Genomic DNA, 461,373 nt, shown 5'->3' on the forward strand with positions numbered 1-461,373 from the left:
GTCGATCAACGCAGGCGTCGCGCAACGCAATACCGACCTGTCCGGGCGCTCGTCCGAGGCGTTCGCATTGCAGCCGGACGGCCGCACGCTGTGGCGCCGCTACCGGCAAGTCGCGTTTCATTCGAACGACCTGCAAGGCCGCCTCGAGACGACCGGCTCGTTCCGCACGGGCGGCATCGGCCATACGCTCGTGATGGGCGTCGACGCGTACCGCTTCAACTACGACCAGTTCGTCACGCGCTCCACGCCGAGCGCCGCCGCACCGTATGCGATCGACATCTTCGATCCGGTCTACGGCCAGCCCGCGCCCACGCCGCGCACCGCGACCAACCTGCTCGAGCGCGACGACGGTCAAGGCGTCTACGCGCAGGACACGCTCGCGTTCGGGCCGCACTGGAAAATCCTCGCCGGCCTGCGCTGGGATCGCTTCCACCAGTCGATCGACAACCGCCTGAAGGGCGTGACGACGAGCCAGTTGCAGACCGCGCTGAGCCCGCGTCTCGGCGTCGTGTACGAAATGACCCCGGCGTTGTCGCTGTATGCGAACACCGCGTATTCGTTCCGGCCGAACAACGGCGCCGACGTCGGCGGCCGCGCGTTCGATCCCGAAAAGGGCCGCGGCTACGAAGCCGGCGCGAAATGGGCGGGCGCTCGCTCGCTCACGACCGTCGCGGCGTTCTACGTCACCAAGCGCAACGTGCTCACCGCCGATCCGGCGAATGCCGGCTTCTCGCGCGCGGCCGGCGAAGTACGCAGCCGCGGCATCGAATTCGAATGGAGCGGCGACCTCGGTCACGGCTTGCGCGGCATCGCCAATCTCGCGTACGTCGACGCGGAGGTCACGCGCGACACCGTGCTCGCGCCCGGTTCGCGCCTCGTCGACGTACCGCGGCTGAGCGGCAGCGCGCTGCTGATGTACGAGACGACCCTGCCGTTCGCGGACAAGGCCGGCGCCGGCGCCGGCGTGATCTACGTCGGGCGCCGCGCCGGCAACACGGCCAACACGCAGGACGGCTTCGAGCTGCCGGCCTACGCGACCGTGCAGCTCAACGGCTATCTTCAGGTCAACAAGCACCTGCGTGCGTCGGTCGTGCTGAACAACCTGTTCAATCGCACCACGTACGTCAGCTCGTACAACAGCCTGTGGGTCACGCCGGGCGCGCCGCGCAGCCTGTTCGCGTCGCTCGCCTACTCGTTCTAGCACCGCCAGGACGGCTGACGCGACGCGCATCGCGCGTCAGCCGCCGACCACGAATCGCGCGCCCAGCGCGAGCAGCAACGCAGGCGGCATCACGCACGCGCCGATCGCGAGAAATGCGCGGAAACCGACCTGCAACCCTTCGCGCCGGATCGCCGCCAGCCACAGGATCGTCGCGAGCGATCCGGTGACCGACAGGTTCGGGCCGAGATCCACGCCGATCAGAATCGCGTCGATCACCGTTTGCGGGCTGTGCGCGGCCTGGATCGTCGAGCTTGCAATCAGCCCGGCAGGCAGATTGTTGACCCCGTTCGACACGAGCGCGACCGCGACGCCGGCCGCGGCGGAGGCAATGTGCTCGCCGCTTTGCATCAACGCGTGCAGCAGCCCCGCCAGTACGCGCACCGCGCCGGTCCGGTCGAGCGTCTCGACGACGACGAACAACCCCGCGACGAGCAGCAGCACGCTCCATGAAATCGCGCGAACGATCGGCACGCCGGCCGCGCGATCCCGTATCAGCACGCACGCGACCGTGACGACACCCGCGAGCGCGGTCGGCAACCCGAGCGGGCGATCGAGGACCGACACCGCCATCAGCGCGACGGCCGTTGCGGCGATGCCCACGAGCGCGATGCGCCCGCCGCCCGTCAGCGGCTGCACCGGCAGCCCGGATTCGCAGTGGCCGGCAAGCGCCCGTCGCTGCACGATCCTCAGCATCACGAACGTACAGGCGATCGACGCGACGGACGGCGCCGCGAAATGCGCGAGCCATACGCCGAGCGCCGGCATGTGCGCGCCGTACAGCACCAGGTTCGCCGGATTCGAAATCGGCAAAACGAAACTCGCGGCATTGGCGACGAGCGCGCAGCTGTACAGCAGCGGCATCGGGTCGGCCTTCGCGCGGCGCGCGGCGGCAAGAACCGCGGGCGTCAGCACGACGGCGGTCGCATCGTTCGACAGGAACACCGTGGTGACGACACCGACCCCGTAGATCAGCGCGAACAATCGCCGCGGCGAGCCCTGCGCGAGATTGACGACGCGCGTCGCGACCCAGTCGAACAGCCCTTCGCGACGGGCCGCCTCGGACAACAGCATCATGCCCGTCAGGAACAGGTAGACGTCGCCCCCTTTCGCGACGGCGTCCAGCGCCTGCGCGACGGGCAACAGGTTCAACACGACCAGCAGCAGCGCGCCGCTCACGGCCCACGTGGCCTCGGGCCAACCGAACGGACGCGTGATGACGCCCGCGGTGGCGAGCGCGGAAATCAGCCAGGCAAGCGAAACGGGATTCATGGGCAAGTCGACACAGGCATGGAAATCGAAATCGCTTTCACGATGATGTCGCCGATAGATCGGCGGGCTTGCCGCACACGCCGCTCAGCGATCGCGCATGACCGAGCCACAGCGCGAGCGAGCCCGTCGACACGGCGCCCAGTACGACGAACGCGGCCGGATAGCCGAAGTGCTGCGCGAGCACGCCGCCGAGCACGGGGCTGAGCGCCGCGCCGATCCCCTGCGCGGTCGCGACGGCGCCCTGCCCGGCGTTCACGCGGCCGGAGCCATGCAGCAGACGAACGACGAGCGCGGGCACGACCACGCTTTGCAGGCCGGCGCCGATGCCGTCGAGCATCTGCACCGGCCATACACCCGCTTCGCTCATCCACGCCGCGGCGACCGCCCCGCGCACCGGCAGCACGAGGTACGAGAACAGCAGCACGCGCCAGTAACCGTGCGCGCGAATCAGCCGGGGCGCGAGCCAGGCCGCCGCGATCATCACGCACTGCGCGATGACGATGGTCTGCGCGGTGAACGCGCTCGCGTTGCTGCGATGCGTGACGACGACGCCCATCCCGTAGAGCGGCAGCATCGCGGCGTTGCCGAGATGAAACAGCGCGAGCGACGCGCCGAGCAGTACCAGCGGCCGGTTTTCGGCGAGCGTGCGCAGGCCGCCGACGCGCGACGTCGACGCCGCGTCCAACGCATGCGGATGCGCAGCATCCGTTCCCGGTGCGCGGCCATCAGGCTCGAGACCACGTGCGCAAGCATGATCGATTGCCTGCCCGGGAATCGCCAACGTGCTCGCGATCGCAAGGACCGTGAACACGCCGACGAGCGCGAACACCGCGTCGAATCCGACATGCCAGCCGAGCCACCCGGCGAGCGCCGCGCCGGCGACGTTGCCGGCATGGTTCGCCATCTGGTTGCGCCCGAACTGCCGATCGAAACCCTGCCGACGCACGATGCCGAGCGTCACGCCCGCGACTGCGGGCGCGAGCACCGCGCCGCCGACCGCCGCCAGGATCTGCGACGCCGCCACCGCCGGATAGCCGCGCACGAACATCAGCGCCAGCGACGCGAGTGCCGTCGCCGCGGTCGCCGCGACGATCAGCGCCCGCTTCGCACGCACCGCGTCGACGAGCGCGCCGGCCAGCGGCGTCGCGGCCATCGCGGCGAGCCCCGCCAGCGTCATGACCGAGCCGATCGCATCGGCGCCCCAGCCGCGCGACAGCAGGATGACGCCGATGAACGGGCCGATGCCGGCCTGCACGTCGGCCACGAAGAAGTTGAGCGCCTCGAGCGCGCGTGCCGGTCTCACGGTCGCCGCACCGTCATGCGACATCCGCATCGACGAGCTCGGCAATGTCGCTCACGTCGAGCGTCGCGCCGTGCGGCGTGACGACGCCGTGCCCCCACGCCTGCACATGGATGCCGGCCTGCAGGTAGTCGTGCAATGCTTGCGCCGCATGCGGCGGCACCCGCAACGCGACGCCGCTCGTCAGCAACGCGCCGTTCAACTCGCCTTTCGGGCCGTACAGCCCGAACGCGACTTCTCCGCTGAATTCCATCGGCCGTCGAACCGGTCGCGGCGGCTTCGGGACAGCGTGCTCGGGCCCGGCGTCGACGATGTCGACGCCGCCACGCCCGGTCAGTTGCACGGCCGCGATCATCGCCGCGCGACGCGGCTTGACGCCCCGCACGCGGATGCGGTCGCCGACCGCGACATGGCGCACCAGTTCGCGGCCCAGATGCGGCGGCACGTGAACCTGCAGGTCGCCGTTCAGGATCAGGCCGTCGATTTCTCCGTGCGGATCGAGCAGGAACTGCGTGACGCGGCCGCGCGTTTCGGGCAGGCAGGCGGGATCGATCCAGTGCATGACAGGACTCCTTTCGATGGATTGCGGAACGGCGCCGCGCATTTCAGCGCGCGACATCGTCATAGAGATTCACGACATGGCCCGGCGCGCCGAACGCCGTGGCCTGCAGCGCTTCGCCGTATGCGTTGCGCGTGCCGTAGCCGACCGCGGCCACGCGCTCGCCGGGCGCGAGCAGCGCGCCGAATTGCCGGGCGGCCGGCACGGTCAGCTTGACGATCGCGCCGCCATCGAGCATCACGCCGTCCGGCTCGCCGCGCGGCGCGTGCGTCACGCGGCGCACGACGCCGGACACGCTCAGGCGCGCGAGGTTGACGCCGCGCAGCATGGCAGGCACGGGCGCGACGGGCGCGGGCGGCTGACCGGACAGCGACGCGCCGGTGCCGTCGTTGCGGACCACGCGTGCATGGATTTCATCGTCGAAGCGCCGTTCGCCGGCCACCGTGACACGCTCGCCCGACCGCACGAGCGCAGCCAGTTGCGAACCGAGATGCGGCGGCAGACGGACGAGCGTGCCGTCGGTCAGCACGAAGCCGTCGACGGCCCCTTCCGGATTGATCGTCAGGCGCGACAGCGTGCCGGAAACCAGCGCATCCGATCCGGTGTCGTTGCCGGGCCCGACGGGCAAAAGCGCACGCGGCCCGGACGGAGGCGGAGGTGGAGGCGGCATGGCGCCCGCCGGATCTTGCGCGCGCGGTGCCGGCGGCACCTGTGCCACGCTGACCGTTGCGACGGCAACGAACGCGGCGGCGCAGAGCATGCGAGACGAACGGCGAACGGCGGCGCGGCCTCGCGGCCGCGATCGAACGACAGGCGGGTACGGCTTCATGACGGGTTCCGGCAACGGGTTGCGATGCATCGATATCCGCAATACCCGTGCCAACCTGCGACGCACCGCGCGGCCGTGCGCCTAGCGCCGATGTACGCCCAACGTGTCGGGTTTTCCGACACGTGGCTTCACCGGCTGTCGGCCGTTCCGACAGCCGAAACCGCGCGACTCGACGCCTAGTCGTCGCGCTCGATCCCGAGATTCGCCATGCGCGCATAGAGCGACTGGCGGCCGATCCCGAGCTGCCTCGCCGCTTCCGCGCGATTGCCGTTCGCGCGCTCGAGCGCACGCAGGATCGCCGCGCGCTCGACCGTCGCCAGCGCATCGGGCAGCGGCATGTCGAGCAGGTGCGCCGGCACCGCATCGGCGCCCGGCTGGCGCGCGGGCACGGCGGGCAGGCCGAGATCGGCCGCACTGACGGCCGGCCCGGGAGCGAGCGCGGCCGCGCGCTCCATCACGTTGCGCAGTTCGCGGACATTGCCCGGCCAGCGGTGATCGAGCAACGCCCGTTGCGCATCGTTCGTCAGGTGCAACGGCCGCATGCCTGCCGCGCTACCCAGGAAATGCGCGGCGAGCGGAAGAATGTCGGCCACGCGATCGGCGAGCGGCGGCAGGTGCAGCGGAATGACGTTCAGCCGATAGAAGAGATCTTCGCGGAACGTACCGTTCGCGACGGCCGCGGCGAGGTCGCGGTGCGTCGCGGCCACGACGCGAATGTCGATCGCCGTCGCGCGATCCGCGCCGAGCGGCGTCACCTGGCGCTCCTGCAGCGCGCGCAGCAGCTTGGCCTGCATCGCGGCGGGCATGTCGCCGATCTCGTCGAGAAAGAGCGTCCCGCCGTCGGCCTCGACGAGGCGCCCCGCGCGATCGGCATGCGCGCCCGTGAACGCGCCGCGACGATGCCCGAACAACTCGCTTTCGAGCAGGTCGGCCGGGATGGCCGCGCAGTTGACGGCGACGAACGGCCCCGCGTGCCGCGCCGATGCGGCATGCAGCACGCGGGCCGCCACTTCCTTGCCCGTACCCGTCTCGCCGGTCACGAGCACGGTCGCGTCGCTCATCGCGGCCCGGCCGACCTGCTTTTGCACGTCGCGCATCGCGGCGCTCACGCCGAGCAGTCGCGGCCGGTCCGCCGAAGGTTCGCCCGCGAAACCGCCTTCCACCGGCGCGAGCGCGGGCGGCTGATTCGCCGACACGATGCGTTCGAGCAGTTGCGCGATGTCCCGGCGCCCGATCGGCTTCGTCAGATGATCGAATGCGCCGAGCCGCATCGCTTCGATCGTGTTGTCGCTGGTCGCGTGGGCCGTCAGCATGACGACCGGCATCGCGGCCAGGGCAGGATCGTCGCGCAATTGCGCCAGCACGGCCAGCCCGTCCAGGTCCGGCAGGCGGAAATCCAGGAAGACGCATTCGATGTTGCCGCCGTCGCGCAGCGCGCTCAGCGCGGCCCGGCCGGATGCGGCCTCGACGGCCCGATGGCCGAGATCGGCGAGCGTTTCGGCGAGGCCGTCGCGAAATGCCGCGTCGTCGTCGACTATGAGGATGTTTGCCATGGAATTTCAATCACGAATGCGGCGCCGTCGTCGAGGCGCGCGTGCCCGCCGTGCGCCGCCGCCACTTCGCGGACGACGGCGAGACCGAGGCCCGTTCCGTCCGCGCGCCCGGTCACGAACGGCTCGAAAATCCGCTCGCGCTGCGCGGCCGGCACGCCGGGGCCGCTGTCCGACACGGTGATGCGCAGCCAGTCGCGCCCGGCGAACGGATATCGTTCGGCCGCGAGCGTGACCGCGCCGCCCGCGCCCGCGTGGTGCAGCGCGTTGAGCAGCAGATTGTCGAGCGCGCGCCGCATCTGGTCGGGATCGAAGGCGGGAAAATCCGACGGCCACGCGAGCCGTTCGCCCTGCCCCGCGAGCGACAGCGTCAAGTCGATCGCCTGCCGCTGCGCCAGCTCGCGGTGCGCGTCGACGACCTGCGCGAGCCACGCGTCGACGTCGACACGCGTCGCATGCGGACGCACCGGCTGCGTCAGCGCGAGCAGGCTCGACAACTGCGCATCGATGCGCTCGATCTGCGCGAGGATCACGCGCAGCGCATCCTGCTGCCGCCGGCCGTCGCCGGCCAGCGCGTTTTCCGCCTTCAGCCGCATCGCGCCCATCGGATTGCGAATCTCGTGCGCGACCTGCGCAGCCAGTTTGCCGAGCATCCCGAAGCGTTCGGCCTGCGCGAGGCGCGTGCGGAGCTCGGCGGCCTGCTGTTGCAGCAGATCGGCGCGCCGCGCCCGCTCGTTGAACGCATCGATGACGCGGTCGAGATCGGGTTCGCCGACGTACGGCAGGTGATGCTCGCGACCGTCGGGCCCCAGCCCGCTCTCGATCCGTGCGAGATTGCGCTTCCATCGGCGCAGCGCCACGGCCAGCGCCGCCGCGATCGCGAGAATCACCGCGAGCACGGCGGCGAGCCCCGTTGCCAGCAATTCCCCGTGCCGGCCCAGCGGTGGGCGCGCGCGTGTCAGCATCCACACGTACAGCCCCGATCCGCCGCGCACCGGACACGCCGCCGCGATCACGGCGTCCTGCGCGCCTTCGACGACGTTCGCGGTCGCGGCATGCGTCGCGGCCGCGGCTCGCAGCGTGCGGAGAATCAGCGGCGTTTCCGCTTCCGGAACGTCGCGTTTGACGCCGCTGCCCTGATAAGTAGGAAACGAATACGCGAGAAAGCCGCTCGCGGCAGGCGCGGCGCCGGGCATCCAGAACCCGCCCTCCATGTCCGCGGCACGCGAGAGCACGATGTCGAGGATCGCGTGCATCAGCTCGGGGGCAGGCTCGGCGCCCGCCGACGCGGAAGCGCCGTAACGCGACGCCACCGCTTCGCACGCCGACGCGCCGGCGGCCTTCGCGCTGGCCACCTGCTGGCTCTCGGCGGAGCTCGCCGTGACCCAGACGACCGCGACCAGCGTCGCGCACAGCGCCGCGACGAGTGCCCAGAGCATGACGAGTTGGGTGGAAAACGACGGACGCTTCATCGGATCAGGCTGGCGGTCGAGGACGACAGCATAGCGTATTGCATGCGACGTGAAGCCGCCACGGCCGCCATGCATCGTACGGGGCGAGCCGCCGGATCGGCCTCGAACGAGGAGCGCCCGATCCGGTTGTTCGCGGTGGGACCGAGCCGCCAGGGAGAGAAACGCGTCGATCGTGCTGCCGAACGGCCGCACCGTCGACGTCACGGGCGGCCGTCGGCGCGCACCCGCGGATACGGCAGCGCGCTTCTACGCGCCGTCCCGCTCGATCCGCTCGACGATGCGCGCCAGCCGAATGATGTCGGTCGGCGCGAAGTCGGCCGCGTCGGGCCGGGGACGGCCGCACTGGTTGGCGACGCGCATCGCGAACGGCCCGGCCGTCCGCACGGAAACACCCGGCACGCGCATCGTGTTTCGTTCCATGGTCCTCCCCTTTTCCGGCACGCGACCGGCCGGCCCGTCATCGCCGGTTCGACCGCGACACCACGTCGATCCACACCGCCAGCACCAGCACCGCGCCCTTGACGATCATCTGCCAGTACGCGTCGACGTCGAGCATCGACATCCCGTTGTCGAGGCTCGCCATCACGAGTGCACCGATCAGCGCGCCGTACACCGTGCCCGACCCGCCGCGCATCGACGTGCCGCCGATGAAGCACGCGGCGATCGCGTCGAGCTCGCCCATCGTGCCGGCGGACGGCGACCCGGCCGCGAGCCGCGCCGTGTTCACGAGGCCGGCAAACGCGCACATCAGCCCCATCAGCGCGAAGATCGCGAGTTTCACGCGATCGGTATCCACGCCCGACAGCCGCGTGGCCTCCAGGTTCGAGCCCACCGCATAGATGCGTCGGCCGAATACCGTCTGCGTCGCGATCCACGAGAACACGCCGAGCAACGCGAGCAGCAGCAGCACCGGCACCGGAATGCCGCCGTAGCGGTCGAGCGTCGCGACGAAGGCGAACAGCACGGCGCCGGCGCCGACGATCTTCGCGACGTCCTGCCACAGCGGCGCGACCGCGAGCCGGTAGCGATGCCGCGTGCCGCGCTGCCGCACCACCAGCAGCGCCGCGAGCGCGAACAGCAGGACCGCGAGGCCGTCCCCCGCCACGCGCGGCAGATAGCCCTGCCCGATGAACACGAAGCCGTCCGACACCGGCGCGATCGTCGAGCCGCCCGTGACGCCAAGCAGGATGCCGCGGAACGCGAGCATCCCGCCGAGCCCGACGATGAACGACGGCACGCGCCGATAGGTCGACCACCAGCCGTTGAAGAGCCCGATCAGCACGCCGAGCGCGAGCACGGCCGGGACCGTCGCCGCCACCGGCCAGTGGCGGTTGACGTCGAGGATCGCGGCGACGCCGCCGAGCAGCCCGAGCAGCGAGCCGACCGACAGGTCGATCTCGCCCGCGATGATGACGAACACCATCCCGCACGCGAGCATGCCGGTTATCGACATCTGCCGCAGCAGGTTCGACAGGTTGCGCGGCGTGACGAACGCGCCGTCCGTCAGCACCGAGAAGAACGCCCAGATCGCGGCCACCGCGAACAGCAGCGCAAGGATTTTGTAGCGCACGAAGATGCGTCGCAGCGGATGGCCGCGCGCGACGCGCGTATCGGTGTCCGGCGACACGGGCCGGGAAGACGAAAGTTCGGTGTTCATGTCGTGCTCGCTGCAATGGGTTCGGCCGGACGCCGCGCGGGCGTCAGCGCGGCGCCGAGAATCTGTTCCTGCGTGAGGCCGTCGTTGACGAAGTCGCCGCGCAGCTCGCCCTCGCCGATCACAAGCACGCGATCGGCGAGCCCGAGCACTTCCGGCAGCTCCGACGACACGACGATCAGCGCGACGCCGCGCTTCGCGAGCGCGAAGATCAGCCGGTAGATCTCCGCCTTCGCGCCGACGTCGACGCCGCGGGTCGGCTCGTCGAGAATCAATACCTGCGGGTCGGCCAGCAGCATCCTGGCCAGGACCGCCTTCTGCTGATTGCCGCCGGACAGGCTCGCGATCGGCAGGAACGGATGCGCGGCACGCACCGACAGCCGCTGCATCTCGGTGCGGATCGCGTCGAGTTCGGCGGCCGCGTCGATCCGGCCGCGCGCGGCGAACCGGCGCAGCACCGCCAGCGTGATGTTGTGGCCGACGCCGAGCTGCGGCACGATCCCGTGGCGCTTGCGGTCCTCCGGCACCATCGCGATACCCGCGCGGATCGCATCGGCCGGCGAGCGGATCGCGAGCGGCCGGCCGTTCATCCGCACGCTCGCCGTGCAGTCGCCCGGATACGCACCGAAAATCGCCTGCATCAGCTCGGTGCGGCCCGCGCCGACCAGCCCGGCGACACCGAGAATCTCGCCGCGCCGCACGCTGAACGACACGTCGTCGACGCGCTTGCGGCGCGGGTTCGTCACGTCGTGGCAGGTGACGCGATGCACGTCGAGCACGACGTCGCCGATCTCGTGCGGCTCGCGCGGATACAGGTCGCGGATCTCGCGGCCGACCATCATCGCGATGATCCGGTCGGTGGTCAGCGCGGCCATCGGTTCGGTCGCGACGTGGCGGCCGTCGCGGATCACGGTCACGGTGTCGCACACCGCGTCGATCTCGTCGAGCTTGTGCGAGATGTAGACGCACGCGACGCCGCGCCGCTTCAGGTCCCGCACGATGTCGAGCAGGATGCGCGTTTCCGACGCGCTCAGCGACGACGACGGCTCGTCGAGGATCAGCAGCTTCGCGCGCTTGTTCAGCGCCTTCGCGATTTCGATCAGTTGCTGGTGGCCGCCGCCGTAGTTCATCACCGGCTGCGCGACGTTGATCGCGTCGATCCGCAGCTCGCGCAGCAGCGCTTCCGAGCGTCGCACCATTTCCGCGTAATGCATGCGCCCGCCCGGCAGCGTGATCTCGTTGCCGAGGAAGATGTTCTCGGCCACCGACAGCTCGGGCACGAGCATCAGCTCCTGATGGATGATCACGATGCCCGCGCGCTCGGTGTCGCGCACGCCGGACGCGACGAGCGGCGCGCCTTCCCAGCGGATCTCGCCGTCCCAGGTGCCGTGCGGGTACACGCCCGACAGCACCTTCATCAGCGTCGACTTGCCGGCGCCGTTCTCGCCGCACAGCCCGACGCATTCGCCGGGGCGCACGCTCAGGTCGATGCCGTCGAGCGCCTTCACGCCGTCGAAGGCCTTGACGATGCCGCGCATCGTCAGCAAGGGTTCCGTCATTCGTTCATTGCCTCGCAGTAAACGCGGCCGCCGTCGCGGCGGCCGCGCGTCGCGTCCGACGCCCGCTTACTGGCTCGCCAGCTGGGCCTGGGTATAGAAGCCGTCCTTCACGACGACGTCGACGTTGCGCTTGGTCAACAGCGTCGGCTGCAGCAGCACCGTATCGACCTTCTTCTTGCCGTTGTCGTATTGCGCGTTGAACGCGGGCTTCGTGCCCTTCGCGAGATCGACGGCAAGCTTCGCGGCTTCGCTCGCGATCAGCTTCAGCGGCTTGTAGACGGTCATCGTCTGCGTGCCGGCGATCACGCGCTTGACCGCTGCCAGGTCCGCATCCTGCCCGGACACCGGCACCTTGCCGGCCAGATGCTGCGCGGCGAGCGCCTGGATCGCTCCGCCGGCCGTGCCGTCGTTCGACGCGACGATCGCGTCGATCTTGTTGTTGTTCGCGGTCAGCGCGTCCTCGACGATCCGCAGCGCGGTCGACGCGCTCCACTCGGGCACCCACTGCTGACCGACGACCTTGATGTCGCCGCGGTCGATCGCCGGCTTCAGCACCTTCAGTTGCCCTTCGCGCAGCATCTTCGCGTTGTTGTCGGTCGGCGCGCCGCCCAGCAGGAAGTAGTTGCCCTTCGGCTTCGCGTCGAACACGCCCTGCGCCTGCAGCTCGCCGACCTTCTCGTTGTCGAACGAGATATACGCGTCGACGTCCGCGTCGAGAATCAGGCGGTCGTACGACACGACCTTGATGCCGGCCTTGCGCGCTTCGGCGACGACGTTGCCGAGCGTCTTCGAGTTGAACGGCACGATCACGATCACGTCGACGCCGCGCGAGATCAGGTTCTCGATCTGGGAAATCTGCCGCGCCTCGCTCGCATCGGCCGACTGCACCGACACCTTCGCGCCGAGCTTGGTTGCGGCTGCAACGAAATAGTCGCGGTCGCGCGACCAGCGCTCGACGCGCAAGTCGTCGATGCAGAAGCCGATCTCGGGCTTGTCCTTGCTCGCGTGCGCGAGCGGCGTGCCCAACGCGAACACCGCCAGCGCGGCGGCGCCGGCAAGGGAATTCAGTACGGTACGACGCGTCACGGATTTCATGTCTCCACTCCTTGTTATGGAACCACCTCACGAACCGCGGGCGGCCGCCGGATTGCACCGCCCGCATCGAGTCACTGCCGCGCGCGGGTTCGCGCCGGCGCACCGCCGGTCAAGCGCCCGTCGCGAATACCGGTTCGAGCGCACGGTACAGCGCGCGAAACGTCGGCCGCCGCACGTCGCGATACCACGCGTGCCGCCCGGGATCGGGCTCGCGCACCGCGACGACGCTCGGCTGCGGGCACACGTCGGCAAGCGCCGCATCCGGTTCGAGCGCGAGACGGGCGAGGCGCGCGGCGCCCAGCGCCGGCCCGATCTCGCCGCCCGCGCGCAGCGTCAGCGCACGGCCGCTCAGGTCGGCGAGCATCTGCGTCCAGTACGCGCTGCGCGAGCCGCCGCCGATCACCGTGATGCGCTCGGGCGCGAGCCCGGCCGCATGCAGCGCGTCGATGCCGTCGAGCAGCGCGAAGCCCACGCCTTCGAGCGTCGCGTTCGCAAGATCCGCGCGCCGCGTGTCGGGCGTGAGCCCGTAGAACACGCCCTTCGCGTTCACGTCGTTGTGCGGCGTGCGCTCGCCGCTCAGGTACGGCAGGAACCACGGGCGGCTCTCGCGTGCGTTCGTCCGCGCATCGTCGAGCAGCGCCGCGACGCCGTCGTAACCGGCCAGTTGCGCGGTGAAGTCGACGCAGCCGGCCGCGTTCAGCATCACGGACATCAGGTGCCACGTATCGGGCAGCGCATGACAGAAGCTGTGCACCGCCGATTCGGGATTCGCGCGAAACCCGTCCGACACCGCGAAATACACGCCCGACGTGCCGAGCGACAGCAGCGCGTCGCCGGGCCGCACGATCCCGACGCCCACCGCGCCGGCCGCGTTGTCGCCGCCGCCGGCCACCACCGGAATCTCGCGCAATCCGAGCGCGCGCGCGACGGCCGGCAGCAGCGTGCCGGTCACCGCGTTGCCCTCGAACACGGCCGGCATCTGCGTGCGCGACAGCCCGCACGCGGCGAGCAGCGTGTCGTCGTAGTCGCGCTTCGCGACGTCGAGCCACAGCGTGCCGGCGGCATCCGACGGATCGGTCGCGAACGCGCCGGTCAGCCGGTAACGCAGATAATCCTTCGGCAGCAGCACGTACGCGATGCGCGCGAACACGTCGGGTTCGTGCCGACGCACCCACAGCAGCTTGGGCGCCGTGAAGCCCGGCATCGCGACGTTGCCGGCCACCGTGCGCAGCGCGGGCGCGAGCCGTTCGAGCTCCTCGCACTCGGCGTCCGCCCGGCCGTCGTTCCACAAGATCGCGGGGCGCAGCACGTCGCCATGCGCATCGAGCAGCGTCGCGCCGTGCATCTGACCGGTCAACCCGAGTGCGTGGATCTCGCGCGGGTCGATGCCGGCCGCGCGTGCATCCGCCACGAGCGCGGCGAGCGCGCCGCATGCGGCGTCCCACCAGTCGCGCGGCGCCTGTTCGGACCAGCGCGGCTGCGGCCGGCTCACCGTCAGCGGGCGGTTCGCGCTCGCGCGCACCGCGCCGTCGCGGTCGAGCAGCACCGCCTTCACGCCGGACGTGCCGAGATCGAGTCCGATGTACATGGCGTCAGCGCAGCCCGTAGATCGCCTGGTTCACGATGTTCTCGAGCCGCTCCTGCGCGCCGCTCACGTGCCGCGGGTCGACGCCGCGCGCGAGCGCGTCGGCCGCGAGCGACTCCAGCGTATAGCCGCCGGACAGGATCTTGCGGCCGAACGCGTCGTCCCACTGCGCGTAGCGCTGCCGGCGCAGCGCGTCGAGCCGGTCGTTCTCGACCAGCACCGCCGCGCGTTCGAGCGCGAGCGCGAGCACGTCGATCGCGCCGACGTGACCGTAGAACAGGTCTTCCGGGTCGATGCTCTGGCGGCGCACCTTCGAGTCGAAGTTCATCCCGCCGGTCGTGAAGCCGCCGTGGCGCAGGATCTCGTAGAACGCGAGCGTCAGCTCCTCGACGCTGTTCGGGAACTGGTCGGTGTCCCAGCCGTTCTGCGGATCGCCGCGGTTCGCGTCGACGCTGCCGAACACACCGAGCGCGAATGCGTTCGCGATCTCGTGATGGAACGAATGGCCCGCGAGCGTCGCGTGATTCGCCTCGATGTTCACGCGGATCTCGTTCTGCAATCCGTACTGCACGAGGAAGCCGTGCACGGTCGCGACGTCGTAGTCGTACTGGTGCTTGGTCGGTTCCTGCGGCTTCGGCTCGATCAGCAGCGCGCCCTTGAAGCCGATCCGGTGCTTGTGCTCGACGACCATCGACAAAAAGCGCGCGAACTGCTCGCGTTCGCGCTTCAGGTCGGTATTGAGCAGCGTTTCGTAGCCTTCGCGGCCGCCCCACAGCACGTAGTTTTCGCCGCCGAGCCGGTGGGTCGCGTCGAGCGCATGGCACACCTGGGTCGCGGCCCACGCGAACACGTCGGGGTTCGGGTTCGTCGCGGCGCCGGCCGCGAAGCGCGGGTGCGAGAACAGGTTCGCGGTGCCCCACAGCAGCCGCACGCCGCTCGCCTGCTGGCGCTCGCCGAGATAGTCGACCATGCGCGCGAAATTGGCCGCGTATTCGCGCAGGCTGTCGCCTTCCGGCGCGACGTCGGTGTCGTGGAACGTATAGAACGGCGTGCCGAGCTTCGTGAAGAACTCGAACGCCGCATCGGCCTTCTGCCGCGCGCGCTCGAGCGCGTCGCCCGGCTGCTGCCACGGCCGCTGGAACGCGGCCTGCCCGAAGATGTCGTGGCCGGGCCACACGAACGTGTGCCAGTAGCACACCGCGATCCGCAGATGCTCGGCGAGCGTCTTGCCCAGCACGCGCCGCTCGGGGTCGTAATGGTGATAGGCGAGCGGGTTGTCCGACCGCGGGCCTTCATAGCGAATCGCGGGAATGTGTTCGAAATACGACATGGCGTCTCCGTGCAGGTTCTTGTTGCGGCGCAACGTGCATCGCGACGACGCACGCGGCCGAATTCGGTTGGCTGGATCGTGCCCCCGCGCCTGCCGCCCGGCAATTGCGAAATTGCGCAGCACGCTTGATGTTTCTTGCCAGCCGCTGCGTGCGGCGCGCGTTCCGTCCTACAATCGCCGTACACCAACCCGCGCGCCGCCGTCCCGGGCGCACCCCGGAGACAATGGCACCGCGCCCGCAAGGCGCGCGCCCCGACACCGAGATGACACGCGCCCCTTCCGCCCAGACACCGCACCGCATCGCGCTGCTGTTCAACGCGAACAAGGTCTACGACCGCGAGATCATCAGCGGCATCGGCCAGTACCTGCACACGACGCGCGTCGTGTGGGACCTGTTCCTCGAAGACGATTTCCGCTGCCGGCTCACCGGCATCGAGCGTTTCGACGGCGACGGCATCATCGCCGACTTCGACGATCCGGCCGTCGCCGACGCGCTCGCCGGCTCGCCGCTGCCGATCGTCGCGATCGGCTCGTCGTACGAGGACCCGGCGCAATACCCGGACGATGTCCCATATATTGCGACGGACAACGCGAAGCTCGTGTCGCTCGCGTATACGCACCTGATCGGCGCGGGACTCGCGCACTTCGCGATGTACAGCCTGCCGGTCGCGCAGGAGAACCGCTGGGCGCAGCAGCGCGAGCTCGCGTTCGACCGGCTCGCGCGCGCGGACGGGCTCGACGCGCCGATCTATCGCGGGCTGTCGACGAGCGCGTCGGGCTGGAATCACGCGATCGAGCAACTGATCGGCTGGCTGCATGCGCTGCCGAAGCCCGTCGGCGTGATCGCGGTGACCGATGCACGCGCGCGGCATCTGTTGCAGGCCTGCCTGATCGCCGGCATCGCGGTGCCGGAACAAGTCGCGATCATCGGCATCGACAACGATCCGCTCACGCGCACGCTGACGCGCATTCCGCTGTCGTCGGTCATCCAGGGCACCGAGGAAATGGGCCGCACCGCCGCGCACCTGCTGCACCGGATGCTGCGCGGCGCGCGCTTTCCCGGGCAGCGCATTCTCGTGCCGCCGGTCGGCATCAACGTGCTCGAATCGACGCGCCACCAGCCGCTGGCGAGCCCGCACGTGATGCGCGCGCGGCATTTCATCCGCCAGTACGCGTGCCAGGGGATCAAGACCGAACAGGTCGCCGACTATGTCGGCGTGTCGCGCTCGCTGCTCGAGGAGCACTTCCGGCGCGAACTGCAGCGCACCGTGCACCAGGAGATCCTGCGCCACAAGCTCGAAGCCGCGCAGGCGCTGCTTGCCGGCCGGCAGGCGTCGAGCGCCGAAGTCGCGATCCGTTGCGGTTTCACGTCGCTGCAATACATGTACGCGGTGTTCCGGCGGGAACTCGGCTGCACGCCGCGCGAATATCAGGAACGCGCGGCCGCCACGAACTGACGCCGCCGCCCACCCGACCTCCACTCATGCATATCGATACCGATTCCTCATACCTGACGCCCGGCGTCGCACGCGTGCACGCCGAGCCGTGGGGCACGTTGCCCGACGGCGAGCCGGTGCGGCGCTATACGCTGCGCAATGCGCATGGAATGCGCGTCGTCGTCAGCGATCTCGGCGCGACCGTCGTGTCGTGGCTCGCGCCCGACCGCACGGGGCGCTTGGCCGATATCGTGCTCGCGCACGACACGCCGGCCGAATACCTCGGATCCGGCGCCTATCTCGGCGCCACGGTCGGCCGCTGGGCGAACCGGATCGCCGGCGCGCGCTTCACGCTCGACGGCGTCGACTACCTGCTCGACCGCAACGAGAACGGCAACCTGCTGCACGGCGGCGCGAACGGCTTTCATCGCGCGCGGTGGGACGTGCTCGACGATGGCGGCGGGCTCACGCTGCGGCTCGATTCGCCGGAAGGCGACGCGGGCTTCCCCGGCAACGTGAGCGTGCAGGTGCGCTACACGCTCGACGACGACGGCACGCTGACGATCGACTACACGGGGTGGACCGACGCGCCGACGCCGCTGAACCTGACGAATCACAGCTACTTCAACCTGAACGGGCGCGCGGGCAGCGACGTGCGCGGCCATCTGCTGCACATCGACGCCGACGCGTTCCTCGAAGTGGACGACGCGCTGATCCCGACCGGCACGGCCGACGTGACGGGCACGGCGTTCGATTTCCGGCAAAGCGCGCCGCTCGGCGCGCGCCTCGACTGGCCGCATGCGCAACTGGCGCGGGCGCGCGGCTTCGATCACTGCTACGTCGTCGGCAACGGCGCGCGCGAAGTCCGGCCCGTCGCGCGAATCTACGATCCGGAAAGCGGCCGCGAGCTGACCGTATCGACCGATCAGCGCGGCCTGCAGCTCTATACGGGCAATTATCTCGACGGCCTGCGCGTGAGCGGCGGCACGCCGTGCGTGCGGCACGCGGCGCTGTGCGTCGAGGCGGGCGGCTTCCCGAATCAGGTCAACATGGACGGCCTGCGCGACGACGTGATCGTTCATCCGGGCGACGTGTATCGACAGACCACGCGGTATCGGGTGGGGGTGCATGCATAGCGGGCGGGCTGCATCGCCGGCGCCCGGGTAGCGCCGTGCGAATTCCGGCCGACCGCGATGCCGTGCCGCCTCGCGTGACATTGCGACGGCAGGAAAATGCTTTCTACGATTCGTTGGTTTGAGCGGCGCGGCGCAGCCCGTAGCATGGGCGCGTCACCCATCCTCCAGCATCGGAATGTCCGCGCAAACAGACAAGGTCGTCCATTGGCTGCTGTCCAGCCTGGAGCCGAAAAGCCAGCTTTTCCACGTCGGCCAGTATTGCGGCGACTGGCAGGCGTCCACCGCCGGCCGTGCGAAGGCGAGCTTCCACATCCTCCTGCATGGATCGGCATGGCTTCACTTCGCCGACGGGCGGGACAGCATTCCGGTTGCCGCCGGTGAAGCCGTCTTTCTGTTGCGCGACGTGCCGCACGGGCTGTCGCCGAGCCCGGTCAACCCGCAGGCCTGCGCGGTCGCGGGCAGCCACCCGCTCGAGCGGCGCGGGTCGATGCAGCCGCTCGACGCGTCGGTCGACGGCAGCGTCGGCCTTGCCTGCGGTTTCATCGAATTCCACTCTACCGTGTCGCGCGCGATCGTGTCGCTCTTCCCCGAGTACCTGATCGTGCGGCGCGGCGACGACGCCTATCGCGGCATCCACGGGCTGTTCGAGCTGATTCGCGCCGAAGGCCGTCACGGCGTCGACGCGCCGTCCCCGCTGATCGACAAGCTGGTCGAACTGCTGCTGTTCTATGCGGTACGGGACGCCGCCGGGCACGATACCGTCGCCAGCGGGCTCGCGTCGCTGATGCAGCGGACCGGCTTCGGCACGCTCGTCGCCGCGATCATCGACGCGCCCGCCGACGCGTGGACCACCGACTCGATGGCCGCGTTCGCGAACATGTCCCGCACCGCGTTCTGCAAGCACTTCAGCGAAGCGTCCGGCCATCCGCCGATGCAGTTCGTCACGCTGGTGCGGATGCGGCTCGCGGCGGACCTGCTGGAACAGGGCCTGCCGATTTCGCGTGCGGGCGAACTCGTCGGCTATCAGTCGGAGTCGGCCTTTGCGCATGCGTTCAAGCGCACGATGGGCATGCAGCCCGGCGCGTGGCGGCGCGGGCGCGACGACGCGTCGCAATCGGCGGCGCGCCTGCACTAGCCGACGGGCCGGCGCGCCGTCGAAACGCACGACGCGGGACGAACGCACAGGAATCGCGGATGTTCGCGCATTGTCCGGCGACGGCGCCGCCTCGACAATGATCGCACTGCCCCTCCGGAGAATCCTGTGAGTCGCCTGCCCTTGCCTACCGTCGAAACCGCGCCCGCACCCAGCCAGCCTTTCCTGGAAAAATCGCAGCGCGCGAACGGTTTCCTGCCGAACCTCGTGCGCTCGCTCGCGAATGCGCCGGTCGCGCTCGAAACCTATCTGACCGTCGCGGAGATCAACAGCCGCGCGGGCCTCACGTTCGCCGAGCGCGAAGCCGTGCAGATCACCGCGGCCGCCGTCCACGGCTGTGCGTTCTGCGTGGCCGGACACACCGCCGCCGCGCTGAAGAAAGCCCATGTCGATCGCGCCGACGTCGACGCACTGCGCGACGGCGAGCCGGTTGCCGATCCGCGGCTCGACGCGGTCGCGGCCTTCACGCGCGCCGTGATCGCGACGCGCGGCGGCGTGACCGACGACGCGCTCGACGCATTCCGGGCCGCCGGCTTCACCGAAGCGAACGCGCTCGAAGTGGTGCTGGGCGTGAGCCTCGCGACGCTGTGCAACTTCGCGAACAACCTGGCGCGCAACGAACTCAACCCCGAACTGGCCGCATACCGATGGAAACCCCGGACACAGGCCGCCTGACGGCGCCCGCACTCGACGCGTCGCTCGCCGACTGGCTCGACGCGAACGCCACGCAGCTCGACACGAGCGCCGCGCTGAAGGCGGACGTCGTGCCGCGTCTCGCGGCGGCCGGCCTGTTCCGGACCGGCGTGCCGGCGAGCCTCGGCGGCGCGGGCGGGACGACCACGGACGCCATCGCGGGCATCGCGGCGGTGGCCGAACGTTCGCTGACCGCGGCCTTCGTGCTGTGGGGCCAGCGCAGCTTCATCGAATACCTGCTGCAAAGCCCGAACGCCGCGCTGCGCGAGCGCTGGCTGCCGGCGCTGCTCGACGGCCGTTGCGCGGGCGCGAGCGGCCTGTCGAACGCGATGAAGTATCTGTCCGGCATCGAGTCGCTTCAGATCGACGCGACGCCGCACGCGGAAAGCGCCGACGACTGGCGGCTGACGGGCAGGATGGCGTGGGTGACGAACCTGCGCACGGAACGGTTCGTCGTGGCGGCCGCGGTTGCGTTCGGCGATGGCAGGCCGTCCGCGATCGTCGCGATCCCCGATGACGCGCCCGGCCTGACGCGCAGCACGGATCTCGACCTGATCGCGCTGCGCGGCAGCAACACCGCCGCGCTGCATCTCGACGACGTGCCGAGCGACACCGCGTGGCTGATCCATCCGGATGCGCAAACGTTCCTGCCCGCGGTGCGACCGGCCTTCCTCGGCTTGCAGTGCGGGCTGTCGATCGGGCTCGCGCGGCGCGCGCTGGCCGAAGCGCGGCGCGCGGCCGAGACGACGCGCGGCATTCTCGGCCCCGAAGTCGAATCCTGCGCGGCCGGACTGGCCGCCGCATGCGCGCAACTGTCGTCCGGCATCGCCGACGGCAGCCTGCGCCTGCACCCGAACCGCCTGTTCGAGCTGCGCATCGCGCTCGCGACGCACGTGGCCACGGCCGCGAACCTCGAACTCGAGGCGAGCGGCGGCCGCGGCTATCTGCGCGATGCGGGGCTCGGGTTCGAGCGACGCTGGCGCGAAGCGGCGTTCATTCCGATCGTCACGCCGAGCGTCGTGCAACTGAAGGCGCAACTCGCCGCGCGGACGCGGAGCATCGCCGCATGACGCCGCCGCTGCTGGACGCGCGCCATCTGACGCTCGGCTACGGCGGCGAGCGGCGCACTCCCGTGCTTGCCGATGTGTCGCTGTCGGTCGATCGCGGCGAAATCGTCGCGCTGATCGGCCCGAGCGGGACCGGCAAGTCGAGCCTGCTGCGCGCACTGGCCGGGCTGGAGCAACCGCAATCCGGCACCGTGTCGCTCGACGGCACGACGCTGCGGGGCCCGCACCCGCGGATCGCGATCGCGTTTCAGGACCCGTGCCTGCTGCCGTGGCTGTCGACCGAAAAGAACGTCGCGTTCGGCCTCGCCTTCGCGCATCAGGCTCGGCTCACGCGCGATCAGCAACGTGAGCGCGTCCGCGCGGCGCTGCGCGCGGTCGGGCTCGAAGCCGCCGCGTCGCTGCGCCCGGCCCAGCTCTCCGGCGGGATGGCGCAGCGCGCGGCGCTGGCGCGTGCACTCGCGCGTCAGCCGCACGCGCTGCTGCTCGACGAACCGTTCTCGGCGCTCGACGAAGTCACGCGCGCCGCGATGCAGCAGTTGCTGGTGAACATCGTGTCGACGACACGCTGCGCGACCGTGCTCGTGACCCACGACATCGACGAAGCGCTGCTCGTGGCCGATCGCATCGTGCTGCTCGGCACGCAAGGGCGCTTCATCGACGCGTGGCGGGTCGATTTCCCGCATCCGCGCGACGCATTCGTCAGCGAACTCGGCACGATGCGCATCGACATCCTGAAGGCGTTGCAGGCCGGCATGAAGCGCCCGCACGCGTCCGAACTTCATTCCCTGAACTGACTGACCTGACCCGCCTATCCATGTGCCAGATTCCGATGTCGCGCCGCGAATGGCTGAAGCTCGCGGCCCTGTTCACCGCGACGGGCGCCGCTCCGTTGCTTTCGATGGCGAACGCGCACGCCGCGGCCGAACCGGATGCGCCGGTCCGGATCGGCTATCTGCCGATCACCGACGCGGCCCCGTTGCTGGTGGCCCACAACAACGGCTATTTCGCGTCCGAAGGCCTGACCGTCGAGCAACCGAAGCTGCTGCGCAGTTGGGCGCAGCTCGTCGAGGCATTCCTGTCGGGCCAGGTCAACGTCGTGCACCTGCTGTCGCCGATGACGCTTTGGGCGCGCTACGGCAGCCGCGCACCGGCGAAGGTGGTCGCCTGGAACCACGTGAACGGCTCCGGGCTCACGGTCGCGCCCGACATCGATTCGCTGCGCGATCTTGGCGGCAAGACCGTCGCGATTCCGTTCTGGTACTCGATTCACAACGTCGTGCTGCAGGACCTGCTGCGTCAGCAAGGGCTCGTGCCCGTGCTCAAGCGGCGCGGCACGCCCGCGGCGAACGAGGTCAACCTCGTCGTGATGGCCCCGTCGGACATGCTGCCCGCGCTCGCCGCGCGCCAGATCGCCGGGTATATCGTCGCGGAGCCGTTCAACGCGACCGCGGAACTGATGAAGATCGGCAAGATCCTGCGCTTCACCGGCGATGTCTGGAAGAACCATGCATGCTGCGTCGTGTTCATGCACGAGCACGATCTGACGCAGCGCCCCGCGTGGTCGCAAAAGGTCGTCAACGCGATCGTGAAGGCGCAGCTGTGGGCGCGCACGCATCCGCAGGAAACCGCGCAGTTGCTGTCGAAGGACGGCACGCACCGCTATTCGCCGCATACGCTCGCGTCGCTCGACCGCGTGCTCGTGCCGTCGGCGTCGCTGGCCGACACCTATCGCGCGAGCGGCGCGATCCGCCATGCCGACTGGCACGCAAAGCGGATCGACTTCCAGCCGTATCCGTTCCCGAGCTATACCGAGGCGCTGGTTCAACGGCTGAAGCGCACGGTGGTCGACGGCGACGGCGCCTTCCTCGCGTCGCTGGACCCGGCGTTCGCGGCCCGCGATCTCGTCGACGACCGGTTCGTGCGCAAGAGCATCGACGCGGTCGGCGGGCTGAGCGCGTTCGGTCAATCGGGCGCGTTCCAGCGCGAGGAGATCATCGTTGTCTGATGCGCTCGCCTCCCGCCGTTCGTCCGCACCCGACACGCGCCGGGCCGGCGGCTCCCGCTACCCGGCACGCGCGGCCGCGCGATGGCTCGGCGTGGCCGGGCTCGTCGCGACGATCGTCCTCTGGTGGGCCGCGATCCACGCGTTGACCGAGCCCGGCTCGCTCGGCCGGCAGTTCGCGCCGGACAGCGCGCTCGCCAGCCTGCGGTCGCTGTGCGCGGACGATCATCTGCTCGAACACGCGCTCGTCAGCCTGCGACGCATCGGCGTCGGGCTCGGCGCGGCGCTGCTGGCCGGCGTCCCGCTCGGGCTGTTGCTCGGCCGCGTGCGATGGGTCGAGCGGATGCTGTCGCCGACGTTCCAGTTTCTGCGCATGGTGTCGCCGCTGTCGTGGATGCCGCTCGCGGTCATGTCGTTCGGCATCGGCGATCGCGCGATCTACTTCCTGCTCGGGTTCGCCGCGCTGTGGCCGGTGCTGATGAGCACGGCGGCCGGCGTCGCGCAGATCGACCGGCGCTGGCTGCAGCTCGGCGCAAGCCTCGCGGCCACCCGCCGCGAACTGCTGGTGCATATCGTGCTGCCCGCCATCGCGGGGCCGCTGCTCAACGGCATCCGGCTCGCGATCGGCATCCTGTGGATCGTGCTGGTGCCGGCCGAGATGCTCGGCGTCAACGCGGGCCTCGGCTACCTGATTCTCGATACGCGCGACCGGCTCGCGTATGCGGAACTGACCGCGGTGATCGTCGTGATCGGCACACTGGGCTTCACGCTCGACGGCATCGCGCGGGGGTTGACCCGCGCGCTGCTGGCGTCCGACCGCTAACGCGATGCGCGGCGGCCGGACGAGCCGCTTGCCGCCCGCGTGTCAATTCCACGCATGGCGCGCCGGGCGTGCGCCGTTCAGATAGTAGTTGCCGACCAGGTGATATTTCCAGCGCACCGGATCGTGCAGCGTGTGCGTGCGCGCGTTGCGCCAATGGCGGTCGAGGTTGTGCTCGGCAAGCGTCGATTGCGTGCCGGCCAGCTCGAACAGCTTCTCGCCCGCGAGCAGCGCGACCTCGGTCGTCAGCACCTTCGCTTCGCCCACCGCCACCGACGCCCGCGCGACGTCGTCCTCGGTCACGTCGCCCTTTGCCGTGATCTCGTCGAGCGTGCGCGCCGCGCGTTCGAGCAACGCGTCGGCCGCATGCAGCTGGATGTGCAGGCGGCCGATTTCGCGAATCGTCAGCGGGTCGTCCGCGGCCCGCTCGACGCCGCTGTCGACCCACGGCCGCGCGCGGGTCCGCACGAACGCGAGCGTATCGTCGATGGCCGCCTTCGCGATACCCGCGTCGATCGCCGCCTGGATGATCTGCGACAGCGGGCCGTTGAGCGTCGGCACGTCCGACACGCGCTGCGCAGGCAGCACGTGCGACGCCGGCACGCGCACCGCGTCGAGCACGACCGTGCCGCTCGCGGTCGTGCGCTGGCCGAAGCCCGACCAGTCGTCGATCACGGTCAACCCGGGCGTCGGCTGCGGCACGTACGCAAGCCATGCCTGCCGCGCGTCGTCGAGCCCGAGCACCGGCACGTAGTGCGCGAACAGCGCCCCGGTCGAGTAGAACTTGGTGCCGTCGACGACATAGTCGTCGCCGTCGCGGCGCACGCGCGTCTTCAGGTCGAGCACGTGCTTCGTGCCCTTCTCCGAGAAGCCGTTGCCGAACCGCTTGCCGCTCAGCACTTCGGCGAAGAAATGACGCTTCTGCGCGTCGGTGCCGACGAGCGCGATCACGTCGACGAGCCCGAAGTGATTCTGCGGAAGCTGCCCGAGCGACGCATCGGCCGCGGCGACGATCTTGATCACCTCGGTGAGCGTCACATGCGATACGCCTGCGCCGCCGTATGCCTTCGGCACCGTGATCGCCCACAGCCCCGACTGCGAGAACCATTCGATTTCCTCGCGCGGCAGGCGGCGTTCGCGGTCGCGTTCGGCGGCCCCTTGCGCCAGACGTTGCGCCAGCGCATGCGCGACCTCGATCGCCTCCGCATCGTCGGCGATCACGCGGGCCGCCTGCGCTCGTGCATCGGCCGGCCGTTCCTGAATCGTCGCGCTCGTGTCTGACATCAGGCTCTCCTGTCGAATGGTGAAAGCGCTCAATCTAGCAGCGCCGCGCGGGCGGGAAAACCGAGCGATTCTCGAAACGATATTCCTTTGGATAACAAACGATGCGCGAATGGCGAAGGCGATTGCGCGTTTTGACGTCGCAATCGATGCCGGAACGTCGATACGCGTCGCGCAGCGACGGTAATACGCAGCGACGATAACGATCCGAGAATCCGTTATTGGAACGCCCGCGTCGCGCTTCCTATACTGGGCTCCCGGCGCAAACGGCCACGCCCTTCGAGGAAATCCGCATGACTTCATCGCACGCAGTTCCCGACCTTTCCACCGGTACCGATTACGATGCGCTCGCGCGCCGGTTCCGGCCGATCTTCGAGCGCATCGCCGCCGGCACCGCCGAACGCGAACGCCGCCGCGAACTGCCGCACGAGGCGATCGGCTGGCTCAAATCGGCCGGCTTCGGCGCGATACGGTTGCCTGTGAGCGCCGGCGGCGCCGGCGCATCGCTGCCGCAGTTGTTCCGGCTGCTGACCGAGCTCGCGGCCGCCGATTCCAATTTGCCGCAGGCGTTGCGCGGGCACTTCGCGTTCGTCGAGGACTGGCTCAATGCGCCGGCCGGGCCGCGGCGCACGACCTGGTTCGACCGCTTCGCGAGCGGCCAGCTCGTCGGCAATGCGTGGTCGGAAGCCGGCGACGTGCCGCTCGGCCAGACCGTCACGAAGGTGTCGGAGCACAACGGCCGGCTCGTGCTGAACGGCCGGAAGTTCTACAGCACCGGCAGCCTGTTCGCCGACTGGATCGACGTGTTCGCGCAACGCGCGCACGACGGCAGCGACGTGATCGTCGCCGTCGCGACCGCGCAGCCGGGCGTGATCCGCGAAGACGACTGGGACGGCTTCGGCCAGACCACCACCGGCAGCGGCACGACGCGTTTCGAGAACGCGGCGGTCGATGCGGACAACGTGATCGATTTCGCGCGCCGCTTCAAATACCAGACCGCGTTCTACCAGTTGTTCCACGTCGCGACGCTGGCCGGTATCGGCCACGCGATCGTGCGCGACGCGGGCGAGCTCGTGCGCAACCGCACGCGCGTGTACAGTCACGGCAATGCGCAGCGTGCCGGCGACGACGCACAGCTGCAGCAGGTGATCGGCGAGATCGCGTCATGGGCGTACGCGGCCGACGCGCTCGCGCTGCGCGCCGCACAGCCGCTTCAGCAAGCCTATGAAGCGCGCTTCGGCGGCGACGAAGCGGCCGAGCAGGCCGCGAACGTCGCGGCCGAAATCGAATCCGCGCAGAGCCAGCTCGTCGTGTCCGAACTCGTGCTGCGCGCGGCGACGCGCCTGTTCGACGCGCTCGGCGCGTCCGCGACCCGCAGCACGACCGCGCTCGATCGCCACTGGCGCAACGCACGCACGGTGTCGTCGCACAATCCGCTCGTGTACAAGGCGCGCATCGTCGGCGACTGGATCATCAACGGCCGCACGCCGCCGTTCGTGTGGCGCGTGGGTAACGGTGCGGGCGGCGGTGCGGAAACCGGAGCCGCGCGATGAGCAAGACCATCCGCTTCAACGCGTTCGAGATGAACTGCGTCGGTCACCAGTCGCCCGGCCTGTGGGCGCATCCGCGCGACCGCTCGTGGCAGTACAAGGATCTCGACTACTGGACCGACCTCGCGCGCGTGCTCGAACGCGGGATCTTCGATGCGATCTTCATCGCGGACGTGATCGGCTACTACGACGTGTACAAGGGCAGCAACTATCACGCGCTGCACCAGGCCGCGCAGATCCCGGTCAACGATCCGCTGCAACTGGCCGCGCCGATCGCGATGGCGACCGAGCATCTCGGCATCGGCATCACCGCGTCCACGACGTTCGAGCACCCGTACACGTTCGCGCGCCGGCTGTCGACGGCCGATCATCACACGAAGGGCCGGCTCGCGTGGAACATCGTCACGTCGTATCTGGAGAGCGGCGCGAAGAACGTCGGCGATCACGGGCTGCGCACGCACGACGACCGCTATGCGGTCGCGGCCGAGTACGTCGAGGTGCTGTACAAGCTGTTCGAAGGCAGTTGGGAAGACGGCGCGGTGGTGCGCGACCGCGACGGCCGCGTGTTCACGCATCCGGAGAAAGTGCACGAGATCGGCCACAAGGGCCGCTTCTTCGACGTGCCCGGGTATCACCTGTGCGAGCCGTCGCCGCAGCGCACGCCGGTGCTGTTCCAGGCCGGCGCGTCGGACCCCGGCAAGGCGTTCGCCGCGCGGCACGCCGAATGCGTGTTCGTCGCCGCGCCGACCCGCGACCAGCTCGCGCGCTACGTGGCCGACGTGCGCGCGCAGGCCGCGGCCGCCGGGCGCGACCCGGCGAAGGTGCTGATCTACAACCTCGTCACGGTGATCGTCGACGAGACCGACGAGAAGGCGCAGGCCAAGTTCGACGAGTATCGCCGCTACGTGTCGTACGACGGCTCGCTGGTGTTCATGTCCGGCTGGACCGGCATCGACTTCGGCCAGTACGCGCCGACCGATCCCGTCCGGCGCGTCGACACGAACGCGATCGTGTCGGCGGTCGAGCACCTGTCGGGCGGCGACACCGCGTGGACGATCGAGGCGCTGGCCGCCTGGGGCGGCATCGGCGGCATGGGCCCGGTGTTCGTCGGGTCGGCGGCGACCGTCGCGGACATCCTGCAGGAATGGGTGGCGGCGACCGACGTGGACGGCTTCAATCTCGCGTATGCGGTCGCGCATGAAACCTTCGAGGACATCGTGCGCCATCTCGTGCCGGAGTTGCAGCGGCGCGGCGTGTATCCGAGCGCGTATGCGCCCGGAACGCTGCGCGAAAAACTGTTCGGCGGCACGGCGCGGTTGCCGGACGAGCATCCGGCCGCGCGGTTTCGCGATATCGAGCAGGTCAAGCGCGCGGCCGAGCGGGAAACGGTCGGCGCTTAACGGCACGTCCAGCAACGTCGAAGCCGGGCTGTCCGCATTCGCGCGGCGACCGGCTTCAGCTTCGGCACAAACGGCTTCGTGCAGTCCGACGAAGCCGTGCGTATTTTCCGGGGCAACGGCGAGCGCCCCGGTCAGCGCTTACGCCGCGCTTTCGTCGTCGACGTCGTGCGCCGTCGGTTCATACCTCACGATCAGCAGGAACACGATCGGCGTGACCGCGCTGATCGCGACGACCCAGAACATGTCGGTGCCGAGGCGGGCTTGCAGGATCGGCAGCACGAACAGCGCGAGCGCCTGGCCGATGCCGCACAGCGACCGCCCGAAGCCGACACCGGTGCCGCGGATCGCGGCCGGATACGACAGCGTCGGATAGATCATCATCTGCGCACCGGGCCCGAAGCCTTCGGCGAACAGCCACGTGCCGAGCATCAGCAGCACGACGCCCACCGCCAGTGCGCCGTGCGGATGGCCCGCCAGTGCCAGCGCGACGAGCGCGACCGTTTGCAGCGCGAAACCCGCGATCGCGACGTGGCGCGACGCATGGCGATACGCGAGCCGCATGCCCAGCAAGCCGCCGGTGAACGCGAACAGCACGTTCAATGCGAGCGATGCCGCGATCGTCTCGAACACGCCCGCGCCGAGAAATTGCGACAGGATCGACGGCAGGAAGAACGCGATCGCCGTGTATTCGAACGGGATGCACAGGTTCATCACGCTGGCGACGATCGTGCGCCCGAGATACGGGCGCTGGAACAGCACGCGAATCCGCACCGGCGGCGGGCCCGGCTCGCGTCGCACGTCCTGCGCTTCGTGCGCGTGAATGCCGTACGACTGGCGCAGGATGCGCGCGGCGTTGGCCAGATCGCCCTGATTCGCGGCCCACAGCGGCGATTCGTTCATGAAGCGGTTGCGGAACAGGATGATGACGAGCGCCGGCAGCGCACCGAAGATCAGCGACGCGCGCCACAGCCATCCCGCATGCTCGGCCGGCAGCAGGAAGTACAGGCCGAAGATCAGCAGGAAGCACACCGACGACGCGACGTACCACATCGGGCACCACGCGGCGAGCCGCGACGCCTTGTTGCCGCGGCCGTTGAACTTCGAGAATTCCGCGAGAAACGCCATCGCGACCGGCAGGTCGATGCCGACGCCGAGCCCCATCACGAAGCGGGCGGCGATCAGCACCCAGACGTTCGGCGCGAGCCCGGCCGCGATCGCCGCGACCACGAAGAACAACATGTCGGCCATGAACACCTGGTAGCGGCCGATCCGGTCGGTCAGCCAGCCGCCGATCAGGCTGCCGAAGATCGTGCCGATCATGATCGCCGACCCGACGAGCCCGGTCAGCGCGGGCGTCAGCCCGAATTCGCGCGTCACGTCGTCGATGCCGTAGGACAGCGTCGTCAGGTCGTACGCGTCGAGAAACACGCCGCCGAGCGCCAGCAGCACGATCATCCGTGCATGGCTGACCGAACTGTCGACCGTGTTGATCAGGCGCGCGACGTCGCTGGCCGAGCGGATGGGGGAAGAAACCGGCGTAACGGGGCTCAGGTCGATCGAACTCATCGGATTCCTTAATGTATCGCCGGATGGCCGGCGAATGAGCGGCGAAGTTTGCAGGATGCCGGGCGCCGCGACAGGGGCATCGCGGCCCGGGCCGTCGAACGAATGCGTTCCGGCCGTCGTCGAATGCGTCGCTTGCCGGCACCGGAAATTCTGTTCTCCAGACCCGGCAATCCCAAGCGATATAAACCGATAAATTAATCGGCGTGCGTCATAAAGTTGCGCGGGCCGTGCTTAGCAGCGACACGCATGTGCAATCTCGGATTTCTTCGTTAACGGATCGCCCGCGCTTCGTTACATTAGCCGGTCACCTGCCTGTTCGCGGCGCGTCGCCGCTCTTCCGGAGAATCCCCCGATGAAGCCGTTCTGGTCCCGCGCGTGGCAATCCGCGGCCCTCATCGTTGCCGCGCTTGCCGGCCTCGCATCGATGCAGGCCCACGCGGCGGCGCCCGCCGAAATCCGCGTCGACTACGCGTACTACTCGCCCGAGAGTCTCGTGATCCGCCACTTCGGCTGGCTCGACGACGAATTCAAGGCCGACGGCACGGCGATTCGCTGGGTGCTGAGCCTCGGCAGCAATCGCGCGCTCGAATACCTGAACAGCGGCGCGGTCGATTTCGGCTCGGCCGCGGGCCTGGCGTCGGTGCTCGCCCGTGCGAACGGCAACCCGATCCATACCGTCTACGTGTTCTCGCGCCCCGAATGGACCGCGCTCGTGGTGCGCAAGGATTCGCCGATCCGCTCGCTCGCCGACCTGAAAGGCAAGAAGATCGCCGCGACGCGCGGCACCGATCCGTTCCTGTTCACGCTGCGCGCGCTGCACACGGTCGGCCTGACGCGCGACGACGTCGAGATCGTCAACCTGCAGCATCCGGACGGCCGCACCGCGCTCGCGAACGGCCAGGTCGATGCGTGGGCCGGGCTCGATCCGCACATGGCCGCCGCGCAGCTCGACGACGGCGCGCGCCTGCTGTACCGCAACGTCGCATTCAATACGTACGGGTTCCTGAATGTTCGCGATGCGTTTGCCGGCCAGTATCCGCAGGCGGTCGCGCGCGTGCTGAAGGTGTACGACCGCGCGCGCCAGTGGATCGTCGCGCATCCGGCCGAGACCGCACGGATCGTCGCCGACGAATCGAAGGTGTCGCTGCCGGTCGCGAAGCTTCAGCTTCAGCGCAACGACTTCAGCGACCCGGTGCCGGGCGACACACAGCGCGCGGCGCTGAAAGCCGCGGCGCCCGTGCTGACGGCCGAGCAACTGACCAAGCCGGGCGTCGATCCCGCGAAGATCGTCGATACGCTGATCGACCCGTCGTTCGCGCGCCCGATCGTCGCCGCATCGCACTGAGCGTGCTGCCGATGACCGACACCACCGCGCGCGGCGACGCACTTGCGTCGCACCCGCCGGCCTCGCCGCCTCGCGCGGCCCGGCGCGACCCGCTGCGCGCATGGCGTATCGCGGGCCTCGCGCTGCCGTTCGTCGCGCTCGTGCTGCTGGAGGTCGTGGTGCGGCGCGGCTGGCTGCCGGATCATCTGGTGCCGGCACCGAGCGAGATTCTCGATACGCTGGCGCGGATGGGCGCCGCGCGGCTCGCGCGCCATATCAGCGCGAGCACGCTGCGCGTGGTGGCCGGGTTTGCGGTTGGCGCCGGGCTCGCGCTCGTCGTCGGCGCGGCGATGGGCCTGAGCCGGCGAGTCGACGCGCTGTTCGAACCGACGTTCCAGGCGCTGCGCGCGATTCCGTCGCTTGCATGGGTGCCGGTACTGCTGCTGTGGCTCGGCATCGACGAAGCGCCGAAGATCACGCTGATCGCGATCGGCGCGTTCTTTCCGGTTCACCTCGCGGTGGTCGCCGGCATCCGCGACGTCGACCGCAAGCTCGTCGAGCTCGGCGCGGTATACCGGCTCGGCCCGCTCGCGCTGTTCCGCCGGATCCTGCTGCCGGCCGCGCTGCCGCAGATCGTCACCGGCCTGCGTACCGGCCTCAGTCTCGCGTGGATGTTCATGGTCGCCGCGGAACTGATCGCGGCCACGCGCGGCCTCGGCTTCCTGCTGAGCGACGGCCGCGAAACCGGGCGCCCCGATCTCGTGTTCGGCGCGATCCTGCTGCTCGCGCTGCTCGGCAAGCTGACCGACGGCGCGATGCGCCGCATCGAGTCGCGCTGGCTCGGCTGGCGCGACCCGTTCGACGGCGTGCCGCGCGAGGGCGTGAAATGAGCACATCTCCTTCCGGCCGCCCGGCGGCCGGCCTCGCCGCGCCGCTGCTCGACCTGCGGATCGCCCGCAAGCTGTATGGCGATCGCACGATCCTCGCCGACGTCGCGTTGCAGGTCGCGCCAGGCGAGATCGTCTGCGTGGTCGGCCCGAGCGGTTGCGGCAAGAGCACGCTGCTGCGGATCGTCGCCGGCCTCGACGCGGACTTCCGCGGCAGCGTGACGCTCGACGGCAGCGCGCTCGCCGGGCCGTCCGCGCGCGTCGGCGTGATCTTTCAGGAGCCGCGGCTGCTGCCGTGGCTGTCGATCGCCGACAACGTCGGCTTCGCGGCCGGCGCGCGGGGCGGACGCGACCCGAGCGTCGCGCGCTTGCTCGACGAAGTCGGTCTGGCCGGCGTCGCGCGGCAACTGCCGGCCACGTTGTCGGGCGGAATGGCGCAGCGCGCCGCGATCGCGCGCGGGCTGTTCGGCGAGCCGGATCTGCTGCTGCTCGACGAGCCGTTCAGCGCGGTCGACGCGATCACCCGGATGCGCCTGCAGACGCTGCTGCTCGATGTCGTCCAGCGGCACCGGATGGCCGCGATCGTCGTCACGCACGATCTCGACGAGGCGCTGTATCTCGGCGATCGCGTGCTGATGCTTGCGCCGAACCCGGGCCGCGTCGACGACGAACTCCACGTCGACGTCGCGCGGCCGCGCGATCGGCGCGATCCATCGCTGGCCGCGCTGCGCGCGCGGCTGCTCGATGCGTTCCAGCGCTTTCACGATCGCGCGGCCGGCGACACGGCGGGGATCCCGGCCACGCCGGACTGACATCGCCGGCCCGCACCGCACACGACTTCATCGGGCGGACACCGATCGCACGAACGCAGCCAGATCGCGATTGAACCGCTCAGCTTCCTCGATGAACGGCGCGTGCCCCGACTCCGCATACACCTTGCTGGCGATGCGCGGATTCAGCTCGGCCGCGCGAGCCAGCGTCGTGGGCGTATCGACCAGTGCATCGCGGCCGCCGTAGATGAAGAGCAGCGGCACGCGCGCGTGGCCGAGCCCCGCCGCGGCGAATACCGACATCGTCGGGATGGCCTTTTGCATGTCCCACGACGCCATCGCGGCATTGGCGAGCAACCGCTCGAACGTGGCGGCATCCGGCCGGCGGTTGAAGCACAGACCGACGAACGTGCGCTCGCCGTCGAGATGCGTTTTCAGGTCCGGCGCATTCATGTCGCGGTACACGTCCGGGTGATCGACGATCTGGCCCGGCGCGAGCTCGACCACGCCGTCGACGTACACGGCGCCCGCGATCGCGCGGTCGCCGTATCTGGCGAGGTAGTTCGAGATCACCACGCCGCCGAGCGACCAGCCGACCACGACGGGCTTGCGCGCATGCGCGCCGTCGATCACCGCGGCGAGATCGTCGCCCCAGCGGGTTCCGTCGCGATACGGCCGCGCGCCGGACGGCTTGTCCGACAGCCCGTGGCCGCGCAGATCGTACGTGATGATCCGGAACCCGCGCAGCTCGGGGCTCTCGAGCTGCGCGTCCCAGTTCAGGCGGCTGCCGAGCAGGCCGTGAATCAGGATGACCGGCAGGCCGTCGGGGTCGCCGCTTTCCTGGACGGCCAGCTTCACGCCGTCCGTCGACGTCACGGTATAGCTGAGCGGCGCGGCCGCCGCGTCATACGCCAACGCGAACGGCGTCGCCCACCAGACCACGGCCAGCAGCCAGCGGATCAGCACTCGGGTAGTCACGATTTTTCCTCCAGGCATGAACGGACGCACAGTCTCAACCCTCACACTGATGTGAGAGTCAAGCGAATCGTGCTAACCTGCCGTGCATGAAAAACCCGCCTCCGCAGCCCCTGCTGACCATCGGCAAACTCGCGCAGCTCACCGGCGCGAGCGTGCGCTCGATCCGGCACTACGACGAGCACGGCCTGCTCGCGTCGGTGCGCGCGGCCAACGGCTACCGCCTGTTCCCCGACAACGCGGTGACGCAGGTCAGACAGATCCAGCGCATGATCGCGACCGGTTTCACCCTCGACGACATTCGCGGCTTTCCGGACTGCATGCTGCTGATCGAGGGCGCGCGTTCGTGCGATCAGATCACCGAGGTTCAGCGCGAACGCCTCGAAGCGATCGACCGTCAGATCGCCGATCTGGAAAAGCGGCGTGCGCGGCTCATCAAGACCTTGCAGGATGGCGCGGTGCCGCCGCTCGATTGAGGCGCCGGCGTTCACCGGCACGAAGCAGCCCCCGCGTCGCCCTTCGGGCACCCGCTTCACATCGGCATCGTTCGAGAATGCGCGACCGGCGACGGCGCGCACACCACGCCCGCCGATCCACCGAAAAAACGGGCATATTCAATTACCGCCGATTACGAACGCTTTTCATAAACGCATCCTTGACATGCCGAATCGCGTGGTATTTACTGCCATTGCAATCGATGCAATACGAAAAACCGCACGACGAAAAACAGGACTGAGAGTTGCATTTGCAGCGGCGCGCAGCAATACGCGTCGGCGAAATGCAAGACCGAGAAGTAAAACAGGCTTGATCCGACCGGGGGCCACGTCCATGTCCGCTACCACCAAACCGCCGCCTGGCGGTTGATTCCCGCCATTCAGCCATCCGACCCCGCAGGCCTGCCGCCGGTTTTCCGATAGAACCGGGGCGGTGCCGTGACGCGCGTCGCCCACCCGAATCGCATCGCTCATGCGTCGGGTTTCAATGCGAGACGGCATGTTCGCGGAATATCCATTTTAAAAATCCGGTGGATCCCGAATTTCACCGGCGATGCATTATCAATTCGGGATTTTCTTAAATCTGTCGCTTCGATATTTCATATATTGATGAAGGAATAAAAATGAGTACCACGACGATCGAAAGTGCCGGTTACGGGGTCTACAACTCGACCATCGATGTCACGAGCCAGGTGGCGGCGGCCTACCAGAACGGCCAGCGCGTATTCACGGCCAGCAACCAATGGGGCGATCCGGCCCCGGGCGAGCGCAAGTACCTGTACATCTTCTGGACCCGCAACAGCGAATCGCAGTCGGGCGTGACCGGCGAGAACGATTCTCACGGCGTCACCCTGCCCTGAACCGCGTTCCGCGCGCGGGACGGGCCGCCGCGCCGCGGCAGTTGGCAATCGGCAGTCGCACGGCCCGTGCGCGTCATCCGGCGCGCAGCGTGTCTTCCCCACCTTACCGATCGACAGGAGTCTTTCATGCCGTCCGTCTACGTGCAGAACATCTCGATTCCCCTGAGCGACGCCAAGCCGTCCGATTCGGGCGTCATCACGGCCCAGGCCACCTACAGCTTCCCGACCAACGTGATTGCGGCCGGCGCGTCGGTGGCCAGCTACTCGGTCTCGTTCGGCAACACCGACCACCACCTGCGCACGGTAGGCGCGAGCGTGCAGGTGCAGACGCAGAACAATTCGCCGACGGTGACCATCACGGGCTCGCTCCAGTTGATCGACAACAGCAGCAACGAGCTCAATCCGAGCAGTTGCTCGCTGATCGCGTCGGTGATTGCCTGGGCGCAATAAGCGGCGTTCGCCGCCGCGTCGCCGCGATGGGCGGCGGCGTCGTTTCCATTGCCCGGTTTGCGGTCGTGCCTTTCGTGGTCCTCCGCCCGGCGTTCGGGCCGGGGACCATTTTCTCGAGGAGTCGCCATGTCCACCAGCGCCAGCCAGCAGGCCGACATTCCCGCCCTGGGCGTGCTCCAGTTCGACGCCGGCAGCTTCGGTTCCGCCGTGAACCTGTTCCGCGGCAATCTCGCCTTCCCGCTCAAGCTGCTGACGCTGCCGGCGCGTGGCGGGCTGGCGTTCGACCTGACCCTGCTGTACCAGAGCAACGTCACCGACCAGGTCTCGCAATGGAACCTCACCAACCCGAGCGGCGCGCTCGGCGTGGGCTGGAGCATGCCGCTCGAGCGCATCGTCTCGGAAACGCAGGGCACGGGCAGCCCGCTCGACGTGCAGTATTACCTGATGAGCCAGGGCCAGGCGATGCAGCTCGTGCCGATCCCCACGGCGTGGGGCCGCGGCACGCTGGCCGCCGACGCGTTCGACGACGCCGCGAGCGCGGCGCCGTTCGCGAGCGAGCGGGTGCCGGCGGCACTCGCGTCCGCGCTGGAGCGACACGGCTGGCGCCCGTCGGGCGACGCGCGTGTCTCGCCCACCGGCCGCCCCGGCGAGTGGCGTCTCCACGATGCGCCGCTGCGCCGCTCGCATCTGCTGCGCCGGCAAGCGGACGGCACGATCGCCGTGACCACCGACGGCCAGTCCTATGAAACGGCGCCCTACCAGTTCTGGCAGATCACGCACTACCCGGCCTGGGACAGTTGGGAAGTCGTCCGCCCGGACGGCACGGTCGCCACCTACGGCGGCTCGGATGCGGCCGCCGCCGCGCGCAACCTGATCCAGTGGGGCATCCGCTGGGGCAACTGGGTCGGCCCGAGCCGCCGCGCGGAAAACCAGCAGCGCTATGCGGTGGCGTGGAATCTCGCGCAGTTGCGCAACACGCTCGGGCACTGGATCGAATTTTCGTACAGCACGATCGAGCAGGCGGTCGGCGACGGCACGTTGACCTACACGCGCGAATGCCAGATCGCGAGCATGGAAAACGATCTCGGCTGGTCGTGCCGGTTCGCGTGGCAGCCGATGACCTACGACACCCGCTCGCTCGACGCGCCGAAGGAATACCTGGCCGCGCACGGCGACCCGACCCAGGTGCCGGGCGACAAGCCGAACGCGTGGCAGGACCGTTACGAGACGCGCTATCTCGACCACGTCGACGTGATCGACGGCTCGGGCGCGCAGCAGACGCGCCTCGATTTCGACTGGTACGACCTGACCCTTCTCGCGCCGCGCGACGCCGCCAATCCGCTCGCCACCGGCGCCTGCTACAAACGCTATCTGAAAAGCGTGACGGACACCTTCAGCGGCGGCGCGGCCCGCCCCGGCATCGCGTTCGACTACAACTTCGATGCCGGCGGCGCGCCGAACCCGGGCGCGATGACGTCGATGACGCTGCCCACCGGCGGCGTGCTGCGCTACACGTACGCCGAGATCGACGTGGGCGCGGACGAGAACGTCGATCCGGGCTCGCGCAATCTCACCGTCGACAATCCGTTCGGCGCGAGCCGGCCGGGCGCGCCGCGCATCTGGTACGGCGCCGACTACGTGGTCGTCGCGTGGTACGAGGCCAGCGAGAACGCGCTGCTGTTGAACGTCTACACGTGGCTGGGCCGCTGGATTCCGGCCTGGACGGACTGGCAGCGCTTCGACGGCGCGCTCGATCTCGACCGGACGGTGGCCACGACCAGCGCCGACAGCTTCGTGCTCGTGCTGGCGAGCCTCGACGACACGCAATCGACGCTCTATCTCGCGTCGCGCCGGCCGGTCGCGAACGCGGACTGGCGTTTCGCGGGCGAGCCCGGCGCGCCCACGCCGTACCGCTACGCCAGCAGCCAGTTGCGTATCGCCAACGGCGCCGACTTCTTCGTCGTGATCGACAACGACGATCGCCGCGTCGACCGCTACGCGCTGAACTGGCAGACGCGCGGCTGGGACGTCGCGCCCGCGCTCGCGAGCGGCACGTGCTGCCCGTCCGGCAGCATCAATACGCAATCGTACGTGGCGGCGGCCACGAATCACTATCTGGTGTTCTGCTATGACGAGGACACGGCGCGCGGCCGGTTCAGCCTGATGGTCCGCGATGCGGCGACGCTCGCGTGGCGGCTCGGCAGCACGCTGGACACCGACGCAATCACGATCCCGGCCGTCGGCGCCACGTCGTATTTCCAGCTGTCGATGGGCCAGGGGTTCGCGGCAGCCGCGTGGATCGACCGCTATGCGTCGTCGGGCGGCGTGGTGAAGGCCTTCGACTACCGCCTGGCGGTGCCCGCGTGGGACGACGACTACGGCAACCTCGCGTTGCGCCCGCTGCCCGACGTATTCGACGGCCCGGGTTTCACGAACCTGTCGCCCGCGTTCATGCAGACGCTCGGCCCCGTGATCACCGGCAACAGCCTGATCGGCTCGGGCCCGAACGTGCTGGTGTTCGACGGCGTGAGCTGGTCCTACCACTTCGCGGGCATCCAGTACCCGCCCGGCAGCGACGCGAATCGCCAGTTCTACTGGTACGCGTGGGACCCGCTCGGCGTGCTGAAGACGGAGAACACGACGTCGGCGCTCTACTCCGCGCTCGACAGTTTCGATCCCGATGCCGACACGCCCTGGGTCACCCAGGTGCTGCAGGACGAGGATCCGGCGCCCGCGGATCGCGAGACGCAGGGCTTCCCGACGCTGGCCGGCGAATTCCTGTCGCAGAACCGCGACCTCTACGGCCGTTCGGTCTGGCCCGCGTGGAACCCGCTCGCCGGATTCCGGCTGGGCGAAATCACCGTCGATCGCTTCGACAGCACGACCGTCATCAACCAGGCGCCGGATTTCCTCGCGTTCATGACGCTCGACGCCGACGGCGCGCCGCTCGACACGCAGGTGCGCTTCTTCAGCAACGGCGGGCTGCTGCGGGACGCGCAGGGCGAGCCGGTGGTCGAGCGGTTCCCCGGGCAGCAGATGTTCCGCCTGCTCAACAGCACGCTGCAGTACGAGACGGCCATCTCGGGCAAGCTGCCGGCGATTCCGTCGGGCTTCGTGACCTTCCCGTCGGGCAACGAGATCGACGCATCGACCCACGTCACGCTGCACCGCTATGCGAATCACTCGCTGCATGCGCCGCTCGCGGCCTTCGTCGTGACCGCGCTGGCGATGGACAGCGGCTACGACACGATGCTGCGCTGCTATGCGTACGCGGACGTGTCGGCCAACACCGATCCGTCGGGCAGCATCGTGCAATTCTCGACGGTGTCCGAATACCAGGCGTGCGAGACGCCGCAGGCACAGCGCTACGGCTGGACCACGAGCCATTTCTACAACGGCCTGCCCGCGCGCACGCTGCAGTTGCCGGACGATTGCCGCGTCCGTGCCGGCGCATGCGGTACGGCCGCGCCCGTCGACGACGCGTATTCGCTCGCGGCCGGCCTGCTGTTGTCGACCTCGGTGTACGACCGCGACGGCACGCTGCTGTCGTCCACCACCAGCGACTGGACCTACACCGACCAGGTCGCGAGCGACGCGAACGGCACCGCGCTGCGCAATCTCTACGACGCCGTGCCGCAGATCGCGACGTCGATCGAGAGCCTGCAGGGCGTCGAGCGCACCATGACCTATGCGTACAACGCGGCCTCGGGCTATCCGGCCACGGTGCAGACCGCCTACTACGACAGCCGGGGCGAGCTCAACGTCACGCAGCGCACGTCGCTGTTCGGTTTCGAGGTCTACCCGGCGATGTGGAGCGCGCACATTCTCGCGCCGGTGGCCAGTGCGTCGACGCGGGTGCAGGCGGACGGCGGCTGGCTGTTGCAGGCCGCGAAAGCGCAGACCTTCCGCAGTTGGGCCCGCGACGACGGCACCACCTATCTGGCGGAAGCCGACAGCTGGGTCGCGGTCGACGCGGATGCGCCGCCGTTCGCCGCGTGGAACGGCGGCCAGCCCGGCGCGGGCTGGCTGCTGCAAGAGCGTATCGACACCCGCGACGGCGAAGGCAACGTGCTGCTGTCGCACGACGTCACCGGCCGGCCGATGGCTTCGCTGTTCGACGACGCGGGGCGTTTTCGGATCGCGGGCTTCGTCAATTCGGCCAGCGGCAATGCGTACGACAGTTTCGAGGATTACCAGCGGCCGACCTGGAGCCTGCCGGCCGGCGCGGCCGTCTATCGCGACGACGCGGCCAGCGGCACCGCGTGCCTGCAGATCACCGCGTCGGCGACGCTCACCCGCGCCGTGACGTTGACCGACGGCCGCGCGCGGCAGTTGTTCGGCCTCTGGTTCAAGAGCCCGCCCGGCGCGACCGCGCGCGACTTCACCGTGACGCTGACGCTCACCGCGCCGGGCGGCGCGCAGGTGAGCCGGCGCCTCGCGCCCACCGCCGGCCAGTGGCAACCGCAGCAATGGACCGTCGATCCGTCGTCGCTGGGCCTCGGCGCGAACGCCGCCGTCACGCTCGGCATTCAGGCGGAACTGCCGGCGGGCGGCGCGGCCTGGCTGCGGCTCGACGACGTGTTCTTCACGCCGCTCGACTGCCAGTTCCAGTCGATCGCCTACGACGGCGCACGGCTGCGCACGCTCGGCACCACCGCGCCGAACGGCGTGCGCTCGCGCACGCTTTACAACCCGTTCGCCGAGCCGTCCGTAACGGTCGGCCCCTGGGACAACCCGAGCCTGATCAGCATGACCTGGTTCGCCGCGCAGGACACGACGATCGGCCCGGCCGCCCCGTTTCCGCGCGCCACGCCGAACGCGGCGATCAACGTCACCGGCCAGGGGACCGGCGTGTACGACGGCTTCTGCAACGGCGCGCTGGCGTTCTACACGGCCGCGTCGGGCAATGCGGCCGACTGGACCGCGGGCGGCGGCCTGCTCAGCTATCACGGCGAGGCCGGCGGGCCGCTCGGCGCGCGGCTCGAACGCACCGGCTTCGCGGCGACGAGCATCGCCGCGCGCGTGCTGGTCGATCGCGCCACGCTCGGCGACGCGGTGCTCGGCACCGGCACGTGGTTCGTCGGCTTCAGCCAGGCGCAGGGCTGGCGTCTGTGGCGGCTCGACGGCGCGAACGCGGTGCTGCTGCAATCCGACAGCGGCGCGTCCGCCGCACGGGAATGGCTGCTGGTGGCCGTGACGGGCCGCGTGCTGTTCTTCGCCGACGGGCGCAAGGTGTTCGAATATGCGGACGCCGCGGTCGCCGCCCCGTTCGGCCTGCAGCTCGGCATGACGGCGCCTGGCAGCTTCTCGGCGCTGGCCGTGGCCGAGGACGTCGGCCTGAGCGTCGAGTACCGGGACGGCCTCGCGCGCAGCCTGCAGACGCTCAAGCTCGAATCGGCCGATAGCGCCGTGCTCGACACCGGCGTGTACGACGAGCGCGGCAACAGCGCGATCCAGGCGCTCACGAGCCGCGTCACGGTGTCCGGCGCCCAGGCGCTGTTCGTCTACCAGGACGGCCTGGTGACCAACGGCGGCGCCGGCGGCAGCCTCTGGGAAGGCGCGCCGCTCGAGGGCGCGCTGGCTGCCTGGCACCCCGATGCCGGCGGCTATCCGTTCTCGCGCACCGCGTACGAAAACGCGCCGCTCGGCCGGCCGGTGGCGTTCGGCCAGCCCGGCTACGACTATGCGATTCGGCCCGGCAACACGCATTACGCGACGCGCGGCTACGGCGTCAATACCGATGCGGGGCGCTTCGCGTACCCGTTGCCGCTCGGCGAATACCACCTGACGGTGGACGTCGATCCCAACGGCGCGCTCACGCAAACCTGGTCGGACACGGCCGAGCACCTGATCGGCCGCGTCGTGCAGAACTCGGCGACCGACGACAGCCTCGACTGGCGCATGAGCCAGATCCACGACGCGCAGGGCCGCACCGTCGCGTCGGTGCCGCCCGCGTCGTACGCGGCGGGTGGCGCCGGCACGAAAACCGTGCCGGCCGGCAGCAGCACCGCCGAATACGACTTCGCCGGGCATCGGCTCAGCTCGACCGACCCCGACAGCGGCACCACGCAGATCGTCTACAGCAGCGCCGGGCTGATGCGCTTCCTCGCCGACGGCAATGCGTTGAACGGCGGCTACGTCGCCTATCGCAAATACGACACGCTGAGCCGCGTGATCGAGGAAGGCACCTTCGCCGTCGCGTGGGATCGCACGCAGCTTCAGCAGCATGCCGACGACCCCGACTGGCCGCCGTCGCCGCCCACCTGGAGCGTGCGCCGCCACTACGACGGCGACGGCTCGGATGCGACGCAGGACGACCATCTCGTCGGCCGGCTCTGGAAGGTCGAAGTCAACCAGGGCAACGCCGGGCTGGCCGCCTTGACCGAGACGGTCGCGTACGACCGGGCCGGGCGCGTGCTCGCGCGGCGCCGGCAATTCGCCGGGATGCCCGCGGGCGACTGCGTCATCGCGAATACGTGGTCGGCCGGCGGCAACCTGCTGTCGAGCACGGATTCGGCCACGGGGCTCGTCAGCCTGCGCCGTTACGATCCGCTCGGCCGCGTGCTCGAGGTCGCGGCCGACACCGGCGGCACGACGACCGTGCTGATCGCGCACGAGTACGAGCCGAACGGCAAGCCGGCGCTCACCCGGCTGCTGCCCGACGGCAACGGTTCGGCGATGTTGTCCCGGCGCTTCGCGTACACGCCGCCCGGCTGGCCCACCCTCAGCGATGCTGGGGCAGTGCTCAGGGAAACGCTCGGCTACGACACCGGCGCCTGTCAGGGCGGCGGCTACTACAACGGCGAAGTCGCGAGTCAGACCGTCACGGCGGACGTGCCCGGCGGGTCGCTCGGGCCGGCCTGCACCACCATGGATTCGCTCGGCCAGTTGACCGCGTTCGGTGCCGGCACAGACGCGCAACGCTGGGACATCGACCTGAACGGCAACTTCGAGCGGCACACGCGCGGCGCCGATTCGGCCGGCTACACGTATGCGGCCGGCACCAACCGACTGACCGGCTACACGGCCGCGCAAGACACCACCACGTTCGCGTACGACCATGCGGGCGGGATCGTCGGCGCGAGCGACGGCGCCGGTGCGGCGCGCTGGCAGATCGGCTATGACGCCGGCACCGGGCGCCCCGTCAGCTACGCCAATCCGGGCGTGTCGCTGTCGATCCTGCGCGACGCGGACGGCAATCGCGCGGCGCTGACCCGCACGAGCGGCGGCGCGACCACGCAGCGCTTCCAGATGTCGATGCCCGACGGCGAAGTCGTGATCGATACGGCAAACGGCGCGATCGAGCCGACCCGCTTCATCGCCGCGCTCGACGTCCAGGTGGCATGGCACGACGGGCGCTTCTACTTCGGGCTGCTCGACCATCTCGGCAGTGTGCGCGTGCTGCTCGACGCGAGCGGCGAGACCGTCGGCGCGTGGCAGTACGACGTATACGGCCAGCCCACCGTGCTCGTGGCCGCGCCGCTTGCGTGGCCGCGGCTGTTTACCGGCCACAACTACGACGCGGATTCCGGTTTCTATGACTGCAACGCGCGCTTCTACCACCCCGGATACGGCCGTTATCTCAGCGTCGATCCGATGCTGGAAACGCCGTCGCCGTACGTCTATGTCGGCAACAACCCGCTCGTCTTCACCGATCCGAGCGGCATGAACGTGTGGGGCATCATCGTCGGCGCGCTGGTCACGCTGGTGGTGGGCGTGGCCGGCGTGGTGCTGCTCGGCACCGGCATCGGCGCGGCGATCCTGGTGGGCGTGGTGGCCGGCGCGGTCGGGTCGATGGCCGGCGACCTCATGAGCATGGCCACCGGCGACCAGATCAGTTGGAAGCAGTTCGGCATCGACGCGCTGGCCGGCGCGGCGGCGGGCGCGGCCGGCGCGCTGGCCGGCGGCGGCGCCGGCGCACTGACCGCGCGCGCGGCGCTCGGCTTGAGCGCGGGCAAGGTAGCCACCACGCTGTCGGTGTCGCTCGTCTCCGGCATCGCGGGCGGCGTGGCCGGCGGGGCGGCCGGGGCCGGCGTGACGGCCGGCATGACCGGGCAGCCGTTCTTCAGCCGCGCGACCGCGCTGAACATCGCGATCGGCGCGGTGGCGGGCGGCGGCGCCGGGCTGATGGCGGCGGGCGCGCACCTCACGTTCTTCACCGGCAAGGAATCGCTCGGCGTCAACCCGACGCCGCTGGAGAACGCCGGCGAAATCCCGAACTATCCGCCGCCGAACACGCCCGGCCTGCCGAGCGAGCCCGGCCAGAGCGGCCTGGTCGGGAAGGTGCGGATCCTGATGCCGAACGATCCGGTCACGACCAGCGTGAAACGCAGGTGGGATGCGTTCACCACCGATCTGCAGCGACAGCAGTTCGCGCAGAATCTCACCCGGATCGGCAACCTCGACGTCGACGTCGTGGCGACGCATGGCATCTCGCGCAGCGCGATGGTCGAGTGGACGGGCAACAACGGCGTGCAGATCAACCGGCCGATCTCCGCGTCCACGCTGGCGCGGTTCCTGCGCGCGCAGGGCTACGGCGCGGCCGATACGAACTTTCCCGCGGCGTCGGGCAGGCCGATCAAGCTCGTCACCTGCTTCGCGGGGATGGCAGGCCGCTTCGGTTTCGCGCAGGCGCTGGCCAACGAGCTGCGGGTCGACGTGTACGCGCACTGGTGGGTGGTCTATCCGACCAACAACTCGACGCCATGGATCCGCTTTCAGCCGCGCTGACGGCGCGACACGTCGCGACGAGCGACGAGCGACGACGGCCGCTTAGCGGCCGTCGCGCATCGGGCATACTGCGCGGCTTCACCTTCTGCCCGTGGTCACGCCCATGCGCGGCCGCAACCGCGTCGCGTCAGTCGTCGAAGGTGTCCTGATATTCCGGCGCCGCATCCGCGCGCGTGTTCAGTTCGAACATCACGCCGCCCGGCGCGCGGCAAAAGAAGCGCGAGCCGCGCCCGTTGTTGAAGACGTCCGTCTCCATCGCGACGCCCTCTTCCTTGAAGCGCGCGAACAGCGCTTGCACGGCATCGAGGCTCGGCAGCTCGAAGCCGACGTGGAAATTAGTCGGCCACGCGGGCACGCCGTCGCCGACGTGATCGATCACGACGTCGAACCCCGGGCGCTTGAGGATCCAGGATTTGTCCCAGCTTCCCGCGATCGTGAAGCCGAGGTATCGCTCGAAGAATCGGGCCGTCGCGAGCGTGTCGGCGGAGGGAAAGCTCAGGTGGTTGAGCTTCATCGTCTGTGTGGTGTCGGTCATTGTCGCGTGCTCCGATGCGGTGATGGGCGCAGGCCCCATGCCGTGCCGCCCGAGGACTTCAGAATACGAGCGCAAGCTCGCATTCCACAACTCGCATTGGACGTTCCGCCGCGGGCGCGCGAAACCCTTGCGGGGCCGGGCGTTGCGGGATGGCGACGAGCACGGGGGAAGGCGCTGCTCGCATTCGCGACGGCATCGTCGGTGCGAAATGCGCGATCGGCCGGCGACGACGAACGGCGACGGCCCGGGATTCGCGAACGAATCCCGGGCCGCGGATCGACAGCGGATGCCGGGCGTCGCATGCGTTGCCCGGCACCGCGCATCGCTCAATGCGATGCAAGCCGCATCAGAACTGATAACCCGCGCCGACCACCGCGCCGAAGTCCGACCGCGCGTTGCCCGTCACCGACGCCTTGACGACCCAGCGGTTGCTCTCCGTCACGTACGAGTAGCCGGCCGCGAAGCCCTGCTGGCCGTGATAGTTCGACGTCGCCGCCGACACCATCGAGCGCCCCGCGCCGGTCGGCTGCGGCAAGCCGGCCACCGCCATCGCCGACGCGACGCCGCCGTACATGTCCTTCTTCAGGTCGTTGAACGCGTTGTACACCTGCCCGATGCGCTGGTCGGTATACCCCTTCGCCTGCGTCGACGCCGTCGCGAGGTTGTCGTTCAGTTGCTGCACGTTCACCGCATCGGTCGGCGCCGTGCCGGCCGCGACGTTCGTGATCTGGCGCTCGCTGCCCTTCGCGCCGACCGAGAACGAGTTGTCGCGATCGGCGACCGAACCCTGGCCGACCGCCACCGCGTTCTTGCCGGTTGCCGTCGCCGTCGAGCCGATCGCGCCCGCATCGGCACGTGCGATCCACGTGGTGTTCGCATCGGTCGCGACCGCGCGGATTCGGTCGTTGGCCGCCACGTTCTTCAGCGCGTTGTTGAACTGGCCCACGTTGACCGCGTCGTTGTCGTTCACGCCCGCCGCGACACCGGTCAGCACGCGGTCGCCCGCCGTGCCCGAGAAGTTCACGCCCGTGCCGCCCGCGTCCTTGCCGACCGTGATCGCGCCGTTCGGATCCTGCTGCTGCACGAGGCCGGCCTTGCCGTTCGCGATGTTGGTCACGCTCCCTTGCAGGTTCGAGATGTCGGTGGTGTTCTTCGCCACCTGCTGGTTGGTCGCGTAGAGCTGCGAGCCGTTCACCGCGTCGGTGCTGGTCGCGCCGAGCGTGCCGGCCTGCACGTTCGTGATGCGCGTGCCGCCCGCGCCGCCGAGCGTGATCGTGCTCTTCGAGCTGTCGTCGTACTGCACCGCGAGCGCGCCGAGCTGGTTCAGGTTCGACTGCACGTCCTTCAACTGCTTCACGTTCACCGCGTCGGTATCGCTGGTGCCCGCCGCGACGTTCTTCAGCACGACCGCCGACGTGGCATCGCCGCCGACGAGCGACACCGAATTCAGCCGGTTGCCGCTCGGGTCGACGTCGTACTTGACGACGTTCTTCACCGCTTCGCCGGCCTGGTTCGACACGTTCGTGATCTGCTGTTCGAGCGCGGTCTTCACGCCCGACAACTGGCCGCCGTTGACCGCGTCCGTGCTGCCCGCGGCGAGGTTGCCGTCGGCCACGTTCGTCAGCTTCGTCGGCGCACCGCCGCGCGCGGCGTTGAACGCGCCGAGCGTCGGGTCGAATTGCAGCGCATCCTGTTGCAGCCCGGCGATCGCGGCCGTGTTGCCCGCGATGTTCGTTTCGGCATTGCCGAGGCGCGTTTCGTGATTCGCGAGCGTCGTCGTGTTGCTGCCGACGCGGCCGTCGAGGTTCGTCAGCGCGTCGCCGACGTTGTTGAACGCGTTGCCGCCGATCCTGTAGTCCGGTGCGCCGATCGAGCCGTCCGCGTTCGCCGTCGCGCCGCCGCCGAGCGCGGCCGCGACGCCGTCGGTCGTGCGACGCAGTTGCGCGCCGTTCACCGCATCGGTGCTGCCGGCCGCCACGTTGCCTTGCGCGACGTTGGTCACGCGCACCGGGCTGCCGCCGTTGCCCGCGCCGAGCGACACCTGCTGCTTGCTCGCATCGTCGTACTTCACCGCCAGCGCGTCGAGCTGGCTCGTCCCGTCGTGAATCGCCGCGGTCAGCTGATCGACGTTGACGGCATCGGTGCCGCTCTTGCCGGCCGCGACGTTGCTGATCAGTTGCGGGCCGTGGCCGCCGTGGCTCGCATCGTACGCGCCGAGCGCCGGGTTCCACTGCAGCGCGTCCTGCTGGAGCGCCGCGATGTTGCCGGTATTCGTCGTCACCTGGTTGCCGACCGCCGTGATCGACTGGTTCAGTGCGTCGGTCGCCTTGCCGAGCTGGCCCACGTTCACCGCGTCGTTCGCGGCCACGCCGTCCGCGACGTTGTGCAGGCCGACCGGCGCCGTTGCACCCGTGCCGCCGAGCGTGACACCGCCGTGCGCATCGTCGTCGTACTGCACCGCGTTCTTCGTCGCGTTGCCGATCTGGCTCGCGATCGACGTGCTCAGGTTGCCGAGCGTCGTGCTCAGGTTGTTCGTCACGCTCGTGCTCAGCGACGCGAGGCCGCCGTTCAACTGGCCGACGTTCACCGCATCGTGCGCGTCCTTGCCGTCCGCGACGTTGCGCAGCGTGGTGCCGTCGGGGCCGGCGAACGTCACCGAGTCGAAGCCGCTCGCGCCGTCGTACTTCACGTTGCGCGTATCGGCCGCCTGCAGGCCGGCGATGTTCGATGCCGCCGTGCTCAGCGATCCGTTGATGCCGGTCACGCTGTTCTGCAGGTTCGTGATGTTCGACGCCGCGGTCGAAAGAGACGTCTGCAGCGGCGCGATGCCGCCCTTCAACTGCCCGACGTTGACCGCATCGGTATCGGCGACGCCGGCGGCCACGCCGCCGATCGTCGTGCCGGTGGCGCCGTCGAGCGCGATCGCCGCATGCGAGTCGTCGGTGTATTTGACGACGTTCTGCGTCGCCGTGACGATGCTCGTGCTCAAGCTGTTGCCGACGCTGGTCACGCGCTGGTCGACGTTGGAGATCGTGGTCGACAGCGCATTGCCGACCGACGTCACGCGTGCGTCGACGTTGCCGATGCCCGTGCTCAGCGTACTGTTCACGTTCTTCAACTGCTGGACGTTGACGGCGTCGGTATCGGCCGCGCCCGCCGCGACGTTCTTGAGCTGGCGTTCGCTGCCGAGCGCGCCGAACGAGACCGCCCCGCCGACCGGCGCGGCCGTGCCGCCGAACACCGGCGTGCCGCCGTTGTTCGCGCCGATGCTGCCCGAGCCGATCGCCACCTGGTTGTTGTCGTTCGTCTGCGCGCCGGCGCCGATCGCCACCGACTGCGTGCCGCCGGCGCGCGTCTGCGTGGCCGCGTCGTACGATGCGCCAGCCGATACGCCGTCGCTCGACGTCGGATTCGCACCGCCGATCGCGACCGAGCGGTCGCCGCTCGCGAGCGCCGAGTGGCCCAGCGCGATCGAGCTCGTGCCGTGCGCATCGGCGACGTTGCCGAGCGCCATCGAGAAATCGCCCACCGCCGCCGACTGGCGGCCGACCGCCAGCGACGTATTACCTTGTGCCACCGCCACCGTGCCGATCGCAGTGGCCGAGTTCGCCAGCGCCTGCGAGCCGACCCCGATCGCGATCGCGCCGCCGCTGCCGCTGCTGCCCTTGCTGCCCGCGTTCGACTGGTCGCCGATCGCGATGCCGCTGGCGCCGGCCTTCGCGTTGGTGCCTTGCGTCACGTTGGTGGTGCTGACGGCCACGTAGCTGCCGTTCTTCGTCGCCACGCACAGCGGGTTGGTGCCGTCGATGCACTGGCCGTTCAGCGCGTTGTCCGGGTTGCCGCGGTCGACGAAATTGTCCGCGTGGGCGGCGCCGGCGATCAGCACGCCCGCGCCGGTGAACATCGCGGCGGCGAGCGCCGAAATCTGCTTCCTCTTCATGGTCTTCTGCTCCGTTGTGTAGCGTCTGGTTTGAATACGGACTACTTACTTTTATTGACAGCTTCGACTTCGATTGCGACTTCGGTTCTGAAACGGATTCCGCCGCCGGGCCGGCCATGTCGACACGACGCGTATCGAGCACAGGTTTCGGCAGGGCGTTCGAGGGCCCCGGGCATGACGCCGGATCGATGCTCCGTTCCGTTAATTCGACAACTTCATCAGGAATACATATTGATTATTGTGGACGAGCTTTTCCCCGACTGAATCCCGAGATTCAATCCGCCGTCGTGACATCTCCGATTTTTTGCCGCGCCGACCGCGACCTACCCCGCTTCTTTTATTTCATCTCCGGAAACCGGAGTTTCATTGCCGTGCGGCGAGCCCTTGCCTGGACCGTCATCAATCGATGCGCAGCCCCCGGGTCGGGCAACGTCCGTCACCGCTTGCGCTGCCCTGCTCCACCCGTCATTCAAAGTTCGGACGAATTATGAGACACGAGCCTGAATTATTAAAGGCGACATTCTTTATAGATTGTAAAATTCAAAACATTCAATGAGTTACGATAAATACACCCATTCCGCAAACGATTTCGCGACAATGCAATTAATCCAGATCTTTTATCGGGCGGATAAATACTTTGCTCAAGCGGATTCAAATGATGTTTTTTCTGAAAGCGACAATCGGCAAGCCGGCCGCAGGTGCGCATTCACGATGAAAAATACGCGTAAACCACGAGGCTCGACGCGCATCGACGCTTCATGTTTCCTGTCGGAAACCGCCATTTTCGATAATCGAAAAGGAGGAATTGCGAGAATGGCGCCGCCATGGCTGGTCGGATTCGAAATATGCTCCTACAATTCCGCTCGCACCGATTCCGGCAGCCGCGGCCATCTCGACGCGAGCACGGCAATCCCTCGCGTCCCGACCGGCTCGGCGATCCAGACAGCGAACGCCGCGCGATACGTCGAACGGTTGCGTGCCGCGCGGGTCCGCCCGTGCCGGAATCGATGCGAGCGTGCGATGCGACGGATGCATCGCCACAGAGCGGGCTCCGACGTTTCCTCCGCACCGGGCAGGCCACCCACGGAAACGCAGCCAACCGCCTTTTCACCACAGGTGCACGATGCCTTCATCGATCTCCGCATTGAGCGACGCGCATATCCTGATCGTCGACGATCAACCCGACCAGCTCCGGTTGCTGACCGACATCCTGCGCAGCACGGGATGCCGGATCAGCATCGCATTCGATGGCGCGCAGGCGTGCCAGCGCGCGCAGGCGCTGATGCCCGACCTGATCCTGATGGACGTGCGCATGCCGCGCATGGACGGCTTCACCGCGTGCCGCCTGCTGGCCGCCGATCCGCTGACGTGCGCGATCCCCGTCATCTTCCTGACCGTGGCCGGCGCATTGCACGAGCGGCTCGAGGGGCTCGAGATCGGCGGCGTCGACTACGTGGTGAAGCCGTTCGAGCCAGCGGAGGTGATCGCGCGGATTCGCGTGCAGCTCTCGCGGACGCGACGCGAACGGCCGGCCGACCCGGAACCGGCGGAAAACCCGTTCGCCGGCGGCAAGGACGACGACATCATCGTGCGCGCGGCCATTCGCCACCTGTCGCGCCGGCTGAACGATCCGCCGACGGTGGAGGAACTGGCGCGCGCGGTCGGCACGCACGAGAAGCGCCTGTCGCGTGCGTTTCGCGACAATCTCGGCCAGACGGTGTTCGAATATCTGCGCTACGAACGGCTGCGCATCGCGCAGGATCTGCTGGATTCGACCACGCTCAGCATCGCCAGCATCGCGAAGGAAATCGGCTTTTCCACGCCGGCCAATTTCGCGACCGCGTTCCGCGAACGGTTCGGCATCACGCCGACCGAATGGCGGCGCCAGCGCGATACGGGCGCGCGCGCCGCTACCCGGCAGCCGCAACGCCGCGCGTAGGCCCGATGCGGCACGGTCACGCCTACCAGTTGTACTTCGCGCTGGCCAGCACGGTCCGCTCGTTGCCGAACACGCATACGGCATACGACTGACAGCCGCTCACGTAGCGCCGGTCGAACAGGTTCGCGACGTTCACCGCGAAACGCCAGCGCGGCAGGTCGTAATGGATCGCGAGGTCGTAAAGCGTCGCGCTCGGCACCGTCAGCGAATTGTCGGGTGCGCCGGCCGACGCGCTCTGGTAGCGCACGCCGCCGCCGACGCCGAGGCCCGCCAGCGCGCCCGTGCGCCAGGTCCAGTCGGCCCACATCGACGCCATCTGCCGCGGCAGCGGCACGGACACCGGCCAGTGGTTCAGCGACGCGTCGTTCGCCTGCACGTTCTTGACGTCCTGATACGCATACGACGCGACGATCGACAGCTCGCGCGTCACCTTGCCGACCGCGCTCAGCTCGATGCCGCGCGAGCGCACCTTGCCGGTCTGCACCGACGTCGTGGCGCTCGGGTCGAGATTCACCGGCGTCGGCGTCACGACGTTGGTCTGGTCGATCTGATACACGGCCGCATTCAGCATCAGGTTCCGGCCGGGCGGCTCCCAGCGCAGCCCGGCCTCCGTCTGCGCGCCGCGCGTCGGCTTCGGCAGGCCGCCGCCGAACATCCGCACGCCGATGACCGGATCGAACGACGTCGAATAGCTGACGTACGGCGACAACCCGGCGTCGCCGCGATAGGTGAGCCCGACGCGCCCGGAGAACGCACTGACGTCCTGCTGGGCATGCGTGCCGGCGGTGCGGTCGTCGAAGCGCGCATTCACGAAATCCTCGCGGCCGCCGAGCGTCAGCGTCCAGCGCCGCCAGCGGATCTGGTCCTGCGCGTACACGCCAACCGAGTTCATCGCCGTGTACTGATCGACGTGGCCGAGCGACGTCGGCCCGGCGAAGATCGCAGCCGTCACCGGCCGATAGACGGGGTGATACAGGTCGAGCGACGGGGCGAGCGCGAGCCATACGCTGTTGGTCGTCGTCTGCCGGTCGAATTGCACGCCGAACAGCAGCGTGTGTTCGAGCGGCCCCGTGCCGAAGCGCGCCTGCGCGTGATTGTCGACGTCGAGCCGGCTGTAGTTGAGCTGGAACAGCCCCGCGAAACGCATCATGTTCGTCGTGCTGCGCGGCGCGAGGCCGTTGCCGAACACCGTCGCGTCGTCGAGCGACAGGTGCGACCAGCGCACGTCCTGATGCAGCGTCCAGATCGCGTTCACGCGGTGTTCCAGCGCGTAGCCGAGCGACCATTGCTTCTTGCGATAGTCGTTGAACGACGGGTCGCCCATGTAGAGGTCCTGCGACAGGCGGCCGTTCGGGTTCGGCAGCACCGTGCCCGACGCGGGCAGGAAGTTCGACGAGATGTCGCCGCTATCCTGCAGGAACGTCGCGGAGAACGTCAGCGACGTGTCGGCGTTCGGCCGCCACCGGAACGACGGCGCGAGCGCGACGCGCCGGTCGCCGTTCGGGCCGGTCACCGCATTGCCGTCGCGCGCGACGCCGACGAACCGGTACGCATACTTGCCGTCCGGGTCGAGCCTGTCGCCGACGTCGAGCATGGCCTGCTTGCGCGCATCGTTGCCGATCTGCACGCCGGCTTCGCGCACGCGCTCGCCGTTGGCCAGCTTCGTGTGCGCGTCGACGATCGCGCCCGGCTCGCCTGCGCCGTACAGCACCGACGTCGGCCCGCGCAGCACCGCGATCGAATCGATCGTGTACGGATCGACCCGCCAGTTCGCGATCACGGCCGTGTCCGGCGCCGGCAGCCCGTCGACGTACAGCGTCGGCGTGAAGCCGCGCAATGCCGCATACCAGTCGGTGCGGCTGTCGGCGCCGAACGTCGCGAAACCCGGCACGTAGCGCAACGCCTGGTTCAGGTCGGCCGCGCCGGTCATGTCGATCTGTTGCGCGGTCACGAGGTTGATCGTTTGCGGAATCTCTTCGATCGGCGTGTCGGTCTTCGTGCCGGTGGCGGTGCGCCGCCCGACGAGCCCGACGGACGAAGCGTCCGTCGGCCCTCGCACGTCGATGGCCGGCAGCACGGCCGCCGCCGCGGCGCCCGGCGCCGATGACTGCGCGTGCGCGCCGCCCGCGGCGGCCACGCACAATGCCCCGCCGGCCGCGATCGCCCGCGCGCGCCGCCGCGCTCCTGTCTCCGTCCACATCGTGTCGATACTCCGTCGTGCTGGGTTGGCCCGTTCTGCCGGATCGGCGGACCGTATGTCGCCGGAGGGCCGCCCGATGATGTCGTGATTGTCGTGCTCGCGATGCCGCTGCCGCGTCGCCCGGCAAGCACGGGCCGATCGCGTCGTTCGCGAGCGCAGCGATCATACCGGCCGAACGTGGCGCGGTCTTTAAAAAATAATCCGGTCGGCACTCCCCGCCGGTTCAAAGTGGCGCATTGTCGATCGCGCGGGCGGCGGCGTCATCGCGGTCGCCGGTTCGCGCCGGTGGCCCGCCGCACCGGCCGCCGGCGCAACCCATACCCCGTCGCGCGCAGGCGGCCCGCGCCGCGGCACGCATCTTGCGCCTCGCCGCGATCGCATCAAGCACCCCGGCGCAGCCGGGCATCGACGTGACACGCACATCCGGCAAAATTCACATCGGCATTTCGGGCTGGCGCTACGCAGGCTGGCGGGGCACGTTCTATCCGGACGACCTGAAGCAGGCGGCCGAGCTGCGGTACGCGTCGGGCCGGATGCAGACGATCGAGATCAACGGCACGCACTACAGCCTGCAAGCGCCCGACAGTTGGCGGCGCTGGTACGCCGACACACCGCCCGGATTCGTATTCAGCGTGAAAGGCTCGCGCTACCTGACGCACATGCTCCGCTTTCGCGACGAAACGGCCACGATCGCGTGCGCGAATTTTTTCGCTCAGGGCTTGTTCGCGCTGAAGGAGAAACTCGGGCCGCTGCTGTGGCAGTTCCCGCCGTCGCTACGCTTCGACCCGGCGCACATGGAACGCTTCCTGAGCCTGCTGCCGCACGACACGGAGGCCGCGCTCGCACTCGCCCGCCGGCACGACGGGCGGGTGCGCGAGCCGTATTTGCGGATCGACCGCAAGCGGCCGTTGCGTCATGCGGTGGAAGTCCGCCACGACAGCTTCGTGGACCCGGCGTTCGTGAAGCTGCTGCGCCGCCACAAGGTCGCGCTCGTCGTGTCGGATTCGACCGAGGCGTGGCCGCAGTTCGAGGATCTGAGCGCGCGGTTCGTCTACATCCGGCTGCACGGCACCGAAACGAAGTATTCGGGCGAATACGCCGATGCGGCGCTCGAACGATGGGCGCGCAGAATCGAAGCGTGGAGCCGTGGCACGCAGCCCGACGATGCGCGTCTCGCCGCACCGGCGCTGCAACCGCCGCGTGCGCAGACGCGCGACGTGTACTGTTATTTCGACAACGACACGAAAACGCAGGCGCCGTTCGATGCCGGGCGGCTGATGGCGCGGCTCGGGCTGCATGCGCATGATGCGGTAATCGAATGAAATGCTCGGCGCGCCGCGGGCATCGGGCATGCCGTCCGGGCACCGCGCGGGCACCGCGCGGGCAGGCGCGCAATATGCTCCGGTTCTGCCGGCTCGCGCCCTTCATCGCGCCCGCCGTGTGCGCCCGGTAAATCTTGCATGCCCGGTAACCGGCGCCATGGGCCAACACTGCAAGGAGAAAAGCGATGACCCTGCTTATCTATCTGGTGGGATGGATCATTTTCATCGGCGGCGTCGCCTGGGGTTTGATGACGCTGCATGTCGCGCAGTACGTCATCGAGATCGTGGCCGTCATCCTGTTCGGCATCGCGGTCATCACGGGCGCGACGCGCGCCCGGAATCGCGACCGGTCGTAGCGCGGCGCGCATGCCACGCGCTCGCCGATCGCGGTGACCACGCTGACCGCGTGCGGTGCCCGATGCACGCCGACGGCCGCGTCCGCGCCAAACGTTCCATGCGTCGGGCCGCGGTGCGATGAGGCGCGGTGCGCGACGGCGCGCGCCAGATAGTAGGCAACGCGTGCGTTCTTTGCATCGGCGGCGACAGGTGCGCTACGCTCCATTCGACCTCGTATCGCGGGTCAGAATTTAAGCGCTTAAACACCCAGAAGCCGACCCCGCGTCCGATGGGGTCCATCACACGGAGGATGACGATGAACAGACGATCGATGCTGCGCTGGAGCATGTCGAGCGCGGCGCTTGCGTGCCTCGACCTGGCTGGCCCGCTGCCCGCCTTCGCACAACCCGCACCGCGCCGTGCGGCGGCGAGCCCATTCGCGATGGGGGCCGACATCTCGACGTTGCCGGAACTCGAAGCGCATGGCGCGGCCTTCTTCGACCGCGGCGGCGCGCCGCGCGACTGCCTGAAGATTCTCCGCGCGCACGGCGTCGACTCGATCCGGATCAAGGTCTGGAACGATCCCGGCAATCCGGATTTCTTCCCCGCGAACCAGAGCGCTGCAGCGGGCTACAACAATGCCGCGCACGCCGTTGCGCTCGCGCAGCGCGCAGCCGCGCTCGGCATGCGCATCCTGATCGACTTCCACTACAGCGACTGGTGGGCCGACCCCGGCAAGCAGTATCCGCCGCATGCATGGGCCGGCAAGAGCCTGACCGAAACCTGCGCGCTGCTGTCGGCGTACACGACCGACGTGCTGCGCCGGCTGCAACGCGCCGGCGTGCGCCCGGAGTGGGTGCAGATCGGCAACGAGATCACGGGCGGCATGCTGTGGCCGCTCGGCCGCTACGACCAGTGGGACAACCTCGCGCAGTTGCTGAAAACCGGCCACGACGCGGTGAAGGCCGTCGATCCGCGCATCAAGGTGATGCTGCACATCGACAGCGGCGGCGACAACGGCAAGAGCCGCTGGTGGTTCGACAGCGCGACGCAGCGCGGCGTCGCGTTCGACGTGATCGGCCTGTCGTACTACCCGCAATGGCAAGGCGCGCTCGACGATCTGCGCAACAACGCGAACGATCTCGCGGTGCGTTACGACAAGGAGCTGATCGTCGTGGAGACCGCCTATCCGTGGACCACGAGCGACGGCGATTCGGAGCCGAACGCGATGACGAACACCGGATCGACGACCTTCCCGCCGTCGCCGGCCGGCCAGGCGCAATTCCTCGCGGCGGTCGTCGATATCGTGAAGGGCGTGCCGGGCAATCGCGGCAAGGGCGTATTCTGGTGGGAGCCGGAATGGATTCCGACGCCGGGTGTCGGCTGGAAGCTCGGTGCGGGCGACCAATGGGACAACAACACGCTGTTCGATTTCCACGGTCACGCACTGCCGTCGCTCGACGCGTTCCGGCAGCGCTGACGCGTCACGGCATCGCTGCTTCACCGCACCGGCGCATGCCGCGTCAGTGCGGTGAATCGAAGCCGCGGCGCGCACTGCCCGTACCGCTCTCACCGTCGGCGCCGCCCCGCTCGCCGTACGCATCCACGGCGAGCAGCGCGCACGCCACGAGCGCGATCCCGCAGCATCCGGCGAACGTCGCGCGATAGCCGAACAGATCGACGCACGCGCCCGACAGCACCCCCGATGCGATCGAGCCGACCCGCGCCGTGCTGAAGAACATCGCGGTCGCGGTGCCGGGGCGCGTGGGCATCAGGTCGCACACGCGCGTCATCCCGAGACACGACGTGATCGCGACCACGCATGCGCTCAGCAGTTGCAGCGGCAGGATCAGGTTCGCGCGCGTCACCGCCGCGAGCCCGATGAAATATGCGGCATGCACGAGCGCGCACGCGGTCAGCCAGCGCGCCTTGTCGAGGCGCGTCGAGCGCATGCCGAGCCACAGCATCATCGGAATCTCGAGCAGCGCGGCCAGCCCGAGCGCGGCCGACACGTTCGCCGGCGTGCCGCCGAGCGCGCGCACGATATAGAGCGGCAGCACGATCATCGTCGCGTTCGCCGCGAGCCCGATCAGCGTGAGCGCGACGAGGGTGCGCAGCACGCTGGCGCGCGGCGCGACGGCCATCGCCGCACGCGCATCTTCAGGCGGTGGCCCGGCGCGGTCCATTGCCCGCACGTGCACGGCCGCGGGCCGCCGCGCCGGCTCCGGAATCCGTGCGACGATCGCCGCGCATGCGACGAAGCCCGCGGAAGCCGCAAGAAAGAGTCCGGTAAAACCCGTCTGCGCGAGCATCAGCGCACCGAGCGCGGGACCGAACACCCACGCGATCGACAGCATCGTGCGCAGCGCGGCCGATGCAAGCTCGCGCTGTGCATCGTCGGCGACGGGCAGCACCGCGCGTGCGAACGAGAAGATCTGCGACAGCGACACGGCGCCCGCGCCGAGCAGGATCGTGCCGGCGGCGATCACCGGCCCATGCGCGCGCAGCACGCACAGCAGCGCAAAGCCGAGCGCGGCAGCCGCGAGCGACACCACGAGCAGCGGCCGGTGCCGGTCGCGACGATCGGACCAGCGTCCGGCCCACGTGCTCGCGACGACGCCGCTCGCCGCGATCAGCGTCAGGAAGACGCCGGCCAGAAACGGCGACATCCCCACCGCCTCGACGCCGAACAGCGACAGGTACGGCGCGGTGAACGACATCGCGACGCCGAGCATCAGCGCCGCCGCGGACAGCGGCACGAAGTACGCGATTCCCGCAAGGCGCGCGACATGCAACCGCGGCGACCGCAACGACTGCATCGCGTCAGTCCGGCTCGACCCAGGCGGCCACGTCGACCGCGCCGAGGTCGCGGCTGCCGAGCACGAAGCGCGCACCGCCCGGCGCGGGCAGCATGCATGGCGTGTCACCGTAGTTGAACGCGAACGTGACGCGCCCGCGTCGACGCAACCGCACACCGTCCGGCAGCGCGTACGCTTGCAACCCCGCATCGCGTGCGCAGCGGGCAACGATCGCGCGCAACAGCGTCCGATCGAAACAGGCAGTCGCCATCGTCACGTGAGCGCGCCGCACGAGCGCCGGCACACCGTCGTCGCATGCGGCCAGTACGTCGACGCCCGGCGCCGCGTCCATATCGACGTGATCGCGCCATTTCAGCGCATGACCATCGACGCCGTCGAACGACACACGCGGCGCGAGCGACGGCCGCAGCGACTCGACCTGGCCAATCCGCACCGGTAGCACGTTGCGCAGCTTGCCGGGTGCGAGACCCGGCGCGATCGCGAATTCCGCGGTGCGCGAACCCGTGCGCGGCCCGAACAGCCAGTGGGCGTGTCCGCTCGCGGCCTGCTCGACGATGCGATCCGTGACGACCGGCAGCGTCGGCGCGACGACGAACGCATAACGCGACACATCGGCGCCAGCCGCGACGATATCGACGTCGAGGCCCAGCTCGCGCAGCGCGCGATACCAGTCGAACACGTGCTGTTGATAGTCGAAATCGGCGCCGTGCGGCTGGATCCGGATCATCCAGTCGGCCTCGTAGTCGAACAGCAGCGCGACGCGGGCCGTGTCACGCTCGCCGGCGACGAGCGCGGGATCCAGCGCGGCGATCTCGCGTGCGACGCGCGCCACTTCGTGACCGCCCGGCGACAGCCGGTCGTCCGGCGCGTTGAGTCCCGAATGCAGTTGCTCCTGCGCATGCGGATACTGCCGCCACCGGAAATACGACACGAGCTCCGCGCCGTGCGCAAACGCTTCCCACGTCCACAGCCGCACCGCGCCCGCGTGCGGCACCGGGTTGTAAGGCCCCCAGTTGACGGGCCCCGCCTGCTGCTCCATCACCCACATCCGGCCGTTGCCCACCCCGCGATACAGGTCGTGCGAGAACGCCGACACGTCCGGATGCCCGGTGCGGGCCCAGCGTTGCTTGTCCGCTTCATCGAGCGGCAGCACTTCAGTGCGCGGCACCGGATAGCTGTCCCACGCGGCGACGTCGAGGCCGCCGCGTGCGAACGCGTAATGATCGAACTCGGCGAAAAAACCCATGAAGTTATGCAGCACGTCGCGACCCGGCGCGTGCGGACGGATCGCGTCGACCTGCGCGGCATGAAACCGCGCGACCTCGTCGGACTGATAGCGCCGGAAGTCGAGCAGGTGGGCGGGATTCGCGTCGGTCGGCGTATGACGCGGCAGTTCGATCTCGTCGAAGCCGCGATATTCCATGCTCCAGAACACGTTGCCCCACGCGCGGTTCAGCGCGTCGATATCGCCATGACGCGTGGCGAGCCACGTGCGGAAACCCTGGAGTGCCGCCTGTGTATAGCTCGGCAACGTGTTGTGACAGCCGAGTTCGTTGTCGGTCTGCCACGCGATCACCGCCGGATGCGCGCCGTAGCGCCGCGCCATCGCGTCGGCGATGCGCACGCAGTGCTCGCGATACACGGGGCTCGCGATGTCGTAATGGCGACGCGAGCCGAACTGCCACACCGCGCCATCGACACCCACCGGCAGAATCTCCGGATGACGATCGACGAGCCACTTCGGCGGCGCGGCGGTCGGCGTGCCGAGTACGATCTTCAACTGCTGGCGTGCGAGCGTGTCGATCGCGTCGTCGAGCCATGTCCAGTCGTAGCGGCCGGGCTCCGGCTCCATCCGGCTCCACGCGAATTCGGCGATCCGCACGCGCGTCAGGCCCAGTTCGGCCATGCGCCGCGCATCGCGATCCCATTGTTCGCGCGGCCAGTGTTCGGGGTAGTAGCAAACGCCGAGGTGCATCGTGGATTCCTTGGAGAAAGAGGATGGACGGGTCAGCCCTTGGTCGCGCCGAACGTGAGCCCTGCGACGAAGTGCTTCTGCATCGCGAAGAACATCAGCACCGACGGTAGCGCGGCGAGCACGGAGCCTGCCGACACGATGTTCCAGGCGGTCGTCCACTGCCCTTTCAGCGCGGCGACGCCGACGGTGATCGGCGCCGCGTCGTCGCCTTGCGTGAGGCACAGTGCCCAGAAGTAGTCGTTCCACACGAACGTGAACACGAGGATCGCGAGCGCCGCGAGCGCGGGCCGCACGAGCGGCAGCACGACGCGCCAGTAGATCGCCCACTCGGACGCGCCCTCGACGCGCGCGGCCTCGATCAGCTCGAACGGCAGCTCGCGGATGAAGTTGCGCAGGAACAGCGTGCAGAAGCCGGTCTGGAACGCGGTGTGGAACAGCACGAGCGCCCATACGGTGTTGTACAGGCCGACGGCGAGCATGATCTGCCGCACCGGGATCATCAGGATCTGGATCGGCACGAAGTTGCCGGCGACGAACAGCCCGAGCAGCACGAGATTGCCGCGGAACCGGTAGTTCGCGAGCGCGTGCCCGGCGAGCGACGCGAGCAGGATCGACGCGGCGACCGACGGCACCGTGATCAGGAGGCTGTTCGCGAAGTAGTGGAGCATCGGCGTCTGCGTGAGCGCGGCGCCGTAGTTGTCGACGAGCGCGAACTGCTTCGGCCAGCTCCAGTAATGACCGGCCATGATCTCGTCGGTCGAGCGGATCGACGTGACGAGCACCGCGAGCAGCGGCACGAGCCACAGCGCGAGCGCACACGGCAGCGACAGCCGGTACAGCAGGCGGGCGGGACGTCCCCAGCGGGACACGGGCATCGGATACATTTGCGATCCTTACGATTCGACGCGCACCAGCTTGCGCAGCTGCCACACGATATAGACGAGCATGATCGCGAACAGCACGACCGCGATCGCGGCCGAATAGCCTTCGCGGTAGTACTTGATCGCCTGGTCGACCATGAAGTACGCGAGCACGGTCGAGCTGTCGAACGGGCCGCCGCCCGTCATCACCGAGATCAGGTCGAAGCTGCGCAGCGCGCCGATCACGGTCAGCACGACCGCCATGAACGTCGCGGGCCGCAGTTGCGGCAGGATCACGTGCCACAGCAGCGTGAAGCCGCGCGCGCCTTCCATCCGCGCCGCTTCGACGATCTCGCCGTTGATGCCGGTGAGCCCGGTCAGGTACAGGATCATGCAGAACGGGATCTGCGGCCACAGCGCGGCGACGATCACGCCGTAGGTCGCATAGCGCGGATCGCCGAGCACCGGGATTCCGTGCCCGACGATCAGCTTCAGCAGCCCGAACGTCGGGTCGTAGAACCACGAGAACACGAGGCCAACGACGACGCCCGGCAGCACGAACGGCGCGAAGAACAGCGACTTCACGAGCCGGATGCCGAACACGTTCTGGTTCAGGTACAGCGCGAGCGCGAGGCCGAGCGGCGGCGCGGCGAGGAACAGCGCGAGCCACAACACGTTGTTCTTCAGCGCGACGGTGAACGTATCGGACTGCAGCAGCTCGCGATAGTTGTCGAGTCCGGCGAACGTCATCGGCGTCATCCCGTCCCACTGATGGAAGCTCAGCCAGATGCTGCTGACGATCGGGTACAGCACGAACACGGTGAAGAGCGCGAAACCCGGCAGCACGAACCACAGGGCCGCGCGATTGCGCCGCCGCGCGAGCGACGCGCGCGCAGGCCGCCGTGGGCCGGCATCGCGGCGCGCGGCGCTTTCGGACAGGCTGATTGACATGAGATGACCTTCGATGAAACGAACGTGACGGTGACGACGCAGCACGGGGCCGACATCCTCGCCGGCCCGGCCGCGCGGCGCATTACTTCCGGTAGATGCGCTTGCGGGTCTGCTCGAGGCGCTGCAGGATCGCATCGAGCTGCGTCGGGTCGGACAGGAACTGCTGCATCGCCTTCATCCCCTCGTCCGCCATTTCCTTCGTCATGTCGCGATCGTAGAACTGCGCGATGCCGCCCGGCGTCGTCGCGAGCGTATGGAATCCGATCTTCGAGATCGGGTCCTGCGGCTCCGGCGCCTTGTTGTTCGACGGCAGTTGCCCCATCCCCTTCGCGAACTCGCCGCTGACCGCCGGCTGCCCCATGAACGCGAGGAAGCGTCGCGCATCGGCCTTGTTGTGCGCTTTCGCCGGCACGATCAGCACGTTGACCGGGCCGTCCTCGGCAAGCGGCACCGACGCGTCGATCACCGGAAAGCGGAAGAAGCTGATCGGGTTGCGCGTCGCGCTCAGCAGTCCTGCCGAATACCAGGTGCCCATCAGCGTCATCGCGGCCTGACCGTTGACGATCAGCGGGCTCAGCGAATCGACGTCGTAGGACAATGCGTTGTCGATGAAATACTTGTCGTCGATCAGCTTCTTCCATGCTGCGTACACGGCCCGCACGCGCGGATCGGTATAGGCGACGTCGCCGGCCATCAGCTTCTGGTGGAACGCATAGCCGTTGATCCGCAGGTCGAGGTAGTCGAACCACGCGGCGAGCGTCCATGCATCGCGCGCGGCCACCGCGATCGGCGCGATGCCGGCCGCCTTCAGCTTGCGGCACGCGTCGAGAAACTGCGGCCAGTCGGCCGGCTCGCCGTGAATGCCGGCCTTCTCGAACAGGTCCTTGCGATAGAACAGCCCGTACGCGTCATAGCCGAGCGGCAAACTGTAGAGCTTGCCGCCGTAGGTCGACGACTGCTTGACGGACGCATACGTGTCGTTCCAGCCGTTCTTCTGCCAGTCCGCGCTCAGATCCTCGATCAGCCCACGCTTCGCGAAATACGCGAGCCGCTCGCCGTTGTTCCAGCTCAGCACGTCCGGCGGATCGGTCGCGAGCCAGCCGGACATCTGCACCTTGTACGCCTCCTCGCCGACGTAGCTGACCTTCAGGTCGATATCCGGATTCGCCTTGTGGAACTGGTCGAACGCGGCCTGCCACGTCGCGCGCTGGTTGCCGCGCGCGGCAACGTTCACTTTCAGCGTGCCCGCGTCGGCCGCGCCCGCGGCGCACGCCGCGGCAGTCGTCAGGGCAAGCAGCAGTCGGCTCGCACGAAGTCTCATCGTTGTCTCCTGATATTGGTGTGTTGAATGCCGCGTCGCACGCGGCCGGTCGGCATGGCGCCGCTACGCGAACGCCGCTTCGGCGTGAAGGGCCGGCAACGCGATGCCGGCTTCGTCGAACAGATGGCAACTCGACGGCGGCACGAGAAACGCATGCCGTTCGCCGCGCCGCAACGCGGCCTGCCCCGGCAATTTCGCGAGTAGCGGCACACCGTCGGGCTGGTCGAGATGCACGTATGCGGCTTCGCCGAGCTGCTCGACGAGCGCGATGTCGCGCACGATCGACGGCAAGCCGGCATCGGCGGACGCGGCGAGCATCAGGTGCTCGGGACGAATCCCGAGCGTCACGCGCGCACCGCGGCCGACGTGGCGCGGCAACGCGCGATCGCGCAGCGTCAGCGTTTCGCCGGTGCCTTCCAGCGTCAGCCGGCAGCCGTGCACCTCGCCCGCCTCGACGACGGCCGGCAGGAAATTCATCCGCGGCGAGCCGATGAAGCCCGCGACGAAGCGGTTGGCCGGCCGGTGATACAGCTCGAGCGGCGCACCGGCCTGCGCGATGCTGCCGAAGCGCGCGACGTCGTCGCCCGCATGCAGCAGCACGATCCGGTCGGCCAGCGTCATCGCCTCGATCTGGTCGTGCGTGACGTAGACCGAACTCGATTGCGTGAAGCGCGCGTGCAGCCGCGCGATTTCGACCCGCGTCTGGCCGCGCAGCGTCGCGTCGAGATTCGACAGCGGCTCGTCGAACAGAAACACGCGCGGTTCGCGCACGATCGCACGGCCGATCGCGACGCGCTGCCGCTGCCCGCCGGACAACGCCTTCGGCTTGCGATCGAGCAGCGCTTCGAGCTGCAGTACACGCGCGGCCTCGGTCACGCGGCGGCGGATCTCGTCCTTCGGCGTGCCGGCGATCCGCAACCCGAAACCGATGTTGTCGAACACGGTCATGTGCGGAAACAGCGCATAGCTCTGGAACACCATCGCGACGCCGCGCTCCGCGGGCGGCGTGTCGTTCATCCGTGCGCCGCCGATCCGCAGCTCGCCCTCGGTCACGTCCTCGAGCCCGGCGATCATCCGCAACAGCGTGGATTTTCCGCAGCCCGACGGACCGAGAAACACGCAGAATTCGTGCGACGCGATCTCGAGGTTCACGTCGCGCAGCACCGGCGCATGGTCGCCGTAGCGCTTCGAGACGTCCTTCATTGAAATGGCGGTCATCGCGCTCTCCTGTCGTCCGTCACACGCATCGGATCGGAAAATTTAAACGCTTAAATTTTGATGGCGCGATTCGCCCGCTTCGCCGTACCATGTCGTCTCCTTCCTCTGATGTGTCGAGAAATTAGCGTATTGGCTGTCCCCGTGCAACTTGTGGGACGCACTCCCAGAATATGAGCAGACACTCTCCCGCTTCACTTCCGCTGCATCACGCCAGCCGGCCGATCGGAGGCCGCGTATGGTGACGCTCGCGCAAGTCGCGCAGCGCGCGAACGTCACGGCGGCGACCGTCTCGAACGTGCTGCGCAATCCGCAGAAGGTGAAGCCGGCGACCGTCGAACGCGTGATGGCGGCGATCCGCGAACTCGGCTACCGGCCGAACCTGACCGCGCGCGCGCTCGCCGAGGGCCGCACGTCGACGCTCGCGCTGATGCTGTCGAACATCACGAACCCGTTCTATCCGGAATTCGTGCTGGCAGCCGAGCGCGAGGCGCGCAAGCGCGGCCATTACCTGCTCGTGTCCAATACCGACGACGATCCGGCGATCACCCGCAACTACCTCGAGCGGATCGCGGGGACGCTCGCGGCCGGTGCGATCGTGATGAACACCGATCTCGCCGAAGCGGAACTCGCCGACATCGCGCGTCACGGCGCATCGATCGTGCTGTGCATGTGGGAACACGTGCATGCGTCGCGTACGCTGCCGTGCGTGACCGTCGATTTCGCGGCGGCGGGCGCGCTGGCGGCCGCGCATTTGTCCGGGCTGCGACATCGCGCGTTCGGCGCGCTCGTCGGCAAGGGGTCGGGCGGTCCGCAGTCGGTGCGGCTGCGCGGTTTCGCCGACGAACTCGCGGCGCGCGGCCACCCCGCGAATGCGCTGACGACCGTATCGGCGCACGACTCGATCGAAGGCGGCTACGAAGCGGCCGCCGCGTTGCTGCGGCAGCAGCCTGGCCTCACCGCGCTGTTCGCGACCAACGACCTGATGGCGATCGGCGCGATGCAGGCCGCCGCCGATCTCGGCCTGCGCGTGCCGGCCGATCTGTCGGTCGTCGGCATGACCGATATCCAGCTCGCCCACCAGTTCCGTCCCGCGCTGACCACGGTGCGGTTCCCGACCGCGCAGATCGCCGCGCGGGCGATCGCGCTGACGCTCGACATGATCGACGGAATCGAGCCGGCCGTGGCCGTGCATACGATCGGCGCGCCCGAGCTCGTCGTGCGCGAATCGACCGGGACGGCGCCGGACTGACGGTTCGATACGCACGCGCTTGTGCATGCGGCGTGCGGCGTATGCGTCGGGAATGAACGACGTGGCGTCGGTCGCATCACGAAACTTCTGTAATGCGAATCTGAAAACCCACCATCATCGAACCATCGACAAACGATCGGCCGCTCACGACGACTTCATCGCAAGCGGCCGCCGCCCTCCCTTTAGAACTTCCACAGCAGATTGCCGTACAGCGCGTGATCGCTGATGTTGCCGCCGAGCTGGCCGCTATACGACAGGCCGATCGACAGGTTCTTCGTCACGGCCGCATCGACACCGACCTCGAGCACGGCCGCATCGCGCGCGATCGGCACGCCGACCACGCTGAACGGTGCGCCGCCGCTCGCGAACGACAGCGTCGAACCCGGCTGCGTGTTGCCGAACGCATGCCGCCAGCCAATCGTGCCGAAGGTCGTGATCTTGCCCTTCGTCGTGACCGCGACGTCCGTCGACGCCCGCACGCCGAGCGTCGAGAAGCCGAGGCCGGTCGTGTCGGAATCGCCCTGCAGCGCCGCCGCGCCGCCGTTCTCCTTGAAGCCGCCGGCGTGCAGGCTCGCATACGCGAGCCCGACGAACGGTTCGAGCGCGACGTTGCGAATCGCCGTCGAGTAGCCGATCTCGGTGAACACCTGCGTCGCGCTCGCGTCGTAGCTCGCGGTATCGTGATCGGCGAAGCTGCCGAACGACGGATTGCGCGCGCTATGCACGCGGTACCACGACTGCGACACGCCGCCGCGCACGTTCCACGCGTCGTATCGGCCGCTGGCGTACAGCGCGATCGTCCCGCCGTTGACCTTCGCCGACTCGTTCTGGTCGGTATTGAGCTGGCTGCGCGACGCGCCGCCCGCGATACCGACGCGCCAGTGGCTGCTGACTTCCGCATCCGTACCGACGATGAAGCCGTACAGGTTGCGATCGATCGAAGCGACGCCGTCGCCGTCGAACCGGCTATGCGAGCCGTACAGCCGGCCCCACACCGCGGGCTTGTACGACTTGGCCGGCGTGCAGCCGTTCTCCGCGGCCATGCGCCGGTCGAGCGCCGCCGCGTGATCGTCCGCCGACACCGGCGCCTCGCATCCGCAGAGCGCCCCGCCCGGCTGCGAACCGAGCCGTGCACGATCGAGCACCGCGTCGCGCACGTAGCGGCTATCCGACAGCAGCACGCTTCGCGTACTCGGATACAGATCGCCGGCCAGTTGCGTGAACGCGCGGTTCGCGGTCGGCGCATCCGACGTCAGCACCGTATCGAACAGCGGGTTGCCGGCGCCGAGCGTGCCGACCGCGCCCGCCACCGCTTGCCCGTCGGGCGTCGTCGCGACCGACGAGAACGGCGTGCCGTTCGGCGCCAGCGACATCAGCACCTGCGCCGGGTTGTACGTGAGCGTCGGCGTGAGGAACGCATACGTCGAGTTCACCGCGCTGAACTGCCCTTGCACGCCCGCGCCGGCATTCACGATGGTGTAGAGCTTGCCCGGCTGGTATTGCCCGGTCGCCGCGACGACCTGTACCGACCCACCGTTGAGCGTGGCGGAGCCGGTCACGTCGAGGCCGCCGCTCTGTTGCGGCGTGGCGCCGACCTGCAGCGTCGAGCCGGGCTGGAAGGTCGCGTTGCCCGCGACCTTCAGCGGCTGCCCGAGCTGGAGGACCGATGCGGTGCCGCCGCCCGATACGACCAGGCCGCCGATCGTGCCCGTCCCGGTGACGGTCGCGCCGTTGCCGACCGTCACCGGCGAGTTGGCCAGCGAACCGGTGACGGCGAGCGTGCCGCCCGTCACGGCGGTCGGCCCCGACAGCGTGTTCGTGCCGCTCAGCACCTGCGCGCCCGTGCCGGCCAGCGTCAGCGGGCCGGTACCCGACAGCGTGCCGGCGAACGTGCTGGTGCCGGCGGTGTTGACCGTCAGCGGTGTGCTGCCGAGATTCACGTTCGAGCCGGTCGTACCCGACAACGTGCCGATCGCCTGCGGCGCGGCCGCAGCCGCCAGGTTCAGCGTCGCACCGCTGCCCGCGAGAATCACCGGGCTCGTCGGCGCGAGACTGCCTGCGCCGGCGAGCGCGAGCGCGCTGCCGCTGCCGATCGTCGTGCCGCCGGTGTACGTGTTCGCGCCGGTCAGCGTCTGCGTGCCGCCGCCCTGCACTGCGAAGCCGCCGGTGCCCGCGATCGTGCCGCCGAAGGTGCCACCCGTCGGACCCGCCACGGTCAGCGTATTGCCGCCGAGATTCACGGTCGAACCTGCCGCGCCCGACAGCGCGCTCGTCGTCTGCGGCGTCGTGGCCGCGCCGACGTCGAGCGTCGCGCCGTTGCCGGCCAGCGTCAGCGCGCTGCCGGCCGACAGGCTGCCGCTGCCGCCGACCGCGAGCGTGCTGCCGTTGCCGATCGTCGTGCCGCCCGTGTACGCGTTCGCGCCGCTGAGGGTCGTCGTCGACGGGCCGCTCACCGCCAGGTTGCCGCCGCCCGAAATCGGCCCGCTCAGGCCGAGGCTGTTCGCGCCGCCCACCGTCAGCGTCGAACCCGTGCCGAGATTCACGGCATTGGCGAGCGTCGTGCCGGGCACGCTGGTCCCGAGCGTGCCGCCGTTGCCGCCCACAGTCAGCGTGCCGCTGCCAAGTGCGGTCGACGTTCCGGCCACCAGCGTGCCGCCGCCCGTGACGCTGGTGCCGCCGGTGTAGGTGTTGGCGCCGGAAAGCGTCGTCGTCGCGGGGCCGCCGAGCGCGAGCGTGCCGCTGCCCGAGATCGGGCCGCTCAGGCCGAGGCTATGGGTGCCGCCCACCGTCAGCGTCGACCCCGTCCCGAGGTTCACCGCATTGGTCAGCGTCGTGCCCGGCGTGCCGGCGGCCAGCGTGCCGCCCGCGCCGCCGGTGTTCAGCGCGCCCGTGCCGAGCGCCGTGTTGCTGCCCGCGATCAGCGTGCCGCCACCCGTCAGGTTCGTGCCGCCCGTGTAGGTGTTGGCGCCCGTGAGCGTTTCGCTGCCCGTGCCCGCCAGCGTGAGGCTGCCGCCCGCGCCGGCGATCGTGCCGCCGAACGTGCCGCTGCCCGCCCCGCCGAGCGTCAGGTTGTTGCCGCCGAGGTTCACCGTCGAACCCGCGACGCCCGACAGCGCGGTCGTCGTTTGCGGCGTGGTCGCACCGCTGACGTCGAACGTTGCGCCCGCACCGGTCAGCGTCAGCGGGCTGCTGCCGGACAGACTGCCGCCCGCGCCGATCGCGAGCGTGCCGCTGTTGATCGTCGTCGCACCCGTGTACGTGTTGGTGCCCGTCAGCGTTTGCGTGCCGCTGCCCGACAGCGTCAAACCGCCCGTGCCGGCCACGGTGCCGCCATACGTTCCGTTACCGGAACCGGCCAGCGTCAGCGTGTTGCTGCCCAGATTCACGGTCGAGCCCGACACACCCGACAGCGCACCCGTCGTCTGCGGCGTCGTCGCGGCACTCAGGTCCAGCGTGGCCCCCGCGCCCGCGAGATCGAGCGCGCTGCCCGCCGACAGGCTGCCGCCCGCGCCGACGGCCAGCGTGCTGCCGTTGCCGATCGTCGTGTTGCCGGTGTACGTGCCGGCGCCGGTGAGCGTCGTCGTCGACGGGCCGTTCACCGCGAGATTGCCGCTGCCCGAGATCGCGCCGCCAAGGCCCAGATTGTTCGCACCGCCGACCGTCAGCGTCGAACCCGCGCCGAGATCGATCGCGTTGGTCAGCGTCGTGCCAGCCACGCTCGTGCCCAGCGAGCCGCCCGCGCCACTCGTCGTCACCGCACCGGTGCCGAGCGCCGAGCCGTTGCCGGCCAGCAGCGTGCCGCCGCCCGTCAGACTCGTGCCGCCCGTGTACGTGTTCGTGCCGGTCAGCGTTTCGGTGCCCGTGCCCGCCAGCGTGAGGCTGCCCGCGCCCGCGATCGTGCCGCCGTACGTGCCGCTGCCGGAACCGCCGAGCGTCAGCGCATTGCCGCCGAGGTTCACGGTCGAACCCGACACGCCCGACAACGCACCCGTCGCCTGCGGCGTCGTGGCCGCGCTCAGATCGAGCGTCGCGCCCGCACCGGCCAGATCGACCGCGCTGCCGCCCGACAGGCTGCCGCCCGCGCCGACCGCCAGCGTGCTGCCGTTGCCGATCGTCGTGTTGCCGGTGTACGCGTTGGCGCCAGTAAGCGTCGTCGTCGACGGACCATTCACCGCGAGGTTGCCGCTGCCGGAAATCGCGCCGCCCAGGCCCAGGTCGTTCGCACCGCCAATAGTCAGCGTCGACCCCGCGCCAAGGTTCACCGCGTTGGTCAGCGTCGTGCCGGCCACGCTGGTGCCGAGCGTGCCGCCCACGCCGCTCGTGTTCAGCGTACCCGTGCCGAGCGCCGAGCCGTTGCCCGCGATCAACGTGCCGCCACCGGTCAGGCTCGTGCCGCCCGTGTACGTGTTGGCGCCATTCAACGTTTCGGTGCCCGTGCCGGCCAGCGTCAGGCTGCCGCCTGCGCCGGCGATCGTGCCGTCATACGTGCCGCTGCCCGTGCCGCCGAGCGTCAGGTTGTTGCCGCCGAGATTCACCGTCGAGCCGGCCACGCCCGACAGCGTGCCCGTCGTCTGCGGCGTCGTCGCGCCGCTCAGGTCGAAGGTTGCGCCCGCACCCGTCAGGCTCACGGGTGTCGTTCCCGACAGGCTGCCGCCCGCGCCGATCGCCAGCGTGCCGCTGTTGATCGTGGTGGCGCCCGTGTACGTATTGCTGCCCGTCAACGTCTCCGTGCCGGTGCCCGACATCGTCACGCCGCCCGTGCCGGCGATGTTGCCCGCGTACGTGCCGCTGGCCGACCCGCCGAGCGTCAGGTTGTTGTTGCCCAGGTTCACGGTCGAACCCGCCACGCCCGAGATCGCGCCCGTCGATTGCGGCGACGCGGCGCCGCTCAGGTCGAGCGTCGCGCCGGCCGTCGTCAGGCTGACCGGGCTGCTCGACGACAGGCTGCCGTTGCCGCCGATCGCGAGCGTGCCGCTGTTGATCGTCGTCGCGCCGGTGTACGTGTTGGTGCCGGTCAGCGTTTCGGTGCCGGTGCCCGACAACGTCAGCCCGCCCGTGCCGCCGATCACGCCCGCATAGGTGCCGCTGCCTGCGCCGCCGAGCGTCAGCGTGTTACCGCCCAGGTTGACGTTCGTGCCCGTGCCACCCGACAACGCGCCGGTCGTCTGCGCCGAAGTGGCCGCGCTCAGGTCGAGCGTGGCGCCGGTGCCGGCGAGGTCGATCGCACTGCCAGCCGACAGGCTGCCGCCCGCGCCGACCGCGAGTGTGCTGCCGCCGCCGATCGTCGTGCTGCCGGTGTAGGTGTTCGCGCCCGACAGCGTCGTCGTCGACGGACCATTCACCGCGAGGTTGCCACTGCCGCCGATCGCGCCGCCGAGGCCGAGATCGTTCGCGCCGCCGACCGTCAGCGTCGAGCCGCTGCCGAGATTCACCGCGTTGGCAAGCGTCGTCCCGGGCGTGCTCGCGGCCAGCGTACCGCCTGCGCCGCTCGTGTTGAGCGCCCCCGTGCCGAGCGCGGAACCGCTGCCCGCGATCAGCGTGCCGCCGCCGGCGAGAGTCGTGCCGCCCGTGTACGTGTTGTTGCCGGTCAGCGTTTCGGTGCCGCTGCCCGACAGCGTGAGGCTGCCGCCCGCGCCGGCGATCGTGCCGCCGTACGTGCCGTTGCCCGTGCCGCCGAGCGTCAGGTTGTTGCCGCCGAGGTTCACCGTCGAGCCGGCCACGCCCGACAGCGAGCCCGTCGTCTGCGGCGTGGTCGCGCCGCTCACGTCGAACGTCGCGCCCGCACCGGCCAGGTTCACCGGGCTGCTGCCCGACAGGCTGCCGCCCGCGCCGATCGCGAGCGTGCCGCTGTTGATCGTCGTCGCGCCCGTGTACGTGTTGTTGCCGGTCAGCGTTTCGGTGCCGGTGCCCGACAGCGTCAACCCGCCCGTGCCGCCGACCGTTCCGCCGAACGTACCGTTGCCCGAACCGCCGAGCGTCAGCGTATTGCCGCCGAGATTCACCGCCGAACCCGCTGCGCCGGACAGCGTACCGGTCGTCTGCGGCGACGTGGCCGCGCTCACGTCCAGCGTCGAGCCCGCGCCGGCGAGATCGATCGCGCTGCTCGACGACAGGTTGCCGCCCGCGCCGACCGCGAGCGTGCTGCCGCCGCCGATCGTCGTGTTGCCGGTGTACGTGCCGGCGCCGGTGAGCGTCGTCGTCGACGGACCAGTCACGGCGAGATTGCCGCTGCCGCCGATCGCACCGCCGAGCCCGAGGTTGTTCGCCCCGCCGACCGTCAGCGTCGAGCCCGAACCGAGATTGATCGCATTGGTCAGCGTCGTGCCTGCGACGCTCGTGCCGAGCGTGCCGCCCGCGCCGCTCGTGTTCAGCGCGCCCGTTCCGAGCGCCGAACCGCCGCCCGCGATCAGCGTGCCGCCGCCGGTCAGGTTCGTGCCGCCCGTGTACGTGTTGTTGCCGGTCAGCGTTTCGGTGCCGCTGCCCGACAGCGTGAGGCTGCCGCCCGCGCCGGCGATCGTGCCGCCGTACGTGCCGTTGCCCGTGCCGCCGAGCGTCAGGTTGTTGCCGCCGAGGTTCACGGTCGAACCCGCCACGCCCGACAGCGTGCCCGTCGTCTGCGGCGTGGTCGCGCCGCTCACGTCGAAGGTCGCACCCGCACCGGCCAGGTTCACCGGGCTGCTCGCCGACAGGCTGCCGCCCGCGCCGATCGCCAGCGTGCCGCTGTTGATCGTCGTCGCGCCGGTGTACGTGTTGGTGCCGGTCAGCGTTTCGGTGCCGGCGCCCGACATCGTCAGCCCGCCTGTGCCGCCGATCGTGCCCGCATAGGTGCCGTTGCCGGTGCCGGCCAGCGTCAGCGTGTTGCCGCCGAGGTTCACGTTCGTGCCCGTTACGCCGGACAGCATGCCGCTCGTTTGCGGCGTGGTCGCCGCGCTGATGTCGAGCGTCGCGCCCGTACCGGCGAGATCGAGCGCGCTGCCCGACGACAGGCTGCCGCCCGCACCGACCGCCAGCGTGCTGCCGCCGCCGATCGTCGTGTTGCCGGTATAGGTGTTCACGCCGGTGAGCGTGGTCGTCGACGGGCCGCTGACCGACAGGCCGCCGCTGCCCGAGATCCCGCCGCCCAGCCCGAGATCGTTCGCACCGCCAACGGTCAGCGTCGATCCCGCGCCGAGATTCACCGCATTGCCGAGCGTCGTGCCTGCCGTGTTCGTGCCGAGCGAGCCGCCCGCGCCGGTGACGTTCAGCGCGCCCGTGCCGAGCGCGCTGCCGTTGCCGGCGATGAGCCCGCCGCCGCTCAACGTGGTGCCGCCGTCATAGGTGTTCGTGCCGGTGAGCGTCGTGGTGCCCGCGCCGGTCTGCGCGAGGCCGCCGCTGCCGGAAATCGTGCCGCTCAGCCCGAGATCGTTCGCACCGTTCAGCCCGAGCGTCGCGCCCGCGCCGAGCGTGACCGCGTTGCCGAGCGTCGTGCCGCTCACGCTCGCGTTCAGCGTGCCGTTGCCGGTCACGTTCAATGCGCCGGAACCGAGCGCCGTATTGCTGCCGATGCTCAGTCCGCCGCTGCTCAACGTCGTCCCGCCGCCATAGGTGTTCGCACCGCCGAGCGTGGTCGTGCCCGAGCCGGACTGCACCACGCCCCCTGCGCCGGAAATCATGCCGCTCAAGCCGAAGTCGAACGCGCCGCCGAGATTCAGCGCAGAGCCGGCGCCCAGATCGACGGCATTCGCCAGCAGCAGGTTCGCCGTGCTCGCGTTGAGTGTGCCGCCGCTGCCGGTGACGCTGAGTGCGCCCGTGCCGAGCGCCAGGTTGTCGCCGACCGACAGGCCGCCGGCGCTCAGCGTCGTGCCGCCCGTGTAGGTGTTCGCGCCGGTGAGCGCGGTCGTTCCGCTGCCGGTTTGCGCGAGGCTGCCGCCGCCTGCGATGATGCCGCCGAGGCCCAGATCGTTCGTGCCGCCGAGCGTCAGCGCCGAGCCCGTGCCGAGAGTCACTGCGTTGTTCAGCGTCGTGCCCGCAACGCTCGCGGCCAGCGTGCCGCCCGCGCCGGCGACGTTCAACGCGCCGGTACCGAGCGCCGCTCCGCTGCCGGCGACCAGCGTGCCGCCGCCGGTCAGGTTCGTGCCGCCCGTATACGTGTTGGCCCCGGTCAGCGTTTCGGTGCCCGTGCCCGCCAGCGTCAGGCTGCCGCCCGCGCCCGCGAGCGTGCCGCCGAACGTGCCGCTGCCGGCGCCGCCGAGCGTCAGGCCGTTGCCGCCGAGATTCACCGTCGAACCGGCCACGCCCGACAGCGCGCCGATCGTCTGCGGCAGCGCTGCACCGCTCAGGTCGAACGTTGCACCGGCTCCGCCCAGATTCACTGCGCCGCCCGCCGCGAGGCTGCCGCCCGCGCCGATCGCCAGCGTGCCGCCGTTGATCGTCGTGCCGCCCGTGTAAGTGTTCGCGCCGGTCAGCGTCTCCGTGCCGGTGCCGGACAGCGTCAGCCCGCCCGCACCGCCGATCGTGCCGCCGAACGTGCCGTTACCGGCGCCGCCGAGCGTCAGCGTATTGCCGCCGAGGTTCACCGCCGCGCCGGCCGTGCCGACCAGCCCGCCCGTCGTCTGCGGCGACGTGGCCGCGCTCAGGTCGAGCGTCGCCCCCGCGCCGGCCAGATCGAACAGGCTGGCGCCCGACAGGCTGCCGCCCGCACCGACCGCCAGCGTGCTGCCGTTGCCGATCGTCGTGTTGCCGGTGTACGTGCCGGCGCCGGTCAGCGTCGTGATCGACGGGCCGTTCACCGACAGATTGCCGCCGCCCGAGATCGCGCCGCCGAGGCCCAGATTGTTCGCACCGCCAACCGTCAGCGTCGCGCCCGCGCCCAGATTCACCGCATTGCCGAGCACGGTGCCGCCCGCGCTCGTGCCGAGCGTGCCGCCCGCGCCCGTCACGTTCAGCGCGCCGGTGCCGAGTGCGCTGCCGTTGCCCGCGATGAGCCCGCCGCCGCTCAGCGTCGTGCCGCCCGTGAAGGTGTTCGCACCAAGCAGCGTCGTCGTGCCGGTGCCGGTTTGCGCAAGACTGCCGGCGCCCGACAGCACGCCGCCGAGGCTCAGGTCGGCCGCGCCGTTCAGCCCCAGCGCCGCGCCAGCGCCGAGGTTCACCGCATTGCCCAGCACGGTGCCGGCGACGTTCGTCGCGAGCGTCCCGCCCGCGCCGCTCACGTTCAGGGCACCGGTGCCGAGCGCGCTGCCGTTGCCGGCGATCAGCCCGCCGGCGCTCAACGTCGTGCCGCCCGTGTACGTGTTCGTGCCGCCGAGCGTCGTCGTGCCCGAGCCGGTTTGCGCAAGGCTGCCGTTGCCGGCGATCGTGCCGCTCAGGCCGAGATCGTTCGCGCCGTTCAGCCCCAGTGTGACGCCGGTACCGAGATTGATCGCGTTGCCGATCGTCACGCCCGGCACGCTCGCGCCGAGCGAAGCCGAACCGTCGACATCGAGTGCGCCGAGGCCGAGCGCCGCGCCGCTGCCGACGAGCAGGCTGCCGCCCGTCAGCGCCGTGCCGCCCGCATACGTGTTGTTGCCGGTGAGCGCCTGCGAGCCGGTGCCGGAAAGCGTCAGCCCGCCCGCCCCGCCGATGTTGCCGGCGAAGACGCCGCTGCCGCTGCCGGCCAGCGTCAGGTTGTTCGCGCCGAGATCGATCGCCGAACCCGCGACGCCCGACAGCGTGCCGATCGACTGCGGCGTGGTCGCGCCGGCGATGCTGAACTGCGCGCTCGCACCGGTCAGGTTCACGGGGCTCGACGCGGCGAGACTGCCACCCGCGCCGATCGCCAGCGTGCCGCCGCCGATCGTGGTGCCACCAGTGAACGTCTCGGCCGCGGTGAGCGTCGTCGTGCCCGGGCCGTTCACGGACAGGCCGCCGGTACCGGAAATGATCCCGCTCAGCCCGAGATCGTTCGCACCGCCAACCGTCAGCGCCGCACCCGCGCCGAGCTGGATCGCGTTGCCGAGCACCGTGCCGCCGACGGTCGTACCGAGCGAGCCGCCCGCGCCCGTCACGTTCAGCGCGCCCGTGCCGAGTGCGCTGCCGTTGCCGGCAAGGATGCCGCCGCCGCTCAGCGTCGTGCCGCCCGTGAACGTGTTCGCGCCGAGCAGCGTCGTGATGCCCGAGCCGATGTGTGCGAGACCGCCGTTACCGGCGATCGTGCCGCTCAGGCCGAGATCGTTCGCGCCGGTCAACGCGAGCGTCGCGCCCGTGCCGAGGTTGACCGCGTTGCCCAATGTGGTGCCGCTCACGCTCGCGCCCAACGCGCCGCCCGTACCCGTGACGTTCAGCGCGCCGGCGCCCAGCGCCGTATTGCTGCCGGCGAGCAGCGTGCCGGCGCTCAGGGTCGTGCCGCCGCCGAAGGTGTTCGCGCCCGACAGCGTCGTCGTGCCCGTGCCGCTCAGCACGAGGCCGCCGGTGCCGCCGATCGCGCCGCTCAGGCCGAGGTCGTTCGCACCGTTCAGCGTCAACGATGCGCCGTTCAGGTTGATGCCGTTCGCAAGCGCCGCGCCGGCCGCCAGATCCGCGCTCAGCGAACCGCCGAGGCCGCTCACGTTCAACGCGCCGCCTACGCCGAGCGCCGTGCCGCCGCCGACGATCAGGCTGCCGCCGCCCGTCAGGCTCGCGCCGCCCGTGAACGTGTTCGCGCCGGACAGCGTCGTCGCGCCGGTACCGCCGAGCGCCAGGCCGCCCGCGCCCGAGATCGCGCCGCTCAGGCCGAGATCGGCTGCGCCGTTCAGGCCGAGCGTCGCGCCCGCGCCGAGGTTGACTGCATTGCCGAGCACGGTGCCGCCGACGTTCGTCGCGAGCGTGCCGCCCGTGCCGACCACGTTCAGTGCGCCCGTGCCCAATGCCGCGCCGTTGCCGGCGATCAATCCGCCGCCGCTCAGCGCCGTGCCGCCGGAAAACGTGTTCGCGCCGAGCAGCGTCGTGGTACCGGCGCCGGTTTGCGCCAGGCTGCCGTTCCCGCCGATCGCGCCGCCCAGGCTCAGATCGGCTGCGCCGTTCAGGCCGAGCGTCGCGCCCGCGCCGAGGTTGACTGCATTGCCGAGCAGCGTGCCGCCGACGCTCGTCGCGAGCGTGCCGCCCGCGCCGGACACGTTCAATGCCCCCGTGCCGAGCGCCGCGCCATTGCCGGCGATCAACCCGCCGCCGCTCAGCGCCGTGCCGCCCGTAAACGTGTTCACGCCGAGCAGCGTCGTCACGCCCGTGCCGCTTTGCGCGAGGCCGCCGTTCCCGCCGATCGCACCGCCGAGGCTCAGATCGGCCGCGCCGTTCAGGCCGAGCGTGGCGCCTGCATCGAGATTGACTGCATTGCCGAGCAGCGTGCCGCCGACATTCGTCGCCAGCGCGCCGCCCGCCCCCGTCACATGCAGCGCGCCGCTGCCGAGCGCCGCGCCATTGCCGGCGATCAGTCCGCCACCGCTCAGCGCCGTGCCGCCCGAAAACGTGTTCACGCCGAGCAGCGTCGTCGTCCCCGTGCCGCTTTGCGCGAGACTGCCGTTGCCGGCGATCGTGCCGCCGAGGCCGAGGCTGGCCGAACCGGTCAGGCCCAGCGTCACGCCGGTATCGATATTCACCGCATTGCCGAGCAACGTGCCGCCGACGCTGGTGCCGAGCGTGCCGCCCGCGCCGCTCACGTTCAGCGCGCCCGTGCCGAGCGCCGTGCCGGTGCCGACGACGAGCCCGCCGCCGCCCGTCAGATTCGTTCCTCCCGTGAACGAATTGGCGCCGTTCAGCGCGAGCGTGCCGGTGCCGCTCGCGTTCAGCGCGCCGCCGCCGGCGATCGTACCCGACAGCGCGAGCCCGGTCGCGCCGTCCACCGTCAAGCCCGCGCCGAGCGTCACGTCGTTGAGGAGGTTGAGGCCGGCCGCGCCGGCCTCCAGCGTGCCGCCGCCGGCGACGATCGTCCCCACGCCCAGCCCCGCGCTATTGTTGATGATCGCGGTGCCGCCGGCCAGCGACGCGTCGGCCGCACTCGACGCGCCGGTAATGTTCCACGTGCCGCCCTGAACCGCGAGATGCGTGAAATTGCCGTACGTATCGATCGCGATGGCGCCGTTCGCGGGGCTCCCGGTCGCGGTATTCAGTTGCAGGTTCAGCGTATTGTTGCCGCCCAGCCCGGCATCGACGCCCAGCCCGACCGACGATCCGGTCAGCGCATTGAACGTGTTCGACGTGCCGGCGGACGCGCCGAGCGACACGTTGCCCGTCACGGTGCCGGCGTTGGTGAACGTGTTGCCGGCGCCCGGCGTCCCGCTGGGCGCGAGCACCACCGAACCGTTGATCGTGCCGCCGCTCGCGTTGGTGAAGTTGGCCTGCGCTCCGCCCGACGTGGTGACGACCTGCGCGGTGGGCCCCGCGCTGAAGCCCGGCAGGCCGGTCGTGCCGATCGTGCCGGCATTCGTGATGTTCGTCGTACCGCCGATGCCGTTGTACACCGTCAACGCCGGGCCGTTGAGCAGCGAGCTCGTCGAGCCCATCATCACGCCCGAGCTGGCGTTCGTGACGTTGACCGTGCTCGCCGACGCGATATTGCCGACCACCGTGCCGTTCGACACGAGGCTCAAGCCGGACAATGCGGGGTCGATTCTGCCGTTGTTGGTCAGCGTGACGCCGCTGCCCGTCAGCGACAGCGCGGTGCCGCCGATCAACGGCACCACGGAGACGGTCGCGCCGGGCTCGACGGTCAGGTTGAGATTGTTCGCGCCGTTCGAATAGGACGTGCTGGCTCCGCTGCAACTGACGGTCGTGGTTCCGGTGCAGGCCGCCAGCGCGTCGACGGGGACGATCCCGGCGCCGACCAGCGCGACCAGCACGCCGGTCGGAACGAGGAGTTTCGGACGTGCTTCCGCGCGCTTTTTGTTCGATCCCATGCGCATACGCATAATCACACCTTCCCATAAGAGAATCGACGACAGCGGGTATTCCGTCCACGCATTCAAAATGCCGGAGGCAAATACCGGAATACGCCATTCGATGTTTTTTGGAAAAACGCCGCCCCGCCATCAGTCCGATGCGGATGGCCGAATTAAAAACAATCAGGAATTAATCAACCAGCATTATTTAATCGGCATCTTTTACTTTTGACCCCTGCCCGGTAATTTTTTCAGTTATTGGAGATTCCTGCTTCACGGAGGTAAAGCACACGCTGGCTCGTGAATCCGCACGCATGGCATCTGTACCTGTACAGATCAAACGACGAACGCGCTGTTCTCCATTTCCATCAACCCCTTCTGTCGTCGTAAACGAACACTGAATAACCGGACGCCGAATCAACCCTATTGCGAATGATTCGCGTACAGGTTTTCTGGCGCCCAATATTCGGTCCATAAGCCTCCCGGTGTGATCTCGAGACAAATATAGACACGACCCGCAAACGTTTTCCACGCGGCAAACATATTTTTGTCAAAACTCAACAATCTTTCTGGAATATTCATCGATTCGTATGATGGATGTGAATTTCACGCTTTAACCGAAGCAGGGAAATTATTAAGAAAGGAAAAAACCAGTTTCAGGGACGCTGATTTATTCGCCAATCTGCTTTAATGAATTCACATCCGCCGCGCAGCGGTTTGGTTTCTCGAACGATAACGAGGTGTCCAAGGGAGAACTTCACGATGGTGACGTTGAACATCAACGACCGGCCGGCCGAGATCGATGCCGATCCGTCGACACCGGTGCTGTGGGTGCTGCGCGACAATCTCGGGCTGACCGGCACCAAGTTCGGATGCGGCACCGGCGACTGCGGCGCCTGCACCGTTCACGTCGACGGCCGCCCCGCTCGAAGCTGCACGCTGGCGCTGTCGGCGGTGGGCAGCGCGCGCATCACGACATCCGAACATCTCGCCGACGATGCGGTCGGCAAGGCGGTCCTCGACGCGTGGATCCGGCACGACGTCGCGCAATGCGGCTACTGCCAGAGCGGCCAGATGATGAGTGCGGCCGGCCTGCTGCGGAGCAACAAGGCGCCGACCGATGCCGACATCGACCGCGCGATGGCCGGCAACCTGTGCCGTTGCGCGACCTACCAGCGCATCCGCGCCGCGATTCACGATGCGGCCGGCGCGCTTGCCTGAGCCTGCCGGGAGACATTGACCATGCGTACTCGCACTGCCGGGCGCCCGGCGAGCACCGACACCCCCCACTCCGACGCTTCGCCGGCCGCCGGAACAGGTTCTCCGAAACTCGGCCGGCGCGGCTTCCTGAAGCTCACGATGGCGGCAAGCGGCTGCCTGGCGCTGGGCATCGCGCCGACCCGGGCCACGGCCGAAGCGGGCAAAGCCCCGCAGTTTTCACCACCTCAAGCATTCCTGATCATCGCGCCGGACAACACCGTGACCGTTGCCGTCAACCGCACCGAGTCCGGCCAGGGCGTCAGCACCGCGCTGCCGATGGCGCTGGCCGACGAACTCGATGCCGACTGGCGCAACGTGCGCACCGTGCTCGCGCCCGCTGGCGAGCCGTACAAGGACCCTGTAACGGGCATTCAGATGACGGCCGGCTCGACGTCGGTCAATCACTCGTTCACGCAATATCGCGAACTCGGCGCATCCGCCCGCGCGATGCTCGTCGCCGCGGCCGCGCAACGCTGGAACGTCGATCCGGCCACGTGCCGGACCGCGAATGGCGTCGTCACGTCCGGCAGCTACCGCGCGACCTATGGCGAGCTCGCGCCCGCCGCGATGGCGATGCCGGTACCGCGGCGGGTGCCGTTGAAGTCGCCGGACCAGTTCCGCCTCATCGGCAAGCCGACACCGCGCATCGACGCACGCCCGATGCTCGACGGCACGCTCAAGTACGGGATGGACTGGCGCCTGCCGGACATGAAGGTGGCCCTGGTCGCGCGCCCGCCGCGCTTCGGCGGGCAGGTCGCGAGCTACGACGCGGCGGCGGCCCGGGCCGTCAAGGGCGTGGTCGCGGTCGTCGAGATCCCGACCGATCGCGGCGGCACCGGCGTGGCCGTCATCGCGAACGGCTACTGGCCGGCCAAGCTCGGCCGCGATGCGCTGAAGATCACGTGGAAGGACGCCGGCTCGACCGTCACGTCCGCCGAACAGATGCAGGCGTACAAACAGCTCGCCGGCACGCCGGGAACCCTGGTGCGCACGGCCGACGCCGGCGGCGCGCCGCCGGCGGCCACGCGAATCGTGAAGGATTACGAATTTCCGTATCTCGCCCACGCGGCGATGGAGCCGCTCAGCTGCACGGTCGACGTCGGGCCGGCGAACTGCGCGTGCGGGATCAAGATCTGGGGCGGCTCGTCGCTGCAAACGGCCGATCGCGCCGCGGTCGCGAAAGCGCTCGGCGTCGCGCCGGAGAAAGTCCAGATCTTCACGATGACGTCGGGCGGCGACTACGGCCGGCGCTCGACCCCCACGTCGGACTACGTGGTCGAAGCCGCCCGCGTGTCCGCCGCGTATCTCGCGGCCGGCTATCTCGGCCCGGTCAAGACGATCTGGACGCGCGAGGACGATTTGCGCGGCGGCTACTACCGCCCGATGGTGCTGCATCGCGTCGACATCGGCGTGGACGGCAGCGGCGCCGTGCGCGACTGGCAGCACGTCGTCGTCGGCCAGTCGGTGCTGAAGGGCTCGCCGCTCGAGCGCACGACGATGCTCGAGCATGGCACCGATCCCGGCCTGACCGAAGGCGTCGCGAACAACCCGTACGGCTTCCCGATGCAGGTATCGGTCCATCAGACCGACGCCGACGTGCCGGTCCAATCATGGCGTTCGGGCGGCCATACGCATACGGCGTTCGTGATGGAAACGCTGGTCGACGAACTCGCGCACGCGGCGCGGCAGGACCCGGTCGCCTACCGGATGGCGCGGCTGGCCGGCCCCGAGCACGCGCCCCATCGCCAGGCGCTCGCGCTGGCCGTCGACAAGTCCGGCTACGGCACGCGCACGCTGCCGGCCGGGCACGCGTGGGGCGTCGCGATGCACGAAACGGCCGGTTCGGTCGTCGCATACGTCACGGACGTGTCGATCGAAGCGCAGCAGCCGCGCGTGCATCGCGTGACGGCCGGCGTGTATGCGGGCCGCATCGTCAACCCGACCGGCGCGCAAGCGCAGATTCAGGGCGGCGCGCTGTTCGGCCTCTCCACGACGAAGCCGGGCTTTGCGATCGACGTCGACCATGGCGCCGTCCGCAACGCCGGTTTCGCCGACTATCCGCCCGTGCGCATGCAGGAAGCGCCGCCGGTCGATGTCTTCTTCGTGCCGTCGGACGCACGGCCGACCGGGTTGAGCGACGCCGGCGTGCCGCCGATCGCGCCGGCGGTGGCCAACGGTGCGTTCGTGCTGACGGGCGAGCGGCTGCATGCGTTACCGTTCGCGCCGATGCGGGTCGCATCGGCCACCCCCGCGATGCCGGCGGCCCCTGCGGCCGCCGTCGACGAGGACCCATACGGCGACCTGCCGGCCGGCGGCTGCCGGATGCCGCGCAAGGCCAAGCCGGTCGCGTCGAAGCCGAGGACCGATCAAAGCCACGCAGGCGTCGGCCAGGCGAGCACGGTGCCGAAATTCCTGCGGCCGAAACGGCGCGCGGGCATCCCGTGCATCGACGAACTGAAGAAAGGAACGGTGACCTAGGGCGTGTTCACGCTAATAACGGGCTTGCGCTGGCCCCCAGAAGGGCCGAGCGCGAGGATTGCGACGAAGCGAATACTCGACGTATTCGCGAGGAGCATGACGCAGCGATCGGCCCTTCTGGGGGCCAGCCCCACGAATGCATTTTTCAGACAGGGGAACGTGCCTTTCCGCCCACATTGCGGCGTCGTGCGTCGCTTGTTTGGCACGGCCAAACGGCGCTCCTTACTCCTTGCACTGCGGGCGGAAAGGCACGTTCGCAAGCCCGTTATTAGCGTGAACACGCCCTAGGCGGCGCGGCACGCGCCTCCGGACCAGCCGCCGCACCGACCGGCGGGGCGGCGGGGCATCGTTCCCGCCGTTGCGTTCAACTCCGCCCGCGCCGCATCCTGAGCGTCGCCGACGGCGATTCGCCGAACGCCCGCTTGTACTCGATCGCGAACCGCCCGAGGTGCGCGAAGCCCCATTTCAGCGCGACGTCGGTGACCGACGCGAGCCCCGGCGCGTCGCCGGCCAGCAGTTCCTCGCGCACATGTTGCAGCCGCAACTGTCGCACGAAGCCCATCGGCGTGATCCCGTGGCGATGGCGAAAGCCGGCGAACAGCGTGCTCGGGCTGACGCCCGCGAGTTCGGCGAGCCGTTCGATCGTCAGCGGCTCGTCGAGATGCGAGCGAATGTATTCTTCCACGCGCCGCACGTAGAACGGCGCAAGCGCCGTCGGCACGTGTCGCGTGCCGTTGCGCGCGCTGTTCGGGTGGCCATGCAGCAGCAGGTTGAGCAGCGTCGATTCGAGCTGCTCGAACGCGAGCGGATGACGCAGCGGATGCGCGTCCGTCGCGATCGCGCCGGCGAGCACCGGCAGCAATTGCGCGAGACAGGTACCCTGCGGTGACGACAGGTCGAATTCCGGTTCGAATTCGACGCTCGCGCGCCGGTCGTCGCCGAAATGCCGCTGCGCGTGGCGCTCCATCACTTCGCGCTCGATGCGCAGGATGACCTGCGGGCACGCATCGCCCCAGCGCATCTTCAGCGGCAGCGTCGGTGAAAGCAGCGACGCGGTGCCCGGCGACGACACGAAGCGCGTCGCGCCGCATTCGATCTCGGCGTGGCCGCGCAGCGGAATCTGCAGCAGGAAGAAATGTTCGAGCGGCCCCGGCTCGATGCTGACGCCGGCGCCGTAATCGAGCAGATTCAACGACAGGTTGCCCCAGCGCGCATGGTGCATGCAGCTGTGCAGCGCGCGCGATTCGCCGGTCGGCGTGAGCCGGTGCGGCTTGAACACGTCGGCGACGCGCGCGCGCACCTCGTCGACGTCGTTCGACTCCAGCAGCAGCGTGTCGTGATTGAAACAGGCGGCGTCGGCCAGCCAGCCGGTTTCGGAAAATTGCGCCATCGAAGTTCTCCCGTCGTGCTCGATCGCACTCGCGCCGTGCACGCATTCCCGATCTCGGGGAATCCGTCGCACGATCCGGACAGCGCTCGCAGTATCCGGACAGTCCGTCCCGCGAAACACGCAAGTTCAGCCCAAGCCACGCAAGAAGCGGACCGTTCGCGCATCGTAGAAAACTGTGCGGGCTGTCCGCATCCGCACATACCCGCGGTCGGCCGAGGCCCGCCGGCCCGCCGCGGCCGCTGTCGCAGGTTTCCGGAATTCGCGGATAACGGCCGAAGAAAGCGGATAGAAGCGCGCATTTCGTCCGCCAATACTGGGCCCGTCACCGAAACTCACAGCATGGAGGGACACATGAACGGACGTCACATCGAGGTTCCATCGCGGGACGGCGGCGCGTTCCGCGCGTACCTGAGCACGCCGGCCGGCGGAACCGGGCCGGGCATCGTGCTCTGTCACGAAATTTTCGGCGCGAACGCGACGATGCGCGACGTGGCCGATTACTACGCCGAGGAAGGCTATACCGTGCTCGTGCCGGACCTGTTCTGGCGCCAGTCGCTGGGGATCGAGCTCGGTTACGCGGCGGCCGATTTCGAACGCGCGATGGCCCTTTATCGCGAATTCGACGAAAACAAGGGCGTGGACGACATCGGCGCCGCGCTGGACACGCTCCGCCAGCGGCCGGAATGCACGGGCGAGGCCGGCGTGCTCGGCTACTGCCTCGGCGGCAAGCTCGCCTATCTCGCCGCGTGCCGGCTGCCGGGCGTGGCCGCGGCGGTCAGTTACTACGGCGTGGGCATCGAGCATGCGCTGGACGAAGCGGCGCACCTGCGCGGGCGGCTCGTATTGCAGATCGCCGCGCAGGACCGCTTCTGCCCGCCCGACGCGCAGCAGCGCATCGCGGATGCGCTGTCGGGCCGCGACGGCGTCGAAGTGTACGTCTACCCCGGCGTCGATCACGCGTTCGCCCGCGCCGGCGGCGATCATTTCGACAAGGCCGCCGCGGTCATGGCTCACCAGCGCGCGATCGCCGCGTTCCGCGCCGCGCTCGGCCCGCACTACGACCTGTCCGCGCTGTGGGAAACGCACCTGAAGCACGAGTTCGACACGCGCAACGTCGACGCGACGATGGCCACGATGGTCGCCGAGCCGTACGTCAACCATATTCCGACGCTGACGGGCGGCGTCGGCCACGACGAACTCAAGCGCTTCTACACGCATCACTTCGTGCATGCGAACCCGCCCGACACGACGATCACGCCGATCTCGCGCACGATCGGCGCGAGCCAGATCGTCGACGAGCTGCTGTTCCGCTTCACGCACACCACCGAGATCGACTGGATGCTGCCGGGCGTCGCGCCGACCGGCAAGCGCGTCGAGATTCCGCTCGTCGCGATCGTCAAGTTTCGCGGCGACAAGCTCTATCACGAGCACATCTACTGGGATCAGGCGAGCGTGCTCGTGCAGATCGGCCTGCTCGACCCGTCCGGCCTGCCGGTCGCGGGCGTCGACACGGCCCGCAAGCTGCTCGACGAAACCGTGCCGTCCAACGGCCTGATGCGCCGCTGGCACGACAGCGCGCCGTCGACGGAGGCGCGCTGACGCGGCCCCACCCTCACCCCACGATTCCCGGAGACACCCCATGAATGCCCTTGCTGGCAAAGTCGCGCTCGTCACCGGCGGCGCCACGTTGATCGGCGCCGCGGTCGCGCAGGACCTGAGCCGCGCCGGTGCGAGCGTCGCGATCCTCGATCTCGATGCGGACAACGGCGCACGCGTTGCCGCATCGCTCGGCGAACGGGCACTGTTCCTCGCGCTCGACATCACCGACGACCGCGCGATCGAGCGTGCGATCGCGACGATCGTCGAACGGTTCGGCGCGATCGACGTGCTCGTCAACCTCGCGTGCAGCTACGTCGACAACGGCATCCACGCGACCCGCAACGACTGGCTCGCGGCGATGGACGTCAACGTCGTGTCGGCGGCGATGCTCGCGAAGGCCGTGCATCCGCACATGGCCCGGCGCGGCGGCGGCGCGATCGTCAACTTCAGCTCGATCTCCGCGCAGTGCGCGCAGACCGGCCGCTGGCTGTATCCGACCTCCAAGGCCGCGATCCGACAGCTCACGCGCAGCATGGCGATGGATCTCGCGCCCGATCGCATTCGCGTCAACTCGGTGTCGCCGGGCTGGACCTGGTCGCGCGTGATGGACGAGCTGACGCACGGCGACCGCGCGAAGACCGATCGCGTCGCCGCGCCGTTCCACCTGCTCGGCCGCGTCGGCGATCCGTCGGAAGTCGCGCAGGTCGTCACGTTCCTGTGCAGCGACGCCGCGAGCTTCGTGACGGGCGCCGACTACGCGGTGGACGGCGGCTATGCCGCGATGGGCCCCGAACAGGCGGTGCCGGCGATTCCGCGGCTCGCGGAGTGACCGCTTCGCGCCGCCCCTTCACGCAATCATTCCGGCCGCCACACGGCCAACCAAGGACACTCCCATGAGACGCATCGCTATCGTCGGCGCCGGCCAGTCCGGCCTGCAACTCGCCTTCGCCCTGCTCGACCAGGGTTACCACGTCACGCTCGCGACCAACCGCGACGCGGAGCAGATCCGCTCGGGCAAGGTCATGTCGAGCCAGTGCATGTTCCACACGTCGTTGCAGATCGAGCGCGATCTCGGCCTGAATACGTGGGAGGAAGCGTGTCCGTCCGTCGAAGGCATCGGCATCGCGGTGCCGCACCCGGACGGCAACGGCCGCAAGGTGATCGACTGGTCGTCGCGGCTGACCCGCTACGCGCAGTCGGTCGACCAGCGCGTGAAGATGGCCGACTGGCTCGACGGCGTCCGCCGCCGCGGCGCGGACGTGCGGATCGGCGACATCGGCGTGCCCGAACTCGAGGAACTCGCGCGCAGCCACGACCTCGTGCTGCTCGCGGCGGGCAAGGGCGACATCGTCACCCTGCTCGGCCGCGACGATGCGCGCAGCCCGTTCGACCGCCCCCAGCGCGCGCTGGCGCTCACCTACGTGAAAGGGATGACGCCGAGCGAGCCGTATTCGCGCGTGCGCTTCAACCTGCTGCCGGGCATCGGCGAGTACTTCGTGTTTCCCGCGCTGACCACCACCGGCCCGTGCGAAATCATGGTGTTCGAAGGCATCCCTGGCGGCCCGCTCGACTGCTGGGCCGACGTGAAGACGCCCGAGCAGCATCTGGACCGGAGCCTGTCGTTCCTGCAGCAGTACGTACCGTGGGAATTCGAGCGCTGCCGCGACGTCGAGCTCACCGATCCGAACGGCACGCTGGCGGGGCGCTTCGCGCCGACGGTACGCAAGCCGTTCTTCCGGCTGCCGTCGGGCCGCACCGTGTTCGGGATGGCCGACGCGGTGGTGGTCAATGATCCGATCACCGGCCAGGGCTCGAACAACGCCGCGAAATGCGCGAACGCGTATTTCGCGGCGATCGTCGCGCGCGACGCCGCGCCGTTCGGCGAAGACTGGATGCAGCAGACGTTCGAAAGCTACTGGGCCTATGCGCAGCATGTCGTGCGCTGGACCAACTCGCTGCTCACCCCGCCGCCGCCGCACACCCTCGAACTGCTCGGCGCGGCCGGCCAGTCGCCGTCGCTTGCCAAGGTGATCGTCGACGGCTTCGACGATCCGCGTCGGTTCTCGCCGTGGTGGTTCGAGCCGTCGGCGTGCGCGGCGCTGATCCGGCAACACAGCGTGCGAGCGGAGTAACCGTCATGGAAACGACCGTTACCGACCGTCCGGCCCTCGACCCGATGCAGTTGCGCGCCGCGTTCGGACAGTTCCCGACCGGCGTCACCGTGATCACCACGTGCGCGGCCGACGGGCGCAAGGTGGGGCTCACCGCGAATTCGTTCTCGTCGCTGTCGCTCGATCCGCCGCTCGTGCTGTGGAGCCTGCGCAAGGTCGCGCCGAGCCGCCCGGATTTCGTCGCGGCGACCCATTTCGCGATCAACATCCTCGCGCACGACCAGATCGACCTGTCGCGCCGCTTCGCGACGCCCAGCGCCGACAAGTTCGACGGCGTGCCGCACGCGGAGTCGGAAAGCGGCGGCGTGCCCTGCCTCGACGGCGCGAGCGCGCGCTTCGTGTGCCGCAACGTCGGCCACTACGAAGGCGGCGATCATTTGCTCTTCATCGGCGAGATCGAGCAGTTCGACGCGTTCGGCAAGGCACCGCTCGTGTTCCATGCCGGCCAGTATCGCGCGATCGCCGATCACCCCGATCTTTCACGCGCGCTTTGATTAGTACATACAAATAATATCCAGGAGGTGGTGAACATGAAATTCGGCTCTCGCCTGCTCGTCGCCGCAGGCTTCGCGCTCGTCGGTCTCGCCGGCCACGCGCCGGCCCATGCGGCCGACCTGCCGGCGGTCAACCTCGGCATGACCAGTTTCCTCGACGGCATGCCGCCGGCCGGCGCCGGCTGGTACGGCACGCAGTACCTGCAGTACAACACGGCCGGCCGCGTCAACGACAATGCGGGCAACAAGGTCGGGGTGCCGAAGCAGGACATCGACCTGTTCGCGGGCTTGAGCCAGCTCGTCTATCAGTCGCCGCTGACGTTCGCCGGCATGCATCCGGGCCTCGACGTGATCCTGCCGTGGATCGCGTCCGCGCGGACCGACGACGGCATCGGCAACGTCGCGCTGAATGCGCGCGCCGGCTTCGGCGATCTGCTGATCGGCCCGTTCGTCCAGTTCGACCCGGTGATGGGCGCGCAGGGCCCGCGCTTCGCGCAGCGCGTCGAATTCCAGTTCATCGTGCCGACCGGCGCGTACGATCCGTCGCGCGCGATCAATCCGGGCAGCCATTTCTGGTCGTTCGATCCGTACTGGGCGGCGACGCTGTGGCTCACGCCGAAATGGACCGTATCGTGGCGGCTGCACTATCTGTGGAACGCGACCAACCATCGGCCGGCCACGGCACTCGGCCCGGACGTGACATCGACGCAGGCCGGCCAGGCGATCCACGTGAACTTCGCGACCGAGTACGAAGTGCGGCCCGGCCTGCGGCTGGGCCTCAACGGCTACTGGTTGCGCCAGACCACCGACATGAAGGCCAACGGGCAGGACGTGCCGGGCACGCGGGAAGCGGTATTCGCGATCGGGCCGGGGGCGATGGTCAGCTTCTCGCCGCACGATCACCTGCTGTTCAACGCGTACTTCGAGACGTATGCGCGCGACCGGCCCCAGGGGACGCGGATGGTACTGCGCTACGTGCATCATTTTCAGTGACGCACCGCGCGCCGGCCGCCCCGATCCGGCGCACGCCGCTTCAAACGGTTAGCAGTAGGGGGCAGCCGTGAAGGCGGTGGACTACGGCTTGTTCCATGATCGACCATGGGTCCAGGATGCATTGTCGCCGCTATGGTCGATCTGTCTCGCGGCGCCGCCTGGGGAGGGAGCCTCCATGAAGCCTGTCGCGGTGCCGGCCGCCGATTGGACCGGAGGCCGGCACACGTAGCCTTTATCGATGCGAACGCAGCCGCATCCGTGCATCGCTCATTGCGCGATGCCGACGAACGTGGGCAGCAGCACGCGATACACGTGAATCATCGCCGGGCCGAGCAGCACCACCATCAGCGCGGGGAAAATGCAGAAGATCAGCGGGAACAGCAGCTTCAGCGCGATCTTCGCCGCGCGTTCCTCCGCGCGCATCCGGCGCCGCGTGCGCAGCATGTCCGACAGCACGCGCAGCGATTCGCTGATGCTCGTGCCGAACCGGTCGGCCTGGATCAGCATCGCGCAGAACGATTCGATGTCCTCCACGCCGGTGCGCAGCGCGAGATTGCGCAGCGCCGTTTCCTTCGTGAAGCCGGAGCGCATCTCGAGCAGCAGCAGATCGAGTTCGCTCGCGACCACCTCGCTGCGAAACCGCAGTTCCTCGCTCACCTTCATCAGCGCCGCGTCGAGCCCGAGCCCCGCTTCGACGCACACCGTCAGCAGGTCGAGCGCGTCCGGGAAATCCTCGAAGATCTTCTGCTGGCGCACCTTGACCCGCTGCGACAGCACAACGTTCGGGATGTAGTAACCGATGCCGGCGAGCGCGACGAGGATCAGCGACAGCAGCGCGCGCTCGTCGCCGAGCGACGTCGTGATCAGCGCCAGCAGCGCCGCGCACGGCAGGCCGAGCGCGAGCACCGTCTTCGCGGTGAAATACAATGCGGCCGCGCTCTGGTTGCGCCAGCCGGCATTCATCAGCCGGATGCGCAGCGGCGAACTCTCCCAGCCTTCCTTCGGCACCGACAGCTTCGAGATCGGGGTGGACAGCTCGACCAGCTTCGCGACCCAGCGCGACGCCATGTCGTCGCCGTCGCCCGGGCCGGCGACGGCGCCCGCCCCGGCTCCGCCGGCCTGCTCGATCCGGCGCTGGATGCTGCGCGGCGCGAACAGCAGCATCGCGACGAGCACGCCGCCGGCCACGAAGATGAACAAGCCGCCCAGCATCACGGCCTGGACCACGCTCAGGTTTTGCATGACAACCTCGCAACGGTTCGTTATTCGGCGCGCGTCAGACGCGAATGCGCACGATTCGGCGGATCCAGAACAGGCCGAACAGCATCGACACCAGCATCGTGCCGACCATCCGGATGCCCGCGGGATCCTCCCAGAGCACGGACAGGAATTCGCGGTTCAGCAGCGCCATCACCGCCGCGGTGCCGAACGGCAAGAGCCCGAGAATCCACGCCGACAGCCGCCCTTCCGCCGACAGCACGCGCACCTTGTCGAACAGCTTGAAGCGCTCGCGGATCAGCCCGGCGATGCTGTCGAGCAGCTCGGCCAGGTTGCCGCCCGTCTCGCGCTGGATCAGCACCGCGATCACGAAGTAGCGCAAGTCCTGCACCGGCACGCGCGTCGCGAGGTTCATCAGCGCGTCGTGCAGCGACACGCCGTAGTTGACCTCGTCGAACGTGACGCGGAACTCGCCGCCCATCGGCTCGGAAAACTCGTCGCCGACCATCCCGAGCGTGCTCGTGAACGAATGACCGGAGCGCAGCGCGCGCGCGATCATGTCGCAGATGTCCGGCAACTGCCGCTCGAGCTTGCGCATCCGTCGTGCGCGGCAGCGCAGCACGTACGCCATCGGCATCCAGCCGGCGACGAGCGCGATCGGCACCGCGGCCAGTTGCGGCAAGCGCGCGAAACTCGCCGCGAACCACGCGAACGCCGCGAACGTCGCGCCGAGCGTGATCAGCTTCGGCAGCGTCCAGTCGAGGCCCGACTGCTGGATCACGAGATCGAGCGCGTGCACGCGCGGCACGCGCAGCAGCAGCCGGTCGAACGATTTCGACTCGTCGAGCATCCGCTTCTTCAGGATCGACAGCCGCTCCTGCTGGACGTTGCCGCCGGCCGACATCGCGCGAATGCGCGATTCGATCCGGCGCGCGGCGGTGCCGTGCCGCGCGTTCCACCATTGATAGATGCCTTCGATCGACAGCACGACCGCGACGAAGGTAAGAATCACAAAACCGTAAAAGATCGCATTCATGAGGCCTCCCCGGCAGCACACGGCGCCTGTCGTCAGTCCGTCTCGTAACGCACGGACGGGTCGTACAGCGAATCCGGCAGGTTGATGCCGAACGCCTGCAGCCGCTCGACGAACTTCGGCCGCACGCCGGTCGCGCAGAAGTGGCCGCGCACCGAGCCGTCGCGGTCCACGCCCGTGCGCTTGAACGTGAAGATCTCCTGCATGTTGATGATGTCGCCTTCCATCCCGGTCAGCTCCTGGATGCTGACGATCTTGCGCTTGCCGTCGGTCAGCCGCGCCGCCTGAACGACCACCGAGATCGCCGACGCGATCTGCTGGCGCATCGTCTTCGGCGGCAGCGTCAGGCCCGACACGCTGACCATGTTCTCGAGCCGCGTCAGCGCGTCGCGCGGCGTGTTCGCGTGGATCGTCGCGAGCGAGCCTTCGTGGCCCGTGTTCATCGCGTTGAGCATGTCGAGCGCTTCGGCGCCGCGCACTTCGCCGAGGATGATCCGGTCCGGGCGCATCCGCAGCGCGTTGCGCACCAGCGTGCGCTGCGTGATCTCGCCCTTGCCCTCGATGTTCGGCGGGCGCGTTTCGAGCCGCAGCACGTGCGGCTGCTGCAGTTGCAGCTCGGCCGCGTCCTCGATCGTCACGATCCGCTCGTTGCGCGGAATGAAGCCGGACAGGATGTTGAGCAGCGTCGTCTTGCCGCTGCCCGTGCCGCCCGACACCAGCACGTTCACCTTCGCGCGCGACAGCGCGTCGAGCAGTTCGGCCATCGGCGGCGTCAGGCTGTGGAAGCGCACCAGGTCGTCCATCTTCAGCGGGTTGACCGCGAAACGCCGGATCGACATCAGCGGCCCGTCGATCGCGGACGGCGGGATGATCGCGTTCACGCGCGAGCCGTCCGGCAGCCGCGCATCGACCATCGGGCTCGATTCGTCGATGCGGCGCCCCACGCGCGACACGATCTTCTCGATCACCTTCATCAGGTGCGCGTCGTCGTAGAACGTCACGTCGGTCAGTTCGAGCTGCCCGCAGCGCTCGACGTAGACCTGCCGATAGGTGTTCACGAGGATGTCGGAGATGCCGGGGTCGCGCAGCAGCGCCTCGAGCGGGCCGAAGCCGAACATCTCGTCGTACACGTCGATCGCGAGCTGGCGCCGCTCGATGTCGTTCGCCGGCATCCGCTCCTCGTCGAGGATGCGCGCGATCAGCGAGCCGATCTCCATGCGGACCTGATCCTGATGCAGCCGCGACAGGCGCTCGAGCTCCACGCGCTCGAGCACGGCCAGGTGAATTTCGCGGCGCAGCTTCTGGTATGCGTCGCGCACCGACGAATGCGCCGGGCCGGCCGGCTCGCTGCCCGCCGCCAGCGGCTGGGCCCGGTGCAACGACATCTGTTCGCGCAATGACATGATGGTTCCCCGAAAGAATTACATCGACTTGAGCTTCGGCGTGGCCTTGCGGCCGAACAGCCGGGACATCAACGGTTCGCTGTGCGTCGCGCCGCGTCCCGCGCGCACTCCGCCGTCGACGAGTTGCTTCGCGCAGCCCTGCAACGCACGCGCGACCGCCGAGCCGCGCGCGAGCCGCGACACCGGATGGCCCTGGTTGATCGCTTCGAGCACGGTGTCGGCGTCGTCGGGAATCGTGCAGGCCGCGTGCAGGCCGAGCACTTCCTCGAGCGCGGTGCGGGTGCGCTCGCTCGCGCGCGTCGTGCGGTTCACGATCAGCCGCATCTGGTCGGTCGAGTAGCCGAGCGACACGAGAATCTCCAGCAGCCGGCGGCCGGCGCGCACGTGCGGCATCGCGGGCTGCAGCACGATCTGGATCTGGTCGCTGCGATCGAGCGCGACCATCGACAGCGGGTTGATGGCGACGCCGACGTCGAAGATCACGAAGTCGTAGCGCGGCGCGGCGACGCCGAGTATCCATTCGAGCGCGTCCTCGCGCATCTCGGCAGCCTTGACCGGGTCGCCCGCGCCCGCGAGCACGTGGAAGTTGTCCGTCACGTGCGCGACGCTCGCGTCGAGAAACGCGCTGTCGAGCCGCTCGATCTGCGCGCACAGCTGCGGCAGCGTCGACGGCGGCGCTTCGTCGCTGACGAGGAACGCCGCGTCGGCGAACTGCTGGTTCAGGTCGATCAGCAGCACGCGGCGCTTGAAGCCCTCGGCGATCTCGAACGCGACGTTGCCGGCGGCGAAGCTCGTGCCGGCCCCGCCCTTGCACGACATGAACGACACGATGCGCGTGTCGTCGGTATCGCGCGGCGTGCTTTGCGCGGCCGCCCGGCCGAGTGCGTTGCCGAGCGCCTGCGGATCGAGCGGCCACTGCAGCACGTCGCGCGCGCCCGCCCGCATCGCATCGAGCAGCACGTGCGGCGATGCGTCGGCCGTCACGAGGATGCAGGTCAGGCTCGCATGCGCGCGGCAGATGCGCTCGATCGCCGACAGCTCGGACGGCTCGAGCGACGTGCCGTCGATCAGCAGGATGTCGAACGCGTCGAGCCCGTCGGTGCGGTGCTCGATCTGCGACGGACGGCCGGTGGCGCGCGTCGTGCGATAGCGTCCGCAGTCGGCCACGAGACGCGCGATCTGCGAAAGCCGCGCGGTATCGTCGGAAGCTACGAGGATGTTGATCATGTCGTGTGCCTCGTCTTTTCGATTAGTTGCAGGCGGAGCCGCCCGTCGCGGAATTCAGGCTTTCGCGCGGCAGCGTCGTCGTGAACGGCGGCATTTTCACCGTGACGTTCATGAACGGGATCATGGTCTTGACGGTGACGTTCGTGACGCTCACCGTCACGAACGAGCACGTGTTGATGTCGCAGCTCGCCGGCGTGTAGTTCACCGACACGTTCGCGTTCGACAGCAGCGGCAGCAGCGACCGCACGCGCTTCACGACGCCCGCGGCGTTCACGTCGCACACCACCGCGGTGCGCGCGCCGAGGCGCACGGCCTCGCTCGCAGTATTCCAGTAGAACAGCACGCGGCCGAACTCGAAGATGCCGATCAGCAGCATGATCAGCACCGACGCGATCAGCGCGAATTCGACGATCGCGACGCCGCGCTGCGTGCGCCGGCGTGACAGCGGGAAATGGCGCGCATTCATGACACCTGCCTCATCACGGTGACGATGTTGCCGAAGGTGATCGACGGCAGCCCCGGGAACGCGGGGATCGGCTGGTACTGGTAGCCCGAGATCTTCACTTCGACGACGTTGATCGCGCCCGTGGCCGTGCCGCTTGGCGCGTTGTTGTTCGAATCGTAGGTGGGCAGGTTCGCGAACTGCGACGGGTCCGACGCATCGCTGCAGCCGGTCGTGCGCTGTGCGTCGCAGATCGTGACCATCGACGTCGTGAGCCCCGGCACGAGCTCGGTGCCCGACGTGCCGCACGTCGTGCTGCCGTAGACGACGAGACACTGCGCCTGCGACACCGGATACGCGCTGTCGGTCGGCAGCCAGACCGACAGGTAGCGTGCCGCATCGCGCGTGGCCTTGGTCAGCGTCTCGTACTGGTAGATCGCGCGGCCGAATTCGGCCACGCCCGTCGCGAGCATGATCATCGGCATCAGCACGAGCGCGAACTCGACGGCGACGACGCCGCGGGTGCGCGAACGACGAATCGGCGGCTTCTTCATGATCGTCTCTCCGCTATTGAACGAGCATCGGCACCTGCGTGCCCGATGCGCTGCCGCTGCCCGGCAAGCCGTGCGTCGCGCACGGGTTGTTGCCCGACACCGACGAGCCGAGGTATTCGAGGTGCGCGACGACGGCGCCGCTGCCGGCGCTGAACGGGAGCGGATCGAGCATCAGCACGCAATCCCATTGCGTGACGTGCACCTTGCCGCTGCTGCCGGACAGCGTCGAGCAGTCGCCCTCCGGCGCGAGCGCGAGGCGCCGGTCGCTGCCGTAGGTCGCGTAGTTGCTCGCCGCCGCCGTGCCGTTGGTGGCGATGCCGCTGCCCGACGGTGGCGCGCCGTCGCCCTGGTAAGGCTTGAAGCTCGCGCGGTCGGCCACGAACTGCGTGTATGCATCACCCTTGATGCCCGGCGTTCCCGGCGGCCCGTAGTTCGGGCCGACATACGCGTAGCCGGTGAAGTCGGGCTGGCCGCTCGAGCCGTTCGCGCCGTTCGTGTAGATGCCGAAGCGCGTATTCCATGCACGCTGCGACGCCGCCTTCATGCCCGTGGTGGCCAGATCGGGCGGGCTCGTGATGTTGCAGGTATTACCCGACAGCTCGCTCGCGAGCGTCGTCTCGTTCGTCGAACCGTCGAGCGCCGCCCAGCCGAAGTTGCCGGGCCCGTACGTCGACGACGACCCCGACGGCGACGAAATCCAGTCGCCGACCTTGTAGGCCGGGTCGGACGGGCCGCGGCACACGAACACCGGAATCGCGCAAGTCGTCTGCCCGCCGCCGACGGTCGCGATCGCGCTCGCCGACACTTCCGCCGCATTCGCGAGCTTCGTGCCCGGCAGCACGTTCAGCACCTCGATGAACCAGTGCGCGATGCTGCTCAGCGTCGCGGTGCACTGCACGTACTTGATGTTCGCCGGCGTCGCGACCGCGTCCTTGGTCAGGAACGGGTTGGTCAGCGAATCGCTGAACGTGACGTTCGCATTCGTCGACATCTGCACCGACTTCTTCTGGAAAAACACGAAATTCAGATGGCCGGCGGCGATGCCGTCGGCTTCGGCCACCGACAGGCTGATCGCCGAGGTCAGGTCGCGCGCAGCCGACAGCGCGCAGGCATCGGCGCTGTTCTGCAGTTCGCTGCGCGTGACGTACAGCTTGCCGAGATCCAGCGCGAGCCCGACGAACCCGATCATCACCGCCAGCGAGAGGCCGACGATGATCGCGACGGCACCGCGCTGGCGATGCAGGCTGCGACGTGTGAGTTTCGGATAGCGGGCTGCGCGGTTCATGGCGTTCTCCCTGTGCGTGGTGTCGTTACTGCGTGGCCTTGCCGATGCCGATCACGAACGCGTTGGCGGGCGGCACGGCCTGCTTGAACGACTTGTCGTAGTTGTCGAGCGCGGCCGCGGCGGCGTTGCCGTCGACTCCCGATGCCGACGAAGGATGTTCGCCGGCATGCGGATCGATGATCTGGGCGTGCATCACGGTGCGGACCGAATCGCCGAAGCGGCTGTCCCACACCGGGGTCGACGACATGCAGCCGGCAAGCGCGAACGCGAGCGGGACGGCGAGCGCCGCGCGGCGCACGAATACGAGGTAGGCGGATTTCATGAGCTTCCCCTTGGATGGCTTCAACGATCGGTGGACTGCGGTTCCGCGCCGGCGCGCGCAATCTGCGCGTTGGGCGCCGCGGCGATCCGGTGCTTCGCGCGCACCGCCGGCTGGGCCGGCGAATCGGGGCCGGCGGCCGCGAGGCGCGCGGCGGCGGCTTCGATGCGCGCGACACGCGCCGCGGTGGCCGCATCGGGCTGCGGCGCGGCGGCCGCGACCGGCGCCGCTTTCGGCGGCTCGGCCGGCGCCGGCGGCTGCACGTCGGCTTGCGGCGCGCGCGGCGCGGGCAGCGCGGCCGGCGCGACCGGGGCTTCCGATTTCGGCGCCGGAGCGGGCGCCGGCGCCTGGGCCGGTGTCTGCGGCGCGGCGGCTGCGTCGTTCGCGGGCTGCATCGGCTGGGCGCCTGCCTTGCGCACGCCGCGGCGGCCTTCCATGTTGCCGGTCGCATACACGTCGATTTCGTTCGGCTTCGAGAAGCTGTCGGTCGGCAGCGCGACGTCGGCGGTCTGCAGCGGCTTCACCAGGTGCGGCGTGATCAGGAAGATCAGCTCGGTGCGGTCCTGCTGGAACGACGTGCTGCGAAACAGCGCGCCGAGCACCGGCACTTCGCCGACGCCGGGGATCGCCTTCAGCGCGCCGGTCGCGTTGTCCTTGATCAGCCCGCCGATCGCGAACGATTCGCCGTCGCTCATCTGCACCGTCGTCGATGCGCGCCGCGTCGTGATCAGCGGCAGGATCGACGTGCCGCCGATGTTGGTCGCGCTCAGCGTGACGCCCGTCTGCGACAGCTCCGACACTTCCGGCGCGACCTTCAGGCTGATCCGGCCGTTGGCCAGCACCGTCGGCGTGAACTTCAGCGCGACGCCGAATTCCTCTTCCTGCAGCGTGATCGACGACGTGCCGTTGCCGCTGCTCTGCGGGATCGGGATGAAGATCTTGCCGCCCGCGAGGAACGTCGCTTCCTGGCCGCTGATCGTCACGAGGTTCGGCTCCGCGAGGATCTTCACGAGGTTGTCGGTGTTCTGCGCGTCGGCCGCGATGCTGAACGGCTTGTTGTTCGCCTTGTTGAAGATGGCGCCGCTCGTGACACCGGCAAGCAGGTTGCTGACCAGCGCGCCGCTCCACGAACCGAAGCCGCCCTGGATGTTGAACGCGCTGCCCATCTGGTTGATCAGCGTCTTCGACACCTCGGCCACCTTCACCTCGAGCATCACCTGCTGCGGCGACGTGACGTTCAGCATGTTGAGCACGCCGCCGCCCTGCTTGCCGCCGCCCGCGCCTTCGCCCGCGCTGTCGCCGTACGCATGGGCGATCTGCACGGCCTGCTGCGCGGCCTGCGAGCTCGACACGGTGCCGGCGAGCACGATCGTGCCGGCCGCGGTCGACACGTGAATGTCGCGCTCGTTCGGCATCAGTTGCAGCAGCGACGCCTGCAGGCCGCCGGCGTCCGCGCCGACCGCGACGTCGATCACGCGGCACGCACCGCTCCTGCCCTGCACGATCATGTTGGTCGTGCCGACCGCGAGCCCGAGGATGTACAGCGTCTGCGGCGACACCATCGTCGCCTGCGCGACGGCCGGATTGCCGATCGTCCGGTTGCGGACCGGCTCCGGCATCGGCACCAGCAGCGACTTGCCGAGCGGCACCGCGACGCTGGTCGATTCGCGCACGGCGCCGACGCAGTTCGGCCCGCGCAGCGGCCCCGCCGATGCGGCGGGCGCGGCGGCCGGCGCCGGCGACATGCTGATCGTCATCTGCATCGGCCCCTTGCCGACCGCGGCCGGCGCGCTGGCGCCGCCCTTGGTCAGCACCGCCGATTCGATGCCTTCCTGGGCGAGTGCGCCATATACGGTCAGCCATCCCGAACAGAGGATCGCGGCCATCATCGTGCCCCGTGCGACGCGTGTGCGCAGTGGGCCGGTACCTGTGCGTTGCGGTTTGATCTTCATTTCGTCTGATCCCCCGAGAGACCGGCGCCGTGCCGGTTATCGACTTCCAAGGCCGCCGCGCGTTGCCGGCGGCCGGTTTGTTTATCTGGCTGGTTCGATCTGCTTCAGAAACATTCGACGCTGCCCTTCACGCCCGACAGCACGCCGACGCAGTCGCGCCGGACTTCCGGCGCCGCATGCGACGCGACGTGCACGCGCACCGGCCGCGCATGGACGGGCGCCGGCGGCGCTTCCGGTGCGGGCGCCTTGCCGAGCAGCGTCATCTTCGTCGCGCCGCCGGTGGCCAGCGTCTTCTGGTCGACCTGGTTGCGCAGCACGAGCGACAGCGTGCCGACGCTGCGCGCGAGGTCGAGCCGTTCGGCCTGGTCGGGCGTGACTTCCAGCGTCACCGCGTTGACCACCTTCGGCGCCGTGTCGTCGCGGCTGACCTGCTGCGCGACGGCGAGCACGAGGATGTGCTCGAGCACGATCTTCGAGATGCTCTGCCCGTCGGTCTTGCCTTGCTGTTCCTGCGTGTTGACGATCACGTCGACGTAGTTGCCGGGCAGCGCGAAGCCCGCAACGCCGACCACGTCGTTCACGCGCACCGTGATCGCGCGGCTGCCGTCGGCGATCACCGCGGACAGCCCGCCCTTCGTGCCGACCGGCGCGAGCTTCGACTCGATCACCGGCTCGCCGCGCGCGAGGCTGGTGCGCACGACGCGCCCTTCGAGCGCCTTCGTATCGGTGAACGCGCCGGTGGGCACGCTGCCCGACGGCCAGCTCACCATGTGGATCTGGTTCGGCCCGAGCGGCTCGCCCAGGTTGAGGTCGGTGGTGGCCACCGCGACGGACGTGACCGAGCTCGTGGATGTCTGCATCAGCCAGTGGGAGGCGAATACGACCGCGGCAAGACCCGCGATCATCGCGACGACCAGCATCATGACCGCTCGACTGTTTTTCATGGCAATGCTCCTCGACGAATCGTGAAAGAAACCGCTCAACCGGTAACGAACGTACGGCCTCCGCGCTCGATGGGCGGCGGATGGCCGCCGTCCCGTTCGGGCGCCGCGCCGAAATAACTCGCCCACGCGTCGTACAGCGCGTCGTGCGTCACCTCGGGCGGATCGCCGCGGTAACGCGCGCCGGCGGCCACGAGGCGCAGCAGGTCCGCCGGAAAGCACGCGAGAAACGCCTTGCCGGTCGGCAGATGCAACCGATGCAGCAGGAAATCGAAGGCATCGCTCGCCGAGACGAGCCCGAGTGTCGCGCAGGCCGCGTCGTATACCGCGCGGTAGTCGTCGATCGACATCGCACCGACGTGCAGCTTCGAGCCGAGGCGGCGCATGAACGCGTCGTCGCAGAACTGCTCCGGCGCGAGGTTGCTCGAGAACACCGGCCATACGTCGAACGGCATCACGAAGCGGTTGCCGGATTCGAGCGTCATGAAATCGACGCCGCGATCGAGCGGACGCAGCCAGCGGTTGAGCAGGTCGCGCGGCTCGACGCGCTGGCGGCCGAGGTCGTCGACGACGTACATGCCCATGTTCGCCTTCATGTGCGGCGGCGCCTGGTAGAAGCCGGCCGCTTCGTCGCGACGCAGATCGAGCTCGTCGAGCGTCAGCTCGCCGCCCGACATCACGACCGGGCGCTGGCACAGACGCCAGCGCCGATCGACCGACTGGCCGCCGCACGCGGCTTGCGCATCGACGTGCACGAGCGGGTCGTAGACCTGGATCACTTCGCCCGCCGCGCAGATCGCGTGCGGCACCGGCACGCGGCCGTGCATCAGCGAGCCGAGCCGCTCGGCGAGAAAGGTCTTGCCGCTGCCGGCCGGGCCGTAGATCAGCAGCGGCCGGCCCGCATTCAGCGCGGCGGCCGCCGCATCGAGCACCGCCGTGTCGATCACGACGCCTTCGAACGCGGCCCACACGTCGCTCTGCCCGATGTGCAGCTTGCGCACCGAATGCGCGGCCACGCTCGCGAGATACGCGTCGAGCGTCACCGGCGCGGGGCCGCTGTAGCCGCTGCGTTCCCGCTCCTCGAGCGCGAGCACGCGGCCCGCATCGGTCAGGCGGAACGTCACGTCGAGATCGGTCGCGCCGCGATGGGTCAGCTCGACGAGATGCTCGCGCACCAAGAATGCAAAGACGTCGTCGAGCACCGCGAGCGGCAGGCAGTGCCGCTCGACCAGGTCGCCGTACGACGGGCGGCCGAGCACCAGCGTCGACTTCAGCACGAGGCCGGCGACGAACGCCATGCTCAACCCGGTTTCCGCGAGCGAGCGCGGCGCCGGCGGCAGTTGCGCGCCCAGCTTCGTGTGGACCTCCCGCGACGGCAGCGGATCGGGCAGGCGTGCCACCTGCGCGTCGCGTCTCGGTTCGGTGTGGTTCGTGTTCATGATCGTTGCGTCCTCGTTGCGTCCTCGTTGCAGATCCGCCGCGCTATGCGCACGACGCGAACAGCATGCCCAGCGTGCCGGCCGCGATCGCCACGCCGTACGGCAGCGTGCCGACCGACGCGATCTCGACCGGGCCGTCGGCGGCCTCGGCGCGCGCCGCTTGCGAGCGCCGCACGATCAGCGCGCGCACGTTCGCCCACATCCGGCGCATCCGCCCGCGCAGCAGCGCGTAGACGACGGCGCCGATCCCGCCGGCCAGGAACGTGGCCAGCACGATGTAAAACGTCATTTCCGCGCCGACCCATGCGCCGATCGCCAGCATCAGCTTCACGTCGCCCGCCGCCATCCCGCGCAGCAGGTAGAACGGCAGCAGCAGGCCGAAGCCGGTCGCGGCGCCGGCGAGCCAGCCGAGCACGCCCGCGGGCACGCCGTGCAACAGGCACTGCGCAACCAGCGCGCCGGCCAGGCCGAGCAGCACGAGACGGTTCGGAATGCGACGGGTCTCGATGTCGGTGCTGGCCGCGGCGATCGCGAGCAGCGTCACGCACAACGGAACCGGGTAAGGCGGCGCAACGGGAAACATGGCGAACCTCGCGGGTCGAATCGGTGGATCAGGAAGCCATCGCCAGCGCGGTGGTGACGGCGGTGCTCACGGCAGCCGTCACGGCCGCGGCGATCATCTCGTACGCATCGCCGAGCGAACCCTTCAGCGTGACGACGCTGCCCAGTACCGCGATGGCGAACATCGACGCGAGCAACGCATACTCGATCGACGTCACACCTCGTTCGTCGGCGATCCAGCGACGGGCGACACGCACGATGGCTTTCATGATGGTCTCCGGTGTCCGGTTGACGGAATCGCCGGGGACGGCTCGAACGCTGCACCAGCCGAGCCGTCCACGGCACGCTCCATCAGATGCCTGCAACCGCCGAATCGAGGTCGGCCGCGATCGTGCTGAACACGGTCTTCAGATCCTTCCCGATGGTCGACAGCGCGAGGATGATGCCGACTGCGATCAGTGCGGCGATCAGGCCGTATTCGATGGCGGTCACGCCGTCTTCGTCGCGAATGAAACGGCCGGCTTGTTGAATGAACTTGGACATGATGTTCTCCTTGCGTGGTGACTTTCAAAACCCTCGCGCACTGGCTGGTCGGACGACCGTGCATCGATACGTCGAGGAATGTCGTTGATGCCGTGTGGCGCCGACGAACGATCCGGACGATTCGGACGAACCGTTCGCCGTACCGTCCATCAGATGCCTGCTACCGCCGAGTCCAGATCCGCGGCGATCGTGCTGAACACGGTCTTCAGATCCGTACCGACCGTCGCCAGCGCGGCGACGATGCCGATCGCGATCAGCGCGGCGATCAGGCCGTATTCAATGGCCGTCACGCCGTCCTGATCCTGGGCGAACCACGCGATCTTTTCGATGATTCTTGACATGAGCGTTCTCCTTTCGGACTGCTATGAAATACCCTTCGTCGGTCATGACGTCGGGGGTGGGCACCACCGGCACTACTCTGGAAATCGGAAGCCGACGATCAGTCGCGGAAACGGGGCGGGCCACCGCGGTCCGTGCGAACGGGTATCGGCGAGACGGAGCATGAGAGACGCGCGTACGGTGCGACCGGCCGGATGAACCGGGCAGGTCGATCGAACTGAACGGCACGACGGCCGTCCGACGCATGGAATCCGGTTGAACGGGAGATGAATTCCCGGCAAAGCCGCAATGTGTCTTTAACGCGGCTTGCGATCCGCGATGTGCTGTGGTCTTTCATTTTTATTCCCCATGTACTGCCATGCCGATTTCTTATTGCCCTGAAGCGACCGGGTCTCTCGGGTCGTTCGACGACGGTTGCCGCGGTGGATCGAACGGGAGCTGCGTGTACCCCGACGCGCTCCGGCCCGACTTTTTCCGCAGGTGATTCGCGAGCCGGTTCCGCTGCCTGTTGCCCGAACCGCCCGGTCGTCACATCGTCGACTGCCGTGCCAACGCTTACGCAAAGAGCGGACCATCCCGGGCGAAATCGAGGCGCACCAAGGGTTTCGGCGATCCACCCGGCCTCTCGCCAATCGCCCGGCCGCCGAAATGTTTCAACTTTGATATATGCGGCGCCGGCGCATGTAGCCGGCATGAAACCCCGTCATCGCGCTGCACAAAGGTCCAAAAAAATTTTCTCGGGATTTTCCCGGACGCGGCGGCGCGCCCAGGCGTCGCGGGTTCCACGGCATGCCCGGCCGCTAAAAATCGCGGAATGTTTCAGGCCAGAAACACGAATGCCGGCGGCGGCGTTTTCTCATACCAGAAACGGCGGTTTTCACCCGAATCGCTGAACACATTCAATGTCGGCCGGCCGTGCGCGGTTTGCATCACGCGATTTTTTCTTCAACAATGAATTCACCGGACAACGCCAATTCAGCGCGATTCGATCCGCAGGCACGACAACATCGAACGGCCGCGACAGACCACGCGGCCAAACCACAGACGGGGCATCATGTACACAGCCAATCGTGAAACGCGCGATCGCGCCATACGCTGTGCTCAATGGCTGACGGCCGACCGGATCATTCCGTACAGCTGCATCATGCTGATGCTCTTCGTCGCGCTCCTGATCGTCTGGGGTGTCGTGACCGAAGGCTTCACATCGAACGCCACCGCCCGACCCGGCACCGACTTCTCGGTCTTCTGGACCGCATCGCATCTCGTGTTGCAAGGCCATGCCGCGGCGGCCTACGACACGTCGTCATTCCTGCAGGCCGAGTTCGCGCACTTCGGTGCGTATCTGCAAAACCGGCCGCTTCCCTGGCTCTATCCGCCGACGATGCTGCTGTTCATCGCGCCGGTTGCCCTCGTGCCTTTCCTGCCCGCTTATTTCCTCTTTTTCGCGGGCAGTCTTTTATGCTACGCGTTCGCCGTCTCGCGCTTGTCGGGGCTGCGCGCGCATCTTCCCGTGCCGCGCGCCGCGGCGCTCGTCGTCGTCGCGTATTCGGCGGTGTGCATGTCCGCACTGTTCGGCCAGAACAGCATCCTGACCGCCGGCCTCGCCGCGCTCGCGCTGCATCTGCTCGGCAGGCGGCCGGTGCTGGCCGGCGTGCTGATCGGGCTGCTCGCGATCAAACCGCAACTCGCCGTCGTGTTCCCGTTCGTGCTGATCGCGACGCGTGCGTGGCGCACCTTCGCGGCGGCGGCGCTCAGCGCGACGCTGTTCGCGGCGGCCGGCGTCGCGCTGGCCGGCCCCGCCGCGCTGCACGGGCTGAGTCATGCGATGTCGACGGTACGCGCGCAGCATTTCATGCTCGCGTCGTACTGGCTCGCGTCGCCGACGCCGTTCGCCGCGCTGCGGCTCGCGGGCGCGCCGGTGGCGGCCGCGCTGGCCGCCCAGGCGGCGGTCGCGCTCGTCGCGCTCGCCGCGGCTGTCAACGTATGGCGCCGCACGCGCGACATGCGGTTGCGCGGCGCGGTGCTGGCCGTCGCCACGCTGCTGACGACGCCGTACCTGTGGAACTACGAGCTGACGTGGCTCGGCATCGCGCTTTTCTGCCTGATCGCGCACGGCCTCGACGAAGGCTGGCTGCCCGGCGACCAGGGCATTCTCGTACTCGCGTGGCTGCTGCCGATCTTCGAAATGCTGAACCGGCTGATGAAGCTGCCGCAGATCGGGCCGGTAGTGCTGCTCGCGGTGCTGTTCGTCGTCGTGCGCCGTACGGCGCTCGCGTCGCGGAGCGCACGATGAAAACGCCGTCGTTCGCCCGTCACGCGCACCCGAATGCCGATCTGCATCCGGAACTCCCGATCGCCGGCCCGCGCCGCCATCCGCACTGGCTCAATCGCGATCGCGTGCGGCTCTATGCGGCCGCCGTGCTGCTGACGGAGCTGCTGTTCATCGCCATTTACCTGATCCGCGTGCACCTGTCGCACGGCGGCGCGCTCGAGCCGCTGTCGCAGGATTTCTCGCCGGTCTGGAGCGCCGCATGGCTCGCCGCGCACGGGCACGGCGCCGACGCGTGGCATTACTCCGCGCTGTTCGCGGTCCAGAAGCTCGCGGTCCCGACGATGACGCTCGCGGACGGCACGCTGCCATGGCTCTATCCGCCGACGATGCTGCTGCTCGTGGCGCCGCTCGGCTGGCTGCCGTACACGCTGGCGCTCGTGCTGTGGCTCGGCATCGGAATCGCGCTGTTCGCGGCGGCGATGCGCGCGACCGTGCAGCGCGATGTCGCGTGGCTGTGCGCGCTTGCGTTCCCCGGCGCGTTCCTTACGGTGATCGTCGGGCAGACGAGCCTCTTCACCGCGACGCTCGCCGCGTTCGGCCTGCTCGCGCTGAACCGCCGCCCCGTCTGCGCCGGCATCTGTTTCGGGTTGCTGACGATGAAGCCGCAGCTCGCGGTGCTGTTCCCGCTCGCGCTGCTGTGCGCGGGCCAATGGCGCGCGCTGGCCGCATGGGCCGCGACGATCGCCGTCAGCGCCCTGCTCGCGACGCTCGCGTTCGGCGTCGCCCCGTGGATCGCGTTCACGCACCTGATCGCCCACGTCTACACGATCGTGGGCACCGGTCATGCGAAGCTCGCACGCATGCCGACCGCATTCGCGCTCGCGACGATGGCCGGCTGGCCCGCGCTCGTCGCGCGCGGCCTTCAACTGCTGTCGGCGGCGGTTGCCGCGGTCGCCGTCGTCTACGCGTGGCGCGGCGCGTGCTCGTATGCCCTGCGCGCCGCGACCCTCGCATGCGCATGCCTGCTCGTCAGCCCCTATCTGTACGACTACGACCTGACGTGGTACGGCATCGTGATCGCGTGGTACGCACGCTATGCGTCGACGCGCGGCTGGCGGCGCTTCGACCGCGAATGGCTGATGCTGCTGTGGCCGATGCCGCTCGCGGGCCTCGCGATCGTGCCGCACCTGTCGTTCCAGTTCATGCCGCTCGCGACACTCGCGTCGCTCGCGCTGCTCGTCAGCCGGATCGCCCGGGAAAGACGCGACGTGCCGTCGATGCCCGACGCGCGCGACACCTCGACCGAGACCGGGTTCACCCACCGGCTCCGGCCACACCACCGCCCGGCGCACGGCATGCGCCGCACCGGTCGCCCGACGCTCGGCGCCGGCAGGTAAAGCGACATCACAAGGGGAATCATCATGCGGGAATCCATCTACACGCCGCTCGTCTCGCTGGTCGTGCCGTTCTACAACGAAGGCGAAGCCGTCGAGCGCTTCTTCGACGTCGTGATTCCGTTGCTGAGCGCGATCGACGCGATCCGCTTCGAGATCGTCTGCGTGAACGACGGCAGCCGCGACGACACGCTGGAACGCCTGGTCCGGATCGGCGCCGCCGAGCGGCGCGTGCGTGTGATCGACCTGACCCGCAACTTCGGCAAGGAGGCCGCGCTGACGGCCGGCCTCGACGAAGCGGCCGGCGATGCGGTGATCCCGCTCGACGCCGACCTGCAGGACCCGCCGAGCCTGATTCCGGTGATGATCGAACACTGGCGCGACGGCGCGGAGGTCGTCGCGGCCAAGCGCAGCAACCGCGCGTGCGATTCGTTCGCGAAGCGCACCGCCGCCGCGATCTACTATCGCGTGCACAATCTACTGTCGGACGTGAAGCTGCCCGAGAACGTCGGCGATTTCCGGCTGATGGATCGCAAGGTCGTGAACGCGCTGCGCAACCTGCCCGAGCGGCACCGCTTCATGAAAGGGCTGTTCGCGTGGGTCGGCTACAAGACCGTGATCGTCGAATATCAGCGCGATCCGCGCAGCGCCGGGCACTCGAAATTCTCCGGCTGGAAGCTGTGGAATTTCGCGCTCGAAGGCATCACCAGCTTCAGCACCGTGCCGCTGCGCAGCTGGACCTACATCGGCATCGGCATCGCGGCGCTCGCGTTCGTGTACGGCGCGTTCATCATCCTGCGCACGCTGCTGTTCGGCAATCCGGTGCTCGGCTATGCGTCGCTGATCTCGGTCACGCTGTTCATCGGCGGCATCGAGCTGATCGGGATCGGCGTCGTCGGCGAATACGTCGGGCGCATCTACGACGAATCGAAGCAACGGCCCGTCTACCTGATCCGCCGCCGCTACCAGGCGCACGGCAAGGTGATCGAACTGCCGGTCGCGCGCGATGCACGCCGCCAGCCCGCACGCCGGCGCGTGCAGCCGGCCCGGCCGCGCATCGGCGCGCGCTGAACGCACCGGCGCCATGATCGGCCTGCTCCAGGCCGAGCGCACGCGGCTCGTGCGCTTTGGCGTGTCCGGGCTCTCCTCGACCGCGATTCACGCGCTGGTCGCGACAGCGCTGTTCGCGCTGCGCGATGCGACGCCGGTGACCGCGAATGCGGTCGCGTTCCTCTGCGCCACCGTGTTCTCGTATCTGGCGAATACGCTGTGGAGCTTCTCGTCGACGGTACGCACCCGCAATGCGACGCGCTTTCTCGCGGTCACGCTCGCCGGGTTCGTCGAAACGCTGCTGCTCGCGCGCGCCGCCGAGGCGCTGGATGCGTCGCGCACGATGAGCGTCGTCGCGATCGCGCTGCTGATCCCGCCGACGACGTTCGCGCTGCACCGGCTCTGGACGTATCGGTAAGCCTCCCTTCCCGGCCCCGCCAACGATCGGCCAATCAATTAACAGATTCAATGTCGCGATATTTTTGTCACGCATCGATTCGATTGATTCCGATTTTCAAATTAACCCGATAAATCACTTTATCGACCTGTTTACTTTTACAGCTTCCACAAGCAATCAAACGGGATAATCTGCATTCGCCGTCGCTTCCGCACGTGTCGATATCGGTGAAAAGCCTTGCTGCACAAGGCGATGGTGGCCGCACGAAGCAATTCGCGCAACGATAAGTCCCATTACTTCAAACGGGAGCTTCTATGTCACGCGTTACCGATGTGCTCGTTTCGTTCGATACCGAAACCATCCTCAAAAAATATCCGAATCCCAGCAAGAATCCGGCGGCGCCAACGCTGATCGACTGGCACTATGTCTATATGGTGACCAACCAGGACAACGTCATCTCCGGCCAGGCGGGCGGCGAGCTCGACCTGAAGGCGCAGGTCGGCGACCTGATCCGCTGGCGCGAAACGAGCCTGTCGCTGGGCTTCGAGAACCAGGTGGTGTTCTACAAGTTCATCGGCAACGTCGGCAACGACCTGATCTCGACGCCGACGCCGCGCGTCGCGGAGGCGTCGATTCCGGTGCCGAACACCAGCAAGCCCGAAGTGCCGACGTGCCAGAAGGTCGCGAACTACTATTGGTCGTCCGAATGCCTGAAGGTCGGCCGCGTGACCTACCATTTCCTGTTCCAGATCATCGATCGCAATTGCCAGAGCCAGGGCTGCTTCTCGTGGGATCCGTTCATCTCGATCCATAACTGATCGCGGCACGCGGGCGGCCGCACGACGGCCGCTCGTCCCGCCCCTTGTTGCGGAGGACGTGCTCATGTCTGGTGTACGTTGCGATGCGCTCGCGATCGTCGACGCCGTCACGCTGCTGGCGGCCTATCCCGATGCGAGCCGGGACGCCGACGCGCCCACCGTGATCGACGGCCGGCACATCTACGTGTTGAGCCCCGGCGACGCCGGGCAGGTCAGCCACCACGACAACCGGCTCTTTGCCGGCCTGTCGCCGGGCGACCGGCTTCATCTGCGCGAAACCGCGCTGGCGCTGCGCGCGGAGGTGACCGTGCTGTTCGTCCGGTTCGCGCTGAAGGACGCCGGCATCGTCACGCCGATCGAAGCGGAGATCCGCGACGCCGCCACGGCGGTGCCGAACGGCGACGACCTGCTGCATCCGTCGTGCCAGCAGATGAAGGACCATTTCTGGCGCGGCGAGGTGCTGGCCCCGGGCGCCACCACGTGCACGGCCGATTTCGCGGTGCTCGATCGCGACGGCGCCGTATCGGGCTATTTCCGCTGGGAAACGACGATCGAGATCGCCGGCAGCGGGCCGGACACGAAACAGCCCGGCGCCACACCGTAGCCGGATCGCGACGGCCGTTTCACGTTGCCGGTGAGATCGGGGCAGAGGACGGCTACGACGACGCTCACGTGCGCCCCGCCGCGTGCCGTACTCAGGTACGCGGCAACCCCGGCGGATTGGTCTGCGACCGGTCGATCGCCTCGGCATCCAGCCGCCAGTGGTCCAGCGCCTTCCGGTAGCTGCCGTTCGCGATCAGCGCATTGATCGCGAGCGTCAGCGGCTCGGCGAGGCCGCTGCCCTTGCGGGTCGTGATCGCGATATCCGCGGTGCGCGGCCAGCCGCCGCTGACGGTGCCGATCAGCTTTGCATCGCCGCGCAGCGACGCCTGGTACGCGAGCATCGAGTTCACGCTGAAGATCGTGTCGACCCGGCCCGACTGCAGCGCGACCCAGCGCTCGGCCGCATCCGCGTAATACTGGATCTCGACCGGCGCGAGGCCGCGCGCGACGTTCTGCCGGTTCCATTCGAGCAGGATCTTTTCCTGGTTCGTGCCCGAATCGGTCACGACGCGCAGCCCCGCGACATCCTTCGGTTCGCGGATCGCGGCAAGCTTGCTGCCGGTCTTCACGTAGAAGCCGAGCTGATCCTTCCGGTAGGTCGAGAAGTCGAACTTCTCCTTGCGCTGCTCGGTCACCGTCACGTTCGAGATCACCGCATCGACCTTGCCGGACTGCAGCGCGAGCGGCCAGTCGGCCCACGCGAGCGGCACGATCTTCAGCTTGCGGCCGATGCTGTCCGCGATCAGTTGCGCGAGATCGGGATCGAAGCCGACCACCGTGCGCGCGTCGGTCGCATAGGTGCTGAGCGGCGGCAGGTTCGGCGCGATGCCGATCGTCAGCGTGTTCGCCTCGGCGAACCGGAAGCCGGCCGGCAGCGCCTGCTCGACCGCCGGATTCACCGCGCCGCGCTGCCGGGCCGGCTGCTCGGGACTCAAGTCGAACGACGCGGCGTGTACCGCGACGGCGTTCGCGGCGATCAGCGCGGCGGCCAGCACGCGGGCGAGGCGTGCAACGGGAAAAGCGTTTCTTCTCATGTCTTGTGGAATCCTGTTTTTATTCGGGGATGCGCGAAGCGGGCGCGGGCAGCGGGCCGGCAACGTCCGACGCCAGTCGCTGCCCCGCCGGCTCGGTCACGCAGGCGTCGCGTCCAGTTCGACCACGGCCGCACGCCGCGGCACCGGCTGCACGACGGGCGACGGAGGCCTCGCGTGCGCCGACTCGCCCGCATACAGCGCCTTCGGGTCGAACACGCGTGCCTGCAGCGGCGTGAACGCACGGAAATTCCACAGGCTGCGCGCGACGAACACGCGCTGCACCCAGCGGAATGCGCGGTCGTTCTCGTCGTACTGCGGATCGAAGCGGTCGCGCGAATGCAGCGTGAAATGGTTGTTGATCAGCACCAGCTTGCCCGGTGACACCTGCACGCCGAACGAAACCTCGCGCACCGCGCGATACAGGTTGGCCAGCGCTTCCTGCGCGCGCGGGTTGACGGCCAGCACCATGTCCGGATAGAACGCGACCGTCACGCGCGGCGCGTCGAGCGGCCCCGACAGCACCGCGCTCAGGTCGGTGTTGTCGCGCGGCGTGGGCGTCGCGCCGCGCCACCGGTACGGCACGCGGATGATGTAGTGCTCGCCGTAGAGTTGCGCGATATCGTCCGGCGACAGCAGTTGCAGCGCGCGGCGCGCATCGGCGAGCCGCGTGTACGGGCCGCCGCCGGCCTCGCTGCGCACGCCGAGCAGCAGCAGCGCGAACGGCGACGTGTCGCCTTCCGGCATGTGCGCCTGCGCGGCGTTCTCGATATGGAAGTCGAGCTCGACCTCGGAGCCGAGGCCCGTGTAGTCGCGCGCGGTCGCCTTGTGCGGCGTCAGGTTGTTCACCAGCTCGCGCCCTTCGTGCGCGATCGAGTACGGCTCGCCGGCGAGCGTGCTCAACGCGACCAGCACGTTCTCGCTCAGCACGCCGGCCTTGAACGAACGGCCGGTTTCCTCGAATCGCGGGCTGCCCGTCACGCCGTCGTCGATCGGCAGGTTGTCGATCTCGATCGAGCCGTGCGCGTCCGCCGTCGGCGCCTTCGCCCGGTCGAATGCGTCGACGATCCGGTCGGGAAACGCGTTGTAGGCCAGCTTGCGAACTGCGCTGATATAGCCTGCGCCGCCGGCCGGGTCGTAACCCAGCGCGCCGAGCGTCGTGCGGATGTGAGCGGATTCCGCTGCCGTCAAAGCGATGCGTGCATCTGCGAGATAGGTCATAGGTCTCTCGTATAAAGATCTGGTTCGAAGAGCGGCATGGCATCGCCGCCGCGCGCCGCCGTCCTCGGGGCGAAGCGCTCGACAAGACTAGGAGACCGTCATTGCATTTCGAAATGATATTAATTCGATTGCAAACAAAAATTATCGATATAAGTTCAGCAATGCGGACGGAACCGGTTCACCGCGTTTTGCGCCGACCCTTAACACGAATACTTGTTAAAAAATCGTTGCTTATTATTTGTATTCGCCAATGGGTCGATGCTAGTTTTCTGTCGGATTCGACGCCGCGGCCGGCGCCCGACGGGCAGCCGGCTCCCTTGATGCGCCATACGGAAACCCGCCAGATGAATCGATACCGCCTGCCGTCCCGCACCATCCACACGTCCCGCATGCACCGGGGGCCGCGATGAGCGACCGTGCCCCGGCGCTCGACCGCGTCGACCGCGCGCTGACCGCCACCGCCACCACCGGTTCGCCGCGCACGTCGCTGCGCGCCATCTTCCCGACCGTCGCGGCCGCGAGCCTCGGCTTCGCGATCGTCCAGCTCGACGTGACCGTCGTCAACGTCGCGATTCCGAGCCTCGGCCATGCGTTCGGATCGAGCGTCCACGGGCTGCAGTGGATCGTCGATGCTTACACGCTGTCGTTCGCCGCGCTGCTGCTGACGTCGGGCACGCTGGCCGACCGCTTCGGCAGCCGCCGCCTGTTCGCGTACGGCCTTGCGCTGTTCCTGCTCGCGTCGCTCGGCTGCGCGCTCGCGCCGTCGCTGGCGGCGCTGGTCGCCGCGCGGGTCGCGCAAGGCGTCGGCGCCGCGATGATCCTGCCCACGTCGCTCGCGCTCATCACGCATGCGTGCGCCGACGATGCCGCCGCGCGCGTGAAAGCCGTCGCGTGGTGGAGCGCGACGGGCGGCGCGATCAGCGCGGCCGGGCCGACGCTTGGCGGCGTGCTGATCGATTCGCTCGGCTGGCGCGCGATCTTCTTCATCAACCTGCCGATCTGCGCGTTCGGGCTGTGGCTCACGCTGCGCCACGTGCAGGATTCGGCCGCCGCGCGCACGCGGCTGTTCGATCCGGCCGGGCAGATCGTCGCGGTGCTCCTGCTCGGGCTGCTGACGGGCGGCATCATCCGGGCCGGGGCGCACGGGATCGGCGACCCTTACGCGGCCGGCGCGTTGATCGCGACGGTCGCGCTCGGCGCGTCGTTCATCGCGATCGAACGGCGCGTGGCCGCGCCGATGCTGCAACTCGCGTTCTTCCGGATCGCGCGCGTGCCGGGCGTGCTCGCAATCGGCGCGATCACGAATGCGGCGTTCTACGGGCTGATCTTCTCGCTCAGCCTCTATTTCCAGAACGCGCGCGGCTTCACGGCAACCGAATCGGGGCTCGCGCTCGCGCCGCTCACGATCATCATGCTCGCCAACATCGCGAGCGCGCGGCTCGCGGTCCGCCACGGATTCCGCGCGACCGTCATCGTCGGCCTCGCCGTGTCGCTCGCCGGCTACGTGTGGCTGTGGCGGACGCTCGCCGCGCACACGCCGTACGCGCTGCTGGCGCCCGGGCTCGTGGCGATGGCGATCGGCGGCGGCATCGCGATTCCCGCTCTGACGTCGACGATGCTCGGCAGCGTCGAGGCCGGCCGCTCGGGCACCGCGTCCGCGATCCTCAATACCGCGCGTCAGGTGGGCGCCGCGATCGGCGTCGCGGCGCTCGGCGCGCTGGTCGCCGGCCAGGGCGCGGCAATCGTGGCCGGCGCGGCGCGCGCGTTCGCCGTCGCGGCCGTGCTCGTCGCACTCTGCGTCGTGCTGGCCGTGCGCTGGCCTCGCGACGCCCGCGATACCGGCACGCGGGCCTGAGCACCTTGCCGCACGCACTCCTTCAACCGATTTTCCATCCGAGCGAGAGGAATCCATGCAGCATCGCTTCATCGATACCGTCCTGATCGTCGACGGCGCGTCGACCGCCGCCTACCTGGCCCCCGCGTTTCGCGCATACGGCATCCGTTGCGCGCACGTGATCAGCGACCCCGACCTGCCGGCCATCTACCGCGACCAGTTCGTGCCGTCCGACTACATCCGGCAGGTCCAGCATCGCGGCGACATCGACGCGACGCTCGCGCAACTGGGCGACCTGCGGATCGGCGCGGTGCTGCATGGCCTCGACGCGGCGCTCGAGCTGGCCGACACGCTGGCCGAGCGGCTCGACGTGCCGTATCGCAACCCGCTCGCCACCTCCGCCGCGCGACGCGACAAGTTCGCGATGAACGAACGCATTCGCCAGGCCGGGCTGCGCGCGCCGGCGCACTTCCACAGCACGTCGGTCGATGAAGCGCTCGATTGGGCGCGCGCGCAGCGCACGCTGCCGCTCGTCGTGAAGCCGGCGCGCAGCGCGGGCGTGGCCGGCGTGAAGATCTGCCGAACGCTCGAGCAGGTCGAGGCCGCCGCGCGCGACGTGCTGAACACCCGTTCGCTGTACAACCAGCCGAACGACGACATCGTGATCCAAAGCTATTCCGAGGGGCAGGAATACATCGTCGATTCGGTATCGTTCGAAGGCCGCCATCGCGTGGTCAGCCTGTGGGAAGTGCATCGCGACCGCACGCACGCGCCGCGGCTCGACAAGATGCTGGTGCTGAACCATGCCGACCCGCGCTACGCACCGCTGCTCGACTACGCGGCCGACGTGCTCGATGCGCTGGACGTGCGCTTCGGGCCGACCCACCTCGAGCTGTTCGATACGGCCGACGGCCCGACCATCGTCGAGCTGAACGCGCGGTTGCACGGCAGTCTCGATCCGCGGCTGACGAGCGCGGTCAGCGGCGAGAATCACGTATCGGCCACCGTCGAAGCAGTGCTGCATCCGGAGCGGCTGTTCGGCGACGTCGCCGCGCCGACGGATTTTCGCGGGTACTGCGGTCACGTGCTGCTGCTGTCGTCGCGCAACGGCGTGCTGCGGCAGGATTTCACGTGGCAGGCGATCCAGGCGTTGCCGTCGTTCGTCGGGCTCAAGCAGTGGATCAAGGTCGGCGACACGCTGCGCGTGACCACCGACCTGCAAACGGCGCTCGGCACGGTCGGCCTGTACAGCCCGACCTTCGAACGGCTGCTCGAGGATTGCCGGCGGATTCGCGAAATCGAGGCCGATTTCTTCGCGGACGAAGGCGCGGTCGCGCCGGTCTAGGGTCGCGGCGTGCCCGTGTCAGCGCGCGAGCAGCGCACCGGCCTGCCGGCCGAGCACCGCACGCAACGCGTCAAGTTCGGGCAGCGCGGGCGCTTCGTCGGGCGTGACGAGATAGGTCGTCACGCTGTCGAGATCGTCGAACGCATGCGCGCGCAGTTCCTTGCGCGCCACGTGCTCGGTCGTGATCCGCTTCGGCAGGATCGCGACACCCATCCCGGCCGCCACGCAGCCGAGGATCGCGCCGAACGTGCCGAACGACGACACCGATTCGATCGCGACGCCGCGCGCCTTCAGCCAGTGCTCCGCGACCGCGCGGTACGGGCAGCCGTCGTGAAACGCGAGCAGGCGCACCGCGTTGTCGGCCAGCAGTTGCCGGCGCGTGACGGTCGCGGCGCTCACCAGCACCATGTCCTCCGCGAACGCGGGCTCGTAACGCAGCCCGGGCCGCACGACCGCGCGTGCGGTGAGCGCCGCGTCGATCCGGCCGCGCAGCAGCGCATCCGCCAGATCGGGCTCGCTGCCGATCTGCACCGCGAGGCCGAGCGCCGAGTCGCGCTCCTTCAGCGCGGCGGCCAGCGCAGGCAGCCGCGTGGCGGCCGTGCTTTCCATCGAGCCCAGCCGGAAGCGACGGGCAACCGGCGTTTCGCGCACCACCTGCGTCGCTTCGTCGACGAGACGCAGGATGCGGTCGCAATACGGCATCAGCCGGCGCCCGGCATCGTTCAACACCAGCCGCTTGCCATGGCGGTCGAACAGCGGTGCGTCGAGCGATTCCTCGAGCTGACGCAGCCGCGCCGTGACGTTCGACTGCGTGCAGCCGAGCCGTTCGGCCGCGCGCAACGCGCTGCCTTCCTGCACGACGGCCCGGAAAGTTTCGAGCAATGGGATGTTCATATCAGTTTCTCTTGTTACCGATTCAGTTTATATCATTTTACTTCGCCCACCATCCGGATTAGCCTAGCGCGTATTCCGTGCCGGCCCCTTCCGAGGAATCCGCATGCCATTCGCTGCCTGCTTCGGCTTCACTCCCGTTCGCCGCCGGCCCGAGGTTCGTCCGTGCGCGCACTGATCGCCGCGCTGGTGCGGCGCGGCCCGACCGTGCTCGCGTGCGGCGTCGGCCTCGGGCTGCTGGTGCCGCCGCTCGCGGCGCTCGCGCGGCCGCTGATGCCCGTTACCGTGTTCCTGTTCGTGCTCGGCACGCTGCTGCGCGTCGAGCCGAGCGCCGTGCGCGCGGTCGCGCGGCGCCCCGCCGTGTCGCTGCTGCTGCCCGCGCTGACGATGATCGCGTGCCCGATCGCGCTCGGCGTCGCCGCGCGGCTCGCGGGTTTGCCGTACGACTGGGTCGTCGCGCTGGTGATCGCGTACTGCGCGCCGCCGTCGAGCGGCACGTCGACGATTGCGCGCATGCTGTCGCTCGACGCCAGTGTCGCGCTCGTCGCGACCCTCGCGTCGATGGTGTTCGTACCGCTGACCGCGCCGCTGCTGACGGCCTGGTTCAGCCACGACGCCGCGGTGTCGATCTCGCCGTCGAGCCTCGCGCTGCGGCTCGCGCTGCTGATCGGCAGCGCCGAGGGCGTCGCGCTGCTCGTGCGGCGCCTTGCCGGCGCGCGGCTCGCGCGCCATGCGACGCCGATCGACGCGACCGTCGTCGTCGCGCTGCTGATCTTCGCGCTCGGCACGATGGCCGGCATGCAGCAGTCGATCATCGACGCACCGCACCGCGCACTGGCCGCGATCGCGCTCGCATTCGCCGTCAACGCCGGTTTCCAGATCGTCGCGTACGGGCTCACGCCCGGCGATGTCCGCACGCGCCTGAACGTCGCACTGATCGTCGCCAATCGCAACGTCGGGCTGATGTGGGCCGCGCTCGGACTGGCCGCCACGCCGACCATGGCGCTCGTGTTCGCGTGCGCGCAGTTGCCGATCTATACGTTGCCGCGCGTCGTTCAGCATCTGCTGCCGCGCCTCGAAGCGCAGCGCCTGCGCCGGCGCGCACGCTAGCTCTCCCGTCCTCGATCAAGGATTCACCATGAAGCGACTCATCGTGATCGGCGCACGCGCCACCGGCAGCAGCGTCGCGCTGGTGCGCGCCGCCCTCGCGCGCCAGGTGGCCGTGACCGTCATCACCGCGCCCGGCCATCGTCTCGACGGCGTGTTTCCCGCGGGCGTCGAGACGGTCAACCTCGCGCCCGACGCCGACCAGCTCGCCGGTTGGCTGCGCGCGCGCTTTCCGGACGAACTCGACACGCTGCGCGTGACGACCGCGCACGACACCTATGCGCGCACCGCCGCGTGGGTCGCCGATGCGCTCGGGCTGCCCGGCCCCGATGCGCGGCACGTCGCGCACGCGGTGTCGAAGTCGAACCAGAAGGCGTTGCTCGCCGCGCACGGCATCCCGGCCGCGCAGTTCGTGTCGGGTACGCTGGCCGCGCCGGCGGCGCTCGCGGCGGCCGCCGCCCCATTGCGCTTTCCGGTCGTCGTCAAGCCGTCGGAAGGCTCCGCGAGCGACGGCGTGCGCCGCTGCGAGGACATCGCCGCCGTGCGCGCGCAGCTCGATGCGCTCGCCGCCGTGCAGGCCGATGCACGATCGCTTGCGACCGAGCGGATCGTCATCGAGGAATTCCTGGAGGGCAGCGAATACTGCGTCGAGTATTTCGACGGCCGCTACGTCGGCGCGCTGCGCAAGCTCAAGCGGCATGGCGCGGGTTTTCTCGAACGCGGGTATACGTCCGAACTCGATCTCGACGCCAACACGCTGCGCGCGCTGATCGACGTCGGCACGCGCGCGACCGCCGCCGCCGGGCTCACGTGGGGGCCCGTGCATCTCGACTGCATCGTGCACGACGGCGTGCCGCACGTGATCGAACTGAATCCACGCATCGCGGGCAGCTTCATCTGCGACATCGTGCGCGACGGCTACGGCTTCAACGTGGTCGAAGCATTGCTCGACAGGCTCGACGGAAAAACGTTGACGATTCCCGAGCTGTTCGAGCCGCACGCGTATGCGCGCGCCGAATTCCTGCTCGACAGCGATCCCCGTGCGTGGCGCTTCGCGCAGGCCGGCGAGATCGACGACGGGGCGGTAAGGATCAGCTACGGGCCGCAAGTGCTGCCCGATCGCGAACGGCGCGCGTTTCTTTATGTGCGGGTCAAGGTGCCGGCTGTGCACGGTTCGGCGCGCGACGCCGGTTGTACGGCCGGGCGTGGCGATGTCGCGCAGCCTGCGCGCATCCCCGACTCCTCTGCCTACCCGACGCTACCGGCCGGAGAAGTGCCTTGACATATGCGCGGGGTTATCGATCGGGCATAGCCGTATCGCACTTCGAGCGCGGTCGCGCGCCTCTGCTGAAAAGTCGCAACGAACGCATCCTTACGACCCGCTTTTCATCTCGCGAAGCACGGACGTAACGATAGCGAGCCAATCCGCTTGCTATTGCGATTCGAGATGAACTACCGGGTCAGCCGCACTTCGGGTGAGCGCGGTCTGCCTGCGCTGGCGGGAGGCATCCCGCGCCAGAAGAAAAACACGAGCGCGCCTGCGAGCGCCTGTGCACCGACGACGAATGCGACGCAGCCCACCCAGCCCCAGCGATTCCACGCGGGAACGGGCAGGACTGAGCCGAGACTCCCGCCGAAGTAATAGAAGGAAAGGTAAATGCCGATCGCCGTCGATCTTGCACCCCGCGCCACCCGCGAGATGAACGCGTTGGCCGACGCCTGCTCGACGAACACCGCGGTGGAACTGAGCGCGAGGCCGGCCAGGATCGCGATGACGCTGCTCGACAGTGTCAGCAATGCACCGACGATCGCGAGCCCGGTCGCCGCAAGGGCGAGATCGCGCGGGCCGCGTTGCGCCGCGACGCGGCCCGCGAGCGGCGTGACGATGACCGCGACGAGAAATACCGCATAGATCGCACCGATCTCGACCGTATCGAAGCCAAATGGCGCACGCGCCAGCCGCAGTCCGACGAAGGTGAACGTCGCGACCTGCGACGCGAGCACGCATGCGCCGACCAGGAACGACGCGAGCAGCGGGCCGCGCGTCAAGAGCGTCCAGCGAGATGCCGACGCACCTTCGTCGTCCGGACGCGCGGCGCCGGCGGCCGGCAGGCACGCATGGATCGCGAGGCCCGTTGCCAGACACAGGAACGCGATGACGTCGAGCGCGTGACGCCAGCCGAACGCGGACGTCAGGCTATTCGTGACGAAACGCCCGGCGAATCCGCCGAGTGTCGTGCCGGCGACGAAGAACGCACTGACCTCCGTCGCCGCGTCGTGGCTGAAGACCTCGCCGATGCACGCAATCGAGATCGCGAAGATGAACGGCATCAGCACGCCCGCGGCAAAGCGGGCGGCGAGGAACGATGAAAAGCTCGCCGCGTGCGCAGACCAGAGAACGGGAAGCGCACACGCGACGGCGGCGCACGAAATGACCGTTCGGCGATCGAAGCGGGCGGCCAGCGCGCCGACGAACGGAGCGATAATGGCGACCGCCAAGGTGGTGGCGCTGACGCCCTGGCCGGCTTGTTCCGGGCTCACGTCAAATGCCGCGGCAAGTTCGTGCAGGATGCCCTGAGTCGAATAAAGATTGAGAAAAGCCGCAAACCCGCACAGGAAAAATGCGGATCGAATGGTTCTGTTGCCCACTGGTGACGCCCTGTCTGGTTTGTGTGACAGTCTGACGAGTGGGCGACACGCGCGCCAATACTGTTTTCGTGGCCATTGATACCGAAACGACAAAAATGCTCGACCTACGCCGCCTCCGCTATTTCGTGACCGTCGCCGACGAATTGCACTTCGGACGCGCGGCGTTGCGTTTGCGTATTGCCCAGCCGCCTTTGACGCGCCATATCGCCGCGCTGGAAACCGACCTCGGTATCCGGCTGTTCGAACGATCGACGCGCGCGGTCCAGCTCACGCCGGCAGGCGCGCTGTTTCTCGAACACGCGAGGAGCGTCATTCATGCCGTCGACGAGGCGGAGGCAACGGCGCGCAAGATGGCGCAAGGCATGGTCGGTCGCGTCGTGATCGGCTATGCGAGCTCCATTCCGATGTCCGACGCGTTTTCGGACATCATCCGCAATGCAAGCCGCAGCATGCCGGAAGTGGAGTTGGCGTTTCGGGAAGTATCGACCGCGAGTCAACGCCAGCAGATCGCCGCCGGCACGATGGACGTCGGATTCGGTTGGGCCGCGGCAAAGACGTCGGAAGCGTGCATCGGGTCCCTCGTCGTGTCGCGCGAGCCGCTCGTCGCCGCGGTTCCCGCCCAGAGTCGATACGCGGGCAAGGCGACGATCGAGTTCCGTGAACTCGTCAACGAGAACTTCGTCACGTTCCCCGCGGGCTACGGTTCCGCGCTGAACGCGGCGCTCGACGATCTGTGCGCCCGCGAGGGCGTTGCGCCGCGGATCGGGCCTACCGCGTCGCAGATCACGACGCTGGTGTCGCTGGTGGCAGCGGAACGCGGCGTCGCCATCGTGCCCAGCTTCACGTCGACGTTGCAACGCTCGGGTGTCGCTTACGTGCCGCTGGCGACGCCGCATGTTCTCGAATTGGTCGTCACGTGGTCCGAACCGTTTTCGTCAACCTGCGTCGAGCAGTTCATCGAGTTCGCGAGGTCGGTCGCAGCCGGCTAGGACAGGCGCTATGCTTCCAGGCCCTTCTGCACGTACCACGACGGCGGCGTGAGCAACGCGGTCGGCACGCGCGATTCGCCCCGGGGCAATCCTGGCAGACGACAAGGTCCAGCGACGGGACGTCGCGTCCTTCCCCGGGGAACCGGCCGAGCCAGAGCCGGGCCATGGCAAGCAGATGATTTGCGTCGCCCACCGCGCCTTCAACGCAACGGCGACCACGCCTCCGGCAGGCCGATCGTCGACGTCGCCCTTTCGATCTGCTCCGGCCCCCCTGCCGGCGGCCACAGGCCCGCTGCATAGTGTTGCTTTCGCAACGCCATGCGTGCTTCCAGACTCGGGAATCCCCAGATGTGCGTGATGCGCGGCGGCCCATCGAGCGCATACATGTTGCAAACGAGATGCGATGTATAGGCTTTGGCCGGGCCCACCGCACGTTCCCACGCGGAAAGGGTCGGCGCAATTCCGCCGGCTTTCAGCCAGTAGCGGCGAATCTCGTAGAAGCCGCCCAATGCGCCCGGTTCGATGTCGGGTAGAAAAGGAAACAGCGCATAGCTTTCCATGTCCAATCGAACGGATGCGCTTTCAATCCCGAAAGGTCGCTCGGCATGCAATGCCCGATCGCGTTCATGCTGCAATTCATCCCTCGTCTCGAAGCCGCGCAGCACGACGATCCGCGATAGCTCGCCAATTTCCGTGCGCCATGCGCCAAGCAGCCTTCCTTGCGCGTCGGCATTCGATACCCACCGATGCGCACGGCGGGACACCGTATCCTGGTCCAGCAGCGGACACGACAACGTCGTGAGTTCGTACAGCATTTCTGCCCTCCTTTCGCTTGCATGTCGCAATGTATTTCCAAAGCGATGGCCGATAAACGCGCATCACCTTGAAACAGAATCCAGTACCATTGCGCAATGGATCTCCTCAAGGCGATGGCCGTATTCGTCCGCATCGTGGAAACGGGTAGCCTGACAGCGGCCGCGCAAGCGTCCGGTCTGTCGCCGACCATGGTCGGCAATTACCTTCAGGCCTTGGAAACCCGGCTCGGCGCGGTCCTCGTTCACCGCACGACCCGCAAGCAGAAAGTCAGCGCGTTCGGCCACGCTTACTACGAGCGCTGCGTCGAAATCCTCGGGCTGGTCGACGACACGGAACGGCTCGCGCTCGATCATCTCCAGCAGCCACGCGGGCGTTTGCGCGTGACCGCGCCCGTCGTGTTTACGAACGAGTGCCTGATTCCCGCGCTCGCGGACTATTACCAGCGCTACCCGGAGATCAAGCTCGATATCGTCGCCACCGACTCGCTTGCCGATCTGTTCGATGAAGGTTTCGAGGCAGCCATTCGCATCGGCGCGATCGCCAACCCCGATGTCGTGGCGCGTCCGCTGGCGTCCTATCGGCTGGTGCTGTGCGCGTCGCCCGCTTACGTTCACGCACATGGCGCGCCCACCACGCCGAACGCGCTTGGCGAACATCACTGCCTGACGTACGCGTATCCGCCTCGATCGGCGTGGCACGCGGCACAAACTCAATGGATGCTGGAAGGTCCGGATGGACCGATGAGCGTCGCCGTGGACGGCAGACTGAAAATCGACAATGCGGAAGCGTTGCGCCGGGCGGCATTGAGAGGGCTGGGTATCGCGATGCTTCCTTCCATGTTGATACGCGAGGACATTCGCGAGAAGCGCCTCATCGAGATCATGCCGGACTTCGCCGCCCCCGAAAGGTCGATGAATCTGCTGTATCTGCAAGAGAGGCAGAAATCACCGAAGCTTCGTAGCTTTACTGAATTCGTGGTGGACCGGTTCGGCGCCGAAACGGTCCACGGGATCTGATCCGGCTGCGGCCGATCGCGAAAGATGCCGTATTGCATCGGCACCTCGCGATTTCGATCCGATGTGCGTTTCCGTTCTCGCCCACCGCGAGCGTTGATCCACACCGGCCCGCGAGGCAATAGCGCCGAGGCGATGGTGTTCGAATCGGATCGCGCCGCCGCTCGCGTCTGCCGGGCGTTGCCCTTAGCCGCGCGTATCGACCCAGTGGCGTGCCCACCGTGCCGAATGCGCGAGCGCCTGTGCTTCGCTCGCGAAGTAATCGAGCGAATAGAACTGGTAGCGGCCTTCGTCGTGCATGCTGTCGACGCGTTCGAGCAGCAGGTTGGATGAAAAGCTCCCGTCGGGCAAGCGATGCGTCGAGGGTTGGACGGCATAGCCGTTGTATTGTTGAATTCGTTTGTCGTGCATTTTAATTTTAATGATGTTCGAGTGCGTGCGGGCCGTGCGAGCGGCACACGGGTACGCCGATTCAAAAGCCATTGCGGACCGAATCTGACGCAGTCGGAAAGCGGAAATAAGGCGTTGCGGCCGGAGGGGAATGAAGTGCAACGAGACGTGTGGCGCTTGGCAAGCTGCTAACCCAATCGATGCAGCTGCAGGCAATCGCGCCAACTTGAGGAGACGAAGCTCCGTGGGGATGTCGCTGCGGCCCGGCGTCCGTCGCGGGAGGCCGGGCCCTTCAAACTTTACAGCGGCTTGATGTTGGCCGCTTGCAGACCCTTCGGGCCTTGCTTCGTTTCGAAGCTCACTTTTTGGTTTTCAGCCAGCGTCTTGAAGCCGTCGGCGCGGATTTCGGAGAAGTGAGCGAACAGGTCGTCACCGCCGTTGTCCGGAGTAATGAAGCCAAAGCCTTTGCTGTCGTTGAACCACTTGACGATACCGGTATCCATGAAGATTCCTTGAGAAAAAAATACGAAAATTTGCTCTGTTGAAGAGCGCTTGAAGCGTCAAGGAGGGAGAGGACAACGAATACCGCCGGGGAGGAGCGAGCAATTGATGAACAGCAATCGGACTTCTTGGACTTCGGTGCATACACTAACGGCCAGCAACCGCCACGTCAATCGTTATCTTGTAACTGTGTACCGGATAGCCGCTTGGAGGACGAGACCGGGAGATGCGCTACGTCGCCTCGCGCATGGGCCAGCGTCGAAAGAGAAGCGCTCCGACCCCGAGTCGTCACGACGAGATCCAAAGCAGTCCACAAGATTGGACGAGGAACGTTCTCGGTCCAGAGCGTGTTTCGATCGTCGCGCGCATACGGCTCGACTCATCGGAGCGCGACGCCCCAATCGAAGGCAGCCGGAAGCTGTCGTCAACCCTGAACCGCACCGCCCGCCTGCTTCACTCCTTCGCGAACGCGAGCAGGCGTTCGCCGAGTTTCTCCGGTTGCTCCTGCTGGATCCAGTGACCTGCGCCGTCGATCAGTTCGATGCCGCGCATGCTCGTCGCCGCCTTCGTTCGCATCAGATCGAGCGCGCCCGGCGCCGAATAGGTGCCCCAATCGCGCTTGCCGCCAATGAAGAGCGACGGAACGTCGATCGTTCTGCCCGAAAACAGGCGCAACTCCGCGTTCAGGTCGGGATCGGACAGCACACGATAAGCCTGAAGCGCACCCTGAAACCCGGTGCGGCCGTACTCCGCCGTGTACACGCCCAGTTCCGCGTCGGTCAGCCATTTGCAGGCAAGGGCTTCCGCGGCGGACGGCTGGAATGGCGCGACGGTTTCGGGCATCGTCTTGCCGAGATCCATCACGTAATACGTGGGCATTTGCGCAAGCTCCGCGGCGGTGAGCGCCTTGAGCGGATGCGGCTTGTTCCCCGGCCAATCGGCGCTCTTCACATGGAAAAATGCACGAAGAAACGCGGACAAACCTTGGGGTGGATGCCACATGTCCCGGTTGGCGTTCCGTGTGCTCAGGTATTGCTGGTAATACGCTCTCGGCGGATCGAGCGCGGCAAGCGCCGCCGCCAGCTTCCCGCTTTCACTGTTCGGGCGAGCCGACGATGTCTCGTTTCGCGCCGTGTCGAACGGAAGCGCGGGCGGGCCGGGGAACGGTGCGCTCATCAGCACCACCGACGGAAAGACGTCAGGCCGCGCCAGCGCACAATACGCGGCCACGGGCGAGCCGAGGTCGTGTCCTGCCAGCATCGACGTATGCCGATACCCCAACGCCGAAACTAGTCCGAGGGCGTCGCGCGCCATGTTCAGGAAGCCGAAGGACCCGAGCGGGGCGTCATAGTCGTTCGCCCAGCCGGTGGTGCGTCCATACCCCCGCTGGTCGGGTGCGACGACGTGGTATCCCGCGTCGGCCAGGATGGGCATCAGATGCCGCCAGCCGTAGGCCAGATCCGGAAAACCGTGCAGAAGCAACGCGAGCGGCCGGCCGGCGCTTTCATGACCGGCTTCGAGAATATGGACATCGAGGCCGTTCACCCCGTGAATCATGCGCGAGCGCACCCCTTTGGGAAGCGTTCCTGCGGCGTAGGTCGGCATGGCCAAATCGCCTTCTCCTGTCGGGTTTGCGCGGGCAGGACGAAGCCACGCGGCAACCAGGCCGGCCGCGCCCATCGCGAGGACGGCTCGTCGCGGCGCCGATGGCTTGCTGTTGTCGACGGGCATCGTGGCGCTCCGTAATATGGTGATCACCATAGTATGGCGATCGCCATAGCCCGGTCAAGCGAAACGTGGTACGTTTGCCGCATGACACGCAAGACTGACGCTCGCGCTCGCGCGATTGCCACGGCGGAACGGCTGTTTCGCATCCAGGGCTACACCGCGACCGGACTGACCCAGATCCTCGAAGAAAGCGGCGCCCCCAAAGGATCGTTCTACTTCCACTTCCCACGCGGCAAGGCGCAGCTCGCGGAGGAAGCCATCGATCATTACGTCACGAATCGAATTGCCGTCTTGCGGAACATCTCGGCTGAGACGACCGGTCATGCGCTGAATTTTGTTCGCCGGATCCTCAGCACATTTGCCGCCGAAATGGTCGCCACCGATTTCCAGTACGGGTGCCTGATGCAAAACCTGGCGAACGAACTGCCCGCGCTCGACGCCGAACTCACCCAGCGGGTCGCGCGCGGGTTTGCCGATTCGACCGAGGTCATTGCGGCGCATTTCCGGGGGTGCGGTTTCGCTTCCGCACGCGCATCGTCAGCCGCGGCCGCGCTGGTCGCCGCGCTCGAAGGCGCCCGCACGATTGCGCGTCTGGAACGCTCGCCGGCCGTGTTCGACGCGCTGGCGGAGGTCAGCGGCCAAAGGTGGGCGGCTTCAGAAGGGTGATTCGGCCCGATGTTCCCGTGACGAGTCGTCCGTGACTTCTGCCGATCACGGGGCATCGCCCGTTGCCGAGATGCCGCGAATGCTGTCGACTGCGTTCGCTCGAATGGCGCAGCGGTAACCGGGCAACATGAACGGTGGGGAAACTGGCATGCAGACGCATTCAAAGAAAACCGAACAGGTCGGCCTCCCCGCGCACTCGAGGCTGAGCCGCTCATACGGCACGGCGGATTTCGCCGACGCATTTTCGGTGGCCTTGCCGGCCACCGCCTGTAACGACGCGGCGTCTCTCGCCCGACACATCTTTACCGGGCAACCCAAGTGGATCGCGCTGCTGCTACGCATCCGGGACCTGGTCGTGTGGCCGTTCGGCCTGAAAGGAACGGCTGATTTGAAAGCCGCGAACGGCGACCGAATCAGCATTTTTCGCGTGTTCGAACGACACGACGACGAGATCATTCTGGGCGAGGACGACACGCATCTCGATTTCCGTGTGTCGGTGCTCGTGCAGCCCGCATCCGATGGCCTGCCCCGGCGACTGACGCTCACCACCCTCGTTTTCTACAATCGTCCGTTGGGCCGGGTTTATCTCGGCGTCATCGCGCCTTTCCATCGCCTCGTCGTGCGATCCTCGCTCGACCAGGCACAGGCGCTCGGATGGCCGGGCCGATAGCCGCCGGAAAGCCCGGCGCCGCCGCAGGCGCCGTCACGGCGACATCGACGGTCGCGACGGCGTTTTCATTTGCCGGTGGTCTGAACGACCGGCCTTCCTCGCGACGCCGAGGCCGCGGATCAATGCGAAGCACCGAACAGTCGAATCACGACGCCGCGCAGCCACCGGTTGCCGGCCTCGTGGTGATAGCGCGCGTGCCAATGCTGCCGTACCGCGAAGCCTTCGACGGGAATCGGGCACGCATGAACCGCCAGATCGTTGGCCTGCGCCAGCGTCTCGCCGATATGACGCGGTAGCGTCGTGATCAGGTCGGTCGTCTGCACGATCGCCCCCAACCCCAGAAAGCCCGGCAATTCCAGCACCACGTCCCGCTCGATACGCGCCTGCCGCAGCGCCTGTTCGAGGAGTTGTGCCCCCGTTCCCGCCGTAATGGCGACATGCCCCTCCGAACGATATTGCTTTACCCCAAGCCGGCCGCGAATCCGCGGGTGATGCCGGTTCACCAGACAAATCCAGTCCTGGTCATACAGCTTCTGCTGGTAAATACCGCCGCCAAGCCACGGCACGTAGCCGATCGCGAGATCGGCTTCGCCGGATTCGAGCGCCCGCTCCGTATTGCCGTCGATCCGTGCGGCTTCCAGCCGGACGCCCGGCGCCTGCGCGCGGACATGGGCCAGCAGCCGCGGCAGCAGCGTCACGTGGCTCGCGTCGGTCATGCAGATGCGAAAGCGCCGCTGCGCGGTCGCCGGATCGAACGCGATCTCCCACGCCGTGAAGCGCCGCAGCGATTCGAGGATTTCCCGGCATGGCCCGATCAGTGCGTCGGCTTGCGGTGTCGGCGCCATGCCGCCGGGCGTGCGAATGAAGAGCGGATCGTGCAGATGTTCCCGCAGGTGCCCGAGCCAGATGCTGACGGTCGGCTGGCTCTGGCCGAGCTGCTCGGCGACGCGCGTGACGCTGCGCACGTCGTACAGGAGATCGAATAGCTGAAGCAGCTTCAGGTCCGGCAGATCGGCGGGCATCGTCGCATTATTGTCCGTGGCAATGACGCCATTGTATCCATTGCATTGTCGACATGAGCGGCGGCTCCTATCGTGAGGCCATACGTCAAGGAGACACCATTGAAAATTGCAATTCTGGGTGCTGGCGCGCTGGGCTGTGCGATCGGCGCCACCCTCACTGAAGGCGGTCACGAGACCTGGTTGATCGACCGCTCGCCCGCGCACGTCGACGCGATGTGTCGCGACGGCCTGCGGGTCGACGACGCCCGCGGCACGCGCCAGGTACGCGTCCATGCGACGACGCAGGCCGCCGAAGTCGGCGTGGCCGACTTGGTGGTGGTCCTGGTCAAGTCGTTTCACACCGATGCGGCCATCCGCGGCGCGCAGTCGCTGGTGGGGCCCGATACCGTCGTGCTGTCGCTGCAGAACGGCCTCGGGCACGAGGACATCCTGAGCGACGCCGTCGGCCGCGAACGCGTCCTCGCGGGCAAGACCTACGTCGGCGGCGTGCTGCGCGGGCCGGGCCATATCGAATCCGGCGTGATCGGCAAGCACACCTACATCGGTGAACTCGACGGACGCATCACGCCGCGCGTGCAGGCGATCGCCGCCGCGTTCGATACCGCCGGCCTCGCGACGACGATCAGCGACAACATCGTCGGCACGATGTGGGACAAGCTGCTGGTGAATGTCGCGACCGGCGCGCTGACCGGCCTCACCGGCCTCACCTACGGGCAGCTTTACGACGAGCCGCTGCTCAAGGCGACGTCGCTCGCGGCCGTGGCCGAGGCGATCGCGGCGGCGCAGGCAGCCGGCGTCAGGCTATCGATGACCGATCCCGAACAAGCGTGGACGCTCGCCGCCGAGGGGCTGCCGGCAGCCTTCAAGACCTCGATGCTGCAGAGCCTGGAGAAAGGCTCGATCACCGAGATCGACTTCATCAACGGTTCGGTCGTGCGCGCCGGGCAGCGCCACGGCGTGCCGACGCCGGTCAATGCCACGCTCGTCGCCTGCATCAAGGGGCTGGAGCGCGCGATGGCCGATCGCCAACGCGAGGAGGCAGCCGCATGAGCGCCACGAAAGCCTATCTCGAACACGTTGCGATCTGGGTGAAGGACATCCGCTGGCACATCCGTTTCTTCGAGGAAGTCCTCGGCATGACGCTGCGCGAAGTGGACGGCACGCTCGACGCACCGCGGCAGTACTGGACGCTCGGCGGCCTGCAGTTCATCCACGCGCCGGAACATGACGGCCCGGAAGGCCGGCTCGCCCATCTCGGCGTGATGTGCGAGGACCTGGAGGCCGCGCTGGCCGCCGCGCGGCGGTTCGACGTGACCGAGATGCCGCAGGGGCGCAACTGGATTCGCCTGCCCGACGGGCTCGCCGTCGAGCTGATTCAGGCCCGGCCGGCTTGCTGCGTCGCGCAGGCGCTGGCGATCAACCCGCGCGCGGAGGCATGACCATGACGATCGTCGAGAAATACTGGGACGACGCGCGCGAGGGCGACACGTGCACGAGCCCGACCTACCGGGTAACCAAGGAGCGCATTCTCGCGTATGCCGACCTCACCGGCGACCATACGCCCGTTCACGTGGACGAGGCATACGCGAACGCCAGCCATTTCGGCTGCCTCGTCGCGCACGGGCTGTTCGGGCTATCCATCGCCGACGGTCTGAAAACGCAGAGCGACTATCGCTTCCTGCCGGGCATGTCGCTCGGCTGGACCTGGGATTTCCTGCTGCCGATCAAGGTCGGCGACGTGCTGCACGTGACGTTCCGCGTCGGCTCGATGCGGGCCAGCAAGAGCCGCCCGGACTGGGGCATCGTCGTGCTGCCGTCGGAGCTGATCAATCAGGACGGGCAGGTCGTTCAACGCGGCGAACATCGTCTGATGGTGCCGCGCCGTCCGGAGGCACTGTGATGCAGGCCCGTCCCCTCGAAGGCATTCGCGTCGTCGACTACAGCCATTTCCTCGCCGGCCCGTATGTCGGGCGCTGTCTCGCGGCGCTCGGCGCCGAAGTCATCAAGGTCGAGCGTCCCGGCACCGGCGACGCCGGGCGACAGCACGCAACCGTGCTCGACGACCAGCAAAGCGGCTACTTCCTGCAGCTCAACATGGGCAAGCGCGGCGTGAGCGTGAACATGAAGGACGCGCGCGGCAAGGCGTTCATGCAGCGGCTGTGCGACTCCGCCGACGTCTTCATCGAAAACTATCGTCCGGGTGCGCTGGACAAGCTCGGGCTCGGCTATGCCGAACTGTCGGCGCGCAATCCGGGCCTCGTCTACTGCTCGATTTCGGCGTACGGTCACACCGGCCCCGATGCGCATCGCGCGGGCTTCGGGCTGATCGCCGAAGCGAAGAGCGGGATCATGCAGATGGTCGGCACGCCGGGCGAGCGCCCGCCGCTGCTGCGCATTTCGCTCGGCGACATGTACACCGGCATTCATGCGGTCGCGGCGATCAACGCCGCGCTGCTGGGGCGCGTGAAGAGCGGCCGCGGTCAACACGTCGACATGGCGCTGTACGACACGCTGGTGTCGATGCACGAATACGCGGTGCAGTGCTACACGCTCAAGGGCGTGCTGCCCGAGCAGACCGGACACGACATGCCCACCTCGACGCTCTATGGCGTATTCCGCGCCGCGGATGGCGATCTCGTGATCGCCGCGCAGGTTGACGACGCATGGAAGCGCTTCGCCGAACTGATCGCGACGCACGGCGGCCCGGCGGGCTTCGGCGCCGACACGCGGTTTCACGACAGCACCGGACGCAACGCGCACCGCGCGGAAATCCTGTCGGTGGTCGAGCCGTGGGTGGCCGTGCGTTCCGTCGCGTCGGTACTGGATCTGCTGGACGGCATCGACGTGCCCTGCGCGAAGGTGCAGCGCATCGACGAGGTGTTGAACGATCCGCAGATCCAGGCCCGAGGCATGGTCGTCGAGCAACAGCATCCGCGCTACGGGACGCTGCGCCTGCCCAACTTGCCGTTCCGGTTCTCCGATTGCGATACGACGATTCGCGACGTCGCGCCCGATCTCGGGGAGCACAACGCGGTAGTCGCGCGTTCCCTCGGGTTCGATGCGGCCGAAATCGACGCGATGCAGGCCGACGGCGTCCTCTATTCGAAAGCGAGCCAATCATGACCGACCAATACGCGGTGATCGGCAATCCGATCGGACACACGAAATCTCCGCTGATTCACGGCCTCTTCGCGCAAGCGACGCGGCAGGACCTCCGCTATACGGCGATCGAGGGTCCGCTCGAGCCGGCAGGCGCCTTTGCTGCCGCGGTGCGTGCGTTTTTCGACGGCGGCGGCAAAGGTATCAACGTCACCGCGCCGTTCAAGCTCGACGCGTTCGCGATGTCGGACGAACGCAGCGAGCGTGCGCGGCTCGCGGGCGCGGCCAATGCGCTGAAGTTCGACGGCGGCCGCATCCTGGCGGACAACTTCGACGGCATCGGGCTGGTTCGCGATATCGAAGCGAACCTCAATCTGCCGATGGCCGGCAAGCGTGTGCTGGTGCTCGGTGCGGGCGGCGCGGCGCGCGGCGCGCTGTTGCCGTTCCTCGAAGCCGGCCCGGCGGAACTCGTGATCGCGAATCGCGACGTCGACAAGGCGCGCGCACTGGCCGCGCAAGTCGCCGGGCGAGGCCCGCTGGTTGCCGGCAGCTACGCGGACCTCGCGCGGATGGGACGTTTCGACCTGGTCGTCAATGCGACGTCGGCCAGTCTGACGGGCGACCTGCCGCCCGTCCCGCCGAGCGTGTTCAGTCCGAAGGGAACCGCCTACGAACTCGCTTATGGCAAGCGTCTCACGCCGTTTCTCCGCCTCGCGAAAAACGCCGGCGTGCACGGGATCGCGGACGGCGTCGGCATGCTGGTCGAGCAGGCGGCCGAAGCGTTCGCATGGTGGCGCGGCGTGCGCCCCGAGACCAGCGCGGTGATCGATCGGCTGGCCGTGCCGTTTGATTGAACAGGCGACGGGACCGGCATGCGGGCGATCCCGATGCGCGACGGCATCGATTGCGACATGCTCGGCAGGCGCGAGACGGCAGGCCCGGCGCCTCCCCGGTGAACGACCTGCGGCGAGCGAACGCGCAACCGGTCGACAATGCCGAATACGATCGGTTGCGCGTCGCACGCAAGCCCATGCCAGCATCATTGCGCGGCCAGCCGGCGATCGATGCGCCGGCGTGTTCGGCACCGCTTCCACCCCGCATTTTTTCAGCTTGCCGCCGCAGTGCTCGCACGCTGGGCGCCCTTGCCTTGCCGCTGCCTTCACCGCACGCCCGATACCCTGCCGAACACCGTCATGCCGGACACCACGCGCCCCGCTCGCCTGAACTTCGCGCTCATGTTGCCGCTGCTGCTCGCGGCCCAGCCGGTGGCGACCGACAGTTACCTGCCGGCGCTACCGGAAATCGCTGCAACGCTGGGATCGGCCAGCGTCAGCCTCACGGTTTTCGCGTTGATATTCGGTATCGGACAATTGCCGATGGGCAGTCTTTCCGACCGGTTCGGCCGCCGTCCCGTCTTGCTGACCGGCCTTGCGCTCTATGCGCTGACCGCATTGGCGGCGGCGCTCGCGTCAACCGCCGTGATGCTGGTGGCCGCGCGTGCGATGCAGGGCTTCGCGATGGCCGCGATACTGGTATGCGCCCGTGCGGCGGTGCGCGACCGGTATTCGGCCGGCGACGGCCCATACGTGATGGCGCGCGGTTTCATGGGAATGGGGATGATGGCGTTCCTTGCCCCGATTCTCGGTGCGTACGTCACGCAGCACGCCGGTTGGCGATGGGTACTCGCGGGGATGAGCCTGTATGCGTTCGGCTTGCTCGTCATGTGCTGGTACGGCTTCGAGGAAAGCGCCGCCAGTATCGCGCCGCGCCGGAACTCGACCGGGGACGTGCGCGAGATATTCGGCAATGCCCCATTCAGGGTATGGACGCTGCTGGCCGCGTCGACGTACACCGGCATGTTCTGCTTTCTGCTGCTTTCTCCGACGATCTATATCCGGAACCTCGGCATCTCGCCCCAGCGATACGGCTGGATACCGGCGAGCGGGACGCTCGTCTATGTCCTGAGCACCTACGGCTGCCGCCGGTTGCTCCGACGTCAAAGCATGCTGCGAACGGTGCGCCAGGGCGCGACGTTGAGCCTTTCCGGCGCGGTGATCCAGGCATTGGGGTGTGCGCTGCTTCCCGGCAGCATCTGGCCGCTGCTCGTCGGGCATGGCGTGTATTGCCTCGGCCACGGGATCCATCAGCCATGCGGGCAGGCAGGGGCGGTCAGCGGCCTGCCTCACCTCGCCGGCCGCGCGGTATCGTGGTCCGGCTTCATCATGATGTTCTTCGCCTTCAGCGTGGGACAGACGGCGGCGGTTTTCACCGATCCGCGCTATCAATCGGGGGCGTGGCCGATGGTGGTGCCGATGCTCGTCGTCGGCGTCACGCTGGTCACGATCGCGTTTGCGTGGTTGCCGAAAATCGGTGGCACGACGTTGGTCGCGGCAACGGTTCCGGCGCGGGCGGTGGATGGTCGATGAGGTGCTTCGGGCAGTTGGCTGGCGAAGCAACGCGAACGCCTGCCCGACGTCGCGTCGATCAGCCACGCTCAGATCTGTTGCTGCCCGCCATCGACGAACAATTCGATGCCGTTCACGAAGCTCGCATCGTCTGAAGCGAGGAACAGCGCCGCGCTCGCGATCTCGGCGGGCTCGCCGAGGCGTCCCATCGGAATCTGGGCCGCCAGATAATCGGCCAACCCCTGACGCTGAGCCGCATCGTCACCGGCAAGATCAAGCAGGCCGGGCGTGCGGGTCGCGCCGGGGCTGATCGTGTTCACACGAATGCGGCGCTCCTTGAGGTCGAGAATCCAGCTGCGCGCAAACGCGCGCACCGCCGCCTTCGAAGCCGAATACACGCTGAACGCAGCGGTACCCGCGCTGCCCGCCGTCGAGCCGGTCAGAATCACCGATGCACCCTCGGCAAGCAGCGGCAGCGCCTTCTGCACGGTGAACAGCACGCCCTTTACGTTGCGATCGAACGTTTCGTCGTAATGCGCCTCGGTGATGCTGCCGAGCGGCAGCATCGAACCGCCGCCGGCGTTCACGAACAGCACGTCCAGGCGCCCGTGCTCTTCCTTGATTTGCGCATACAGCGCGTCGAGTTCATCAAGCTTCGTGGAATCGGAACGCACGCCGGTCGCGTGGCCGCCGGCTGCGCGAATCCCTTCCACGGCGGCATCGAGTTCGGCCTGGCGGCGGCCCGTGAGATAGACGTGCGCGCCGTCAGCCGCGAAGCGCTGGGCGGTGGCGAGGCCGATGCCGCTGGTGGCGCCGGTGACGAGTGCGATCTTGTTGTCGAGCTTGCGTGCCATGGTATTGCTCCTTTGGATCAGTGGTGTTTGCGTCAGGTGTCGCGTAGTGCGATGTGAGGAGAATATCGACGGCCTGATCTTTTCGAAATAGAATTGATCGCAATCAAACGTTGCATAAATGCAAGGATGAGGCGCAATGGCGTACCTACCCGACTTCGAAGGGCTCGCGATGTTCGCGAAGGTGGCCGAGCACGGGTCGTTTGCGGCCGCGGCGCGCGCGACCGGGGTGTCGGTCGCCACCGTCTCGCGCGGCGTGGCCCGCCTGGAGGAACGGCTCGGCGCGCGGTTGTTCAATCGGACGTCGCGCCAGCTCTCGCTGACCGAGTTCGGCCGGACGATCAGCGAGAAAGCCGGCGAGATCTATCGCCAGGCCGAGGAGGCGGAAAGCTCGGCGCGCGAGATGTCGGTGCAGCCCCGCGGGCTGGTGCGCCTGACCGTGCCGATGTCGTTCGGGCTGCGCTGGGTCGCGCCATTGCTGCCGGGCTTCTTTCGCGCGTATCCGGAAGTGTCGATCGACCTGCATTTATCGGATGCGTCGGTCGATCTGATCGCCGATGGATTCGACGCCGCATTGCGTATCGCCGCGCTGCCGGATTCGTCGCTGGTCGCGCGGCGGTTGTGCGCAGTCACGCAATTCGTGGTGGCGTCGCCGGAATATTTGCGTCGCGAAGGAAAACCCATGCATCCGCGCGAACTCGCGGATCGCCCCTGCCTCTCGTACGCCTATCGCGCGCGTAGTGCCGTCTGGCGTTTCACGAACGACGCGGGCGACGAGGAGTCGGTCATGCCGACGGGCCCGCTACGCGTCACCAACGCCGATGCGCTGTTGCCGACGCTGCTCGATGGTCTCGCGATCGCCGAGCTGCCGGAGTTCATCGCCTACGACTATCTGGCCGATGGCCGTCTCGAAGCCATTCTCACCGACTGGTCGCTGACGAAGGGTGGGCTTTATTTCGTTACGCCGTCGGCACGGGCGCGCCCCGCGAAGGTGACGGCATTGTCCGACTACTTCGCCGAACATCTGGGCAATCCAGTCTGGCGATGGCCAACGTGACGCGCGCGGAAAACGCTGGGGATACCTGATCTTCAAGGACTTGATCAGGTTCGACTGATCGACCTCTACGGCCCCCAGAGAAGGCCGTCGGCCGACCGTCTGCGCGAACGACTTCAGATACTTCACGCCCGTGTCGCACATGATCGCGACGACGTGGCGTCCGGGCCGAGGCGTTCGGCGAACCGCAACCCCGCCCGTCTCGCCGGCCATCCGATGCGTCAGACCGTACGCGACACCAGTTCGCCCAGCACCGTGTCCAGCGCGACGCGGCCACGCAGGATTTCGTCAGGATCACTTTCGAAATCGATCCAGCCTTCGTTGAAACCGTCCAGCATGCGCATGCGCGGGAGCGGATGCTTCATGCCCTGCGCGCGAAACAGCGCTTCCCACGTTCGCCTGTCGACGGCTTCCGCGCGCATCTGCCGGCCCAGAACGCGAGCGAAGGCCTGTGCAAGATCGTCGGGACTCACCCGGCGCGGCCCTTCGAGCTCGACGACACGCACACCGCTCCACGTCTGCTGGAGCAGTTCCGCCGCCACGCGGCCGACGTCCGCGGTGGCCACCATCGGCACGGGCTTGTCGAGCGGCTGCAGGTAACTGGCGACGACGCCATCGTCGCGCGCGGACGCGACATCCCACGCGGCGTTCTCCATGAACCAGCCGGGCCGCAGGAACGTCACCGGCATCGGCAGCTCGCGCAGCGTCTGCTCCATCAGCGTGAGTTGCGTGAGCAGATTGGTCTCGTGTGCCTGCGCGCCGATCGTCGACAGGCATACGACCTTTTCGGGGCTCGCCTTCAGCAGCGCGGCGGACACGGCCTCGATCACCTTCCGCGCTTCGGGAAACCCGGGCGCCGGATCGAACACCGGCGGCAGCAGGATGAAAACGCCCGTCGCGCCGGCGAACGCGGCGGCGAGCGACGAAGCGTCTTCCATGAAAGCGGTCGCCATCTCGCACCCGCGCGCCGCCCACGCCGCGGCCCGCGTCGCATCGCGCACGACCGCGCGCACGGGCCGACCCGAGGCCAGCAGCTCACGGGCCAGCGCGCCGCCGACCTTGCCGGTGATTCCAGTGATTGCATACATTGCTCGTTCTCCATGTGTGAATGCGTGGGTCGCATTGTGGACAAACACAGAACGAAACAAAACGACATGGATGGCATCAGATTAGTGACAACGCGTCATCAATTCGGCATGATCGATGCGCACGCCCGGCAATGGGCATCATGCGGCGTGGGCGTGCCGGCCTTCCGGGGGGCGCTCGCGATCCGCCAACCGTATTCATTCGAGCAACCATGAGATCCAGTAGCGAGAAACTGTCCGGCGGCATCAGCGTGTTCGCCGCCGTGGTCGACGCCGGGACGTTCGCGGCCGCCGCCGACGTGATCGGCATGACGCCGCCGGGCGTCAGTCGAGCGATTGCGCGGCTGGAAAGAAAGCTGAACATCCGGCTGTTCAACCGCACGACGCGGTCGGTGTCGCTGACCGAAGAGGGCCGCCGCTTTTACGAGCAGGTCATGCCCCATCTCGCCGGGCTGGAGGAAGCAGCCGCCGCAGCCGCGGGTGGCGCCGCCGCGGTGCGCGGCAAGCTGCGCATCAATCTGGATCCCGTCGTCTATCGCGCCATTCTCGGGCAACGGCTCGATGCGTTCATGGACGCCCATCCCGAACTCGAAATCGAGCTCATCGCGCGAGACAGCCTGGGCGACCTCGTGACGGACGGCTTCGACCTCGCCGTACGATTCGGCGAACCGCGGGCCTCCAGCCTGATCGCGAGAAAGCTGCTCGATACCGGCGTCGTGACGGTCGCGGCGCCCTCGTACATCGCGCGCCGGGGCCGGCCGGAAAAACCCGAGGACCTCGAAAACCGCAACCACCGCTGCCTCGAATTCCGCAACCCGGAGACAGGCAAGCCGTTCGCGTGGGAATTCCATCGCAAGCGCAAACGCATCGTGGTCGACACCCGCGGGCGCCTCACGGTCAACGATCCAGGCGCCCTGCTCAACGCATGCGTCGCCGGTTCCGGCATCGCGCAGATGCTGCTGCTCGGTGCCGAGCCGCTGATCGCCGACGGCCGGTTGATCAATCTCTTTCCCGAATGGGCGGACGAGCGGTATCCGTTATACGCGTACTACCCGTCCCGGCATCACGTGCCGGCCAAGACCCGCGCGTTCCTGGATTTTCTGGTCGAACTGTCGGGCATGCACGGGGGCGTCGGCACGCGCTAGTGCTCCGGCGCCGGCTCGCGAGCGCGCGGCGGCCCGCCGGCGAGCGCCAGCTACACTGTCTGCGCGAGGGCAGGATCGATCTCGCGCGCGGTCAGTCCGAATCTCGCCATGCGGGCGCGATGGTCCGGCGAGCCGAGATAGGCGCGAAGTTGCCGATCGCACACGTCGAGAAGACGCCGGTTTTCCCGGTTGAATGAAAACGCGCCGAGCGCAGGCGCTCGCCGTGCGCCGTTGACGCCCGGCTCGTGCGCGACGGCCTCGATCATCGCGCTGCCTATGCGGCTCGCAACGATTCGATTCCCCAACGCCGTGCTCGCATAGGCGTCGATCACGCCGGAGAGAACGGCCGCGATCGCGTCGGCTTGCTGTTCGAACACGACGATTTGCCGCCGACTCACGCCTGACGCCATCGCGGAATCCTGCTGGACCTGTCCGGCAATGATGCCGAGGCGCGCATCGGGACGTTCGGCGATCGACGCATAGCTCGTCAGCGCTTTCGGGTTGCCGGGACGCACCAGAAAGCCGTCCTCGATGCCCCACACCGGCACGCTGAACGCGACGGTATCGGCGCGCTGCGGCGTCACGAACAGCGGCACGTTCATGTCCCAGTGACCCGATGCGACGCCGGGTAGCAATTCGCTGAACGTCGTCGGGCAATACTCGATCCGGGTAACGCCGATCTGTCGCAGGATCGTCGCCGCGAGCTCCAGATCGGCACCCATGGCGGTGCCGTCCGCTTCGGTCCAGCCGAACGGCGGTTCCTCGATGTACGCAATGGTTACCTTCATCGCATTGTCCTGCAGGCCGAAGAATCGATCAGGAGTTCATCAGCTTACCGTGGGAAGTCGAGATCCACGAAGAGCGGACAAAATTAATTCGGGTGTAAGCAAATTGACGACATTATTTTGGCGAGACCGTCAGGCGTTCCAGAATGAACTGGCTCCACGCTATTCGACGTTGTCCGCCACGTCCGTCATCCGGATCATGTGCGGCTTGATGCCGTCGTCTTCGGCCGTCGCGGCCTCCTTCGGATGAATCAGCGCTTCGAGCCGCGCCTTCGTCGCGATGAACTCGGGCGTATTGACCTGCGAGTAATCGCGCGGCCGCGGCACCGGCACCTCGATCAGTTCCTGCACGCCGCCGGGGTTCGCCTTCAGCACCAGGATCCGGTCGGCCAGAAAGATCGCCTCGTCGAGGTCGTGCGTGATGAACAGGATCGTCACGTCGATGTTGCGCCAGATGTCGAGCAGGTGCGTCTGCATCCTCGCCCGCGTCTGGGCGTCCAGCGCGCCGAACGGTTCGTCCATCAGCAGGATGCGCGGACGGTTCGCGAGCGCACGGGCGATCGCCACGCGCTGCTTCATCCCGCCCGACAACTGGTGCGGATACACGTCCGCAAAACGCGTCAGCCCGACGAGATCGAGCCACTGCAGCGCCTCGCGCTCGGCCACGCCGCTACTGCTGCCGTTCATTCGCAGACCGAACATCACGTTCTTCTTGACCGTGAGCCACGGAAACAGCGTATAGCCCTGGAACACCATCCCGCGATCGGCGCCCGGCCCGTCCACCGGTTTGCCGTCCAGCAGCACGTCGCCGCTCGTCTGCGCGTCGAGCCCGGCGAGGATCCGGATCAACGTCGATTTGCCGCAGCCGGACGGGCCGATCACGCACACGAACTCGCGCCGGTGCGTGCGGAAACTGATGTCGTCGAGCGCGACACACTCGCCCTGCGGTGTCGTGAAACGCTTGCCGACGTGCCGCACGTCGAGTATCACGTCGCGGGCCTTCAGTCGCGCGAAGCGCTCGCGCACCGCGTCGGATTGAATCAGGTAATCGGGGACGGCTTGCGGGTTCTGCATGATGCCCTCTGCTGAAATCGGTCGATGGATACGTGCGGGCGGCGCTCACGCTTTCAGCGTGCGGTCCCACGGAAAGAGCCGGCGGCCGAGCAGCGCGAGCACGATATCGGTGCCGAGGCCGATGATCCCGATCATCAGGATCGCCGCATACACGTTGTCGAAATGCTGGTAGCGCGCCTGCTGGCTGATGTACCACGTGATGCCCGAACTCGTGCCGACGAGCTCGGCGACGATCAGGTAAGTCCACGCCCAGCCGAGCAGGATCCGCTGATCGCGATACAGGTCGGGCAGCACGCCCGGAATCACGACGTGCGTCAGCAGCTTCAGTTTCTTCGTGCCGAGCGTCATCGCGGCCTCGAACAGCCCGTATTCGAGCTTGCGCGTGGTGTTCGCGACGATCAGCACCTGCTGGAACAGCGTGCCGATCACGATGATCGCGATCTTCGGCGCGTCGTAGATGCCCAGGATCGCGACCATCAGCGCGCCGAACGCGGGCGCCGGCAGATAGCGGAAGAACTCCAGGAACGGCTCCTGCAGCCGCGCGAGCGCACTGAAGGTGCCGCAGACGATGCCGAGCGGCACGCCGATCGCCGACGAAATCACGAAGCCCCAGAAGATGATGCGGATGCTGTGCCACAGGCTTTCGTGCAGCCACACGCCGTCGCGCGACGCGGGCGGTGTCGTGAACGCCGTGTAGAACGCGCGCAATACCTGGTGCGGCGCCGGCAGGTAGACCGGATTCGCGCGCTCGCCCTCGGGCACGGCTGCGTGCGCCGCACGCGCATGCGCGAGCTCGTCGTCGAACACTTCGCGATCGATCTGCATGCCGGCCTGGAAATAGTCGACGCTGCCCGGATTCGTGATGCGAATTTGCGGATGCCAGACGAACGGGACATAGCTGATCAGGCACCAGACGGCGAACGGCAGCAGGAAGGACGCCAGCCCGAGCGTCCATTTGCCGCGCGTCGTCAGCTCGCGCCGCACGGCGAGCCAGCCGGTCGTGTTGCGGGTCGTTGTCATCGGAATCTCCGTATCGTTTCGGGTGCCGGTCGCGCGAATGCCGCGGCATCGCGCGACCGTGCGGTCATTGCCGTGCGTCGCTCGCGGCCTGCGCGCGGTACGCCCGCCAGCCGCCGAACCGCGTGATGTCCTGCGCATCGTCGAGCGCCACGTGCTCGCACAGGAAGCCTTGCACGGGCGAACCGTCGGCGAGCGTCAACGTGCCGATGCCGAGCGGCGCCGCAATACCGGCGACGAAGCTGCCGTACGCGTCGACCGGCATCTCCCAGATTTCGACCGCGATCGGCGCGCCGCCGTCCCGCACGCGCACGAGCCCCGGCTTGGCGACGCCGCCGCTTGCATCGGCGGACAGCGCATAGAGACGATAGGCCGGCGCGGTCGTGGTCGCGCCGACGAAGCGCGCGCCGCGCTGCGTGAGCTGCCCGTTCAACGGTTCGCCGCGCAGATGCGCGCCGACGACGGTCACCCGCACGACACCCGCCGATGCGGCGCCCGGCGGCATCGCGGCCGCAGGCGGCCGTACGTCGCCGCCCGCCGCCACGCCGTCGCCCCATGCCTGCGCGAGATCGAGCAGCCGCGCATCGTCGTGCGCGCGACCGACGAACGTGATGCCGAACGGCAAGCCCGCATGCGGCCCGGTCGCGCACGTGCCTGCCGGCACCGCGATCGCCGACAGGTCGAGCAGGTTCACGAAGTTCGTGTAATAGCCGAAGCGTGAATTGATCGCGATCGGATCGGCTTCGAGCGCATCGACGGTCGCGGTCGTCGCCGAGGTCGGCATCACGATCGCGTCGAGGCCGTCCCACGCGCGGGCCGCATCGACGCGCAGCGCCGCAAGCCGGTCGAATGCGGCGAACGCATCGGCGGCGCTGAAGCGCGACGCGCCGCCGAGGATCTCGCGAATCACCGGATGCAGCGCATCGGGCTCGCGCGCGGCGAACGGGCCGATCGCGGCGAGCCGCTCGGCGACCCACGGGCCTTCGTACAGCAGCCGCGCGGCGGCCAGGAATGGGCCGAAGTCGATCTCGACGATCCGCGCGCCGGTCGCGCGCAGCCGTTCCAGCGCCGCACCCCATGCCGCGCGATACGATGCGTCGCCGAAGAATTCGAGCTGATCGGCACGTGGCGTACCGAAACGCAATTGCGCGAGCGGCCGCGCCGGCTGCGCGCGCAAGCCGTCCGCGCCCAGCAGCGGCTGCCAGGCGCGCCCGTAAGGATCGCCTTCCGTCACGCCATGCGCGGCGGCGAACACGGTGCGCGCGTCGTCCGCCAAGCGGGCGAACACCGACACGCAATCGAGCGACCGGCAGGCCGGCACCACGCCGAGCGTGCTGAGCACGCCCCGGGTCGGCTTGAGCCCGACGAGCCCATGAAATGCGGCGGGTACGCGCCCGGAGCCCGCCGTGTCGGTGCCGAGCGAGAACGTCGCGACGCCGAGCGCGACGGCCACGGCCGAGCCGGAACTCGAGCCACCCGACGCGTAGCGCGGGTCGAGCGCATTGCGGCACGCGCCGTATGGCGAGCGCTGCCCCGAGAGCCCGGTCGCGAACTGGTCGAGATTCGTCTTGCCGACGGGAATCGCGCCGGCCGCGATCAGCCGCTCGACCACGGGCGCGCTGCGTTCGGGCGTATATGCGTAGGCGGGGCAGCCCGCCGTAGTCGGGATGCCGGCGACGTCGATGTTGTCCTTGACCGCGAACGGCACGCCGTAGAGCGGCAACGACGCGATGTCGCGCCCGGCCAGTGCGTCGGCATACGGCATCATCTCGTCGCGCGTCAGCGGCCGGATCCACGCATGGTGCGGGTCGCCCGCGTCGAAGTGCGCGGCGATCGCGTCGACGAGCGCATGCGGCGTCAGGCCGCCCGCCGCGTAGCGTGCGCGCAGCGCGGCAATCGAGTGCAGCCCGGGCAGGATCGAGCGTTCCGTCGTACTCATGCGACCTCCTCGGCGGCGCCCGCCTTCATCACCATCAGCCGCTGGCCGGCCACCACCGCCGCGCCAGGCGCGCAATCGATCGTTTCGATCGTGCCGTCTTCCGTTGCCGTCACCGCCACCTCCATCTTCATCGACTCGACGATCGCGACGACCTGCCCTTCGGTCACGCGCTCGCCGGCTTCCACCAGCACTTTCCACACGCTGCCCGACACGTCCGCTGCGATCGCCCGCTGCGTGTCGTCGAGCGCGGCCGCCGCCCGGTCCGCTTGCGGGTCGCCCTGCTCCGCGTCGCCGACGTATTCCGCATGGCCGGCCGCGCGCCACCGCTCGCGCTCCGCGTCGAACGCGGCCTGCTGCGTCGCCTTGAACGCAGCGATCGAATCCGCCTCGTCGTGCAGGAAGCGGTTGTAGGCACGCAGATCGAATACGGATTCCTCGATCTTCAGCGTCGCGCGGCCCGCGATGAAATCCGCACGCAGCGCAGTCAGTTCGGCCTCGCTGACTTCGTAGAAGCGGATCTCGTCGAAGAAGCGCAGCAGCCACGGCTTGCCGGCTTCGAATTCCCGCGTGGTGCGGTGGCGATTCCACATCTGCACGGTGCGGCCGACGAACTGATAGCCGCCCGGCCCTTCCATCCCATACACGCACAGATACGCGCCGCCGATGCCGACCGCGTTCTCCGGCGTCCATGTGCGCGCGGGGTTGTATTTCGTCGTCACGAGCCGGTGCCGCGGATCGATCGGCGTCGCGACGGGCGCACCGAGGTAGACGTCGCCGAGCCCCATCACCAGATAGCGCGCGTCGAACACGATGCGCTTCACGTCGTCGATGCTCGCCAGGCCGTTGATGCGCCGGATGAACTCGATATTGCTCGGGCACCACGGCGCATCGGGCCGCACCGACTGCATGTAGCGCTCGATCGCGACGCGCGTCGACGGGTCGTCCCACGACAGCGGCAGATGGACGATGCGGTTCGGCACGCGCATGTCGGCCACGTCGGCCAACTCGCGCTCGGCCGCCTGCAGATGCGCGAGCAGCGCATCGAGCGGCAGCGTCCGCGCGTCGAACTGCACCTGCAGCGAGCGAATGCCCGGCGTCAGGTCGAGCATGCCGGGCAACCGGTGCGCGTCGAGCCAGCACATCAGCGCGTGCACGCGAAAGCGCAGGTTCAGGTCGAGCATGAGCGGCCCGTATTCGACGAGCACGTTGCGATCGCCCGAGCGCCGGTAGACGACGCCGATGCCGCCACCCGCGGACGGGTCGCGGTGCAGCACGCAATCGTCGGATGCGCCGGATGAAGCCGTTGCCACGTCACGCGTCGCATCCACGATCGCGGCAGCCGGCTTCCCGGCCGATATCCCGGCCGACACGCCCGCGCGCACGAACCGCACGGTGTCGCCCGGCCGCAACTGCCCGAGCTTCCACAGCTCATCGCGCACGACCGTCACCGGGCACACGAAGCCGCCGAGGCTCGGCCCGTCCGGTCCGAGAATCACGGGCATGTCGCCGGTGAAATCGACCGCGCCGATCGCATACGCGTTGTCGTGGATGTTCGACGGATGCAGCCCCGCCTCGCCGCCGTCCGCACGCGCCCATTGCGGCTTCGGGCCGATCAGCCGCACGCCGGTGCGGCTGGAGTTGTAATGGACGGTCCACTGCGTGCCGTAGAGCATCGCGATGTCGTCCGGCGTGAAGAAATCCGGCGCGCCATGCGGACCGTCGAGCACCCCGAGCGTCCATGCATGGGTCAGCGCGGGAATGTCGGCCGCGGCCAGCGTCGCGCCGGCGTCGCCGCGCCCGGCGTCCGCGTGCAGATGCAGCACGTCGCCCTTGCGCAGCGCGCGGCCGGCATGGCCGCCGAACTGGCCGAGCGTGAAGGTCGCCTTGCTGCCGAGATAGTCGGGTACCTGCAGCCCACCCTTGACGGCGAGACACGCGCGCACGCCCGCGCCCGTCACGCCGCCCAGCTTGAGCACGGCACCCGCCCGTGCGCGCACGACCTGCCAGAACGACACCGCTTCGCCGTCGAGCGTGGCCGCGAGCGGCGCACCGCCGAGCACGAACAGCGTCGCGGTATTGAAGCGCAGCGTCGCGCCGACCATCGTGAATTCCAGCCCGGCCGCGTCGCGCGCGTTGCCGAGCAGCGCGTTCGCGAGATCGAACGCACGATCGTCCATCGGCCCCGACGGCGGCACGCCGACGCTCCAGTAGCCGACCCGCCCGGGCGCCTGCTGCACGGTGGTCTGCACGCCGCCGTCGAGCACGTCGATCGTGTGCGGCGCAAACGCGAAGCGCGAGAGGAAGGCAGTGGTCGGCGCACCGCGCGCGAACGTGTCGGAGCCGACGACGGCGCGCAGGTAGTCGAGATTGGTCTCGATCCCGTACAGCTCGGTCTGGTCGAGCGCGGCACGCAGCGCGGCGAGCGCGTCGCGCCGCGTGTCGCCACGCACGATCAGCTTCGCGAGCAACGGATCGTAATGCGCGCTGATCTCCGTGCCCGCGTCGATCCAGCCGTCGACCCGCACGTTCTCCGGAAACGCGACGTGCGTAAGCAGCCCGGCGCTCGGCTGAAACTGCTTGTGCGGATCCTCCGCATAGAGCCGCACCTGGATGCTCGCGCCGCGCGGCGCGACGGCAAGCGTGTCGAGCGGCGGCAGGTCGCCTTCGGCCTGCAGGATCATCCATTCCACGAGATCGACGCCCGTCACTTCCTCGGTCACGCAATGTTCGACTTGCAGCCGCGTGTTCACCTCGAGGAAATAGAACCGCCGCGCGGACGCGTCGAACACGAATTCGACCGTGCCGGCCGATGCGTAACCCACCGCGCGCGCGAGCCGCACCGCGCTCGCGTGCAGCGCGTCACGCTCGGCGTCGGTCAGGTCGGGCGCGGGCGTTTCCTCGATCACCTTCTGGTTGCGGCGCTGCACCGAGCAATCGCGTTCGCCGAGCGCGATCGCGCCGCCGCGGCCGTCGCCGAAGATCTGCACTTCGATGTGCCGCGCGTGTTCGACGAACTTCTCGAGATAGACGCCCGCATGTGCGAAATTCGCGGCGCCGAGCCGCACGACCGATTCGAAAGCCGCGCCGAACTGCGCGGCATCGCGACACAGCGACATGCCGATGCCGCCGCCGCCCGCGGTGCTCTTGAGCATCACCGGATAGCCGATCGCGTCGGCTTCGGCGAGCGCCGTCGCCACGTCGTCGAGCAGCCCGGTGCCGGGCAGCAGCGCGACGCCGTGCGCGGCGGCGAGTTCGCGCGCGGTGTGCTTGAGGCCGAACGCGCGCATGTGATCGCCGCGCGGCCCGATAAAGCGCAGGCCTGCCGCTTCGCATGCGTCGGCAAAGCCCGCGTGCTCGGACAGGAAGCCGTAGCCGGGGTGCACGGCTTGCGCGCCGGTCTCGCGCGCGGCGGCGAGGATGGCCGCGACGTTCAGATAGCTGTCGGCCGCCGGCGCGGGCCCGACCCGCACGGCTTCGTCGGCGAGCGCCACGTGGCGCGCGTCGCGATCGGCATCCGAATAGATCGCGACCGATGCGATGCCGAGGCGCTTCAGCGTGCGGATCACGCGGCAGGCAATTTCGCCGCGGTTCGCGACGAGGACTTTGGCGAATCTCATGTTGCCTCCCGCCGGGCCGCCCCAAGGAAGGCAACCGCCCCCTTGGGGGGCAGCGAACATGTCGGCCCGGAGTCGCGCTTCAGCGCGTACTCCGGCCCCATGCAAAGCAAGTGAGCGTGGGGGCAGGTCATTGCGCCTCCCACACGATGAGGCGCACGGGCGTCGGGTTGTAGCCGTTGCACGGATTGTTCAGTTGCGGGCAGTTCGAGATCAGCACCGTGACGTCCATCTCCGCGCGCATCTCGACGTATTTGCCCGGCGCGGAGATGCCGTCCTCGAACGTGAGCCTGCCGAGCGGCGTGACGGGCACGTTCATGAAGAAGTTGACGTTGCCGACGAGATCGCGCTTCGTGAGCCGCGCCCCGGCGCCGCACGTGCAGTGCGCGATCGCGTTGAGGAAGCTGTCGCGGCAGTTGTGCATGTAACGCTTGTCGAGCGCATAGCGCACCGTGTTGCTCTCGGCCGCGCATGCGCCGCCGAGCGTGTCGTGACGGCCGCACGTGTCGGCGACGATCGTCGCCATCGGGTTGCCATGGCTCGACACGAGCACGCTGCCCGCGCTCAGGTACAGGTTGCGCTGCGCGCGGATCGTGTCCTGCGCGCTGTAGCGTTCCTCGGGAGCGTCGGTGCGGTAGAACAGCGTGTCGACGGCCTGGTTGCCTTCCAGGTCGAGAATGCGCAAGGTCTGCCCGCACTTCAGGTCGTGCAGCCACGGGTCGCCCGCGTTCAGCGTGATGTCGTGGATCGCGTCGCGCGGGTCGAGTCGGCTTTCGATGATCGGCATGGTCTCGCTCCTTACGCGAACAGACGGTCGGTGTTGGCGAAGCCGCGCGTGTTCTCCGCGCACGCGCGCCGGCACGGGTCGTCGTCGGGCGCGGCGCCGTCGGCCGGATACGCGCGGTACGCGATCAGCTTCACCGCTTTCGGCGCGTAGTCCGGACGCGGGTCGAGCGGATGCGGCGCGGTCGAGAACGCCGCGAGCGTATTCATCTCGAAGCGCAGGTCCAACGCGCTGCCGGCCGGCGAATGTCCGGCGACGAATTCGAGCGCGCCGTCGTCGTGCGTGCTCAGCTTGCTGAAGAAGTTGACGTTCGCGGCGAGGTCGCGTGCCGATAGCCCGTATTTCGCGAGCTCGAGCACGAGGCTGTCGCGGCCGTTGCGGATCATCGCGTTGCGATCGGCCTGATACGACGACGTGCCGTACTTGTGCGCGAACAGCCGCGCATCGCCGACGCCGCCGAGCGGATCGTGCCAGCCGAGCGTATCGGCCGTGATCGACGCGATCACGCGCCCCATGTCCGTGTACAGCGCATGGCCGCGCGTGAGATGCGCGGTGTGCTGCGCCTTCAGCGTGTCGGCCATGTTGTAGCGCTCGAGCAAATCTTCCTGACGATGAAAGACGGCGGACAGGTTCGCGCCGCCGTCGACATCGACGATGCGCAGCGCGAGACCGCGCCGCAGAATGCCGGACCAGTGTGTTCCGGCGGGAATCAGCGTTTCCCACGCGACGTGCGACGGTGGGGCGAGGACGGCTTGGGGGCTCGGCGACATGGCGGCTCCGTGGGTCGGTTGGACAAAAGGCGTGAGAGGGCGACCGAACGACATCGCGACCTCCCGGGCTTTTATCCCTCCGTGGAGCCTCGCCGTTTCCTCGTATCGAGGCGAAGGCAAGACCGGATTGCTCTCGGACCAGGCATCGCGCGGCGCACGCCGCACGACCGGAACCCTAGCGATCCTGAAGATGATGCAAATTGCTTCGCACCTCTCGGGCATCGAACAAGCGAGTTACGTGCCAGCCATCGCCCAATCGCCGCACGACACGGCCCGACGGCGCGATGCCGCACGGCATGCGGATGGCGGACGCGTCTGCTTGCCCTCGCGGCGGGCGCGCGGCGCACCATGCACACGCAACCGCGCACCGGCGCAGTGCGCGTCGCGCGCTCGCGCACCGGCCGATCCGCGATGGCATGGGCATTGCTGAATCCATGCACCGCCACCTCATCCCCGATCCTTCATGAACAAGCTCGACCTGCTGCGGCGCGTACTGCACGCGCTGTTCGCCGCCCGCTTCATCGAACTTCAGCGCACCATGCGCCGCCGTTGAATCGCGTTGCCGCGCGCCGTTGGCACGCTTCTCGCTCGGCATGACGCCGAGAGGTGCGGCGGCGTCGCATCTTAGGGGTGCTAGGGTTCCGGTTCATCGAACGTCTGGTCCGAGAGCAGCCCGGCGCGGGTTCATCCGATCGCAAGAGCGGGTGCACGCGTGCTACACGGCGGGACAAAAGCCCGGGAGATTGGCGATGGCAACGGCCGTCGCGCCTCTCCGTGGCCGCCCCGTTCGTTGCACATCTGCAGGAACCGGTCACGCAGCCGGACCGTGCGCTCGCGCACGGTCCGTATCGACGATCCCGATCCCGGTCTCCTGGAGAACAACGATGACCCGTCCCGCCTCGGCGTTCCGCCGCCTGTCGTCCTTCCGTTTCATCCGTCACGCACTGGGCGCCGCCGCCGCGGCTGCCGCGCTATGGGCGGCGCCCGCCGCACAGGCTGCCGCACCGCTGAAGATCGGCTACAGCGACTGGCCGGGCTGGGTCGCGTTCCAGGTCGCGCTCGACAAGGGCTGGTTCAAGGAGGCCGGCGTCGACGTCGATTTCGAATGGTTCGATTATTCGGCGTCGCTCGACGCGTTTTCCGCGGGCAAGCTGGACGCGGTCGCGGCGACCAACGGCGATGCGCTCGTGACGGGCGCGTCCGGCGCGAAGAACGTGATGATCCTGCTGACCGACTATTCGGCCGGCAACGACATGATCGTCGCGAAGCCGCCGCTGCGCACCGTCGAGGCGCTGAAGGGGAAGAAGATCGGCGTCGAGCTCGGCCTGGTCGACCATCTTCTGCTCGAAACCGCGCTGCAGAAGCACGGGCTCAAGGACAGCGACGTCACGCTCGTGAATGCGAAAACCAACGAGCTGCCGCAGGTGCTCGGGTCGTCGGCCGACATCGCGGCGGTGGCCGCATGGCAACCGAACGCCGGCGAGGCGTTGAAGCGCGCGCCGGGCGCGCGGGCGATCTTCACGTCGGCGGATGCGCCGGGGCTGATCTACGATGCGATCACCGTCGCGCCGGCGAGCCTCGCCGCGCGCCGGGCCGACTGGGCAAAGGTGGTCAAGGTCTGGTATCGCTGCGTCGCGTACATCAACGATCCGAAGACGCAAGCCGATGCGGTCAAGATCATGTCGGCGCGCGTCGGGCTCGCGCCGGCGCAATACCTTCCGCTGCTGAAGGGCACGCATCTGCTCGACGAGGCTGCCGCGAAGCGTGCGTTCCGCAAGGGCGACGGGCTCGATTCGATCTACGGCTCGACGCGCAACGCGAATGCGTTCAATGTGCGTAATGCGGTGTACAAGCAGTCGCAGGACGTCGACGCGTATATCGATTCGCGGTTCATCGACGCGCATTGATCGCGGGAGGCTTGCCGGCGCGCGCGGCGACGCGGTGCGACGCGCCGGTGGGCTATGCCGGGGCGGTCGCGGTGTGTGGGCTTCTATCCCGCCGACGGCGATACCGCCGTCTTCGTTTCTGGGCGGCCTGACGGCGTGTACCACGATGGGCAAGCAAGATCCCGGACCTTTCGCATCAACGAACAGACGCGTAGACCTTCGTGTTTCGAAGGCGTCCGCTCGGATCGATTTGCGCGTGCTGCTGCGTTCCTTCGAAACCCATGCCGACGCGCTCGCAGAGCCGCCAACTTTTCTCATTCAATTCGTCCACCAATGCTTGCACCCGCCGCGCGCCCAGATCTGAAAACGCGAATCGAAGCAACGCATTCACACCTTCGCTTATCAGGCCTTGACCGAGATAGGGCCTGCGGCCCCACCATCCGATATCGAACGCTGGAATCGACCAGACAGGTCTGTGTACGCCTCCGCAGCCGACCACTGTTTCGGTATCGCGGAGAAGCATGAGGAAAGAGAAGTCGCGTCGGGCAGAGAAATCGGCGAATCGCGTGCGGCAGTAGGCTTCGGATGCGTCGATCGACGGTGGCTCGATCGCCCATGGAAGCGACGCGGGAAATTCCCGCAACGCATCCAGCGATTCAATCGTCGCGTCGAACAGCTTTTGCCCATCGCCAGCTCTGGGGCAGCGAATGGTTAGTCGTTCCGTGAAAAGGGTGTCGCTTACATCAAGCAGAACGGGTTGCATGTCCATGTGCGCTGCCCGGTTTTAGCGGCAACGGGCAGCAGTGGCCTGAACAAGACGCAGGCCCCATCCAGTTTGCAACGTACCGTCTTCGCTTTGCATGGACGCGAACGCCGACAACAGTTCTCTTTTGAACTGTGCGCGCGCGGCTTCCGACATCCGGTCGGCATCGTAGGTGTCCAGCATGTCCAACCACAGCTGCTCGGGTGTAGGCGTCCAGTCGATTTCGATGTCCTCAAAAGCCACATCGACAAAATCGGGCTTGAGTAGTTCTTGCCAACCCGCTTCACTGCGTGTGCGCGCGTCACCGAGTCGCAACTCCGTGAGCTGAGCCTTCGCGATTGGCTTGAAGATGTCCAAAAAGACTTCGCCGACCTTGCCGGTCAAAAAGCTCCGCCCGACGATAGCGGAAAAGCTGCCGCCGTCGCGCAATACCCGACGAATCTCTCGAACAACTTGTTCGATATCGCCCATCAACATGAGCGCCATGTGCGACAGCACGTAGTCTACCGAGCCGCTATCGAGCGACAGCTCTTGTGCACGCTCGTTGAGCAATCGTATTTCGCGCGGCAATATTTCCCGAGCCACGCTTAACTCGCCATCGCTGATGTCTATGCCGATCAGCTTCGTTGCTGCATGGCCCCTGTCGTTCAGAATTTGCAGCAATGGCCCATCACCACATGCCAGATCGAGCACAGTCCGCGACATCGCTTCATTCGGTACACGATTCGCCAGTGCGTGATAGGAAGACGGGTAGGTTGCCTGCGCAGATCGTGCAGGTCGATTGCCATAGGCCCGACGCGTTGCTCCTGCCCTGCGGCGGTGAAAATCTTTCAAGTATGTTTCTGCATGCGAGGTCATTCTTGCGCCATTCGATCGTTCGCTAGTTGGGAGCGCTCGTGACTCCAGCGCGTGAACCCCAAGCGGATTGTCGACGAACCAGACCACGATGTCGAACGTCTCAAAATGGCCGACCGCCGCCCGACGTGATTGGCGGCACTCGACCCTGAAGAGACGGTCCCGGAAGCCCAATGCGGACATCCGCAGACACCACTGACCGCTGGTCTACGTATGGCACAATTGCATCATTTGCGTTGATGGCGAAACGGTATGGCAAACATCCGGGAAGCGAGTAAAGGCGTTCAAACCAGTCCTTTGGCGACCGCATTTCCCGCAGTGCTTGGCTCCGAAGTGGCCGTCGTCACGGAATTGATTCGACCCAGCATGGCGACTCACCCCGGATCGCCTGTCGTTGTTCAAGGCGAATCACTAAACATCCCGTATCGAATTCACCACGTAAGCGATGACACGTTATTTCCTCGGCTGAACGAGGTTCAAGTGACGATCTATGCGTGCGTGCTAACGCGGCACCTTGACGGACATGTGCGCCAGCGCCACATCGCGCGGCTCGTCACCTCACGCGAGCCTTGGATCGCACCGTTCGTCGTGCACCTCTGCGGCGAGTACGTTATTGAAATCCTCGCTGAGATCGAAGCGAACATGCCATCAATGGATCAATGCGTTTACGGAGCGTTTTTCCGGGAGAACCCGGTTTTCTTGAAACGGACGCATGATCGAATGATCAGTTATTGGGATTGCTATTACCGCTGGCTCTACAAGCGAAAACTCGATTACGTTGGGTTTCGGGTATTTGAGCAGTTTCGCGAATGGTGCGCTTCCGCCTAACGACCATTGGCGCATCGACCTTGGTCACGACGAGCGATTGTGAACAATTCGGAAGCTCGCGTCGGGTGTCCGCTTCTGGCCGACCGCCGCCCGACGTGATTGGAGGCACCCGACCCTGAGCGGACGATCAACGCGCCCTAAAGTAGACATTCATTGGTTACTCGGGCGACAGTTTGATATCGGCGTTTGCATAGCCGCCTAATTGGTCGCATCGAAGCACGCGATAAGCACACTCAAGCCATTCCGGAAAAACTGCGGCATCCATAGGTGCTCCCTGCCCATTCGGTTCACCCCAGAGTGCAAGGTTGCCGAGAAGTGCGCCTAGTACATCGGGTCTATCGAGGCACTCCCACTCCCGTTCGAGAAACTCAAACATGACCAGATACGCTTGGCGCAGCGTAACGGTAGATTGCATTGACGGCTTTTCCATTCTGTTCGGGTTTCGAAGAAAAACTGGGAGTTTATCGCGACCGCCTGTTCATGGCCGTACGGAGTCCCAGGACGGTGCGTGACGGCCCGGATGCAATCACTGTTGAAGCCAATCCTCGCGACCGATGCCATAGACGCAATCACATTCGTCGTATGCCTCGTCGATTGACATATATAAATGATCAGAGGTCGGAAATGGCGCGTCCATGGATTCGTATCGCATCAGTAGAAAGACTCCATCGTCGAGTTCTTCAATCGCGACTTTCACGGTCGTGCCCTGGCTTTCCCCTCGGCCATCAAGGGATCTCCGTGTTGGCGCCCAAATCAGCATAAGTGGCTCGTATTTGTTGAACGTGGTGTTTTCAGGTGCATCGATCAGGGTTGTTCACTTGCCTCCCGGGATTGTCGACGCTCTAGGCAATCGTGTCGACCGACCTGAACTGGCAGACTCGCCTCCGTCCCAAAAAATTCGGTTCACTGCAGATGTATCGACTACCGAGCTTGCTGATTCCTCGTGAATCGTACGTGTAGCGCGAACGCGCGATGCCGCAGCCTCTGCGGAAAACGTCGGTTCTGGGAAATTTCTTGCAGTATGTCGCATATCTCGTCGTCAACGGCCAACCCTTGTTCCAACCAGCCGACCGCGAGGTGACACCAATATGGAGTTGGCCAGCGTAGTCCTACCACAGCGACGTCGCGAGCAGAATAGATGTTCGACGAGAATGTAGCCAAGGGGTGTTCAAGTGGCTTGACTATCGTGGGCGATTTCATCTGTTCAGCTTGGCAGGGGATGTCAGGGGTAAGGTGAGTCGATTGTCATCAATATAGGCGCCTCCGGCGACTAACCGCTCTTGGCCGGCTGCAGCCCGATGCGTTCCGGCTGCGGCCGACCCGAAGCGGCCCCTCGAATTTGCCCAAAACCGCCATTCAAAGGATGAGTCGAAGCATTTGGCCCCTGTAAGATCAGCGGGCAACGTCCAAATAGTTGACGCGCAGTGATGTCCCCTCAAACCAACGTTGATCATTGGCATAGCGCCGCATTGTGCAGAATTGTCCTGGCCGTCGACTGATAGTCAATCACATTGGCAGGTGGCAGCCCGAAAGTGTCGCCATCGTCGAGGTTCTGCATTGCTCTCGTCGGCGCAAGTGTCTCGAGGCATTTCGCCTTGTCGCCCAGATGGTATTGGGTCACAGCAAGTTCGCTGCGCACGCGATCGACTTCGATCCAATTCATGTAGATCGAACATTGGTCGATCAAGGACGTGAAAACCGTAGCCGCTACATCATAGCTCTTCCTCGTGTACGCTGCCCGCGCCTCTTTGATGCGTCCCGTGCGCGCACGATCGGTACACGCCGCGGGCGGTTTTCGATACAGCCCGTCGAACCATGCTCGTGCACCACAATACGATCGGCAAGCTTCGGTGTCGCTCAAGGTGATTTGCAAAGCCCTCTGTTTTTCCGAGAAAGCAAGGCGGCATGTTTCGCCGCCATCACTCACTACGCCCGTATTCTCTTTGATCGAGCCTGTTAGCGAGCATGTGTGGTCGTTTGCACCAATCGTGTCAATCGTAAAGTTACCGTCTTTAACAACCAGCCTTCCGTGCTCGTGACCACCTTCAACATAGAAGTATTCACCGGGCTCCATAGCCAGCACATTTGCTGCGCTAAAGGTACCTGCAACACAAGTGAAGGTGATGAACCGCAGGATGAGATGAATCGTTCTTCGGTGCGATGTCATCGTGGTCCTTAGAAAATAGTTAGCTTTGGCTTGCGATCCCTCATACACCCCGCAAACCGGGGCATCATCAATTGGGGTCTCATGGCAAGAGATAGTTGACGTTCTATATCCGTCTGTTGAAGGTCCGTTCGTAGCCGACAGCGATTGCAGCCATTGGTGCCATTAAATGTCGCGCGACAAGTGGGCATTCAGGGCGTTTTCGTTTGTACGCGCTGCTTAACCGCGGCATTCATCGCGTGGAACTTTAGCCGAGTTTCTTCGATTACGTCTTTCGTCAACCGCCCAACGACTAATCCCGAAAAAGACTCCGTTTGCTCAAGATGGGTGCCGCCGGTTACGGCCATGAGGTGAATGCAATGTGTGCCGTCGAATACGCCGCGAATCCATAAACTGCCACGCCAGCAAAGGTCTTGTTCCGGACGAACGACCAGGACAGTCGGCTTGAACACCATTGAATCCGGTCCAGTGCCTAGCACAATGCGGATTGTCTCTCCCTCCCTAAAGTCGCCGTCAACACGAGTAATGAAAGGGTTCCAATCCGGATACGCTGTGCTGTTCGATACCACGTTCCAGACAACGGCAGGCGGCCGATCAATGAGAATGTCAGCACGCACGCTGCTATCTTCGTGCAAGACCCAAAGGGTTCCAGTCACGCCGACAATAACGACAACGATTCCTTTCAGCAGTAACCCCCGCAAGCCCATATTCGACCCGTAACCGGTTTGGAATTGTACTGCCGCACAGTTTGAATGTATGGATTGTTGACGATCTAGCCAGCCACGTCGAGCGTCTGAACTTGGCCGGTGACGGCCTGTCGTCACCGCCGGCCGCAAGCTGGATGGCGAACCGCGTGAAGCCGCGTCCCCCCAGTTCCCCCACTTCACGCGCCTCTCGGCAACCGCACCGTGAATACCGTTTCCGTCCGGTCGGACCGCGCATCGATCCAGCCGCGATGCGCCTTCGCGATTTCGTTGGCGATGAACAAACCGAGCCCCAGGCCGCCATCGTCACGCTTCCTGTCCGGACGGTCCTCGCCACGCTGCAGCGGATCGAAGATACGGTCCAGCGTGAGCCGATCGATCACCGGCCCGCGATTGCCGACCTCGACGAACACTTCCGAATCGTTCGCCGCGGCCGTCACCCGCACCGGGGTCCCGGGCGTTCCGTACTTCACGGCATTGCCCACCAGATTGCTCAGCAACTGCTGCATTCGCTGATCGTCCCAATCGCCGCGGAGGTCGCCACTGATATCGACGTCGATATCGCGATCAGGGTGCCCCGCCCGCAGTTCGTCCACCACATTGGCGAGCACGTGAGCGAGATCGACATGGCGAGGAACGACGTTGATGCCGAGTCCGAGCTGCGTCCGGTTGAAATCGCAAAGATCGTCGAGAAGGCCCTGCATGCGCCCCCCGCTCCTGATCAACCGGCCAGCGGCCTCGGACACTTCCTCGCCCGCATTGAGTGCGGAGAGATACGACGCCGTGACCTGAATCGTCTGCAACGGCGTGCGCATGTCGTGGCCCAGCATACCCAGCAGCAAGTTACGCGACTGCTCGACCTGTTCGGTAAAAAAGGCGACCGACTCCACCACCGCCTGATCGATCGCTTCATTGAAGCGAATCATGTCGTCCAGATGAGGCGGGCTCGGCTGACATGCGTCGATCCACAAGCGCAGCACGCTGGCGCGCAGTGCGCGATACTCGGCCACCAACTGGTTGATGTTGAAGCCGCGCCGCGCACGCAGCACGGCATGCGTCTGCGCGGCCGTCTCCGCGGTATTCGCCGGCTCGGCCGCGCGCCCCAACGATTTTTCATGTTGTGCCTCCCGCGTTTGCGGAGCGGCGATGTCCTGGGCTACGGCGGTCAGGATCTCGCGCGCGTGATCGCGCAGCCCATGCGAGTTCATGTGCCGCGCAGCCGGTAACAGCGTGGCGGCAAACGCCTCCCACTGGACCAGTATCGGCTCCATGTTTCGTATGATGAAGTCAGCTAGGCGCATGTCGCCCCTCACAATGGAATGAACGGTGGATGCTGCTGTCGAACCGCACGATATCACGTGAAGCCCGGCGGGCGAGCCGATCGTCGCCTCCACGCGGAATCGCCAGCCGGGACGGGAAAGGGAAGCCCACTGCAACGTGCGTACCAGTCGAGTCGCGCAAGCGGCGTACTTCGATCAACCTGGCATCGCCGATAGCGGACACGCGTCGACCCCGTTTTGCAGGAAGGCGCAGCACGAACCTTGCTCCCCGCCCCATTCGACTTTCACCCGGCGGCGGATCCGGCCGCCGCTACGAGATTGCACATGCCCAGGAAAAAATCCAGCATCTGGTTGCGGCATCTTGAACTGTTTTCCGCTGCGGCCGGCGCGCGTCCGAAGAAACGGGCCGGCAAGCCGCGGCCGGCCGCAAAAAAGGCCGCCACGAAGGTCGTTCAACGAACCGGCAAGCCGACCGTCGCCGCCCCTGCCGCCAAACGGACGGGCATCGTGCCCGCCGTCCGCGCTCCGTCGGCCCGGCCGGCCGGCACCTGGCTCCGCTCGTTTCATTCCGCCGGCCCGAGCGCCGGCCGGCTCGTGAACCATCTTGCGTATGCGCTGTACCTCCCCGCGGCACCTGCCAGCACAGCGGGCATGCCGGCCGTCGTCATGCTGCACGGCTGCAAGCAGACGGCCGAATCGTTCGCCGCGGGCACGCGCATCTGCCGTCTCGCCGAGCGGTCCGGTTTCGCCGTGCTGTTTCCCGAGCAGGCCAAGACGGCCCATGCTCATCGCTGCTGGCACTGGCACGGCGACGCGACGCAGTCCGAAGCCGCGGCCGTCGCATCGCTCGTCGACGCGATCGTGAAACGCCACGGCTTCGATCGCGACCGAATCTACGTGGCCGGCCTGTCCGCCGGCGCCGGGCTCGCCGCGGCGCTGGCGCTACGGTATCCCGACCGCTTCGCGGCCGTCGGACTGCATTCCGGCCCGGCCATCGCGCCGCCGTCGTCGACGATGGCCGCGATGAGCCTGATGCGTCGCGGCATCCGCGACGATCCGATCCACGCGCTCGACGCGTGCGCCGACGTCGCGTCCTATCCCGGCATGCCGGCGCTCGTCGTGCACGGCGCGCTCGATACGGTCGTGACCGACCGGAACGCGGCGCAGCTCGGCATCGCGTTCGCGCGGCTCAACCGGCTCGTCGACGAACATGGTGCGATCCGCGTCGGCGAGCAACGCAGCTACGCGCAGGGCGATGCGGACTTTATCGATTATCTGAAGGGTGGACGGTTGATCGTCCGGGTGTGCATCGTGCGCGGGCTGCCGCATGCCTGGAGCGGCGGAGATCCCGGCGAGCCGTTCCATTCCGCCAAGGGGCCGGACGCGACGGCGATGTTCTGGCAATTCTTCCGTCGTCAGCGCCGCAAACGACTGGCGTGACGCACGACACCCGCACCGCCGGCCGTCGCGTCGTCACGCCCGTTGCTCCAGCGCGGCCGCGGCCGCGCGGTCGCCGGCGCGCCGAACGGGCAACCGTATCCGGAACGTCGTGCCGCGCCCCGGCTCGCTCGTCACGTCGATCATGCCACGATGACGCTCGACGATGCCGTGCGAGACCGACAACCCGAGCCCGGTGCCCTGCCCGACCGGCTTCGTGGTGAAGAACGGATCGAAGATCCGCCGGACGACGTCGGATGTCATGCCCGCACCGGTATCGCTGATCTCGATCGACACCTGATCGCCGTCGCTCGACGTGCGGATCGTGATCACGCCGCGCTCGGCAATCGCCTGCGCCGCGTTGACCAGCAGGTTCATGAAAACCTGGTTCAACTGCGACGGCAGGCATTCGACGTGCGGGAGATCGCCGTAATCGCGCACGATGTCGGCCTTGTACTTCAGCTCGTTGTGGACGACGTTGAGCGTGCTCTCGAGGCCCGCATGCAGATCGACCACGCTCCATTCGTCGCTGGCCGGGCGCGAGAAATCGCGCAAGTCCTGCACGATGCGACGCACGCGCAATGCGCCGTCGATCGACTCGTCGATCAGCGGCGCGATCTCGCCGCGGACGTAGTCGAGATCCGCGGCACGGTGCACGGCCGTCAGCGCGTCGCGGGTGGCCGGATCGAGTTGCGGCAGCGCGGCTTCATGCGCGGCGACCACGTCGAGCAGGCTGCGCACCCACGTCTTCAACGTGTTGAGGTTCGCGCTGACGAAGCCGATCGGATTGTTGATCTCGTGCGCGACGCCGGCCGCGAGCTGACCGATCGACGCGAGCTTCTCCGATTGCAGCAACTGTTCGTGCGTTTCCTCGAGCGCATGCAGCAGGCGCCGCTGTTCGTCCTTCTCCTGTTCGAGCAGCGCGTGCGCGGCCTTGCGTTCGTCGATCTCGGTCGCCATGTTCTCGCGCGTGCGTTGCAGCATCCGCGTCGTCTGCTCGTAGCTGTGCAGCGCGCGTTCGAGTTCGCCGGTTCGCAACCGCACGAGCCGTTCGAGCGTATCGGTCATCCCGCGCAGGAAAGTTGTGCGCGCATCGAAACGGCACACCAGCAGCGTGACGACCAGCGTCGCCATCGTAAACAACGCGACGGTCGTCGCGAGCCACGGCGCGTCGACGCCGTTCGCGGCGCCGCACCGCGCATCCGGCGCGAAGTGCGCGGCCGCCATCGCCGTGTAGTGCATGCCGGTAATCGCGACGCCCATGATGACGGCCGCGCCGATGCGTTGCGCGGTCGCGTGATGCGCCTGCCGCATGCGCAACGCCTGCGCGATCCACAGCGCGGCCGTCGACGCGATCACCGCGATCCCGATCGACGCGGCGAACAGCGCGGCGTCGTAGCGAATGCCGGGCTGCATGTGCATCGCGGCCATCCCCGTGTAGTGCATGCCGGCGATCCCGCCGCCCATCAGCACGCCGCCCGCGCACAGCCGCCGCCAGCCCAGCCGCGCGCGCGTGACGACGTTCAGCGCGAAGTACGACACGAGCACCGCGATCGCCAGCGAGGCGCCGGTTTCCTGCCATGCGTAGCCGAGCGGCACCGGCAGCGAAAACGCGAGCATGCCGACGAAATGCATCGACCAGATTCCGGTGCCCATCGCCGCGGCCCCGCCGCCGAGCCATGCGCGCTTGAGCTTCGGATTGTCGAGCAGCGAAATGAACGCGGCGAGATCGAGCGTCGTATAGGAGGCCAGCGTCGCGATCGCGAGCGACAGCAGGACGAGCGGAAGATTGTAGATGCCATGCATGATCGGACGCCCGGAACGGGTTGAATGCATCGCCGCGGCGCGGGCGGTCGCGCGCCCCGCGGCCATCAGGCCGACGTTCGATGTCAGGCCGGCGGCGCGCCTGCGTGGGGAGCGCGCGTCTGGCCGGCCGGACGCGCGAGCACGAGAATGTCGAACGGCGTGCCCTCCCGCGTCTCGAAGCGGCGCACGAGCTCGATCTGGTGGGCGGACATCACGCTTCCCTTCGTCATCAACAACACGCCGCGATGCGTGCGCAAATCGTCGGCGAGCTCCATCCCTTCGCGCAGTTGAGCCGACCGGATTTCCGCGACGGACGCCGCGATGCCTAGACTCGCCGGATCCCGCATCAACTCGATGAAGTCGGCGACCAGTTGCGGGTCGTACCGCACGCTCGCCTGCGAGCGCAACACGTCGATCGCCTGCTCGATCGAATGCGGTGCGCCGATTTCGCCGTGGCGCAGGCCTTCGAAATCGCGCGCGATCGCGACGATCCGCGACCCGATCGGGATCGCGTCGCCGACCAGCCCGTCCGGCGTGCCGCGGCCGTTGAAGCGCTCGTACTGGTGCAGCACGATCGACGCGACCTTGTGCAACTGGGCGACGGGCGTCAGCACCATCTGCGCCCGCAACGGATGCTCCTGGAACACGCGGTGCTCGTCCGTGGTCATCTTCGCGAGCGGCTTGTGCAGCAATTCGTCCGGCAGCGACAGCTTGCCGATGCCGTGCAACAGCCCCGCGAAATAGACGTCCTGCGCGTGCAGTTCGCTCATTCCGGCGGCCAGCGCGAGCCGCCGCGCGATCTCGCCGACGCGCATCGCATGCCCGCTCGCGGCCCCGCAGCGCAGCTCGATCATGCTCGCGCACACCTGAACCATCGCCGTGAAGCTGCTTTTCAGGTCGCCTTGCGCCGCTTCGAGGAACATCACCGTCTGGCCAAGCTCCTCGGTGCGCGCGCGAACCTGCGTTTCGAGGTCCGTATTGAAACGGCGCAGCGCTTCGTTCTGCGCCTCCGTCAGCGCCGCCAGCCGCGCCGCTTCGCGACGCAGACGGCGCTGCTCCAGCGCCTGCTCGATGGTCAGCAGCAGGTCGTGATCGTCCCACGGCTTGTTCAGGTAGCGATAGACGCCGCCTTCGTTGACGGCCTGCACGACCGACGCGATCTCCGCATAGCCGGTCAGCAAAATGCGCATCGTGTCCGGGTACAGCGCCCGCGCGCGCGCCAGGAATTCCGCGCCGCTCATGTGCGGCATCCGCATGTCGGACACGATCAGGTCGATGTCGGTCGACGCGAGGATGTCGAGCGCGGCCTCGCCGCTGTCGGCGGTCACGATGTCGTAGCCGGTGGGCCGGAATACGCGCCTGAGCGCGGACAACACGTTCGGTTCGTCGTCGACCAGCAGGATCGACGCCGCTTCGCCGGATGCCGCCGCGGTGTCGGACGTTTCGGGCGGCACGGCATTCACGCCGTTTGTTGCAGATGTCGTCATAATCGGCCTCGGATCAATTATTTACGCCCTCTCTGCAACATCGGCCGGCTCCGCGTTTTCCACATCGGGGGAAACGCTAATACGTGCGCGTCGATTTCAACCGGCATGCATCGCGCGAACGCGACGTCGTCGCCGTGGCCGGTTCGCGCCGGTAGTAGATGTCCCATCGCGCTTCGGCGGTTCGCACGAAACCGTGCCGTTCGTAGAAGCGGTTCGAGTCGCTGCCGCGCAATGCGCCGACGCGAACGGGCATCCGGTGTTCGTCGGCTTCGGCGAGGATCCGGCGCAGCACGGCGGCGCCGATACCCTTGCGCTGATGCGCGGGCAGGATGTACAGGTGGTCGAGCAACCAGTGGTCCGCCATCGGGCGAAGCGTGTAGAAGCCCGCACGCGAATGGCCGGCTTCGATGAAACGGCATTGCGCGGGGTCGAACGACGCGAGAAACCGGTCGCGCGCACGCTGCGGATCGAAACGGCCGATGCGCTCGAGGCTGTCGCGCATCGCGGCGATGCGGATCGCGACGAGCGTGTCGGCGTCGGCGTGCGTGACGGGGACGAAGGTCAGGGACATTGTCTTTGGCTGGCGGAGGATGCACGGAGAAGCAAGCGCCCGGCCTGGCGGCGCCGCGCCACCGGGCATCGAGGACGGACGACGTCGCCCGTGCGCCTCGCTGCGTCGCGCTCGCGTGGCCGGAAATCCTTCGCCGATTATCTCGCGCTTCACCGACGAATGAGGCCAACCGAGCCCGGGCGTCTTCGTTCGACGCGGGCTTCGGCGCGGCACGTCACCCTCTGGTCGGTGAGCGCGAAGCAAACGAACCGATGCAATCGGCTCAATGGAATAAAAAGCGCTGGCCGGTGAACCGGCCAGCAAAAAGGTCCTGGCGATCCGAGGTTGGTGTGTGCCAGAACCACATGCATTGAACGGCGCGCGGTGTGACGGGCGGGCATGTCAAACGATCGATCAGGCCGATCGGAGCGTTGCCCGCTCGAAGCCGCGCAATAATCTGTGATCGCAGTTCAGGCCAGGCTAACCGATGCGTTCAGGTTTGCGCTCACGCCCGCGAACCTGAACGCATTGTCGGGCGTCAGTACTTCCCATGTCGCGATCATCTCGTCGGTCGGCAGATAGTCGGGATCGGCCGACGCGACCCCGATCCATACGCCTTGGGATACCTGCCTGCCATGGAGATAAAAGTGCAGCTCCCGGCCTGCGCGTTCGCACGTGCACCGGATCCTCTCCACCGATCGGCCCAGTTTTCTGATCCGTGCGACCTGGTTGCGATCCAGCTCGAACGTGGCGCTCATCACCCCGTCGCAATCGCCGATGCCAAGCATGTTGCTGTCATCGGTGAACATCCACGACGGATGCGGCGTACCCAGGCGCAGCATGAAAAAATCAGCGGACTCTGAACCAATCATCCTGTTTCTCCGGCAAAAAATACGTCGTTCCACTCACTGAAGCTTGATCGGAACGCACATCCATCCAACCTGTTCCCTTCGCCCTGCCTGAATGCTCGAACGGACGTGCGCCAGCGCCTGATAATCGGCGGGCTCAACATCGCCACGCGCGGCGTCCGTCGCTTCCGAAGCACCTACACGCTTGCCTGACCCGTGACGGGTTCCGCGGCGATACTGTCGGAACCGGAAAGTCTCACCGCAACAGCGGCTGCCGCCGTGCTCCCGTAGACGTTGAGGGCGGTTCTCCCCATGTCGAAAAACGCGTCGACGCCCAGGAGGAGGAGCACCGCATCGGCCGGCAACCCGATCGACGTCAGAACGATGGTGATGGCGACGATCGCCCCGGAGGGCACGTTGGCTGCGCCGTCGATGGTGATGATCGTCAAGATCAGAATCGTGATCGCGAGCGGCCAGGACCACGCAAGGTGATAGGCGTCGGCCAGATAGCCGACCGCAAGAGCCGTGTAGAGCACCGCGCCGTCGCGGTTGAAAATATAGGCGAGAGGCAAGATCGTCGACGCCACGCCGTACGGAACGCCCAATTCAACGAGTTTCTTCAGATGCAGCGGGTAGGTAATTTCGGAAGAGCGCGTCGTGAAGCCGAGGATCAGCGGTTCCCTCACCTTCCTGAGCACGGCCAGAGGCGACTGACCGGCGACGCGAATGACGGCCGTGAGTACAACCGCGAGAATCGCCATGCCGAGATAGGCGACGCCCAGAAGCTCGATAAGCGAGTGCGCGCCCGCAAAGCCCTTGGCTGACAGCAACTGCGCGATCGCGGCGAAGATCGCGAGCGGCGACCATGCGATTACCCACTGGACCATCTTGAACAGCCCCGACAGCAGCGCCTCGAACACGGCGATCGCAGGCTCGGCGCGCTCGGGGGACGCCGCCAATGCCGCACCGAAAATGACGCCGAAGACGAGCACCGGCAGCGAATTTCCCGCCGCGAGCGCAGCGACGATGTTTGCGGGAATCAGATCGACGAGAAATTTCGTCCAGTCGATGCTCGACGCGAGCGCCGCGGGCATCGATCCGGATTGCGTCATGCTCGCACCGAGGCCCGGTCGAAATGCAAAGTTGAGCAGCAAGCCGAGCGACGCGGCCAGGCCCGTCATCAACACGAAGAAGCCGATACTGGACAGGGCGACCTTTCCGAGCCGCTCGCGAAGTCTGCCGGCCCGAAAGACTCCGACCGTGACCGACAGGAAGATCAGCGGCATGACGACCATCTTGATCGCGTGGCCGAACATCGCGCTCAGAAAGCCGAGCTTCGCGGCAAAGCCCGGAGCAAACACGCCGCACGCGGCGCCCAGGACGAGTCCGCCAAGCATCTGCATCGGGAGGGAAAGCCCCTTATTTTTCGTGTTCATGCCGTGCCTTTAACAGTTTGATCCGTGCCGGCGTACCGTCAACGATGTGATTCCACATATGCTGACGTGCAAGCTCGCCGTCGTTCGCTTCGATTGCGTGAAAGATGTGCAGGTGCTCGATCGTGCCGCGCCGAACGGTTTCGGCGTCGCCGCGCGGGAGTTCGTTCAGGGCCAGGGTCTGGGCCCGCAACAGACCATACGCCGACGAGATCCGGACGTTCCGTGCGGCAGCGAACAACTCTTGATGAAACACCCAGCCGATACGTTGTTCGAGCATGATGTCCGAGACGTCCCGCTCAACCAGTTCCTGCATTTTTACCGCGGCCTCGCGAAGCCCTGCCGTTGCGCCCGACCTCGCTGCAAGAAACGCCGCGGTACTCTCCAGCGCCAGCCGCATTTCAAAAATTTCGCGGAGATCGCTCGTGGTCGGCGAAGCGACATAGGTGCCGCTCTTTTCGATCACGACGACCAGCCCTTCGGACTCGAGCAAATGCAATGCGCTGCGCACCGGCATCTGGCCGAAACCCAGTTCATCCGACAGGCCTCGATGAGATACTTTCTGTCCAGGCGCAAGCCGGCCGTCAAAGATCCTCGATCGGATCTCGTCGTAGGCAAGCTCTGCATCTGTCGAGACTTTCGACGTCATCTGTGATCGCAGTTAGCGTATGATTGAAAAGAAGTCGCGGATAGGAAATTACCCTTACTCATAACGCACGGCAACTGCTAATTTTGCGAGTGGGTATACCGAAAGAGAAACGGAAGAAAATCCGCGTCACGAAGAGAGCCGATAATTATATGATTTCACAAGATGTGCGCTTTACCATCTGTGCCGTCCGTGCGGAAGAAACCTATCCCCTCAGAGCCGCAATCCTGATGGCGGGAGACGAGGAGGGAAGCGCCCTGCATGGCGACCTCGCCCCCACCACGATGCACTTTGCCGTTCGCGACCACGACGCCATCGTCGCCGTCGCATCGGTTTGCAAGGAAGGACACGCCGGCGTTTCGGGCGCCGACGCGTGGCGCCTGCGCGGCATGGCCGTCCATCCGTCGGTACGCGGCCTGGGATTCGGACGCCTGCTGGTCAATCTGTCCATTCGCCATGTGCGCGAACAACGCGGCATTCTGCTCTGGTGCACGGCGCGCGAATCGGCATACCGGTTCTATGAAATCCTCGGCTTCGATCGCGATCCGATTCCGATTTCAATGCGCGGGCGCGACGACATGAAATTCTATCTAATGCAGCGCCGGATCGAGCGCTGAGTTTCGTCCGCGGCTGACGTTCGAGCTCGGTCGGCGTCAGTGTCCGGCACCGGCCGGCCCGGACAGATATTCAACGATCGCCTCCTCCATTTCAATTATTGCAATCGGGGAGAAAATGGAACGGTTATCCAGAATGACCCTGGCGACCGGGTACTTTCCCTCCTGATGGCTGATCGTCGTGGCGGCCCGCAACTGAATATCGCGTTCACATCCCTTCTCCGCCTTCGCTTGCCGTTGTCGACATTCGGCGGCGCGACGGCGCGCACCTCCATACACCTCGGTTGACGCCGATTCCTATAAGGGAAACCCCGTGCGGCGCGACGTTATCAAACGAGATTAACTTATATCAAACTAATTTTGACGGGAATTTATGTTCCTGATATGGTCTTTCCGCCTGCAAAGCGCGACGACACAGGATAGCTGGAGCGGCAACGAAAGCAAGGAAGCCGCTTTCGTTCAGGTTGGGGCGCCGCGATCGTTCTGATCGGGGGTGCAGGAAAGGTCGAGCAGCGTCGCGTTCCCCGCATCAAATTGTAAGGATAACGAAATGGTCGAATGTGGCATGCCGATCGGATCGAGCGAGTATATGACGCCGGCCGGCGCGACCGGAACGACGCACAGGCCGTGCGTCGTCATCTGCATTCGAATGCGACACAAGCCGTTTCAATCCGTCCCGAAACTTCTCCTCACAGTGAAATGCAGATGAAAAACAAGAAGATCAACATCAGCGTTATCGCCGTTGCCGCCTTCGCAGCATCGTCGGCAGCAATGGCACAGTCGTCGGTCACCCTGTATGGCATGCTCGATGCCGGTATCGGCTACACGTCGAACGTCAATGGCCACAGCAGGTACGGCCTCGATGGCGGTGCCGCCGGTTCGAACAAGTGGGGCCTCAGGGGGCAGGAGGATCTCGGCGGCGGCCTCCAGGCGGTATTCAAGATCGAGAACGGTTTCAGTATTGGGACGGGCGGCATAGGCGGCCAGGGGCCCATCGGTAACACGCGTTCGCTGTTCAACCGCCAGGCTTACGTCGGCCTCGCGTCCAATCAGTACGGCGCCTTGCGCTTGGGGCGCCAGCTCGACGCCGTGACGGAAATGGTTCAGGTCCTGACGGGCGACGCCATTTCGGCGTCGACCTTCTCGACCCCGGGCGACGTCGACAACAACGACAACACGACGAACCAGAACAACGCGGTGAAGTACATTTCGCCGATCATCCACGGCTTCCAGGCCGAAGCCGCGTACTCGTTCGGCGGCGTGGCCGGCGCAACGGGTTCGGGGCAATCGTGGTCGGCGGCCGCGACCTACGCGCAAGGCGGCCTGACGGTCGCCGGCGGCTACTTTCGTGCGGTCAACCAGGGCGAGAACGGCTGGCTGAACGCAACGGCACAACCGAGTTTCGGCGGCGCGCTGGGCTATCCGAGTTCGGGCTACAACGGTGGCAATGCGTTCAAGAGCGCGGGCATCGCGCAAGTGGCCGCGCAATACGAGGTGGGGCCGTACACGGCTGGCCTGCGCTACTCGAACGCCCAGTACAAGGGCAACGATGGCCAGCCGTCGATCCACTTCAACGTGCTCGGCGCGCTGCTGCAGTACCGGGTCACGCCGGCGCTGTCGCTCGCGACCGGCTACACGTATGTCTACGGTTCCGCGGCCACGCCCGCGCAAGCCGCCGAAGGTCGCACGATGGCCTCGATCAACCAGGTGTCGCTGGGTGCAACGTACTCGCTGTCGAAGAGCACCGCGCTGTACGCGATGGGCGCCTACGTGCATGCGAAGGGCGCGCAGGCCTCGGCCGCCGACTTCGGCAACACCTCGTCGGGCGGCAACCAGGTTCAGGTCAACATCGGCATGTTCCACGGCTTCTGATCGCCGACCGGCAACACCGGCGCAGTGGCGGCACGACCCCGGCGTCGTGCCGCCCGGCCTGATCGGCGAACCTAGCCGCCTTCCTGACTCGCCATGCGTTCCATCCATTCCTCGAACGCGGACACGGCGGCATCGTCGGCGCGATCGGCGTTCGTCACCAGCATGTAGTCGTCGGCACGCCATACCGGCGCCGCGATGGGACACACGAGGCGCCCCTCGGCGAGATCGCGGCCGATCAGCGGCAGCGAGGCCAGCGCCACGCCGAGCCCCTCGATGGCCGCGCCCAACTGAAGATTCACGTGATCGAATTCGACATGGCGCGCGGCCCGCAGATCGGAAGCGCCCGCTTCCTTCAACCAGTGCGACCACGCGGAGCGCGTCGTGGCCGAATGCAGCAGGACGTGATGGCGCAGGTCGGCCACGCTCTGGATCGGATGCTGCCGCAGCAAGGCGGGATTGCAGGCCGGCACGCGCAAATCAGGCATCAACGAGCGCGACACGACGCCCGCGCCCTGCTCGGGACCGGAGCGGACACCGATATCGAACGCGTCGGCGACATAGCGCAGCTTGCGCGACGTCGTCGACACCCTCACGTCGATGTCGGGGTACCGCGAATGAAAATCGGCGAGCCGCGGCAGCAGCCAGCAAAGCGCGAAGCTCATCGGCACGTTCACCCGCACGACGCCTGATATCCGGTGCGTGAACGGGTTGTGGCGCAGCCGCCCCACCGCGGTACCGAGGCGCTCGAACGCGTGGCTGACGTCGTTCAGCAACGCGGCCCCTTCGTCGGTGAGCACGACGCCGCGCGGACGACGGTCGAACAGCGGCAGCCCGAACCAGTCCTCCAGCAACCTGATCTGCTTGCCCACGGCCCAGTGGGTCACGTGCAGTTCCGCCGCGGCAGCCGCGAAGCTGCCGTGCCGCGCGACCGCATCGAAGGCGCGCAGCGCATTGAGCGGGGGCAACTCGCCCCGGGGCTTCGGGGCATCCCGGTTTTCGTTCATGACGTGACTTTTTCTCCCGACTGACGCGATTTTAGCTCAATTGAAATGGCTGTCGCGGCGGCCATAAAATCGACGCATCGAGCGTGAAAGCGATGCCACGGGCGGCTTCCATCCCCCGCTCGCACGGAGCGAATGACGATGCGCCTGCCGGTTTTTTCCCCTCCCGTGATGCAGGAGACTGCGCCACCCCGACGGCGCGTGCTGTGGCTATCGTGCATTGCGCATGCCATGCACGACGGCTATACGGACATGATCTACGCGCTGCTTCCCGTGTGGCAGTCGGAATTCGGGCTCGACTTCGCGGCCCTCGCCATCCTGCGCGGCGTCTATGCCGGCACGATGGCGACGCTGCAATTGTCGGCCGGGCGCCTCGCGCAACGCCTGGGCAGCCGCCCGACCCTCGCAATCGGCACGCTGCTCGCCGCGCTCGGCTATGCGATCGCGGGCATGTCGGGCGGCCTGCTCGGCTTGGGCGTCGCGCTCGCGATTTCGGGCGGCGGCTCCAGCACGCAGCATCCGATCGCGTCGGGCGCCGTCTCCCGCGTCTATGGGCGCGACGCAAGAGGCCCGCTGAGCATCTACAACTTTTCCGGCGATCTGGGGAAATCCGCGCTGCCGGCCGCCATTTCGCTGCTCGTGACGACGATGCCTTGGCGTCATGCGCTATGGATCGTCGCCGGAGTGGGCTGCGTTGTGGCCGCCGTCATCGCGCTCTGGTTTCCCGCCGTGCCACGCACCGCCGCGAACACGACGGTCAAAGACCAGGCGTCCGCTCAACGCAGCGGCACCGGGCGAAGCGGATTCTCCGCGCTGTTTTCGATCGGCGTGCTCGATACGGCCGTACGCATGGGACTGCTTACCTTTCTGCCGTTCCTGCTCAAGGCCAAGGGGGTCTCGCCGCAACTGCTGGGCACGGCCCTTGCGCTCGTTTTCATCGGCGGCGCGGCCGGCAAATTCATGTGCGGCTGGCTCGGCGCGCGCATGGGCATGGTCAGGACGGTGCTGCTCACGGAGGGCGGGACAGCGGCGTGCATCATCGCGGTGATGTATCTCCCGTTGGCGCCGACCATGGTGCTACTGCCCATTCTGGGTATGATGCTCAACGGCACTTCATCGGTGCTGTACGGGACCGTGCCGGAGATGTCCGCGCCCGAACGCACCGAGCGCGCATTCGCGATCTTCTATACCGGGACGATCGCGTCGGGCGCGCTGTCGCCCGTGCTCTACGGTTTCCTGGGCGACTGGATCGGCGTGCACGGCGCCACCTATGCGACCGCGTTGACGGCCCTCGCGATTTTTCCGCTCGCCCTCGCGCTGCGCCCGCATCTGGCGGACGACTCGACAGGATGAACACCATGACGAAACCTGACTACCCGACCGTCGCCCTCGTCGGTCCGGGCGCAATCGGAACGACCGTCGCCGCGGCCCTTCATGAAGCCGGCCGCACGCCGGTGATCTGCGGCCGCTCGGCGCACGCGCAACTGAAGTTGCGCTTCGACGGCGGCGAAATCGTCGTGCCCGGGCCCGTGCTGACCGATCCGCAAGCGATCAAGAACCGGTTCGATCTGGTGTTCGTTGCGGTCAAGTCGACGCAGATAGCGAGCGCGGCGCCCTGGGTCTCCGCGCTCTGCGACGCGAATACCGTCGTCTGCGTGCTGCAAAACGGCGTCGAGCAACAGGCCGCGTTCGCACCGTATGCGGCCGGCGCCGCGGTCGTGCCATCGGTCGTCTGGTTTCCCGCGCAACGCGAATCGGGCGAGTCGGTGTGGCTGCGCGGCAAGCCCCGGCTCACCCTGCCCGATACGCCGGCCGGCAACGTGGTGGCCTCGGCGTTGCGCGGCACGCGCTGCTCGCCCGAGGTGGCGGACGATTTCATCTCGCTCGCGTGGCGAAAGCTTTTGCAGAACGCGGTGGCGGGGCTCATGGTGCTGACCGGTCGCCGCGCCGGCATGTTCTCGCGAAGCGACATCACCGAACTGTCGCTCGCCTACCTGCGGGAATGTCTCGCGGTCGCGCGTGCGGAGGGCGCGAAGCTGGGCGATGAAGTGCCGCAGGAGATCATCGATGGATTCCACGGCTTTCCGCCCGATTTGGGAACGTCCATTCTGGCCGACCGGCAGGGCAACCGCCCGCTCGAATGGGACTGCCGCAATGGCGTCGTGCAGCGATACGGACGAGCGCACGGCATTCCGACGCCGATCAGCGATCTGGTCGTGCCGCTGCTCGCGGCCGCGAGCGACGGGCCGGGCTGATGCCGGACCGCCACAAATACCCTGCGCCAAAAGGCGGCACTAACGTCTGACAAAAGATGCTTGCTGCCGCTCCGTACGAATCAATCGCCGTCGCCAGCCGCCCGGCGCGCGCCGATGCGACGTCAATTCCGGTAAAAATTGACCGGCCGAACAAAATGTTACCGTTCGTTTCAAAGATGTCCAGATAGTGAGTTGCCGTCCGGCTATTCTTCCGTCACCCACAATAACAATCCCATCTGGGGGTGACATATGAACACCATCATCAAGAGCGCCCTGTGCGCCGCCTTCGTGCCGTTCGTACTCGCTGGCTGCGGCGGCGGCGACGACGGCGGCGGCACGCAAACCGGTACGCTGCACGTCGCGATGACGGACGCGCCTTCCTGCGGCTTCGACCATGTGTACGTCACCGTCTCGCAGGTCCGGGTCAACGCCAACGCGAATGCCTCCGACAACGATGCCGGCTGGTCGACCGTTTCCCTCGCGACGCCGCAGAAGATCGACCTGCTGTCGCTGACCAACGGCGTGCTCGCCGATCTGGGCCAGACCGCGCTGCCCGCCGGCCAGTATCAGCAAGTCCGGCTGGTGCTCGCGCAGAATCAAGGCAACAACCTCGCGAACTCGGTCGTCCCGACCGGGGGCTCGGAACAGGCGCTCGCCACGCCGAGCGCGACGCAAAGCGGCTACAAGATCATCCAGCCGTTCACGGTCCAGCCCAACACGCTCGTCGATCTCGTGCTCGACTTCAATGCATGCAAGTCGATCGTCCAGCGCGGCAACGGCTCGTATGCGCTGAAGCCGGTCGTCACCGCGATCCCGACCGTCGTGAGCGGCGCGATCTCCGGTTACGTCGCATCGGCCGAAGCCGGCTCGACCGTCTATGCCGAACAGGGCGGCAAGGTCGTTCGCGGCACGGTGGCCGACAGTTCCGGGAAGTTCGTGCTGTCGCCGCTGATCCAGAGCTCGACGCAGGGCAACTACGACGTCGTGATCGTGAAGAACAACTTCGCGTCGGGTATCGTCCGCTCGGTGCCGGTGGTGGTGAACACGACCACGGCGGTGTCGGCGTCGAGCGCACCGATCACGCTGCCTGCGTCGACGATGAGCACCGTCAGCGGTACGGTCACGGCCAGCGCGAACGCCTTCGTGCGCGCGCTGCAGACGATCGATGCGAACGCGTACGAGATCACGTCGATCAACGCGAACATGGACACCGGCGCCTATTCGCTGTCCGTGCCCACTGGCGCGCCGATCGTCGGCACCTACTCGGGGTCGCTGCCGGTCGCGCTGGCCGCGGCGCCGGCCGCCGCAGGCCAATACACGATCGAGGCCGACGCGGCATCGGGGGCGACCCAATCGGCAAACGTCAACGCAACGACCAGTCAGTCCAACGTCAACTTCAGTTTCTGACGCGCTGACGGCATCATCGAAAGGGCCGAACGGCCCTTTCCTTCCAACGGGAGAACGAAGTGAAAAAAGGGATGATCGCGTTGCTCGCGGCGGCGAGCATGGTGGGCGCGCTCGGCGGGTGCGTCGCCTATGTTCCTGGCGCACCGGTCGTGGTCGCGCCGCAAGGCGGGCCGGGGAATGGATTCTGTCCGCCGGGACAGGCCAAGAAAGGCAACTGTTGATGTAAAGCCTGCGGCAGCCGCGGGCTTTTTTTCATCCATCGCGCGAGCGAGCCGGCGCCCATGCCCGACGGCTCGGCGAATCCCGGTTCCCCGCCGCGTCACTCCGCCATCTTCGGCGGCCACGCATGGCCTTCGGCCTGACAATGCCTGCACCACGCATACAGCGCGTCGTACATGACGAGACCGTGTTCCAGCATGGCGTGATCGTCGGGAAACATGTCCGACAGTCCGAGCGAAATCGCATGAAGCCCGCTCGACTGCGGCGTCAGGTCGAGCCGCGACGTATCCGCGCCGCGGATGATGCGGGCCATGTGCTGCAACGCCTGATCGTCGGCCAGACCGTACTTGTCGAGAAACGCGTCGAAGCTGCATTGCTCGCCGACGTGCGTCAATTCCACGCCGGGAATGTCGTACGGGATCGCGCCGGTCTCGCCGGCGATGCGCAGCACGTCACCCGGCGCAACATAGAGAAATTCGGGCGTCTCGTCGATAAAACGGGCAATGAGCCAGGGACACGCTATCCGGTCGATTTTCGGACGTTGGCGAGTAATCCATTGCATGGCGGCCTCCACGGTCAGTGATGCAACAGCGGATACACGATCAGGCCCATCACGGCGGCTCCGCCGACGACCATCGGCTCCGACAGCTTCTTGAACCTGACCAGCAGCACGATCGTCGCGAGCGCCACCAACGCGGTCGGCACGTCGACGATCGAGCGTCGGGCCAGCACGATCACCGACCCCGTGATCGCGCCGACGGCCGCGGCCGTCACGCCGTCGACGAACGCCAGGATCGCCGGCAGCCTGCCGTATTTCTTGAAGTACGGCGCCGGCAACACCGTGAACAGATAGCACGGCAGGAACGTGCCGGCCGCCGCCACGCACGCGCCGGGCAACCCCGCCACCAGATAGCCGATGAAGCCGACCGTGATGACGACCGGGCCCGGCGTGATCATCGCGACCGCCACGGCGTCGACGAACTGCTTCTCGCTGAGCCAATGGTGCTCGGTGACCACGCCCCCATAAAGGAACGGCACGATCGCGAGCCCCGAGCCGAACACGAACGCGCCGGCCTTCGCGAAGAAGGCGGCCAGTTGCACAAGCTGCGGCCAGTCGACGATACCGAGCCATGCACCGGTGGCGGAAACGGGCCACGCCACGACCGCATCGACGCGCCGCTGGCGTAACCACCGGGGCGGCGCACGCGTGAGCCAGACGAGCACGCCCGCCGCGAGAAACAGCCACGCCACTTCCGATTCGGTGATCACCGTCACGGCCACCAGCGCGAGATAGATCGCCCACAGCAGCGTGTCGCGGCCGATGCTTTTCGTGGTCAGCTTGCGCGCGCTGATCGCGATGATGCCGATCACCGCCGCGCCGACGCCGTAGAACACCGACTGCATCCACGTCAGGCCGCCGAATCGCGTGTACGCGTAGCCGAGCAGCACCACCATCAGAAACGACGGCAGCACGAACGCGATCCCGACCATCGTGGCGCCGACGATACGGTAATGCACGTAGCCGAGATAGATCGCCAGTTGCGCGGCGAGCGGGCCGGGGGCGAGTTGCGCGAGCGCCAGGCCTTCCTTGTAGTCCGAGTCCGCGATCCATCGGCGCGTATCCACGAGGTCCCGATGCATGTAGCCCGCGAGCGCGACCGGCCCGCCGAACCCCGTCGCGCCGAGCCGCGCGAAGTACCCGATCAGTTGCCACAGCGTATAGGCCGGGCGGTCGCGATGTGTATTCATGTTGGCGCGAGCAGCATGGTCAGGGTTGGCGGTTGCCGCGGAAATGCACGTACAACGAATCGAGTACGGTGCCGATCTCCGTCAGCAATGCGTCATCGTCGGCGACGCGCTTTCGGGCGCCGGCGAGAATGGCCTCGAATCCGCCGGCTTCCGGCACGGTGGCGCCGCCCACATCCAGCGCATGCACCATGGCGCCCAGCCGGGCGAGTCCGTCGTGGTCGCCCAGCCCGAAGCTGGCGACCAGCACCTCGAACGACACGCGATCGCCCACATGCGTGAACGGCGCGCCGTCGAAGTCGAAGCCGAGCGCGTCGGCCGGGCAATCGGCGAGATTGTCCAGCCACACGAAGCGTGCATGCGGATCGATGAAACGCTGAATCAGCCACGCGCTGGCGACGCGATCGACCCACAGGTGACGGCGCGTCGCCCACAGCCTGCCCTGATACTGCGCACGGTCGCGACGCGGAATGCCGCGCTGCGCGGCATGCGGCTCGCCGGGCGAGCGCAACGCTTCGACCGCGGCGGTGAAATCCCGCCATTGCGCCTGCGCGCGCTGCGAAGTTTCGCCGGGAAAGAAATCGATGCTTCGAATCGCCTCGTACGTGCGAGCATGGCGGCGTTGCAGGCGGTTGAGCTCGGCGACCGCCAGATCGGGCAGCGTGCTGCGGGCCGCCGAAAGCTCGGCGAGCCAGCCTGCGTAATCGCCCGCGCGATCGAACAGCGACTGGTACGCGTCTTCGTCGGCAGGATCGTCCGCCCGGACATCCAGCAACCACGCCTGCCCTTCGCCGTTGCGCGCCTCGTCGGCGAGCTCACGCAACTGCGCCGCCTGCTCGGCATGCGCAGGCAACAGATAGGCGCCGTCCCGCAGTGCACCACAGCCGAGCGCCTTGACGGTACGCCAGATGCGCATGCGGGCAGTCGCGCCGGAGGTCGGCAGACTGACGATCAACAGGAGCCAGGAAGTCGGGACGGCATTCATGACGGCAGCATAAGTGGCCGTCACGAACACTGCAATTCGGTAGATATCGCTACACCATTTCGACGGCAGGCAGCCATGCTCGACGCGTGGAACAGGAAGGCAAAAACAACGACCGTCAAACGCGCCCGGGCCGCCTCGTCGCCAGCCGCGCAACCCGATGCGGGCCCGATATGCGGTCGACGCCGCGGCACATCGTGACGATATCCTGCGAATCGGGCGGTTCTGCGCATAAACTGAAAGCACGCCACGGCAGGCTGCCGTCGAGCGATCGAACGCTTTTCCCCGACACCGCGCAGACTGCAACTGAACGGCAAACGCAGGCCCGCACATGAAACCGCCCCATGAAAATTGATCCCAGCGTCATTCCTCACTATCTCGTCCTGCGTGCGGGCTGCCCCCCTTATGTGCTGAATTCGGATCGTCAGGTGCTCCGCCGCCAGGCGAGTCGGCTCTTGCTGGCATTCGCGCGAACGCGTGGAGCGATCGCACATGTCGACGGCATCGCCTGGAACGTCTTCTCCGACAGCGAGGGGCTCACGATAGTCGAGCGTCGCGAGACCGGATTCTTCTCGTTGGTCGCGGGAAACGAGACCGAACGTCAGTTGCATTTGCTGACGACCCTCTGACGTCGTCGCCGGGACGGCGTATCGCACGGGCGACAGGCATGCCGGCAAGGGACCGATCGGGACCCAGGCGTCACGCGTTCCGCCCCTGCCGATAGCGCTTGACACGCTTCGTGCCGACGCGTACTGTCGGCCGCGGAAGTATTCAAGAAGCGCGATTGCTGCTCATCATCGACCGCAGCCTGCGGTATTCGTTGTCCTCTCCCTCCTTGATTCCTTTTCCTCGTCCATACGAGGCATATGCGCTCGTTCATTTTCAGGAGATCCAACATGGATACCGGTACCGTCAAGTGGTTCAACGACAGCAAGGGCTTCGGCTTCATCACCCCCGACAACGGCAGCGACGATCTGTTCGCCCACTTCTCGGAGATCCGCGGCGATGGCTTCAAGACCCTCGCGGAAGGCCAGAAGGTCAGCTTCGAAACGAAGACGGGCCCCAAAGGGCTGCAGGCGTCGAACATCACCCCGCTGTAATCGCTGAACCGTCAGCCCCTGTTCGCGAAGCGGCACATCGCTGCCGCTTCACGTGCCGCGCCCTCCGTCGCAGTCAACGCGACTCGACGCAGGCACGGTCATCCGCTTCGCATCCGGCCGTCGGCCCGTGCGTATGCCGACACCCGACCCTCACTCGCCGCGCCGCACGGCCGACCGCGCGCGAGAGAGCGGCGCACGTCATGCTTACCGAACCGCGCAAGCGGTGCAGCAGGAGAACCCGCATGACCCGAAACCAGCCTCGCCGCAACAAGGCGCCTCCGCGTGCCAGCCAGGCCATCACTTTGCCGAAGCTGGGCACCGCATTGAACTGGGTGCCGCCCAAACCGCCTGCGGTCACGAAATCGCCCGCGAAGAAACGCCCGCCTGCTCCACAATAACCCGCCTGAAACCGGGCGACGTCCTCGACGAAGTGCGTGCGCCAACCCGGAATAAATTGGACGTTCGACGAAGGATGCGCGTATGATGGGCTCATCCGAACGATCGGCCGCCCTCCGACGTTCGCCCCTCCACCCGCCCGCTTGCTGCATCGCCCCTCCTTCGCGCTGCAACGTTGTCCCCTTCACCCACCGGCCCGCCCTGCAATGGGAATACTGGCCGAACGTGTTCGCCCATGCGACTCGCCGTGGCCGAACGCCAGGAGTTCGTCATGAGCATGCACGTCTATCGTGGTTTCGAGATTTATCCGCTGATTTACCCTCACGTGGCGGCGCCGCATGGCTGCCCGCACAACTACGACGCCGGGTTCGACGCGGCCGTCAAGATTTGCCTGCGCGGCACCACCGATACGCTGACGCAGAGCCAGACCTTCCGATTGCACGACATCTCTCCATTCGACAACGCCGGCGACGCGCGTCGTGCGTCGGTGCGCTTTGCCGAGAACATCATCGACGACAATCGGGACAAACAGGGCTTCTTTTCCAGCGCGCGCTGACGCGCGCTCGTCGGCACAACGCAATTTTTCGGTATTTTGGAGGACGAAATGATCATCGACGAACTGCTCGGCTTGATCGAACGGCATGAAGTCACCCGGATCGACACCGTCGTTCCCGCCAGAATCGCCGATTCAGCGATGTGCCACCAACCCGAGCTGCACATGTTCATGGCGGTACGTGCGCTCTCGATCGGAGCAGGATATTCGGAATTCGAATCCGACGAGATAGCCAGCGCCGTCATGACGCGGCTCGGCTAGCTTTCCGTTCCAGCCTTTCCCGACAGGATCTACATGACGACAATTACGCTGAAGCTCAACGAACCGATCGATGTCGCGCTGCGGCGATTCCGGCGCGGCATCGAGAAAACCGGGCTGATTCGCGAATTGCGCGCCCGCACCGGCTACGAGAAGCCCACGACGGAGCGCAAGCGCAAGAAGGCCAGCGCCGTTGCCAGGCAGCGCCTGCGGGCCAAGCGCATGTTGCCGCCCCGAAAAATGTACTAGGAGGGCATCGTGCACAACATGCCGGCCGAGGCGCCTCCGTTCTTCCCGCTGACGAAATGCGAAGTCGACTTCGATCAGCAGAACGACATGGTGACACTGCTGCCGAGCTTCTACGCATTCGGGTGCGAGTACACCAGCCGCGGGCTTCTGATCGGGCGAAGCGATGCGTTCAAGCTGATTGCCGCGATCGAGAAGGCGCTCAGCGTCCAGCAGTAATCCGACACCGGCGCACTCGCAAGCACCGACAACCCCAAAAAGGACCATGCGCGGCCGGACCCAGTACGTCGATCTGCTCTACTTCCTCGTTGTCATGCAACTCGTCACCCGCAGGCAGACGCGCGCGTGGCTTTCGCCGTTCCAGCTCGCCGAATCGCTGCAAGCGTGGCTGGTCATCCATCGTGCGAAATGCGAGTGGCGCGATCGCGTCTGGATAGGCCACGCTTCGCTTCAGATCGCGAAATCGGCCGGCCGGGCCGACAGCGCCGCACTCGCGCAACGGCTCGCGCATGCCGAACCGGCGCCGACGCCCGCTTCTCCGGACGCCTCGACGGATCGGGCGGGCCTCCGAATGGCGTGCATCCGTTACCTTCGCGAGCATGTCTGACCTTGATCCCCGTTGACGGGGCGACATGCAATCCGGCGACGGCGACCGACAGGCAGGGTCGATGCGTCAGTGACATGCGAACGCGGTTCGCGTTCGTGCCGACATATCGGGTCACGACCGATTAAAAAAGTCGCGTGCCGGCTCGGCGTTTCGACGCGGCCACGCCCGCGGCATGCTACATCGGGCGTCCCGATGATAAGCTCGGCATCGACGCGCTGTCGCGCACCCGTCACCCGACCGACCCCAAGCCTCCCGCGAGTCCGCTCATGCCCATCGCTCCTGCTGTCGTCTCCGCCTTCACTCCCACCGGCAAGCTCCGCGCATCGATCAACCTCGGCAACCCGATCCTCGCGAACCGCGACCCGGCAACGGGCGAACCGTTCGGCGTCTCGATCGACCTCGCCCGTGCATTCGCCGAGCGCCTGTCGGCCGACCTGGAACTCGTGGTGTTCGACGCCGCCGGCAAATCGGTGCAGGCGCTGACCGACGAACGCGCCGATTTCGGCTTCTTCGCGATCGATCCGCTGCGCGGCGAAACCGTCGCGTTCACCGCGCCGTACGTGCTGATCGAAGGTTTCTATCTCGTGCCCGACGCCTCGCCGATCCGCACCCATGCGGACGTCGACCAGCCGCACAACCGCGTGGCCGTCGGCAACGGCAGCGCGTACGACCTGTTCCTCACCCGCGAATTGAAAGCCGCGCGGATCGTGCGCGCGCCGACGTCGCAAGCGGTCGTGTCGACGTTCGTCGAGCAAAAGCTCGAAGTGGCGGCCGGCGTGAAGCAGCAGCTCGAAGCCGACGCCGCGAAAACGCCGGGCCTGCGCCTGCTCGACGAGCGCTTCATGGTGATCCGGCAGGCGATGGGCGTGCCGAAGAGCCGCGGCGACGCGGCGGCCGCGGTGCTGAACGCGTTCGTCGAGGAGATGAAGGCGTCGGGCTTCGTCGCCGATTCGCTGCGCCGGCACGGCATCACGGGCGCATCGGTCGCGCCGGCTGGCTGATCGACAGCCGCGCGGCGACGCGCCGAACGCGCCCATCCGCTGATCGACGGCATCTTCCGGCTCGCGGCTCGGGCATGCGATTTCAGCACGCGCCGGCTCGGTCCTCGCGCGCGTGACGCGTGCGGGATCGCGGCAACGCAGCATCGCCGGGCACAGGACACGCGCAAATGGCGGAGCGGCGCCGGACTTCGCGACCCCGCGACCGCCGAATGGGGCAATGTGCTGCTCCGCACAAACCCGTTGCGGACCGCGCCGGCTTCGGCCACGAAGCGCCACCGGCGCAATCGCCGAGCCCGATCGGCCTCGTCCCCGCGCTAGCGCAAACCCGGACCCGGTTGCACTGTTCATCGTCATTCTGGTCCTGTATCGTCCTTCCATCCCCGATTGCGAAACCGGTGCATGGGAGGCTCTCGATGCGAAAAAAGAATGCTGCAGCCGTCTGGATCCTGATCGCGATGCTGGCAGGCATCGCAATCGGCTACATGGTCTTCGCGAGCTTTCCCGACAAAAAGGCCGCGACCGAAATCGCCGGCTACATCTCGCTCGTCTCCGACGTGTTCCTGCGGCTGATCAAGATGGTGATCGGGCCGCTCGTGTTCTCGACGCTGGTCGTCGGCATCGCGCACATGGGCGACGCGGCGTCGGTCGGGCGCGTGTTCGCGAAAGCGTTCGGCTGGTTCATCACCGCGTCGCTGGTCTCGCTGCTGCTCGGGCTGCTGATGGCGAACCTGCTGCGGCCCGGCGACAACCTCGGCCTGCCGCTGCCGGACATCGGCGCATCGGCGAACCTCGCGACCTCCAAGTTCACGTTGAAGGATTTCGTCGGCCACATGGTGCCGAAGTCGATCGCCGAGGCGATGGCGAACAACGAAATCCTGCAGATCGTCGTGTTCTCGATGTTCTTCGGCGTGGCGCTCGCCGCGCTCGGCGAACGCGGCAAGATCCTCGTGGCCGCGATCGATCAACTGTCGCACGTGATGCTGAAGATCACCGGCTACGTGATGAAGCTCGCGCCGCTCGCCGTATTGGCCGCGATGGCCGCGACCGTCGCGGTGAACGGGCTGTCGGTGCTGCTGAAGTTCGCGGTGTTCATGGGCGATTTCTATCTGAGCCTGTTCCTGCTCTGGGCATTGCTCGTCTGCGCCGGGTTGCTGTTTCTCGGGCCGCGCGTGTTCAAGCTGCTGGTGCTGATCAAGGAAGCGTTCATGCTGTCGTTCGCGACGGCGAGCTCCGAAGCCGCGTATCCGAAGATCCTCGACGCGCTCGATCGTTTCGGTGTGCGCCGCAAGATCTCGAGCTTCGTGATGCCGATGGGTTATTCGTTCAACCTCGACGGCTCGATGATGTACTGCACGTTCGCGTCGCTGTTCATCGCGCAGGCGTACAACGTCCATCTGTCGCTCGGCACGCAGATCACGATGCTGCTCGTGCTGATGCTCACGTCGAAGGGAATGGCCGGCGTGCCGCGCGCGTCGCTCGTGGTGATCGCCGCGACGCTGCACCAGTTCGGGCTGCCGGAAGCCGGGCTACTGCTGATCCTCGGCGTCGACACGTTCCTCGACATGGGCCGCTCGGCCACGAACGCGGTCGGCAACTCGATCGCGAGCGCGGTAGTCGCGAAATGGGAAGGACAACTGATGTCGGAGGCGGAAGCCGAGGCCAACGCGGCGCGCATCGAAGCGGAACAGGAAGCGACGATCGCACATCCGACGGAAGTCTGACGGAGGCCCGCCGATGAAGATGCAGCGATTCCGGCTTGCGCTCGCGCTCGCGAGCCTGCTCGCCGCCAGCGCGTCCGCGCGCGCGGACGATCTGCCCTCCCCGCCGCCGCGCGTCGAGCCGTTCGCGCCGGCGCAACTGACGGGCACGCTCGCGAAGGTGCGCGGCACCGGCACGATCGCGCTCGGCTATCGCGACGCGTCGATACCGTTCTCGTACCTGAATGCGCGCCGCCAGCCGATCGGCTATTCGATCGAGCTGTGCAAGGCGCTCGTGTCGTCGATCGAGGATGCGGTCAACAAGAGCCTGACGATCCGCTGGGTGCCCGTCACGTCGGACAACCGCATCGACGCGGTGGTCAACGGCCAGGTCGATCTCGAATGCGGCTCCACGACGAGCAACCTCGAGCGCCAGAAGCGCGTGGCGTTCTCGCCGATCATCTTCGTGGCCGGCACGAAGGTGATGGTGAAGCGCGGCGCGCCGATCCGCTCGTTCCGCGATCTCGCGGGCAAGAAAGTCGCGGTGACGGCCGGCACGACCAACGAGAAAGCGTTGCGCGACCTGGACCAGCGGTTCAGGCTCGGGATCCAGCTACAGGTGGTACCGGACCATGCGCAAGGCTTCGCGCTCGTCGCGAACGGCGGCGCCGACGCGTTCGCGACGGACGACGTGCTGCTGTACGGCCTGATTGCCGAGAATGCGGGCAAGGGCGGCCAGTACGACGTGGTGGGCGATTACCTGTCGTACGACCCGTACGGCATCATGTTCCGTAAGGACGATCCGCAGCTCGCGCAGGTCGTGAAGAACACCTTCGTGGAACTGGCCGCCGACGGCGAGATCGCACGCCAGTACAAGCGCTGGTTCCTGCGCCCGCTTCCGTCGGGCCTGAGTCTCAACCTGCCGATGAGCCCGCAACTGGAAACCATCATCGAGACGATCGGTATCAAGGGCGAATGAGCGCGGCGGCGAGCCGATCGCATGGGCGCATGGGCAAGCGGCCCCGGTGTCTCGCCTGACATCGGGGCCGCTTGCGACAAGCACCGCGTTCAGCCGACGCGCGCTTCGCCCTGCCGCTCGGTTTCGCCGTCGGGCGATGCCGTTCGCGCCAGTACGGGCTTCAATGCCCGCCCCGTATGGCTCGCACTCACCTTCGCGAGCGCTTCCGGCGGCGCCGCCGCGACGATCGTGCCGCCGCCCACGCCGCCTTCCGGCCCGAGATCGATGATCCAGTCGGCTTCCGCGATCACGTCGAGATCGTGCTCGATCACGACGACGCTATGCCCCGCATCGACGAGCCGGTGCAGCACGCGAATCAGCTTCGCGACGTCGGCCATGTGCAGGCCGACCGTCGGCTCGTCGAGCACGTACAGCGTGTGCGGCGCCTTCTGGCCGCGCCGCGTGATGTCGTCGCGCACCTTCGTCAGCTCGGTGACGAGCTTGATGCGCTGCGCCTCGCCGCCGGACAGCGTCGGCGACGGCTGGCCGAGCGTCAGGTAGCCGAGCCCGACGTCCTTCATCAACTGCAGCGGATGCGCGATGTTCGAGATCGGCGCGAAGAATTCGACCGCCTCGTCGATCTCCATCGTCAACACGTCGCCGATGTTCCGGCCGCGCCACGTGACGGCGAGCGTTTCCGGATTGAAGCGCTGCCCGTGGCACACGTCGCACGGCACCTTCACGTCGGGCAGGAAGCTCATGCCGATCGTGCGCACGCCTTGCCCTTCGCAGGCCGGGCAGCGCCCGTCGCCGGTGTTGAACGAGAAACGCGACGCCGTATAGCCGCGTGCGCGCGCTTCGAGCGTATCGGCGAACAGCTTGCGGATCGTGTCCCACACGCCGATATAGGTGGCCGGGCACGAGCGCGGCGTCTTGCCGATCGGCGTCTGGTCGACCTCGAGCACGCGATCGATCTGCTCCCAGCCGCTCAGCGACTCGCAGCCCTGCCATGCATGCGTGACGTTCAGCGACGGCCGCGGTGCGCTGCGCGCGAGCACGCTCGAACGGCGGTTGGCGGCCGGCGCGTCCTGCTGCGCCGCCTTGCGCGCACGCCGCGTGGCCGGCGACGACAGCACCGAGCGGCCGACCGCGTCCAGCAGGTTCGTCATCAGCACGTCGCGCGCGAGCGTCGACTTGCCCGAGCCACTGACGCCCGTCACCGCGACGAGCCGCGCGAGCGGAATGCCGACCGTGACGTCGCGCAGGTTGTGCAGCGTCGCGCCATGCACGGTCAGCCAGGCTTCCGGCACGGCCGCGCCGCCCTTCTTGCCCGGCAGGCTCACGCCGCGGCGCGGCTGCAGTGGGTGCGTCATCGGCTGCGCGAGCAATCGGCCCGTGACCGAATCCGGCTGCGCGGCCAGATCGGCGACCGCGCCCTCGGCGACCAGCGTGCCGCCGCGCTTGCCCGCGCCCGGGCCGACGTCGATGATGTGATCCGCGCGGCGGATCGTGTCCTCGTCATGCTCGACGACGACCAGCGTATTGCCCTTGTCGCCGAGCTTGCGCAATGCGTCGAGCAGGATCTGGTTGTCGCGCGGATGCAGGCCGATCGTCGGCTCGTCGAGCACGTAGCAGACGCCCTGCAGGTTGCTGCCGAGCTGCGCGGCGAGCCGGATGCGCTGCGCTTCGCCGCCCGACAGGCTCGGCGCCGCCCGATCGAGACTCAAGTAGCCGAGCCCGACTTCCTCGAGAAACGCGAGGCGGCTGCCGATCTCGCTGACGATGTCGCGCGCGATCTGCGCATCGCGCCCGCTGAGTTCCAGCGCGTCGATCCAGCGGCGCGTGTCCGATACCGTCCATTGCGCGACCTCGACGATCGGGTGCGCGTCGAACGTGACCGCGCGCGCGGACGGGTTCAGCCGCGTGCCGTGGCAATCGGGGCACGGCTCGTTGCCGACGCCTTCCCGTTCCTGCTCGTCCGACGGCAAGGTTTGCTCGCGGCCGCGATCGTCGCCGGCGAGCACCGTGTCGTCGTATGCGGCGCGCTGTTCGCGCGTGAGCGTGACGCCGGTGCCGACGCAGGTCGTGCACCAGCCGTGCTTGCTGTTGTACGAGAACATCCGCGGGTCGAGCTCCGGATAGCTCGTGCCGCACACCGGGCACGCACGCTTGACCGACAGCACCTTGACCGCGCCGACCCGGGCGGTCGAACGATCGTTGCGCATCGCATCGTGCAGCCCGTCGAGCGGCGCGAGCAGGTGCATCACGCCCTTGCCGAGCTCGAGCGTCTCGTCGAGCCTGCGCCGCAACTCGGCTTCGTTGTCCGGCGACACGACGATATCGGCCACCGGCAATTCGATCGTGTGCTCGCGGAAGCGGTCGAGCTTCGGCCACGGGTCGACCGTGACGAACTCGCCGTCGACGCGCAGATGCGTGCTGCCGCGCGCCTTCGCCCATTTCGCGAGATCCGTATACACGCCCTTGCGATTGACGACGAGCGGCGCGAGCAACCCGACGTGTTCGCCGCGATGGTCGCGCAGCAGTTGCGCGGCGATCGATTCGACGGATTGCGACGTGACCGGCGTGCCGTCATGGATGCAGTGTTGCAGCCCGAGCTTCACGTACAGCAGCCGCAGGAAATGCCACACCTCGGACGTGGTCGCGACCGTGCTCTTGCGCCCGCCGCGCGACAGCCGCTGCTCGATCGCGACGGTCGGCGGAATGCCGTACACGGCATCGACCTCGGGGCGGCCGGCCGGCTGCACGATCGAGCGCGCATACGCGTTCAGCGATTCGAGGTAGCGACGCTGGCCCTCGTGGAACAGGATGTCGAACGCGAGCGTCGACTTGCCGGAACCCGACACGCCGGTGATCACGTTGAACTTGCCGTGCGGGATGTCGACGTCGAGCGCCTTCAGGTTGTGCTCGCGCGCATTGACGATGCGCACGACGTCCTCGCCTTCGATCGCCCGGCGCGCGCGCGCCGCGTTCAGCACGGCCTGCAACGGCTTGCCTTCGTCGGCATGCACCGCGCCGGTATGCACCGCGCCGACATCCATCGCGCGGTCGTACTGCAGCAGCGCCACGCCGGTATGCGATTCGGCGCAGGCCTTCACGTCGTCCGGCGTGCCCGCGCACAGCACGAGGCCGCCGCCGTCGCCGCCTTCCGGGCCGAGATCGATCAGCCAGTCGGCCGCGCGGATCACGTCGAGGTTGTGCTCGATCACGATCAGCGAATGGCCGGCCGCGAGCAGCTTGCCGAATGCCTGCATCAGTTTCGCGATGTCGTCGAAGTGCAGCCCGGTGGTCGGCTCGTCGAACATGAACAGTTTCGCGCGTGCGATGCGCGCCTCTTCCGTCGCGACCCGGCGCCCGCCCGCCGCCGCCGCCGACTCGGCGAGGAAGCCGGCGAGCTTCAGGCGCTGCGCCTCGCCGCCCGACAGCGTCGGCACCGGCTGGCCGAGCTTCACGTATTCGAGGCCGACGTCGACGATCGGCTGCAGCACGCGCAGCACCTCGGCATCGGTCGCGAAGAACGCGGCCGCTTCGCTGACGGTCAGATCGAGCACGTCGGCGATGTTCAGCGCGCGGCCGTCGCGCTCGATTCGCACTTCGAGGATTTCGGCACGGTAGCGGCTGCCGTCGCAATCCGGGCAGCGCAGGTAGACGTCGCTCAGGAACTGCATCTCGATGTGCTCGAAACCCGAGCCGCCGCAGGTCGGGCAACGGCCGTCGCCCGAGTTGAAGCTGAACGTGCCCGCGCCGTAGCCGCGCTGCAGCGCGAGCGGCGCCTTCGCGAACAGCTTGCGGATTTCGTCGAACGCGCCGACGTAGCTCGCCGGGTTCGAGCGCGTGGTCTTGCCGATCGGCGACTGGTCGACGAACACGACGTCGCCGACCTGGTCGGCGCCCGTCAGGCTGCGGTACGCACCCGGCGATTCGGTCGCCTTGCCGTGATGCCGCGCCATCGCCGGATACAGCACGTCCTGCAGCAGCGTGGATTTGCCGGAGCCGGACACACCCGTCACGCACACGAGCCGCTGCAGCGGAATTTCGACCGTGACGTCGCGCAGGTTGTGCTCGGTCGCGCCTTCGAGCACGATACGCGGCGTGTTCGCGTCGACCGCACGGCGCGCCCAGTTCGACGCATGCGCGACCTGCTTGCGGCCACCGAGATACTCGCCCGTCAGCGTGTGCGCGGAACGGATGTCGGACGGCGTGCCGTCGTACACGATCGTGCCGCCGCGCTCGCCCGGGCCGGGCCCCATGTCGATCAATCGATCGGCCGCGAGCATCACCGACGGATCGTGCTCGACGACGACCAGCGTGTTGCCCGCGTCGCGCAACCGCTGCATCGCCTCGACGATCCGCGTGAGATCGCGCGGATGCAGCCCGATACTCGGCTCGTCGAGCACGAACAGGGTTTTCGTGAGCGACGTGCCCAGCGCGGTGGTCAGGTTGATCCGCTGCACCTCGCCGCCCGACAGCGTGCGGCTCTGCCGGTCGAGCGTCAGGTAGCCGAGCCCGACGTCGCACAGGTATTTCAGGCGCGTGCGCACTTCGGCGAGCAGCAGCTTCAATGCGTCGTCGAGCAGCGCGCTCGGCAGCACGATTTCGTCGAAGAAGCGCCGGATGCGCTCGATCGGAAGCAGCATCAGATCGTGCACCGTCAGGCCGGGCAGCGCTTCGAGCTGCGCGCGGCTCCATTCGACGCCGCGCGGCATGAAGCGGTCGGCCGGCGCGAGCACGGCGTCGGCATTCTCCTTCGAGCCGAGCCGCCATTGCAGCGATTCCATCTTCAGGCGCGCGCCGCCGCACACGTCGCACGGCGTATAACTGCGGTATTTCGACAGCAGCACGCGGATGTGCATCTTGTACGCTTTCGATTCGAGGTAGCCGAAGAAGCGCTTCACGCCGTACCACTGGCTCTGCCACTTGCCGTTCCAGTCCGGCGAGCCGTTGACGACCCAGTCGCGTTCGGCATCCGTCAGCTCGGACCACGGCACGTCGCGCCGGATGCCGGCTTTCGCCGCGTAGCGCATCAGGTCGTCCTGGCACTCTTTCCACGCGGGCGTCTGCATCGGCTTGATCGCGCCGCCGCGCAACGTCTTGCGCGCATCGGGAATCACGAGCCCGAGATCGACGCCGATCACGCGGCCGAAGCCGCGGCAGGTTTCGCACGCGCCGTATGCCGAGTTGAACGAGAACAGCGCCGCTTGCGGCTCCGCGTAACGCAGGTCGCTATCGGGATCGTGGAGCCCGGTGGAGAAGCGCCACACCTGCGGCTCGGCCGTCGCGTTTTCCGCGTCCGCCGCCAGCACGTACACGTTCACGCGGCCGCCGCCGCGCTTCAGCGACGCCTCGATCGCCTCGACCACCCGCACCTTGTCGGCCTGCTGCACGCGGAAGCGGTCGGCCACCACGTCGAGCATCTTGCGCGGCCCGGTGGGCGACGCGACTTCGCGCTGCGCCTGCACGCGCGTGTAGCCGCTCGCCGACAGCCACTGCGCGATTTCCTCGTCGGACACCGCTTCCGGCAATTCGACCGGGAACGTGACGACCACGCGCGGATCGTCTGCCTGCGTGCGCGCGACGAGCTCCGCGTAGATCGTCTCCGGCGTGTCGTGCCGTACCTGCCGCGCGGTCTTGCGGTCGAACAGCTCGGCCGCGCGCGCGTACAGCAGCTTCAGGTGGTCGTTCAGCTCGGTCATCGTGCCGACGGTCGAGCGCGAACTGCGGACCGGATTGGTCTGGTCGATCGCGATCGCGGGCGGCACGCCGTCGACGCGCTCGACCTGCGGGCGGTCCATCCGGTCGAGGAACTGCCGCGCGTAGGCACTGAAGGTTTCGACGTAGCGCCGCTGGCCTTCCGCGTACAGCGTGTCGAACACGAGACTCGACTTGCCGGAGCCGGACGGGCCGGTGACGACCGTCATTTCGCCGGTGCGCAGGTCGAGATCGAGATTCTTGAGGTTGTGCTGACGTGCTCCGCGAATGCGGATCAGATTGCTGGATGACAATTTGCCTGCCCGTCTGAATGAGTTAGCCAGAGTTCACGGTACCGAAACGCTGCGGCGGATGCCCGCATGCGCGGCGCACGGGCCGCACGGGTCATGCCCGCGCCGCTCGAGTTCGACGGCTACTATACTGTATATTCATACAGTTTTCCATGACGACCCTGCGGGCTTCATGGGCAGGCGGCCAGGGCGTCCAGGCCGGCATCGACTGGCCGGAAATCGTGCGCCTGCAATCCGGGATTGAAGCAGCGCGCGGCTTCGATGCCCCGCCGGCACACTAGCCGCGCTTGCGCAACGGGTCCAGCAAGCCTCTCAGGCCGTTGTGATCGATTTCGTGCATCAGTGCGAGCTGCCGGCCGAGCTCGCCGCGCGGAAACCCTTCACGGGCCAGCCAATTGAGGTAGTTGCCCGGCAGGTCGGCAAGGAGTCGGTCCTTGTATTTGCCGAAGGGCATGGTGACGGTCACGAGGCATTCGAGGTCGGGGGATCGCATGCGGGTATTGTGCACGGCTTTCCGCTTCGCGCCTGCTAGACTGGAACTTCCCCCTGCAAACCATGGAGGGAATCATGATGTCCATCTATGTCGTGAAGACCGGCGAGCAGTTTCTCTGCACCGCCGAGGACGGCGATATCGGCATGGCGCCGGCCATCGAAGACGCGACCTCCTTCGGTTCGTACGACGAAGCGGAAAAAGCCGCGAGCGCGCATGCCGACCCCGGGTACGAGATCGTGGCCGTCTGCATGATCAGGCACTGAGCGCCGATCCGCGGCCCGGTGCGCAGGGCGATCCGCGTGCCGGACGCCAGTCGCCGCGCGTCGGCGGCGTCGATGCGACGGGCCCTGCGTTCGCACGCCGCGGACGGGCGGTTCGCGCCACGCGTCGTCCGCGCCGAGCATCATTGCCGCAAGCGAGCCGTCCGGCTTCGACGGCCACGCTTGCGGCAACCGGGTCGCAGCGTCCTACTTCTGCAGCGAGATTTCCACGCGACGATTGCGCGCGCGTCCTTCGGCGGTATCGTTCGATGCCGCCGGATTCGCCTCCCCGTGGCCGACCGCGGCAAACGCATCGGCCTTCAGCCCGTGCTCGCGCAGATAGCCGGCGACCGCATCCGCCCGGCGCTTCGACAGCGCCTGATTGTGCGCATCCGAGCCGGTCGCGTCGGTATAGCCGTCCACTTCCACGCGCGCGAAATGCTTGTCGCTCTGCCGGCTCAGCAGCGCGTCGAGCGCGGCGGTGGCGGCAGGCGTCAGCACGGCCGAGTCGGTCGCGAAGTATGCATCGCCGGTCAGGCTCACCTTTTCGGCCGGCACGGGCGCCGGCGTAACGGCCTCGGCGGCCGGCGCGGGCGCCGCGCCGCACTGGAACACGATCGAATGCGCATCGGCGCCGTCGCGGTACGGCGTGGTGGTGTCGACGAGGCGGACGGCCTCGTTGCCGCACATGCGCGTCGCGACCTTCATGCAGGTCTTCGCGCTCGACAGGATGCCGTGGCAGTCGACCTGGAACGTCCGGATGCCGTTTCGCGGCTGCAGTTCGTACGCGTTGTACGTCGGCCCCGACGCACTCGAACAGGCCGCGAGGGAAACGACGGACGCCAGCAGGGCAAGATGGATGTTTTTCACTTGATGACTCCGAGAATGCGATGAGCACGGCGCGTGCGGCGCGATGTCGCGACGCATCCGCGCGTGTTTGCGTTCGGCGCGGCCCGCTCCGGCAACGCGTGCCGGAACAAACCGCTGCGCGCGATCACTTCCACTGGTACAGCATGCCCGCGCCGACCACGCGCTGGCTGCCGGCGAAGCCGCCGTTCAGCGTCGCCTTCAGGTTCTCCGTGATGCGCGCCTGCACGCCGACCGCCATGGCCTTCTGGCCCTGGAACGTCGCCGTGCCGACCCCCATCGCGAAGTTCGAATCGCGGTCCATGTGCGGGATCGACGCCATCGCGGCGGTCGCGGCGATCCCCTCGCGGGCCATCGAATCGGTCTGCTGGATCTGCTGCTGCATCTGCGTGAGCTGGTTGTTGACCGTGTTCAGCGATTGCGTGAACTGGTTCGATACCGCGTTCAACTGGTTCACGTTCACCGCATCGGTGCCCTGCGTGCCCGCCGCGACGTTCACGACCTGCCGCGCCGAATCCGCCGAGCCGACCGCGACCACGTTCGAGCGCCCGCCGTCGTTGCTGCCCGTGCCGATCGCCGTCGAGTTGTTGCCCGACGCGGTCGAGCCGACGCCGATCGCCGTCGAGCCGTTGCCCGACGCCGTCGAACCGTTGCCGACCGCCGTGCTGTTGGAGCCCGACGCGACCGCGCCCGAGCCGCCCGCCGACGAGTTCGAGCCGCTCGCCCCCGGCGGCACGTTGCCGCCGGTCGGGTTCGTCGTGTACTGCCCGCCGAGGTTGGTCGTGCGCTGGTCGATCAGCGTCGTCAACTGGTTCGCCACCGAATCGAGCTGCGACACGTTCACCGCGTCGGTGCCGTTCTTGCCGGCCGCGAGCCCGGTGATCTGGCGATTACCGATGTTTACTTCGCCGGCCGACGATTGCGGGCTGCTCAGCCCGTACGCGACGTAGTTCGTCAGTGCGCCAACCGTGGTCAGCGAACCGGCGCCCAGCGCGACGCTGTTCGCGAACGTCGCCGATGCGCCGGCGCCGAGCGCGAGCGCATCGGTCGCGCTGCCGCGGGCCCCCGAGCCGAGCGCGACGCTGCCCACGCTGACCGCCACCGCATTCGCGCCCTGCGCGACCGACTGCGCGCCGGTCGCCGTCGCGCCGCTGCCCAGCGCGATCGCGTCGGCCTGCGCGGAACTCGCCGCCTGGCCGATCGCGACCCCGCCCGGCGCGGTCTGGTCGACGATCGCACCGTTGCCGATACCCACGCCGTTGTCGCCGTTGACGACCGTCGTCGGCCCGACCGCGATCGATTCCGCGCCGACGGCCAGCGAATCCCCCGCCGTCGAATTCGCGTGGAAGTACTTCTGGCCCGTCACCGCGAACGATTGCAGCGCGCCGGTCAACTGCCGCACCGTTACCGCATCCTGCTGGCCGGTGCCGTCGGCGACGTTGGTGATCTGGCGGTAGGTCCTGTTCGTCGCATCGCCGACCGATACCGCGCCGAGCAGCGTCTGGTCGGTCGTGTCGAACGGGATCGACGCGCTGCCGTTGCGGATGATGCCGGACGACGGCGCCGTCGCGCGGTCGGCGACCGAGCCCGAGCCGAGCGCGATGCTGCCGTCCACGCGCGAGATCGCGTTCGGGCCGATCGCGACGCTGTCCAGGCCGAGCGCCTGGCTGTCCGGCGCGGTCGAATTCGCGTGGAAGTACTTGATGCCGTTCGCGTTGATGTTGTCGATCGCCGAGCCGACGTTGTTGTTGATCGTCGTGGAGCCGTCGCTGTTGTACGTCACGTACGACGGCGCCGAGATCGTGCCGGTGGTCGGATCGTAGGTGGCGCCGCCGCCGATCGCACCGGCCGTGCTGTTGCCGAGGTTCGTGTTGTTGTTCGTGATCGAGCTCAGGCTGGTGGACAGCGAGCCGATGCCGGTCGACGTGGCCGTGGACAGCGAGGTCAGGCTGCTGTTCGTCGAGCTCAGGCCCGTGGACAGCGAGCCGACGACCGTCGACGTCGACGTGGACAGCGACGTGATCGTGCTGTTGGTCGAGCTCAAGCCGGTGGACAGCGAGCCGGCGACGGTCGACGTCGAAGTCGACAGCGACGTCAGGTTGCTGTTCGTCGAGCTCAGGCCCGTGGACAGCGAACCGACGACGGTCGAGGTCGAAGTCGACAGCGACGTGACCGTGCTGTTGGTCGAACTCAGGCCAGTGGACAGCGAACTGATGCCCGTCGACGTCGACGTGGACAGCGACGCCACCGAGCTAATGGTCGAGCTCAACCCGGTGGACAACGAACCGATGCCGGTGGACGTAGACGTGGACAGCGACGTGATGCTCGACGCCGTCGACGTCGACAGCGAATCGAGCGCGGTGTTCGTCGCGGCGAGTTGCGATCCGTTGATCGCGTCCGTGCTCGACGAACTGATTCGCCCGGCCGCGACGTTGGTGATCTGGCGCTCGCTGCCCGCTTTACCCACGCTGACGACGCTGGTCGGGTTGATGCCGTTGAAGTTGTACGTGACGCCGCCGATGACCGCGCTGGCCGTCGGATTCGGCGCGGCCGTCGTCGACCCGGAGCCGAGCGCGACATCGTTTGCGTTGTTCGCCACGGCCGACGCGCCGAATGCGACCGCACCGGCAGCGGCCGCCGTCGACGTATTGCCCAGCGCCAGGGACCCCGTGCCCTGCGCATTGTTGGTATTGCCGATCGCCACTGCACCGTCGCCGTTCGCGGTGTTGTTCGACCCCATCGTCACCGCGCCGGTGCCGATCGCGGTGCTCGGATCGCCGATTGCGACCGCGCCGTTGCCGCTCACCGTCTGGCCGAAGCCGAGCGCGACGGCGCCGGTGCCACCCAACACCTTCGAGCCGTAACCGCCCGCGACCGAACCGGCACCCGCCGCCGCGGCAACCGAGTTGGAATCGCCGATCGCGACGGTCGACGTAGCCGCCGCGACGCTGTTGATGCCGACCGCTGTCGCGTTCGTGGCCGACGCCGTCGCACCAGGCCCCAGCGCGCTGGCGGACACGCCGGTCGCAAGCGACAGATTACCGAGCGCGGTCGCGAACTGCTGCGTCGCGCTCGACTGTACGCCCATCGCGATCGAACTGAGGCCCGACGCATTCGCGTTCAGGCCGAATGCCAGCGCATTGTCCGCGCCGGCCGTCGTATTCGAGCCCATCGCGATCGAGCTCGTGCCGAGCGACTGCGTGCCCGAGCCGGGCACACCCGCGGTGCCGCCCCAGCCGATCGCGATCGACGACGTGCCCTTCGCGCCGCTGTTGACGCCCATCGCGACGCCGGAATTACCGGAAGCCAGCGCGCCGCTGCCCACCGCGACGCCGGCCGCTCCCGAACTCGTCGACTGATTGCCGAGCGCGACCGAGCCCGTATCGGTTGCATTCGACGCATAGCCGAGCGAGACGCTTTGAGCGCCTACCGCACTCGCGCCGAGACCGAGCGCGGCCGCATACTGGCCGGACGCCAGCGCGTTGTTGCCGAGCCCGATGGCCGAAACGCCGGTCGCAGCCGCGCCGCTGCCCATCGCCACCGCGCCGTTTTGGGTCGCGCTCGAGAGATTGCCGACGGCAACCGAGAAAGTGCCGCTGCCAATCGACTGCACGCCCAGCGCCACGCCGTTGAAGCCGGTCACTTGCGAATTGATGCCGATGGCCGTCCCGCCATCGGCCATCGCATGCGCGCCGGGGCCGATCGCCGTGGACGACAGGCCAGCCGCCGTCGACAGATTGCCGTAAGAGGTCGCATTCACCTGCGACGCCACGGAACCGTTGCCGATCGCCGTCGAGCTGGCGCCCCCGGTCGCGGAGCCGCCACCCGCCGAATATTGCGCATGCGCACCGGCCTGGAACAGCCCGAGATACGCGGCCGTCATCATCACGACGAGCCGTCTGGGCGAGAGCGCCGGCTTCGTCGCGATGCACGCGTCTGCCGCATGCACGGACGCGCTTCTCGACGACGCAACACGCTTGCCGCGCGCACGATCGAGCTCCGACGCCGCAACCCAGGCGCCCAGTGCTTCGTTCCAGATCGACTTGAACGACTTGTTCATCTTGTGTTCCCTCGGTTCTCATGTGCTGGATGACACAACAGCGAACGCGGCGCCAGGCGCGGCGCGGACCTGCTCCGCTTGCGCCTGTCTCGCGACGCCTCGCTTCTCACTTCGTATCACTAATCAAAACTACGAACAGCGTTGCCCGACACGCTCGCCCCATATCGCGAGTGCGCGACCGACCGCCGCGCATGCCCGTTCGGCACGATGCGCGATGGCGATCGCCGGTTATCGATTCACGGAAGTCGACATCGCCCGCCCGGCGGCGACACGGCGCACGACGCGCCGCGAATCCGCACGCGCGCACACCGCCGCACCCGCCGAAGGGCGACTTCGAATCTCATTGGAAAAGCGTCGCTCGGACGCTGGACGAACGGATGCCGGCCCGCGTCGCGGGCGGCCCGTCATGTGTCATTCAGGCGGTGAAAGGCGCCATGCAGTCCCCGGATCTGACGCACGCGCCGCCGGATCGCCGACGCTGACAGCCCGCACCGGATCGATCGACCCGGCGCGCTGACCTGCCATGCTTGTCGTATTCATGTTTTTCGTATCCGCCTGATTCGAAGAGCGCCGCGCGCGGCCCCCGGGATCGATACAGCGCCCGGCGGCTCACACGAAGTCGCTCACCCCTTTTCCGTCCGGCGGGCGACCGGCTTTTCCGGATCTCCCGGAAAAGCCGGCTACTCACCGCACGGCCCCGGCATCGAATTAATCGATCGAATTTACTTGACGATTTTCTTCTCGCTCGACGCCTTGCACCCAGCCCAACCCGTCATTTCTCGATTCGCGCTGTATGTCGAAAAATCTCGCCAATCATGACGTTTTCATTACCCTCGTGCCCGTTATTCTTTTGTTACCGACTTCCCAACATCCGGGAATGCCATCATTCAATTCGCCATCGAATGTCGGCTGCCCTGAGAGCGACGGCGACAACAATCCTCACGGCGACCCGAAGCGGTGAAAGAACCGATTCCAGCCGCACCGGGGCTAGTGTGCAGGCATTCGTCCAAACAAACCTTTTCCGCAGCGGAAAAACCCTTTTCCGGAGCGGACGGCATTTACATTCATACAGATCTTCAGGAAACGCGATTTTCCAGAAACAGGAATATCGAGCCGATATCAACGAAAACTTAACCGGGATGACGAGAAACGAACGGATTCGATTTACGCCGACACAGCGAATTTCGATATCTCGCGCGCGAATTCATCGTCCGGGCCACTCCGGCTCTTCAAATCATTAAATCGGAAATAAAGTCCGAAACCCGCGAAATCGGTTCGGCACATTTTTCCGCTCCGTTTTGTCCAGGGCGGACAACACCACCGCGCTGCCGCCACTACGCCCGTGCGACAAGCCCACACGCGCCGCACGGAATCCTCACAATCGAGGTTGCCGTCGGCATATAATTTTTTGCAACAATCGTGCAGATAGCACTGCCCCCCGACCTGACAGGCCACTCCTTCCCACGCGTTCGCAACCATGCCATCCCGCCTGCCCAGTCCGGCATCGCCTCGCATCACGCCGGATCTCGCTGGCGCGCATATTCTCATCGTCGACGATCGGCCGAACGACCTGCGGCTCCTGACCGAAATCCTGCGCACCGCGCAGTGCCGGATCAGCGTCGCGTTCGACGGACTGCAGGCCTATCACCGCGCGCAAGCGATCGCGCCCGATCTGATCCTGATGGACGTGCGCATGCCGCGCATGGACGGTTTCGCCGCGAGCCGGCTGCTGGCGTCCACACCGTCCACGCAATCCATTCCGGTCATCATCCTGACGGCCGCGGGCGACCTCGAGGATCGGATCGCGGGGCTCGAAACGGGTGCGATCGACTACATCGTCAAGCCGTTCGAGCCGGCGGAAGTGATCGCGCGGGTTCGCAATCACCTGAAGCGCGTGCGACGCAGCCAGCCGTTCGCGCACCTGCCCGAATTGCCCGACAACCCCGATGCGGCGCTCGTGCGCGCGGCGAGCGACGTGCTGCTGCGCAACCTGCGCCATCCGCCGGCGCTCGAGGATCTCGCGAAGCAGGTCGGTACGCACGAGAAGCGGCTGTCCCGCGTATTCCGCGATCATCTCGGCCAGACCGTATTCGAGTACCTGCGCGACACGCGCCTGCGCGCCGCGATGCACTTCCTGGCGGAAACGTCGATGGGGATCGGCGACATCGCCGAGGAAATCGGCTTTTCCACGCCCGGCAATTTCGCGACGGCGTTCCGCGAACGCTTCGGCATCACGCCGTCCGACTGGCGGCGCCAGCGCCACGCGGTCGACGCGCCGGCCGCACCGGCGGGGCGCCACGGCGATGCGTAGGCAATACGCGGCATGGACGGCCGGATGTCGCGCGGTACTCCTGCTTCTTGCGGCGCTGGCCGTCACATGCGCGACGGCCCGCGCCGCGACGACGCCGAACGCCGCGGGACTCGAAGCCGTATCGGTTTTCGAGGACGCCGGCGGGACGCTGTCCGTCGACGCGGTCGCCGCCCGGCTCGCCGACCCGGCCCGCCATGCAGCCATGGCAACCGCGCCCTCGTTCAACGTGATGTTTTCGCGCTCGGCATGGTGGGTGCGCGCGACGCTGGTCAACCGCGACAGCGAGACGCGCCCGCTGGTGCTCGCGATTCGCGATGCGCGCGTCGACCGGGCCGACTTCTATGTCGCGCCGCACGGCCAATGGATGCTCGAGCGCAGCTTCCCGGCCGATCGCGGCGATGCGCGCGACGCGCCGTCGCGCTACCCGACCCTCGACGTCACGCTGCGCGCGGGCGAACGGCTCCCCGTGCTGATCCGCATCACGTCGCGCAAGGAAATGCGGCTCGCGCCGGTCGCGTTCACCCGCGACGCGTGGACCGCGCAGGAATTGCACGCGTCGATGTGGAACTTCGGCTTCTTCGGCGGGTTGCTCGCCCTCGTCTGGTGTGCGCTGCTGATCGGCTTTTTCTCGCGCAGCGGCGTGTTCCTCGTGCTGGCCGTGCTGACCCTGAACACCGCGCTGTTCGAGGCCGCGTATCGCGGCTATCTCGCGATGGCCCTGTCGCCCGGCGCGCGCGAGTGGTCGACGCGCGGCGAAACGATCTTCGTGTACCTGTCGGTCGCGTGCTTCATCGTGTTCATCCTGATGGTCGCGCATCGCGAGAAGGCGAGGATGCCGATGCGCGCGGTGTACGTGGTGTTTCTCGCGCTCGAATGCGCGGGGATCGCCGGCGCGGCGTTCGGCGATCTGGCGACCTTCGCCCGGTTCTGCCTGTGGCTGAACACCGTGCTCGCGGTCGTGAACATCAGCCTGGCGCTGACGCTTGTGATCCGGCGCACGCCGACGGCCCGCGTGATGTTGATCGCGGTGGCGTTCGCGACGTTCAACATGCTGATCCGCATGCTCGACGGCCGCGATGCGCTGCCGCCGCTGCTCTCGTGGATCCGGTCCGACGTCTTTCCGAACCCCGTCATCGCGATCATCGGGCTCGCGACGCACCTGCTGGTGCTGGCCGCCTGGATCCACCACGTGGGCCGGCAGCGCACCGAGGCGCGCAAGCGGCTCGAGCACTGGCAGCTCACCGAGCAGGACCGGCTGCGCGACGAAGTCGCGCGGCGCACGGTGGCGCTCAACGATGCATTGCAGCAGTCGCAGACGCACATGCAGCAGAAGATCGAGACGCTCGGCTATGTCAGCCACGACCTGCGCGCGCCGCTGTCGACGATCAACGGCTATGCGAAGCTGCTGCTGGAAGGCGCGACGCACGGCCAGGCGCGGCTGATCCGGTCGATCGACCGCAGCATCCGCTACCAGCTCACGCTGATCGACGAATTGCTGGCGTTCACGAAGGCCGAACTCCAGCCGCTCGGCGTCGCGCCCGACCGCACCGATCTGCCCGGGCTGCTGGACGACATCGGCCACTACGCGGTCGCGCTGTGCGCGCAGCAGGACAACCGGTTCGTCTACCAACCCGTCACGCCGCTGCCGCGCACGGTGCTGATCGACGGTATCCGGCTGCAACAGGTGCTGCTGAACCTGTTGTCGAACGCATCGAAATTCACGCGCAACGGCACGGTCACGCTGTCGGTTCACGCGGCGCGCGAAGGCGATGCATGGCGCCTGCTGTTCGAGGTGGCCGATACGGGCATCGGCATCGACATCGGCGCGACCGCCGACATCTTCCGCGCGTACCAGCAGGTGCAGGCCGTGAACGGCGGCACCGGGCTCGGCCTGTTCATCGCGCAGCGCATCGTCGCCGCGATGGGCGGCGAGCTGGCCGTCGCGAGCCAGCCGGGCATCGGCACGACGTTCTCGTTCGCGGTCGTCGCGCCGGCCCTCGGCCATGCGCTCGCGCCGGCGTCGGGGCTCGTCAGGCGGTTCGATCCCGCCGACGAAGCGGCGCCGGCCAGCGCCGCGCCCGCGATGCGCAGCCCGCCCGCCGATGCGCTCGCGGAACTGATCGTGCTCGCCGGCGAAGGCCGGCTGACCGATATCGAGGAATGGCTCGGCCGGTATGTGGCCGAGCCGGATCATGCGCCGTTCGTGCAGGAAATGCGCGAGCACCTCGATGCGCTGGATCTGCACGCAATCGAAAAACTGGCCGGCTCGCTGAAGCGCACGCGCGTCGCGGATACGTCGTTCGACACCGAGGCGGACGCGACGGGGCCGGCCTGACGGCGCGGGCGGCCATGCTCGCCGGCCGCGCATCGGCCACGCCCGTCGCCGGATCATCGCGCTTCATTTCGCACTCCCCGCACGAGGGTGGTCGAGCGCGCTACGACCGCCGCATCGTGGAGACCAGCGCGACGTCCTCTTCGGGCGGCGCCGGCCGCGCGGGCGCGGCATCGCGCGCCGGCCGCCGCGCGCCGAGCCCGGTGCCGCCGGTGCGCCGCCGCGTCGCGTGCCGCTCGATGACCCGCTGCAGCACGCAGAACACGCACAGCAGCGCACCGATCACGATCCGCGTCCACCACGAACTCAGCGTGCCGTCGAACGTGATCAGCACCTGGATCGTGCCGAGGATGCCGACCCCGAACACCGAACCGATCACGTAGCCCACGCCGCCCGTCAGCAGCGTGCCGCCGATCACGGTCGCGGCGATCGCGTCGAGCTCCATTCCCTGCGCCTGCAGCCCGTAGCCCGACAGCACGTACAGCGTGAACACCACGCCGCCGAGCGCCGAACAGAAGCCGCTCAGCGCATAGACGCCGATCTTCGTGCGCGCGACCGGCAAGCCCATCAGCAGCGCCGAGCGTTCGTTGCCGCCGACCGCATACACGTTGCGGCCGAAGCGCGTGAAATGCGCGACGTAGATCGCGACGGCCAGCGTCGCGAGCGCGATCAGCGCACCGGCGCTCAGCGTGCCGCCGCCGACCGGCACGCTGATGCCCGCGATCGCATGGAACGCCGGCGCGTTGATCGTGATCGACTGCGTCGTGATCAGGAAGCACGCGCCGCGCGCGAGGAACATCCCGGCGAGCGTGACGATGAACGGCTGCAACCGGAAATAGTGGATCAGCGCGCCCATCGCCGCGCCATACAGCGCGCCGAACGCGAGCACCAGCGGCACGATCACCCACACGGGCCAGTGCAGCCGTTCGGCGCCGACCGCGCAGAAGATCGTTGTCAGCGCAACGACGGAGCCGACCGACAGGTCGATGCCGCCGGACACGATCACGAACGTCATGCCGATCGCGACGATCAACAGGAACGCGTTGTCGACGAGCAGCCCGGTCAGCACCTGCATCGAGAAAAAGCCCGTGTACATCACGGACCCGAAGCCGAACAGCGCGACGAACAGCACGATCGTCACGACGATCGGCAGCGTGCGCGGATCGGCGAGGCGGCCAAGGATACGGGTCATCGCGGCGTCGCTCCGGTGGTGGTGGCGCGCGATCGCGCGAAAGGCAGCAGCCGCGACGCGTGCCGCACCAGCAGCGCGCGCGCCGCGTCCGACTGGATCAGCGTCACGACGATCACGACGACCGCCTTGACGACGAGCGTCGCCTCCGGCGGCACGCCGATCGAATAGGTCGTGTAGGTCAGCGTCTGGATGATCAGCGCGCCGAGCACCGAGCCCGCGAGGCTGAAACGGCCGCCGAGCAGCGACGTGCCGCCGAGCGTGACCGCGAGGATCGCGTCGAGCTCGAGCAGCAGCCCGGCGTTGTTGCCGTCGGCGCTGCGCACGTTCGAGCTCGCGAGAATGCCCGCGAGCGCCGACATCACGCCGGAGCACAGATACACGCCGAACACGATCGCGCCCGAGCGTAGCCCGACGAGCCGCGTCGCGACCGGGTTCACGCCAATCGCGCGAATGAACAGCCCGAGCGCCGTGCGGTTCACGAGCAACGCGATCGCGCCGATCGTCGCGACGGCGATCCACACCGCGCACGGCACGGTCGCGAGATAGCCGCCGCCGAGCGCGAGATAGCCGGGCGCGCCGATCGGGATGATCTGGCCGCCCGTCAGCAGTTGCGCGACGCCGCGCCCGGCCACCATCAGGATCAGCGTCGCGATGATCGGCTGCATCCCGACGAACGCGACGAGCAGCCCGTTCCACGCGCCGGCCAGCAGCCCGACGCCGAGCGCCGCGGCCAGCGCCGCGCCGACCCGCGACGGGTCCGCCTCGAGCACGGTCGCGGCCGCGGCGCCGGCGATCGCGACGATCGCGCCGACCGAGATGTCGATGCCGCGCGTCGCGATCACGAGCGTCATCCCGAGCGACACGATCACGAGCGGCGCCGCGCGATTCAGGATGTCGATCGGCGCGCCGAACAGGTGGCCGTCGAGCAGCACGATCGACAGGAAGCCCGGACGATGCGCGACGTCCAGCGCGAACAGCAGCGCGAGCGTCAGCACCGGCCACGCGAGCGGATGACGAAACAGCGTGCGCAAGCGCGTCATGACTGACCTCCCGCGATCAACCGGTAAACCTGCTCCTCGGACGCATCGGCGCCCGTCAATTCCGCGACCTTGCGCCGGTCGCGCAGCACCGCGATCCGGTGGCTCACGCGCACGACCTCGCCGATCTCCGACGAGATGAACAGGATCGCCAGACCCTGCGCGCACAACGCCAGCACGCGCTCCATGATGTCGAACTTCGCGGCGACGTCGATGCCGCGCGTCGGCTCGTCGAGAATCAGCAGCTTCGGGTCCGTCGCGAGCCAGCGCGCGAGCAGCACCTTCTGCTGGTTGCCGCCCGACAGCAGCCCGATCGGCTGCTCCGCGTCGCGCGCCTTGATGCCGAGCCGCGCGATATACGTGTCGGCGATCTCGCGCTGGCGCGCCCGCCCGATCAGACGCCACCAGCCGCGCCGCGCCTGCAGCGCGAGCACGATGTTCTCGCGGATCGACAGCGCGGCGACGATGCCCTCCTTCTTGCGGTCTTCCGGGCAGTACGCGATGCCGTTGCGCACCGCGTCGTGCGGCGACGCGAGCCGCTTGCGCGCGCCGTCGATCTCGATCGCGCCGGTATCCGGGCGCGCCGCGGCGAACGCCAGTTGCGCGGTTTCGGTGCGGCCCGAGCCGAGCAGCCCGGCCAGCCCGACGATCTCGCCGGGGCGCACGTCGAGATCGAGCGCGCTCATCATCCCGCGCCGGCCGACCTGCCGCATCGACAGGAACGGCGCGGCGGCCGCGGCGTCACGCTCGACCGCCGCCGCGCCCGCCTGCAGCGTATCGGACATGCGTTCGCGGCCGGTCATCTTCGCGACCAGCACGTCGACCGGCAGGTCGCGCGCGAGGTACTCGCCTTCGCGCTCGCCGTTGCGCATCACGGTGATCCGGTCGGACACCGCATAGGTCTGCTCGAGAAAATGCGTGACGAACAGGATCGCGATGCCGGACGCCTTCAGCCGGCGCAGCACGTCGAACAGCCGCGCGACCTCGCCGTCGTCGAGGCTCGAGGTCGGCTCGTCGAGAATCAGCACGCGTGCGTCGACCGACACCGCGCGCGCGATCGCGACCATCTGCTGCACGGCGATCGGATACGCGTCGAGCGAGCGCGTGACGTCGAGCGACAGGTCGAGTTCGGCGAGCGCCGCCCGCGCACGCGCATGAATCGCGTTCCAGTCGATCGCGCCGCGCCGCATCGGCTGCCGGCCCGCGAAGATGTTCTCCGCGACCGACAGGTTCGCGCACAGGTTGACTTCCTGGTAGAGCGTCTGGATCCCGGCCGCCTCCGCCTCGCGCGGCGCGGCGAAATTCACCGGCGCGCCGCCGACGCGAATCTCGCCCGCATCGTGCGCATGCACGCCGGTGAGCACGTTGATCAGCGTCGACTTGCCCGCGCCGTTCTGGCCCATCAACGCGTGGATCTCACCCGGAAACAGCCGGAAATCGACGCGCTGCAGCGCGCTGACACCCGGAAACGACTTGTCGATGCCGATCATCTCGACCACCGGCGGACTCTGCATGCACCCTCCCTCGAAGCGTCGCCGGACGGCGGCCGCCAGGCCGCCGCCCGTGCGGACAGGTCAGTACTTCCGGGTCGGCAGCACCTGCGCCGCGACGTTCATCGGGAACACCGTCTCGTTGGTCACGATGCGCTTGGGCACCGGCTTGCCGGCGACGACGTCCTTCACCGCGCTCATCAGTTGCGGCCCGAGCAGCGGGCTGCATTCGACGTCGACGTTGATCTTGCCCGCGATCATCGCCTGGAAGCCGCCCTTGGTCGCGTCGAACGACACGACGCTCACGTCCTTGCCGGGCTTGATCCCGGCTTCCTCCATCGCCTGGATCGCGCCGAGCGCCATGTCGTCGTTGTGCGCGTAGACGACGTTGATCTGCTTGCCGTAGGTCTTCGCGAACGCTTCCATCACCTGCTTGCCGCCGGCGAGCGTGAAGTCGCCGCTCTGCGAGGCGATCACCTTGAATTTCGGATTGTTCTTGATCACTTCGAGCAGGCCCGCGCGGCGATCGTTGGCCGGCGCGGAGCCGACCGTGCCCTGCAGCTCGACGATGTTGACCGGGCCCGGGTCGTTCTTGTAGCGCTCTTCCATCCAGTGGCCCGCGCGCCGCCCTTCCTCGAGGAAGTCGGAGCCGATCATCGTCACGAACAGCGACGGGTCCTTCACGTCGACCGCGCGATCGGTCAGGATCACCGGGATATGCGCGGCCTTCGCTTCGTTCAGCACGGGCTCCCAGCCCGATTCGACGACCGGCGAGAACGCGATCACGTCGACCTTCTGCGCGATGAACGAGCGGATCGCGCGAATCTGGTTCTCCTGCTTCTGCTGTGCGTCGGAAAACTTCAGGTTGATGCCGGCATCCTTCGCCGCGCTCTTCACCGACACGGTGTTCGCGGTGCGCCATGCGCTTTCCGCGCCGACTTGCGAGAACCCGAGCGTGATCGGCTTTTGCTGCGCGTGCGCGCCGCCTGCCAGCACCGTCGCCGCGGCGACGATCGCGCCTGCCGCCAGCTTCCTGATGAATGTCATGGTCCGTCTCCGATGATGTCGTTGTGTGCCGCGGCGCTGTTGTGTTTCTGCGTGGCGCTGGCGCGGATCGGGCTGCGCCGGCCGGCGTGTCCGGCCGGCGCGGTATACATGCCCCGCATCAGTCTAGGAACAAGTCCGATAACCTTCCAATGAAATGTTGGATTGGGCCGATATCGGAATCGGCATACGTATAAACACCTAACCGCGCTGGCCGCCCCGCGCGGGGCGGCGCACGGTTCTTGCTCCCTCGCCATGGCTGTTCGCACCCCATGCCGCACGCCCGCCCTTCACGCGAACCCAAGGAGACAAGCATGATCGCTGCACGTGAACGCGGGTCGCCGCGCACCGCCGCCGTCGCCGTCGCCGGCCGGCGCCCCGCGGCATGAAGCAGCACGCTTCTGGCACGGTCGCCGCACTGCGCCATGTCGACGACCGCCACCCCGGCTACACGCGCCGCCGGCTGCGCAACGGCTTCGCGTACTACGCGCAGGACGGCACACGCATTCGCGATGCCGCGGAAATCGCCCGCATCGACGCGCTCGCGATCCCGCCCGCCTATACCGACGTGTGGATCTGCGCGGATCCGCTCGGCCATCTGCAGGCGACGGGCCGCGACGCGCGCGGGCGCAAGCAGTATCGCTATCACCCGCAGTGGCGCGCGACCCGCGATGCGAACAAGTACGCGCGGATGGCCGCGTTCGCGCGGGCGCTGCCGCGCATCCGCGCGCGCGTCACGCGCGATCTGGCGTTGCCGGGCATGCCGCGCGACAAGGTCGTCGCGACGATCGTCCGCTTGCTCGACACGACGCTCGCGCGGATCGGCAACGCGGAATACGCGCGCGAAAACGGCTCGTACGGGCTGACGACGCTGCGCAAGCGCCATTTGAAGATCCAGCCCGGCCGGGTGCGCCTGCGCTTCGCCGGCAAGAGCGGGATCGAACACGACGTGACGGTCGACGACGCGCGGGTCGCGCGGATCGTGCGGCGCTGCGCGGAGCTGCCCGGTCACGAGCTGTTCCAGTATGTGGACGACGACGGCGTACGCCATCCGGTCGGGTCGTCCGACGTGAACGACTACCTGCGCGAGGCCGGCGGCGCCGATTTCACCGCGAAGGATTACCGGACGTGGGCCGGCAGCGTGCACGCGCTGGGATTGTTGCGGCGCACGCCGCATCGCGGCGTCACGCATGCGCGCAAGCAGATCGTCGAGACCGTGCGCGCGGTGGCCGACCTGCTGCGCAACACGCCGGCCGTCTGCCGGCGCTGCTACATTCATCCGGCCGTGCTCGACGCGTTCGAGTCCGGCGCGCTCGCCACGCTCGCGGTCCGGCGTACGCCGCGCGGCCTGCGCGCGGACGAAGCGGCGTTCGTCGCATTGCTGGTTTCCGCCAGCACGCGCGCGGCGAGATGAGCGTGCACTTCGGGCCGATGCCCGACCACGCGCGACCGGCGCGGCTGCCCGCGTGTCGTTTACCACCGGGTTCCGGGCGCATGACCGATAGCCGCTCGCGCGCGTTTCTCTAAACTGGTTCGCACAACACGCCTGCCCGGTGTCGTCCGCTGCGCGCGTCACGCCACCGGCATCGAGGCATCCCCGAGATATCCGCCTTCGCTGTCCGTCGGCCCGCACGGCCCCGCTGCGCGCCTGCCGGTTGCCAAGGCAATTCCAGGAGCGTTCATTGAGTTCATCGCAAGCGCACCCCGCGAAAGCCCGGTCTTCGCGCAAGGCCCTCAAGCTGGATGACGTCACGATCGTCGACCCGGCCGTCCTCAAGCGCGCGGTTGGCGCGATGGCGTTCGGCAATGCGATGGAATGGTTCGACTTCGGCGTCTACAGCTATATCGCCGTCACGCTCGGCAAGGTGTTCTTCCCGTCCAGCAGCCCGTCCGCGCAGTTGCTCGCCACCTTCGGCACGTTCGCGGCCGCGTTCCTCGTGCGCCCGCTCGGCGGCATGGTGTTCGGCCCGCTCGGCGACCGCATCGGCCGCCAGCGCGTGCTCGCCGCCACGATGATCATGATGGCCGTCGGCACCTTCGCGATCGGCCTGATCCCGAGCTATGCGTCGATCGGCATCATGGCCCCGATCCTGCTGCTCGTCGCCCGCCTCGTGCAGGGCTTCTCGACCGGCGGCGAATACGGCGGCGCCGCCACCTTCATCGCCGAGTTCTCGACCGACAGGCGCCGCGGCTTCATGGGCAGCTTCCTCGAGTTCGGCACGCTGATCGGCTATACGCTCGGCGCGGCCACGGTCGCGCTGTTGACGGCCACGCTGTCGCAGGAAGCGCTGCTGTCGTGGGGCTGGCGCGTGCCGTTCTTCATCGCCGGCCCGCTCGGCCTCGTCGGCCTCTACGTGCGGCTCAAGCTCGAGGAAACGCCGGCATTCAAAAAGGAAGCCGAAGCACGCGAAGCGGACGAGCGCGCGCAGCCGAAGCAGCGCTTCGCGACGCTGCTCGTCGAACAGTGGAAGCCGCTGCTGCAATGCGTCGGCCTCGTGCTGATCTTCAACGTGACCGACTACATGGCGCTGTCGTATCTGCCGAGCTACCTGTCGGCGACGCTGCACGTGCGCGAATCGCTCGGGCTCTTCATGGTGCTGCTCGTGATGGTGCTGATGATGCCGATGACGCTCTACGCCGGGCATCTGTCGGACAAGGTCGGCCGCAAGCCGGTGATGATGGCCGGCTGCGTGGGCCTGCTCGCGCTGTCGGTGCCGGCGCTGATGCTGATCCGCACCGGCGGCATGCTGCCGATTTTCGGCGGGATGCTGATCTACGGCGTCCTGCTGTCGACGTTCACCGGCGTGATGCCGTCGGCGCTGCCCGCGCTGTTCCCGACGCGGATCCGCTACGGCGCGCTCGCGATCGGCTTCAACGTGTCGGTGTCGCTGTTCGGCGGCACGACGCCGCTCGTCACCGCATGGCTCGTCGATCGCACCGGCGACCTGATGATGCCCGCGTATTACCTGATGGGCGCGTCGTTCATCGGCATCGTGTCGGTGCTCGCGCTGCGCGAGACCGCGCGCCAGCCGCTGCCCGGTTCCGGGCCGTGCGTCGCGAGCCGCGCGGAAGCGTTGAGCCTCGTGCGCGGCGGGGCCGACGAAGCGCGTGTGCGCGATCGCAAGTTCACGCCGGTCAGCGAGCGCGCGTGACGCGGATCGATGCGACGCCGCGCGGCCTGCGCGGGCGTCGCCGTTCGCGCGATCGTCAGTTCGCCTGCAGTTGCTGCGCGTCGAACCAGTCGAGCAGCGCGCGCGTGACGAACGCGGGATTTTCCAGGTTCGAGATATGGCCGGCGTCGGGCACAAGCGTATGCGCACAGCCGATCACGTTCGCCATCTTCACGGTTTCCGACGGCGGGCGCGCCATGTCGCCCGCGCCGCACATCAGCAGCGTGCGCGCGGCATCGAGTTCGGCGAGTGCCGCGAGCGTATCGGGCCGGCCGAAAATCAGCCGGCCGAGCGGCGCGATCGATTGCCGCAGCCGGTCGGCGGGCAGGTTCGCGAGCGCTTGGCGAAACGCGGCCGGCACCGGGCCCTCCAGGTTGACGTCCGGCCGGAAGAACAGCGGCACGATCGCGTCGAGCAACGGCGGCGCGATGCGGCCCGCGGCCTCGATCGCATCGAGCATCGCGAAATAGCGGGTGCGCGTCGCATCGGGCTCGGCTTCGAGCGACGCGTCCATGATCACGAGCGAGCGCACGCGCCGCGGCTCGCGCAATGCGAGCCGCGCGCCCCACATGCCGCCGACGCTGAGCCCGACGACCGCGCACTGTTCGATGTCCAGCGCGTCCAGCAGCGCGCTCGCGTGCGCGGCGAGGTCGTCGAGCGTGTGCGTGCCTTGCGGCAGCGCGCCCGATTCGCCGTGCCCCCACAGGTCCGGCACGATCACGCGATACCGGCTCGACAGCGCATCGATCTGCGGCGCCCACATCGTGGCGTCCCACAGATAGCTGTGCCCGAGCAGCACCGGAAACCCGGTGCCATGATCGTGGTAATGCAGGGTACTGCCTTGAATGCGCTGTGCGGGCATGCTGCCTCCAGAGTGTCAGGGCTCGGCGGCAGCCCGGAAACGGGCGCCGCGATGGCGGCGTTCTGTGACGAACGCGAAGCGGCGCATCATCGCACAATTTGCAGCGGCTGCGCATGACGCCGCGCACCGCGCATTCGCCGTGCCGCGCTATCCGACGCGATACATCGGCAGCACGTTGCTGCCGGCCGTGTCGTGCTCCGACACGAGCGGATGGCATGCTTGTTCGAGCAGCCAGTTGGTCAGCACCGCGATATCGAATTCGTTGCACGCATCGGGGTTCTGCACGAGCACATAGCTGCCCGATGCAACGGTGCAATGCGGGAACAGCTCGACGAGCCGCCCCTGCTTCAACAGCCCGTCGACCAGCGGCCGCCTTCCGATCGCGATGCCGTGCCCGTCGACCGCCGCCTGGATCAGTTGATCGTACTGGCTGAAGTGCAGCGCGCCGGCCGGCCGCAGCCGCGGCACGCCGAGTTCCTTCAGCAATTGGCTCCACCCGTGCCACGGCCATTCGCCGCGCGGGTCGTCGAGATGCAGCAGCACGTGCTTGTCGAGATCGGCCGGCTTCATCGACGCGGCGTCGCCCGCCGCCGTCATCAGGCTCGGGCTGCATACGGCCACGACACGCTCGCGAAACAGCACGTCCGTATCGTCGGTCGACGTATACGGGCCGGCATAGCGCACGGCCAGATGCAAACGTTTGCGCTTGAGATCTTCGATTTCGCTCGTGGCCGACACGCGCACGTCGATGTCCGGATAGCTTGCGCGGAACGAACCGAGACGCGGAATCAGCCAAAGCGCGGCGAACGAGACGGTGGTCGACAACGAGATGGCGCGCTGGCCGACACTCGACGACAGCTTGCCGACCACGGATTCGAGATCGGACAACGCGAACGAGATCGCGTCGTACAACTCGCGCCCCTTGTCGGTCAACGTCAGCGAACGAATGTGCCGATGAAAGAGCTCGATCCGGAGCTGCTCCTCGAGCGCCTTGACCTGGCGGCTCACGGCCGACTGCGTGACGTTCAGTTCCTGCCCCGCACGCGTGAAGCTCAAATGGCGCGCCGCGCATTCGAAGCCTCTCAGGAAATCCAGCGAAGGCAAACTTCTCAATCTCTTTGCCAATCTCACATTAGCCATACCGCCGCCTCAAAGTTGCACCCACCGACAGGCAAGTTGCCGTTCGTCTCCCTGAATCGTCTCTCCTATTTGGATTCTGAAACAATTTTATAGTGAAAGCATGGATGCATTCCATTCTTATTTTCAATCGTGACACTTGTATTTATCTATCGAATTTCGTTGCATCGATATTTTCTTACACAAATATTATCGGGTAGTGATTTTGTAAATCGATATGCAGTGAATTGAAGGCTCGAAAACAGCGGGCAAATTCTCGCCAAAACAGGCATTTACCGGCGAAATCCGCCGCTGCCGCGGCGATTGCGTCACACCGGAAGAGCTGGCGCCCGACGCATACAATTCAATTTCAATCAGCCGACTATTCATTTTGTTTTCCGGATTGCGAAAAAACAAACCGCCCGCAACGAACGAACAAAATGCCGTTTAAATCCGGAATTCAACGTTTATTGAAAAATACTAAACACATGACATTCAAGCTTGCCATGCGGGTTCAAGAAACTGATGAGCCGATTATTTCCGGATACGAATAACCCGCCGGCCGGCAACGCCGGTCAGCGTGCATCGGGTTCGCCTGTCGGCCGGAATCCGGGGGCCGCGGGTCGCCGTGCCGCTCGAGGGCTAATTCACTACGCGTTGCCCGGCACCCCATTCGCCCGCGCCGTCACTTCGCGGCGATAGCGGTTCAGTTCCTGCGCGGTGGCGAACGTGCGTTCGAACAGGATCGACAGGTTGTGCAGGATCCGCTCGACCACCTTCTTCTCCCACTCGCCGTCGAAACGGATCTGGTCGTCGAGCCAGCGCTCGAGCCATTCCGGATCCGGCAGGCGCGATTGCACGGTGTCGCGCGGGAACAGCGCCTGATTCACGTGCAGGTTGGTCGGGTGGAGCGGCTTCTCGGTGCGGCGCGCCGACGCCATCAGCACGCCGATCTTCGCGAAGGCCGCACGCGCGACGTCGCCGCAGTTGTTCAGCGCCTTCTTCATGTAGCGCAGGTACGCGCCGCCATGACGCGCCTCGTCGCGCGAAATCGTTTCGTAGATCTGCTTGATGACGGGCTCGGTGTGCCAGTCGGCCGCGCAGCGGTACCAGTGGTTCAAGCGGATCTCGCCGCAGAAGTGCAGCATCAGCGTCTCGAGCGGCGGCGCCGGATCGAACTGGAAACGCACCGCGTGCAGTTCCTCCTCGGTCGGCACCAGTTCCGGCTTGAAGCGCCGCAGGTATTCCATCAGCACGAGCGAATGCTTTTGCTCCTCGAAGAACCACACGCTCATGAACGCGGAAAAGTCGCTGTCGTGCTGGTTGTCGCGCAGGAACATTTCCGTCGCGGGCAGCGCCGACCATTCGGTGATCGCGTTCATCTTGATCGTCTTCGCCTGCTCGTCGGTGAGCAGCGAAGCGTCGAACCTGTCCCACGGAATGTCCTTCTCCATGTCCCAGCGGACAGCTTCGAGCGACCTGAAAAGTTCCGGATAGAGCATCGTCGTCACCGTCGTCGCCATGCAATCCGCACCGGCGCTCATGCCGACTGCGTCGACGCCGGCGCGGCGGCTTCCGCATCGGGCTCGCGATCGTCCCGATCGTCGTCCACCGAACGCGGCGCGAGCCGGCCGCGCAGCAACGCATGGTAGAACTGCCGATACGAGCGGTGGTAATAGCGGATGCGCGGCGCGATCGCGCCATGCAGGTCGTGCAACCGCTCGATCGGCAGGTTCGGCATCATGTGATGCTCGACGTGATAGTTGTTGCCGTTCGTGAACCACGTCATGAACGCGTTGCTCTCGATCGTCCGCGTGTTGCGGAACGGGTCGGTGCTCGTCAGGTCGCAGCGGTAGTGCTCGGGCATCTCGACCAGCGCGTGCACGGGCGCCGCGACGAACACGAGCGGGACGACCCACACCCAGACGACGAACCACGTGTGCAGCACGAACGACAGCGCCGCGAGCAGCGCGATCGCGGCCGCCATCAGCAGGTAGTCGCGGCGGATCGCGCGCGACACGAGCGCATTGTCGCCGAAGCGCGCACCCGGCACGACGAGCTTCACGACGTTCCTCGCGAACTGGATATAGTGCGCGGCCATCGACAACCGCCACATCCACAGCCCGACATTGACGACGGGGCTCGCGCCGTACTGGTCGCCGTAGTCGAAGAACTCCTTGTTCTCCGGCGTGCCGAGCAGCCGGTGGTGGCGCAGGTGGCTGTCCTGGTATGCGTGGAACGACACGAGCATCGGCATGCCGAGCAGCACGCCGAACACCATGTTCAGGCGCTTGCTGCGGAATCCCTGGTAATGCAGCGCCTGATGCTGCAGCTCGACGCCGTGCGCATACATCGCACCGATCAGCAGGATGCCGACCGCCTTCAGGATCACGAACGCCGACAGCGCGAACATCATCCCGTGCGCGACAAGCGCAACGTATACAACCAGCTTCAGCGAGAAGACCACGCCGCTCGGGCGGCTCTTCATGTCTGTAACCGGTTTCGGCCGGGCGACAAGCGATGAGGTGACGGACAAGACGCTCTCCTTGGGCCGGGCTGCCCGGCACGATGACGCGGCGACGCTGGCGCGCTGCCGGGTTGCCATTCTTCTGTGAGTCGATGTTTCGGACAAACGAATTTTCCGAACGCATTGCATGACGCCCGCGCATGAGCGCACCACATCGTGAACTAGACGACCGGTCGAATGAGACCGACCAGTCACCTCGTGGATGCGTCCCGCTCATGCATAGCCTGCATAGATTCCGTTTGTCGCCGCCGATCGATCCGGCAAGAATCCTCCTCACTCGACGAACGGCGCCGCCGGCACCGTGGCGCGAGCGGCCGTGTTCCTCAAGGGGAGAACCCTCGTGACGAAGTACGCATCCACCATTCATCGCCTGATCGAATCGCTCGAGGACGTCGCGGGCGCCATGCATCGCATGACGTTCGTCGACGATGCGGGCCGCGAAGCGGGCATCACGTACCGGCACTTCGCGCAAGAGGTGTTTCGCCAGGCCGGCGCGCTGCGCGAGCTCGGCGTGCGCGAGAACGATCTCGTGATGCTCGCGCTGCCCGCGTCGGTCGAGCACGCGGCCGCGATGATGGCCTGCGTGATGACGGGCGCACTGCCCTGCACCGTGCCGGTTCCCGTGCGGCGGCCGACGGCCGCGCGGCAGGTGGCGGACGTCGCGTGCGAGCTGTACCGGCCGCGCCTCGTCATCGCCGCGGATGCGCAGGCCGCGGCCTGGCGCGACGACGCGTTTTCGGCGGCCGCCACGCGCGTCGTCGATCTCGCGACGCTGTCGAGCGCCGCGGATGCCGGCGCGCGCGCGCCGATCAGCGCGAAGAGCGGCCACGATCCGCATCATGTCCAGCTCACGTCGGGGTCGACGTCGCACCCGAAAGCCGCGGTGCTGAGCCACGAGAACGTGATCGCGAACGTGCTCGGCATCGGCGGGTCGGTGCGCTTCGATATCGCGGCCGGCGACGGCACCGCGTCGTGGCTGCCGCTCTATCACGACATGGGGCTGCTCACGCTGCTGTCCAACCTGCATTACCGTGCGCCGCTGCTGATGATGCAGCCGAACAGCTTCATCCGGAATCCGCTCGGCTGGCTGAAGCGCATCGCATCGGCACGCGCGACGACGACGTCGGTGCCGACCTTCGCGCTGCGCTATTGCGTGCGCCGCTTCAATGCCGCCGCGATGGACGGCGTCGATCTGTCCGCGTGCCGCAACATCTTCATCGGCGGCGAACGCGTGGACGACGCGACGCTGCGCGATTTCGCCGCGACGTTCGCGCCGTACGGGCTGGCTGCGTCGGCACTGCAGCCGTGCTACGGGATGGCCGAATCGACGCTCGCGGTATCGATGCATCGTGCATGGCACGAAGGCGCGGTCGAGGGCGCACCGTACGTGATCGCCGATACGCTCGACCGGCGCGCGCTGATCGAGCGCCGCGACGCGCAGCCGGCCGCCGCGAACGACGGCCGCGAGACGGAGACCGAAACGGTGCTCGCGATGGGCACGCCGATCGACGGGATGGCGTTCTGCATCCTCGACGACGGCGACCATGCGCTGGGCAACCGCGCGGTCGGCGAAGTCGCGATCCGCGGCACGTCGGTGATGCTCGGCTACCTGGATCCCGACGACGGCACGATCGCCGCGCCGCTGACGGCCGACGGCTGGTTCCGCACCGGCGACATCGGCTACGTCGCGGACGGCCAGCTGCATATCCTCGGCCGCAAGAAGGAAGTCATCATCATCCGCGGCAGCAACTATTTCCCGCACGAGATCGAGGAAGCGCTCGCGTCGCACAGCGCGCTGCGCAAGAGCACGTGCATCGCGTTCGGCCTGCCCGACCCCGAAACCGGCACCGAGCGGCTGGTCGTCGCGATCGAGGCACGGCCCGTCGACGCGACGCCGCAAACGCGCACCGAGTGCCAGCAGTTGCTCGCGTCGCGCATCGGCTTCGCCGCGCAGGATTTGTGTTTCGTCGAGCCCGGCTCGCTGCCGCGCACCACGAGCGGCAAGCTGCAACGCCTGAAATGCCGCGATCTCTATGCGAACGGCGCGTTGCCCGTGATCGCCGCATCGGCCGCCGTCGCCGAAGCCGGCCAGGGAGCGTTCGCATGACGCCTGCGTCGCTTTCGCCGGTGCTCGAACTGCGCGACGTCACGCGCGTGTACGAAGGTGCGGGCCACGTCGTCGCGGTGCGCGGCGCGACGATCTCGATCGCCCCGCGCGACGTCGTCGCGCTCGTCGGCCCGTCGGGCAGCGGCAAGAGCACACTGCTGAACCTCGCAGGCTTTCTCGACGTGCCGAGCAGCGGCGAACGCTGGCTCGAAGGCCGCCGGATCGACGACGCGCCGGACACGCTCGAACGGATTCGCCGCGAACGCATCGGCTTCGTGTTCCAGCAATTCAACCTGATTCCGGTGATGTCGGCGCTCGAGAACGTCGAGCTCGGCTGCTTCGCGTGGGGCACGCCGCGCACGCGGCGCGAACGCGCGCGCGCGATGCTCGACGCGGTGGGGCTCGCCGCGCGCGAACGGCACCGCCCCGGCGAGCTGTCCGGCGGCGAGCAGCAGCGCGTCGCGCTGGCCCGCGCGCTCGCCAAGGAGCCGGCGATCGTGATCGCGGACGAGCCGACCGCGAGCCTCGACAGCGCCAACGCGCGGGCGGTCGCCGAGCTGATCCTCGACACCAACCGCACGCTGGGCACCGCCTTTCTGATTGCGTCGCACGACGATCGTCTGTGCGCGCACCTGCCGCGCCGCATCGAGATGCGCGACGGCGTACCGGGAGTGAATCGTGAACTGGTCGACGTTTGCGTGGCGTAACCTCTGGCGCAACAAGCGCCGCACCGTGCTGACGATGGCGATGATCGGCGTCGCCGCGTTCGCGTCGAGCCTCGCGCTCGGCTACGTGATCGCGACCTTCGACGCGGTGCGCGAAGGGTCGATCGACAGCGGCGTCGGCCATGTGCAGGTGCTGCACCACGGCTATCTCGACCTGATCGGCGAGCGGCCGCTGCAGTACGGGCTGACCGCCGACGAGCAGGCCGCCGCCACGCAGGCGATCGCACAGCTGCGTGGCGTCGCGACGACCGCGCGCGGCATCGACTTCGACGGCCTCGTGTCGAACGGCGACCTCAGCTACGGCTTCGTCGGCGAAGGCATCGAGCCGAACCGCGAGCCGCCCGGCTTCTTCGACTATCACACGGTGCTGTCGGGCCGCTACCTGTCGCCGACGAATGCCGGCACCGAAGTCGTCGTCGGCGCGGAACTCGCGCGCAAGCTCGGCGTGCACGTCGGTTCGGTCGTGCAGTTGATGGCGTCGACCGCGCACGGCGGCATCAACGCGACCGACGCGCAGATCGTCGGCGTGATGAGCACCGGCAACAAGGACGTCGACGAGCGGATCGTCGACGTGACGTTCACGGCCGCGCAGGCGCTGCTGCGCACCGACCGCGCGTCGCGCGTCGCGGTGTTCCTCGACGACACCGCCGGCACGCCGGCCGCCGCCGCGACGCTGCGCGCCGCGCTGCCGACGCTCGACGTGAAGACCTGGGACCAGCTCGTGTCGCTCTATCACCAGGTCGTCGCGCTGTACAAGAACCAGTTCTCGGTGTTCGGCGCGATCCTGTGCGTGACGATCCTGCTGTCGATGAGCAACTGGATCTTGATGAGCATCGTCGAGCGACGCCGCGAGATCTCGACGCTTCGCGCGCTCGGCGTGCCGGCCGCGACGGTGCGCGGCGTGCTGATCCAGGAAACCGCGCTGCTCGGCTTGCTCGGTGCGGCCGCCGGCATCGCGCTCGCGCTGCTGACGATGGTCGCGCTCAATCACGCGCAGATCCACCTGCCCGCGCCGCCCGGCCGCGTGAAGCCGATCCTGCTCGAATTCACGGTGTCGCCCGCCGCCGTGGCCGCCGTCGAAGCCGCGTTCGTCGTGCTCGGCGTGGCCGCGGCGCTGCTCGCGACGCTCGGTCTCGCGAAACGCAACATCCTCGAAGGACTCGCCCCATGAATCGCATTCGCCTGACGTTCGCCGCGCTCGTCGCGTGCGTGCCGCTCGCCGCGCAGGCGGCCGACACGCCGACGGCCCAGACCATGCTCGCCCGTGCCGACGCGTACCGCAGCACGGCCGCCGATACGCAGACCAACATCGAGATCACCAACGAGGTCGGCGGACAGTCCGGCGACGCGACGCGCTATCTCGTCTACACGCGCGGCAACGGCGACACGCTCGCGCTGACGCGCAGCGGCGAGAACGACGGCCAGAAGTACCTCGCGACGACGCGCGGGCACTGGTTCTACGTGCCGAACACGCGCAGCGCGGTGCGCATCAACGGGATGCAGCGGCTGCAGGGCGAAGTCGTGATCAGCGACATCACGCGCACGCACTGGGCGGACAGCTATCGCGCGACGGCCGCCCCCGGCACGACCACGATCGCCGGCAAGCCGGCCACCGAGCTCGACCTGAGCGCGACCGATCCCGACAACGTCTATCCGACGATCAAGCTGTGGGTCACGCCCGACACCGACGTGCCGGTGCGCGCGCAGTTCTTCCTCGCGAGCGGCCTGCTGTTTCGCAGCGCCGATTTCTCCGCGCCGGTCGACGCGAACGGCCGCAAGGTGATCCGCAAGATCACCTATCGCAACGAGATCGAGAAGCAGCGCGCGAGCGTCGTCGACATCCTCGACGGTCAGCCGCGCAAGATTCCGTCGGGCTGGTTCAACCCCGACACGCTCGCCGATGGCCAGTGAGTACGACGCCGATGCCGATGCTCATCGTGACCGCCTCAGCTCATCACCCGATCGCGCCCGCCGCGGCTGGCCCGGTGTCGCGCTCGCGATCCCGCTCGCGCTCGGCTGCACGCTCGCGCATGGAGAATCGCTGATGGACCAACTCGGCACGCTCAACGGCATCGGCTACGCGCGCTCCGTCGACAGCATGGACGGCCGCGCATTGCTCGGCCGCCTGATCGGCGACTCGCCGCGCGACCAGCAGGAAGCCGGGCTGCTCGCGCGCATCGACGGCGAGAACCTGTTCGCGAATGCGCGCATCGTCGCGAGCAACCATTCGCTCGGCGCGCAGGCAAGCCGCTTCAACGAAGCCGGCGTGCGCTACGCGTTCGACAACGGCATCACGCTCACGGCCGGCAAGCGGATCGACGCGCTCGACACGTCGCAGGCGTTTTTCCCGCTCGGCTTCTTCCAGAAACGGGCCGCGACGGCCGACATCTACGATCGCTACGGCGACGTCGAAGGCACGCCGCTCGTCGAAGCGAAATGGGCGGGCGAGCAGACCACGCTGCAGTTCATCGCCGGCGAGAACCGCACGCTGCGCAACGACGTCGACAACCGCGACGTAGCAGGCGCGACGCAGCTCGTGCGCGGCGCCTACAACGGATCGGGCGGCTCGGCCGCGCTGCTCGCCGGCCGTCACGCGGGCCGCGGCGGCGCAGGCGCGACGCTGTCGTTCGACGTCGCGCGCTCGAACACCGTCTACGCGAGCGCGTGGATCGAACGCGGCACGACGCGGCCGCTGCCCGCCTTCATCGCGAACGGTACGCCGCTCGATTCGGCGGCGGCCTACGACGCCGTCGATCGCCGCAACGACCGCCAGTACATGTGGCGCAGCGCGGTCGGCATGCAGAGCGCGCTGCCCGGCAACCTGTCGCTGATCGTCGAGTGGTCGCACGACGAAGCGCGTTACGACGCGAGCCAGTGGCGCCGGATGGTCGGCGCGGCGCAGGCGAACAACGCGCTGCTGCCCGTCGCGCCCGGCGCCGCGCTGGCCGGCCTCGGCGGCACGGCCAACTTCGTGAGCGTCGACGGCAACCTGCGCGACTACCTGTTCGCGCGGCTCGGCAAGAAGATCGGCCGCGTCGAGTATTCGCTGCGCGGCGTCTATTCGCCGCAGGACAAGGGCCTGCTGGCGATCGCGCAGATCGTCGCCGACGTGAACAAGCGCGTGAGCGTCGATGTCGCCGTGTCGCACGCGTTTTCCGACAGCAATTCCGAGTACCGGATGGTCGGTCTCGGCACCCGCATCGACGCCGCCGTGCGCGTGCGTTTCTGACTGGAACCCTGCCATGTCCACGCTTTCCGCCCCCACTCCGATCGCACCGCCGCTGCGCCTGCGCGTGGCCGACCAGGCCGCGTATCCGGTGCTGCGCCACCTCGACGCAATCGGCACGCCGCCGCACGCGGCGGCCCGGCTGGTCGAAGCCGCCGCCGTGCGGCTGCTCGACAGCGAGATGGTGATCGCGCTGCGCACCGCCGCACCGGACGTGCTGCCGGATGCGTCCGCGTCGACACCGCTGCGGCACGACGAGGCGCCGCTCACCGAAGCGCTGCTCGAGCAGATCGGCCGCGAAGGATTTCATCACCTGTTCAAGCCGTTCATGCGCGCGTTCATCCGCATCATGTTCGGGCTGTTCTTCTCCGAAGACCAGAACCGCCGCGCATGCGAGTGCATCGACGCCGGCCATCACTTCGCGTTCCTGATGAGCGACGGCGGCGGCCCGACGCTCGCCGCCTGGCGCACGGTCGTGCGCAGCGACGACAACGGGCTCGCGCTGACCGTCGACAAGGTGTGGGGCATCGAGGCGCACCGCGACTGCATGGCCGTCGTCGCGGCACGCCTGCCGGGCGTGATGTTCCCGGCCGCCTATCTCGTGTGGCCCGACGAGTATCGAAAACTGAAACGCACGACCTGCGGCGCGCCGTTCCTCGCGGGCAACCTGCAGCTTGCGAACGTCGGCGGCCAGGTGCGCGTCGCCGCCGAGGATCGCCTGCGCATCGGCGGCCCGACCGTGTTCAACAAATACCTGACCGTCGTGCGGCCGTACTTCGTTCGCGCGCTGATGGCGCACGTCGGCTGGCTCGAACGGACCGGCCGCATCGAGCTCGACGCCGACGCGCGCGCCGTGCACCGCTTCATCGCGGACGCCGCGCGCAGTCAGACCGACGACGCGCACTACAGCTTCGGCAAGGTGCAGCGCGTGCTCGCGATCAAGCTGCTGTCGAACGAGTTCCTGACCGCGCTCGTGCGCGACGGCAAGGTGCAGCTGTTCGACGACCAGCGCGACCTGCTGGCGTTTTCGAAGATGGAAGGCAGTTCGTACCGTTGTTATCACGAGCTTCGCAAGAGCCTGCGCTGCGAAGCCGGCAGTTGACCCACGCGACAGGCCGATCGATCCCGATCAAAACCACTCAACTCCAGGAGCTCCTCTCATGACGACCCAGAACGTTCCGGCCGACGCGCTCGACATCCTGTCCCGCGAAGTCGCGAAGATCCTCAACGTCGAAACCGTCGACACGGACGCCGGCATCGGCGAACTCGGCATCGATTCGCTGAACATCGTCGAGCTGATCGTGTTCTGCGAACAGCTTTACGGTTCGATCGATCCGGAAGCGCTGAACATCACGCAGTACACGACGCTGCAGCAGCTCGACGCGCAACTGCGCAGCCAGCAGCACGCGGCCTGACACGGCGATGCTCGCGCCCCTCGCCCCCATGGCGGCCGCCGCCGTCCAGCCGGCCCCGGCCACCGCGCTGACCGTGCAGGCGCTCGCGTACCGGCGCGTCGCGCCGTCGCGCGACGGCGTGGCCGCGCCGCTCGACGACACGGCCCGCGCGATCGGCACGCTCGCGTGCGCCGAACGCGAGCGGCTGTGCGGCGCGGTCGGCGCGGACGACTACGTGGTCAGCTCGACGATCCTGTCGATGTTGCTGATGAACGATTCGCCACAGCATCGCGTGTTCGCGCAGGCGCTGGCCGGCGCGAACGACTACACGCCCGACTGGATGACCTGCTCGTACGAATGCGCGGGCTGGGGCTACGTGCTGCGCCGCACGCTCGCGACCGCGGCCGAGACGGGGCCGCGCACGCTGCTGCTGCAGATCGTCGACATCGACGTGCACGGCTATACGTACTGGCACGGCAATCCCGCTTGGGGGCGTTCGGGCTTCGGCGTCTGCACGCTGCTCGTCGACGTCGGCCGCGAACCGGCGCAGTCGGTGATCGCCGACGCCGCGCCGCCGGCCAGCGCGGTCGTGCGGCTCGGCCGCGACATCCGCACGTTCTGCGCGGCGCGCCCCGGGCTGCACGCGGCGCTGCCGTTCTTCCCGGCCACGTCGCGCCGCGCGCTGCTCGCGTCGGTCGGCAAGACGCCGCTGCTGCCGGACGGCCACGGCGTGTTCGGGCATGCGTTCGGCAGCGACCCGTGGCTGTCGGTGCTGCTCGCGCACCGCGACGGCGACACGCCGCGTCGCGCGGCCGTCTGCTCGCTCGCGCTGAACGGCTATTACGCGATCGCCGACGTCGCGTTCGCGCCGGACGCGACGTTCTCTCTCGACGGCGAGGCATGACATGGTGCGTCCTGTTCATTTCACCTACCGGATCGAGCGCGACGCGCGGCAGCCGGTCGCGGTCGCGGCCAGCGCGTACCGGATGCCGCTCGACACGCCGGCCGACTATGCGCGCGCCGCGCTCGCGGAAGCGGCCGGCGACGGCTACGACGCGGGCAATGCGTACGACGCGGCCGGCGGCGAGCGCCGCGTGCTGCTCGACCACGTGCAGTATTTCGGATTCCTCGCGGAAATCACCGCGCGGATCCGCGACGCCGTGCATCCGGACGCCCGCGTGTTCATCGAAGTGTGCGCGCCGTATTTCGGCGCGCTGCCGGCCGAACTGCTCGCGCCGCACGTGCTGCTCGGCGTGCACCTGTACGACGAAGCGTTGCGCGACGCCGCGCGCGGCGCACCGGTCGTCTGGATCGGCGACCGCATCCTGCGCGATGCGGAATTCGCCGGCGACAACCGCGTGTGCTGCGCGATCTGGCCCGCGCGGCTCGCCGACGCGTTCGACGCGCAACTGCGCGGCGCGTGGCCGTCGTTCGCGATCCGGCTCGAACCGCATCCGGGCGCGTCGCGCGCCGCCGCCCCGCTCACCGATTCCGCCCATCATTCCGGCGCCGCCGCGCGGCCGGGGAGACCCTGACATGAATGACACGCTTACCGTGATGCAGGACACGGCCGATATCCGCTGGTCGATGCCCGTCGACGCGCTGATGTCGAACGACTACGCACTGCGCGAAGAGGCGCTGAACCGGCTGTACGAGAAGGCGAAGGCCGCACAGTGGGACGTCGCGACCGACGTCGACTGGCGCCACGACCTCGATCCGGCCAACCCGCTCGGCATGCCCGACCCGACGCTCTTGATCTACGGCACCGAGCTGTGGGGCAAGCTCGCCGACGCCGACAAGCGCGAGGTGCGCCATCACGCGCAGGGCTGGCTGCTGTCGCAGATCCTGCACGGCGAGCAGGCCGCGCTGATCTGCGCGTCGAAGCTCGCGTCGGCCGAGAGCGGCCTGAGCGCGCGGCTGTGCGCGGCCGCGCAGATGATGGACGAAGCTCGCCACGTCGAGGCGTACGCGAAGCTCGTCAACGAGAAGCTCGACGTCAGCTACCCGATGAGCCGCTCGCTGAAGGGGCTGCTGCACGACACGATCACGAGCAGCGCGCTCGACATGACGAACCTCGGGATGCAGGTGCTCGTCGAGGGCATCGCGCTGTCGATCTTCCAGAGCGTCGTCGCGTACAGCACCGATCCGTTCATCAAGGACTTGTTCCTGCGGATCCAGCGCGACGAAGCGCGCCACTTCGCGGTCGGCCGGATCACGCTGTGCCGCGTGTACGCGGAAATGAGTTCGCACGAACTGCGCGAACGCGAGGAGTTCATCTGCGAAGGCGCGGCCGTGCTGTACGAACACCTGTGCGCGGACGACATCTGGGAACCGATGGGGCTGTCCAAGCGCGAATGCAGCGCGATGGTGCGCGAATCGCCGGTGTCGAGCTCGATCCGCCGCTCGATCTTCCGGCGCCTCGTGCCGACGATCCGCGAAATGGGCCTGCTCACGCCGACCGTGCAGGCGACCTTCGAAAAGCTCGACGTCCTCGACTACGCGGCGATGCCGCTCAACTGACATGACGATGCCCTCTTCCCACGCATCCCGCGACGCCGGCTTCTGGATCGGCATCGACGCGGTGGCCTACGAGCTGCCGGGCCCGCCCGTCGATATCGAGGCCTGGGCCGCCGAGCGCGACTATCCGGCCCAGCGGGCGGCCGCGATCGCGCAGTCGGGCAGCCGCTATTTCCACATGGCGCTCGACACGAGCGAGACCGATCTCGCGATCGCGGCGGTCGGCCGGCTGCTCGACACCGCGCGCGTGCATCCGTCCGACGTCGGCGCGATCGTGCACGTACATACGCAGCAATTCAGCGTGCCGCCGGCGCCGCGCAGCCTGCCGCACGAAGTGGCCGCGCGGTTCGGCATCGAGCCGCTGTGGCTCGGCTCCGTCGCGCAACTGAACTGCGTGTCGGTCGCGGCCGGCATCGAAACCGTGCGCGCGCTGATGCGCCGCCATCCGCGGCTCGACGCGGCGCTCGTCGTGTCGTCCGACCGCGTGTACGGCGAGGACTACCGGATGCGGCAGATGACGGGCGTGCAGTGCGACGGCGCGGCCGCGATGCTGATCGTGCGCAACAGCACGAAGAACCGGCTCGGCGGCATCGCGATCGAAACGCACGCGAAATGGCATCGCGGGTCGGACACGGTCGCCGCGAACGAGGCCGACCTGATCATGATGGAGTGGCCGTACACGCGCCGGGCGATCGACGCGGCCGTCGCGCTCGAGCCGCACGCGCTCGACGCGTACGACCTCGTGCTGCCGCACAACGCCGACCTGCCCGGCTGGAACGCGCTGTGCCGCGCGATGCGCGTGCCGGCCGAGCGGCTCTATGCGGACAACATCCATGCGCGCGGCCACGCGTGCTGTTCGGATTTCCCGATCAACCTGGCCGACGTCGGGCTCGATGCGCTCGCGCACGGCAAGCGCGTGCTCGGCGTGATGCAGTCGAACTGCGGCGCGTATGCGGCCGCCACGCTTCATCCGGTGGGCCGCCATGACGCCTGAGCGCCCGCTTCCGCCCGCCGCCGATCACGCGTGGATCGCCGACCTGCGTACGCCGTGCTACGTGTACGAGCCGGAGGTCGCGATCGCGCGCTACCGGTCGCTGAAGGCGCGGCTCGGCACGCGGCTGATCGTGTCGCTGAAGGCGAACCCGAACCAGGACATGCTCGCGCGCTGCGCGCATGCGTACGAGGACGGCGTCGAACTCGCGAGCCGCGGCGAACTCGATGCGGTAATCGGCCGGATCAGGACGCCGCGCTACCTGAACAATCCGTCGATGGACGAGATGTTCATGCGTGCGGGGCTCGCGTCGCGCTGCCATTTCGTGCTCGACAACCCGGACGCGGTCGCGCGTTTCGTGCCGCTCGCGCGCGAAGCGGCGGCCGGCGGCAGCACGCCGGGCGCCGTGCTGCTGCGCGTGAACGCCGGCGCGCTGGCCGGCGTTCATGCGCGGGCGCAGTGGCACGACCACTTCGGGATGACGCCGAACGAGGCGCACGACGCGGTGCGCACGCTCGCGGCCGCCGGCTTGCCCGTCGCCGGGCTGCACGTGTTCTCCGGCCCGCATTCGTTCATCCGCCAGGACCCGGCGCAGCCCGACACGCTCGTGCTGCCCGAACTGCTCGCGGCGCTCGCCCGCGATCTCGCGCCGGCCAACGGCGCGCCGCTCGGCTCGTTGAGTCTCGGCGGCGGCTTCGCCGACGATCATCCGGGCGATGCCGCGTTCGAGCGCTATGCCGCCGCGCTCGCGCCGCTGGCCGGCCAGTATTCGCTCGCCCATGAATCCGGCCGCGCGATCTTCGCCGATGCGGGCGTGTTCGCGACGCGCGTCGTCGCGGTGAAGGCGTGGCAGGACCGCACGATCGCCGTCTGCGACGGCGGCCTGTCCCATGCGTTCCTGCTCGCGCAGACCGAATCGGTGATGCGCCGGCTGGCCGCGCCGTCGCTCGTGCGCCGCACGCCCGCGCCGCCGTCGCGCGGTGTGCCGACGCTCTACGTCGGCAGCACCTGCAGCCGCGCGGACGTGATCGGCCGCGACGACACGGGCGCGCCGCCGCAAGTCGGCGACATCGCGGTGTTCGCCCGCTGCGGCGCGTATCACCGCACGTACTCGATGGCGCATTTCCTGTCCCACGAAGCCGCGCACGTGTACGTGCGGCCTGCCTGAACCAGAGGAGCCGATCATGAACGCATTGATCAGCATCGCCGACCTGCTCGAACATGGCGCCGCGCGCTGGCCGCATCGTCCGGCTTATGCCGACGGCGGCGGCACGCTGACTTACGACCAGCTTGCCCACGCGGTCCGGCGCGCCGCCGCCGTACTCGCGGCGCGCGGCGTGCAGCCCGGCGAACGCGTCGCGATCTATGCGCCGAAGCGCATCGAAACCGTGGTCGCGATGCTCGCGGCCAACGCGCTGGGCGCGATCTTCGTGCCGGTCAACCCGCAATTGAAGGAAGCGCAGATCGAACACATCGTCGCCGACAGCGGCGCCGCGCTGTTCGTGACCGGTGCGCAGCGGCTCAAGCGCCTGCCGGCGCTCGCCGCGCTCGTCGGCACGCGCACGCTGCTGATCGAGGAACTGGCCGATGCGATCGATTCGCCCGGCACCGACACGCCGGCGTCGGCGGCGGCCCCCGCCGGCCGCCCGGTCGACGACGATCCGGCCGCGCTGCTCTACACGTCCGGCTCGACCGGCAAGCCGAAAGGCGTCGTCGTATCGCACCGCAACCTGGTGTCGGGCGCGTTCAGCGTCGCCGCATACCAGCAGCTCGCCGACGACGACGTCGTGCTCGGCGTGCTGCCGCTCAGCTTCGATGCGGGCCTGAGCCAGCTGACGACCGCGCTCGCGTCCGGCGCGTGCTACACGCCGCTCGACTTCCTGCAGCCGGCCGAAGTGCCGCGCCATTGCGACGCGTTCGGCGTCACGTCGATCACCGGCGTGCCGCCGCTGTGGATGCAGCTCGCGTCGGCCGGCTGGAGCGACGCCGCGCGCACGCGGATCCGCCGCTTCGCGAACACCGGCGGCCATCTCGCGACGCCGCTGCTGCACCGTCTGCAGGCGCTGTTCACGCACGCGTCGCCGTACCTGATGTACGGGCTGACCGAGGCATTCCGCTCGACGTACCTGCCGCCCGCGGATGCCGCGCTGCGCCCGACGTCGATCGGCAAGGCCGTGCCGAACGCGGAAATCCTCGTGCTGCGCGCGGACGGCAGCGAATGCGCGGCCGACGAGCCCGGCGAACTCGTGCATCGCGGCGCATTCGTCACGCTCGGCTACTGGAACCGGCCCGAGCTGACGGCGCAGCGCTTTCGCCCGCTGCCGCGCCGGCACGGCGAGATTCCGCGCCCGGACGTCGCCGTATGGTCCGGCGACATCGTGCGGCGCGACGCGGACGGCTACCTGTACTTCGTCGCGCGCGGCGACGACATGATCAAGACGTCGGGCTATCGCGTGAGCCCGACCGAGGTCGAGGACGTGCTGTTCGCGCTGCCGCACATCCGCGAGGCCGCGGTATTCGGGGTTCCGCATCCGGCGCTCGGCGAGGCGATCGCCGCATGCGTCGTGTCGACGCTCGACGCCGACGCGTGCCGCATCGACATCGCCCGCGCGTGCCGCGACGCGTTGCCCACCTACATGAACCCGCTCGTCGTCGAGCCGCTGCCGGCGTTGCCGCGCAACCCGAACGGCAAGATCGACCGACCGGCGCTGAAAGCGCAGTATCGCGACGCGTTCGCGCGCCCGAACCTCGAGGAGACCGCCGCATGACCCCGTCGACGCTCGATGAACCCTGTGTCGGCGCGCCGCGCGTCGCCGCGCCCGGCACGCTTGCATTGTCCGGCGGCGTCGTGGTGCTGCCGCCCGCCGTCGTGTTCAGCGCGATCCAGGCGCAGGAGCGCCATCCCGGCTACCGCCATCTGCTGCTGCCGCAGGCGCGCTTTGCGCGGCCGCGCGGCATGGGCGCGCTGACGCCCGACGAAGGCACGCGCCTCGCGCCGGGCGGCCGGCCCGCGCTGCGCGTCGCGCCGCCGGGGCGCAGCCTCGCCGATCTCGCCGCCGATGCGGCGCTCGACCTGCGCGACCAGCTCGGCTCCGGCGCGCTCGCGCGCACGACGCATCTGATCGTCGCCAGTTGCGCGCTCAACGAAGGCATCGGCGACTCGGTCGTCGGCCGCATGCAGTACGAACTCGGGCTCCAGCGCGTGACGCCGTTCGCGCTCGGCCAGAACGGCACGCTCGGCTGGTATTCGGCGCTGATGCTGCTCGACGGGCTGCTGCTCGACGAAGGCGACCAGGCGCTCGTGATCCTCAGTGACAAGTGGCTCTACCCGTTCTTCCGCCAGTTCGGCGATCTGGTCGGTTACGGCGATGCGGCCGCCGCGCTGCTCGTGTCGCGCGCGGGGCCGGCGCCGGAGCCGGCCGCGTGGGGAGGCGTGCGCGCCGTCGCGATGGAGTTCGGGCCATCGGTCGCCGATCCGTGGGCCGATGCGCCGGCCGCGCTGCGCGACACGCTCGCGCCGGTCGCCGCCCGCGCGATCCGCCGCGCGCTCGACCAGGCCAACCTGCGCGCGAACCAGATCGACTGGTGCGTGCCGCCGGGCTTCGATCCCGGCTTCGCGGCACGCGTGGCCGACGCCGCGTCGATCCCGGTCGGCGCGCGCATCCAGCACGACGGGGCCGGCCATCTGTCGTCGGCCGAATCGGCCGCCGCGCTGATCCGGCTCGCGGGCGCGCTCGATGAAGGCGAACGCCGCACGGTGCTCGTCTGGGACGCGGCGCTGCATGGCGCGGCGGCGGCGGCCGTCGTCGATCTGGCCGGCGGCCTCGACGCCGCGCTCGATATCGAAGGAGACGCATGATGAGCGCATACAAAGTCAGCCTGCGCGAGTTGCGCTTCTTTCTGTGGGAACTGTTCGAGGCCGACCGGCACTTTCTCGAACACGGGCCGTACAGCGCGCACGATCGTGCGTCCGTCGACGCGCTGCTCGAACGCGCGCGCGACTTCGCGCTCGACCTCGGGCGCAGCTACCAGCAGGCGGACGTCGAGGGCTGCACGCTGCTCGACGACGGCCAGGTACGGATTCCTTCGCATTTCCATGCGCTGTGGGCACGTTTTCGCGACGAGTGGTCGAACACGCTGTTCGGCACCGCGCACGGGCTGCCGCCGATCGTCACGCAGATGATCTACGAGATGTTCATGGGCGCGAATCCGTCGTTCATGACGTACGGCGGTTTCACGCGCCCCGCGGTCAAGCTGCTGCAGATGCACGGCACGCCGCATCAGAAGGCGCTGATCGCGCCGCTCGAAGCGTACCGCTGGGACGCGTGCTTCTGCGCGACCGAACCGCAGGCCGGCACCGACCTCACCGCGGTCGCGCTGCGCGCGACGCCGCTCGAACGCGATATCTACGCGATCGACGGCGAGAAGGTCTACATCTCGGCCGGCATGCACGAGCTGACGGAAAACACGCTGTATTTCGTGCTCGGGCGCATCGATACCGCATCGCCGGATTCATTCTCGCTGTCGTGCCTCGTCGTGCCGCGCTTCTGGCCGGACGAAGAGACCGGCGAGCTGCGGCCGAACCATGTCGACTGCATCGGCCTGCCGCGCAAGATGGGGCTCAAGGGCTGCGCGAACACGCATCTGGTGTTCGGCGCGAACGGCACGACGAAAGGCTGGCTGCTCGGCGGCCGGCGCAACGTCGGCCTGCTGCAGTTGATGCCGCTGATGAACCAGGCGCGGATGAGTACCGGGATGTTCGGCGTCGGCGTCGCGTCGAGCGCGTACCTGCACGCGGTCGAGTATGCGGGCCGCCGGCTGCAGGGGCGGCCGATCGAGCGCGCGTCGAACACGAACGCCGCGCGCGTCGCGATCGTCGAGCACGCGGACGTGCAGCGCATGCTGGTCGACATGAAAAGCCGCGTCGACGGTTGCCGCGGCCTGCTCGGCAAGCTCGCCGCGACCGCGACGCGCGCGGCGATGCTCGAAGCGACGCCCGACGCCGACCCGGCCGAGATCGAGCGCCACCGCAAGCTGCAACTGCTGCTGACGCCGATCTGCAAGGCGTTCATCTCCGACCAGGCATGGCGCATCTGCGAGACCGCGATCCAGGTGCATGGCGGGCTCGGCTATACCGACGCGAGCCCCGTCGAGCAGAATGCGCGCGACGTGAAGATCCTGTCGATCTGGGAAGGCACGAACTACATCCAGGCGCAGGACCTCGTGCGCGACAAGCTCGGCTTCGGCCGCCATTCGCGGCTGATCCAGTACTACCGCGACGAACTCGACGCGTTCCTCGCGCAGCAGCATCAGGCCGGCACGCAGGCGGAGCTGCGGCCGCTGTTCGACGCGCTGCGCGCGGGCGCCGACCGGATCGCCGCCGCGCTCGACGACATCGCGCGCGACGTGCAGGACGGCCACACGCATCGCAGCAGCCAGTTCTACACGCGCTTTCTGGAGATGTTCGGCGTGGTCACGTCGGCGTGGGTGCTGCTCGAATCGGCGACGATCGCCGCGCGCCGGCTCGATGCGCCGGAAACGGCCGACATGCCGGCCGAGCTCGCGTTCTATCGCGGCAAGCTGAAAAGCGCGCGCTACTACTTCGCGAACGTGCTGCCCGTCGTCGACCAGCACGCGGCCGTGATCGCCGCGATGGCGCACGCGGCGATCAGCGTCAGCAGCGACGAACTCGCCGCGGCGGAATGACATGGACACGACGCTCGATTCCGGCATCCCCGCCGCCCCGACCGCCGATGCGCCGCGCAACCTGCTCGGCCGCCCGACGACGCGCCATCGCGGCACCGACATCGACGGCGCGACGCTCGACCCCGAAGCGCTGCGCGTGCGCGATCTCGACCTGAACGCGCTGATCGGCGCGACGACGTTCGAAGGCGCGCTCGCGCATCTGTGGTTCGACGTCGCGCCCGGCCGCGCCGACCATCGCGCGCACGAGGACGCGATCGCCGCGCGGCTCGCCGCGTTCGCCGACGCGCTGGCGCCCGGCTCGGTCGCCCAGTCGGTCGCGGCCGACCTCGGTGCGGCGGGCGTCGCGCCGGTGTTCGCGGCCGCGTCCGGCCTGCTGCGCGGCCTCGACGACGTGCTCGAACGCATGCGCGGCCCGGCGCCGGACGATGCCGATCTCGACACGATGCTGCTGTGCGCGGCCGCCGCGCCGTTCCTGCTGCACGCGGCGATCGAGGGCCGGCCGTTCGCCGCCGGCCCGCGCGCCGGCGGCGGCACGGCGCTCGATGCAGCACGGACCCAAGCGCAACGCATGCTCGTGCTGACCGGCGCGACGCGCCACGACGCGCCGGCGCAAGCCGCGATGGACATGCTGCTCGTCGCGTGGCACGCCGGCTTCGGCTACATCACACCGACCGTGCTCGCGCCGCGCGTGGCGATCGGCACCGGCGTCACGCTGACGCAGGCGATCGCGTCCGGCTTCCTCGCGAGCGGGCCGTCGCACGTCGGCGCGGCGCTCGAAGCGATGCAGTGGCTCGCGGCGCTCGCGCGATCGGTGCCCGGCGGCGCCGGCGCACCGTCGGCCGCGCTCGACGCAGCCGGGCGCGCGGCGATCGACGCGGCGCTCGACGCGAAACGCACGCTGTACGGCTTCGGCCATCCGCTGTTCGTCGCCGATCCGCGTCCGCCGCACATGCGCGGTCGGTTCGCGGCTTGCGGCTTCGGCGGCGGCTACGTGACGCTATTCGACGCGTGCCGCGCGCAGGCCGACGCGCGCCGCGCGCTGCGGCCGAACATCGATTTCCTGACCGCCGCGACGCTGCTCGAACTCGGCGTCGCCGCGCCGTCGTGGGGCGTCGGTGTCGGCCTCGGCGCGCGCATCGCGGCGATGGCCGCGCATGCGGTGGAACGGCGCCGCCGCCCGGCGTTCGGCGTCAACAGCGCGACCGCGCGACGGCTGCTGGCCGCCGTGCCGGTCGGCTGGCTGTGAACCCTCACCCTTTCGCACAAGGAACGTCATGCTGCTCAAGAACCTGCGCCCGGCGAACGACTACGATCGCTTCGCCACCGAAACGCTCGAACCGTGGGACCTGCTGTTCATCAGCCGCATCCGCCAGCTCGCGCGCGGGATGACGCCCGGCACGATCGCCGACATCGGCACGGCCACCGGCGTCGTGCCGGTGCGGCTCGCGACCGATCCGGCGATGCGCGGCTGGCGCTACGTCGGCATCGACCTCGATCCGGCAATGCTCGACGAAGGCCGCCCGCGCATTCGCGAACTCGGGCTCGACGACACGATCGAGATGCGCGTCGGCGACGCGCTCGCGCTGCCGTTCGACGCCGGCACGCTGACGATGGCGGTCGGCCGCGCGACGCTGCACCATCTGCCCGACAAGGCGTTGAGCCTCACCGAGATGTACCGCGTGCTGGAGCCGGGCGGCATCGCGCTCGTGCACGACATGCGCCGCGACGCGCCGCAGCACCTGCTCGACCGCTTCACCGAGATGCGCGCGGCCGCCGACTATCCGCCGACCCACGTCGAGGAAAAGATCACGCTCGACGAGGCGCATGCGCTGGTGGCCGAAGCCGGTCTGACGCAGGTTGCGTCGATCTACAGCCCGAGCGCGGGGCTCGGCGCGCTCGGCTTCGAAATCCTGCTGAAGAAACCGGCGCTGGCCTGAGCGATGACCGATCTCGCCTTCCTCGCCGCACATGCCGCCGTGCGGCTCGGCGCCGACGACGTGCACTGCGCGCCGGTCGCGCCCGGCGCGACGCTGCCGCTGTGCGTGAGCCCGCGCAGCGCCGAACTCGCGACGTCGCCGGAGACGTTCGTCGCGTGGTACCGCTCGCGGCTCGACACGATCGACACGCTGCTCGATGCGTGCGGCGCGCTGCTGTGGCGCGGCTTCGCGGTACCCGACACCGCCGCGTTCGGCCGCCTCGGCGCGCTCTACCCGGCGCACGCGAACGGCTACACGGCCGGCGCCGCACCGCGCCGGCAGATCGACGGCCAGGTCTACGAGTCGACCCGCATGCCGCCGCCGTTCAAGATCGGGCTGCACCAGGAGATGGCCTACATGCCCGCATTCCCGCGCCTCGTCGCGTTCTATTGCCGGCAGCCGGCCGACGCGGGCGGCGAAACGCCGATCTGCGACATGCGCCGCGTGACCGCGCGCGTGCCGGCCGCGCTGCGCGCGCGGTTTGCGGAACGCGGCGTGATGTACCTGCGCAATTTCGCGGCGCCGGGCGACCGCGCGGACGGCCTCGCCGCCAATCCGAACCTGCCGTTCGCCGCGTACCACCGGCCGTGGGACGACGCATTCGGCACGACGGCGCGCGACGAAGTCGAACGGCTGTGCGCGGAACGCGGCGTCGGCTGCCGCTGGCTCGACGACGGCAGCGTGACCGTATCGCACGTCGGCAGCGCGCTGCGCACGCATCCGCGCACCGGCGAGACGGTGTGGTTCAACCAGGCGAGCGCGCAGCACCCGAACCCGCGCTCGATGGGCGCGCTCAGCTATCGCTACCTGCAGCGCATGTACGGCACGCGCGCCGCGTTTCCGTACGAGATCCGCTACGGCGACGGCTCGCCGATGCCGTTCGACGATCTGGTGGCGATCTACGACGCGCTCGACGAAGAGGAACGGGCGTTCCCGTGGCAGGCCGGCGACGTGCTCGTCGTCGACAACATGCTGGTCGCGCACGGCCGCAACCCGTACCGCGGCGTGCGCGACACGCAGGTCATGCTGTTCGACTGAGGATGCCGACGATGAGCGTTTCGTTTCTTGCGTCCGTGCGCGCGATGTTCGGCCCGCCCGCCGCGTTCGACCGGCCGCGGCGCGCGGGCACGCCGCCGCTGCCCGACGCGCATGCGCCGGGCGCGGCGCTCGGCGCGCGCGCGATCGACGTCGCGGCCGGCGATTTCCGCTTCTCCGCGCGCCACGTGCGGTTCCGGCTCGGCGCGATCACCGCGATCGTCGGGCCGAACGGCTCCGGCAAGACCACGCTGCTCGAAACGCTGCTCGGCTTCCGGCGCGGCGGCAGCGACGTGCGCGTGCTCGACGTGCCGGCCGAACGCTTCATGCGCGATTCGCGCTCGCTGCAGCGGATCGGCGCGCAATTGCAGAAGGTCGAGTATCCCGATCACCTGCGCGTGTCGGAGATCGTCGCGCTGCACCGCGCGATGTACGCGCACACCGATGCGGCGATCGCCGACGCGCTCGGCATCGCCGAACTGCTCGACAAGCCGTGCCGTGCGCTGTCGAAGGGGCAGCGCCAGCGCGTGGACCTCTACGTCGCGCTCGCGCATCGGCCCGAGCTGGCCGTGCTCGACGAACCGTTCACGGGCCTCGACCGCCGCTACGCGGGCGTCGTGATCGACCTGCTGCGCCACCGCGCAAGCGGTACGAGCATCGCGATGATCTGCCATTCCGAGGAAGAACTGAGCGTGGTCGACGATCTCGTGTGGGTGCGCGACGGCGGCGTGCGCTACCAGGGCGACCAGGACACGCTGCGCGCCGAGCTCGTCGGCGATGCGCGCGCGGTCCTGCATTGCCGCGACGAGGCCGATGCGCGCGCGCTGCGCAAGCGGCTCGCGGCGCTGCCCGGCGTGACCGGCGTGCGTGTGTCGGCCGCGCACGTGGTCGAGGCGTTCGGCGATGCGACGCTGCATCCGAACGTGCACCGGATCGTCGGCGAACGGGGCATCCAGCATCTCGCGCTCGCGCCGAGCACGCTGGGCGACCTGCTGCGCCTGTGCACCGAGGGCCCGAGCCATGACTAAGGTGTTCCTGATCCTCGTGCGCAACGAGCTGCTCGGCTACCTGCGCAGCCGCTCGTCGCTGTTCTGGACGCTCGTGTTCCCCGTGTTCCTGCTGAGCGTGATGCTGTTCGCGTTCGGCGGCTCGGGTTCGCTCGGCACGGCCGACATCGCGTTCGAGTTGCCCGGCGGCGCGACGCCGTACAACCAGGCGTGCCAGGCGCAGATCGTCGCCAGCCTGTCGCACAGCGACACGGTGAAGGCGACCTTCGGCGGCCGCGGCGCGCCGGCCGAGCGCGTGACCGTCGTGCTCGGCGCCGACGAGCGCACGCCGGCGACGATCCGCTACGACTTCAACGGCTCGCTCGCGGTCAAGGCCGCGTCACGCGTCGTCGAGATCGCGCTCGCGCGCTGCGCCGCGCAGCGGCTCGGGCTGCCGGCCGCGCAGGCGCGCTTCGAGAACGCGGCGCCCACGCGCCGCCCGTTCGACTACGGCGCGTTCTTCGCGACCGGCATCCTGGTGATGGCGTTCATGGCGATCGGCCTGAACTCGACGACCACCGCGATCGCCGCGCTGCGCGAGCGCAATACGTTCAAGCTGTACGTGTGCTTCCCGGTGTCGCGCGGCGTGTTCCTCGCCGCGCTGATCGTCGCGCGGATGGCGATGATGGCGCTGTCGGCGCTCGTGCTGCTGACGGTCGCGCGCGTCGCGTTCGGCATCGCGCTGCCGATCGCGACGCCGGACGGGCTGCGCGCGTTGCCGATCGTGCTGCTCGGCGCGGCGATGGTGCTGAGCATCGGCGTGCTGCTCGCCAGCCGCACGCGCTCGCTCGCGGCCGCCGAGCTCGCGTGCAACGTCACCTACTACCCGCTGCTGTTCTTCAGCGACCTGACGATCCCGATGCACGACGCGCCCGCGTGGCTGAAGGCCGGGCTCGCGTTCCTGCCGACCAACCAGTTCGCGGTCGCGCTGCGCGGCGCGCTGGTCGACGGCGCGCCGTACGCGCAGCTCGCGCCGCAACTGCTCGGCATGACCGCGTGCACCGCGCTGTTCCTGTTCGCCGCCGCGCGGCTGTTCCGGTGGCACGACGCGTGACGCGTCGCCCCGCTGTTTCGACGAAGGAGAGACACAGATGAAATCGACCCATCCCATAACCGGCTACCTGCTGCACGCGAGCAACTTCCTGCCGGCGATCGTGTTCCTGTTCTACGGCCGGCTCGGCCCCGAACAGCCGGACCTGCGCTGGACCCACGCGTTCCTGATCGGCGGCGTGCTCGCGCTCGTGCACGGCGCGTGGCTGATGCGCCGCGCGGAGCGCAACAGCATCGCGCTCGGCGTCGACCTGTTCCTCGTGATCGGCGCGGTGCTCGCGCTAGTTTCGCCGACAGGTAGCCGTCTGTGGGGCGAGGAACTCGGGCCGGCCGCGATGCTCGTCTGTGTGCTGGTGGTCGGCATCGTGCATACCGCGTGGTCGGACGGCGGCTTCGTCGACGGCACGCTCGTCGATCGCGCGCGGGCGCGTTCGCTATCGCTCGTGCTGCTCGCCGTCACCGTCGTCGCGCTCGCGGTGTCGATCGCGATGCGCCACAGCCCGCTGTGGGGCGGCGTCGTGCCGCTGATCGCGCTGGTCGTCGTACGCGGCCGGCTGCGCAGGCAGCTCACGCGGGCAAGCTGACGATGAACGCGCTGCCCGCACACGCGGCACACGCCGCGCCGCGGCACGCGCTCGCCGCGGCGCTCGGCGACGGCTGGCTCGAAGGCGCCACATGCGAGCCGTATGCGACCGACGTCCTGCATCACGGCGGCGTGCCGCTCGGCGTCGCGCGGCCGGCATCGACCGCCGACGTGCGCGCGCTCGTTCGCGCCGCCGTCGCGCACCGGATCGCGCTCGTCGCCCAAGGTGCGCGCACGGGCCTCGTCGGCGCGGCCGTGCCCGATCGAAGCGGCACGCAATGCGTGGTGTCGTTCGAGCGGATGCGCGCCGTTCGCGCGTTCGATCCGGCCAACCGCAGCATCACGGTCGAGGCCGGCGTGCGGCTGTCCGACATCAATCGCGTCGCGGGCGAAGCCGGGCTCTGCGTGCCGATCGATCTCGGCAGCGATCCGGCGGCCGGCGGCCTCGTCGGCGCGAACGCGGGCGGCAGCCGCCTGATCAAGTACGGCGACGTGCGCCGTCACGTGCTCGGCGTCGAAGTCGTGCTGGCGGACGAAGCCGGCACCGTGATCGACGCGCTCGCGCCGCTGCGCAAGCGCAACGCGGGCTTCGACGTCGCGCAATGCTTCATCGGCGCGAATGGCGCGAACGGGCTCGTCACCGCCGTATCGTTCGCGCTCGCGCCGCTCGAACGGTCGTCGTGCGCGATGTTCGTCGCGTTCGCGTCGTACGACGCCGCGCTCGCCGGCCTGCTCGCGTTCGAACGCGCATTCGGCGAGATGCTGTCGGCGTTCGAATTCATGTCGGCGGCGGCGGTCGGTTGCGTCGCCGCCGCGTTTCCCGCATTGCGCGCGCCGTTCGAGGCCGGCACGGCCGCCTGCTACGCACTCGTCGAGATCGCGACCGGCATGCCGGGGCTCGATGCGCTGCTGGAGGAGCGCGCCGTCGCGACGCTCGACGCGCTCGCAAGCGATCGCGCGGTGCTCGACGCGGCGTGCGCGCCGGCGGAACGGTTCTGGCGGATTCGCGACGCGCTGCCGGCCGCCGTCGCGCAGGACGGCGTGCCGCTGTCGTTCGACGTGTCGTTTCCGCGCGGCGCGCTGGCCGGATTCGTCGCCGATGCCGAGCGGTGGCTCGCCGCCGCGCATCCGTCGCTGCGCTGTCATGCGTTCGGACATTTCGGCGACGGCGGCTGCCATCTCGTCGTGTCGATCCCGCATGCCGACGCGCATCGCTACGGGCCGCTGCAGCAGGTGGCGCTGCGCGGCGCACTGTACGACCGCGTCGTGCAGGCAGGCGGCTGCTTCAGCGCCGAGCATGGCGTCGGGCCGGTCAATATCGCGTACTACCGCAAGCACGTGCCGGCCGCGCAACGGCAACTCGCCGGCGCCGTCCAGCACGCGATCGACCCGCTCGGCCTGGTCGGGCGGGTCCGTTACTGATGCACCGCTTCGACACCCCACGGAGAATTCGCATGATGTCGCCATGCCCGCCCTGCCCAACCGTCGCCGCCGAGCCGGACGACGATCCGTCGTCCGCGGGCATTCCCGCGCTGCCCGACTCGGGGGCGGTGGTCAACGTACGTGGCGTCGCGTATGTCATTGAATTGCCGCCGCGTGACCATGCGCGGCCGGCGCTGTGGCGCGAGCTTGCGCACTGGCGCAACGATCGGTCGGGCGATGACGCATCGGACGGCGATGCCGAGCGCGATGCACCACCGGGTTAGGTGAGCGTTCGCGTCGCTCCGTGCGGTCGTGACGAGCGGCCGCACACGGTCGTCGTCGATGTCGATACAAGCGGGACTGCTGCTACCGGCGCCGATGCCGATGACCCACACCGCTTCACGCGGCGCGCCGAACACGGCCGCGTCGGCAGGCGGCTCACCCCGCCCGCGCCACCCGGAAGACCGACATCGCGACCTGCATCGACCCGGCCTGCTGCTCAAGCGCCGTCGCGGCGGCACTGGCCTGTTCGACCAGCGCCGCGTTCTGCTGCGTCATCTGATCCATCTGCGTGACGGCCTGGCCGACCTGGTCGATGCCCGCGCTCTGCTCGACGGTGGCCGTCGTGATCTCGGTCATGATCGTCGCCACGCGTCGCACCGACGACACGATCTCGTCCATCGCTCGCCCTGCCTGCGTCACGAGCGCGTTGCCGTCGCGCACGTCGTCGATCGACGCGCCGATCAACTGCCGGATCTCCCGCGCGGCGCTCGCGCTGCGTTGCGCCAGCGTGCGCACCTCGCCCGCGACGACCGCGAAGCCGCGCCCGTGTTCGCCCGCGCGAGCCGATTCGACCGCCGCGTTGAGCGCGAGGATATTGGTCTGGAAGGCGATCCCGTCGATCATCCCGGTGATCTCCGCGATCTTCTGCGAGCTCGCGTTGATCACACCCATCATGTCGACCGCGCGGCCGACCAGTTCGCCGCCGTGCTGCGCGAGGTCCGCCGCGCTTGCCGCGAGCGTGCTCGCCTGCTGCGCATTGTCCGCGTTCTGGCGCACCGTCGACGTCAACTGCTCCATGCTCGCGGCCGTTTCCTCAAGCGACGCCGACTGCTGCTCGGTACGGCTCGACAGGTCGAGGTTGCCGGCCGCGATCTCGCGTGCGGCCGTATGGATCGCATCGCTGCTGTCGCGCATGCCGGTGACGGTCGCCGCGAGCCCCGTCTGCATCCGCTTCATCGCCGCGAACAGCTGGCCGATTTCGTTTCGACCGGCATCGGGCACCGTCACGGTCAGGTCGTTCGATGCGATGCAGTCGAGCAGCGCGGCCGCGTTCGCGAGCGGCCGCGACACGATCGCGCGCAGCGCGAAGTGCGTCGCGACGATCAGCGCGAGCGCCAGCGCGACGCCGATCCCGACCATCGCGATGATGCGCGTATAGGCGGCGTTGTCGGCGTCGATCGAGTCTTGTGCGAGCTGGTTGGCCATGCGCTGGAATTTCTCGACGTTCGCCGAATACACCTGGCCGGCGAGCGTGATCTCCTTGTCGTTGATTGCCGCATACGCGGCGGTGTCGCCGTTGCGCAGCGCGTCGGCCGCACGCGCGAGCACGCTCGCGAGATGCGTCGACGACTCGACGAGCGCCTGCTTCAGGTCCGCGCCGAGGTTGCCGACCGGTGCGGCATCCTTGAACGCCTGCGTTTCCTTCGCGGAAAGATCGAACGTGCGTTGCGCGCTTTGCAGCGCCGAGTCGCGCTGCGCCGGATCGTCGTGCTCCTTCAGCGCCGAATACGCACGGACGAGCGCCGAGCGGGTACGCGTGCTGTCCTTGTAAGCGTCGTTGACGAGCGACGTCTGCGTCGCGATTTCGTGCAGGCGCTTCGCGTTCGTGTTCGCGTTGCCGAGCGCGACGATCCCGACGATGCCGCCGACGACGATCATCGCGGCGAACGCGGCGAGCACGGCAAGCAGACTGCTTTTCACTTTCAGATCACGCATGGCGAATCGACTCCCGAAGTTATCCCTTATCGGTTAACGACGGCGGCTGCTCCAACTTGAGTCGATCGACCGGTAGTTCGCGGCGCGGGCGAGTGCGCGAGTGCGGTTGCATTCCGTTCGCGAAACGGGCGGCACGCGATCGATGCCGCCCGTTGCGCCGCATACCGAATCAGTTCGTCCCGTCGTACGTGACGATCTCGACCCAGTTTGCGCCCTTGCCGACCGGATACTTGCCGATTGCGTCGAGATGCCCGGTAACGCGATCGATTCGGTACACGGCCAACGTCGGCGACAGTTGCCCGGCCGCGAGCAGATACCTGCCCGACGGATCGATCGCAAAGCCGCGCGGCTGCGGTTCGGTCGCGAACGTGCCGATCCGCGCGAGCGTGCCCGACTTCGCATCGACGCGATACGCGGCGAGCGTGCTCGACGTGCGCTCCGATGCGTACAGGAAGCGCCCGTCCGGCGTCAGATGCAGGTCGGCGCCCCACGGCTTGTCGCCGTGAAAATCGGGCGGCAGGATCGACACGGTCTGGATCGCCCGCGCATCGGCGCCGCCGTGCGACAGCGCGAGCACGTGCAGCTTGCCGTCGAGTTCGTCGATCAGGTAGGCGAACCGCCCGTTCGACGAGAACACGAAATGGCGTGGACCGGATTTCTCCGGCAGCCGATACGCAGGCTCGCCCGTGTCGGTCAGCGTGCCGGTCGACGCATCGAACGGCAAGCGCAGCCACGCGTCGGCGCCGAGCACCGACGCGAACGCATAGCGGCCGTCCGGCGACGGGCGGATCGCATGCGCCATCGGGCCGGTCTTCACCGTCTGCTGCACGTCGCCGGCCACGCCGTCCGCGCCGATCCGGTTCACCGCGAGCAGGTTGCCGCCATACGACGCCGAGAACAGGTAACGGCCCGACGCATCGGTCGACACGTACGCCATGCTGTCCGCGAGCGGCGCGCGGCCCAGCTCGCTCAGCTGCCCGTCGAGCGGATTGATCGCGAAGCTGACGACGCGATACGGTGTCGAACGCAATGCCGCGTACAGGCGCCGATGATCGGGCGACAGCGCCATCGGCATCACGGCGCCGCCGACCGGCACGGTTTCGATCGCGGTCAGCGCACCGGTCGCCGTATCGACGCCGAACACCGAGATGTCGCGGCTGTCGCTGTTCGACACGTACGCATACGTCGCCGCGTGTGCCAACGAAGCCACCATCGTCAACGCGGCCGCCGCCACGGCGCGCCGCAGGAGAGTCGTTTTCATGGAAGTGACGTGAAGTGAAGAAAGTGAAGCGCGGATGCAACCGCGGCGCCGGACAACCTCGGTCGTCCGGCGCCGCGAAGGGCGAAGCGTGCGATCAGAACACCGCGTGGCCGCTGATCAGGCTCGGCAGCCAGGTCGAGAAGAACGGCATGTACGTGACGATATTGATCGCACTGAAGATCGCGAGGTAGTACGGCCACGCCATCTTCGTCGTCTCGCCGATCGACACGTTGCCGATCGCGCAGCCGACGAACTGCACCGAGCCGATCGGCGGGTGCACGAGGCCGAGCGAGCAGTTCAGCAGCAGCATGATGCCGAACTGCACCGGCCCGACCCCGCACGCCATCGCGATCGGCAGGAACAGCGGCGTCGTGATCAGGATGTGCGCGGCCATGTCGACGAACGTGCCGAGGAACACCTGGATGATGTTGATGTACAGCAGCATCAGCCAGGGCGCGGCGGTCGACTGCTTCAGCAGCCCTTCGATCGCATCCGGAATCTCCAGGTACGACATCTGGAAGCGCAGCATGTTGGACACCGCGATCAGCAGCAGCACGACGCCCGTCGTGCGCGCCGCATGCGACAGCGCGCGGCGCAGCTTCTCGGCCGTCAGCGTGCGGTAGACCACCGCGGTCAGCACGAGCGAATACACGACGGCGATCGCGGCCGCTTCGGTCGCGGTGGCGATGCCCTTCGCGACGCACACGAGGATGATCGCGATCACCATCAGCCCGGGCACCGCGCCGACGAAGCTGCGCAGCACCGCATACCAGCCGGGAAACCGCGGCAGCGCGGACGAGCCGTCCTCGCGGCGCGGATAGCCGTGACGCACGGCCTGCCAGTACGCGGCGGCGAGCACGAAGCCCATCACCCACAACACCGGCAACAGTCCCGAGAACAACAGGTCGCCGATCGACACGCCGCTCACCGGCTGGCCGTGCAGCATCCCGGTGATGCCCTGCGCGGCGAACGCGTAGATGATCATGTTGGTCGACGTCGGCATCAGCGCGCCGGCGAGCGACGCATGCGTCGTCACGTTGACCGCGTACGCCGCGCTGTAGCCTTCGCGCTTCATCAGCGGAATCACCACGCCGCCCATCGCCGACGTATCGGCGGTCGGCGAGCCCGACACGCCGCCGAACAGCGTGCACGCGACGACGTTCGCCATCCCGAGGCCGCCGCGGAAGTGGCCGACGGTCGCCTGCGCGAAGCGCAGGATCCGGTCCGCGATGCCGCCGTGCAGCATCAGTTCGCCGGAGAAGATGAAGAACGGCACCGCGAGGAACGAGAACGCGTTCATCCCCGAGATCATCGCCTGCATCGCGGTCGCGATCGGCAGGCCTTCGACCATGTAGGTCAGTACGCACGCAATGCCGAGCGCGAACGACACGGGCACACCGAGGACGAGAAAAATCAGAAAACTGACGGACAGGATCGCGAGTTCCATGGCGTTATTGTCCCGACGAAGAACGACGAAGCGCGAGCAGGTGCTCGAGCGAGAAGAGGATGATCGCAACCGCCGCGGGCATCGTGATCAGGTAGCGCACGCCTTCGGGCAGCCCGATGATCGGGATGCGGTCGCCCATCGTCTCGGCGGCCATGCTGCCGCAGCCGATCACGATCATGATCGCGAACGCGATCAGGCTCAGGTGCTGAATCGCGATGACGACCGTGCGCGCCTTCGGCGACAGCCGGCGCACCAGCGAATCGAGGCCGATATGCCCGCCGTCGCGCACCTTCATCGCCGCGCCGAACATCGCGATCACGATCACGAGCAACAGCGCGATCGGTTCGACGAAATCCGGCGCGTTGTCGAACACGTAGCGCATCACGACCGCGTAGAACACCAGCACCGTGAGCACCGCGAGGCACGCCGACGCGATTCCCGCCAGCACGCGGAACAGCACGTCGTTCACGCAGCGCAACAGCGGCGCGGCGTGCGGCCGCGCGGGCCCCGCGCCGTCCGGGGCGGCGGCCGGCGAGCCCGCGGCCGCCGCGCCGTTCAGGGAAGTGCGACGCGTCACTTGGTGGCCTCGATCTCGTCGACGATCTGCTTCATCTGCGGCGTCTTCTCATACTTGGTCCACAGCGGCTGCATCGCCTTCACGAACGCCGCGCGGTCGACCTGCGCGGCCGGCACGATCTTCGCGCCGCCTTTCGTCACCAGTTGCTGCGCGGACGCCTCGCGCGCGGTCCACAGCTTCTGGTAGTACGGAACCGAATCGGCCGCCGCCTTCCTGATCGCCGCCTGCTCCTGCGGCGACAGCGTGTCCCAGACTTTCTTCGAGAACACGAGCACTTCGGGCGTCATCGCGTGCTGAGTCTCCGAGTAATCGGGCGCCACTTCGTAGTGCTTGGTTTCCTCGTACGACGGCAGGTTGTTTTCCGCCGCGTCGACGAGGCCCGTCTTCAGCCCCGTGTACACCTCGGCGAACGGCATCGGCGTCGGCGTGCCGCCCATCGCCTTGATCTCGTCGACCATCAGGTCGGACGGTTGCACGCGCACCTTCAGCCCCTTCATGTCGGCCGGCGTGCGCACCGGGCGCTTCGCGTAGATCGAGCGCGCGCCGCTCTCGTAAAACGTCAGCGCGATCATCCCCTTCGCGGTGAACGCGTCGAGGATCTTCTGGCCGGCCGGGCCGTACATCGCCTTGCGGAAATGGTCGACGTCGCGGAACAGGAACGGAAACGACGGGATCAGCGATTCCGGCACGATCTCGTTGAACGACGCGCCGTTCACGCGCGCCATGTCGATCGCGCCGATCCGCACCTGGTCGACCGTGTCCTTCTCCGAACCGAGCGCGCTGTTGCCGAACACCTTGATCGAATCCTTGCCGCCCGTCTGCTTCGACAATGCCTCGCCCATGAACTTCACGGCCATGTTGGTCGGGAAGTTGTCGCCGTGCACGTCCGCCGAGCGGAACACGCGCGCGTGCGCGGACATCGCGAAGCCGGCCATCAGCGCAACGGCCAGGGCGGTACGGGAGCCGGTGAATCGGTGCTTCATGGTGAGTCTCCTTGATGGTCGATCGTTGTTGTGCGGCGATCCGTCGGCACGCGCCTGCGTCGCCGGGACGCTTCGTCGGACCGCGGAGTCATACGTCGTATGATGTGTTGAGCGAATGTACGTCGGTTAATCGTTTAACTCACTCGGTGCATACCCCTATAACCTTTACCATCACGGGTCTTTTGCAGAAATCGGGGAACTGTATTCCCAGTATCTCAATTGTTTCGAGAAACGTTTTCCGGGGGCGAATCAGCAGGCGGTCGGACGCTGGCGCCGCAGCCTCCCCGCCTCCGACAGCCTTCTTTCGCTTCGCATGTCCACGTTATAGGATGACTGATCACGCGACGCATTCGATCGATCCGGCCGGCGCGCCTACGGCAGCGAGGCGCTCGTCGGGCTCCCTGGAATGGATCGGCCGAATCCGTACGGGGTCCACGCGGGAGCGGCGCTATGACACGCGAGCGAGCCGTCGCCGTCGCGCGCCACCCGGCCGGCAGGTACGCGCGATGCTCGCCCGGACAGCGTGCCACGCGAAAGGAGCCTGTGATGTCGACCACGAAGCCATCAGCGACACCCGACCCGGCTACCCCGCCGAACGCCGGCGACGAAGGCCCGGCGGACGCGCCGGGCGTCGGCGAGGACACGTGCCGCGTGTGCCGCGGCACCGGCCGGGTGGAGGGCCAGCCGTGCACCGTCTGCGGCGGGACCGGCAAGATACTGCAGGGAATCGGCGGCGGATAGAGCACGACGCGGCCGCGCCGGCGCGCATCGGTCGCTCAGGTCTGCATGACCAGTGACGTCAGTTGCGCGGCGCGGGCCACGTCGGTTTTCGTGTAGATCGACTTGATCTGCGCGCGGACCGTGCCGATCGACACGCCGCGCAGCGTCGCGCATTCCTGCGGCGAGCGCCCGTCGCAGCACAGCAGCACGGCGAGATCGGCCTCGGCCGACGACAGCCCGTAGAACACCCGCAAGCGCTGCGCGCGCGCGGCCGGCGAGCGCAGGTCGGCGGCCGTCATCAGCGCCGCGACCCCGGGCCGTTCACGCGCGAGGCGCGACTGTTCGGGAACGGGAATCAGCGCGAGGGGCAGCGGCTCGCCCGTCGCGCGCCGCAGCAACAGCCCGCCGCGCGCGAACGCATGCCGCCATTGCGCATCGTCGACGCAGCCTTCCGGCGCAAAGCGCCCGTTCACGATCCGCAGCGCCGGTTCCGCGGCGATCAGCTGATCGGCCGCGCGGTTCGTATAACGCAACTCGCGTCGCGCGCCGAGCAGGAACACCGGCACCGGCACCGCGTCGAGCGCGGATTCCGCGGCGGCCACGCGCGCCTCGAGCTCGCCGATGCGTGCGTGGATCCGCAGCGCCCGGCTGATGTGCGCGCCCATGATTTCGATGGTGCGGCGCTGGTCGTCGGACAGGCCCTGCGCGTCGGGCCCGCTCTGTACGCTCAGGAACGCGCCGGCGCGCTCGCCGTGGTGGATGTACAGGCCCGAGATGCTGCCGAGCCCGAACGGCTGCAGGAATTCCCGATAGAACACGCCATGTGTGCGCTGCCGCACCGACAGGTGCTTGACGTCCTCGAACCAGCGCCCTGCCGGCCAGTCGGCGGCAACCGGCACGACCGGGTCGTACAGGTAGAACTCGGTGTTGTAGCTGCGGTGGCACGCGGCCACCCATGACGAATCGTCGCCGGCCGCCCGCTCGATCGCCGGCACCCGCGCCGCATCGTCGAACGACAGCAGCGTCGCCATGCGTACGCCGACCGACAAACGCAGCCCGTCCAGCACCGCTTCCCATCGTTGATCGCCCAACGCCGCGGCGTAGACGTCATCGATCCATGCCGATGGAATCAACCCGTTCGTCTGCATCTGACCACCCCGCGCCGTGCGTTTATGTCGAACGCCGTTCGCGCATCTTACTCAATCGGTCTGGTTGTTCAAATCGGCGATGCGGGTTTGGTCGAAATACCACGTCTGTTTCCGCTTCTCGTCAGACGTAATGGTCGTTTTCGACACGGCGACGCAATCCGTGTCGACTCAGGCGACTGCCTGCGCGGTGCAGGCCGAGCGGGATGGCGGCCAGGTAAAGCAGCGACGACGACGCGATGGACCGCGTTTCGCTGCCCTGCCCGACGATGTGCTTACTTCATCGCCGCGAACCGCGCTTCCATCGCGTCGATCTTCGCGAGCACGGCTTCGCTCAGCTTTCTGACGTGACGCGGCACGTTAGGCATCGACAGCAGTTCCTCGATACGCCCGCGCCAGTAGCGCGGATGCCGGACGCGCCCCGCGCCCGACATCGACACGTCGTCGACGTCCGTCTCGCTGTCCAGCATCGCCACCATTCTCTGGATGTGAGAGAGCTCTCGTTCCACATAGTCTCGTGCGAGCATAGTGATTGACATTCCCCGAAATACGACATCAGACCTACCGCGATCCATGCGCGATCACCCGCGGCGCCAACCACGCACCGCGCACGTGGCGCATCGGCGCACGCGACGACCGCGTCGATCGACGCGAAACGGCAGGCCTGCTCGATTGTTCTGGTGATATCCGGTCTCCGGTGCCTTGTTGACCATCGTAGGCGTACCGCTCGGCGCCGGCATCCCCAAAAGTGGGGATGCCGGCCGATATGGGCCGGGAACGGCTTCCGGAAATGACCGGGTGGAAAAACGGCGGAAGACGGCGCGTGCGTCACGGCGCGACGGATCGTTTCCCGGCAACACGATGGCGCGCGTTGCGGTGAATCGCGCGGGCTTCACATCTGACGAATGGAGCGCCGGCAAGCCCGGCACGATCCGCTCCTTCCGCGCGGACCTGCTCGAACCCGGATCGTACGCCGACGCGATGGCCGATTGCGGCACGGTGTTCCCTCCCGCGTCGCCCTTCACGGTCACGGTCGGCGATCCGCGGAAGGCGCTGGCCGATCCTGCGGGGCTCGGCACGCGCACCGTCTCGAGACGGCAAAACCGCACGCCGTCGCCTGCGGCGTGTCGTGCCGACCAGCAGTTGCGCCGCGATCTCCGGCGACAACGCCGATCTCGCGGCGACGTCCGATGGTGTGTTCACCGAAGCAACCCGGGAACACCGGTTCGCCGCCGCCCCGTCAACCCTGTTCGTATTCGAAGACGGTTGCCGGGCGCGAAGGATGGACGACCGCCGCGAAGCGGCTCGTTCCGTCGGCCCGGCCACTCCGGATCAACCGGCAGCGGCGCCGCGATTCAGCCCGAAGATGAAATCGGCTTCGACCGCCGCGCCCTTCGGCAATTGCAGCACGCCGACCGACGAGCGCGTATGGACACCGGCGTCGCCGAGCACCGCGTACAACACGTCCGACGCGCCGTCGGCCACTTCGCTTTGCATCGTGAAGCCCGGTGCGCTTCGCACGTACACGGTCATGCGCGGCACCGTCGCGATCGCATCGAGCGTGCCGCACCGGTTGCGGATCAGCGACAGCGCACGTAGCGCCGAGATACCGGCCGCGCGGCGGCCGTCGTCCAGCGAAACGGATTCGCCCACGATACCGACGAAATGCACGACTTCCCCGATTCGCGGAATCTGGCCGGCAATGTAGGCCGTCCTGCCATCGACCAGAACCGGCGTGTACTTTCCGCCAATGCGGATCGTTTCGTCCGGATCGAATCCCAAATCGGCGGCGACCTGTTTCAGTCTGTCATCCCTGTTCATCAGTGAATTCCCCAATCCTTCTGAAAAGAGATAAAGAATAATTGAGTCTCCGAAGCTTGTCCCGCATGAGAGGATCGGACGCAAACGATCCAATCGAACCACTTCTCAGGTGTTCGAAGCAGTCGCGCATTGCCATATCGACAATGGAATTCGTAGTCGGCGCAATTTTCTTCATCATTCGGGCTGAAACCGCTATCATGTATGGACACAACCTGAAGAGTGATATATGGCAACTTACAAGGAACTGAAAGCCCAAATGGATGCTTTGGCCGAAAAAGCCGAAGCAGCGCGCGTCGCGGAATTCCAGGCGATCGTCGACGACATCCGCACCAAAGTCGCGGAATACGGCATTACCGAAAAAGACATTTTCGGTACGCGCCGCGGTCGGCCGTCCAAACAGGCGGGCGCCCCCGTGCAGGCGAAGTATCGCGATCCGAAGACCGGGGCGACCTGGTCGGGCCGCGGTCGCGCGCCCGCATGGATCAAGGATGCGAAGAATCGCAATCGATTCCTGATCCAGGAATAAGATTCCCGCCCTGTGCCGGCGCGCGATTCAACGCGCTGTCCGGCGATTGCGGCATTGATTGGGGCATCGATACCGGCGGTATTCCAAGGCCGCACCGGTAGACGAGGTTTTGCCCGATCGGCATGTCGCGCGCCGGTCTATCGACCGCGCGTGCCGCACGCCAATCCTTTCTTCAGCGTTCGTAATAGACGGCAAGCCAGACGGTTGGCACTTCGTCATGCGTCCACGCGACACGATGGCGGCAATGCGGCTCGATCAGCACGTAATCTCCGGCGTGCATGTCGAGCCGCGTTGCATTTTCTTCGAATTCGAGCACGGCCGCACCGGACAGCAGCACGACCCATTCGGCCCGCGGGTCGTCATACCAGAATCCGTCCGGGCTCGCGTGCCCCATCGATACGATTCGCTCGACATTCACGCGCGAGCTCGTCACGAGCATGTCGATTCGCTCGTCGCCGCCGCGCCGCCCTTCGACGCTGAATAAATTACCGGTTTGAAGTGGCATGGCTTCGTCTCGTCATTGACTGTCGGGTAAAGGATGCGGGTTTAAAGGCGACCGGAAATGTCCGCGGCACGCTGACGTCGCCCGGGTTTGCACGAGTGCCGTTAAAAGCCGCGTCAAAAAGATGAAGAATGACGGCGATTTCACCGGCGCTCATTCGTTGCAGCGATAAAGCACGCACCGGCATTCTTTTAGCGGCGCACACGTCACCACGGGCCATTTCGGTTAAAGCAGGCCGACATCCGGCCGGCCTGCGCAGCGTCGAGCCTGGGCTGTTCACGCGAATAACGGGCTTGCGAACGTGCGTCGATCGACGTATTTTCCGTTCGCTGCCCGGCATGAGCAAGCATCGGCCCGACATTCATTCTTTATTTCGATCCGCGGTTGCGTTTGTTCGATCAGCGACGATATTGTCCGGGCCGTCGATATCGATACGGGCGCGAACGAAGTGCCGGCCCTCGCGGCGCCCGGCATCGATTGGCGCGTCGCGCATCCGGGCACGCGTCTTCGCCGGTCGTTTGAAATCCCGCCCGGCGGCTCGCGTCAGACCATCGCCCTCAACCACCCCAGCAACGCCGCCTGCGCACTCCCGTCCGCCACCGGCGCCGGCGTCAACAGGTAGTAATCCGATCCATCCTCGACAAATCCCATCGGGGCAACCAGTACTCCGCTTTCGATATCGTCGCGCACCAGGTGCCACGGCCCGATCGCCACCCCCAGCCCCGCGACGGCCGCCTGCAAACTGAAGTAGAAGTGATCGAACCGCTGCCCGCGCCGGCCCGCGGCCGGCTGATTCGCGGCCACCGCCCATGCATTCCACGCGTCCGGCCGCGTCCGCGCATGCAGCAGCACTGCGTCGTGCTTCAGCGCACGGGCGCCGCGACGCGACGCAAACCACGCGCCGACCTTGTCCGGCCGGCAAACCGGCCCCACCCGTTCGGCGAACAGATGCTCGGCGTGATACGCCGCCGGCCACGCGAAATCGTTGCGACGAATCGCCATGTCGATACCGCCGTCGAACGAGAACGGCCCGCCCGCGGCGGCCAGATGGATGTCGACGCCTGCATGCCGCGCCTGGAAATCCGGCCAGCGCGGAATCAGCCAGCGCATCAGCAGCGTCGGCTCGCATGACAGGACCGACCGCCGCGTACGGGCGGCCTCGGCGCGCAACGTGTGGGCGGCGTGACGCATCAGCCCCAGGCCATCGTGGACGGCCTGGGCGAGCGTGCGGCCCGCCTCGGTCAGGAACACGCGACGACTGCGCCGCTCGAACAGCGCCACGCCCAGATCGTCCTCGAGCAGACGCACCGCGCGGCTGACCGCGCCGTGGGTCAGGCACAGCTCGTCGGCCGCGCGGGTGAAATTCTCGTGGCGCGCCGCCGCCTCGAAACAACGCAGCGCCATCAGCGACGGCAGGCCGGTACGGATCGATTGTGATTCAGACTCACCATTCCGGTCAGAAATCATCGTTTTTCCCGATGAATCATGGTGGGTAGGATTGTGCCACCAAGACATCGATCGCGGGAGCGACGCCATGACCGAATTGATAGTCGCAGTCACCATTACGCTGCTGGCCGTCATCAGCCCCGGCCCGGACTTCGCGATGGTCACGCGCAACAGCCTGATGCTGTCGCGTCGTGCCGGCGTGCTCACCGCATGCGGGATCGGGCTCGGCGTGATCGTCCACGTGAGCTACACGCTGCTGGGCGTCGGGCTCCTGATCCGTCAGTCGCTGTGGCTCTTCAATGCCGTCAAGCTGATCGGCGCGATCTATCTGATCTACCTCGGCGCAAGAATGCTCATAGCGAAAGCCGGCGATGCGCGAGCCGACGCCGCCGTCGCGCCGCTGTCCGATCTCGCCGCGCTGCGCACGGGCTTCCTGACCAATGCGCTGAACCCCAAAACCACGGTATTCATCGTCAGCCTGTTCATGCAGGCTGTCCGGCCCGACACGCCGTTGATCGTGCAGATCGGCTACGGCGCATTCATCGCGGGTGCACACGCCGGCTGGTTCAGCCTCGTGGCGATCTGTTTCTCGGCCGCGCGTGTTCGCGATCGCCTGCTGTCGCTGCGGCACTGGATCGACCGCACGTTCGGATGCCTGCTGGTGGGCTTCGGCGTCGCGCTCGCCATCGCACGTGGCGCGCGCTGACGCTCGCCCCTCGGCGCATACGCGGCGCCGATTGCCCGACGCGCGTATGCACGGCGCTCGTATGCACGACGCCCGTATGCACGGCGCCGGCAACCTCAGAACGTACGCGCGATCGCCCGTGCTTCGTCGATCGCCCGGCTCCGATCGACCTTCCCGTCCGAGCCGAACAGCGTGCGCTCGACGACGATCCCGGTGATGTCCGTCACGCCCACGAACTTGAGCCACGTTTCCATGTAAGGGCGCTGCAGATCGAACTCGGCGGCCGGCGTAAACGACCCCGGCGACTGATAGGCAAGCCCGCGCGCGTAGACTACCGCCGCCTTTTTCCCGGCCAGCTTGCCGGTAAAACCCGTTTCGTCGAACGTGAACAACACGTCCTTCTGCGAGATCACGTCGATCAGATGCTTGAGCTTGTACGGAATGCTGAAATTCCACAGCGGCACGCCGAACAGAAACCTGTCCGCTTCGTGGAACGGCGCCGCGAGCCGTTCGATCTGCCGCCACGCGGCCGCCTGCTCCTGCGTCAACGCCGTGCCGCTCAATCCCGCATATTTCGCGGCGAGCGCGGCCCCGTCGAATTCGGGCATCGGCAGATCCCAGATGTCGAGCTTCCGGATCTCGTGATCGGGATGAGCCTGCCGGTAGGTATCGAGAAATGCATCGCACACCTCGATGGATGCCGAATAGGCCTTGTTGGGTGAGCCCTCGATATAGAGCACGCGTGTCATGGAGCCGGTCCTTGTCAGGAGTGACGGCGGCGCGCCCCATGCGCGCTCGCCCACCGTGCTTCGCAGCCTAGCGGGTAGGCCTATAATCCGGAAACGATATTAATTGATCGAATTAACCCAAACGGGTGATGAATGAATCCTCCCCTCGACACGGCGCTGCTTCATACGTTCGTCGCGGTCGCCGACGTGCGCAGCTTCACCGGCGCCGGGCGCCGGCTGAATCTCAGCCAGTCCGCGGTCAGCGCGCAGATCGTTCGCCTCGAAGAACAGGTCGGGCAGGCGCTGCTCGTGCGCAATACGCGCAGCGTCACGCTGACCGGGCATGGCGAAACGCTGCTCGGCTACGCGCGCGCGATGCTCAACCTGAGCGAGGAAGCGCGGGCAAGGCTCGGAACGGGTCAAGCGGCCGACGTCAAGCTGCGGATCGGCGTATCGGAGGACTTCGCGGACGGCTGGCTGCCCGCCCTGATGCGCCGCCATGGCGCCGCGCGGCGCGGCCTGCGGCTGGATCTCGCCGTCGATATCGGCGACAGCCTGTTTCGCCGGCACGCACGCGGCGAATTCGATGTCGTGATCGGGAGCCGCTGCTCGCACGCGGGCCACGGCACGACGTTGTGGCAAGAGCCGCTCGCCTGGGCATTCGCGCGCCACGAGCCGCTTCCGGAAGGCGACGTGCCGCTCGCGTGCTTCCCCGATCCGTGCCCATACCGCGGCGCCGCGATCAAGGCGCTCGCGCTGGCCGGCATGCGCTACCGGATCGCGTGCGAAAGCCCGAGCGTGGCCGGCGTGCTGGCGTTCGCACGGGCCGGCATCGCGATCGCGCCGATGCCGCGCAGCGCGATCGACGACACGCTGCGGGAACTGGGGCCGCCCGAGGGCTTGCCGCGGCTGCCCGATATGGAATTCGTGATGATGCACGACCCGCGGATGCCGGCGGCCGTCGAATTCGCCGCGACGATTCTGGACGAGACGGCGGCCCGCACGGGCGCCGGCAAGCGCCGCCATCGTCACGGTGTCACGCCTGCATGAACGCCCACGGGCCGCGGCGCCGGCACATGCGGAAGGCCGCGCGCCGTGCGTGGCGCGGCCGCGGTGCTACCGCGCGGGACGCAACGCGAAACCCGTCAGCGCGCCGGCGACACAGAGCACGCCTACGTACAATTCCGGCGCGTGCGGATTCGTCTTCAGCATCAACGACACGAACACCGGCGTAAGGCCGCCAAACAGCGCATACGCGACGTTGTACGAAAACGAGATGCCGGAAAAGCGTACGGCCGGCGGAAACGCGCGCACCATCGCGACCGGAATGGCCGCGACCGCACCGACGAAGAAGCCGCACGTCGCGTAAAGCGGCAGCAGCAGCGACGCATCGACGGCGAGCCGCGCGGCCATCAACCAGAACGATGCGCCCAGCAACAGGCAGCCGACGAAGATCGTGCGCGCCGTGCCGATTCGCCCCGCGATCGCCCCGGCGACGACGCATCCGATCGTCAGGCAGAACGTCGCGGCCGAATTGGCCTGCAGCGCGAGCGCGGGCGCGATATGGAAGCGCTTGGCGACGAGCGTCGGCGTCATCAGGATCACGACGACGATCGCCGCGGTGAGCGTCCAGGTGAGAATCATCGACGCGATCACCGCGCGGCCGTGGTCGCGCAGTACCGTCTTCAACGGCGCCTCGGCGACGAGCGCCCGGTTCCGCTTCATTTCGACGAATACGGGCGTTTCGTCGAGCCAGCGCCGCAACAGCGCCGACAGCACGCCGAACAACCCGCCGGCGACGAACGGCAGCCGCCACGCATACGCGTCGATCGCGGCCGGCGAATAGTGATGGTTGATCGCGGACGCGATCAGCGAGCCGAGCAGGATGCCGAGCGTCAAGCCGCCCGTGAGCAGCCCGCACGCGTAGCCGACATGACGCGGCGGCACGTGCTCGGCCACGAACACCCACGCGCCGGGCACTTCGCCGCCCACCGCCGCACCCTGCAACAGCCGGCACACCAGCAGCAGCACGGGCGCGGCGATCCCGAGGGACGCGTAGGTCGGCAGCAGGCCCATCGCGAGCGTCGGCAGCGCCATCAGCATCACGCTCAGCGTGAACATCCGCTTGCGGCCGACGAGATCGCCGAAGTGAGCCAGCACCACGCCGCCGAGCGGGCGCGCGAGATAGCCGGCGGCAAAAATGCCGAAGGTCTGCAACTGGCGCAGCCAGTCGGGAATCGCCGGCGGAAAGAACAGCTGGCCGATGACGGCCGCGAAGAACACGTAAATCACGAAGTCGTAGAACTCGAGCGCGCCGCCCAGCGCCGCGAGCACGAGCGTTCGGTGATCGCTGCCGGTCAGCGGGCGGTTCGGTACGGCCGGAAGCGAAAGCGGATGGGTGGAATTCATCTTCTGAAAAAGGTCCGGAGGAAGGGGAAGCGGGAGACGCCGATGGCGTGCTACTGGCTAACAACACCTGAGCAGTAGCGGTCATTCCATTGCGTGGCGATGATTCGGCGCACCGTTCGAGACCGATCGCCGCCCCATCGGGAATAGTTGGCGCGATTCGCGTGTTCTATACCAATGGGTGGGCCCGTTGGCCCGGCCCGTCACATGCGGATACCGCATGCATGACACGTCGACGGTTTCCCCTCTGGAGCAATCATGCAGTTTGCGGTACTCGGCGCCGGCGCGGTCGGCTGCTACTTCGGCGGCATGCTCGCGCTGCACGGCCACGATGTCGTGTTCATTGGCCGGCCGCTTCACGTCGACGCGATCCGCGCCCACGGCCTGCGCCTGCATACGCGCACGTTCGACCAGCGCGTGCCGGTCGACGCATCGATCCAGACCGACGCGGCCCGATCGGCCGAGGTCGTCCTCGTCTGCGTGAAGTCCGGCGATACCGCCGACGCGGCACGCGCGTTGCGCGACGTGCTGGCCCCGCACGCGATCGTGGTCAGTCTGCAGAACGGCGTGGACAACGCCGCGCTGCTGCGCGCCGAGCTCGACCGCCCCGTCATTTCGGCTGCCGTCTACGTGGCGAGCGAGATGGCCGGCCCGGGCTATTTGCTGCACCACGGCCGCGGCGATCTCGCGATCGAGGCGTCGCCGTCCAGCGAACGGCTCGCCCACGTGCTGCGCGAAGCGGGCATTCCGACCCGGATTGACGACGACGTACGCGCCACGCTCTGGCGCAAGTTCATGCTGAATTGCGCGTACAACGCAATTTCCGCGATCGTGCATCTGCCGCTCGGCGAGATGCCGCATCGCGACGCGCTGCGCGCGACGATGGGCGCGGCCGTCGCCGAGTGTCTCGCCGTGGCGGCCGCCGAAGGCGTCCATTTCACCGAGGGGCCGGCGGAGATCGTCGCGCAAATCGAAGCGACGATTCCCGCCGGCCAGTATTCGTCCACCGCGCAGGATCTCGCGCGTGGCAAACCGTGCGAGATCGACCACCTGAATGGCGCGATCGTGCGGCGCGGGCTGGCCGCGGGCATCGATACGCCGGTCAACCGGACGCTCCATCTGCTCGTGAAGATGCTCGAAGCGAAGGCCGCCGCCCGCGCGTGACGGGCGGCGGTCGATGCAAACGCGCTTGCGCCGCGCAGGTTCGCCGCACCGCTCCCCCGTCAGCCCGCTTCGTCACCGGGTCGCGGCGTTTGCCGTTGCGCACGGCCGGATACCGCCGGTCATTCCCGTTCGGCGAACAATCGCTCGAGCGCGGCGGCGATGCCTGCACCGTACGCCGGGTCCGCCCGCGAGCAGTTGTCGATGTGACGCTGCCGCACCGCCGGCGACACGCCGGCAATCTGCCGCGCGGTGGTGTCGAACAAACGCTGCCGCTGCCGCGCGTCCATCAGCCGGAACAAATCGCCGGGCTGCTGGTAATGGTCGTCATCGACGCGATGATCCCAGTGCGCGGCCGCGCCGTCGAGTTCGAGCGGCGGTTCGTCCAGTTGCGGCCGGTCCGACCACGCGCCGCTGCTGTTGGGCCAGTACGCGGGCGCGCCGCCGAGATTACCGTCGGTGCGCATCGCACCGTCGCGGTGGTAGCTGTGGAACGGGCACTTCGGCGCGTTCACCGGAATATGCGCGAAGTTCACGCCGAGCCGGTATCGCTGCGCATCGCCGTAGGAAAAGAGGCGCGCCTGCAACATCCGGTCGGGCGAATAGCCGATGCCCGGCACGACGTTCGCGGGCGAGAACGCGGCCTGCTCCGTCTCGGCGAAGAAATTGTCCGGATTGCGGTTCAGTTCGAATTCGCCGACCTCGATCAGCGGAAATTCGGCCTTCGGCCATACCTTGGTCAGGTCGAACGGGTTGAACCGGAACGCTTTCGCCTGCGCATCGGTCATCACCTGAATGTACAGCGTCCAGCGCGGGAAATTGCCGGCCTCGATGCTGTCGTACAGATCGCGCTGATGGGTTTCGCGGTCCTTCGCGATCAGCGCCTCGGCCTGCGCATCGGTCAGATTCTCGATGCCTTGCTGCGAGCGGTAGTGGAATTTCACCCACGTCCGTTCGTTCGACGCATTGATCATGCTGTAGGTATGGCTGCCGAAGCCGTGCATGTGCCGGTACGAGCGCGGAATGCCGCGCTCGCTCATGACGATCGTCACCTGGTGCAGCGCCTCGGGAAGCAGCGTCCAGAAATCCCAGTTGTTTTCCGCGCTGCGCATGCCCGTGCGCGGGTCGCGCTTGACGGCATGATTGAGATCGGGAAAGCGCAGCGGATCGCGAAAGAAGAACACCGGCGTATTGTTGCCGACGATATCCCAATTCCCTTCCTCGGTGTAGAACTTCAGCGCGAAGCCGCGGATGTCGCGCTCCGCATCGGCCGCGCCGCGCTCGCCGGCCACCGTCGAGAAGCGGACGAACATCGGCGTCTGCTTGCCGATCCCGGAGAACAGTTTCGCCTTCGTATACCGGGAAATGTCGTGCGTCACGGTGAAGGTGCCGTATGCGCCGGCGCCCTTCGCATGCATCCGGCGCTCCGGGATCACTTCGCGATCGAAGTGCGCGAGCTTCTCGATCAGCCAGACGTCCTGCAGCAACGCGGGGCCGCGCGGGCCGGCCGTCTGGATGTTCACGTTGTTGCTGACTGGTGCGCCGTTCGCATGCGCAAGTTCGCGCGGAACCCGATTCTCTGACATGTCCAGTTTCCCCCAACCGTCTGCGGTTTCGATTCGTCGGTCGCGCGCATCCCGCCACGGGTTCAGGTATCGCGCGTCGTGAGGACGGCCGTCGGCCGATCCATGCATCGATTAGAAACGGGCGATGTATCCGGGATTTGTCCGGCGTGTATCCGTTTGTACGCGCCGCGCCGTCACGCCTGTTCGGACCATGCCGGCACGCACCCGCGATGCGGTGAAGCCGTAGCGGCGGCGTCGCGCGCCGCACGGGATCGCCCCATCGCGACATCGCGGTGCCGACAACCTCGGCGTGCCCCTTCGTGTTGCTTACGATCGTTCATCGGCGGCGATCCGCTCGCCGAGCGCGCCGAGGTCCGTCTCGCCGGACGCCGCGATCAGGGCATAGGCCAGGCTGGCCCGGCGCCAGGTCACGACGTCCATGTTGCCGACCTGCCGACGGCCGGGCGCGGTATCGGGTCGTTCGTCCTTCATCACGCACAGCGCGACGGGCAGGCCTTTCTCGGGCAGATAGACGATCTGCACGAGCGGCTTGCGGTTGAAGTTCAGGCGCTGGATGCGCTTGAACGTCAGACCGGCCGCGCGCAAGTCCGGAATCCGGATCGGCAGCCCGTCGACACGGTGAACGCTGTCGACCGTACGCGCGACGGCAGCGAGATTCGATGCGTCGGACGCCACCGTATCGCGCGTGTAAAGCTGCTGGTAGTTCACGGCCGCCGTGATCCATGGCGACATCGTCGCCTGCGCGGTCACGGATTCGCGCTGTGCCGCGACATCGCGCACAGCCGTGTCCGGGGCATAGCGCAGGATGGCGCCGCAACTGAACGCGCCGGCGACGAAGGCCACCGCGAGCCACGGCACCATCGCGCGCACGCGTGAGCGCCCGGGCCGCGGCGACGGCCCGCGGCGCTCGGGCGGCGATGCCGGCACCGCCGCGCGCCGATCGTCTGCGTTCGCGAACGGCGCCGCCGGCGCGGCATGCGCGTGCGCGAGCCCGTCGACCTCGCGGACGAGGCGCGGCGGCACGGGCGGCACCGGCTGTCGCTCGAACGCACGCCGATACGGCAACACCGACGCTTCGAACAACGCAACGCGCGCGGCGATCTCTGCCGACGTTTCGATCGCCCTGTCGACTTCGGCGCGTTCATGCGGCGCAAGTTCGCCATCCACGTATGCCATGAGCAGGATGTCGTCCATTTTCATGCCCCCTGGTCTTCGGCATTCGCCGCGCGCGTTGCACGCGGTGCGCCTTGCTCGCCGAACAGCGCACCGATCGCCTGGCGTGCGCGCGACAACCGGCTCATGACCGTGCCGAGCGGTACGTCGAGCACGTTGGCCGCTTCCCTGTACGTGAAACCCTCGACGCCGACCAGCAACATGACGACGCGCTGCGCTTCCGGCAACTGCTGCACCGCCCGGACGATCTGTGCATCGAGCGCCTGCTGCTCGAAGGTTGACGCCGCGGGATCGGCCACGGTTTCCAGCAGTTCATCGTCCCAGTCCATGCCCGCGCGCCGCCGCACGCTGCGCGCGCGAAGCTCGTTGAGCCACGTGGACTGGACGATGGAGAACATCCAGCTGAGCGGCGCGGTTTCCGGCTGTAACTGATGGGCGCGTTCGAGTGCGCGCACGCACGCACACTGCACCAGATCCTCGGCATCGTGCCGATCGCCGGCGAGGCGCAGCGCGAAAATCCACAGCCGCGGCAGCATTGCAGGGAGCATCGCGGACAGTTCGGCGGCGGTCATCGACGTCGAGCCCCCCGCTGTTGCGCCGGGCCGGCGTCGATCGACTGCAGTATCTGACGTGTGTGCATGGGTGTTGGCGAAATTGACCGGGCAGCGCCCCTCCAGCCCGTAAACAGCTGGACGGCCCGGATATTCCATCTGCATCGCGATGTATCCATGCCGCGCACGTACGCAATACGATACAAATCGGTCGGCACGCGGCCGACATGGGTTCGCCCACGCACAGGTTTTTCCAGGAGAATGGCGCTGCAACGGCGAGCACCCTTTCGCGTGATCGTCCAGGACAACTTCCACGGAGAGACTACCGATGTACCGACATGCACTCGCCACGCTGGTCTTCACCGGCATCGCGATCTCGAATGCAGCGTGCGCGCAGACCATCAAGCCGATCAAGGCGTCGGCCTCCGACCTGGCGGGCGCCATCTTCGCGCGCGGCGACGCGGCGAAGCAGGATGCCGCTCCCGGGCACGGCGCGGATGCCGTGACGTTCACGTCCACCGACACGGCCTTCCAGACCGGCGTGTACCGATCCGGGCCCTCGCACGAGGAAATCGCCGGTCCGCAGGGGCTGCCGTACAACGAATTCCTGTACTTCCTGTCCGGCAGCGTGAAACTGACGTCGTCCGACGGTTCGGTGATGGTCGTGAAGACCGGCGAAGCGGTCACGCTGCCGAAGGGATGGACCGGGCATTTCGACACGCCCGGCTATACCAAGCTCTACGCCACGTACAACCCCGACGACGCGAAACCCGCCCCCTCCGCCTCGCAACCTCCGGCAGCGGCGCGATAGCGCACGGGGCTCAGCACGCCGCCGGCGCCATCCGCTTCCGGTGTTCGACGATGGAAAGTATCAGCGCCGCCAATCCGCATGCGGCGATGAGCGTGAGCAGCATCGTCCGGCCCAGGTTGACCAGCACCAGGCTGCCGAGCGCCGGGAAGCCGAACACGCCGACGAAATAGGCCGCGACGAACCACGTGAGCACCGCGTGCCGGTGCCGCGTGTGCGCGCTGTTGACGGCTTGCGCCTGCACGATCGGATAGATCAGGCCGTAGCCGGTGCCGAGCAGCACGGCGCTGGCCGAGTGAAGCAGCGCGTTGTGCGGCACCGCGAACGTCACCGCGACGCTCAGGATCATGAAGCCGAGGAGGATCTGCGTGGTCGCGTCGACGCGCATCCGGATCACGAGCGCGCCGAGCAGCCAGCGAATGATGACGACCGTCGCCGAATACAGGCCGAAGAACGTTCCGGCCTTCACGCCGGTTTCCGTCGCCATCGACATCTGGAACGTCATCAGCCCCGAGAACACGCTCGAGCCGAGCGCGATGATGGCGATCGGATAGATCGCGTTCGTGCGGGCGATCGCCGCCATCTCGCGAACCCACCGCTCGCGCGCCGGCCGTGCGGCCGGCGGCGACGCCGGCGACAGGCGGCCGAAATACTCGAGCATCAGCGCGGCCATCGCGCACAAGCCGCCGACGGTGCAAAACACGGTGCCGGTCGTCCAGTGCCAGTTGCGTATCGCGAGCGCCGCAACCGCCGGCCCGCCGCCGACGCCGGCCATCTGGAACGACCCGAACCGCAGGAACCAGCGCTCGCGCTCGTGATCGGTGGTGCGCTCGGCGAGCATCATCGGCGCGGCCAGATAGAAGCCGCCCCAGCCGACTCCGACGAGCAGCCCGGGCACGGCGCTCAACGAGCCGGTGCGCCCGATCAGCGCGAAGCCGACGACGCCCGCGCCGACCATGAGCGCGGCCAGCGCGGTGGTGCGGGCCGTGCCGATCCAGCGGGCCAGCCACGCGACGAGCGGCAGGCCGAGCAGCGCACCGACCAGCGCCTGGACGAGCGCGATGCCGGTATCGATCTCGCCCCCGCCCGCCGAACGGAAATGCATCGACAGCAGGAACGTCGCGCCGTATCCGCACGCGGTCAGCAGCGCGCCGAGCAGCACGAACGACGCAACGCGCGGGGACATCGCGTCCGCACCGTCCATCACGCCCCCTGTTCGTTTCGACATGCCGTATCGGCTCACGCGACCGCAAGCGGCAGCGTCACTGTCGCCTCGAGGCCGCCGGTGCTGCGGTTGTTCAATTGCAGTTCGCCCTGCATCGCCTGCGTCAACCGACGCGCGATCGCGAGCCCGAGCCCCGAGCCCGGCGCACGCGCGGCCGTCTGCGGCGCGCGGTACCACGGCTTGAACACCGCCTCGAGCTCCGCCGGCACGATGCCCGGCCCGGAATCCACGACCGTCAGCATCACGCGCCGCGCGTCGACCTGCACGCATACGCGAACGTCGTCCCCATAACGCAATGCGTTGTCGATCAGGTTGACGAGCACACGGCGCAGTGCATGCGGGAAGGTCACGAGCGGAAGGCCCACGCGTCCGTCGAGGCCGATGCGCTGGCCGGCGTCGCGATAGTTGCCGACCAGCGCACCGAGCAGCGCATCGGCGTCGACGCGGCGCGGCGGCTCCGGCACGCTGCACTGCAGCCGTGCGCACACAAGGCTCGCCTCGACGAGCTCATTCATCTCCGCCAGATCGCGCTCGATCGCGTCGCGCAACGCGCCGTCCTCCAGCATCCCGCTGCGCAGCATCAACCGCGTGAGCGGCGTACGCAGATCATGCGCATAGGCGGCCAGCACGTGCAGCAATTCCGTCATGCGCTCGGCGTGCTGGCGGTGCGCGCCGTCGATCGCGCGCGCGAGTTTCGCCACCGACGGCGCACCGCGCTGGATCAACGTGTCGGGCAGCGATTCGATGCCGTTGTCCCCGATCGCATCGGCCAGGCGGCCGACGGTCGCGTCCAGTCTCATCAGGCGGAGCAGCTTCAGCCCCAGTACCGCCGCGACCAGTGCCACCAGGCCCGCGAATGCAGCGGCGATCAACAGCTCGTGCGTCGCCGCCGTCTGCCACGCGCGCGCGAGCATCGCGCGCACGTCGTACATCGCCGCCGCAGCCAGCAGCACACCGGCTGCGAGCATGAAGCGCACCGGCCAGACGACGAACTCGCGCGCATGCGCGAAGATCGTGCGGACGAGGGTGCGCAGCGCGCGCGTGAGCCTGGACTCAAACAAGGCTTCTGACGATAAAGTCGGAAAGTTCGCCATCTTGGTTCTCCTGTCGCCGTCGCCGCGGACGGTACGAGACAGATGAAAACACGCAGCGGGGCCGCGCACCATCAAACAAGCGGCCATTCATCCCCTACGAAGGTTTAGGTTGGCAGCGCGGCACGGCCGCCGATCAGACGTAACCGAGCGCGCGCGCGAGCCACGTTTCGAGCTCCCGCGCATCGAGCGGCTTTTCAAGCAGGCACAGCGCGGTGCTCGCGCGCACGCGCTCGCGTTCGCGCGCCGTCGCGAACGCCGTGACGAACAGCGTGGGAATGCGCAGGCCCAGCGCGTCGATCCGCGCCAGCAGGTCGATGCCGTCCATCGCCGGCATCTGGACGTCGCAGATCAGGCAACCCGCGCGGCGCGACACGTCCGACGCGAGGAATGCCGCTCCCGACGCGAACTCGCACGCGTTCCCGCCCAGCGACCGCACGAGGCTTCTCACGGCGGCGCGCACGAACGGGTCGTCGTCGACAATCGCTACGAGATCGGTGGCTGAGAGTGAAAGAGGCATCCGTGCTGATGGCGAGGGGAACGGACCGGCCCGTCCCACATACTGCGATCCAGATCGCCAGCATACCCGCGCGCTGCCGCGCCGCCACCATATCTACGTATGGGTCGGCCTTGCGCCGACCGCGCTCGGCCCGGGCCGGTTCATGCTAATCGCCGGCGGGCAGCTCGATGCCGAGCGCACTCATCTTGCGCACCAGTTCGGCGACCGAACGGCATTTCATCTTGCGCATCGCCTGGCCGCGATGGATCTTCGCCGTGATCTCCGCAATGCCCATGTTCCCCGCCACCTGCTTGTTCATCAGCCCCGTCGCGACGTGTTGCAACACCTCGCGCTCGCGCGGCGTCAGCGATTCCCAGCATGCGCGCAGGTCGAGCAGCGACTGGCTGGCCTCCAGGCGCTTCGCGTCGCGCTCAAGCGCCGCCACCACTGCATCGATCATTTCCTGGTCGTGAAACGGCTTGGTCAGGAAATCCACCGCGCCTGCCTTCATCGCCTTCACCGTCATCGCGATGTCGCCGTGCCCCGTCATGAAGATGATCGGCATCTGCGGACCGCCGTTCTCGACCAGCGACTTCTGGAACGCGATCCCGCTTTGCCCGCGCAACCGCACGTCGAGCACGAGGCACGACGGGCCGCTGCCCTTCGGCGCCGCGAGAAATGCTTCGGTCGACGCAAATGCGTGCACCTCCAGGTCGATCGAGCGCAGCAGGCCGGTCAACGCGGCCCGCACGAATTCGTCGTCGTCGACGACGTAGACGACACGGCCGCTTTGGTCTTCGGATGAAGGCGCCACGTTTGGCATTCTGATCTCGGGCATTGCAATTCTTCGCTTGTGAATGTGCTGGAGCGGCCGCGGTCGGTTCGACGGCATCGCGACGCACGCCGCGCGGCGCGCGGCACCCTTGAAAACACGCACCCCCCGCGGATTATTCCAGCCGCCCTCCGCTGCGGCAACCGCGGGCCGCGCACCCGCGGTTTATGCCCCGCCTCGACTTCGTCACGCGCGCGGCACTCGCGCGTACGGCGGCGCCAGCGCGCAGACGAACGCGAACGGCGCCTGCCCGACCCGCTCCGCTTGCGCCCGCCGTCGCGCGCATCTGTATCCGCATGTATCGGGTTTTCGCATCGATACATGACCTTGCAAAACGGCGCGCACCGGACACATGCGAGATACCTGCCAGGCGCTCAATACACACACGGCGGCACCTGACGCCAACCACGACGCGGCGGCCGCATTCGGGCGTCGCCATCGGGTGCCGCGACGACGTTCCCATCCATCCCGCTCCAGGAGATTCACATGAATGCCTCGAAAATCACCTTCGTGCTCGCCGCCCTTGCAACCACCGCATCGGTGTACGCCGCGTCCCCCGCCGAGTCGGCCGCCGCCGGTTACGACGCACCGGCTGCCACGCAATGGGCGCCCGTCGCCGCGATGCCGAAGACCCGCTCGGAAGTCCGCCACGAGCTCGCGCTCGCGCGTCGGAACGGCGAGCTCGACGCGCTCAGGAAACTCTATTCCGGGCATTGATCGCCCGTCCTGCCAACCGGCCGGGTACCGGCGCGCACCGCCGGCATCCGCGCCGTCACCGCGTTGCCCCCGCGGCTTCGGGCACGCCGCCTTCCCATGAAGCGAACCGAACTTGCAACGATGCTTCCCGACCTGCTGCCGCGCCTGCGGTCGTTCGCGATGCGGTTGACCGCGAATCGACACGACGCGGACGAGCTCGTGCAGCGCGCCTGCCTTTGCGCCCTCGAACGCGCCCATCAGTTGCGGGCCGGCACATCGCCCGTCAGCTGGGTCTTCTCGATCATCCATTCGATCTGGCTCAACGAACTGCGCCGGCGCAATCATCGCGATCGCCTGCTGCTCGAATGGAGCCACGCAGCGGCGGAGACGGTCGCCGATCCGCGCGCCGCATCCGAGACGCGCGTCGCCGTCGGCCAGATCCTCGCCGCCGTCGAGCGGTTGCCGGCATCGCAGCGCAGCGCGCTGCTGCTCGTCAGCATCGACGGACTCAGCTATCGGCAAGCCGCCGCCGCACTGGACGTCCCGGTCGGCACCATCATGAGCCGGATATCGCGGGCGCGCAAAGCGATTCGCGTCGCGCTCGATGCATCCGGCACGGCGCACGCGCGGCTTGCACGACCGGCCGCGGAATAAACCGCGCGCGTCGCGTGTTCAGTGTAGGCAAGCGCTTCCGCGACGACGGAGGCACCCGACCCTTCACGACTCGAAACCCACATGTCAGCGCTTTCCAGGATGCTACTCGTCTATGACGGAACCGATGAGGCCCAGGCCGCGCTCGCGCGATGTTCGGCGCTGTCGCGCGCGCTGTCCGCGGCGGTCGACGTCGTGGCCGTGGTCGACCCGGCAACCGCGAACGCGCAGTCGGCCGGGCTGCTCAGCGATCTCGCGCACCGTCGTCTCGAGGAGTTCGCCCGGGACGAACTGCAACGCGCGCTCGGCACGCTCGCCGACGACGGCATCGTCGCGCGCGGCTTCGTGCGCTTCGGACGTGCGGCCGATGCCGTCGCCGCGCATGCGATGACGACGCGCGCCGACCTCGTCGTCGTCGGGCACCGGGCCCGCAGCGGAATCGCGCGCTGGTGGCGCGGGCGCCCCGTCCATTTCGATCTGGCCGAGCGCCTTCGCGGCGTGTCCCTGATCGTCGTGACGGTCGATGCGGCGTAGGCCCGTCACGCGGCCGCCTCGACCCTCTCGACCGCGTCGTGCACCGGTGCGTCGCTGCATGGCGCAATGGTCGCGGCGAGGATCATGCGCTGCCGATTGGTACTCAGGCAGACATCGCTCGCGCGCGGACGAAACACGCGGTCACCGCGCTCGATCGCGCGCCCCGTCAACGCGCAGACCGCCGGCGCGCGTGCGCGGCTCCTGCACCAGATCTGCTCGGTGTATCGCCCCGAACGCGCATCGCTCCATGACACGCTGATCAACGACGACGAAAGGCGCTCGATCACCGCGATCGCGGAAAGCGGCTCGTCTCGCGCGAATGCGCGATCGTCGTCGTCCAGGCGCAAGCCGAGGCGACGCGACTTGTATCGCGTGCGCTGCGCCTGCAGGCACACGTCGCGTTGCTCCAGCGAAGGATGGAGGACATTGATCAACGTGCGAATCATGATGTCTGCTTCAGGCAGTGTCGCCATCACCCTTTCTCCCACCGATCGGGTCAGTCGTATGAAAGCGGGCGCACGCATGCCGCCGGCCATGCGCCCGCGCGTCGCTCAGGCGCCGCCTTCCTCGCGCAGCGTGAGCCGGCTGTTGACCGACGTGACGCCGCGCACCTTGCGCGCCGCCTCGACCGCCAGACGATCCTGGTCTTCGCTCGTGATCTGGCCCGACAGCGTGACGCGCCCGGTCGCCGCGTTGCCGAACACCGCGATCGGCATGCCTTCCAGCCCCTTCGTCCGGTACAACGCCTTCTCGACCGTGCGCGAGAACGTGCGGTTGGCTGCCCGTACCGCCTTCTTCGACGTGCCGGCCGCCGGCGTCGACGTGACCGCGGCGTTCGCGCCGGCCGTATCGAGCCGCTCGTCGGCGAACGCGCGCAGGTTGACGCCGGCGATCAGGACGACGGCCAGGCCGCCGGTTACGACGATGTGTCGGAGTTTCATGATGGATTCCTTGGATGTCTGGTATCGAGTCGACCACTACGCATGTGCCGGTGACGTGCATCGTCACGATGCGAACGGATCGCGCGTGCGCAGCTTCGCGCATCGGGCACGACGCATGCCGCGGAACCGTCGCCGTTGCGATCCGTGTACCGGTGGATCCAGCATAAGGGGATGCGTCGACGCGCTCCATAGCATCTGCAGGTGTTCGGGGTGATGCATCGGCATGAGGTATCGCATACGTTGGTATAGGCATCCGGTCCGTTCATGTGCATCCGCTCGCAGTCGAACCAGGCGCGCTCACATCGGAAACAGCGGAAGCGTCACCGTCGCCCGCGTTCCGCCGTCCGGCCGCGGCGTCAGCGCGAGCTGACCGTGATGCGCGTCGACGATGGATTTGCAGATCGACAATCCCATGCCCATTCCGTGCGGCTTCGTGGTGAACAGCGGCTCGAAGAGACGCGCGGCCAGCTGCGGATCGAAGCCGTCGCCGCGATCGTCGATCCGGATGCACACCCGGTTCCGGTCCGACTCGCACGTCAGTACGATGACACGCTCGTGCTCGGGCGTGCGAAGCATGGACTCGGCGCCGTTCATCAGCAGGCTGATGATCGCCTGCTGCAACTGCGTGCGTTCGCCGCGCATCGGCAGCGGCGCCGCGCATCCGTCGATCCGCAAACGCACCTTCATCGCGTCGAGCGTGCTTTCCAGGATGTCGGCCGTCTCGCCCAGTGCATCCGCGAGATCGAACTCGGCGAACACCGGCGCCGCCTGCCGCGCCTTCGCGCGCAACGCGCTGATGATGGTCCGCGCACGCACCGCGCATGCGCAGATGTGCGCGAGCATCTCGCGGGCCGCGTCGATATTCGGCACGCCGCGATCGAGCCAGTTCAGCCCGGCGCGCGCGGACGTGTCGATCGCCGTGACCGGCTGCGCGACCTCGTGCACGATCGACGCCGCCAGCTCGCCGTACGCGGTGAGCCGGCCGACGCGATCCATCTCGGACTGTGCGTCGCGCATCGCCGCTTCCATCGTGGACAGCCGCGCGTGCTGCACGGCAAGCTCGTCGCGCAACCGCAGGTTCTCCAGGACGAACCCCGCGTGCAGCGCGATCATCTCCACGAGCGCGACCTTCGCCGGCGTGAAGATGCCCGGCAAGTCGCCGTGTTCGAGATACAGCGCACCGAGCAATGCGCCGTTGCATCGGATCGGCACGCAGATCACCGCGCGCGGCTTGCGCCGGCGCACGTAGTCGTCGGTGCGCCATTGGTCGGCCGCGCAGGCATCGCGCAGCACGAGCCCGTTGCGCAGGTGCACGGCGGCGGCGACGATCGGAACCGGCAGTCGATCGGCCGGCGGTCGCTCCCGGCGCGGCGCATTCGGCCCGGTCGCGTCGGCGGCCCGCTCCCAGCCGCCTTCGCGCAGGACCGCGATCGCCCCCCACGTGGCCGCCGCGCCGTGCATCGCGGCATCGAGCAGCGCGCCGATGCGCGCCGCCGGCGGCACCTCGTCGGCCATCGCGCGCGACACGTGACGCAACACGTGCATGTCCGGCGCGAGCAGCGATCGACCCATCAGTTCGTCGAGGACCGGGCTCATGTCGGGACCGGCCGCGTCGGCGGCCGATTTCCACACCGTCCGCGCAGCGAAAGCGCTGCAGGAATCGTCGAGTTCGTTGTTCATGCGTCTATCTCCCGCGTACCGGATTTCGGCCTCGTCCGACCTGAATTCTACGTTTCATGTAGTGAGTACTCCACAAACGAATGTTAGCAGCACTTTCTCGAAATAAAAATGTGAAGATACGTTTCCAGTGCGTTATCCGCCGGCCAACCACCCCCAAACCACAACGATAAAGCATTGATTCATATCGATATTTATCTTTTGTTGCGCACCGCTCGCGAGATCAGTAGAATCCTCACATTCATGTAGCGTTCCCTGTATCAAATTCAAGGAATGCCGCCATCTCGGGTATTTTCATGCGGCGTGGCCATGCGGCTGTGCCGGTGTAGGAACGGTATGACTCAGGCAGCAAAAGGCAAGGCGGTGCGCGGAACCGGTGTCCGGGAGGCAGCGGCACAGGAAACCCGCGACAAGATCCTGCGCGCGGCGACCAAGGTGTTCGCGCGCTACGGCTACGAAGGCGGCAGCGTGGAGCGGATTTCCAGGCTGGCGAAGTCCTATGACCGGATGATCTACTACTACTACGGGAGCAAGGAGGGGCTGTTCGTCGCGGTGCTCGAGGGCATCTACCGGCGGATGGACGAGGCGGAGCTCAGGATGGCGCCCGATCCTTCCGATCCCGTCGAAGCGCTGAAGTCCGTGATCCGCTTCAAACTGGACTACTATTGGCGCAATCCCGATTTCATCACGCTGCTCAATACCGAGAACCTGCACCAGGGCAAGCACTTGTCGAAGCTCGAGCGGCGCGGCGAATATTCGTCGCACGCGGTGCAGATCGTCACACGGATTCTCGACAGCGGTGTCGAACAGGGGTTGTTCCGCAGCGGGTTGAACGCGCGCGACGTATTCCTCCTGATCATTTCGGCCGCGTATTTTTATACGTCGAACCGTTATACGCTGTCCGCATTTCTCGGCGAGGAACTGAACGCGCCGGATGCCATGCGCCGCTGGGAAGCGTTCGTGATCGACAGCGTGCTGCGGGTCGTCCGCAAGGATGCATCGACCGGCGATTGAATGCGTTGCGTGCCGAGATCGGCGCGCGTAATCATGAAGATTCCCACACCGTCGTGATGAACTATCTTCGCGCCCACACCCTCGACGAAGTACTCGGCGCGCTCGCCGCCGAACCGCGGCCGCGCATCGTGTGCGGGGCCACGGACGTCTTCGCGGAGCTCGCGCTCGTGCCTGCCCGGTCGTCATGGCTGGACATCAGCCGCATCGACGCGCTGCACGGCATCGCGCTGCGCGACGACGTCGTCCGGATCGGCGCGGCCAGCACGTGGGCCGCGATCGCGCGCACGGCATGGCTGCCGACGGCGCTCACGGAAGCCGCCGCCACCATCGGGCCGCGGCAGATTCGGGTGCAGGGAACGATCGGCGGAAACGTGTGCCACGCGTCGCCGGTCGCGGACGGCATCCCCGCGCTGCTCGCGCTCGACGCGCACGTCGAACTGGCGAGCGTGCGCGGCGTGCGCCGCTTGCCGTTGGCCGAATTCCTGCTAGGCAATCGCGTGGTCGCGCGCGATGCGGACGAACTGCTGGTTGCCGTGCTGTTCGTACAACCGCCCGCGCACGATCGCACGTCGTTCATCAAATACACGAATCGCGACGGCCCGGCGATCGCCGTCGTATCGGCCGCCGCGCGGCTGCGCATCGATGCCGCCGGCACGATAGCGGCAGCGGCCGTCGCCGTGGGCGGCGCATCCGGCGTCGCGCGCCGGATGCGGGCGCTCGAGGCCGCGCTGCCCGGCCGCCGGTGCGACGACGTGGCCGACACGATCGCAGCGGCGCCGCTCGCGGAGCTGACGCCGGTCGACGACTGCCGCGCGACGGCAGCGCATCGCCTTCATCTCGCGCGGCTGGCCGTGTCGCGCGCCTTCACATGCTGCATCGAGGAGAACGCCCGTGGCCCACTCCCCGCCTGACCCGCTTGCCGACGTACGCGATACGACAGCGGACGACAGCGCTCCGGCTCGCCCCGAGCCGGACTGGTTCGAACTCAACGGTACGCGGCGCGGCCTGCCGGCAGACCGCGCGCAGCGGCTGATCGACCACCTGCGCGCCGACCTGCGCCAGTTCGGCACCAAGGAAGGGTGCCGCCAGGGCGATTGCGGCAGTTGCACGGTGATCGTCGACGGCGAGGCGCGCTACGCGTGCCTGATTCCCGTCGCGCAGGTCGCGGGGCGCCGCATCGTCACGGTCGAAGGCCTGGCCGACGGCACGCGGTGCGGCAGCCGCCTGCAGGACGCGTTGCTCGCCCATCAGGCGGTGCAATGCGGTTTTTGCACGCCGGGCATGCTCACCGCGGCGGCGGCCGCGATCGACGCCGGCGAAGTCACCGACCGTGCGAGCGCGCGGGCCGCGATCGACGGCGTGCTGTGCCGCTGCACGGGTTACCAGAAGATCGTCGATGCCGTGACCGAGGTCGGCTGCGGGGCGGCCGCGCGCGGCCGGACGCCCGCGCCGGCCGAAGGGCCGTCCGTCGGCGTCCCGCTCACGCGCCTCGACGGCCCCGGGAAAGTCGACGGCAGCCAGCGCTTCGGCGCGGATGCGTATCCGGCCGACAGCCTGTTCCTGCGCGCCGTGCGTTGTCCGCATCACCGCGCGCGTTTCACGTTCGGCGACCTCGCCGCATTCGTCGACGCGCATCCGGGCGTGCATCGCATCCTCACGCACACCGACGTGCCCGGCCTCAACGTGCACGGCGTCGCGACGCCGTATGCGGACCAGCCCGTGCTGGCGGAGCACGAGGCGCGCCACCATCTCGAAGCGGTCGCGCTGGTGGTCGGCGAGCGCGCGGCGATCGCCGCGCTCGACCTCGATCGCTTTCCGGTGCGGTGGGAACCGCTGCAGCCGGTTCTCGCGGTCGACGATGCGAGGCGTGACGACAGCCCGCAACTGCACGCCGATCGCCCCGGCAACGTGCTGATCGAGGGGCTCGTGCGCCGCGGCGATGCCGAGCGCGCGTTACGGGACGCCCGCCACGTCGTCACGGCCACGTTCGCATCGAGTTTCGTCGAGCATGCGTATCTCGAACCGGAGGCCGGCTGGGCGAGACGCGTGGGCGACACCGTCGAGATTCATTCGTCGACGCAAGCGCCGCATCCGCATCGCGCCGATCTCGCGCGCATTCTCGCGATCCCGCCCGAACAGGTGCGCGTCGTCGCGACCGCGGTCGGCGGCGGCTTCGGCGGCAAGCTGGACATGACGGTCCAGCCGCTGCTCGCGATCGCGGCGTGGCATCTCGGGCGGCCCGTCGCGATGGTGTTCTCGCGCGAGGAATCGATGGCCACGTCGACCAAGCGCCATCCGGCGCGCATCACGTCCAGCATGGCGGCCGATGCCGACGGCCGGCTGCGCGCGGTGACGTTCGACGGCGACTACAACACCGGCGCGTTCGCGTCGTGGGGAACGGCCGTCGCGAACCGCGTGCCCGTGCATGCCGGCGGTCCGTACGTGATTCCCCACTACACGGCGCGCTCGCGCGCGATTCATACCCACGTCACGCCGGCCGGCGCCTTTCGCGGCTTCGGCGTGCCGCAGACGACGATGTCCCAGGAACAGCTGATCGACGAGCTCGCGTTCGCGACCGGCATCGATCCGCTCGAATTCCGCGCGATGAACGCGCTGCGGCCCGGCGACGCGCTGCCGACGGGCCAGGTGCTCGACGACAGCGTGGGGCTCGTCGCGTGCCTCGATGCGCTGCGCCCCGCGTGGCGCGACGCACACGCGCGGCTCGCGACGCTCAATGCGGCGTCGCCGGGGCATCTGCGCCACGGCGTCGGCGTGGCCGCCTTCTTCTACGGCTGCGGCAACACCGCGTTGCCGAACCCGTCGACCGTGCGCTTCGGCATCCGGCCCGACGGCACGATCGTCCTGCACCAGGGCGCGGTGGACGCCGGCCAGGGCGCGAACACCGTCATTCCGCAAATCGCCGCCGATGCACTCGGCGTGCCGGTCGACCGCCTGCACTTCATCGGGCCGGACACCGCGCTGTCGCCGGATTGCGGCCGCACGTCGGCGTCGCGCCAGACCCTCGTCACCGGTCGCGCCGCCTTTCTCGCCGGCACGATGCTGCGCCGCCGGCTGCTCGCGTTCGCCGGCGCGGCTTCCGATGCGCGCATTTCGGCCGATGCGTGCGGCATCGCCGTCGACGGCCGTCCGCTCGATCTGCGTGCGCTGCCGGTCGACGCGCACGGCTACGCGATCGCGGCCGAGGAAAGCTTCGATCCGCCCACCACGTCGCTCGATGCGGCGGGGCAAGGCACGCCGTACGCGACCTACGCGTTCGGCGCGCAAATGGCGGAAGTCGCGGTTGATTGCGACAGCGGGCGCGTGCGCGTGGTGAAGGTCGTGGCCGCGCACGACGTCGGCAGGATGGTGAATCCGACACTGCTCGAAGGCCAGATCGAAGGCGCGGTCGCGCAAGGCATCGGCATGGCGCTGATGGAGAAGTACCGCCCCGGCGAGGGCAACAATCTGCATGACTACGTGATTCCGACGGTGCACGACATGCCCGACGTGCAGTCGATCTTCATCGAGGCGCCGACGGCCATCGGCCCGTACGGCGCGAAAGGCATCGGCGAGCCGGCGCTGGTTCCGACGGCGGCGGCCATCCTGAATGCGATTCATCATGCAACCGGCGTACGCATCCGCGAAGCCCCCGCCACGCCGGACGTCGTGCTGCGCGCGCTCGCCGCCCGCACCTCGGTTGCCGCGCTTCGATAGCGGCGTTCCTACCTGGCGAACAAGAACGATGACGACAACGAGACAAGCCGATCAAGCATCACTGGGCGCCGTACGGCGCTCGTCCTGGTACGCGGAACTCGATCCGGCCGGCAAGCGCGCCTTCAAGGCCGCATTCGCCGGCTGGGCGACCGACGCGTTCGATTTCATGGTGTTCAGCTTCGTGCTGGCCTCGCTGATCGACCTGTGGGGCCTCGATCGCGGCAAGGCCGGGCTGTTGAGCACCGTGACGCTGATCTTCTCGTCGGTGGGCGGGTGGATCGCCGGCATCCTCGCGGACCGGTACGGGCGCGTCAAGGTATTGCAAGGCACGATCCTGTGGTTCTCGGTCTGCACGCTCGCGATCGGCTTCGCGCAGGACTTCGAACAGATTTTCGTGCTGCGCGCGCTGCAAGGACTCGGCTTCGGCGGCGAATGGGCGGTGGGCGCCGTGCTGATCGGCGAGACCGTCGCACCGGCCCATCGCGGCAAGGCGGTCGGCCTCGTGCAGAGCGGCTGGGCCGTCGGCTGGGGCTGCGCGGCGGTGCTCTACGGCATCGCGTTCTCGGTGCTGCCCGAGTCGCTCGCGTGGCGCAGCCTGTTCTGGGTCGGCATCGTGCCGGCGCTGCTCGTGCTGTATGTGCGCAAGCACGTGGCGGAGCCGGAAGCGTTCGTGCAGGCCGACGCCGCGCGCCGGCAAGGCGCGGGCCAGCCGTCGGTGTGGACGATCTTCTCGCGTTCGCACGCGCGCCGCACCGTGCTGGCCGCGCTGCTGTGCACCGGCATCCAGGGCGGTTTCTATGCGATGTCCACGTGGCTGCCGGCCTTCCTGAAGATCGAGCGGCACCTGTCCGTGCTCGACACCGGCGCGTATCTGTTCGTGATCGTCGTCGGGTCGTTCTGCGGCTATGTCGTCGGCGCGTATCTGTCCGACTGGTGGGGGCGCCGACGCAACTTCATGCTGTTCTCGGTGCTGTCGCTCGCGTCGGTGTGCCTGTACCTGACGCTTCCGCTTTCGAATGCGCAGATGCTGTGGCTTGGCTTTCCGCTGGGCTTCTCGTCCTGCGGGATCTTCAGCGGGGTCGGCGCATACCTGACGGAACTGTATCCGTCGACCGTACGCGGCAATGCGCAGAGCTTCACGTACAACTTCGGCCGCGGCATCGGCGCGCTGTTTCCGAGCCTCGTCGGCATGCTGAGCCATTCGCTGGGGCTCGCGTCCGCGATCGCGATCTTCGCCGGCGCGGCCTATGGCGTGGTGCTGCTGGCTGTGCTGCTGCTGCCGGAGACGAAGGCGCGGTCGCTTTGAGTCCCGGGCGGCCCGTCACGCGAGCGCCGCTTCGCGCAGACGGAACTGCGCGACCGCCGCGCTCAGCCGCGCGCCCTGTTCGTCGAGCGACAGCGCCGCGGCCGCCGCCTCCTCGACCAGCGCGGCATTGCGCTGCATCGTCTGCTCCATCTGGATCACTGCGGCGTTCACCTGTTCGATGCCCGACGACTGCTCGTCGAATGCCTGGCTGGTTTCGCCCATGATCGCGTTGACGCGCTCGACCGCCGCGACGAGCTCGGCCATCGCCGAGCCGGCCAGCGCGACGAGGCCGCTGCCGTCTTCGACGCGTCGCGCGGAATGGCCGATCAGCTCGCGAATTTCCTTCGCCGCGGCGGCACAGCGCTGCGCGAGCCCGCGCACCTCGGTCGCGACGACCGCGAACCCGCGCCCCTGCTCGCCCGCGCGCGCGGCTTCGACGGCGGCGTTCAACGCGAGAATGTTCGTCTGAAACGCAATGCTCTCGATCACGCCGACGATGCCGGAGATGCGCGTGGAGCTCTGCGAGATTTCGGACATCGTCTCGACGACGCGCTGCATCGCTTCGCCGCCGCGCGACGCGATGCCGGCCGCGCCCTCGACGTACGTGCGCGCATCGCGCGCGTTGTCCGCGTTCTGGCGCACGGCCGCCGTCAGTTGCTCGACGCTCGCGGCCGCCTGCTGCAGCGATACGGCCTGCTGCTCGGTGCGCGCGGACAGGTCGACGTTGCCGCTCGCGATCGTGCGCACGTCGCCGACGATCGTCTCGGTGCTCGCGCGCACCTGGCTCACGGTATCGACGAGGCCGTCCTGCATCCGCTTCAGCGCGTTCAGCAGATACGCCATTTCGTTCTCGCCCGGCACGACGACCGCGCCGGTCAGGTCGCCTTTCGAGATTTTCTCGAACTGATCGACCGCGAGGTTGATCGGCTCGATGATCGCCTTCGCGAGCACACGCTGCGCAACGAAGCCGACGACGAGCGCCAGCACCGCGACCGCGCCCATCCCCCACACGAGTCGGTGGAAATTGACGCCGGCCGCATCGTAGCGCGCCTTCTGGCGCGTGACCTGGAACGATTCGAGCGCGTCGATCGCCGCCTGGTAGGCCGCGAACAGCGCGGGCGGCGCGGTGCGCTGCGTGTCGAGAAAGTTGAATGCGTCGTCGCCGTCGAGCTGCGACAGCGCCTTCATGAACACGCGGTCGAGCAGCGCGCGACGATGGGTCTGCAGCGTGTCGAACAGCGCCTGTTCGCCGGCGTCGCGCGCGTGCAGCCGCGCGTACGCGTCCAGTTCGTCGTTGCTCTGCCTGAGCAGCGTGTGGAGCTGCGCGACTTCCGCCTTCGCGGGCTGGCCGGCGCTGATGATCTGCGCGACGTCGCTCATGCGTTCGCGCAGCACGAGCATGCGCTCGGAGCTGGTCTTCAGGTGCAGCAGCGACGCGGTATCGTCGCGATACATCGCCTCGAGCGAGCCGTTGCCCATGTAGAGGGCCGCGATGCAGGCGCCGACCACCAGCACGAGCAGCACGGTATAGCCAGCGATGGTCGCGAGGAGGCCACCACGGATAGTGAGTTGTTTTCGCATGACGTTCCCTTGAGCCGGCCGGGCACGGCCAGCGGCGGAGGTGAATTCCGGACACGAACGACGCGCGCCATCGCGCAATGCGCGGCGCGGGGCTGCGAACACGTTAACGGCGCGGGAAACGGGCGGCTTTTATCCGCACGCGACGCGAATCTGGACGATTGCGACAGAGAGAGGCGGAAGCAGCGCGGCTACCGGCCGTCGCCGGACCTCGAACGGATCTCGTCGGCCAACGGGTCGCGCGGGTGGGCGGCGGTCCGCCAAACGTTTTCCCACGCGTCCTTCACCATCGCCCGCCGGTCGCCGGCATCGCGTCACGCGTCGGTCTCGTAAAACAGGCCGTATTCGCCGTTCGTTCTCCTGATTCGCGCGAACCCCGCTTCTCCCAGATGCATGCCGGCGATCAGCAGCCGTTCCGAGCTGACCCGGTCGAGCAGCCGCGAACGCGTCGTCGCCGCCTGCGACGCATCGTGGTCGAACGCAATCGACACGTCCGGCCGCTTGATCTGGATGTGCGGAAAATGCACGATATCGCCCCACACGAGCAGGCCCTGATCGCCGGATTCGAGCACGTATCCGGTATGTCCGTCGGTATGCCCCGGCAGCGGCAGGGCCGCGATTCCCGGCAGCACCTCGCCTGCATCGAAGACCCGGAGCGCGTCGCCGTAAGCGTCGAATACCTGACGCGCGATCCGGAAATTGCCGCGGGCGCGCTCGCTGGCGCGGCTCAGATTGCCGTCGTCACGCCAGAATTCGACCTCGCGCCGATGCGCGACCAGCTCCGCATTCGGAAACGCAACCTGTCCGGCCGCATTCACGAGCCCGCCGACGTGATCGGGATGGGCATGCGTGAGCAGGACGGTGTCGATCGCGGCAGGATCGATACCGGCGAGCCACAAATTGTCCTTCAGGCGGCCGCCCCATTGTTTGATGCCGCCAGCCCCTGCGTCGACGAGAATCGTGCGGCCCGCTCCGCGCACCACGTAGCAATTGATATGCACGGCGGACGGCTGCTGCTGGCCGGCCGCACGCTGCATCCCGGCAGCGTCGGCCACGTCGATATTCGACAGGACATCGAGGCTGGCCGTCAGGTAGCCGTCGCTGATCGCGGTGATCGTGAAATCCCCGACACGCCGGCCGGGAAACGTCATGTTGGACACCATGCTTCTCCGGAGTGGCTAGTTTCGGGCGTGAAGGTTCGGCTCGGCATGACCGAAACAACGGATGCGCGCCGTCAGGCCCGTACGGCGCACGACGGCGCGATCCAGCGCCTCCATGAATGCATGCATGACCTCAGGCGAGCGAAGCGACGCGCCGCGATACTGGATTTCCGCGAAAATGGGATGCCCGCATCCGTGCCGAACCGCCACGTAGATGACGTGGACGTTCCGCGGCTCCGCCTGAAGAACATCCGTACAGAGTTCGATGCAGTCGCCGGACAGTTCGTCAAGGCGCGCGTCAGGCGGCATGCGTTGGGCATCGATATGGAAAGTCACGTTAGGCATCGCAAGCCCCTTTTGCGAGTTGCTCCGTGATCGGTGCGTACAGGTCGAGGCCGGCCGGCACGTTCCCGGCGACGGGGGCATCGCTCCGCGGCAGGACCGCGAGCCAGCGGCGCGCCGGATACCGCTCCAGCGCCACGGCCTGCATGGCCAGCGGCTTCAGGCCCAATCCGATCAACGGGTCGGGTCCGCTGGCGCTCAGCGCGAGCAGTTCGTCGGCATTGACCGCCGGCGCACGACCGATATCGCTGTAGAGATTGCGGTGCCAGTCGGTGATGTGTTGCTGCCAGCGCGCGAAATTGCCGCCGCCTTTGCGCCGATACTCATCGCCGGTCAGCACGCCGAGACCATCGATCGTGTGAACGGCCAGATAAACGGGGCAGCCGGCGCCGATCGCCTTGAAACGCTGCGACGTGTGAAAGCCGCTGACCGAGATGAGGGCCGGCAGCTTTTCGAGGCTGTAGAAGTCGTTCCATTCGGCTTCGCCGGCAGGGTCGGCGAAGGTGCATTCCACGGTGTAGATCATCGGATTGTCCTGTGTGACGGATCGGCATCCCGCGCTTCGAATGCGGGATATTCAGTGCAGTGACGTAATGCTAATCTGCTGTTTTCCGCGCAGATATCGACTTAAAGTCAGCCTTCAGTGATATTTGTTCAAGCTGACGGTCGAACGCGCTCCGACCGCGAGACTCCGATGCGACGCAAGATCCCGAGCAATTCCGCGCTCCTGGCCTTCGAGGCGGCGGCCCGACACGGCAGCTTCGCCCGCGCCGCCGACGAGCTGGCGCGCACCGAGGGCGCCGTCAGTCGCCAGATCGGCCGGCTGGAGGCCTTCCTCGGCGTGACGCTGTTCGAACGCGTCGGCAACAGGGTGCGGCTCGCGCCCAACGGCACGCGATACGCGGTACAGGTGCGCGAGATTCTGGATCGGCTCGAACGGGACAGCCTGTATCTGATGGGGCAGCCCGTCGAAGGCGCGAGCATCGACATCGCCGCGATTCCGACCTTCGCGACCCGCTGGCTGATCCCGCGGCTCAAGCGCTTTCAGGATCGCCATCCGAACGTCACCGTGCATATCGCCGAACGGATGGAGCCCTTCCTCCTGGCCGGCAGCGGATTCGACGCGGCCATTCATTTCGAGCATCCTGCCTGGGCCGGCATGCATCTGCATCCGCTGCTGGACGAGGTGCTGGTGCCCGTCTGCAGTCCGGCGCTTCTCGAAGGCGTCGGCGCGCACCCGTCGCTGGATGCGCTGCCGCGCCTTCACCGGCGGCAGAATCCCGACGCGTGGCAAATCTATGCGCAGGAGACCGGCATCGAGCTGACCAATTCGGCGGTCGGCCCGCGATACGATCTCCATTCGATGCTGATCGAGGCCGCGCTGGCCGGGCTGGGCGTCGCCCTGGTGCCGCGCCTTTACGTCGGGGCCGAACTTGAGCAAGGGCGGCTGGTCGCGCCCTGGCCCGACGGCAACGCGATTACCAAGCACTTCTGCCTCGTGCTGCCCGAGCCGATCGAATTGAGCGCGGCGCCGGTGCGGGCGTTTGCGGAGTGGGTGCTGGGCGAGGCGCGAGGGTTGGTGCGTTGATGCCGCGCCCGACGTTCATCGCGACCCGGATCAGGAAAGCCCTTTACGGATGATGCAGACCGATATCGAAGCCCCGGGGCCCGCCGGCCCGCTGCGCGGCACGCTGTTGTCTCCTGCGACGGGCGATGTTCCGGTGGTGCTGATCGTGCCGGGATCGGGCCCGACCGACCGCAACGGCAACAATCCCTACGGCATTCGGGCATCGACCTATCGTTTGCTTGCCGAAGGATTGCTCGATCGAGGCATCGCGTCGGTTCGCATCGACAAGCGCGGCATGTACGGTAGTGCTTCCGCGGTCGCGGATGCGAACGACGTCACGATCGACGACTACGCCGCGGACGTCCGCGCATGGGTGACGGCCATCCGGACGCGAACAGGTGCACGCCGGGTATGGGTGCTCGGGCATAGCGAGGGAGGATGGGTCGCGTTGTTGGCGGCGCGGCAGACCGCCGATATTTGCGGTCTGATCCTCGTGTCAACACCGGGACGGCCGCTCGGACAGGTATTGGCGCAGCAGCTGCAGTCGAACCCCGCGAATGCCGGTGTACTGAGCAACGCGATGTCGATACTCGAATCGCTCGAAGCCGGGAAGACGGTCGACGCGGCCGACATCGATCCCGCGCTGATGCCGTTGTTCAGGCCGCAGGTTCAGCGGTTCCTGATGAGCGAATTGACCATCGATCCGGCCGCCCTTCTCACTGGCTATACGAAGCCGGTGCTGATCGTGCAGGGCGCGCGCGATATTCAGGTTGACGTGCAGGATGCGCAGCGGTTGAAGGACGCGAATCCACGCGCCCGGCTGACAATTGTCGCGAATGCCAATCACGTGCTCAAAACCGTCCACGCGGACGCGCGGGACGAAAACCTTGCCGCGTACTCGGATCCGGATCTTCCTTTGGCAAGCGGTGTCGTGGAAGCCATTTCGGCATTCGTTCGGGAGCCGAATGGCGGCGGCCTGGGTCATCCTGCGCTTTCGCAACGGAAAAACGCGCGATGACGCACCTGATTCGATTCCGGGTTCGGCCTGTTTATCACGGTAGCGATCTGCTGGTCGAAATACTCGATGACCACCGCGCAGCCGACTTTCCGGATATCGCCGAGATCCTCCCGGATGCGCTGCATGCCGTCCGGCTCCCGCATCCGGACGGCCTCGACGACCCGCACGTCGCCTTGTCGCAGGACCGCTATTTCAGCTATTGGACGTATGATCGCGGCCACTATGAAATCGACGACGATATCTGGGGCTGGTGTGCAACCGCGCCGGTGAACAACCGGGTCATCGTCGCGGACATCGAGCGGGCGCTGCTGACGACTGGAAGATTCATCAACGAACCCGTGGATTTCGGCAAGTTTGCGTGACGCAAAGCGATCGCATCCGCCGGTACTTCGAACCGCCCCTCCCCTCCGCTAATCCAGATAGGGCTCCAACACACCCGCGATCCAGTCCATGAAAGCCCGCACGCGCGGCGAAAGATTGCGCCGATGGCGCAGACGCCGGCCGATGCGTCGCCTGAAGAAATGTCGCCGGGCGATCTCGAAACGGCCCGCCGCTATGGCGCACGCGTCGCGATGATTGCCGGCCAGCTTCGTGCCGGCCAGTCATGCGGCGACTGACGCCAGGCTTCTCCGAATTCGACGAGCGATTCCCGCGTCGCGCATCACTTCGGAAACACGCCCTTGCTCATCGCATCGAGCTGCCGAACGATCTCCGCGCGCAATTCGGCCGACAGCTCGACGCTGTCGAGCAGTTCCGAAATCCACAACCCGTCGGCGGCGAGCCGGCAGATCATCAGCGTCGCGGCCCGCTCGAGCGGCACAGGATCGGGTCGCGTCCATTCGCGCATCGGCACCGACCAGCGCGCACGCGTGTCCTGCTCGGTGATCATCGACGCGACCAGCACGCGCAGCACGTCGATACTCGCAGCCGGATTGGCGGCATCGAGCACCGCGTGCAGATACGCGCGCGCCGCCGCGCCGTCGCCGCGGGAATCGGCCGCCATCCGCGCGGCCAGTTGCGCGCCGAACCGCTCGGTCGCCTGCCCGAACAGCGCATCCAGCAGCCCCTGCTTGTTCGCGAAGTGATATTGCAGCGCGCCTTTCGTCACGCCGGCACGCTCGGCCACCGCATCGAGCGTCAATGCGGCCACGCCGTGATGCGTCGCGATCTCCGACGCGGCCGCCAGCAATTGCGCGCGCACCTGGTCCGGCGCTTTTTTTCTCCGCACGCCCGCCACAGCGGTAGCCGGCGGCGCCGATGATCCTTCAGGCGCGCGTGCACCGGGCGTTCCCGCCGGTTCGACAGGCGCGGACACGTCGCGCGGCGTGGGTTCGAGGCGTTTTTTCATGACGCGGATGGTAGCACCGCCCGTCTCGATATAAACATTCCGTCTGGATGGTATGATCCGCCGCATGAACAAGACTGCCCCCTCTCCCTGGTCCGCGCTCGACACGGCCATCGCGCGCGGACGCGACGCACTCGTGCGTCTTCAGCAGCCCGACGGCAGCTGGTGTTTCGAACTCGAATCCGACGCGACGATCACCGCGGAATACATCCTGATGATGCATTTCATGGACAAGATCGACGACGTGCGCCAGGAGAAGATGGCGCGCTACCTGCGCGCGAACCAGCGGCTCGACACGCATGGCGCATGGGATCTGTACGTCGACGGCGCGCCGGACGTGTCGTGCAGCGTGAAGGCGTACTTCGCGCTGAAGGCGGCCGGCGACAGCGAACAGGCGCCGCACATGATCCGCGCGCGCGACGCGATCCTGAAGCTCGGCGGCGCGGCGCGCGCGAACGTGTTCACGCGCATCCTGCTCGCGACGTTCGGCCAGGTGCCGTGGCGCGCGGCGCCGTTCATGCCGGTCGAATTCGTGCTGTTCCCGAAGTGGGTGCCGATCTCGATGTACAAGGTCGCGTACTGGGCGCGCACGACGATGGTGCCGCTGCTGGTACTGTGCTCGCTGAAGGCGCGTGCGCGCAATCCGCGCAACGTGTCGATCCGCGAGCTGTTCGTCACGCCGCCGGAGCAAGAGCGCCAGTACTTCCCGCCCGCGCGCGGCATGCGCCGGTTGTTCCTCGCGCTCGACCGCGCCGTCCGCCCTATCGAGCCGCTGCTGCCGAAGCGCTTGCGGCAGCGCGCGATCCGGCACGCGGAAGCGTGGTGCGCGCAACGGATGAACGGCGAGGACGGGCTCGGCGGCATCTTCCCGCCGATCGTCTACAGCTACCAGATGATGCAGGTGCTCGGCTACCCGGACGATCATCCGCTGCGGCGCGACTGCGAGAACGCGCTGGAGAAGCTGCTGGTCACGCGGCCGGACGGCAGCATGTATTGCCAGCCGTGCCTGTCGCCGGTGTGGGACACCGCGTGGAGCACGATGGCGCTCGAACAGGCGCGCGGCGTCGCGGCGCCGGAAGCCGGCGAATCGGCCGGCGCGCTGCGCGAGCTCGATGCACGCATCGCTCGCGCGTACGACTGGCTGGCCGGGCGGCAGGTGAACGACCTGCGCGGCGACTGGATCGAGAACGTACCGGCCGGCGTCGAACCGGGCGGATGGGCGTTCCAGTACGCGAACCCGTACTACCCGGACATCGACGACACGGCGGTCGTCACCGCGATGCTCGATCGCCGCGGCCGCACGCATCGCCACGCGGACGGCACGAATCCGTACGCGTCGCGCGTCGCGCGCGCGCTCGACTGGATGCGCGGGCTGCAATCGCGCAACGGCGGCTTCGCGGCGTTCGACGCCGACTGCGACCGCATGTATCTGAACGCGATCCCGTTCGCCGATCACGGCGCGCTGCTCGATCCGCCGACCGAGGACGTATCGGGCCGCGTGCTGCTGTGCTTCGGCGTGACGAAACGCGCGGCAGACCGCGCGTCGCTCGCGCGCTGCATCGACTACGTGAAGCGCACGCAGCAACCCGACGGCAGCTGGTGGGGCCGCTGGGGCACGAACTACCTGTACGGCACATGGAGCGTGCTGGCCGGCCTCGCGCTCGCCGGCGAGGACAAGTCACAGCCCTATATCGCACGCGCGCTCGACTGGCTGCGCGCGCGACAGCATGCGGACGGCGGCTGGGGCGAGACGAACGACAGCTACGTCGACCCGAAACTGGCCGGCACGAACGGCGGCGAGAGCACGTCGAACTGCACTGCGTGGGCGCTGCTCGCACAGATGGCGTTCGGCGACTGCGAATCCGATTCGGTGCGGCGCGGCATCGCGTATCTGCTGTCGGTGCAGCAGGAAGACGGTTTCTGGTGGCACCGTTCGCACAATGCGCCGGGCTTTCCGCGCATTTTCTACCTGAAGTATCACGGCTATACCGCGTACTTCCCGCTGTGGGCGCTCGCGCGTTATCGGCGGCTGGCGGGCGCAAAGGATGCGGGCGCAACCACGTCGTCCGCGTCCGGCGCGCCCGCCCCACGCGCAACGGACAGCGCGCTGGCCTGAGCCGGAACCCCGGCCGACACGGCAACACGCCGGCACGCCCGACGGCGTCCGGCGTGCTCGACACACGTTTCCTCCCCCTCCCCGCTCACGCGTCGCGCGGCGCCCGCATCCGCGCGAACGCGTCGCGTAAATCCGCGCAGAACGCATCGCCGATCATCGACAGCGGCTGCGACGCGGACGTCACCAGGTAGAAGTGATCGGGCACGGCCGGCTCGAACGGCTTGACGGCCACGCGCTCGCCCGCATACGCGGCCGTCACCGGATCGATCAGCGCGACGCCCGCGCCGTTCGCGACGAACGCGACGATCGTCCGTGACAGTTGCGCCTCGATCGACAGCACGCGCGCCACGCCGGCTTCCACGAAAACGCGGTCGATCGCGCTGCGCGCCTCGAAACTCGGCGGAAACGAGATGAACGGTTCGCCGCGCAGATCGGCCGGCCGCACGATGCGCTTGCGCGCGAGCCGGTGCCCGCGCGGCACGATGCAGCGCATCGCGCTTTCCGCGAGCCGCTCGCCGCGCACGGCCGGATGCGGAACGGGCTCGGCGATCAGCCCGACATCGCACTGCCCCGACGCGACCTTGTCGACGACGGTCGACGCACTGTGCGCGAGCAGCGTGATGTCGACGCCCGGATGCGCGTGCGAGAAACGCGTGACGAGCTCCGGCAGCAGATCGAGCGCGACGGCGGGCGAGCCGGCCACGCGCAGCGTGCCGCGCCGCATCGCGCGGATCTGCTCGGCAGCCTGCGCGACGCGATCGAGGCCGACGAACGCGCGCTCGACTTCCTCGTACAGCACGCGCGCCTGCGCGGTCGGCGTGAAGCGGCCCTGCTGCCGCTCGAACAGCGCGAAGCCGATCCGCGCCTCGAGATCGGCGATCAGCCGGCTCACGGCCGGCTGCGAGATATGGAGCTCGCGCGCCGCGCGCGTGACGGTATGGCGCTGCATCACCGCACGAAACGCTTCGATCTGGCGAATCCTGAGCGAGGGCGTGGTCATAACACTGGATTATGGGTCGTTGATCAAGCTGTATTGGACAGCCCATTTTGCCTGTCCGAACATCGGTTCCGCAACGTACATAAAGCAAGGAGCCGCGCCGCCATGGGATATAACACGCAACCGCCTCACCCGCGACACGGGAGCCGCGCATGACCGCGCGCCGCTTCGACGTCGTCGTGGCCGGCGGCGGCCTCGTCGGCATGGCCATCGCGTGGGGACTCGCGCGTCTCGGCCAACGCGTCGCGGTGTGCGACGGCGACGACATCGCGTTTCGCGCGGCGCGCGGCAATTTCGGGCTCGTGTGGGTGCAGGGCAAAGGCGGCCGCTGCCTGCCGTATGCGCGCTGGTCACGCGAATCGTCCGAGCGCTGGCATGCGTTCGCCGCGCAGTTGCAGCGCGAAACGGGCGTGGACTGCGCGTTCGAACGCCCGGGCGGCATCGAGCTGTTCGAACATCGCACGGAACTGGACAGCGCGACCGACCTGCTCGAATCGCTGCGCCGGCAGGAAGCCGCGCTGTCGTACGAAGTGCTCGATCCGGCGACGCTGCGCCGTCTCGTTCCCGCGGCATCGCCGTCGCTCGCGGGCGCGCTCTGGTCGCCGAACGACGGTCATGCGAATCCGCTCGCCACGCTGCGCGCAATGCTGCAGGCGTTCCAGCAGTGCGGCGGCATCTATCTGCCGCGCAGCGAAGTCGCCGAAATCCGCCCGCGCGCCGGGCGCTTCGAGATCGACACGCGCGACGCGCGGCTCGAAAGCGGGCGCGTGGTGCTCGCGGCCGGCCTCGACAACGCGCGGCTCGCGCCGATGGTCGACCTGCGCGCGCCGATCTCGCCGTTGCGCGGCCAGATCATGGTCACCGAGCGCGTCGCGCCGTTTCTCGACTATCCGACGCTCGTCGTCCGGCAGACCTCGGAAGGGTCGGTGTTGCTCGGCGACTCCGCCGAAGACGTCGGCTTCGACGACGGCCAGACGCGCCCGGCGATGGTCGACATCGCGCGCCGCGCCCGCACCGCGTTCCCGGCGCTGGCCCATGCGCGCATCGTGCGCGCGTGGGGTGCGCTGCGCATCATGACGCCCGACGGCTTGCCCGTCTACGAAGCGTCGGCCACGTATCCCGGCGCATTCATCGCGATCTGCCACAGCGGCGTGACGCTCGCGGCGGCCCACGCCGATCTCGTCGCGCCGTGGATCGCCGGCGGCGCCGCGCCGGCCGACCTGTCCGCCTTTACCACCGCGCGCTTCGCCGCGCCCACGGAAGCCCGGCATGTTTGAATCCCTCACTCCCGCCGCCGCGATGCTCGACCACGTGCGCATCCATATCGACGGCACGCCGCACGACGTGCCCGCACACGACAGCGTCGCGGCCGCGATGCTCGCCGCCGGTTCGGCCGCGTGCCGCACGAGCGCCGTGAGCGGCGCGCCGCGCGGCCCGTTCTGCATGATGGGCGTGTGCTTCGACTGCCTCGTCGAAATCGACGGCGTGCCGAACGTGCAAGGCTGCATGACGCCCGTCGCCGACGGCATGCAGGTGCGCACGATGCACGGCAAGGCGAGGCTCGCATGACGCGCCGCCAGTGCGACCTGCTGATCGTCGGCGCCGGGCCGGCCGGAATGGCGGCGGCGATTGCCGCGCGCGCGGCCGGCCTGTCGGTGGTCGTCGCGGACGAGGGCCGCGCGCCCGGCGGCCAGATCTACCGCAACGTGGCCGATGCGCCGGCGCCGCTCGCGCAATGGCTCGGCGCCGACTACACGGCCGGCCGCCCGCTCGTGGACGGCCTGCTCGCCAGCGGCGCGCATTACTTGCCGCGCGGCGTCGTGTGGCAAATCGCGTTCGAGCCGGAACCCGTCGCGATGCTCACGCAAGGCGGCCCGTCGTGCGGCACGCTCGACATCGGCGCGCGCGCGGTGCTGATCGCGACCGGCGCGCAGGAGCGGCCGTGGCCGGTACCCGGCTGGACGTTGCCCGGCGTGATGGGCGTCGGCGCCGCGCAGACGCTGCTGAAAGCGTCGGGGCTCGCGCCGTCGACGGACACCGTGCTCGCGGGCAGCGGCCCGCTTTTGTGGCTGTTCGCCGCGCAATTGCTGAATGCCGGCCGGCGCGTGCGCGCGCTGGTCGATACGACACCGCGCGATGCGTGGCGCCGCGCGCTCCCGCATGCGCTGCCGGCACTGCGCGGTGCCGACTATCTGCTCAAGGGCTGGCGCATGCTGCGCGCGGTGCGCCACGCCGGGATTCCCGTCTATCGCGGCGCGACCGACGTCCGCATCGACGGCGACGAGCGCGCCGAACGCATCCGCTTTCGCGACGCGCACGGCGTCGCGCAAGCGCTCGACACGTCGCTCGTGCTGCTGCATCAGGGCGTCGTTCCGTCGACGCAGCTCGCGCGCTCGCTCGGCTGTGCGCATGAATGGGACGAGTCGTCGGCATGCTGGCGGCCGCGGTGCGACGCGCGCGGCCGCAGCAGCGTGCCGCACGTGTGGATCGCGGGCGACGGCGCCGGCATCGGCGGCGCGCGGGCGGCGGCACTGGCCGGCGAAATATCAGCGCTCGACATCGCCGTGCAACTCGGTGCGCTGGATGCGCAACGGCAGGCTGCACGCGAACGCCCGGTGCTGCACGCATTGCGCCGCCATCTCGCGGTGCGCCCGCTGCTCGATGCGCTGTACACGCCGCCCGCCGCGCTGCGCCGCCCCGACGACGACACGATCGTGTGCCGCTGCGAGGAAGTCACGGCCGGCGAGATCCGCCAGCTCGCGGCGCTCGACTGCCAGGGGCCGAACCAGATGAAGGCGTTCACGCGCTGCGGGATGGGCCCATGCCAGGGGCGCTGGTGCGGCACGACGGTCGGCGAGCTGATCGCCGACGTGCAGCAACGCGGCGTCGGCGACGTCGGGCACTACCGGATCCGCGCGCCGATCAAGCCCGTCACCGTCGGCGAGATGGCGGACGCCCTCGAACTGTCGAACGATTTTCAGCGCGGCGAATTCCCGAGCTGACGCGCATGCCCACTCTTCCCCACACGAACGGAGCCTGACCATGAAGACGCGCATCACGATTCTCCTTGCCGCCGCCGCGATGGCCGTCGCGTCGCCGGCATCGGCGAAGGAATGGACGACCATCCGCATCGGCGTCGATCCGACCTACCCGCCGTTCGAATCGACCGCGACCGACGGCAGCGTGAAGGGCTTCGACATCGATCTCGGCAACGCGCTGTGCGCGAAGCTGAAGGCGAAATGCGTGTGGGTGTCGAGCAGTTTCGACGGGCTGATTCCGGGGCTGCAAGCGCGCAAGTTCGACGTGATCCTGTCGTCGATGGCCGCGACCGAACAGCGGCGCCGGCAGATCGACTTCACCGACCGCCTGTACCGCAACCAGACGCGGCTGATCGCGCGTACCGGGTCGGGGCTGCTGCCGGACGCGGCGAAGCTCGCCGGCAAGCGCGTCGCGGTCGAGCAGGGCACGGTGCAGGAAACCTATGCGCGTGAGAAATGGGCGGCCGCGAAGGTCGAGGTGGTGCCGTATCCGAGCTACGACCAGGCGTACGCGGATCTCGTCACCGGGCGCGTCGACGGCGTGCTGATGGATGCGGTGCAAGGCCAGCTCGGATTCCTGGCGACGCCACGCGGCAAGGGCTTCTCGTTCGCGGGCGGCGTGGTGTACGACGCGAAGATCATGGGCAACGGCGATGCGGCCGGCGTGCGCAAGGCCGACACCGACCTGCGCGACGCGCTGAACCGCGCGATCGCTGAGATTCGCGGCGACGGCACCTATGACACGATCCAGTCGAAGTATTTCGACTTCGACATGTACGGGAATTGACGACGCGCGTGCGCGCGCCGCGTCGTGCGCAGGCAAATGGATCCGGTCCGGATTGCATGAACAAGTTCCTTTAGGACACAATCTTCCAATCTTGAGTCCGATAAGGTCTGACATGCTCGACATCCGCCAGCTTCAATATTTCATCGCGGTCGCGGAAGAGGAACACGTCGGCCGCGCCGCCGAGCGCCTGCACATCTCGCAATCGCCGCTCAGCCGCCAGATCGCGCAGCTCGAGGAAAAGCTCGGCCTCACGCTGTTCGAACGCAGCCAGCAGCGCATTCGTCTGACGCGCGACGGGCGCACGTTCCTCGGCGAAACGCGCGCGTTCCTGCGCCACGCGAACCGGCTCGAATCGCTCGCGCGCCGGCTCGGTCGCGGCGACGAAGGCGGCCTCTGCATCGGCTACCTCGAAACGGCCACGCACTCGGGCGTGCTGCCGCGCGCGTTGAAAACGCTGCGCGCCGGGCGCCCGTCCGTTCACATCGCTTTGTACAACTATCAATCGGCCGCGCAGCTCGAAGGCTTGCGCGAGCGCAGCCTCGACATCGCGCTCGTCACCGAGCCGCCCGCGCCGGACGATCCCGAACTCGATTCGACGAAGGTGCTGGACGATCCGATGCTGCTCGCGATGCCCGACGGACATCCGCTCGCGAAGAAAAAGACGCTCGTCGCCGACGATCTCGCCGCGCAGGCGTGGATCGGCGTCACGCAGCAGGACAGTGCGCCGCGTCACGGCGCGTTCGTCGCGGCCTGCGCGAAGGCCGGTTTTTCGCCGGACATTTCAGTGGAAGCGACCGAGCCGCTCGCCGCGCTCGGCCTCGTCGCGGCCGGGCTCGGCGTGACGATGATCCAGCAGAGCCTGCGTCACCAGGTGCCGGAAGGCGTCGTGCTGCGCGAGCTGCCGTGGTTCAGCTACCGCACGCCGCTGTGGGCCGCATGGCACAAGGTCAATCTGCGGCCGCTGGTCGGAATCTTCCGCGAGATCCTGACCGGCGAGGAAGTCGTCGAGACAGCGGCGAAATAAATGCGCGAACGCGCGGGGCGTCGTTGCATCACGGCGCCTTACGCGCCTGTCGCGAGTGTGGCGATCGCTTCGCAACCCTGACTGTCCTCGCGCCTCGCAGCTTCCGCTTCCGGTCATCGCCTTTCAGGATCGACGATCGGCCGGCAGCGGCGCATTGGCCGCGATCAGACCTTGTTCGCGCATCTCGCGCCAGAAGTCGGCCGGAATCGCCGCGTTCAGCGCCGCCTGGTCTTCCGCGATCCGCTCCGGACGGCTCGCGCCCGGGATCACCGCGACGGTGGCCGGATGCGACATCGAGAACTGCAGCGCGGCGGCCTTGATCGGCACGTCGTAGCGCGCGGCGATCGCCTTGATCCGCTCCACCTTCGCGAGGATTTCCGGCGAAGCCTTCTGGTATTCGAAGTGCGTGCCGCCCGCGAGCACGCCCGAGCTGTACGGGCCGCCGACGACGATCCCGACGTCGCGCCCGGCCGCCGCCGGCATCACGCGCTGCAGCGCGCGCTCGTGATCGAGCAGCGTGTAGCGGCCGGCCAGCAGCATGCCGTCCGGTTGCGGCTCGGCAAGGTCGAGCACCAGTTCGATCGGTTCGACGCGGTTCACGCCGAGGCCCCATGCGTTGATCACGCCTTCTTCGCGCAGCTTGCTCAGCACGCGGAATGCACCCTTTCGCGCCACTTCGAATTGCGCGAGCCATTCGTCGCCGTAAAAGTCCTGCGCGATGTCGTGCACCCACACGATATCGAGGCGGGCGGTGCGCAGGCGTTTCAGGCTGTCCTCGATCGAGCGCAGCGTCGCGTCGGCCGAGTAGTCGTTGACGATGCGGTTCGGCCGGCCGTGTTCGAACAGGCCGCCCTTTTCGCCGAGGTCGCGCGCCGACACGTCTTCGATTTCGTCGAGAATCACGCGGCCGACCTTCGTGCTCAGCACGTATTCGTCGCGCGAATGGTTCGCCAGCGCGTCGCCGAGGCGGATTTCCGCGAGGCCGGCGCCGTAGAACGGGGCCGAATCGAAATAGCGGATGCCGTGTTGCCACGCGGCTTCGACGGTGGCCGCCGCTTCCGCGTCGGGGATGTTGCGGAACATGTTGCCGAGCGGGGCGGTACCGAAACCGAGGATCTTGTTGCCGGGCAGCGCGAGACTCATGATTTTCTCCAGGGAACGAGGGAAAGCGGGTTCAGTCTAGGGAAGCGGGTTAAGTCTGTCCAAGACGGAATTCGACACAGTTGAGTCTCACAAGGTCTGATAGACCGATTCGCGGCGCGTTTCGATCGCGAGCCGCGGCGCCCGTTCGGGCGAGACGCCCGGCCGGCAACGCTGCCGACCGAATTCACGTTCGATTCGTGACTCCGGATCAAAAAAGATCTAGCCCGACAGTCGTTTTTCCCCGACGCCGCCGTACCTATATTGGCTGCACACGCAACGACATCGACGTCGTCGACGTTGGTTGCGGTTCACTCGACCAGACAGGTACCCATGATGAAAACGCTCGTTACTTCCACGCTTGCCGCACTGATCCTTTCCGCACCGGCGTTGTCGTTCGCGCAACCGGCCGACCACCCGCTGACCCGTGCCGAAGTGAAGGCCGAGATGGCGCGCCTCGCGGCCGAGGATTCGCTCGCGCAGGCACGCACCGATGAAATGCTGAGCCAGGTCAGGCTGATGAGCGCGCTGGGGGAGTAGGCGCGCGGTTCGGGTTCGACCGATGCGCGAAGGGCGACGGGTTCGATGTCATTCGAACCCGTCGCCCTGTTCACTGCATGGCCGGTGACGTGCCGTGCCGGTTCAGTCGATGTCGCCGCCTGCCTTCAATTGCGCGCCCACATAGTCGAGAAAGCTGACGATGCGCGACGACAGCGTCGCATTGCGATAGAACACCGCGTGAATCGGCTGGCGGAACTCGACCGTGTCGTCGACGAGCAGTTCGACGAGGCTGCCGTCGCGGCGATGCGTGCCCGTCATGTAGTCGGCGAGGCACACGATGCCCGCGCCAGCGAGCGCGAGCGTCAGCAGCGTCTCGCCGCTCGACGCCTGCAGCGCCGGATGAATGCGGTACACGCTACCGTCCGCGGCGCGCAGCGGCCATTGGTTCAGCGTTTCAGGCTGCACGAAACCGAGCAGCGTATGGTTCGCGAGATCGGCGACGCTCGCCGGCACGCCGGCTTTCTCCAGATAGGCCGGGCTCGCCAGAATTCGCAGCCGGCTGCTGCCGAGCCGGCGCGCATGCAGCGTCGAATCGCGCAGCTCGCCGATCCGGATCGCGACGTCGGTGCGCTGTTCGAGCAGGTCGATGATTTCATCGCTCGTATGGAGTTCGACCGCGATCGCCGGATACGCTTCGCGAAAGCCCGGCATCATCGGCGCGATCACGTGCTGCATGAACGGCATCGCCGCATTGATCCGCAACCGCCCGGCCGGTGCCTCGCGCTGGCTGACGATCTGTTCCTCGGCGAATTCGACCGACGCGATGATCTCGCGCACGTAGTCGAGAAAGAGCTTGCCCTCCTCGGTCAGTTCGAGGCGGCGCGTCGTGCGGCGAATCAGCGTGGTGTCGAGTTTTTCCTCGAGGCGCCGCAGGATCCGGCTCATCACCGAGGTCGGCTGGTGCAGTTTGTCGGCCGCCCCCGTCAACGAACCGGTATCGGCGATGGTCACGAACGCGAGCATCTCGTCGAGGGTCGTCTTCATGGTCGGCACTCGTCAGCGGTATCAGGGACCGTCACGATAGTGCCCACGCACCCGTTTGATAAGCGGGCGCACGCGCGAATGACAGTTGATTTCGATTCAATAATTCCCGCCGAATAGTGTCCAGACAATCGGCGTGAAGCGGGAGGGTTACCGCCTGTCGCCGAGCGCCCCGAGGATACGGTAGGCAACCTTCACGCGATCCTCGATCGGCACGTTCCCGTTCGCGAGCATCACGATCGCGATCCGCTTCGCGGGAACGAACGCGACGTACGTGCTGAAGCCGGCGGTCGAGCCCGTCTTGTTGATCCACGTCGTGGCGCTCGGGGCGAGCGGCGGCTGGATCGCGCTGGCCGGCACCGCATCGAACAGCATCTTCGGCGCATTGCCCGCGAGCAGCGTCGGCAGCACGACCGGGTACGGATACTGTTCCCAGATCAGATCCTGCGTCAGCGGCCCCGCGCGGAAATAGCCGGTGTGCGTGCGTTCGATCGCGCGCTGCAGGCGCGGCGCGGTCTCGATCATTCCCATGTTCGCCTGCACGAAACGCAGCAGGTCGGCCGCCGTGGTCCGCACGCCGTACGCCGGCTGCCACAGCATGCCCTCCGTCATCCGCACGGGCTTGCCGTCCTTCGTGTAGCCCTGCGCATAGTCGGCCATCCGCGCGGCGGGCACGTCGATGTACGTGTGCGTCATCCCGAGCGCGGGAAAGAGCCGCTGCTCCATCAGCGTCGCGAAATCCTGGTGCATCGCCTTCGCGGTGAGCCAGCCGAGCATGCCGATCGCGACGTTCGAATACTTGCGGTGCGTGCCCGGCGCATACTCGGGCCGCCATGCGCGGAGATAGCGGATCAGGCCCGCGTCGTCGCGAATGCTGTCCGGCACCTGCAGCGGCGTTCCGCCGGGCGTGTGCGTGCCGAGCTGAAGCAGCGTCACGACGCCGAACGGTTTGCCCTGCAGCTCGGGCAGATACCTGGCCGCGGGGTCCGCGAGCGACAGTTCGCCGCCCTCCTGCGCGTCCGCGGCGAGCGTCGCGGTCAGCGTCTTGCTGACCGAGCCGATCTCGAACAGCGTGTCGCCGGTCACCGGCTTGCCGGTCTGCTTCGACATCACGCCGTAGTCGAACACGTAGGGCTTGCCGTCGGCGACGACGCCGACCGCCATGCCGGAAATCGCGTACTGCTTCATCAGCGGCGCGATATGGCGGGTGACGGTGTCGTGGAGGTCGTCCTGCGTGACGGCGGCCGCGCGACCGGCCGTGGCGGTCGCGCATGCGGCGACGAACAGGGTCGCGGCGAAGCGTGTCGCGTTGAATCGCATGAGTGCGGTTCCTTTCGATTTCCGATGGTTGCATGGGCAACGGATCCGGCGGCGCCGCGCACAGAGGGCGGCGCCGCCGGCCTGTCGAAGCAGGACTATCCGCTATCGCCCAGCCGCCAACAATCGACGATATGTTGCGCGAGCCGAAAGAAAAACTTATGAGGTACGGCGAATGGCACCTTGTCGAAAATCGACGGAAAAGAGATAAGTCTCGTCAGATCTACAAGCGCTGGCCTGCCGTGCGATTGATTCACCCGCCCGGATCGAGGTCGAACTCGGCCTGCGGGCGGATCTGCCCAAGCGGGAGATCATGCAGCGCGTGCCGTGGATCCCGCCGACAGCTTGATGGTCAGAACGCGCCCGGCAGCGGGCCGCGCGCCGCGCCTGCATATCACCCCGGCAGCCGGTCGAGAAACGCGAGCATCGCCGCATTGAACCGCGCGGGCCGCTGCAGCGGCGCGAAATGGCTCACGCCGGGCAGGATCGTCAGCGTCGCGCCCGGGATCGTGTGCGCCAAGTACGCCGCATGCTCGGGCCGGATGAATTCGTCGTGCTCGCCCTGCACGATCGCAACCGGCACGGCGATCGCCGCGAGATCCTGCGCGGTGTAATCCGGTTGCGTGCGCATCATTTCGCTGACGGCGGCGACGAACGCGTCGAACTGATCCGGTGTCGCCGACAGTCGCGCGTAGTCCTTGCGATGCCGCGCGAAACAGCGGTCGATCAGCGGGCTCGGCGCCATCTCCTTCGTGCCGCCCGGATCCATGTTGCACGCGAAGAAGAACACGCCGGCCGCGCGTTCCGGTGCGCGAGCGGCCAGCACGAGCGCGATGCATGCGCCGTCGCTCCAGCCGACGAAGCGTGCACGGTCGACGTGCAGCGCGTCGAGGACGGCCAGCACGTCCGATGCCATGCGTTCGTACGAATAGGGGCCGTCGTCGCGCGTGCTGCGGCCGTGGCCGCGGCTGTCGATCACGATCGCGCGGTAGCCGGCCGCGAGCAACGCCGGCACCTGGTTGCCCCAGTTGCCGCCGTGGCCAAGGCCGCCGTGCAGCAGCACGACCGCCGGCCCCTGGCCGTACGACGCGTGCCAGATGCGCGCGCCGTCGTGGTCGAGCCATCCTTCGGCATCGGCGGCCGGCAGCGGCGGGCCGCCGTGCGCGTCGAAGCGGACGAGTTCGTCGTCGTCGAGTTCCGCATTCATCGTTCAGCCGTCCTTGAGAAGGAGACGCGCTTGCGATTGTAATGCGTGCGGCCGATGCCGCCGTGGCCGCTCAGGCCTGCGTCGACACCAGCCCGCCCGCCTGCGAGCCGCCGGATTTCGCGAGCGCCGCGGCAAGTTGCGCGATCGCCGTCGCGAGCGCGGCCGAGATCGTGCTGGCTTCCGCGCTCAGCGACTGCTGTTCGACGGCCGCGGACGGGTCGTCCTTCGCCCGCTGCGCCGCGGCGGCCATCTGCCGCTCCAATGTCGCGAGCTGCTTCTGCAGCCGCTCGATCAGCGCCTTCAACTGGGCGACCGCCGGGTCTTCCGACGATGCACCCGCCGCGCCGGACGTTTCGCCGGCGGCGCCGGTGGCATCCTTCGTCGCGGCGGTGCTCGACGTGTCAGTCGCTGCGGCGGCACCTGTCGCGCCCGTTGCGCCCATTGCGCCCGTCGTACTCGCGGCATCCGTCGCGCCGCCGGTCAGCGATCTCGCGGCGGCCGGGTTCGCGGTCATGGCGCTGTCCGCGAGCGGGGATCGCGCGGTCGTGGAGGAATCGATCTGCATCGTGTCGGTCCGTGTGTCGGTTGACGAAGTGACATGGCGGAAATCGCCTTCCAGTTCGTTTACGGCATTCGTCACACGAAACTTGAGTATCGGGGGTCGGGTGGATTACTGCACGATGACCGAAATTGATCGCGAAAGGGCCAGATTCGCGGCATGGCGGCGCTGGTAAAATCGCCGCTTCGCCGGCTGGAGACGCACGTCGGACGCCTCGTTCGGGGCCGATCGCGCGATGCCGCCGGCTTCGACTCCGGCCTGTCGAGGCGCGGCACGCAACGTCTGCCGACGACGCCCTCGCGGCTTCCCGGGTCGCCTTTTCCGCCCGTCTGCATGCGTGCCCCGCTCACCGCCCGAGCGGCGAACGCCGTGCGGCACGCATTCACCTCATCACGCATTCGAGGAACACACGATGGCCCGCATCGGCGCCTTCTGCATCACGACGTGGCTCGCCGCCGCGATTCTCTACTTCGGCCAGCACTCGGTCGCGATGATCGTGCTCAGCGGTGTCGTGGTATTCGGCGGGTTCGATCTGCTGCGTCCGTAACGGCACGGCCGTACCGTCCGGTGCAAGCGCATCGGGCGCTTCTTTCCGCGCGCATCCTCGCGTGCGCGTCGCCGGTTCGCCCGCTCCTTCATCCGTTGAAGAAGCGCGTGCCGTTCACGGCCGAACGGCCCGCGCAGGTTCCGTCGCCACGAGCCGTGAACAAAGCCCGTTCAGCGCGGCAGCGTCCTCAACGAAGACGGCCCGCCCGTCAGCGCGATCCGCTTGCCCGTATCGCGCAGCTTGCCGCCTTCGACCGCATACAGCGCAAGCTGCCGTTCGACGTTGAACTGCACAATCACGTGCCGGCTGTCGGCGGTAAACACGATGCCCTGCGCGGCTTCGCCGCCCGGCACCTCGCTCACCTTCACGGCCTGCCCGTCGCGGATCTCGAACAGCAGCACCTTGCCGAGCTTGCGGCGGCCGGGGTTGTCGGCCGTCAGGTTCGAGCCGTCCATCGCCTGCACGGCGATCCACCTCCCGTTCGGCGAAATCGCGACGCCTTCCGGCAGCGACGGCACCGTCAGGTACTGCACCGTGCGAAACGGCACGCGCGACACGTCGATCAGCGCGACCGAATCGGCATCGCCCGCGAGCGTGCCGGTGTAACCGGGCAGCCCGGCGAGCCCGACGTTGCTGACGACGGCCCAGCGGTTGTCGCTCGACACGTCGATCGTGTAAGGCGCGACGCCCGTGCTCAGCCGCGTGCCGCTGTCGGTCACCTTGCCGTCGTCGACGTTCAGCACCGCGATGCCCTGCTCGTCGCGCAGCGACACGAGCGCATGCTTGCCGTCGTGCGTGAAGCTGATTCCGGCCAGCCGCTTCTTGCCGATTTTCAGGGTGCCGTCGAGCGTCACCTGCGTGCCGTCGATGCGCAGGATCGACACGCTGCCGTCGACGTTGGCGACGAGCGCGAGCCGGCCCGAGCGGTCGATCGCGATCCCTTGCGGATGCGTGCCGAGCTCGACGCGCGTGATCGCGGGCGGCGCGGTGTCGAGATTTACGACTTGCAGGAACGTGTCGAACACGAACTGCTTCGCGGCCGTGTCGTAGCGCGTCGGCGCGCCGACGAGCGCGAGCTTCGCGTCCGGCGTGATCGCGACGGCCTGCGGCGGCCCCTGGATGCCGTTCTCGACGTCGATCTGTGCCGCGACCTTCGGCGGGAACGTGCTGGCGTCGAGCAGCGTCAGCGTGTCGGCGGGCGGGGACGGCAGAAAGGTGTCGCGGCCCTCGACACGCTGGTACTTGCCGTCGTTGCCGGACACGATCCAGTCGGCGGCGTGCACGGCGACGGCCGCCGTGGCGAGGGTCAGCGCGGCGAGCAGGCGCGCGCCGCGCGGGCGGAAAGGATTCGAATGCATGGCGGTCGGTTCTCCGGATCGGTTGCGGACGCAATGAATTGCCCGACCCTGCTGCCCGACGGGCCGGCGCTATCGGATGATGCCCGAAAGCACGCGCGCCCGGCGTCTCGTTCCCGGTTCCGTTCCGTCAATCCGTGCGTCGCGTGCCCGACGGCCACTCGACGATGTCGTCGAGCGGATACACCGGCCGCGCGAGCCGCTCGTAGCGGAACGGCCCGAAGTCCGAGCCGGTCACGCCGCGGCTGTCGCATTCGAGCAGCGCGGACGAAATCGGCACGAACACCGGCCGGCAATGCCCGTCGCGCGAAACGGTTCGCGCCGCACGCTGATCGGGAACCCCATGCCCGCGGCGCGGCGGCGTACCGGGGCGGCACGCGTCAGCGCGGCGGCGTGCGGATTTTCCCGTCGACCTTCAACGTGCGCCGGTCGCGCGCGACCTCGTACTCGACCGTCTGCGCGAGCGCGACCGCGCCATAGGATCGGCCGTTGACGTAGACGACGCCGTCGCGCAACTCGATCCGGTCGCCGTTGACCGTCGCGGCGGCGCTGTCGCCCTGCAATACCGCGCCCGAACAACCGGCCGTCGAAAAGCTGCGGACCGACGCGTCCGCCATCGCGGCGTTTCCGCCGCCCCGATCCGCCGCATGCGCGGCGCTGCACGGCGGCGCGTCCATCGCGCCGGCGGCATGAAGCGGCGCCGCGCCGATGCCACTGCCGGCAAGCAACGCGATCGTCATCGGCAACAGCTTGTTCATCGTGATCTCCGTGGTTCGCGGTCGTCGATCGGGGGGTCGGTCGACGCTCCGGCTCGCAAGTCGGCCCGCTCCGCCAGTATGCGGCCACTTCCGCACGCCGGGCCATCGGCTTCGGTACCCCGCCGTGCCGCGCTGGTCCTCGCGCGTCGATCCGCCTGACCGCCGGGTCGCACGGCGGCGGCGCCTGCGAAACAACCGATCCGCGTGAAAAATCCGCCTTGCATAAGTTGCGACCCGCAACTATTGTTGATTGCGATCCGCAACTTTCGACGAACAAACCATGGACCTCATCGACGTGCCGGCCAAGCCGCGCGACGCGACCATCCTCGAGCTGCGCGACTTCTCGCGCAAGCTGGTGCGCGAGCTCGGCTTCATGCGTGCGACGCTGGCCGACAGCGACTGGGCGCCGTCGGCCGTGCACGCTATCCTCGAGATCGGGATGACGCCCGGCATCAACGCGAAGGATCTCGGCGCGATCCTCCGGCTCGACAAGTCGAACACGAGCCGGCAACTCGCGCGGCTCGAAGCGGCCGGGCTCGTGGAGCGGCGCGTGTCGAGCGAGGACGCGCGCGCGATCGAGCTGTACCTGACCGCCGAAGGCAAGAAACTCCGCAAACGAATCGACACGTTCGCGACCGATCAAGTGTCGAACGCGCTGCGGCGGATGATGCCGGCCGACCAGCAGGCGCTGCTGCGTTCGCTCACGCTGTATGCCGATGCGCTCGCCCAGGACAATGCGGCCAGGGCGCCCGTTGCACCCGCCGAGGCGCCGTCGATTCGCGACGGCTATCAGCCGGGCTGCATCGGCGACATCGCGAGCCTGCATGCGCGCTTCTACGCGGAACACTGGGGTTTCGGCGCCTTCTTCGAACAGCGCGTGGCGACCGAGCTGGCCGCCTTCGCGGGCGCGCTGCCTGCCGACGGCAAGGCGCTGTGGCTGTGCCAGGAAGACGGGCGCACGCTCGCGTCGCTCGCGATCGACGGCGACCCGGCGACGGGCGTCGCGCACCTGCGCTGGTTCATCGTCAACGACGCGTTGCGCGGCTCGGGCGTCGGGCGCCGGTTGATGACGCTCGCAATGCAATTCGTCGACGCGCACCGGTTTCGCGAGACGTACCTGTGGACGTTCAAGGGGCTCGATGCCGCGCGCCATCTGTACGAGTCGTTCGGCTTCGCGCTGACGAGCGAATCCGCGGGCACGCAGTGGGGGACGGAGGTGGTCGAGCAGCGCTTCAGCCGGCCGGGGCCGGCGGGCGGCTGAGGTTCAATGGACCGTCGTCGGTCGCGGCGGGCTTCATGACGCCTGCTACAGAACTGGACACGACACGGCGAACGCGCGCGGTCCATCGGCGTATCTGTCCGGCGCGGCATCGAGCAACGTGACGCTGCTGTAAGCCGATGCCGGCCGGGATTCGCCAACCGGAACCGGCTGTCGGCGCGGTAAAGACAGCGCGTCGAACGGAGGGCGACGGAGCTGAACCGTGGCTGCGGCGGTTCGAGCCGACGTACGTAGCCGCCGACGGTCGCCGAATGGATCGATCGCCCTATCGCAGCGCGTGCTCCGCCGCGAACGCATCGTCGATGAACCGGATCACGTCGTCGAGCGACGACGTGCACACGGCGTCCGCGGCAAGCGACCGAAACGCGCCATCCGGCCCGAAGCAGACGAGCGGCTTGCGCCAGCGCTGCGCGAGCGCGATCTCCTCGGCCGTCCCGTGCCCGCCCGGCAGCGCGACGATCAGGTCGCTGCTCAGCACGTTGACGTAGTTGCGATTGATCGCGCCCGGCGCGGCGCCCGGTTCGCGCCGCGGCAGCGGCGTGAGGATCGGAATGTCGACGAACGGATGCGGATAGCCGTCGAGCGGCACGAAGCCCGCGACCGGATCGGCCCGTGTCGGCAGGATGCCGATCGATCGGCCGGCCCGACCGGGCACGCCGGCGAACGCGCGCGCGACCGCCAGCATCACGCCCTGCCCGCCGCCCGTCAGCAGGTTGAACCCGGCCTGAGCGAGCCACGCGCCGAGCGGTTCCGAAAACGCGAGCCACGGCTCCTTGCCCGAGCCCATCACGCCGATCGTCCTGTTGTTCCGTTGCATCGTGGTTTCCGGTGAAATCGTGGCGGCATGCGCGCGTCCCGCGCTCATTCGAGCTCGACGCCCTTGAGCTCGGGAATCAGGAACACCGTCGCGACCATGTCGAGCACGTAGAGGCCGGCGAGCAGCGCGATGGCCGTCTGGAACGAGTAGTGCGCGGCGAGCGCGCCGACCGCGACGGGGCCGAAGCCGCCGACCGCCCGGCCGATGTTCCACAGCACGTTCTGCGCGGTCGCGCGTGCGGCCGTCGGATAGCCTTCCGACATCAGCGTCCCGTAGCCGCCGACCATCCCGTTGACGAACATCCCCATCAGCGCGCCGGCCCACAGCATCGCCGTCGGGTCCGACAGCTGCGCATACGCGATGACCGTCACGACCGAGCCGAGCTGGTACAGCAGGAACGTCGGCTTGCGACCGATGCGGTCGGCCAGTTGGCCGAACACCCAGACGCCGATCATCATCCCGACGACGGTCGCCGCCGTCCACACGCCCGATTTCGTCAGCGAGAAACCCATCTGCTTCGACAGGAAGGTCGGCAGCCAGATCATGATTCCGTAGTAGCCGAAATTCTGGACCGAACACAGGATCGCAATGCCGACGCTCGTGCGCGCGGTGCGGCCGTCGGCGACGAGCATGCGGAACGCGTTGGACTTCGGCTGCGTCGCGCGCTGCGCGAACGCTTGCGGCTCGTGCAGCTTGTTGCGCATCACCCAAGCGAGCAGCGCGGGCAGCACGCCGACCGCGAACATGCCGCGCCAGCCGATGTGGAGCAGCAGCAACGGCGTCAGGAGCGCGGCCAGCAACACGCCGGCCTGCCAGCCGAGCGCGACGTAGCACGACACGCGGGCGCGCTTGGCTGCAGGCCACGCTTCGGCCGCGAGCGCCATGCCGATCCCGAACTCGCCGCCGAGGCCGATGCCCGCGATGGTGCGATAGACGAGCAGATCCTGGAAGCCGCGCGCGATTGCGCACAGGCCGGTGAAGATCGCGAACAGCAGGATCGTCCAGGTCAGCACGCGCACGCGCCCGTAGCGATCGCTCAGCGCGCCGAACACGATGCCGCCCGCGACCGCGCCGACCAGCGTCCATGTGACCAGCGCGCCGCCCTGCCCGGGCGTCAGGTGCAGCGCCGCCGTGATCGCCGGCAGCATGAAGCCGAGGATCAGCAGATCGAAGCCGTCCATCGCATAGCCGATCGCCGATCCGGCCAGCGCCTTCCACGCGTATGCGCCGACCTGCTCCACGCCCGGGGCCGACGGCCCGCCGAGCGTCGAAGATTTGATGTTTGCCGCCATGGTGTCCTGCCACGAATGTCCGGCGACATTCTAAGGCCTGTGCCCGCGGACGACGCGGGCGGATGCGCGCGGCCCGCGCTGGCCGGACGGCTGGCGGGAAACGACGGACCACGGCGGCAACGAACGGGGAAAGAAAAGGGAAAGGGAAAACGTCGATCCGGTGCGGCGGCGAGGCCGGCGATGCGCGATCAGGCCGGACACCGGATGAAAGACGGCAGGCGGGCGGAATATCGCCGTCCGGCCCGCCTGCGCGAACCGGACGACGCAGGATGGCCCGGCGGCGCGGCGGGCTTCAGCCCTGATCGTCCCCCGGCCACCAGGTTTTGGCTCCGCGGTCGACGGCAAGCGTTTCGAGATCCTTGCCTTCGAGCCATTTCGGCCGCGGGCCGCGCCCCGACCATGAGCGGCCGGTCGTCGGATCGTAGTACTTCGCGGGCGCCTTGCGCTTGCGCTGGACGATGTAGCCGAGCGCGCTCAGCACTTCCTGCTGCGAAATCCCCAGCAGCTCGACCTGTTCCTTGAAGGCCGCGAGCGCGGCTTGCTTCTCCTTCTGCTTCGCCTCCGACAGCTTGATGTTCAGGTCCCGAAGTTGTGCTTCGAGTTCCTGCAGGGCCTGGGTCATGTATTCATCCTCTTTGGGCATGTTTTTGCAAAAAGCTCCGATGGCCGAACCTACCACGAAGTTCCGCCGATCGGGGCTGTCAAATAGGTGAATCGTCCACCTGAGCCGGCATGATTTGCGCGATGAGCACGAAACGACGTCGTGCGTCACTGACAGGCAGCACCGGCCGGCAACGGGCGGCGCGCCGCGAGTGGACGGCGGCCGCAAGTGATTCGCCGCACCTGTCACGGGCGCGGCATGGCGCGAATGATAGCAGTGCGCGGCATCGTGTTGCAGAAGTCGCCGGCCGGGGTCGATGCGAGCCGGCGGTTCAGCAGTCTTCGCCGCCGGCCTCCCATGCGATCCGGTCGAACAGCGCGCGCAGCTTCGCGCCGCGCGCCGCGTTCAGCGCGCTCGCGTGCGCGACGCGCCCGGCCAGATGCGCACGGAAATCCGGATGCGCGTCGCGATTCTGCGACGCCGGGCCGTGCCGGATGCAATTGGTCAGGATGGCCTTCAGGCAATCGAACGCGTCGCGCGCCAGGTTCGGATGACGGTTGACCACCACGCCGGCCAGTTGCTGCCGCGTGCCGCGCCGCATCACGCGGGTCTTGCGCAGTTGCAGCGCGAAGCCTTCCTCGAGTGCGATCGCGGCGACCCGGATCTGCAGCCGCTCGATGTCGCGCGCGAGCGCGCCGCCGCCGGAAAACGCGAGATCGTCCGCATAGCGCGTATAGGTCGCATCGAGCGAACGCGCGAGCGCGGCGAGCCGCATGTCGAGCCGGAACGCGCAGAGGTTGGCGAGCGCCGGCGACGTCGGCGCACCCTGCGGCAGATGCCGTTCGCGATAGCGCTGGCGGCCGATCCAGTCGAACCGGTCGCGCAGGTCCGGCGCGAGCAGCCGCACCGAGGGCACGCGATTGGTGCACAGCCCGGTGAGCGTCCGCGCGACTTCGGCCGGATACCCGAGCGTCACGAACAGCGCGTGAACGCGCGCCGCGCGCACCGATACGAAGAAATCCGCGAGATCGAAGCGCACGACGACATCGCGATCCGCATGCGGCGCCGCGAACGACACGATCCCGTGCCCCTTGCGAAATCCGTGTACCGCGCCGTGCGGCGCAACGCGATCGAGCAGCTCGTGCAGGATGCGGCGCTGCGCTTCGCGCAGCCGCCCCTTCGGGATTTCGACGAGCCGGCACCCGCCGCTGCGCTTGTCGACCGCGACGTACGTGTAGTGATGCAGCGGCGTGGCGCTGCCGCGCGCGTCGACGCGCCAGTGATCGGACAGCCAGTCGAGCTCCGGCACGCTCACGCCGAGCCAGCCGGCGAGATCGCCGGGCGTCGGCCAGTGCGGCACGTCGCAGCCGGCGAGCGGCGCCGGCAGCGGCCGCTGCACCAGCGGCCGCCGCACGATGCGGATCACCGCTGGCCGACGGTCGCCATACCAGGCACGCACGAACGCGGGCGCCTCGGCCAGCACCGCCGCCAGCGCGTCGGTGTCGGTATCGGCCCACTCCGCGCCGAAGCGGACGAGCGCGAGGCCCGCGCATTCGTGCACCCACGGCGGCGCTTCGCCGAGCACGGCGGCCATCCGCGCGACGACGCCGTCGCGCTCGGGCGAACCGGCGAGCATCGCCTCGGCAATCGTGCGGGTGGTGTCGCGCAGGGATGAGTGCATGGACGCAGAGGGGCGGGACGACGAGTCAACGTGACTGGTGCTGCGAGGGGTCATGTTGCGCGACGCGCAACGGATCCCCTTGCGGCGCATCGGCGTCTCGATCCGATCCACGGGGTAGCCCCGTAGTCCTGGAACATCGGCTGCCTGTTCCGGGCGTGTGCTTGACCCGCCGCCCCGCGTCGCGACTTTAATGGGCGGCGACGCCAGGTGTCAAATCGAGCCGGACGACGCACGATGCGCGGTGACGTCGCGACGCGGTCGCCCCCGCTTCCCTACATGTTGCCCGCCAGATGAAACCGCGACGCCGGATGCCACAGCCTCACGGACGTGGCGACCTGCTCGCCGACCCACGTGCGGCGTCGCAGCAGCAGACACGGTTCACCGATTTCCATCACGAGATGCCGCCGCACCTGCGCATTGGGCTTCTCCGCGTAGATCCGGAACTCCGCGCGCTGGATCGGCGCCAGTCGCACCATGTAGTGATTCGGCGTCTCGAGCGTGAAGTCCTGCTCCAGATACGCGGGAAACAAGGCCGGATTGACGTAGCGATCCTCGAACTGGATCGGTTCGTCCTCCTCGTAATGCACGATACGCGAATGAAACACGGGCCCGGCGCGCAGCCCGAGCGCCTCGATCGCGTCCGGATCGACGCTGCGCTCGATCAGCAGCACGCGCGCACTGTGCCGATGGCCGCGCTCGGCAATTTCGTCCGCGATGTTGCGGATTTCCAGCACCGTCGACTCGTAATGCCGACGCTCGACGAACGTGCCGGCCCCCTGGATGCGCGTCAGCACCCGCTCGGCCGTCAGTTCGCGCAGCGCGCGCGACACCGTCATCCGCGCCACGCCGAATTCCTTGACCAGTTCGGCCTCGGTCGGGATCGCGCCGCCGGGCTTCCAGTCGCCCTTCGCGATCCGCTCCACGACGTAGCGCTTGATCTGCTGATAGGCCGGCAATGCCCGCGCCGGCACGGTGTCGGCCGATGCCGACGCCTGCCGTGCGGAAAGTCTGCGTTCCGTTTCGCTCATGCGCCCTCGCCCGAATGAATGTGGGGTGATCGGCCCGTCGTTGGCCGTCGTCACTGCAACGAAGGCGGCACACCCGCGACGATGCCGGCCGCGATCGCGATATCGTCCGCGAGCGGGCGGTCGTCGCGATACGCCGGCACGCGTTCGCGCACATGCCGCCACAGCGCGTCGGTCGATGCGGCCCGCGCCGTTTCGCCCGGCTGCAGATCGTACGCCTGCGCGGCCGCAAGCAGTTCGATCGCGAGCACGCGCGTCGTATTCTCGATGATGTCGAGCGCCTTCAGCGCGGCCGGCGTCGCATGACACAGGTGATCTTCCTGCAGCCCCGACGTGATGCCGCCGTCGAGGCTCGCCGGCGCGGCAAGCCGCTGGTTCTGCGCGACCAGCGCGACCGCCGTGTACTGCGCGATCATGAACCCCGAACAACTGCCGCCCGGCGCGGCAAGAAACGCCGGCAGCCCGCTGACGAGCGGATTCACGAGCCGGTCGAGGCGCCGCTCGGCGATCGCCGCGACCTGCGCCATCGCCGCCGCGAGGCTGTCCATCGCGAGCGCGATGCCCGCGCCGACCGCATGCGCCTGCGAATGTACGGCCGGCGCCTCGCGCGTGCCGGCCACGATCGGATTGTCGGTGACGGACGCGAGTTCGCGATCGACCACCTCTGCCGTGACGTCGAACACGTCGCGCGCCGCGCCATGCACGTGCGGAATCGTGCGCAGGCTGAGCGGATCCTGCGTATGCCGGCCGCTCGCCGCGGCAAGCATGCCGCTGTCCGCCAGCAGCGCACGCAGGCGGGCGCCGACCTGGCCGATACCGGGCGAAATCCGCAGCGCGAGCGAAGCCGGATCGAAGGCGGCGAGTTGCCCGCCGAGGTTCTCGAAACTCGTCGCCGCGATCCAGTCGGCCCAGTCGAGCAACCGTTCGGCGCGAGCCAGCGCGAGCGCCGCCAGCCCCGTCACGCACGGCGTGCCGTTGACGAGGCTCAGCCCTTCCTTCGCGCCGAGCACGAGCGGTTCGCGGCCGATGCGCCGCAGCGCCTCGGCGCCGCGCAGGCGTTCGCCGCGATGGCGCGCATGGCCGTGCCCGACGCAGACGAGCGCGACATGCGCCATGTGGGTCAGATACCCGACCGAGCCGTGCGCCGGCACTTCGGGCAGGCAATCGTGCTCGAGCAGCGCGACGAGCTGGTCGACGACGTCGGCACGCACGCCCGAATGCCCGTGCGCATAGTTGTTGATCGCGGCCGCGATGATCGCGCGCGTTTCGGCCGCGCCGAGCGGCATGCCGACGCCCACCGCGTGACTCATCAGGATGTTGTGCGACAGCATGCTCTGCTGCGCCGGCGACACGATCACGTCGCACAGCGCGCCGACGCCGGTATTGACGCCATACGCGCGAATCCCGCGCGCGACGATCTCGTCGACGAGTTCGCGGGCGGCCGCGACACGCGCGCGCGTCTCGTCGGCCAACGCCAGCGGCTCGCCGGCCGCCACGGCCGCGACCTGTCGCCAGTCGAGCGGCTGCGCCGCACGGAATACGGTCATGGCAGCCTCAGTTCGTCGTGCGGTCGTGGTGGCTCGACACGAATTGCCGGAAGCGCTCGGAGGTCTGGCCGCCGAAGACTTCGTCGGGCGTCCCGTCCGCGTCGACCTCGCCCTGATGCAGGAACATCACGCGATTCGACACGTGGCGCGCAAAGCCCATTTCATGCGTGACGACCAGCATCGTGCGCCCCTCCTCCGCCAGCGAGCGCATCACGCGCAGCACCTCGCCGACCAGTTCCGGGTCGAGCGCCGACGTCGGTTCGTCGAACAGCATCACCTTCGGATGCATCGCCAGCGCGCGGGCAATCGCGACACGCTGCTGCTGGCCGCCGGACAGATGCGCGGGATAGTAGCCGCGCTTGTCCGCGAGGCCGACGCGCGCGAGCAGCGCCTCGGCCTCCTCCACCGCTTCCGCGCGACTGCGCTTCTGCACGCGCAGCGGCCCCTCGACGAGGTTGTCGAGCACCGTCATGTGCGACCACAGGTTGAAGTTCTGAAACACCATCCCGAGCTGCGAGCGGATCCGGTCGACCTGGCGCCGGTCGCTCGGATGCAGCTTGCCGTCGCGCGCACGCTTCATCGCCAGCTCCTCGCCCGCGAGCGCGACGGAGCCGTCGTCGGGTGTCTCGAGCAGGTTCAGGCAACGCAGGAACGTGCTCTTGCCCGACCCGCTCGCGCCGAGGATCGAGATGACGTCACCCTCGTGCGCGTCGAGCGAAATGCCCTTCAGCACATGGTGATCGCCGAACGACTTGTGGATGTTTCTGACCGACAGCGCGACGGGGGCGGCGGTGTTCATCGGATTCTCCTGGAAAGAATGGGCGCGCTCAGGAAGCGACGCGCCGGGCATTGCGGGTCGCCGCGGCTGGCGCACCGGACGGCTTCGGCGCACGCAGGTGCCCCGAGAGCCGCCATTCGAGCGCGCCGAGCAGGCGCACGACGATGAAGTTCAGGCCCAGATAGATCACGGCCGCGCAGACGAACACCTCGGTCGTCCGGTAGGTCTGCTGAATGATCTGCTGCGCGACGCCCGTCACTTCCCACACGGTGACGAGGCTCGCCAGCGCGGTCGACTTGACGAGCAGCACGGCTTCGGTCGAATACGCGGGCAGACACTGGCGCAGCGCGATCGGGCCGATCACGCGCCGCAGCAGCGCGAAACCCGACAGGCCGATCGAATAGCCGGCCTCGATCTGCCCGACCGGTACGGCCATCAACCCGCCGCGCAGGATTTCGGCCGTGTAGCCTGCCGTGCACAGCGCGAGCGACAGCACCGCGCAGACGTACGGCTCGCGCAGCAGCGGCCACATGAAGCTCTCGCGAATCACGCCGAACTGGCCGAGCCCGTAATACACGAGGAACATCTGGATCAGCAGCGGCGAGCCGCGAAACACGAGGATATAGGCCCGCGCGAAGCGGTTCGGCAGCCAGCGCGGCGACACGCGCATCGTGACGATCACGAGCGACAGCAGGCCGCCGAGCACGAGCGATGCGAAGAACAGGCCGAGCGTGGTCGGCACGGCCGCCAGCAACTGGCGCAGCGTGTCGACGAGAAAAGCGAAATCGATGGACATGCCCGTTCTCCGTCAGTTGCGCGCGAAATTGCGGCGGAACGACCGGCCGACGATCGCCTCGGCCCGGTTGAACACGCGGTTCGACAAGCCCGTCATCAGCAGATACAGCGCACCGCCCGCGACGAAGAACACGAAGTACTGGTGAGTCGAATTGGCGGCGATCTGGCTCGTGCGGAGCAACTCGGCAAGCCCGGTGACCGAGATCAGTGCGGAATCCTTCAGGCTCAGTTGCCAGACGTTGCCGATACCGGGCAGCGCGAAGCGCAGCACCTGCGGAACCAGGATGCGCCGCAGCACCATGCTGCGCGGCATGCCGATCGAGCGCGCCGCTTCGAGCTCGCCTTTCGACACCGCGAGCACCGCCGCGCGATAGACCTCGGCCTGATAGGCGCCCGAAATCATCCCGACCGCGAGCGCGCCGATCACGAACGGCGGCACGCCGATGAAGCCTTCCGCGCCGAACCACTGGCCGACGGCCGTCACGAGCGTCGAGCCGCCGAAGTAGAACAGATAGATGACGAGCAATTCGGGCACGCCGCGAAATACCGTCGTATACAGATCGCCGAGCAGGCGGGCGGTGCGGTAGCGCGACAGCTTCGCCGCCGCGATCGCCGCGCCGATCACGGCGCCGACCGCCAGCGCGGCGAGCGTCAGCGCGACCGTCATCAGTGCGGCGAGCAGCAGCACACCGCCCCAGCCTTCGGTGCCGAAGCCGAGCATTTCAAGAATCGCCATGCGTGCCTCCCGGCATGTGTTGAGTGAATCCGCTGGATGCGTGCCGCCGCGCGCCGTTCGACGAACTTACGCGACGGCGGCCGAACACGCGCTTACGGGGTGACGTCGGTCTTGAACCACTTGTCGGCGAGCTTCTTCACGGTGCCGTCCGCGAGCGCCGCGCCGATCGCCGTATCGAACTTCGTCTTCAGGTCGGCATCCTGCTTGCGGAACGCGAGCCCTTCGCCCGGCCCCCAGATCGGCCCGCCGAGCTTCGGCCCCGCGAGCACGATCGATGCGTTGTCCTTCTTCGCGTTGTTCGCCGCGTAGTACGTGACGTCGTCGAACGAGGCGTCGATGCGCCCGGCGACCAGATCGAGATCGCGTTCGGGCGACGTCTTGTACACGCGAATCGACGCAATGTCCTTGAAGCTGTCGTTGATGAATTTCGTGTAGACGGTGCCCGACTGGATACCGATCGTCTTGCCCTTCAACTGCTTGCGCAGCGTGTCGACGGTAGGCTTGTCCGCGTTGGCGTCGCCCGTCAGCTTGACGATCGGCGCGCCGGGCGCGGCCTTCGGCAGGATCTTCGTATCGGTGACGGCGAACGTCGCCGGCGTCGCCGCGTACGGACGCGAGAACAGCAGGATCTTTTCGCGCTCCGGCGTGATGGAAATCGCATCCATCAGGACATCGAACTTGCCGGCCTGCAGGCCGGGAATCATCCCGTCCCAGTCCTGCGCGACCATGTTGCACTGCACCTTGATCCGCTCGCACACGTTGGCGAGCAGTTCCGGTTCGAAACCGCCCAGCTTGCCGCCCGGCAGCGTGAGGTTCCACGGTGCGTAGCCGCCTTCGAGCGCGACCGTCACCGTCTTCCATTCCTTCGCCTGCACCGGTGCCGCGAGCGTGGCCGCCGCAGCCGCGATGACGCCAATCGTCCTGATTGCCCACTTGATGCGCTTGCCGTTCACGAGATTCTCCTTGCGTTGAAGTTCGCCATCCCTTCGGTGCAGCGAGCCGCCTCAGGAATTTGTCTATACAAGCATGCAAGAAGAAAAACAGCGAGACAAGCGGTGATCAATAAAAACGCGTGAAACGCGGGAAATCCCCTAATTTCAGGGCTCTGGCGTGCATCGTCGCGGGGAATTCCGGCACATGTTTGGTGCAATTCGAGCGAGCGAATCTCAAGGATGACTAGACAAATCCTGAATTCGATCGCGAGTGCGCTCAGACGTGAAGCACGTCTGAGGATTCGGGCTCGCACGTGCCTGCGCGTTGCCGGATGCGTTGGCGACGCGCAATACGGCATCTGCATCGGGGTCGGGCAATCCGCCATCGCCAGCGGCGCGGGTGCTGCGTTCGTGCGATGAATATCGGGCGGCAAGTCGCCCGACTGACGCGCCGGGAAGCGCGGCTGTACGCTTCGCGGCGGATTGGCGGGTTGAGAGGCGGGCGGGGGTACCGCGAGCCGCGAAGGACGCCGATCCTACCGCGCCTGAGGCGCGTCGCGCAGCACGGTCCGCAACGCCGTATCGAACGGCGTCGCGTAATCGATTCCGAGCGCGCGCACGCGCGCCGCATCGAGATGGCAGTCGTACGGGCGCGGCGTTGCGTCGGTCGGCTGCGTGATCGGCGCGAGCGACGCGTCGATGCCGAGCGCGGCCGCGATTCGCCGCGCGATGTCGTACTTCGTCATCGGCTCCTCGCTCGACCAATGGCGGATGCCCGTGACGGACTTCCCCGCGAGATGGCGCAGCGTCAGGTCGCGGACGACCTGCGCGACGTCGGGCGTCCAGGTCGGATAACGGATCGCCCATGCGTCCATGCCGACCGCGTCCGCGCCCGGTCGCGCGGACGCGACGACGGCCGGCACGAGGCTCGTGACGGCCGATTCGCTCCAGTCGGCGATCGGGCCGAAGAGCAACGGCAGGCGCAGCACGCACGACAGCGGCGAGGCGGCGAGGAGCGCGGCCTCGCCTTCCAGTTTGGTGCGACCGTAGATGTTCAGCGGGTTCGGAGTGGCGTCCTCGCCGTACGGGGCTGCGTTGCCGTCGAACACGTAGTCGGTCGAGATGCCGAGCGTCCATGCGCCGAATCGCGCGGCGAGCGCGCCGATGCGGGCCGGCGCCGCGACGTTGATGGCGCGGGCCGCGGCCGGGTCGCGTTCGCAGACGTCGGGGCGGCGTTCGGCGGCGCAAATGACGACGGCAGCGGGCCGGCACGTTTCGAACAGGCGCTCGAGAGCCGGCTCGTCGAGGACGTCAAGTTCGGCGATGTTTTCCGGCGGCAATGCGAGCAGTTTTGCGCCGGCGCCTTGCGGGTGCCGGATGGTTGCGAGCAGCGTCAGCGACGGTTCGCGGAACAAGGACGCGGCAACCGCGCGGCCGAGCAGGCCGGACGCGCCGATGACGAGGACGGTGGGACGGTCGATCGGTGAAATCTGGTTTGGCATGGGTGGCGCTCGATCACGGAAACGAATGGATTATCGGGCCTATTGGATAGTATGAACGGCTCGCATCCGGTCGGAACATGATCGCCCGCTTCTTCGCCCCGGTCTTCGCCCCGGTCTTCGCCCCGCTTCTTCGCCCAACTTCTTCGCCTCTTTCTTCATCCATTTCCCGCCGGCCAACGGCTTCGTGCAATGCGTGATCCGCGATGCGGATTCCGGCCGCGAGCGCATGCGCTGCCCGCGGTGCCTGGGCACGACTCCGGTTCCGTCGTCGGCACGCGCGCCGCCCCTGCGTCGCCCGCAAAAACGAAGCCCGGCACGCTTGCACGTACCGGGCTTGTGATACCGAACGGAAACTTCGTCCTGCCTTACTTCCGGTCGACCGAATACCGGCCCGGCCCGCTCAACGCGAGCAACAGCAACCCGCCGATGATGCTCACGTTCTTGTAGAAGTTGATCATCGCCATGTACTGCTCCATCCCCTGCAGCGCCCAGTAGCGATGGCCGATCAGCGCGGTCGCGAGCGTATAGGCGGCGAATGCCAGCGCGAGCGGACGCGTATAGAAGCCGATCGCGATCAGCACGCCGCCCACCAGTTCGACCGCCACCGCGATCGCGGCCGCGAGTTCGGGCGCCGGATTCCCCGTCGACGCCATGTACGCGACCGTGCCCGAAAAGCCGTTCAGCTTCTGCCAGCCGAACAGCACGAACAGGATCATCATCAGCACGCGAGCCGCCAGCAGCAGCTCGTCCTTCTTCGACTCCAGTGAAACGTAACGCATGGCAATCACCCTTGAATTGACGGTTTGATGCATCCGCTGCCGCTGCGCGTCGAATCGGCGCGCGATGCCGGCAACGGACCACTCTTCGCGCAGTCGCGCGGCAAGCCAGGTGGCCCGCCGCCGAAGAATCCATCCGGTGACGCCGCGACTGACGGCGCGCGCCGGATCGGTTCTGGCGAAGCACGGGTGCAGTCTACTGTCCCACGAAAATTCATCAATCCGTCGAAACACGATTTGCTGTCTCGAAATAGTGGACAATCGCGGGAGAGCGGCCCATCCGGTGACGGCCGGCCAGTGCGGATGGCGGACGATTCGCTCCAGACCAGTCTTGCCAACTGATACCGGCAAGGAGAACACCTCTCGCCGAGCGATACGTTCGCTTGCTGCTTGGCCTGTTCAATCCGGAGAACGGGATGATCGACGTGCGGACGACCGCACTGACCGCCGATCTGAAGCGTGTCGCGCAGCAGCAGTCGAATCTGTCCGACTATGCCGCGCAACTGACCCGGCAGTTCGTGACGTCGTGAATGACTGCGAATGGCAGCCGCATCGCGAAGCGGCAGGCATTGCCGCCAGCGACGGGAAGGAAATCGCGATGATGGCGCCGCGACTGCGACGCCTCGCGCAAGACGGGTCGTTCGGGCACGCAGCGGATGTGCCGCATGCACGGCACGGCATGCGATGCGATCACGCGCCGCGCTGCTGGCGGCGCGCGTCCTCCGTTATGACGCCGCGATCCGCCGGCGGAAATGTTCGGTGCCGGCCACGATCTTGTCGAGTACCGCGTCGAGCGCCCAGAAGCGTTCGCGCACGTCGTAGTCGATCGTACGGCATTTGATCGACCCGAACGTGCCGATCCGCTGGTGATAGAGCTTCGCGAGCGCCGGATAGCCCAGCGCCTCCGATACCGCCGAGACGACCAGGAACGTCGAGAGTTCGTCGGCCAGCGCCGGATTCGATTCGCCTTGCGTGCGCAGCCACTGGTAGAGATCGGGATGGAAGTTCGTGAACACGCCGTTGAAACCGGCCGACCCGGCCTTCATCGCGTCCCACGCGATCGCGGCGTTCGCGTTCAGGATCTTCAGCGGCGACCCCGCGGCCAGCGCGACGCGCCGCTTCACCGTCGCGAGATCGCAGCTCACGTCCTTGAGCATCACGAATCGGCCCGTATCGATGCACGCGCGCAACTCGTCATCCGACAGAAGCCGCCGATACGGCGCCGGACATTCGTACAGGCCGAGCGGAAGATCCGACGGCAGCCGCGCGAGCAGCCGGCGCAGATGGTCGAGCAACGCGGCGCTGCCCTTGCGTTGCGGATCGAGCCGGTTGGTCACGAGCACGACGCCCTGCGCGCCCGATTCGGCCGCCGCGCACAGTTCGGCGACCTGCGCGTCGAGGTCGTCGCTGATGTGGCCCGACGCGACGACCGGCACGCGCCCGGCCACGCGATCGACCACGAAACGCGCGAGCGCCGCGCGTTCGGCCAGGCTCAGGAACTGCATCTCGCTCGATTGCGCGACCGCGAACAACGCATCCGAGCCGTGCGCCAGATACCATTCGATGAGCCGCTCGAGCCCGGCGTAGTCGATCGCGCCGGCGTCGTCGAACGGCGTCAGCATCACCGGCACGATCCCCTCGATCGTCACGTTCGATTGCTGCGGGTAGTGCATCTGTTTCTCCTTGCTTCAATGAATGCGGATGCCGGCTGCAAGCTCAAGCCGGCAACGGTCCGGGCGCGGCGTTCGCGGCCTGTTCGGGAATCGGCTTGCGCACGAGCAGCAGGTACGCCATCGCGCCGGCGAACGCGATCGCCGCCGCGGTGAGCAGCGCGGGCACGAACGACCACTTCTGCGCGATGACGCCGGTCAGGATCGGGGCCAGCGCGCCGCCGATGAAGCCGCCGAAATTCTGGATCGCGCCGAGCGACGCGATGCGGCTCGGCGGCGCGGCTGCCGTCGCGAGCGCCCACGAGCACGCCGACGCCGCGTTGGCGAGAAAGATCACGACCGAAATGCATGCGAGCGCAACCGTATTGCTCTGCACGAGCGCGGCCGGAATCGTGAACACGACCATCCCGAGCATCGCGGCCACCACCGCATTGCGCCGGCTCACGACCGGCGACCGGCTGCGGCGGGTGACGAGATCCGACAGCCAGCCGGCGACCAGCGAACCGACGAACCCGCACAGGAACGGCACCGACGCGGCAAACCCCGTGCGGATCAGGCTCATGTGCCGCTCCATCGTCAGGTAGCCCGGCAGCCAGGTCAGGTAGACCCAGTTCAGGTATACGGAGCCGAAGAAGCCGATCAGCATCCCCCACGTCGTGCCGTGCGAGAACAGGCTGCGCCATTCGGCGAAGGTCAGTTTCGGCGCGGCGACCGCGCTCTGCGCATCGGCATCGAGATAAGCGCGTTCGGCGGCGGACAGTTGCGCGCGCACCGGATCGCGATACAGCGCGAACCACACGACGGCGACGACGAGACCGAGCGCGCCGGTCACGATGAACGCCCAGCGCCAGTGGAACGACGCAACGAGCACCGACAGCAGCAACGGCGCGAGCGCGGTACCGAGCGGCGACGCGGCATTGAAAATGCCCGTCGGCGTGCCGCGCGCGCGCAGCGGAAACCAGTTGCTCACCACGCGCGCGGCCGACGGGAATTGCGGCGCCTCGCCGATGCCGAGCACGATGCGCGCGACGATGAACCAGCCGAAGGTGGATACGATGCCGCCCGCCGCCTGCGCGAACGACCAGACGATCAGCCCGATGCCGAGCAGCCGGCGCGGGCCGATGCGGTCGACCACCCCGCCGACCGGGAACTGGCACAGCGCATAGCTCCACGAGAAGGCCGACAGCAGCAGCCCCATCTGCGCGAGCGACAGGCCGAGATCGCCGCGGATCGCGGAACTCGCGACGGCCAGCGTGCCGCGATCGAGATAGTTGACGATCCCGCTCGCCATCAACAGCGCGAGCGCGATGCGTTGACCGCGCCGAATCCGTGGCGGCGCGTGCGGAACAGCTTGATTGTCGTTCATGTCGATTGTCTCCATGTCACTGTCAGCGGCCGGGTTCGGCCATTCCGTCGGATGCGGAATTCAGGTCTCCATACGGTCGACTTCGTCGCGCGTCGGAATCGATGTCTGTGCGCCGCGGCGCGTGACGCTGATCGCGGCCGCACGCTGGGCGAAGCCGATCGCGTCGTCCATCGATGCGCCGCCGGCCCGCGCGACCGCGAACCCGCCGACGAACGTGTCGCCGGCCGCGGTCGTGTCGACGGCCGCCACCGCGAGCGCACGATGGCGGCCGCTCCCTGCGCTGCCGCGCCAGCAGACACCGCGCGCGCCGAGCGTGACCAGCACGTTGCCGACGCCCTTCGCGCGCAGCGCATCGGCGGCGCGCGCGGCCGACGCGTCGTCGCCGACCGCGATGCCGGTCAGCGACTCGGCCTCGGTTTCGTTGACGACGAGATAGTCGACCCGCGCGAGCAACGCATCGAAGAGCGGCTGCGCGGGCGCCGGATTGAGCAGCACCGGCGTGTGGCGCGCGCTTGCGCACGCAATCGCGCGCGCCACGCTGGCGACCGGCACTTCGAGCTGGCACACGAGCAACGCGGCGGCGGCGATCGCGTCGCACGCCGCGTCGATCCGGTCGGCATCGACGCACGCATTCGCGCCGGGCACGACGACGATGCTGTTCGCGCCGCCGTCGTCGACGGTGATCGTCGCCACGCCGGTCGCCGTGCCGGCGATCCGGTGCAAGTGCGTCACGTCGATGCGCTCCGCCGCCAGCGCCCCGTGCAGGCGCGCACCGAACGCGTCGTCGCCGACGCAGCCGATCATCGCGACCGATCCGCCCAAGCGCGCGGCCGCGACCGCCTGGTTCGCGCCCTTGCCGCCGTGAACGGTCTCGAACGTGGTGCCGAGCAGCGTCTCGCCCGGCACCGGCAGGCGCGGCGCCCGCGTGACGAGATCGACGTTGACGCTGCCGACGACGGCGATACGTGGTGTCCGTAGGCCGTTCATTGCTGGATGTAACCGCTTACATTTGCGGTCGACAAAATGACCGGGATGGTCATCGTCTCGGAAAATTTCGCCATACGGATCGAACAAGTGTCTGACATAATAGGGAAGCAGCAGTACGATAGCGCTTACATTCTCACAGGGTTGGTCGGGAATGCAAGCGGGAGCATCACGAATCGAGGGTAAACAATGACGATTTTGACGGCACACGGCAGCGGCACGGCCGCCCTGCCCGGAGACGGCCGATGAGCACGCCCCGCGCACGCCGCGGCAGCGGCCGCTCGGTGCTCGGCGACGTCGCGAAACTGGCCGGCGTGTCGACCGCGACCGTCTCGCGCGTGTACAACGATCCGGGCAAGGTGTCGGCCGACGTGCAACAGCGCGTGCGCGACGCGGCGCTCGCACTCAACTGGATCCCGAACGCCGCCGGCCGCGCGCTGGCGTCCACGCGCACCCACATCACGGGCGCGATCATCCCGACCCTCGACGACCAGGTGTTCGCGTCGCAGGTTGCCGGCATGCAGACGGTCATGGCCGAGCACGGCATCACGCTGTTCCTCGGCTGCTCGAACTACGACCCCGCGCAGGCGCTCGAGCAGGTGCGCGCGATGCTGTCGCGCGGCGTGGAAGCCGTGTCGCTGGTTGGCGAAGCATATCCGCCGGAACTGTTCGAACTCCTTGCGATGCATCGCGTGCCGTACGTCGTCACGTACGCGTACCGCGACGACAGCCCGCACTGCTGCATCGGCTTCGACAACCGCGCGGCATTCGCGCGGCTCACCACGCATCTGCTCGACCTCGGCCATCGCGATTTCGCGATCATCATGCAGCCGTCGACGGACAACGACCGCGTGCAGGCCCGCCTGCGCGGCATTCACGACACGCTGGCCGCGCACGGGCTCGCGGTGCGCCCCGTGCATCAGCACGAAGGCGCGGCAACGATCGCGTTCGGGCGGGCGAGCCTGCGCGCGATTGCCGGCAGCGACGCGGCGACGCGGCCGACCGCCGTGATCTGCGGCAACGACGCGCTCGCGCTCGGCGCGTTGCTCGAGGCGCAGGCGCTCGGCATCGACGTGCCCGGGCAGTTGTCGATCACCGGATTCGACGACGTCGCGCTCGCGCGCGAGATCCAGCCGCCGCTGACGACGATGTGGGTGGATACCGACGCGATCGGGCGCCAGGCCGCGCGTGCATTGCTCGACGCGCTCGAGAACGGCGCGACGGGGCCCGGCCATGCCGTCCAGCCCGAGCTGCGCATACGAGAATCCGCGGCGGCGCCGGCGCGTGCGGCGCGCCGAAGCAAGAAATAGCGGGCAGCGCCGGCTTACTGCATCACGTCGATCGGCAGCGTCTTGTCGAGATTGTCGTGCCACGCGTTGATCGTCTTCGGCACGGTTTTCTTCCACGCCGGCACGTTCGAGTAGTAACGCATCCGGACGTTTTTCTTCGCGTCGAACACCAGCAGCCCGATCCACAGATCGGTGCCGCGGCGCATCACGATCGCCGCGTTCGTCGTCGCGATGCCGCCCGGCAACGTCAGCCGTCGAACGGCACCAGTTCGTAACTCGTGCTCCGGCCGCCGGACGCCGAGCGACGCAGCATGTGCTGCTCGACGAGCTCCGTGATATCGCGCAACGCCGTATCTTGCGAGCATTTCGCGAGGGCGGCCCACTTGGTGGTCGTCAGCTTGCCTTCGAAGCCGTCGAGCAGGCGATTCATGACCTTGACCTGGCGTTCGTTCATCGCGACGCCCGCGCATCGCTGCCAGAAGCGCGCCTTGATCAGCACCGCATCGAGCGTCGTGTGCGCATGATCGATGGCCCGGCCAAGCGTGTTCAGAAACCACGCGAGCCACTCCGTGACGTCGAGCGAGCCGCGCTGCGTGCGCTCCAGCACGTCGTAATACGCGTTGCGCTCGCGCTGGATTTGCGCGGACAGGCTGTAGAAACGTTGCGGGCTTCGATCGGTGCGCGCCAGAACCAGATCCCCGAGCGCGCGCGCGATACGACCGTTGCCGTCGTCGAACGGGTGGAGCGTGACGAACCACAGGTGGGCCAGGCCGGCCCGGATCAGCAACGGCTCGGCCGGCGGCGCATTGAGCCACGCGAGAAAGCGCCCGATCTCGTGCGGCAGGCGTGCGGCCGGCGGCGCCTCGAAATGCACGCGCTGCCGACCGATCGGCCCGGAGACCACCTGCATCGGCCCGCTCGCATCCGAGCGCCAGCCGCCGACCGTGATCCGCGACAGCCCCGAATAGCCGGTCGGAAACAGCGCGGCATGCCACCCGAACAGCCGCGCTTCGGTGACCGGTGCGGCCGAATGAGTCGTCGCATCCAGCACCATGTCGACGACGCCTTCGACGTGGCGATCGACCGGCGCGAGCGCGCCGATGTCGACACCGAGCCGGCGCGCAATCGACGACCGCACCGATGCGACATTCAGGTTCTCGCCCTCGATCGCGCTGGTCTTGACGACGTCCTCCGTCAGCGCGGCCAGGCTCGCCTCGTCGCGCAACGTCAGGCCGACATCCGTCAGTCGGCCGACCAGCATGCCTTGCGCACGGCTGACGTCGGCGAGCGGCGCGGCGAGGGCCGCAAGGTCGAAGCGCCATGCCGGCCAGTCGGCCGATTCCCAGATAAAGGTGTAATCTCCGCTCATCATGCGGAGATTATCCACTCATTCGTCGCACGACTCAATAATCTCCGCAACTCATGCGGAGATTAATCGCCCTATTCACCGCAAGGCGGCCGGCTACCGTACCCGGCCCGCTCCGCTCGCTCCCGTCGGCGCCGGCGTCCCAAGCCGTTCCGCAAGAAACCCGATGAACGTGCGCAGCGTGACGAACCCTTCCCGATGCTGCGGAAACACCGCATTGAGCGTGATCGGCGACGGCGCGTACGCGTCGAGCACCGGCACGAGCGCCCCGCTGTCGAGTGCCGCGCCGACGATGAAGTGGGGCAGCAGCGCGATGCCGAGCCCGGCGATCGCCGCGTCGCGCACCACTTCGCCATTGTTCGCGACAAGCGGACCCTGCACATCGAACGTGCGCGCCGCGCCGTCGACGCGGAATTCCCAGCCGACCCGCCGCTCGCGCCCGTACAGCACGCATGTGTGGCCGGCCAGATCGGCCGGCGTCTGCGGCATGCCGTGCCGCTTCAGGTACGCGGGGCTCGCGCACGCGATCATCCGCCACGCGCCGAGCGGACGGGCAATGAGCGTCGAATCCTCGAGCGAGCCGATCCGCAGCACGAGGTCGAAGCCCTCGCCGATCAGGTCGACGCGCCGGTCGGTCAGGTCGAGGTTCAGCCGCACGGCCGGATGCGCGGCCAGGAATTCGGCGATCAGCGGCGACACGTGCGTGATCCCGAACGACAGCGGCGCGCTGATCTTCAGCGAGCCGTGCAGCTCGGTGCTGCGTACCGACATCGCCTGCTCGGCGTCGGCGATCTCCGCGAGGATGCGCTGCGCGCGCACATAGAACTCCTGCCCCGATTCGGTCACCGCGAGATTGCGGGTATTGCGATGCAGCAGTCGCACGCCGAGCGACGCCTCCAGCGCAATCGTGCGTCGGCTGACGAACTGCTTGGACAGCATCAGCTGATCGGCCGCCGCCGTGAAGCTGCCTGCGTCCACCGTCGCGACGAAGATCCTCAGGTCGTTGAGTTCCATATTGTCCACTCCAGAGCGACAGTCATTATCTCTACAGCGATTTATTTGTCAAATCGATTGACCTAAGATTCATCTCAACGAACGGCCGGGCCCACTTCCGAGGTCCGGCGACTTCAAGGACAGAAATCATGATCGACATCCGTGCAGCAAACCAACGTGGCCGTGCGGAGCACGGCTGGCTCAGCTCCCGTCATACGTTTTCGTTCGCGAATTACTACGATCCGAAGCAAGTCGGCTTCTCCGATCTGCTCGTGATCAACGACGACCGCGTCGCCCCGGGCCGCGGCTTCGGCACGCACCCGCACCGCGACATGGAAATCCTGTCGTACGTGCTCGACGGCGCGCTCGAACACAAGGACTCGATGGGCACCGGCTCGGTGATCGTGCCGGGCGACGTGCAGCTGATGAGCGCGGGCACCGGCGTGCGCCACAGCGAGTTCAACCACTCGCAGGACACACCGGTCCACTTCCTGCAGATCTGGGTCGGGCCGGCCGAAAAGGGCGCCGAGCCTCGCTATCAGCAGACGAATGTCGCGGCCGACGACAAGCGCGGCAAGCTCGCCCTCGTCGTGTCGCCGAACGGCGACGCCGGTTCGCTGAAGATCCGGCAGGACACGCGGATTTACGCGGGCCTGTTCGACGGCGACGAAAGCGCGACGCTGGAACTCGATCCGAACCGCTTTGCTTACGTGCACGTGGCGCGCGGCAGCGTGACGGTCAACGGCGTGACGCTCGGCGAAGGCGACGGCGCGCGCATCCGCGGCGAACACGCGCTGACGATCGCCGACGGCAAGGACGCCGAAGTGCTCGTGTTCGACCTGCGTCCGGTCGAAGTGACGGCCGAATGGGCGTGACGCCCGTTCGGGAAACCGGGCCCCGCCGAAACGCGGGGCCCTTTTAATCGGAGATTCGCAACATGGCCAAGGTTCTCGTTCTTTACTACTCGTCCTACGGGCACGTCGAAACGATGGCGCAGCACGTCGTGGAGGGCGCGAAATCGGTGCCCGGCGTCGAGGTCACGCTCAAGCGCGTGCCGGAAACGATCCCGGCCGACCAGGCCCGCGCGATCGGCGTGAAGGTCGACCAGGCCGCGCCGGTCGCCACGGTGGACGAACTCGCCGACTACGACGCGATCATCTTCGGCACGCCGACCCGCTTCGGCAATATGGCCGGGCAGATGCGCACGTTCCTCGACCAGACGGGCGGCCTGTGGATGAAAGGCGCGCTCGTCGGCAAGATCGGCAGCGTGTTCGCGTCGACCGGCACGCAGCACGGCGGCCAGGAAACGACGATCACGTCGTTCCACACGACGCTGCTGCATCACGGGATGGTGATCGTGGGCGTGCCGTATGCGTGCAGCGGGCTCGTCAACATGAACGAAATCACCGGCGGCACACCGTACGGCGCGACGACGCTCGCCGGCGCGGACGGCAGCCGCCAGCCGAGCGCGAACGAACTCGACATCGCGCGCTACCAGGGCAAGCACGTGGCGGAACTCGCGAGCAAGCTCGCGTCGTAACGCGGCGGGCTCGCGCCTCCCGAGTCGCGCCCACGAACGAACGGCGCCGGTTCGACCGGCGCCGTTCGTGCTGTGCGACGCTGTCGACCGTTACTGGCCCGAAGCCGGCGCGGCCGGCGCCGCGGGCGCCTTCTGCACCGCGTTCTGCGGATAGTTGCTCTGGTCGCCGGTCAACCGGTAGCCGCTGCCGGTGCCGATCGCCTTCAGGTCCGACGCGTGCCGCGCGCGGGCCGCCTTGCGCGCCGCCTTCTTCTGCGCCTTGTCGAGCTGCTTCTGCGTCGGCGCGGGCGCAGCGTCCTGCGCGTATGCCGCCGGCGCGGCGGTCAACAACAGACCGAACGACGCCGCTGCTGCTACTGCCACCGAAACCACGCGAGACTGCTTCATGACCGATCTCCTTGTCGATTGTTGAGTGTGGGTCGGACACCGGCGCGCACGCAACGGCCTGCGACAACGGCACCGATGCAACGTTAGCCGATCGCTGCGCAAATGTCCGTGTGCGTTCCTGAATTCTTCTGATAACGCCAACGATACATGCGTACCGAATGCGCCGCGCGTTCGGCCTGTCGTGCGCGCCATCAGGGAAACCGATAGCCCGTGGCCCGCCGGCGCTCAGATCCAGCGCGACAGCACCGGCAACAGGATCGGCACGACGAATGCCGTCAGCACGCCGTTCAGCCCCATCCCGAGGCCGGCGAACGCACCGGCTTCCTCGCTGACCTGGAACGCGCGCGCGGTGCCGATCCCGTGCGACGCGACGCCGAGCGCGAAACCGCGCACGGCCGGCTCGTCGACCCGCAGCAGATTGAGGATGCCGCGCGCGCACACCGCGCCGAAGATCCCGGTCGAGATCACGAGCACGGCGGTGAGCGACGGAATGCCGCCGATCTCGGCGGCGACGGCCATCGCGATCGGCGTCGTCGCCGATTTCGGCGCGAGCGACGCGATCGTCTGGTGCGACGCCCCGAACAGCGCAGCGATGCCGACCGCCGACACGATCGCGGTCAGCGAGCCCGCGAGCAGGCCGACGAGCAGCGGCAGCGCGGCGCGCCGCAGCTTCGACCACTGGCGGTACAGCGGCAGCGCGAGCGCGACGGTCGCGGGGCCGAGCAGGAAATGGACGAACTGCGCGCCTTCGAAATACGTGGAATACGGCGTATGCGTGAGCGTCAGCAGCACGACGATCATCGCGACCGCGATCAGCACCGGATTCGCGAGCGGATTGAAACGCGCCCGCGCATAGACGGCCTGCGCGAACAGATACGCGACCAGCGTGATGGTCAGGCCGAGCAGCGGGCTCGCGGCGAGATAAACCCAGATCGCGCCGAGTTTCGGGAAGGCCGTCATTGCGCGCCCTCCGCGGTGCCGCCCGCGCGGCGCTGGCGCCGCAGCAGCGCGCGCGTGACGAGGGCCGTCACCGCGATCGCGAGCGTGGTGCTGACGGCCAGCGCGACGACGACCGCGACCGCGTCGCCGCGCACGCGGTCGGCCGACACCATGATGCCGACGCCGGCCGGCACGAACAGCAGCGACAGGTGACGCAGCAGCTCGAGCGCGGTCGGCTCGATCGCGTCGGCCGCCTGCGGGCGCAGCATCACGAAGCCGAACAGCAGCAGCATGCCGATCACGGGGCCCGGCACCGGCAGGCCGAACAGATAGGACACGCCTTCCCCGAGACACTGGAAGATCAGCAAGACCGCGAACGCCTGCAACATGAACCGCTTCTCCCGAACGTGGCCGCGCTAGCGTACGGCTGCGCGGCCGATGAACCGGCGGCTGGCGACGCCGGCGTGAACGATACGCGCGATCGTACCAACAATGCCGGCGGCGCGGCGCGGTCGTGCGATGGCGCGCTCGCCATGCAGCCGTTTCGCACGACGCGCTGCCGGTATGGACGACACACCCCCATGCAAAAAACGGCGGGCACCTGCCCGCCGTCCTGTCGTTCAGCTTCGAACGCCTGCCGATCGCGTTACTTCAACCGCGTCGCGATTTCGTTGGCCATCGCCTTCGTCGCGGCTTTCGTCGGCGCATCGTCGGCCAGCGCGTTCAGCAAACCGAAATCGTGAATCGTGCCGTCGTAGCGCGTGGTCGTCGCGTCCACGCCGGCCGCGTCGAGCTTGCGGCCGTACGCCTCGCCTTCGTCACGCAACACGTCGAACTGCGCGACCTGGATCAGCGCGGGCGGCAGCCCCTTCAACTGCGCGACGCTCGCGCGCAGCGGCGACGCGTAGATCTCGTTGCGTTGCGCTTCATTCTTCGTATAGGCGTCCCAGAACCACTTCATCATCGGCCGCGTCAGGAAGTGGCCCTGCTGGTACGCGTTGTACGAGCCCGTGTTGAAGTTGTGGTCCGTGACCGGCCACATCAGCCCCTGGAAGCGGATCGCGGGGCCGCCCTTGTCCTTCGCCATCAGCGCGACGACGGCCGACATGTTCCCGCCGACGCTGTTGCCGACCACCGCGAGGCGGCTGCCGTCGACGCCGATCTCCGCGCCGTGCGCGGCCACCCATTTCGTCGCCGCATACGCCTGGTTGATCGCGACCGGGTAACGCGCTTCCGGCGACGGCGTGTAGTTCACGAACACCGCGACGGCGCCCGACTGCACGACGAGATCGCGCACGAGGCGCTCGTGCGTCGGGAAATCGCCGAGCACCCAGCCGCCGCCGTGGATGAACACGAATACCGGCGGCGTGCCCGTCACGCCTTGCGGGCGCACGATCGTGACGGGCACCGACAGGCCGTCCTGTTCGATCGTACGATTGGACACGTCGATGCCGGACAGATCGACCTTCACGCCGTTCTGCGCGTCGACCAGCACCTGGCGCGCCTTCGCGGGGCTCAGCGTTTCGAGCCCCGGGCCCTTCTGGCCGTTCAGCGCGGCGAGGAACGCGCTCGTCTTCGCATCGGGACCGACGGCATCGGCGCCCGCGGCGAACGCGGCAGGTGCGGTGGACAGTGCGGCTGCCACGGCGGCAGCGATCAACAGCGGCTTGACGATCTTCATGGTGCAACTCCTTGGTCGAATCCTTGAATGGCGATGGCTGGTTGGCAGTGCGATTGATCAGACGAGCGTGAGCGTGACGTCGATGTTGCCGCGCGTCGCGTTCGAGTACGGGCAGACGACGTGCGCGCGGTCGATCAGCGTTTGCGCGACATCACGATCGAGGCCCGGCAGCGAGATCTTCAGTTCGACTTCGATGCCGAAGCCGTTCGGGATCGCGCCGATGCCGACGCTGCCTTCAATCGACGCGTCCGCGGGGATCGCAATCTTGTCGCGCGCCGCGACGAACTTCATCGCGCCGATGAAACACGCGCTGTAGCCGGCGGCGAACAGTTGCTCGGGGTTCGCGCCCGCACCGCCCGCGCCGCCGAGTTCGCGCGGCGTGGTCAGCTTCAGGTCGAGACCGCTTTCGGGCACCGTCGCACGGCCGTCGCGGCCGCCGGTGGCTTTTGCATGGGCGCGGTACAGCACTTTTTCGATCGACATGACAGACTCCTTTTCCATAAATGAATGAAACAGCCTTCGAACCGGGGGTCCGCGTGCCGGCGGCTTTTCCGCCGGCATCGCGCTTATTTATCTACTCATAGATAGATAAACATCCCCAAAAAATGCAGGTGGAAGATCCACCTGCGCCAATCATCTATCTACTACATGATAGATAACGTGATCCAATAAAAGGCGGCGAACCGCCCGACTGCTTGCGCCGTCCGTCAGGACCGCGTTTTCCAGACGGCCTCGACGTCCTCGAGACGCGCCCGCGTGTGAAACAGCCGGCTGGCCAGCACGCTGCCCTGGAACGCCGCGTACAGCGTGCGCGCCGCGGTTTCTGGCTCGCCGCTGAACTGCAGCGTGCCTTCCTTCGCGCCTTGCGCCAACAATGCCGCGAGCCAGCGCTCGTTGGCCGTGAAGAACGCCTGCACAGCCTGCCGCACGTTCTCCGGCAACGTTTCGATGTCGGACGCGAGCATCCCGCACAGGCAGATCAGGTTGCCGTCGCCGAGCGTGCGACCGAACATCTTCGTGTACAAGCTCAGTTTCACGTCGGCCGGCAATGCCGGATCGATCGCCCGCACGGCCGCGAGGACTTCGTCGCTGTAGGCCGCCACCGCTTCCAGCACGAGATCGTCCTTCGACGGGAAGTAGTAGTGGATGCTCGACGTCTTCACGCCCACCAGGTCGGACAGGTCTCGATAGCTGAAGCCGTTGTAACCGCGCTGCATCATCAGCGTGATCGCGTGGTCGAGAATCTGTTCGCGGACGGTCGGTTTCGTTTCCATGGGTCTAACTTTATCTACTCATAGATAGATAGTCAAGCATTTTTTTAAGGGCGTGATGGCCCCTCCTTCGAGCCCGACGCGCAAGTCCGGCGCCGTTTGCCTGGCCGGCGCGGCTTACAACTGGCCTGCAGCACGGTCGAATCGATGCGACACTTGAAACCGGGCCACGCGATCGCAACGTCCATCCCCGGGACGGACGTGCCGGCGCACGATGACCGCATCGCTTCCGGCCCCGCCATCATCGGCCCACCCGCTGCGTCGGGCCGCACAAGGAGAACAAGTCGATGTATTCGTGGTTCGAACGGCGCCTGCCGACTTTCCCGCTCGAAGATCCCGTCACGCCGCCGAAGGGATTCTTCTCGTTCGTCTGGGCGTGCACGAAAGGCGCGCGCGGCTGGATCCTGCTGATCGCGCTGACGTCGGCCGCGCTGGCCGCTTACGAAGCCGCGCTGTTCGCGATGATGGGGCACGTCGTCGACTGGCTGTCGTCGTCGACACCGGCCGACTTCGGCGGCCGCCACTTCGGCACGCTCGCCGGTTTCGCGGCGATCCTCGCCGGCAGCGCGCTGCTGATCGCACTGCATACGATGGTCAAGCACCAGGTGCTCGCGATCAACTTCCCGATGCGGCTGCGCTGGCTGTTTCACCGGCTGATGCTCGACCAGAGCCTGTCGTTCTACGCGAACGAATTCGCGGGCCGCGTGACGACCAAGATCATGCAGACCGCGCTCGCGGTGCGCGACGCGCTGTTCATGTCGGTCGACGTCGTGATCGGCGTCACCGCGTACCTGATCGGCATCCTCGTGCTCGCCGCGAGCTTCGACTGGCGGCTGATGATTCCGCTCGCGCTGTGGGCGCTCGGCTACGGCGCCGCGTGCGCGTATTTCGTGCCGCGCCTCGGTGCGGTCGGCAGCCGGCAGGCCGACGCGCGCGCGCTGATGACGGGCCGCATCACCGACGCGTATTCGAACATCACGACCGTGAAGCTGTTCTCGCATACGCGGCGCGAAGCCGACCATGCGCGGCGCGCGATGGAAGCGTTCAAGGCGACCGGCGACGCGCAGATGCGGCTCGTCAGCGCATTCGAGATCGTCAACCACCTGCTGTCGACGCTGCTGTTGATCGGCTCGGCCGGGCTCGCGCTGTATCTGTGGCTGCACGGCGAGGCGAGCGCGGGCGTCGTCGCGGCCGTGATCGCGATGGCGCTGCGCCTGTCGAGCTATTCGCACTGGATCATGTGGGAAATGACCGAGCTGTTCGAGAACGTCGGCACGATCCAGGACGGCATCAACACGCTGACGAAGGTGCGCAGCGTGGTCGACGCGCCCGATGCGAAGCCGCTTACGGTACAGCGCGGCGAGATCGTGTTCGACAACGTGCAGTTCGCGCACGAGGACAACGATCGCCCGGTATTCGACGGGCTGAACCTGACGATTCGGCCTGGCGAGCGGATCGGCCTGATCGGCCGCTCGGGCGCCGGCAAGTCGACGCTCGTGAATCTGCTGCTGCGCTTTTACGACGTGAACGGCGGCACGATCCGGATCGACGGGCAGGACATCGCGCATGTGACGCAGGACAGCCTGCGCGGCGCGATCGGGATGGTCACGCAGGATACGTCGCTGCTGCACCGGACGATGCGCGAGAACCTGCTGTACGGCCGGCCCGACGCGACCGAGCAGGAGATGCACGACGCGGCCGTGCGGGCCGAAGCGTCCGAGTTCATCGAGCGGCTGCGCGATCGGCACGGACGCTTCGGCTACGACGTCGAAGTCGGCGAGCGCGGCGTGAAGCTGTCGGGGGGCCAGCGGCAGCGCGTCGCGATCGCGCGCGTGATGCTCAAGGACGCGCCGATCCTCGTACTCGACGAAGCGACCAGCGCACTCGACTCCGAGGTCGAAGTCGCGATCCAGCGCAGCCTCGACAGCCTGATGAGCGGCAAGACGGTGATCGCGATCGCGCACCGGCTGTCGACGATCGCCGCGATGGACCGGCTGATCGTGCTCGACGAAGGGCGCATCGTCGAGGAAGGCACGCACCAGCAGTTGCTGCAGGCGGGTGGCATTTATGCGGCGCTGTGGGCGCACCAGAGCGGCGGGTTCCTCGGGGAGACGGCGGACGCGGAAAGCGTCGCGCAGTAGGTCGGCCGCCCAGGCGACATGGCGGCCGTCGATCGTCGGCGAAGGTCGCCGCGATCGCTTTCCCGCCGGCCGGTCGCCCTCGCGCGGTTTCGTACCGACCGACGCCCCCCAGAAAGCCGCGCCGGGCGCCAACCCGTTGCGCACGCATCCATCGCCGCGCGCCTCATAACGATCCGACAATTTATTGGTTCCCTCGACGATGCGCGGTCCGTATCGTTCACCGATTCGTCAGACCAATTGACCAACGGGGGAATCCAATCATGAAACAGATCCGGTCATTCGCGCTGCTCGCACTGCCCGCCGCGCTCGCCACCGCCGGCGCCCATGCACAAAGCAGTGTCACGCTGTACGGGATCGCAGACGCGGGCATCGCGTACGTCCACAACGCGCAGAACGCGAACGGCAGCAACGCGTCGAGCCTCGTGAAGTTCCGCAGCGGCAATCTGTCGGGCAGCCGCTGGGGGCTGCGCGGCATCGAGGATCTCGGCAGCGGCCTGTCCGCGCTGTTCCAGCTCGAAAACGGCTTCAACATCGGCACCGGCGCGCTCGGCCAGGGCCAGCGCGAATTCGGCCGCAAGGCCGTCGTCGGCCTCGCAAGCAGCACGTACGGCACCGTGACGCTCGGCCGCCAGTACGATCCGGTCGTCGATCTCGTGCAGGGCCTCACGCAGGACAACTACTTCGGCGGCGTGTTCGCGACGCCGGGCGATCTCGACAACTACGACAACAGTCTGCGCGTCAGCAACTCGGTGAAATACACGAGCCCGCTGATTTCCGGCTTCCAGTTCGCGGCGCTGTACGGCTTCGGCGGCGTCGCGGGCGCCACCGGCAGCGGCCGCACGTACAGCTTCGGCGCGAGCTACGCGAACGGGCCGCTGTCGCTCGGCGCCGGCTACTTCTACGCGAACGGCGGCACGACGGTCGCGAACGGCGTGCGCACGTGGTCGAGCAGCTCGGACACGCTGTTCAACACCGTGATCAACCAGGGCTTCTCGAGCGCGAAGTCGATCCAGATCGTGCGCGTGGCCGGCCAGTACGTGGCCGGGCCGGCGACCTTCGGCCTCGCGTATTCGAACACGCAATACGGCGCGGACACGCTGTCGGCGTTCAGCCAGAACGCGAAGTTCAACAACGGTTCGGCGTTCTTCAACTGGCAGTTCTCGCCGGCACTGCGCGCGGGCGTCGGCTACAACTACACGTCGCTAACGGGGCCGGCGTCCGCGCACTACAACCAGGTCAACCTCGGCGCGGACTATGCACTGTCGAAGCGCACCGATCTGTATGCGCTGTTCGGCTATCAGAAGGCGAGCGGCAACACGCTCAACGCGAGCGGGGCGACCGTGAAAGCGGCCGCGTCGGTCGGCTCGTACGGCGTGAACTCGGGCACCGATACGCAGGAACTCGCGATCGTCGGCATTCGCCACAAGTTCTGATCGTCCCGTCGCACGACGCTCGCCGACATCGCGGTCGGCACGCACTTGTACCGGTATTTCGAACGCGATATCGCGCGGCCCGACGTGCCGCATGTCACGGCGGGGTACGAACGATTGAAGGCGCGACCCGCATATCGCACGCATGTGGTGATGCCGTTCGACGATCCGCGCGGCAAGCTTGCCTGAGCAGGCGACACACCGGCAGCGTCGTCGCGTCACGCGCGCCCCGCTTGCCGGCTTCCCGCCGCGGTCAGGCATACCGCGGCGGGTTCGAAGCCGTTACACCGGTTCGCGCCGGGCGAGGTAGTGGACAGCCGCTGCCGCGATCCCGAATACCAGATGAGCAATCAGCGTGATCGCGCCGCGAACCGGGATGAACCACGGAAAGATCGCCGTGAACCCGTACAGGTTCACGCCATACAGGAGGAGCCCGAACGCGCCGCCCGCGAACAGCGCGGCCACGAGCGGCAAACCGCGGATCAGCCGTGCCAGCACGGCCGCATAGACGAGCGAAAACGCCGCATGCACGAGCGTCGCCACGCCCATGACCAGCGGATCGAAGCCGCCGGACGCGCCGAGCACGCTTGGCCCCATCACGATCGCGGCCGTGAGCCGCGCATCGCGCAACAGGTTCCGGACGGCGTCATCGCCGGCGATGGCCCAGAGCAGCAACTCGATGACGGTCGATCCGACCGCCGCGCCGAACGCTGCCCAGAGAACCGGCACCACGCGCGCTCGTTTCAATGCTCGTCCTTATGGCGGGGAAATCGATGCATCGAGCGAAGCCGCCGTGCAAACCGGTCCGCTACGCCCCTTCACAGTCCGACCAGTACGCAAACGGATCGCGATGTTTCGGATAGTGCTCGTCCAGCCATTTCAGCAGCGTCGCCCGCGCATTGTCCATGTCGGCCTTCAACGACGACGTCGTCAGTTCGTGCAATTCGACGGATTTTTCCCGATCGATCACGAAGCAGTTCCAGTCGGGGCCGTCGAGATCCGGATCGTCGGACGCCTTCGACGACTTGCTCCAGCCGAAACGCTTGCGCGCATCGATGTAGTAGCGCGGATGCACCTTCAAATACGACATCTCGCCGCCCTGCAGGCTGCTCTCGGCGCGCAGCACGTCGCGCTCGTCGACGATCTGCGTGACTTCCGGAAGCCGGCGCGAACGCCATCCGGCAGGCAGCGTCGCCACCGCGCGGACGCTGTCGTACGTGCCCCACTCGAGGCCCCACGCTTCGGCCATGCGCTTCATGAACGCGTCGGCGCTCGGATAACCGCGCAACTGGATGCGGGTCGACAACGTGACTTCGACGCCGCGACCGCCGGATGCGCTCGACACCTCGTCGTCCGTTGCGAACGGATTGCCCGGACGCGGCGATTCGCGCTTCGCGTCCGTGGGCGCCAGGCCGGAAAAAAGTTGATCCAGCGCCGCACGCGCTTTCGACGATTTGTCTGGTCTATTCATCGGTTCCCTTTTGTGCAAATTTGAACCCGTATTGCAATAATTGGTGATTGCCCTGCCGTCGGGCAAAGGCTCGATTCCGCTTCACTGTTCCGCTTCACCGCGGCGATCTCGCCGTTTCCGCGGCTGCATTGTAACGATTCGGCGGCTGCGGCCGAACGAACGCGACGGGCGGCCCGCCGCACGCGTGAAGCGCTCGCCTGCGCGAGCCGCCAAGTGCCCCCTACCCCAGCGCCCTGACCATCCGCTCCATCAACGCGAGCACCTCCGGTCGATTCTCGCCCTTCGCATGCACGAAGTGATAGCTGAGCAGCGAATCGACTTCGTGGCGGCTCACGCGCACGAGTGCGCTGCGCCGCAGATACGCATCCGCAAGCGGTGTTCGCGCAAGCGCCACGCCCAGTCCCGCTTCGGCCGCCGCCAGCACGAGGTTGTAATCCTCGAACCGGCGATCCTGCGCACGCGGCTTGAACGGAATGCCGAGCGCATCGAACCACGTGCGCCAGCCGGTCACGTCGGAATCGTGCAGCAACGGCATGTCGAGCAGCGCGGCATCGCCCGTTGCGCGGCGCATCCTGGCCAGTTGCGCGGCGAGCCGCGGATGCGCGACCGGATACAGCCGTTCCGGCATGAACGGGCGGGTTTCAAGCTGACGCCAGTTGCCGCGCCCGTACCGGATCGACAGATCGGCTTCGCCGCCGGCGATATCCACGTTGCGCAGCTCGATGCCGAGCTCGATGCGCAGCGCGGGCGCTTCACGCTCGAGCGCAGGCTGCCGCTCCAGCAGCCACAGCTGCGCGAACGCGGGCACCACGCTCATCCGGACCAGCCGCGGCGTGCGCGGCGAGCGCCACTGATCGGCCGCGCTGTCGATGATCGCGAACGCCTGCTCGATCCGGCCGACGAAGCGCTGCCCGTCCGGCGTCAGGCGCACGCCGCGCGCATGCCGCTCGAACAGCGCCATCCCGAGCCAGTTTTCCACGGCGGCCACCCGCCGGCTGATCGCGCCGTGCGTGACGCCGGAGACGTCGGCGGCCGCGAGAAACGAACCCTCGCGCGCGACCGTGCAGACCGTCTCCAGGCTCGCGAGCGGCGGCCGCGGGCCGGGCATCGGGGCGGCCGCCACCGGGCGCGCATGCGCTGGACCGTCTGCCCGCCGCGCCGCCGAGCTGTGAGCCATATTCATATCCGGGTGTTGATCTGTGCGCTAGCTTAGCATCTCGCCACGCCGCACCATTACCGCATGAATACGCTTTCGTCACCGACGTCGCGCGGCGCGCGACAACCGCTCGTCGCGGCAGCGGCCGTCGCGTTCACGATCGTCTCGTGGGCGTCCGCCTTCCCGTTCATCCGGATCGGCCTGCACGGCCTCGCACCGCTGCAGCTCGCGGCCGCGCGCTTCGCGACCGCCGCGTTGCTCGTGATCGCGTGGCTCGCGTGGCGACGGCCGCCGCTGCCGACGAAAGGCGATGCGTGGCGCTTTCTCGCGTGCGGCCTGCTCGGCATCGCACTCTACAACGCGCTGCTCAATACCGGCGAGCAAACCGTGTCGGCCGGCGCGGCGAGTTTCATCGTGAACACGTTGCCGATCTTCACCGCGTTGCTGGCCGCCGTGTTTCTGCGCGAGCGCTTCGATCGCTGGGGCTGGCTCGGCTCGCTGATCAGCCTGGCCGGCATCGCGGTGATCGCGCAAGGGCAGCCGGGCGGCCTCGTCCTCGGCTCGGGAAGCACGCTGATTCTCGGCGCGGCCCTGTGTTCGGCCAGCTATTTCGTGTTGCAGCGGCGGCTGATTCCCGTGTACGGCGCGCTGCCGTGCACCGCATACACGCTGCTGGCGGGCGCGGCGCTGCTCGCGCCGTGGCTGCCCGGCGCGCTCGTGTCGCTCGGCGGCGGGTCGCGCGATACGGCGCTGGCCGTCGTGGTGCTCGGCGTCTTTCCCGCCGCGCTCGGTTACGCGACATGGACCTTCGCGCTCGGCTACTTCGGCGCGGCGCGCGCGGCCAGCTTTCTCTACCTGACGCCGGCGGTTGCGACACTGCTGTCGATGACGCTGACGGGCGAGCGGCCCGGCATCGCGACGGCGTGCGGCGGCCTGCTGGCGATTGCAGGCGTGACCGTCGTCGCATGGCGCGGACGGTCGTAGGTCGAGATGGCGGCGATTGCGTGGCCGACGCGACGATCCGAAAGCCGAAGCGGGCCGGTCGCGAAAAGCCCCGGTTTCTGCCGAACTGGACGAATGGTGCGGTCAGTGCGATCGGCACCCATTCGTTGATGCTGGCGAACCAGACCGTTAGTTGCATAACGACGACTGTCGCTGCCGATGAAGCATGACCATGCAACCGGATACGCGATTCGCAATTGACCAAACTGTGCAGACAAATCGACCAAACAGTTCCCGATTGACCGCACGTCAGTGTCCATGGCTTCGCCGCGACGACCGGCCGAATAATGGATACGGCCGTAAGGCCGACGACAGCGAATCGCAATCCGCAGGCCGCCGCGGCGCACGATTTCCGGTATCCGGAACCTTCGACATCCGCGCGCCGGCAAGCGCCGCAACGGCCCGCCACACGGGGCACGGCGGCACGCGGAAGCGGGTTCCGATATATTCATACGAATTGCATCGCGTCAGGCGCCGGTCCGCCCGCTCGCCCGGGCGGCAGGTCACCCGGCCGGATGCCATGCAAGCGAGCCCGTGACGGGCAGTGAAAATCGTCCGATCGCGCCGGCCGCGGCCGGCCGGTCGAGACGTCAATAGAAAGACATTCAATTCGGAGATGACAGATGGAACGAAGCACTGTCGGCATGCGCTGCAAACCCCTGATCACCGTTGCATTGGCTGCCGCCGCGTTCGCGGCCGCCTCGGGCGCGATGGCCGATCAAGTGGTGAAGATCGGCAGCGTCGAACCGACGACGGGTGGCATCTCGCACCTCGGCAAGGACAACGAGAACGGCGCGCGCCTCGCGGTCGAGGAAATCAACGCGAAGGGCCTGACGATCGGCGGCAAGAAGATCACGCTGCAGCTCGACGCGCAGGATGACGCGGCCGACCCGCGCCAGGCGACGCAGGTGGCGCAGAAGCTCGTCGACGACAAGGTCGTCGCCGTCATCGGCCACCTGAACTCGGGCACGTCGATCCCGGCGTCGAAGATCTACAGCGACGCGGGCATCGTGCAGATCTCGCCGTCGGCCACGAACCCGACCTACACGCAGCAAGGCTTCAAGACCACCTACCGCGTCGTTGCGACCGATGCGCAGCAGGGCCCGGCGCTCGCGAGCTATGCACAGTCGAAGGGCGTGAAGAGCGTCGCGGTGATCGACGATTCGACCGCGTACGGCCAGGGCCTCGCGAACGAGTTCGAGAAGAAGGCGAAGGCGCTCGGCCTGAAGGTGCTGTCGCACGACGCGACCAACGACAAGGCGGTGGACTTCCGCGCGATCCTGACCAAGATCAAGGGCGAGAATCCCGACGCGATCATGTACGGCGGCATGGACGCCACCGGCGGCCCGCTCGCGAAGCAGGCGAAGCAGCTCGGCCTGCGCGCGAAGATCCTGTCCGGCGACGGCGTGTGCACGGACTCGCTCGCGCAGCTGGCCGGCCCGGCGGCCGACAACGTGCTGTGCTCGCAGGCAGGCGCTGCGCTCGAGAAGATGCCGGGCGGCGCGGACTTCCTCGCGAAGTACCAGAAACGCTTCAACCAGGGCATCAAGTTCGACGCACCGTTCGCGTATGACGCGGTCTACATCGCGGTCGACGCGATGAAGCGCGCGAACTCGACCGATCCGGCGAAGATCCTCGCGGCGATGCCGGCGACGAAGTACGACGGCGTGATCGGCACGACGACGTTCGACTCGAAGGGCGACCTGACGCACGGGATCATCTCGATCTACGGCTACAAGAGCGGCAAGAAGACCTTCCTCGACCAGGTGAAGATGTAACCCCACGCGGCGCCGGCACGACGGGAACGCCACCCGTCGACGCCGGCGCCGCGCGGGCCGAATGCCGATTCACGGAGACGAAGCATCATGTGCGCAATGGCGTATGCGGAATTCCAGCAGGAGTTGAAGAAGGCGCAGTTGACGGCGCGCGAGTTCGCCCGCCTGATCCGGATGAACGAAAGTTCGATCACCAACTATTCGAGCAAGGGCACCGTCCCTTCCCACCTCGCGGTCATCGCGAAACTGATCGGCACGCTGGCCGCGCACGAGATCGACTTCCGGCGCGTGATCCGGCAAATGCGGATCGAGCCGAAACGGCCGCGCGGCGTCGGCGTGTTTCCCGCGGCGGAAAAACCGCGGGCGCGGAAAGCGGCGAAAGCCGACGCCTGACCCACGCCGGCGGCAGTCGACAGCGGCACGGGGTTGCCGCTCGACGCGCGAACGACGCCGCCTCGGCGGCCGCGCGCCCCGCACCGCCCTGTTGTCACCCCACCGCCCGCACATGGTCGAGCAGCGCCTGCAACGGATGGCGCACCTGCTTCGACGACAGGCGTTTCACCTGGCTGCGGCACGAATACCCGGTCGCCAGCGCCTCGCCTTCCTGCTCCGGCCCGTCGACGTGTGCGGCCCAAGACTGCGCATAGATCGTCTTCGACGTCGCGAGATTGCGCGCCTCGTGCCCGTACGTGCCCGACATCCCGCAACACCCGGCCGCCTGCACCTGCAAGCGCAGCCCGCGACGCGCGAACACCTGCACCCATTGCTTGCCGCTGTCCGGCGCATTGGTCTTCTCGGTGCAGTGCGGCAGCAGCCGATATGAAACCGTCGCCCCGCCCGCACCGGCTTCCGGCAACACATCGAGCAGCCATTCCTGCGGCAGCGCGACCTTCGGCACGTCGGTGAGCGCCGTCACCTTCCGGTACTCCTGCCGATACGTGAGCGTCATCGCCGGATCGAGACCGACCAGCGCGACGCCCGAGCGCGCGAGCGCGGCCAGTTGCGTCGCGTTGCGGACCGCCGCCTTTTCGAATGCGTGAAGAAACCCCTGCACGTGCAGCGCCTTGCCGTTCGGCGCGAGCGGCGCGAGCCACACCTGGAAGCCCAGGCGCGCCGCCAGCTCGATCAGCGCCGCCAGTTGCTCGGTATCGAAGTAGCGCGTGAACGTGTCCTGCACGATGACGACGCTGCGCGCGCGCTGCGCATCGCTCAGCGCGGCGAGCGCATGCGGATCGGCCGGCTTCACGCGCCATGCGCGGATCACGGCCGCGAGATCGAAGCGGCTCAGCAGCGGGCTGTCGACCATGCCGACCCGGCGCTCGAGCAGCGTCCGCACCCAACCGGCGCCCATCAGCCCGTTGTACAGCGCCGGCACGCGCGCCATCCACGGCATCGTGAATTCGAGCGAGCCGATCAGGTAGTCGCGCAGCGGCCGCAGGTAGCGCTGGTGATACAGCTCGAGAAAGCGCGAGCGGAACTCGGGCACGTTCACCTTGACCGGACACTGTCCCGCGCACGACTTGCACGCAAGGCAACCGGCCATCGCGTCGTACACCTCGTGCGAGAAATCCGCGTCGCCATCGCGGGCGTTGCGGCCGTTGCGCCAGCGCTCGGCCAGACCGCGCAGGAACGGCTGCCGCGTGCGCGCCGCCGCGACGACGTCGACGCCCGCCTGCCCTTGCAGGCGCAACCATTCGCGCATCAGCGACGCGCGCCCCTTCGGCGACTGCACGCGTTCGCGCGTCGCCTTCCACGACGGGCACATCGCGTCGTCCGGATCGAAGTTGTAGCACGCGCCATTGCCGTTGCAATGCATCGCGGTGCCGTAGCTTTGCCACACGCGCTCGTCGATCTGCCGGTCGTGGTCGCCGCGCGTCGGCACCTCGTCGATCTTCAGCAGCCGCAGCGCGGAGTCCGGCGGCGTCGCGATCTTGCCCGGGTTGAACTGGTTGTGCGGATCGAACGCGGCCTTCAGTTGTTGCAACGACGGATACAGCTCCCCGAAAAACGCCGGCGCATATTCGGAGCGCACGCCCTTGCCGTGCTCGCCCCATAAAAGGCCACCATGGCGCCGCGTGAGTTCGGCCACCGCGTCCGACACGGGCCGCACCAGCGCCGCCTGCTTCGGGTCCTTCATGTCGAGCGCCGGGCGCACGTGCAGCACGCCCGCATCGACGTGGCCGAACATCCCGTACTGCAGCCCGTGGCCGTCGAGCAGCGCGCGGAACTCGGCGATGTACGCGGCGAGGTTCTCGGGCGGCACCGCGGTGTCCTCGACGAACGGCTGCGGACGCGCCTCGCCCTGCACGTTGCCGAGCAGGCCGACCGCGCGCTTGCGCATCGCATACACGCGCTTCACCGCATCGTCGCCGACCGCCAGCGTGTGGCCGAGCCGCGCCACGCTCGTATCGGTGCGCAAATGCTCGACGAACGCACGCACGCGCGCATCGACGTCGTGTTCATCGTCGCCGCTGAATTCGATCAGGTTGATGCCGAGCGTCGGACGCGCGTCGTCCTGCGGGAAATACTCGGCCACGCTGCTCCACACGAAGTCCTTCATCGCGAGCATCAGCACTTTCGAATCGACCGTCTCGATCGACAGCGGCCGGTGTTCGAGCAGCGCGCGCGCGTCGCGCAGCGCGTCCATGAAGCCCGCATAACGCACGTTGACCAGCACCGAAAACTTCGGCATCGGCAGCACGTTGAGCTTCGCCTCGACGACGAAGCCGAGCGAGCCTTCCGCGCCGCACAGCACGCTGTTCAGGTTGAAGCGGCCGTCCGCCTCGCGCAGGTGCGCGAGGTCGTAGCCGGTCAGGCAGCGGTTGAGTTTCGGAAACTTCGCGTCGATCAGCGCCGCCTTGTCGTCGCGGATGCGCCGCGCGGTGCGATACACCTTGCCGACGCGGTCCTGCCGCGCGCAGCGGCGCTCCAGTTCGTCATCGTCGAGCGCGTCGCTGTGCAGCCGCTCGCCGCCCATCAGCACGAAATCGAGTTCGAGCACGTGGTCGCGCGTCTTGCCGTACGTGCAGCTGCCCTGGCCGCTCGCGTCGGTGTTGATCATCCCGCCGACGGTCGCGCGGTTCGACGTGGACAGTTCCGGCGCGAAGAAGAGGCCGTGCGGCTTCAGCGCCGCATTGAGCTGATCCTTGACGACGCCCGCCTCCACGCGCACCCAGCGTTCATCCGCGTCGATCTCGAGGATGCGGTTCATGTTCCGCGACAGATCGACGACGATGCCGTCGGTCAGCGACTGCCCGTTGGTGCCGGTGCCGCCGCCGCGCGCGGCCACCGCGACGTCGCGATGCGCGGGCTCGGCCAGCAGCCGGGCCAGCAACTGAACGTCGTCCGCATGCGCGGGGCAGACCACCGCCTGCGGCAGGCGCTGGTAGATCGAGTTGTCGGTGGCCTGCACGGTCCGGTTCGCATGATCCGCACGGATTTCCCCGGCGAAGCCGGCGGCCTGCAGCGCGGCGAGAAAATCGCGATAAACGTTCGCGGACGGACTCGCGGGGCGGGGCAACGGGACGATCGACATGAGGCAAGAACGCAATGTGGGTGGAACTGGCCGGTTCGCTTGCGCCGAAACATGATTTTTTGGCAAGTTTCCGCGCAACCGGGAATTCCAGTATCTTTGTATATCCCGCCGGAAACAAACGAATTCTCACGCGGCAAATCTTGCATAAAACTCATGAATTACCGTCGCCTCACCCCGTCGATGTCGCTGCTGCTCGCATTCGAGGCCGCCGCGCGGCATGAGAGCTATACGCGCGCGGCCGACGAGCTGTCGCTGAGCCAGAGCGCGATCAGCCGGCAGGTGCAGACGCTCGAGGATCAGCTCGGCGTACCGCTGTTCCGGCGCGAGGGCCGCTCGGTCAAGCTGACTGAAGTCGGCCGCCGCTACTTCGCCGAGCTGAGCGGCGCGCTCGGGCGCATTCGCGGCGCGACGCTGCAGGCGATGTCGCATCAGGCGGGCGCCGGCTCGCTGCGGCTGGCCACCCTGCCGACGTTCGGCTCGAAATGGTTGCTGCCGCACCTGCACGGCTTCTACGCCGCGCATCCGGGCGTGACCGTGCATCTCCATTCGCGCATCGGCACGATCGATTTCCTGAACGACGACCTCGACGCGGCGATCACCGTCGGCGCGGACGACTGGCCGGGCCTGCACGCGCACCGGCTGTACAACGAATTCCTGATCGCGATCGCGCCGCCCGCCGCGGGCCGCGGCCGCCAGGCCGGCGCACGCACGCCGGCCTGGGCCGCCAAGCAGACGCTGCTGGGCGTGACGAGCAATCAGCAGGCCTGGGCCGAGTGGTTCTCGCACTATCGACTCGACCATCGCCAGATGCGCATCGGCCCGAGCTTCGAGCTGACGTCGCACCTGATTCAGGCCGTGCGCGCGGGAATGGGGATCGGGCTGGTGCCGAAGGTGCTCGTCGAGGATGAATTGAGCCGCGGCGAACTCGTGTCGATCGGCGACGCGATTACCAGCCAGCGCAGCTATTACCTCGTCTACCCGCCGGGCAACGAAACGCTGCCGTCGCTCGTCGCCTTCCGCGAATGGCTGCTGGCGTCGTGCTGACACACGGCGCGTAGCGGCCCTCAGACGCGCCATTCGCCGAGAATCTGCTCGGCGAGGTAGTCGCACGGCGGGCGCGCGGACTGCGCGCTGCGCGCGAGCACGACTTCCATTTCGCCGAGCGGCGGCAACCCGTGGCTTTCCGACAGTTGCACGAGATGATCGGGAATACAGCAGCGCGCGAGCGGCGCGACCGCGAGCCCGGCCTCGACCATGCTCAGCAGCCCGAGGTGGCTCGGGCTTTCGTACGACATCCGGTATGGGATCTTCCGTCGATTCAGCGCCCTCACCGCGTGATCGCGCGCCATGCTGCCGCCGTGCGGGAAAAACGCCACCGGCAGCGGCCGCTCTTCCCACACGTTGCGCTTCGGCGAGCCGACCCAGACGAGCGGCTCCATCCGGATCAGCTCGCCCGTCACGCCCTTGATCCGCGTGAGGCACGCGAGATCGACCGTGTTGTCCTTCAGCATCGGCACGAGCGCGCTGCTCGGCTGGCCGATCACGCGCACCTCCACGCGCGGATGCATCGCGGCGAACTTGCCGAGCACCTGCGGCAGCAGCGACGAGATGTAATCGTCGGGCACGCCGATCGTCACGCGGCCGCGAATCTCCGGACGCACGACCGACGCCCACGCCTCGTCGCGCATCGCGAGCATCCGCCGGCCGTAGTCGGCGAGCATCCTGCCGTCGTCGGTCGCCGTGACGTTGCGCGTGTCGCGGATGAACAGCGGCTTGCCGAGCGCGTCCTCCAGCGTCCTGATCTGCATGCTCACCGCCGACGGCGACCGATGCACGGCCTGCGCGCCCTGCGCGAACGATCCGGAATCCGCGACGGCGACCACCATCGCGAGCACATCGAGGTCGAGCTTTTTCATGTCGATTCAGAAAAACTGATCAATCGATTCAGTTTATCCCGTTTTACTGTTCGCCTCCATCGCCGGAGAATGACCTGCGTCGGCACTCACTCGATGCAGGAAGCGGAAAACATGCACACGTCCGGATCGCTCTACGGGTTTCTCGTCATCGGCGGCATGCTCGCGGTCACGCCGGGGCCGAACATGGTCTACGTGATGTCGCGCTCGATCGTGCAAGGGCGCGCGGCCGGCCTCGTTTCGCTCGCCGGCGTGATGATCGGCTACCTGTTCTACATGTTCGCCGCGGCGTTCGGCATCACGACGCTGTTCATGAGCGTGCCCTATGCGGGCAGCGTGCTGGGCGCGGTCGGGGCGGCCTATCTGCTGTATCTCGCATGGCAGGCGGTGCGGCCGGGCGGCCGCTCGCCGTTCGAGGTGAAGACGCTGCCGAACGAGCAGCCGTTGCGGCTGCTCGCGATGGGCGCGACGACCAGCGTGCTGAACCCGAAGCTCGCGATGCTGTTCGTGTCGCTGCTGCCGCAGTTCATCGACTACGGGCGAGGCAGCGTGTTCGGCCAGTCGCTGTTTCTCGGCTCGCTGCTGATTGCCGCGTTCGCGTCGGCCAACGGGCTGGTGGCGATCTGCTCGAGCAGCCTCGCGAGGTTTCTGCACGGCCATCCCGCGCTGCTGCTCGCGCAGCGCTGGGCCATGGGCGCGGTGCTCGGCGGCCTCGGCGTGGAGATGGTGATCGAGGCATCGAAGATGGCGGGCATCACGTAAGCGTCGTGCCGCCGCGCGGGCCCGCACGATCGCGGGCCGCGCGCAGGCGGCCGGTCGGCGTCACGCGGCCACGGCCTGCCGCTGCGCCTCCAGCTCGCGCACGAGCGGCAGCACGCGCTTGCCGAAGTACTCGACTTCCTCGATGAAATGCAGGAACCCGGCCAGCACGAGATCGACGCCGATCGCCTTCAGCGCGACGATCCGCTCGGCGATCTGCCGCGGCGTGCCGATCAGGTTCGTGCGGAAGCCGTCGTTGTACTGCACGAGATCCTCGAACGTCGATTTCGCCCAGTTGCCCTCGCCCTCGGGCGACGCCTTGCCGGCCTGCTTCACCGCATCGCCGAACGCGTGCACGGCCTCGACGTGCGCGTGCCGGATGATGTCGTCGAGCACGGCTTTCGCTTCTTCCTCGGTGTCGCGCGCGATCACGAACGCATTGACGCCGATCCGCACGCGATGGTTGTTCGCGGCCGCCTTCGCGCGGATGTCGTCGATCTGCGCCTTCAGGTTCTCCGGCGTATTGCCGTTCGTGAAATACCAGTCCGACACGCTCGCCGCGTTGTCGCGCGCCGCGCGCGAGCTGCCGCCCTGGAAGATTTCCGGATGCGGCTTCTGCACCGGCTTCGGGCTCAGCGTGTAGTCGCTGAAGCGGTAGAAGTCGCCCTTGAACGTGAAATTGTCCTGCGTCCAGATGCCCTTGAGCGCCTGGATGAATTCCTTCGAGCGCCGATAGCGTTCGTCGTGCTCGAGCCACGGCTCGCCGATCGCGGTGAATTCGCCCTTGAACCAGCCGCTCACGACGTTGATCGCGATGCGCCCGTTCGAGATGTGGTCGATCGTCGCGAGCTGCTTCGCGACCACGGCCGGATGCCACGGCCCCGGCAGGATCGCGGCGAGCACCTTGAGCTTCGTCGTCGCATGCAGCAGCGCCTGGCTGAACGACACCGACTCGTGCTGATACTCGGCGCCGTAGCCGGCCGTGAAGCGGATCTGGCTCAGCGCGTAGTCGAAGCCGGCTGCCTCGGCCGTGCGCGCGAGCTTCTGGTTGTATTCGAGGCTCCAGTCGGTGCGCTGCTCGATCGTGCTCACGACGAGGCCGCCGCTGACGTTCGGCACCCAGTACGCGAATTTGACGCCGTCGGCGGAAGGGTCGGGAAGGCTCATGAAGGTGTCCTGGTCGAAGGGGAAACGAAAAAGCGGCTTACGCGGCCGCGGCGGAACGCACATGCGCGCGCAGTTGCGGCACCGCGCGATTCACCGCGAGCGCGATGCGCTCGCGCAACGCCGGGCTGGCGATCTGGTACGCGTTGAAATCGCTTTCGGACGCATACACGCCGATCGGCAGCGTGCGTGCCTGGAAGAAGCTGAACAACGGGCGCAGCTGATGGTCGATCACGAGGGCATGCCGCTCGCTGCCGCCGGTGGCCGCGAGCAGCACGGGCACGTCGACGAGCGCGTCGTGGCGCACGAGGTCGAACAGGTGCTTGAAAAGGCCCGTGTACGACGCGCGGTACACCGGGCTCGCGACGACGAGCGCGTCTGCCGTCTCGATCGCGCGGATCAGCGCATCGAGATCGGCCGGCACCTGCGCGCGCGTGAGCGCGCCGGCCAGCCGGCTGCCGATCTCGCCGAGTTCGATCAGCCGCGTATCGACCGGCAGCGCGGCGCCGAGCGCCGTGACGATCGCGTCGGTCAGCGCCAGCGTGCGCGACGGCCGCTGCAGGCTGCCCGATATCGCGACGACGTTGAGGGTGTGGCTCATACCATGTGTTCCCGTGGTGGAGCCGCGTGCAGTGCGGCGATACCGGTTCGGGTCAGCAAGGAGCGTGCCATCGGTTCGGGTGCGCGGCGGCAAGGTCGTCTGCATCCCGAAACTTTGCGCCATCGCCCGTCAGAATTGGCGCTCGACCAAATGAGCGACAGTGGCAAGCGTTTCGGTTCGCGCGTCACATCGATATTCCGCAACGAGATGAATCCGGTGCAGCGGGCCCGCTGATGCGCTGCTGCTCAGGCAGCAGTGCATCACGTGCGATAACACCCGATTCGACGTTCGAGCGTCACGGCGCCGCCGCGCTTCCGCGCCATTGCAGGTTCCGCAGCAATCGCGCTTTGGTTATCAGAAATCGATGCTTTTCGCGCGCGGCGAAACATTCAACACTCTGCTGATCACGCAGCAGCAGCCCCGCATCGCCTGGCCTCCAACGGTTCTTCGCCATGACTTCCATTTCCCCATCGCCGCGCCCGCTCAATCTTCGTGTCGTCACCGCGCCCCGCGACCTCGCCGAGCTTCAGGCCGAGGCGCCCGTGCTCACGCGGCCCGAACGTCACGCGCAGCCCTGTGCGCAAGCGCAGGTGTTCACCGATCCGCGTTCGCTCGCGCTGCTCGAACAGGTTCGCCGCGTCGCGCCGAGCGACGCGAACGTGCTGATCGTCGGCGAGACGGGCACCGGCAAGGAACTGATCGCGCGCCGCGTGCACGATCTCGGCGCCCGTCGCGACGGGCCGTTCGTCGCGGTGAACTGCGGCGCATTCTCCGAAACGCTCGTCGACAGCGAACTGTTCGGCCACGAGAAAGGCGCGTTTACGGGTGCGATCAACGCGAAGCCCGGCTGGTTCGAAGCCGCGCACGGCGGCACGCTGTTTCTCGACGAAATCGGCGACCTGCCGCTCGCGATGCAGGTCAAGCTGCTGCGCGTGCTGCAGGAACGCGAGGTCGTGCGGCTCGGTTCGCGCACGGGGATTCCGGTCGACGTGCGCGTGGTCGCGGCGACCAACGTCGACTTGCAGCAGGCGGTCGCGGCCGGACATTTTCGCGGCGACCTGTTCTACCGGCTCAACGTCGTGCAGCTCGCGGTCCCGCCGCTGCGCGAGCGCCCGGGCGACATCCTGCCGCTCGCGCGGCACTTCTTCGACATGTACCGCGACCGGCTCGGCAGCGGCCCGCGCCGCATCGATCCGCGCGCCGAGCGTCGGCTCGAGGCGCACGGCTGGCCGGGCAATATCCGCGAACTGGAGAACGTGATCCATCACGCGCTGCTCGTGAGCCGCCACGACGCGCTGCAGGGCACCGACCTGCACATCGCGCCGCCATGCCGGCCGACCGTTGCCGCACCGGCAGCCGATTCGCCCGCCGACGCACAGGCGGCGCTCGAACACGCGCTGCGCGACCTGTTCGACGAAGGGCACGGTAATCTCTTCGAACACATCGAGGACACGGTCATGCGTGTCGCGTTCGAATTCAGCCACCGCAACCAGATCCGGGCCGCGCAGTTGCTCGGCATCAGCCGCAACGTGCTGCGTGCGCGGCTGATTCGCGCGAAGGCGATCGCCGCGCTGAAATAGCGGCATACGGCGCGCGCCGCCGTTCCGCCCCGGCGCGATCACGTCGCGATCCGTGTCGCGACGTCCGAACCTGATGTATCGTGGCGCCAGGCGTACGCTTCGTTGCCCGCCCCGCATTCGGTCGCCGTTATGCGACCGTCCGCGACCGGCAACAGCTCACGCACGATCCTCCGCAACACGAAAGCCGTCCGGCGCCCGTGCGCGTCCGGCCGAGCCCCGTTCACCCGTCCGGAACCCGTCGCCATGAAAAAGCTAGTAAACCGCCCGTCCGACGTCGTGCGAGAGATGCTGGAAGGCATCGCGCGGCAATCGCCGCATCTCGCGATCCTCGGCGACGAGCACGTGCTCGTCCGCCAGCCGCTGCCCGAGCCGTCGCAGCGGCCGGTCGCGGTCCTGTCCGGCGGCGGCAGCGGCCACGAGCCCGCGCACGGCGGCTATGTCGGCGAAGGGATGTTGAGCGCGGCCGTGTGCGGCGAAGTGTTCACGTCGCCGTCGACCGACGCCGTGCTCGCCGCGATTCGCGCGAGCGCCGGCCCGAACGGCGCGCTGCTGATCGTGAAGAACTACACCGGCGACCGGCTCAATTTCGGGCTCGCCGCCGAGCTCGCACGCGCGGAAGGCATTCCGGTCGAAACCGTCGTCGTCGCCGACGACGTCGCGCTGCGCGGCCGCGTCGAGCGCGGCCAGCGGCGCGGGATCGCGGGCACCGTGCTGATCCACAAGCTCGCGGGCGCCGCCGCCGCGCGCGGGCTGCCGCTTGCCCGCGTCGCGAGCATCGCGCGCGACGCGGCAGCCGAGCTCGGCACGATGGGTGTCGCGCTCGACGGCTGCACGATCCCGGGCGCCGACAAATCGGGCTTCAGCCTCGCCGATCACGAGATCGAGCTGGGCCTCGGCATCCACGGCGAGAAAGGCGTCGAGCGCCGCGCGCCGCTGCCGGCCGACGCGCTGGCCGACACGCTGCTGTCGAGCATCGTCGCCGATCTCGTGCTCGAGCGCGACGAGCGCGTCGCGCTGTTCGTCAACGGCCTCGGCGCGACGCCGGACATGGAACTCGCGATCGTGCTGCGCGCCGCGTTCGACAACCTGAGCCGGCGCGGCATCGTCGTCGCGCGCGCATGGGCCGGCACGTTCCTGTCCGCGCTGAACATGCCGGGCTGCTCGATCTCGGTGCTGCGGCTGAACGACGAGCGCGCGGCGCTGCTCGATGCGCCGACGCAGGCGCGTGCATGGCCGGGCGGCGGCATCGTGAACACACGGATTCGCGTGGCCGCGGCCGCGTCGCAGGACGCGCCGCTGCCACCGCTCGACGCAGCCGGCCGCGCGTGGGCCGCGCGCCTGCAACCGGCGCTGCACGCGGTGGCGCAAACATTGATCGAGCACGAGCAAACGTTGACGGATCTCGATGCGGCAGCCGGCGACGGCGATCTCGGCGCGAGCATGCGGCGCGCCGCGCAGGCGATCCTCGAACTACCCGACACCGCGTACGGCACGCCGTCCGGTGCGCTCGCGGCGCTCGGCGCCGCGTTGCGTCGCGCGATCGCCGGCAGCTCCGGCCCGTTCTATGCGACCGCGCTGCTGCGCGCGTCGCGCCGGCTGGCCGATATCGCCGAGCCGTCGCCGCGCGACTGGTCCGCGGCGTTCCGCGCGGCGGTGGATTCGATCAGCGAACTCGGCGGCGCGCAGGCCGGCGACCGGACGATGCTCGATGCGCTGGTGCCGGCCGTCGACGCATTCGGCCGCGCGCTCGACGGCGATCGCGATCCCGCGAGCGCATGGGCGGCGGCCGTCGACGCGGCCGAGCGAGGCGCGCGGGAAACGGCACGCATGACGCCGCGCGCGGGACGGGCCAGCTATCTCGGCGAACGCGCGATCGGTACGCCGGATGGCGGCGCGGTGGCCGTCGCGTACTGGCTGCGCGCGCTGCTGCCGCACGTGCGGTAACCGGCGCGCGCGGCCGCGCTCAGACGCCCTCGACCAGCACCGCGCGATAGCGCGCGCCCTTGAACCGGTGCTGGACGACCTTCTGGTATTCGGGGCCGTGATACCACGCGTGCGCGGCCGCCTTCGACGGGAACTCGACGATCACGACGCCTTCCGGGCCTTCGCCCTCGAGGGTTTCGTGCGGCCCATAAGCGGCGAGCACCTTCACCGGATGGCCGGCGAGGGTCGCACCGACCTGGCTCGAGTAGAGATCGAGCTCATGCTGGTCCTGCGTGCTTTCCCGTGTAAAGACGATGTAGGTCGCCACGATATGCGCTCCTGATGAAGGGTGAAAAAAGGGACGCCACGCGCCACACTCCGACGAATCCCGCATGGCTGCGCGCAGCTTACCGCCATTCGCCGGCCGGCGCCGCGGCGAGCCGGCCCCGGCCCCGCCGCCCCCCCCCCCCGCCACGGCGCGGGAAAACCCCGATCTCCACATCGTCCTATGACATCGGGCATCGCTAATTGGCGGGATTACTTTGATCCTCGTCGGCGCCCGCCCGGGCGCATGCTGATAGCGAGGACCCTCATGCGATACGTGCCATCGTGGACTTCCGTTTCCGCCGCGTCGTCGATTCCCGACGATACAACCACCCAGCGCGGCGACGAGCCGCACAGCCTGCCGCGGGTCGCGATCACGGCCGCCGCCCTCGGCAACGCGACCGAATGGTTCGATTACGGTATTTACGCGTACGGCCTCGCGTACATTTCCGCCGCGCTGTTTCCCGGCAACACGGCCAGCGCGACGCTGTTCGCGCTCGGCACGTTCGCGATCTCGTTCCTGATCCGCCCGCTCGGCGGCCTGTTCTGGGGGCCGCTCGGCGACCGGCTCGGCCGCAAGCGCGTGCTCGCGCTGACGGTCCTGACGATGTCGGGCGCAACCTTGCTCGTCGGCTTGCTGCCGAGCTACGCGACGGCCGGCTGGCTGGCGCCGGCCGCGCTGATCGTGCTGCGCATGGTGCAGGGCTTCTCGACCGGCGGCGAATACGGCGGTGCGGCGACCTTCATCGCCGAATACGCACCCGATTCGCGGCGCGGCCTGTGCGGCAGCTTCCTCGAATTCGCGACGCTCGCCGGCTTCTCGCTCGGCGCGTTCCTGATGCTCGGCTTCGCGCTGCTGCTCGGCGATTCGGCGATGCATGCGTGGGGTTGGCGCCTGCCCTTCCTCGTCGCGGCGCCGCTCGGCCTGATCGGCTTCTACCTGCGCTCGCGCCTCGAAGAAACGCCGGTGTTCCGCGAACTCGAGGAGCAGGCGCACCGCCGCGAGAAAAGCGTCGCCGCCGCGCTGCCGATCCGGCTGCTGCTGGTGCGCTATGCGAAGCCGCTGCTGCTGCTCGGCGGGCTCGTCGTCGCATTGAACGTCGTCAACTACGTGCTGCTCGCGTACATGCCGACCTACATGCACAAGGAGCTCGGCGTCAGCGAAAACATGTCGCTGCTGATTCCGCTGATCGGCATGCTCGCGATGATGGTGCTGCTGCCGTTCGCCGGCTGGCTGTCGGATCGCGTCGGCCGCAAGACGATGTGGTGGATCTCGCTCGTCGGGCTGTTCGTCGCGGCCGTGCCGATGTTCACGCTGATGACGCACGGCCCGCTCGGCGCGTTCGTCGGCTTCGCGGTGCTCGGCGTGCTCTACGTGCCGCAGCTCGCCACCATTTCCGCGATGTTCCCGGCGATGTTCCCGACCCACGTCCGGTATGCGGGCATGGCGATTGCCTACAACGTGTCGACGTCGCTGTTCGGCGGCACCGCGCCGATCGTCAACGACTGGCTGATCGGCAAGACCGGCAACGCACTGATTCCCGCGTACTACATGATGGCCGCCTGCGCGGTCGGGCTGATCGCGCTGCTGGCGGTGATCGAGACGCGCGGATGTTCGCTGCGCGGCGACACGCTCCCCGGCCAGCCGGGCTGACCCGCGCGCCGGCCGCGCCCGGCTTCCCATAAACGGCAACGATTGCATCGCCCGCCGTCCGGCAACGGACGGCGGGCGACGTGCATTTCGGGCCACCGAAGCCGCGGCCGGATTGTTGTCGTCCGGACAACACGATGTGCCCCCGCGAGGCGCTGTCGGCGTGTGTCGGCCGTCACTACAATCGTTGACACGCTCGACCGGAATCCGGGCGAACCGAAGCGCGACCTTCACGATCGCGCCAGCGAGCCGCGCCGTGCCGCGCGGCTTCCCTCACTCGACGAACAGGATTACTGAACATGAACGCACCCATCCGCAACGTCCGGCCGGTTACCGCCCGCCTGGGCAACGAATCTTCGGGCGAGCTCGTTTCGTCCCGCTACGCGGTGCGCATCGGCGACGTCGATGTCGTGCTGATCAGCGACGGCGTGCTGCCGCTGCCGACTTCCACCATGTCCACCAACGTGAGCGAAGCGGACCGCAACGCGTGGTTCGACGGCCGTTTCCTGCAACGCGACATGTTCGACTGGGCGCTCAACATCGCGCTCGTGCGCAGCGGCGATCGCCTGATCCTGATCGATTCGGGCGTGGGCGACGGTTTCGAATACTTCACGCGCGCCGGGCGCTCGGTGATGCGTCTGGAATCGGCCGGCATCGATCTGGCCGCGATCACCGATATCGTGATCACGCACATGCACATGGATCACGTCGGCGGGCTGAACGTCGACGGCGTCAAGGCGAAGCTGCGCCCCGACGTACGCATTCACGTGTCGGCCGCGGAAGTGGCGTTCTGGAAGCATCCGGACTTCAGCAAGACGGTGATGCCGGAAACCGTTCCGCCCGCGCTGCGCAAGGCGGCAGCGAGGTTCATGGAACTCTACGGCGAACACGTCGTGCAGTTCGATCGCACCGTGGAAGTCGCCGCGGGCGTGTCGGCGCGGGTGACGGGCGGGCATACGCCGGGGCACTGCGTGGTCGATATCGCATCGAACGGAGAAAAGCTGACGTTCGCGGGCGATGCGATTTTCGAAGTCAACTTCGACAATCCCGACTGGCAAAACGGCTTCGAACACGATCCCGAAGCGGCGGTCGACGTGCGTCTCGCGCTGTTCAACGAAGCCGCGGACACCGGCTCGATGCTGGCTGCCGCGCACGTCGCGTTCCCGTCCATCGGCCATGTTGCCCGGGACGGCGACGGTTTCCGGTTCGTCCCGGTCGTGTGGGATTATTGAGTGACGGGCAATAGCCGACGCGCACCGTAGGCGATGCGACGACGGTTTTCCTGAACCGTACCTGCACCCGGACCGGCAAGAAAACACGCCGCCGCACTTGCATGCGGCGGCGTCGCCTCGCGCGCCGGAACGCGCATCAGGATCGCTGACAACTCACGCGACGGCCGAAATATTCCGCTCCGCGACCTCGTCCACCGCATCCTTCACGATCGCGACGATCTCGTCGGCTTCCGCACGCGTCATCACGAGCGGCGGCGCAAAGCCGAGAATGTCGCCGTGCGGCATCGCCCGCGCGATCACGCCGCGCTGCAACGCCGCAGCCGACACCTGCGCGCCGATCTTCAGCGCGGGATCGAACGGCGTACGTGCGTCCTTGTCGGCCATGAACTCGAGCGCGGCCAGCATCCCGACGCTGCGCACTTCGCCGACGAGCGGATGCGCGCCGAATGCATCGCGCAGCTTCGCGCCGAAATACGCGCCGACCTCGGCCGCGTTGCCGACCAGGTTCTCACGCTCCAGAATCGCGAGATTCGCAAGCGCCGCGGCCGCGCATACCGGATGGCCCGAATACGTCCAGCCGTGCCCCATCGGCCCGTGTTCCTGCGAGCCGCGCGCGATCACGTCCCACACCTTTTCGCCGACGATCACGCCCGACAGCGGCGCATACGCGCTCGTCAGCCCCTTCGCGACGGTAATCAGGTCGGGCTCGATCCCGAAGTGCTGCGCGCCCATCTTCGAGCCGAGACGCCCGAACCCGCACACGACTTCATCGGAAATCAGCAGGATGTCGTGCTTGCGCAGCACGGCCTGGATCGCGGGCCAGTAGCCGGCCGGCGGTTCGATGATGCCGCCCGTGCCCATCACCGGCTCCGCGATGAACGCGGCGACCGTGTCGGCGCCCTCGCGCGCGATCAGCTTCTCGAGTTCGTCGACGCAGTACGCGACGAACTGCGCTTCGTTCATGCCGGCCGGCGCCTTGCGGTACCAGTGCGGACACACCGTATGCTTCACGCGGTCGATCGGCAGGTCGAAATGCTGGTGGAAGCTCGGCAGGCCCGTGAGGCTGCCCGTCACGATGCCCGAGCCGTGATAGCCGCGCTCGCGCGAGATGATCTTCTTCTTGTTCGGGCGGCCGAGCACGTTGTTGTAATACCAGACGATCTTGACCTGCGTCTCGTTCGCGTCGGAACCCGACATCCCGTAGTAGACCTTCTTCATCCCCGCCGGCGACCAGTCGATGATGCGCGACGACAGCTCGATGATCGCGTCCGACGCGTGGCCGACGTACGTGTGGTAATAGGCGAGCTGCTTCGCCTGTTCGTGCATCGCGTCGGCCACTTCGGTGCGGCCGTAGCCGATGTTCACGCAGTAGAGGCCGGCGAACGCGTCGATATAGCGCTTGCCCTGGTGATCCTCGATGCGGATGCCTTCGCCGCCGCGCACGATCTTGCCCGGCAGCGCGCCGGTCTCGTGGTCGTACGCGTGCGTCGACGGGTGCATGAAGTGGGCGCGGTCCTCGCGCAGCAGTGCGTCGATCGATTTTTGCATGATGTGCTCCTTTGAATGGGTCAGGCCGTCGCCGCGACAGGCAGGCCGAGATTGCCGAGGCAGAAGTACTTGGTTTCGGTGAATGGCTCGAAGCCTTCGGCGCCGCCTTCGCGCCCGAGGCCCGACGCCTTCATCCCGCCGAACGGGATCGGCGCGCCGGTGAATTTCACGCCGTTGACCGACACCATCGCGAAATCGAGCCGCCGCACGAGCTGGAAGATCGTGTCGACGCGCGTCGCGCATACGTAGGCAGCGAGGCCGTATTCGGTGTCGTTGGCCGTTTCGATTGCCTCGTCGAGCGTGTCGAACGCGCCGACGGCCGAGATCGGCGCGAAGTTTTCCTCGTCGACCACGCGCATGCCGGGTGCGGCGTCCGCGATCACGGTCGGCTCGTAGAACCAGCCGCCGAGCGCATGCGGCCGGCCGCCCGCGACGATGCGCGCTCCGCGCGCCCGCGCATCCTCGACGCGCGCCACGGTCGCGTCGAACGCGGCCTGATGCATCAGCGGGCCGACGTCGACGCCCTGCTCGAACGCGGGCCCCGTCTTCAACGCGCGCACCGCGTTCGCATACCGTTCGACGAACGCGTCGTACAGCGGGCGCGCGACGAGAATCCGGTTCGCCGCGCAGCAGTCCTGGCCGGACGTCTGGAACTTCGCGCCGACGGCGATCGGCACCGCCTGGTCGAGATCCGCGTCCTCGGTCACGATGAACGGCGCGTTGCCGCCCAGTTCGAGCGCGATCTTGCGAATGCCGGCCTTCGCGGCGGCTTCGGTCACGAGCCGCCCGACGCGCGTCGAGCCGGTGAAGCTCACCGCACGCACGCGCGCGTCGCCGACCAGCGTTTCCATCGCCATCTGCGGCTCGCCGAGCACGACGTTGAACACGCCGGCCGGGAAGCCGGCCTCGTCGGCGAGCTGCGCGAGCGCGAGCGCCGAGAACGGCGTTTCGTGCGCGGGCTTCACGACCACGGTGCAACCGACCGCGATCGCGGCCGCCGCCTTGCGCGTGATCATCGCGGCCGGGAAATTCCACGGCGTGATCAGCGCCGCGACGCCGACCGGCTCCATCACGGTGCCGAGATGCGCACCGTCGATATGCGTCGGAATCGTGCGGCCCGCGACGCGTTTGGCCTCGTTCGCGAACCATTCGACGAAGCTCGCCGCATAGCGGATCTCGCCGCGCGCTTCGGCCAGCGGCTTGCCCTGTTCCAGCGACAGCAGCGCGGCCAGATCGTCGACGTGACGCAGGATCAGCGCATGCCAGCGCAGCAATGCCGCGCTGCGCGCCGCTTGCGATGTCCAGCGCCAGGTGCCGTACGCGCGCTGCGCGGCATCGACGGCCGCGACGATCTGCGCGCGTTCGAGCATCGGCACGTGACCGATCACGGCCTGATCGGCCGGGTTCACGACGGCGACCGTCGCGGCGCTGTCGCTGTGGATCCAGCGACCGTCGACGTAGCAGGTCGACTTGAACAGAACGGGGTGTCCGGGCAGCATGCTGCGTCTCCTCGTTGGTGGGCACGGACTTCATTGTGTCGCGCCGGCGCATGCGGAAATTTCGGTTTGCACGGCTGGAAATGCCGGTTTTTTCCGTATTGCCGCGCGCCGGCGCGAACTTTCACAACCAGTCCGGCACGCCGCCGGAGGTGCACTTCACGACCTTCGTCACGATGTACGTGAAGTAGCGCTCGATGCCGAGGTCTTCCATCAGTAACGCATCGATGAAGCGCTGGTAATGGTCGATGTCGCGCGCGACCACGTGCAGCACGTAGTCCACGCCGCCGCCCGTCGCGTAGCACTGCGCGACCTCGGGCGCCGCGGCCACGCGATCCTCGAAGCGCCGCATGTCGGGCGCGGTATGCCGCGACAGCGTGACCTCGACGACGATGCGGCTGCCGGAGCACGCGCCGATCCAGTCGACGTCCGCGCGATAGCCGCGGATCACGCCGCTTTCCTCGAGCTTGCGCACGCGCTCCCATGCCGGCGAAATCGACAGGTTCACGGCTTCCGCGAGCTTCGACTTCGTGATGCGCCCGTCGCGCTCGAGCAGGCGCAGGATCGCGAGGTCGTATCGGTCGAGCTTGATCACGTCGTGCGCGTCCTCATACGGCCACCGGAATGTTGCGCTCGACGATGTCGGCCACCACCGCGATCGTGTCGCCGGGCTGCACGATGCCGGGGAAGTGCCGGGCCGCGAGCAGCCCGCGCCGCCGTGCGACGTATTCGATCGGCGTGACGCCCGTGCGATCGATGTCGTGCACGCGCGCGAGCACGTCGCCGGCGTCGACCTCGGTGCCGAGATCTCGGCATATCTCGAGCAGCCCGCGATGCTCGCTCGTCGTGAAGCACGAACCGTCCGGCATGTCGAGCAGCGTCGTCGTACGCGGCGCGTTGCCGTCGATCACGTCCTTCGCGATCACGCCCGCATGCGCGAGAAATCCATACACGCCGCGCTCGGCGATCGCGACGCTCGCGGCCGTCGACGTGCCGCCGCCGCCCAGCTCGGTCGACACGAACACCTTGCCGGCCTCCTCGGCCGCGCTGTCGTAGAGGCCGACGCTGTCGAGTTCCAGCATGCGCATCGAATACGGCGCGCCGAACGCGCGCATCGCGCGCTCGCACCGCGCTTCCTGGTCGCGGTCCGCCAGCACGTGAATCGCCGCGAACGGCACGAAGTCGAGCGTGCGGCCGCCAGCGTGAATGTCGAGCACGTGCGTCGCGAGCGGCAGCAGGTGACGCTGGAAGTAATCGGCGATCTTCTCGGTCACGGTGCCGTCCGGCCGGCCCGGGAAGCTGCGGTTCAGGTTGCCCGCGTCGATCGGCGACGTGCGGCAACCGGCGCGAAACGCTGGGTAGTTCATGAACGGCACGACGATCACGCGGCCGGTCACGTCGGCCGCCTTCAGCGAACCGGCCAGCTTCGACAGCGCGACCGGCCCTTCGTATTCGTCGCCGTGATTGCCGCCGGTCAGCAACACCGTCGGCCCGTCGCCGCGCTTCACGACGGTCACCGGAATCATGATCGCGCCCCACGCGGAATCGTCGCGCGAGTAAGGCAGCTTCAGGAAGCCGTGCTGTTCGCCGTCCGCGTCGAAATCGACGGTCGGCGTAATCGGGGAAGCACGCATCGCCCTACTCCTTCACGAACAGCTTGCGCGGCACGTTGCAGAACGTCTCGACGCCGGTCTCGGTGATCAGGATGCTTTCCGTGATCTCCAGCCCCCAGTCGTCGAGCCACAGCCCCGGCATGAAATGGAACGTCATGCCGGGTTCGAGCACCGTCCGGTCGCCCGGACGCAGGCTCATCGTGCGCTCGCCCCAGTCGGGCGGATAGCTCGCGCCGATCGGGTAGCCGCAGCGGCTGTCCTTCTCGATGCCCGCACGGCGCAGCACCGCGAAGAACGCATTCGCGACGTCCTCGCACACGTTGCCCGGCTTCGCGGCCGCGAGCCCGGCCTCGATCCCTTCGACCACCGCGCGCTCGCCTTCGATGAAGTGCGCGGGCGGCTTGCCGAGGTAGACCGTGCGCGACAGCGGGCAGTGATAGCGGCGGTAGCAACCGGCGATCTCGAAGAACGTGCCGGCACCGCGCGCGAACGTCGAATCGTCCCACGTCAGGTGCGGCGCGGCGGCATCCGCGCCGGTCGGCAGCAGCGGCACGATCGCCGGATAGTCGCCGCCGAAGCCCTCCGCGCCGCCGATGCCGGTCGCATAGATCTGCGCGACCAGGTCGCTTTTCTTCATGCCGGGCTCGATCGTCTCGACGATGTGCGCATGCATCCGCTCGACGATGCGCGCGGCCACGCGCATGTACTCGATCTCGCGCGGCGACTTCACCGCGCGCTGCCAGTTCACGAGCGCGGTCGCATCGACCCAGCGCGCGGCCGGCAGATGCCGCTGCAGCGACGCGTACGCCGCCGCGCTGAAGTAGTAGTTGTCGAGCTCGACGCCGATGCGCAGCGTGCTCCAGCCGCGCGCCGCGATCACTTCGGCGGACAGGTAGTCCATCGGATGACGGGCCGTCGACTGCACGTAATGATCGGGATACCCGACGATGTTTTCGTGCGCCATGAACGCGGTGCGCTTCGCGCCGTTCGCGTCCTGGCCGCGGCCGAACCACACGGGTTCGCCGTCCAGCGCCAGGAGCACGCACTGGTGCACGTAGAACGACCAGCCGTCATAGCCGGTGAGCCAGCCCATGTTGGTCGGGTCGGTGACGATCAGCAGGTCGATGCCGGCCCGCTCCATCGCCGCGCGCGTCTTCGCGATCCGCGCAGCGTATTCGCTGCGATCGAACGCGAGACGCGGCGCGGCTTCGTAGGTTTCGATGACTGCGGCCATCTGTCTCCTCTCAGGTCGTGAGGTCGTTGTGGAAAATCGTGCCGACTTCCGCCGCGCGGGCGCGTTGCAGCGCAAGCACGGCAATGGCGGTGTCCTGCGCGCCGGTGCCGGTCAGATCGCAGATCGTGATGTCGTCGCGATGCGTGCGGCCGGTGCGGCGGCCGGCGATCACTTCGCCGAGTTCGGGGAACACGGCATCGGCCGGCACCACGCCGGCCGCGATCGCATGCGCGAGTTCGCCGGCCACGCGGGTCTGCTGCAACCGGTCGCAGAAGTAGTGCGCGGCGCCGAACACCGACGGCGCGAGTTCGGTCTTGTAGTCGGCGTCCGAACCCATCGCCGTCACGTGCAGCCCGGGATGCAGATCCTCCGCGTGCACGAGCGGCGCGCGGCTCGGCGTGGTCGTCACCGCGACGTCGGCGTCGGCGAGCGCCGCGTGCACCGAGCGCGCGACGATCGCGTCGATCCCGTATGCGGCGCGCACGTCAGCCGCGAATCGCGTGGCACGCTCGGCATCGCGCGCCCACACCGTTACATGCGTGATGTCGCGCACGAGCATCAGCGCGTCGAGCTGCAACCGGGCCTGCTCGCCCGCGCCAACGATCGCCGCGCGGCGCGCATCGGCGCGCGCGAGCCGGCGCGCGGCCACGGCGCCGGCCGCCGCGGTGCGCACGGCCGTCAGGTAGCCGTTGTCGAGCAGCACGGCCTCGGTCAGGCCGGTGCGCGCGGACAGCACGAGCATCAACCCGTTCAGGCTCGGCAGCCCGAGCGACGGGTTGTCGAAGAAGCCGGGGCTGACCTTGATCGCGAAGCTGTCGAAGCGTGGCAGGTAAGCGGTCTTGACGTCCACTTCGGCGTGGCGCTCCGGCAGCGCGAGATTCAGGATCGGCGGCATCACGACGGCGTCGGTCGCCAGCGACGCGAACGCGGCCTCGATCTGGTCGATCGCGGCGAGATCGAGCGGCACCAGCGCGCGCAGTTGCGCCTGGCCGAGCAACGTAACGGGACGGGCCATGTCAGTTCTCCGAAACGAGCCGGCGATGCGCGGCCATGTCGATGTTCGCGCCGCTCACGACGACCACGATCGGGCCGCCGCGATCGCGGCGTGCGATCCGTTCATCCAGCAAGGCGGCGAGGCCGACCGCGCCGGCGCCTTCGACGACGAGCCGTTCTTCCCGATACGCATGCGCGATGCCGCGCGCGATCGACGGCTCGTCGAGCAGCACGACGTCGTCGGCCAGCGCGCGCGTCATGTCGAACGTGTAGCGGTTGTCGAGGCCGATGCCGCCGCCGAGCGAATCGGCCAGCGTCGGCTGCTCGGCGACGTCGACCGGGCGGCCGGCCGCGAGGCTCGCATGCATCGCGGCGCCGCGCGCCATCGATACGCCGATCGCCTCGACCGCCGGCCGGATCGCCTTCGCGGCAAACGCGACGCCGCTGAACAGGCCGCCGCCCGACAGCGGCACGACGAGCGTCGCCGTATCGGGCAGCGCCTCGAGAATCTCGACGCCGATCGTCGCCTGGCCCGCGATGATGTGCGGATCGTCGAACGGCGGCACGTACGCATAGCCTTCGTCGCATACCAGGCGCCTTGCTTCGGCCTGCGCGTCGTCCTGGCTGTCGCCGACGATCACCACGCGCGCGCCGAGCGCCGCGACCGCATCGACCTTGTTGGCCGGCACGAGCGACGACATGCAGACGGCGGCGTCGATGCCGAGCGCGCGCGCCGCATGCGCAAGCGCGCGACCGTGATTGCCCGTCGACGCGGTGACCACGCGCGTCACGCGCTGCGCCGCGAGTTCCGCGAGCGCGTTGGTCGCGCCGCGCAGCTTGAAGCTGCCGGTCGGCTGCAGCGTTTCGAGCTTCAGGTAGACCGGTGCGCCAACGCGCGCGGACAGCGCGGCGGATGCAACGAGCGGCGTACCGTCGGCGCGCCCGGCGAGGCGGCGGCGCGCGCGGTAGACGTCGGACAGCGACAGGAAGGACATGGAACGCACGCCTCGCGACGAATGTGATGCGATCCAGTCTAATGTTCCAAATCGCGCTTTCGAATGTCCTGATACATTGCGCGCGACGTTGCGGCGGCGCCGCCGGTTCAGTGGAAATCGTTCAGGTGCGGATACTGTTCGAACACGCCTGCGATCGTCTCGAGCGCGGCGTTGCACGCGGCATCGGTGGTTTCGGCGCCGATGCACACGCGCACCGCGTTCGGCCGCTCCGTGCCGCCGACCAGAAACGGATCGGGCGACGTCACCGCGATCTTGCGCGTGCGCAATTCGCGCACGATCCGGTCGGCCTGCCAGTAATCGGGCACGCGCAGCCATGCCGAGAGCGCATTGGGATGCGCGCCCAGCACATACGGCCCCAGCGCGGCCCTCACCATCGCCTGACGCACGGCGAGCCGCCGGCGCTGCAGTTCGACGAGCCGCCGCGCGGTGCCGTCGGCGATCCAGCGCGTCGCGATTTCCGCGATCGGCGACGTCGCCATCCAGCTGCTCACGCGCAGCACGCTCTCGACGCGCAACGCGAGCCGCCGCGGCATCGCGAGATAGCCGGTGCGCAAGCCCGTCAGCACCGATTTCGTCATGCTCGTGCAGTAGAAGCCGAGCTCCGGAATCAGGCTGGCGACCGGCGTGGCCGTCTTCTCGGGCAGCGGACCATACACGTCGTCCTCGATCACGTACACGCCGTAGCGCGTCGCGATACGCGCGATCGACCGCCGCCGCGACTCCGTCATCATCGACACGGTCGGGTTATTGAGGGTCGGCGTGCAGACGAGCGCGCTGATCCGCTCGCCGTCGCACATCTCCTCGAAATGTTCGGGACGGATGCCGTGCTCGTCCATCTCGAGCCCTTTCAGCGTAAATCCGAGCACGTTCGCGGAGCCGATCACGCCGTGATCGGTCAGGCTCTCGCACAACACGGTATCGCCCGGCCCGACGATCGACGCGAGCGCGAGAAAGATCCCGTGCGCCGCGCCGTTCGTGACCAGCAGCGATTCGCGGTGCACGGGCATGTTCAGCGACGCGAGCCACGCGGCGCCGGCGTCGCGGTGCGCATCGAGGCCGGCGATCGGCCGGAACGACCGGATCCATGGCTGATCGTCGGCGCCCGCCAGCGCCGCGCACACGCTGCGCCACGCGGCATCGTGCTCCGGCGTGTGGACGATGCGGGCGATCGAGAAGTCGACCAGTTCGCGCTCGGTCGTATCGAGGATGTAGTTCGACATCGATTCGGTCACGCGCGCGGCCACGAAGCTGCCTCGGCCGACCTCGCAGCGGATCAGCCCCTGGCGCTCCAGTTCCTTGTACGCGTTGGTGACGGTCTGCACGCTGACGCCGAGGCTCGACGCGACGTCGCGCTGCGGCGCGAGCCGTGCGCCCGGCGCGAGCGCGCCGGTCTCGATGTCGCTGGCGATCGCCTTCACGAGCCGCTTGTATTTCGACTCGATGCCGTGCACGGCGCCGATCGCGTCGCGCCAGCCTGCCGATACCTCGGTCCGTCCCATCTCGATGTCTCCGTCATGGCTTCCGCATGGTCGCTCAGAAAGACACCCTGAAAATATTGTCCTAGTGCAATCGCGCGCGAAAGCAGGACGTTGCGGGTCGAATCGGGCCGCGCAATCGGCGTGCCCGGCATGCGCACGAGCCCGGCTCTCTTTATTGATCGGACGAATGCCGGGGGTCGGCTTCGCGGAATGCGGCACGCGGCACGCGGGGGCGTACTTCGCGTTGCCGGACAGTTCTCGTTCCGACTATTCAATATGGTCGCCGCGCCGGATATGCGCGGTTCGCGGGCGCCAGCCTTGCAGCTTGACCACGGCCGGCACGCCGCTAGGATTGCTTCACAGGGGCCGGCCGTGCCGCCTGAGATGTGTCATCCGGTCGGCAAAAACGATAGTTTGCTATCGAATGTTTTTGCCCCTATCATCTCGCCCATGACCAATCTGCACGACCTCCGCCTCGCCGTCAGCAGCCTGCTCGTGCTCACCGCGCGCAAGTGGCGCCGCACCAGCGACGGCGTGCTGACCGCGTACAACGTGTCCGAGGCCTGCGCGACGCCGCTCCTGATCGCCGGGCGCCTCGGCGAAGGCGTGCGGCAAGGCACGCTCGCCGAACACGTCGGCATCGAAGGGCCGTCGCTCGTGCGCCTGCTCGACCAGCTGTGCGCGGCCGGCCTCGCGCGCCGCGACGAGGATCCGCACGACCGCCGCGCGAAGACGATCTCGCTGACGGCCGCCGGCCGCGCGGTCACCGCGAAGATGGAGGAAGACCTGCGCGCGCTGCGCGCACAGGTGCTCAAGGGCGTGTCGCGCGCCGATCTCGAAGCCACGCTGCGCGTACTGAACGCATTCAACGCAGCCGACGCGCCCGCTCCGGCTTCGCCCCCGTCCCACTCAGCCGATTCCGCGTCATGACCTATCCGAGCCTCCGCGACTGGCTGTTCTCGGGCAAGACATTCGCCGCATCGATGCTGGCGCTGTACCTCGGCCTGTATTTCCAGTTGCCGCGCCCGTACTGGGCGATGGCGAGCGTGTACATCGTGTCGAACCCGTTCGTCGGCGCGACGCGCTCGAAAGCGCTGTACCGCGCGCTCGGCACCGCGCTCGGCGCGGCCGCCGCGATTTTCTTCGTGCCGCCGTTCGTCGAGACGCCGCTCCTGTTCAGCATCATCGTCGCGACCTGGTGCGGCACGCTGCTGTACCTCGCGATCTCCGATCGCACCGCGCGCAGCTACGTCTTCATGCTCGCCGGCTATACGATGCCGCTGGTCGCGCTGCCGACCGTCACCGACCCGTCCACGATATTCGACGTCGCGATCGCGCGCACCGAGGAAATCGTGCTCGGCATCGTCTGCGCGAGCGTGGTCGGCAGCACCGTGTTTCCGAACCGGCTCGCGCCGACGCTGATCGAGCGCACCGACGCGTGGTTCAAGGACGCCGCGTTCTACGGCCGCGAAACGCTGTCCGGGCATCTGGCCGGCAAGGCGCTGTCCGCGTGCCGGCAGCGGCTCGCCGCGACCATCACCGGCCTCGAGTTCCTGCTGAGCCAGCTGGGCTACGACCATGCGCATCCGCGCCTGCTCGCGCGGGCGCAGGCGCTCGCAGGCCGGATGCAGCTGTTCCTGCCGCTGATGTCGTCGCTCGCCGATCCGCTGGTCGCGCTGATGCGCGACCTGCACGTGCGCCCGCCCGCGCTCGACGCGCTGCTGGCCGACGCCGCGAAGTGGTTCGACGCGCCGCTGCCGGCCGTGAAGACCGGCACCGACGGCGACATGGCGCACGATCCGGTCGCGGACGACCTGCGCGCGCGCATCGCCGCGCTGCAGCCGCCCGCCAGCGCGCTGGCGAGCTGGGACGGCGCGCTGCTGTCGAATGCGCTGTGGCGGCTGCGCCAGGTCATCGACATCTGGCAGGACTGCCGCTCGCTGCGCGCGCTGATCGCGAACGAGTCGGGCGTGTGGCAGCCGCGCTACCGGCACTGGCGGCTCGGCGGCACCGAGCGCTTCTTCGATCGCGGGATGATGCTGTTCTCGACGCTGACCGTCGTGTTCGCGATCGTGTTCGCGTGCTGGCTGTGGATCTCGTCCGGCTGGCACGACGGCGCGGCCGCCGTCACGCTCGTGGCCGTGTCGTGCAGTTTCTTCGCCGCGCTCGACGAGCCGGCGCCGCTGGTGTTCAAGTTCTTCCTGTCGACCGCCGCGAGCGTCGTGTTCGCCGGCCTGTACCTGTTCGTCGTGCTGCCGCACGTGCACGATTTCGCGATGCTCGTGCTGATGTTCGCGGGCCCGTTCATCCTGATCGGCACGCTGCTGCCGCGCCCGCAGTTCAACATGGTGACGATGCTCGTCGCCGTGAACACGGCTACCTTCATCAGCATCCAGAGCGCGTACGAAGCCGATTTCTTCGTGTTCCTGAACAGCAACCTCGCGGGCGTCGCCGGGCTGCTGTTCGCGTACGTGTGGACGCGCGCGACGCGCCCGTTCGGCGCGGAACTCGCGGTGCGGCGCCTGCTGCGCTCGGGCTGGGAGGACGTCGCGCGCTCCGCGTCGACACAGCCGCTCGACGACCAGCGCAACCACGCGTCGCGGATGCTCGATCGCGTCACGCAACTGCTGCCGCGCCTCGGCGCGTCCGACGATCACCGCCACCCGTCGATCGAAAGCTTCCGCGACCTGCGCATCGCGCTGAACGCGCTCGACCTGCGCCGCTCGCGCCGCCGGCTGTCGGGCGACGTACCCGACGCAATCGATCGCGTGCTGGCCGGCGTCACCGATCACTACGCGCGCTGCGCGGCCGCGAATGCGCGCCAGCCCGTGCCGCCCGCGCTGCTCGCGACGATCGACGACGCGCTGCGGCGTGTGGCCGGCAGCACCCTGCCGGGCGCCGCGCCGCCCGACGGCGCCGCCGCTCCCGCGGTGCCGGCCGCGCACCGCCGGCTGCGCGACACGCTGCACGCGCTCGTCGGGCTGCGCCTGTCGCTGTATCCGGCCGCGGCCGCACAACCGCCGCAGGCGCCGGACGGAGCGCGCGCATGAACCGGCTTTCCACCCTGTCCTTCCGAGCGCGATCATGATCGGCGAAATCGATATCTTCGGCGTGTTCGTGCCGGCCCCGCTCGTGCTGATGCTGATCGCCTACCTGATCAACATCGTCGTGCGCGCGGCGCTCGAGCGTGTCGGCTTCTACCGCCTCGTCTGGCACCGTTCGATCTTCGACCTCGGCATCTACGTGTTCGTACTGGCCGCCGTCGTGATCGTGTCCCACCAACTCGTGGCTACCTAACGTGAAAAAATCCTGGCTCTCGGCAGGGCAAGTCCTGCTCACCCTGATCGTCGTCGTCGTGGCCGGCCTCGTGCTGTGGCGCATCATCAACTACTACATGTTCTCGCCGTGGACACGCGACGGGCACGTGCGCGCCGACGTGATCCAGGTCGCGCCGGACGTGTCCGGCCTCATCACGTCGGTGCAGGTTGCCGACAACCAGGAGGTCAAGCGCGGCCAGGTGCTGTTCGTGATCGACCAGGCGCGCTACGCGCTCGCGGAGCGGCTCGCCGAAGCGACGCTCGCGCAGCGCCGCGCGACGCTGGCGCAGGCGAAGCGCGAATACGCGCGCAACCTGCAGCTCGGCAACCTGGTCGCGAGCGAACAGGTCGAGGAAAGCCGCACGCGCGTCGAGCAGGGCGAAGCCGGCGTCGCCGATGCGCAGGTGTCGCTCGACACCGCGAAGCTGAACCTGCAGCGCACGACGATCGTCAGTCCCGTGGACGGCTACCTGAACGACCGCGCGCCGCGCGTCGGCGAATACGTGCCGGCCGGCCGCGCGGTGCTGTCGGTCGTCGATCGCCATTCGTTCCGCGTCGACGGCTACTTCGAGGAAACCAAGCTGCGCGGCATCCATATCGGCCAGCCGGTCGACATCATCGTGATGGGCGAGCCGCATGCGCTGCGCGGCCACGTGCAGAGCATCGTCGCCGCGATCGAGGATCGCGACCGCACGCAGGGCGCGAACCTGCTGCCGAACGTGAACCCGGCATTCAGCTGGGTGCGGCTCGCGCAGCGCGTGCCGGTGCGCGTCGTGCTCGACGAGGTGCCGGACGATTTCCGGATGATCGCAGGCCGCACCGCGACCGTGTCGATGCGCGGCGCCGACGCGCGCCGCAACGCCGACGCGAAGCCGGCGGCCGGTGCCGGCACGGCGCCCGCGGCATCCGGCGCGGCGGGAGCATCGCAATGAAGCGGCATGCCCTGCGCGTCGCGGCGACGCTCGCGCCCCTGGCGCTTGCACTCGGTGCATGCAAGTCGGTCGGCCCCGACTACACGCTGCCGCAGCAGGCGTACGTCAATGCGCCGCTCGCGAATCACGCGCTCGACGACGCGAACGGCGCGCTGGTGTCGCGCGACGCGGTGCCTGGCAACTGGTGGCAACTGTACGACGACCCGGTGCTCGACGGGCTCGTGCGCGATGCGCTGAAGTCGAACACCGACCTGCGCGTCGCCGCCGCGAACCTCGCGCGCTCGCGCGCGGCCCTGGTGGCCGCGAATGAACAGGGCGGATTCTCGGGCGGGGCGGAAGCGGCCGTGCAACGCGCGCAGGAATCGGCCGAGCAGTACCTGCTCGAAAACAAGCTGCCGGTCGTCAACGAAGGCACGGTCGGCATCAACGTGTCGTACGAGCTCGACCTGTTCGGCAAGCTGCGGCGCGGTGTCGAAGCCGCGCGCGCGGACAGCGAGGCCGTCAAGGCGGCCGGCGACCTCGCGCGCATCACGGTCGTGGCCGACGTCGTGCGCGCCTACGTCGAAGCATGCTCGGCCGGCGACGAACTGGCGATCGCGAAGCGGTCGCTCGCGCTGCAGCAGCAACGCGTCGCGCTGTCGCAGCGGCTGCGCGATGCAGGACGCGGCAACCAGACCGACGTGACGCGCGGCGTGACGCAGGTACGCACGCTCGCCGCCGACATCCCGCGCTTCGAAGGCCGGCGCAAGATCGCGCAGTACCAGCTCGCCGCGCTGCTCGCGCGCGCGCCGGCCGACCTGCCGAAAGCCGTCACCGAATGCGAACGCCTGCCGAAGCTGCGTCAGCCGATTCCGATCGGCGACGGCGCCGCGTTGCTGCGCCGCCGCCCCGATGTACGCGAAGCCGAGCGGCAACTCGCCGCCGCGACCGCGCGGATCGGCGTGGCGACCGCCGCGCTGTACCCGTCGGTCAGCATCGGTGCATCGGCCGGCTCGGTCGGCGTCGCCGCCGACCTGTTTTCATCCACCACGAATCGCTGGTCGTTCGGACCGCTGATCAGCTGGTCGTTCCCCGTCAACGGCCAGCGTGCGCGCGTGCGCGAAGCCGAAGCCGCGACGGGCGGCGCGCTCGCGCACTTCGACGGCGTCGTGCTGAATGCGCTGCGCGAAACGCAGTCGAGCCTCGCGACCTACGCGGCCGACGTGCAGCGCACGGACGCGCTGCGCACCGCGTACGAGTCGGCCCGCAATTCCGCCGCCGAAACGCATCGTCTCTATGCGGCCGGCCGCGAATCGTTCCTCTCCGATCTCGATGCGACGCGCACGTTGACGAGCGTGCGGGCGCAGGTCGCGGCGGCCGAAGGCCAGGTCGCGGCCGATCAGGTGCGGCTCTTCCTCGCACTCGGCGGAGGTTGGGAGAGCGACGGCGCGACAGGCGCCGGCGCCGGCTCCGCCGCCGCAGCACCCGCGAGCGGCCCGTCAGCGCCGTAGCGCCAGCGCCGTCGGCCCCGTCACGCAGGTATGACGGTACACGCGGTGGCGGCGAGTTTTCGCCGGCTCGCGGCGTGGCATCCGCCGGGCGCCGCGCCCCGGCGTTGACGGTACACTCGCCGATGCACTTCCATTCATCTGCCGCCGCTGCCGGCCCGGCCGCGGCACCCACCCGGAGAGTCATCATGCGAACCAGCGCCCGCAACCAGTTCGCCGGCCAGATCAGCGCCGTCAAACCCGGCGCCGTCAACGACGAAATCACGCTGCGCACGCAGGACGGCCTCGAGATCGTCGCCGTGATCACCCACGGCAGCGCGGCGTCGCTGGGCCTCGCGGTCGGCACGAACGCGTTCGCACTCGTCAAGGCGTCGTCGGTCATCGTGATGGTCGGCGTCGACAGCAGCAAGGTGTCGGCCCGCAATTGCGTCGCGGGCACCATCGCGTCGGTCGCGAAGGGCGCGGTCAATTCGGAGGTCGTGATCAAGGCCACGAGCGGCGCGGAGATCATCGCGATCGTCACCAACGACAGCGTCGATCGTCTCGGCCTCGCGAGCGGCGCCGCCGCATCCGCGATCTTCAAGGCATCGAGCGTGATCGTCGGCGTCGAGTGATCGCGTGACGATCGCGATGGCGAGTCATTGTGCGCCGCGCATGCCCGTCAAACCGCGGGCGGGTTGCCGGCGCGCGTTCCGCGCTTCCAACCTGATCCGGCCGCGCGCGGCACGCGGCACGCGCATGCCGGCGCATGCTTCTGCAACATGCCGGCAACCGCCAGGGCCGGACCAATGACCGGCTTTCCGCGCTTCCCATAAACGGTTAGCTTGCGCCCGCCGGCGCGCGTCGCTCACGACACGGTCAATGCCGATGCCGGTGATGAATGTCCGGAAAATGCGCATGGCTGTGCGTGATCGGCAGATGCACGTGCGGATGCGTGTGCGGTTCGTCGCCGTCATACGGGAAGTCGTGCGCGTGTTGGTGATGGTCGTCGTGCCGATGCCGATGCGTATGCTCGAGCCGCTCGTGCGCATGCGTGTGTTCGTGCCGTTCGCGCATATGCAGCCAGATGCCGAGCGCCATCAGCGCGGCCGCGATCCAGAACGTCGCGGGCGGCAGTGCCGGCCAGATCAGCAGCGACAGCACGACCCCGAACAGCGGCGCGATCGAAAAGTAAGCGCCGGTGCGCGCGCTGCCGAGATGACGCAGCGCGACGACGAACAGCACGAGGCTGATCCCGTAGCCGCCGAGCCCCGTCAGCATCGCCGCCGCCGTGACCGGTATCGCGGGCAGCGTCGAGCCGGTCGCCAGCGCGATGCCGATGTTCACCGGCCCCGCGATCAGCCCTTTCAGGCACGCGATCACCATCGCGTCGTTCGCGGCCACCTTGCGGGTCAGGTTGTTGTCGATCGCCCAGCACAGGCATGCGCCGACGATCAGCAGCGCACCGACCGGCACACCGGCGCGGCCCGGTGTCCACGACAACAGCGCGCCGCCGGCGACGATCGCCACCATGCCGACGAACACCTGCGTATCCACGTTCTCGCGGAACACGACCCACGCAATCACAGCCGTCAGCACGCCTTCGAGATTGAGCAGCAACGCGCTCGTCGCCGCCGGCGTGGTCGACAGCCCGAGCATCAGCAAAGCCGGGCCGGCCACGCCGCCCGCCGCGATCGCGCCGGCCAGCCAACGCAGGTCCGCGCGCTGCAGCGGTGCGGCATCCGCGGTTGGCGCGCGACGGCCGTACCAGCCGCGCAACAGGATTCCGATGCCGAGCCCGACGCCACTGCCCAGATAGAAGAGGCCTGCGACCATGAACGGCGACATCGCGCCGATCAGCGCCTTAGCGAGCGGTGTCGCGGCGCCGAACAGCGTGGCGGCGGCGAGCGCGACGAAAATCGCGGAATGTCTCGGGTTCATGATCCGGTTTGAATTGACGTTGAAGAGCCCGGCTTGGCATCCGCCGGCATCGGTTATCGTTCGGCATGCAAGCCGCATGCACGCGCCGAGCGGCCGTAAGCGGACGATCCAATCGCAATTATCGCGCGCCATCATGTCACGACGGCCGGATGGGATCGCACGCACGGAAATCGGCGATTCCCGCCGATCAATTCGGAAACCGAAATATATGACTGAAGCTGCAATTTGCTCGGCTATGCAAACCGTCTACGCGGGGATATGAAAAAGGCGGAGCATCGCGCATGCGGCGACGTTCGACGGACGTTCGTTGTCCGGTCGGGTGGCTCGTTCAACGTGAGAAGGAATGCGTACCGGCAGATCGGACGCCGGTGGAGGGAGTCCCGGCCTGCCTCGGTCGAGCCAGGCCGGTCTGTCGTGTCATGCGCCGCATGCGGCGGGCATGTTGGCATGTGCGGTGCAACGAGCCGCGGCGCGATGCCGATTAGTCGTTGCTGGCCGTTTGCTGTTCGACCTGCGGCGCGGCGTCGTTCTGCACCTTCGCTTCCGCTTCCACTTCGGCTTGCGCCGGCTGCGGCGCGGCAGCGCCCTCGGCCTGCTGCTCGGCCTTCGGCTGCTGCGGCGCACCCTTGGCCGATTGTGCCGCGCCCTTGCCCGGACGGCGAGCCTTCAGCCGGCGCGCGCGCGCCGCGTCGTCGTGCGTCACGCGCCCGGCTTCGTTGCCCTGCAGGTCGACGCGCACCGCGTCCTCGACAAGGCAGGACCAGTAGCGGTTGCCGCGGCACCACGTCGACATCGCTTCGCGCAGTTCGGCTTCGTTGAGACCGATGGCCTGCGCCTCGCGTGCGAGATCGTCCCAGATGCCGACCTTGAGCGGTACTTTGGGGGCCGGATTCTTCGGGAATGCGCGCGGAAACTTCCGCTGCAGTTTGCCGATTGCGACGATGACCGGATCGACCGGGGCCGACGGCTTCGCCGAAGCAGGCTTCGCCCGATGCTGCGCCTGGGCGGCGGCGCCCGGCTTGGCGCCGCGAGACGGCCGGTCGCCGGACTTCGGCTTCGCGCCGGCGTCCGTCGGCGCTGCCGGCCGCTTCGCGTTGCGCTCCTGCTTGGCCTTCGCTGCGAGCTGCGCCCGCAATTCGGCAAGTTGTTCAAAACCCATAAATTCAATCCACCAGGAATATAAGGTGTGGTTCGTGCGGCCCTGCCGCGCGGCTTGCAAGCTTCGCCGCCATGCGTGCGGCCCGTCTGCCGCCGGTGCGGAACACTACGGGGCCGCATCGCGCACGTCACTCTGTTTTCAGGCACCCGGCCTCGATGCCGGACAAGGCAGGAGTGGAAGTATACCGGTACGCGGGACAGCCGGCTGACTCGCCGGTCCGGATTTGCCCGATCCGGGGTGCCGGAAATGCGTCCGCGCGGTCGTGTTGCGCATTATATGGATACGTTTCCGGATGTCACGCCATTAGAGGCCACTACCGGAAATCGGGGCCGGGGCGACATGCGATGAACGGTGTTCCGCGTGACGGATATCGAACCGCGGCGCGTTGCGTCGCCTTCGGACACCGCGCCGCACGCCCGCGCCTCGTTTGCGCCGGCATCGCTGTACGACTCGTTGCGTCCGCATCGATCATGGCGCGGACGAAGATATCGGAAAGTGCGTAGTATGGCCAAAGCAACTTCGCTGGCGGCAGGGCGCGCGTGCTTTTCACCGCGCGCCCGATCGGCCGGGCGCGATCCCGTTGCCTGCGAAAATGCCCGGTGACACGAGATGGAGCGAATGCATGGTTTCCCAAGACGACACGCCGCACGACGGCATCACGCGCGAGGAGATTCACCATCGGCAAATCGACATGCGCGGGTATCGACGCAGCGATGGCCTGTTCGAAGTGACGGCGTGCCTCGCGGACCGCAAGACCAGCGATTTCACGCCGCCCGGCGGCACACGGACGGTCGCGGCGCTGACGCCGCTCCATGATCTCGGCGTGACACTGGTCTTCGACATCGACATGGTCGTGCGCGCCGTATCCACGTTCATCCGTTCGCATCCGTATGCGCAGTGTCCGGGCGGTGGCGACTCGCTGCAGGCGCTCGTCGGGTTGAACATCGGCGCCGGCTGGAACAGCGAGGTGCGCAAGCGCCTGCCGTCCTGCGACACGTGCACGCACCTGAAGGAATTGCTCGGCCCGATCGCCACGACCGCCTATCAGACGATGGTCGGCATGCGGCGCTCGTCGCTCGATTACCGTGACAGCGAAGGAAAGCCGCTCAAGATCGACAGTTGCTACGCATACGGCGCGTCGCGCGATCTCGTGAAACGTCTGTGGCCCGAGTACCATCGATCCGCGGCAACCGCAAAGGACAGTTGAAGCCTTGGCATTCGGCCGATTCGGCGTTGTTTGCGGAATCGGTATTGCGCGAATGGAGCGGATCCGACCTGTGCCGATACGGCAGATCTGCACCGTCGCATCCGTCGTCAGAAAACACCCAGCACGAGCCCCGCGGCAAGACCCGCACCCAGTTCGGCGCAGCGCGCAAGCTCGTCGCCGCCGATCGTCTTCATCGCGAGAATACGCTCCGGCGTCTGCGCATGCGTGCAGACGATCAGGCCGGGCGCGACGCTCTTCAGCCGCCACCCGGTTGCGATCCGGTCGATCTGGCGCAATGCGTTCTGCCCATCGCTTCCGGCGCAGATCATCGCCGCATACGGACGGCCATTCACGCGATCGAGCGCCGCGTAATAGCAGCGATCGAAAAAGTCCTTCATCAGCCCGGACATCGCCGCAAGATTCTCGGGCGTCGCGAACAGGTACGCGTCGGCGGCCAGCACGTCGTCTGCGTTCGTCGCGTCCGCGCGCTGCAACCTGACGTCGACGCCAGGCTGAGCGCGAGCCGCATCGGCAGCCGCTTCGGCCATCTGCTGCGTGCCCCCGGTCATCGTGTGATAGACGATCAACAGCGTCTTCATGGATAGATGCTCACGTTCGGCTTCGGATGCGTCGACGATATCGCTGTTTCGGCCGGCCGCGCGGCCGTCACATGCGGGCGCCATGTTGCGTCGGTTGCCCGGATCGGCGGGTCGGCCGACGCCCCGTCGGCGCGTGCATCGGCCACGATGTCGATTTGACCGCGCCTGCGGATGCTTTCGGATGCGCGTTCAGTCTTGCGTGCGACGCGACACGTCGCCGTCGTCCGGTCGCGCGTAGTACGCGAGGAACATGTCGGCAGCCGACTCAGCGACTTTCTGTTGCTCGTGCGCTGTCAGCGGCGGCTGCCCCATCGTGATCTGCGGCCAGAACGCGAACGCCTTCACGGCGCCATGCAACTGATGCGCGGCGAACACCGGATCGGTCACCGCCAGGCGGCCGGCCGCCGCCGCCGCCCGCACCCACACCGTGACGTCTTCCTCACGCTCGCCGAGGCGTTCGACCATGTCGCGCGCCCGTTCCGGCGAATGGATGGCCGCGCCGATCGCGACGCGCGCGAGCGCGAGAAAGGCCTCGTCGTTCATCAATCGCAATTTGCGGTCGAGGAGCGCAAGCAGTTGCGCGCGCAACGGCACGTCGGCGCGATAGGTCGGCGACTTGCCGGTCCGGGTCGCATCCCACAGCTTGTTCAGGATCGCAGCGAACAGCGTCTCCTTGCCCGGAAAGTGGTTGTAGACGGTGCGTTTCGACACGCCCGCGCGTGCAGCGATGCGATCCATGCTCGTCGCATCGTAGCCCGCCGCAAGAAATTCCTCGATTGCCGCATCGACGATCGCCGCGCGCTTGCGGTCGGTCAGACGCTGAGGAGGAGTACTGGTATCCATACGGAAATTTTACACCGGGCAGTTTACTTATCTCGAAAATAAACTACACTGCTCAGTGTACTTTATTCTCCGGACGAACCGACATGGCATCGCCTCTCGTTTTGATTCACCGCGTGCTGGGTTTCGCGGCCGCCCGGCGTGGCCGGACGCTGTCCGGCGGTTCGCCGCAGCACAATGGCGAACGCTTTGCCAACGTCGCGCCGCGCCCTGCCGAAGGATTGGGCAAGACGCTGGGGATCGCGTGGAACATGCTGGTCAACAAGCCGCGCCACACCGTGCCCGCCGGCGCGCTGCCCGTCGATTCGCTCACCCGCGCGGAACTCGACGCGGCGCCCGATCGCAGCCTGTACCGCCTCGGCCATTCGACGCTGTTGCTGAAGCTGCGCGGCGAATTCTGGCTGACCGATCCGGTGTTTGCGGAGCGCGCATCGCCGTTCCGGCGCATCGGTCCGAAGCGCTTTCATGCACCGCCGATCGCGCTGGAAGATCTTCCGCCGCTGCGCGGCGTGGTCCTGTCGCACGATCACTACGATCACCTCGACCGCGACACGGTGCTCGCGCTGGCCGCAACCACCGGCGTGTTCGTGACGACGCTCGGTGTCGGCGATCGGCTGATCGAATGGGGTATCGACGCGACCAAGGTCCGCCAGCTCGACTGGTGGCAAAGCATCGACGTAGCAGGCCTGACGCTGACGGCGGCCCCCGCCCAGCACTTCTCCGGGCGCAGCCTGTTCGACGGCAACAGTACGCTGTGGGCGTCGTGGGTGATCGTCGACGACGATCTGCGCCTGTTCTTCAGCGGCGATACCGGCTATTTCGACGGCTTCCGCGAGATCGGCGAGCGCCTCGGGCCGTTCGACGTCACGCTGATCGAAACGGGCGCCTATGATGCGCAATGGCCGTACGTGCACATGCAACCGGAAGAAACCGTGCAGGCGCACATCGATTTGCGCGGACGCTGGCTGATCCCGGTCCACAACGGCACGTTCGACCTCGCGATGCATCGCTGGCAGGAACCGTTCGAGCGTGTCACGGCGCTGGCGCTCGTGCGCGGCATCGAGCTGTCGACACCGAGGATGGGCGAACGCGTCGATCTCGATGCCCCGCATCGTGGCGAACGCTGGTGGCGCACGGTCGACGAGCGCGCGGCAGCGCCGGCGGCGAAATCTCGACGCTGGCAGCTTTGCGCGTCGGAGGCGACGAAGTAGTTCGCCAGTCCCGGCACGTGCCTTCCGGAAGCGGGCCGTCGGACCTATCCGCGATTCCGGGCGGTGCGCTCGTTGCCGGCCGCCCCTGCACGTCGACTGCCAGCCCGTCGACCCGATTACCTCAATAGAGAAGATGCATCCGGTACCCCTCCGATACCTACCCGCCCAACGAGACGACGCCGCCACCATCGCGGCGCTCGACCAGGCAAGCCACCGTTCAACCGGCCGCAGCCGCGAGAACGAACTGCGACAGATGCTCGCGGAGCGCGTCGCGAGATGGACCGGTGGTGTCGATCATCTCAACACGGCCATTCCCAATCTGAGCTTTCATCGACGGGAAGCGCCGACGCAGCCGATGGAGTGCATGGTCGAGCCGAGCTTCGGCCTCGTCGTTCAGGGCGCGAAGCGGGTCATGCAGTGCGGGGATGCGTACCTTTACGACGCCGATCGCTTTCTGATTACATCTCTCGATCTGCCCGGTTCGACGCAAATCATCGAGGCCAGCCCCGGCAAACCGTTTCTGGGGCTCGGCCTGAAGCTGGATTTCCGCGTGATGGCCGATCTGATGATGCAGGTCGCGCCGGTTCACGACGATGTACCAGCAGGCCGTGGACTCGTCGTCGGCGACATGACTGAACCGCTGTACGACGCGCTCAACCGGTTAGTCGCGCTGCTGGACGACCCGAACGCCATTGCCGTTCTCGCACCGTACATCGAGCGGGAAATCTACTATCGGCTGTTGACGAGTGACCAAGGCGCCCGCCTGCGCCAGATCGCCTCCACCGGCAGCCAGTGCAACCGCGTGTCGCGCGCGATCCGGTGGTTGCGTGCTCACTATGACGAGTCGTTGCGCGTCGATGATCTCGCGGCACAGGTTCAGATGAGCAGTTCGACCTTCCACCACCACTTCCGTCAACTCACCGGCATGAGTCCGCTGCAGTATCAGAAATGGATACGGCTCAACGAGGCTCGCCGGCTGATGCTGGCGGAGCGGCTCGATGCTGCGTCGGCAGCATTCAGGGTCGGGTATGCGAGCCCGACTCAATTCAACCGCGAATATAGTCGGCTGTTCGGTAATTCTCCCCGAAGGGATATCGACGGCCTGCGAGGTAGAACGGATGTCGCTTTGTCTATCGTCGCGAGTTATTGAGCGCGAGGGGTGGCGGTCGATATGTGCCGACTTTGATGGCATTCATAATGTGCGGGATTAGGTTCTCGCATACGACGTCGATTGGGCTCACGCTGTTCCGAAGACTACGTTGCACCGACCATGCTCGGGACTCCTCCCGCACATTTCCGACGCCGGCTTCTTCTCGTAATGCTCCGTGACTCCGTAAATCGGGGGCCCGCACATGCGTTGTCACGTGACAACTGACGCAAAATGACGGTGTACCTTGCGCCGAATGGGCGGCACGTGACTCAGCAGGCGCGGACTCGCCCGCATAGCAAGGACCTACGGTGCATAGCTCGCCCTTATTCGTATAAAACACTACGAATTACGTGTTATATATGACAAATTGGACAGCGATCCTCCCGACTTTCGATATCGGCGCTCGAAAAAGGTATGCGCCCCCATTTCCTGGGATCAACGCGGTCATTTTTCGTGAAACAACGTGAAGAAGGCAGCGCAATTCGTTGCCACATAAGGGTTTCCAGCCGACGTCGATTTTCTGGGAATGTTTCACGACCCGACCCGTTTGGATTCGGCACAGGCATTCGACGCATGGATTCGGCATCAATTGCGGTGCATACGTCCGGTAATTGCAGATGGGTTGAGCCCTTCAGTGGGGCGCATGCCTCGGAGCCCGCCCTGCCCTATCGGCGACTACGAGAGGCCATGCAAAGCTGTATGTCTCTTGATAAATGGGGACACATCAACCTCGCTACGATATCCGGGTACGCCTCAGCAGTCGCTCGCCGGTATTGCGTCAGTACGTGCGCACACGTGCGACGTATGGAGGCGGGCGGCCAGCGGATCAAATCTGGGACTCGCCATCTCCAACTGTCCCGTTGAAATGCCAACGGGACTCTTTACTTCCCACCGTTTCCTGTCGCTCAAACTTTGGGGCTCTGCTTCCGGTTGTCACGTGACAACTCACCTTCGATTCACGGATCTGTTGACGAACCGAAAGCTATCGTCCACGCCTGTCTTCCCGAGCAATATGTCTCTTAGGCCGTGTAGCATCGACCCATTTCAACGGTCCCTTGACGACGCCAAGGTATCCGCGGGCCCGTTTGGCGCTGTTTGTCACGTGACAACTCATCCCGCTGCCACAGAAGCATACGTAATCACAGGCTGCGCATCTGTAAATTTATTGAAGTGATTTCGTCGCAGCCAACGTCGCAATCGCATCGAAGGCTTCCGCGCGCCGTGCATGCCGAGAAGAGTCGATATCCGGAGACTTGTCACGTGACAACCGGCTGTTTTCGCGATGCCGACGACGACGCCCGCGCGACCGCCTCGATCAGCGTCTATCAACGGCACGAAGTCGTATCAAGTTTCGAGTGAAACCAAAGCACGATGAGGCACCCGGCCTTCGCCTAACCGGGTTCGTTATGGCGCCAAAGAAAACCCCGTTTTTCACTTCGGCGTTCTTTTTTTGCAATGTCAATGGCGTGCTTTTTACGAACCGCTGTTTTGACAACGCTCAGCCATTCGGCCTATTTGTCACGTAACAACCACAGCGATCAATAAAACGTTCCTGACATTGAACGCATTTCTGGACATCCTGCAAATAACTGCATATATTACGCAAAACTCCTTGGAGGAATTTAATGGCTTTCAAGATCGCCGTCAGCAATCAAAAAGGTGGGACGGGAAAGACGACCATCTCCGTCAACATCGCGGCTGCGTTCGAAGCCGGTGGCAACAAGGTTGCGTTGATCGATGCCGACCCTCAGGGCACTTCCGTCCGGTGGGTCACGAGCGGCGAAAACACGCTGCCGATGACGGTGCTTTCGCTGGCTCCCGCCGGCCGCGGCATCGGCGGCGAGATCAAGAAGCAGGACGCGAACTTCGACGTGATCGTCGTCGACTGTCCCGGCAACCTCGAAGACCCTCGTATCGCCTCCGTCCTCGAAGTGGCGGATTTCTGCCTGGTGCCGCTTTCGCCGTCACCGGCCGATCTGTACAGCACCGTCGCGATGATCCGCATGATCGAATCGATGCGCGCCGTTCGAAATCCTCAACTTTCTTCCGCATTAATGCTGAATAGCGTTAATGGAAAAACTAAAATGCGTGAAGAAATTTTAAAAATTTTAAGAGCAGAAGAAATAGGGGAGCATCTGCTCGACAGCCAGATCGCGCAACGCGAGGTCTATCGTCAGACATTCGCGCTCGGCACCACGATCCATCACCACAATCGATACCTGAAGGGCCTGAAGGAAGCCCGCGCGGAAATCGAAAAGCTGGTCACGGAAATGGCCCAATACATCGCGTCGACGCGCGCTACCGGAGCCGCCCATGGCTAAGGACACCTCGAAAGACAAGAAGCCGACCGGCAACCTGCATCTGGCGGCCGGCCTGTTGCGCGGACTCGCGCAGGAAAATGCGGCGCTCGAAACGCGGCTGCCCGAGCCGGCGGCCGCACCGGTTGCCGTCGCCGAAGCCGCGCCCGCCGGTAGCCCGGCCGCGACCACCCCCGCCGGTACGCCCGATCTGGGCGCGCCGCAGAAGGTGCTGGTGAAGGACTGCATCCCGAACCCGTTCAACCCGCGCGTGTTCTACTCGGAATCGAGTCTGCACGAGCTTGCCTTGACCTTGAAACGGGAAGGGCAGATCGAGCCGATCAAGGTCACACTGCTCCCCGAGTTTCCCGGCAAGCTCGTCGTGATCGACGGGCAACGCCGGCTGCGCGCGACGAGCATCAACGGCGACGAGACGATCAATGCGACGTTCCGCACGGATCACACGCCCGAGCAGCTCTATACGATCGCGTATCGGGCGAACCACGACCACGAACGCCAGACGATCTTCGACGATGCGGTCGCGTGGAAACGTCTCCTCGACGAGAAGGTCTTTGCCGACCAGAACACGCTGGCGGAGAAAATCGGCAAGGACAAGGCGTCGATCAGCAAGACGCTGTCGCTGAACGCGCTGCCGAACACGCTGCTGGAGCGGATGGCCGGTGCCAACGACGTGGTCGGCCTGCAGGCGGCGTACTTCCTGAAGCTGATCTTCGAACGCCTGGGCGAGGCGACGGCCGACCGGCTGCTGACGGCCGTGATCGAGCGGAAGAAATCCGTCCGCGATCTCGAGAATTTCCTGCGTGCGCAGAGCGACGGCGCCAAGAAGGCCGGCCGCACGCGCTACAGCGTTCGTCATGACTTTGCGCTCGAATCGCGCGCGATCGGCCAGTTGAAGACTTATCCGGACGGGCGCCTGGATCTGCAGCTCAAGGGCGTCGACGCATCCCACCAGGAAGCGCTCGCCGACAAGCTCAAGACCGTCATCGACACGTACGTCGCCGAGCTGGCGGCAACGGCAAAGTAACGCGCCCCCGGCAAAAGGCCTCGCCCCGCGCGCTGCGTCGCGAAGCCGGACCGCAACACGGCCCGGTGCACGGCGCGCACGATGGCGAGGCCTCGTTCAGTTGCCCGCGAGGCTGCTTTTCAGCAGGAATTCCAGCAGGTCGTCCGAGGTAGGCTCGCCCCACGTATCGAGCGCCAGCCATCGGAAGAAGCTCGTCTGCGCGAGCTTGCTCGCCTTCTTCTTCGGCGACAGCGTCAGGTCCTTCGAACCCGCCACCGTCTCGTTGTAACGCTCGATCAGCTTGGTCTGGTCGTCGATCTCCAGCTCGCGGAAATACGCGCCGGCTTCCTCGACCTTCGCCGCCAGATACTTGTCGCGAATCTGTTCCTGCTTGCTCTGCGCGGATTCCTTCGCCGGTGCGGCCGCTTCGGTTCCCTGCCCGTCGGCCAGCGTGTAACCGTGCGTCAGCGCCTTGCGGAAATACGCGGCGACGTTGTCGACCGGCGCCGCATTCTTCTTCGTGGTTCGATTGAGCGTATAGGCGATCGCCGCCTTGATGCGCTGCACGCCGTATTGCGTGATCAGCCGGCGCGCTTCCGAGCGCGGAATGCCGAACTTCGCGACTTCCTCGACCAGCGCTTCGTTCTTGACGTCGCCTTCTTCGACCGTATCGGTGCTCTGCTTGCGCGTTACCTTGAACTGCACGGCTTCCACGCTGCGGCCGGATTTGTGTTCGATCAGCTCGAGCGTGTGGTCCGATACTTCGTTCACCTCTTGAATGCACGGCACCAGCACCTTGCTCTTGAACAGTTTGTACTCCTTGTACGACTGAGACGCCTTGTCCTGGCCGAGAATCAGGTCACGGAATTTCGGCAGAGGAATCTTCGCGGTGATGCCGATCCCTTCGTAGCGCACCGTGTTTTCCCATAGCGCAAGCGAGTGCGACCGCCGGAACTCGCGAGCGATCCGCATATCGATCAGCGCGTAGATCTCGGGGTTGAGCAGTTCGCTGCGAATCTGGTCGGAGAAGCTGTACTTCAGCACCGATTGCTCGAGTTCGGCGCCGGCGAGCAGGCCTGACGCTTTCCAGACCGTCGAACGGTCCGCGGCCAGGTAGTCCCAGTTGACGACGGTGCTGATCAGCGAGTTGACCGTGTCCTTCACGTACTTGGTGTTGTTGCTGTTCAGCCCGCTCTCGTGCGACAGCGACGCGATCGAGATCGAGAAACTCGTCCGGCCCGGCTCGAATGCCTCCTGCCGAAGCGCGTTCTTGATCAACGAGCTGAACATCTTGCGCTGCTGCAGGCCGATCTTTCCCGACTTCGGCGCGATATGAATCGCCTGGACCGCCTTGCGCAGCAAGTCGGGTGGCTCAGGGGTCTGAAACAGCGAAACCTGTTTGTCTGAGCCTTTGCTTGCGGGCTTGCGCGGCATCGTGGTGTCCGGGTAAGGTTGCCTTATTGAAAGCGGACTTTATACCTTTTCGCGCGGCGGAGCAACGCCCTTGCTCCAGCATCACTTTCACTATCCCGCCTAAGCATCAGATAACAAAGGAAAAATTTCAATTGATAGACTTGTGCAGCGCCCCATATCCGTCTACCTTTTGATCAAAATTCCTCCCAAAAGCCGCTACCTTTCCTGTCGGCACCGGCAAACCCGGCACAAGATTTGCCACGGCGAAGGTAGCCATCCATGGGGGCAAATGAGCGGAATCGAGATCGTCGGGAGGATTCGTGGTGCCCCGCAGCACCACCGCTGTTTTCTCCCATAGCTTGCTACCTTCATCGATTCCCATAGGAGGGTACCTGTAAGCATCCTCGATAGTCTTGCTGTTTGTCCCGAAGGTGGAAATCGCCCCCATAAATGGAAACCATTCCGTTTCCCCATAAAAGGTAACCTGTGTACGGTATCGGTCCTGTCTATGGGAAGGCTTCGTGGAACCGGCGGGCGCTAGACAGCGAATTGACTCCGAAGGGCTCCCATAAACGGGTACCTTCGAGATTCCCCATAACCGGCTACCCGAAGGAAATCGCCGTGCACATATCCGACTACCGGCCGAGAAAAGAACCCCATAAAAAGCTACCTTCACGTGTTCCCATAGACGGCTACCCAACGAGATGGATGGTCGATTTCCCATAACCGGATACGTTCGCCCCATATCCACAACCCTGATTCCCCACAACGCGGTACCCCAAACCCCAAATCCACAGACCTGAAACCCCAAACCCTTCCACCTGTCGTCCCATAAATGGGTACCGAACACGGCTCAAACCCTTGCCAGATAAGGCTGTGAGCCGTCTAAAAGTAGTTAAAGAAGTAAACGTGGTTTACCAAAGATGTAAACACACGTGTGCTTGCACAAAAAACGAACCCCATAAACCGCTACCAATGGCAGCCATCTGTGGGACGCGAGGCCCCTCAACCACTCGGTCCACGCCGCTCGGCCCTGTTCAAGGCGCCGTTTCTGGGAGGCTCCAGGCCTGACAACGCATTCCGAGGAGGTGAGCGCCCACTCACAAACCTCGAAACGTAGAAACTTATGGGAAGAAATCCCGGATTCGGCAGAGAGGTTCCCGTTTATGGGACCCCGAAACCTGTCCCCTGGCAGCCCGCCATCTGCGCTGGACCGGCGGAACGAACGCCGTTACTTTTCCCCACAGCAGTTCGAAATCATCTTGCACCGCCACGCGAGTGGTTTTTTGTCCTCGTGCTGCCTCGTCCATGGACAAGTTTTTTGTCGCGCGCATGGGAAGCCACTCGCCAAATTTAGCCTGTGGACTGTGCGGGAGGGACCGGCGCCGGACTGCTTTTCTTCCGTGCGTCCCGTCCGTTTTTCTACCTTTGGAGCCGGGCACCGTGCGGGACCCGTCACAGGCAAGGAAAGACTCGCGCCACCGCACGAAAACAGGCCCAGCGCCAAAATGCCGCGCACGGATTCCCCGTGCCTGGGACGATCTCGACGGAATTCATCGAGAGCACCCGAGCGAATGTGAACACTTCATCGATGCCGAAGCTCACCGCAATCGAATTGGCCCACTGCTCCCGAACCTGCTCACCTTCCAAAGAACCTGGAATCCCGTAAAAGCTCACCGATCGGGCGGAGCACAGGTATAAGCAGGCTGTGTGGATCGCGGCTCCGTGCAGATAAGGAACCATTGATGGGAGCAAACAGGAAACGATCGGCATCCATGTGCGGCGCCCGACACGTCGACACGCACGGTCGCTCGAACGGACAAGTCTCCACCGCCGTGAGCGCATTTACCCGACAAGCGCTGCTCGTTCATATCGGGTTCCCGTACATTCCTGCACTCAGTCGGACCGACGTCTCGGCCGTTCACGCAACCCCACCTTTCCCGCCAGACCTGCCGATCGACGAAGCGTCTTACCTCCACAGGTACTTTCTGCATCACGATGCCTGCGGGACCCATTACCGCCCGCCGCAACGACGCACCATAGTCGTCTCGATCGCCGACAAACCGAATCGTGGTCGTTTATGGGAGAAACCGCCGCTCGAGCCGCATCGCCCGCTGATGCGACGTACGGATCGACTGCTGTTGCGGTGATCGGGCAAGGACGACGATCTTCACGTCGCGCATGCGCGCATCGATATCACCACCGGTGAAACGGCTGTCGGCGCGTCGCGCCGTATCGCATACGACTCCACCCGTCACCGACCGCGGAAACCGTGTTGTCTCCCATACGTGTATCCCGATTCCGTCGTCACGTTCGCGCCACATTTTTTGCGACACGGTTATGATGCACAGGTCCTGATCGCGACATGACGAATCGATCGGGGCGGGGGCGGTATCTCGATGGTCTTTCAAACCGTGATAGTTATCAAAAAAGAGAGTTCAGCGATGCGAATCCAGATCAGAAAACTCACGTTGGCTGCTACTGCAGCCGCTTTCCTGTTCGGCTCGGCGGTTCCTGCGTTTGCGCAGACCGATGCCGCCAGCGCGCCGGCTGCACAGGACGCGAAGGCAGCGAAGAGCGAAGCGCGCAAGGCAGCCAGGGCCAAACGCAAAGCCGAGCGCAAGGCCGCGCGTGCGAAGAACAACGCCGAACTGAAGAAACTCGAAGACGCCGGCTACAAGCCTGCGGCCAACGATCCGAACTATCCGCAGAACCTGCAGAACGCGGAGAAGAAGGCCGCCGGTGCGGCAAGCCAGTAAGCGTCGTTCGGCGGCAAGCCGCGGTTCGATCCGCGGCTTGCCGCGTGCATCGCGATCACGCGATGCGTGAAGGCAAGAACGTTCGGCAGGTTTATTCCATTTAATTCGGAATCCTGTATGCCGTGACGATGCACGACTCGCAGGCGGATGCGATCAATCCCGCCCGTCCGACGCAGTCGCGCTTCCCGCCACCTTCAGCCAGTCCTTGAACGCGCGTACGGCGTCGTCATCCGCTCGCGCGGACGCCACATACGTGAAGTAGCGCCACGGCGGCAGCGCAGGTTCGCTGAACGGCTGCACGAGCCGGCCTTCGGCGATGTCGTCGGCGACGAGCGCGATCGGTCCCATCGCGACGCCGAGCCCGTCGAGCGCGCCTTGCAACGTCAGGTAGAAATGCTCGAGCGTGAGCGAGTGCCGCGGGACGAGATTCGGATGCCCGGCGGCTGCGAACCATTCCGGCCACATGCCCGGATAGGTCGCCGCGTGCAGCAGCGTGAAGCCGGCGAGATCTGCGGGCGTATCCAGCGACCGGCCCTCCAGCAACTTCGGTGCACACACCGGCAGCCGGACTTCGGACAGGAATTCCTCCGCGACGTATCCGTCGACGGCCTGCGGGCCGCCGCGAACGATCAGATCGACCTTGTCGCGCAACTTTTCGATCGGCTCGTTCGACGTCGACAGCCGCACCTCGATGGCCGGATGCGCGACCTGGAACGACGACAGCTTCGGGACGAGCCAGCGCAGCGAGAACGTTGCGGGCGCGCTGACACGCAACACGCGCTGCTGCGCGTGGCCGAAATGCTGCGCGGTGGCGAGCGCGATCCGGTCGAACGATGCACCGACCTCGGCGAGGTACGCGCGTCCAGACGCAGTCAGTTCGACGCGCCGGTTGTGGCGTTCGAACAGCGGCCGCCCGAGCCACGCTTCAAGTTGCTGCACGTGCCGGCTGATCGCGCCGTGCGTCACGCACAGCTCGTCGGCAGCCTGGGTGAAGCTGCCGAGCCGCGCGGCGGCTTCGAACGCGCGCAGCGAATTCATATGGCACACAAACGGCCGATTCGGCCGAACGAGTGTCTGAATTTCTCACATGGAGTGCGGAGCATGCCGAACGTGGTGGTCGTGGGCGCCCAATGGGGTGACGAAGGCAAGGGGCGCGTTGTGGACTGGCTGGCGGCACAGGCCGATCTCGTCGCGCGCTACAACGGCGGCTACAACGCGGGGCACACGCTCGTCGTCGACGGCAACACGTACAAGCTCGCGCTGCTGCCGAGCGGTATCGTGCGCGGCAAGCGCGGCGTGATCGGCAACGGCGTGGCGCTCGACCCCGAAGCGCTGCTCGCGGAAATCGGGCGGATGGCCGCGCTCGGGCTGCCGGTGACGCCGGAGAACCTGTCGATCGCGGAGAACGCGACGCTGGTGCTGCCGATTCACCGTGCGATCGACCAGGCGCAGGAGCGGCTGCGCCGCGAACCCATCGGCACCACGCTGCGCGGAATCGGGCCGGCCTACGAGGACAAGGTCGGGCGTCGCGGGCTGCGCGTCGGCGATCTCGCGGAACCGCACGGGCTCGCCGCCAAGCTCGACGTGCTGGTCGATCATCACAACGCGTGGTTCCGCGGCCTGGGGCTCGACGAGTACGATCGCGACGCGATGCTGGCGACCCTCGTTGCGCTCGCACCGAAGATCTTGCCGTTCGTGCGTCCGGTCTGGGCCGACCTCAACGACGCGACTGACCGCGGCGAGCGCATTCTGTTCGAGGGTTCGCAGGCCGTGATGCTGGACATCGACTGGGGCACGTATCCGTTCGTGACGTCGTCGGGCACCGTGGCGTCGGCCGCGGCGGCGGGCACCGGGCTCGGTGCGGCGAAGCTCGGCCACGTGCTGGGTGTCACGAAGGCGTATGCGACGCGGGTCGGCGGCGGCCCGTTCCTCACCGAGCTGACCGACGCCACCGGCGAAACGCTGCGCGCGCGTGGACAGGAGTTCGGCGTCAACACGGGCCGGCCGCGACGCTGCGGATGGCTCGACGCCGCGCAACTGCGCCAGGCCGTCAGGATTTCGGGCATCGATTCGCTGGCGCTCACCAAGCTCGACGTGCTCGACGGTTTCGAATCGATCGAGCTGTGCGTCGGTTACGAATTCGACGGCGCGCGCGTCGACCATCTGCCCGCGAGCCTCGATGCGCAGTCGCGCGCGAAGCCGCTCTACGAACGGTTCGAAGGCTGGCAAGGCTCCGTGAAGGGTGTGCGCGAGCGTGCGGCGCTGCCGCGGGCCGCACGGGATTTCATCGCGCGCATCGAGGCCGTGGCGGGTGCGCCGGTGTCGATGATCACGACCGGCGCGGAGCGCGACGACACGATCGTGTTGCGCAATCCGTTCGATGCGGCGGGCGCTGCGTAACGCGCGAGATGCGAACGGCGTCAATCGAGCGGCTGGCGGCATGACGGTTTGCGGGTCGTTTTCGGCGGCCGATGCCGTTGGCCCGTCGGTACGTCCGATACGCGTGTATGCACGGTCCCGATGCCGTCCGGCGAGCCGCCCGGCAGCACGATTCGGCAGCCGGATCACGCCGCCTACGACGAACTGGACACGCCTGCAACGCTGCTGTACTGTTCCGCACAATTCGCGCCGGACCGGCGTGTGCCGGCGTTGTCGGCACCGTGGCTGCACGGCGGTGCGACGTGACAATCCCCGGGAACAGGTCGATGGACACGTTACAGATGATGCGCATTTTCGTCCGGGTCGCGGAGGAGGGCAGCTTCACGAGCGCAGCCCAGCGTCTGGACATCACGACGGCCTACGCGTCGCGCTCGGTCGCGCAACTCGAAACGCATCTGCGCACGCGCCTGCTCAACCGCAGCACGCGCCGCATCGCGCTGACCGACGCCGGGCAGCGCTATCTCGACCGCTGCCAGCGCATCCTCGGCTATATCGACGAAGCGGAAGCCGAGGCGGCCGATGCACAGGCGAAGCCGTCCGGACGACTGCGCGTTCATGCGACGACGAGTTTCGGCCAGTCCTACGTGGTGCCTGCGGTCGTGCGCTACCGCGAGCGCTATCCGTCCGTCGCGGTCGAGCTGACGCTGTCGCAGCACGTGCCCGACATCATCGACGAAGGCTACGACGTGTCGCTGCAGTTGAGCACGACGGAGCTACCCGATTCCGGGCTGGTATCGCAGCGGCTCGGCGACGTGGGCAGCGTGCTGTGCGCGTCGCCTGCCTACCTGAAGGCGCGCGGCACGCCGCGCACGGTGAGCGATCTCGCCGGGCATGCGTGCCTGCGGCTCGTCACGCCGCTCTTTCCGCGCGACCGCTGGCATCTCGACGGCCCGAACGGCCGCGAAACGTTCGAGCTGCCGGTACCGGATTTCGAAGTGAATATCGCCGATGCGCTCGGCGCCGCGCTGCGCGCGGGGCTCGGGATCGGCTCGCTGCCGATGTCGGCGGCGCTGCCCGCGCTCGCGAGCGGCGCACTGGTGCGCGTGCTGCCCGACTACCGGCTGCAGAAGCTGACGGTCTACACGCTGTATGCGTCGCGTCAGTATCTCGATGCGAAGATCCGCACGTTCGTCGATTTCCTGCGGGAGTGCGTGCCCGAAATGCTGGCCGCCGACGAGGCTGCATCGAATGCTTGCTGCGCATCCCGTCATGCCTGATTCGCGTGAGGGCGCAGCCGCCCGACGATCGAGCAGGTGACGAACCGCCGCCTCGCACGCGATATCCATTCACGGTATGACGCGCGACAGCGGCACGGCTTCGTCGCGCAGCCTCGCGACGTCGCGGCCCGGCGCATCGCCGAACAGCCGCGCGTATTCGCGACTGAACTGCGACGCGCTCACGTAGCCGACACTTCGGCACGCCTGCCGCGCGTCCATTGACGCGAGGCACATCAGATGGCGCGCTTCCTGCAGCCGCAGCACCTTCTGGCATTGCAACGGGCTCATCGACGTGACCGCACGAAAGTGATGGTGGAAGGTCGACGGGCTCATCCCCACCTGCCGCGCGAGCGAGTCGACCGCCATCGGGTCGAGGTAATGGTCGCGAATCCAGGCGACGGCGCGCGAAATGCGCTGGGTGGTCGAACCGGCGTCGCCGATCTGCGCGACGCGCGCGCCCGACGGGCCGCGCAGCAGCCGGATCAGGATTTCGTCGACGATCAGCGGCGCGAGCAGATCGAGGTCGTCCGGTTGTGCGATCAGGTGCATCAGCCGGGCGACGCCGTCGACGATTTCCGGCGTCGCGTCGTGCGTCGCGAGTGCCCGGCAGTCGACGGCTTTCGGCAGCCCGCGCGGAAACACGCGCGGCGTGAGCGCCGCGATGCGATGCGGATCGAGTGCGAGCTGCACGTAAAGGAACGGCTCGGCCGGATTCGCGCGCGTCACGCGTCCGGTCACGGGCAGGTCGGCGGTTGCGACCAGCATCCGCGATGCGTCGATCGTGTAGGTATCGTCGCCGACCCGCATCGACTTCGCGCCTTGCCCGACGATGCTCAGGCACGCGTGGTGCACGCCGTGGCTCCACTGCGCCGGCGGCGCGCAAGCACGCGCGATGCGCATGCCGCGCAGCGGGAGGTCGAACATGCCGTCGTGCGGCGCGTACGCGGCGATCAGCGCCGCGAGCCGGGCCGCGGCCGATCGGGCTGGCGACCGACCATCATGATCCGGCGGCGTGCGCGGTTGCGGTGGCGTTCGGGCGTCGATTTCCATGTTGCATGAGCGGTTGACGGAGTGGGCGATGCGATGCGCGGCTGCCGTCCCCTGTCGAGGTGCTGGCACGGCGATCAATCGTACTGTGAAGTTGCGTGCGCGGGATTGCCTAAACCTGTCCGAAATTAGCCCGATCATCCGGACCTGCATGCTCGACGGATGCGTCACGCGCCGTTGCACGGTGTGCGGCGCACAAATTCGGAAATTAAGGCAAAACAATCGCAGGATCGGGCAAGCTATTTCCCGGCGGTTTCCCTACCATTGCACCTGCTGAAGAAATGCGATTCAGCGTGCCCGGATGGCGCGGGCAATACCGTGCGCGTGATGCGCGGTCGCCGCCGGCCTTGTCGCGTGCGTCGCCGCGGCGTATCGCTGGGAAAGACTCAGGACTGCTATTGAATAATCGTGCATCGGGCTTGCCGAGGCCGGTTTGCGTCCGTTGCAAGCCGGATCGCGTCTGTCGCGCACGGGCCGACCGATCCGGATGAGCCGGCGTCGGGGCCGCCGCATTGGCCGGCTCGATGCGGGCCGGCGCGCGGCGCGGCATCGGGTGCAGGGATACGGGCAGTCGTGCGCGCAGGGGAATCCGGAGAAATGGACCAACTTCAATCGATTCGGGCATTCGTGACGGTGGCAAGGGAAGGCGGGTTTCGTCGGGCGGCGACGCGCTTGCGCGTGTCGACGGCGATGGCGAGCCGGCTCGTCGAAGCGCTCGAGACGCGCCTCGGCGCGCGCTTGCTTCAACGCAGCACGAGCCATCAGTCGCTGACCGAAATCGGCGAGCTGTATCTCGCGCGCGTCGAGCGGATCCTCGGTGCGATCGACGAGATCGACGGCCGTTTCGTCGCGATGGGCAGCAAGCCGGAAGGCGTATTGCGCGTGGCCGCACCGGTTGCGTTCGGGCTCAGCCAGTTGAGCGCGCTGCTCGATCGTTTCGTGCACCGGTTTCCGGACGTGCGGCCGACCGTGACGCTGACCGATGCCCACGTCGACTTGACCGCCGAGGACATCGACGTCGCGTTCCTGACGGATGGCATGCCGGTGTCCGGCGCGCATGCGTTGCATACGCTGGCTGCGTACGAATCCGTGCGCGTCGCGGCGCCGGCTTACGTCGCCGCGCACGGCGGCGCGGCTGCGTCGGGCGACTGGCCGGACATCGCGGCCGTGCGGCTGGAGCGGGCGGCGGCCGACGACGACCGCGCGGCCGGGATTCGATCCGGCGTAGCACCCGCCAATACGGGCGTCGGCCATCTCGAGATGGTGCGACGACTCGCCGTCGCCGGCATGGGCGCGGCGGTGCTGCCCGCGTATCTCGTCGATGCCGATCTGGCGGCCGGCACGCTGGTGCGCGTGGCCCCGGTCCACCCGCTCGCGCCCGTCACGCTGAAGCTCGCGCATGCGCGTGCCGCGCGTCTGCCGGCTGCCGCGCGCGCGTTCATCGAATTCGCCTGCGCCGCATTTCGACCCGCGCGCTAGCGGTCTGGCCGAATCCATGGCAACGCGATCCCGCCGGAGGCGCGGGCTCGCCGTTCTTTTTCGGAAGCAGTTCGGCACACGAACGCTCCGCAGGGTGCAACGCACACCCGCAACACGCGTCCGCATCCGCGGCGGGCAGGAAGCTGCAGGTCCGCCGCGCGTCAGGGCCATGAGGAGATCTGATGATTCCCATTGAAGGTCGTCTAATTGTGAGAGGTCGCTCCATGCGCGTCGAACGGGTTCCATACCGCTTAATCACTGCCGCAACGGCTGCCGTTTTCCTGGCTGCCTGCGGAAAAAAAGAATCGGCACCGCCGCCGCAAACACCGGAAGTCGGCGTCGTCACCGTCCAGCCGCAAGCCGTGCCGGCCGTGACCGAACTGCCGGGCCGCACCAGCGCATTCCTCGTCGCGCAAGTGCGTGCACGGGTCGACGGCATCGTGCTGCGCCGTGAATTCACCGAAGGCACCGACGTCAAGGCCGGTCAGCGCCTCTACAAGATCGATCCGGCGCCGTACATCGCGGCGCTGAACAGCGCGAAGGCGACGCTCGCGAAGGCGCAGGCGAACCTCGTCACGCAGAACGCGCTGGTCGCGCGCTACAAGGTGCTGGTCGCCGCGAACGCGGTCAGCAAGCAGGACTACGACAACGCGGTCGCCACGCAAGGCCAGGCCGCGGCGGACGTCGCGGCCGGCAAGGCGGCGGTCGACACCGCGCAGATCAACCTCGGCTATACGGATGTCGTGTCGCCGATCAGCGGCCGCGTCGGCATCTCGCAGGTCACGCCGGGCGCCTACGTGCAGGCGAGCCAGGCGACGCTGATGTCGACGGTGCAGCAGCTCGATCCGGTGTACGTCGACCTCACGCAGTCGAGCCTCGAAGGGCTGAAGCTGCGCCAGGACGTGCAGAGCGGCCGCCTGAAGACGAGCGGCCCGGGCGCGGCGAAGGTGTCGCTGATCCTGGAGGACGGCAAGACCTACTCGGAGCCGGGCAAGCTGCAGTTCTCGGACGTGACGGTCGACCAGACCACCGGCTCGGTGACGATCCGCGCGGTGTTCCCGAACCCGGGCCGCGTGCTGCTGCCGGGGATGTTCGTGCGCGCACGGATCGAGGAAGGCGTGAACGAGAACGCGTTCCTGGTGCCGCAGATCGGCGTCACGCACGACCAGAAGGGGCAGGCGATCGCACTCGTCGTGACCGCGGCCAACAAGGTTGAGCCGCGTCCGTTGACGACGACCGGCACGTACGGCCCGAACTGGATCGTGGAAGGCGGCCTGCAGGCGGGCGATCACGTGATCGTGCAGGGCGTCGACAAGGTGCGCCCGGGCGCGACCGTGAAGACCGTCCCCGCGCAGCTCGCCCCGGCGCCGGACGCCGCATCCGCCACATCGGCGGGCGCCGCGCCGGCAAGCGCCGCGCCGGCGACTACCGCGGCCAGCGCCGCAGCGAGCTCGGCTGCCGCGTCGAGCGCGCAATAACAGGGAGTCCGTTTCATGGCCAAGTTCTTTATCGATCGCCCGATCTTCGCGTGGGTGATCGCGATCGTGCTGATGCTGGCCGGCGTCGCATCGATCTTCAAGATGCCGATCGCGCAGTATCCGACGATCGCACCGCCGACGATCCAGATCCAGGCGAACTACCCGGGCGCTTCCGCGAAGACGGTGGAAGACACGGTCACGCAGGTGATCGAGCAGCAGATGAGCGGTCTCGACAACTTCCTGTACATGTCGTCGACGAGCGACGATTCGGGCAACGCGACGATCACGCTGACCTTCTCGCCGGGCACGAACCCGGACGTGGCGCAGGTTCAGGTGCAGAACAAGCTGTCGCTCGCGACGCCGAACCTGCCCCAGGTCGTGCAGCAGCTCGGCATGCAGGTCACGAAATCGAGCAGCAACTGGCTGATGTGGTTCGCGTTCAACTCCGAGGACGGCCGGATGTCGAAGGAGGATCTGACGAACTACGTGGCGTCGCACGTGCTCGACCCGCTGAGCCGCGTGAACGGCGTCGGCCAGACGCTGCTGCTCGGTTCGCAGTTCTCGATGCGGATCTGGCTCGACCCCGTCAAGCTGACCAACTACAGCCTCACGCCGACCGACGTGACGGCCGCGATCACGCAGCAGAACGTGCAGATCGCGGGCGGCCAGATCGGCGGCACGCCGGCGAAGCCGGGCACCGTGCTGCAGGCGACGATCACCGAATCGACGCTGCTGCGCACGCCCGAGCAGTTCGGCAACATCCTGCTGAAGGTCAACCAGGACGGCTCGCAGGTTCGCCTGAAGGACGTCGGCCGCGCGGCGCTGGGTTCGGAGAACTACACGTTCGACACGAAGTACATGGGACAGCCGACGGCCGGCCTCGGTATCCAGCTCGCGACCGGCGCGAATGCGCTGGCGACCGCGAACGCGCTGCGGGCCAAGATCGACGAGCTGTCGAAGTACTTCCCGCATGGTCTCGTCGTGCACTACCCGTACGATACGACGCCGTTCGTGCGCCTGTCGATCGAGGAAGTGGTCAAGACGCTGATCGAGGGCATCGTGCTCGTGTTCCTCGTGATGTACCTGTTCCTGCAGAATCTGCGGGCGACGATCATCCCGACGATCGCGGTGCCGGTCGTGCTGCTCGGCACGTTCGCGATCATGGGTATCGTCGGCTTCTCGATCAACACGCTGTCGATGTTCGGCCTCGTGCTCGCGATCGGCCTGCTGGTCGACGATGCGATCGTGGTGGTCGAGAACGTCGAGCGGGTGATGGCCGAGGAGGGGTTGTCGCCGAAGGAGGCGACCCGCAAGGCGATGGGGCAGATCACCGGCGCACTCGTCGGCGTGGCGCTCGTGCTGTCGGCGGTGTTCGTGCCGGTGGCGTTCTCCGGCGGCTCGGTCGGCGCGATCTATCGTCAGTTCTCGCTGACGATCGTGTCGGCGATGGTGCTGTCGGTGCTGGTCGCGTTGATTCTCACGCCGGCGCTGTGCGCGACGATCCTGAAGCCGATCGAGAAGGGGCATCACGAAGAGAAGAAGGGTTTCTTCGGCTGGTTCAACCGGACTTTCGATCGCAGCCGGGATCGCTACACGAGCGGCGTGAACCACGTGATTCGGCGCTCCGGCCGCTGGCTCGTGATCTACCTCGCCGTGTTCCTCGCGGTCGGCGTGATGTTCGCGCGCCTGCCGAAGTCGTTCCTGCCCGATGAAGACCAGGGCTACATGTTCATGATCGTGCAGACGCCGTCCGGCTCCACGCAGGCAACGACCGGCAGGACGCTCGACAACATCAATACGTACCTGACCACCGCGGAGAAGGATGTGGTCGATTCGGTGTTCACGGTCAACGGCTTCAGCTTCGCGGGCCGCGGCCAGAACGCCGGCCTCGTGTTCGTGAAGCTGAAACCGTACGAGCAGCGCCAGCGTTCGGACCGGAAGGTGCAGGCGCTGATCGGCCGGACCTTCGCGCACTATTCGACGTACAAGGACGCGATGGTGATTCCGTTCAATCCGCCGTCGATTCCCGAACTCGGTACCGCTGCCGGTTTCGACTTCGAGCTGACGGACAACGCCGGCCTCGGTCACGAAGCGCTGATGGCCGCGCGCGGCCAGTTGCTCGGGATGGCCGCGAAGGATCCGGCGTTGGCGCTGGTGCGCCCGAACGGCCTGAACGATACGCCGCAGTACAAGGTCGACATCGATCGCGAGAAGGCGAACGCGCTCGGCGTGACGGCCGCGGCGATCGACCAGACGTTCTCGATCGCATGGGCGTCGCAGTACGTGAACAACTTCCTCGATACCGACGGCCGGATCAAGAAGGTGTACGTACAATCGGACGCGCCGTTCCGGATGACGCCGGAAGACATGAACATCTGGTACGTGCGCAACAGCTCGGGCGGGATGGTGCCGTTCAGCGCGTTCTCGAGCGGCCACTGGATCTACGGGTCGCCGAAGCTCGAGCGTTACAACGGCGTATCGTCGATCGAGATCCAGGGGCAGGCCGCGCAAGGCAAGTCGACCGGCCAGGCGATGGCCGCGATGGAAGCGCTCGCGAGCAAGCTGCCGGAAGGCATCGGCTATTCGTGGACGGGGCTGTCGTTCCAGGAAATCCAGTCGGGCTCGCAGGCGCCGATCCTGTATGCGATCTCGATCCTCGTCGTGTTCCTGTGTCTCGCGGCGCTGTATGAAAGCTGGTCGATTCCGTTCTCGGTGATCATGGTCGTGCCGCTCGGCGTGGTCGGCGCGCTGCTCGCGACGATGCTGCGCGGCCTCGAGAACGACGTGTTCTTCCAGGTCGGCCTGCTGACGACGGTAGGCCTGTCCGCGAAGAACGCGATCCTGATCGTCGAGTTCGCGCGCGAGCTGCAGGCGGGCGGGAACATGGGGCCGGTGCGCGCGGCGATCGAGGCGGCGCGCCTGCGGCTGCGTCCGATCCTGATGACGTCGCTCGCGTTCATGCTGGGTGTGCTGCCGCTCGCGATCAGCAACGGCGCGGGTTCGGCGAGCCAGCACGCGATCGGCACCGGCGTGATCGGCGGGATGATCACGGCGACGTTCCTCGCCATTTTCATGATCCCGATGTTCTTCGTGCGGGTTCGCGCGATCTTCAGCGGCGAGACGGAGAATGTCGACGACGCATGGCGTCTCGTACAGGGCGACCTGCAGCACGGTCACGACGACGCACACGAATCGAAGGGGCAGTAACGATGCGAAAACATGCTTTGACCGCAACCGCGGTCGCACTGGCTGCCGCGCTGTTTGCCGCCGGCTGCACGATGGCGCCGCATTACAAGCGGCCCGACGCGCCCGTCGCGCAGGCGTACCCGGCCGGCGGCGTCTACGCGACGCAGCCGGGCGCGGCCGGCGCGCGTAGCGCGAACGGGCAAGCTGCGACCGCCATCGGCTGGCGCGAGTTCTTCGTCGATCCGCGCCTGCAGCGGCTGATCGAGATCGCGCTGAAAAACAACCGCGACCTGCGCGTGTCGGTGCTGAACATCGAGGCGGCGCGCGCGCAGTACCAGATCACGCGCGCGGGGCTGTTCCCGACGCTCGACGGCACGGGCACGGGCAGTATCCAGCGCGTGCCGCAGGGCCTTTCGCGGACCGGTGCGCCGTACATCTCGCGCGCCTACAACGTCGGGCTCTCGGCGTCGTGGGAGCTCGACCTGTTCGGCCGCGTGCAGAGCCTGAAGGACCAGGCGCTCGCGCAGTACCTGTCGACGTCGTATGCCCGGCAGGCATCGGAAATCTCGCTGGTGTCGCAGGTGGCTGACCAGTACCTGACGCTGCTGTCGACCGACGATCTGCTGAAGGTCACGGAAAACACGCTGAAGACCGCGCAGGCATCGTACGACCTGACGAAGCTGCAGTTCGACAACGGCACGGGCTCCGAGCTCGAGCTGCGTCAGGCGCAGACGGTGGTCGAGACGGCGCTCGCGAACCAGCAGGCGCAGGCGCGTGCGCGTGCGCAGGCGCTGAACGCGCTGGTGTTGCTGATCGGCGAGCCGTTGCCGGACGACCTGCCGGCCGGCATGCCGCTCGACGCGCAGAATCTGCTGACGGACGTGCCGGCAGGCCTTCCGTCGGATCTGCTCACGCGGCGTCCGGACGTGATGCAGGCCGAGCAGACGCTGCTGGCTGCAAACGCGAACATCGGTGCGGCGCGCGCGGCATTCTTCCCGCGTATCTCGCTGACGGGTGCGTTCGGCACCGGCAGCCCGACGCTCGGCGGTCTGTTCAAGGCCGGCACGGCCGCCTGGTCATTCGCGCCGCAGATCACGATGCCGATCTTCGAGGGCGGGCAGAACATCGCGAACCTGAATCTCGCGAACGTGCAGAAGCGCATCGAGATCGCGAACTACGAGAAGGCGATCCAGTCGGCGTTCCGCGAAGTGGCGGATGGCCTCGCCGCACGCGGCACGTACGACCAGCAGATCGCGGCGCTCGAGCGCAACGAGCACGCGCAGCAGCGGCGCTTCGACCTGTCGGACCTGCGGTACAAGAACGGCGTCGACAGCTACCTGTCGGTGCTGACCGCGCAGACGGATCTGTACTCGGCGCAGCAGTCGCTGATCAGCGCGCGTCTGGCCCGCTGGACGAACCTGGTCGACCTGTACCGCGCACTCGGCGGCGGGTGGATCCAGCGTGCCGGCGAAGCGCCGCGCGCGCCGGATGCACCGGTCGACTACGACAAGGCGGCCGCGCCGGCGCCTGCGTCGGCAGCGGCGAACGGGTAAGCGCAGAGCGGGACAGGCGCGGTTCGCCGCGCTTGCGTGTCGAACCGGCTGTATGCGGAAACGAGAACGCCACGGACGAAAGTCCGTGGCGTTGTGTTGTGTACCGTCGCCCGTGCGAGGCGCGGCATGACGTTACGCTTGCTTCGTCCAGAGTGTCCGGCCGAAGAACGTGAGCGTGCGATCCCACGCCATCTGCGACCACACCGGATCGAACTGCGTGCCGGCGATGCGCCCGGGGCCGACGGCCGTCTCGTTCGCGAACGCATGGTGCGCGAGATAGCGGTGGAATTCGAAACCGACGTTCGCATCGGTCAGCTTCTTTTCCAGTGCGTCGACCTGGTCGATCGTGAAGAACGCATCCTGCGTCGCCCAGTGACCCATCAGCGGCACCTTGAGCTTGGCCGGGTCGAGGTAGTCGAGCGGCGGCAGACCGTACCACGTGACGCCGGCGTCGGCTTCGGCATACTGCAGCGACAGCAGCGTGAGGGCGCCGCCCATGCAGTAGCCCGTCACCGCGACACGCGGCGCGAGCGTCTTCAGGTACGCGACCGCGCCGGGAATGTCCTGCGACGCGGCGTCGCCGAAATCGAGGCCGGTCATCAAGTGGTGCGCTTCTTCCTCCTCGACGGTCGACTTGCCGCGATACAGGTCGGGCACGAGCGCGAAGTAGCCGCAGCGCGCGAGACGATCCGCGACGCCGCGGATCTGGTCGTTCAACCCCCACCATTCCTGGATGACGACGACCGCGGGCGCGCCTTCGGTCCGTGCCGGCGTGGCGAGATAGCCCTGCAGCTCCTGACCGTCCGGGCGGCGAAACGTGATCGTGGAACCGGATGTTTGAGACATGAAACCGCTCCTTTTCGAAAAATGCGCCGAGTGCGACATCGGGCCGGCCAGCGGGCGTCGTGATACCGCTCGCGTTCGTTCCGGCCGGCGCCGACCACGGGCCATTCTATGCGCAAACACCGGACGCCTGCGTGAACGGTACCGCGTCGCGCGACCGGGGGACGGAAGCGGACGACCGGAAAGCAAACACCCCGCCCCGGTGAACGGGAGCGGGGTGTCGCGTGTACGACGTGCGTATCGGAATACGGCGCGAGTACGCCGCGAATACGCGGGCGCGTATCCGGCTTACTGGCCGAAATAGATCGAGTCGCGGCCTTCCTGCTTGACCGCGATTGCGCGGCCGGCACGCGCGCCGGCGGCTGCTTGCGCGCCGTAGCCGGTTTGATCGGCGTTCGCCACGCGGGCCTGGGCGGCCTGCAGCGCACGCGGGTAATACGGATCGGAGACTTCGGGCTTGTAGCCGGCCTGTTCGAGCTGGACGAGTTCCGCTCGCACCTCGGCACGCGTGAGCTGGCCCGACGGGGTCGATTGCGCGGATGCACCGTACGACGCGAACAGGGCAGTTGCGGCGACGACAGCGGTAATGAACGACTTCATGGTGACCTCCGGTTCTGTTGATTTCGCGCTTCGCTCGTTGCGTTCAGCGGTTGATTGCATCGTAACGATCGCGTTACCGGTCGGAAATACGCGTTGCAGCGAATCATTATTGCAACTGGGTAAACGATTCGCGCGGCATGGCGTTTCGTCTGAATATTGCCGGCGTGCCCGAGCACGAGCGGAGCCTTCGGGGGCGATCGAGTCGATCGGCGCGACAGATGCGAGAGGGGCAGTTGAATCGCATTCCGAATTATTTTTTCGAGGCCGTCGGCATTGCCCGTTTCGCATCACGCCGCCAGGGTCGCCTGCCGTTTCCGGTATTCGGCCGGCGTGATGCCGACATGCCGGGTGAACGCTCGCCTGAGCGTATCGACGTTCGCGAAGCCGCATTTCGCGGCGACCTGCTTCGGCGTGTCGTGGCCGTTCTCGAGCAACCGGCGGGCGGCCGAGATGCGCGTCACCTCGACCCACGCGGCCGGCGTCATGCCGACCTCCGCGCGGAACAACCGCGCGAAATGGCGCGCGCTCATGCCCGCGTGCTTCGCCATCTCGGCCACCGAATGCTCGAGCTCGGGATGCGCCGCGATCCAGCGCTGGACCTCCTGCAACACCGAACGCCCGGCGGGGCGCGCTTCGCCCTTGCGGCTGAACTGGAGCTGCCCGCCTGGGCGCTTGAAGAACATCACCAGTTGCGCGGCGACCCGCCGCGCGATCTCGCGGCCGAGATCCTCCTCGACCAGTGCGAGTGCCAGATCCAGCCCGGCCGTGACGCCGGCGCCGGTGCGCAGCTTGCCGTCGCGCACGTACAGCGCGTCGGCGTCGACCGCGAGCGACGGATACGCCTGCGCGAGCGCGTCGGCAGCGGCCCAGTGCGTGGTCAGGTGACGCCCTTTCAGCAGGCCGGTGGCCGCGAGGAGGAACGCGCCGGTGCAGATCGAGCCGTAGCGCCTGCTTTGCACGGCCGCCGCGCGCAGCCACGCGAGGAGGTCGGTGCGCAGCGCGATCTGGCCGGCGTTCGGCGCGCCGGCGACCAGCAGCGTGTCGATGCGCTCGGGGATGTCGGGCGCGATCCAGTCGGGCAGCAATCGCGCACCGGACGAACTGCGGATCGGGCCTGGCCCGGCCGCGATGATCCGCAACGCATAGAACGGTTTCCCGCATTCGGCGTTCGCCTGCGCGAACACGTCGAGCGGCGCGGAGACGTCGAGCAGCTGAACGCCCGGAACGGCGAAAATACCCACGACCTTCGGCATGATCGTTGCGTGTTGTATCGAACGTGATGCGCAGCAGTATAGGGGCGCCGCTTTCGCCGTGCAGGCATCGTGTCCGTCGATCGCGCAAAATGGCAGAATTTGTCGTGACATGTCTATTTAAGACATACGTCGGACTCCGGAGAATCGAGGGTATCTTCCACGGAGGTCGACCATGACTGTGAGTGTTGCCGGCATTACCCTTCCCGCTACGCGACTGACGCGCGAGATTACCGAACTCGTGCGCGATACCGAGTCCGAGCTGTTGTTCCATCACTCGAGCCGCGTGTTTTATTTCGCGGCGCTGGCGGGCCGGCGCCGCGGGCTCGACTACGATCCCGAGCTACTCTATTGCGGCTGCATGTTCCATGACATGGGGCTCACGCACCGGCACAGCAGCGCATGCGAGCGCTTTGAAGTGGACGGTGCCAATGCCGCCCGCGATTTTCTGAAGGGCCACGGGATATCGCAACAGGACATCGACGTCGTGTGGACGTCGATCGCACTGCATACCACGCCGGGCATTCCGCAACACATGCATCCTGTCGTCGCGCTGGTCACGGCGGGCGTCGAGATGGACGTACTGGGCCTCGCTTACCCGGAATACAGCGACGTCGAGCGGGAAGCGGTCGTGCGCGCGCATCCGCGCACGCCGCATTTCAAGGAAGACATCATTCAGGCGTTCTACGACGGCATCAAGCACAAGCCCGGCACGACGTTCGGCAACGTAAAGGCCGACGTGCTCGCGGACAAGGATCCGCATTTCCGTGCGGGCAACTTCTGCAGCGTGATTCGGGCGTCCGCATGGGCCGACTGAGCGGGGGAGGGCGGCCGCGCCTCGGCCGACGTTGATCGACTGCCGGGCGTACGGCGCATTCGGCGCCGACGCCACCCTCGCGGCCTTGGCCGAACCCGGGGGACAAGGGGCGTTCGTTCGACTCGCGTATTGCCGTCGGAAAATTGTTACGTGACAACTTCGGGCAATCAGGGGCGTGATTTTATATACTGAATTTGTGTGCCCACTCCCCGAGGCGAATCTCCGATTCGCGTGTCCCCGAATACCGGCCTGCCAGCCCGACGGGCAAACCCCGATGCTCGGCCGTCCGCAAGCATACGGCAAAACGCCTATAATGATGGGGCAAATTGCCGGAGACAGGTCATGAGCACCATCGCTTTTCATCCTTCGGGCGTCGCCCATCCGCGTCAGGCCGAATTCACGATTCTCGAACAGTTGCTGGCGATCCGCGTTCGCTCGGGCGCGGATCTGGCCGAACTGGCGAGCGCGCGCGTCGACGTGTCGGTGATCGATCGCCTGTCCGAGCGCGGGCTGAAATCGGACGAGCTGGCCTTCATCATCCCGCGCCGCACGCTGAGCCATCGTCGCCAGGCGCACGAACGCCTGTCGCCGGAAGAGTCGGACAAGGCGATTCGTCTCGCACGCATCGTCGCGCAGGCGACAGCCACGTTCGGCGACCAGGACAAGGCGATGGCGTGGCTGCGCAACGGGCTCCAGCGCTTCGGCGGCCGCACGTCGCTCGACATGGCGAGCACCGAGCATGGCGCGCGGCTCGTCGAAGAGGCCCTCACGCAGATCGACGAGGGGTATTTCGCTTGACGACGCTGTGGCGGATCAGCAATTACGCCGACCTGAAAGGTGTCGGCGGGTTGCGGGCCGGTGGGCGCTGGCATTTCGCCGGGCAGCCGGTCGTGTATCTCGCCGAGCATCCGGCGCTCGCGTTGCTCGAGACGCTGGTTCATTTCGAAATCGCGACCGTCGCGCAATTGCCGAGCGGCTACCAGTTGCTGCGTATCGAGGTGCCCGATTCCGTGGACGTGGCCGAAATCGCCGAAGGCGATGCGCCAGAGGACTGGCGAACGAACGTCGACTGGACCCGCAGCGCCGGCACCGAGTGGCTGCACACGCAGCCGAGCGCGCTGCTGCGCGTGCCGAGCGTCGTCGTGCCGCACGCCCATAACTTCCTGTTGAATCCGCTGCATCCGGCCGCGTCCAGTATCCGTATCGCGGAAGTGATGCAAGCGCCGTACGACACGCGGATTCTGCGGCTGGTCCAGTCGAGGCCGGGCGAATAGCGAACCGGGAGGAACACGGTCCGCCCCGGCGGCGCGCGTTCAGCGCTCGCGAGCGGCGCGATCCGCGGCCGCATCGGGCGGCAGCGTCTGCCGGATGCGCGTGACCGTTCGCATGCTGGCGAGGCCGAGCATCGCCGTGACATCGGCATGCGCGTGGCCGGCGAGCAACTGGCGGCGCGCATAGGTATTGCGCAGTATGCGCGGGCTCATGTCCGCTGCGCGAAAGCCGATCGCGTTCAGCGCGTCACGTACGACCAGCAGCAGGAACATGTCGTTCATCGCTCCCCCGCGCGGCGCGGGAAACAGCCGCGCCGACGGCGGCACGTCGGTCGAGTGCGCGCGCCATGCGGCGAGCGGCGCCACCGCGAACGCGGCGAGCGCGATCCGGCGCGCCGGCCGCGCGCGATCGCGCGGTACCGACAATGCCGCCGGTCGCGCGTCGAGATCGAGTGCGTCGCCTGTCGCCGCGCGGATCTCGGCCGACGTGATGCCGCTCGCGAGCAGCAGCGCGACGATCGCGCGATTCCGGCAGTCGGCCGGCGTGTCGTTCGCTCGAGGCTGCACGTGGCGCTGCAGCGCCGCGTCGGCATCGGGCGGCAGGTAGCAGGGCTCGGGCTCGCCGTCCGGCCATGCGAGATCGCGCGTCGATCGGCCGGCCGGATGGACCGTCCGCACACCGGTGTCGACCAGATGCCGACCGAGCCGGTCGATCAGCTTCGCATAGCGCACGCGCGTCGACGTGCCGGGCGCGCAGGTGCGGTCGAGTTCGGCGAGGAAGGCTGCGACGTGGTCGGGCCCGAATGTCGCGAGCGACACGCGGTGTGCGCTCAGGTGGCGCAGGAATCGCTCGAACATCGCGACGTGCTGCACGACCGAGCGCGGCGCGAACGGCCGGCGGCCGGCGCCGGCCGCAGTGGTTTCCTGCCAGGCGCGAAACGCGCCGACGGGGTCGTGAATCCAGCGAGTCGTGTCCATCCCCGCTTTATAGCCGGACGCGGTGACGCCGGCAATCGTCCGGATGCCAGGGCGGAGCGCGGCGATGCCGATCCGTCAGGCTGCGGTACGCGTGCCGTCGATGTCGTCATCGTTCATCGTCAGGCAAACGAGCACGCGCAACAGCGTGATGAAGACTCGGAACGTATCCGGTACGCGGTTCCATTGCTTCGATATCGGGATTCCTGACCATTTGCCGCCGGCCGGCTCGAGCGCGACCTGCCGTGCGGGGAAGCCGAGCTTCAGGCAAGACCGCAGGCGTCGTCGAGCGCGGGCAGCGTGCGCAATGGCGCGGCTGCCGCGCGTCGCGCGAAGGCGCCGCAGCCGTGCCGGCGCGGGCTTGCCTGCCCGGCCGCGCGAGCACGGCGAACGCCATTTGCGTCGCGATGTAAGCCGCATTGCGATGCAGCAGGCAAACCCGCATGCCGGTTCGGTGACGTTGCGTACACAACTTTCGGCTGCGTGACGTGATTTCCCTATTGCCGGAAAAATTTTGTCCGTGCGAGTATCGAACACGTTGCCCGGGCACCGAGGCGGTTGCCGGCAACAGGATGCCCATCGCAACGATCGACAGGAACATCGGCAGACAATGCACAGAACAGCGATTTTTCCGTATGCGTCCGCGTTGCTCGCGGCAGCCCTGCTGACCGCCTGTGGCGGCGACGTCGAGAACGAGGCGGCCCGCACGACCGCGCCTTCCGCCGATGCGAGCTGCCTCGCGGTCGACAACAGCGGCGCGACGGTCGTGGTGGGCTCGAACCAGCCGGGCGACCCGTCGCTGCCGGAAGCGTCGTCGGGCTATCGCACCGGGATGAAGCCCGTCTATGCGAAAACGTACCTCGTGGCAACGTCGAACGCGTACGCGAGCGCGGCCGGTTGCGCGGTGTTGAAGAAGGGCGGCACGGCCGCCGACGCGGCGGTCGCCGTGCAGGCCGTGCTGGGCCTGACGGTGCCCGAGGCGACGGGCCTCGGCTCGGGCGGCGTGCTGCTCTACTACGATGCGCGCGGCAAGACGCTGCAGGCATACGACGGCCGCGAAACCGCGCCGGCCGCCGCGACCGAGAACTACCTGCGCTACGTCGATGACGCCACCGATCATTCGGCGCCGCTGCCGAGCGCGCGCGCGAGCGGCCGCTCGATCGGCACGATCGGCGTGCCGCGGCTCATCGAGGCGCTGCAACAGGATCACGGCCGCTTGCCGTGGCAGAGCCTGTTCGGCGATGCGATCACGCTCGCGACCAACGGTTTCCCGATCGGCGGCCGGCTGGCCGACGCGATCGCCGCGAATGCCGCGAACCTGAAGCGCGACCCCGAAGCCGCCGCGTATTTCCTGAACGCCGATGGTTCGCCGAAGACGCTCGGCACCGTTCTGAAGAATCCGGCCTACGCGCGCACGCTGTCGCTGATGGCGCAGTCGGGCGCGAATGCGCTGTATACGGGGCAGATCGCGCAGGACATCGTCGCGAAGATCGCCGCGACGAAGGGCGCGGGCGGCTCGACGCTCACGCCGGGCAAGACGACCGTCGCCGATCTTGCCGCGTATCAGGCGAAGCGCCGCGACCCGGTGTGCACGACCTATCGCAGTTACTGGGTTTGCGGGATGCCGCCGCCGTCGTCGGGCGGCATCGCGGTCGCATCGGCGCTCGGCATCCTCGAGAACTATGACCTGAAGTCGCTGAAACCGACGGCGATCGATCTCGAAGGCGGCAAGCCGACCGTCGCGGGCGTTCACCTCGTTACCGAAGCCGAACGGCTCGCGTATGCCGACCGCGACAAGTACGTGGCCGATACCGACTTCGTGCCGCTGCCGGGCGGCACGTGGAACACGTTGCTGAACAAGCCGTACTTGAAATCGCGCGCGGCGCTGATCGACCCGGCCAAGAGCATGGGTACCGCGCAGCCCGGCAATCTCGGTGCCGTGCCGCTCGGTGTCGACACGACGCTGATCGAGCATGGCACGAACCAGTTCACGATCGTGGATGGCGACGGCAACGTGCTGAGCGCGACGACGACGGTCGAATCGAGCATGGGCTCGTTTCACATGACCAACGGCTTCCTGCTGAACAACCAGTTGACCGACTTCTCCGCGAACCCGCTCGACACGTCCGGCAATCCGGTCGCGAACCGCCTGCAGCCGGGCAAGCGGCCGCGCAGCTCGATGGCGCCGACGATCGTGTTCGGGCAGGCTGCCGACGGCTCGCGCGGCGACTTCGTGATGGCGACAGGTTCGCCGGGCGGCGGCACGATTCCGCAATACGTGGTCAAGACGCTGGTCGGCGCGCTCGACTGGGGGCTCGATGCACAGCAGTCGGCGGGGCTCGTCGATTTCGGCGCGAGCAACAGCCCGACGACCACGATCGGCGGCGAGCATCCGAACGTCAACCCGGCGAACAACGGCGCGAACGATCCGCTGATCACGGGGCTGCTCGCGCTCGGGCACAAGGTATCGACGTCCGCGCAGGCGAGCGGCGTCAACACGGTGATGCGTGTGACGGTCGGCCAGTCGCCCGCGTTGCAGGGCGGCACCGATCCGCGTCGCGAAGGCATCGTGCTCGGCGATACGTTCCGGCCGTAGCCGGGCAGCGTACGCACGGCGCCGGTCCGCTCGTTAGCGGCCGGGCCGTGCATCGTGACGCGGCCGCATCGACGGCCACGCGATCCTCATCCTTCGGAATGCAGATGAGGCGGCCGGCATGAAGCACGTCTGCCGGCCCGGGCCGCGCCCGTCCATCGTCGAATAGAGCGGCCGCCCCGCCGTAAACCTCCGATTGTCAAACAGTGTGAGTCAATCGTCAGCATTTGCAACGGAAGTAACAGTCCCCGCAATTCGATCGTTTTGCACGCCGCCGCCGCTACATTAGCTCCACCTGCCGCATGTCGCGGCGAGGCATGCGACAAGCCGCACGAAGGCGGCCCGCAGCAACAACGTCTTTGGGGAGAATGACCATGAACACGATTCGCACGATTCTGCTGGGTGCCGCTCTGACGGCGATGGCGACTTCGGCTGCATTCGCACAGACGGCCCAGACCGGTGCGCAGGGTTCCGCAGGCGTCGGCGCCCAGGTCCGGACGCCGCTGCTCGGCGGCGGCGTGGGTGTGCAGGCCGGCGGCGGCGCGAATGCGGCAGGTTCGGGTTCGGGCGCGGGCGATGTCGTCGGCGGTGCGCTGAACGGCGTCGGCAAGACGGTCGGCGGCGTGGGCTCGGCAGCCGGCGCGGCGGTCGGCGGCGCGACGCAGGCGGTCGGTTCGGCGGCCGGCGCGACGAAGGATGCGGCGGCGTCGGCCGTCCACGCGACGAAGTCGCACGTGAAGCGCGTCGCGGGCTCGGCGAAGAGCCATGCACAAGGCGCGGTGTCGACCGCGGGCGACGTCGCCGGCGGCGCGAAGGCGAAGGCCGGCGAGGCGCTCGAAGGCACGACGAACTCGGTGCAGGGCGGCGCGTCGGTTGGCGTGAAGGGCTCGGCGTCGGCGCAAGGCGGCGCGCTGTAAGCAGCACGCATCGCGTCACGGCCCGGCCCGCTTCGATGCGGGCCGGGCTTTTCTATTGGGGAAACGCGATGTGTCGTTCACGATGCCTCATGTCGAAACACGGCAGCATGAGTGCATCGATATTGATTAGGACGACATAAATAAAAAAGTGGGTGCTCGACTGAACTCGACGCCGAAAGGAGACGACCATCGGGCCGGGGACACCGGAACGGCGTATCCACCCCGAACATTTCGGCGGCCCCCGATGCGGGGCGCTTTGGCGACTTCAAGGAGCCTATCGTCCAGGCGGCATGTTGAGTGACATCGGAGCGCCGTGGAATGGATGAGCCCGCCTTGTCCGGTGTTTCCGTATCTCTTCACGCTTGGATGCCCGGGCCGCACATTGACAGGCGCAGCAACCTGATGCCGGCGCGCAAGCCGGGCCTTTCGATTCTGCTATCAAGCAGCTATCGGTCGCAATTTTCACTTTCATGGCTCAATGACGATCGCCGTAAAGGTATTTGAAATGATTGAATAAAGTGTTTGCAAGAAAAGTGGTGGCTGGTTTATAAATACGAGCGATTTTCATTCTCTGTCGGCCGCCACCATCGACGTTGATGGGGTTTCAGATTGATGTGACCTTGAGGCCGCCTGCAAAGCAGCTATGCCGACGTTGGGAGAATCCCGCCGAATTTTCTGAACTCGTCAGCCCGTGCCTGATGAACCGCAGGCGAAGCACGGTATTTTCGTTATCGAAGCGATGATTACTTGATCAGCGTCAATTGCGAGTGATCTTGTGGTTCGAATTGACGCCAATGATGAATTTTATAATTCAATTGATTCGGATTGCGAAATTATAAGAGTGGGTTAGATGAAAAATGAAACGGTTGTAAATTACTTTTTTATTACCTGTAATCCCACCTTCGAGAAACGAGATCGCATGATGAATACGCCGCTAAGCATGAAGCACCCGCGGTAATGGAACGTGTCGCCAGTCGACCGACACATCCGATTCAGCTCCACCGAACAATATCGAGAGAAGACGACCGCGAAATGCAACACGCGGTGCATCGGTCGTCGACACCGAAAGCAGCGTATTCGCCCGATGTCAGACAGGCGAGTGCCGGATTTCACACGAGGGAAACAAATGACTCTTTTCGACGGGATCGATCCGTCCGATTCATGGCCGATTTCGAAACCCATTGCACACGATGAATGGCGCGGCGACGAGGCGATCCGGTCCACCGGCGTCGCCCAGTTACATCCATGTTCAAGTCAACCTGCACGCTGCATGCGGCAGGCCCCTTCGATACGTGAAATCCGGTGAGACACGAGTGAATACGATGATATCCACGATGGCAGATGACGCCAAACCCGACGCGGACATTCGGCCGCGGCTCGCGACGCAACCCTCGAAACTCCTGGTGCTTGGCAAGCGCACGATCGACGAACTCGACTACGACCCATCGATGGTGCTCGAAGCCGTCGAACGGGCATACCTTGGCCTCGGCACCGGCGAATCAGACAATCCGCGCAAGCTGATGAGCCAGCCGGCGGACAAGCATTCCGTCGCGTACTCGATGCTGGGTCGAGACGGTGGACGCAGAACGGTCGGTTTCAAGACCTCGTATAAGTTCGATCCGGAACATAACCGCGAACTTCAGAAGTACTACACGACGTTGTTGCTGTTCGACGACGAAACGGGCCTGCCTGTCGCGTTGATGGACGGCAGTCTTGTCGGGTCGCTGCGCACGCCGGCGGTGTCGGCCCTGATCGCGCGCGCGGCGGCGCCGCGGGCGCGAACGGCCCTCGTCGTCGGCACGGGCACGCAGGGGCGGATGGCGGCGCCGTTCCTGCTCACCGCATTGCCGGACATCGAGCGCGTGATCGTGCACGGTCACTACGAGTCGGGAATCGACGCCGTGCGCAATACGCTGAAGCGCTTTCACCCGGATCGTGACATCGAAGTGTCGAAGGATCTCGTCGCCTCCGCGAACGAGGCCGACATCGTGCTGGGCGTGGCTGGCGCCGGTGTATCGGAGGCCGTGCGGCACGCGGCGCTGAAGCCGGGCGCGCTGGCGCTGCTGGTCGGATACGGAATTCATGCTGACGCGCTGCATTGCGCCGATTACCGCATCGCGACGAGCGAGGCGCAAATGCAGGTGACCGGCGCCGATCTCGTGGACGAAGCCGGAAAACTGCCTTCCGTCGACGCCGAGTTGCCGGACATACTGCTGGGCCGCAAGCCTGCACGGCGCAACGACACCGATATCGTTTACGCGTTCAACAGCGGAATGATCGTGACGGACATCGCGCTCGGGCGCGTGCTGGCCGATGCCGCGCTGGCGAAAAGGCTCGGCCGGGAAGTCGAACTATGGTGACGGATATTCCCCGATTGCCCGCGTTGTGGGATCCGCTACTGCGCGATTTCGTGGACGGACATCAGGCGATGATCCACGATCTTGTCGATGGCTTCGACGCACCCATTCATTTCCTGTTTCCAGGGCGCTTCGCGCGCAATGTCGCCGAATTTCAGCGCGTACTGGACGATCGCCAGGTGTCGGGGCGCATTTACTATGCGAAGAAGGCGAACAAGGCGCGATGCTTCGCGCATGCGGCCGCGGCATCCGGGATCGGCGTCGACGTCGCGAGCATGGGCGAATTCTCGGAAGCGTTGGCCGCCGGGGTGTGCGGGACCGATATCGGTGTATCCGGGCCGTCGAAGTCGGAGGCACTGCTGCGGCTCGCGGTTTCGCACGATGCGTTGATCGCGATCGACAGCGAGGAGGAACTCGATCGGCTGATCGCGATCTCGGGACAGGCGAGGCGGGTCGCGCGCATTCTGTTGCGCATGGCGCCCACGGCACGAGGCGATAGTCGATTCGGATCGAGTGCCGAGGCACTCCGCGTTGCGTTGTCGACCTGTGCCGCGACGCAGGCGTCGGTCGCTCTCGAAGGGTTCTCGTTTCATCTGTCCGGTTACAGCGCGATGGAGCGCTGCAATCAGGCCGCGATGGCGATGCGTGCGTGCATGGCTGCTCGTGAACTCGGCCTTGCGCCGAACACGATCAATATCGGCGGCGGCTTCGCGATGTCGTACGCCAGCGAGAGCGACTGGCGCGCATTCCAGCGCGCACACCGGCCGGACGATTACCACGCGAACAAGGTATTCGGCGGCTTCTATCCGTATCACTCTGCCTGCAGCGGCGCGCGGATGCTCGATGCAATCCTGGCGGGCACTCCCGACACGGAGTCCGCAACGCTCGCCGAACTGGCCCGCGAGTATGGCCTGAAAATCATGCTGGAACCGGGGCGTGCACTGCTGGATCAGGCAGGATTCACGGTCTTTGCCGTGCAGGGCGTGAAGGACTGCGGCGACTATGGCATCGCGACCGTCAATGGCACGAGCTTCAGCGTTTCGGAGCAATGGTTCGCCAGCGAATTTCTGCCCGATCCGGAACTGCTGAGCGCGGCGCGCGAGCCCTCGCGATCGCCACGCACGGGCGCGCCTTATCGCGCCTGTGTCGGCGGGGCGAGCTGCCTCGATTCGGACATGCTGACCTGGCGCAAGATCGCATTCGGGCAGCGCCCGGAACCCGGCGATCTGCTGATCTACCCAAACACGGCCGGCTACCAGATGGATTCGAACGAATCTTCATTTCACGAGCTGCCGCTTCCCCCCAAGCTTGTCTTGACACTTGGCGGCGCACGGCCGCGTTGGCGCGTCGATCGCCTCTTCCAGTTTCCGGGAGCCTGACCATGAATGTACGCTTTCTCGGTGAGCAAGCCACGATCACCGTACCTGCGATCGTGTCGAAGGTATCGGATCTTGTCGGCCGCACGCCGTTGTTCGAATTGATTCGCGGCGCCAACGGCGCGCGCATCCTGCTTAAACTCGAGTCGACGAATCCGACCGGCAGCGCCAAGATCCGGATGGCAAGGCAGATGCTCGACGAAGCCGAACGGGACGGGAGTCTCCGGCCGGCCGGGCATGTGATCGAATCGACCTCCGGCAATACGGGCATGGGGCTCGCGCTGTTGTCGGCCGAGCGCGGCTATCGGTTCACCGCGGTCGTGGATCGTCACGCATCGAAAGACAAGTTGCGCGCGATGCAGGCCTTCGGCGCGGCGCTCGTCTACGTGAGCGACGGCGACGAGATCGCGACGGCGGACCGGGACGCACTTGCCAAGCGCATGGCGGCCGACGATCCGCACGGCATCTGGACGGAGCAGCACAACAATCCCGCGAACGGTAACGGTTATCGCGGGCTGGCACATGAGCTGCGCGACATTCTTGGCGACCGGATCGACTTTCTGGTCGGTGCGGTCGGCACCGGCGGGTCGCTGTTCGGCACTGCGCGGGAACTGCTCGCGACCGGCCCGGCGCCGCGAGTCGTCGGCGTCGAGCCCGTCGGCTCGATCGTTTTCGGCGGCGAAGGCGGGCCGTATTATCAGTCCGGCACCGGGACACCGCCCGGCGCCGAGATCGGCGCGTTGGTCGACTATGCGTTGCTCGACGAAGGCTTCAAAGTGACGGACGCGGCCGCATTCAATACGGCACGCCATATCGCACGCAAGAAGTCGCTGCTCGTCGGCGGCTCGGCAGGCGGTGTCATCTGGCATGCGTTGAAGATGTTCGATTCGCTGCCCGCGGGTGCGACACTCGTGGCCCTGGTCTGTGACGGCGGGGAGAAATATCTGGACACGGTGTTCGACGACGACTGGATGCGAGAGCGGAATCTGCTCGACGAGTCGGTTGCTCACGAACTTGAATCGATATTTTCCCGCGCCGTATGAAACTTCATCGGCAAGTCTGGCTCGATGCCAGGCAAATCGGCGTGCTTGCCGCTCCGCTCGTTCTCACGCAGCTCGCACAGGTGGCGCTGACGACCACCGACATCGTCATGATGGGGATGCTTGGCCCGCGCGAGATCGCCGCTGGCGGTCTCGCGCTGACGATCTTCAACCAGTTCCGGACGATGGGAACCGGGCTGGTGACGGGAACCGGCAACCTCGTCGCGTTCGCGAACGGCCAGCACGCGCATGCGGAAATCATGCGGCTGGTGCGGTCCGGCTTTGCGTTGTCGACGCTCGCGGCACTGGTGTTTGCATTGATGATGCTGTGCATCGAAATGCCGCTTGTCTGGCTCGGGCAGGATCCCGACGTCGCGCGGCAAACATCGTTCTATCTGGCGGCGGCCGCGCCCGGCATGTTGCCGTGTCTCTGGTTTCAGGTGCTTCGACAATATACCGTCGGATTGCGCAGGCCTGGGCCGCTATTGGCGATCACGATCGTATCGATCGTCGTCAACGCCGCGCTCGACTATGCATTGATGTTCGGCCGGTTCGGATTTCCGAAGCTCGGCCTGATCGGCATTGCGTGCGCAACCAGTAGCGTGTACCTGCTTTCCTTCATCGCGTTTCTTGCGATCGCAAGGCGCCGGCCGGAACTGTCCGAACACTTGTCGCTCGCCGTCTGGCGGGCCGATGCCGATACGCTGGCGCGGACGTGGCGGATGGGCTTTCCGATTGCGGCGACCTATGGATCCGAGGCTGCGTTCTTCACCGTCCTCACGCTCGTGATCGGGACGCTCGGCGCCGATGCGCTCGCCGCCCAGACAATCGTGAATCAGGTGATCTACATCGTGTTCATGATTTCCGTCGGCTTGTCTCATGCGTCGTCGATCAGCATCAGCCATGCGTGTGCACGGCACGACTATCGCGGGGCGCGTCGACTCGGCTATACCGGGCTCGCGTCGGGCGTCGTGATCATGGTGATCGTCGCGCTGCCATATCTGGTCGCGCCGGCGCGCGTGCTTGCGCCGTTTCTCGATAACCGGGTGGCCGCGAGTGCCGAAGTGCTGCGACTCGCCGGCGGGCTGCTGACGATCGCGGCACTGCTGCAAATCTTCGATTGCAGTCAGAACATCGGCGTTGGCATCTTGCGAGGGCTCGGTGACGTAACGAGTTCGTTCCGGATATCGATCGTCGGATACTGGGTCATCGGTCTGCCGGTCGCCTGGGTGGCCGGTGTGCTGCTGGGATACGGCATCTATGGCATATGGAGCGGACTCGCCATCGGCCTTGCGGCCACGGCGTCGATGTTGCTGCACAAGTTCGAGGGCCGCCTTCGCGCGATGGCGAAACGCCCGTCGGGCGGGCATTCGTGAACTGGCGAGCGGTACCGACGAGCACACGGATACAGATGCGGTGCCAGCATGCCCGGCCATACTGGCCGGCGCCGAATGCACCACCGTTCGCATACTGTCGACCGATGGCAGGACGCCGTTTGTCGCTGTCGCCGCGCCGGCGATGTGCCCGCCGTTCGATCGATCAGGAGCGGGTGTCGCGAGATGCGTCGACCGGCTGGCTGCGTGAATCAGGATTTTTTGCCGATTCAGTCAGGGAATATTCGAACGGACGGGGAAGATTTGACTGCGTTCAGGCAGCAGGATCGGATCAATCGATTTTCCTGAATTATCGGCGTGGCAATTGACTGTCGCAAATTCAAACGATGTAAATAATCGACGGAACTATACGAGCATGCGAAATTGAAATCACGGCGATTTGTAAAGTTTTCTAGCTCGATCGGGCCGTGGCTTCTGAAAAATCGCGCTTGATGTCGAAATATTGAAACGACGTGCGTCAGTTTGTCGCAGGCATGAAACAAAATTCGAATTTTTGCTGTAACTAGATAGAAAGCTTCATTACATATTTTTTTCGAAAGGTAATGTTTCTGTCTTCTGTCCTCCGATATACTTGCGCAGCGCCAGGTTTAGAGAATGAAGTCTAGGCGTGAAGTTCAGCCGCCGGCTCTTCAATTGGCCATTGTCTGGCTTGCGGCTGGTGAATGAATACATTTCGACATCGCGTGCGTGGATGAAATCGTTCTGTCATTAGGGCATGTGAAGTCCGGTTTCAATAATTGGCATGTTAATAATTCAGATGTTAATCATTCGGCGTCGTTGATCCGTACTCCTTGACAAATATTTGTTCTTGAAGCATGGCATCGCGAGCGATGCTTGACTTGATGTTGTCATCGAATATTGGCCAGTGCCGATGTACAGGGAGTAAGCGCCAGGTGCCGGCAATCCGTTACGGTCTTGAAGCTTGGGTAAATAAATCGGATTGCCACGGCGCGTCGACGATCAAGAACCTTGTCTTTTCAATAAGGGCCCGGAAAATTGGAGACCTTTTCTCGCATCATCGGCGAGATTCTTCGTCCCAACGGTTTGACCGAGGGGATCGATCAGCTCGCGGAAAAAATTGGACGAGTGATTCCGTTCGACAAGTGTTTGATTTTGCATGGAGGAAGCGGCGATGCAGCTTCTCACGGACTGATATATCGCTATGGTGCCGCGAACGACGCCGGAACCCGACGAGGCCTGACGCTGTTTGGAGCCGGGATCGACATTGATCGATATTTGAGTTGCTTCGCCTTGTCGGATCGTCAGGATCATACATTTCGCTGGCGCGATCTCGACGGGGAATTGCCGCAACGTGATGCGCAGGTCAACGATGTCGCGTCATACATGCGCGGGCAGGGGGTGGTCGCTTGTATTGGCGCGCCGCCCGGCGATTCGACGGCCATTCGGACCGTTTTGCAGTTGAAGTGCGAAGACACGACGTTGCATTCGGCGTTGCTCGTCAGTCTCATTGCCATGCATTTGCATGCAGCACTGACCCAGAAGATTGCGAGACAGAGCCGGGAAGCCGTCGAATCACCTGCGGCAGGCTTCGAGCCGAATGCTTGCGCGGACCCGAACAGGATTCAGTTCACGAGAAAGGAATCCGATGTAATCAAATGGGTAGTCGAAGGCAAGACTGCGTGGGAAATTGGCCGAATACTTTCGATGTCGGAAAGAACGGTCAAGTTTCATCTGACGAATGTGTATGAAAAACTGCGTGTTTCGAACAGGGCGCAGGCGGTGGCGAAGGTTAGCCGTCTGGGATTGATCTAGGAGAGTTCGGGAATGTCTTTCAAGGAAAAGGTCAAGGCATTTGTCGCGCGTCATGGGTTGACGTACAAAGCCTATATTTTGTCGATCCTCTTTCTGCCGCCTGCCGCGCTTTATATCGCATGGAAGCGGCCGGGCTTGCCGGTCCCGGGCCGTGTCCTGCTGTGCGTGACCGGGGTGCTTGCGCCTCCGTTGATCGGCATAGCCACGGCGATGATCCTGAAGAGTGCGTTCGATCTGGTCCGGAGCGCCATTTCCGTTTAGTTTGCCTGCTGCCTGCCGAATACGATTCCGCTTTCCCGAGCGTGGTTCTCGATCGCATCATCATTCATTTCATAGACGCCAATGAATGCCCGACTGCCAAGCGTACATTTGCTAGATCGTGTTCGGGCAATAGCAGGATTACATGAACCGTCGCGCAATATTCCGTATAACTACACGTCGTTTTCCGATCGCGAGATCGTGATTCGCCTGCTCGGCGAAGAGGGGTGGTCGGTGCTCGACGAACTGCGCGCCGAGCGCCGCACGGGCCGCTCGGCGCGGCTGCTCTGCGAAGTGCTCGGCGACATCTGGGTCGTGCGCCGCAACCCGTATCTGCAGGACGACCTGCTCGATAACCGAACGCGTCGCGCGTTCCTGATCGCCACGCTGCATGACCGGCTGTCCGAAATTGCAAGACGTCGCCGGGTGAGTGTGAGCGGATGGTACGACGCCGCCGGCCGCGAACGCGCATCGCGCGTCGAGATGCTGGAAGCGGCGGCGCAGCGCGCGGTCGACGAATTCGCCGACGAATTCGACAAGATGGCCGAGCTGCGCCGCCGCGCGACCAAGGCGCTCGGCCGCTGCACGCAGAAGGACAACATCCGCTTCGACGGGCTGTCGCGCGTGTCGCACGTGACCGACGCGACCGACTGGCGCGTCGAATACCCGTTCGTCGTGCTGACGCCCGACACCGAAGCCGAGATCGCCGCGCTGATCAAGGCGTGCTTCGAGCTCGGCCTGACCGTGATCCCGCGCGGCGGCGGCACCGGCTACACGGGCGGCGCGGTGCCGCTCACGCCGTTCTCCGCGGTGATCAACACCGAGAAGCTCGAACAGCTCGGCGCGGTCGAGCTCACCGAGCTGCCGGGCGTCGCGCACAAGGTGCCGACGATCTTCTCCGGCGCGGGCGTCGTCACGCGCCGCGTGACCGAAGCGGCGGAAGCGGCCGGCTACGTGTTCGCGGTCGATCCGACCTCGCTCGACGCCTCGTGCATCGGCGGCAACGTCGCGATGAACGCGGGCGGCAAGAAGGCCGTGCTGTGGGGCACCGCGCTCGACAACCTGGCGTGGTGGCGGATGGTCGACCCGGACGGCAACTGGCTCGAAGTCACGCGCCACGAGCACAATCAGGGCAAGATCCACGACATCGCGGTCGCGCGCTTCGAGCTGAAGTGGTTCGACGGCACGTACGCGCCGGGCGAGAAGCTGCTGAAGACCGAGATGCTCGAGATCGAAGGCCGGCGCTTTCGCAAGGAAGGGCTCGGCAAGGACGTGACCGACAAGTTCCTCGCCGGCCTGCCGGGCGTGCAGAAGGAAGGCTGCGACGGGCTGATCACGTCCGCGCGCTGGGTGCTGCACAAGATGCCCGCGCACACGCGCACCGTCTGCCTCGAATTCTTCGGCCAGGCGCGCGAGGCGATCCCGAGCATCGTCGAGATCAAGGACTACCTGTTCGAGACCTCGAAGCAGGGCGGCGCGATCCTCGCGGGCCTCGAGCATCTCGACGAGCGCTACCTGCGCGCGGTCGGCTACGCGACCAAGAGCAAGCGCAATGCGTTCCCGAAGATGGTGCTGATCGGCGACATCGTCGGCGACGACGCCGACGCGGTCGCGCACGCGACGTCCGAAGTGATCCGGATGGCGAACGGCAAGAGCGGCGAAGGCTTCGTCGCGGTCAGCGCGGAGGCGCGCAAGCGCTTCTGGCTGGACCGCAGCCGCACGGCGGCGATCGCGAAGCACACGAACGCGTTCAAGATCAACGAGGACGTCGTGATCCCGCTGAACCGGATGGGCGAGTACACCGACGGCATCGAGCGGATCAACATCGAGCTGTCGCTGAAGAACAAGCTGCAGCTGGTCGACGCGCTCGAGGCGTTCTTCCGTGGCGGCAACCTGCCGCTCGGCAAGACCGACGACGCGAACGAGATCCCGAGCGCGGAACTGCTGGAAGACCGCGTGCAGCAGGCGCTGGAGCTGCTCAAGCGCGTGCGCGCGCGCTGGGAATTCGTGCGCGACCGGCTCGACCAGCCGCTGCGCGAGGCGCAGCACTACCTGGTGCAGCTCGGCTACGAGGCGCTCGCGGAGAAGTTCGCCGATCGCGCGGACGAGCAGCCGGGCGCGACCGTGTTCCACGTCACGCAGGACCGCACGGTGCGCATCTCGTGGAAGCAGGAGATCCGCGCGGAACTGCGCGCGATCTTCAACGGCGGCGCGTTCAAGCCGATCCTCGACGAAGCGCAGGCGATCCACAAGCGCGTGCTGCGCGCGCGCGTGTTCGTCGCGCTGCACATGCACGCGGGCGACGGCAACGTGCACACGAACATCCCGGTCAACTCCGACAACTACGAGATGCTGCAGGACGCGCACGCGGCCGTCGCGCGCATCATGACGCTCGCGCGCTCGCTCGACGGCGTGATTTCCGGCGAGCACGGGATCGGCATCACGAAGCTCGAGTTCCTGACCGAGGACGAGATCGCCGAATTCCGCGCATACAAGCAGCGCGTGGACCCGAACGGCCGCTTCAACAAGGGCAAGCTGCTCGAGGGCGCCGATCTGCGCAATGCGTACACGCCGAGCTTCGGGCTGATGGGCTACGAGTCGCTGATCATGCAGCAGTCCGACATCGGCGCGATCGCCGATTCGGTGAAGGACTGCCTGCGCTGCGGCAAGTGCAAGCCGGTGTGCGCGACCCACGTGCCGCGCGCGAACCTGCTGTACAGCCCGCGCAACAAGATCCTCGCGACGTCGCTGCTGGTCGAGGCGTTCCTGTACGAGGAGCAGACGCGCCGCGGCGTGTCGATCAAGCACTGGGACGAGTTCAACGACGTGGCCGACCACTGCACGGTGTGCCACAAGTGCGCGACGCCGTGCCCGGTGAAGATCGACTTCGGCGACGTGACGATGAACATGCGCAACCTGTTGCGCAAGATGGGCAAGAAGAAGTTCAACGCGGGCAACGCGGCGGGCATGTTCTTCCTGAACGCGACCAATCCGCAGACGATCAACGTCGCGCGCGGCGTGATGATGGGGGTGGGCTACAAGGTGCAGCGCTTCGCGAACGACATGCTGAAGAAGGTCGTGACGAAGCAGACGCAGCACCCGCCGGCGACGACGGGCAAGCCGCCGGCGGTCGAGCAGGTGATCCACTTCGTGAACAAGAAGATGCCGGGCAACCTGCCGAAGAAGACGGCGCGCGCGTTGCTGGACATCGAGGACAACAAGATCGTGCCGATCATCCGCGACCCGAAGTCGACGACCGTCGATTCGGAAGCGGTGTTCTACTTCCCGGGCTGCGGCTCCGAGCGGCTGTTCTCGCAGGTGGGGCTGGCGACGCAGGCGATGCTGTGGGAGGCGGGCGTGCAGACGGTGCTGCCGCCGGGCTACCTGTGCTGCGGCTATCCGCAGCGCGGCTCGGGCCAGTACGACAAGGCCGAGAAGATCGTGACGGACAACCGCGTGCTGTTCCACCGGGTGGCGAACACGCTGAACTACCTGGACATCAAGACGGTGGTGGTGTCGTGCGGCACGTGCTACGACCAGCTCGCGGGCTACGAATTCGACAAGATCTTCCCGGGCTGCCGGATCATCGACATCCACGAGTTCCTGCTGGAGAAGGGGATGAGGCTCGACGGCGTGACGGGCACGCGCTACATGTACCACGACCCGTGCCACACGCCGATCAAGACGATGGACCCGGTGAAGCTGGTCAACGAGCTGATGGGTTCGGAGAAGGACGGCTACAAGATCGAGAAGAACGATCGCTGCTGCGGCGAATCGGGCACGCTGGCGGTCACGCGGCCGGACATCTCGACGCAGGTGCGCTTCCGCAAGGAAGAGGAGATTCGCAAGGGCGCGGCGAAGCTGCGTGCGATTCCGGTGGTGGCGGGCGATGCGGCGGCGCCGGCGGCCGCTACCGCGGCCGGCCCGGACGTGAAGATCCTGACGAGCTGCCCGTCGTGCCTGCAGGGGCTGTCGCGCTACGGCGAGGACGCGAACCTCGAAGCGGACTACATCGTGGTCGAGATCGCGCGCCAGGTGCTCGGCGAGAACTGGATGGCCGATTATGTCGCACGCGCCAACCATGGCGGGATCGAGCGCGTGATGCTGTGACGGGACGACCTCGCAGCCGATGCGGCGCGACCGGTTCTCCGTATCGAAGCTATGCCTGTGCGGCCAGCGTCGCGACCACGCGATCCTGAAGCTCGCGTTCCCGGGCATGGATGAAGAAATGATCGCCGTCGAACCGATGAAGGGAGAACGGTCCGTCGCTGTAGCGGCGCCATTCGCGAAGCGCGTCGATATCGACATGCGGATCGTGCAGGCCGCCGAATACGGTCAGCCCGCACCGCAACGCGAATGGCGCATCGGTGCAATATCCTTCGGCGAGCGCCAGATCGGCGCGCAGCGCGCGCAGGAAATGCCGAAGCCAGTCCGGCTCCGACAGCAACGCATCCGGTGTGCCGCCCATCGTTTTCAGCCAACCGATGAGGTCCGGTTCCGGCAACCGATGAATCGAGAGCGGACGCGGTGCGACATGCGGCGCGCGGTGCGCTGCACAGAACGCATGAACGGGCCCGCGAAGCCGTCGTCGATCGAGCTCCTTCAACCATTCGATACCGACGACACTGCCGAAACTGTACCCGAAGGTGCCGAATGGCTTGTCGAGGAGCCCGCTCGCGGCCGTGGCCAACGCATCCGTCATCGCATCCAGCGACGTGGGCGGCGCTTCCGAGAAACGCGTCTGGCGTCCCGGCAGTTCGACCGCGACGACTTCGATCCAGTCGGGCAGATCGAGCGCCCAGCGCCGATAGAGCAGCGAGCCGGCACCGGCGTACGGGAAGCAGAACAGCCGGTGCGTGGCCGCGGGTTGCGGGCGATGCAGGATGAACCAGGGCGTGATCTTGACTGGCATGCCGATTGGGAACGGAAGTCGTGACGAGACGCGGCCGCGATTCGATCGGGGGCGGCGCGCCGATGACGGTGCAGCGTAATCTCAAGGGCCGGCGACGTGTGCCGTCCGACGGTACAGGTTGACGATCCCTCCCGGCCGTGATTGTTCGCGAATGCGGGACGCGACATGCCATCCCGGCATCGCGTTCGCGCGCGGACGCTGCCCCAACGAACAGGTTTTTCCGTACACGCAAGTTGGTATTCTGCGCTGCGCGATCGTCCTGCACCGTGCTGTCGCGGCCTGCCAACTTCGTACATCGAGACCATGAACGCCGTAATACTCGAAGCCGTTGAAAAGTCGTATCTGATGGGCTCCGTCAACGTGACCGCGCTGCGCGACGTCACGCTCGACATCCGTGACGGAAGACTGACCGTCATTGCCGGCGCGTCCGGCAGCGGGAAGTCGACGTTGCTGAATCTTGTCGGGTGCGTGGACCGGCCCGATCGCGGCCGCATCGTCGTGGCGGGCGAAGAGGTCGGCCGTTTGTCGGACGACGCGCTGTCGGATTTTCGTGCCCGCCGGCTCGGTTTCGTCTTCCAGAACTTCAATCTGCTGCCGGTGCTCACGGCGCACGAAAACGTCGAATATCCGCTGCTTCTCGCGGGCACGCGATTGACGGAGTCCGAGCGGGCGCTGAAGGTGCGGGACATGCTCGATGCGGTCGGCCTGGCCGACAAGGCGCACCATCGTCCGGGACAGATGTCGGGCGGCCAGCGGCAACGGGTCGCGATCGCACGCGCACTCGTCGCGTCGCCGAACCTCGTGCTGGCGGACGAGCCGACCGCCAATCTGGACAGCAAGACCGGCCAGCAGATCATCGCGCTGATGCGGCGCTTGCAGCGGGAGCGGCGCGTCTCGTTCGTGATTTCGTCGCATGATCCGCAGGTCATCGCGGCGGGCGACGACGTCGTCCATATTGCCGACGGGATCGTGTCCGACGTGACCCGCACGGACGAGCAGGAGGCGTTCGCATGAAGACATTTTCGCTCGCGCTCCGCAATCTGCTGCGCAACCGCCGTCGCTCGATCACGACCTTGCTTGCGATGATCGTCGGCGCGCACGCGGTGCTGCTGTTCGGCGGCTATACGCGCAACATCACGTATGGTCTGCAAACCGATTACGTGAAGTACGGCGGCCACCTGCAGATCGAACGCAAGGGGTTCTACGAGTTCGGCAGCGGCAATCCTTCCGAGTACGGGATCGACAACTACGAAGCGATCATCGACGCGGTGAAGGCCGACCCGGTACTGGCGACGATGGTGCTCGTCGCGACGCCCACGCTGCAGTTGCAGGGCATCGCGGGCAACTTCGACGCGGGGTTGTCGCGTACCGCGCTCGCGCTCGGCGTGCGCGTGGACGACCAGAACCGGATGCGCGCCTGGAACGACTATCGCTTCCCCGTGACGATCCCGCCGATGGCGCTGACCGGAACGACGGGCGACGCAGCCGTGATCGGTACGGGCCTCGCGCGTGTACTCGAACTGTGCGGGCCGCTCAAGGTGCCCGACTGCAAACCGCCCAGGAAGTCCGCGGACGCCACGCCTGCCTCGCCGCTTCCGGGCGATATCGCGGCCCTTGCCGAGGGAACGCGCGCGGCGCCGGCCGCCGGGACGAGCGGCCGGCGGATCGAACTGCTTGCGGCGACCGCGCGCGGTGCGCCGAACGTGGCGGAACTGCAGGTCGTGAAAGCGGAACGACAGGGCATCAAGGAATACGACGACATGTACGTCGGCCTGCATCTCGCGCAAGCGCAACGACTCGTGTACGGCACCGAGCAGCCGAAGGCCACGGCGATCGTCGTCCAGTTGCGCCACACGTCGGATTTGCCTGCCGCGAAGGCGCGGCTCGAGACGCTGCTCAAAACGAAATTCGCCGGTACGGACACGGAAGTCGTGGATTACACGGTGCTGAACCCGTTCTATGGTCAAGCGCTTGCGATGTTCGCGACGCTGTTCGGTTTTGTCGCACTGCTGATCGCCGCGATCGTGCTGTTTACCGTGGGCAACACGATGAGCACGGCGGTGTTCGAGCGCACGGTCGAAATCGGAACGCTGCGCGCGATGGGGTTGCGCCGCGCCGGCGTGCGGCGCCTGTTCCTGTGCGAAGGGCTGCTGCTCGGCGTGATCGGCGCGGTGCTCGGCGTCGCCAGCGCGGCGCTGCTCGCCGGCGTCATCAATGTCAGCGGTCTGACGTGGACGCCGCCGGGCCGCTCGCCGGTGCCGCTGATCATTCGCGTGTGGGGCGAGAACGACCTGATCGTCGGCACCGCGATCGGCCTGCTCGTGGTGTCGATGCTGTCCGCGTTGCTGCCCGCGCGCCGCGCGTCGCGCATGGAGATCGTCGATGCGCTCCGCTACGCGTGATCGAGCGGCCGCATCGGGCGTCGTTGAAATGTCAATGAAATCGATTCGTCGGCGGATCGTCATGTTAGCCTTCGCCGGGAGCTGCATCGCCATGCTCGGCGCATGCGGCGCACCGGCCGAGCAGTCGGTTCCCGCGGGTCTGAATCTGTCGTTGACGCGAACGACGGCGTCGGGCGCGTACGTCGTGACGCTCGATCCGCCCACGACACCGCCGCCGCTGAACCGGATCCATGTCTGGACGGTTAGCGTGAGCCGTGCGTCGGGCGAGCCCGTGCGCGGTGCGCGCATCGACGTGAGCGGCGGGATGCCGCAGCACGGGCACGGTCTGCCGACGCGCCCCCGCGTGGTCGAGATCGACGGAAACGGTGCGTATCGGCTGCAGGGGATGAAGTTCAGCATGCCCGGCTGGTGGACGATCACGCTGAAGGTCCGGGACGCGCAGCGCGACGACGACGTGACGTTCAACGTCGTGTTGCCGGCGGCGGCGGCGTCATGACGGCCGGCACGGGCGCCATGCCTGATTACTGGATGAGTTCCATACACGGAGAGGCTTCAATGCGAAAAGTCATGCTGTACTGGATGATGTTGCTGCTCGCGCCGCTTGCATCGGGCATCGCGAACGTTGCCCATGCGGGGCCCGCGAGCGAAGCGTCGGCGCCGGCAGCGGCCGCGCCCGCGGCGGCACGCGCCGACCGGCTGCCCGCCTATCAGCCGCGCTTCGGGCGCACGCGCCCGATCGTCGCCGTCGTCGGCGAAAACTACTATACCGAGCTGACCGACTACGTCGTTCCCTATGGCATCGTGGCCGAATCGGGCGCGGCGGATCTCGTCGCGCTCGCGACGAAGCCGGGCCCGATCCGGATGTTCCCGGCGCCGATGAACGTCATTCCGGACGAAACCACCGCGCAGTTCGACGAGCGCGTGCCGCAAGGGGCCGACTACGTGATCGTTCCGGCCGTGCATCGCGACAGCGATCCGGCGCTGCTTGCATGGGTGGCCGGGCAGGCGAAGAAGGGCGCGACGATCATCGGCGTGTGCGACGGCGTCTGGGTCGTTGCACGCGCGGGGCTGCTGGAAGGCCGCCGCGCAACGGGGCATTGGTACTCGATGAACGATCTGCGCAAGAAGTTCGCCGATACGCGCTGGGTCGACGGCAAGCGTTACGTTGCCGACGGCAAGGTCGTCACGACGACCGGCGTCACCGCGACGATTCCGGTATCGCTGGCGCTCGTCGAGGCGCTCGCCGGGCACGAACGCGCGCTGCAGGTCGCCGAGCGGCTCGGACGCCCTGCATGGTCGTCCGAGATCGCGACCGACCGCTTCAGCCTCGGATTGCCGGCGATGGCGACGATCGCAACCAACTATGTGTCGTTCTGGTCGCACGAGGATTTCGGTATCCCGATCGCGCCGGGCGTCGACGAAATTGCGCTCGTGCTCGAGGCCGACGCCTATTCGACGACTTTCCGCTCGACCGCCTACACGGTGGCTGCCAGCCGCGAACCCGTGCGCACCCGGCGCGGGCTGACGATCGTTCCCGATCGTGTGGCCGGCGTCGACGCGCCGACGCGGATGCTGTCCGCACCGGTCACGCGCTATCCGTTGCATGCGCTCGATGCATCGCTGAATGCGATCTCGTCCGAATTCGGCAAGCGCACGGCCGCCTGGGTCGCGCTACAGATGCAGTATCCGGGCTACTGAGCTGCGCGTCGCAGCGTCCCCGTACGTCCTCTAGCCAGTCGGTTCTCCGCCCGTTCCGGGCGGGGGCCGCACTCGTCCCCGTCATTCCGTATTTGCCCCGGAGATTCCGATGCAGACGCATTCGATGGCGCGCCTGGGCGCCGCCGCGATCCTCGCACTCGCCTGCTGTACCGCACACGCCGCGCCCGATCCGCAGCGCATCCTCGCCGCGAGCGATGCCGTTCGCAACCCGAGCGAACCGTTCACGCTGAATGTCACGCTGACCCAATACACCGATGGCAAGCAAACCGATTCGAACGCACTGACCGCCTATTCGCGGATCAACCCGGCGAGCGGCCAGTTTCGCAGCCTGATTCGATTCGCGGCACCGGCGCGCGACGCGAACAAGCTGATGCTCAAGAGCGGCAACGATCTGTGGTTTTTCGATCCGGCGAGCAAGGCGACGATCCGCATTTCGCCGCAGCAACGGTTGCTCGGGCAGGCGTCGAACGGCGACGTGGTCACCGTCAATTTCGCGCAGGGATATCGTGCGCAGGTCGAGGCGGAGGAGGATGTGCAGGACGGCGAGCGCCAGATGCGCCGCGCGTACCGGTTGAAGCTCGTCCAGAGCGTATCCGACATGACCTATCACTCGATCGAGATGTGGATCGATACGACGGATTCGCGCCCCGTGAAGGCACGTTTCTTCAGCGAAAGCGGCAAGCTTCTCAAGACGGCCTTCTATCGACGCTTTCAACAGCAGCTCGGCGCGTTGCGGCCGACCGAGATCGTGATCATCGACGGGCTCAATCCGAATCTCGTGACCGTGATGCGATACGCGGACTACGTGGCGCGGGAGATTCCGGATGCCTGGTTCCAGTCCGATTTCATGGCGCGTTTCCAGCCGGAATGATGACGCGAATCGGCATCGCCTGTATCGCGTTGGCCGGCATGGCGGGCGTATGCCATGCAAACGATGCGGAAGAGGCCGGACTCGCGCTTGCCGACGCGACGCCGGTGCAGAAGGTCGACGACGGCAAGTACCAGTTCAGTCTCGAACCCGGCTTGCGTTTCGCCACCCTGCGGCCGGGCGGCACGCGCACGGCCACGCGCCTGTCGCTCGACCTGAGTGCGCGCCATGCATTCTCGAACGGCTGGGGCGTCAGTTTCGCCGATCGACTCGACCTGAACGGTCCGTGGCGCTTCGACGGCGACTCGGGCGCGATCAACACGCTGAAGGAACTGTATGTGGACGGCCGCGTGGGCGGCGGCAGCACGCTGCTGCAGGCAGGCCGCGTCAATGTGCGGCTCGGTGTCGCCACCGGCTACAACCCCACCGACTTTTTCCGCGACAACGCGGTCCGTTCGGTGACGTCGGTGGATCCCGCGAGCCTGCGCGAAAACCGGCTCGGTACGGTGATGCTGCGCGGCCAGCAATTGTGGGCCGACGGTTCCGTCAGCGCGCTCGTCGCACCGCGGATCGCGGATCGCGCAACCGACGCATCGTTCTCGCCGGACTTCGGCGCGACGAATCAGCGCACGCGCTGGATGCTCCAGTTCAGCCAGCGCGTCATCTCGGATCTGTCGCCGCAGATCGTGATCTACGACGACGGAAAGCCCGGCAGTTCGCCGCAGTTCGGCGTCAATCTGGTCCATCTCGTCAACAATGCGTGCGTCGGGTACGTGGAGTGGTCGGGCGGGCGAGGGCCATCGACGCTTGCACGCGCGCTCGGGCAGCCGTACAGCGACGTCGCGTTCCGCTGGAAGCTCGCGACCGGCGCGACCTGCACGACGTCGCGCAATCTTTCCGTCACGCTGGAGTACGACCGGGACGGCGCCGCGCTCGATCGCGCGGGCTGGCAGGCGCTGCGCAATGGCCCCCCGGCCGGCTACGCCGCCTATCGAACGCTGGCGGCCGCCCAGCAGGACCCCACGACGCGCGACGGGCTCTTCGCGATGGTCAGGTGGCAGGATGCCTGGATCCAGCGTCTGGATCTGTCCGGTTTCGTCAGGTTGAACCTCGCCGATCGCAGCCGGCTCACCTGGCTCGAGGCGCGTTATCGCTTCGCCAGAACCGATGTCGCGCTGCAATGGCAGATCAATGCGGGTGCGTCGTCGACCGAATACGGCGCGCTGCCGCAGTCGAATCTCTTTCAGTTGCTCGTCAAGCACTATTTGTAACGCGGGAACGGATGCCCGTGCGTATCGCGTGACGGGTAGCACCGCCCGATTCGAGGAGAGGAAGCGCATGAAACGCTATGTGACGTCGGGCAACGATCTGCCGCAGTGGCCGTCGCCGATCAGCCATGCCGTTGTCGCCAACGACACCTGCTATCTCAGCGGCCAGCTTTCGCTGGACGCCGACGGCCGCTACGTGCCGGGTACGCCGGCCGAAGAAGCGAGACGCGCGTTCGCGAACCTGTTCCGTGCGCTCGAAGCGGCGGGATTCAGCCCAGGGGATCTCGTGTTCGTCGACATCGCATTCTCCGACATCGGCGCGCTCGCGGAAGTGAATGGCGTGTATGCCGATCTGTTTCCCGCGGATCGCCGGCCTGCGCGGACCGTCTATCAGGCGGCTGCGTTGCCGTTCGGCGGCCAGGTCAAGGTGATGGGCGTCGCCGTGCGCGACGCATCACGCTGACGCGCGGCGGCGCGGACGATCAGCGCTCGACGACAGGGCCGGAAAACGCACCGAGCAGCGCGGCGAGCTGCCGTTGCTCGTCGTCCGACAACGCGATCCGCTTCAGTTCGCTATGCCCGATCGCGGCCGCGGGTGCGTCCGCGTAGTGGCGCATCACGGCGTCCAGCGACGCGAATTGACCCGCGTGCATGTACGGCGGCCGCAGTGCGACGTTGCGCAGGCTTGGCGTCTTGAATGCGCCGAGCATCTGCGGGTCGTCGGTCGAGATGAATTGCAGTTCCTCGCACTGCTCGGGCTTCGCGTCGCTGAACGGCCCCATGCAGTTGAATTCGTCGTGCAGCACCTTGTCGACCGCCGCCGCGCGACCGGTGTCGGCAGCCGTCCCGCTGCGCGGCGGTACGCCGATGTTGTGAAACTGACGGTCGCTCAGCATGGGCCCGGTGTGGCAGGTCATGCATTGGCCCTTGTTTATGAACAGGCGCAGGCCTGCCTTTTCGGTCGGGGTCAGCGCGGCCAGCTTGACCGGATCGCCGGTCCGGACGCCGTCGACATAGGTATCGAAGCGTGAAGGCCCGTACCGTAGCGTCGCTTCGTACGCCGCGATCGCCTTGCCGAGATTCGCGAACACGCGCGACACGTCGGTGCGGGTGCGTTCGTCGAGCCCCTGCCAGACAGCTTTCTCCGCGTCCGTGCCGAGCGGGCCGCCGTCGCGCGGCAGCGCGCTCAGGTCGGGCAGCGGTCCGAACAGAGGCTCGTAGGCGTCGCGGTAGTGCTCGGCCAGCACATGGGCGGCGCGCAGCCGGGTGCCGCCGTGCTCGTTGTGATCCTCGATCGGCCCGATCGCCTGCGACCACAAGCTGTCCTTGCGGCCGTCCCAGAACAGCCACGGTGCATCGGTCGCGCCGACGACAGGCATCGTGCGGCGCACGCCGACGCCCACGCCGATCGCCAGCGGCCGCCCGTCTTCGAACTGGCGATCGGGGGCGTGGCAGCTCGCGCAGGCGATCGCGCCGTTTCGGCTGAACCGGGGGTCCGAGAACAGACGCTTGCCCAGCTGCGCTGCCTGTGCGGACGTGGCCACGCGATTCGACGGGTCAACCTTGACGCCGGCGTTCGCGGGCAGGCGCATCGATTCGAGCTGCGCCCGTTCATCGGCGCGCCAGTGGTCCAGCGTGTCGGCGGTTTCCGCCATCGCGTCGGCCGGATGCCCGGGCCACGCGGTCCAGACGAGCAGGGCGCCGATCATCGAGGCAGCCGCGAGCCCGTAGTGCGTGCGGGACGGCCGTCGCACGCGACGGCCGGAATCACGCAATCGCATCGATCGTGCGCGATGCCGGCAGCAGTGCGCGCGCATTGCCCGACATCAGCCACTTGCGCTGTACCGGCGCGACCGACGCGAGCGGGCCGTCGGGCGCGAGGAACTGCTCCATGACCTTGCGATGGCCGCCCGAGTTGCGAAAGACCGGCCAGTCGGTGCCGAACAGAATCTTGTGATTGATGTTCATGCGGAACAGCTCGGCGAGCGCGACCGACCACCCCTGCGGATGCTGGGAGCCGAGAAACGCGCTGACGTCGAGATACACGTTGGGGCGATACGCGCACTGTCGCGCGCAGGCGTCGACGTGATGGACGGCGCCGTGCGCGAGGATGAAGTTCACGTCGGGGAAATCGAACGCCGCGCGGTCGAGCAGATCGGGGTGCGAGTACGCGAACTCGAGCGCCGGGCTGGTCGGGCCCACGTGCAGAAGAACCGGCAAGCGATGGGCGCGACAGATTTCGTACAGCGGGTAAAGGCGCTTGTCGCTCGGGCTGTAGCCGCAGGGCGGGTACAGTTTCAATCCGGAGAAGCCGTACTCGGTCACGCCTTTCTCGAACAACGCGACACCGTCCGCTCCCCAGCGCGGATCCATGCCGCCGAATACGTGAAAGCGCTCGCCGTGACGCTGCAGGATCGCATGATGCTCGGCATACATCTCGGCGATCGTGAGATCGCTTTTCATCACGTACGTGAAGTCGGGCAGCAACAGCACGGCCTGCCCGATGCCGGCCGACGTCATGTCGGCCACGAGTGCATCGCCGAAGTGGTCCTGACTTTGCGCGAGGTAGGTATCGAGCAGTTCCGATCGCGATTTCCGTATGCCGTTGGCGACGAGCCGCACATGGATGTTGGCGCAGAATCCTTCGAGGAACGCCGTGGGAATGAAGCGCGTCGATGCGATGTGGCAGTGCGAGTCGATGATCGGCCCGGTGTAGAGGGCGTCGCTCATGCCGATGCGCTGGCGGCGGTTCGATTGGCGTCGCGGCCCATGAGCATGCCGAGCGCGCGTTCCTTGAGGTCCGCCACGCGCTGCATCATGAAGTGGCCGGCATGAACCTTCCCGTTCGCACGGGCGTAGTCCGGCAAGGTGCCCCACGTCTGAAAGCCGTAGTGTTCCCATACGCGATGCGCGGGCGTGCCGTCTCGCACGTCGAGCGTCACCAGTTCGACATTGTCCCGATCGCATTGCAGCGCGATCTCGACGAACGCGGCAGGCAGCACGCCGCCGCCGCGACAGGCGTCGTGGATCATGCCTTTCGCGAGATCGGTGATATGGCGGTTGTTGGGATTCACGTTGCGGCGCAGCGTGCACAGGCCGATCAGTTGCCCGGTGTTCGCGAAGATCGTCAGCAGGCGAACCTTCTCCGCAGCGAGGTTCGAGCGCAGTTCGTCGAGATAGCGGTCCGCTTCCGCGTCCGTGATGGTCTCGGCGAAGCCGATGATCGGCGCGCTTTCGCTCGTGCGCCGCATCAGTTCGACGATCTGCGCGCCGAGCGCATCGTCGACGCCGTTCGTCCAGCGATACGTGACGTGCGTGATGTTGGCCTTCGGCAACGCGATCGGATACCGTGCGCCGTCGGCAAGCAAGGTGCGGATGGAGTCGTTCATGGGTGTCCCTGGGTCACGTGGTTTCGAGGGCCACTGCGCTTTCGGCGCGTGGCGGTGTCGCGGAGGTGCACAGGTCGTCGAGCACGGCCTGGAGGCCGTGATCGATCAGCCACTGATCGTCGTAGATCGTGTCGAGATACTTGGTACCGCTGTCGGGGAACACGAGCACGATGTTGGCCGGGCCTTGCAGGGTGGCGACGTAGCGGCGTGCGGCCTGCGCGATCGCGCCGGACGAGCCGCCGAGCAGCAGGCCTTCGTCGAGCGCGAGGCGGCGGCAGCCGATGAATGCATCGCGATCGACGATGCGCATCGTGTCGTCGACGAGGTCGATCAGGATGTTTCCGGGCTGAAAACTGAGCCCCGCGCCGTTCTGCAGATGCGGCCGGTACGTGCCGCCGAACACGACCGAGCCGTCGGGCTCGACGCCGATCACGCGGGTTGCGGGATCGCGCTCCTTCACGTAGCGGGCGATTCCGCTCAGATGGCTGCCGGTGCTGGCGGACACGATCACGGCGTCGAGCCGGTCGGCGAGTTGCGAGACGATTTCGGGCCCGGTCGAGTAATAGTGGGCGTCGATCGCGGCCGGATTGTTGTATTGATCGAGGTTCACGCAGTTCGGCACGCTCGCGGCGATCGCTTTCGCGACCGCAATGCGCTTGCGCTGATAGCTGCCCGTTTCGTCGGGGTGTTCGACCATCTCGACCTCGCCGCCGAATGCCCGCACGAGATTGGCATTCGTCTTCGGTGTCTTCGGATCGAGCACGCAAATGAAGCGATAGCCGCGCGTGGCGCACAGCATCGCCAGCGCGTGTCCCATGTTGCCGGACGTCGATTCGACGATCGACCAGCCCGGCTTGAGACCGTGGTCGCGCTCGGCCTGGCGCAGCAACTGAAGCGCGCTCCGGTCCTTGACGCTGTTGCCGGGGTTGTAGCACTCGAGCTTTCCGTACACGCGGATTTTCCTGTGCTCGTTCGACAGGCTTTTCAGATACAGCAGCGGCGTATCGCCGATCAGTTCGACAAGGCTGTTTGCGTACATTCGAAATCTCCGACCAGCGGGTTGGCATTGGCTTGCGCGTCGTTCGCGAGCGACACGACGCGATCGGCCGCGTGGGATCCGGCTTGCTGCCACAGTGCGACTTTAGTGATCGATGCCCCGGGCCTGTAACTGTCCGAACGGGCATCGGAAGGCGCGTACGTCACAGTTCGCCCGACTCCATTTCCATCTCCATTTCGACACGGTCGGCCGCCGGGACGATTCGCAGTCTCGGATGCGGCAGTGCGTCGGCTGTCACGGCCGGAGCGTCGACGAAAGTGCCGACGAGCTTTGCCAGGAGCGCCGCATTCTGATGAACCATGTGATGACTGCCGCCTTGAAGCTCGACCTGGATCGGACGAAGCTGTGCCGACGTAATGGCTCGCGCGCGGATCGCGCACGTCATTTCGTCGTATTCCCCGGTCACGAGCAGCGCGGGGATGCCGGCGATCGACGTGTCGCGTTCGGCCTCGATGCAGTGCGCGCGGAAATTCAGCAATTGCCCGCTGTACTCGATCATGTTCGCCGCCGACACGAACGGCGCGTGCAGCCAGTGACGGGTCGCGGAGTCGGGTAGCGCGAACATCGACGCATGGCCGCCTTCGAGCGCGTCGTTTCGCGCCCGCTTGTCCAGAAGCCCCGTCATCGATCTGGCCATGCTGGCCGCGGCCTTCGGCATGCGCGCGACGAGCGAGCACATCGTGTTGAGATTGTTTTCGTAGGCGCTGTCCGCGCCGTCGTAGTCCTGAGCGCCGGCAAACGACGGGGCGATCAGGCTCATCGACGCGATGCGGCCGGGCAGGGCGCGGGCGAGCGCCAGCGCATATCGGGCGCCCCCGCACCAGCTCGCGACATGAATCGCGTCGATTCCCTCGACGTCGAGCAGTTCAGTCACGCTTCGCGCGTAGCGCGCAGGCGCATCGGGGCCCGAATAGTACGCGCGTGTCAGTCCTGCGTCGGCCGGCGTGTCGCCCGCGTCGTCCGCCAGATAGAGCGAGAAATCCGGCGCCAATCCGGTCGCGAAGCCGTGCCACACGTCGTGCGGGATGCCGAATGCGTTGATCAGCAACATGGCGCGGGGGCCGCGCCCGGCACTCAGGTACGCGTGCCCGCTGCCGGTCGTGATCCGGCGCGCGGACGGCAGGTCGACAAATCGGGGCGCGTCGCGCCGTTCGTGCCGGGCGGCGTGAGCGGCGACGCGCGCGGCGATCCGGCCCTGCCAGTCGAAGCCGTCGCAGCGCAGTCGGTGAGACGGGATGCCGGGCGGCGGCACGTGCGCGCCGTCCGCGTACCCGAGCATCCGTTCGGCATGCTTCAGATTCGTTTCGAGCAGCGCGAGAACGGCGTCCGCTTCGGCCTCGGCAGCATCGGTTCGGGTCGGAATCGGCACCCGTCGCGCGACGGTTTCGGCGAGTTCGCGCCACGCAATGCGCCGCTCGCCATGCACGACGTGAAGACCGGGCGACGCTTCCATCGCAAGCCACGCAAGTACGGCTTCGGCCGTCAGCAGGCAAGCCGCGCCGGCAGCGTCGGCAGGCAACGCCAGCGGCGCTTGCTCGAAGTACGTATCGATACGGCGGCGTACTTCGAACACGGTGTCGGCAACCGCGTCGGCGAGCGTGTCGACGGACGATAGCGATGACGCGCCCGCGTCGCCGAAGGCCGTCGTGCCATCGGCAAGCGCATCGCCGAGCACGACGATGCATGCGTTCGCGACGGATGCCGCCGCGACGTCGAGCGCGGCCGAAAGGGTTCGGGGCAACGACGCGAATTCGCGTGTGCGACGAAGGTCGGGATCGTCGATCACGATGGCGAGCCGCCCGGAACCCGATACGTTCAATGCCTCGCGCAGTTTCGCGAGGCGCGCGTACGTGCCCGTCGTCGCATTGCCGTCGGACGCCGCGCCGCCCGCGCCGGCCGCCGCGCGCAGCGCGTCGAGGTCGCCGGCATCCAGCAGGCAGACGCGGCCGTAGCCGCCGGCCGACGGCATCATGCGTGCATCGAGCGGATGATCGTTCATCGTCATCTCGTTACGCTTTCACGGACAACAGCGTTTCCACCAGATCGACCGCGTCGCCGATGGTTTCGAGGTTCGCGACCTGTTCCGTGTGCGATGCAAAGCTGACGCCGAGCCGATCCTCGGTCAGCGCCATCAGCGACAGCAGCGAAATCGAATCGAGCATCAGATCCGATGTGAGCGACGTTTCCCGCGTCAGCATGTCCGGCGCGATATCGAGCGCGGCAATCTGCGGAATCAGTTCGGTAAGCGTAGCGAACACGGTCGCGTGATCGTCCATCGGATTCTCCAAGTGCCGTAGGGGTTCCGCTTTATAGCGTCATGCCATCGCACTGCCTACCTGCACTGACGTACAGGGTTGGCGTACAGGCGAGACACTCGCCCGAACGGACAGGTTTCAGCCTTGAAAGCCGCCATTACATTGCCGGTTACCTCACCGACAGGGAACGATCATGACCCTCACTAACGAAGCCGTGCTGATGGACAAAGCGACGTTTTCCCGCGCGTTGCGCGACACGCTGGACGAGCAGCTCACGCTCGATCATCCGATCTTCGCGGAGTTGTTCACGCCTCAGAAAAACTGGCGGTTGCTGAAGATCATCACGCTCGAGGGATACCAGATCACCCGGTACTTTCTCGAGTACATCGAGAATCTGTACTTCCGCTGCCCGTTTCCCGACCACAAGCGCCGGCTGCTGTACAACCTGTTCGAAGAGGAAACCGGGCGCTTCTCGAAAACGAAGAACCATGTCGAGCTCATGGAAGACTTCATTCGCGCGCAAAACATCAGCGACGAGGAGCGCGATGCATGGACGCCGTCCGCGGCCACGCGTGAATTGATCGACTATCGCCTCGAGAACTGCAAGGGCGAGGGCACCTACCATATCGGCGCCGCCGCGGTGATGATCGCGAGCGAAGGGCAGAGCCTGGAAACCCGCGCGGGCGACGCGCGCCACTCCATTCTGGCGAAGTGCTACGGGCTCACCGAGGAGGACACGCGGTTTTTCTCGGTTCACCAGAAAGAGGACGTCGCGCACGTCGCCGAGGGCATCTCGCTCGTGACCGACCTGTGCACGACCGCGCAGATGCAACAGGACGCGCTGTTCGCGGTGCGCCACACGTGCAAGCTGTTCTGGAACATGTACGAGAGCGCCGCGCAAAAGTACTACGCGTCCGCGGAGGGCGTCGCGCACGCTTGACGGGAAAACGCCGATGATGACCTTCGATGATCTCGTCGCGCGTTTGCGCGGCAGCAGTCATACCCTGACCTTCGTCGACGACAAGGGCGCCGAAACCGTCCGGACCTTTCACGACCTGTTCGAGGACGTGCTCGCCACGGTCGAGCGTGGCAAGGCGATCGGCCTCGTACCGGGCGCGCGCGTCGGCATCGCGGCGCCGAACGGTTATCCGTGGATGGTGTGGGATCTCGCGTGCATCGAGCTCGGCTGCGTGTCGGTCGCTTTCCCGAACGACGGCCTGCCCGACACGTGCGGCGCGTTGATCGAGCGCTACCGGCTGAGCGCGCTGGCCGTCGACGCACGATGGCTCGATGCCGCCGAGACGATCGGCGGGCGGATCGTGGACATCGATCCGGCCGGCCGGGGCGATTCGCACACGCGTATCGAGCCGGTGCGCGTCGAGCATGTGCCCGATACCCATTCGCTCGTGTTCAGTTCAGGCACGACGGGCAGGACCAAGGGGCTCGTGATGAGCCGCGGCGGCACCGCGCACCTGCTCGGTCTGTATGGCGACGCATTCGGCGTCGTGCCCGGCGAGCGATTCCTGACGTTCCTGCCGTTCGCGAACTATCAGCAACGGATGACGTACTACTTCTGCCTGTATCACGGGATCGATCTCGTGTCGGTGCCGTTCCACGGACTCTTTCCGGGGCTCAAGCGGCACCGGCCGACGTTCGTGATCGCGCCGCCGGTGCTGTACGAGACGCTGCATACGCTGGCGCGTGCGGCTGCCGGGCCCGGCAGCGACGCATCGACGCTCGCCGAGCGGTTGAGCGCGCTGACCGGCGGCAACATCCGCTACATGGTCACCGGGATGGCGCCGATCAAGCGCGCGGCGCTCGATTTCTTCTGGGATTGCGGGATCGAGCTGTACGAGGCATTCGGAATCACCGAAGCCGGCATGGTCGCGTGGAACAAGCCCGGACACGTGCGCGTCGGTACGGTCGGCCAGCCGGCCGAACCCGGCAGCGTCTCGTTGCTGGAAGACGGCGAAGTCGTCGTCACGCGAAATGCCCTGCTGTCGCTCGGCTACTTCGATGCGCCGGAAGAGGATAGTCGCGCGACCTTCATCGCACCGAATGCGGTCGCGACCGGCGACATCGCCGAGTTCGACGGCGACGGTTTCTTGCGCGTCGTCGGCCGCAAGAAGGACGCGATCATCACGAGCAACGGCGAGAAATTCCATCCCGAGCCGATCGAGGCGCTGCTGTATCGCGATCCGCGTGTCGAAGTAGCCGTCGTGATGGCGGGCCCGCAGGCGGGGCTCAGTGTCGTGATCGCGACGCGCCGGCCGGACGATCCCGAAGTCACCGACGCGCTGCGCGAGCTCGTCCGTGCGGTCAACGGCACGCTGCCGGCACAACGGCAACTGGTGAAGGTGATTTTCACCGACCGCGCATTCGACGTCGAAAGCGGATTGCGCACGCGCAACCTCAAGCTCAATCGCCGCGCGATCGCGGACGCATTCCTGCGAGACGCGTGAGATCACACCCGTGCGCGGGCTGCCGCGGTCGCGCGGCGGCTCGTACGGACCTCATTCTGGACACACCATGACGACGCATCCGAATCCGAACGTGTTTCAGATGGAAGTCGAACCGACCTCCATCATCGAGACCCTCGCCCATCACACCGAGCGGGACCCCGATCGTGTCGCGCTGACCATCCTGCGCGACGGCGAAGCGATCGAAAGCGAAAGCACGTTCGGCGATCTGCATGCCGGCATGATGCGGGTTGCGCGCGGACTCCCGCAACTGACCGAGCCGGGCGCGCGCGTGCTGCTGCTGTTGCCGACGAGCGCCGAGTTCGTCTGCACCTTCTATGGATGTCTGGCATCGGGGCGCGTCGCCGTGCCGGCCTATCATCCGCAACAGGTACGCAAGGTCGCGCAGTGGGCCAAGCTGCACGCGATTGCCGACAATTGCGGCGCGACGCTGATCGTCGCGCCGGCGACGTCGATCGCTACGCTCGAGACCCTGCGCACAACGCAGCAGCTTTTCACCGGCTGCCGGCTCGTCACGTACGAGGCGCTCGTCGAGGCGGGCGCGCGGGATACGTCGGCGTTGCCGCGCCTGCCGGCGTCGGACGATATCGCGTTCCTCCAATACACGTCCGGATCGACGGGCACGCCGAAGGGCGTGATGATCACGCACGGCAACATCATCGACAATCAACGGTCGATCGCCACGCTGATGCAGCATGACCGCGACACGCGCATGCTGTCGTGGCTGCCGCTCTATCACGACATGGGACTGTCCATGCCGTTGCAGCTCGCGTCGATCGGGCTGTCCGTCGTGCTGATGTCGCCCGTGGCGTTCGTCCAGCAGCCGGGCCGATGGTTGCGCGCGATTTCCGCGCACCGTGCGACGACGTCCGGCGGGCCGAATTTCGCATATGCGCTGGCCGCCGCCGCGCTCAGCGGAACCGACGACGGGGCGCGGCTCGATCTGTCCAGCTGGCGCGTCGCGTTCTGCGGCGCGGAGCCGATTCATCGCCAGACCGTCACCGATTTCATCGACGCCGCACGCCCGCACGGCTTCGCGCCCGGATCGTTCTATCCGTGCTACGGGATGGCCGAGGCGACGCTGATCGTGTCGGGCGTGCCGCGTGGCGAAGGCGCCTACTATCTGGACGTCGATAACGTGAAGCTCGCCGCGGGCATCGTCGAACCGGTTCGGCCCGGCGACGCGAACGCGAAGAGTCTCGTGTCGTGCGGCGGCACGCCGCCCGGCACCGAAATCCGGATCGCAGGCCCCGATGGCCGGCCGGTGGCCGACCAGAACGGTGTCGGCGAGATCTGGGTGCGCGGCGGCGCGATCGGCGTCGGCTACTACGGCAACCCGGAAGCGACGCGCTCGACGTTCGGCGCGCACTTCGACGATGAACCCGGCGCCGAACCCGACGCACGTCCGTTCCTGCGCACGGGCGACCTGGGCGCGATCGTCGACGGCCGCCTGTACGTGACCGGCCGCGTGAAGGACATGTTGATCGTTCGCGGGCGCAACCTGTATCCGCAGGATATCGAGGCGTGCGTGCAGGACGCCGTGCCGGCGTTGCGCCGCGGGTGTGGCGCCGCCGTATCGGTGCAGGCGGACGGGGAAGAGAAGCTCGTGATCATCCAGGAAGTCGGTCGCACCGCGCGCCGGACGATGGACCTCGACGCAACGCTGCGCGCGATGGTGGTCGCGATCGGCGAGGACTTCGGCGTCACGCCGCACGCGATCGTGCTGGTCGAACCGGCGACCATCGAAAAAACCTCCAGCGGCAAGATCGCGCGCGCGCTGTGTCGCCGTGCGTACCTGCAAGGCGAGTTGCGCGCCGTCGCCAGCTGGACCGACGGCGCCTATGCGAAGGATGCCGGCGCTTCGCGGGACGGCGCGGTGACGCCGAGCGTTTCTCCGGCCTCGACCCTTTCCGGACCGATGCTGCTCGAGCGCGAGATCGCGGACCGGATCGTACGGATCGTCGCCGAGCGGCTCAGGATCGCCGAGACGCAGGTGTCGCGCACGGCCGCATGGGTCGAGATGGGTTTCGATTCGATGAGCGCGCTCCAGTTTTCGTTGAAGGTGCAGCACGCGATCGGGCTGACGTTCGACGCGGCCGTGCTGTGGGACTGTTCGAACGTCGAGCAGCTTGCGGCGCACCTGGCGCGGATGCAGGGCGCGGCGGATGCGTTGCGATCGAGCGACGCGCCCGCGTCGGCCGCCCCGCACGCGCGTTCCGCGCCGGTCGACGGCGGCGCCGAGGCGTCGCACACCGCGGAGCAGCTTGCGGCGCTCTCCGACGAGCAGGCCGAAGCGCTACTGCTCAAAGCGCTGCAGCGCTGAGCGCATCCCCCGGCAGTCCCGTTCCGCGAACGTCTGGAGTTGTACACATGATCGAGTCCAATCGGGCGCCTGCCGCGCCCCTTACCCCCGTGAAGCAGGCGCTGCTGAAGATAGACGCGCTGCAACGCGAACTGGCGCAGGCGCGCAGCGCGATGAACGAGCCGATCGCCATCGTCGGCATGGGCTGCCGCCTGCCCGGCGGCGCGGATTCCGCCGACGCGCTCTGGTCGATGCTCGCGGCCGGCACCGACGCCGTCGGCCCCGTGCCGGCCGACCGATGGACCGATGCGGTCTACGATCCGCGGCCGGGCCGTCGCGACACGAGCTACAGCAGGCATGGCGGGTTCATCGACGACGTCGATCGTTTCGATGCGGGATTCTTCGGCGTGTCGGAGCGCGAGGCCCCGCACATCGATCCGCAGCAGCGGCTGTTGCTCGAATGCACGTGGCGTGCACTCGAGGACGCCGGCTTTTCGCGAGAAACGATCGCGTCGTACCGAACCGGCGTGTTCGTCGGCTCGTCGGTCGACGACTACGCGCGTGTCAGCGAGAGCGTGTCGGGCGACGCGCTCAGCTATGCGCAGACGTCGCTCGGGACCGCGCGGCCCTTCGCGGCCGGACGCATTTCCTATCTGTTCGGATTTCATGGCCCGGCGCTGCATCTCGACACCGCGTGCTCGTCGTCGCTCGTCGCCGTTCATCTGGCGTGCCACAGCCTGCGCGCCCGCGAGTCCGATGTCGCATTCGCGGGCGGCGTCAACCTGATGCTGTCGCCGGAGATGACGATCGCGCTGAGCGAGCTTCAGGCGCTGTCGCCGAGCGGTCGCTGCCGGACCTTCGACGCGGCCGCCGACGGCTACGTGCGCGGCGAAGGCTGCGGCGTCGTCACGCTGATGCGGCTGTCCGATGCGCGCGCGCAGGGCAGGCCGATCCGGGCGGTGATCCGCGGCTCCGCCGTCAATCACGACGGGCGCAGCAACGGGATGACGGCACCGAACGGCCGTGCGCAACGCGACGTGATCCGCGAGGCGCTCGAGCACGCCGGCGTATCGCCGGCCGACGTCGACTACGTCGAGGCGCACGGCACCGGCACGCCGCTCGGCGATCCGATCGAGCTGCGTGCGCTCGAGGACGTGTACTGCCGAGATGCGAATCGCACCGGCGACCTGTACGTCGGCAGCATCAAGACGAATATCGGGCACCTCGAGTCGGCCGCCGCGGTCGCCGGGCTGATGAAGGTCGTTTGCGCGCTGCAAAAGGGCGAACTGCCGCGGCACCTGCATTTCGATACGCCGACCGCGCACGTCGATTGGCATGCCAACCGCATTCGCGTCGCGACCGAGCATGCGGCATGGCCGTCGTCGCGACCGGGCCGGCGCGTGGCGGCGATCAGCTCGTTCGGCATGAGCGGCACGAACGCGCATCTGATCGTCGAGGCGTGGGAGGAGGCGCGCGCTGCGGAACCCGATGCGGACGTCGCGCCAGCCGGGCACGCGCGTCACGACATCTGGCCGTTGTCCGCACACACGGCGCCGATGCTGAAGCAGACCATCGAAGACTGCGCGGCGCACGTGCGGGCACACGCATCGTTGGCGCCCGACGCGGTCGCCAGCGCGCTGCGCGTCGCGCGCGACAGTCATCGGCATCGCGTGGCGATCGTCGCGGATTCTCGCGACGCGCTGCTCGATGCGCTGTCGGACGCGGCGCGGGCCACGGCCGTCTTGGGCGGGCAGCCCGGCGGCGCGCGCGACCGCCTTGCGTTCCTGTTTACCGGCCAGGGCGCGCAGCGCGCCGGGATGGCTCGGCAACTCTATCGGGATTTCGCGCCGTTTCGCGACGTATTCGACGCGTGCGACGGTCATATCGAGGCGCAAGGAGAACTGTCGCTCGCGGACGTGCTGTGGGGCGACCATCAGGACCGGATAGACGACACGCGTCACACGCAGCCTGCGATGTTCGCGCTCGAAGTCGCGCTCGCACGCTTGTGGATGCACTGGGGCGTCGTGCCCGACGTCGTGATGGGCCACAGCATCGGCGAGTACGCGGCTGCGTGCATCGCCGGCGTGTTCTCGATCGAGGACGGCTGCCGCCTCGTGGCGGCGCGCGGGCGCTTGATGGATACGCTCACCGCGCCGGGCCGCGCGCTCGCGGTGTTCGCCAGCGTGCGTCACGTCGCCGATGCCGTGCGCGACTACCCCGGACGGGTCGCGATCGCCGCGGACAACGCACCGGAGAGCGTGCTGGTGTCGGGCGACCCGGACGCCATCGAATCGATCGCGCGGCTGTTCGCGTCGCGCGGCATCGCGACGAAGGCGCTGGCGGCATCGCGCGCATTCCATTCGCCGCTGATGGAGCCGATGCTGGCCGAATTCGGCGCGGTCGCCGCGACCGTGCGGTATCGCGCGCCGGCGATTCCGATCGTGTCCAACGTGACGGGGCGATTCGAGCTCGAGCGCCTGTGCGACCCCGCGTACTGGGTCGAGCATGTCCGGGCCACGGTGGCCTTCCGCGCGGGTGTCGGCGCGCTCCTCGACGACAAGGTGACGACGCTCGTCGAGATCGGGCCCGGCAAGACGCTGTCGAGCCTCGTCACCGCATGCATGGCGGAGCGGGCAGACCGTGACAACGTGATCGCGCTGCCGTCGATGAACAGCGACGGGCGCGAGACCGAGCAGTTGTTGCGCGCACTGGGCCATGTCTACATGTGCGGCCGTCGTGTCGACTGGCATGCGTACGAGCGCTCCCGCACCGGTGTGCCGATGCGGCAGGCCGCGCGCCGCGGCGTGCTGCCGCCGTACCCGCTCGAAGCATCCCGTTACTGGGTGAATGCGCGGGAGCCGGCGCAGCGGGCGCACGTGCTGACGCGCGCGGCCGACCCGCGTCGGGCCGCCGATCGCGGCGTGCTGGGCCGGCGCCTCGCGATCCCGGGATCGGACCCGCGTCGCTACGAGAGCCAGGTGTCCGATCGGCATCTGCCGTTTCTGGGCGGGCACCGGGTGCACGGGCAACTCGTTTTTCCGGCGGCAGGGTTCGTCGAGGCGCTGCTCGATGCCGCATCGCGGCGCGATGGCGCCGACGCGGCATCCGCGGCCGGCCGCTGGCTCGTCGCGCAAGCGGTGTCGTTCGATCACGCGCTCACGCTGGAGCCCGGCAAGGCGGTGACGTTCGGCACCGTCGTGCACGCGGCCGGTGCCGAACAGCCGGGCGACGAAGGCGCGCGGATCGACATTCACGCGTGTCACGACACGGCCGCCGCCGAGCCCGAATGGACGTTGCAATGCGCTGCGCGGATCGGGACGGCGCACGTCGTGCCCGATGTGCCGACGCTCGACGCATGGCGCGCGCAATGCCGCGACGCGTTGCCCGTCGACGGCTTCTACGCGCGCTTGCATGCGACCGGCCTCGCGTATGGCGGCGCGTTTCGCTCGATTCGCGCGCTGTCGCGAGGCGGCGATGCGGCGCTGGTCCGAATCGACATGGAGCCGGATGGCACGGACGACCTCGTCCGCATCGTTCATCCGGCGCTGCTCGACAATGCGTTTCAGGCCGTCGCGGGCGCGCTGTGGGATGCGGAGCTGAACACCGCCTTCGTGCCGATCGGCATCGAACGAATCGCCTGCTTGCCGATGGCCGGCGTGCGGGCGGCGTGGTGCGCGGTGCGAGCCCGGGTGAAGCGAAGCCTGGCCACCGCGGATCTCTGGTTATACGACGACGCGGGCTGCTGCGTCGCCGTCGTCTCCGGACTGCGGCTGATGGCCGTCGACCCGCGCCGATTTCAACCGGCCGCGCGGCCTGTCGCGCTGAACACGCTCGTCTGGCGCCCGCTTGCGCTCACGCATGAAGCGGCCGCCGCACGCGCGAACGTCGTGCTGATCGGCAACGGTTCCACACTGGATGCGATGCTGCCGCGTGCATGTGACGGCGCTGGCGACGCATGTGCGATCGCGGCGCTGCCGGCCAACGACCCGTTCGATGGAGAGGACGGCGCCCGGCGCATTCGCGCCGCGCTCGACGAGGCGCTCGCAGGCCTGGATGCGCGACCCACCGTGCTGCTCTACACGTGGCCGTCAATCGACGATGCGACATCGGAAGACGAGCTCGCCGCTGTCGGCGCAGCTTACCGGCGCTTCGCGAACGTCTGGCGCGAAGTGCAGTCGGCCCGCTGGCCGGAGGGCCCGCCGACCGTATGCATCGTGACCCAGGCGGCGCAGCGCGTGCCGGGCATCGACGTGCGTGTGTCGCCGTTTCAGGCGGCCGCCTGGGGCATCGCCCGCAGCCTGATGCACGAGAGCGGCGACATGCCGGTGTTGGCGGTCGATCTGCCGGCGCCGGATGCGACGTCGTGCGCGAGCGCGCTGGCTGCGCTGGCGGGCGCCGCGCAGAGCGGCGAGACGCAGTTCGTGTCGCATGGCGACGCCGTATACGTCCCGCGGCTCGTCGCACGCGACGCCGGCGCGGCGCAACCGCTCGCGCGCGGCGCCTATCTGGTGACGGGCGGGCGCGGTGCGATCGGCACGCGGGTGATCGAGCAGTTGATCCGCAACGGCGTGCCGAAGATCGTGTCGGCCAGCCGTCAGTTGCCCGCCGACAGCGAACGCGCACGGCTGGCCTCGATCGCCGATGCGCACGGCACGATCGTCGAATTCGTGGCGGCCGACGTCGCCGCGGCCGCCGACGTCGACGCGCTCGTCCATGCGCTCGAGGCGGATTCCGCGCATCCGCTCGTGGGCGTCCTGCATGCGGCGGGCATGCTGGATGACGGCCTGCTTGCCACCCAGCCGATGACCGACGTATTGAAGGTGCTCGCGCCGAAAGTCGCGGGAACGTTGAATCTGCATCGCGCGACCGCGCATCTGCCGCTGCGGCACTTCGTGTCGTTTTCGTCGATCGTGGCTTGCATCGGCTCCCCGGGACAATGTGCGTACGCCGCCGCGAACGCCTACGTGGACGCGCTGACGGCATTGCGCAACCAGGACGGCCTGCCCGGACACACGATGAACTGGGGCCTGTGGGGCGGCAACGGGATGGTCGATCAGCTCGACGCGCGGCAACTGCGCCGCATCGCTTCGTTCGGCCTCGAGCCGATCGAGCCGGACGTCGCCCTGCGCCTGTTCGACACGCTGGTGGCCGAGCCCGACGGGCAGACGCAGATCTGGAGCGTGGACGTCGATACGTTGATCAAGCGCAGCCCGAGCCGGGCGATGGGGACGCTGTTGTCCGCGCTCGTGCCGCCGGCGCCGCCGGCGCATCGCCCGGCCGGTGCCGGCCCCGACTTGCGCGAGCGCATGGCGGGGTTGCCGGACGACGCGCGCATGCAGGTGCTGCGCGGACACCTGACCGATGCGATCGCCGCGACCCTGCATACGTCGACCGAGCGGATCGCGCCGGATATCCCGCTGATCGAGCTGGGGCTCGATTCGCTGATGGCCGCGGAATTCCGCAATGCATTGCGCGGCGAGCTGGGCGTCGACGTCCCGTTCGGACGGTTGCTCGAAGGCGCGACCATCGACGACGTCGTGCGCACCATCGTGGCGACGCTCGATCGCGGCGAGCCGCGGGCGCTCGATGGCTCATCGCCGCCGCGCGCCGCGGACCGGATCGACGTGGTGTCCGCAGAAGCGACGTTCGGCGTGGAAATGGAAGGAGGAGAGCTGTGAGCTCGATCGAATTCATCAACGAACTGGCCGGGCGCGGAATCGAGCTGTGGACCCAGGACGGCAAGCTGCAATACAAGGCGCCGAAGGGCGCCGTGACACCTTCGCTCGTCGACGAGCTGAAGACCCACAAGGCGACGCTCATCGCGCTGCTCGAGCAGTTTGCGGGGACGGCGGGCACCTACCCGCTTTCGTTCGCGCAGAAGTCGCTCTGGTCGCTGCATCAGCTCAATCCCGACAGCGCGGCATACAACGTGACATACGCGACGCGTCTCGACGACGACGTCGACCTATCCACGCTGCACCGCTGCGTCGACTATCTGATCGCGCGCCACCCGATCCTGCGCACCGCGTACCGCGTGATCGACGGCGAGCCGCGTCAGCAGGTAGGGTCGCAAGCGCGTGCGCGGTTCTCGGTCGATCGCGTGTTCGCGGCCGACGAAGCCGCCATCCGCCGGTGGATCGACGAAGAGTCGAATCGCCCGTTCGACCTGACGCAGTCGCCGATCCGGCTCAAGCTGCTGCTGAACGAACACGACGGTGCCGACGCGATTCGCGTGGTGCTGCTGTTGAACGTTCACCACATCGCCGCTGATTTCTGGTCGCTCGAGATCCTGCTCAACGAGCTGCGCGCGCTTTACCGGCTCGCTTGCGCGGGGGAGCCGCTGAAGTTGCCGCCTCTGCCGGTGCAGTACAAGGATTGTGTCGAACACGAGCGCGCGCGGCTCGACGGGGCGGACGGCGAGCATCTCGCGGCGTTCTGGCGGCGCGAGCTGGCACACGGATTTCCGGTGCTGAGCCTGGCGACCGACCGGTTGCGCCCGCCGCGCAAAACCGAGCATGGCCGCATCTACGACCGGCCGCTCGGGGCGGCGCTTTCGCATCAGGTGCGCGACACGGCCAGGCTGCTGCGGGTGACGCCGTACATGCTGCTGCTCGCCGTCTATCAATTGCATCTTCACCTTCATACCGGGCAGGCGCGATTGATGATCGGCGCACCGACTTCCGGGCGCAATGCGCCGGGCAGCGAAAGCGTGGTCGGTCATTTCGTGAACACGGTCGTGCTCGCGTGCGAAGTCCGGCCGGACGATTCGTTCGACGCGCTGCTGCGACGCACGCGCGACATGATGCTGCGCGTGCTCGATCACCAGGATTATCCGTTTCCGCTGCTGGTCGATGCACTGCGTCCGGCGCGCGATCCGAGCCGATCGCCGATCTACCAGGTGATGTACAACTGGAACCAGGCTCGCGGCGATTTCGCGGCCGAAGGCGGGAGCGGCGCGCCGTTCTATCGCGAACGCCTCGCCGCATCGAGCACCGGTACGCGTGGCGCGACACACGACCTGACGCTCAACGTGCAGGATCTCGGCGACGACTATCTGACCGCCTGGACGTTCAATACGGATCTGTTCGACATCGGAACGATCGAGCGATTCGCGCGCCAGTATGCACACCTCGTGGGACAGGTGGTGACCGATGCGAGCCGTCCTTTGCACCAGTACGCGCTCGCGGCCGAGCCTGTCGACGATGCGCGAAACCGCATTGCCGCGGCCGATGCGTTCGTCGGCCGCGCCGGTTGCGCCGAATCCGATATGACGCAGGATGCATCGCGCGTGGTCTGGCAATTCGACGATCGCGCGATCCGCCACGGCGAGATTCACGATGCCGTGCGCGCCGTTCGTGCGCAACTGGATGCCGCCGGGATCGGTGTCGGCAAACGTGTCGAACTCCGGATGCGCAGTGTCGCCGAGCGCGCGGTCGCGTTGCTCGCGATCCGCGCCGTCGGCGCGTGCCATACCGTGTCGGGCGACACGGCCGACGCCGTGTGCCGCGGGCGTGGCGACGGCTGGTCCGGCTGGGAGATCGATGCGATCGACGTGGTGCATGCGCGCGATGTCGCCGCGCGTGGCGACGGCGTTGCCGCGGGCGAAGCGTCGGCGGTCGAGCCGTTGCTCGACTATGTCGGTCAATTGCTCCATCTCGACGCCCACGCAACGGTGCTCGTTCCGCATGGCGCGCATGGCTGGCTGTCTGCAGCGGCGCTGGCCTGGGCCGTGGTGGTCGGCGGCGCGGCGCGACTGTCCGGGCGGGCGTCGATCGAAGCGCTTGCTTCCGGCGATCCGGCGGTCGCGAACCTCGCGTACGCCGAACTCGACCGCTTGCTCGCGGACGGCCCGTCGCTCATCCTCCCGTCGCTTCTGTTGCAGCGTGCCGATGTTGTCGGCATCGGGCGAGCACGCGCGCTCGTGGCTTACGGCGAACATCCGCAACCGTTGACGTCGTTCGCCGCAACCAGCCGGGCACCCACAGCGGCGTACTTCGTCCCGGTGCGGTGCGCGGACGCCGGTTCGGCGCTGTGCGCGTTCGCGGCGGGGCCGGCAGGTTGGCAATTGCTGGCGCCGTCGTATGCGGGGCGCATTGCGTTCGCGCTCGGCGCGTCCGGGACGTTCGCCGACGATCGTCAGGCCGGAACACTGCATTTCTTCGACGGCGCGTCCGTCCGTGCGTCGGTTGCGGGAGCTTCAATCGAAACCGCGCCACCGGACCGGATGCTGATACCCACCGGCGTGCCGGTCGTACGCCGCGGCGACGCCCTGCTGTGCGTGGATCCTTCGCTACGGGTGGCGCATCACCGGCCCGTGCCTATCGCGATCGGCACGGTCGAGCAGGCCATCTCCGCGGTCCCCGGCGTGGCCGCCGTCGCATGCGCGTGCGTCGTTCAGGACACACAGGAAATGCTGGTCGCCTATCTTGTCGCGGATGATGGCCACGCGGATGCGCATGCACTCGAAAACGCGGTTCGTTCGGCATTGAAGCATGCGTTGCCGGATTCGATGCACCCTGACGCGATCATGGTGCTCGACCGGCTGCCGCTCGACGCGGGCGGCGCACTCGATGCAAGCGTGCTTCCGCCGCCTCGCGCGCGCGAGCGGGGCGACCGTAGCGCGTCGACCGACATCGAACGCAAACTCGCCGCGATCTGGGCCGACGTTCTCGGCCAGCCGTCGGTCGGCGTCGATCAGGATTTCTTCGAATTGGGCGGCGATTCGATTCTCGCCGCGGTCATCGTATCGCGGGCCGCGCTCGACGGCATGTACTTGAAGCCGCAGGACATCTTCCTGCATACGACCGTGGCGGGTCTGGCGACGGTGGTGCGCGAGACGCCGGGTCTCGACGTCGATCAGGGGCCCGTGCACGGCGAGACGGTGCTCGGTCCGGCGGCGCAATGGTTCGTCGAGCGCGTCGACGTCGATCGGTCGCACTTCAACCAGGCACTGCTCGTTCCGCTCGGGGAGACGCCCGACGCGAACATCATGGCCGAGGCGCTCCGCGTCGTCGTGCGCCATCACGACGTGCTGCGCTCGCGTTTCGTCGCGCACGGCGACGGAATGCGGCACGCGTTTGCCGGCGACGGCGGCGCCGATACCGTCGATTTTGCGATCGTTCCGTGTATCGACTCGGCCGGCCGGCATTGCGAACGCACGTGGCGCGCGGCGATCGACGCGGCGCAGAGCGGCCTCGACCTCGAGGGCGGCCGGCTCATGGCGGTCAGGTGGCTCGAAAGCACCGGCGTGTCGAGCAGCCGGCTACTGATCGTCGTCCATCACATGGCGATCGACGGCGTGTCCTGGAGCATCCTGCTGCAGGATCTGGCCGATTGCTATCTGCGGCTGCGTGCCCGCACGGCGGCGGCGTTGCCCCCGAAGACGACCTCCGTGAAAGCATGGGTCGACCAGTGGCTTGCCCTGGCGCAGGGCGATGCGCTCGACGACGATCGTCGCTACTGGCGAAGCGTGAACGCACGGGTGCACGACGTGCTGGCCGGGCCGAAGCGAGTCGCGCTGATGCGTCACGGGCTGACCTCGATCGTTCAGCATGCTTATCAGGAATCGTCGCTCAGTTGCACGATCACGCTCGATGCCGATCTGACGCACGCGTTTCGAACCACGGCGCCGCGTGCCTATGGAACCGACGCCAACGATCTGCTCATTGCCGCGCTGCACGCGGGCTTTCATGCATGGAGCGGCTGCGACGCGCTGCTGGTGGACGTCGAGGGGCACGGCCGGGACGCACTCGGCGACGCGGTCGACCTGAGCCGCACGATCGGCTGGTTCACGTCGATCTATCCGGTACTGATCGACACGCCGGCTACCGTCGCGGATCCGTCGACGCTCATCAAGTCGGTCAAGGCACGACTGCGCGAGGTGCCGCGCAAGGGCGCGAGCTATGGCGTGCTCCGCTATCTCGACACGAAGCCGCAGGCTGGCGACGAGGCACTGACGTCGTTTCCGCGGGCGCCGATCCTGTTTACCTACCTCGGTCAACTGGAGCAATTGTCGGGGCCGTCGTCGCCGTTGTACGGCGGGCCGCCCGAGCCGGCACCGGGCATCCGCAGCCCGCGCCAACGGCGCACGCACCTGCTGGACATCGTCGCGTACGTGTCGCGCGGCAGGCTGACCGTGGAGGCCGGCTTCTTCGGGGTGCCGGGCGTCGACGAAAGCATCGGCTGCCTCATGTGCCGCGTCGAGGAGGCGCTGACGACGCTGATTCGTCATTGCAGCGCCGACGGAGCGGGCGGCCTGACACCCGACGACGTTCCTCAACTCGATGTCGATCAGGATGCGCTTGACGCGCTGTTGAATGAAATCGACGCACTCGAGCGCTGAACGAGGCGGCGCGCGATACCGCGCGTTCGTCGAGCATGACCGCAACAGGAACTCAGGATGACCCGAAACGTCGACACGATTTACCCGCTCACGCCTCTTCAGCGAGGCATGCTCCACCATTCGCGACTCGATCCGGCCTCCGGCGTCTACGTCGAGCAATTTTCCTGCGTGCTGCACGGCTCGCTGGACCTCGAGCGATTCCGCGGCGCGTGGGAGACGGTCGTGCATCGCCACGACACACTCAAGACCTTGTTCATTCGCCTGCATGAAGAGCAACCGTTGCAGGTCGTCCGGCATACGGTCGGATTGCCGTTCGAGGTGATCGACTGGCGCGATCGGGCGACCGACGAGCAAGCCGAGCGATTCGAACAGTTGCTGGCGAGCGATCGTGCGCGCGGCTTCGATTTCAGCGTCGCGCCGCTGATGCGCGTCACGCTGATCCAGCTCGGTCACGAGCGGCATCGATTCCTCTGGACCTATCACCACGCGATTCTCGACGGCTGGTCGATGCCCTTGCTGCTCGGCGAGGTCTTTCAGCGTTATTCACGCCCCGACGCGCCGCTTCCAGCGATCGCGCGCGACTATCGCGACTACGTTGCGTGGCTGCGCACACGGGATGGCGACGGTTCGCTCGACTATTGGCGCGATCTGTTGCGCGGCTATCGCACGCCGGCGGGATTCGCGCCGTCGGTATTTCCGGCGCCGGCAAGCGATGCCGCAGCCGGCGCCGAAGCGCGCCGCACGCGCTCGACGCGGGTCGAGACGATGCCGGCCGAATGGATGGAGACGGCCGGCCGGGCATGCCGCGTCGCCCGCGTGACGCTCAATACGCTGTGCCAGGGGGCGTGGGCGATGCTGCTCGCGCGCTACGGCGGCTGCAACGACGTCGTCGGCGGCATCGTCGTATCGGGGCGTGCCGCGGAGGTGGACGGCATCGAACGCATGGCCGGCTTGTTCATCAACACGCTTCCGTGGCGCGCGACGCTCGACGGCGAGCTCGATATGGCCGACTGGTTGCGACGCTTGCAGGCCGATACGCAACGGCTGGAACAGCATGCGCACAGCGCACTCACCGACGTATTGAAATGCAGCGAAGTGCCGCGCCAGCAATCGCTCTTCGACACGCTCTACGTATTCGAAAATTACCCGGGCCGCGATGCGTTCGATCGGCTCGCCGCGAGTTGCGGGTGGCGGATCGACGACCCGCGTGCCGTCGAGGAAACGAGTTACGCATTGGCGCTCGTCGTATTGCCGACGGATACGCTGACGTTCCAGTTGACCTACGATACGGCCCGATTCGATGCGGCGTTCATTGAGCGCATGGCTGCGCAATACCGCGGGCTACTTCAAATCCTGGTCGGCGCGACCCCGCGAAAAGTGGGCGATCTCGTGCTCGATGCAGGATCGTCGACGGGGGCCGGCAGGGCGTCCGACGCATCCGAACATGCGTCGATCGGCGGCGCGACGTTGTCGGCGCGGATTGCCGCGCATGCCGCTCGCGCGCCGGATCAAATCGCCTTTTCCCGGCTGGACGCCCGCCATTCGCCGGTCGGCGCGCACGGCGTCACCTATGGAATGATCGCCGATCGCGTGCAGCGCGCCGTTCGCCAATGGCGGCGTTTCGGCTATCGGCCGGGCGAGCGCGTGCTGATCGCATGCGACGACCCCGTCTCCGGGCTGGTGTTGCTGCTGTCCGGGCTGGCGTATGGCGTCGATTGCGTGATGACCGACCCAAACCTTCCGTCGTCCGCGTTCGATGCGGTCGTCGATGGCGGTTGGTCGCCGGAACCGCTGCGAAGCTGCGTGACGACCGCGCAGCATACGCCGTTGACCGGTGTGATGTGTTACGTCTTCGACGAGCAGGACCCGATGTACGGGCAAATCGACGGTACGCTCGACGATCATTCGGATCCGGCGCAGGGCGCCTGTTCGTTGCTGCGGCGCGATGTCGATGGCGACTGGCGCGTCATCCGTTATACGCACGCGCAACTGATCGAAGCCGCGCGCGCGTTCGAACGGACGTTACCGGGCGGCACGTCGCGCGATGTCGGGTTGGGCGAGGGGCCGCTGTCCCATACGGCATTGTGGGCGGTACTGGGCGCGCTGAGCGCCGGGCTGTCGGTGCATCAGCTCGCAAGCCCCGGCGATCCCGCGTTTCTGCCGCGAGCGGCGTCTCCGGATGCGCACTGGCACGGTATCGTCCTGAGTCCGGAGGCGACGCGTCACATCGTCCGCGCATCCTCCGCCCTGTCGGCCGGCGCGCTTCGCACCGACTGGGTCATGGCCGACGCACGCTCGCTGACGCGTGCGGACGCCGCGCGACTCGCCGAGCTCGCACCCCGCGCGCAACGCTTCCGGCAATTGTGCTGGCCCGCGTGGTCGCTTCCGCATGCGGTTTCATCGGCCGACGAATTCGATCGCTTCGAATCGGGCGTGGTGTCGGCGGATGAATCGGTGTTCGTCGCCGACACCCATCTGAACCGGGCCGGTACGGACGCGCTCGGTACGCTCGTCGTGTCGGGGCATTCGGCACCTGATTCGATGTGGCGCAACGGCAAGCCGGACCGTGGCAGCCTGACCGTCACGCGCGACGGTACGTGGCTGCGCACGACGCTTGGCGCGTGGCGGACGGAGCGCGGCTGTCATACGTGGCTGCCCGACCGGAGCGCATGTTCCGAGGAATGGACGGCGGACTGGCTGGATGTCGAAGCCGACATTGCACGGCGCGCGGGTGTCGACGAGGTCGCGCTCGTGGAGCGGATCGCCGAAAGCGGAGAATGGGACTATGCGCTTTTTCATCAGGACGCGACGGCCGACGCCGCGGACATCGCGCGTCGGCTGGCCGGACAGCGCGGCGTGCCGGCACTGTCGGCCGGCGCGATCGTCGCGCTCGCCGCTTTGCCGCGTTCCGCGACAGGAAGGATCGACCGCGTCCGGCTCCTGTCCGGCGACGTCGAGGTGCGCAAGCACGATCGCCATGCGGCGCCTCGCGACATGGTGGAAACGGCGATTCACGAAATCTGGTGCGGCTTGCTCAAGCAGCAACGCATCGGCATTCACGACAATTACTTCGATCTCGGCGGGGATTCGCTGCAGGCAACCGTGATGCTGTATCAGATCGGCGAGCGGCTTCAGCATGCGATCGACATGGAAACGCTGCTCGCCGCGCCGACGATCGCCGGTCTGGCTGCCAGTATCGCGAGCGGCAATGTGCGTCGCGATACGGCGATCGTCGATTTGCCGGGTGAAGCCCGGCTCGACCCGGCAATCGAGACACGGCAGCCGTATTCGTGGCGCCCTTATCGCACGGTGCTGCTCACCGGCGCGACGGGATTCCTGGGCGTGCACCTGCTTCATACGCTGCTCGCGACGACCGATGCACGCGTGATGTGCCTGGTTCGCGCCGACGAGCCAGCGGCGGGCGTTCGGCGCATCGAGGCCGCGATGCAGTCGCATGGCTTGTGGGAAGCGCGGCACCGCGATCGGATCGTCGCCGTGCCGGGTGACCTGGGTGAGCCGAACCTCGGTTTGTCGGCGGCGGCATTCGACGCGCTCGCCGCTGAAATCGATGCGATCTACCACAACGGGGCGTTGGTCAACTTCGTTTATCCGTACGCGACGCTGAAGCAGGTCAACGTGCTGGCGACCCAGGACATCGTCAGGCTGGCGAGCCTGCATCGAGTGGCGCCGATTCACTACGTGTCCACCGTCGGCACGCTCGACCGTTATTCGGACGCGTTGCCGGAAACGCTCGCCGTGCCGTTCCACGAACACCTGACGAGCGGCTACGAACAGAGCAAATGGGTCGCCGAGCAGTTGCTCGCGCAGGCGCACGCGCGCGGCGTTCCCGTCACGGTATATCGTCCGGCGCGGATCGTCGGGCACGCGGTGAGCGGGCGGATGAACCTGGACGACCTGTTCTGCCGATTGATCAAGGGCATCATCGTGTTTGGAAAGGCGCCGCGCGACGTCGGGTTCGACAACATCCTTCCGGTCGACGTCGTCAGCCGGATCATCGTACGCGCGTCGCTCGACCCGACCGCCGCGGGGCAGGGCGTGCATGTGATCAACCCGCGCTGGAACTCGCTCGACGCACTGGTCGATTTCATCGAGGACGAAGGGTTCGCGATCGAACGCATGAGCTACGACGTGTGGCTCGCGGCACTGGCGGAACATGTTCGGCAGGACCCGGCGCATCCGCTTTCGATGCTGATCCCGGTCCTCAGAAAACTGAACCCCGTTGCGGATCCGACGGTCGGGCGAATTCTTCCGATCGACGTCACCCAACTGAAGCGGCTCGCGGGTGACGTGCTCGCATCGAGCCTGCGTCCGGCAAACGACTGGTTGCGTACGTTCTTCGACTACTTTTACGAAGACGGTTTTCTCGAGCGCCCGCATGAAAGGCTGGCCACCGCATGACGGGCGGCTCGCCGGCGCGGCCGGGCGCAAGACGATGAGCTGAAGCCGGCGCCGTCGCGCCGCGACGAGCGATCCTCGTCGAATGGCGGGTGCCGGGAAGTATTGCATTCGATCCATCCCCGGATCGGGGCACCCCCTGCCCATTGCCCGCGCGCCATGCTTAAATAGCAGGGCTCCCCGACAGCCGGCCGCCGCGATGGCGGCGCCGGCCGGCACGGGCCGGCATGTCCGATCGACACCGTGACGACAGACGATACGAAAACGCCGCTCCGGCGCGCCCGGCGCGGTCCGATAACATTCCGAGGCATCACGTCATGACCCTCCTGTTCCGTCTGCTCGCGCTCGCCTGCGCGCTCTGGCTGGCCGCCTGCGCGGCCCCGCCCGCGTCTGCGCCATCCTCCAGCGCCGCCGCACCGGCCGCCGGCGAACGCCGCGGGCTCGGTACCGCGTGGGGCGAATCGGTGCGATCCGAAACCCGGCAGGTCGAATTCGAACGCGCGGATCCGGCGAATCCGACGGATCTCGCGTCGGTCTACTACAACGACGTGCTGCCCGGCCATCTTTCCGCGTCGCAGGTGCGCCGGCTGCCGATCCGTGTCGCGCTCGCGAACGGCGACATCGCACTGTCGTTTGCCGACGAGAAGGGCGCGCCGCTGCGTCTCGCGCGCAGCAACGGCCGCTGGCACATGGCGGGCGTCGAGGGCTCGCGCTACATGATCGTGTTGCGCAACCAGGGGCGCCGCGCGTTCGAAGTCGTGTCGACGGTCGACGGGCTCGATGTACGGTCGGGGCGGCCGGGCAGCTATACGAACGGCGGCTACGTGCTGTATCCGGGCCGTACGCTGACGATCGAAGGCTTTCGCAAGAGCCGCGACGAAGTCGCCGCGTTCCGCTTTGCGGCCGTGCCCGACAGCTATGTCGCGAACGCGAAGTACGGCGATGTCGCGAACGTCGGCGTGATCGGCGTCGCGCTGTTCGCGCAGAAGGAAAACGACGAGGACGCACTGCGCCGCAATGCAAATCCGTTTCCCGGCAACGACAACGGCTATGCGCCGCCGCCCGTTCCGCGCGGCGAGTAACGGCATGTAGCCGGGCGCCCGCGGGGCATCGCGCTGCCCGCGGGCGATTCCGTGGGTTTTCCTGCCGCCCGTTCCATGCCGTGCCGTTACCGTTTCGCTTCGCTCGAAACACGATCCGAAGCGCAATCGCCCCTACCGCACGATTGCGCGGCCACCGTTTCGTGAGCGGCCCGTTCCACGGCGCGCGGTTTTGCCGTCGCCCGCCCGTGCTGCGGCACAATGTCGGTTCGTGCCGGTATCGCGTGCTTGCCCACCATCCGGACCGACGCGGAACGGCATATCGCGACCCGCTTTCAGGTACCATCCCGACCCGCTTGCAACGGGCGGCATGATCCGGTCCGGCCGCCGCGCCGCATGTATCGCATGTGTTGCGCCCAGCCCCGCGGCCGGCGGCACGACGATGGACGGGACGAGCCCGTGCGAGCGGCGTCGCCCCTTCGCCATGAAACAGAGGAACCTTCGTGAAGTTCATCCACGCGGCAGACATTCACCTTGACAGCCCGTTGCACGGCCTGAGCGCGTATCCCGACGCGCCGGCCGCGCAGTTGCGCAACGCGTCGCGCGAGGCGCTGCGGCAACTCGTGGATCGTGCGATCGAAGAGGAAGTCGCGTTCCTCGTGATCGCGGGCGACCTGTACGACGGCGACTGGAAGGATCACAACACGGGCATCTTCTTCGGCCAGCAGATGGGGCGCCTGCGCAGGGCCGGCATCCGCGCGTTCGTCCTCGGCGGCAACCACGATGCCGAAAGCGAGATGACGAAGAAGCTGACGCTGCCCGACAACGTCACCGTGTTCGGCCACCGCAAGCCGGAGACTTTCACGCTGCCGGAATTCGACGTCGCGCTGCACGGGCAGAGCTTCAAGGACAAGGCCGTCGTCGACAATCTCGCGATCGGCTATCCGGACCCGGTGCCCGGGTACTACAACATCGGCGTGCTGCACACGGCGCTCGAAGGGTATGCGGCGCATGCGAACTACGCGCCCTGCACGCTGGCCGAACTGCACGCGAAGGGTTACGACTACTGGGCGCTCGGCCACGTGCACGAATTCCAGCAATGGACGGGCCCGTCCACCGTCGTGTTTCCCGGCAACCTGCAGGGGCGCCATATCCGCGAGACGGGCCGGCGCGGCGCGGTGCTCGTGACGGTCGAGCCAGGCAGGACGCAGGTCGAGCGCCTGTATCTCGACGTGCTGCGGTGGGAAGCCGTGTCGGTCGATGCGTCCGATTGCCTGTCGGTGGCCGATCTGTCGAGAAAGATCGGCCAGTCGCTGGAGGCGCTGTTGACGGTCGACGGCCACGTGCCGCGCGCGGTGCGCGTCACCGTCACCGGGCGCACGCCCGCGCACGGCCTCTTTTTCGGCCGCGCGCCGCAGTTGCGTGCGGAGGTGCTGAACCAGATCGGCATCATCGGCAACGAGCGGCTGTGGCTGGAGAAGGTTCGGCTCGCGACGTCCGCCGCCGATCGGCAGCCGGGCGAAAGCGAGCCGCTCGAAGCGCTGGAGGACCTGAAGCAGATACTGGCCGACGCCGCGCACGATCCGGATTTCCTCGCGCTGCTCGAACGTGACCTGAAGCCGTTCGTCGGCAAGGTCCGCAGCGACGTGAAGGAGGACGTGCCGTTGCTGACGCTGGCGCGCGCGGGCGAACTGACGGCGCTGGTCGAGCAGGTCGGGCCCGCGTTGCTCGCGCGGCTGGCGAGGGGGGAGTAAGCGATGCGCATCCGTCAGCTCGATCTGATCAAGTACGGCAAGTTCACCGACGAGACGCTGCGTTTCCCGTCGGCCGGCGAGGATTTTCATGTGATCGTCGGGCCGAACGAGGCCGGCAAGTCGACGATCCGCACGGCCGTGTCCGAGTTGCTGTTCGGGATGAAGCTGCAGACGCCGCTCGATTTCCTGCACAGCACGCCCGAACTGCGGATCGGCGGCGTGCTGGAGAGCGGTGCGGGCGAATTCGTGTTCCACCGTGCGCGCGGGCGCAGTCCGTTGCGCACGCCTGCCGACGACAAGCTGCCCGACGACTATCTGGCGTCGATTCTCGATGGCGCGACGCGCGAATTCTTCGAGCAGATGTTCGGGCTCGATCACGGGCGGCTGGTCGATGGCGGGCGCAGCATTCTCGACGCATCGGACAAGCTCGGCCAGGTCCTGTTCGAATCGGCTGCCGGCGTCGGCAGCCTCGGGCCGGTGCGCGAGGAGCTCGACGCGCGCGCGCTCGAATTGTGGGCGCCGCGTCGCAGCGGCAGCGCGTTTGCGCTGGCCGAAACCGCATTCAACGAAGCCGTGACCGAACTGAAGGCGGTGCAGGTGCGCACGCGCGACTGGGTCGATCGCAAGGAAGCGCGCGAAGCGGTCGAGCAGCAGATCGAGCAGGCGCGGGCGGAACAGCGCCGGCTCGAAGCGCTGCGCTCGAAGCTCGAACGCGTGCGGCGGCTCGCGCCGTACCTGAAGGAGCTGACGGTCAAGGATGCGGCGCTGGCCGAACTGGGCGCGGTGATCGAGTTGCCGCCGACCGCGTATGCGGATCTGCTGAAGGCGCAGGGCGATCTCGCGGCCGAGCAGAAGGTGCTCGAGGAGCGGCGGGCCGACCTCCTCGCGAAGCGGCAGGCGCGCGATGCGATCGCCGCGGACGTCGACGCGTTGGCGCTCGAAGCCGATATCGAGGCGCTCGATCGGCTGCGCGCCGCGTGCACGAATCACGCGCAGGATCTGCTGTTGCTCGGCGCGGACGTCGAGCGGCACCTGTCCGCCGCGTTGTCGGCGGCCGCGCAGCTCGGCTGGCCGGCGGACGAAGCGTCGCTGCGCGCCGCGTTGCCGACGGCGCTGTCGCTGAAGACCGTCGCGAACCTGCTGCGCGAACACGGCGCGCTGCACCAGGCGCTCGCCGGCGCGCGCGAATCGCTCGACGAACGCACACGCGAGCTGGCGCAGGTGCGGGAACAACAAGCGCGCCTGTCGACCGTCGACGTGCCGGAAGCGTTGCGCGCGGCGCTGGCCGATGCGCAGGGCTTTCGCAACAGCGGCGCGCGCGAGCAGGCGCTGGCGCATGAAATCGCGGCCGCCGAACGCACGCTGGCCGGCGCGCTCGACGCGCTCGGCCAGTGGCGCATGCCGGTCGATGCGCTGCGTGCGCTCGACGTGCCGTCGGCGGCGCGGCTCGGCGCGCTGCTCAAGGAAGACAGCGAACGTGCCAGCGCGGCCGCTGCCGCGCGCGACGCGCGGGATGGCGCGCTCGAAGAGCTCGAACGGCTCGAACTGCAGGAGAAGCATTTCGCGGAGAACCACAAGGTCGTCACGACCGCCGACGTGCTGGCGGCGCGTGCGCGTCGCGACGGCGCGTGGGGCGAGATTCGCAGCGGCGCCGTCGAGCTCGCCGCGGGCGCACCGGCGCTCGACGACGCGATGCGCTTGGCCGACGAGCTCGTCGATGCGCAACTCGGCGCGACCCAGGCCGCGGCGACGCTGCAGTCGCTGCGCCAGCAGGTCGAATCGGCGCGTGCCGGCGTTGCACGCAGGCAGGCCGCGCTGGACGAACGCGAGCGCGAGCTCGCCGCGCATCGTGACGCGTGGGCCGCGCTCGCGACGGCGGCCGCGGTGCCCGGCATGCCGCTGGCGGCGATGGGCGACTGGCTCGCGAAGCGCGACACGGTGTTCGCCGCGCAGGCCGATCTCGATCGTCAGCGCCGTGAATTCGACACGATGTGCGCTGCCCGCGCCGGCGCGGAAGCCGCGCTGCGTGCGGCGCTGTCGAAGGTATCGCGAGGCGGCGAGTCGGACGGGCTGGTCGCGCTCGTCGCCGTCGCCGAGACGTTCGTCCAGTCGGCCGAGAAAGCGGCCGCGCAGAAGGACAGCCTCGACGATCGTGCGCGGGAGGCCGAACGCGGGTGCGCGACCGCGCGTTCGCGGGTCGACCACGCGCAAACGGCTTACGACGCGTGGCAAGCGCAATGGCGCGACGCGCTGGCCGACGCGAAACTGTCCGCGAGTGCGACGACGCTGGCCGCGGCGGAAGGTGCACTCGGGCTTGCGAACACGGTGACGGCCGAACTGGCCGATGCAGATGCGCCGCGCAACCGGATCGCCACGATCCGCGCGGAGCTGAACGCGCTCGAGGCCGGCGCACGGCGGCTTGCCGAAGCGCTCGCGCCGGAATGGCTGGCGAGCGGCGACTGGCTGGACGTGGCGCGCCGGCTGACGATGCGCCTCGCGGCCGCCAGGGAAATCGCCCGTGCGATCGATCGTGCCGACGACGCCGTGCGGCAGGCCGACGGCAAGGTCGCGGACGCGGCTGCCGCGGTGGCCGGCGCCGACGCGCGCATCCAGCCGCTGCTGCAACTGGCCGGCGTCGCGTCGATCGACGCGGCGCTGCCGCTGGCCGAGCGCTCGGATCGCCAGCGCCAGCTTCGGCAGGCGGTCGATGCCGCGCACGACGCGCTGGTGCGCGACGGCGACGGGCTTTCCCGGTCCGCCGTCGAGGCCGAGGTGGCGGAACAGGACATTGCCGACGTGCCGGCGCATCTCGAAGCGGTGAAGCAGTCGCTTGCCGATATCGGCAAACGGCTGAACGAGTTGGCGCAGCAGCAGGTCGTGGCCGACCAGGCGTTCGGCGCGATCGACGGCCAGGCGAGCGCGGCCGTCGCCGAGTCGAAACGGCAGGAGGCGCTGGCGGCGATGGGCGACGCGGCCGAACAGTATCTGGAGGCGGCCACGGCGAGCCGCTTGCTGAAGTGGGCGACGGATCGCTACCGCGACCAGAAGCAGGGGCCGATGCTCCGGCGCGCGGGCGAGATTTTCGCCGGGCTCACGCTGGGTGAATTCGCGAAGCTGACCGTCGATACCGAGCGGACGCCGCCCGCGCTGTATGCACGGCGCACGCGGGGAACGTCGGTCGAGGTCGCGGGGCTGAGCGAAGGGACGCGCGATCAGCTGTTCCTCGCGCTGCGGATCGCGGCGCTGGAGTTGCAGCTCGGCAGCCGCACGGCGCTGCCGTTCGTCGCCGACGATCTGTTCATCAATTTCGACGATGCGCGTGCGAAGGCGGGGCTCGAGGCGCTGCGCGATCTGTCGACGCGCACCCAGGTGCTGTTTCTGACGCACCACGACCACCTGTTGCCGCTCGTGAGGGACGTATTCGGCGCGCGCGTCAACGTGGTCGAGTTGCAGCGCGCGCCGGCCGGCGCGTGATGCGGGGCGCGTCGGGATGCCCGCGCACGGGAACGGGCGGTGCGTACAGGTAGTATGAGCGGTTCCGAAACGCACGCGGCCGGTTCAACGGTCGCGGGTCTGGCCACACGAGGGGTGAGAATATGAAGAAGCTGGTAGCCGCGATTGCGTTCGCGGCGGACAAGCATCGCAATCAGCGACGCAAGGATGAAGAGGCGTCGCCGTACATCAATCATCCGATCGCGCTCGCCGACGTGCTGGCCAACGAGGCCGGCATCGAGGACGAGCGTGTGATCGTCGCGGCCGTGTTGCACGACACGGTCGAGGATACGGAGACGACCGAGCAGGAGTTGCTGCGGCTGTTCGGCAAGGACGTGGCGGACATCGTGATGGAAGTCACCGACGACAAGTCGCTGCCGAAGGACGAGCGCAAGCGTCTGCAGGTCGAGCACGCGGCCACCATCAGCCGGCGCGCGAAGCTCGTGAAGCTGGCCGACAAGATCTGCAACCTGCGCGACATCGCCCGGCATCCGCCCGCGGACTGGCCGCTCGAACGCAAGCAGGCGTACTTCGACTGGGCGAAGTCGGTCGTCGATCCGATGCGCGGCGTTCATCCCGGTCTCGAGGCGATCTTCGATGCCGCGTACGCCGCACGGCCGGCGGACTGAGGCGCGCGCATGCGATCGGCCCGATCCGCCGCACGGCAACCGGCCGCGGTGGCGGGTGTCGACGTCGGCGGCGACAGGAAGCTGTGCGATCTCGTGATCCTGCGTGGCTCGACGATCGTCTGCCAGGAAGCGCGCATCGCGCCCGAGTCGCTGCCTTCACTGTGCCTCGCCCATGATGTCGTCGCCGTCGGCGTCGACGCGCCGAGCCTGTGGTGGACGGGGAGCGGCCGCCGCGCGGCCGAACAGGCGCTCGCGCGCGAACGGATCTCGTGCTTTCCGACGCCGTCGCGGGAACAGGCCATCGCGAGCACGTCGGGCTTCTTCGACTGGATGTTCATGGGCGAGCGCGTCTATCGTGCACTCGCGCACGCCTATCCGTTACTGACCGACGCGCGCTACGCGGGCGGGCGCGCGAGTTTCGAAACCTATCCGTATGCGATCACCTGCGCGATGCTGGGCAAGGCCGTGGCGTCGGCGAAGCAGAAGCGCAACCAGCGTCGGCAATTGCTGGAGCGGCTGGGGATCGATGTGTCGACGCTGCGTTCCGTCGATGCGCGAGACGCCGCCTTGTGCGCGTTGACGGCGCAATACGTGATCGACGGCAACGCGCAGGCGTATGGCGATGCGGCGGGCGGTTATATCCGCGTGCCGATGATGAGCGAGACGATCGTGCTGGATGCGCCGTAGCGGCGACGCGCGGTTCCGGGCCAGGCGGCGAGCGCGGGGAAGCCGTTTCGTGCGGGAGGATGAGAACGGCTGTTGGCGGGCACGACGTGAAGCTCGTGCACCGCGTGATTCCGGCTGAGCCTGCTTAATCCTCGAGGATGGATTTCGGCACGCTGGACAGGTCGCAGGCTTGGGCGTGCTCGAAGTAGCTGTCCGCATCGTCGATCATCACGACCGCGACGTCGATCAGTTCGTCCAGCCGTTGCAGCAGCGACTCCCGCCACTCGATGTCTTCGTCGCGCTCGGGCGCCTTGTCCAGCTGCTCGATGATCGAGTCGGCCGTTTGCAGGAATGGAATCGCCTGCTGATAGTTTTCGATCGAGACCAGCGCCGCATTGCGCGCGCCGACGAGCTGCTCGCGATACGTGTCCGCGAGTTCGGATTCGCCGCTGATGCGCGGCAACATGTCCGAGATGCGTTGCAGAAGCGGCGGGACCTGTTCTTCCAGCTGGATCGCACGCTCGCGCAGAGCTGCATATTCGTCGCGAAGGTCGGTGTCACCGGGTTGAGTCGTGCTGTCCATCATCAATATGAGTGCGTGGTTCGGTCGCGGCATGATACTCGACCGCGCCCGGTTCCTTGCCCGTTCCGCCTCTTTCTATATACGGAAGGAAAGAGAGGTGTTCGTCATATCTTTGGAGGGCGGCGCGCGTTGTCCTTTCCGGCCCGTCGCGCCCAAGGCCTCCGTGCGCGACAGCGCACGGAGGCCTTTTCAAACTTTCTTCACAAAGAGCTTGCACGGATGGGGGCCGGTGCTTAGAATCACGCCTCTTTCGCGCTACCGGAAACGCGGCGCGGGAGGAAGGGAAGCGGTGCTGTTGAGGTTCGGTGGTAACGAGCCGCGGCGGCGCAGGAAGTTGGGCCCCGCAGTCGCAACGAAGTCGTTCAGAAAGTTGTTGACGAGCTGCGAAACACGGTTCATAATCTCGCTTCTCTGCTGCTGAAAACGCAGCGCTGCTGGGAAACCTCAGGTTTCTCGCAGAAACGCTCTTTAAAAATTAACAGCCGATAAGTGTGGGCGCTTGATGAAAGCGAGCTGATCCTCGGATCAGATAGCGAAAGTATCAAGAGTCTCACACTAAAGTAAGTCAGGTTTATGAAGTGATTCATATTCCTGTCAGCTTTGAGTGAGCGACCGGTTCTTAACGGAACCGAAAACAGTAACAGGTTTGAACTGAAGAGTTTGATCCTGGCTCAGATTGAACGCTGGCGGCATGCCTTACACATGCAAGTCGAACGGCAGCACGGGTGCTTGCACCTGGTGGCGAGTGGCGAACGGGTGAGTAATACATCGGAACATGTCCTGTAGTGGGGGATAGCCCGGCGAAAGCCGGATTAATACCGCATACGATCCACGGATGAAAGCGGGGGACCTTCGGGCCTCGCGCTATAGGGTTGGCCGATGGCTGATTAGCTAGTTGGTGGGGTAAAGGCCTACCAAGGCGACGATCAGTAGCTGGTCTGAGAGGACGACCAGCCACACTGGGACTGAGACACGGCCCAGACTCCTACGGGAGGCAGCAGTGGGGAATTTTGGACAATGGGCGAAAGCCTGATCCAGCAATGCCGCGTGTGTGAAGAAGGCCTTCGGGTTGTAAAGCACTTTTGTCCGGAAAGAAATCCTTGGCTCTAATACAGTCGGGGGATGACGGTACCGGAAGAATAAGCACCGGCTAACTACGTGCCAGCAGCCGCGGTAATACGTAGGGTGCAAGCGTTAATCGGAATTACTGGGCGTAAAGCGTGCGCAGGCGGTTTGCTAAGACCGATGTGAAATCCCCGGGCTCAACCTGGGAACTGCATTGGTGACTGGCAGGCTAGAGTATGGCAGAGGGGGGTAGAATTCCACGTGTAGCAGTGAAATGCGTAGAGATGTGGAGGAATACCGATGGCGAAGGCAGCCCCCTGGGCCAATACTGACGCTCATGCACGAAAGCGTGGGGAGCAAACAGGATTAGATACCCTGGTAGTCCACGCCCTAAACGATGTCAACTAGTTGTTGGGGATTCATTTCCTTAGTAACGTAGCTAACGCGTGAAGTTGACCGCCTGGGGAGTACGGTCGCAAGATTAAAACTCAAAGGAATTGACGGGGACCCGCACAAGCGGTGGATGATGTGGATTAATTCGATGCAACGCGAAAAACCTTACCTACCCTTGACATGGTCGGAATCCTGCTGAGAGGCGGGAGTGCTCGAAAGAGAACCGGCGCACAGGTGCTGCATGGCTGTCGTCAGCTCGTGTCGTGAGATGTTGGGTTAAGTCCCGCAACGAGCGCAACCCTTGTCCTTAGTTGCTACGCAAGAGCACTCTAAGGAGACTGCCGGTGACAAACCGGAGGAAGGTGGGGATGACGTCAAGTCCTCATGGCCCTTATGGGTAGGGCTTCACACGTCATACAATGGTCGGAACAGAGGGTTGCCAACCCGCGAGGGGGAGCTAATCCCAGAAAACCGATCGTAGTCCGGATTGCACTCTGCAACTCGAGTGCATGAAGCTGGAATCGCTAGTAATCGCGGATCAGCATGCCGCGGTGAATACGTTCCCGGGTCTTGTACACACCGCCCGTCACACCATGGGAGTGGGTTTTACCAGAAGTGGCTAGTCTAACCGCAAGGAGGACGGTCACCACGGTAGGATTCATGACTGGGGTGAAGTCGTAACAAGGTAGCCGTATCGGAAGGTGCGGCTGGATCACCTCCTTTCCAGAGCTTCTCGCATAGTTGAGCGCTCACGCTTATCGGCTGTAAATTAAAGACAGACTCAGGGGTCTGTAGCTCAGTCGGTTAGAGCACCGTCTTGATAAGGCGGGGGTCGTTGGTTCGAATCCAACCAGACCCACCATTGTCTGGCGGTAGGTACCTGGGGCATCTGTACATGGGGGCATAGCTCAGCTGGGAGAGCACCTGCTTTGCAAGCAGGGGGTCGTCGGTTCGATCCCGTCTGCCTCCACCAATCACCAACGCTAAGGGCTTGGTTCAGACACTGAACCGAGAATTTTGCATTGGCGATTGAGCCAGTCAGAGCGGTACGAAGGATGTATCGGCTGTCGTTCTTTAACAATCTGGAAGAAGTAAGTAATTTGGATAGCGGAAGCGTCTTGAGATGGACGTGGAAGTTATCCGGGTTGTGATTGTATCGATGTATCTCAAGATGATTCGAACTCTATGTTCGACTCAATTGGAATACGGCACAACGCAAGAACTCAACCTGTAGCGACTGTCGTCCCCCATGCGGGGATGGGGCCCTCGTAAGCGCTAAAGCGCTAACGATGGCCGACATGAGACAGACTCGTTATAGGGTCAAGCGAACAAGTGCATGTGGTGGATGCCTTGGCGATCACAGGCGATGAAGGACGCGGTAGCCTGCGAAAAGCTACGGGGAGCTGGCAAACGAGCTTTGATCCGTAGATGTCCGAATGGGGAAACCCACTCCTTATGGAGTATCCATGGCTGAATACATAGGCCATGTGAAGCGAACGCGGTGAACTGAAACATCTAAGTAACCGCAGGAAAAGAAATCAACCGAGATTCCCAAAGTAGTGGCGAGCGAAATGGGATGAGCCTTGCACTCTTTATTTGTATTGTTAGCCGAACGCTCTGGAAAGTGCGGCCATAGCAGGTGATAGCCCTGTAGGCGAAAACAGTATGAAAGAACTAGGTGTGCGACAAGTAGGGCGGGACACGTGAAATCCTGTCTGAAGATGGGGGGACCATCCTCCAAGGCTAAATACTCGTGATCGACCGATAGTGAACCAGTACCGTGAGGGAAAGGCGAAAAGAACCCCGGGAGGGGAGTGAAATAGATCCTGAAACCGCATGCATACAAACAGTCGGAGCCTCGCAAGGGGTGACGGCGTACCTTTTGTATAATGGGTCAGCGACTTACGTTCAGTAGCAAGCTTAACCGTATAGGGCAGGCGTAGCGAAAGCGAGTCCGAATAGGGCGTTCAGTTGCTGGGCGTAGACCCGAAACCAGGTGATCTATCCATGGCCAGGATGAAGGTGCGGTAACACGTACTGGAGGTCCGAACCCACTAACGTTGAAAAGTTAGGGGATGAGCTGTGGATAGGGGTGAAAGGCTAAACAAACCTGGAAATAGCTGGTTCTCTCCGAAAACTATTTAGGTAGTGCCTCGTGTCTCACCTTCGGGGGTAGAGCACTGTCATGGTTGGGGGGTCTATTGCAGATTACCCCGCCATAGCAAACTCCGAATACCGAAGAGTGCAATCACGGGAGACAGACATCGGGTGCTAACGTCCGGTGTCAAGAGGGAAACAACCCAGACCGCCAGCTAAGGTCCCCAAATATAGCTAAGTGGGAAACGAAGTGGGAAGGCTAAAACAGTCAGGAGGTTGGCTTAGAAGCAGCCACCCTTTAAAGAAAGCGTAATAGCTCACTGATCGAGTCGTCCTGCGCGGAAGATGTAACGGGGCTAAGCTATATACCGAAGCTGCGGATGCGAGCTTGCTCGCATGGTAGGAGAGCGTTCCGTAAGCCTGCGAAGGTGCCTTGTAAAGGGTGCTGGAGGTATCGGAAGTGCGAATGCTGACATGAGTAGCGATAAAGGGGGTGAAAGGCCCCCTCGCCGTAAGCCCAAGGTTTCCTACGCAACGTTCATCGGCGTAGGGTGAGTCGGCCCCTAAGGCGAGGCAGAAATGCGTAGCTGATGGGAAGCAGGTCAATATTCCTGCACCATTGTTAGATGCGATGGGGGGACGGATCGCGGAAGGTTGTCCGGGTGTTGGAAGTCCCGGTCGCTGCATTGGAGAAGGCGCTTAGGCAAATCCGGGCGCGGGATTCAAGGGTGTGGCGCGAGCTCCTTCGGGAGCGAAGCAATTGGAAGTGGTTCCAAGAAAAGCCTCTAAGCTTCAGTCTAACGATGACCGTACCGCAAACCGACACAGGTGGGCGAGATGAGTATTCTAAGGCGCTTGAGAGAACTCGGGAGAAGGAACTCGGCAAATTGGTACCGTAACTTCGGGATAAGGTACGCCCTTGTAGCTTGACTGGCCTGCGCCAGGAGGGTGAAGGGGTTGCAATAAACTGGTGGCTGCGACTGTTTAATAAAAACACAGCACTCTGCAAACACGAAAGTGGACGTATAGGGTGTGACGCCTGCCCGGTGCCGGAAGATTAAATGATGGGGTGCAAGCTCTTGATTGAAGTCCCGGTAAACGGCGGCCGTAACTATAACGGTCCTAAGGTAGCGAAATTCCTTGTCGGGTAAGTTCCGACCTGCACGAATGGCGTAACGATGGCCACACTGTCTCCTCCCGAGACTCAGCGAAGTTGAAGTGTTTGTGATGATGCAATCTACCCGCGGCTAGACGGAAAGACCCCATGAACCTTTACTGTAGCTTTGCATTGGACTTTGAACCGATCTGTGTAGGATAGGTGGGAGGCTATGAAGCCGGAACGCTAGTTTCGGTGGAGCCGTCCTTGAAATACCACCCTGGTTTGTTTGAGGTTCTAACCTTGGCCCGTGATCCGGGTCGGGGACAGTGCATGGTAGGCAGTTTGACTGGGGCGGTCTCCTCCCAAAGCGTAACGGAGGAGTACGAAGGTACGCTAGGTACGGTCGGAAATCGTGCTGATAGTGCAATGGCATAAGCGTGCTTAACTGCGAGACCGACAAGTCGAGCAGGTGCGAAAGCAGGTCATAGTGATCCGGTGGTTCTGTATGGAAGGGCCATCGCTCAACGGATAAAAGGTACTCTGGGGATAACAGGCTGATACCGCCCAAGAGTTCATATCGACGGCGGTGTTTGGCACCTCGATGTCGGCTCATCTCATCCTGGGGCTGTAGCCGGTCCCAAGGGTATGGCTGTTCGCCATTTAAAGAGGTACGTGAGCTGGGTTTAAAACGTCGTGAGACAGTTTGGTCCCTATCTGCCGTGGGCGTTGGATATTTGAAGGGGGCTGCTCCTAGTACGAGAGGACCGGAGTGGACGAACCTCTGGTGTACCGGTTGTCACGCCAGTGGCATCGCCGGGTAGCTATGTTCGGAAGAGATAACCGCTGAAAGCATCTAAGCGGGAAACTCGCCTTAAGATGAGATATCCCTGGAGGCTTGACCTCCTTGAAGGGTCGTTCGAGACCAGGACGTTGATAGGTCGGGTGTGTAAGCGCAGTAATGCGTTCAGCTAACCGATACTAATTGCCCGTAAGGCTTGATCCTATAACAAGTCTGTCTCGATGCCCGTTAGCGCTTTAGCGCTTACGGACATCGAGCGTCGAGTGCGAGGCACTCGACGTACGACGGTTGAAGTACCGCGTACGTGTGAGATACAGCTCACAACCCAAATCAAGATTACTGCTTCTTCCAAGATTGGTTGCGCTGCGAAGCAACGCAACAACCCCCTTTGCCTGATGACCATAGCGAGTCGGTCCCACCCCTTCCCATCCCGAACAGGACCGTGAAACGACTCTACGCCGATGATAGTGCGGATTCCCGTGTGAAAGTAGGTAATCGTCAGGCTCCCTAAGCCAAGAACCCCCGCCCGACAAGGCGGGGGTTTTTGCATTTCGGCACCCCGAAAAGCATGATGCAGCGAGCCGTCTTGCTGCCATCAGTTCATCCATCAGACCGTGATCCGCAAGATCGGAAAAAATCGGCCCGGGATCGCTCTCGATTCCTTTTCGCCAATCTTTTTAGCTCCCAGCGCCAGATAGAACGACGCGGCATTCGGATCCGCTTCGATCACAAAGCTTTGGATGCCTCTCGCAGCGGCTTCAGCCCGAACCGCTTCCCACAGCGCACGGGCGACGCCTCGCCCCATGTAATCAGGACGGACGAACAGCCATCCGGGCGTTGGTCGATCCGATTCCGATGATGCTCGGACCCAGAATCCGATGATTGTCTCGCCCGATTGCGCGAGATAACCGATCGACCCTTCGATCGTCTCCGGCGAAATCGTGAGATCGCTTTGCCACAAGTCGAGCCATTCCTTCGGGTAGCCCCAGTGCGCCTTCGACAGGCGCGCCAGTTGCGTGAGCTCGTCCGAATCCGCGCCACGCGCAGCACGCACGGTAAATAGCGTATGCATTTCGTCTCTCGTCATTGCCGGTATCCCGTCAGCGCTTTTATCGGTGCATCGTCCGGATCGCAGTGTCTCACCGCTCGACCGACAGCCTGCTCGCTCGCCGCAGTATTGCGCGACACGCGTCAAATGCATGCGCCGGTGCAGCTACAAGACCTGCGAAGCATGTCCGGCGACGACGCGCCAGTTGGCGCCCGATCGACGCCAGAGGCGCGTATAGGCAAACTTGCCGGAGAATGCCGTGCCATCGAAATGGCCGGCGAGGGTCGCTCGCGTCGTGGTCAGGATCATCTCGTCGATCGCGCATGCACGCATGTCGAGGACGTCGAGCGTGTCGAGACGCAGAAGCCTCGCGCGATGTGCGGCCAGGTCGTCCGCTTTCGAGATGATCTGGCCGGTCGGGACCGTGAACACCAGATCATCGTCCAGCAGCGCATCGAGCGCTTCGACATCATTGGCCAACATCGCCGCACGGAGCGCGGCTTCGGCGGGTTCGATAACGGTACGGATTGCATCCATGTCGGGCCTCGCATCATTTCGGAAGGGAAGCGGCACGGCGGCGACAGACGCAACCTACCGCGCGTTCGACAACGACTGACGCCGGACCAGCATCACCATGCAGATACCGGTCGACGCGACGAGGTTGACGGCCGGATAGAACGCGACCGCGACGCTCCAGGTGCTCAGCGCCAGCAACGCCAGCGTGTACTTGAGCACGCACAGCGCAAAGTAGGCGAGGCTCTCGCTCCACGGATCGCGGATCGCCTTGCGCACGGTCGGGCCGAGGCCGGCTAACTCGATCAGCGTAACGAGACAGATCGACACCGTCGGATCGTCGGTCAGTAGCCACAGCGGAATGGCGGACAGGGCCGCGCACAGGAACAACCAGTCGAGGCCCGTCCAGCCGCGCTCGCCGCGAAACAGACTGGCGATCAGCGTCAAAAAGCACGTGACGGCAATCGCCGCCGTGCACCATGCGGACGGCCCCGCGCCCGCGACGAACTGGCCAGCGGCCGCGATCGCCGTGACGATCGACCACACGAGCCACGTGAACAGATGCGGGCGAACGATGCGCCGGTAGATCGCGAGCGCGTAAGGAATGGCGGCCAGCAACGACACGGCCGTCCCGATCGCGCCAAAGATCGAAGCGGCTCCCTGATCGACGCTCACCATCGACGCAACCTTGTTCGGATCGGCCGACCAGTATGTGCCGTGACGGATCGGAGTGCAACGTCATGCGTGCGCTGCGGTGCGGTGAGCGTCATGCAGATTCGCACCGGAACGCGGAAGCAACCCGGCCCAAAACAAACCGCACCGGGAATGCGATGCCGCCAGTAAACCCACCGCGCGTCGATGCCTGGGTGGCGTCAGTACTCGAACGTCCGCAGGCGCGCTGCGTGTGCTTCGAGCCCGTCGAGCCCGAGATAGTGGCGGCGCGAACCTTGCGGATGTCGTCCTTCAGCTTGTCCAGCAGTTTCCCGCTCGCCGCGCGATAGGCTGTTGCTGCATCGGCGCCACGGGCCGTCAGGGCCGCGCCGATCAGCCGTGCGCTATCGGCGCCGCCGCCCGCGACGCAACGCGCCATCGCGTCGGCATCCGGCTGCACGCCGGCGTCGAGCAGCGCACGCATCAATGCGACCGGCACGTCGCCGGACACGGACGCGAGCGAATCCGGTGCAACCGGTGCGCCCGATTCGAGCAACGCGGCGGCTGCGGAAAACTTCCGGCACCGCAGTGCGTAATCCGTCGGGATCGAACTGCCGGCGAGCGCCATGCCGAGATCGGCGACCAGCGGCGCCAGTCGCGCGATGAGTGCCGCATCGTCGTGATCGATCGCATGACGTAATGCGTGACGCACGAGCACCGGCTGCGAGCCGAGCGTGCCGTCGGCGAGCGGCGTGCGCCAGTCGATCACCGCTTGCCGATAGAACGCGATCAGCTTGTCGGCCAGCGATGCGGACAGGCCATGATCGTCGCGGCGTTCATCGACGTATTCGAGCAGCGTGACGCCGGTGCCGGGTTCGCCGCCGGGCTCCAGTGGATCCGCATGAAGCTGCAGCGTGCCGAATGCCGTGTACAGATCGGGGGCGACCGTCGCGAGGCCGTCCTCGTGCATCGCCCCGCGCCACGCAGGCGGCAACCCTTGTTTCCAGGCGAGCACATGACCATAGTCCCGGGCGCCCGGCTCCGTCACGACGTAGATGCGGTCGCAATATTCGAAGCCGCCGAACGGCAGCGCGCCGATTTTGCCGTTCCACGTGCGGGCGCTCTCCTCCGCGGCTTCTTCGGCCAGTTCGAGTTCGTGGTCGATCCAGCCTTGCAGGTCGCGATAACCGTCGCTGCCGTTGTAGAACAGTTCGCTCCAGCCGATCGCTTCGACATTGCCGTTCATCTCCAGCGTCAGGTCGTAGTCGAGGCTGCCGCCGGCCGTGATACGCCACAGCTCGAGCAACGGGAGCGGAATGTCGCCGTGACAGCAGGCCTGTACGGCCGCGATCTGGTCGGCCGGCATCGGCGGTTGCGCATCGAAGATCACGCGGCCGGCAAACAGTACGATGCCGTGCGCGCGCAGATCGGCCAGTTCGGTATCGGAAAAGAAGGTGGATTGCATCGAGCGTCAGCGGTAAGGGTTGATCGGATGTGTGCCGCGGTTCATCGGCGATGGACGCCCCGCGGATGGGCGCATCGTATCGGCGGCACCTGACGAGACGCTTCGAATCCACCGGTCATTCAAGACTCCGCCTCCGCCGCATGGACGTCGCGCCGAAACGCGCCGGGGCTCGTGCCAGTCCATTTCCGGAACGCGCGATGAAACGCGCTCGGCTCGGTGAAGCCGAGCTCGGCCGCGATTTCCGCGACGCCGAGCGCATGCCCGCGCAACAGCGACTGCGCCAGCGCGCCGCGCAACTCGTCCTTGATCGCGGCGAAGCTTTGCCCTTCGCTGCGCAAACGCCGCCGCAGCGTCGCGGGCGTCGTATCGAGGCGCACGGCCAGCGTGTCGAAGTCGGGCCACTCGGCGGCCGGCAGCGCCTTCAGGTGCGCACGTGTCTTCGCGACCCAGCCCGTGTCGTGCCGGTAGCGCACGAGCAGGTTACCGGGCGCACCGCGCAGGAAGGTCTTCAGCGCCTGTTCCGAACGGATCGTCGGTAGCGCGAGGTACGCGGCGTTGAATGCGAGCCGGCTGTCGGGCCGGTCGAAATGCACGGGGACGCCGAAGAACTGGTGATAGTCGCTGCGCTGGCCGGGGCTCGGGCACGCGAAGTCGATGCGCTGCAGCGGGATGCGCCGGCCGATCAGCCAGCACGCGACGCCGAGCAGGATCAGCCAGAACGTCCGGTACGCGAATGCCGGGTACGGCGCGCCCGATTGCGTCAGCACGATCTGCGCCTGCCCGTCGGCCACGACGAGTTCGCCGTGCGGCTCGTCGAGCACTACCCGCAGGAACTTCAGCGCGCGCCGCAGCGCCTTGTCGAGCGTGCCCGCATGCAGCACCGCGTGGCACAGCAGCGTGAAGCTGCCGCGCCGCATCGGACGCGCGGCGAGCCCGAAGAATTCGTCGTCGAGCGCGCCGGCGATCGCGAGCCACAGCCGGCCGTACTGCTGCGGCGTGACGGGCTCGCGCACGGCGGCCGGCAACCCGGCGGCGCGCAGCACGGGCGCGGTCGGCAGGTCGCGCCGGCGCAAGCACGCGAGCGCATCGTCGACGAAATCCGGCGAAATCATCTGCGGCCCCATTTTCCTGCGTCCTCCGACATGGCAAAAGCGATCACGATTCTAGATTCCGTTTGTCATTGATTGCAATGTAGCGGCTGTCTACTATCGATGTATCCCCGTCGCGCCCCTGGCTCGCCGGCGGCCATAACGTACAGGAGACACCCATGCCTGAAGGAGCTACCGCCCGGGCGGTGCCGGCGTACGCCGATGCCGTGGCCCGGTTCAGTATCGAGACCGCCGCGCAATTGGCCGGCGACCTGGAGCGCGGCCTGAACGCGTGCGTCGAGTGCTGCGACCGGCACGCGAAGGCCGACGCGATCGCGCTCGACTGGATCGATGCCGGCGGACGGCACCACAGCTTCACGTTCGCGCAGATGCAGGCGCTCTCGGCCCGGGTCGCGAACCTGCTCGTCGCGCAGGGTGTGAAGCCGGGCGACGTGGTGGCCGGGCTGCTGCCGCGCACGCCCGAGCTCGTCGCGACGATCCTCGGCACGTGGCGCGCGGGCGCCGTGTACCAGCCGCTGTTTACCGCATTCGGGCCGAAGGCGATCGAGCACCGGCTGCGCATGAGCGGCGCGCGGCTCGTCGTGACGAACGTCGCGAATCGCGCGAAGCTCGACGAAATCGCCGATTGTCCGCAGGTGGCGACGGTGTGCGAAGCGGGCGAGACACTGTCGGCGCACGACATCGATTTCCGCGCGGCGCTCGACGCACAGTCCGATACGTTCGAGCCCGTGCTGCGCAAGGGGTCGGACCTGTTCATGATGATGTCGACGTCGGGCACGACGGGCTTGCCGAAGGGGGTGCCGGTGCCGCTGTACGCGCTGCTCGCGTTCGGCGCATACATGCGCGAGGCAGTCGACCTGCGCGAAGGCGACCGGTTCTGGAACATCGCCGATCCGGGTTGGGCGTACGGGCTCTATTACGCGATCACCGGCCCGCTGCTGCTCGGCCATGCGACGACGCTGTACGAGGGCGGCTTCACGGTCGACAGCACGTATGACGTGATCGAACGGCTCGGCATCACGAGCCTCGCCGGCTCGCCGACCGCGTTCCGGATGCTGATGGCGGCGGGGCCGGAAGCGGCCGCGCGCGCGAAGGGCCGGCTGCGCGTGGTAAGCAGCGCGGGCGAACCGCTGAACCCGGAAGTGGTGCGCTGGTTCCACGCGGCGCTCGGCGCGCCGATCCACGATCACTACGGCCAGACCGAACTCGGGATGGTCGTGAACAACCATCATGGCCTCGCGCACGTGGTGCACGTCGGTTCCGCCGGCTTCGCGATGCCGGGCTACCGTGTCGCGGTGCTCGACGAAGCGGGCCGCGAGCTCGGCCCCGGCGAGCCCGGCAACCTCGCGATCGACATCGCGCGCTCGCCGCTGCTGTGGTTCCGCGGCTACTGGCAGCAGGACACGCCGGCGATCGCCGGCGGCTATTACCGGACCGGCGACAACGTCGAGCTGGAGCCGGACGGCGCCGTGAGCTTCATCGGCCGCGCGGACGACGTGATCACGTCGTCCGGCTACCGGATCGGCCCGTTCGACGTGGAGAGCGCGCTGATCGAGCATCCGGCCGTCAGCGAGGCCGCCGTGATCGGCGTGCCCGATCCGGAGCGCACGGAGATCGTGAAGGCGTTCGTCGTGTTGTCGAAAGGGTTCGACGGCACACCGGAACTGGCCGAGGAATTGAGTCTGCACGTGAAGCGGCGGCTGTCCGCTCACGCTTATCCGCGCGCGATCGATTTCGTCGACGCGCTGCCGAAAACCCCGAGCGGCAAGATCCAGCGCTTCGTATTGCGCAAGATGGAAGCCGAGAAGGCCGTTCAACCTTGAATATGGACAGCGAATGAATATCGAGGATCGCGTTTTTCTGATTACGGGCGCAGGTTCCGGCCTCGGCGCCGCGGTGGCGCGCATGGTCGTCGCGCAAGGCGGCAAGGCCGTGCTGCTGGACGTCAACGAGGAGGCGGGGGCGAGTCTCGCCAACGAACTCGGCGCGGCCGCGCGCTTCGTGAAGACCGACGTGACGAGCGAGGCCGACGGTCAGGCGGCCGTCGCCGCCGCGCGCGATGCGTTCGGTCGCGTCGACGCGCTCGTGAACTGCGCGGGCGTCGCGCCGGGCGAGAAGGTCGTCGGCCGCGACGGCCCGCATTCGCTCGACCGCTTCGCGCGCGCGGTGTCGATCAACCTCGTCGGCACGTTCAACATGATCCGGCTGGCCGCCGAAGCGATGTCGAAGCAGGACGCGAACGCGGAAGGCGAGCGCGGCGTGATCGTCAACACCGCGTCGGTCGCGGCGTTCGACGGGCAGATCGGCCAGGCCGCGTATGCAGCGTCGAAAAGCGGCGTGGTGGGCATGACGCTGCCGATCGCGCGCGAGCTCGCGCGCTTCGGCATTCGCGTCGTGACGGTCGCGCCCGGCATCTTCGCGACGCCGATGATGGCCGGCATGCCGCAGGACGTGCAGGACGCGCTCGGCAAGAGCGTGCCGTTCCCGCCGCGGCTCGGCCGCCCGGAAGAATTTGCGGCGCTGGTGCGCCACATCGCCGAGAACACGATGCTGAACGGCGAAGTCATCCGTCTCGATGGCGCGTTGCGCATGGCACCGCGCTGACACTGGAGGAAGCGAATCATGACGACTCAGGATCCGATCGTAATCGTGGGTGCGGCCCGTACGCCGATGGGCGGTTTTCAGGGCGACCTGGCGGCGGCCAGCGCGAGCGACCTTGGCGCGGTGGCGATTCGTGCGGCGCTCGAGCGCGCGAACGTGCCGGCCGAACGTATCGACGAAATCGTGTTCGGCTGCGTGCTGCCGGCCGGCCAAGGGCAGGCGCCCGCGCGGCAGGCCGCGCTGAAGGCCGGGCTGCCGCTCGCGGCGGGCGCGACCACGGTCAACAAGATGTGCGGTTCGGGGATGAAGGCGGCGATGTTCGCGCACGACCTGCTGCTGGCGGGGTCCGCGGGCGTGGCCGTCGCGGGCGGGATGGAGAGCATGACGAATGCGCCGTACCTGCTGCCGAAGGCGCGCGCGGGCATGCGCATGGGGCACGGGCAGGTGCTCGACCACATGTTCCTCGACGGGCTCGAGGACGCATATGAAAAAGGCCGCCTGATGGGCACGTTCGCGGAGGATTGCGCGCAGGCCTACCAGTTCACGCGCGAAGCGCAGGATGCGTTCGCGATTGCGTCGCTGACGCGGGCGCAGCGCGCGATCGCGGATGGGCGTTTCGCATCGGAGATCGCGCCGGTGAGCGTGAAGGCCGGCAAGACGGAAAGCGTCGTGTCGATCGACGAGCAGCCGGGCAAGGCGAAACTCGACAAGATCCCGACGCTGAAGCCGGCGTTTCGCGACGGCGGCACGGTGACGGCTGCGAACGCATCGTCGATCTCGGACGGCGCGGCCGCGCTCGTGATGATGCGCCGCTCGGAAGCCGAGCGCCTCGGCCTCACGCCGAAGGCCGTGATCGTCGGGCATTCGACTTATGCGGACAAGCCCGGCCTGTTCGCGACCGCGCCGATCGGCGCACTGCGCAAGCTGTCGGAGAAAACCGGCTGGAACCTGCGCGACGTCGACCTGTTCGAGATCAACGAAGCGTTCGCGGTGGTGCCGATGGCCGCGATGCGCGACCTCGACC

At 67.4% G+C, this 461,373-nt stretch carries 382 protein-coding genes, 2 tRNA genes, 3 rRNA genes, 5 pseudogenes and 2 riboswitches (2 of these 394 only partly in view); of the genes and pseudogenes, 199 read left to right on the top strand and 193 right to left on the bottom strand.

The genetic code is table 11. The features are described 5' to 3' along the window. Positions 1-1,201, top strand: partial view of a TonB-dependent siderophore receptor gene (locus tag WS64_RS17095; RefSeq protein ID WP_060967080.1) — the 3' portion only. It extends 905 nt beyond the left edge of the window; only the last 1,201 of its 2,106 coding nucleotides appear in the window; the start codon falls outside the window, past its left edge; the stop codon is at positions 1,199-1,201. 36 nt (positions 1,202-1,237) lie between these two features. On the opposite strand, the gene WS64_RS17100 is transcribed toward WS64_RS17095, so the two are convergent. From WS64_RS17100 to xylA, 12 genes are all read right to left on the bottom strand, one after another. Continuing rightward, the gene (locus tag WS64_RS17100) at positions 1,238-2,491 is read right to left on the bottom strand and encodes an arsenic transporter (RefSeq protein ID WP_060967081.1); all 1,254 of its coding nucleotides are present in this window, start codon (positions 2,489-2,491) and stop codon (positions 1,238-1,240) included. 37 nt (positions 2,492-2,528) lie between these two features. After that, positions 2,529-3,794, bottom strand: coding sequence for an MFS transporter (locus tag WS64_RS17105; protein WP_060967471.1), 1,266 nt, complete (start codon positions 3,792-3,794; stop codon positions 2,529-2,531). Between the two features lie 13 nt (positions 3,795-3,807). Next, a complete protein-coding gene (locus WS64_RS17110; protein WP_060967082.1) occupies positions 3,808-4,353 on the bottom strand; it encodes a hypothetical protein in 546 nt (181 codons plus the stop codon). Positions 4,354-4,396: 43 nt separating this feature from the next. After that, positions 4,397-4,978: a hypothetical protein gene (locus tag WS64_RS17115; protein WP_244166608.1), complete on the bottom strand. Its 582-nt coding sequence runs from the start codon at positions 4,976-4,978 to the stop codon at positions 4,397-4,399. A gap of 377 nt (positions 4,979-5,355) precedes the next feature. After that, entirely contained in the window at positions 5,356-6,732 is a 1,377-nt protein-coding gene (locus WS64_RS17120) for a sigma-54-dependent transcriptional regulator (RefSeq protein WP_059577757.1), read from the bottom strand. Further along, complete coding sequence (locus tag WS64_RS17125; protein WP_060967473.1) at positions 6,714-8,201, bottom strand: sensor histidine kinase; 1,488 nt, start codon at positions 8,199-8,201, stop codon at positions 6,714-6,716. Before WS64_RS17125 ends, WS64_RS17120 begins: the two co-directional genes overlap by 19 nt. Before the next feature lie 246 nt (positions 8,202-8,447). Further along, the gene (locus tag WS64_RS34940) at positions 8,448-8,621 is read right to left on the bottom strand and encodes a hypothetical protein (protein WP_167351631.1); all 174 of its coding nucleotides are present in this window, start codon (positions 8,619-8,621) and stop codon (positions 8,448-8,450) included. A 37-nt stretch (positions 8,622-8,658) separates the two neighbouring features. Next, positions 8,659-9,858, bottom strand: a complete 1,200-nt coding sequence (locus WS64_RS17130) for a sugar ABC transporter permease (RefSeq protein WP_059637630.1) — start codon at positions 9,856-9,858, stop codon at positions 8,659-8,661. Continuing rightward, the gene (gene xylG / locus WS64_RS17135; protein ID WP_060967083.1) at positions 9,855-11,414 is read right to left on the bottom strand and encodes a D-xylose ABC transporter ATP-binding protein; all 1,560 of its coding nucleotides are present in this window, start codon (positions 11,412-11,414) and stop codon (positions 9,855-9,857) included. Before xylG ends, WS64_RS17130 begins: the two co-directional genes overlap by 4 nt. Before the next feature lie 66 nt (positions 11,415-11,480). Further along, positions 11,481-12,509, bottom strand: a complete 1,029-nt coding sequence (gene xylF / locus WS64_RS17140) for a D-xylose ABC transporter substrate-binding protein (RefSeq protein ID WP_059577750.1) — start codon at positions 12,507-12,509, stop codon at positions 11,481-11,483. Positions 12,510-12,618: 109 nt separating this feature from the next. Continuing rightward, positions 12,619-14,097 carry a xylulokinase gene (gene xylB / locus WS64_RS17145; RefSeq protein WP_060967084.1) on the bottom strand — a complete coding sequence of 493 codons (1,479 nt, stop codon included), beginning with the start codon at positions 14,095-14,097 and terminating at the stop codon, positions 12,619-12,621. 4 nt (positions 14,098-14,101) lie between these two features. After that, complete coding sequence (xylA, locus tag WS64_RS17150) at positions 14,102-15,424, bottom strand: xylose isomerase (RefSeq protein WP_059578027.1); 1,323 nt, start codon at positions 15,422-15,424, stop codon at positions 14,102-14,104. A 263-nt stretch (positions 15,425-15,687) separates the two neighbouring features. On the opposite strand from xylA, the gene WS64_RS17155 reads away from it, so the two are divergent. From WS64_RS17155 to WS64_RS17190, 8 genes are all read left to right on the top strand, one after another. Beyond that, on the top strand, positions 15,688-16,881 hold the full coding sequence (locus WS64_RS17155; protein WP_059577745.1) for a XylR family transcriptional regulator: 1,194 nt from the start codon (positions 15,688-15,690) through the stop codon (positions 16,879-16,881). A 26-nt stretch (positions 16,882-16,907) separates the two neighbouring features. Further along, a complete protein-coding gene (locus WS64_RS17160; RefSeq protein ID WP_060967085.1) occupies positions 16,908-17,996 on the top strand; it encodes an aldose epimerase family protein in 1,089 nt (362 codons plus the stop codon). Positions 17,997-18,171: 175 nt separating this feature from the next. Then, positions 18,172-19,131: an AraC family transcriptional regulator gene (locus WS64_RS17165; protein WP_059637641.1), complete on the top strand. Its 960-nt coding sequence runs from the start codon at positions 18,172-18,174 to the stop codon at positions 19,129-19,131. Positions 19,132-19,257: 126 nt separating this feature from the next. Then, positions 19,258-19,824: a carboxymuconolactone decarboxylase family protein gene (locus tag WS64_RS17170; protein ID WP_060967086.1), complete on the top strand. Its 567-nt coding sequence runs from the start codon at positions 19,258-19,260 to the stop codon at positions 19,822-19,824. Beyond that, positions 19,797-20,912, top strand: coding sequence for an acyl-CoA dehydrogenase family protein (locus tag WS64_RS17175; protein ID WP_060967087.1), 1,116 nt, complete (start codon positions 19,797-19,799; stop codon positions 20,910-20,912). The genes WS64_RS17170 and WS64_RS17175 overlap by 28 nt, the downstream gene beginning before the upstream one ends. Beyond that, entirely contained in the window at positions 20,909-21,703 is a 795-nt protein-coding gene (locus WS64_RS17180) for an ABC transporter ATP-binding protein (protein ID WP_060967088.1), read from the top strand. Before WS64_RS17175 ends, WS64_RS17180 begins: the two co-directional genes overlap by 4 nt. Before the next feature lie 20 nt (positions 21,704-21,723). Next, positions 21,724-22,914, top strand: coding sequence for an ABC transporter substrate-binding protein (locus WS64_RS17185; protein WP_060967089.1), 1,191 nt, complete (start codon positions 21,724-21,726; stop codon positions 22,912-22,914). Then, complete coding sequence (locus tag WS64_RS17190) at positions 22,907-23,734, top strand: ABC transporter permease (RefSeq protein WP_060967090.1); 828 nt, start codon at positions 22,907-22,909, stop codon at positions 23,732-23,734. The genes WS64_RS17185 and WS64_RS17190 overlap by 8 nt, the downstream gene beginning before the upstream one ends. Before the next feature lie 42 nt (positions 23,735-23,776). On the opposite strand, the gene WS64_RS17195 is transcribed toward WS64_RS17190, so the two are convergent. Then, the gene (locus WS64_RS17195; protein ID WP_060967091.1) at positions 23,777-25,015 is read right to left on the bottom strand and encodes an SfnB family sulfur acquisition oxidoreductase; all 1,239 of its coding nucleotides are present in this window, start codon (positions 25,013-25,015) and stop codon (positions 23,777-23,779) included. Between the two features lie 290 nt (positions 25,016-25,305). Between WS64_RS17195 and WS64_RS17200 the strand changes: the two genes are divergently transcribed. Further along, entirely contained in the window at positions 25,306-26,565 is a 1,260-nt protein-coding gene (locus WS64_RS17200; RefSeq protein WP_060967092.1) for an acyl-CoA dehydrogenase family protein, read from the top strand. Then, positions 26,562-27,962 (top strand): LLM class flavin-dependent oxidoreductase, encoded by a 1,401-nt coding sequence (locus tag WS64_RS17205; protein ID WP_060967093.1) that lies wholly within the window; start codon positions 26,562-26,564, stop codon positions 27,960-27,962. The genes WS64_RS17200 and WS64_RS17205 overlap by 4 nt, the downstream gene beginning before the upstream one ends. A gap of 138 nt (positions 27,963-28,100) precedes the next feature. Here WS64_RS17205 and WS64_RS17210 read toward each other — a convergent pair whose 3' ends face one another. Beyond that, a complete protein-coding gene (locus WS64_RS17210; protein ID WP_060967094.1) occupies positions 28,101-29,528 on the bottom strand; it encodes an MFS transporter in 1,428 nt (475 codons plus the stop codon). A 352-nt stretch (positions 29,529-29,880) separates the two neighbouring features. On the opposite strand from WS64_RS17210, the gene WS64_RS17215 reads away from it, so the two are divergent. From WS64_RS17215 to WS64_RS17225, 3 genes are read left to right on the top strand one after another with little or no spacing between them, the layout of a single operon-like run. Continuing rightward, entirely contained in the window at positions 29,881-30,873 is a 993-nt protein-coding gene (locus WS64_RS17215) for an aliphatic sulfonate ABC transporter substrate-binding protein (protein ID WP_060967095.1), read from the top strand. A gap of 11 nt (positions 30,874-30,884) precedes the next feature. Further along, positions 30,885-31,742, top strand: a complete 858-nt coding sequence (locus WS64_RS17220) for an ABC transporter permease (RefSeq protein ID WP_060967474.1) — start codon at positions 30,885-30,887, stop codon at positions 31,740-31,742. Further along, positions 31,739-32,551 (top strand): ABC transporter ATP-binding protein, encoded by an 813-nt coding sequence (locus WS64_RS17225; RefSeq protein WP_060967096.1) that lies wholly within the window; start codon positions 31,739-31,741, stop codon positions 32,549-32,551. The genes WS64_RS17220 and WS64_RS17225 overlap by 4 nt, the downstream gene beginning before the upstream one ends. A gap of 27 nt (positions 32,552-32,578) precedes the next feature. Here the strand turns inward: WS64_RS17225 and WS64_RS17230 are convergent, their stop codons facing one another. After that, a complete protein-coding gene (locus tag WS64_RS17230; protein ID WP_060967097.1) occupies positions 32,579-33,487 on the bottom strand; it encodes an alpha/beta fold hydrolase in 909 nt (302 codons plus the stop codon). Between the two features lie 86 nt (positions 33,488-33,573). Between WS64_RS17230 and WS64_RS17235 the strand changes: the two genes are divergently transcribed. Beyond that, entirely contained in the window at positions 33,574-33,960 is a 387-nt protein-coding gene (locus tag WS64_RS17235) for a MerR family transcriptional regulator (protein ID WP_060967098.1), read from the top strand. Positions 33,961-34,125: 165 nt separating this feature from the next. On the opposite strand, the gene WS64_RS34345 is transcribed toward WS64_RS17235, so the two are convergent. Next, positions 34,126-34,452, bottom strand: coding sequence for a hypothetical protein (locus tag WS64_RS34345; RefSeq protein WP_155720444.1), 327 nt, complete (start codon positions 34,450-34,452; stop codon positions 34,126-34,128). A 149-nt stretch (positions 34,453-34,601) separates the two neighbouring features. On the opposite strand from WS64_RS34345, the gene WS64_RS17240 reads away from it, so the two are divergent. From WS64_RS17240 to WS64_RS17250, 3 genes are all read left to right on the top strand, one after another. Beyond that, positions 34,602-34,838 carry a DnaJ-like protein C-terminal domain-containing protein gene (locus WS64_RS17240; protein WP_059637675.1) on the top strand — a complete coding sequence of 79 codons (237 nt, stop codon included), beginning with the start codon at positions 34,602-34,604 and terminating at the stop codon, positions 34,836-34,838. A 126-nt stretch (positions 34,839-34,964) separates the two neighbouring features. Further along, positions 34,965-35,288, top strand: a complete 324-nt coding sequence (locus tag WS64_RS17245) for a hypothetical protein (RefSeq protein ID WP_059577704.1) — start codon at positions 34,965-34,967, stop codon at positions 35,286-35,288. A 126-nt stretch (positions 35,289-35,414) separates the two neighbouring features. Further along, positions 35,415-44,018 carry an RHS repeat domain-containing protein gene (locus WS64_RS17250; RefSeq protein ID WP_060967099.1) on the top strand — a complete coding sequence of 2,868 codons (8,604 nt, stop codon included), beginning with the start codon at positions 35,415-35,417 and terminating at the stop codon, positions 44,016-44,018. 127 nt (positions 44,019-44,145) lie between these two features. Here the strand turns inward: WS64_RS17250 and WS64_RS17255 are convergent, their stop codons facing one another. Continuing rightward, positions 44,146-44,553 (bottom strand): VOC family protein, encoded by a 408-nt coding sequence (locus tag WS64_RS17255; RefSeq protein WP_208606860.1) that lies wholly within the window; start codon positions 44,551-44,553, stop codon positions 44,146-44,148. Positions 44,554-44,899: 346 nt separating this feature from the next. Beyond that, positions 44,900-48,493 carry a YadA family autotransporter adhesin gene (locus WS64_RS17260; RefSeq protein ID WP_060967100.1) on the bottom strand — a complete coding sequence of 1,198 codons (3,594 nt, stop codon included), beginning with the start codon at positions 48,491-48,493 and terminating at the stop codon, positions 44,900-44,902. Positions 48,494-49,616: 1,123 nt separating this feature from the next. On the opposite strand from WS64_RS17260, the gene WS64_RS17265 reads away from it, so the two are divergent. Next, positions 49,617-50,432: a response regulator transcription factor gene (locus tag WS64_RS17265; RefSeq protein ID WP_060010504.1), complete on the top strand. Its 816-nt coding sequence runs from the start codon at positions 49,617-49,619 to the stop codon at positions 50,430-50,432. A 22-nt stretch (positions 50,433-50,454) separates the two neighbouring features. Here the strand turns inward: WS64_RS17265 and WS64_RS17270 are convergent, their stop codons facing one another. After that, entirely contained in the window at positions 50,455-52,632 is a 2,178-nt protein-coding gene (locus WS64_RS17270; RefSeq protein WP_060967101.1) for a TonB-dependent siderophore receptor, read from the bottom strand. Positions 52,633-53,042: 410 nt separating this feature from the next. On the opposite strand from WS64_RS17270, the gene WS64_RS17275 reads away from it, so the two are divergent. The 3 genes from WS64_RS17275 to WS64_RS17280 all read left to right on the top strand — a co-directional run bounded on the left by WS64_RS17275 (position 53,043) and on the right by WS64_RS17280 (position 55,770). Beyond that, positions 53,043-53,954 carry a DUF72 domain-containing protein gene (locus tag WS64_RS17275; protein ID WP_059637895.1) on the top strand — a complete coding sequence of 304 codons (912 nt, stop codon included), beginning with the start codon at positions 53,043-53,045 and terminating at the stop codon, positions 53,952-53,954. Positions 53,955-54,139: 185 nt separating this feature from the next. Further along, positions 54,140-54,310, top strand: a complete 171-nt coding sequence (locus WS64_RS34945) for a hypothetical protein (RefSeq protein ID WP_167351632.1) — start codon at positions 54,140-54,142, stop codon at positions 54,308-54,310. 296 nt (positions 54,311-54,606) lie between these two features. After that, the gene (locus WS64_RS17280) at positions 54,607-55,770 is read left to right on the top strand and encodes a glycoside hydrolase family 53 protein (RefSeq protein ID WP_059578019.1); all 1,164 of its coding nucleotides are present in this window, start codon (positions 54,607-54,609) and stop codon (positions 55,768-55,770) included. Between the two features lie 43 nt (positions 55,771-55,813). Here WS64_RS17280 and WS64_RS17285 read toward each other — a convergent pair whose 3' ends face one another. The 6 genes from WS64_RS17285 to WS64_RS17310 all read right to left on the bottom strand — a co-directional run bounded on the left by WS64_RS17285 (position 55,814) and on the right by WS64_RS17310 (position 63,434). Further along, positions 55,814-57,109 (bottom strand): sugar efflux transporter, encoded by a 1,296-nt coding sequence (locus WS64_RS17285; protein ID WP_060967102.1) that lies wholly within the window; start codon positions 57,107-57,109, stop codon positions 55,814-55,816. A gap of 4 nt (positions 57,110-57,113) precedes the next feature. Further along, positions 57,114-59,084, bottom strand: coding sequence for a beta-galactosidase (locus tag WS64_RS17290; RefSeq protein ID WP_060967103.1), 1,971 nt, complete (start codon positions 59,082-59,084; stop codon positions 57,114-57,116). Between the two features lie 32 nt (positions 59,085-59,116). Continuing rightward, positions 59,117-59,968, bottom strand: coding sequence for a carbohydrate ABC transporter permease (locus tag WS64_RS17295; protein ID WP_059577686.1), 852 nt, complete (start codon positions 59,966-59,968; stop codon positions 59,117-59,119). A 9-nt stretch (positions 59,969-59,977) separates the two neighbouring features. After that, a complete protein-coding gene (locus tag WS64_RS17300; protein ID WP_060967104.1) occupies positions 59,978-60,895 on the bottom strand; it encodes a carbohydrate ABC transporter permease in 918 nt (305 codons plus the stop codon). Between the two features lie 82 nt (positions 60,896-60,977). After that, positions 60,978-62,216, bottom strand: coding sequence for an ABC transporter substrate-binding protein (locus WS64_RS17305; RefSeq protein ID WP_060967105.1), 1,239 nt, complete (start codon positions 62,214-62,216; stop codon positions 60,978-60,980). 63 nt (positions 62,217-62,279) lie between these two features. Continuing rightward, entirely contained in the window at positions 62,280-63,434 is a 1,155-nt protein-coding gene (locus WS64_RS17310) for an ABC transporter ATP-binding protein (RefSeq protein ID WP_060967106.1), read from the bottom strand. A 235-nt stretch (positions 63,435-63,669) separates the two neighbouring features. On the opposite strand from WS64_RS17310, the gene WS64_RS17315 reads away from it, so the two are divergent. Continuing rightward, complete coding sequence (locus WS64_RS17315) at positions 63,670-64,683, top strand: LacI family DNA-binding transcriptional regulator (protein ID WP_060967107.1); 1,014 nt, start codon at positions 63,670-63,672, stop codon at positions 64,681-64,683. A 182-nt stretch (positions 64,684-64,865) separates the two neighbouring features. Here the strand turns inward: WS64_RS17315 and WS64_RS17320 are convergent, their stop codons facing one another. Continuing rightward, the gene (locus WS64_RS17320; RefSeq protein WP_060967108.1) at positions 64,866-77,579 is read right to left on the bottom strand and encodes an autotransporter-associated beta strand repeat-containing protein; all 12,714 of its coding nucleotides are present in this window, start codon (positions 77,577-77,579) and stop codon (positions 64,866-64,868) included. Between the two features lie 732 nt (positions 77,580-78,311). Between WS64_RS17320 and WS64_RS17325 the strand changes: the two genes are divergently transcribed. Further along, positions 78,312-78,770, top strand: a complete 459-nt coding sequence (locus WS64_RS17325) for a (2Fe-2S)-binding protein (protein ID WP_059577675.1) — start codon at positions 78,312-78,314, stop codon at positions 78,768-78,770. A 21-nt stretch (positions 78,771-78,791) separates the two neighbouring features. Next, positions 78,792-81,287 carry a xanthine dehydrogenase family protein molybdopterin-binding subunit gene (locus tag WS64_RS17330; protein WP_060967109.1) on the top strand — a complete coding sequence of 832 codons (2,496 nt, stop codon included), beginning with the start codon at positions 78,792-78,794 and terminating at the stop codon, positions 81,285-81,287. Positions 81,288-81,651: 364 nt separating this feature from the next. Here WS64_RS17330 and WS64_RS17335 read toward each other — a convergent pair whose 3' ends face one another. Then, a complete protein-coding gene (locus WS64_RS17335; RefSeq protein WP_060967110.1) occupies positions 81,652-82,677 on the bottom strand; it encodes an AraC family transcriptional regulator in 1,026 nt (341 codons plus the stop codon). A 351-nt stretch (positions 82,678-83,028) separates the two neighbouring features. On the opposite strand from WS64_RS17335, the gene WS64_RS17340 reads away from it, so the two are divergent. The 5 genes from WS64_RS17340 to WS64_RS17360 all read left to right on the top strand — a co-directional run bounded on the left by WS64_RS17340 (position 83,029) and on the right by WS64_RS17360 (position 87,934). Beyond that, positions 83,029-84,276, top strand: a complete 1,248-nt coding sequence (locus WS64_RS17340; protein WP_060967476.1) for a dienelactone hydrolase family protein — start codon at positions 83,029-83,031, stop codon at positions 84,274-84,276. Between the two features lie 40 nt (positions 84,277-84,316). Further along, positions 84,317-85,105, top strand: coding sequence for an SDR family oxidoreductase (locus WS64_RS17345; protein ID WP_059577664.1), 789 nt, complete (start codon positions 84,317-84,319; stop codon positions 85,103-85,105). A gap of 64 nt (positions 85,106-85,169) precedes the next feature. Then, positions 85,170-86,408 (top strand): styrene monooxygenase/indole monooxygenase family protein, encoded by a 1,239-nt coding sequence (locus tag WS64_RS17350; RefSeq protein ID WP_060967111.1) that lies wholly within the window; start codon positions 85,170-85,172, stop codon positions 86,406-86,408. Between the two features lie 5 nt (positions 86,409-86,413). Then, entirely contained in the window at positions 86,414-86,941 is a 528-nt protein-coding gene (locus WS64_RS17355; protein WP_060967112.1) for a flavin reductase family protein, read from the top strand. A 36-nt stretch (positions 86,942-86,977) separates the two neighbouring features. Next, on the top strand, positions 86,978-87,934 hold the full coding sequence (locus WS64_RS17360) for a SphA family protein (RefSeq protein WP_060967477.1): 957 nt from the start codon (positions 86,978-86,980) through the stop codon (positions 87,932-87,934). Between the two features lie 267 nt (positions 87,935-88,201). Here WS64_RS17360 and WS64_RS17365 read toward each other — a convergent pair whose 3' ends face one another. The 15 genes from WS64_RS17365 to WS64_RS17435 all read right to left on the bottom strand — a co-directional run bounded on the left by WS64_RS17365 (position 88,202) and on the right by WS64_RS17435 (position 101,192). After that, positions 88,202-89,176 (bottom strand): type II secretion system F family protein, encoded by a 975-nt coding sequence (locus WS64_RS17365; protein ID WP_059577657.1) that lies wholly within the window; start codon positions 89,174-89,176, stop codon positions 88,202-88,204. Between the two features lie 34 nt (positions 89,177-89,210). Further along, complete coding sequence (locus WS64_RS17370) at positions 89,211-90,188, bottom strand: type II secretion system F family protein (protein ID WP_060967113.1); 978 nt, start codon at positions 90,186-90,188, stop codon at positions 89,211-89,213. Between the two features lie 32 nt (positions 90,189-90,220). Next, positions 90,221-91,588 (bottom strand): CpaF family protein, encoded by a 1,368-nt coding sequence (locus WS64_RS17375; RefSeq protein ID WP_059577652.1) that lies wholly within the window; start codon positions 91,586-91,588, stop codon positions 90,221-90,223. Between the two features lie 18 nt (positions 91,589-91,606). Next, the gene (locus WS64_RS17380) at positions 91,607-92,815 is read right to left on the bottom strand and encodes an AAA family ATPase (protein ID WP_060967114.1); all 1,209 of its coding nucleotides are present in this window, start codon (positions 92,813-92,815) and stop codon (positions 91,607-91,609) included. 22 nt (positions 92,816-92,837) lie between these two features. Further along, positions 92,838-93,281: a TadE/TadG family type IV pilus assembly protein gene (locus WS64_RS17385; RefSeq protein ID WP_059637711.1), complete on the bottom strand. Its 444-nt coding sequence runs from the start codon at positions 93,279-93,281 to the stop codon at positions 92,838-92,840. Then, positions 93,278-93,811 carry a TadE/TadG family type IV pilus assembly protein gene (locus WS64_RS17390; protein ID WP_060010534.1) on the bottom strand — a complete coding sequence of 178 codons (534 nt, stop codon included), beginning with the start codon at positions 93,809-93,811 and terminating at the stop codon, positions 93,278-93,280. Before WS64_RS17390 ends, WS64_RS17385 begins: the two co-directional genes overlap by 4 nt. Positions 93,812-93,824: 13 nt before the next feature. After that, positions 93,825-95,096: a pilus assembly protein TadG-related protein gene (locus WS64_RS17395; protein WP_060967115.1), complete on the bottom strand. Its 1,272-nt coding sequence runs from the start codon at positions 95,094-95,096 to the stop codon at positions 93,825-93,827. A 25-nt stretch (positions 95,097-95,121) separates the two neighbouring features. Further along, positions 95,122-95,418, bottom strand: coding sequence for a hypothetical protein (locus WS64_RS17400; RefSeq protein ID WP_059577636.1), 297 nt, complete (start codon positions 95,416-95,418; stop codon positions 95,122-95,124). 20 nt (positions 95,419-95,438) lie between these two features. Continuing rightward, entirely contained in the window at positions 95,439-97,367 is a 1,929-nt protein-coding gene (locus WS64_RS17405; RefSeq protein ID WP_060967116.1) for a type II and III secretion system protein family protein, read from the bottom strand. A gap of 104 nt (positions 97,368-97,471) precedes the next feature. Then, positions 97,472-98,311 carry a Flp pilus assembly protein CpaB gene (gene cpaB / locus WS64_RS17410; RefSeq protein ID WP_059577632.1) on the bottom strand — a complete coding sequence of 280 codons (840 nt, stop codon included), beginning with the start codon at positions 98,309-98,311 and terminating at the stop codon, positions 97,472-97,474. Positions 98,312-98,346: 35 nt separating this feature from the next. Beyond that, positions 98,347-99,747 carry a hypothetical protein gene (locus WS64_RS17415; protein ID WP_060967117.1) on the bottom strand — a complete coding sequence of 467 codons (1,401 nt, stop codon included), beginning with the start codon at positions 99,745-99,747 and terminating at the stop codon, positions 98,347-98,349. Between the two features lie 43 nt (positions 99,748-99,790). Beyond that, a complete protein-coding gene (locus tag WS64_RS17420; protein ID WP_060967118.1) occupies positions 99,791-100,330 on the bottom strand; it encodes an A24 family peptidase in 540 nt (179 codons plus the stop codon). Between the two features lie 28 nt (positions 100,331-100,358). Continuing rightward, positions 100,359-100,577: a Flp family type IVb pilin gene (locus tag WS64_RS17425; RefSeq protein ID WP_059637724.1), complete on the bottom strand. Its 219-nt coding sequence runs from the start codon at positions 100,575-100,577 to the stop codon at positions 100,359-100,361. 82 nt (positions 100,578-100,659) lie between these two features. Beyond that, positions 100,660-100,851, bottom strand: a complete 192-nt coding sequence (locus tag WS64_RS17430; protein ID WP_059577621.1) for a Flp family type IVb pilin — start codon at positions 100,849-100,851, stop codon at positions 100,660-100,662. A gap of 149 nt (positions 100,852-101,000) precedes the next feature. Continuing rightward, positions 101,001-101,192: a Flp family type IVb pilin gene (locus tag WS64_RS17435; RefSeq protein ID WP_059637726.1), complete on the bottom strand. Its 192-nt coding sequence runs from the start codon at positions 101,190-101,192 to the stop codon at positions 101,001-101,003. Between the two features lie 1,052 nt (positions 101,193-102,244). Between WS64_RS17435 and WS64_RS17440 the strand changes: the two genes are divergently transcribed. The 6 genes from WS64_RS17440 to WS64_RS17465 all read left to right on the top strand — a co-directional run bounded on the left by WS64_RS17440 (position 102,245) and on the right by WS64_RS17465 (position 107,725). Beyond that, positions 102,245-103,483 carry a glycosyltransferase family 87 protein gene (locus WS64_RS17440; RefSeq protein WP_060967119.1) on the top strand — a complete coding sequence of 413 codons (1,239 nt, stop codon included), beginning with the start codon at positions 102,245-102,247 and terminating at the stop codon, positions 103,481-103,483. After that, on the top strand, positions 103,480-104,859 hold the full coding sequence (locus WS64_RS17445; protein WP_060967120.1) for a glycosyltransferase family 87 protein: 1,380 nt from the start codon (positions 103,480-103,482) through the stop codon (positions 104,857-104,859). The genes WS64_RS17440 and WS64_RS17445 overlap by 4 nt, the downstream gene beginning before the upstream one ends. A 24-nt stretch (positions 104,860-104,883) precedes the next feature. Further along, positions 104,884-105,927 carry a glycosyltransferase family 2 protein gene (locus WS64_RS17450; protein WP_059577610.1) on the top strand — a complete coding sequence of 348 codons (1,044 nt, stop codon included), beginning with the start codon at positions 104,884-104,886 and terminating at the stop codon, positions 105,925-105,927. A 13-nt stretch (positions 105,928-105,940) separates the two neighbouring features. Further along, positions 105,941-106,324 carry a GtrA family protein gene (locus tag WS64_RS17455; RefSeq protein ID WP_060967478.1) on the top strand — a complete coding sequence of 128 codons (384 nt, stop codon included), beginning with the start codon at positions 105,941-105,943 and terminating at the stop codon, positions 106,322-106,324. Positions 106,325-106,617: 293 nt separating this feature from the next. Continuing rightward, a complete protein-coding gene (locus tag WS64_RS17460) occupies positions 106,618-107,121 on the top strand; it encodes an inclusion body family protein (protein ID WP_059577607.1) in 504 nt (167 codons plus the stop codon). A 64-nt stretch (positions 107,122-107,185) separates the two neighbouring features. Continuing rightward, positions 107,186-107,725 (top strand): AidA/PixA family protein, encoded by a 540-nt coding sequence (locus WS64_RS17465; protein ID WP_060967121.1) that lies wholly within the window; start codon positions 107,186-107,188, stop codon positions 107,723-107,725. Positions 107,726-107,816: 91 nt separating this feature from the next. On the opposite strand, the gene WS64_RS17470 is transcribed toward WS64_RS17465, so the two are convergent. Together WS64_RS17470 and WS64_RS17475 are read right to left on the bottom strand one after the other, a co-directional pair. Next, a complete protein-coding gene (locus tag WS64_RS17470; RefSeq protein ID WP_060967122.1) occupies positions 107,817-108,758 on the bottom strand; it encodes an ABC transporter substrate-binding protein in 942 nt (313 codons plus the stop codon). Between the two features lie 96 nt (positions 108,759-108,854). After that, positions 108,855-109,976: a TauD/TfdA family dioxygenase gene (locus WS64_RS17475; protein ID WP_060967123.1), complete on the bottom strand. Its 1,122-nt coding sequence runs from the start codon at positions 109,974-109,976 to the stop codon at positions 108,855-108,857. A 406-nt stretch (positions 109,977-110,382) separates the two neighbouring features. Between WS64_RS17475 and WS64_RS17480 the strand changes: the two genes are divergently transcribed. Next, the gene (locus WS64_RS17480) at positions 110,383-111,831 is read left to right on the top strand and encodes an MFS transporter (RefSeq protein ID WP_060967124.1); all 1,449 of its coding nucleotides are present in this window, start codon (positions 110,383-110,385) and stop codon (positions 111,829-111,831) included. A 55-nt stretch (positions 111,832-111,886) separates the two neighbouring features. Further along, on the top strand, positions 111,887-113,155 hold the full coding sequence (locus tag WS64_RS17485) for an ATP-grasp domain-containing protein (RefSeq protein WP_059577592.1): 1,269 nt from the start codon (positions 111,887-111,889) through the stop codon (positions 113,153-113,155). Between the two features lie 18 nt (positions 113,156-113,173). Here the strand turns inward: WS64_RS17485 and WS64_RS17490 are convergent, their stop codons facing one another. Further along, positions 113,174-114,049 (bottom strand): LysR family transcriptional regulator, encoded by an 876-nt coding sequence (locus tag WS64_RS17490; protein WP_060967125.1) that lies wholly within the window; start codon positions 114,047-114,049, stop codon positions 113,174-113,176. Positions 114,050-114,211: 162 nt separating this feature from the next. On the opposite strand from WS64_RS17490, the gene WS64_RS17495 reads away from it, so the two are divergent. Together WS64_RS17495 and WS64_RS17500 are read left to right on the top strand one after the other, a co-directional pair. Beyond that, a complete protein-coding gene (locus WS64_RS17495; protein ID WP_059637741.1) occupies positions 114,212-115,156 on the top strand; it encodes a hypothetical protein in 945 nt (314 codons plus the stop codon). Positions 115,157-115,184: 28 nt separating this feature from the next. Next, positions 115,185-116,435: an ATP-grasp domain-containing protein gene (locus WS64_RS17500; RefSeq protein WP_060967126.1), complete on the top strand. Its 1,251-nt coding sequence runs from the start codon at positions 115,185-115,187 to the stop codon at positions 116,433-116,435. 170 nt (positions 116,436-116,605) lie between these two features. Here the strand turns inward: WS64_RS17500 and WS64_RS17505 are convergent, their stop codons facing one another. After that, a complete protein-coding gene (locus WS64_RS17505) occupies positions 116,606-117,802 on the bottom strand; it encodes an MFS transporter (RefSeq protein WP_060967127.1) in 1,197 nt (398 codons plus the stop codon). A gap of 95 nt (positions 117,803-117,897) precedes the next feature. Between WS64_RS17505 and WS64_RS17510 the strand changes: the two genes are divergently transcribed. Further along, positions 117,898-118,791, top strand: coding sequence for a LysR substrate-binding domain-containing protein (locus WS64_RS17510; RefSeq protein WP_060967128.1), 894 nt, complete (start codon positions 117,898-117,900; stop codon positions 118,789-118,791). A 200-nt stretch (positions 118,792-118,991) separates the two neighbouring features. Here the strand turns inward: WS64_RS17510 and WS64_RS17515 are convergent, their stop codons facing one another. Continuing rightward, complete coding sequence (locus WS64_RS17515) at positions 118,992-119,606, bottom strand: NIPSNAP family protein (RefSeq protein WP_059637747.1); 615 nt, start codon at positions 119,604-119,606, stop codon at positions 118,992-118,994. Positions 119,607-119,702: 96 nt separating this feature from the next. Between WS64_RS17515 and WS64_RS17520 the strand changes: the two genes are divergently transcribed. After that, positions 119,703-120,623, top strand: a complete 921-nt coding sequence (locus WS64_RS17520) for a LysR family transcriptional regulator (protein ID WP_059637749.1) — start codon at positions 119,703-119,705, stop codon at positions 120,621-120,623. A 183-nt stretch (positions 120,624-120,806) separates the two neighbouring features. Here WS64_RS17520 and WS64_RS17525 read toward each other — a convergent pair whose 3' ends face one another. The 3 genes from WS64_RS17525 to WS64_RS17535 all read right to left on the bottom strand — a co-directional run bounded on the left by WS64_RS17525 (position 120,807) and on the right by WS64_RS17535 (position 123,068). Continuing rightward, positions 120,807-121,031 carry a hypothetical protein gene (locus WS64_RS17525; RefSeq protein ID WP_059577552.1) on the bottom strand — a complete coding sequence of 75 codons (225 nt, stop codon included), beginning with the start codon at positions 121,029-121,031 and terminating at the stop codon, positions 120,807-120,809. Positions 121,032-121,309: 278 nt separating this feature from the next. After that, positions 121,310-121,513: a cold-shock protein gene (locus WS64_RS17530; RefSeq protein ID WP_006485974.1), complete on the bottom strand. Its 204-nt coding sequence runs from the start codon at positions 121,511-121,513 to the stop codon at positions 121,310-121,312. Positions 121,514-121,964: 451 nt separating this feature from the next. After that, positions 121,965-123,068, bottom strand: coding sequence for an alpha/beta fold hydrolase (locus WS64_RS17535; protein WP_060967129.1), 1,104 nt, complete (start codon positions 123,066-123,068; stop codon positions 121,965-121,967). A gap of 207 nt (positions 123,069-123,275) precedes the next feature. Here WS64_RS17535 and WS64_RS17540 point away from each other — a divergent pair, with 207 nt between their 5' ends. Both WS64_RS17540 and WS64_RS17545 read left to right on the top strand, forming a co-directional pair. Next, positions 123,276-123,905: a TetR/AcrR family transcriptional regulator gene (locus WS64_RS17540; protein ID WP_060010593.1), complete on the top strand. Its 630-nt coding sequence runs from the start codon at positions 123,276-123,278 to the stop codon at positions 123,903-123,905. A gap of 148 nt (positions 123,906-124,053) precedes the next feature. After that, on the top strand, positions 124,054-124,575 hold the full coding sequence (locus tag WS64_RS17545) for a DUF2867 domain-containing protein (RefSeq protein WP_060967479.1): 522 nt from the start codon (positions 124,054-124,056) through the stop codon (positions 124,573-124,575). Positions 124,576-124,694: 119 nt separating this feature from the next. Here the strand turns inward: WS64_RS17545 and WS64_RS17550 are convergent, their stop codons facing one another. Beyond that, complete coding sequence (locus WS64_RS17550; RefSeq protein ID WP_059637757.1) at positions 124,695-125,597, bottom strand: LysR family transcriptional regulator; 903 nt, start codon at positions 125,595-125,597, stop codon at positions 124,695-124,697. Between the two features lie 99 nt (positions 125,598-125,696). Here WS64_RS17550 and WS64_RS17555 point away from each other — a divergent pair, with 99 nt between their 5' ends. The 6 genes from WS64_RS17555 (at position 125,697) to WS64_RS17580 (ending at position 131,122) form a co-directional block, all read left to right on the top strand. Beyond that, positions 125,697-126,647 (top strand): ketopantoate reductase family protein, encoded by a 951-nt coding sequence (locus WS64_RS17555; protein WP_060967130.1) that lies wholly within the window; start codon positions 125,697-125,699, stop codon positions 126,645-126,647. Next, positions 126,644-127,036, top strand: a complete 393-nt coding sequence (locus WS64_RS17560; protein WP_059577543.1) for a VOC family protein — start codon at positions 126,644-126,646, stop codon at positions 127,034-127,036. The genes WS64_RS17555 and WS64_RS17560 overlap by 4 nt, the downstream gene beginning before the upstream one ends. Positions 127,037-127,038: 2 nt before the next feature. Next, positions 127,039-127,497: a MaoC family dehydratase gene (locus tag WS64_RS17565; protein WP_060967131.1), complete on the top strand. Its 459-nt coding sequence runs from the start codon at positions 127,039-127,041 to the stop codon at positions 127,495-127,497. Next, positions 127,497-128,720: a CaiB/BaiF CoA transferase family protein gene (locus tag WS64_RS17570; RefSeq protein WP_060967132.1), complete on the top strand. Its 1,224-nt coding sequence runs from the start codon at positions 127,497-127,499 to the stop codon at positions 128,718-128,720. The genes WS64_RS17565 and WS64_RS17570 overlap by 1 nt, the downstream gene beginning before the upstream one ends. Next, entirely contained in the window at positions 128,717-129,550 is an 834-nt protein-coding gene (aroE, locus tag WS64_RS17575; RefSeq protein WP_060967133.1) for a shikimate dehydrogenase, read from the top strand. Before WS64_RS17570 ends, aroE begins: the two co-directional genes overlap by 4 nt. Before the next feature lie 339 nt (positions 129,551-129,889). Next, positions 129,890-131,122, top strand: coding sequence for an MFS transporter (locus tag WS64_RS17580; protein ID WP_060967134.1), 1,233 nt, complete (start codon positions 129,890-129,892; stop codon positions 131,120-131,122). 68 nt (positions 131,123-131,190) lie between these two features. Here the strand turns inward: WS64_RS17580 and WS64_RS17585 are convergent, their stop codons facing one another. Beyond that, positions 131,191-131,955, bottom strand: a complete 765-nt coding sequence (locus tag WS64_RS17585) for an SDR family NAD(P)-dependent oxidoreductase (RefSeq protein ID WP_060967135.1) — start codon at positions 131,953-131,955, stop codon at positions 131,191-131,193. Between the two features lie 136 nt (positions 131,956-132,091). Between WS64_RS17585 and WS64_RS17590 the strand changes: the two genes are divergently transcribed. Next, positions 132,092-133,009 carry a LysR family transcriptional regulator gene (locus WS64_RS17590; protein ID WP_060967136.1) on the top strand — a complete coding sequence of 306 codons (918 nt, stop codon included), beginning with the start codon at positions 132,092-132,094 and terminating at the stop codon, positions 133,007-133,009. A 218-nt stretch (positions 133,010-133,227) separates the two neighbouring features. On the opposite strand, the gene WS64_RS17595 is transcribed toward WS64_RS17590, so the two are convergent. Then, on the bottom strand, positions 133,228-134,094 hold the full coding sequence (locus tag WS64_RS17595) for an NmrA family NAD(P)-binding protein (RefSeq protein ID WP_060967137.1): 867 nt from the start codon (positions 134,092-134,094) through the stop codon (positions 133,228-133,230). 209 nt (positions 134,095-134,303) lie between these two features. Between WS64_RS17595 and WS64_RS17600 the strand changes: the two genes are divergently transcribed. Then, a complete protein-coding gene (locus tag WS64_RS17600) occupies positions 134,304-135,236 on the top strand; it encodes a LysR family transcriptional regulator (RefSeq protein WP_060967138.1) in 933 nt (310 codons plus the stop codon). Between the two features lie 50 nt (positions 135,237-135,286). Here the strand turns inward: WS64_RS17600 and WS64_RS17605 are convergent, their stop codons facing one another. The 7 genes from WS64_RS17605 to WS64_RS17635 all read right to left on the bottom strand — a co-directional run bounded on the left by WS64_RS17605 (position 135,287) and on the right by WS64_RS17635 (position 145,219). Beyond that, positions 135,287-136,024 (bottom strand): transporter substrate-binding domain-containing protein, encoded by a 738-nt coding sequence (locus tag WS64_RS17605; protein ID WP_060967139.1) that lies wholly within the window; start codon positions 136,022-136,024, stop codon positions 135,287-135,289. Between the two features lie 159 nt (positions 136,025-136,183). Beyond that, the gene (locus WS64_RS17610) at positions 136,184-137,095 is read right to left on the bottom strand and encodes an ABC transporter ATP-binding protein (protein ID WP_059577514.1); all 912 of its coding nucleotides are present in this window, start codon (positions 137,093-137,095) and stop codon (positions 136,184-136,186) included. Positions 137,096-137,140: 45 nt separating this feature from the next. Further along, positions 137,141-138,115 (bottom strand): ABC transporter permease, encoded by a 975-nt coding sequence (locus tag WS64_RS17615; RefSeq protein ID WP_060967140.1) that lies wholly within the window; start codon positions 138,113-138,115, stop codon positions 137,141-137,143. 64 nt (positions 138,116-138,179) lie between these two features. Then, on the bottom strand, positions 138,180-140,051 hold the full coding sequence (gene atzF, locus WS64_RS17620; protein ID WP_060967141.1) for an allophanate hydrolase: 1,872 nt from the start codon (positions 140,049-140,051) through the stop codon (positions 138,180-138,182). Next, a complete protein-coding gene (gene uca, locus WS64_RS17625) occupies positions 140,048-143,668 on the bottom strand; it encodes an urea carboxylase (protein ID WP_060967142.1) in 3,621 nt (1,206 codons plus the stop codon). Before uca ends, atzF begins: the two co-directional genes overlap by 4 nt. A 127-nt stretch (positions 143,669-143,795) precedes the next feature. Then, positions 143,796-144,452: an urea amidolyase associated protein UAAP2 gene (locus tag WS64_RS17630; RefSeq protein WP_060967143.1), complete on the bottom strand. Its 657-nt coding sequence runs from the start codon at positions 144,450-144,452 to the stop codon at positions 143,796-143,798. A gap of 11 nt (positions 144,453-144,463) precedes the next feature. After that, complete coding sequence (locus WS64_RS17635; RefSeq protein WP_060967144.1) at positions 144,464-145,219, bottom strand: urea amidolyase associated protein UAAP1; 756 nt, start codon at positions 145,217-145,219, stop codon at positions 144,464-144,466. A gap of 58 nt (positions 145,220-145,277) precedes the next feature. Beyond that, positions 145,278-145,409, bottom strand: a riboswitch (guanidine-I (ykkC/yxkD leader). A 432-nt stretch (positions 145,410-145,841) separates the two neighbouring features. Continuing rightward, a riboswitch (guanidine-I (ykkC/yxkD leader) is annotated at positions 145,842-145,963 on the top strand. A gap of 140 nt (positions 145,964-146,103) precedes the next feature. Between WS64_RS17635 and WS64_RS17640 the strand changes: the two genes are divergently transcribed. Beyond that, the gene (locus WS64_RS17640; protein WP_060967145.1) at positions 146,104-147,126 is read left to right on the top strand and encodes an ABC transporter substrate-binding protein; all 1,023 of its coding nucleotides are present in this window, start codon (positions 146,104-146,106) and stop codon (positions 147,124-147,126) included. A gap of 175 nt (positions 147,127-147,301) precedes the next feature. On the opposite strand, the gene WS64_RS33020 is transcribed toward WS64_RS17640, so the two are convergent. Together WS64_RS33020 and WS64_RS17645 are read right to left on the bottom strand one after the other, a co-directional pair. Further along, positions 147,302-147,874 (bottom strand): GNAT family N-acetyltransferase, encoded by a 573-nt coding sequence (locus tag WS64_RS33020; protein ID WP_081103865.1) that lies wholly within the window; start codon positions 147,872-147,874, stop codon positions 147,302-147,304. A gap of 15 nt (positions 147,875-147,889) precedes the next feature. Then, on the bottom strand, positions 147,890-148,906 hold the full coding sequence (locus WS64_RS17645; RefSeq protein ID WP_244166610.1) for a class I SAM-dependent methyltransferase: 1,017 nt from the start codon (positions 148,904-148,906) through the stop codon (positions 147,890-147,892). A gap of 69 nt (positions 148,907-148,975) precedes the next feature. Here WS64_RS17645 and WS64_RS17650 point away from each other — a divergent pair, with 69 nt between their 5' ends. Continuing rightward, a complete protein-coding gene (locus WS64_RS17650; protein WP_060967146.1) occupies positions 148,976-149,551 on the top strand; it encodes a hypothetical protein in 576 nt (191 codons plus the stop codon). 157 nt (positions 149,552-149,708) lie between these two features. On the opposite strand, the gene WS64_RS34350 is transcribed toward WS64_RS17650, so the two are convergent. The 4 genes from WS64_RS34350 to WS64_RS17665 form a co-directional block, all read right to left on the bottom strand. Then, entirely contained in the window at positions 149,709-149,966 is a 258-nt protein-coding gene (locus tag WS64_RS34350; RefSeq protein ID WP_155720445.1) for a hypothetical protein, read from the bottom strand. A 1,035-nt stretch (positions 149,967-151,001) separates the two neighbouring features. After that, positions 151,002-151,718, bottom strand: coding sequence for a hypothetical protein (locus tag WS64_RS17660; RefSeq protein WP_060967148.1), 717 nt, complete (start codon positions 151,716-151,718; stop codon positions 151,002-151,004). A 188-nt stretch (positions 151,719-151,906) separates the two neighbouring features. Then, positions 151,907-152,416 (bottom strand): SRPBCC family protein, encoded by a 510-nt coding sequence (locus WS64_RS33025; protein ID WP_167351633.1) that lies wholly within the window; start codon positions 152,414-152,416, stop codon positions 151,907-151,909. 182 nt (positions 152,417-152,598) lie between these two features. Next, a complete protein-coding gene (locus tag WS64_RS17665) occupies positions 152,599-153,720 on the bottom strand; it encodes a sensor histidine kinase (RefSeq protein ID WP_060967149.1) in 1,122 nt (373 codons plus the stop codon). A gap of 303 nt (positions 153,721-154,023) precedes the next feature. Here WS64_RS17665 and WS64_RS17670 point away from each other — a divergent pair, with 303 nt between their 5' ends. Further along, positions 154,024-155,139, top strand: a complete 1,116-nt coding sequence (locus tag WS64_RS17670) for an extracellular catalytic domain type 1 short-chain-length polyhydroxyalkanoate depolymerase (protein WP_060967150.1) — start codon at positions 154,024-154,026, stop codon at positions 155,137-155,139. A 33-nt stretch (positions 155,140-155,172) separates the two neighbouring features. On the opposite strand, the gene WS64_RS17675 is transcribed toward WS64_RS17670, so the two are convergent. The 6 genes from WS64_RS17675 to WS64_RS17700 form a co-directional block, all read right to left on the bottom strand. After that, positions 155,173-156,942: a histidine kinase gene (locus WS64_RS17675; protein WP_060967481.1), complete on the bottom strand. Its 1,770-nt coding sequence runs from the start codon at positions 156,940-156,942 to the stop codon at positions 155,173-155,175. A gap of 83 nt (positions 156,943-157,025) precedes the next feature. Further along, the gene (locus WS64_RS17680; RefSeq protein ID WP_060967151.1) at positions 157,026-158,429 is read right to left on the bottom strand and encodes a response regulator c-di-GMP phosphodiesterase, NosR family; all 1,404 of its coding nucleotides are present in this window, start codon (positions 158,427-158,429) and stop codon (positions 157,026-157,028) included. Between the two features lie 76 nt (positions 158,430-158,505). Next, positions 158,506-159,000: a GNAT family N-acetyltransferase gene (locus WS64_RS17685; protein ID WP_060967152.1), complete on the bottom strand. Its 495-nt coding sequence runs from the start codon at positions 158,998-159,000 to the stop codon at positions 158,506-158,508. A gap of 449 nt (positions 159,001-159,449) precedes the next feature. Then, on the bottom strand, positions 159,450-159,851 hold the full coding sequence (locus WS64_RS17690; RefSeq protein ID WP_060967153.1) for a hypothetical protein: 402 nt from the start codon (positions 159,849-159,851) through the stop codon (positions 159,450-159,452). Positions 159,852-160,024: 173 nt separating this feature from the next. Continuing rightward, positions 160,025-161,263: a dicarboxylate/amino acid:cation symporter gene (locus WS64_RS17695; RefSeq protein ID WP_060967154.1), complete on the bottom strand. Its 1,239-nt coding sequence runs from the start codon at positions 161,261-161,263 to the stop codon at positions 160,025-160,027. After that, positions 161,247-161,909, bottom strand: coding sequence for a GntR family transcriptional regulator (locus WS64_RS17700; RefSeq protein ID WP_059577463.1), 663 nt, complete (start codon positions 161,907-161,909; stop codon positions 161,247-161,249). Before WS64_RS17700 ends, WS64_RS17695 begins: the two co-directional genes overlap by 17 nt. A gap of 149 nt (positions 161,910-162,058) precedes the next feature. On the opposite strand from WS64_RS17700, the gene WS64_RS17705 reads away from it, so the two are divergent. Further along, the gene (locus WS64_RS17705) at positions 162,059-162,523 is read left to right on the top strand and encodes a GNAT family N-acetyltransferase (protein ID WP_060967155.1); all 465 of its coding nucleotides are present in this window, start codon (positions 162,059-162,061) and stop codon (positions 162,521-162,523) included. Between the two features lie 456 nt (positions 162,524-162,979). On the opposite strand, the gene WS64_RS17710 is transcribed toward WS64_RS17705, so the two are convergent. Beyond that, a complete protein-coding gene (locus tag WS64_RS17710) occupies positions 162,980-163,159 on the bottom strand; it encodes a hypothetical protein (protein ID WP_124657540.1) in 180 nt (59 codons plus the stop codon). A 66-nt stretch (positions 163,160-163,225) separates the two neighbouring features. Here WS64_RS17710 and WS64_RS17715 point away from each other — a divergent pair, with 66 nt between their 5' ends. Further along, positions 163,226-164,392: a porin gene (locus WS64_RS17715; RefSeq protein ID WP_059637909.1), complete on the top strand. Its 1,167-nt coding sequence runs from the start codon at positions 163,226-163,228 to the stop codon at positions 164,390-164,392. 71 nt (positions 164,393-164,463) lie between these two features. Here WS64_RS17715 and gcvA (WS64_RS17720) read toward each other — a convergent pair whose 3' ends face one another. After that, positions 164,464-165,396, bottom strand: a complete 933-nt coding sequence (gcvA, locus tag WS64_RS17720; protein WP_060967157.1) for a transcriptional regulator GcvA — start codon at positions 165,394-165,396, stop codon at positions 164,464-164,466. A gap of 138 nt (positions 165,397-165,534) precedes the next feature. Here gcvA (WS64_RS17720) and WS64_RS17725 point away from each other — a divergent pair, with 138 nt between their 5' ends. The 4 genes from WS64_RS17725 (at position 165,535) to WS64_RS34355 (ending at position 169,276) form a co-directional block, all read left to right on the top strand. Beyond that, complete coding sequence (locus tag WS64_RS17725; protein ID WP_060967483.1) at positions 165,535-166,746, top strand: MFS transporter; 1,212 nt, start codon at positions 165,535-165,537, stop codon at positions 166,744-166,746. A gap of 5 nt (positions 166,747-166,751) precedes the next feature. Then, the gene (locus WS64_RS17730; RefSeq protein WP_060967482.1) at positions 166,752-167,648 is read left to right on the top strand and encodes an oxidoreductase; all 897 of its coding nucleotides are present in this window, start codon (positions 166,752-166,754) and stop codon (positions 167,646-167,648) included. Positions 167,649-167,897: 249 nt separating this feature from the next. Beyond that, positions 167,898-169,055 (top strand): DUF4382 domain-containing protein, encoded by a 1,158-nt coding sequence (locus WS64_RS17735; RefSeq protein ID WP_060967158.1) that lies wholly within the window; start codon positions 167,898-167,900, stop codon positions 169,053-169,055. A gap of 59 nt (positions 169,056-169,114) precedes the next feature. Next, a complete protein-coding gene (locus tag WS64_RS34355) occupies positions 169,115-169,276 on the top strand; it encodes a hypothetical protein (RefSeq protein WP_099318566.1) in 162 nt (53 codons plus the stop codon). 98 nt (positions 169,277-169,374) lie between these two features. Here WS64_RS34355 and WS64_RS17740 read toward each other — a convergent pair whose 3' ends face one another. Genes WS64_RS17740 through WS64_RS17750 form a run of 3 tightly spaced genes read right to left on the bottom strand, consistent with a single transcriptional unit; the run spans position 169,375 to position 172,005 of the window. Further along, positions 169,375-169,836, bottom strand: a complete 462-nt coding sequence (locus tag WS64_RS17740; RefSeq protein ID WP_060967159.1) for a chromate resistance protein ChrB domain-containing protein — start codon at positions 169,834-169,836, stop codon at positions 169,375-169,377. A 14-nt stretch (positions 169,837-169,850) separates the two neighbouring features. Next, the gene (locus tag WS64_RS17745) at positions 169,851-171,023 is read right to left on the bottom strand and encodes a chromate transporter (protein WP_060967160.1); all 1,173 of its coding nucleotides are present in this window, start codon (positions 171,021-171,023) and stop codon (positions 169,851-169,853) included. 19 nt (positions 171,024-171,042) lie between these two features. After that, the gene (locus WS64_RS17750; RefSeq protein WP_060967161.1) at positions 171,043-172,005 is read right to left on the bottom strand and encodes a chromate resistance protein ChrB domain-containing protein; all 963 of its coding nucleotides are present in this window, start codon (positions 172,003-172,005) and stop codon (positions 171,043-171,045) included. Positions 172,006-172,346: 341 nt separating this feature from the next. Here WS64_RS17750 and WS64_RS17755 point away from each other — a divergent pair, with 341 nt between their 5' ends. The 11 genes from WS64_RS17755 to WS64_RS17800 all read left to right on the top strand — a co-directional run bounded on the left by WS64_RS17755 (position 172,347) and on the right by WS64_RS17800 (position 178,839). Continuing rightward, a complete protein-coding gene (locus tag WS64_RS17755) occupies positions 172,347-172,631 on the top strand; it encodes a hypothetical protein (RefSeq protein WP_059637806.1) in 285 nt (94 codons plus the stop codon). Positions 172,632-172,898: 267 nt separating this feature from the next. Then, on the top strand, positions 172,899-173,102 hold the full coding sequence (locus tag WS64_RS17760; RefSeq protein ID WP_059637809.1) for a cold-shock protein: 204 nt from the start codon (positions 172,899-172,901) through the stop codon (positions 173,100-173,102). A gap of 242 nt (positions 173,103-173,344) precedes the next feature. Beyond that, positions 173,345-173,500, top strand: coding sequence for a hypothetical protein (locus WS64_RS34950; RefSeq protein WP_167351634.1), 156 nt, complete (start codon positions 173,345-173,347; stop codon positions 173,498-173,500). A 269-nt stretch (positions 173,501-173,769) separates the two neighbouring features. Next, positions 173,770-174,054, top strand: coding sequence for a hypothetical protein (locus tag WS64_RS17765; protein ID WP_059578002.1), 285 nt, complete (start codon positions 173,770-173,772; stop codon positions 174,052-174,054). A 48-nt stretch (positions 174,055-174,102) separates the two neighbouring features. Then, positions 174,103-174,312: a hypothetical protein gene (locus WS64_RS17770; protein ID WP_059577999.1), complete on the top strand. Its 210-nt coding sequence runs from the start codon at positions 174,103-174,105 to the stop codon at positions 174,310-174,312. A gap of 33 nt (positions 174,313-174,345) precedes the next feature. After that, positions 174,346-174,558: a 30S ribosomal protein S21 gene (rpsU, locus tag WS64_RS17775; protein WP_059577430.1), complete on the top strand. Its 213-nt coding sequence runs from the start codon at positions 174,346-174,348 to the stop codon at positions 174,556-174,558. A 9-nt stretch (positions 174,559-174,567) separates the two neighbouring features. Then, positions 174,568-174,774, top strand: a complete 207-nt coding sequence (locus WS64_RS17780; protein ID WP_059637811.1) for a hypothetical protein — start codon at positions 174,568-174,570, stop codon at positions 174,772-174,774. 46 nt (positions 174,775-174,820) lie between these two features. Next, the gene (locus WS64_RS17785) at positions 174,821-175,162 is read left to right on the top strand and encodes a hypothetical protein (RefSeq protein WP_060967162.1); all 342 of its coding nucleotides are present in this window, start codon (positions 174,821-174,823) and stop codon (positions 175,160-175,162) included. 266 nt (positions 175,163-175,428) lie between these two features. After that, a complete protein-coding gene (locus tag WS64_RS17790; RefSeq protein WP_060967484.1) occupies positions 175,429-176,163 on the top strand; it encodes an ABC transporter substrate-binding protein in 735 nt (244 codons plus the stop codon). Between the two features lie 413 nt (positions 176,164-176,576). Then, entirely contained in the window at positions 176,577-177,884 is a 1,308-nt protein-coding gene (locus WS64_RS17795; RefSeq protein WP_060967163.1) for a dicarboxylate/amino acid:cation symporter, read from the top strand. A 13-nt stretch (positions 177,885-177,897) separates the two neighbouring features. Continuing rightward, a complete protein-coding gene (locus WS64_RS17800) occupies positions 177,898-178,839 on the top strand; it encodes an amino acid ABC transporter substrate-binding protein (RefSeq protein ID WP_059577419.1) in 942 nt (313 codons plus the stop codon). 89 nt (positions 178,840-178,928) lie between these two features. Here WS64_RS17800 and uvrA read toward each other — a convergent pair whose 3' ends face one another. After that, a complete protein-coding gene (uvrA, locus tag WS64_RS17805; protein WP_060967164.1) occupies positions 178,929-184,838 on the bottom strand; it encodes an excinuclease ABC subunit UvrA in 5,910 nt (1,969 codons plus the stop codon). Positions 184,839-185,112: 274 nt separating this feature from the next. Beyond that, positions 185,113-185,328: a DUF3820 family protein gene (locus tag WS64_RS17810; RefSeq protein ID WP_027805708.1), complete on the bottom strand. Its 216-nt coding sequence runs from the start codon at positions 185,326-185,328 to the stop codon at positions 185,113-185,115. 74 nt (positions 185,329-185,402) lie between these two features. Here WS64_RS17810 and WS64_RS17815 point away from each other — a divergent pair, with 74 nt between their 5' ends. Continuing rightward, on the top strand, positions 185,403-185,591 hold the full coding sequence (locus WS64_RS17815; protein ID WP_060967485.1) for a hypothetical protein: 189 nt from the start codon (positions 185,403-185,405) through the stop codon (positions 185,589-185,591). Positions 185,592-185,795: 204 nt separating this feature from the next. Here WS64_RS17815 and WS64_RS17820 read toward each other — a convergent pair whose 3' ends face one another. Beyond that, positions 185,796-186,458 (bottom strand): OmpA family protein, encoded by a 663-nt coding sequence (locus WS64_RS17820; protein ID WP_060967165.1) that lies wholly within the window; start codon positions 186,456-186,458, stop codon positions 185,796-185,798. 124 nt (positions 186,459-186,582) lie between these two features. Beyond that, positions 186,583-190,515: a YadA-like family protein gene (locus WS64_RS35585; RefSeq protein WP_060967166.1), complete on the bottom strand. Its 3,933-nt coding sequence runs from the start codon at positions 190,513-190,515 to the stop codon at positions 186,583-186,585. Between the two features lie 1,477 nt (positions 190,516-191,992). Here WS64_RS35585 and WS64_RS17830 point away from each other — a divergent pair. Next, the gene (locus WS64_RS17830; protein ID WP_059583794.1) at positions 191,993-192,826 is read left to right on the top strand and encodes a response regulator transcription factor; all 834 of its coding nucleotides are present in this window, start codon (positions 191,993-191,995) and stop codon (positions 192,824-192,826) included. After that, positions 192,819-195,161, top strand: a complete 2,343-nt coding sequence (locus tag WS64_RS17835; RefSeq protein WP_060967167.1) for a sensor histidine kinase — start codon at positions 192,819-192,821, stop codon at positions 195,159-195,161. Before WS64_RS17830 ends, WS64_RS17835 begins: the two co-directional genes overlap by 8 nt. Before the next feature lie 100 nt (positions 195,162-195,261). Here WS64_RS17835 and yjfF read toward each other — a convergent pair whose 3' ends face one another. Genes yjfF through WS64_RS17855 form a run of 4 tightly spaced genes read right to left on the bottom strand, consistent with a single transcriptional unit; the run spans position 195,262 to position 199,924 of the window. Next, entirely contained in the window at positions 195,262-196,350 is a 1,089-nt protein-coding gene (gene yjfF / locus WS64_RS17840) for a galactofuranose ABC transporter, permease protein YjfF (RefSeq protein ID WP_059637829.1), read from the bottom strand. Beyond that, positions 196,347-197,390 carry an ABC transporter permease gene (locus WS64_RS17845; RefSeq protein ID WP_059583798.1) on the bottom strand — a complete coding sequence of 348 codons (1,044 nt, stop codon included), beginning with the start codon at positions 197,388-197,390 and terminating at the stop codon, positions 196,347-196,349. The genes yjfF and WS64_RS17845 overlap by 4 nt, the downstream gene beginning before the upstream one ends. Beyond that, entirely contained in the window at positions 197,387-198,901 is a 1,515-nt protein-coding gene (locus WS64_RS17850) for a sugar ABC transporter ATP-binding protein (RefSeq protein ID WP_060967168.1), read from the bottom strand. Before WS64_RS17850 ends, WS64_RS17845 begins: the two co-directional genes overlap by 4 nt. 60 nt (positions 198,902-198,961) lie before the next feature. Beyond that, on the bottom strand, positions 198,962-199,924 hold the full coding sequence (locus WS64_RS17855; RefSeq protein WP_059637833.1) for an ABC transporter substrate-binding protein: 963 nt from the start codon (positions 199,922-199,924) through the stop codon (positions 198,962-198,964). Between the two features lie 382 nt (positions 199,925-200,306). Here WS64_RS17855 and WS64_RS17860 point away from each other — a divergent pair, with 382 nt between their 5' ends. Both WS64_RS17860 and proP read left to right on the top strand, forming a co-directional pair. Continuing rightward, positions 200,307-201,335 carry a DNA topoisomerase IB gene (locus tag WS64_RS17860; protein ID WP_060313993.1) on the top strand — a complete coding sequence of 343 codons (1,029 nt, stop codon included), beginning with the start codon at positions 200,307-200,309 and terminating at the stop codon, positions 201,333-201,335. Between the two features lie 268 nt (positions 201,336-201,603). Next, positions 201,604-203,073 carry a glycine betaine/L-proline transporter ProP gene (gene proP / locus WS64_RS17865; protein ID WP_059637837.1) on the top strand — a complete coding sequence of 490 codons (1,470 nt, stop codon included), beginning with the start codon at positions 201,604-201,606 and terminating at the stop codon, positions 203,071-203,073. 55 nt (positions 203,074-203,128) lie between these two features. On the opposite strand, the gene WS64_RS17870 is transcribed toward proP, so the two are convergent. The 4 genes from WS64_RS17870 to WS64_RS17885 all read right to left on the bottom strand — a co-directional run bounded on the left by WS64_RS17870 (position 203,129) and on the right by WS64_RS17885 (position 207,557). Beyond that, positions 203,129-203,953, bottom strand: a complete 825-nt coding sequence (locus WS64_RS17870; protein ID WP_060010738.1) for an alpha/beta fold hydrolase — start codon at positions 203,951-203,953, stop codon at positions 203,129-203,131. Positions 203,954-204,100: 147 nt separating this feature from the next. Further along, entirely contained in the window at positions 204,101-205,093 is a 993-nt protein-coding gene (locus WS64_RS17875; protein WP_059583808.1) for a LysR substrate-binding domain-containing protein, read from the bottom strand. Between the two features lie 626 nt (positions 205,094-205,719). Continuing rightward, positions 205,720-206,580 carry a ferritin family protein gene (locus WS64_RS17880; protein WP_060967486.1) on the bottom strand — a complete coding sequence of 287 codons (861 nt, stop codon included), beginning with the start codon at positions 206,578-206,580 and terminating at the stop codon, positions 205,720-205,722. A gap of 29 nt (positions 206,581-206,609) precedes the next feature. After that, on the bottom strand, positions 206,610-207,557 hold the full coding sequence (locus WS64_RS17885) for a fatty acid desaturase family protein (protein ID WP_060967169.1): 948 nt from the start codon (positions 207,555-207,557) through the stop codon (positions 206,610-206,612). A gap of 379 nt (positions 207,558-207,936) precedes the next feature. Between WS64_RS17885 and WS64_RS17890 the strand changes: the two genes are divergently transcribed. Genes WS64_RS17890 through WS64_RS18000 form a run of 23 tightly spaced genes read left to right on the top strand, consistent with a single transcriptional unit; the run spans position 207,937 to position 231,658 of the window. Then, the gene (locus tag WS64_RS17890; protein WP_244166611.1) at positions 207,937-209,703 is read left to right on the top strand and encodes a fatty acyl-AMP ligase; all 1,767 of its coding nucleotides are present in this window, start codon (positions 207,937-207,939) and stop codon (positions 209,701-209,703) included. Next, entirely contained in the window at positions 209,700-210,410 is a 711-nt protein-coding gene (locus WS64_RS17895; protein ID WP_060967171.1) for an ABC transporter ATP-binding protein, read from the top strand. The genes WS64_RS17890 and WS64_RS17895 overlap by 4 nt, the downstream gene beginning before the upstream one ends. Further along, positions 210,382-211,599, top strand: a complete 1,218-nt coding sequence (locus tag WS64_RS17900; RefSeq protein ID WP_060967172.1) for an ABC transporter permease — start codon at positions 210,382-210,384, stop codon at positions 211,597-211,599. The genes WS64_RS17895 and WS64_RS17900 overlap by 29 nt, the downstream gene beginning before the upstream one ends. After that, complete coding sequence (locus tag WS64_RS17905) at positions 211,596-212,339, top strand: outer membrane lipoprotein-sorting protein (RefSeq protein WP_059639031.1); 744 nt, start codon at positions 211,596-211,598, stop codon at positions 212,337-212,339. The genes WS64_RS17900 and WS64_RS17905 overlap by 4 nt, the downstream gene beginning before the upstream one ends. Further along, complete coding sequence (locus tag WS64_RS17910; RefSeq protein ID WP_060967173.1) at positions 212,329-213,657, top strand: hypothetical protein; 1,329 nt, start codon at positions 212,329-212,331, stop codon at positions 213,655-213,657. The genes WS64_RS17905 and WS64_RS17910 overlap by 11 nt, the downstream gene beginning before the upstream one ends. A 13-nt stretch (positions 213,658-213,670) precedes the next feature. Beyond that, positions 213,671-214,756: a hypothetical protein gene (locus tag WS64_RS17915; RefSeq protein ID WP_060967174.1), complete on the top strand. Its 1,086-nt coding sequence runs from the start codon at positions 213,671-213,673 to the stop codon at positions 214,754-214,756. A gap of 58 nt (positions 214,757-214,814) precedes the next feature. After that, a complete protein-coding gene (locus WS64_RS17920) occupies positions 214,815-215,069 on the top strand; it encodes an acyl carrier protein (RefSeq protein WP_006481176.1) in 255 nt (84 codons plus the stop codon). Between the two features lie 7 nt (positions 215,070-215,076). Then, the gene (locus WS64_RS17925) at positions 215,077-215,952 is read left to right on the top strand and encodes a hypothetical protein (RefSeq protein ID WP_060967175.1); all 876 of its coding nucleotides are present in this window, start codon (positions 215,077-215,079) and stop codon (positions 215,950-215,952) included. Position 215,953: 1 nt separating this feature from the next. Beyond that, positions 215,954-216,583, top strand: a complete 630-nt coding sequence (locus tag WS64_RS17930; RefSeq protein WP_060967176.1) for a hypothetical protein — start codon at positions 215,954-215,956, stop codon at positions 216,581-216,583. 1 nt (position 216,584) lies between these two features. Further along, positions 216,585-217,568 carry a ferritin-like domain-containing protein gene (locus tag WS64_RS17935; protein WP_059579151.1) on the top strand — a complete coding sequence of 328 codons (984 nt, stop codon included), beginning with the start codon at positions 216,585-216,587 and terminating at the stop codon, positions 217,566-217,568. Position 217,569: 1 nt separating this feature from the next. Continuing rightward, positions 217,570-218,559 (top strand): beta-ketoacyl-[acyl-carrier-protein] synthase family protein, encoded by a 990-nt coding sequence (locus WS64_RS17940; RefSeq protein ID WP_060967177.1) that lies wholly within the window; start codon positions 217,570-217,572, stop codon positions 218,557-218,559. Further along, the gene (locus WS64_RS17945; protein WP_060967178.1) at positions 218,549-219,724 is read left to right on the top strand and encodes a PLP-dependent decarboxylase; all 1,176 of its coding nucleotides are present in this window, start codon (positions 218,549-218,551) and stop codon (positions 219,722-219,724) included. Before WS64_RS17940 ends, WS64_RS17945 begins: the two co-directional genes overlap by 11 nt. Before the next feature lie 16 nt (positions 219,725-219,740). Then, the gene (locus tag WS64_RS17950; protein WP_060967179.1) at positions 219,741-221,324 is read left to right on the top strand and encodes an acyl-CoA ligase (AMP-forming), exosortase A system-associated; all 1,584 of its coding nucleotides are present in this window, start codon (positions 219,741-219,743) and stop codon (positions 221,322-221,324) included. Beyond that, the gene (locus tag WS64_RS17955; RefSeq protein WP_060009058.1) at positions 221,321-222,415 is read left to right on the top strand and encodes a hypothetical protein; all 1,095 of its coding nucleotides are present in this window, start codon (positions 221,321-221,323) and stop codon (positions 222,413-222,415) included. Before WS64_RS17950 ends, WS64_RS17955 begins: the two co-directional genes overlap by 4 nt. After that, on the top strand, positions 222,415-224,262 hold the full coding sequence (locus WS64_RS17960) for an acyl-CoA dehydrogenase (protein WP_060967180.1): 1,848 nt from the start codon (positions 222,415-222,417) through the stop codon (positions 224,260-224,262). Before WS64_RS17955 ends, WS64_RS17960 begins: the two co-directional genes overlap by 1 nt. A gap of 1 nt (position 224,263) precedes the next feature. Then, positions 224,264-225,508: a citrate/2-methylcitrate synthase gene (locus WS64_RS17965; RefSeq protein WP_060967181.1), complete on the top strand. Its 1,245-nt coding sequence runs from the start codon at positions 224,264-224,266 to the stop codon at positions 225,506-225,508. Positions 225,509-225,536: 28 nt separating this feature from the next. Continuing rightward, positions 225,537-226,199 (top strand): class I SAM-dependent methyltransferase, encoded by a 663-nt coding sequence (locus WS64_RS17970; protein ID WP_059579171.1) that lies wholly within the window; start codon positions 225,537-225,539, stop codon positions 226,197-226,199. Positions 226,200-226,202: 3 nt separating this feature from the next. Further along, positions 226,203-227,276 carry a TauD/TfdA family dioxygenase gene (locus tag WS64_RS17975; RefSeq protein ID WP_060009071.1) on the top strand — a complete coding sequence of 358 codons (1,074 nt, stop codon included), beginning with the start codon at positions 226,203-226,205 and terminating at the stop codon, positions 227,274-227,276. An 11-nt stretch (positions 227,277-227,287) separates the two neighbouring features. Next, positions 227,288-228,301, top strand: a complete 1,014-nt coding sequence (locus tag WS64_RS17980; protein ID WP_060967487.1) for an ATP-binding cassette domain-containing protein — start codon at positions 227,288-227,290, stop codon at positions 228,299-228,301. Continuing rightward, positions 228,294-229,373, top strand: coding sequence for an ABC transporter permease (locus WS64_RS17985; protein ID WP_059639019.1), 1,080 nt, complete (start codon positions 228,294-228,296; stop codon positions 229,371-229,373). The genes WS64_RS17980 and WS64_RS17985 overlap by 8 nt, the downstream gene beginning before the upstream one ends. A gap of 37 nt (positions 229,374-229,410) precedes the next feature. Next, positions 229,411-229,953 (top strand): hypothetical protein, encoded by a 543-nt coding sequence (locus WS64_RS17990; protein ID WP_060967182.1) that lies wholly within the window; start codon positions 229,411-229,413, stop codon positions 229,951-229,953. Positions 229,954-229,955: 2 nt separating this feature from the next. Continuing rightward, positions 229,956-231,374, top strand: coding sequence for an FAD-binding oxidoreductase (locus WS64_RS17995; protein WP_060967183.1), 1,419 nt, complete (start codon positions 229,956-229,958; stop codon positions 231,372-231,374). A gap of 32 nt (positions 231,375-231,406) precedes the next feature. Beyond that, positions 231,407-231,658 carry a hypothetical protein gene (locus WS64_RS18000; protein WP_059579186.1) on the top strand — a complete coding sequence of 84 codons (252 nt, stop codon included), beginning with the start codon at positions 231,407-231,409 and terminating at the stop codon, positions 231,656-231,658. Between the two features lie 154 nt (positions 231,659-231,812). On the opposite strand, the gene WS64_RS18005 is transcribed toward WS64_RS18000, so the two are convergent. From WS64_RS18005 to WS64_RS18025, 5 genes are all read right to left on the bottom strand, one after another. Further along, entirely contained in the window at positions 231,813-233,372 is a 1,560-nt protein-coding gene (locus WS64_RS18005; protein ID WP_060967184.1) for a methyl-accepting chemotaxis protein, read from the bottom strand. 169 nt (positions 233,373-233,541) lie between these two features. Next, positions 233,542-234,633: a lactonase family protein gene (locus WS64_RS18010; RefSeq protein WP_059639015.1), complete on the bottom strand. Its 1,092-nt coding sequence runs from the start codon at positions 234,631-234,633 to the stop codon at positions 233,542-233,544. A gap of 94 nt (positions 234,634-234,727) precedes the next feature. Continuing rightward, entirely contained in the window at positions 234,728-236,080 is a 1,353-nt protein-coding gene (locus WS64_RS18015; protein ID WP_006481162.1) for a TRAP transporter large permease, read from the bottom strand. Between the two features lie 4 nt (positions 236,081-236,084). After that, positions 236,085-236,657 carry a TRAP transporter small permease gene (locus tag WS64_RS18020; protein WP_059579196.1) on the bottom strand — a complete coding sequence of 191 codons (573 nt, stop codon included), beginning with the start codon at positions 236,655-236,657 and terminating at the stop codon, positions 236,085-236,087. Beyond that, entirely contained in the window at positions 236,654-237,640 is a 987-nt protein-coding gene (locus tag WS64_RS18025) for a TRAP transporter substrate-binding protein (protein WP_059639013.1), read from the bottom strand. Before WS64_RS18025 ends, WS64_RS18020 begins: the two co-directional genes overlap by 4 nt. A gap of 546 nt (positions 237,641-238,186) precedes the next feature. On the opposite strand from WS64_RS18025, the gene WS64_RS33070 reads away from it, so the two are divergent. Continuing rightward, positions 238,187-238,381, top strand: a complete 195-nt coding sequence (locus WS64_RS33070) for a hypothetical protein (protein ID WP_081103868.1) — start codon at positions 238,187-238,189, stop codon at positions 238,379-238,381. A 35-nt stretch (positions 238,382-238,416) separates the two neighbouring features. On the opposite strand, the gene WS64_RS18030 is transcribed toward WS64_RS33070, so the two are convergent. The 3 genes from WS64_RS18030 to WS64_RS18040 form a co-directional block, all read right to left on the bottom strand. Beyond that, positions 238,417-239,508: a helix-turn-helix transcriptional regulator gene (locus WS64_RS18030; protein WP_060967185.1), complete on the bottom strand. Its 1,092-nt coding sequence runs from the start codon at positions 239,506-239,508 to the stop codon at positions 238,417-238,419. 272 nt (positions 239,509-239,780) lie between these two features. Continuing rightward, a complete protein-coding gene (locus WS64_RS18035) occupies positions 239,781-240,032 on the bottom strand; it encodes a hypothetical protein (protein ID WP_060967186.1) in 252 nt (83 codons plus the stop codon). A gap of 805 nt (positions 240,033-240,837) precedes the next feature. Beyond that, positions 240,838-241,326, bottom strand: coding sequence for a RidA family protein (locus WS64_RS18040; RefSeq protein WP_060967187.1), 489 nt, complete (start codon positions 241,324-241,326; stop codon positions 240,838-240,840). Between the two features lie 226 nt (positions 241,327-241,552). Here WS64_RS18040 and WS64_RS18045 point away from each other — a divergent pair, with 226 nt between their 5' ends. Further along, positions 241,553-241,852, top strand: coding sequence for an H-NS histone family protein (locus tag WS64_RS18045; protein WP_059579211.1), 300 nt, complete (start codon positions 241,553-241,555; stop codon positions 241,850-241,852). A 172-nt stretch (positions 241,853-242,024) separates the two neighbouring features. On the opposite strand, the gene WS64_RS18050 is transcribed toward WS64_RS18045, so the two are convergent. Both WS64_RS18050 and WS64_RS18055 read right to left on the bottom strand, forming a co-directional pair. Further along, positions 242,025-242,357: a cupin domain-containing protein gene (locus WS64_RS18050; RefSeq protein WP_060967188.1), complete on the bottom strand. Its 333-nt coding sequence runs from the start codon at positions 242,355-242,357 to the stop codon at positions 242,025-242,027. A 540-nt stretch (positions 242,358-242,897) separates the two neighbouring features. Further along, positions 242,898-243,821, bottom strand: a complete 924-nt coding sequence (locus WS64_RS18055; protein ID WP_060967189.1) for a LysR family transcriptional regulator — start codon at positions 243,819-243,821, stop codon at positions 242,898-242,900. 67 nt (positions 243,822-243,888) lie between these two features. Here WS64_RS18055 and WS64_RS18060 point away from each other — a divergent pair, with 67 nt between their 5' ends. Then, complete coding sequence (locus WS64_RS18060; protein WP_060967190.1) at positions 243,889-244,506, top strand: LysE family translocator; 618 nt, start codon at positions 243,889-243,891, stop codon at positions 244,504-244,506. A gap of 95 nt (positions 244,507-244,601) precedes the next feature. Here WS64_RS18060 and WS64_RS18065 read toward each other — a convergent pair whose 3' ends face one another. Further along, complete coding sequence (locus WS64_RS18065; protein ID WP_060967191.1) at positions 244,602-245,234, bottom strand: FMN-dependent NADH-azoreductase; 633 nt, start codon at positions 245,232-245,234, stop codon at positions 244,602-244,604. Positions 245,235-245,366: 132 nt separating this feature from the next. Here WS64_RS18065 and WS64_RS18070 point away from each other — a divergent pair, with 132 nt between their 5' ends. After that, positions 245,367-246,263, top strand: a complete 897-nt coding sequence (locus tag WS64_RS18070) for a LysR substrate-binding domain-containing protein (protein ID WP_060967192.1) — start codon at positions 245,367-245,369, stop codon at positions 246,261-246,263. Positions 246,264-246,329: 66 nt separating this feature from the next. Here the strand turns inward: WS64_RS18070 and WS64_RS18075 are convergent, their stop codons facing one another. Then, entirely contained in the window at positions 246,330-247,622 is a 1,293-nt protein-coding gene (locus WS64_RS18075; RefSeq protein WP_060967193.1) for an MFS transporter, read from the bottom strand. Between the two features lie 255 nt (positions 247,623-247,877). On the opposite strand from WS64_RS18075, the gene WS64_RS18080 reads away from it, so the two are divergent. Further along, complete coding sequence (locus WS64_RS18080) at positions 247,878-248,783, top strand: ketopantoate reductase family protein (RefSeq protein ID WP_060967194.1); 906 nt, start codon at positions 247,878-247,880, stop codon at positions 248,781-248,783. A gap of 119 nt (positions 248,784-248,902) precedes the next feature. Here WS64_RS18080 and WS64_RS18085 read toward each other — a convergent pair whose 3' ends face one another. The 3 genes from WS64_RS18085 to WS64_RS18095 form a co-directional block, all read right to left on the bottom strand. After that, on the bottom strand, positions 248,903-250,366 hold the full coding sequence (locus WS64_RS18085; RefSeq protein ID WP_059639003.1) for a catalase: 1,464 nt from the start codon (positions 250,364-250,366) through the stop codon (positions 248,903-248,905). 306 nt (positions 250,367-250,672) lie between these two features. Then, on the bottom strand, positions 250,673-251,542 hold the full coding sequence (locus WS64_RS18090) for an anti-sigma factor (RefSeq protein ID WP_244166613.1): 870 nt from the start codon (positions 251,540-251,542) through the stop codon (positions 250,673-250,675). Positions 251,543-251,562: 20 nt separating this feature from the next. Continuing rightward, on the bottom strand, positions 251,563-252,111 hold the full coding sequence (locus WS64_RS18095; protein WP_059639001.1) for an RNA polymerase sigma factor: 549 nt from the start codon (positions 252,109-252,111) through the stop codon (positions 251,563-251,565). Between the two features lie 307 nt (positions 252,112-252,418). Here WS64_RS18095 and WS64_RS18100 point away from each other — a divergent pair, with 307 nt between their 5' ends. Continuing rightward, complete coding sequence (locus WS64_RS18100; RefSeq protein WP_059639000.1) at positions 252,419-252,901, top strand: cupin domain-containing protein; 483 nt, start codon at positions 252,419-252,421, stop codon at positions 252,899-252,901. 10 nt (positions 252,902-252,911) lie between these two features. Here WS64_RS18100 and WS64_RS18105 read toward each other — a convergent pair whose 3' ends face one another. From WS64_RS18105 to WS64_RS18120, 4 genes are all read right to left on the bottom strand, one after another. After that, entirely contained in the window at positions 252,912-254,126 is a 1,215-nt protein-coding gene (locus tag WS64_RS18105; protein WP_244166614.1) for an MFS transporter, read from the bottom strand. A gap of 11 nt (positions 254,127-254,137) precedes the next feature. Beyond that, complete coding sequence (locus tag WS64_RS18110; RefSeq protein WP_060967196.1) at positions 254,138-255,217, bottom strand: sensor histidine kinase; 1,080 nt, start codon at positions 255,215-255,217, stop codon at positions 254,138-254,140. A gap of 133 nt (positions 255,218-255,350) precedes the next feature. Beyond that, positions 255,351-255,734 carry a response regulator transcription factor gene (locus WS64_RS18115; RefSeq protein ID WP_059579247.1) on the bottom strand — a complete coding sequence of 128 codons (384 nt, stop codon included), beginning with the start codon at positions 255,732-255,734 and terminating at the stop codon, positions 255,351-255,353. 145 nt (positions 255,735-255,879) lie between these two features. Next, on the bottom strand, positions 255,880-256,551 hold the full coding sequence (locus WS64_RS18120; protein WP_059638998.1) for a response regulator transcription factor: 672 nt from the start codon (positions 256,549-256,551) through the stop codon (positions 255,880-255,882). Between the two features lie 480 nt (positions 256,552-257,031). On the opposite strand from WS64_RS18120, the gene WS64_RS18125 reads away from it, so the two are divergent. From WS64_RS18125 to WS64_RS18135, 3 genes are all read left to right on the top strand, one after another. After that, positions 257,032-257,262, top strand: coding sequence for a DUF4148 domain-containing protein (locus WS64_RS18125; RefSeq protein WP_059638997.1), 231 nt, complete (start codon positions 257,032-257,034; stop codon positions 257,260-257,262). 96 nt (positions 257,263-257,358) lie between these two features. After that, complete coding sequence (locus WS64_RS18130; protein WP_060967197.1) at positions 257,359-257,895, top strand: RNA polymerase sigma factor; 537 nt, start codon at positions 257,359-257,361, stop codon at positions 257,893-257,895. An 81-nt stretch (positions 257,896-257,976) separates the two neighbouring features. Beyond that, entirely contained in the window at positions 257,977-258,426 is a 450-nt protein-coding gene (locus WS64_RS18135; protein WP_226094162.1) for a universal stress protein, read from the top strand. Positions 258,427-258,431: 5 nt separating this feature from the next. Here the strand turns inward: WS64_RS18135 and WS64_RS18140 are convergent, their stop codons facing one another. The 3 genes from WS64_RS18140 to WS64_RS18150 form a co-directional block, all read right to left on the bottom strand. Further along, positions 258,432-258,962 (bottom strand): DUF3331 domain-containing protein, encoded by a 531-nt coding sequence (locus tag WS64_RS18140; RefSeq protein WP_244166615.1) that lies wholly within the window; start codon positions 258,960-258,962, stop codon positions 258,432-258,434. A 15-nt stretch (positions 258,963-258,977) separates the two neighbouring features. Further along, positions 258,978-259,367, bottom strand: a complete 390-nt coding sequence (locus WS64_RS18145; RefSeq protein ID WP_059579260.1) for a BON domain-containing protein — start codon at positions 259,365-259,367, stop codon at positions 258,978-258,980. Between the two features lie 297 nt (positions 259,368-259,664). Then, positions 259,665-261,047, bottom strand: a complete 1,383-nt coding sequence (locus WS64_RS18150; protein WP_060967199.1) for a sensor histidine kinase — start codon at positions 261,045-261,047, stop codon at positions 259,665-259,667. Between the two features lie 333 nt (positions 261,048-261,380). On the opposite strand from WS64_RS18150, the gene WS64_RS18155 reads away from it, so the two are divergent. From WS64_RS18155 to WS64_RS18170, 4 genes are read left to right on the top strand one after another with little or no spacing between them, the layout of a single operon-like run. Beyond that, complete coding sequence (locus WS64_RS18155; RefSeq protein WP_059579268.1) at positions 261,381-262,058, top strand: TetR/AcrR family transcriptional regulator; 678 nt, start codon at positions 261,381-261,383, stop codon at positions 262,056-262,058. 56 nt (positions 262,059-262,114) lie between these two features. Further along, positions 262,115-262,969, top strand: a complete 855-nt coding sequence (locus WS64_RS18160; RefSeq protein ID WP_060967489.1) for an FAD binding domain-containing protein — start codon at positions 262,115-262,117, stop codon at positions 262,967-262,969. Continuing rightward, on the top strand, positions 262,950-265,772 hold the full coding sequence (locus WS64_RS18165) for a molybdopterin-dependent oxidoreductase (protein WP_060967200.1): 2,823 nt from the start codon (positions 262,950-262,952) through the stop codon (positions 265,770-265,772). The genes WS64_RS18160 and WS64_RS18165 overlap by 20 nt, the downstream gene beginning before the upstream one ends. Positions 265,773-265,800: 28 nt before the next feature. Further along, entirely contained in the window at positions 265,801-267,078 is a 1,278-nt protein-coding gene (locus WS64_RS18170; protein WP_060967201.1) for an MFS transporter, read from the top strand. A 15-nt stretch (positions 267,079-267,093) separates the two neighbouring features. Here the strand turns inward: WS64_RS18170 and WS64_RS18175 are convergent, their stop codons facing one another. The 4 genes from WS64_RS18175 to WS64_RS18190 all read right to left on the bottom strand — a co-directional run bounded on the left by WS64_RS18175 (position 267,094) and on the right by WS64_RS18190 (position 270,684). Beyond that, positions 267,094-268,659, bottom strand: a complete 1,566-nt coding sequence (locus WS64_RS18175; RefSeq protein ID WP_060967202.1) for a methyl-accepting chemotaxis protein — start codon at positions 268,657-268,659, stop codon at positions 267,094-267,096. Positions 268,660-268,970: 311 nt separating this feature from the next. Next, complete coding sequence (locus tag WS64_RS18180) at positions 268,971-269,816, bottom strand: MBL fold metallo-hydrolase (protein ID WP_060967490.1); 846 nt, start codon at positions 269,814-269,816, stop codon at positions 268,971-268,973. Between the two features lie 18 nt (positions 269,817-269,834). Continuing rightward, a complete protein-coding gene (locus tag WS64_RS18185; protein ID WP_060967203.1) occupies positions 269,835-270,161 on the bottom strand; it encodes a hypothetical protein in 327 nt (108 codons plus the stop codon). Continuing rightward, on the bottom strand, positions 270,154-270,684 hold the full coding sequence (locus WS64_RS18190) for a hypothetical protein (RefSeq protein ID WP_060967204.1): 531 nt from the start codon (positions 270,682-270,684) through the stop codon (positions 270,154-270,156). The genes WS64_RS18185 and WS64_RS18190 overlap by 8 nt, the downstream gene beginning before the upstream one ends. Before the next feature lie 168 nt (positions 270,685-270,852). Between WS64_RS18190 and WS64_RS18195 the strand changes: the two genes are divergently transcribed. From WS64_RS18195 to WS64_RS18205, 3 genes are read left to right on the top strand one after another with little or no spacing between them, the layout of a single operon-like run. Beyond that, positions 270,853-271,746, top strand: a complete 894-nt coding sequence (locus WS64_RS18195; RefSeq protein WP_060967205.1) for a LysR substrate-binding domain-containing protein — start codon at positions 270,853-270,855, stop codon at positions 271,744-271,746. 49 nt (positions 271,747-271,795) lie between these two features. After that, positions 271,796-272,743, top strand: coding sequence for an alpha/beta hydrolase (locus WS64_RS18200; protein WP_060967206.1), 948 nt, complete (start codon positions 271,796-271,798; stop codon positions 272,741-272,743). Continuing rightward, a complete protein-coding gene (locus WS64_RS18205) occupies positions 272,740-273,105 on the top strand; it encodes a hypothetical protein (protein WP_060967207.1) in 366 nt (121 codons plus the stop codon). Before WS64_RS18200 ends, WS64_RS18205 begins: the two co-directional genes overlap by 4 nt. Before the next feature lie 48 nt (positions 273,106-273,153). Here the strand turns inward: WS64_RS18205 and WS64_RS35590 are convergent. Further along, positions 273,154-273,231, bottom strand: a pseudogene (locus WS64_RS35590) (transcriptional regulator); the annotation flags it as partial. Between WS64_RS35590 and WS64_RS33090 the strand changes: the two are divergent. Continuing rightward, positions 273,220-273,360: pseudogene (locus WS64_RS33090) on the top strand (NADPH-dependent FMN reductase); the annotation flags it as partial. The pseudogenes WS64_RS35590 and WS64_RS33090 sit on opposite strands and share 12 nt — an antisense overlap. Positions 273,361-273,404: 44 nt before the next feature. Here the strand turns inward: WS64_RS33090 and WS64_RS18210 are convergent. Then, a complete protein-coding gene (locus WS64_RS18210) occupies positions 273,405-274,091 on the bottom strand; it encodes a TetR/AcrR family transcriptional regulator (protein WP_060967208.1) in 687 nt (228 codons plus the stop codon). 52 nt (positions 274,092-274,143) lie between these two features. On the opposite strand from WS64_RS18210, the gene shc reads away from it, so the two are divergent. After that, a complete protein-coding gene (gene shc / locus WS64_RS18215) occupies positions 274,144-276,204 on the top strand; it encodes a squalene--hopene cyclase (protein ID WP_060967209.1) in 2,061 nt (686 codons plus the stop codon). Between the two features lie 85 nt (positions 276,205-276,289). On the opposite strand, the gene WS64_RS18220 is transcribed toward shc, so the two are convergent. Continuing rightward, positions 276,290-277,204 (bottom strand): LysR substrate-binding domain-containing protein, encoded by a 915-nt coding sequence (locus tag WS64_RS18220; protein ID WP_060967210.1) that lies wholly within the window; start codon positions 277,202-277,204, stop codon positions 276,290-276,292. A gap of 149 nt (positions 277,205-277,353) precedes the next feature. Here WS64_RS18220 and WS64_RS18225 point away from each other — a divergent pair, with 149 nt between their 5' ends. The 5 genes from WS64_RS18225 (at position 277,354) to WS64_RS18245 (ending at position 282,050) form a co-directional block, all read left to right on the top strand. Then, complete coding sequence (locus WS64_RS18225) at positions 277,354-278,478, top strand: NAD(P)/FAD-dependent oxidoreductase (protein WP_060967211.1); 1,125 nt, start codon at positions 277,354-277,356, stop codon at positions 278,476-278,478. Beyond that, positions 278,471-278,770: a (2Fe-2S)-binding protein gene (locus WS64_RS18230; protein WP_060967212.1), complete on the top strand. Its 300-nt coding sequence runs from the start codon at positions 278,471-278,473 to the stop codon at positions 278,768-278,770. Before WS64_RS18225 ends, WS64_RS18230 begins: the two co-directional genes overlap by 8 nt. Beyond that, a complete protein-coding gene (locus tag WS64_RS18235) occupies positions 278,767-280,203 on the top strand; it encodes an FAD/NAD(P)-dependent oxidoreductase (protein ID WP_060967213.1) in 1,437 nt (478 codons plus the stop codon). Before WS64_RS18230 ends, WS64_RS18235 begins: the two co-directional genes overlap by 4 nt. Before the next feature lie 40 nt (positions 280,204-280,243). Continuing rightward, positions 280,244-281,026 (top strand): ABC transporter substrate-binding protein, encoded by a 783-nt coding sequence (locus tag WS64_RS18240; protein ID WP_059638980.1) that lies wholly within the window; start codon positions 280,244-280,246, stop codon positions 281,024-281,026. Positions 281,027-281,138: 112 nt separating this feature from the next. Next, positions 281,139-282,050: a LysR family transcriptional regulator gene (locus tag WS64_RS18245; RefSeq protein ID WP_060009152.1), complete on the top strand. Its 912-nt coding sequence runs from the start codon at positions 281,139-281,141 to the stop codon at positions 282,048-282,050. 123 nt (positions 282,051-282,173) lie between these two features. Here WS64_RS18245 and WS64_RS18250 read toward each other — a convergent pair whose 3' ends face one another. Continuing rightward, positions 282,174-283,193 (bottom strand): aldo/keto reductase, encoded by a 1,020-nt coding sequence (locus WS64_RS18250; RefSeq protein WP_060967214.1) that lies wholly within the window; start codon positions 283,191-283,193, stop codon positions 282,174-282,176. A 297-nt stretch (positions 283,194-283,490) separates the two neighbouring features. Between WS64_RS18250 and WS64_RS35595 the strand changes: the two are divergent. Then, positions 283,491-283,655: pseudogene (locus WS64_RS35595) on the top strand (DUF4148 domain-containing protein); the annotation flags it as partial. Between the two features lie 177 nt (positions 283,656-283,832). Here the strand turns inward: WS64_RS35595 and WS64_RS18260 are convergent. The 4 genes from WS64_RS18260 to WS64_RS18275 form a co-directional block, all read right to left on the bottom strand. Further along, positions 283,833-284,735 (bottom strand): LysR substrate-binding domain-containing protein, encoded by a 903-nt coding sequence (locus WS64_RS18260; RefSeq protein WP_060009163.1) that lies wholly within the window; start codon positions 284,733-284,735, stop codon positions 283,833-283,835. A 147-nt stretch (positions 284,736-284,882) separates the two neighbouring features. Further along, positions 284,883-286,052: a class C beta-lactamase gene (ampC, locus tag WS64_RS18265; RefSeq protein WP_060967215.1), complete on the bottom strand. Its 1,170-nt coding sequence runs from the start codon at positions 286,050-286,052 to the stop codon at positions 284,883-284,885. A 391-nt stretch (positions 286,053-286,443) separates the two neighbouring features. Beyond that, on the bottom strand, positions 286,444-287,256 hold the full coding sequence (locus WS64_RS18270; protein ID WP_060967216.1) for an alpha/beta fold hydrolase: 813 nt from the start codon (positions 287,254-287,256) through the stop codon (positions 286,444-286,446). A 70-nt stretch (positions 287,257-287,326) separates the two neighbouring features. Next, positions 287,327-287,821, bottom strand: coding sequence for a hypothetical protein (locus WS64_RS18275; RefSeq protein WP_060967491.1), 495 nt, complete (start codon positions 287,819-287,821; stop codon positions 287,327-287,329). Positions 287,822-288,227: 406 nt separating this feature from the next. Here WS64_RS18275 and WS64_RS35510 point away from each other — a divergent pair, with 406 nt between their 5' ends. Continuing rightward, a complete protein-coding gene (locus tag WS64_RS35510) occupies positions 288,228-288,362 on the top strand; it encodes a hypothetical protein (RefSeq protein WP_006767081.1) in 135 nt (44 codons plus the stop codon). A gap of 170 nt (positions 288,363-288,532) precedes the next feature. Here the strand turns inward: WS64_RS35510 and WS64_RS18280 are convergent, their stop codons facing one another. The 3 genes and pseudogenes from WS64_RS18280 to WS64_RS18285 all read right to left on the bottom strand — a co-directional run bounded on the left by WS64_RS18280 (position 288,533) and on the right by WS64_RS18285 (position 290,475). Beyond that, positions 288,533-289,720, bottom strand: coding sequence for a beta-propeller fold lactonase family protein (locus tag WS64_RS18280; RefSeq protein ID WP_060967217.1), 1,188 nt, complete (start codon positions 289,718-289,720; stop codon positions 288,533-288,535). A 127-nt stretch (positions 289,721-289,847) separates the two neighbouring features. Further along, positions 289,848-290,015: pseudogene (locus WS64_RS33100) on the bottom strand (M81 family metallopeptidase); the annotation flags it as partial. Between the two features lie 82 nt (positions 290,016-290,097). Beyond that, complete coding sequence (locus WS64_RS18285; RefSeq protein ID WP_060967218.1) at positions 290,098-290,475, bottom strand: hypothetical protein; 378 nt, start codon at positions 290,473-290,475, stop codon at positions 290,098-290,100. A gap of 280 nt (positions 290,476-290,755) precedes the next feature. Here WS64_RS18285 and WS64_RS18290 point away from each other — a divergent pair, with 280 nt between their 5' ends. Next, the gene (locus WS64_RS18290) at positions 290,756-291,736 is read left to right on the top strand and encodes a bifunctional helix-turn-helix transcriptional regulator/GNAT family N-acetyltransferase (protein ID WP_060967219.1); all 981 of its coding nucleotides are present in this window, start codon (positions 290,756-290,758) and stop codon (positions 291,734-291,736) included. 283 nt (positions 291,737-292,019) lie between these two features. Here WS64_RS18290 and WS64_RS18295 read toward each other — a convergent pair whose 3' ends face one another. From WS64_RS18295 to WS64_RS18350, 12 genes are all read right to left on the bottom strand, one after another. Further along, on the bottom strand, positions 292,020-292,571 hold the full coding sequence (locus WS64_RS18295) for an SLOG cluster 4 domain-containing protein (protein ID WP_432206249.1): 552 nt from the start codon (positions 292,569-292,571) through the stop codon (positions 292,020-292,022). A gap of 44 nt (positions 292,572-292,615) precedes the next feature. After that, entirely contained in the window at positions 292,616-293,863 is a 1,248-nt protein-coding gene (locus WS64_RS18300) for an MFS transporter (protein ID WP_060967221.1), read from the bottom strand. 292 nt (positions 293,864-294,155) lie between these two features. Continuing rightward, positions 294,156-294,485: an H-NS histone family protein gene (locus tag WS64_RS18305; RefSeq protein WP_059579344.1), complete on the bottom strand. Its 330-nt coding sequence runs from the start codon at positions 294,483-294,485 to the stop codon at positions 294,156-294,158. A 310-nt stretch (positions 294,486-294,795) separates the two neighbouring features. Continuing rightward, positions 294,796-296,145 carry a reverse transcriptase family protein gene (locus tag WS64_RS18310; RefSeq protein WP_060967222.1) on the bottom strand — a complete coding sequence of 450 codons (1,350 nt, stop codon included), beginning with the start codon at positions 296,143-296,145 and terminating at the stop codon, positions 294,796-294,798. Between the two features lie 272 nt (positions 296,146-296,417). Beyond that, a complete protein-coding gene (gene hutC / locus WS64_RS18315; RefSeq protein ID WP_059638968.1) occupies positions 296,418-297,173 on the bottom strand; it encodes a histidine utilization repressor in 756 nt (251 codons plus the stop codon). A 50-nt stretch (positions 297,174-297,223) separates the two neighbouring features. Beyond that, positions 297,224-298,717, bottom strand: coding sequence for an HAL/PAL/TAL family ammonia-lyase (locus tag WS64_RS18320; RefSeq protein WP_060967223.1), 1,494 nt, complete (start codon positions 298,715-298,717; stop codon positions 297,224-297,226). 7 nt (positions 298,718-298,724) lie between these two features. After that, on the bottom strand, positions 298,725-299,516 hold the full coding sequence (locus WS64_RS18325) for an ABC transporter ATP-binding protein (RefSeq protein ID WP_059579354.1): 792 nt from the start codon (positions 299,514-299,516) through the stop codon (positions 298,725-298,727). 28 nt (positions 299,517-299,544) lie between these two features. Then, complete coding sequence (locus tag WS64_RS18330) at positions 299,545-300,291, bottom strand: ABC transporter permease (protein WP_059579357.1); 747 nt, start codon at positions 300,289-300,291, stop codon at positions 299,545-299,547. 12 nt (positions 300,292-300,303) lie between these two features. Beyond that, positions 300,304-301,026 (bottom strand): ABC transporter permease, encoded by a 723-nt coding sequence (locus WS64_RS18335; protein ID WP_059638966.1) that lies wholly within the window; start codon positions 301,024-301,026, stop codon positions 300,304-300,306. Positions 301,027-301,118: 92 nt separating this feature from the next. Next, positions 301,119-301,979 (bottom strand): transporter substrate-binding domain-containing protein, encoded by an 861-nt coding sequence (locus WS64_RS18340; RefSeq protein ID WP_059638965.1) that lies wholly within the window; start codon positions 301,977-301,979, stop codon positions 301,119-301,121. 515 nt (positions 301,980-302,494) lie between these two features. Next, positions 302,495-303,460: a dTDP-4-dehydrorhamnose reductase family protein gene (locus WS64_RS18345; protein ID WP_060967224.1), complete on the bottom strand. Its 966-nt coding sequence runs from the start codon at positions 303,458-303,460 to the stop codon at positions 302,495-302,497. A 365-nt stretch (positions 303,461-303,825) separates the two neighbouring features. Then, positions 303,826-304,239, bottom strand: coding sequence for a DoxX family protein (locus WS64_RS18350; protein WP_059241206.1), 414 nt, complete (start codon positions 304,237-304,239; stop codon positions 303,826-303,828). Positions 304,240-304,263: 24 nt separating this feature from the next. On the opposite strand from WS64_RS18350, the gene WS64_RS34380 reads away from it, so the two are divergent. Both WS64_RS34380 and WS64_RS34385 read left to right on the top strand, forming a co-directional pair. Next, positions 304,264-304,578, top strand: a complete 315-nt coding sequence (locus WS64_RS34380; protein ID WP_155720447.1) for a hypothetical protein — start codon at positions 304,264-304,266, stop codon at positions 304,576-304,578. 41 nt (positions 304,579-304,619) lie between these two features. Next, positions 304,620-304,766 carry a hypothetical protein gene (locus tag WS64_RS34385; RefSeq protein WP_155720448.1) on the top strand — a complete coding sequence of 49 codons (147 nt, stop codon included), beginning with the start codon at positions 304,620-304,622 and terminating at the stop codon, positions 304,764-304,766. Between the two features lie 195 nt (positions 304,767-304,961). Here the strand turns inward: WS64_RS34385 and WS64_RS18355 are convergent, their stop codons facing one another. The 3 genes from WS64_RS18355 to rbsK are packed head-to-tail and all read right to left on the bottom strand — an operon-like array spanning position 304,962 to position 308,259. Then, complete coding sequence (locus WS64_RS18355) at positions 304,962-305,909, bottom strand: dihydrodipicolinate synthase family protein (protein ID WP_060967225.1); 948 nt, start codon at positions 305,907-305,909, stop codon at positions 304,962-304,964. Between the two features lie 43 nt (positions 305,910-305,952). Beyond that, positions 305,953-307,272 carry an MFS transporter gene (locus WS64_RS18360; RefSeq protein WP_060967226.1) on the bottom strand — a complete coding sequence of 440 codons (1,320 nt, stop codon included), beginning with the start codon at positions 307,270-307,272 and terminating at the stop codon, positions 305,953-305,955. Between the two features lie 60 nt (positions 307,273-307,332). After that, positions 307,333-308,259: a ribokinase gene (gene rbsK, locus WS64_RS18365; protein ID WP_060967227.1), complete on the bottom strand. Its 927-nt coding sequence runs from the start codon at positions 308,257-308,259 to the stop codon at positions 307,333-307,335. 242 nt (positions 308,260-308,501) lie between these two features. Between rbsK and WS64_RS18370 the strand changes: the two genes are divergently transcribed. Continuing rightward, a complete protein-coding gene (locus WS64_RS18370; protein ID WP_060967228.1) occupies positions 308,502-309,566 on the top strand; it encodes a LacI family DNA-binding transcriptional regulator in 1,065 nt (354 codons plus the stop codon). A 14-nt stretch (positions 309,567-309,580) separates the two neighbouring features. Here WS64_RS18370 and WS64_RS18375 read toward each other — a convergent pair. The 3 genes and pseudogenes from WS64_RS18375 to WS64_RS18385 form a co-directional block, all read right to left on the bottom strand. Continuing rightward, positions 309,581-309,781: pseudogene (locus WS64_RS18375) on the bottom strand (lysozyme inhibitor LprI family protein); the annotation flags it as partial. Between the two features lie 11 nt (positions 309,782-309,792). Then, positions 309,793-310,917 carry a Fic family protein gene (locus WS64_RS18380; RefSeq protein ID WP_060967230.1) on the bottom strand — a complete coding sequence of 375 codons (1,125 nt, stop codon included), beginning with the start codon at positions 310,915-310,917 and terminating at the stop codon, positions 309,793-309,795. A gap of 90 nt (positions 310,918-311,007) precedes the next feature. Next, positions 311,008-311,925: a LysR family transcriptional regulator gene (locus WS64_RS18385; RefSeq protein WP_060967231.1), complete on the bottom strand. Its 918-nt coding sequence runs from the start codon at positions 311,923-311,925 to the stop codon at positions 311,008-311,010. A gap of 128 nt (positions 311,926-312,053) precedes the next feature. Here WS64_RS18385 and WS64_RS18390 point away from each other — a divergent pair, with 128 nt between their 5' ends. Further along, a complete protein-coding gene (locus WS64_RS18390; RefSeq protein ID WP_059579385.1) occupies positions 312,054-312,779 on the top strand; it encodes a pirin family protein in 726 nt (241 codons plus the stop codon). Between the two features lie 62 nt (positions 312,780-312,841). Next, positions 312,842-313,444: an NAD(P)H:quinone oxidoreductase gene (wrbA, locus tag WS64_RS18395; protein WP_059579387.1), complete on the top strand. Its 603-nt coding sequence runs from the start codon at positions 312,842-312,844 to the stop codon at positions 313,442-313,444. 90 nt (positions 313,445-313,534) lie between these two features. Here the strand turns inward: wrbA and WS64_RS18400 are convergent, their stop codons facing one another. The 6 genes from WS64_RS18400 to WS64_RS18425 form a co-directional block, all read right to left on the bottom strand. Beyond that, the gene (locus WS64_RS18400; RefSeq protein ID WP_059579389.1) at positions 313,535-313,831 is read right to left on the bottom strand and encodes a hypothetical protein; all 297 of its coding nucleotides are present in this window, start codon (positions 313,829-313,831) and stop codon (positions 313,535-313,537) included. A 225-nt stretch (positions 313,832-314,056) separates the two neighbouring features. After that, positions 314,057-314,791: an LrgB family protein gene (locus tag WS64_RS18405; RefSeq protein WP_059638954.1), complete on the bottom strand. Its 735-nt coding sequence runs from the start codon at positions 314,789-314,791 to the stop codon at positions 314,057-314,059. Further along, positions 314,788-315,159, bottom strand: coding sequence for a CidA/LrgA family protein (locus WS64_RS18410; RefSeq protein WP_060967232.1), 372 nt, complete (start codon positions 315,157-315,159; stop codon positions 314,788-314,790). Before WS64_RS18410 ends, WS64_RS18405 begins: the two co-directional genes overlap by 4 nt. 257 nt (positions 315,160-315,416) lie before the next feature. Next, positions 315,417-316,451 carry an alpha/beta hydrolase gene (locus tag WS64_RS18415; protein WP_060967233.1) on the bottom strand — a complete coding sequence of 345 codons (1,035 nt, stop codon included), beginning with the start codon at positions 316,449-316,451 and terminating at the stop codon, positions 315,417-315,419. A gap of 57 nt (positions 316,452-316,508) precedes the next feature. Then, positions 316,509-316,934, bottom strand: a complete 426-nt coding sequence (locus tag WS64_RS18420) for an organic hydroperoxide resistance protein (protein ID WP_059579400.1) — start codon at positions 316,932-316,934, stop codon at positions 316,509-316,511. Positions 316,935-317,158: 224 nt separating this feature from the next. Continuing rightward, entirely contained in the window at positions 317,159-317,725 is a 567-nt protein-coding gene (locus tag WS64_RS18425) for a TetR/AcrR family transcriptional regulator (RefSeq protein WP_060309998.1), read from the bottom strand. Between the two features lie 284 nt (positions 317,726-318,009). On the opposite strand from WS64_RS18425, the gene WS64_RS18430 reads away from it, so the two are divergent. Together WS64_RS18430 and WS64_RS18435 are read left to right on the top strand one after the other, a co-directional pair. Next, on the top strand, positions 318,010-319,863 hold the full coding sequence (locus WS64_RS18430) for an ABC transporter ATP-binding protein (protein WP_060967234.1): 1,854 nt from the start codon (positions 318,010-318,012) through the stop codon (positions 319,861-319,863). Between the two features lie 260 nt (positions 319,864-320,123). Further along, complete coding sequence (locus WS64_RS18435; RefSeq protein WP_060967235.1) at positions 320,124-321,296, top strand: porin; 1,173 nt, start codon at positions 320,124-320,126, stop codon at positions 321,294-321,296. 279 nt (positions 321,297-321,575) lie between these two features. Here the strand turns inward: WS64_RS18435 and WS64_RS18440 are convergent, their stop codons facing one another. From WS64_RS18440 to WS64_RS18450, 3 genes are all read right to left on the bottom strand, one after another. Beyond that, the gene (locus tag WS64_RS18440; RefSeq protein WP_060967236.1) at positions 321,576-322,040 is read right to left on the bottom strand and encodes a hypothetical protein; all 465 of its coding nucleotides are present in this window, start codon (positions 322,038-322,040) and stop codon (positions 321,576-321,578) included. 61 nt (positions 322,041-322,101) lie between these two features. Then, a complete protein-coding gene (locus tag WS64_RS18445; RefSeq protein ID WP_059579449.1) occupies positions 322,102-322,764 on the bottom strand; it encodes a hypothetical protein in 663 nt (220 codons plus the stop codon). 220 nt (positions 322,765-322,984) lie between these two features. Beyond that, positions 322,985-323,947 carry a LysR substrate-binding domain-containing protein gene (locus WS64_RS18450; protein ID WP_060967237.1) on the bottom strand — a complete coding sequence of 321 codons (963 nt, stop codon included), beginning with the start codon at positions 323,945-323,947 and terminating at the stop codon, positions 322,985-322,987. A gap of 57 nt (positions 323,948-324,004) precedes the next feature. Between WS64_RS18450 and WS64_RS18455 the strand changes: the two genes are divergently transcribed. The 3 genes from WS64_RS18455 (at position 324,005) to WS64_RS18465 (ending at position 327,090) form a co-directional block, all read left to right on the top strand. Further along, positions 324,005-324,904, top strand: a complete 900-nt coding sequence (locus WS64_RS18455) for a DMT family transporter (protein WP_060967238.1) — start codon at positions 324,005-324,007, stop codon at positions 324,902-324,904. Positions 324,905-325,545: 641 nt separating this feature from the next. Beyond that, positions 325,546-326,700, top strand: coding sequence for a branched-chain amino acid ABC transporter substrate-binding protein (locus tag WS64_RS18460; RefSeq protein WP_059579457.1), 1,155 nt, complete (start codon positions 325,546-325,548; stop codon positions 326,698-326,700). 87 nt (positions 326,701-326,787) lie between these two features. Beyond that, a complete protein-coding gene (locus WS64_RS18465) occupies positions 326,788-327,090 on the top strand; it encodes a hypothetical protein (RefSeq protein WP_050015635.1) in 303 nt (100 codons plus the stop codon). 94 nt (positions 327,091-327,184) lie between these two features. Here the strand turns inward: WS64_RS18465 and ydiJ are convergent, their stop codons facing one another. Then, entirely contained in the window at positions 327,185-330,232 is a 3,048-nt protein-coding gene (ydiJ, locus tag WS64_RS18470; protein ID WP_060967239.1) for a D-2-hydroxyglutarate dehydrogenase YdiJ, read from the bottom strand. Positions 330,233-330,385: 153 nt separating this feature from the next. On the opposite strand from ydiJ, the gene WS64_RS18475 reads away from it, so the two are divergent. Next, on the top strand, positions 330,386-331,276 hold the full coding sequence (locus WS64_RS18475; RefSeq protein WP_060967240.1) for a LysR substrate-binding domain-containing protein: 891 nt from the start codon (positions 330,386-330,388) through the stop codon (positions 331,274-331,276). Positions 331,277-331,296: 20 nt separating this feature from the next. Here the strand turns inward: WS64_RS18475 and WS64_RS18480 are convergent, their stop codons facing one another. Next, positions 331,297-332,148, bottom strand: a complete 852-nt coding sequence (locus WS64_RS18480; protein ID WP_059638943.1) for a LysR substrate-binding domain-containing protein — start codon at positions 332,146-332,148, stop codon at positions 331,297-331,299. A gap of 111 nt (positions 332,149-332,259) precedes the next feature. Here WS64_RS18480 and WS64_RS18485 point away from each other — a divergent pair, with 111 nt between their 5' ends. Continuing rightward, positions 332,260-332,907 (top strand): LysE family translocator, encoded by a 648-nt coding sequence (locus tag WS64_RS18485; protein ID WP_059639038.1) that lies wholly within the window; start codon positions 332,260-332,262, stop codon positions 332,905-332,907. Positions 332,908-332,967: 60 nt separating this feature from the next. On the opposite strand, the gene sfnG is transcribed toward WS64_RS18485, so the two are convergent. The 3 genes from sfnG to WS64_RS35285 form a co-directional block, all read right to left on the bottom strand. After that, complete coding sequence (sfnG, locus tag WS64_RS18490) at positions 332,968-334,071, bottom strand: dimethylsulfone monooxygenase SfnG (protein ID WP_059639037.1); 1,104 nt, start codon at positions 334,069-334,071, stop codon at positions 332,968-332,970. Positions 334,072-334,108: 37 nt separating this feature from the next. Further along, a complete protein-coding gene (gene msuE / locus WS64_RS18495) occupies positions 334,109-334,669 on the bottom strand; it encodes an FMN reductase (protein WP_060967241.1) in 561 nt (186 codons plus the stop codon). A 295-nt stretch (positions 334,670-334,964) separates the two neighbouring features. Beyond that, complete coding sequence (locus tag WS64_RS35285; RefSeq protein WP_244166588.1) at positions 334,965-335,123, bottom strand: hypothetical protein; 159 nt, start codon at positions 335,121-335,123, stop codon at positions 334,965-334,967. Here WS64_RS35285 and WS64_RS18500 point away from each other — a divergent pair. Together WS64_RS18500 and dhaL are read left to right on the top strand one after the other, a co-directional pair. Beyond that, a complete protein-coding gene (locus tag WS64_RS18500; RefSeq protein ID WP_081103869.1) occupies positions 335,122-336,249 on the top strand; it encodes a sigma-54 interaction domain-containing protein in 1,128 nt (375 codons plus the stop codon). The genes WS64_RS35285 and WS64_RS18500 overlap by 2 nt on opposite strands. Before the next feature lie 243 nt (positions 336,250-336,492). Continuing rightward, a complete protein-coding gene (dhaL, locus tag WS64_RS18505) occupies positions 336,493-338,193 on the top strand; it encodes a dihydroxyacetone kinase subunit DhaL (RefSeq protein WP_060967242.1) in 1,701 nt (566 codons plus the stop codon). Between the two features lie 19 nt (positions 338,194-338,212). On the opposite strand, the gene WS64_RS18510 is transcribed toward dhaL, so the two are convergent. Beyond that, positions 338,213-338,500: a DUF1330 domain-containing protein gene (locus tag WS64_RS18510; protein ID WP_060967243.1), complete on the bottom strand. Its 288-nt coding sequence runs from the start codon at positions 338,498-338,500 to the stop codon at positions 338,213-338,215. Positions 338,501-338,764: 264 nt separating this feature from the next. Here WS64_RS18510 and WS64_RS18515 point away from each other — a divergent pair, with 264 nt between their 5' ends. Continuing rightward, positions 338,765-340,150: an MFS transporter gene (locus WS64_RS18515; protein ID WP_059641089.1), complete on the top strand. Its 1,386-nt coding sequence runs from the start codon at positions 338,765-338,767 to the stop codon at positions 340,148-340,150. A gap of 296 nt (positions 340,151-340,446) precedes the next feature. Further along, the gene (locus tag WS64_RS18520; protein WP_059579484.1) at positions 340,447-341,379 is read left to right on the top strand and encodes an MBL fold metallo-hydrolase; all 933 of its coding nucleotides are present in this window, start codon (positions 340,447-340,449) and stop codon (positions 341,377-341,379) included. A 153-nt stretch (positions 341,380-341,532) separates the two neighbouring features. Here the strand turns inward: WS64_RS18520 and WS64_RS18525 are convergent, their stop codons facing one another. The 8 genes from WS64_RS18525 to WS64_RS18560 all read right to left on the bottom strand — a co-directional run bounded on the left by WS64_RS18525 (position 341,533) and on the right by WS64_RS18560 (position 350,778). Next, positions 341,533-342,927, bottom strand: coding sequence for an aspartate aminotransferase family protein (locus tag WS64_RS18525; RefSeq protein WP_060967244.1), 1,395 nt, complete (start codon positions 342,925-342,927; stop codon positions 341,533-341,535). Positions 342,928-342,947: 20 nt separating this feature from the next. Then, positions 342,948-344,426, bottom strand: coding sequence for an NAD-dependent succinate-semialdehyde dehydrogenase (locus WS64_RS18530; protein WP_060967245.1), 1,479 nt, complete (start codon positions 344,424-344,426; stop codon positions 342,948-342,950). A 121-nt stretch (positions 344,427-344,547) separates the two neighbouring features. Next, positions 344,548-345,018, bottom strand: a complete 471-nt coding sequence (locus WS64_RS18535; RefSeq protein WP_059579495.1) for an Lrp/AsnC family transcriptional regulator — start codon at positions 345,016-345,018, stop codon at positions 344,548-344,550. A 13-nt stretch (positions 345,019-345,031) separates the two neighbouring features. Further along, a complete protein-coding gene (doeB, locus tag WS64_RS18540; protein WP_060967246.1) occupies positions 345,032-346,057 on the bottom strand; it encodes a N(2)-acetyl-L-2,4-diaminobutanoate deacetylase DoeB in 1,026 nt (341 codons plus the stop codon). Positions 346,058-346,061: 4 nt separating this feature from the next. Further along, positions 346,062-347,270 (bottom strand): ectoine hydrolase DoeA, encoded by a 1,209-nt coding sequence (gene doeA / locus WS64_RS18545; protein WP_059579502.1) that lies wholly within the window; start codon positions 347,268-347,270, stop codon positions 346,062-346,064. A 10-nt stretch (positions 347,271-347,280) separates the two neighbouring features. Next, positions 347,281-348,285 (bottom strand): cyclodeaminase, encoded by a 1,005-nt coding sequence (locus WS64_RS18550; protein WP_060967247.1) that lies wholly within the window; start codon positions 348,283-348,285, stop codon positions 347,281-347,283. Between the two features lies 1 nt (position 348,286). After that, a complete protein-coding gene (gene eutB / locus WS64_RS18555) occupies positions 348,287-349,258 on the bottom strand; it encodes a hydroxyectoine utilization dehydratase EutB (protein WP_060967248.1) in 972 nt (323 codons plus the stop codon). A gap of 107 nt (positions 349,259-349,365) precedes the next feature. Then, on the bottom strand, positions 349,366-350,778 hold the full coding sequence (locus tag WS64_RS18560) for a MocR-like ectoine utilization transcription factor EhuR (protein WP_060967249.1): 1,413 nt from the start codon (positions 350,776-350,778) through the stop codon (positions 349,366-349,368). 429 nt (positions 350,779-351,207) lie between these two features. Here WS64_RS18560 and WS64_RS18565 point away from each other — a divergent pair, with 429 nt between their 5' ends. From WS64_RS18565 to WS64_RS18590, 6 genes are all read left to right on the top strand, one after another. After that, complete coding sequence (locus WS64_RS18565) at positions 351,208-351,687, top strand: MarR family winged helix-turn-helix transcriptional regulator (protein ID WP_060967250.1); 480 nt, start codon at positions 351,208-351,210, stop codon at positions 351,685-351,687. Then, a complete protein-coding gene (locus tag WS64_RS18570) occupies positions 351,684-353,807 on the top strand; it encodes an FUSC family protein (protein ID WP_060967251.1) in 2,124 nt (707 codons plus the stop codon). Before WS64_RS18565 ends, WS64_RS18570 begins: the two co-directional genes overlap by 4 nt. 34 nt (positions 353,808-353,841) lie before the next feature. Continuing rightward, a complete protein-coding gene (locus WS64_RS18575) occupies positions 353,842-354,054 on the top strand; it encodes a DUF1656 domain-containing protein (RefSeq protein ID WP_060967252.1) in 213 nt (70 codons plus the stop codon). A 1-nt stretch (position 354,055) separates the two neighbouring features. Then, on the top strand, positions 354,056-355,006 hold the full coding sequence (locus WS64_RS18580; RefSeq protein WP_059641106.1) for an efflux RND transporter periplasmic adaptor subunit: 951 nt from the start codon (positions 354,056-354,058) through the stop codon (positions 355,004-355,006). Continuing rightward, a complete protein-coding gene (locus tag WS64_RS18585; protein WP_060967253.1) occupies positions 355,003-356,496 on the top strand; it encodes an efflux transporter outer membrane subunit in 1,494 nt (497 codons plus the stop codon). The genes WS64_RS18580 and WS64_RS18585 overlap by 4 nt, the downstream gene beginning before the upstream one ends. 185 nt (positions 356,497-356,681) lie before the next feature. Beyond that, positions 356,682-357,107: a TOBE domain-containing protein gene (locus WS64_RS18590; RefSeq protein ID WP_060967254.1), complete on the top strand. Its 426-nt coding sequence runs from the start codon at positions 356,682-356,684 to the stop codon at positions 357,105-357,107. Positions 357,108-357,351: 244 nt separating this feature from the next. Here the strand turns inward: WS64_RS18590 and WS64_RS18595 are convergent, their stop codons facing one another. Both WS64_RS18595 and WS64_RS18600 read right to left on the bottom strand, forming a co-directional pair. Continuing rightward, entirely contained in the window at positions 357,352-358,413 is a 1,062-nt protein-coding gene (locus WS64_RS18595; RefSeq protein ID WP_060967255.1) for a DMT family transporter, read from the bottom strand. 481 nt (positions 358,414-358,894) lie between these two features. After that, positions 358,895-359,572, bottom strand: a complete 678-nt coding sequence (locus WS64_RS18600; protein WP_059641113.1) for a ProQ/FinO family protein — start codon at positions 359,570-359,572, stop codon at positions 358,895-358,897. Between the two features lie 622 nt (positions 359,573-360,194). Between WS64_RS18600 and WS64_RS18605 the strand changes: the two genes are divergently transcribed. Further along, on the top strand, positions 360,195-360,779 hold the full coding sequence (locus WS64_RS18605; protein WP_060967256.1) for a DUF2889 domain-containing protein: 585 nt from the start codon (positions 360,195-360,197) through the stop codon (positions 360,777-360,779). A 107-nt stretch (positions 360,780-360,886) separates the two neighbouring features. Here WS64_RS18605 and WS64_RS18610 read toward each other — a convergent pair whose 3' ends face one another. Both WS64_RS18610 and WS64_RS18615 read right to left on the bottom strand, forming a co-directional pair. After that, positions 360,887-361,378 carry a flavodoxin family protein gene (locus WS64_RS18610; RefSeq protein ID WP_060967257.1) on the bottom strand — a complete coding sequence of 164 codons (492 nt, stop codon included), beginning with the start codon at positions 361,376-361,378 and terminating at the stop codon, positions 360,887-360,889. Positions 361,379-361,567: 189 nt separating this feature from the next. Further along, on the bottom strand, positions 361,568-362,221 hold the full coding sequence (locus WS64_RS18615; RefSeq protein WP_060967258.1) for a TetR/AcrR family transcriptional regulator: 654 nt from the start codon (positions 362,219-362,221) through the stop codon (positions 361,568-361,570). Positions 362,222-362,304: 83 nt separating this feature from the next. Here WS64_RS18615 and WS64_RS18620 point away from each other — a divergent pair, with 83 nt between their 5' ends. The 4 genes from WS64_RS18620 to WS64_RS18635 all read left to right on the top strand — a co-directional run bounded on the left by WS64_RS18620 (position 362,305) and on the right by WS64_RS18635 (position 367,921). Then, the gene (locus tag WS64_RS18620) at positions 362,305-363,429 is read left to right on the top strand and encodes an MBL fold metallo-hydrolase (RefSeq protein ID WP_060967259.1); all 1,125 of its coding nucleotides are present in this window, start codon (positions 362,305-362,307) and stop codon (positions 363,427-363,429) included. A 133-nt stretch (positions 363,430-363,562) separates the two neighbouring features. Beyond that, positions 363,563-364,579, top strand: a complete 1,017-nt coding sequence (locus WS64_RS18625; RefSeq protein WP_060967260.1) for an AraC family transcriptional regulator — start codon at positions 363,563-363,565, stop codon at positions 364,577-364,579. 1,625 nt (positions 364,580-366,204) lie between these two features. Further along, positions 366,205-366,900: a ParA family protein gene (locus tag WS64_RS18630; RefSeq protein ID WP_006497839.1), complete on the top strand. Its 696-nt coding sequence runs from the start codon at positions 366,205-366,207 to the stop codon at positions 366,898-366,900. Further along, a complete protein-coding gene (locus WS64_RS18635) occupies positions 366,893-367,921 on the top strand; it encodes a ParB/RepB/Spo0J family partition protein (RefSeq protein WP_060967261.1) in 1,029 nt (342 codons plus the stop codon). The genes WS64_RS18630 and WS64_RS18635 overlap by 8 nt, the downstream gene beginning before the upstream one ends. 96 nt (positions 367,922-368,017) lie before the next feature. On the opposite strand, the gene WS64_RS18640 is transcribed toward WS64_RS18635, so the two are convergent. Both WS64_RS18640 and WS64_RS34390 read right to left on the bottom strand, forming a co-directional pair. Continuing rightward, entirely contained in the window at positions 368,018-369,334 is a 1,317-nt protein-coding gene (locus tag WS64_RS18640) for a replication initiation protein (protein WP_059579547.1), read from the bottom strand. A gap of 127 nt (positions 369,335-369,461) precedes the next feature. Continuing rightward, on the bottom strand, positions 369,462-369,695 hold the full coding sequence (locus tag WS64_RS34390; RefSeq protein WP_155720449.1) for a hypothetical protein: 234 nt from the start codon (positions 369,693-369,695) through the stop codon (positions 369,462-369,464). A gap of 2,062 nt (positions 369,696-371,757) precedes the next feature. Here WS64_RS34390 and WS64_RS18645 point away from each other — a divergent pair. Beyond that, positions 371,758-372,072, top strand: a complete 315-nt coding sequence (locus WS64_RS18645; RefSeq protein WP_059579550.1) for a hypothetical protein — start codon at positions 371,758-371,760, stop codon at positions 372,070-372,072. Positions 372,073-372,225: 153 nt separating this feature from the next. Here WS64_RS18645 and gcvA (WS64_RS18650) read toward each other — a convergent pair whose 3' ends face one another. Beyond that, positions 372,226-373,110: a transcriptional regulator GcvA gene (gene gcvA, locus WS64_RS18650; protein ID WP_060967262.1), complete on the bottom strand. Its 885-nt coding sequence runs from the start codon at positions 373,108-373,110 to the stop codon at positions 372,226-372,228. A gap of 63 nt (positions 373,111-373,173) precedes the next feature. On the opposite strand from gcvA (WS64_RS18650), the gene WS64_RS18655 reads away from it, so the two are divergent. Continuing rightward, positions 373,174-374,472, top strand: a complete 1,299-nt coding sequence (locus WS64_RS18655) for an adenylosuccinate synthase (protein ID WP_060967263.1) — start codon at positions 373,174-373,176, stop codon at positions 374,470-374,472. A gap of 305 nt (positions 374,473-374,777) precedes the next feature. Next, on the top strand, positions 374,778-375,728 hold the full coding sequence (locus WS64_RS18665) for a LysR family transcriptional regulator (protein ID WP_059579558.1): 951 nt from the start codon (positions 374,778-374,780) through the stop codon (positions 375,726-375,728). Between the two features lie 69 nt (positions 375,729-375,797). On the opposite strand, the gene WS64_RS18670 is transcribed toward WS64_RS18665, so the two are convergent. Next, a complete protein-coding gene (locus tag WS64_RS18670; protein ID WP_208606861.1) occupies positions 375,798-376,778 on the bottom strand; it encodes an AraC family transcriptional regulator in 981 nt (326 codons plus the stop codon). Positions 376,779-377,372: 594 nt separating this feature from the next. Between WS64_RS18670 and WS64_RS18675 the strand changes: the two genes are divergently transcribed. The 4 genes from WS64_RS18675 (at position 377,373) to WS64_RS18690 (ending at position 384,471) form a co-directional block, all read left to right on the top strand. Further along, on the top strand, positions 377,373-378,254 hold the full coding sequence (locus WS64_RS18675) for a LysR family transcriptional regulator (RefSeq protein WP_060967264.1): 882 nt from the start codon (positions 377,373-377,375) through the stop codon (positions 378,252-378,254). 224 nt (positions 378,255-378,478) lie between these two features. Then, a complete protein-coding gene (locus tag WS64_RS18680) occupies positions 378,479-379,732 on the top strand; it encodes an efflux RND transporter periplasmic adaptor subunit (RefSeq protein WP_060967265.1) in 1,254 nt (417 codons plus the stop codon). Positions 379,733-379,747: 15 nt separating this feature from the next. Continuing rightward, positions 379,748-382,939, top strand: a complete 3,192-nt coding sequence (locus WS64_RS18685) for an efflux RND transporter permease subunit (protein ID WP_060967266.1) — start codon at positions 379,748-379,750, stop codon at positions 382,937-382,939. Positions 382,940-382,941: 2 nt separating this feature from the next. Then, on the top strand, positions 382,942-384,471 hold the full coding sequence (locus tag WS64_RS18690; RefSeq protein WP_060967267.1) for an efflux transporter outer membrane subunit: 1,530 nt from the start codon (positions 382,942-382,944) through the stop codon (positions 384,469-384,471). 132 nt (positions 384,472-384,603) lie between these two features. Here WS64_RS18690 and WS64_RS18695 read toward each other — a convergent pair whose 3' ends face one another. From WS64_RS18695 to WS64_RS18705, 3 genes are all read right to left on the bottom strand, one after another. Then, the gene (locus tag WS64_RS18695) at positions 384,604-385,317 is read right to left on the bottom strand and encodes a dienelactone hydrolase family protein (RefSeq protein WP_059579575.1); all 714 of its coding nucleotides are present in this window, start codon (positions 385,315-385,317) and stop codon (positions 384,604-384,606) included. Between the two features lie 285 nt (positions 385,318-385,602). Next, entirely contained in the window at positions 385,603-385,914 is a 312-nt protein-coding gene (locus tag WS64_RS18700; RefSeq protein WP_060967268.1) for a DUF4148 domain-containing protein, read from the bottom strand. Positions 385,915-386,201: 287 nt separating this feature from the next. Continuing rightward, positions 386,202-387,167 (bottom strand): GlxA family transcriptional regulator, encoded by a 966-nt coding sequence (locus WS64_RS18705; protein ID WP_059638648.1) that lies wholly within the window; start codon positions 387,165-387,167, stop codon positions 386,202-386,204. 172 nt (positions 387,168-387,339) lie between these two features. On the opposite strand from WS64_RS18705, the gene WS64_RS18710 reads away from it, so the two are divergent. The 3 genes from WS64_RS18710 (at position 387,340) to WS64_RS18720 (ending at position 389,255) form a co-directional block, all read left to right on the top strand. Then, complete coding sequence (locus tag WS64_RS18710) at positions 387,340-387,981, top strand: HD domain-containing protein (RefSeq protein ID WP_060967269.1); 642 nt, start codon at positions 387,340-387,342, stop codon at positions 387,979-387,981. A 342-nt stretch (positions 387,982-388,323) separates the two neighbouring features. After that, positions 388,324-388,779: a type II RES/Xre toxin-antitoxin system antitoxin gene (gene parS / locus WS64_RS18715; RefSeq protein ID WP_006480981.1), complete on the top strand. Its 456-nt coding sequence runs from the start codon at positions 388,324-388,326 to the stop codon at positions 388,777-388,779. Beyond that, positions 388,776-389,255, top strand: coding sequence for an RES family NAD+ phosphorylase (locus WS64_RS18720; protein WP_060317467.1), 480 nt, complete (start codon positions 388,776-388,778; stop codon positions 389,253-389,255). The genes parS and WS64_RS18720 overlap by 4 nt, the downstream gene beginning before the upstream one ends. A 39-nt stretch (positions 389,256-389,294) precedes the next feature. On the opposite strand, the gene WS64_RS18725 is transcribed toward WS64_RS18720, so the two are convergent. After that, positions 389,295-390,230, bottom strand: coding sequence for a tyrosine-type recombinase/integrase (locus WS64_RS18725; protein WP_060967270.1), 936 nt, complete (start codon positions 390,228-390,230; stop codon positions 389,295-389,297). Between the two features lie 75 nt (positions 390,231-390,305). Next, positions 390,306-390,764: a hypothetical protein gene (locus tag WS64_RS18730; RefSeq protein WP_155720450.1), complete on the bottom strand. Its 459-nt coding sequence runs from the start codon at positions 390,762-390,764 to the stop codon at positions 390,306-390,308. Between the two features lie 73 nt (positions 390,765-390,837). On the opposite strand from WS64_RS18730, the gene WS64_RS18735 reads away from it, so the two are divergent. The 10 genes from WS64_RS18735 to WS64_RS18775 all read left to right on the top strand — a co-directional run bounded on the left by WS64_RS18735 (position 390,838) and on the right by WS64_RS18775 (position 406,045). Continuing rightward, the gene (locus tag WS64_RS18735; protein WP_060967272.1) at positions 390,838-392,823 is read left to right on the top strand and encodes a gamma-glutamyltransferase family protein; all 1,986 of its coding nucleotides are present in this window, start codon (positions 390,838-390,840) and stop codon (positions 392,821-392,823) included. 371 nt (positions 392,824-393,194) lie between these two features. Beyond that, the gene (locus tag WS64_RS18740; protein ID WP_060967273.1) at positions 393,195-393,737 is read left to right on the top strand and encodes a hypothetical protein; all 543 of its coding nucleotides are present in this window, start codon (positions 393,195-393,197) and stop codon (positions 393,735-393,737) included. 318 nt (positions 393,738-394,055) lie between these two features. Further along, positions 394,056-394,241, top strand: coding sequence for a hypothetical protein (locus WS64_RS34395; RefSeq protein WP_155720451.1), 186 nt, complete (start codon positions 394,056-394,058; stop codon positions 394,239-394,241). A gap of 686 nt (positions 394,242-394,927) precedes the next feature. Beyond that, on the top strand, positions 394,928-396,097 hold the full coding sequence (locus WS64_RS18745) for an ornithine cyclodeaminase family protein (RefSeq protein WP_244166617.1): 1,170 nt from the start codon (positions 394,928-394,930) through the stop codon (positions 396,095-396,097). Next, positions 396,091-397,473: an alanine racemase gene (locus tag WS64_RS18750; RefSeq protein ID WP_060967275.1), complete on the top strand. Its 1,383-nt coding sequence runs from the start codon at positions 396,091-396,093 to the stop codon at positions 397,471-397,473. Before WS64_RS18745 ends, WS64_RS18750 begins: the two co-directional genes overlap by 7 nt. 2 nt (positions 397,474-397,475) lie before the next feature. Then, positions 397,476-398,513, top strand: coding sequence for a cysteine synthase family protein (locus WS64_RS18755; protein WP_060967276.1), 1,038 nt, complete (start codon positions 397,476-397,478; stop codon positions 398,511-398,513). After that, positions 398,510-399,886, top strand: a complete 1,377-nt coding sequence (locus WS64_RS18760; protein ID WP_060967277.1) for an MATE family efflux transporter — start codon at positions 398,510-398,512, stop codon at positions 399,884-399,886. Before WS64_RS18755 ends, WS64_RS18760 begins: the two co-directional genes overlap by 4 nt. Positions 399,887-400,900: 1,014 nt before the next feature. Then, a complete protein-coding gene (locus WS64_RS18765) occupies positions 400,901-401,677 on the top strand; it encodes a helix-turn-helix transcriptional regulator (RefSeq protein ID WP_244166589.1) in 777 nt (258 codons plus the stop codon). Positions 401,678-401,689: 12 nt separating this feature from the next. Beyond that, positions 401,690-401,938: a hypothetical protein gene (locus tag WS64_RS18770; RefSeq protein ID WP_060967278.1), complete on the top strand. Its 249-nt coding sequence runs from the start codon at positions 401,690-401,692 to the stop codon at positions 401,936-401,938. 81 nt (positions 401,939-402,019) lie between these two features. Next, on the top strand, positions 402,020-406,045 hold the full coding sequence (locus WS64_RS18775) for a DUF3683 domain-containing protein (RefSeq protein ID WP_060967279.1): 4,026 nt from the start codon (positions 402,020-402,022) through the stop codon (positions 406,043-406,045). Positions 406,046-406,094: 49 nt separating this feature from the next. Here the strand turns inward: WS64_RS18775 and WS64_RS18780 are convergent, their stop codons facing one another. Next, a complete protein-coding gene (locus tag WS64_RS18780) occupies positions 406,095-406,847 on the bottom strand; it encodes a thioesterase II family protein (protein ID WP_059642203.1) in 753 nt (250 codons plus the stop codon). Positions 406,848-407,150: 303 nt separating this feature from the next. Between WS64_RS18780 and WS64_RS18785 the strand changes: the two genes are divergently transcribed. The 7 genes from WS64_RS18785 to WS64_RS18815 all read left to right on the top strand — a co-directional run bounded on the left by WS64_RS18785 (position 407,151) and on the right by WS64_RS18815 (position 413,567). Beyond that, a complete protein-coding gene (locus tag WS64_RS18785; protein ID WP_059583855.1) occupies positions 407,151-407,861 on the top strand; it encodes an ABC transporter ATP-binding protein in 711 nt (236 codons plus the stop codon). Further along, positions 407,858-409,249 carry an ABC transporter permease gene (locus WS64_RS18790; protein ID WP_059642209.1) on the top strand — a complete coding sequence of 464 codons (1,392 nt, stop codon included), beginning with the start codon at positions 407,858-407,860 and terminating at the stop codon, positions 409,247-409,249. Before WS64_RS18785 ends, WS64_RS18790 begins: the two co-directional genes overlap by 4 nt. A gap of 61 nt (positions 409,250-409,310) precedes the next feature. Continuing rightward, complete coding sequence (locus WS64_RS18795) at positions 409,311-409,745, top strand: FixH family protein (protein WP_244166591.1); 435 nt, start codon at positions 409,311-409,313, stop codon at positions 409,743-409,745. 59 nt (positions 409,746-409,804) lie between these two features. After that, the gene (locus WS64_RS18800; protein ID WP_060967281.1) at positions 409,805-410,947 is read left to right on the top strand and encodes a DJ-1/PfpI family protein; all 1,143 of its coding nucleotides are present in this window, start codon (positions 409,805-409,807) and stop codon (positions 410,945-410,947) included. A gap of 109 nt (positions 410,948-411,056) precedes the next feature. Further along, positions 411,057-411,839, top strand: a complete 783-nt coding sequence (locus WS64_RS18805; RefSeq protein ID WP_059642217.1) for an outer membrane lipoprotein-sorting protein — start codon at positions 411,057-411,059, stop codon at positions 411,837-411,839. Next, positions 411,836-413,107 (top strand): hypothetical protein, encoded by a 1,272-nt coding sequence (locus WS64_RS18810; protein WP_244166592.1) that lies wholly within the window; start codon positions 411,836-411,838, stop codon positions 413,105-413,107. The genes WS64_RS18805 and WS64_RS18810 overlap by 4 nt, the downstream gene beginning before the upstream one ends. A gap of 67 nt (positions 413,108-413,174) precedes the next feature. Then, positions 413,175-413,567 carry a RidA family protein gene (locus tag WS64_RS18815; protein ID WP_059642220.1) on the top strand — a complete coding sequence of 131 codons (393 nt, stop codon included), beginning with the start codon at positions 413,175-413,177 and terminating at the stop codon, positions 413,565-413,567. Between the two features lie 19 nt (positions 413,568-413,586). Here the strand turns inward: WS64_RS18815 and WS64_RS18820 are convergent, their stop codons facing one another. From WS64_RS18820 to WS64_RS18845, 6 genes are all read right to left on the bottom strand, one after another. Next, complete coding sequence (locus tag WS64_RS18820; protein ID WP_244166593.1) at positions 413,587-414,813, bottom strand: cytochrome-c peroxidase; 1,227 nt, start codon at positions 414,811-414,813, stop codon at positions 413,587-413,589. Between the two features lie 58 nt (positions 414,814-414,871). After that, a complete protein-coding gene (locus tag WS64_RS18825; protein ID WP_060967283.1) occupies positions 414,872-415,834 on the bottom strand; it encodes an amidohydrolase family protein in 963 nt (320 codons plus the stop codon). After that, positions 415,831-416,493, bottom strand: coding sequence for a GNAT family N-acetyltransferase (locus tag WS64_RS18830; protein WP_059583843.1), 663 nt, complete (start codon positions 416,491-416,493; stop codon positions 415,831-415,833). Before WS64_RS18830 ends, WS64_RS18825 begins: the two co-directional genes overlap by 4 nt. Positions 416,494-416,506: 13 nt before the next feature. Next, positions 416,507-417,532: a PLP-dependent cysteine synthase family protein gene (locus WS64_RS18835; RefSeq protein WP_060967284.1), complete on the bottom strand. Its 1,026-nt coding sequence runs from the start codon at positions 417,530-417,532 to the stop codon at positions 416,507-416,509. A gap of 160 nt (positions 417,533-417,692) precedes the next feature. Then, complete coding sequence (locus WS64_RS18840) at positions 417,693-419,549, bottom strand: alpha/beta hydrolase (RefSeq protein ID WP_155720452.1); 1,857 nt, start codon at positions 419,547-419,549, stop codon at positions 417,693-417,695. A gap of 10 nt (positions 419,550-419,559) precedes the next feature. Continuing rightward, positions 419,560-419,826: an acyl carrier protein gene (locus WS64_RS18845; protein ID WP_059583838.1), complete on the bottom strand. Its 267-nt coding sequence runs from the start codon at positions 419,824-419,826 to the stop codon at positions 419,560-419,562. A gap of 172 nt (positions 419,827-419,998) precedes the next feature. On the opposite strand from WS64_RS18845, the gene WS64_RS18850 reads away from it, so the two are divergent. The 11 genes from WS64_RS18850 to WS64_RS18900 all read left to right on the top strand — a co-directional run bounded on the left by WS64_RS18850 (position 419,999) and on the right by WS64_RS18900 (position 446,947). Beyond that, positions 419,999-420,745, top strand: coding sequence for a TenA family transcriptional regulator (locus WS64_RS18850; protein ID WP_060967286.1), 747 nt, complete (start codon positions 419,999-420,001; stop codon positions 420,743-420,745). A gap of 13 nt (positions 420,746-420,758) precedes the next feature. Continuing rightward, on the top strand, positions 420,759-422,267 hold the full coding sequence (locus WS64_RS18855; protein WP_060967287.1) for an AMP-binding protein: 1,509 nt from the start codon (positions 420,759-420,761) through the stop codon (positions 422,265-422,267). A 67-nt stretch (positions 422,268-422,334) separates the two neighbouring features. Next, positions 422,335-424,608 carry an AMP-binding protein gene (locus WS64_RS18860; protein ID WP_060967288.1) on the top strand — a complete coding sequence of 758 codons (2,274 nt, stop codon included), beginning with the start codon at positions 422,335-422,337 and terminating at the stop codon, positions 424,606-424,608. Between the two features lie 47 nt (positions 424,609-424,655). Next, positions 424,656-430,265 carry a type I polyketide synthase gene (locus WS64_RS18865; RefSeq protein ID WP_081103871.1) on the top strand — a complete coding sequence of 1,870 codons (5,610 nt, stop codon included), beginning with the start codon at positions 424,656-424,658 and terminating at the stop codon, positions 430,263-430,265. Next, positions 430,262-434,929: a condensation domain-containing protein gene (locus tag WS64_RS18870; protein WP_060967290.1), complete on the top strand. Its 4,668-nt coding sequence runs from the start codon at positions 430,262-430,264 to the stop codon at positions 434,927-434,929. Before WS64_RS18865 ends, WS64_RS18870 begins: the two co-directional genes overlap by 4 nt. 57 nt (positions 434,930-434,986) lie before the next feature. Further along, positions 434,987-439,348 carry a thioester reductase domain-containing protein gene (locus WS64_RS18875; protein ID WP_081103873.1) on the top strand — a complete coding sequence of 1,454 codons (4,362 nt, stop codon included), beginning with the start codon at positions 434,987-434,989 and terminating at the stop codon, positions 439,346-439,348. 314 nt (positions 439,349-439,662) lie between these two features. Further along, entirely contained in the window at positions 439,663-440,427 is a 765-nt protein-coding gene (locus WS64_RS18880) for a hypothetical protein (protein WP_060967292.1), read from the top strand. Between the two features lie 461 nt (positions 440,428-440,888). After that, the gene (locus WS64_RS18885) at positions 440,889-442,139 is read left to right on the top strand and encodes a metallophosphoesterase family protein (RefSeq protein ID WP_059583824.1); all 1,251 of its coding nucleotides are present in this window, start codon (positions 440,889-440,891) and stop codon (positions 442,137-442,139) included. 3 nt (positions 442,140-442,142) lie between these two features. Beyond that, complete coding sequence (locus WS64_RS18890; protein ID WP_060967293.1) at positions 442,143-445,613, top strand: ATP-binding protein; 3,471 nt, start codon at positions 442,143-442,145, stop codon at positions 445,611-445,613. Positions 445,614-445,735: 122 nt separating this feature from the next. After that, on the top strand, positions 445,736-446,260 hold the full coding sequence (locus tag WS64_RS18895; RefSeq protein ID WP_059583821.1) for an HD domain-containing protein: 525 nt from the start codon (positions 445,736-445,738) through the stop codon (positions 446,258-446,260). 9 nt (positions 446,261-446,269) lie between these two features. Then, positions 446,270-446,947, top strand: a complete 678-nt coding sequence (locus tag WS64_RS18900; protein WP_060967294.1) for a DUF429 domain-containing protein — start codon at positions 446,270-446,272, stop codon at positions 446,945-446,947. 124 nt (positions 446,948-447,071) lie between these two features. Here the strand turns inward: WS64_RS18900 and WS64_RS18905 are convergent, their stop codons facing one another. Further along, a complete protein-coding gene (locus tag WS64_RS18905) occupies positions 447,072-447,509 on the bottom strand; it encodes an ATPase (protein WP_167351635.1) in 438 nt (145 codons plus the stop codon). 648 nt (positions 447,510-448,157) lie between these two features. Here WS64_RS18905 and WS64_RS18910 point away from each other — a divergent pair. The 5 genes from WS64_RS18910 to rrf all read left to right on the top strand — a co-directional run bounded on the left by WS64_RS18910 (position 448,158) and on the right by rrf (position 453,466). Further along, a 16S ribosomal RNA gene (locus WS64_RS18910) occupies positions 448,158-449,690 on the top strand. 62 nt (positions 449,691-449,752) lie between these two features. Next, a tRNA-Ile gene (locus tag WS64_RS18915) sits at positions 449,753-449,829 on the top strand. A 35-nt stretch (positions 449,830-449,864) separates the two neighbouring features. Next, a tRNA-Ala gene (locus tag WS64_RS18920) sits at positions 449,865-449,940 on the top strand. A 345-nt stretch (positions 449,941-450,285) separates the two neighbouring features. Then, positions 450,286-453,166: ribosomal RNA gene (locus WS64_RS18925) — 23S ribosomal RNA — on the top strand. 187 nt (positions 453,167-453,353) lie between these two features. Next, positions 453,354-453,466, top strand: a 5S ribosomal RNA gene (gene rrf / locus WS64_RS18930). Together the 16S, 23S and 5S rRNA genes with 2 tRNA genes alongside form the textbook arrangement of a ribosomal RNA operon. A gap of 103 nt (positions 453,467-453,569) precedes the next feature. On the opposite strand, the gene WS64_RS18935 is transcribed toward rrf, so the two are convergent. The 5 genes from WS64_RS18935 to WS64_RS18955 all read right to left on the bottom strand — a co-directional run bounded on the left by WS64_RS18935 (position 453,570) and on the right by WS64_RS18955 (position 457,763). After that, entirely contained in the window at positions 453,570-454,034 is a 465-nt protein-coding gene (locus tag WS64_RS18935) for a GNAT family N-acetyltransferase (protein WP_208606857.1), read from the bottom strand. A 141-nt stretch (positions 454,035-454,175) separates the two neighbouring features. Further along, positions 454,176-454,547, bottom strand: coding sequence for a nuclear transport factor 2 family protein (locus tag WS64_RS18940; RefSeq protein WP_060967297.1), 372 nt, complete (start codon positions 454,545-454,547; stop codon positions 454,176-454,178). A 54-nt stretch (positions 454,548-454,601) separates the two neighbouring features. After that, the gene (locus WS64_RS18945; protein WP_060967298.1) at positions 454,602-455,201 is read right to left on the bottom strand and encodes a hypothetical protein; all 600 of its coding nucleotides are present in this window, start codon (positions 455,199-455,201) and stop codon (positions 454,602-454,604) included. A gap of 88 nt (positions 455,202-455,289) precedes the next feature. Further along, positions 455,290-456,639, bottom strand: coding sequence for an SMI1/KNR4 family protein (locus WS64_RS18950; protein ID WP_244166594.1), 1,350 nt, complete (start codon positions 456,637-456,639; stop codon positions 455,290-455,292). A 119-nt stretch (positions 456,640-456,758) separates the two neighbouring features. Beyond that, positions 456,759-457,763, bottom strand: a complete 1,005-nt coding sequence (locus tag WS64_RS18955) for an AraC family transcriptional regulator (protein WP_059578890.1) — start codon at positions 457,761-457,763, stop codon at positions 456,759-456,761. 143 nt (positions 457,764-457,906) lie between these two features. Here WS64_RS18955 and WS64_RS18960 point away from each other — a divergent pair, with 143 nt between their 5' ends. The 3 genes in view from WS64_RS18960 to WS64_RS18970 are tightly spaced (at most 18 nt apart) and all read left to right on the top strand, a layout consistent with a single transcriptional unit that may run on beyond the window. Next, on the top strand, positions 457,907-459,571 hold the full coding sequence (locus WS64_RS18960) for an acyl-CoA synthetase (protein ID WP_060967299.1): 1,665 nt from the start codon (positions 457,907-457,909) through the stop codon (positions 459,569-459,571). A gap of 13 nt (positions 459,572-459,584) precedes the next feature. Continuing rightward, entirely contained in the window at positions 459,585-460,352 is a 768-nt protein-coding gene (locus tag WS64_RS18965) for a 3-hydroxyacyl-CoA dehydrogenase (protein WP_059578885.1), read from the top strand. 18 nt (positions 460,353-460,370) lie between these two features. After that, positions 460,371-461,373, top strand: partial view of an acetyl-CoA C-acetyltransferase gene (locus WS64_RS18970; RefSeq protein WP_060967300.1) — the 5' portion only. The gene runs 188 nt beyond the window's last position; 1,003 of the gene's 1,191 nt are visible here — the first part of the coding sequence; its start codon is at positions 460,371-460,373; its stop codon lies off the right edge, out of view.

The sequence above is a fragment of the Burkholderia anthina genome (assembly GCF_001547525.1).
GTDB classification, from domain to species: domain Bacteria; phylum Pseudomonadota; class Gammaproteobacteria; order Burkholderiales; family Burkholderiaceae; genus Burkholderia; species Burkholderia semiarida.

What these genes read in the sequence shown, in the direction of transcription:
- WS64_RS17860 (WP_060313993.1), top strand. Translation starts at nt 200,307, where the DNA reads ATGAAGCAGCACGCTTCTGGCACGGTCGCCGCACTGCGCCATGTCGAC.
- WS64_RS18330 (WP_059579357.1), bottom strand. Translation starts at nt 300,291, where the DNA reads ATGTCCATCGATTTCGCTTTTCTCGTCGACACGCTGCGCCAGTTGCTG.
- WS64_RS18840 (WP_155720452.1), bottom strand. Translation starts at nt 419,549, where the DNA reads ATGAACGATCATCCGCTCGATGCACGCATGATGCCGTCGGCCGGCGGC.
- WS64_RS17375 (WP_059577652.1), bottom strand. Translation starts at nt 91,588, where the DNA reads ATGTCATTGCGCGAACAGATGTCGTTGCACCGGGCCCAGCCGCTGGCG.
- WS64_RS17965 (WP_060967181.1), top strand. Translation starts at nt 224,264, where the DNA reads ATGGACACGACGCTCGATTCCGGCATCCCCGCCGCCCCGACCGCCGAT.
- WS64_RS18210 (WP_060967208.1), bottom strand. Translation starts at nt 274,091, where the DNA reads ATGAAAAAACGCCTCGAACCCACGCCGCGCGACGTGTCCGCGCCTGTC.
- WS64_RS18585 (WP_060967253.1), top strand. Translation starts at nt 355,003, where the DNA reads ATGAAGCGGCATGCCCTGCGCGTCGCGGCGACGCTCGCGCCCCTGGCG.
- WS64_RS18385 (WP_060967231.1), bottom strand. Translation starts at nt 311,925, where the DNA reads ATGGAACTCAACGACCTGAGGATCTTCGTCGCGACGGTGGACGCAGGC.
- yjfF (WP_059637829.1), bottom strand. Translation starts at nt 196,350, where the DNA reads ATGACCCGTATCCTTGGCCGCCTCGCCGATCCGCGCACGCTGCCGATC.
- WS64_RS18895 (WP_059583821.1), top strand. Translation starts at nt 445,736, where the DNA reads ATGAAGAAGCTGGTAGCCGCGATTGCGTTCGCGGCGGACAAGCATCGC.
- parS (WP_006480981.1), top strand. Translation starts at nt 388,324, where the DNA reads ATGAGCACCATCGCTTTTCATCCTTCGGGCGTCGCCCATCCGCGTCAG.
- WS64_RS17875 (WP_059583808.1), bottom strand. Translation starts at nt 205,093, where the DNA reads ATGGCTAATGTGAGATTGGCAAAGAGATTGAGAAGTTTGCCTTCGCTG.
- WS64_RS17210 (WP_060967094.1), bottom strand. Translation starts at nt 29,528, where the DNA reads ATGAGTTCGATCGACCTGAGCCCCGTTACGCCGGTTTCTTCCCCCATC.
- WS64_RS17595 (WP_060967137.1), bottom strand. Translation starts at nt 134,094, where the DNA reads ATGTATGCAATCACTGGAATCACCGGCAAGGTCGGCGGCGCGCTGGCC.
- WS64_RS17690 (WP_060967153.1), bottom strand. Translation starts at nt 159,851, where the DNA reads ATGATTGGTTCAGAGTCCGCTGATTTTTTCATGCTGCGCCTGGGTACG.
- WS64_RS18880 (WP_060967292.1), top strand. Translation starts at nt 439,663, where the DNA reads ATGACCCTCCTGTTCCGTCTGCTCGCGCTCGCCTGCGCGCTCTGGCTG.
- WS64_RS34950 (WP_167351634.1), top strand. Translation starts at nt 173,345, where the DNA reads ATGACCCGAAACCAGCCTCGCCGCAACAAGGCGCCTCCGCGTGCCAGC.
- WS64_RS17975 (WP_060009071.1), top strand. Translation starts at nt 226,203, where the DNA reads ATGACCGATCTCGCCTTCCTCGCCGCACATGCCGCCGTGCGGCTCGGC.
- WS64_RS17100 (WP_060967081.1), bottom strand. Translation starts at nt 2,491, where the DNA reads ATGAATCCCGTTTCGCTTGCCTGGCTGATTTCCGCGCTCGCCACCGCG.
- WS64_RS18065 (WP_060967191.1), bottom strand. Translation starts at nt 245,234, where the DNA reads ATGACACGCGTGCTCTATATCGAGGGCTCACCCAACAAGGCCTATTCG.
- WS64_RS17785 (WP_060967162.1), top strand. Translation starts at nt 174,821, where the DNA reads ATGCGCGGCCGGACCCAGTACGTCGATCTGCTCTACTTCCTCGTTGTC.
- WS64_RS17485 (WP_059577592.1), top strand. Translation starts at nt 111,887, where the DNA reads ATGCAGCATCGCTTCATCGATACCGTCCTGATCGTCGACGGCGCGTCG.
- WS64_RS17395 (WP_060967115.1), bottom strand. Translation starts at nt 95,096, where the DNA reads ATGAACCGCGCAGCCCGCTATCCGAAACTCACACGTCGCAGCCTGCAT.
- WS64_RS18890 (WP_060967293.1), top strand. Translation starts at nt 442,143, where the DNA reads ATGCGCATCCGTCAGCTCGATCTGATCAAGTACGGCAAGTTCACCGAC.
- WS64_RS18560 (WP_060967249.1), bottom strand. Translation starts at nt 350,778, where the DNA reads ATGGGACGGACCGAGGTATCGGCAGGCTGGCGCGACGCGATCGGCGCC.
- WS64_RS17920 (WP_006481176.1), top strand. Translation starts at nt 214,815, where the DNA reads ATGACGACCCAGAACGTTCCGGCCGACGCGCTCGACATCCTGTCCCGC.
- WS64_RS18060 (WP_060967190.1), top strand. Translation starts at nt 243,889, where the DNA reads ATGACCGAATTGATAGTCGCAGTCACCATTACGCTGCTGGCCGTCATC.
- WS64_RS17490 (WP_060967125.1), bottom strand. Translation starts at nt 114,049, where the DNA reads ATGAACATCCCATTGCTCGAAACTTTCCGGGCCGTCGTGCAGGAAGGC.
- WS64_RS17615 (WP_060967140.1), bottom strand. Translation starts at nt 138,115, where the DNA reads ATGACAACGACCCGCAACACGACCGGCTGGCTCGCCGTGCGGCGCGAG.
- atzF (WP_060967141.1), bottom strand. Translation starts at nt 140,051, where the DNA reads ATGAGTACGACGGAACGCTCGATCCTGCCCGGGCTGCACTCGATTGCC.
- WS64_RS17420 (WP_060967118.1), bottom strand. Translation starts at nt 100,330, where the DNA reads ATGTTTCCCGTTGCGCCGCCTTACCCGGTTCCGTTGTGCGTGACGCTG.
- doeA (WP_059579502.1), bottom strand. Translation starts at nt 347,270, where the DNA reads ATGGCCGCAGTCATCGAAACCTACGAAGCCGCGCCGCGTCTCGCGTTC.
- WS64_RS17295 (WP_059577686.1), bottom strand. Translation starts at nt 59,968, where the DNA reads ATGTATCCGATGCCCGTGTCCCGCTGGGGACGTCCCGCCCGCCTGCTG.
- WS64_RS18530 (WP_060967245.1), bottom strand. Translation starts at nt 344,426, where the DNA reads ATGCTGCCCGGACACCCCGTTCTGTTCAAGTCGACCTGCTACGTCGAC.
- WS64_RS18725 (WP_060967270.1), bottom strand. Translation starts at nt 390,230, where the DNA reads ATGGACACGACTCGCTGGATTCACGACCCCGTCGGCGCGTTTCGCGCC.
- WS64_RS17535 (WP_060967129.1), bottom strand. Translation starts at nt 123,068, where the DNA reads ATGATTCACGGGGTGAACGGCCTCGATGTCCATATTCTCGAAGCCGGT.
- WS64_RS17685 (WP_060967152.1), bottom strand. Translation starts at nt 159,000, where the DNA reads ATGTCCCTGACCTTCGTCCCCGTCACGCACGCCGACGCCGACACGCTC.
- gcvA (WP_060967262.1), bottom strand. Translation starts at nt 373,110, where the DNA reads ATGAATTCGCTGCGCGCGTTCGAAGCCGCCGCGCGGCTCGGCAGCTTC.
- WS64_RS17455 (WP_060967478.1), top strand. Translation starts at nt 105,941, where the DNA reads ATGATCGGCCTGCTCCAGGCCGAGCGCACGCGGCTCGTGCGCTTTGGC.
- WS64_RS18850 (WP_060967286.1), top strand. Translation starts at nt 419,999, where the DNA reads ATGACCCTCACTAACGAAGCCGTGCTGATGGACAAAGCGACGTTTTCC.
- WS64_RS18695 (WP_059579575.1), bottom strand. Translation starts at nt 385,317, where the DNA reads ATGTCTCAAACATCCGGTTCCACGATCACGTTTCGCCGCCCGGACGGT.
- WS64_RS17815 (WP_060967485.1), top strand. Translation starts at nt 185,403, where the DNA reads ATGATGTCCATCTATGTCGTGAAGACCGGCGAGCAGTTTCTCTGCACC.
- WS64_RS17475 (WP_060967123.1), bottom strand. Translation starts at nt 109,976, where the DNA reads ATGACCTATCTCGCAGATGCACGCATCGCTTTGACGGCAGCGGAATCC.
- WS64_RS18380 (WP_060967230.1), bottom strand. Translation starts at nt 310,917, where the DNA reads ATGATGAGCGGAGATTACACCTTTATCTGGGAATCGGCCGACTGGCCG.
- WS64_RS18145 (WP_059579260.1), bottom strand. Translation starts at nt 259,367, where the DNA reads ATGAAACTCCGACACATCGTCGTAACCGGCGGCCTGGCCGTCGTCCTG.
- WS64_RS18745 (WP_244166617.1), top strand. Translation starts at nt 394,928, where the DNA reads ATGAATGGCGCGGCGACGAGGCGATCCGGTCCACCGGCGTCGCCCAGT.
- WS64_RS18175 (WP_060967202.1), bottom strand. Translation starts at nt 268,659, where the DNA reads ATGCGAAAACAACTCACTATCCGTGGTGGCCTCCTCGCGACCATCGCT.
- WS64_RS17950 (WP_060967179.1), top strand. Translation starts at nt 219,741, where the DNA reads ATGAACGCATTGATCAGCATCGCCGACCTGCTCGAACATGGCGCCGCG.
- WS64_RS17630 (WP_060967143.1), bottom strand. Translation starts at nt 144,452, where the DNA reads ATGCCGATCATCGAAAGCCGACTCGACCCGCGCGACGCGATCCACGAC.
- WS64_RS17520 (WP_059637749.1), top strand. Translation starts at nt 119,703, where the DNA reads ATGGATCTCCTCAAGGCGATGGCCGTATTCGTCCGCATCGTGGAAACG.
- WS64_RS17450 (WP_059577610.1), top strand. Translation starts at nt 104,884, where the DNA reads ATGCGGGAATCCATCTACACGCCGCTCGTCTCGCTGGTCGTGCCGTTC.
- WS64_RS18005 (WP_060967184.1), bottom strand. Translation starts at nt 233,372, where the DNA reads ATGCGTGATCTGAAAGTGAAAAGCAGTCTGCTTGCCGTGCTCGCCGCG.
- WS64_RS18155 (WP_059579268.1), top strand. Translation starts at nt 261,381, where the DNA reads ATGACTCAGGCAGCAAAAGGCAAGGCGGTGCGCGGAACCGGTGTCCGG.
- WS64_RS17300 (WP_060967104.1), bottom strand. Translation starts at nt 60,895, where the DNA reads ATGTCAATCAGCCTGTCCGAAAGCGCCGCGCGCCGCGATGCCGGCCCA.
- WS64_RS18635 (WP_060967261.1), top strand. Translation starts at nt 366,893, where the DNA reads ATGGCTAAGGACACCTCGAAAGACAAGAAGCCGACCGGCAACCTGCAT.
- WS64_RS17885 (WP_060967169.1), bottom strand. Translation starts at nt 207,557, where the DNA reads ATGAAGAGCCGCCCGAGCGGCGTGGTCTTCTCGCTGAAGCTGGTTGTA.
- WS64_RS17855 (WP_059637833.1), bottom strand. Translation starts at nt 199,924, where the DNA reads ATGACATTCATCAGGAAGCTGGCGGCAGGCGCGATCGTCGCCGCGGCG.
- WS64_RS17710 (WP_124657540.1), bottom strand. Translation starts at nt 163,159, where the DNA reads ATGACGACGCACGGCCTGTGCGTCGTTCCGGTCGCGCCGGCCGGCGTC.
- WS64_RS35510 (WP_006767081.1), top strand. Translation starts at nt 288,228, where the DNA reads ATGGCCCGCATCGGCGCCTTCTGCATCACGACGTGGCTCGCCGCCGCG.
- WS64_RS18565 (WP_060967250.1), top strand. Translation starts at nt 351,208, where the DNA reads ATGACCAATCTGCACGACCTCCGCCTCGCCGTCAGCAGCCTGCTCGTG.
- WS64_RS18830 (WP_059583843.1), bottom strand. Translation starts at nt 416,493, where the DNA reads ATGAACGACTCCATCCGCACCTTGCTTGCCGACGGCGCACGGTATCCG.
- WS64_RS18270 (WP_060967216.1), bottom strand. Translation starts at nt 287,256, where the DNA reads ATGAATGCGGAACTCGACGACGACGAACTCGTCCGCTTCGACGCGCAC.
- WS64_RS18410 (WP_060967232.1), bottom strand. Translation starts at nt 315,159, where the DNA reads ATGTTGCAGGCGTTCGCGGTCTTGCTGATCTTCCAGTGTCTCGGGGAA.
- WS64_RS17745 (WP_060967160.1), bottom strand. Translation starts at nt 171,023, where the DNA reads ATGAATACACATCGCGACCGCCCGGCCTATACGCTGTGGCAACTGATC.
- WS64_RS17695 (WP_060967154.1), bottom strand. Translation starts at nt 161,263, where the DNA reads ATGAACACGAAAAATAAGGGGCTTTCCCTCCCGATGCAGATGCTTGGC.
- WS64_RS17335 (WP_060967110.1), bottom strand. Translation starts at nt 82,677, where the DNA reads ATGGCGCAATTTTCCGAAACCGGCTGGCTGGCCGACGCCGCCTGTTTC.
- WS64_RS17270 (WP_060967101.1), bottom strand. Translation starts at nt 52,632, where the DNA reads ATGTGGACGGAGACAGGAGCGCGGCGGCGCGCGCGGGCGATCGCGGCC.
- WS64_RS18200 (WP_060967206.1), top strand. Translation starts at nt 271,796, where the DNA reads ATGATGCAGACCGATATCGAAGCCCCGGGGCCCGCCGGCCCGCTGCGC.
- WS64_RS17835 (WP_060967167.1), top strand. Translation starts at nt 192,819, where the DNA reads ATGCGTAGGCAATACGCGGCATGGACGGCCGGATGTCGCGCGGTACTC.
- WS64_RS17220 (WP_060967474.1), top strand. Translation starts at nt 30,885, where the DNA reads ATGACCGACACCACCGCGCGCGGCGACGCACTTGCGTCGCACCCGCCG.
- WS64_RS18300 (WP_060967221.1), bottom strand. Translation starts at nt 293,863, where the DNA reads ATGGCGGCAAACATCAAATCTTCGACGCTCGGCGGGCCGTCGGCCCCG.
- WS64_RS17365 (WP_059577657.1), bottom strand. Translation starts at nt 89,176, where the DNA reads ATGCAAAACCTGAGCGTGGTCCAGGCCGTGATGCTGGGCGGCTTGTTC.
- WS64_RS18070 (WP_060967192.1), top strand. Translation starts at nt 245,367, where the DNA reads ATGAATCCTCCCCTCGACACGGCGCTGCTTCATACGTTCGTCGCGGTC.
- WS64_RS17670 (WP_060967150.1), top strand. Translation starts at nt 154,024, where the DNA reads ATGCCCAGGAAAAAATCCAGCATCTGGTTGCGGCATCTTGAACTGTTT.
- WS64_RS18875 (WP_081103873.1), top strand. Translation starts at nt 434,987, where the DNA reads ATGACCCGAAACGTCGACACGATTTACCCGCTCACGCCTCTTCAGCGA.
- shc (WP_060967209.1), top strand. Translation starts at nt 274,144, where the DNA reads ATGATCCGCCGCATGAACAAGACTGCCCCCTCTCCCTGGTCCGCGCTC.
- WS64_RS18485 (WP_059639038.1), top strand. Translation starts at nt 332,260, where the DNA reads ATGCACACGTCCGGATCGCTCTACGGGTTTCTCGTCATCGGCGGCATG.
- WS64_RS18390 (WP_059579385.1), top strand. Translation starts at nt 312,054, where the DNA reads ATGATCGACATCCGTGCAGCAAACCAACGTGGCCGTGCGGAGCACGGC.
- WS64_RS18085 (WP_059639003.1), bottom strand. Translation starts at nt 250,366, where the DNA reads ATGTCAGAGAATCGGGTTCCGCGCGAACTTGCGCATGCGAACGGCGCA.
- WS64_RS18785 (WP_059583855.1), top strand. Translation starts at nt 407,151, where the DNA reads ATGAACGCCGTAATACTCGAAGCCGTTGAAAAGTCGTATCTGATGGGC.
- WS64_RS18465 (WP_050015635.1), top strand. Translation starts at nt 326,788, where the DNA reads ATGTGCGCAATGGCGTATGCGGAATTCCAGCAGGAGTTGAAGAAGGCG.
- WS64_RS18605 (WP_060967256.1), top strand. Translation starts at nt 360,195, where the DNA reads ATGGTTTCCCAAGACGACACGCCGCACGACGGCATCACGCGCGAGGAG.
- WS64_RS18445 (WP_059579449.1), bottom strand. Translation starts at nt 322,764, where the DNA reads ATGAATAGACCAGACAAATCGTCGAAAGCGCGTGCGGCGCTGGATCAA.
- WS64_RS18460 (WP_059579457.1), top strand. Translation starts at nt 325,546, where the DNA reads ATGGAACGAAGCACTGTCGGCATGCGCTGCAAACCCCTGATCACCGTT.
- WS64_RS17405 (WP_060967116.1), bottom strand. Translation starts at nt 97,367, where the DNA reads ATGAAGATCAAACCGCAACGCACAGGTACCGGCCCACTGCGCACACGC.
- WS64_RS18360 (WP_060967226.1), bottom strand. Translation starts at nt 307,272, where the DNA reads ATGAACGACAATCAAGCTGTTCCGCACGCGCCGCCACGGATTCGGCGC.
- WS64_RS18760 (WP_060967277.1), top strand. Translation starts at nt 398,510, where the DNA reads ATGAAACTTCATCGGCAAGTCTGGCTCGATGCCAGGCAAATCGGCGTG.
- WS64_RS18500 (WP_081103869.1), top strand. Translation starts at nt 335,122, where the DNA reads ATGACTTCCATTTCCCCATCGCCGCGCCCGCTCAATCTTCGTGTCGTC.
- WS64_RS18570 (WP_060967251.1), top strand. Translation starts at nt 351,684, where the DNA reads ATGACCTATCCGAGCCTCCGCGACTGGCTGTTCTCGGGCAAGACATTC.
- WS64_RS17165 (WP_059637641.1), top strand. Translation starts at nt 18,172, where the DNA reads ATGTCCGCGCAAACAGACAAGGTCGTCCATTGGCTGCTGTCCAGCCTG.
- WS64_RS17940 (WP_060967177.1), top strand. Translation starts at nt 217,570, where the DNA reads ATGACGATGCCCTCTTCCCACGCATCCCGCGACGCCGGCTTCTGGATC.
- WS64_RS18655 (WP_060967263.1), top strand. Translation starts at nt 373,174, where the DNA reads ATGCCGAACGTGGTGGTCGTGGGCGCCCAATGGGGTGACGAAGGCAAG.
- WS64_RS17360 (WP_060967477.1), top strand. Translation starts at nt 86,978, where the DNA reads ATGAAATTCGGCTCTCGCCTGCTCGTCGCCGCAGGCTTCGCGCTCGTC.
- WS64_RS18115 (WP_059579247.1), bottom strand. Translation starts at nt 255,734, where the DNA reads ATGCCTCTTTCACTCTCAGCCACCGATCTCGTAGCGATTGTCGACGAC.
- WS64_RS18825 (WP_060967283.1), bottom strand. Translation starts at nt 415,834, where the DNA reads ATGAGCGACGCCCTCTACACCGGGCCGATCATCGACTCGCACTGCCAC.
- WS64_RS17790 (WP_060967484.1), top strand. Translation starts at nt 175,429, where the DNA reads ATGCCCATCGCTCCTGCTGTCGTCTCCGCCTTCACTCCCACCGGCAAG.
- WS64_RS17800 (WP_059577419.1), top strand. Translation starts at nt 177,898, where the DNA reads ATGAAGATGCAGCGATTCCGGCTTGCGCTCGCGCTCGCGAGCCTGCTC.
- WS64_RS33070 (WP_081103868.1), top strand. Translation starts at nt 238,187, where the DNA reads ATGTCGACCACGAAGCCATCAGCGACACCCGACCCGGCTACCCCGCCG.
- WS64_RS17895 (WP_060967171.1), top strand. Translation starts at nt 209,700, where the DNA reads ATGACGCCTGCGTCGCTTTCGCCGGTGCTCGAACTGCGCGACGTCACG.
- WS64_RS18170 (WP_060967201.1), top strand. Translation starts at nt 265,801, where the DNA reads ATGACGACAACGAGACAAGCCGATCAAGCATCACTGGGCGCCGTACGG.
- WS64_RS17110 (WP_060967082.1), bottom strand. Translation starts at nt 4,353, where the DNA reads ATGCACTGGATCGATCCCGCCTGCCTGCCCGAAACGCGCGGCCGCGTC.
- WS64_RS17830 (WP_059583794.1), top strand. Translation starts at nt 191,993, where the DNA reads ATGCCATCCCGCCTGCCCAGTCCGGCATCGCCTCGCATCACGCCGGAT.
- WS64_RS34945 (WP_167351632.1), top strand. Translation starts at nt 54,140, where the DNA reads ATGACCCTGCTTATCTATCTGGTGGGATGGATCATTTTCATCGGCGGC.
- WS64_RS17350 (WP_060967111.1), top strand. Translation starts at nt 85,170, where the DNA reads ATGAGACGCATCGCTATCGTCGGCGCCGGCCAGTCCGGCCTGCAACTC.
- WS64_RS18080 (WP_060967194.1), top strand. Translation starts at nt 247,878, where the DNA reads ATGCAGTTTGCGGTACTCGGCGCCGGCGCGGTCGGCTGCTACTTCGGC.
- WS64_RS18110 (WP_060967196.1), bottom strand. Translation starts at nt 255,217, where the DNA reads ATGGCGAACTTTCCGACTTTATCGTCAGAAGCCTTGTTTGAGTCCAGG.
- WS64_RS18320 (WP_060967223.1), bottom strand. Translation starts at nt 298,717, where the DNA reads ATGACCGTATTCCGTGCGGCGCAGCCGCTCGACTGGCGACAGGTCGCG.
- WS64_RS17570 (WP_060967132.1), top strand. Translation starts at nt 127,497, where the DNA reads ATGCAGGCCCGTCCCCTCGAAGGCATTCGCGTCGTCGACTACAGCCAT.
- xylB (WP_060967084.1), bottom strand. Translation starts at nt 14,097, where the DNA reads ATGTACATCGGACTCGATCTCGGCACGTCCGGCGTGAAGGCGGTGCTG.
- WS64_RS18955 (WP_059578890.1), bottom strand. Translation starts at nt 457,763, where the DNA reads ATGGGGCCGCAGATGATTTCGCCGGATTTCGTCGACGATGCGCTCGCG.
- gcvA (WP_060967157.1), bottom strand. Translation starts at nt 165,396, where the DNA reads ATGAACGAAAACCGGGATGCCCCGAAGCCCCGGGGCGAGTTGCCCCCG.
- WS64_RS17330 (WP_060967109.1), top strand. Translation starts at nt 78,792, where the DNA reads ATGCGTACTCGCACTGCCGGGCGCCCGGCGAGCACCGACACCCCCCAC.
- WS64_RS18755 (WP_060967276.1), top strand. Translation starts at nt 397,476, where the DNA reads ATGAATGTACGCTTTCTCGGTGAGCAAGCCACGATCACCGTACCTGCG.
- WS64_RS17465 (WP_060967121.1), top strand. Translation starts at nt 107,186, where the DNA reads ATGTCTGGTGTACGTTGCGATGCGCTCGCGATCGTCGACGCCGTCACG.
- WS64_RS18355 (WP_060967225.1), bottom strand. Translation starts at nt 305,909, where the DNA reads ATGCACTACCCGCAGCAATCGAACGTGACGATCGAGGGGATCGTGCCG.
- WS64_RS17755 (WP_059637806.1), top strand. Translation starts at nt 172,347, where the DNA reads ATGAAAATTGATCCCAGCGTCATTCCTCACTATCTCGTCCTGCGTGCG.
- doeB (WP_060967246.1), bottom strand. Translation starts at nt 346,057, where the DNA reads ATGCGTGCTTCCCCGATTACGCCGACCGTCGATTTCGACGCGGACGGC.
- WS64_RS17715 (WP_059637909.1), top strand. Translation starts at nt 163,226, where the DNA reads ATGAAAAACAAGAAGATCAACATCAGCGTTATCGCCGTTGCCGCCTTC.
- WS64_RS34350 (WP_155720445.1), bottom strand. Translation starts at nt 149,966, where the DNA reads ATGCAATCTACCGTTACGCTGCGCCAAGCGTATCTGGTCATGTTTGAG.
- WS64_RS18740 (WP_060967273.1), top strand. Translation starts at nt 393,195, where the DNA reads ATGAACACGATTCGCACGATTCTGCTGGGTGCCGCTCTGACGGCGATG.
- WS64_RS18960 (WP_060967299.1), top strand. Translation starts at nt 457,907, where the DNA reads ATGCCTGAAGGAGCTACCGCCCGGGCGGTGCCGGCGTACGCCGATGCC.
- WS64_RS18130 (WP_060967197.1), top strand. Translation starts at nt 257,359, where the DNA reads ATGAAGCGAACCGAACTTGCAACGATGCTTCCCGACCTGCTGCCGCGC.
- WS64_RS17290 (WP_060967103.1), bottom strand. Translation starts at nt 59,084, where the DNA reads ATGCACCTCGGCGTTTGCTACTACCCCGAACACTGGCCGCGCGAACAA.
- WS64_RS18640 (WP_059579547.1), bottom strand. Translation starts at nt 369,334, where the DNA reads ATGCCGCGCAAGCCCGCAAGCAAAGGCTCAGACAAACAGGTTTCGCTG.
- WS64_RS17810 (WP_027805708.1), bottom strand. Translation starts at nt 185,328, where the DNA reads ATGCGATCCCCCGACCTCGAATGCCTCGTGACCGTCACCATGCCCTTC.
- WS64_RS18855 (WP_060967287.1), top strand. Translation starts at nt 420,759, where the DNA reads ATGATGACCTTCGATGATCTCGTCGCGCGTTTGCGCGGCAGCAGTCAT.
- WS64_RS18370 (WP_060967228.1), top strand. Translation starts at nt 308,502, where the DNA reads ATGAGCACGCCCCGCGCACGCCGCGGCAGCGGCCGCTCGGTGCTCGGC.
- WS64_RS17415 (WP_060967117.1), bottom strand. Translation starts at nt 99,747, where the DNA reads ATGAACACGAACCACACCGAACCGAGACGCGACGCGCAGGTGGCACGC.
- WS64_RS17340 (WP_060967476.1), top strand. Translation starts at nt 83,029, where the DNA reads ATGAACGGACGTCACATCGAGGTTCCATCGCGGGACGGCGGCGCGTTC.
- WS64_RS18600 (WP_059641113.1), bottom strand. Translation starts at nt 359,572, where the DNA reads ATGGGTTTTGAACAACTTGCCGAATTGCGGGCGCAGCTCGCAGCGAAG.
- WS64_RS17250 (WP_060967099.1), top strand. Translation starts at nt 35,415, where the DNA reads ATGTCCACCAGCGCCAGCCAGCAGGCCGACATTCCCGCCCTGGGCGTG.
- WS64_RS17560 (WP_059577543.1), top strand. Translation starts at nt 126,644, where the DNA reads ATGAGCGCCACGAAAGCCTATCTCGAACACGTTGCGATCTGGGTGAAG.
- WS64_RS17585 (WP_060967135.1), bottom strand. Translation starts at nt 131,955, where the DNA reads ATGGCACGCAAGCTCGACAACAAGATCGCACTCGTCACCGGCGCCACC.
- WS64_RS18120 (WP_059638998.1), bottom strand. Translation starts at nt 256,551, where the DNA reads ATGCCCGAGATCAGAATGCCAAACGTGGCGCCTTCATCCGAAGACCAA.
- WS64_RS17680 (WP_060967151.1), bottom strand. Translation starts at nt 158,429, where the DNA reads ATGACGACATCTGCAACAAACGGCGTGAATGCCGTGCCGCCCGAAACG.
- WS64_RS18275 (WP_060967491.1), bottom strand. Translation starts at nt 287,821, where the DNA reads ATGCAGATCGATTCCTCCACGACCGCGCGATCCCCGCTCGCGGACAGC.
- WS64_RS17200 (WP_060967092.1), top strand. Translation starts at nt 25,306, where the DNA reads ATGACTTCATCGCACGCAGTTCCCGACCTTTCCACCGGTACCGATTAC.
- WS64_RS17945 (WP_060967178.1), top strand. Translation starts at nt 218,549, where the DNA reads ATGACGCCTGAGCGCCCGCTTCCGCCCGCCGCCGATCACGCGTGGATC.
- WS64_RS18905 (WP_167351635.1), bottom strand. Translation starts at nt 447,509, where the DNA reads ATGGACAGCACGACTCAACCCGGTGACACCGACCTTCGCGACGAATAT.
- WS64_RS17765 (WP_059578002.1), top strand. Translation starts at nt 173,770, where the DNA reads ATGAGCATGCACGTCTATCGTGGTTTCGAGATTTATCCGCTGATTTAC.
- WS64_RS17960 (WP_060967180.1), top strand. Translation starts at nt 222,415, where the DNA reads ATGAGCGCATACAAAGTCAGCCTGCGCGAGTTGCGCTTCTTTCTGTGG.
- WS64_RS18100 (WP_059639000.1), top strand. Translation starts at nt 252,419, where the DNA reads ATGTACCGACATGCACTCGCCACGCTGGTCTTCACCGGCATCGCGATC.
- WS64_RS17770 (WP_059577999.1), top strand. Translation starts at nt 174,103, where the DNA reads ATGATCATCGACGAACTGCTCGGCTTGATCGAACGGCATGAAGTCACC.
- WS64_RS17160 (WP_060967085.1), top strand. Translation starts at nt 16,908, where the DNA reads ATGCATATCGATACCGATTCCTCATACCTGACGCCCGGCGTCGCACGC.
- WS64_RS17155 (WP_059577745.1), top strand. Translation starts at nt 15,688, where the DNA reads ATGACACGCGCCCCTTCCGCCCAGACACCGCACCGCATCGCGCTGCTG.
- WS64_RS18090 (WP_244166613.1), bottom strand. Translation starts at nt 251,542, where the DNA reads ATGGCATACGTGGATGGCGAACTTGCGCCGCATGAACGCGCCGAAGTC.
- WS64_RS17285 (WP_060967102.1), bottom strand. Translation starts at nt 57,109, where the DNA reads ATGCAGTCGTTGCGGTCGCCGCGGTTGCATGTCGCGCGCCTTGCGGGA.
- WS64_RS18625 (WP_060967260.1), top strand. Translation starts at nt 363,563, where the DNA reads ATGCATCCGGTACCCCTCCGATACCTACCCGCCCAACGAGACGACGCC.
- WS64_RS18735 (WP_060967272.1), top strand. Translation starts at nt 390,838, where the DNA reads ATGCACAGAACAGCGATTTTTCCGTATGCGTCCGCGTTGCTCGCGGCA.
- WS64_RS18820 (WP_244166593.1), bottom strand. Translation starts at nt 414,813, where the DNA reads ATGATCGGCGCCCTGCTCGTCTGGACCGCGTGGCCCGGGCATCCGGCC.
- WS64_RS18290 (WP_060967219.1), top strand. Translation starts at nt 290,756, where the DNA reads ATGGACCTCATCGACGTGCCGGCCAAGCCGCGCGACGCGACCATCCTC.
- WS64_RS18195 (WP_060967205.1), top strand. Translation starts at nt 270,853, where the DNA reads ATGCGACGCAAGATCCCGAGCAATTCCGCGCTCCTGGCCTTCGAGGCG.
- WS64_RS18260 (WP_060009163.1), bottom strand. Translation starts at nt 284,735, where the DNA reads ATGAAGACGACCCTCGACGAGATGCTCGCGTTCGTGACCATCGCCGAT.
- WS64_RS17540 (WP_060010593.1), top strand. Translation starts at nt 123,276, where the DNA reads ATGGCGATCGCCATAGCCCGGTCAAGCGAAACGTGGTACGTTTGCCGC.
- WS64_RS18710 (WP_060967269.1), top strand. Translation starts at nt 387,340, where the DNA reads ATGACTGTGAGTGTTGCCGGCATTACCCTTCCCGCTACGCGACTGACG.
- WS64_RS34390 (WP_155720449.1), bottom strand. Translation starts at nt 369,695, where the DNA reads ATGGGAATCGATGAAGGTAGCAAGCTATGGGAGAAAACAGCGGTGGTG.
- WS64_RS18790 (WP_059642209.1), top strand. Translation starts at nt 407,858, where the DNA reads ATGAAGACATTTTCGCTCGCGCTCCGCAATCTGCTGCGCAACCGCCGT.
- WS64_RS17445 (WP_060967120.1), top strand. Translation starts at nt 103,480, where the DNA reads ATGAAAACGCCGTCGTTCGCCCGTCACGCGCACCCGAATGCCGATCTG.
- WS64_RS18225 (WP_060967211.1), top strand. Translation starts at nt 277,354, where the DNA reads ATGACCGCGCGCCGCTTCGACGTCGTCGTGGCCGGCGGCGGCCTCGTC.
- WS64_RS17425 (WP_059637724.1), bottom strand. Translation starts at nt 100,577, where the DNA reads ATGAAAGCCATCGTGCGTGTCGCCCGTCGCTGGATCGCCGACGAACGA.
- WS64_RS18325 (WP_059579354.1), bottom strand. Translation starts at nt 299,516, where the DNA reads ATGAACACCGCCGCCCCCGTCGCGCTGTCGGTCAGAAACATCCACAAG.
- WS64_RS17430 (WP_059577621.1), bottom strand. Translation starts at nt 100,851, where the DNA reads ATGTCCAAGTTCATTCAACAAGCCGGCCGTTTCATTCGCGACGAAGAC.
- WS64_RS18135 (WP_226094162.1), top strand. Translation starts at nt 257,977, where the DNA reads ATGTCAGCGCTTTCCAGGATGCTACTCGTCTATGACGGAACCGATGAG.
- WS64_RS17500 (WP_060967126.1), top strand. Translation starts at nt 115,185, where the DNA reads ATGAAGCGACTCATCGTGATCGGCGCACGCGCCACCGGCAGCAGCGTC.
- WS64_RS17305 (WP_060967105.1), bottom strand. Translation starts at nt 62,216, where the DNA reads ATGAGACTTCGTGCGAGCCGACTGCTGCTTGCCCTGACGACTGCCGCG.
- sfnG (WP_059639037.1), bottom strand. Translation starts at nt 334,071, where the DNA reads ATGAGCCTTCCCGACCCTTCCGCCGACGGCGTCAAATTCGCGTACTGG.
- WS64_RS17850 (WP_060967168.1), bottom strand. Translation starts at nt 198,901, where the DNA reads ATGCAGAGTCCGCCGGTGGTCGAGATGATCGGCATCGACAAGTCGTTT.
- WS64_RS17245 (WP_059577704.1), top strand. Translation starts at nt 34,965, where the DNA reads ATGCCGTCCGTCTACGTGCAGAACATCTCGATTCCCCTGAGCGACGCC.
- WS64_RS18240 (WP_059638980.1), top strand. Translation starts at nt 280,244, where the DNA reads ATGAAGACGCGCATCACGATTCTCCTTGCCGCCGCCGCGATGGCCGTC.
- aroE (WP_060967133.1), top strand. Translation starts at nt 128,717, where the DNA reads ATGACCGACCAATACGCGGTGATCGGCAATCCGATCGGACACACGAAA.
- WS64_RS18550 (WP_060967247.1), bottom strand. Translation starts at nt 348,285, where the DNA reads ATGGCCCGTCCCGTTACGTTGCTCGGCCAGGCGCAACTGCGCGCGCTG.
- WS64_RS18835 (WP_060967284.1), bottom strand. Translation starts at nt 417,532, where the DNA reads ATGTACGCAAACAGCCTTGTCGAACTGATCGGCGATACGCCGCTGCTG.
- WS64_RS18250 (WP_060967214.1), bottom strand. Translation starts at nt 283,193, where the DNA reads ATGAGTCTCGCGCTGCCCGGCAACAAGATCCTCGGTTTCGGTACCGCC.
- WS64_RS18515 (WP_059641089.1), top strand. Translation starts at nt 338,765, where the DNA reads ATGCGATACGTGCCATCGTGGACTTCCGTTTCCGCCGCGTCGTCGATT.
- WS64_RS17525 (WP_059577552.1), bottom strand. Translation starts at nt 121,031, where the DNA reads ATGCACGACAAACGAATTCAACAATACAACGGCTATGCCGTCCAACCC.
- WS64_RS18450 (WP_060967237.1), bottom strand. Translation starts at nt 323,947, where the DNA reads ATGAATATGGCTCACAGCTCGGCGGCGCGGCGGGCAGACGGTCCAGCG.
- WS64_RS18015 (WP_006481162.1), bottom strand. Translation starts at nt 236,080, where the DNA reads ATGGAACTCGCGATCCTGTCCGTCAGTTTTCTGATTTTTCTCGTCCTC.
- WS64_RS17905 (WP_059639031.1), top strand. Translation starts at nt 211,596, where the DNA reads ATGAATCGCATTCGCCTGACGTTCGCCGCGCTCGTCGCGTGCGTGCCG.
- WS64_RS18310 (WP_060967222.1), bottom strand. Translation starts at nt 296,145, where the DNA reads ATGCACTCATCCCTGCGCGACACCACCCGCACGATTGCCGAGGCGATG.
- WS64_RS17760 (WP_059637809.1), top strand. Translation starts at nt 172,899, where the DNA reads ATGGATACCGGTACCGTCAAGTGGTTCAACGACAGCAAGGGCTTCGGC.
- WS64_RS17915 (WP_060967174.1), top strand. Translation starts at nt 213,671, where the DNA reads ATGTCCACGCTTTCCGCCCCCACTCCGATCGCACCGCCGCTGCGCCTG.
- WS64_RS17635 (WP_060967144.1), bottom strand. Translation starts at nt 145,219, where the DNA reads ATGTCGCCGAGCCCCCAAGCCGTCCTCGCCCCACCGTCGCACGTCGCG.
- WS64_RS17515 (WP_059637747.1), bottom strand. Translation starts at nt 119,606, where the DNA reads ATGCTGTACGAACTCACGACGTTGTCGTGTCCGCTGCTGGACCAGGAT.
- WS64_RS18235 (WP_060967213.1), top strand. Translation starts at nt 278,767, where the DNA reads ATGACGCGCCGCCAGTGCGACCTGCTGATCGTCGGCGCCGGGCCGGCC.
- WS64_RS18815 (WP_059642220.1), top strand. Translation starts at nt 413,175, where the DNA reads ATGAAACGCTATGTGACGTCGGGCAACGATCTGCCGCAGTGGCCGTCG.
- WS64_RS17265 (WP_060010504.1), top strand. Translation starts at nt 49,617, where the DNA reads ATGCCTTCATCGATCTCCGCATTGAGCGACGCGCATATCCTGATCGTC.
- WS64_RS18425 (WP_060309998.1), bottom strand. Translation starts at nt 317,725, where the DNA reads ATGGAAACGAAACCGACCGTCCGCGAACAGATTCTCGACCACGCGATC.
- WS64_RS18475 (WP_060967240.1), top strand. Translation starts at nt 330,386, where the DNA reads ATGAATTACCGTCGCCTCACCCCGTCGATGTCGCTGCTGCTCGCATTC.
- WS64_RS18280 (WP_060967217.1), bottom strand. Translation starts at nt 289,720, where the DNA reads ATGCATTCGAATCCTTTCCGCCCGCGCGGCGCGCGCCTGCTCGCCGCG.
- WS64_RS17700 (WP_059577463.1), bottom strand. Translation starts at nt 161,909, where the DNA reads ATGACGTCGAAAGTCTCGACAGATGCAGAGCTTGCCTACGACGAGATC.
- WS64_RS18810 (WP_244166592.1), top strand. Translation starts at nt 411,836, where the DNA reads ATGATGACGCGAATCGGCATCGCCTGTATCGCGTTGGCCGGCATGGCG.
- WS64_RS18000 (WP_059579186.1), top strand. Translation starts at nt 231,407, where the DNA reads ATGATGTCGCCATGCCCGCCCTGCCCAACCGTCGCCGCCGAGCCGGAC.
- WS64_RS17260 (WP_060967100.1), bottom strand. Translation starts at nt 48,493, where the DNA reads ATGAAGAGGAAGCAGATTTCGGCGCTCGCCGCCGCGATGTTCACCGGC.
- WS64_RS17125 (WP_060967473.1), bottom strand. Translation starts at nt 8,201, where the DNA reads ATGAAGCGTCCGTCGTTTTCCACCCAACTCGTCATGCTCTGGGCACTC.
- WS64_RS17590 (WP_060967136.1), top strand. Translation starts at nt 132,092, where the DNA reads ATGGCGTACCTACCCGACTTCGAAGGGCTCGCGATGTTCGCGAAGGTG.
- WS64_RS18595 (WP_060967255.1), bottom strand. Translation starts at nt 358,413, where the DNA reads ATGAACCCGAGACATTCCGCGATTTTCGTCGCGCTCGCCGCCGCCACG.
- WS64_RS18415 (WP_060967233.1), bottom strand. Translation starts at nt 316,451, where the DNA reads ATGAAGATCGTCAAGCCGCTGTTGATCGCTGCCGCCGTGGCAGCCGCA.
- WS64_RS17280 (WP_059578019.1), top strand. Translation starts at nt 54,607, where the DNA reads ATGAACAGACGATCGATGCTGCGCTGGAGCATGTCGAGCGCGGCGCTT.
- WS64_RS17315 (WP_060967107.1), top strand. Translation starts at nt 63,670, where the DNA reads ATGGTGACGCTCGCGCAAGTCGCGCAGCGCGCGAACGTCACGGCGGCG.
- WS64_RS17470 (WP_060967122.1), bottom strand. Translation starts at nt 108,758, where the DNA reads ATGAGAAGAAACGCTTTTCCCGTTGCACGCCTCGCCCGCGTGCTGGCC.
- WS64_RS34395 (WP_155720451.1), top strand. Translation starts at nt 394,056, where the DNA reads ATGGATGAGCCCGCCTTGTCCGGTGTTTCCGTATCTCTTCACGCTTGG.
- WS64_RS17185 (WP_060967089.1), top strand. Translation starts at nt 21,724, where the DNA reads ATGTGCCAGATTCCGATGTCGCGCCGCGAATGGCTGAAGCTCGCGGCC.
- WS64_RS17385 (WP_059637711.1), bottom strand. Translation starts at nt 93,281, where the DNA reads ATGAATGCGCGCCATTTCCCGCTGTCACGCCGGCGCACGCAGCGCGGC.
- rbsK (WP_060967227.1), bottom strand. Translation starts at nt 308,259, where the DNA reads ATGAACGGCCTACGGACACCACGTATCGCCGTCGTCGGCAGCGTCAAC.
- WS64_RS17930 (WP_060967176.1), top strand. Translation starts at nt 215,954, where the DNA reads ATGGTGCGTCCTGTTCATTTCACCTACCGGATCGAGCGCGACGCGCGG.
- WS64_RS17910 (WP_060967173.1), top strand. Translation starts at nt 212,329, where the DNA reads ATGGCCAGTGAGTACGACGCCGATGCCGATGCTCATCGTGACCGCCTC.
- WS64_RS18455 (WP_060967238.1), top strand. Translation starts at nt 324,005, where the DNA reads ATGAATACGCTTTCGTCACCGACGTCGCGCGGCGCGCGACAACCGCTC.
- wrbA (WP_059579387.1), top strand. Translation starts at nt 312,842, where the DNA reads ATGGCCAAGGTTCTCGTTCTTTACTACTCGTCCTACGGGCACGTCGAA.
- WS64_RS35585 (WP_060967166.1), bottom strand. Translation starts at nt 190,515, where the DNA reads ATGAACAAGTCGTTCAAGTCGATCTGGAACGAAGCACTGGGCGCCTGG.
- WS64_RS17605 (WP_060967139.1), bottom strand. Translation starts at nt 136,024, where the DNA reads ATGAAGGTAACCATTGCGTACATCGAGGAACCGCCGTTCGGCTGGACC.
- WS64_RS18295 (WP_432206249.1), bottom strand. Translation starts at nt 292,571, where the DNA reads ATGCAACGGAACAACAGGACGATCGGCGTGATGGGCTCGGGCAAGGAG.
- WS64_RS18040 (WP_060967187.1), bottom strand. Translation starts at nt 241,326, where the DNA reads ATGAACAGGGATGACAGACTGAAACAGGTCGCCGCCGATTTGGGATTC.
- WS64_RS18675 (WP_060967264.1), top strand. Translation starts at nt 377,373, where the DNA reads ATGGACCAACTTCAATCGATTCGGGCATTCGTGACGGTGGCAAGGGAA.
- WS64_RS18590 (WP_060967254.1), top strand. Translation starts at nt 356,682, where the DNA reads ATGCGAACCAGCGCCCGCAACCAGTTCGCCGGCCAGATCAGCGCCGTC.
- WS64_RS17675 (WP_060967481.1), bottom strand. Translation starts at nt 156,942, where the DNA reads ATGCATGGCATCTACAATCTTCCGCTCGTCCTGCTGTCGCTCGCGATC.
- WS64_RS18185 (WP_060967203.1), bottom strand. Translation starts at nt 270,161, where the DNA reads ATGCCTAACGTGACTTTCCATATCGATGCCCAACGCATGCCGCCTGAC.
- WS64_RS17640 (WP_060967145.1), top strand. Translation starts at nt 146,104, where the DNA reads ATGACCCGTCCCGCCTCGGCGTTCCGCCGCCTGTCGTCCTTCCGTTTC.
- WS64_RS35285 (WP_244166588.1), bottom strand. Translation starts at nt 335,123, where the DNA reads ATGGCGAAGAACCGTTGGAGGCCAGGCGATGCGGGGCTGCTGCTGCGT.
- WS64_RS18615 (WP_060967258.1), bottom strand. Translation starts at nt 362,221, where the DNA reads ATGGATACCAGTACTCCTCCTCAGCGTCTGACCGACCGCAAGCGCGCG.
- WS64_RS17705 (WP_060967155.1), top strand. Translation starts at nt 162,059, where the DNA reads ATGATTTCACAAGATGTGCGCTTTACCATCTGTGCCGTCCGTGCGGAA.
- WS64_RS18575 (WP_060967252.1), top strand. Translation starts at nt 353,842, where the DNA reads ATGATCGGCGAAATCGATATCTTCGGCGTGTTCGTGCCGGCCCCGCTC.
- WS64_RS18525 (WP_060967244.1), bottom strand. Translation starts at nt 342,927, where the DNA reads ATGCAAAAATCGATCGACGCACTGCTGCGCGAGGACCGCGCCCACTTC.
- WS64_RS17645 (WP_244166610.1), bottom strand. Translation starts at nt 148,906, where the DNA reads ATGTCCGCATTGGGCTTCCGGGACCGTCTCTTCAGGGTCGAGTGCCGC.
- WS64_RS17510 (WP_060967128.1), top strand. Translation starts at nt 117,898, where the DNA reads ATGCTCGACCTACGCCGCCTCCGCTATTTCGTGACCGTCGCCGACGAA.
- WS64_RS18750 (WP_060967275.1), top strand. Translation starts at nt 396,091, where the DNA reads ATGGTGACGGATATTCCCCGATTGCCCGCGTTGTGGGATCCGCTACTG.
- WS64_RS17120 (WP_059577757.1), bottom strand. Translation starts at nt 6,732, where the DNA reads ATGGCAAACATCCTCATAGTCGACGACGACGCGGCATTTCGCGACGGC.
- WS64_RS17925 (WP_060967175.1), top strand. Translation starts at nt 215,077, where the DNA reads ATGCTCGCGCCCCTCGCCCCCATGGCGGCCGCCGCCGTCCAGCCGGCC.
- WS64_RS17325 (WP_059577675.1), top strand. Translation starts at nt 78,312, where the DNA reads ATGGTGACGTTGAACATCAACGACCGGCCGGCCGAGATCGATGCCGAT.
- xylA (WP_059578027.1), bottom strand. Translation starts at nt 15,424, where the DNA reads ATGTCGTATTTCGAACACATTCCCGCGATTCGCTATGAAGGCCCGCGG.
- WS64_RS17985 (WP_059639019.1), top strand. Translation starts at nt 228,294, where the DNA reads ATGACTAAGGTGTTCCTGATCCTCGTGCGCAACGAGCTGCTCGGCTAC.
- WS64_RS17725 (WP_060967483.1), top strand. Translation starts at nt 165,535, where the DNA reads ATGCGCCTGCCGGTTTTTTCCCCTCCCGTGATGCAGGAGACTGCGCCA.
- WS64_RS17650 (WP_060967146.1), top strand. Translation starts at nt 148,976, where the DNA reads ATGGCAAACATCCGGGAAGCGAGTAAAGGCGTTCAAACCAGTCCTTTG.
- WS64_RS17205 (WP_060967093.1), top strand. Translation starts at nt 26,562, where the DNA reads ATGAGCAAGACCATCCGCTTCAACGCGTTCGAGATGAACTGCGTCGGT.
- hutC (WP_059638968.1), bottom strand. Translation starts at nt 297,173, where the DNA reads ATGAGCGAAACGGAACGCAGACTTTCCGCACGGCAGGCGTCGGCATCG.
- WS64_RS18125 (WP_059638997.1), top strand. Translation starts at nt 257,032, where the DNA reads ATGAATGCCTCGAAAATCACCTTCGTGCTCGCCGCCCTTGCAACCACC.
- WS64_RS18095 (WP_059639001.1), bottom strand. Translation starts at nt 252,111, where the DNA reads ATGACCGCCGCCGAACTGTCCGCGATGCTCCCTGCAATGCTGCCGCGG.
- WS64_RS18420 (WP_059579400.1), bottom strand. Translation starts at nt 316,934, where the DNA reads ATGTCGATCGAAAAAGTGCTGTACCGCGCCCATGCAAAAGCCACCGGC.
- WS64_RS18025 (WP_059639013.1), bottom strand. Translation starts at nt 237,640, where the DNA reads ATGAAGCACCGATTCACCGGCTCCCGTACCGCCCTGGCCGTTGCGCTG.
- WS64_RS17345 (WP_059577664.1), top strand. Translation starts at nt 84,317, where the DNA reads ATGAATGCCCTTGCTGGCAAAGTCGCGCTCGTCACCGGCGGCGCCACG.
- WS64_RS18305 (WP_059579344.1), bottom strand. Translation starts at nt 294,485, where the DNA reads ATGACCCAGGCCCTGCAGGAACTCGAAGCACAACTTCGGGACCTGAAC.
- dhaL (WP_060967242.1), top strand. Translation starts at nt 336,493, where the DNA reads ATGAAAAAGCTAGTAAACCGCCCGTCCGACGTCGTGCGAGAGATGCTG.
- WS64_RS18350 (WP_059241206.1), bottom strand. Translation starts at nt 304,239, where the DNA reads ATGCGTTACGTTTCACTGGAGTCGAAGAAGGACGAGCTGCTGCTGGCG.
- WS64_RS17580 (WP_060967134.1), top strand. Translation starts at nt 129,890, where the DNA reads ATGCCGGACACCACGCGCCCCGCTCGCCTGAACTTCGCGCTCATGTTG.
- WS64_RS17435 (WP_059637726.1), bottom strand. Translation starts at nt 101,192, where the DNA reads ATGTCAAGAATCATCGAAAAGATCGCGTGGTTCGCCCAGGATCAGGAC.
- WS64_RS18865 (WP_081103871.1), top strand. Translation starts at nt 424,656, where the DNA reads ATGATCGAGTCCAATCGGGCGCCTGCCGCGCCCCTTACCCCCGTGAAG.
- WS64_RS17215 (WP_060967095.1), top strand. Translation starts at nt 29,881, where the DNA reads ATGAAGCCGTTCTGGTCCCGCGCGTGGCAATCCGCGGCCCTCATCGTT.
- WS64_RS17660 (WP_060967148.1), bottom strand. Translation starts at nt 151,718, where the DNA reads ATGACATCGCACCGAAGAACGATTCATCTCATCCTGCGGTTCATCACC.
- WS64_RS18945 (WP_060967298.1), bottom strand. Translation starts at nt 455,201, where the DNA reads ATGGTGAGCGTCGATCAGGGAGCCGCTTCGATCTTTGGCGCGATCGGG.
- WS64_RS17390 (WP_060010534.1), bottom strand. Translation starts at nt 93,811, where the DNA reads ATGAAGAAGCCGCCGATTCGTCGTTCGCGCACCCGCGGCGTCGTCGCC.
- WS64_RS17550 (WP_059637757.1), bottom strand. Translation starts at nt 125,597, where the DNA reads ATGCCCGCCGATCTGCCGGACCTGAAGCTGCTTCAGCTATTCGATCTC.
- WS64_RS18205 (WP_060967207.1), top strand. Translation starts at nt 272,740, where the DNA reads ATGACGCACCTGATTCGATTCCGGGTTCGGCCTGTTTATCACGGTAGC.
- WS64_RS18800 (WP_060967281.1), top strand. Translation starts at nt 409,805, where the DNA reads ATGCGAAAAGTCATGCTGTACTGGATGATGTTGCTGCTCGCGCCGCTT.
- WS64_RS18620 (WP_060967259.1), top strand. Translation starts at nt 362,305, where the DNA reads ATGGCATCGCCTCTCGTTTTGATTCACCGCGTGCTGGGTTTCGCGGCC.
- WS64_RS17565 (WP_060967131.1), top strand. Translation starts at nt 127,039, where the DNA reads ATGACGATCGTCGAGAAATACTGGGACGACGCGCGCGAGGGCGACACG.
- WS64_RS18685 (WP_060967266.1), top strand. Translation starts at nt 379,748, where the DNA reads ATGGCCAAGTTCTTTATCGATCGCCCGATCTTCGCGTGGGTGATCGCG.
- WS64_RS17440 (WP_060967119.1), top strand. Translation starts at nt 102,245, where the DNA reads ATGTACACAGCCAATCGTGAAACGCGCGATCGCGCCATACGCTGTGCT.
- WS64_RS18075 (WP_060967193.1), bottom strand. Translation starts at nt 247,622, where the DNA reads ATGAATTCCACCCATCCGCTTTCGCTTCCGGCCGTACCGAACCGCCCG.
- WS64_RS17255 (WP_208606860.1), bottom strand. Translation starts at nt 44,553, where the DNA reads ATGACCGACACCACACAGACGATGAAGCTCAACCACCTGAGCTTTCCC.
- WS64_RS18520 (WP_059579484.1), top strand. Translation starts at nt 340,447, where the DNA reads ATGAACGCACCCATCCGCAACGTCCGGCCGGTTACCGCCCGCCTGGGC.
- WS64_RS17240 (WP_059637675.1), top strand. Translation starts at nt 34,602, where the DNA reads ATGAGTACCACGACGATCGAAAGTGCCGGTTACGGGGTCTACAACTCG.
- WS64_RS18285 (WP_060967218.1), bottom strand. Translation starts at nt 290,475, where the DNA reads ATGAACAAGCTGTTGCCGATGACGATCGCGTTGCTTGCCGGCAGTGGC.
- WS64_RS17995 (WP_060967183.1), top strand. Translation starts at nt 229,956, where the DNA reads ATGAACGCGCTGCCCGCACACGCGGCACACGCCGCGCCGCGGCACGCG.
- WS64_RS17320 (WP_060967108.1), bottom strand. Translation starts at nt 77,579, where the DNA reads ATGCGTATGCGCATGGGATCGAACAAAAAGCGCGCGGAAGCACGTCCG.
- WS64_RS18050 (WP_060967188.1), bottom strand. Translation starts at nt 242,357, where the DNA reads ATGCCACTTCAAACCGGTAATTTATTCAGCGTCGAAGGGCGGCGCGGC.
- uca (WP_060967142.1), bottom strand. Translation starts at nt 143,668, where the DNA reads ATGAGATTCGCCAAAGTCCTCGTCGCGAACCGCGGCGAAATTGCCTGC.
- WS64_RS33020 (WP_081103865.1), bottom strand. Translation starts at nt 147,874, where the DNA reads ATGGACATGCAACCCGTTCTGCTTGATGTAAGCGACACCCTTTTCACG.
- WS64_RS17380 (WP_060967114.1), bottom strand. Translation starts at nt 92,815, where the DNA reads ATGATCAACATCCTCGTAGCTTCCGACGATACCGCGCGGCTTTCGCAG.
- WS64_RS18900 (WP_060967294.1), top strand. Translation starts at nt 446,270, where the DNA reads ATGCGATCGGCCCGATCCGCCGCACGGCAACCGGCCGCGGTGGCGGGT.
- WS64_RS18965 (WP_059578885.1), top strand. Translation starts at nt 459,585, where the DNA reads ATGAATATCGAGGATCGCGTTTTTCTGATTACGGGCGCAGGTTCCGGC.
- WS64_RS18940 (WP_060967297.1), bottom strand. Translation starts at nt 454,547, where the DNA reads ATGGATGCAATCCGTACCGTTATCGAACCCGCCGAAGCCGCGCTCCGT.
- WS64_RS18775 (WP_060967279.1), top strand. Translation starts at nt 402,020, where the DNA reads ATGAATGCCCGACTGCCAAGCGTACATTTGCTAGATCGTGTTCGGGCA.
- WS64_RS18150 (WP_060967199.1), bottom strand. Translation starts at nt 261,047, where the DNA reads ATGAACAACGAACTCGACGATTCCTGCAGCGCTTTCGCTGCGCGGACG.
- WS64_RS18435 (WP_060967235.1), top strand. Translation starts at nt 320,124, where the DNA reads ATGAAACAGATCCGGTCATTCGCGCTGCTCGCACTGCCCGCCGCGCTC.
- WS64_RS17400 (WP_059577636.1), bottom strand. Translation starts at nt 95,418, where the DNA reads ATGAAATCCGCCTACCTCGTATTCGTGCGCCGCGCGGCGCTCGCCGTC.
- WS64_RS34345 (WP_155720444.1), bottom strand. Translation starts at nt 34,452, where the DNA reads ATGAGCGATGCGATTCGGGTGGGCGACGCGCGTCACGGCACCGCCCCG.
- WS64_RS18045 (WP_059579211.1), top strand. Translation starts at nt 241,553, where the DNA reads ATGGCAACTTACAAGGAACTGAAAGCCCAAATGGATGCTTTGGCCGAA.
- WS64_RS18770 (WP_060967278.1), top strand. Translation starts at nt 401,690, where the DNA reads ATGTCTTTCAAGGAAAAGGTCAAGGCATTTGTCGCGCGTCATGGGTTG.
- WS64_RS17935 (WP_059579151.1), top strand. Translation starts at nt 216,585, where the DNA reads ATGAATGACACGCTTACCGTGATGCAGGACACGGCCGATATCCGCTGG.
- WS64_RS18645 (WP_059579550.1), top strand. Translation starts at nt 371,758, where the DNA reads ATGCGAATCCAGATCAGAAAACTCACGTTGGCTGCTACTGCAGCCGCT.
- WS64_RS18190 (WP_060967204.1), bottom strand. Translation starts at nt 270,684, where the DNA reads ATGATCTACACCGTGGAATGCACCTTCGCCGACCCTGCCGGCGAAGCC.
- WS64_RS17955 (WP_060009058.1), top strand. Translation starts at nt 221,321, where the DNA reads ATGACCCCGTCGACGCTCGATGAACCCTGTGTCGGCGCGCCGCGCGTC.
- WS64_RS18705 (WP_059638648.1), bottom strand. Translation starts at nt 387,167, where the DNA reads ATGCCGAAGGTCGTGGGTATTTTCGCCGTTCCGGGCGTTCAGCTGCTC.
- WS64_RS17355 (WP_060967112.1), top strand. Translation starts at nt 86,414, where the DNA reads ATGGAAACGACCGTTACCGACCGTCCGGCCCTCGACCCGATGCAGTTG.
- WS64_RS18405 (WP_059638954.1), bottom strand. Translation starts at nt 314,791, where the DNA reads ATGACGGCCTTCCCGAAACTCGGCGCGATCTGGGTTTATCTCGCCGCG.
- WS64_RS18030 (WP_060967185.1), bottom strand. Translation starts at nt 239,508, where the DNA reads ATGCAGACGAACGGGTTGATTCCATCGGCATGGATCGATGACGTCTAC.
- WS64_RS18055 (WP_060967189.1), bottom strand. Translation starts at nt 243,821, where the DNA reads ATGATTTCTGACCGGAATGGTGAGTCTGAATCACAATCGATCCGTACC.
- WS64_RS17225 (WP_060967096.1), top strand. Translation starts at nt 31,739, where the DNA reads ATGAGCACATCTCCTTCCGGCCGCCCGGCGGCCGGCCTCGCCGCGCCG.
- cpaB (WP_059577632.1), bottom strand. Translation starts at nt 98,311, where the DNA reads ATGAAAAACAGTCGAGCGGTCATGATGCTGGTCGTCGCGATGATCGCG.
- WS64_RS17980 (WP_060967487.1), top strand. Translation starts at nt 227,288, where the DNA reads ATGAGCGTTTCGTTTCTTGCGTCCGTGCGCGCGATGTTCGGCCCGCCC.
- WS64_RS17480 (WP_060967124.1), top strand. Translation starts at nt 110,383, where the DNA reads ATGAGCGACCGTGCCCCGGCGCTCGACCGCGTCGACCGCGCGCTGACC.
- WS64_RS18860 (WP_060967288.1), top strand. Translation starts at nt 422,335, where the DNA reads ATGACGACGCATCCGAATCCGAACGTGTTTCAGATGGAAGTCGAACCG.
- WS64_RS17990 (WP_060967182.1), top strand. Translation starts at nt 229,411, where the DNA reads ATGAAATCGACCCATCCCATAACCGGCTACCTGCTGCACGCGAGCAAC.
- WS64_RS17610 (WP_059577514.1), bottom strand. Translation starts at nt 137,095, where the DNA reads ATGCAGAACCCGCAAGCCGTCCCCGATTACCTGATTCAATCCGACGCG.
- WS64_RS18160 (WP_060967489.1), top strand. Translation starts at nt 262,115, where the DNA reads ATGAACTATCTTCGCGCCCACACCCTCGACGAAGTACTCGGCGCGCTC.
- WS64_RS18630 (WP_006497839.1), top strand. Translation starts at nt 366,205, where the DNA reads ATGGCTTTCAAGATCGCCGTCAGCAATCAAAAAGGTGGGACGGGAAAG.
- WS64_RS18105 (WP_244166614.1), bottom strand. Translation starts at nt 254,126, where the DNA reads ATGTCGAAACGAACAGGGGGCGTGATGGACGGTGCGGACGCGATGTCC.
- WS64_RS17845 (WP_059583798.1), bottom strand. Translation starts at nt 197,390, where the DNA reads ATGACGCGCTTGCGCACGCTGTTTCGTCATCCGCTCGCGTGGCCGGTG.
- rpsU (WP_059577430.1), top strand. Translation starts at nt 174,346, where the DNA reads ATGACGACAATTACGCTGAAGCTCAACGAACCGATCGATGTCGCGCTG.
- WS64_RS17530 (WP_006485974.1), bottom strand. Translation starts at nt 121,513, where the DNA reads ATGGATACCGGTATCGTCAAGTGGTTCAACGACAGCAAAGGCTTTGGC.
- WS64_RS18670 (WP_208606861.1), bottom strand. Translation starts at nt 376,778, where the DNA reads ATGGAAATCGACGCCCGAACGCCACCGCAACCGCGCACGCCGCCGGAT.
- WS64_RS17370 (WP_060967113.1), bottom strand. Translation starts at nt 90,188, where the DNA reads ATGAATGCGATCTTTTACGGTTTTGTGATTCTTACCTTCGTCGCGGTC.
- WS64_RS18935 (WP_208606857.1), bottom strand. Translation starts at nt 454,034, where the DNA reads ATGCATACGCTATTTACCGTGCGTGCTGCGCGTGGCGCGGATTCGGAC.
- WS64_RS17740 (WP_060967159.1), bottom strand. Translation starts at nt 169,836, where the DNA reads ATGCAATGGATTACTCGCCAACGTCCGAAAATCGACCGGATAGCGTGT.
- WS64_RS17730 (WP_060967482.1), top strand. Translation starts at nt 166,752, where the DNA reads ATGACGAAACCTGACTACCCGACCGTCGCCCTCGTCGGTCCGGGCGCA.
- WS64_RS18010 (WP_059639015.1), bottom strand. Translation starts at nt 234,633, where the DNA reads ATGAAAACGACTCTCCTGCGGCGCGCCGTGGCGGCGGCCGCGTTGACG.
- WS64_RS17600 (WP_060967138.1), top strand. Translation starts at nt 134,304, where the DNA reads ATGAGATCCAGTAGCGAGAAACTGTCCGGCGGCATCAGCGTGTTCGCC.
- ydiJ (WP_060967239.1), bottom strand. Translation starts at nt 330,232, where the DNA reads ATGTCGATCGTCCCGTTGCCCCGCCCCGCGAGTCCGTCCGCGAACGTT.
- WS64_RS18805 (WP_059642217.1), top strand. Translation starts at nt 411,057, where the DNA reads ATGCAGACGCATTCGATGGCGCGCCTGGGCGCCGCCGCGATCCTCGCA.
- WS64_RS17130 (WP_059637630.1), bottom strand. Translation starts at nt 9,858, where the DNA reads ATGAACACCGAACTTTCGTCTTCCCGGCCCGTGTCGCCGGACACCGAT.
- WS64_RS17750 (WP_060967161.1), bottom strand. Translation starts at nt 172,005, where the DNA reads ATGAATGCCGTCCCGACTTCCTGGCTCCTGTTGATCGTCAGTCTGCCG.
- WS64_RS18480 (WP_059638943.1), bottom strand. Translation starts at nt 332,148, where the DNA reads ATGAAAAAGCTCGACCTCGATGTGCTCGCGATGGTGGTCGCCGTCGCG.
- WS64_RS18845 (WP_059583838.1), bottom strand. Translation starts at nt 419,826, where the DNA reads ATGGACGATCACGCGACCGTGTTCGCTACGCTTACCGAACTGATTCCG.
- WS64_RS17870 (WP_060010738.1), bottom strand. Translation starts at nt 203,953, where the DNA reads ATGCCCGCACAGCGCATTCAAGGCAGTACCCTGCATTACCACGATCAT.
- xylG (WP_060967083.1), bottom strand. Translation starts at nt 11,414, where the DNA reads ATGACGGAACCCTTGCTGACGATGCGCGGCATCGTCAAGGCCTTCGAC.
- WS64_RS17795 (WP_060967163.1), top strand. Translation starts at nt 176,577, where the DNA reads ATGCGAAAAAAGAATGCTGCAGCCGTCTGGATCCTGATCGCGATGCTG.
- WS64_RS18335 (WP_059638966.1), bottom strand. Translation starts at nt 301,026, where the DNA reads ATGGCGATTCTTGAAATGCTCGGCTTCGGCACCGAAGGCTGGGGCGGT.
- WS64_RS18795 (WP_244166591.1), top strand. Translation starts at nt 409,311, where the DNA reads ATGTTAGCCTTCGCCGGGAGCTGCATCGCCATGCTCGGCGCATGCGGC.
- WS64_RS18610 (WP_060967257.1), bottom strand. Translation starts at nt 361,378, where the DNA reads ATGAAGACGCTGTTGATCGTCTATCACACGATGACCGGGGGCACGCAG.
- WS64_RS17195 (WP_060967091.1), bottom strand. Translation starts at nt 25,015, where the DNA reads ATGTCAGACACGAGCGCGACGATTCAGGAACGGCCGGCCGATGCACGA.
- WS64_RS17310 (WP_060967106.1), bottom strand. Translation starts at nt 63,434, where the DNA reads ATGACCGCCATTTCAATGAAGGACGTCTCGAAGCGCTACGGCGACCAT.
- WS64_RS18680 (WP_060967265.1), top strand. Translation starts at nt 378,479, where the DNA reads ATGCGCGTCGAACGGGTTCCATACCGCTTAATCACTGCCGCAACGGCT.
- WS64_RS18400 (WP_059579389.1), bottom strand. Translation starts at nt 313,831, where the DNA reads ATGAAGCAGTCTCGCGTGGTTTCGGTGGCAGTAGCAGCAGCGGCGTCG.
- WS64_RS17665 (WP_060967149.1), bottom strand. Translation starts at nt 153,720, where the DNA reads ATGCGCCTAGCTGACTTCATCATACGAAACATGGAGCCGATACTGGTC.
- WS64_RS18690 (WP_060967267.1), top strand. Translation starts at nt 382,942, where the DNA reads ATGCGAAAACATGCTTTGACCGCAACCGCGGTCGCACTGGCTGCCGCG.
- xylF (WP_059577750.1), bottom strand. Translation starts at nt 12,509, where the DNA reads ATGAAATCCGTGACGCGTCGTACCGTACTGAATTCCCTTGCCGGCGCC.
- ampC (WP_060967215.1), bottom strand. Translation starts at nt 286,052, where the DNA reads ATGCGATTCAACGCGACACGCTTCGCCGCGACCCTGTTCGTCGCCGCA.
- WS64_RS17735 (WP_060967158.1), top strand. Translation starts at nt 167,898, where the DNA reads ATGAACACCATCATCAAGAGCGCCCTGTGCGCCGCCTTCGTGCCGTTC.
- WS64_RS18665 (WP_059579558.1), top strand. Translation starts at nt 374,778, where the DNA reads ATGGACACGTTACAGATGATGCGCATTTTCGTCCGGGTCGCGGAGGAG.
- eutB (WP_060967248.1), bottom strand. Translation starts at nt 349,258, where the DNA reads ATGTCCTTCCTGTCGCTGTCCGACGTCTACCGCGCGCGCCGCCGCCTC.
- WS64_RS17235 (WP_060967098.1), top strand. Translation starts at nt 33,574, where the DNA reads ATGAAAAACCCGCCTCCGCAGCCCCTGCTGACCATCGGCAAACTCGCG.
- WS64_RS18700 (WP_060967268.1), bottom strand. Translation starts at nt 385,914, where the DNA reads ATGAAGTCGTTCATTACCGCTGTCGTCGCCGCAACTGCCCTGTTCGCG.
- WS64_RS18245 (WP_060009152.1), top strand. Translation starts at nt 281,139, where the DNA reads ATGCTCGACATCCGCCAGCTTCAATATTTCATCGCGGTCGCGGAAGAG.
- WS64_RS18035 (WP_060967186.1), bottom strand. Translation starts at nt 240,032, where the DNA reads ATGCTCGCACGAGACTATGTGGAACGAGAGCTCTCTCACATCCAGAGA.
- WS64_RS34940 (WP_167351631.1), bottom strand. Translation starts at nt 8,621, where the DNA reads ATGGAACGAAACACGATGCGCGTGCCGGGTGTTTCCGTGCGGACGGCC.
- WS64_RS17970 (WP_059579171.1), top strand. Translation starts at nt 225,537, where the DNA reads ATGCTGCTCAAGAACCTGCGCCCGGCGAACGACTACGATCGCTTCGCC.
- WS64_RS17180 (WP_060967088.1), top strand. Translation starts at nt 20,909, where the DNA reads ATGACGCCGCCGCTGCTGGACGCGCGCCATCTGACGCTCGGCTACGGC.
- WS64_RS17175 (WP_060967087.1), top strand. Translation starts at nt 19,797, where the DNA reads ATGGAAACCCCGGACACAGGCCGCCTGACGGCGCCCGCACTCGACGCG.
- WS64_RS17545 (WP_060967479.1), top strand. Translation starts at nt 124,054, where the DNA reads ATGCAGACGCATTCAAAGAAAACCGAACAGGTCGGCCTCCCCGCGCAC.
- WS64_RS18140 (WP_244166615.1), bottom strand. Translation starts at nt 258,962, where the DNA reads ATGGCCGGCGGCATGCGTGCGCCCGCTTTCATACGACTGACCCGATCG.
- WS64_RS18430 (WP_060967234.1), top strand. Translation starts at nt 318,010, where the DNA reads ATGTATTCGTGGTTCGAACGGCGCCTGCCGACTTTCCCGCTCGAAGAT.
- WS64_RS18950 (WP_244166594.1), bottom strand. Translation starts at nt 456,639, where the DNA reads ATGCAATCCACCTTCTTTTCCGATACCGAACTGGCCGATCTGCGCGCG.
- WS64_RS18345 (WP_060967224.1), bottom strand. Translation starts at nt 303,460, where the DNA reads ATGCCAAACCAGATTTCACCGATCGACCGTCCCACCGTCCTCGTCATC.
- msuE (WP_060967241.1), bottom strand. Translation starts at nt 334,669, where the DNA reads ATGAGCCACACCCTCAACGTCGTCGCGATATCGGGCAGCCTGCAGCGG.
- WS64_RS18780 (WP_059642203.1), bottom strand. Translation starts at nt 406,847, where the DNA reads ATGCCAGTCAAGATCACGCCCTGGTTCATCCTGCATCGCCCGCAACCC.
- WS64_RS17460 (WP_059577607.1), top strand. Translation starts at nt 106,618, where the DNA reads ATGTCACGCGTTACCGATGTGCTCGTTTCGTTCGATACCGAAACCATC.
- WS64_RS18230 (WP_060967212.1), top strand. Translation starts at nt 278,471, where the DNA reads ATGTTTGAATCCCTCACTCCCGCCGCCGCGATGCTCGACCACGTGCGC.
- WS64_RS18220 (WP_060967210.1), bottom strand. Translation starts at nt 277,204, where the DNA reads ATGACCACGCCCTCGCTCAGGATTCGCCAGATCGAAGCGTTTCGTGCG.